Raw genomic sequence first — 459,342 nt, forward strand, 5'->3', positions numbered from 1 at the left:
TGCGTTACCTGATCCATAAAAATTTTGGAGGGGAGCTGGAAGTTTCGGATAAAACTTTTGCAAGAATTGATTATGCCTTTGCCTTTCGTCAAGGAGACGACCTCCAGAGGGAGGTCGATGGATGGATTATTGCTCACATCAATGAATTAAAAAGCTACGTATCTCTCCATTAACCTTGAGCTGTCCTCATGCATTCTTTTTAAGTGCGATTGAGAAAGAGAGGGTGCCGCCAATATCTTTTAGCCCCGGGATCTTTAAATCCACCTTGATGGGGGCAATGTTGATTGTTTTATTAGTTCTTTCACCTGTGATTTCTTCTTTTAGAACAGTCGAACACAAGCAAGCACAACGATAAAGAAAAAACCATTCAGTACAATTCCAATAATACAAGAGGGCCTGGAATATTCCTTGAAAGAAAAGCTGACTGCCCCAAAAAGGATCCCAAAAAAATTAGCAACGAGTCCAAGGAATGTAAAGAAGCCAATCAATGCCGAGCTAAATTCAGTTTCGCTTCCACTAGCCCTCAGGATGAGCTCACTAAAAGCCATGACTATCCAATAAAACAGGCTAGAGATGGCGATAAGAAGACTTATTCTTCGACTCCACCCTCCAACATGACCTAAAGATCTTTTTAATGCCTCCTCCATGAAGTTTACCATGGAGTAAAAAAAAATACTATGCAAGAGCATAAATCATTAAAAAAACATTTTATAAAATGTCCAATTCCAATCCCTGGTATTAGGTGCATCCCCCTTCTTCAAAAACTTCGGTAGAGATTGCCGCAAAATCCAACTCTGCTTTCCCATGGTTTAGCGCCGAAAGAAACCTCCCATAAACAATATCTAAAAAAGGCATGGGAGAGAGATAAGATTCAACAAGCTCCCGAACCAAGTTGGCGTCTTTAAAACCCAATTTTAATGTGAATCCGGGTTCGGAGAAGGACTTGTTACATATTAACTGGCCATAATTTTCATACAAGGGAGAGCGAAACAGGGCCTGGTTTACCGCGGAAAGGAGATCCTGGGCGGAAATATTGGCTTTTTGAGCGACGCAAAAGCTTTCGGCTAAGGCTTCCACTACGCTCATGATCAAAAAATTTCCAAGAATTTTTACTATGTTAGCCTTGATGGTTTCCTCGCCGAGGTTCGAATATCCTCGTCCCAGAGCTTGAAAGATAGGGTGACACCGTCTTACAGCTTCAAGCGGTCCAGCGGTCACGATCCATAGTTCTTTTTTTGCAGCGGCATTGGGCCTGCCAAAGACAGGGGCGGAAACAACAATCTGGTTTTTAGAAGCATGCAGGCTTTGAATAACCTGGATTGTGCGAGGGCTAACCGTACTCATGGAAAGATGGATCCCCCCTTCTTTTAAACCATTGATAAGGCCCTCGGCTCCTCCGGTAACTTCGAGCAAGGCTTCATCATTGGCGACCATCGTGATAACGACATCGCAATTTTGAGCTGCCTCTCTAGGACATGAAAAAATTTTCGCACCCATGGAGACAAGCGGTTCAGCTTTATGCGGGGTTCTGTTATAAATTGAAAGCTCTTTGCCAGAAGCCAGAAGGTTTTGGGCCATAGGATATCCCATTCTTCCTGTACCAATAAATCCGATTTTCATGGTATAAATCAATTGCTTGTATGTTAAAAAAAAGAAAAACAATAGATAAAAACCGTTTTTTATTCTATCGTTTATTTTTTCTAAGCCTAACTTCTTTGATTGAGAATGCCTAAAAACTTTTTTTTGTTTTTTGAATGAAGGGTGGTATTAGAACTGCTTAGGTTTTTTTCAGGCAAGAAACTTATTGTTCATTCGTGGGTTATTTTTTTTAAGGAAAAAAATTCCGAGTTATGCTCTGGCTAGTAAAAGTTGCTCTTAGAAAGCCCTACACGGTAGCTGTAATGGCTGCCTTGATATTTGTCATGGGCCTCCTGACGATAGAAACCACTCCTACGGATATTTTCCCCGATATCGATATTCCTGTCGTCAACGTTGTATGGTTTTATCAAGGGTTGACTCCCGAGGACATGACCAATTTCATTACCACTTTTAGCGAGTTTAATCTTTCCCAATACGTGGATAACGTCGCCCGAATGGAATCGAGAACCTATTATGGTTTAAACTTGATCAGGATGTATTTTCAGCCTGGGGTTCCTATCGATCTTGCCGTATCTGAAGCCGTTTCCATCTGCCAGACGGTGATAAAGAGAATGCCCCTTGGTACGACTCCTCCCTATGTTTTGCGTTATTCTGCGGCCGAAGTTCCCGTCATTCAACTTGCTGTTAGCGGAAAGACGAAGTCTGGTGCAGATCTTTTTGATTATACCTGGTATATCTTTAGAAGGGAGCTGGCAACGATCAGGGGAGCGACTTTTCCCCCTCCTTGGGGAGGAACCGCCCGGTTTATTCGAGTTGATGCTTATCCTGATCAACTTTTGGCAAGAGGAATTACCGCCCAGGAATTAATGGAAGTAATTAACAATCAAGTTCTAGACTATGCTTCTGGCGACATCAAGATTGGGGATAGGGATTACTTGGTTTCGGTCAATAACATGCCGACCAATGTCCAGGAAATGAATGAGATCCCTATCAAGAAAGTCAACGGTCAAATTGTCTACATGCATGATCTTGGTTATGTCAGGGATGGAGGTGCGGTTCAATGGAATTTTGCCCGGTACAATGGTGTTCCCGCCGTTATCATGCCTCTTTTAAAGAATGGGATGGCCTCTACCTTGGAGTTAGTCGCTAATTTAAAAAAACTTCTCCCGGTGGCGAAAGCCTCGGCTCCTGAAGGCATTGAGATCCAGGAACTCATGGATCAATCGGTCTTTGTTCGTGCTTCTGTCGAAGGAGTGGTAAAAGAAGGATTGATCGCCGCAGGGCTTACCGGGGTCATGATCCTTGTTTTTTTGGGGAGCTGGAGGTCCACTTTGATTGTATTGACCTCGATCCCGCTATGCATTCTTGTTGCTCTTTTCATTCTCAGTCGAATGGGCAATACGATTAACATTATGACCCTTGGAGGTCTTGCTCTCGCCGTGGGAATCCTGGTCGATGATGCGACCGTTGAAGTTGAAAATATCCATCGAAACCATGGAATGGGTAAGCCTCTAATCCAGGCTATTCTTGATGGGGCTCAACAGATTGCCAATGCCGCCTTTGTAGCCACTCTCTCCATATGTATTGTCTTTACCTCCGTGATTTTTCTAGAGGGACCGCCCAAGTATCTTTTTACACCTATGGCTTTGGGAGTCGTTTTTTCCATGCTTTTTTCCTACTTTCTTTCAAGAACCCTCGTGCCCACCATGGCCAATATGCTTATCAGGCAAGAAGAGCTTATTGAACATAAAAGAAAAATTGAGGGCAAAGCTCTTTCCCGGTTTATGCGGTTTCATCACTGGTTCATGGATCGTTTTGAGCAGTTTAGAGACAATTATGGAGAACTTTTGCGTTGGTCTTTACACCATAAAGGATCCGTTTTTTTGCTGTTCGGCATATTGGGCTTGGCTTCTTTCATCGCCCTGCCTTTTGTAGGAGAAAATTTCTTCCCTCCCGTGGATGCGGGGAAATTTAGGCTTCATGTTTTTGCTCCTCCGGGGACTAGGCTTGAAACAACGGCGAGGATTTTCAGTGAAATTGAGGAGTACATAAAGAAAGAGATCGTTCCCGAAGAAGAAATTGACTCCATCGTCGATTTGGGAGGGCTTCCTTTTTGGTTTCCTGCAGGTATGGCTTTTGGTGATTATATTAATGAAGGCACTTTTGATGGTGAAATATTGGTTTCGCTTAAAGAAGACCACCATCCTACCTCTATCTATGTCAGGAAAATAAGAGAAAAACTTCCCAAGCAGTTCCCCGGATGTGAGTTCTTTTTCCAGCCACCGGATATGGTGAATCAAATTCTTAATTTTGGTTCGGCAGCCCCTATTGATATTCAGGTTGTGGGAAAAGATCCTGAAATCACTTCACGTTTTGCCAAGGAAATACAGAAAAAAGTAAAAAAGGTAAAAGGAGCTGCTGACGTTATTATATACCAAAAAAAGCAACCTTACTTGCACTTGAAAATAGATCGGGTTCGGGCGTTGGATTTTGGACTCAATCAAAGAGAGATCGCTAATAACATTTTGAACCAATTAAGCTCAAGTTACGTTGTTGCTCCCAATTATTGGGCTGATCCCAAGACGACTATCAATTATCCTCTCGTCATACAGACTCCCCAACACCTGATAGATAGTCATAATTCTTTGCTGAACATTAACCTGCATCCTATCAGGGAAAGCTATTCCGATCTCCTTGCCGCTCGGGAAGAAACCCAGCTTTTAAGTAACGTCGTTACCGTCGAGCATAGGCAAAAAGCGGCTGTAGTCAGTCACTACAATGTTAAACCGATCTATAATGTTTTCGTCAATGTCCAAGGGAGAGATTTGGGGGGGGTTGTCAGCGATGTGCAAAAGATTATCAATGATGTAAAAAAGAAGTTACCCCCGGCCTACGAAATCCATATTCGAGGACAAGCTGAAAGTATGCAAAACGCTTTTGGTCGGTTAGGTCTTGGCATTATTTTTGCCATATTGATGGTTTATTTCCTGTTGGTCGTTAACTTCCAAGGATGGGTGGATCCTTTTATTATTCTCATGGCATTGCCTGCGGGATTTTGTGGAGTGATTTGGATGCTTTACCTTACCGGCACAACTTTTAGCGTTCCTTCGCTGATGGGAATGATCATGACCGTGGGGGTGGCCACCTCTAATAGTATTTTGCTTATTACTTTTGCTAATGAAGAAATGAGAAATGGAGCCGATGCGGTTACGGCTGCATGGATGGCAGGAAGGATTAGGTTAAGGCCGGTACTCATGACAGCAGGGGCAATGATTCTTGGAATGCTACCCATGTCCCTGGGACTAGGCGAAGGAGGTGAACAAAACGCCCCACTGGGAAGGGCGGTTATCGGGGGAATGATTTTTGCGACTGTGGGGACGCTCTTTTTTGTCCCCGTGGTTTTTAGTATAATTCGTGGAAGAAAAACATCTCATGTCGAGTAGACAAATACTATAAAAGCGTTGAATATGAGTAGTAAGGAGCTTAAGGTGGGTGCAAAAATAAAAGATATAAAAAAGGGAATATGGGGGAGGTTGCACCGCGTCATTGAGCGGTACAAGAACGGGATAAGGGGCAAGACTGCCAATGCCGGTAGCCAGGAAGAAATGAAAGTTCACTTGACTCCGGCCCCTTCTGAACCGCCGCCTGTTAAAGACAGGCCGCCTATTAATCCTAAAGAGAGTTGGGATACCCTTCTGAAAAAAGTGAAAAAGGGCCCAGCTTTCATTGCTTTGTCTTTTGGTGCTATCCTCTTGGCCCTTTTTATCATAGGGCTTATACCCAGGATACATAACCAGATCAAGCTTAAAAAGTTTGTGGGTATAGCTAATGAGGTGCCTGTCTCGGTTACAAAGCCGCAGTTAGCCCCTCCAATTACGGATTTGAGGCTTCCGGGGACCGCCAGGGGCTATTTTGAAACCCCTATTTGGGCACGGGTCAACGGGTATATAAAAAATTGGTGGGTAGATATTGGGGATGAGGTCAAAGAAGGGCAGCTCATGGCGGTAATCGATGCTCCCGATATTGACCGGCAGGTCCTAGAAATGGAAGGGGTACTGAAATCTGCCGAAGCCAATTTAGAAATTGCCAGGATATCCCTCGATAGATGGAAAGAACTGATCAAAACACGTGCAGTATCCCAGCAACAACTCGATGAAAGGCAAGCGGCCTATGATGCAGCTCTTGCGCGAGTCAATGCTGCAAGAGGCCAGTATGAACATTGGAAGGAACTACAAAATTTTGAAAAAATTTATGCCCCTTTCAGCGGTATTGTTACGGCTAGGAATATTGATATTGGAACGCTGGTTTCATTGGGAAGCGACAAAGGGGTACGAGAGCTTTATCGAATATCTGTTACAGACGTGATGAGAGTATATGTAGCGGTACCCCAAAATTATGCTCCACAAATTCAACTTGGGACATGGGCAGATGTAACGGCATCTGAGCTACCGGGAAAAATCTACAAAGGATTAGTGGTAAGAACGGCTAAAGCTGTTGATCCTCTTTCTCGAACCTTGTTAACAGAAGTCGATGTCGGCAATCCTAAAGGAGAAATTATCGTCAACATGTATGTGGATGTCACCTTTCATTTGCCGAGAACCCAGGAAACATTTTTGGTTCCGGTTAATGCTATAATCGATAGATCTGATGGCAATTATGTTCTTAGTGTTGATGAACATAATATCGTCCATTACAATAAGGTAGAACTAGGAAAAGATTTAGGACAATATATAGAAATTCCATTTGGTCTTTCCAAGGATCAGAAAGTAATATTGAATCCTCCAGAAATTCTCGAGGATGGAGACAGGGTAGTTGTTGTTGCTGATCTATCTCAACCCAAGCCCGACAAAAAAATGGAGAAAAAACTTTTGCAAAAAGGCAAGCTTGCCCATGAATGAGGATAGACACCCTAATGCTAACGTTCGTCAAGATTCTGCAGTTGAGGTCAAGGGAGGAGGCGTTACGGCTTCCGAAGTGCCCGTAGCCTTCTTGACCATAGAATCTCCTGGAAGAAATTGGATTTTTCCTTATTCGAGGATTCTATTCGCCCATACGGATACGGAAGGCAGTAGATTTTTTCTCCGGACTATAAGCCATGATATCTGGATAAATGGCCAAAATCTCCACAAAGCCATTTACCTGATTCAACAGGAAAAGCTAATGGACGTAAGAAAAGGAAGTAATGAAAATGGAAAGGTGGATTCTGTTGAAGTCATGGAAAATCCAGGTGGTATGTTTGCTTGAAAAATTTTAAAGTTCAAGTCCGTTACAGGTATACCGAGGCTTTGTTTATCTAAAAACGGGTCTTTTTTGTAATATTCACTGTTATTCCTTTGATCGTGTCATGTCGCAAAAAGATCAAGACGATGTCGTCCATGGAACCAACCCTAGAGAGAAAATAGCGGTGGTCGGTGCGGGAGCTATCGGCTTATTTTATGGGGGGCTTTTGGCTAAAGCCGGGTATGATGTTCATTTCCTGATGAGAAAGGACCTGGATTGGGTTAAGCAAAAAGGTTTGATTATTGAATGGAGGGAAGAAAAATTCCATCTTTATCCTTTGCAAGTTTTTTCCTCTACTCAACAGATTGGTCCCTGTAAATGGGTCATTATATCCTTGAAAGCTTCTGCCAATGATGCCCTGTTGGAGTTGCTTCCTCCTCTTCTTACTCCCCAAACAGTGCTTGTTTGTTTTCAAAATGGTATTGATAATGAAAAATGGCTTTATGATAACTTTGGTCCAAGAACGGTTATCGGTGGTATCTTGTTTGTATGCATCAATCGAACCGGTCCAGGGAAGGTGACGAATTTTGGTTTTGGTAAGGTTGAACTGGGCCAGTATAATGCTCTTGCCGGAAAAGAAGTAAAAGAATTTGAATTTATGCTTCGTTCGGCGGGAATTGAAACAGAAATAGTCCCATCATTGGAAGAAGCCCGCTGGAAGAAGTTGGTATGGAATATTCCCTTCAATGGATTAGCTGTGGCAGCAGGAGGAATAGATGTGGCTGAAATTCTGGCTCATCCTGAACTTGAACGGGCTACGCGCGAGTTGATGGAGGAAATCATTCGTGCGGCGAAGGCCATGGGCTATTGCATCAGCAACGATTTTATAGAATTACAAATCGAAGTCACAAGGAAAATGGGCCGTTATAAGCCATCAAGTTTAGTGGATTATTTTGAAAAAAAACCCCTCGAAATCGAGGCGATATGGGGAAGGCCTCTTAAAAAAGCCCGTGCAAAGGGGATCCATTTACCTAAGCTTCAATTGCTTTATGCTATTCTTGATTCATTAAATTGTCGAATATAAGTCATTATAGGGAAAATGCCCGGGGTATATGTTTTTGAATGGCAAACAGCTTAGAAAAAAAATAAAAAAGCTAGGTTTAATTTCTTTAATATTGTTGGCTGGTTGCGGATATCTTCAAAAAACAGACAAGCCCAAGCTTGTCCTTTCTATTCATTCCTATTTGGAATATTATCCTGATAAAGACGTTCCCAATAAAGATCTTCCCATCTTGTTAAGAGAAAAGAAAAAAGCCCTTTCCCTGTTACCTCCCATCCTGCAAATCGTTAACAAGGAACATAAAGAACTGACTGTCGAAAAAATAAGAGTTCATGGGATGGAAATGGACTTTTTATGTTATCCGACTTATAACTCGGCCGATCCCTACAAGAAAATCAAGGTATTACCTGTGAAAATGGATTATGGAGACGTGATTAAAGTATCGCTTCCAGGATACAAGGACGGTGTCGGTAAAGTGGAAATCGACACCGATAAGGGGAAATGGGAATACCCGATTGGGGAAACTATAGAAAAAGTTCCTTGATGGGAAAGGGGCGTTTAATCATTCGCCCCTTTCTTTTTAAACAGTTGATTCAACTTGGGATTGAGAAGAAGACTCGATCGGGGCTTGTTTAGGAGTAAAGATCAACATCCCTTCTCGAGCATCGACTTCGACTACCGTGGATTCTGCAAACTTCCCCTTGAGCAACTCTTCTGCTATAGCATTTTCAACGTATTTTTCTACAGCTCTTCTCAAGGGTCTTGCTCCATAAGCGGGTTCGTATCCCTTTTCGATTAAGAAATCAATTGCCGCTTCTGTAAGTTGAATGCTCAGCTTTTTACTTTTCAGTCTTTCTGCGACTTTATTGACTTCCAATTGCACGATTTTAACCATGTCCTCTCGATTCAGGGATCTGAAGACAATAATGTCATCAACGCGGTTTAAAAACTCCGGTTTGAAAGTCCTTTTTACAGTTTCCATCATCCTTTCTTTCATCTGCTCATAGGAAACTTCATCCTGCTTGGAGCGAAATCCCAAAACCCCGGGCTTGAGCCCCATTTCAGCACCTACATTAGAAGTCATAATGATGATGGTATTCCGGAAGTCTATTTTTCTACCCAGGCTGTCTGTAACAATACCATCTTCAAGAATTTGCAAGAGGATATTCCAAACGTCGGGATGCGCCTTTTCGATCTCATCGAAAAGAACAACCGAATAAGGCCGACGACGAATTTTCTCGGTAAGCTGTCCTCCTTCCTCGTACCCGACATAACCTGGAGGAGAACCGATGAGTCGAGACACGTTGAATTTCTCCATGTACTCGCTCATGTCAATCTGAATAAGAGCTTCAGCACTACCAAAGACATACTCGGCAAGTGTCTTTGCAAGCATCGTCTTTCCCACTCCTGTAGGACCAAGGAATATGAAAGAACCGATGGGCCTCTTGGGATCTTTGAGATCGGCCCTAGAACGTTGTAAAGCCCGGCTCAAAGCTTCTATTGCTTCATCTTGGCCAATAACTCTTTTCCTTAATTCTGCTCCTACATTGAGGAATTTACTTTGGTCGTTTTCTGTGATTCGGGTAATAGGTATCCCGGTCCATTTGGAGACGATCTGCATCATGTCATCTTCGGTAATGGTCGTTTCTTTTTCGTCTCTGCGCTTTTTCCAATCGGCAATTTTTTGTTCAAGTTTTTCTTTCAGTTCTCTTTCCTTATCCCTTAAAGCTGCTGCCTTTTCAAAATTTTGGGCTTTTATGCATTCATCCTTTTTAGCCCTAATGGAAGCCAGTTCGTTTTCAAGGTCTTTCAGCTCGGGGGGTCTCATGGTAGCGGCTATTCTAGCCCTTGCGCCCGCTTCATCCATAATATCAATAGCCTTATCAGGCAAAAACCTCCCTGTCAGGTATCTATCCGAAAGCCGGACGGCGGTATCGATAGCTTGATCGGTGAACTTGGCCTTGTGATGCATTTCATATTTGGCTTTCAGCCCATGAAGAATCTGGATGGTTTCTTCAACACTCGGAGCCTCCACAAGGACGGTTTGGAATCTCCTTTCTAAGGCAGCATCTTTTTCTATGTATTTACGGTACTCAGAAAGGGTAGTCGCTCCTATGCACTGAAGCTCACCCCTGGATAAGGCTGGTTTGATGATATTGGAAGCATCCATGGCCCCTTCAGCGGATCCGGCTCCAACAATGGTATGAAGCTCATCTATAAAGAGGATGATGTTCTTTGCCTTGCGGATTTCCTCCATCACCGCTTTTATTCTCTCTTCAAATTGCCCCCTATACTTGGTTCCGGCAACCATCAAGGCGAGATCAAGGGTGATTATCTTTTTGTCTCTTAACAGGTCGGGCACATTTTCGTTTGCGATTTCTTGCGCCAGTCCTTCTACTATGGCTGTTTTCCCTACTCCCGCTTCTCCAATCAGGACAGGGTTATTTTTAGTTCTTCTACAAAGAATCTGCATCACCCTCTCGATCTCATTTTTTCTGCCAATGACTGGATCGAGTTCTCCCCGGCGGGCCAGTTCGGTGAGATCTCGCCCAAATGCTTTTAATGCCGGGGTTTTGACTTCCTTTTTCGTGGTTGTTTCAGTGGTTCCTGCAAAAGCGGGTTCAGGACTCTCTTCTTCACCGCTGGAAGAAAAATTGGGATCCAGTTCTTTTAAAATTTCATTCCTTACCCGTTCAAGATCGATATCAAGATTCTTTAATATCGTAGCCGCTACTCCTTCTCCTTCGCGAAGAAGACCTAAAAGGATATGCTCGGTACCCACATAGCTATGGTTTAAGGCTTTGGCTTCTTTCCCCGCAAGGGCTAAAACTTTTTTTACCCGGGGAGTGTAGGGAATGGGAGCTGTGGGTTTACCTTCAGAAGGGACGGAAGCTATCTTTTTTTCTATCTCGACACGGATAATTTCAAGATCCACTCCAAGTTTTTGCAGGACATTAATGGCTACTCCTTGGGCAAGTTTAATTAAACCGAGCAAAAGATGCTCAGTCCCGACATGATTATGCCCAAATCTTTCGGCTTCTTGCCTTGCAAGAGCCAGAACTTGTTGTGCTCTAGGAGTGAAGTTTGTCATTTGAGATAGCCTCCTTTTTAATGATGAAAGGGAAATTGTAAATGCCTCGTATCGGGAGAAGAAAAATTTTTGAATTTTTCCCTCAAAAAATCAGCTCTTAACTCGTCTCTTTCTTCCGAGGTCAGTTTTTTCTCATAAGCCATTTGCAAATGAGCAGGTTGTATCTTTATTAAACATTCATCGATGATCATTCTATTGTTTTCAGGAAACATGCCTAAATCAATGCCCAACCGGACAACGGATAACAAATTTAACGTCTCCTTAGAAGATATTATATACGAATTTTGTAGAATGCCAAATGCTCTGCTTACCTGATCTAATATAAATTTTGGTTTTTCCTGTAAAAGTTTTTGCCTGGCATTTTCTTCATGTTGAATGATCTGGCTGATCACTTTGTGCAGTCTTTCCAGGATTTCTTCTTCACTTTCCCCAAGGGTCATTTGGTTGGAAATTTGAAATAAATTGCCAAGGGCCTCGGTTCCCTCTCCAAACAGTCCTCGGACAGCGAGACCTATTCTATTGACCGCTTTTACAATTTGGCTTATTTGCTCGCTTAAGACAAGAGCAGGCAAGTGCATCATTGCCGATACTCTTAAACCTGTACCCACATTTGTGGGGCAAGCCGTCAAATAACCTATTTTTGGAGAAAAAGCAAACTCAAGCTTTTCATCGAGTTCATCATCAATTTTATCAGCAAGTCTCCAGGCTGCTTTGAGCTGTAATCCCGATTTAAATGTCTGTATCCGCAAATGATCTTCTTCATTAATCATGATGGATACGGATCGAGAGGCATTGATAACGACACCGCTTCCAATGTTTTTTGCTGCATGTTCCCTGCTGATCAGATGTTCTTCCACAAGCACCTGTTTTTCCAGGGGCGAAAAACGATCCATCGAATCAATGATAGCGGCAGGTTTCACCTCGGCCAGAGAAGAGACCTCGGGAAGAGTCATAGATAATATTCTTATCCGTTCGTTTTTCCTCGCCCATCCGGGAAAGGGAAAGCGGTTTAAATTTCTTGCGATACGGACTCGGCTTGAGACAACTATCTTGTTGTTACCTTCTCCAGACTGCAGCCATTCACTCGGAGAGGAGATCAAAGAATTTATTTTCACTTCAGAATAAAATAATTAAAGTAGGGGAATTTCGCAATAACATCAACAACGTTTTGTGCAGGGAAAGAAAGCAACGATTTTATTTACTCTCTTTTCTAATGGTTATGGACGCGCCATGAGCGTCAAGGGATTCAATTCGAGCAAAGGTTTCTAATAGGGAGGAAACTCTACAAAGAGCCTTTTTCGAATATTCGACGACACTGGTTTTTCTATAAAAATGAGACATTGTTAATCCGCTGAAAGATTTTGCCGCTCCTCCTGTAGGCAGAGTGTGGCTGGGACCGGCTAGGAAGTCTCCCGCGGCGACTGCAGAATAGGGGCCAAGATAGATTGCTCCGCAATTTTTGAATTGAGCCAAGTATTTTTTGGCCCCTGGTATTTGTAGGCTCAAATGCTCAGGTGCAAAATCGTTAATCAACCCGATCCCTTCATCAATAGAGCGAACTTGAACAAAGTAAGCATGATCGGTGAGAACCTCTTTGAGAATTTGCTGCCGCTTCAGGGAAGGAAGCTGTCGGTTGATCGCTCCGATGACCGATTCCAAAAGCGAATTTTCAGGGCTGACAAACAAGATTTTGCTTGAAGGGCCGTGCTCGGCTTGGGCAAGGAGATCGGCGGCGATAAATTCAGGATTGGCTGGCCATGAAGCAAAGACCGCAATTTCGCTTGGTCCAGGCAAAAGATCAATGGATACGGGACCTATTACCTGCCTTTTAGCTTCAACGACGTAGGCATTCCCCGGCCCAAATATCTTTTCGACCTTTGGGATACTTTCCGTTCCATAGGCTAAAGCCCCTATAGCTTGAATGCCTCCTATCCTGTAAATTTCCGTGGCCCCGGAGTAAATGATTGAGAAATGAAGAATGGGATTAACGGGAGGAGGGCTACAAACGACTATTTCTTTGACTCCCGCAGCCTTGGCAAAACACACCGTCATTAGAGCTGTCGAAATCAATGGAGCCGTCCCTCCGGGAACATATACCCCTATTCTCCTGAAAGGAGTATAGTATTCTCCGACCCGTGCACCCTCCCTGTTGGTAATGCTCCAGTTTTTAGGCTTGTTGGCTTTTGCAAAGCAAAGGATATTCCTTTTAGCCCAGCGCAGTGCATCGACTACATCTTTTGGAGGCTGAGGGGCTTTTTCAGTGATTCTAAATGCCCCGGGACTTATCGATTGCTTGTCAAACTGTTCTGTGTACAGGCTTACCGCTTTATCTCCGTTGCGAATAATTTCTTCGAGGACTCTTCTTACGGTTTGTTCTATTTCCTTAGAAGGAAGGTAGAAGCGCGAAAGCCCCTTTTTTTCTTGCTGCCAATTCAAGTCGCCGAAACGTAGAATCTTAAAATCGATCATTCCCATTCGATGGTTGCTGGAGGTTTTGAAGAAATGTCATAGACAACCCGGTTGACGCCTTCAACTTCATTGATGATTTTGTTGGATATCTTCGATAAAAGATCTGGAGGCAACTTTACCCAATCCGCCGTCATGCCGTCAATGCTTTCCACGGCCCGTATCGCTATGGTAAAGTCGTAGGTTCTTCTATCTCCCATCACCCCGACAGATCGTACAGGCAAAAGCACGGCAAAAGCCTGCCAAATTTGTTCATAAAAACCGGCCTTTTTTATCTCCTCAACAACAATAGCATCAGCTTTTCTCAAGATGCGGAGGTTTTGTTCCCTGATAGGTGCAAGACAACGCACAGCCAATCCTGGTCCAGGAAAAGGATGCCTGTAAAGCAATTCGTGAGGGAGACCGAGCAAGAGCCCTACTTTTCTAACTTCGTCTTTAAATAGAAACCGGAGGGGTTCGATCAGTTCAAAGGGGATTTTCTTGGGCAATCCTCCTACGTTATGGTGACTCTTGATTAAGCAAGCCCCTTTTCTTCCAGATTGAGCACTTTCTATAATGTCTGGATAAAGTGTGCCTTGGGCTAAAAATTTTACTTCTCCGAAGCTTTGAGCAGCTTTTTCGAATACCCGAATAAAAAGACTGCCAATAATCTTCCTCTTTCTTTCGGGATCGGCAACATTTTTCAGCCTATCGAGAAACTGTTGGGAAGCATCAAAGAGGTGGATTTTTAAACCGAGACTTTGTTGTAAAAGCTTCGTAATGGTTTCGGCTTCGTTTTGACGGAGTAGTCCCGTATCGACAAAAAGAGGATAGAGTCTTTTCCCTACGGCTTTATGGACGAGGGCAGCGGTAACCGAGGAATCGACTCCACCGCTTATCCCTAGAATGACTTTTTCGTTTCCCACTTTTCGCCTGATTTCTTCGATGCTTTCTTCTATGAACGATCCTAGGTTCCAGTTTGGGATTGCCCGACAAATTTCAAAAAGAAAATTGGCCAGGATCTTTTCTCCATGCTCGGTGTGAGTAACTTCAGGATGGAATTGCAGGCCATAAATATTCTTTTTAAAATTGCAAGCTGCTGCATGGGGTTCATCGGCTGTAAAAGCGACAACTTCGAAATCCTTCGGTAACTCACTGACTCTATCTCCGTGACTATTCCATACCGTAAAGTGGGTAGGGAGTCCTTCGAATAAAGTTGCCTCTTTAATTATAGAAAGAGAAGAACGTCCATATTCTCCTTTGCCTCCTTTTTCTACTTTTCCACCCAAACAGGAGGCTATCCACTGGTAACCATAACAAATACCCAGGATAGGAATCCCTAAATCGAGTATTCTTTTATCCAGGGTTGGAGACTCCTCTTCGAGAAGGCTTGATGGTCCTCCCGAAAGGATAACGCCCACTGGAGCAATGTTGAGCAAATCTTGAAAAGGGCTATCCCAAGGAACAATCACAGAGAATACCCCAAGATCCCTGATTCGACGCGCAATAAGCTGGGTATATTGGGAACCAAAATCGATTATAGCTACACAGCCCTTTTCAGGAAGAAGCTTTGACTTTCTCATTATTTGCTATCTTAAACTCTCTTTCTACATGAGAAGAGGCTTATATAGGCTTTGATGACCCCGTTGCCTTTATAAAATGCCCTCTTATTCACTTTGTTAGCCCCCCGAGTTGGCTTTTTTTGTGTTGGCAAGAAAAAAGCCCTCTCCCCCTTCTTATCGACCCATGCCGACGGATTGAATCATTTGGAATAGCTTGCCTTCAGATTGGATGCTTGGAGCAATAATGATCTCGGTTTCCTGAAATTGCCTGATATTCATTGCCCCAACATTGCCCATGGAGGTAGCAAGCGCACCAACCAGATTTTGAGATCCATCATCAACCGTAGCCGGCCCATAAAGAATCTGTGAAAGGGGCCCGGAAATACCCATGCGGATTAATGTCCCACGAGGCAGATTGGCATGAGGAGTAGCCATTCCCCAATGGCATCCTTTGCCGGGAGCTTCTTCTGCCCGGGCAAAAGCCGATCCAATCATTACCGCATCCGCCCCGCAAGCTATCGCCTTGCATAGATCTCCTCCCCTGCGCATGCCTCCATCGGTAATGATGGGCACATAACGGCCCGTTTTTTTGAAATAGGCATCTCTTGCTGCGGCAGCATCAACCGTTGCCGTCACTTGGGGTACTCCTATTCCCAGGACTCCTCTCGATGTGCATGCAGCTCCTGGTCCAACCCCGATTAAAACACCACAAACACCGCATTCCATCAGCTCAAGAACGACATTGTAAGTAACCGCGTTGCCTACGAGGACGGGAATATGCATGTTTTTGCAGAACTGCTTTAAATCAAGGGTCTTATACCGAGATGAAATATGCCTGACCGTGCTCACGGTCGATTGAACCACGTAGAGATCGGCTCCAGCTTCTTGTGCTATGTACCCGTAGGCTTCAGCTTTTTGAGGTATGGAAGAAACTGCTGCTAGGGCATTTGCTCTTTTAAGCTCTTCGATTCTTAAAGCAATAAGTTTTTCTTGAACAGGGGCAGAGTATATTTTTTGCAGGAACTCCGTAACCTTGTTTTGATCGCATTTGATGATTTCTTCGATCACCTCTTGGGGGTTTTCATACCGCGTCTGAATTCCTTCCAAGTTAATCACTCCAATACCCCCAAGCCGACTCATTTCGGTACAAAATTTGGGATCTGTAACTCCATCCATTGCGCTGGCAAGAATGGGAATTTTAAGTTTGATCGTTTTCCCCGAAGGATGCGTAATTTCAAAGCTGGTATCAACCTCTTCTGGATTAATCGTTACATCTCCTGGAACCAATGAAATCTCGTCAAAACCGTAACAGACTCTGGCTTTTCGATTTCTTCCTATCCACATGCCCATTTTATGACCTCCGATACAAATTAAACTCTAAGTTCAACATTTTGAATAGCATTACACCTTGGACAGCGTAACGTGATTTGTCCCGGTTCAAGTTCGATTTTTTCTTTACAGAACCGACAAATAAAAATGCGCCGCCTCTCCAAGCGACGCCTTTTGGAATAAAAAAGAAACCACAAAATAAAAATAAAAGCAAGTGAAAGAGTGGAATAGAAAAAAAAAGCTTCGGGTAAGGTAATCCGCATCATGGAACATAACCCCTTTGACTTTCAAACTGATTACTGTAACTCCAGAATATTTTTATCTTGCCCCATATGTTCCTTCTGTACAGGGGGTCTGCAGAAAAACGAAGACTGCGGGCTTCAGTCAATGCCAATAGATCGGCCTGTTCATTGCCGCAGCTTTCTTCAAGAAGAACGTGGTCAACTATTCCTTCCGGATCGACGGATACGACGATAGTAGTGGTTCGGGCTTCAGATAAAAGATTCGTATTTATCCTGGGGAGTTTCCAGCCAGAAACCAGTCTTGCTTGTAAAGGTTCATCTAAGAGTGCAGTTGATTGTTTAGCTATGTTGGGCAGTAGCTTTGAAAAAGAGGGTTTTTCCTTGGATAAAGGGAAAAAAGTCTTTGCCGATTCGTTAAGATTGGATTCTGCGGTTTTAAAAAACTCCAGTTCTTTTTCTGTGGGGATGGAAGAAGGGCTGGGAACATCGTTACTTGATGGTAAAGCTAAAGGTTGGATCGGGCTCAATCTTTTATGGGATGGTTCCCTGGGATGGATTAAGGAAACCGGATCCCTGTATTTCAAAAGAAAATTGACTCTATCTTTTAAAAAAGGATCGACAAGGGCAGAATCAGGGGAAAATACGAATACCCTGCTTCTAGGAATGGGTTCAACCAGGGGGGGAACATAAGTGACCTTGCAAAAAAGAAGAAAAAAAAGGTGAAAGAAGACTGAAAAAATCAGCCAAAACAAAATAGAGGAAGTTCTTATTTCCAACGATCGGCTGAAGGTTTTTCCTTGTAAGTTAATGTTCTGCATCGGGTTGGGTGGCGAGTAAAACGGAAAGGTTTTGAGCCAAGAAAAGATTGGTCAGTTCTATAATACAGGCTTGGGGGACTTCTTTGTCGGCCTTGATAATAACCATCTGGTTTGGATGCTGGGATGCAAGAAGAGGGATCATTTTTTTTAACTCATCAAGGCTGACCTCTTGATCGTTGATGTAGAAAAGAGCAGCTCTTTTCGTTGCCGTGTTTGAGGGAAATTCATTTTTTTCCGGTTCAAGAAAAACAGAAACAATCAAGTTACTTAAAGGAACACTTATTCCAAAAGGACTTTTAGGTAATTCGACAACGATGCCCGGTAAAGTAATAAAAGAAGAACCAACCAAGAAGAAAAAAAGGAGCAAAAGCACGACATTAACAAGAGGCACAAAGTTAATTGTGCCTGTCATAAGGTTCAGTCTTGGGCGTAATTTCATGGGCTTGGTCTTCTTCTTCCAAAACTTGGTTGTTTTGCCATCGGTATTCTATGATAGCGTGAATCAGTTCTGTGGAAACTCTTTCAATGTCTCCAAGAATAGCCGAAAGCCGGGTAATCAAAAAATTATATGCAATTTGGGTGGGGATGGCAACGGATATCCCCGCAGCGGTACTCACCAAAGCCATCCATATCCCGGACGCCAAATCGGTTACCGATACCGCTCCTGAGGCCCTGTTCATTGCTAGGAAAGCCTCGATCATTCCATTGACCGTTCCCAGTAAACCGAGTAGGGGGCTGATCGATGCAATAGTTGAAAGAATAGGAAGGTGGGCTTCAAGCCGAGGGATTTCAAGTTGGGCTGCATTTTGAGCCGCTTCCCTCAATTCTGATAAGGGAAGATAATGAAATAGAAGGATTTGTCGTATAACTCTCCCCACAGGACCATGAAAAGAAGAAGATCTCAGGAGAGCCTCATCGAAATTGCCTTTAAAGATCAAGTTTTTAATCCCAGGTAGCGTTTCTTCAACAGCTAGCTCCGATTTCCGGTAGGTAACAAGCCTTTCAAAAAATACGGCTAGGGCTAAAATGCTGCAAAAGAGAATCGGCCACATGATTAGCCCCCCTTTATGGACAATGTCAAAAAGTGACATGGCCTCGGGAACGACTCGGGGATTTTGCTTCGCCGCTAAGAAAAGCTGATTATATAAGAGGAAGGCCACTTTCATCGTCTTTCCTAAGGCTGTTTTTATTATTGGAGTTTGTCGTTGCCTTTGTGCATTGCGGTGCCTCAAGTTTTAAAAAAAGCAGCGGATTAAAAAGATCGTAGTCCATACCCGGTGGTTACCAAATAAAAGATTTGACTTGAGCTACAATAGTATTATTTCTCAAAACGGAAAATCTCCAGGCAAAAACGGTGCCGTTGGTAAAGTAAGTATCCCCAATGACTTTAAAAATCGAATCGATCGCTCCATGAGCCTTAGGATAATAAATGGATTGGGACCATGTTTGTTCTTTAGTGTTCAGTTGCCTGAATTCAAATCGAGCAGTGAGCGGTTCTGCTTGTCCTCCTTTTTTCCATGCAATGATATAAATTTGGCCTGATCGAGCCCGAAAGTCCGAAGGGACGATCGCCCCCCAATTCCAATAGGCTCTTTCATATATCAAGGATTGCAACCCACCAGCCTTGAGTTTTTTATCGTTGAGAATTTCCAGCACCTTGATTATTTTAATTTTTTTATCTGGAATATAGGGCTCTTGCCCGTTCTTGGGATCGTTTTCCGGCTCTCCAAGGGAACGAGGGGTATATACAACGAAAGAAAAAAGCAGAAGAAAAAAGAAATATTTTATGAAGCTTGAAAAAGACATAAGAACAATAAATTCGATATTAAAGTCAATATAATTTTTATGTTATCTCGTTCAGGGTGTCTGTCGATAATTTTTGTGCTTTTTCTTTGGTATACCCATAGCCATCGACAACGATACAGAACTCACCCTTTATTTTTATTTCTTGAAGCTGGGCTAGCAGTTCCTTCGGTTTTCCCCTAAGAACTTCTTCAAACTTTTTTGTCATTTCTTTGGCAAGACAAAGAAGGCAGTCGGGAATAGTTCCACAGGCATCATCCAAGGAAGAAAGAAGCCGGTGAGGAGATTCAAAATAAACTGAACTATAGGGCCTTGTAGCCGCCTCTCTCCATTCGGATTTTCTTGCTTTTGATTTTATCGGAAGAAACCCACCGAAATAGAAGGGAGTTGTTCGAAATCCCGATAGGACAAGAGCCTGTAAGACAGCCGAAGGTCCTGGAACGACTTCAAAAGGAATCTGTTTTTCGATGCATTTTTTTATCAGCCGCTCTCCAGGGTCCGAAATGCAGGGCATGCCCGCCTCGGATACAAGGGCTATATTTTTCCCTTTCAGAAGAGATTCGATAAGCTTTAAGGCTTTTTTCTCTTCGTTTATCTTATTATAAGTAAAAAGAGGTCTTTTGATTTCCCATTTTTGGAAGAGAATAAGGGTTTTTCGGGTGTCTTCGGAAGCAACGATATCGACTTCTTTAAGTATTTTTATTGCCTTATAAGTGATGTCCTCAAGGTTTCCTATGGGGGTACCTACTACAAAAAGCCTCCCCACAGTCTTATTAATATTCTTGATAGTCTCGATCATTGGCGATGCCGTTTTTATAGACCCTTCAGTTTTGTAATATAATAGAAAACGAACGACTATTCTTACACTCATTTGTTCCTGGTTTTTTATTTAGCGGTGCCCGAGAAAAAGAATAAAAAATAGTTTTTTGATCTATTATTTTTGTTTATTTTTTTAGCTGAAAAGAGGGCTTGTGGCGGAATTGGCAGACGCGCTAGACTTAGGATCTAGTGGGTAACACCGTGCGGGTTCAAATCCCGCCAAGCCCAAGAGGCTTCCTAGCGGTTAAAAAAGGAGAAAGAGGGGGCATGCTGTTCGAGAGTACCCCATGATGGCCGCATGGAGCGGTTTGGAGTTTTGTAGCCAAATTATCCAGTAGCCGTTGAAGGTTGTTTTTTATTCTTTCAAGTCCATATTCTTGCCACCGGAAGAAAGTAAGCAGACTTAAAAAGAGCGTTTTTAGAAGCGTTCTTTATTCCCATCTCGGTTGACTCCTTTTTTTAAGCCTCCTTCGACATTATCAAAAAAAGCTGTAAAGGGGAAATCCACTAAAAAGCCATTTTGAGAAGCACTTGACGCTTCGGATGGGTTTTGTTCTATTGTCTTTAATGAGCGAAAATGAAGCGGATTATATTGAGATACAAAAGCGTTCTCAACAGCATTTTTCATCTTGTGCGTCTTTCTACCAGAAAGGACATATCCTGACCAATATTGAAGATTTAGAAAAGACATTTGAGGATATCCCCCTTCAGAAAGGAATGAAAGCCCTGGATGTGGCTACGGGAAATGGTTACACGGCTTTTTTTCTTGCCAGGCAGGGTGTTGAAGTAACCGCCTGTGATATCACGGAAAAAATGTTCGAAGGAGCAAGGAAAATAGCGGATGAAGAAGGCCTGCCCATCCGGTTTTGCATTCATAGCGCAGAAAAACTTCCTTATCCCGACCGTTGTTTTGATTTAGTGACTTGTAGGTATGCAGCCCACCATTTTGCCGATCAGGAAGCATTCGTTCGTGAATCTTCAAGGGTTCTTAAAAAAGATGGACTTTTTGTACTCATCGATGGAACCGTTCCCAACGGGGAACAGCAAGCCTATGATTGGTTGGATAAAGTCGAAAAATTAAGAGATTATAGCCATGTGGGATATAGATTTGAAAGTGAATGGAAAGAGTATTGCCTTCAATCAGGACTGACGCCCTTAAAGAGTTTATTTATTCCTTTTAAACAGGATGATATTGAGTGGTATTTTCAATCGGGAGGAACGCCTAAGGATAATCAGGAAAAAATCTATCAGATGGTCAAAGATGCCCCCCAAGATGCCAAAAGAGTCTTGAAAATCGGTTGGGAAGAGGGCAGGCCGGTATGGTGGTGGATTAAATTGTGCTTGGTGGCTCGAAAGGGCTAACGAGCTCAAGGGAAATTAGGGAGGATGTTCCTGAAAATTCTTCCTGGAACTTGTTTTTGAATCTCTCTTTCAATCCCTCTTTGCAATATTCCCTGCACGGCATTGTTTAAACGGGGAGAAAAATCTTCGTGGATGTCGTTGAGTGTTCCTGAAAGATGGATTTCCGTCCAAAAATACCCCCCTTCTCCAGGATTAAACAATTTGCCGCCTAGCCCGGGGAGCCTGGGGATCCAATCGGCCCGAATACCCAGGAGGAGAGTTCCACTGACCGCTTTGCCTGCCAAGGTAATCCACCCCGTCATTTTCATAGTATTTTCAGATTGCCAGTCGATATTATGCAGTTTAATGATGTTGGGTTCTAAGCTAATAGAATTATGGGCCACGGTCAGGGGTATATCTTCGAGCTGATGAAGCTTCAAAAAAGAATCAAGGCTCGTCAAAAATGAAACATGAACCAGCCTGCCTCGATCGATATACAGTTCTCCCTCTCCATGGTAAGATTTCATAAGATCGTTTGTTGCATTAATGCCTATGGTGCCCCGGAGATCTCCTCGGAGTTCATTTTTTAAGGGTTCAGTTAATATAGCTTCCAAGGGGATCTCTTTTAATGAAAGATTAAGGTGGGTATTGTGAGTGGGAACAAGCCCGATGCTTCCTTCTGTTGATACAAGGGATCGAGGGAAGGCCTGAAGATGGAGCTTTGCTTCTGATAAATCGATAGAGGATCTACTTAAAAGAGCCTTGATTTTTTCGATTGACAATGGAGGAATCGATTGGAGCCGAGCAAAACCTTTGCTCCCGTAGATGAGCCAGTTTGCTTGTTGAGAAGAAATGTTAAGCTCAATGTCTTTGATTTCTCCTCCTCCCCCCATAGAAGGAGGCCATTTAAGATCTAGTGATTTCACATGGATCTTTTCAATGCTCAGGGCTTCTTCCTTGTTCGGTGAAGAAGCCAAGGGAATTTTTTCCGTTTTCCTTTCAGGAGGAAGTTCGGGTGTTTGCAGATCGATCGATAAATCGCCCAGATCGATGGATCGAACGATCCAGGGGTGACCCAAAATTCCTATTGAGCTTAATTGGACAGCTATCGGTTTTATGGAGATCAACTCAATGGGCGATTCTTTGCTTCCTCTTCCCTCGTAACCTCCCGTTTCTAGGCCAAAGCCGTAAAAGCTAAAAGGCTCAAAGCGACCGGATATTCCCGTATGTTTTTCGACAACCTTGGAGGCAAAATCGGCAAAAGCTCGGCTCTTTACGATCCCATTAACCCAAAAAATAAAACCGGTAATGCTAAGAAACAGGAGAGCGAAAAAAGCCAGCAAAAGCAAAAGAAATAGACGGCCCTTTTTTCTCTTCACCTTTTTTTCCATTAAAAGGATACCTCCTTGCCGGCCATAATACCCTTCATCCTCTATTTATACCATAAAATTTCAGGAGCTTCCGTAGGGAGAAAAGCATCGGGATGATAGGGCCTGATTCTTGGGGTAAAATCCTCTGGGGGCCGTTGGGTATTAACCGTGAGCCTATAAATAAATCCATTTAAAGCACCGACAAGGGCTTCTCCCTTTTCCATGATATTACAAAAAGGAGCAGTTTGTTCTTTGGCATCGGCATAGAGTTCAACAACGACCCAATCGGGGGGAATTTCATCGAGGTAAACTTGGATGCTAAAGTGTATCTGGCCTTGATCCTGGACAGCATGAAAATTGCCAAAGTGGATAGAATTCCAATGTGTAACGATCGTTTTTTTCCACCTTTCTAGTTCTCGAGCAAGTTCTCCACTTTTTGCTCTTCTCTTTTCGGCTGCATAGCAAAGAGGAATGTAATAAGCATTAGCGTATTCTCTAACCATCCGATTGGCGGAAAAAAAGGGGGTCAGTCGAGCTGCACTTTCTCTTATTTTATTGACCCATTTTTGAGGGATGCCTCTTTCATCCCTATCATAAAAAGCAGGAATGATTTCATTTTCCAAGAGAGAATAAAGTTGGTCAGCTTCGAACGCATCCCATGCCGGATCCTCTCCATGTTCTTTCCCATCCCCGATGGCCCATCCTAATTCAGCTGAATAGGCTTCAGCCCACCAACCATCCAACTCGGAAAGGTTTAAACCACCATTAACCACGACCTTCATCCCGCTGGTTCCACTTGCTTCCCATGGTCTTCTAGGATTATTGATCCAGAGATCGATGCCTTGAACTAGATCCAAAGCAAGCCTCATATCGTAATCTTCTACAAAAACTACGCGGTTATGCAGCTCTTTTCTTGCAACAAAAGCCGTCCACTCTCTGATCATCGCTTTTCCTACCTGGTCTTGGGGATGAGCCTTACCTGCTACTACCAGTTGCACAGGCTTGTGAGGATCGGTAAGTATTTTGACCAGCCTTTCCTTATCATGGAGGAGCAGGGTAGGTCTTTTATAAGAAGCAAACCTTCTTGCAAAGCCTATCGTAAGAACGTTGGGATCGAATAAACAGCTACATTGAGACATGATGTCGGGGTGCTTACCCATCATGGCACAGTGACAGCGGGATCTTTTCCTCAAAGCAAGGATAAGATTGAGCCGATTCTTTTTTCGCCATTCCAAAAGGGCACAGTCAGTTGCTGAGCGGAATTTTTCTTCTAATTTTTCGGTGGGTTGCCTCCACAGATCCTTGCCGCATATGCTGGCCCAAAGCTCATCGGTTTCTTGGGAATGCCAAGTGGCAACATGGACCCCGTTAGTCACCGATCCGATCGGTATTTGCCATGTTGGCCAGCGGGGAAATAATCCCCGGAAGATAGTTTGACTGACTTTCTCGTGGAGTTTGCTTACCCCGTTTGTAGCTGCTGATCCCCTTAAGGCAAGATAAGCCATGTTGAAGGGTTCCTCCTTGCTCCTGTCCAGTTGCCCTAGGGCTAAAAGCTCTTCGGGGGCTATTTTGACATCCTGGCAAAAATCAAAAAAGTATTTTAAAAACAAGGAAGGGGCAAAGCGATCAAATCCGGCTTCAACCGGGGTATGGGTAGTAAAAATATTGCCCGAGCGTGTTGCCCAGAGCGCAGTCCAAAAAGAGGGCAAAGCCATTTGTTGCATGTAATCTTTAGCTCTTTCCAAGATGGCAAAGGCGGCATGACCTTCGTTGAGATGACAAATGCTGCATTCTATCCCCAACTTGGAAAGAAGTTTCCAGCCTCCTCTACCAAGGACAATTTCTTGCAAGAGGCGCATTTCGTTATCCCCGCCATAAAGAGTGCCGGTTATGGCTCTGTCCGATGGCATGTTTGCCGGATCATTACTGTCAAGAAGATAAAGAAAAACCCTACCCACAGTAACGTACCAGGGACGTAGGATGAGATTTCTTCCCGGCAGGGGAACCTCTATAGAAATCCATTCTCCCGAATCATCCCTCAAGGGGAACACGGGCAGGAGCGCAGGATCGTTATAAGGATAAAATTCAACTTGTTCACCTTTGGAATCGATAAGCTGGCGAAAATAGCCTTGTTGATACAACAGCCCGATGCCCACGACAGGCAGTCCAAGATCACTGGCCGCTTTGAGATAATCTCCTGCTAGGATCCCCAGTCCTCCTGAATAGATGGGAAGCTCTTCTCCAAGTCCAAACTCCATGCTGAAATAAGCGATATGCCCTTTGAAATAGGGAAAGTTTTCTTCAAACCATGTTTTTTGTTCGAAATACCTTTTTCTTTCTTCCAACTGGCATTTAAAGAGGCCTTGGAATTCAGGATCTTGACTAAGAGCCTTTATTTTTTCTTTAGATAATCTTTCAAGAATAAACCAGGGATTGCTTGTAGATTCCCAAAGCAAGGGATCTATTTTTCTCCAAAGCCTTCTCGATCCAGAAACCGTATGCCATAACATGTCTGAAGCAAGGTCTTCTAAACCTTTCAATTCTTCAGGGATTTCAGGAAAAAGATAACGGGGGGATATCATGGACGCACTCCTCTGTTAATCAAACAACGGGTTATTAGGAGAAAAAACATGAGGGAAAAATTTGGTTTAATTTTCTTGTTTGTTCCTTTAGATAAAACTGGTGAAAATCGGTAAGGTTGCGTTTTGAAAAAATGAAAAGGCAGAAAACAAATGGAGTTTTTAAGAAAAAAATTATCATTCTCAAGAAGGGCGAAAGAAAAAAGCTATCTTTTGTTTTTCCTCTCTCACAAGTCCCTCTTTTTTTCTCTTTTTTCTTTTATATTGTTTGTCTTTTTGCAAGAACAGTTCCATAAAATTGAAGGGTTTGGGGAATTTTTCACCGGTTTTCTTTGGTTCTTTAGTCTTGTTTTAACCAACGCGTTTGTGTCGGTTAAGCATGCGGAAAAGCTTGCCGATCACTATGGCGAGCCTTATGGATCCTTGATTCTTACCTTTGCTGCTACCGCCATAGAGTTTTCCTCCATTTGGGACATTATGTCTTCGGGAGAGAAAAACTTAACTTTTCCCAGGGACACGGTCTATTCCATCATCATGATTGTTCTGGGAGGAATGGTTGGCACTACTTTACTGGTAGGGGGGATCTATCACAAGGAACAGAAGATTAACCTGGAGGGGGCAAAAGCTTTCCTCAGCGTTATTGTTCCCATGGCCGTATTGATTTTGATCCTTCCCAATTTTACCCGTTCCAGCCCGGGCCCGACATTTTCGAGATTTCAGACTCTTTTCTATTTGTTTGCTTGCGTTTTTCTTTATCTTCTTTTCCTGGTTGTCCAAACAATAAGCCATAGGAGATATTTTTTTCTGGATGATGGAGACGATCTAGAGCAAGCGGTTCATCGAGAAAAGATCGTTCCCTTTCATCATGGATTGATGCTGATCGTTTCTCTATTATTTGTTGTGTTCTTCGCCGAAAAGTTATCGATCGCGATTAATTTCGGGATAGAAAAATTAAAAATTCCCAAAGTCGTTGGGGGTTTTATTGTCGCCTTACTGGTGCTACTTCCTGAATCGATGTCGGCGATTAACGCCGCTATTCATAATAGCCTGCAAAGATCGATGAATATTCTTTTAGGCTCGGTGTGTGCGACCATTGGTTTAACCCTTCCCTTGCTGCTGAGCATAAGTCTTTTGAAAAACGATACGATATTGCTTGGCCTTGGGCAGGTGGAAGCTACCCTTCTTGTATTAACTCTTCTCCTGTGCCAGATAACCTTCTCTGGAGCCAAAACGAATATTTTGCAGGGCGCTGCCCATCTGCTCCTCTTTTTTTCTTACCTTATCATGATGTTTGATTAAGCATAAGGAAATGATAAAGATCGTTGGGAGCAAAAAATCCCATGTGGATTAAGTTTCCTAGGATTTTACCGCGGTTACCGCTTCGAATTCTTTTCTCAAAAGATGGGCAGCTTCGACCATGTTTCTTAGCGAAGGAACGACCTCTTCGTAACTGCGGGTTTTAAGCCCGCAATCGGGATTTACCCATAAGGATTCTTTAGGAAGCACAGATAGGGCTTTTTTAAGGGTATCGAGGATTTCTTTGACGGTGGGAATCCTTGGAGAGTGAATATCCCAGACCCCCAGGCCGATGTCGTTGGGATATCTGAATCTTGCAAAAGAGTCGATCAATTCGAGGCCGGATCGAGAAGCTTCAAGGGATATAACATCGGCATCCAGTTTTGCAATGGCTTCAATGATATCTCCAAATTCAGAGTAACACATGTGGGTATGAATCTGGGTTGAATCTTCGACACAAGAAGAGGCGATCCTAAAACTTTCAATAGCCCACTCTAAATAGTCATTCCAATCGATTTTGCGCAAGGGCAAGCCTTCTCTTAAGGCGGGTTCATCGATCTGGATCACTCCCAGGCCGTTCTGCTCTAGATCCTTGACTTCATCCCTAATGGCCAAGGCTATCTGTTTTGCGGTAATTTTTCTGGGCTGGTCGTCTCGTACAAAACTCCATTGCAAGAGCGTAATGGGACCGGTTAGCATGCCCTTCATGGGTTTTGAACTGAGCGATTGAGCAAACTTTGACCATTTTATGGTCATGGGTTGCTGCCTTGAAACATCACCATAGATGATCGGAGGCTTGACACAGCGAGACCCATAGCTTTGGACCCATCCGTTTTCTGTGATGAGAAAGCCTTTTAGTTTTTCCCCGAAATATTCTACCATATCCGTTCTTTCGAATTCTCCATGGACTAAAACATCCAAGCCTATCTCTTCTTGCAAACGGACGACTTTCTTAATCTCTTCTTGGATGAAGGTATCATATTGTTCTTGGGTAATGTGGCCGAGTCGAAATCGAGAACGCATTTTTCTTATTTCTGTCGTTTGAGGGAAAGAGCCAATGGTGGTAGTGGGAAAAAGAGGAAGGGAAAGTTTTTTGGCTTGAATTTCTTTTCTTATTCGATAGGGGTTTTTTCTAGAAAGATCTGCCTCCTTTAGGGCTGCCAACCTTTGTTGAACAGACTGATCATGAATTAATCCACTTGTTTTTCTCTGTTCTATGGCTCGTTGGTTCTCCTTATACTGTTCGTCATTTTGATAATTTTCTACTAAAGCGAGTCTAGCGATAGTGGCCAGTTCTTCTATTTTTTCATCGGCAAAGGCAAGCCAACTTTTGATCTCCCCGCTAAGCTGTTTCTCCTCTTTTAAGCTGACAGGAACAAAAAGGAGTGAGCAGGAAGGGGCTAACCAAAGCCGTTCGACGGGGATGAACTCCAGGGCATGATGAATAATTTTTAATGACTGGGAAAAATCATTTTTCCAAACATTTCTTCCGTCAATAATACCCAGGGAAAGAACCCTGTTTTTATTCCAGTTTTGGAGTAAACCCTGGAGTTCTTGACCTGCCCGGGTGCAATCGTAATGGAGACCATCGATAGGAATGGAACTCACTATTTCCCTGTTTTCTTTTAGAGCTCCAAAATAAGTGGCTAAAAGGATCTTCAGCGAAGGAACAGCCCCTTTGAGCTTGGTATAAACTTCATAAAAGGCTTTCTGCCACTCGGTGGAAATGTCTAGTGTTAAAATGGGTTCATCTAGCTCAATCCAGTCAGCGCCCAAGCTGTAAAATTCTTTTAGAATTTCTTCGTAGATAGGGAGGATCTTAGCGATGAGTTCGGCATTTTTAATTGAGGGATCTTTTTTCTTACCGAGGAAAAGGAAGGAAATCGGCCCCAAGAGTATCGGTTTAGTCAAAAAGCCGAGGAACTTTGCCTGCTTAAACTCTTCAAAAGGTTTTGAAGAAGACAGAGAAAAATGCTGGTCTTTCTCAAATTCGGGAACGATATAGTGGTAGTTGGTATCGAACCACTTCGTCATCTCCATGGGATGAGGAATATTGGAACTATCCTGTCCCCTTCGAGATTTTTCCATTCCCCTAGCCATGGTAAAGAGAAGATCTAAGGAAATAGGCCCATTATGACTTTTAAACCGCTGGGGAACGGCCCCAACAAGGCATAGGGTATCTAGGACATGGTCATAAAAGCTGAAATCGTTGGAGCAGAGAAGGGAAATTTGAGCCTTGTGCTGTTTTTCCCAGGCTTCTTTTTTAATCCCCTCTGCCGCCTCTATCAGGTCATGAAGGGAACTCTCTCCTTTCCAGTAAGACTCTAAAGCAAATTTAAGTTGTCGGCGAGATCCAATGCGGGGATAACCAAGGATATGGGTATAGAGGTGATTTTTGGAACTACTCATAGATTTTATCCCTTTAACTTAAGATAATTGAACGAAAAACATGAAGATAACCGTCATCATTGTAAAGAAGAATGAGTTTTTTTTTCAAATAAATTATTTTATCCCTGTAGGAATATCGTCATTTTAATTGGGTTGTGACATTGTTTGAGATTAAAAGCTTGTTATCTTCTAACCACCTTTCTCCAAGTAAGAAGTTGGGGCAGAATTTTCTCATCGATCAAAACTTGGCTAAATTTATAGTAAGAGAGACCCTGGAGGGTGTACCTTTACCCCAGGAAATTTATGAAATTGGTCCCGGTCTTGGATCGTTGACCGAGTTTTTTTTGCAGCAAAATGTTTTCTTAAAGGCCATTGAAATAGATAGAGGATTTTGCAAGGTCTTGCTCGAAAGATTTAGTGCCAATCCTCGGTTTGAACTTATTCAAGCTAACGCTTTAGATTTTTCTTTTCCCCAATCGACCCATGGGAAAATCCTTGTAGGGAATCTTCCCTACACCATATCCAGCCCTTTATTGGCCAAGCTGGCTCTTCTTGCTGTTCCTTTCCCCAGAATGATCTTTACCCTGCAGCAGGAAGTCGCCTCAAGACTCATGGCAAAAACGCGAACGAAAGATTTTGGAGCACTCTCTGTTCTCATGCAGTATTTTTTTGAAATTAAGAAGATGAGAAAAGTTCCCAAAGAGGTGTTTTATCCTGTTCCAAAGATTGAATCGGCCGTTGTTTTCTTTGAACCTAAAAATACGGCCTTTAGGATGGATGCCCCGGAGAAGTATTCTTTTTATGCTTTCGTCAGAAGATGCTTTTCTCAGCGTAGAAAAAAGCTTGGGAAAATTTTGCATATCCCCTTAGACCACAGACCGGATGAAATCCCTCCTGAATGCTGGGCAAATCTATGGATGGAATTAAAAGATTCCCGCATGGAAAAAAGCGGGGGTAGCTGTAAAAACTAAACTTTCTTTTCTTTTCATTCTGTTTTGAAATGACAAAAAGGAAGGATTTTTGTCCAGGAATTTCCTATGAACGAAGATAAAACAGAAAAAAAAGATAATCCCCGGAAAAAAAAATCGGTGGCGGCTGAAAATATTTATTTTTTCATCATCATGTTCTTGATCGGGCTGCTCTTTATATTCTTGATATTCTCGGTAATAAGCAAAAAAAGCTACATGTAAAAAAAAAGCTTTTTGTTTTCTTAAAATGACATAACATTAGCTTATGTCATCCAAGGATCCTAAAAATCGTCCGAAAAAGACCCTGGCGCCGGGAGATATATATTTCCTTATTGTTATGTTTTTAATTGGCCTTCTGTTCCTGTTTCTCATTTTTTCCGTAATCAGCAAAAGCACCGTTCATGTTCACGGATAAAAACTTTAAAGACTCCTTTAAGGAAGCTTGAGGCGGCCAAAAGTCTTTTGTTCCTTTTTTAATAGCTAATCTTCTCTATTATCTTGTTATGGATTTGGCTGCATCTGTGGATATAGGATCACATAGCTTTCATTTGATCGTCGTCCAAGTGGAAAATGGATCTATTCGAGCCATCGACAAAATAAGAGATCCTGTTTCTCTGGCTGCGGGACTAGATGAGAACAGGTATCTGAGCAAGGAATCCATATCTAGAGCCGTTAATTCCCTGCGGAAATTTGGAGAAAGGCTAAGATCGATTCCTCCCCATCGGGTCAGGGCTGTTGGAACGAATACTCTTCGCACGGCTAAAAACAGGGAAGAATTTATAAAAAGTGCAGAAGAAGCCTTGGGCCACCAGATCGATGTGATTTCAGGTCATGAAGAGGCTCGCTTGATTTATCTTGGTGTTGCTCATTCCATGGAAGACGATGGCCAAAAAAGGCTCGTCATTGATATCGGGGGGGGAAGCACAGAACTTATTCTAGGAGAAGGATTTTTACCTCGCCGAGTGGAGAGTCTTTATATCGGTTGTGTAAGCCTCTCCAAAGCCTTTTTTTCTGAAGGGATCATTGCGGCTTCAAGATTGAGAGATGCAGAAATAATGGCATTGCAAGAATTAGAGCCGATAGCGAACATTTTTAAAAAACAGGGTTGGCAGAGAACAATCGGCTCCAGTGGAACGATTTTAGCTATTCAGGATATTGTCATTGCCGAGGGCTGGTCAAAGAGTGGTATCAGTGCCTCCTCGTTAAAAAAATTAAGGAAATATCTTTTGTCGGCGGGAAGCATTGAACGGCTTTCTCTCAAAGGCGTTGATTATGATAGAAAACAGGTTTTACCGGGTGGGTTTGCTATCCTTTCCGCCATTTTTGAGGCTCTTTCCATTGAGAATATGGAGGTATCCTCTGGAGCTCTCCGGGAAGGGGTAATTTATGATTTGTTAGGTAGACTTTATCAGAAAGATATTCGAGAGAAGACTGTAAGAGAGCTCATGAACCGTTTTCAAGTCGATGAGGCTCAAGCAGAAAGAGTTCGAGCCGTTGCCTTATCCTTTTATGAAAAAGTTAAAAAGGATTGGAAGATTGAGGGAGATTTTCAAAGAAGAATACTTATTTGGGCTTCGCTTCTCCACGAAATAGGCCTGTTTGTTTCTTATAGCCAGTATCACAAACATGGACAATACCTTTTAAATCACCTCGACATGCCGGGTTTTTCTTTAAGAGATCAACAATGCCTTTCTTTTCTTGTTCGTTCTCATAGGCGAAAATTTCCTCTTGCCGAACTTCAGCTCTTGAGGTCTGAAGACAGAGAGACGATGCGAAAACTTGGCGTTCTATTGAGACTGGCCGTTTTGATTAATCGGGTGCGTAACGATGATGAAACTCCTCAAATAGATATAAAAGCGAGCTCCAGTCTTATCAAGCTTACTTTTCCCCAGGGTTGGCTAAAGGACCATCCCTTGACTGAAGCAGACTTGGCCACAGAGGCGCAATACTTGGTTAATGCAGGTTTCTTTTTGCAATATAGCTAAGAGCTGTGAAATCAATATCCTCCTTCATACCAGCTTTTCCCATCTTTAGCTATCAGTACTTGAGCAGCTTCTGGCCCCCAGCTCCCAGCCGGATAATTCGGAAAGTCGATGGGGGGAGTGTTTTCCCAGAACTCGAGGATAGGGTCAACAATAGACCAGGCTGCTTGAGCTTGATCAGCACGCATGAACAAGGTCCCATCTCCGATGATCACATCCCGCAGAAGCGTTTCGTAAGCCTCAGGAGAGGCTTTTTTAAATGCCTCTTGGTATTTAAATTGAAGGTTAACCGGGCTTAAACGGATGACCGGACCCGGGATTTTGGCGTGGAATACAAGCGAGATACTCTCCTCAGGTTGGATATTAAGGATCATTCTGTTGGGGAGCCATTGATCAAGAGCCCGAGCGGGAAATGCTTGGTGAGGGATGGGTTTTAGAGTAACGACGATCTGGGTGACTCTTTTAGTCAGTCTTTTCCCTGTTCTGAGATAAAAAGGAACATTCTGCCAGCGCCAATTATCAATGAAAAGCTTGATCGCTGCAAAAGTTTCTGTAGAAGAATCGGGATTAACACCGGGTTCCTCTCTATAAGCTAGGACTTCTTTACCCTTTATCCATCCTCTGCCGTATTGTCCACGGACGGCAATCTGGTGGACCTCGTCAGGAGTGATCTTTCTGACCGCATGAAGAACGTCCACTTTTTTGTTTCGGATTTCATCGGAGTCAAAGGAAACCGGGGGTTCCATGGCTATGAGGCAGAGGAGTTGAAGCATGTGATTCTGGACCATGTCGCGAAGGGCACCTGCACGCTCGTAATACTCTCCCCGCAGTTCTACTCCCACTTCTTCAGCTACGGTAATTTGGACATGGTCGATGTATCGGCTATCCCAAATCGGCTCCCACCAAGCGTTTGCAAATCTCAAGGCAAGAATATTCTGGACGGTTTCTTTCCCTAGATAATGATCTATTCTAAAAATTTGAGATTCTCTGAAAACTTTCCCAAGGCATTGGTCGAGCTCGTTGGCTGACTTCAGGTCATGACCGTAGGGTTTTTCGACGACGATCCTCGCTTCTCCAGGTGCTAAAAAGAGTTGAGCGATACCGATTTGGTTGACGACGGTCTGGATTAAACTAGGGGAGATGGCTAGATAAAATATCCAATTGGGTTTGGTTTCCCACTTTGATCCGATCTGTTCGAGGGTATGTTTCAAAGATTCATAGAAAGCTTCTTCGGACAAGTCGGCGATCAAGTAGGACTCTATTTTTTCCGAAAAACTGGGCCATAAAGAGCTCTCATATTGAGGAGCAAACGATTCGATGCCACTTCTGATATGTTCGCGATAGGCTTCTAAATTCATTGATTTTCTATCTGCGGCGACAATGGCGAAATTATCGGGAAGCCAATTTGATCTATATAAACTGTAGAGGGCTGGGAAAAGCTTGCGCCAACTGAGATCTCCTGCTCCTCCAAAAATGATGAAAATGGTCGAAGCGTTTTGATTTAATTTTTCAATGGTTCGGGTCATGGTCGGATTCCTAAAAGCTTAAAGAAAGCATGAGGTTGGAAATAGAAATAGGATACATCACTCATAGAAACCCTTATGTACGAAATAAAGTTGCAAAAAAAAGAAAGTGAAGGGATTTATTTTTGAATCTTTTTAAGCACCACAGGCTTACCAAAAACCTTGTGATTAGGATCGATGAGCTCGTTGTCCCGGATGAGTAAAAGGGCAAAAACTTTGCCCGCCGACCCGATTAAAATTTTATCACCTTCTACTTTGTATTCCGCTTCCCACTCATCCTTTTCCTGGGGATTGGTGGGTGTTTTGGAACGACGTTCTGCCTTGGCTTTTCCCTCTTTACTCAGGTAAAGGGTAACACAGGTTAGAGTTCCGTTTTCTTCATTCCAGCAACCCGTATACTTTCCTTCAGGATTGAGGGATGGAGGTTGCCGAGAACAACCGGCAAAAAAGGAGATGGAAGTTATCAATAAAAATAAGGATAAAAAGAGATGTCTCATGGAAGATGGAGCCGCTTTTACTTTTCGATAAAAAACAATACAGCCGGGAGTAAAGATAATAAAGTATTTCTTTATTTTGTTTATTCTTTGATACTTCCAGGATTCCCTTCATAAGAAGCTAAGAGCAAAGAACTTAAGAGGATTGTCCAACTACCTATTCAGACCCTTGTACATTCCCTAGCCCTCGGCATTTGCTGGCCCCATTTCTAATGGATCGGATTAAGAAGGAATAGAAAAACTTTAACTAGGTTCTCCGTGGAACCAGCAGCTGTTTTTGGAAATTCTTCCTGAGTTTTCATTTCTTTCTTTTCATTCTACCCTTGTTAATGACTACGGGAGAAGGGGAAAGAAAAGGCGATTTTTACAACCCTGTCCCAACGACTGAACGAATACAAAGGATAAGGATATGGACAATCAGGATTTTATTCATGCCGGCAAACAGGATGTTTCTCATCACCCAGAGGGGATAGCTACGGAAAATTTAGGTGGAAAACAGGCTGAAGGCCATCATGAACAGTTGCCCTGGTATCGCAAGTATCTGTTTTCAACGGATCACAAGGTTATCGGGATGCAGTACATGATCACCTCCTTGATTATAGCCCTCTTCGGTTTTGGGCTGATGATCGTTATGAGATGGCAGCTTTCTTATCCTGGGAAGCCTATTCCTATTTTTGGGGGGATTTTAGAAAACATTTTTGGCCCTGAAATGTTTTCCGGGGGAGTGATGACTCCTCAAGCCTATAACTCCTTTGGAGCTATCCATGGGACGGTCATGATATTCATGGCCCTTGTGCCAGCCCTCTTTGCCGGTTTTGGCAATTTTGTGGTCCCCCTGCAGTTGGGGGCTCCTGACATGGCCTTCCCGCGGCTAAACATGGCCAGCTTTTGGTGCTTTTTTGTAGGCGCGGTGATTATCATGGTGAGTTTTTTTGTTCCCGGAGGGGCCGCGAAATCGGGCTGGACTTCTTATCCACCCCTTGCTGACTTGGCGGACTCCGGGCCCCATTTTCATCCCCTCTTTAATGGCCAGACTCTATGGCTTCTGGGTATGGCTTTCAACATCACGGGTTCTCTACTTGGAGTCATTAACATGATCACAACCATTTTTCAGTTGAGAGCCCCCGGGCTCAGTTGGATGAGGCTTCCTTTTTTTATTTGGACTGAGTTGGTCACAGCTTTTCTCATGCTTCTGGCTTTTCCACCCTTGGAAGCGGCGGCTATAATGCAATTAATGGATAGATTGGCGGGCACGAGTTTCTTTTCTCCAGAGGGTTTGATCGTCAACGGGCAGCATGTCCATTATAGTGGAGGAGGTTCCCCTCTGCTTTGGCAGCATCTTTTTTGGTTTTTGGGCCATCCTGAAGTGTATGTCCAGATTCTGCCTACGATGGGTATTGTGGCCGAGATTATAGCCAATAATACGCGAAAGCCTCTCTGGAGTTACAAGATCCTTGTATACTCCGTTTTGGCAATTGGTTTTGTAGGGATGATTGTCTGGGCACACCATATGTACATGACGGGAATGGGGCAAGCCATTAGTACCTTTTTTCAGCTCTTTACAACCATTATTTCTATTCCATCGGTTCTCATCGGTACAGTTTTACTCATGTCTCTTTGGGGGGCTTCAATACGGTTTAACCTGCCTATGTTATTTGCTTTGGCTTGGTTGCCCTTATTTGGAATCGGGGGGTTGACGGGTCTTCCCTTGGGATGGTCTTCTTCGGATATGGTTTTACATGATACTTATTACGTCATCGGTCATTTTCATTACATGATGGCTCCAACCTCGATTATGGCCCTTTTTGCCGGAATATATTATTGGTATCCAAAGGCAACGGGGAGAGAAATGAACGTTTTTTTGGGAAAACTTCATTTTTGGCCTACATTTATAACCTTTAATGGAGTTTTTTTCCCCATGTTGATCCAGGGTTTTGCAGGTGTCCATAGAAGATGGTATGACGGTGGGCAGGGTTGGGAAATGGCTCAAGGGGTGTTGTGGCTCAATCAGGTTATGTCTGTTTCATCGTGGCTGCTTGCTCTTGCTCAGATTCCTTTTATTATCAATTTCTTCTGGAGTCTTTTTTACGGAAAGAAAGTCCAATCGGATAATCCATGGCAGGGAACAACCCTGGAGTGGGCGGCACCGACGCCTCCCGGGCATGGAAACTTTCTTTCGGCTCTCACCGTTTATCGAGGTCCGTATGAATATAGTGTTCCCGGCGCCGATAAAGATTATTCTCCTCAATGGGAGCCCGATGCAAAGCCAAAAATTCCCCAAGCTAAAGTAGCAAAAGTATAGCGATGGAAAAAAACTCCCTCAAAAGCATCTTATGTTATAGGAGGGTGAATTTAAAGGGGAGTGGAGTTTAATGCTTGGAGAATTTAAAAAAGAAAGCCTTTTTTTGTTGGGCATGGTGGGGAATAGGGGATTCTGCTCCACGGCCTGGCCTTATCCATGCTAGAGGAGAAAAGAGGATCAAAGGATGATGAGCGGGAAAGAATGGGTATTTAGTTTTATTGAACTGGACGAAAGGCTAAGCATTGCGGCCATGTTCTCTGGGCTTTTTCTCATTGGATTAGTGTTGTTTCTTCTTGTCCTTTTTATCATTTTTGCATGGAATTTAAAGAGGAAAGAAACACAACTGCCCCCCGCTTATTCTGAATTTCTTTTTTCTGACGAACCATTCGAAGAAGAAGAGCATTGGCAAGAGTAAACAACGGTCAAAAAAGAAAGCCTAAATAGCTATCGGTTGTCCTGGAGAAGGAATCACGAGGTTAATCTGAGGGCTTTCTTCCTCTAGTCTTTGTTTGAACCAATCCAGAGCGTTGGGATCCCCGTGGACCAGAATACATGTTCTTGGCTCAAGGAGTTGGATGTAAGATAAGATGTCCTCTCTTAAGGCGTGGCTGGTAAGATCAAAATGATCCACTTCACAAAGGACCGGTTGAGGTTTGCTTGAGCTGTTGAGCACAACAAGATTTCCTCTAGGCGTGGCGAGAAGTTGACCGGCTGGAGAGTCTGGATCACAATAGCCGACAAAAAATATGGAGTTTTTTTCGTTGGGCAAGAATTTTTGAGCCAAGATATTGGAAATGGTATTTTCATTCATCATCCCGGAGGTAACGAGATAGATTTCCCCTTTTGCCGGTTGAATACGGTGGGTTTTTTTCCCATTGATGACTATGGGAGCTATGGTATCCAGGATTTTGAATCCCGGGTATCTCCTTAAAGATCTTGAAGAAAGTTTATCGTAAATTTCAGAAAAACTTCTACTTAATCCTCCAATGTAGATGGGACATTTTCTCAGCCTGCCCTCTTGTTGTTCGAAAAAAAGGGTAGTCAGGGTTTCTTGGGTTTTCCCGAGAGCAAAAATCGGGATGAGAACCGATCCTCCCCTATCGAAAGTATTTTCTATGCTCTCGACCAGTCTTTGAATTTCTGTCTGTCGGGTTACTCCCTTCTCCATTTCAAGGGCACCCCGGGTGGATTCGATGATAAGGACATCTATTCCCTCTGTAGGGAAATCCGCGGGAAGCATCAGGGTTTGTTCTTTGAAGCTGACATCTCCGGTATAAAATATTCTTCTCCCTCGGTGGAATATACGAACTCCTACAGCTCCAAGTATATGTCCACTCGGGTAAAACCGAAAAGTCAGGGGTTCATGCTTGGGATTGGGATAACCATTTAAGGACCATTCCTTATTAATGTGACAGGCTTGCCATCGTTCCGTACCCTGATCAATCTCTTTATGAGTATAAAGAGGATATTCAGGAAGTTGCAGAGCAAGCCTCTGTTTAAGCATGACTTCAACAGAATTGTGAAGGAGGGGAGGAGTTAAATAATAGGTGGGTTCGCTTAAGAAGACCTTGAGGTTTGGATATTTTCTGAGATATAAGGGCAAAGCTCCCGTATGGTCATGATGAGCATGGCTTATGATAAGGCAATCTATTGGATAGTCTTCCAAGCTTTGAAAATTTGGCGTAGCCAGTTCTCCTTCAATTTTGGGGTGAAGCCCCGCATCGAGAACTATTCGACCGTCCTCTCCAAAGTCTAAAAAATAAGAATTGGCCCCTATTTCTAGAGAACGTGTTAAATTTATAAATTTCACTAAACTAAACGATAAAATGGAAAAACAATTCTTTTTTTGTGGGTAGTTAATTTTTTAGTTAATTTATTTTTCGTTATAAATCAAGGGAAAATCAGCATTTTTCTTCGGCTTGGTTGCCCTTAAAATATAGGAAAATAGTTATCCCCATGAAAGCCTTGTTGTTAACAACTCCCTCTGCGATAGAAAAGCAGCCCTTGCGGTTAGAGCAAGTCGATATCCCCTATCCCAAGGAAGATGAAGTGTTGGTTAAAATTGAAGCGTGTGGAGTTTGTCGATCCAATCTTCACATGATCGAAGGAGAATGGCTACAAAGAGGAATTCCCGCAAAACTTCCCATTATTCCGGGACACGAGATCGTGGGTAGGGTGGAGGATGTGGGCGATAGGGTTAGGCATTTCAAAAAAGGAGATCGCGTGGGGCTACAACCGCTTTGGCTCTCTTGTGGTCACTGTTCCTATTGTTGGACAGGTAGAGAAGAACTTTGCCCGGAGAAAGAGATCACGGGAGAAACCGTAGATGGAGGGTATGCGGAGTATGTATTGGGTAAAGAAGATCATTTATATCCAGTTCCTGAAACTCTTTCGGCTATGGAAGCAGCGCCTTTATTTTGTCCTGGAATTACCGCTTACCATGCGCTCAAAAGGGTGGGTAACGTGATGGGCAAGCGGGTAGCCATTTTTGGTATAGGCGGGGTGGGGCATATGGCCCTGCAGTTTGCCCGAGTTGCCGGAGCGACCACCATTGCTATTTCTAGAAATCCTATTCATTTGCAGGTCGCAAAAGAGTTGGGTGCAGAAGAGTGCATTCATGGAGAAGATAGAAGCGCTCTTGAAAAATTAAAAAGAGAGGGAGCTGTAGACTGTGCGATCGTTTTTGCCCCTTCAAGCGCTGTGGCACAGTTGGCAATCTCTTTAGTCAATGCCGGGGGAAAGGTTGTTTTAGGGGTCAATGTTGAGCTTGGCAGCTTTTCTTTTGTCGAGGAAAAAACCGTTTTAGGGACGGTCATTGGATCAAGAGAAGAAATGAGAGAAGTCCTTCGACTTGCGGAAGAACGCAAAGTCAAGCCGATCAGCCAGGGCTTTTCCCTTGAAGATGCCCCGGAGGCTTTAATGAAGCTTAAAAAGGGCGAAATTATCATGCGTGCTGTCCTGGTGTTATAACCCATTTCTTCGGTTGATGATTGTTCAAGCCGTTTTCTTTTAAGCTAGTTCTTTCAATATCTTTCCCCAGGGGTCGTTCGCAAGAATAGGGTTATTCAATTGCAGTTTTGATAGATTCTGCACCAGGCCGAGGAATTTTTTAAGGTCTTCGGGGAGAGGAGAATAGAATTGCTTCTTATCTCCTTTCCAAAAAAAGGAAAGGTAAGCAGCGTGTAAGGCATGCCTTGGTAGAAGCAAAACTTTTTCCATCTCTTCGGTCCATCCCCGTTTTGCAAATTCTAGAAAAAATGAAGGATTGGGGCCGTAAAGTTTATCTCCCACAACCGGGTGTCTTATCGTGGAAAGATGCACCCTGATTTGATGCAACTTCCCGGTAAGAGGTCTAACCCAGAGCAAACTATACCCTCCGCCATGTCCAAGAGGATAAATTTCTGTTACGGATTGGGTTCCATGGGGAACTATCCCCTGGCGAATAACAATCTCGTTACCCTTAGCTCCTCCCAGGTATCCAAGGGGAGCTTCGATTTTTAAATAATCCGCTTTGAGTTCTCCCCAACTAATGGCCAAGTATCCTTTTTGAATGAGCCGTTTTTCCATCTGCCTCCCGAAATAAGCAGCGGCGGCGGAATTTTTGGCTACCACTAACAGTCCGCTTGTTTCCCGGTCTAGTCTATGGATGAGTTTAAAGGAAATTCCTGGATGCAGGTTTTGCAGCCATTCCAAAATACTTGGACCTTTCTTTTTCCTCGTGGGATGGGAGAGTAAAAAAGGGGGTTTATCGACGATGAGATAATCCTGGCATTCTTCAACAATACGGGGTAAATAGGGAGGCTCAGGTGAAATCATAAGAAAGAGGCCAGGTTATTTTTCAATAGAGCTCCTTTTGAATCAACATAAAGTAAAAAGCTTTTGAATTTCTTAGGCTATCTCAAAATAGAACGCCAGGGCCCAACTGCCCTCCCTTTTTAGCCTTTTAGACCGTATTTTAAATAATAAGGGAAAACAGAACAAAAGGCTTTTATTTATGAAAAGCCAACCTGCAAGAAAAAAAATGCAAAGGATAAAGCTATCAAAAGCTCATTATCCACCGGCAGAACCGCGGAGCATTGACATCCAAGAAGACTTGAAGCTTACGCATGGAAGTCGGTGGCTTATTGCCGGACTATCCAAATAAGCCTATTGGACTATCTCGGCATTTTCAATTAAATTGAATCCCTCTTTGCTCACCACTTTTCCTTTGACCGTAATCACTTGTTGTGCTTTTGAAACCAATTCCTTATTTATTGGCTTGTGTTCCCCGACAATGATGTAAAGCTTTCCATCCTCTCCCTTCAATCCCACAGGTAATCCCGATTCAATACAGGTTTTAGCGCACTTTAAGTGTTTTTCCCCTTCGGCGCCATGGTCAAGATAGCAGACCAGGTCTATAACTTTTCCTTTGATGACGGTCTTCTCTTCCTGGGCCTTAGAGATCACGCAGAATGGACCGAAGAACACTAAAAACGAAAAGATAAGAGAGAAACAGATTTTTTTCATATCGGTAAAAAGCTTAATATGATCTGAGGTCATTTTCAATAATGATCGTAGAAAAATACAGATATTCACTTCCAGAAAAATTCTTAGATCTGGAAGGATCAATTCGTTGAAAAAAATGGGGTTTTATTTCGAACCTCGTTATAGAAGCAAAACCAAAACCGGGTTAAAAAGAGTTTTTTTTTGGTCTTATTCCTTTCTCGAAGAATTCCCCAGCTAATGGGAACGGACTGTGTTTTGTGTGAAATGGAGAACGGTATGGGCTAATTTTGCATGGATTTTTTTTAACCTATAGTAGCGGTTTTGGAAGCGAAAGGGCTATTCTTTTTTCCATGCTGGGAGAAGACTCTTTGGTTGTCCCGAGCTGAGTAAAGAAAAAGAAGTTCAAAAAATACCACATCGACTATCTTTTCCCCGATAACTACGACTACAGGAGTCTTGAGTCTTGGGAAAGCGAGGAAGAAAGGAAGGAGTGGATGCACCCTTCTTATTTTTTCTTCGGGAGGGAGAGTGATTCTATTTCTGATACCTTCATGTACGATCTTCAAACCGGCCTTTTCCACTGGTGCGAAGCTCTTATTCCGGTAGGGGGAGAATTTGTTTATCCGGACTTTTATTCTTTTTTGAAACACAAAGTGTTTGGTGAGATGAAAAAGGTGTTATGAGCGGGGAGGAAGGGGAAAAAAATAAAAAGGGCTTGTCCTATTTAAAGAATAAGGAGGACAAGCCAGGTGAGCGAGCCGGATGAAAGAAAACTGACTTATTTCTCTTATAAAATTGTAGAAGTAAAGCGCATTGATCCCAAGGAAGGAGATGAACTCGAAAAAAAGTTCAAGAATGAGGTTCATGGAGAATTCCTTAAGTACTTGGCAAAAAACAAGCGGGAGAACCTGCTTCAGTGGGGGTTCACGGAAGATCAAATTAAAAACGATTTTCTAAACGGCAAGCTTCCTCGATTTCAAGATGATAACCGTTGGAGCGTAGACCACCGGATCCCCCTATTCCTTTCGGGCAACCTCGAGGACCCCAACAGCTTTGAGAACCTCGATTTTCTTCCGAACCCGCTTCACGATCTCAAAACAAAGCTCATCGAGAATAAGATTGATCGGGTACTAAATAAGCTAGCAGGAAAGTATGGATCCTACGGCTTTCCCAAAAATGGGAAAGCCGTAGCGTTGGCTCACTCTCCTTTTTCGCATTATTGCGAACCGAAAACCTTGAGGATAAAAACAACCGTTGACGGGTCTTGGAAAAGCACAAAGCTTAAATGAAATAAAAAAGAGGTATAGGATGAACAAAGAATCCAAGCTAAAAAACCTACTGGAGACCTTGAGGTCTCACCAAGTAGAGCATCCCTACATTGAATTTAACCCACCGGCTTCCCCTCAGGCCATAGAGGAGGCGGACAGAAAATGCCAGGAAAAATTCGGCATTGCTTTACCCCGGGATTACAAGGAACTTCTTGGCTACGCCAACGGGTTTAGCTTTGGCTACGGTTACTTTTATTTCGCTGCCGATCACCGCACCTCTTGGTGGCAAAATCGGTCTTCGAATGCCATTTTTTTCCTGCGGTCTGATATTTACCGGGACCTGTTGGAGGAAAACGAAGGAAATAGAGAATTTTATAAAGGAAGCAAATCGAAATGGAACAACCCGAACTTTCTTTTTTTGGGAAGGACTCAAGGCGGCAGTCGCGAATATATCTATGACGTGCGGCTGAAGTGCTACCGGCGTGGATGTCTTGAAGATCAAGAATACAATTTTACTCCATTTGATACGCAAGAAGAAAGGCTGTACGAGGATTTCTACTCGATGCTTGAGGGGGAGCTGGCCTATTTTTTTGAGGTGTTAGGGCCCGCTCCAAGGCTGCTTGAACCGAAAGTGATCCACTTATTGCAAACGGTAAGGAGAAGCCGGTTTACAAACGAACGGTCGTTTCTTCCCCCGGCAAGCCCACGGGCGATCGAGGAAGCCGACCGGCGTTTCAGGGAGGAGCTGGGAATTTCCCTACCCGATTTTTACAAGGCATTCTTAGCCTTTAGCAACGGGTTTTGGACTGAAGGAGCTATCCTTTTTTCCATCCCGGACGAAGACTCTCCCGTGGTCGCGTTAAGAAAAGAACAAGAAGCTGAAAAGTACAACATAGAATATCTTTTCCCCTATAACTACGACTACAGGAGTCTTGAGTCTTGGGAAAGCGAGGAAGAAAGGAAGGAGTGGATGCACCCCTCTTATTTTTTCTTCGGGAGGGAGAGGGATTCTTTTTTTGATACCTTCATGTACGATCTTCAAACCGGCCTTTTCCACTGGTGCGAAGCTCTTATTCCGGTAGGGGGAGAATTTGTTTATCCGGACTTTTACTCTCTTTTGAAACACAAAGTGTTTGGTGTGATGGAAGAGGTGTTATGAGCGGGGAAGAAGGGGAAAAAAATAAAAAGGGCTTGTCCTATTTAAAAAATAAGGAGGACAAGCCAGGTGAGCGAGCCGGATGAAAAAAAACTGACTTATTTCTCTTATAAAATTGTAGAAGTAAAGCGCATTGATCCCAAGGAAAGAGATGAACTCGAAAAAAAGTTCTATAATGAGGTTCGTGGAGAATACCTTAAGTACTTGGCAAAAAATAAGCGGAAGAGCCTGCTTCAATGGGGGTTTACGGAAGATCAAATTAAAAAATATTTTCTAAACGGCAAGCTTCCAGAAAAGTGCGGTTGGGACGTAGACCACCGGATCCCCCTATTCCTTTCGGGTAACCTTGAGAACCCCAACAGCTTTGACAACCTCGATTTTCTTCCGAAGCCATTGCACGATCTCAAAACAAAGCTCATCGACAGTAAGATTGATCGGGTACTAAATAAGCTAGCAAGAAAGTATGGATCCTACGGCTTTCCCAAAAATGGTGAAGGCATAAGGCTAGGCTATCCCTCTGTAACTTTTTCCTCCAAGGATCTTAGCAAAATAGAGAACATCGGTCAGGAGCTTTCCAAATATCCTTACGAAAAAATTGTTAAATCCACTCTGGGGAAATTAGAGAACGACGTTCAGAAGATAGCCAAAGGAGAAGAACGAACATTAGTTACCAAATTTCTTAGAGAAAATGGCTACCTCAAGGGCTTGATGGGTTGGCTTGGAGGCCTGCTAGGCATTTGGGGTATTGGCCAAGAAGTACAGGCGGCGGTGAAGGAAGGCAGGGAGACGGGCAGGTGGGGTTTGGCCTTGGGCAAAGCGGGGGGAAGGATAGGCTTTTCTTACGGGGCGAGCATGCTCGGAGGGATAGGAGGAGCGGCCGTAGGATCGCTGTTCTTGCCGGGGATAGGAACGGTGGCCGGGGGTATCGTGGGAGGCCTCTTCGGGGGTTATGCCGGCCAACGGCTTTCGGAGCTACTATCTGAAGGGATGGAAAAGGTTACTCTTTCGTCCCCTTTTCATCCCCGGGGTCTTGGGGAAGAAGCCCATGCCCAAGGGATCCAGGAAAGATTCAAGAGCCCAAGCCAAGAAAAGATCGAAAAGACTGCCTGGGAAAGAGAAAAACCGGCGGACAATCTCCTTGGAGAAGTAGCCAAAGGGGTGGAAAAGAAAATCGAGCAGCCGGAAAAAGAAGGCGGGCAAGAAGATCCTACTTTTGGCTTTGTTAAAAGGGCTACTGGGAAAAGCGCGGAGCTTGGAGTAAGCCTGGGGTTTCCCACGGCTGTGACTCCTCTCCAGGCGGTGATGAGGTTAAAGGAAGAGTTGGGGGGAGGAAGAAAGGAAGGGAAAAGACTTGAGCTGGATCGGTTGGATGGCTGTGGTCTTCTCCAGGCGGAGGGAAGGAAGCTAGCCGATCTAAAAACGATCGAAAAGACCAAGGCGGCAGCCAAGCAAAGGCTTGAGCAGGCGGTCCTTTCTGCCTCGGACCCAGAGAAAATGGACCATGAAAAACTAAAGGCTTTCCTGGAAAAAAACAACAAGAGGATAAGGGATAAAGACTGGAGGGGGTTGGCCCAAAGGATAGAAGAGGTGGTGGAGCAAAAGAAAACCGAGGGCATACTGGCTTACTGGAACCTGCCCGGGATAGGAAAAGGACCGCTTTTCCCCGGTTCCTTTTGGCAGAAGGCCTGTGAGGCAAAAAAGAGGGTAGAAGAGCTAGAAAAACAAAGGGAAGAAGCTCCCCTTTTTAAGGCTGGAGGATTGACCCCAAATCCCTTCCCCGGCCTGTACCATTCCCCTACCCTAGAACTGGAACAAAAGAAGATTCGGGATAAACAGCGCTAAAAACAAAACATGATGGAGGACGAAAGCGGAAGCTTGGAATAAAGGAGAAAACGCGAAAAGAGGATTGGTTCCTATTGAAGGGCACGGAATTCTTTCATTAAAACTCTTTTAGAAAGGTAGGCTTTATAAGCCCGGAAAGCCTTGGGTAGTTCTGTAGAGCACAACGGTAGGTGGGTCGGAATGGCTGCGCCAACGAACGCATCTTTTGCCAAATGCGCCCATTTGGATCTAAAGACGAAAGGATCGGAGGGGAAACTAAAAAGCTTTGAGGATCTTTAGGCATTAAAGGTGAAGGAAAAAAGAAACAAAAGAGGCTTTAATCTTGATGTCCTTTTCGACATTTTTAAGTGGCCTTAAAGAATCCGACTCCTCGGATGCTTAGGAGCCAGGCTCTAGTATTGCAAGCGCATTAATGTATAATGGTGATCATGGAAGGGCGATGAACGCAGAACGGCTGGCAACAGCAACTTCCCTACCCCTTACGAGTCCTTGGCAATCCATTGTAGCGCTACGACAGAGAGGGTTTCTCTGCCGTAGCCGGAAAAGGCAGGCCTCCCAGGTTACAAATGGGCTCGTCAAGACCCGTCTGGGCAGGAGGGAAACGGTGCGTATATTTGCACATGTTTTTGATAGTAGCTTAGGGCTCGAATAAGTTTTCTAGAGAGGACAACATCTTGGGAAGAAGCCCGGTATTGAGGAATCGATAGGGAAGAAAAGGATACAAAAAGAAATTCGCATGGTGATTAAGCGGTAGGGCACCAGCAAGGGCTTAAACCGGAGAATCCTGCAAAACGCTTCCATCTGGAGAAAAGAGAATGTCCAGTAATCTACGCGGGGAGCCCCTCCATGGGTTAAAGATTATACCTAGGTCAATCTCACCAGTCGAATAGGCGATCATCCTATTGCCGTCTTCTCCTATTCTTGGAGGGGAGGGTGCAGTTGCCGAAGATGATGCCCCATGATAAAGGGATGGAGGGATAGGGGAGGCACGATGAGATTGGGCTCCTTAGGATCTGTAGATTACGAGGATAGGGATCTAGGCCCAGCCAAGCTGACCCTTTAGAAGTAGGTTTTATAGAAGCTCTTGGTTATTTATTCCATTATCTCGATGGGAGCAGGGGGAATGGAATTAAGGAAAACCTTTCCGTAAGATTTTGAAAGTATTCTTGAATCAAGAATAGCTATGATTCCCTTATCTTCTTTGCTTCTAATTAATCGGCCTACCCCTTGCCTGAATTTTAAGACGGCTTCGGGAAGAGAGTAATGGGTAAAAGCATTTTTGCCCTGTTGTTCTAATTTTTCGCATTTAGCCTGGACTTGGGGGTGATCCGGGGCAGAAAAAGGCAGCTTGGTAATAATCACATTTCTGAGGGATTCTCCGGGAACATCAATGCCTTGCCAGAAACTGTCCATGCCAAAAAGAACGGCATGTTGTGCTTCTTTAAAAAGATTTAAAAGCTTGTGGCGCGGGGTTTTCCCATCTTGGACAAAAAAAGGAAAATTCAACGCTGTTAATTTCTGGCCGAGGGCTTCAGTCATAGTCAATAAGGTTTTACGGTTGGTAAAGAGGACAAGAGCAGATCCCTTGGTGTACCGGACCAATCTTTCTATCCAATAGGCTAGGGCTTCTTCGTATTGAGGAGACTGTGAAGGATCAGGCATATTTTTGGGTATAATGATCTTCATCTGCCTACCGTAGTCAAAGGGCGACTGCAATTGGAACGTCCGGCTGTAAAGACCCACGCGGTCTTGGAAATAGGAGAAATGACTTGCGACTTGTAAAGTAGCACTGGTCATGATTACCGAAATTTCTTTTTCGTAAAGGAGGGTTTGGAGTAGGGGACCTACCTCCAAGGGAGCGGCAAGCAGTTGTACGTTTCCTTCTGGATTCGAGGGATCGGAGAGCTCCACCCAATAAACGTGCTCCGGTATTTTCATTTCGACAAATTCAAGCAGGGCTCGTCTTTCGAGAGAGATTTTTTCCAGGCAATTCTCTATTTCCTCTTTGATTTCTTTGTCCTCGAGATTGATAAGAACGGAAGAGATTTCCTTGACAAGCCTTTCCAAGGTATCGGGAAGGGGATGGGGCAGGGACAAAGGAGCAAGAATTCTTTGTTCGGAGAGGGAATTTTGAACAAGCATCCGGCCGAGGGCTTGAAAAAGAGATTGTGCCTGTTCATAAGCTTCGATGTTTTTTGTTAAGAGCTTGCTTTCCTTTAAGCAAAGCAGTAATCCTTTGCGGGTACTGGGATTGAAGAGGCGAGCTAGGTTGTTGAGCAACCGGTACTTGGAAACAGAAAATCCTAATTGGATTGAAGCTACTTTTTCAAGGGTGTGGGCCTCGTCAAAAATGACAAAACTTTCTCCAAAAGGAAGCCCTGTTTCTTTTTGAAACTCCGGGTCGACGCTTTGTCCAAGAAGAGAAAAATAAAAGGCATGGTTAACAATGGTTAAATCGGATTGAGCACTTTTTTCTCTAAATTTTTGATAAAAACAGCGGGGATTGTGAGAGCAGCTCCTGGAGTTGCATAACCCGGGTTCCGAACAGATTTGACTCCAGAGCGAGGCAGAGGGGAGGGGATCGAGTTCTTCAACATCTCCGGTTGTTGTTCTCACAGACCAATCATAAATGCGCATCAGGTCATTGATCTCGAAATGAGAAAAGAGATCTGAGGCATGTTTCATTACTTTCTCTAGTCTTTTGGGACAGAAGTAGTTTTGACGTCCTTTAAGAAGGACGGCGGAAAAGTCTTGAAAAAAAGTCTTTTTTAAAAGGGGGATATCTTTATGAAGCAGTTGGTCCTGGAGATTGAGGGTATGGGTCGAAATGACACCCCTTTGGGAAAATTGTTTACAATAAAGCAGGGAAGGGACGAGATAAGCGAGACTTTTACCCGTGCCTGTTGGAGCTTCAATAATCAGATGTTCTTTTTTTTCAAGGCTGCTATAGATCTCTTCTGCCATCTTCTCTTGTTGTGGACGGTACTCGTAGTGAGCGGCTTGAGCCAAGGGACCAGAGGGAGAAAAAAAAGCAGCAACTCCAGGGACAAAGGTATTTTTCTTGGAATTTTTTAGTTGACCATTTAAAAATCCATTTCGATCTTCCCTAGACATGATTTTTGCCCCTGGGGAATCTCTCTATCCTTAACCGGGCCCCTCTTTCATGATGAGGATATAAAGATTGTCCATTTTCCTTACCATTCCCAACAGCAATCCGAAAGCCTTTCCTTAAGTTTTTGCATGATTTCTTTTTCTTTTTCTTCGCCTTTAGCGGGATACGTTACACTCCATCTGAGGAAGGATCCAGCATCATCCCATGGAACGGTCGAAATCAGTTTTTCCTGGATGAGCCATTGCGTACAATCTTCGGCGCTGGAAAAGAAAGTTTTTTTTCCTCCTCTACTTACAGCCTTGGGGGCTTCGGTATAAAGGAAAAAGGAAGCTTGAGGTTTTGTCGCTCTAAAGCCAAGACTACGAAGGGCTTCGACCATGAGATCCATTCTCCGGGAGTATTTGTGGGCTATCTTTTCGGTCATTTCACTGTGGTCTAGGCAATAGGCATAGGCATGTTGAATGGCAAGGAACTGGCCGGAGTCGGTATGGTCCTTGACATGCCCGTAAGCCTTAACGAGCTTGGAATTTCCAACCACAAAACCACAGCGCCATCCGGTCATGTTGAAGTTTTTACTTGCCGAATGCAGTTCAATCCCTACTTCTTTTGCCCCGGGTATGGATAAAAAGCTAAGCGGCTTTCCTTCGAAGACAAGCCCGGCATAAGCAAAATCATGGATGACAACGATCCTGTTCTCAAAGGCAAAATCGACGACTTGCTCAAAAAATTCCCTGCTGGCTACCGCCCCTGTAGGGTTGTTTGGATAGTTAAGAACCAAGACCTTGGCTTTAGAGAGAACATCTTTGGGAATGGAATACAGATCAGGAAGAAACTGGTTTTCTTTTAGCAGGGGAAGATTATAGACTTTGCCCCCATAATATTGAGCGTGCGTTCCGAATACCGGGTAACCGGGTACCGTCATGATCGCGTAGTCGCCGGGATCGATCAGGGCAGCAGGAAGAATAGATAAGGCTGCTTTAATGCCAATCGAATGAATGATTTCCGATTGCGGATCAACCTCGACTCCACAAACCCTTTTCATGTACCGGGCGGCGGCTTCTTTCAATAATTGGCCTCCGTTGTCTGCATAAAAGCGGTTCTCGGGTTTAGCTGCTTCTTGGGCAAGGATGTCCACCACTTCAAGGGGGGCCGGTTCATCGGGTTCTCCAACTCCGAAATCCAGCAGTTCAACATGGGGATTTTTTTCTTTTGCATACCGTTTGGCTCTTTTAATCTTCTCAAATTTATAGATTTGAGTCGTCTCTCCAAAAGAGCTGCCTCCTATTCTTTGAGCAAAAAGAGACTGAATGTAATCCTTGTTCATGGTTAGTTGTTTTTTTTTCAGATTAAGAAGATTTTTTTCCTCATAGGACCCGAGGGTCGACGAATAAAAATCTTTTTTCTCTCTTTTTTAACAATGGAAAATTTCTTTTTTATATAATGAACAAAAATCCTAAATTTTTCCTGGTGTCCCAAACCAGAGCCGGTAAGCGGTATACAACAGAAAAAGAGAAAAGAGCTTTTTAGCCATACCGGCGGGTACTTTTTGAATGACTGCGACACCCACAACAGCTCCAATGATACCGAAAATAAGGGTTATTCCAAAAATAGTCCAGTCAATCTTTTGTAGAAAGCCATTAAATATGCTTCCTGCCAGGGCAATGGGAATGATCAAAGCAAGAGAAGTGCCTACAGCCATTGGATAAGGTAAACCGAAAAAAAGGATAAGAGAAGGCACGATAATAGCCCCTCCGCCAATGCCGAAGCAGCCGCTTGCAAAACCGGATAGCAGTCCAAGAAGAATTAAACCGAGGATATTCATAAACCATCCTTTTTTATCACTTCGGGGTTCGAGTTGGTAGTAAGATGTTGCTGGGGGATATGATATTCTGAAATTCTGATCATTTCATGTTCTCTGATGCTTTTAAAGGGGAGGGCCAAATGATAAATAAAATCGATAATTCCGGGTAGGCTCCCTTCAGGAGATGACTGGGAGGAATAAAAAAAGGAAAGTTTTTCTAATCGGGCAAGAAACCAGAATAGGTCAACAGGTTGGGTTAATTTTACCCTGGCCTCAGAGACCGAAAAATCTTTTTGACGGATTTTGAGCCTGCCCGTTAGAAAGTTGCAGACTTTTTCCATGCGGGTTCTATAGGGCAGGTTTTTTTTAGGAATAAAATCTATGATATAATAAGACTGTCCATTGGGTAGGGCTTCTTCTCCGATAAGTTTAAGATCAAAGCGGTAGATAGCTTGGTGCAAGGAAAAAAGGGTTTCTAGGGCTTCCCGGACAAGTCGAGCTTCAGAAACCACGAATTTTCTCTCTTTTTCCGGGAATCGATCTAAATTCAACGGGTTGCCTCCCGGGCCGATGAAAAAATGGATATCCGTAGAGGCATAAGGGTTCCAGTTGTGATCAAGCTTCTCTAAATGGATGTCTTCTTTGAAAGTACAGTTATGGATAAGATGGGCCATTTTTTCAGACTCATCGACCACATGCTGAGACAAGACATGAATGTCAGGATGAGAAAAAGAACGTCCACCAAAAGAAAACCAGAAAAGAAAAAGCAAGCTTTTTAAAGCCAAGCTAGGCCCTTTTTTACCCAGCCATCGTTGCCTGAGATCACCATCCATATTTTATGCATTATTCAATTACATTCTTGAGAGGAATCAAAAGGATAGGCATCATCTAGGGCCCAATGCTAGGATGAGGGCAAAGAGAGTTGTATTCTTTCAATTTTTTTTGCTTTGCCGCTTTCTTCATCGATATCAATGAAAATACCATCAGCCCTTGGATTTTCTGTGGCTAGGATAAATTTCGTGGGTAATAAGGTGGTGTACCTGTAAATGATTGGAGCAATTTCCCTGCCGATGACCGAATCATGAGCTCCACAAAAACCGACATCCGTGATGTAGGCTGTACCCCCTGGAAATATGGTCTCGTCGGCGGTTTGGACATGGGTATGGGTACCGACAACGGCGGAAACCTCGCCATCGAGGAACCTGCCAAAGGCTATCTTCTCAGAGGTTGCTTCGGCATGGAAGTCGACGAGAATGCAGGGGGTTTCTTTTTTCAATTCGGCAATGATTTTTTTAGTTGTTAAAAAAGGATTTTCTGTTTGCGGTAACATAAAGGTTCTACCGATTGCACAGACAACGGCGAGTTTTTTTGCGTTTCCCTTAACAATGATATGCCCTTCTCCAGGAGTTCCAGGAGGATAGTTGATCGGGCGCAGAAGCCTTGGCTCATCTTGGATGAAAGAAACGATCTCTTTTTGATCCCACGCGTGGTCCCCTAGGGTAATAACATCGATGCCCAGCCTGAGGAATTCATATGTAATTTTTGGAGTTATCCCGTTGCCTCCTGCCGCATTTTCTCCATTGACAACGATGAAATCAGGCTGATAAAGGGATCGAATTTTGGGAATAGCTTCTCTTAAAGTCTCTCTTCCGGTTTCACCGACAACATCGCCAAAAAATACTACTTTCAAGCGTTTTTCAATAAACCAATAAATTCTTTAATGATAGGGGAAAGATGTCAATGAGATTTCTTTAAAGAAAACGGCTGCATGAACAGGGGGGGCAAATACAGGATTTGCCCCCAGCTGGTGAATTTAAAAAAAGATCAATAGAAGGATCTTATCCTCTGCGTGATCTTCCGGAATTTTCTCTATGTCGATGAGGTCTTTCTTCCCGAGGTTTTGCTTCGTTGACAACGATTTGCCGACCGCTAACACTTGATCCGTTAAGATTGTTGATGGCCGATTGAGCGGCTTGGGACGATTCCATCGTTACAAAAGCAAACCCCCTGGATTGTCCGGTCATTTTATCCACGATCAGATTGATTTCGTTAACTTGTCCATATTGTTCAAAAATCTCTCGAAGATCGTTTTCCGAAATTCGAAAGGGAAGATTACCTACATAGAGTCTTGTTCTATTCATAAAAACTGACATTTCTTTTAACATTAATTCAAAACGGAGATCGGCATCTAACAACACTGCTAGCACACTTTTCTCCCTAAACTGTTTCTTTCCTGAAACCGAGTAGACCGGAAACAGGGCAAAAAACAATACTAAAAATTCTCTTAATTAAAAGAAAAAGTCAAAAAATCTTTTTCTTAAAAGAAGAGATTTTAGCCAAAACTCTATTTCTCCGAGGAATGTTAGGCTGCCTTATTTTTTCTTTGTTCCAGGATTGAGGCTCTAACCTCGGCTAAGGTGTTGACCGAGCCTAACTTTTCGCTACGACTGGCGATAAAATTGGCATACTCGGTCATGAATACCCTACCGGGTCCCCGAAAGTCAAAATCTTCGGGATGATCTCTGAAGTATTCCCTGTGCACGCGTGTCCAAACCAGTCTGCCGTCGGTATCGATGTTGATCTTGGTTACGCCGAGTTTTGCGGCGGGCAGATATTCGTTGTCGTTGACTCCGCAAGCACTTGGATCGAGTTTGCCGCCGGCGGCATTGATCCGCATAATTTCGGATTGGGGCACACTGGAGCTCCCATGCATGACAAGGGGGAAACCCGGAAGTCTTTGTTGAATTTTTTGAAGAACGTCAAAACGTATGGATTGTTTGCCTTTAAACTTGTAAGCGCCGTGGCTCGTTCCAATTGCACAGGCCAAGGAATCACAACCTGTCAGTTCAACAAATTCCTTTGCTTGATCAGGATCGGTCAGGCAAGCATGCCCTTCTTCAACCTTGACATCTTCTTCTACTCCTCCAAGCATACCGAGTTCTGCTTCTACACTCACTCCTTTAGCATGAGCTCTTTCGACGACACGTCGGGTAATTTCGACATTTTTTTCGAAAGGTTCATGGGAAGCATCGATCATGACCGAACTATAAAAACCCGAGTCGATACAATCATAACAGGTGGCTTCATCCCCATGATCGAGATGCACGACAAAAACCGCTTCAGGATAGATCGTCTCAGCTGCTCTTATCATGGCTTCAAGCATCCTTTTGTCAGCATATTTTCTAGCTCCGCGAGAAATTTGTATAATAAAGGGGGATTGGGATTGGATAGCCCCACGGAAAAGACCGTGGGTTTGTTCCATGTTATTGATGTTGTATGCACCCACCGCAAATTTTCCATAAGCGACTTTAAATAACTCTGCTGCCGTAACAATCATTGGAAACTCCTTTTTGTCCGTTTTTATTAATACTAAAAAAATTTTCTTAAAGAAAAAAATATCTTTTTTGTCCTAACGGTTAAAAAATTAAAATATATCATAAATCATCCTATGACAGCCTCTTTCCATCGAGTAGAATGGTCAAAATCAGTCCTTGTTTTAGCCGGTCATGGTTCTTTATATAACCCCGATGCCGCTTTGCCCGTATATATCAATGCAGAAAAAATTAGGAGAAAAAAAATATTCAAAGAGGTTTACGAGTCCTTTTGGAAAGAAGAACCATCTTTTCATCAAACCCTTTTGTCTATTCAATCTCCCTTTATCTATGTTGTTCCCTTTTTTTTAAGCCATGGTTTTTTTACGGCAAGGGTTATCCCCACCGAGATGGAAATCGAAGGGTCCCTTTCAAGGAAGGGAGACAAAAGGGTTGGCTATTGTAAAGCCATAGGAGAAAATCCCAAGGTGGCCGAGATTATTATTCAAGCTGTATATCAATCCATCCAGGACAAAGAGGATGATATTATAAAAGATGGCGCCCTTTTATTAGTCAGTCATGGAACAAGGAAAAATGCCCACTCTAAGGAGACGGTGTACAAGCATCTGGATTGGATAAAGAAAAGAAACTTGTTTAGAGAATGCCACGTTTTTTTTCTAGAAGAAGAACCCAGGGTTTCCGGTTGGAAAGAACAGGTAAAGTCGAAATTTGTTTTCTGCGTCCCTTTTTTTATTTCCGAAGGCGATCATTCCTATGTTGACGTTCCCAGGCTTATGGGAGTCACCGTTAAAAAGGGCCTGCCTGCAGCTTATAGCCCCCAAAAAATCGATGGCTTTTACCTCTGGTACACAAAGTCTGTGGGAACCCTTGAAGGGATGGATCAAATTGTTCTCGAACAGGTAGCCCAATTTGATGAATATTTTGGAGTACTGGCAGGGTTGGCTTGCTGAAAACCCTCTACCGATACAGGTAGGAGAGCTTCAGCTTTGGGAAGGATATTGGATTTGTCACAAAAAGGATGTTTTGACCGATCCCTTGGTTCCCATTCCTTCTTTACTCGATTTAAAATTAAAGCTCCGCATGGACTCTAAAGGCCTGTTTCGACCATTAAAAGGAAAGCCAGGAATGGTTCGAGGCTGGAAATTTGGTCCTCTTGACGCAGAAAGTCTTTTTTACGCCCTTGAGGGAATATACCCCTTGGCTCTCACTCATTGGATTGGGTACAAAGAGAAAATACTGCTCCCGGTTGACTTTAAAAGTACGATCCAAAGACAAGTAGGGATGTACCAGATATTGGAAAAAGGGGATGAAACACTGATCGATCGAGCCACCAGGGAAATCTGCTTGGGTCAATGCCTCCGTCAAAATCTCTGGTGGTCTAACCAACCGCTGATTGGGAGCAAGCCCTCTTCAATTCCCTTGGTTTGCCTGGAAGCCTGCCCTTTTTTCTTGGAACAGGCCAGAAAACTCCTCCTTAAGAAAAGGCAACCCCGCTGCTCTGCCTAGGGGCTCTTTTCTTGATTAAAGGGAAGACAACTTCGAATCGATTTTTCTACTGATTGATCAGTTCAAAGCTTTGTAAAGAACTTTCGATTTCCTTCCGTTTTTTTCATACTTTATTTTTCTTTCCAAGGGCAGGATGGAAGGATCGGCTTCCTTAAAACCACCTTTTTGCATGAAATAAACATAGGCTCGAGTAGACAAGAGGAAAAGTTGCTTGAATCCTTGTTCGGAAGAGATTTTTTCGGCAAACTTCATCAGTTTTCTGCCTATACCTTGATTTTCGTAGTTTTTGGCTACCGAAAGACAGCCCAGTTCTGCCTGAGAAGTTTTCGGATAAGGGTAAATGGCTATGCATCCCACGATCTGATTGTCGCGTTCAAAGACGTAGTAAAAAGGAAGGTCCCGGGCAATATCGCTTCCTTTTCGGGGTAGAATTTCATCCGCTTCGATAGGTTCCTGGATCAGCTTTAAGATGGCGCCGATATCTTTTTTGCGTGCCTGCCTAATGGACTCATATTGATTGGCATAAATCATCGTGCCGATGCCCCGATTGGAAAATATTTCGGACAAAAGCGCCTCATCCATGCGCCCATCTAAAACATGGACACGGTTGACCCCATTTTTGCAGGCATGGATAGCATGTTCTAGTTTAGAGCGGATAACTTCGGGAAGCATCTTGGAACAGTTCTTGTGAAACTCTTGGGAAGCAGCCACATCCAGTTCTCGGATGAGTTTCCCCTCCTCGTTGAGTATTCCGGGATAGGGACAAAGATAGATCAGCTTTTCAGCATGAAGGGCTTCGGCAACAGACTGGGCGACCGCATCAGAATTAATCCTGTAGCTCTTTCCCTCGCCGTCATATCCAATGGGGCTTATCACCGGGATAATATTTTTTTGTAATAAATGTTCTATAAAAGGCACATCAATTTTTTTGACACGTCCTGTAAGTTGATAATCAATGCCCCCGACGATTCCAAAAGGGTGAGCAACGATGGCATTGGTGATGCATGCTTTTAGGTCAGAAGAGGAGAGGGCTTCTAATATTTGGAAACTCACTTTTGAAGAAGCCATAAGACTTAATTCGAAGGTCTTTTGATCGGTTACTCCAATTCCCGTGGTATCGGATAAATCGGTATCTAGGAGAACGGCAAGTTGCTTTAATTGATGCGCTATGCCGTGGACAAGGACTACCTTGATAGCCACACTTCTCAACACAGCTAGGTCCAATACCAGGTTTGAAAAGTTCTCGCAGGCAACGATAGCTCCGTCAATGGCTATGACGAAAACTTTTTCTCGAAATTGGGGGATATAAGCAAGGATTCCTCTTAAATCAGAAACGTTCATCTTTATAATAGCTTAAGCATGAAGTCTACTTCTCTTAACCGAACATATTTTTTATCCTTCATCCAATGAAAAAGAGAAAAGAATAAAAAAAAATTTATCCACCTTTTTCTCTGGGTATGAGTTTGCAAGCCAGCTTGATGGCGGAGATCAGGCTTCTTGGATCGGCTTTATTTTGGCCTGCAATGTCCAGGGCTACACCGTGGTCGGGAGAGGTTCTGATTAAAGGAAGCCCTAGGGTGACGTTGACGCCGGAATAAAAAGAGACGAGCTTAAAGGGAATTAATCCTTGATCGTGATAAGAGGCAACAACGCCATCATATTTTCCGAGGAGAACTTCTCTAAAAACGGAGTCGGGAGAAACCGGTCCATGAACGGGTAGTTCTTGGTTTCTAAGCTCGTTGATAGCGGGAATGAAAGTTTCGTTTTCTTCATTCCCAAAATTCCCTCCTTCGCCGCAGTGAGGATTGAGCCCAGATATGGCTATGGTGAGGTTCGATTTTTTCTTTATTTTTTTTAAGAATTCAAGGAGGAGAACCGATGCAAGCTTTATTTTATCTTTAGTTATAGACTTGATCGCCTGGTAAAGGCTAACGTGGGTGGATAACAAGGAAAGATTAATTTTTGGGCTGGACATGGCCATGATCACTTTGTCCCGGGGAACCCCGGCCTTGGCTGCAAAAAATTCGGTTTGGCCGGGATAAGGGAATCCTATTTGGAAAAGATTATCTTTGTGGATGGGAGAAGTGACAATAGCTTGAATCTCTTTTTTTTCCCACAGCTTATAGGCTTCTTCTAACGCTTCCCATGCAGCGGCGGCTGAGGAAGAAGAGAGTTTGCCGGCTTCAAACTTTGCTTTCGGTCCTATGACTTTGTAGTCGAACCGCTTTGGGATCTGGTTTGATTTTAAAGCCTTTGCAACGATTTCAGGACCGATCCCTGCGGGTTCTCCCAAGGTAATGCCTATGGTGGGAATGCGCATCTTACTTTATGAAAAATACTTAACAATTATAAAAAAAATTTAAAACATTTTTATGAAAGCTTTGGCTTTTAAATTATCCAGCCATTGTTGTTGAAGTTTTTGCCGTTGTTCCTGGATTAAAAGCCCTTCGATTTGCGTCCGAACCTCTGAAATGGGTTTAAGTTTACCCTTGCGCTTGTCTTCAAGCCGAATGATGTAATAACCGTCAAGGGTTTCTATGACTCCACTGGTTTGACCTGGATACATGGAAAAGGCGGCCTCGGCTATTTCAGGCCGCAAACTATCCTTTGTTACCCAACCTAGATCTCCTCCATCCATCCTTTTCGGTCCCTCGGAGTAGCTCCTTGCCAGTTCGGCGAAATCGGCTCCCAATTGCAGCTTGCTTAAGAGTTCGGTTGCCGTTTCCCTTGCCGGATCGTATTCTTCTAACTGCCCGTTGACCGTGGCTCGTTTATCTTTAAAAGAGGTTTTCTGTAAAAAAATGATCCGAAGTTTTACTTGGGGAGGCTCAAAAAACTGGGCGATATGATCCTGGTAATATTTTTCTATCTGGTATGGCGATATGATCACGGGTTCTGAGACGTTTTTCATTCTCATGGCTTGGACGATGATCTGTTCAAGAAGCTGCTGTTTATATTGCTCTTCACTTATGCCGCTTGCCTGGAGTGTCCTAATAAAGGCGATCCTATCCCCGTCAAACTGCGTGCGGATAATATCCCTGACCCTTGATTCGATGAAGGAGTCGGGGATAGCGTACTTTTTACTTTTGAAATCCTGGATGATCAATTCCCTGTCGATGAGCGCTCTTAGGGCACTGAGGCGGGCTTCCTTGATGCGATTGACCAGTTCGGATCCCTGGTAGGTCTCTCTCAATACCGCTTCATTAGGTTCTACCTGTTTCCTGACTTGGGAAAAAGTGATAACCTTGTCGTTAACAATAGCAGCAATACCGTCACTCCCTTGAGTTTGGGAAAACAAGTTTTGTTGTAAAAAAAGGAGAAGAAAGAATGGAAATAAAACTAGAAGCTTTCTAACCATTTTTTTATTTGCAAAATCTTATCCTTGGGTTCGGCTTCTATCAAGCGGGGGAATTTGCCCTGCTTTGTAAATAAATAATCGTTGTTTTTTATAAGCTTCAACTTGTCTCTTTCTGTTTCAACTCTTTCTATGCCTTTGCGTGCGGCAATGATACGGATTTCGACAAGGGAAAAGAGATGTTCTACAGGTTCCGGCCATGGTCCGTATCTATCTTTCCAGCTTTTTTTGATTTCTTCCAACTCTTCTGGCTGGCTGGCTTCGGCTAACTGTCTGTAAGCATGGAGCCTCTCTTGCCTTCTTTCCATGTAGGAAAAAGGAATGTAAGCTAAAGCATGCCGTCCTCCTCCAGGCTCGGGGAGCAAAAAATCAAGGGACAGCCGACAGTCGATTAGAGGTTCGGTCTCTTTGCCTTGAATCTTTTGGATGGCTTTTTTAAGCAGCTTGCAATAAAGTTCAAATCCGATGGAGGCGATATGACCACTCTGAGAAGTCCCTAGGAGGTTGCCGGCTCCACGTATCTCTAGGTCTCTTAGGGCGATTTGAAATCCGGTACCCAGTTGGGAATGTTCTTGCATGGCCTTTATTCTTTTCTTGGCGTCGGATTGTATGAACAAGTCCCTCGGAAGTAAAAGATAGGCATAAGCCTTTTGATTGGATCTCCCCACTCTTCCTCTTAATTGGTAGAGATCGGCAAGCCCAAAAAGATCGGCTCTGTCAATGATAATCGTATTGGCATTAGGGATATCCAATCCATTTTCGATTATACTCGTGGCGAGCAGGACATCGATTTTGCCCTCTACAAATCTTTCCATGACCTCTTCAAGTTCATGTTTTTTCATTCTCCCATGTCCAATATCGATTTTAATCGAGGGCAAAAGGGATTTTAACCTCGAGGCCACCTTTTCTATGGTTCTTATTCGGTTATGGAGAAAATAAACTTGTCCCCCCCTATTTAATTCCCTTTCAATAGCCTGCCGGATAACCCTTTCATCGTACGGGCCAACGATGGTTTCTATGGGGAAACGGTTGGGGGGAGGCGTTTCAATCAGGCTCATGTCCCTGGCCCCGGCCATGGCTAAATACAAAGTTCTTGGTATAGGCGTTGCGGAAAGCAGTAAGACGTCTATAAACCTGAATTTTTCTTTCCATTTTTCTTTTTGCAGAACACCAAATCGTTGTTCTTCATCAATCACGATCAGCCCCAAATCCTTGAACTCTACATCTGCGGACAACAATCTGTGCGTTCCCACCACGACATCTACGGTTCCTTCTTTAAGGCCGGCAAGAATCTCCTTTTCTTCGCTGTTTTTCACAAATCGGCAAAGAAGAGCTGTGTGAATAGGATAATCGGCGAATCTTTCCCTGAGGGTATTGAAATGCTGCTTGGCAAGAACTGTCGTTGGGGTAAGCAAAACGGCCTGTTTGCCGCCCATCACCGCCTTAAAGATGGCCCGGATAGCTACTTCGGTTTTCCCAAACCCAACGTCCCCGCAAATGAGCCTATCCATGGGCCTTTTGCTTTCCATGTCTTTTTTTGTCTCTTCTATGGCTTTTAGCTGATCTGGAGTTTCTTCATAGATAAAAGCCTCTTCGAACTCCTTTTGCCACTGGTCGTCTTGGGGAAAGGCAAATCCTTCGAGAACTTCTCTTTCCGCATTGATCTTGAGTAATTTTTCTGCAAGATCTGTAACCGCTTTTTGTGCCGCTCTTTTAGCTTTTATCCACCTGTTTCCCCCCAAAGAATCGAGTTTGGGTAGTTTTTTGGTGCCCCCAATGTACCGAGCGATAAGATGAGCCTGGTCTATGGGGACATAGAGCTTGGCTTGCTGGTCAAACTCCAGTTCGACCATTTCGGTGTTCGTTCCCTCTATCGTTTTAATGCCTTTAAACTTGCAAATCCCTTTTTGCAGGTGGACGACTATGTCCCCTTCCTTCCATTGTTCGAAAATATCGCTACCCAGCGGAGCCCTGAAATAATCGTTTTTTTGTTGGCTACGCAGCAATATCTTCTGGTTTTGGTACCTGCCGAAGATTTCTGCATCTGTCAAAATCGAAAGCTTGGCTTCAGGCCAGCAAAAACCCCTTAAAAGGGGACTTTTGGAAAAGAGGATTTTTTCAGTGCTAATGCCTTGGTTATTTAGGATTTCCTTGAGACGGGATTCTTCGCCTTCGTTATTGACAAAAATCACCACTTCCCATTGTTTTTCGATCCATCGACCCAGCGCCTCTAGAAATAACTGCCATCTTCTTTCCTGGTAAAACCAATCCCCTTTTGGAGTATCGAGAAAAAGGTGGCTCTCAAAATGGATGCCTACGTCGGGAATCGGTATTTCTGGGGATTTCGACCAAAATGTTGGTATCGCTTGAGGCAGGTAATCATGGAGGCTGGCCCCGCTCTTCAGCATATCTTCTAAATTGAAAAAGCAAAGATGGGCTTGAGCAAGGGGCTTGAATGAACGTTGGGTGATGGGATCAAATTGTCTTAAGGAAATAAGCCGATTGCCTTCCCATTCCATCCTCAGCGGATAGCAACTGTCCCAGCAGAAAGTGTCGATAATCGCTCCCCGTACCGCAAACTGGCCCCTGCAATCGACGGAATCGACCCTTTCATACCCGGCGGTGACCAGCTTTTCAATGACGGCCTTTCTATCAAAAGAATTTTCTACAGCAAGGGGCAGGCGCTTTTCTTTTAATAGCTCAGGAGAGGGAAGAGCTTCTTCCATGGCCTGTTCGGTAGTGATGATGATTCCAGAAGGAAAATCGAGAAGGCTGTAAGCCGTGCTTAGCCTTTCGGCTAAAAATGTCGGGTCAGGCAAGCTTTCTGCCGGCACAGGCTCAACTTCGGGAAGGATGAGATAAGGACTTCCCCAGCATTCTAAACCGAGGGCAATTTCGTTGGTTTTTTTTATGTTTTCAGCTATCACTAAAAGGGGTCCACGGTATACCCTGAGGAAAGAAGCCAGAAAGAAAGACTGGCCCGATAGAGGCAAAGAATCGATTGCGCAGTTTCTTTGCTCAATAATGCGGTGATGAAGATTTTTTAACAAGGGATGGTCCAGCCACTTTTCGTAAGAAAAGGTCATTTCTTTGCTTGCTTGGCTCGGACAACTCCCTTCTTTATTATTCTGTAAGTTTAAATTGAGAGTGGCCATGTTTGCGGTCAATGATACAGATAAAGTCTCCCCTTCTGGGGATCGTGTAAAAGCCTTCCTCTTCTAGTTCTGAGCCGAGATGGCAACAGGCGGAGATGCACTCGTCAAAAAGAGCGCAAAATTTTACTTCGATAAAGTCGGGGTTAAAATGGTACTCTTCGATGTAAAACTGGACCGTTTTCGAGGGCCATCCCTCTTCGCAATACTTTTCCAGGGGCAGGGCGGTCGGCTGGGACTTAAGCCAGTCCAGGAATTTCAGCTTGAAGAAGGGATCGTCTTCCTTGAGATCTATCAAAGGAAAAGCAGAACTTAAAAAAGTCATAAAAGTAATAAAAAAAAGGGAAAGTAGCCTAATTTTTTTATCGTCTAAAGGATTTCTTTTTAGCTTAACGCCATGTAAAAAATATCTAATGAGGAAATCATGGGAAATCAACTGCGCTTTTTATTGTTATGCTTTCTTAGCCTTCCCTTTTGGGGTTGCATCTACTCCCACTATCTTCCCGAAGAAGGATATGTCTATGGACTAAAGCTGGGAAAAGGACAAAAGAAGACTGTCGATGGAGTGGATGTATGGATGGGATCTAGACCCGATCGTCCCTACCGGGTGTATGGAACTCTTTATGACAAAAGGGGTAACGGGCCTTTCGAAAAAGGTCCTACCTTGAAGGGACTGGTTAAAAAAGCTAAACAAAGAGGAGCCGACGGCCTGATTATTCTTGTAAAAGAAAGGCAGTATGTTGGGGATACTCTCTATGCAACAAAAGTGGGGAGCGGAACCACGGAAAGCTTTTACTCAGCTCTTCTTGTCCGCTACCTTCCAGAATAAATTTCCCTATCCACTGCTTAACGAAGAGACAATCACTTCCTTGAGGTTATAACCGATTAAACCGTTTCTTTAATAGGAGGGGACTTTTTTGGATATCATCCGGGCGGCCTTGTTCGGGCTTCAAGGATGCCATTAAAAACTGATCCTAGGCTTCTTAGCGCGAATTTTTACCCTTCTTAGGACCTTCCAACCAAGGAAAACTCCTTGCCAAGCATTCCAATAAGCCGACCGGGGGAATATCCAACTCTGCCGCCTTGTCAGCCGGAAGAAAGAGCTTTAAGCTTATTCCAATTCTTTTGCTGGATGCCTCTATAACCTCTTCTAGTGATATTTGGCTTTGGATGCACCGGGGCCTAAAACCACAGCTCTTAGTTGCTTTATAGCCGCTATTCTTTGCCGCTTAAAAAACTGTGAAGATGCCCCGCCAAGTTTAAGCAGGCCCTTCCCATCAAAAACAAGCTCTTTTCCCATGGGTTTAATTCCCGGTTGAGCGGTAGGATTGCTCGAACTCTGCTCAGGCAAGCATTCTCCACTTTCTTTATTTCTCTATAGGGATAAAGAAAGCCTTCTTGATTACTTATCGCAATGCAAAGCTGATGCAGGGCAGGTTATGGTGAGCAGAAGCTTTCCGGTTCCTTCCAAGTCCTTGGACCATGAGAAAACCCTTTATAGGCAAAGGGGGGATTTTGAACTGGCTTTTATCCTTGCCAGGAGATGATCTTGAAGGCTCAAGGGATAATTTTTTCTAGGGCATGCCATGGAAGGAGGGCACATTTTACTCTTGCCGGGAACTGCCTTACCCCTTTGAGAGGGAACAATTCTTCGGGGATTTCGGCATTCCTTTTTTCTTTGCCGGTCAAAAAAGCCTGGAAGTTTTCTATCAAAGTCTTTATTTCTTCAACCTTCTTCTGCCGCACCACTTCCGTCATCAAGGAAGCTGAAGCCATGCAGATGGCACAGCCTCTGCCGAGGAAATGAACATCTTCGATCAATTGGTGAGGGAAGCCAATTTTGACAAAAACCCTGACAGAATCTCCGCAACTGGGATTTGATCCTTCCGCTTCCCGGAATTCGCCCTCCGGTTTCCCAAAGTTTCGAGGATGGCGGCTATGATCGAGAATAATTTCTTGGTATAGGTCTTGTATATCCATGGTTAGAGTCAAGGGGCTATTGTGAACCTTTCCCTCCTCACGAACGGAGCTTCCGGTAGGGATGACTCCCACCCGGAAGAACCCAAGGAGTCCCTGCTTCTGCGAGGGATAGCCAACATACCTTTCCTAAGGTGCCATGCACAAGCACCTTCTCCACAGCCGTTGGCTGGGTTCACTCCACTCCTATCCCCACCCGTAAGGCGGGTGAGCTCTTCCTGCAATATAGGCCAATTGACAGCCTTTGTCTAGCTGATATTCCATGACGATAATCCAAGGCAGAACCGATTCCGCTTCAAAGCTCCTGTTGCGGGCGGCCCTCCACGGTATCGCCTCCCTTGACGCGAGGGGAGTTAAATTGAGTTAAAAAAGCGCAAGCAGCTCTCCATTATTGCAATGAATTGATCCACTTCTTCTAAAGTATTGTAAAAATAAAAACTTGCTCGAACAGCAGAATCTATCCCTAGTTTTGACAGGAGAGGTTTGTTACAGTGGTGTCCCCCTCGTAAAGCTACACCGTAGCGGTCACAATAGCTGACAAAATCGTGGGGGTGCAGCCCTTTTATGGAGAAAGTAACGATACCCGCTCTCCTTTCCCTAGGACCTAGAGGAATGACACAGGGAAACGAAGAAATCTTGTTATAGGCATAAGAGCTAAGCTGTTCATCATGTGCAGCAATCCTATCCAATCCGATGCAACAGAGATAATCTATGGCTGCTTTCAGGCCGATAGCTTCCGCAATGGGCAGGGTGCCCGCCTCAAATTTATGGGGAGGATCTTTCCACCGGCTATCAAAAAAACCAGCTTCTAAAACCATGTTGCCCCCGTATTGATAGGGAGGCAACCTTTGCAGCAGTTCCTTTTTCCCATACAGGACACCGATACCGGTGGGAGCACACATTTTGTGGCCAGAAAAGGCCAGAAAATCACACCCTATTTTCTGAACATCGATCGTCCTGTGTCCTGCGCTTTGGGCAGCATCCACAACGCTCAACACCCCATGTTTGCTGGCCAGGGCACAAAAACTTTCTACAGGATTGATCGTTCCTAAGGTGTTCGATACATGGGTAAAAGAAAAAACGGCTATTCGGTTCTGAACAAAAATCTCTTCAAGCTTTTCCAGCCTTAGTCGACCTTCTCTCCCTTCAATGGGAAGATAAAACAGCCCTAGGCCCCTTTTTTTAGCCAGTTGTTGCCAGGGTAGAAGATTGGAGTGGTGTTCCATTTCGGTCAAAAGAATACCCTCTCCGGGTTTTAGAAGGGAGCCTAAAGAGGAAGCCACAAGATTAATCGATTCGGTGGTCCCCCTTGTAAAAATGATTTCCTCGGGACTGCGGGCATGAATGAAACGGGCGATAAGCTCGCGGGACTCTTCCAAGAGTTCTGTCGCCTTGTTGCTGAGTTCATGAAGTCCTCGGTGAACATTGGCGTTGGAATAGAGAAAAAAATCTGAAAGAGCTTCGATGACGCAGCGGGGTTTTTGAGAGGTTGCTGCATTATCGAAATAAATTAGGGGATAGCCGTTAATGCGTTGAGAGAGAATTGGGAAATCTTTTCTTAATGTTTCAATCTCTTCCATTTGAAAATTTATTCTTTAAGGGAGGAGGCTACAAAAATTATCTGAAATAAACTCCTCTCTTTTTTTATTCAAAGTAAAATTGATTAAGGGCTTTTAAGGCTTTAGCCCATAAGGGGAGTTTTTCTCTTTGATCCAAAGAAGATTCAGCCTTGAGATTGATTCTCTCTATCAGCTCTCCCGATTGGGTGTCATATCTAGAAAACACTTCTTCGAAATCAACAAAAAGATCGGTATAGCGTTTTAACCCGGTAAACCAGTAAAGAAAAAGGTTTGTCGCCATTAACCGCCGGTAAGTCCCCCTTAGCGGTTTTCTAGAATAAAGACAAGTTTCTTTACCGTGGTTACTAAAGCACCAGTTCAAAGAAAAACTCCCTTCAAAAGGGAAATATTGAAATACCCTGCCGAAGCGGTAGAGAACAAGATGGTTTTTTTGAATCCATCCTATCGTTCCATCTGGTCCAAGCCTGGGGAGGCTTGATCCTGCAGTGTCTTTTATTACTTGTGCTCTCTGCTTTTGGTCGATTAAGATGATTTCTCCTTTTTTAGGGGAAACAGGAAACAACGCATCGGAGAGAATGAAGTTTGTCTTTTTTGTGTCTAGGCTGACGGCCAAGGGTATATCCAGGGCAGAAATGTCTTTGGGATGAGAAAGCCTCACGGGCATGAAATCGAAATTGGAGGTGAGCAACCATTCCCAGTCCGGAGAAGATTCGCTGAGTTCACTTTCCTCAAGCCGGATGATTCTTTCCTGGCTCTCCAGTTCAAAGGCTTCGATGAGCGTAGATTGATCGTTGTTCTCCGTTAACATGCCGATGCAATCGATCTCCCTGTTTTCTTGGGGGTCGATATACCTAAAAGGAACCACGCTTTTAATTTTTGGGTATTGTCCTTGAAAATAGTGAAAATAGACAGGAGTCGGATCCTCTTGATCGTGAATTTCGGCAGCGACCAACTGGGTGGATCCTCCTTGTCGAGATGAACCGGCAGGGCTATTTTCTTCGAGCCAAAGAATCCATTTGCCAAAACGAAAAAGCAGGTAATCTTTGGCATCGGGACTGAGCGTTTTCCAAAGCCCCCTTCCTTCGGCGAAGCCAAAAGGAATGTCAAGCGGTAAAGAATCTTCAAAAACAGGGCTTTTTTTCAATAGCGAGGGCCAAAATTGCGGTTCAATAGCCAGGAGAAAAGTTTTAATTTCAGCGGGGGCTATCCATTGAACCGAATCATAAAAAGCATTGACTTCTCCGTAAAGAGTGGATCCGTTCCTTGGATTTATCCGGAGATCGAAAAGGGCCACGCGGGCTAGAGGTTTTATCCCTTCCTCTTGGTTGTCTTCATAAGCCCAAGCCACCAGAAGGAGGTTGAAAAAAACAAGGAGAAAAGACAATAAAAGAAAGTTTTTCACGACACCCTGCTTTTCTTTGTTATTCAAAACTCGATGGTTATTAAACAATTTTTTAAGCTTATGGTTGTAAGGCTCTTAGCCGTCTGCCATGAATCATTCTCCGTCAGTTTAGCTCGATCAAAAATAAGGAGCCATTAAAGTTGTCAGCAAAGCTTTGCTTATTGCCAGCTATTTGCCGGGTTCCCATGGAAATGCACTATAAAACTTTAGGATTAAGGGAATAAAGGAAAAATGGAGGGAAAAAAAGGTTTTGGGAAAAATAAACTAAAGGGTTAAAGACCCTTGGCTGACCAGCTTAAATGTTTCCCTTGCAATGACTGACTCTTCGTTGGCCTTGATAATTCTTATTTGGGAAGGAGAGCTATCCGTAGAGATAATTGCGGCATGAGATTCGTTTCTAGTGGTATCAAGCTCGATTCCCCAAACATCCAAGTTTGCGCAGATTTTACCGCGGATCAGGGCCGAATGTTCTCCAATGCCTCCCGTAAATACGAGGATATCTATTCCATTCAAAGCGGTAATCAATGCTCCTAGGTGTTTTCTTGCCTGGTAAACAAAGATTTCTATGGCTTCCTTGGCTTCTTGGGTATTATCTTCGAGAAGATCTTTCATGTCCGAGCTTATACCGCTTAATCCCAGCAGGCCGGAGCGGTTGTTTAAAAGGTGATAGACTTCGCTCGCCGGCAGCCCTTTTTCTTTGACAAGATAAAGAACCGCCCCCGGGTCGATATCCCCGCAGCGGGTTTCCATGACTAAACCGGACAGGGGAGAAAATCCCATCGTCGTGTCCAGGCTTTGACCCTTGTAGACGGCCGTCATGCTTGCTCCGCCTCCTAGATGAGCTATAATCACTTTTCCCAGGGCTTTTTCTTTCGCCATTTTTTTGAGTTCTTCCATGACGTGTTCGCAGGACAATCCATGAAAACCGTAGCGCACGATGCCCATTTCTCTCAGCGACTTGGGAAGGGCATACTGACGGGCATAATAGGGAATTGTCCTGTGAAAGGCGGTATCAAAACAGCCGATGTTTTTTACATGGGGAACCTGTTTGCGAAAAGATTCAATGGCCAGGATCTGGCTTGGTAGATGCTCGGGGGCAAGAGGGATCAGTTCCTTTAAGTTTTGCAGGGTTTCAGAGGTGATCAACCTTGGTTCCCTGTAAAGAGAACCCCCGTGGACTATCCGATGCCCTACGGCCAAAAGTTTTTCATCGAGCCGGTTTTTTTTAAGAAAGCTGAAAAGCTGGGCAATAGCCTCGTCATGATCTTTAAGCGGAAGGAAGAGTTCAAAAATTCTTTCTCCCTCTTTGTTTTTGAACTGGATGTGGCTTTGCGGCAAGCCGATTCTTTCGATGTGGCCTTCAAGAAAAAGGGATTGGCTGTCGGAGCCAAAAAGACTGATCTTGAGGCTTGTCGACCCACTATTAACAGTCAGGATAAAGGATCGATCTTTTCCTAGCATGGCCTTTGCGTGGATTTTTTATCCCCTCATCGATAAAAGAGGGTCACCGTTGGATAAAAGATTTGCCCTTTTTTTCGGCTATAGCGGAATGAAACATCAAAAATTCGGCGATGTTTTCTTTTGTTAAAAGCCCAACTAGAAGGCCGTTGTCGGTCACCGGGATAGCCGAGTAGGGAAGGGATTGGATTTTTGAGAATACCTCTTCGGCTTTATCCGAAGCTTCCACAGAAATGAAATCCCTGCTCATGACTTCATCTACCGAAGCTTCTTGGCCTTTTTGCATGAGTCCCATGAGGAGATCCGCCCTGTAAAGCATTCCCACAAGCCTGTCATTGTCTATGACAGGAAAATCATGTTGTTGGCTGGCCAAGGTCATTTCAACGGCTTTGGCGAGGGTATCGTAGGGGGATAAAACGTGAAATTCCCGGAGCATGAGTTGACTGATGGATGTTTTACTCAAAGTGAATTTCACCTCCGCCATGTTCGACTCTTGTGAAGCCCCAAACCAGACAAAGAGAGCGATTAAAATAAGGAAGGGATTGGAAAAAAGCCCGATAAATCCAAAGACTAAAGCGATTGTCTGGCCCACGGAAGCCGCTATCCGGGTGGCATGCAAAAAATCCATTCTTATTCCCAGCAGCCCCCGCAAGATTCTTCCCCCGTCCATAGGGAAAGCGGGAATCAGATTGAAGCCGGCTAAAATGATGTTGGTCCAAAAAAACTGGGCAAGGAGATTGCCTCGAATGAGATCGAGTTGGGAGAGATCAAAGGGAACTCCACTGAGGATAATGAGAATATAGAAAAGCAAAGCCAAGATCAAGTTCACCGCGGGTCCGGCTACGGCAACAACAAGCTCTTGGATAGGATCTTCAGGAATTTTCTCGAGTCTTGCCACTCCACCTATGGGCAGTAAAGTGATGTCTTTTGTGGAAATTTTGAAAAAACGTGCCGCTGCGGCATGACCCAGTTCATGGAGAACGATGATAAAAAAAAGGGCCAAGGTAAAAAGAACTCCCAAAACCGCATCCTCGATTCTTCCCCTTTCAGAATAATGGACGATGGCGATCCAGCCAAGAAGGATCAAAAAAGTGAAATGAACGTAGATTTGGATTCCAAAAATCGATCCTATTTTCCAGGAAAATTTCATTCGAAGGGATTTTTCTTATTATGATTTTTATTTGCAGAAAAATCATCTCCTATCTTTTAAAGAAGTCCTTTTTCCCGAGTTCACGATGAAGCGGTATAAGGTTAGCCTTTGATGCATATTAAAGGATCAAGCCGTGCCACGAGTTTGGCTAGCTCTGCCTTGTGGGCCGCTTCCACGACGTCACTCACGTCCTTGTAAGCCAAGGGAGCTTCTTCTGCAACTCCTCGTTCCGAAACCGCCTTGATGATAATGCCTTTTTGTTCAAGACTGCGGATGATTTCCTTGCCTTTCCATTCCTTTAAAGCCTTCGACCTGCTCATCGCTCTTCCCGCTCCGTGTACGGCCGAAGAAAAGGCTAACTGTTCACTCTGGGCCGTCCCGGCTAGGATATAAGAATGGGTGCCCATACTGCCGCCAATGAGCACGGGTTGGCCCGCTTCTCGAAAATCTTCGGGAATTTCTGGATTGTTGGGGCCGAAGGCGCGGGTCGCTCCTTTCCTGTGGACGTAGAGCTCCTTGAAGTGTCCGTTGACCGCGTGTTTTTCTACTTTGCAGGTATTGTGGGAGACATCGTAAAGAATAGGCAGTTCAATACCGGGGAAGAAATAGGAAAAGACTTTTCTAATGAGCTGGGTAATGATCTGCCTGTTGGCCAGGGCACAATTGATCCCTGCGCGCATGGCCCCCAGGTACCTCCTGCCTAGCTCTGATGCAATAGGAGCGCAAGCCAGTTCCCTCTCCGGCAGATCAATTTTTAACTTTTGAGCACAAACAACCATCTCTTTCAAATAATCTGTGCCGATTTGATGCCCCAATCCCCGGGAGCCACAATGGATGCTCACCACGATGTCTCCTAGATGGATAGAAAATATCTTGGCTAGGGCTTCATCAAAAATTTTCCCCACAACCTGGACTTCCGCATAATGGTTCCCCGATCCGAGTGTGCCCATTTCTTTGGCCTGTCTTTCCTTGGCTAAATGAGAAACGGCCTGCGGATCAGCACCGGGCATACATCCTTGCTCTTCTATTCGATAAAGATCCTTTTGTAGTCCATAACCTTTTGCAATTGCCCACTTCGCTCCTCCCTCAAGCATTTTGTCTATCTCCGTCTTATCGAGAACGATCTTGCCATGACTGCCTACCCCGGCCGGGATTTCTTTAAAAAGCAGTTCAGCCAGTTTATTTTTAATCGGTTGAATATCTTTTTCCTTGAGCCCTGTCAGCAGGGTTCTCACCCCGCAAGAAATATCAAAACCTACTCCTCCGGCGGAGATTACCCCTCCTTCCTCCGGATCGTAGGCGGCCACACCGCCTATGGGGAATCCATAACCCCAGTGCGCATCAGGCATGACAAAGGAAGCCTTCACGATTCCCGGCAAGGAGGCAACATTAGAAGCCTGTTCGGCAACCTTTTGATCCATTGCCTGGACTATTTTTTCAGAACCGTAAATAAGCACCGGAACGCGCATCTTTCCCTGGGGAGGGATTTTCCAACAGAAATCGGAAACTTTTTCAAGGCCGGCTAACTCCATATCGGTTACCTCCTGTTAAAACAATAAGCTTGGAACAGGGAATTTTCAACGAGACGACAAAAGAACATCTCAAGGTATTTCTCGACTAAACGTCTACAATGCATTGGGCGATCCATTGGCCGTCTTTTGCCTGTCCGAAGAAAAGCTCGCTAAAAGTAGCTCCCTTGATTTCGACCGCCGGGGAATGTTTTTCTCTGTCTACCGTTTCTCCCCAAACAATCCCGCGCAGAACGGGGAGATTCAAGGTTATGTCAAACCGACAAAAAAGCATGTTCTCGGTAGCCATCTTGAAGATGAGACTATTTAACCAATCGTAAAGCAGCAGGTCATAACTGTCGGCTTCACAGCAAAGGGTTAGAGATTTCTGGGGATCTACTTTTTGGGGATCGGTGATGACGGCAATCAGGGCATAAGAGACGGCTATGAGAGCTTCCCTGGGACTTTTGCCAAACCCCCTTATTCCAATATCCGCCATGTGGGGAAAAGTTTCCCACCGCAAGGAAGAGATCTCCTCTTTGTCAAGATCCATAAGAGAATCTAATCCAAAAAGGAAAATTTTACCTCAAGCAAAATGTTTTTCTTTTATTTGGGCCGTAAAATCAGTTTATTTTCCAAGAGATGTAAAAAAGATTAACAGTCCAGGGAAAAGGTGAGAATCATTCTCCCCCAAATATCAGAAAAAAAATCGAGATGGGGAAAACAAAACCAAGGCCGGGCAGCCGACCTGCGCCGCCTTCACCTTTTTTTAAGAACTTATCATTGGTTTGCAAGGGTGCTGAAAAAAAATCTCCCTCATCTATCTACCGGTCTTTTAATAGGAGCGGGAGAGGGATTTTTAGGCCGTTTTCTTTATAACGATCCCCTCCTTCGTGAAAAAATAGAAATCATCGGGTTGGACATCGCTCCAAGACCGGTCAATTGGCCTCTTCCATGGAAATGGATCCATGGAGAACTCCTTAAATTTGACGGCTGGAACAGATATTCTTTTATCCTAGCCAACTGGGTTTTTTATGCCTATGACGACCAGGATCTAAAAAAGATAGGGGAAAAAATCCTGGATAGCAACGCCTCCTTGTTGGTTTTTGCAGAGCCTTATCGATCCCGGGTCCACAGCCTAGGACTTCTGTTTTTTAGCACATTAGGCCTCATTCGTTCCTCTTATCCGGAAATTTCTACCGCGGTACAAGCCGGATTTCAAGGAAGAGAATTAATCGAGGCCTTGAGGCTGGAAGATGGCCGTTGGAATATTTCCCTGAGTTCTCCTTTTTGGATTTCTCAAAGGTTAGTTGCCCGGCGTTTTTAACTTTCTTTTCGTAAGCTCTTTTTAAGCCGCCGTTTTTTTTCTCGATGAAGATCTTCTGCCCAACTCAAGCCAGGGGACAAGGCTCATCATCATCCTTCTTTTCCCGACTCGAGGGAAACCCCAGAAAGAGCTTGCTTAGGCTTCGTCCTTAGGGCGCCACTTGAGGACAAGAGAGCGGTTCTGCGCATCTTTATGGTAGGCCCGGGTGCTTTTCCCGAAGAGCAAGGGATCAAGTGCAGAACCGATGTCCAGGTAAACATGGTTGGGAGAGATTTCCCAAAGGGCATGGATCAGGATCTTGCCTAAAGGACCGGCTGCAACTAAAAAGAGGGAATGATCCGACCGAGTGGCCATCCAATCGAGACGGCCCAAAATGGCATTTTTATTTTTTTCCCAGAACCTTACGCAACTCCCTTCTATAGGAAAGATATCTTTTGCCCCGGTAATTTCACGGATGAGCCGAGGATTGATTCTAGAGTTGCCTATAAAACAGACTTCTTTTGGCCAATTTTTAATCCGCGGCAGGTATTCCTTGAGAAAAAGATCGTGGTTGGCATTGGCAAAAAGGGCGGCAAAGGTAACTTGGGATAGGGGAGCTTTGATGTAGTGCAATACCGTCCTGTGCATTTCTGGACTGGTGTCCCACGAAGGAACCCCGTAAAAGAACCGGCGGTCAGTTAAAAGGAGAGATTTTCTGAGGTCCGCTCTGAAAGAAAGGTTTTTGCGGGGGTTGTACTCCCATTCCCCCTTGCACCCTACCCTTTGATTGGAGAGGATTAAGGCTTCCCCGTCGTTGTAGCGGCTAAAGGCAAAAGGCTCTTTCTCATCCAAAAGCGAAAGCAGAAGGTAGAAATCTTTCCTGAAATCTTGGGTCATCATGGTCGGGTTTTGTTTTGTTGCTTGGGGAAAAAATGGGAAAGGGCTTGGGATCGAATGGCTTCATACTTGCTTTTTCTTTCGAGCACTAAGGAGGGAGATAAAATGGCCTTCCCAAAAAAAAGAAGAAAAAGCTCCCAATGACTCTTGAGGAGTTGAAAAAAAGCGATGCGATCGATAGCTTGTTTTGTATAGTGCTTGTGGTAAAAAATGTACTCGGCTTTGAGCTTTCTTTCCCAGAGCAACTCTGAAGATAAAGTTTCACTGCTGTGCCCCCCAATGTGATAAGCTTGGATCTGGGGATAGTAAGCGAGAGAAAAACCCAGTTTGCGAATGCGCAGGCAAAGGTCCTGGTCTTCGCCGTAAAGAAAGAACTCTTCGTCAAAACCTCGGAGCCGATCGAGGATTTCTTTTCTTACGGCTAGGCAGGCTCCAAGGAGAGCCGCAATTTTCCCTGGAAATTTGGGTATGGATCCTTTAGCCCATTTTTGGTTGGGGTAAGTCAGGCTCATGCTTGGTTGTAGGGTGCCGTCCGGATAAAATAATGCAGGACCGATGGCTCCTGCTTGTTGTTCTTCATCGAAAAGGTGAGCTATTTTTTTTAAAAAATAAGGGTTTTTAATGATCACATCGGGATTAAGGAACAAAACGAATCGGCCTTTTGCCCTATCCAAGGGCATGTTCGCCGCTTGTGAAAAACCCCTGTTAGTGGGATTGCTGATGAAGATAATCTCCCGGGAATACCCTTCGAGGATATCTTGCGTCCCGTCGGTCGAGTTGTTATCTACGACAAAGATCTCTAGCTTGGTGCCTTTTTGGGCAAACAGCGCTTCCAGGGCCTTTCTTATAACATTTTTGCTTTGAAAAGTGACGATTATAACCGACCAATCTAGAGAATATTCCACTACCGGCTGCTCAATCATGACACTATAGCCAAAACTGCCCCTTTTCTTTGTCAATAAAGAGTAAAGAATTTATTGTTGTTTGGATAACAACTGTGAAAATTTTAGCAAAAATTTATGGAAATTAAACATCTTTATTTCCATTTCCCATTTTGTTCCACGGTTTGTCCTTATTGCGGATTTTACGTCACGACAGCCGCAAGAAAGGAAATTTACCTCGTCATTGAGGCCCTGATAAGAGAAGTGGAACTGCTCAGCACTACCTTTCGGTTAAATCCCCAAACTCTCTTTATAGGCGGAGGGACACCCTCGCTGGCCAAGCCGGCTGAAATAGATCGGCTGCTTGCGGCGATTCCCAAAGAAAACGTTAAGGAAATCACCATTGAAGCAAATCCCAGGACTGTGACCCTGCAAAAAGCGGTTCAATGGAAAGAATCGGGTATTAACAGGGTGAGCTTGGGTGTCCAGTCTTTGGATGAAAAGGAGCTTTTGATCCTTGGAAGAAGGCATAAACCTAAAGATGTTGTCGATTCGGCAAACGCTCTCAGAAAAGGAGGCATAGAAAATATTAACCTTGATTTTATATTTGGCATTCCTACCCAGGGTGTCGAATCTTTTAAAAGGAGCTTATACAGGGGTTTGGAATTATCCCCGAAACACATTTCTTTGTATTGCCTGAGCTACGAGGAGGGAACACCTTTTTTTGAAGAGATGAAAAAAGGAAGGTTCGTTCCGGATGAAAAAAAAGAGATCGAAATGATGGAGATGGCCTGCGAGCTTTTAGCTGACCATGGTTTTGTCCGCTACGAGGTCTCCAATTTTGCTTTGCCCGGCTATCAGTCCCTTCATAATAAGGCTTACTGGCAAGGAAAAGATTATTTAGGGATAGGGCCCAGTGCTTGTTCAACGGTCGGAAACAAAAGATGGTCCAACCTAAACGATTACATCCAATATGTCCAGGAGCTTCAAGAAGGGAGACTGCCCATTAAGACAATGGAAAGTTTAGATGAAGAATTAAAAAAGAAAGAAAGGCTGTTTTTGGCTCTGCGTACGGACGAAGGCATAACCTTAGGGCAGGAGGGAGAAAAGGAAAAAAGGACCGTAGAATGGCTTGTTGAAGAAGGACTTGGGTATATCAAGGAAAATCGTTTCATTTTAACCAATCGGGGTTTTCTCCTCGCCGATGAAATTGCCCTTTACTTTTTATAGTCAAACTGGGATTCCCCATGGGGATAAGGGGTGAAAAAACTTTTTCTTTTGGGAATTCTTCCTTTTAAGAACGGTGAAAAAAAGCGGAGCTTCTTTTCGATAAAATTTCCTTTTTTTCCAATGAAGGCAACGGCAAAAGGCGGTTTTCTTTGCTGCGGTATGCTTTTAAGCTAGGGCTGTTTAGGGAGGGATTTTGGATTTTTTGTTTGTTTTATTTCTTTTCGACTGATCGGGACATACCCATAGGGATCAAAGCGGAAAATGATTTCACCCGGTTTGCCCATGTTAAGTCGATCACGGGCTATCCGTTCAATAAAAGCCGGATCATGCTTGAGAAGATCGAGCTTCCGGCTCAACTCCTTGTTCTTTAACTCCTCGGCCGCATATTCCTTTGAGAGAAGTTCTTTTTTCTTTTCCAGTTGATCGATCTTCCGGATAATCGGAATGAAAAAGCTCAGGAGTAGGGCTAAAAGACTACAAAAGATGAGAAACTTGGTCCACTGGACGAAATAGATCCAGACGTTGAGACTCTTTAGTTTAATCATCTTTACTGTCTCCAAGCTTAATCCCATAGACCGCATTTTCACCCAAGAGCTCTTCAATCCTGAGCAGTTGGTTGTACTTGCTTAGCCTGTCGGACCGGCAAAAAGAACCCGTTTTAATTTGTCCCGCATTCAAGGCTACGGCAAGATCGGCAATAAAAGGATCTTCACTTTCTCCCGATCTATGACTGACCATGACCCTGTATCCATGTTTTTTGGCCATCTCCACCGTTTGGAAGGTTTCCGTTAATGTGCCTACCTGGTTGACCTTGATGAGAATGGCATTGGCTATTTTTTCTTCAATGCCTTTTTTAAGAAATTCCTTGTTGGTAACAAAAAGATCGTCCCCGACCAGTTGCAGAGTTCCTCCCAGTTGTTGAGTCAGTTGTTTCCAACCCTCCCAATCATTTTCCGCCATTCCATCTTCGATCGATACAAGGGGATATTTTCGGGCAAGTTCCTGGTATAACTCGATCAGGTGGGAAGAGATCAGCTGTATAGGTTGGGATTTTTTAAATCCATACACCTTGGAGTTTTGATCGTAGAGCTCGGTGGCCGCTGCATCCAGGGCATAAAATACGTCTTTAGCCGGCTTATACCCGGCTTTTTCAGTTGCTTCCATAAGGAGACCGAAGGCTTGATCAGCAGAAGCAACCGAGGGGGCAAACCCGCCTTCATCTCCAATTCCCGTTCCCAATTTCTTTTCCTGGAGGATGGTTTTGAGGGCATGAAAGATTTCCACCCCGTACCTCAACCCTTCTTTAAAGGAAGGGGCTCCTAGGGGGACGACCATGAATTCCTGGAAGTCTAAAGGGGCATCGGAATGCACCCCACCGTTGATAAGGTTAGCAAAGGGAACGGGCAGGGTGATCGCTTGGGCCCCTCCAAGGTATTTAAAAAGGGGAAGACCTACGGCCTTAGCGGCTACGCGGGCGACGCAAAGCGATACGGCAAGTATAGCATTGGCCCCTAGAACGGACTTGTTCTTGGAACCATCGAGAGCAATTAAGATCCGGTCGATTTCAGCTTGATCGGTAGCATCCTTGCCGATGAGCTCCGGGGCGATTCTACTCTTGATATTGTGCACCGCTTTTCCCACTTCCTTCCCTCCATAGCGGCTTTTATCGTTGTCTCTTAACTCCAAGGCTTCATGGCTTCCCGTGCTCGCTCCGGAAGGAACTATAGCCGTAGCGCTTATCCCGTTGTCCAGGTGAATTTCAGCTTCAACCGTGGGATTCCCCCGGGAATCTAAAACCTGTCTTGCGAGCACCTTCCGGATCAATGTGTTGGTCATAACAACCTTTAGAAAAACAGAAAAAAGAAGTCTTTCAAGAAAATAGAGTAAAAGTTTTTAAGATTCAAGCACTTAATGCAAAGAACCGGCACCGGGTCGAGTTCCCCTTTTATCCTTGGCGAGCAGGAAAGCCAAGGGAATAGAAAAAATGCAAATCCAACCCATGAACTGGAAAATTTCCATGTAGGCAAGGAGGTTAGCTTGGTTTATGAGCGTGGTATAGAATAGCCGCAGAGTTTGAGAGGCACCGGTGACGGTTCCATGCATCATGGCTATGTAGCTTTCAATGGCAGAAAGTCGATCGTTGTAATTGATGTTGTCCGGGGTATAATAGCCGACAAGGATGGTCTGATGGGCTTGGGCAAGTCTCTGGATAAAAGTTTGAACCATTGAAGTGCCTACACTGCCCCCTATGTTTCGAAACAGGTTAAAGAGTCCCGTGGCTGCCCCGATCTGTTCTTGTCTCAGGGTGACTACGGCAGCGGTCGTCAGGGGAATGAATACGAAAGGAGCCCCGATGCCGTTAATGATGTTAGGAATAACGATATTAATTTTAGCGATTTCGAGATTGAAAAAGCCGATTTGGAGGGAGGAAAGGGCAAGCATAGAAAATCCTAGGGCAACGATAAGCCTTCCGCTCAAAACTCCGAGCAACCTGCCGGCTATGATGGCTCCTGCCACTGCCCCTATGCCTCTAGGACTAATGGCCAGGCCGCTTTGGTAGGCCGTATAGGAAATTAGGGTTTGCAGAAAAAGGGGTAATCCCGAAAGGGTTGCATAAAGAACGATCCCCACGATAAAAATCTCGAAAATCGCTACGGCAAAGTTTTTATCTTTAAAAATCTTCAGGTCAACAATTGGATTATCGGTTGTAAGTTCGCGGTAAATAAAACAGATCATTCCCAGGAGAGAAAGCCCGCCCATCCACCTGAGCCAGAGGGCATCAAACCAGTTGTCCTCTTGCCCCTTGTCCAGGAGAACTTGAAGACAACCCAACCACAAACAGAGAAAAGAAAAACCGAGGATATCTAGTTTTTTCGTTGCATTTCTTTGTAAATAGGGAGGATCTTCAACGGTTATTTTCGAGGCTATGATAGCCAGGATTCCCACGGGCAAGTTGATAAAAAAGCACCACCGCCAGTTGAGATTGTCCGTGAGCCAGCCTCCAAACACCGGTCCTAGGATGGGTGCAACGACTACTCCCAAGGCAAAAAGCCCCATGGCCTGTCCCCTTTTTTCAGGGGGAAAGCTTTCAAGCAATATTGCCTGGGAGATGGGTTGGAGCCCTCCTCCACCGGCCCCTTGGATAATTCTTCCCAAAATCAAGATCCCTAAATTTGGGGCAGCTCCGCAAAGGGCAGAACTTAGGGTAAAGGAAGCGATACAGCCGATCAGCAGTCTTTTTCTTCCAAAGGTTCTTCCGAGCCAGTCGGTCATGGGCAGGACGACCGCGTTGGAGACGAGATAACTGGTCAGGACCCAGGTGGCTTGGGAATTGCTTGCGGCAAGACCACCGGCGATATAGGGAAGAGCCACGTTGAGAATGGTCGTATCCAGGACTTCCATGAAAGTGGCCAACATCACCGAAAGGGCGATTATCCAGGGATTATGCCTGGGCTTCCAGGCAAGTTCGTTTGTCGACTGGCCATCCATAAAAGCTATATAAAGTGGTCAATCGATTATAGCAATAGAATAAAAGGGCTTGAGGTCTTTGCCAGGGAAAAGACTCTTTTTAAGAAAGGTCTCTTTTCTAAAAAGAGCTGTTAACAAAAAAGAAGAAATGTAGAATAAAAGTCTTTTAAATTGAAAGAAAAAAATTTATTTATTTTTTAAGGATGGATTTAGTCCTTGTACAAAATGCGGAAGCTCTTCCTAAAGAGCAGGATCCGGATCGTCCCCTTACGGCTAAAGGCATTGAAACGGCTTCCCAGTTGGGCAAGTTTTTTAAATCCATGGGTTTCAACCCAAGAAAAATTTATCATTCACCCAAGGAAAGAAGCAGGCAAACCGCCGAGATTATAGGCAAAGCTCTTTCAAACGAAGTCAAGCTCCAGCTTTTTAAAGGTCTTTTACCGGGAGACTCGATTGCCGATCTTCTCAAGGAGATAAAAAAAATAGGGGAAGATTCGATTATCGTTGGCCACGAACCCACCCTTTCGAAGCTTTCAACAAGGCTCTTGGTAAAATCCAAGGTTTCTTCCTTTTTCCAGATGGAACCTTGCTGTTGTGTCTGGTTAAGTTACGATAACAAACACAAGGAATGTCTTCTCAAGGGTTTCTTTAGAAGCCAGGCTTTGTCCGCCCTGGAAAAAAGAATCAATGGGAGAACCAAGAAATCCACCCTCCAGCGGTCCTGAGGAAGGCACTCTCCAGCCTTAAGTCCCAGGAGCCATTGCCAACCGGTTCAGGCGGTGTGGTTGTAGGTCAGAGCTGGAAAAATCAATAGGGCTTGTGCATCCTTTGGCTACGAAAGAACATTTTTCGGTAGAAGCCTGCGATTCCTGGGGGGGTTATATTTAGCTTTCCCAACTTTGCGCTTTAGAAGTGAGTACCAAAGTAAAGTGCAGGAAGGGGTGTGTAGGCGCGGTTACTCAAAAGCAATGTCTTGCGCCCATCAAGGAAATGAGCACTAGAAGTTTTGTATTACCCAAGAATCTTAAAATTGGAAACTTAACATTGGCTCTCCGCTTGCATTCTTCTTCATAACCGTTTTCCATCGCCAGGAAATCACCTAACCAATTGAAACACAACATCATTTCAAAGAGCGGCACATCCCCGAGGGGGAGGAAACGGCGTTGATGAGGATTTCCTCTACAGTCCCAACCGAGCCGCCACGTCCTTGTACTCCGGGTCCTCGGCACAGAGCTTCTCGAGCTCGCTGCGCGCCCGCTTCGGCTTCCCGAGCTCCTCGTAGACCAGGACCCGTTCGTACCGGAGTGTCCGGATCAGCTCCTCGGTGAGGGCTTTCCTCCGGCGCAGGGCACCCGCCAGGGTCTCCCGCGCCGCGTACAGGATCCCGAGCCCGCGCATGGCCCTGGCCTTGTAGATCAGCAGAGCGGCGTGGACCGGCTTCTTGTTCTCAATGCCTTTGGTCAACCGCACGATCTTCCGGCAGATGTTCTTGTCGCCTGGGCGGGCGGTGAGCATCAGTTCAGCGAAGGACAGCTTCACAAGCACGTCGTCGGGTTCGAGACGCTTGAGCCTCTCCAGGCAGGCAATCGCATCATCCCAGTGCTCTTGACGCTGTTAGACCTCCACCAGGCTCAACAGCACGTCGCGGAGATCTGGGCCCACGTGTGCGGATACCTCGTCTGTGATGGGCGGTTCATGCTCGCGGAGATGCCGTACTTGGAGAAGTAGCGGCCCAGAAGGCTGTGCTTATCGGAAGCCGTCGCAAGGTAGTTCGCGGCTTCTTCCATCTGATCCTGCTTGAGTGCCAGGAAACCGGCAAGATACGCACCTTCGGCTAGGTGGACGGCTTTCTCGAGGTGTTCAAGGGCCTTCTCTTCGTTGCAAAGGACCAACTCTCGGCACCCGTCCACCAGGGCCTCCTTGTCGTCCGGCGTGATGAGCCGCTTGAAGAGATCCAGTGTCAGCCGGTCTTCCGGACGGACCATTGGGACGACCGGAGTTGAGTAGGACGCGCTTCTCCTGCCACCTGCCCTCCCGCTCGGAAGCATGGTCATGTAGAAAAGGCCTGTTCCTGGCATGCCCACCGGGGCCCGCTTGCCCCTCGGACCGATGGTAAACTTCGCTCCGCACGGCCCGAAGGAGAGAGAGCCGCCCGGCTTGCTCAGGTTTAGGGTTACGCCCGGTGCGATCCTGATTCGTTTCCAGAAGCGGAAGCTCATCCGGAACGTCCCTGTTACCCTTCTAGCGGATACGGATCCTTGCCGTATGGGTGTTCCGTCTGGATCGTGCTGTCCTGCTTGTGAATGATCACTTCTCCAAGCGCCTTCTTCTTCGCCGATTCCTTGGCATGGGCTATGGCCTCGGCCTTCGAATTGTGGCTGCTGGACAGCCTTGACGCATTTTCCACTTTGACGTTCCAGCCGCCGTCGGTTCGATGAGTCACATGGCAAGTCTTATGTCTTGGCATTGTTTCACCTCCATGCATATCATTCCCTCAAGGTGCATCCTGTCTTCCCCCGCAGCCGGCAGTGCATGGTCTTGAGTCGACCACCATCGAAATATGGGAGCTCGATCTTCTCGTCGATGGTCGTGCAGTAGTTCTCAGCAAACAGTTGCAAGTGTGCTGCATCCCGAGCCACATCAGCGTCGGCGGGGAGGTGCTGAAGAATGGCGTTACTCACAAACATGATGAATTTGCTGCGAGCTCGGGTTAAAGTCACGTTAAATCGCCTCGGGTTCAGAATGAATGCCTCTTCTGCGGCGACGAAATCGCGGTCAGCGACGACATAACTTGCTATCATCATGTCCCTCTCCTGGCCTTGGAACCTGTCTACCGTATCCACGAATGGGGGTGGTTCCATGGGCATCCCAGCTGCGTCTACCAGGAGGTTTCTGATAGTGGACATCTGCGCCCGGTGAGGTGTCACTATGCCTAGATGCTTGGACCAGAAATCATGGTCACCGGGACCGTTGCCGTCCTGCTCAAGGATGCGCCGGAACAGCAGGGCAAGAGCCGCAACCATCTGGGCTTCGAACGGATTTGAAAGCGTCGACGTGTGAACGCCGTAACTGAGGACGACCACCGGTATATCCGGGTCGAGGATCTTTAGAAACAGGTCACTCCATGGCAGGTTTTCCGGCCACCCATCCGGTGGGCTGCCTGTTGCAGGGGGTAGAGTAATGTCGAGCCTTCGTTCTGGAAAAAACGCCTCGTATCCTTCGCTGTAGAACCGTTCCTTGGGCCATCCAGAAATCTCCGTGTTTGTCCGGTAATTGCGATCTAGGGCAACAGGATCTTTGCCGTGGGTTTCCTGCATGTACGAGAAGATGCAATCGAAAAGCCCCTGAACGCTATCTCGCATTTCGAATCCGTAGATCGGACCAAGCTGCTTGTGATCTCCAGCGAGGATTACATGCCCATCTTCACGCAGAAGCAGGAAATAGGCTGCCGCGAACGCCACCGGAACCTGCGATGCTTCGTCGATCACGAGGAGATCGAACCATCTGGCGACTGGAGTCCCATCATTCGAAACATCCTTTGCAAGTTGCCCAAGCTGCATCCAGGTACCACCAACCACCACATATTCTGTCCGTTCATGCATGGCTCCAGCCAGAACGCGTGCCGCATGGTCCTTGCGAACAACATCTTCGATGCGTTTATCGAGAGGAGGCTTCGCCGAATCGCTGCGCAGGCGCACAATACGCACATTGCCGGGCGGCTCTCCCAAGACAGAGGCGCGTCGCCGGTCGATCAAGTCCGCGACTTCTCTCAGGACATTGTCGATAGCGTTGTAATTGCTCGCGCCGACTCCGATCGAGATTGGTTCACCGCTATGCCATGCGTTTTCTATCCACCCCAGAATGATACTAGCCAGCACGGTTGTCTTTCCGGTCCCCGGCGGACCCCACAGCAATGACAACCGGTCTGTGAACGAGGTCCGAAAGGCATCCGCTTGGCGGGGATTGAAGGGATGCTTCTGGTACTTTGAGACTTGGTTCAGAAGATACTCGACCTCTGCGTGGCCACGGGTCACCTGCAACTGCCCGGGCTCATACAGGAAGCCGTGAGCGGGTTCTGTCCGAGGATGTTGCACACGCCTTGCCATGATCAAAACCTCCTCCTTCGTCTCCTCTCTCTCGGGGAAGGGTTGCCACCAACGGCTTGCAGCACTTGCTCTATCCTTTGGCTGGAGAAATCCTGGAACATCGGATCGAGAACCATCGGCTGATTCATATCAAGAATGCTCTTATCTTGAGCCAGCCTGAACAAACCACTATTAACCGGTCTTAGCACCAGAAATGGAGGTTCATGCATCGCCTCCAAGTGCACAACCTCAACCTGAAGCAACTTCCCCAACGGGGCATTCACCATCCATTCATCATTCAGTCCGCGAGAAACCAGCAGCGCCCGTGCATCAGGAAACGATAGGCCCAGGTATCTTCTCCAAGGGACATCGAGCTCGATATCGGCATCTTCGTTGGACAATGCCAACAGGAAGTCCCCTTCGTTTATCCTGGCATCTCTTGATGTGGGGGCAAACGTGAAGGTCAGGAGTTCGGCTCCAGCATAACGAGGATCCGATACGCGTACCTTGTCGATGCAGTTCTCGTAAACCCTCCCGCTTGCTGGCTGTATCCCGCGGATTGAGAAAAAGTGGGCCTCTCGTTCGTCAACGGGAAGCGACCGGCGCTGTCGGTTCTCAAGCTCCTGGCATGCCACGTTCAGCTTCTCGAAGACGATGAGGCTGCGAGCACGCTCTGGGATCATCGTCTGCGTTGGCGGAGCTGTGCTGAACGGAGCCTTGCGAAGCGTAAGCCGGTCCCGGTAATGCTCCCGCAGTCGCCTCACGATATGCTGCAGCGCTCGGAGATGGACGCGTGTTGCGTGCTTGATCCCCTCATAGAGCTCGTCTCGTGTGTATAGCCGCCACCGCGATGGTTGATCCGGAAACCTTGGGTCAAAATGTCTCAGGAAAATCTTGTCCTGCCATAACTCGTAAGCCCGCTCAAAGGGGATCTGGTCGCTCATGGGGGTGCTGAAGCCGAACGGCAGTTGGAATCTGTAAAGGTCACCATTCTCGTTGCGAACGGGAAAGAGTGTATTGGCCGTCTCGAACAGGGAATAATCATGCGGAATTGGAAGGCCAAGAAGCAGTCGGACGACATCCTTCACGATAGTACCCGGCTGAGACTTGAACAGGTCTGGATCGGGCAAGACCTGGTCGGGGGGAAAGAGACGAATCAGAAGTTCGATCAGGTCCACGACCTCCGGGTGGTTCATGTGTCTTTCGAACATCCGCCGCAGCTGGTGGACCTCGAGCATGTCCCAGAAAAAGATATGCGATGAGACGCGGTCTGTTGCTGGCAGTCGACTGTTTGTGTCCGAAACCTCCTCGAGCCACCGGGTGACAAGGGTGACGAACTCCACCAGGCGGGCCCGCTCCGTATCCGGGTTCATCGCGTCGACGCGGTCCACGACAAACACATGTTCTTCCGTTTGGGGTGGATCCCCTTGGCTACGGCCCGGTGGAAAGTACACTCGGGCGGCACCCATGGCGAATGTAATGCCGGAACCGGGATCGAAGTGGACCGTAATGAAGATGTTCTGGTCGCTCCATGCGGGCATAAGTGAGCATCTGCGCCCCTCAATAACTACGGGCTTATTGGCGTGGATTGCTTCGGTTCTTGCCAACAGAGCTGGACGATCAGCGCGAAGCTGATGGCTTGACGCCTCTGCGGCCTGCCACTCCGTAGTGCTGCCTCTGATGGCCTCCATCAAGCTCTGCGTGGTCGCGATTCCTTTCTGGCGCAGAAGCTCGGCTTGTCCCTGATTGAGCCACGGTAGCCGGGAAAGATGGTCACATTTCTCCGCCTCCTGCTTGCAGTATCGGACATAGTCACATAGCTGGCACTTTGGCCCCACGTGCCAGGAGACCTCTTCCGGTCTCTGCTTGAGAACCCGGAGTAGTCGTTCCTCGAAGAACTGCTTGACATGGACCTGGTACACCTCGTAGGGGACTGGCAAGAGGGTATCCTTTAGGGCTGAAGTAACAGGGTCACTATCTCCTCTTGCTTTGTATTTACGAACAAGATTCCGGAAAGCGTCAGCATTATGACTACCCGGCCAAATGAACCCCTCTGCGCTCACAGCGTATCGATCCGATAGTCCCAGTTCCGCCAATGCCTTTGCCAGCGAGAGTGCGTAGTAGGTGACTTCCGTAAAATGGCGAAGGGACGGTTCGGCCGCCATTTTCACATCAATTACGTGTAGCTCGAACTCCGGCACAAGACCCGGATTGCCGATAAGCGGATACCCCGTGCCGCCGGGTCGAATCCATATGATGTCGGGACGGGCTGTAACGGTCTCCAAACCGTAGGTGTTGTATGCCTCTTGGAGACCCGGTGTGATATTTGACGGAACCTCGAACTCAGCTTCGATGATGGCAAATGGCGGGGTCTTACGCCGCAGGATTTCGAACAGGTTCTTGATCTTTCCGAATGGCTTCCGACCGACAAGCTCATTGACCTTTTCCTTCTCGACATACTCGACGGCACCCGGCGGTGAAACGTCGATAAGATCCTGGTACTTGTCAGCCTCCCATCGACACCCGGCCGCCTTGACCAGTTTGATACCGGGTCGCTTGTAGGTATCGGCTTCGATGCCGAGAGAGTCTTTTTCGGTGCTGGAAGCCAGCCGAAATCGAAGAAAGCGGTCACAATCAAATTTGAATGTGAGTGCTAGCGTGCCTTTGTCCAGCCGGGGCATGTCAGTTGCCTCCTCGTTCTCTTGTGCGATGGAGTGCCGTGTGAAGTGGCATGGACTCGTCGTCTGCCTTTCCCAGGACCGCCGACGCTACAACCATGGCCCGTTCCAGGTTCAGGCGGTCTGGCTCTCGGAAGCCGATTCGTTTCTTATCACCGAGCTCCTTGGCGTAGGCATCCGCACGGCGTCTAGCATCGGCTATGGCGCTCCGCGGAACGACCACTGGGCAGGATTCTCTATCGGGTGCCTGTGCATCCTTGCGGCATACGAATACGGCATCCCACTTGATGGTTCCGTCGTAGGAATGGAGCCCCCCCTGTCCCTCACCGCGAAGGGGCAAGACGGCGGTACATCTGAAACCCGATCTGGCCAGCACCTCGCCTACAGCGTTCCACGCAGCAATGTGCTTGTGGTGATAGGTGAAGACAAAGACGCCATTCCGTTTGAGCACACGCTGGCATTCGGAGAAGATCCGCCGGAGCCTTTCACGATAAACCGCAATCGACTCATCGTCCCTGGAGGTCAACGCGAGGTTCTCTCCGATGGGAGCCGCAAGATGAGGATCATCGAATGGAGGTTCGGCCTCTCCAAGGGACTGGTGCCAGGCCAGGTAGAAGTCGGAGAGCTCCGAGTAGCTTAGATTATCGAAGTACGGAGGATCCGTGAGGATGAGGTCGATGGTTCCATCAGGGATCTCAGACAGATCCTCGGAAGTCTTTGTGCGTATGGAAGCTCTTGAGGAGCCGGTCAGGATCTGCCAGGGGTTGTCAGAAACCTTCGAGGCGTAAACGTGCTTTCCCGCCTTGGACGGAACGCGGCCGCCTTTCGGGTCCAACTCGGTCGGGGCCTTGGCAAACGCAACCGCCTTCGTGATCTTGCTGAGAGTGTTCGGAAATGTGCCTCTCCCAATACAGTCGAGCCATGGATTGATTTCCACCGGCCTCGTGATGTGCCTGTAGGAATGGATTGAGAACATAGGGCTTAAGCGGCGGTAGCCGAAAGCATACGCCGTGTACATACAGTTCGTGGTGAGATGCTCGCTGAAGGCCATAGCAAGGACGCGCCGGACGCGAGGCTCATCCACCGCTGCGATGGCCTTGCCGAGCAGGGTCAGATGTAGCAGCTGCCGGTCATTAAAAAGGTCACGATACCTTCTGAAGCCGTGGATGATCGGTCGCTGGTCTGAGCGGCCATCTGTCGGGATCTCGCGTATCGGCGCAAACGGGCCTTCGGAGCTCTCAATCTCCTTGAGAAGGCGCGAGGCTTTTCCGTAGCGAATACGGTCTCCCTTCGTCGCCTTCTTGAAATGCCGCGTTACGCCACCTGGGTTTCGCTCGATGTATTCTTGGGCAAACAAGTGCCACATCGGGGGCTTCGGACTATTTCCACGATAAGCGAGACCCGCTGTGTCGCCACATGCGGGACAGCGAACCTTTCCACGATTAAGGGTGCCCTGTGCGATGCGGGTCCGGGTCCCGCACCTACAGCGGATTTCTTTTCGCTCTATGGGAAGCTCGTGGATCTCGTGGCATTCCTTACAGAAGGCCCACTGGAGCCCCTTCTCCTTGCTGGAAGCCAACTGGAAATGCGGATGGATCTCGAAAGTGCTCCCGCAGGAACGACAGGTGCGACACTCCACCCAGAAGTGATGCAAGACCTCGTGCTCCCGGCCATTGAATTTAGTCCTATGGAAAGGTGCTAGCTGGGCAGCAATGGAGACGCAGAGCTCGGCAATCTCTTCGCTCTCGGGATCGTAGGTAGCTGCTTCCAGTTCAAATCTCGTGATGAACGTGGCTATCGGGTCAATGTCGTATCCGATCACATGGGCGCCACAGCGCATGGCTTCCACTAGGCTGGTTCCCCCTCCGACGAAGGGATCCAGGACAACCGCGCCGTCCAGCGGCACCTCGCCCAGGAAGGTGTCCCAAAAGCGGTTTTCTTCATCAGCATCAAGCGAAAGGCCAGTCAAGATAGACCGAAACTGAGAACCGAGGCGTCGGGCGAACCAGCGGTGAACCCGATAGAGCGGATTCGTGCATTGACCTTCCCGCATGGCAAGTTCAGCAATTTCGGCAATCGGAAGTGCGCCCGACTCAAGCAGGGTCGTGTCTGGGAAACCGTGAAAGCGAGAGCATGCGACATCCTCTTGAACCACCCGGTGCTTCTGGGATGCACATTGCACAAGCGTCATGATCCGCATATAATTGAATATGAAACGATGTCAACAACAAAATAATGCGGATTGCATGAGCGTCATGATCCGCTTCCTTTCGCCGCTGGCTGGCTTTTCGTGCGGAGCATGATCAAGTCCTGGTCAAGGCCGTGTCGCAGTACATCGAGCCGTCCGGATACCGCGACCAGGTGATCTGCGGATATTGGGCTGAGACGGAACGGGAACAGGCTCGTGGAATCGAGAACCGTTCTCAGAGCCACCGAACCGTTGGGATGAGCGTGCAAGAAGGCCTCGGCCAACCAGGCGATAACCTCCACCTGAGCTATGGCGAGTGAAAGCCCTGCGGTATAGATGCCTTTTTTCGATGTTTCTTTCAGGACCTCCCAATCGATGAAACTCCGCAGCACCCGTTGTGCCGCCCTGGATACCGTGTCGCGTTCCCCATATTGCTCCCGCACACGGCGCTGTACCTGGCTGGCTACGGCCGTTCCCTGGAGCCTGAGCAGTCGCCCCACATGGGCCGCAATATTTCCCCAGAAAGGATAAACCGCCATGGCCATGCCCCAGTGAACTGCGATATGGTCCTTGCGCGGAAGGTGTGAGAGAAGCTTGAGGCCTTCCCGGTGAAGGGGATGGAGGTCGTGCGGTGGGCGGACCCAGATCTTCATCAGGATGGTGATCGTCTTGTCAAGCGAGCCGCGTATCTTCGTGTTATTGGAACGAAACATTTTCTGGAGATCTTCTTGTAGTGCTGTCTTCACAGCGGGTGCCTCGTTTCCCGCCAAAAAGAGATATGCAGTCCGTTCCAGCCACTTGAGGCGAACAAGACGATCGAGTCCGATTTGGTTGTATCGTCGGTTGGGCCGTGCACTCATCCGTCCCTCCTATAGATCTGGACAAAAGGGACGAGTAGCTCCTCGACACTAATGCCACCATGACCGACTAGGGTTTTACCCGCCGGTACGAAAGCAGCCCGGTTCGGAGCGATGAGGGCGAGGTAGTCCTCTGGGAGGCCCACCGAGGACCACTCCAGGGACTTCGGGAATCGCTCCTTGACTTGATCCCTGAGCCTGGGATCGGAGTAGATACGAACACGCACGCCACGATGGTCCGCAATCGCCCCTTCGGAAGGCCGTCCCACGCCTTTCGACTCGATATTGCCGTGGTCCGAGGCAAGGTAGATCTGGAAACCTTGGGTCTGAAGCAGGCCGAGAAGTTTCCACATGAATCCCTGCCTGGCCCATTGCCGAACTTGGTTGTGCATCCCCGCTGCACCCAGCTCCATGCCGTGCATGATCCTGTCGACCTTGCCAATGACCAGTCCGATGACACGTAGCCTGGGCCGGGCGAGACACTCGGAGACCTTGTCCAGGTCCCCGTCACCCAGTCCCTTGGCGTAGGTCACCTCGTGCTGCGTCAACCCCTGATCGATCCAGAACTGTGTCCAAAGTTCCTGCTCCTTCTCTGTGGTATGGATACTTGCCGGAAAGTAGATCGGCGCTTTTCCGGCAAAGGCGGCCTGCCGGGAAACCGAGGTGATGGTGGGAATCCAAGCAAAAACGGCCTTCTCGTCGAACAGCAGCTTCGAGTCCAGCTCTTTGAGCACCTCGCGTAAGGCGATCCATTGGTCCAGGGCGAGACCGTCCATCAGCAGAAAAGCGATCTTCGAGTTCCGGTCATCCGCGAGCCTTCGGGCGAGGAACCGCGGGATGTGATGCAGCATCACCGGCGGCACGGGCGGAAGGTTGACCAGGCTAGCGTAGTGCTTCAGCACCCAATCCTTGAGTGCAGAATCGATCCGGGATCTCAATCCTTCCAGACGCTCCCGGTATTCTTCCTGCAGGGTGGTGTCCGGCTGCATCTCTAAGGATACGAGTTCCGCCCACGGGTAGGCAAATTGGAGCCACTCCTCATGACGCGCCTCCACCGTGGGGATCTTCTTCTCGATGGAATCCAGCAGCCCCTCCATGCGGCGGCGACGGTTCTCCTCGGGTGAGACTTTGATGCCGTAAGCCACCCATGTCTTGGCGAGCGCTTGTGATTGCTCGTGAGGTACGGGCTGGAGCAAGCCCTCGAGGAAAAGGTTGTTGATGTAAATGCGGACGTCGTCGTGGCCGAAAGGCAAAAGCGGCGGTCCTGGGAACTTGAAGCCGTAGTCCGCAGCGTCCTCGTGGACGGCATCGTCCTTCGGCTTTGCATACGAGTCCAGGAACACCGGCCAGCGCTCCTGCAGGAACGCAAAAAATGCTTTCGCTTCCGGAATGATGTCTTCCAGAGGCCAATCCTCGAACAGGCTGTTTTGACGAAGCACCTGGATAAAGCGCTCATCGAGTATGGCCGGGATTCGTTGTCCGCGGTAATGACGGCGCAACAAGACCTGGAGCAGGTCCTGAGGCTCTTTGATGAGTTCCGGCGCGATCCCGAACACATGACGAAGGACGAAGTCCTTCGTAGCGTTGACGCCGAGCTGCCCCGGTGCGTGCTTCGTCTGCGCATCGAACAAGGCGTCGAGATCAGCCCGATCGAGTGCCGCGACCACGGAAGAGTCGAGAGTCGGGAAGAGATCGCTTAAGGAAAACGAGAGCTTGCGGCCAGCCTGCAGCAAGTCGTAGGGCAACTCATTGAGATCGTGTGATTCCAATCTCAGCACGACCACCAGATCGGTTTCCTCGCCACGGTCCCAGCGGGAACGGAACTTGGATTCGTAGGCATAGCGAAAGGCGACATGATCCTCGAACGGTATCAGCTCAAAGCCCCGTTCCCGGATCCCTGCAAGGATACCTTCTTCAAGGAGCAAGCGATCCGGATCCGCGATCAGGGTAAGCCGGGCGACCTGGGGTGTGAACTCACTCAGGATTTGGTCACGCCAACTACTCATGGGTGCCTCCCTCCACGCGGACGAGAAGCAAGGGCACCATTTCCGGCAAGATCTGGGCCCTGCGCTCGAGTTGTTCCCTGAAGCGTTCTTCCTCCTGTTTCAAGAGACTCAGGCGATGGTTGCGGACCTGGGGCAGTCCGATGAGCTCGATGGCTCTGTGTCGTGCAGCGAGGGCGTACTCGCTCTTCTCACGCTCCCGATCAAGACGCTCCCGGTGAGCCTGCACCAACTCATCGTAGATCGTCTTCCCCTGTCGTTCTGCCGCCTCCCGGAGTCGCTGGAAGGCTTTATGAGAGGTCTCGATGTCCAAATGCCGGAGGATCGTGGGTGGAGTTGTCAGGAGTTGATCCCAGATGTGCCGGGCAGTCGGGGCAAACACCCGACCGTCGTCGGCCAGGAACAAGGGCATGATCCGTCGACGATTCCAGTCGGCTGTCGAGATTGAGATTCGCCAGAGCGACCAGAAACCCATGATCTCTGGGGAAAGGCCAGGAAGCGTGATGACAGGGACTGGTTGTCTCGGGGCAAGGGGAGGTAGGCACATGGCCAGCCCACGCACCTTGGGATCTTCCAGTGTCAAGTGGTAGCTCAAAGGCTTCTCTTCAGCCTCCTTGCTGGTGAAGACGACATTGGTCAGTCGCTCGCCGCTCGGCCAAGTGAGATCCCAGGCACCGTTCTTCCTCTCAGCCTTGCCGCCGTGAGCCTGCAGGTAGCTTACTGTCATGCACTCCACCCAATGCGGGAGCGGGTGGGCCAGCAGCCGCTGGGCCTCGCGAGGGTCCAGGTCTTCGGTAGAACCAAGCATGGAAGCACTCTGTCGGGACTCCCGTGCCTGCTCCTGGATGCTTTTCAGTACCTCGTCGACCTTCGTCTCCACTACATCGGGATTGAGGATGGCCTCCATGTACAGATCATCGAAGATCTGGCCTGCCTGGGCAGAGTCGAGCACGTCACCGGTCTTGTCGATGCCGAACTCTTCGAGGATGACCGCTAGTTTCTCCTCCAGGACCTCGCGGACGCGGTGTTCGACCGAGTCCTCGAACACGAAGTTGATGGCGTGCACCGTATGGGTCTGGCCGATGCGGTCCACCCGGCCGATGCGTTGTTCCAGGCGCATCGGGTTCCAAGGGATGTCGTAGTTGATGACCACATGGCAGAACTGGAGGTTGAGACCCTCACCACCAGCGTCCGTCGAGATGAGGATGCGGGCATCCTTGGCGAATGCGTTCTGGACCCGCTTGCGCTCCTCCATGTCCATGGATCCGTTGAGGCATACTACCTTGAAGCCGCGCTCGGTCAGGAACTCGTACAGCATCTCTTGGGTCGGCACGAACTCGGTGAACACCAGTACCTTGAGGTCCGGGTCGCCTTCCTCGACTTGGAGGCGGTATATCCAGTCCAGGAGCGCTTCGGCCTTGGCGTCCGGGCCTTGGGCTTCGCAGCGCTTGGCCGCTTCCAGGAGTAGCTTCACCTCGGCCCGTTCATTCTTCAGGGCCTTGAGCCTGGTCTTGAGCAGCGTGTCGATCTGCTCCTGGCCGTCCAGGTCGGCCCAGTCCTCCTCGGAGACCATGGTAAAGAGTGTGGGCTGTTCCTGCGCCTGCGGGGCCTCGAGCACTTCGAGGCGCCGCTGCAGGGTTGTGCGGATGGCACGGGTGCTGGAAACCACCAGGCGCTGCATCAGGATCATGAGGAATCCGATGTAGCTGTGCTTCTCGTGCATGGCCTGGTTGTAGCCTTCGCGCACATATTCGGTGACCTCCTCGTAGAGCAGCCGTTGATCCCGGTGGCGATCCTCCCAGGAAACCGGTACCAGCTCCGTGCACCTGGGTTTGAAAAGCGGCTTGCCTTGTGCGTCGATGGCCCGGCGCTTCTCCGTGCGGATCACGTAGGGCTGTACCCGCTCCTTTGTCACGCTGGTCACATCGGGGAAGGCCTTGGCGTCGACCAGGGAAATCAGCCGGTGGAAGGCATCTGTCTTGCCCTGGTGCGGGGTGGCGGATAGCAGGAGCAGGTAGGGCACGGCCTCGGCCAGCCCCTGGCCGAGCTTGTAACGGGCCACCTGGTCCCTGCTCCCACCCAGGCGATGGGCCTCGTCCACGATCACCAGGTCCCAGCCGGCGGAGATCAGGTCCTCGAAGCGCTCCCGGTTGTACTCGGCCACCTGTTCCCTCGACCAGCCGCGCCGTCCCTCCAAAGGCTTCACAGAGTCCATGGGGCAGACCACCTGTGGATGGCTCTGCCAGAGATTGCCTTCTTGGGCGATGCGGCGGTAGGCGGAGAAGTCGCTCGGGATGAGCAGGCGGAACTCCTCTCCGAAGTGGGTGCGCATCTCCGCTACCCATTGGGTAACCAGGCCCTTCGGGGCGATCACCAGAGTTCGTCTCACCAGGCCCCGGAGCTTGAGCTCCCGCATGATTAGACCTGCCTCGATAGTCTTGCCGAGGCCCACCTCGTCCGCCAGGAGATAGCGCACGCGGTCATTGGAAATGGCCCTGGAGAGAGCCCGAATCTGATGGGGCAACGGGATGACGGACGATTCGATGGGAGCAAGCAGGATGTTCTGGGACAGCGCATCGGCCACCCGCGCCGCGGCGGCGAGATAAGCGATCTTTTCCACAGTGCCGACACTTGCTTCATGCATGGGCCGAAGGCGCGCGGCGGGCAATCGCACGACGGTATCCTTGCCCGGCAGCCAGACACGGCAGAAGGTCTCGCCCCAGAGCGTCTGGGACTCGATGATCCTGCAGGGCTCCCTGTGTTCGGGGCTCCATGCCCACTGATCGGGAGTGAACATGCTCTCAGCTATCCACCTCATATTCTACCCGAAAAGGTAAAGCCAAATGATCTCCCAGCGGCACATTGCAACTATCACACATGGCACCCCTCCAACGCGATTCGGCGGTACCGTTGTTCGAAAGCTTCACGTCCACCCTCCATGATTGCGCAGATCGTGTCCCGTACAGCCTTTTGCTGGAGGCAGCCAACGATGTCTTGATGTGTCTCGCCCCCACGTGTGGCTAGTGCGACTACGATTTCGGCGTCCCCATTCACGACGATGTTGGCATTGTGAGTAACCACTATCACCTGTCGTTTACGCTTGATAGTTCGAAGCTGCTGAACGATGAGCTCATAAATAAGGCGATTGTCCAGATCATCCTCGGGCTGATCGAGTATGATTGGCTCTTCCCCATAGGAAAAGAGGAAAGCTAGGAGTGCTGCCGTCTTTTGCCCCGGCGATCCTTCGCGAATGGCCCGAAAGCCGGAACCTTCGGCCGATGTACTGTACTCAACCTTGAGCAAATCCTCCGGAAACCAGAGATCCAACCGGTCGATGACCTCAGGCGGAAGCTTGCGCAGATGACCTTCGAACCTCCGGTCCGCCAATTCCCCCTGGTAAGAGCCATTTGCTATGTCGCGAAGCTTTGCTTTAATGGCCACAAGACGCTGCTCGATGTCCTCTGCGCTGCCCCCGTTTGGGTAGAGTTCTTCAACCAGTACACCGATGTCCTTTTCGAAACCGCCCGACTCTCGTTGCAGCAGTTGCCGGAGCTCGAGTTCCACACCATCCCGTGCGCCATACGGAATGACATCGATCCGCACATAGGTGTTGCCACGAAGGATGTTGATCAGGAAGTCCTTGCGCCGCCGCGTGAGATCGCGGCGAAGTTCCGTTATCCGCTTGAGACTTTCGTCGGCCTGCTGTCGAATTTTCTGGAGGTCGATGCACCTGGATTCCAGATCCTTAAGTTTCCCCTCCAAGGCTTGTCGTCGCTGGACAAGTTCGCCGTATGCCGATGGGTCCCCCACCTTTTCCTCTTTTAGACGCTGGATGAGTTCCTTGTACTTCTGGATCGCACCGTCTACTGCCTGTTTCCATGGAGACCCGTCACGAGCCTGACGCCATCGCCTTGCGATGTCATCAACCTGATTGGGGAGTTCCTCAAGCCTCTCTTTCACCGACTTGAGCTCATTCAGGGTATTCTCAGCTTTCCCTAGGATATCTAGATCCTCATCTACACCCGCTTCAAAGAATGAGACATCCAGATGATCTGGAAGCAATTCACGCGCCACCTTGCACAAGCGGTCGCTGGCATCGGTCCACGCATTTTCCCAACTCTGCACCGCGCTCTGCTGGTGCTGGCGCTTCTGGTACTCTTTGAGCACATCCGCGTAACTCGCTTGTTCGAAAACGGAAAGCTTGCGCTTGATGTCCTCAAGCTCCCCGAGGAGTCGCTGCTGGTCCTCAAGTCTTGCTTTGATTTCGCGTGCCTTGGCCCGAAGCGAAAGGTAATGCGTTTCATTTGCATTCCAATCCTCCTTCCAGGACGGGCGACCAACCTCGCGGGCCTCATCCACGATTCGGAGGAGCTCCTGAGGATCTTTTGCCACTTCGAAGATCTGTTTCTGGCTATAAATGCGCACTGGGAATCGCTGAGCCACATCTCCTGGGTCCGATTGCCAATCGCCGTTTTCGTTCTGCACCTCAATGGGCACTGCGGTTTGGTTAGGGCTCCAATGGATGCGGAATCGAGTGCGATCCTTGCGGTAGTAGACCGTTAAATCTGCTTGATCGGTGAGCAACCCATTATCGTCCCGGCTCTGGTAGACATTTCTGTATTTCTGGAAGTCATTGGCCAATGCGGCTGGAAGCTCATCCTCGCGCTGCAGTGCAATCCTAAGAAATTCGACCAAGGTGGACTTCCCTGTCCCCCGGCCCCCGATGATCGCGTTGAACCATGGATTGAACTCCACCTTGAAGGTTTGGGATCGCCCCATGAAACGAGCGCTGCGTACCTCAATCGACTCGACGGCCATGTCGCCGTGTCGGTTAGGGTCCTCCGAAGCTTGATCAGAACGCAATACCGAGAGGGGTCCGTCGAGCAGTGCAAGACGCAGCCCCTCCAGACTTGGCTTCTCCATCTTTACCCATGTGAAGTGGCTTCCCGGGTAACGCTGTGCGGCGTTACCACAAGGATGATGCGAATCCGAGCCCAGCAGCTCGGTCCAATGTAGCTTCTTGTCGTGATAGACCTGCGGCTTTTTCGATGATGGGTCCACGATTTCCATGGCGAGGACCGATTCGCAGCCTAGTGCTCCCGCGAGTGTTGTCCCGGTCAACTTGAAAAGTCCGTTGACGCCGTCCACGTGGGCCGGGATTGCAATACCACCGGCTTGTTCGATCTTCTGGCACACTTCAAGAAACGATTTCCTCGTAACATCATCACTCCTCCCCTTCTTTCCCTCGTATTCGACGGCACCAAGGAGTGTGTCAACATCGGAAGTCGCTTTTGATGGATCGAGGATCGCGAGGAGATGGACGCCGCCGTTTACGGAAATCTCGACACCAGGAAAAAGATAAAGGGGCCGAAAATCCGAGTGTTTTTGAAGCTCGGGGTTTTCCAAAGCCTCCTTCAGTTTGTCAATCCAGACACCAGTGTTATGGTCTGTGATGGCAATGCAATCAATGCCAGCTCGCATATAGTCAAGTAGCCACTCTGCTGGTGTGCGGCTCTTAAACTTCGCCTGATCGGGGCCTTTGCCGTAGTCATACGAGGCTGGGGTATGTGTGTGAAAGTCAAACTTCCACCAACGAGCACCTGGCCAATTCCATTCAGTATTCATACCTCTCCTCCCATCCTTGTCACCGCCTGGTCGTACCACATGAGGAGCTTGGTATCCTCCTGGAGGACATTATCGGGGATCTTGCGTGCCACGGCAATGATGGTGGCGTAGTCGTGCTCCTGCCATGCCTTCTTGAAGCCGGCACGGACGGCCTCGAGGCGGAACACCTTCAGGCACTTCTGCTTGGACTGGCGGTACTCCTCGAACTCGTGCAGTAGGGCCCGCTCGCGGAGCTTTTCCAGGTCGACGGCCTTGTTCGGATCCGGGATGTACCAGCGGTCCTTGGCCTTGGCCCGGAGGCGCTCGTGATCCTTGGGGAGGTTGCGCAGCTCCTTGAAGTTGCTGGAGAGGTAGCTGTGGATCTGGCTCGGCACCTCGCCCTTACCGTCGTAGCGAAGGAAGTTCTGCTCCAGCAGCTCGGAGAGCTCGAGCGGCTTCTCGTGCTTCTGCCAGCCGCCGATCTCCTTGAGGAACTGCGGATGAAGCTCCTGGAAGGTCTGCGGCTTCCTGGTGAGCTGCTGCTTGAGCCACTGTATGGCGGAGGCCTCGTCGGTGACGAAGAGCTGGAGATGCAGGACCTCCTTTACCTTCATCCGCTTCTTGTCGTACTCCGCCGCCTGCTCGGGCAGGAAGTACATCCCGTCGCGTTCCGGGAAGCACTTGGCGAGACCGGCGTAGAACTCCGCCACGGAGAGCGGCACCGTCACGCCACGCTGGACATGGAAGGCCACCATGCGGTCGAAGAGCAGGTAGTTCTGCCGCTCGGCGATGACCTCCGCCTTGCCGTCCTTTGAGACGAACACAGGCAGTTGCTTTAGGTGCATGCGGATGAAGTACCATACGCCTTCCTTGGTACCTGCGATCAGCTTGAACCTTTCCTCAAGGCCGCCGTTGGGTTTGTAAACTGTTATGGCTAAGTCTTTGTCTACCGCAGCTGCCTTGTGGTCTTGATGGAGTGTTGAGTGAACCTTGTCTAATACTGCTACGGTTGCGACAACAAACCCTGCCGCCTCAAGAGCTTGCTGTATGGCAGCCCATATCGCGTTGGATGAGTTGTGAAATACCATCACCATCCATCGACCTGGTTTTAGAACGCGGTAATACTCACAGAAACAACGCGTCATTATCTGTTGGTATTCGAATAGCCCCTTCTTCTGGGCGGGATTAGTGATGGCTTCGTTGATCTTGTTTGTAAATACTCTCAACCACCACTCTGCCAAATAGTTTTGCTCTGAATAATTGATGTTCCCCCCGAAAGGCGGGTCGGTGAATATAAAATCTACGGAGTTGTCGGGAATTTGGAAAAGCTGTGTAGCACTTTGCGTGGAAACAAAGGATCGCCCGATGACCCACTTGTTTCTCAATTTAGCTATTTGCTTCAGCATGGATAACAGCTTTATTCCGATATTTGTTTCGACCTGCAGTGTCGGAACATAGAGTGTATTTGACAATGGACCAACAGGGGATCCTTGGGGACGCCTTGCATCTACATAAAAACGATTGCGTCGAGTGGCATTATTCTCCAGTATCGTCAATACAGCAAACAGAGCAGCTCGTTTCAGGTCTTGATTCCCAATAGTTGCTACACGCGCGAGAGCGAGGTAGTTGCGTCTTGTGTAGAAATGATGTATGTGGGTGATCCCCCAGTATTCAGGAAGGTTGTTCCGCTCATGTGTCATGTGCGAGTAAGGAAGTTCTGTAGGCGTAATTAAGACATGATTTTCACCAACGGAAGCAGCTAATTGCGTATCGGCGTGTGTGGCTTCTCGTCGAATAGTGCGATTTCCTATTTTCATAGAGACGAGAACCATTGTGGTTTTGGCTATCTTTGTGGGTCTGTTGAGCCAGGGATCAAACTCTGTTGTAAATGCCTTTTTTTGTCTATCCGACCGGATCGTAAATCCACAGTTGGGGCAGTTATACTCAGGCAACATTCTGTGATGCTTATAATCAATCACAATATCATATAGACGAAAGATATGCCCGCATTCCGGGCATTCTCCCCAATCGCTCCAAACTGCGTAGTTAAATGAAACTTCTTTTCCATCCCAATCGGTCAGATACAGGGGAATGATATCGCGTTGAATAATCTGGCCTAGATCTCCATCAGGTCCTTCTGCCAACTTTGGCGGCAAAGGCGCATTCATTACACTGGCTATGAACGTCGCGGCAGGAGACAGATCTATGAGTATTGCATGACGCTTACCCCATTTGGAGTCGGTGTCCATCGTGGCGGCAAGTTCATGATCAGGGTGTTCAAGCAAGAGGCAGGCTACTCCCGTCATTCCGGTGCCGCAAAAAGCGTCCAGGACAATGTCACCAGGCTCCGTATAGTGGAGCAGGTAGTGTTGAATAGCCTTTGGAGGGACCTTTGTATGATAAGCTGGCAGACGATACAGGGGGTCATTCTTACCCTCCGTGACATCTACTGCTAAAGGTTCCTTGCTATAAGAACTGCCCGGTTCGTAGGGCTTACCATAGTGCCTTATAAAATCTTCGATAAAGGGGTTTGGGCATGCCGTATAATACGGCGGATCGGAAAGAGCTAATATGTCCTCGTCGCTAGCGTCAGGGAAACCTGGAAATTGACGAAACTTGGGATCCTGAAGCTTCTGGCGTAACTTGTCGAGAAAAAACTCGCGCCGCACCTTTTCGTTGGGAAAAGTCAGACCTAGGCACTCAACCGGCTTCTCACCCTCGTCTATAGAGGGAAAGAGTTGCTGTTTAGAACATTTCATACATTTTCTCCCTGTTCCCTGAGTATTTGGAGTAATGAATCGCAATCTGTGTACGCGGCGTGGGGAATCGTATGGGCTGGTTTTCCAACTATGATCCGAATCTCCGATTCCATAATCTGGGCACGTACTACATAGCCTATGAGCCATGCACATGACACGGCTGGTGCAACGGCAACTTGAATGAGAAAGTCTGGATAGTCCAGAACCCGTAGTTTTTCGCCAGGATGTAATTTCGCAGGATAGAGAAATGTTTGATGCTGGAAGATATCGTCAGTCGTAACGATTTCCATGGTTTTGACGCCGATCTTTAGATGGCCGACGGTAATGTCTTGCTTTATGTCCTCGTGTCGGTGCACCAGCTTGGGGGCTGGCGTGAAACGGATAGCATTAGCAGTTAGCCATTTTTCTACAGCACTCTCACCCATATCACCTATCGCATGAGCATCCTCACTTCGTTTTCCGTGATGCCGGTATTTCCAACCTAATACCTCTTCGTCCAAACGGGTGCGTTCAATGCCTAGCTGCCTGGAGCGTTCAATCTCGGCATCTGTAAGAGGAATCTCGATTACAAGATGTCCGTTCAGGCTAATAGTCTTCATAGACGCAATCTCCTACTCCAGTACGATTCTCACCTTGCCGGGCTCTTTGCCCTTGGTGAGTTCATCGAGGTATTCCTCGAAGCGTTTCTTCATCTCCGCCAGCGTCGCCGGTGAGCCGCCCTTGATAAGGGCTATGCGCAGATCCTCGGTCTTCACCGCAACCTTGACCAGCCCTGAGAGCACCTCCTTCAGGGCGTGAATGAAATCCTGGCCAATTTCGTCGGGCAGCTTCCGCTCCTTGAGGAAGACATCCACCAGCTTCCTGGGCTCGGGCTTGAGCAGGTTGAAGTTGACGCGGGTGGTCGGGTCCTCCAGGTTGTCCAGCAGCGTCTGGGTCCATTCCTCGAGGAGCTTGTCCAGCTCCGTGTCCATCTGCTCGAGCTCGGCCGCGGCATGTGCGGCAGGCGCCTCCGTGCCGGGCCGGAAGCCGCAATGCGGGCAGACCGGCGATGCGTCGAGGTCCTGCTCGGTGAGTGTAGAGCAGCTCTTCAGGCCGTCCAGGCGTTTCTGGAAATCGATCAGGTGCTGGCGCGGCATCAGGTCGATGGTGGAGAGCTTCGAGAGGGTCTTGAGCCGTTCGTCGCCCATCAGCGTGCTCTTGCGTTTGTCCTCGTTCACGCCTAGCCGGGCCCGGGTGTGCATGGCAAGATAGGCTTGCACATAGGACTTCTTGAGGTCGGTGAGCTTGCACAGGGTCTGCTGGCGGAAAGTGCTGGACGTGTGCTGGGACGGGTCCGACACCTGCACGAGCACCGCGTCCCGGGTCTTCTTCATCTGCTCCACCCATTCGTGGTCAATGGGCAGCACCGCCTCGGCGGTGGAGAGATAGGAGGCCACAGGGCCCAGCTCTCTCACCAGCTCCCTCAGGGACGCGATCTCCGAGAGAACCTTCAGGCCGTATTCGTGACGCTCCACATCCTGGACGTCGTAGCGGAAGTTCTTAAGCTTGCCGGGCGAGGAGTAGGCCTGGAGAGATTCCAGGAAGTTCTTGGTCTGGTCGAGCCGGTCGCGCTGCTGGGCTGCTTTCTCCTCGGCGAGCAGGTTCCTGCCCCAGAATGTCAGGCCGCTTTGCAGGCTCTGCTGGACCAGGACCAGCTTCTCCACAACCTCGGAGATAGTTTTCTGGAGCTGCTGGACCGGCTCTTCCTTGCCCTGGGTGACGAGTTGCACCATGCCCGGTGCTAGTCCGAAAAGTTCGAAGAGTGCCTTGAGCACGGGCAAGTTCCAGTCCTTGGGCCGTTCGACGTGCTTGAAGCGGACCAGCTCGTCGATGCTCGTCGCGGCCAGTTGCGGCAGCCCGGTGGCGTCAAACTTCTTGCCGGGAATCGATAGCACCAGCTCACCGGAGTAGACCAGCGCAGCCAGGACCACGACAGCCCATTCGGGCTCCAGACGGTAGCCCTTGTCCGGTGCGAAGTACTCGACGCCGTAGACCTCCTGGATCAGCTCCGAGCGGTTGACCACCTGGCCATGCCCCTTCTTCTTGAGGATGTCCATGATGTGCCTCGCGTACTTGGAGCGGTTCGGATCGAGCCGCTCGCCATCGAGGAGCTCCAGGGCGTCGAGCACGGCGGTCGCCTGCTTTGTGCGATTCTGTCCAGCAATGGCGCGCAGGGCGTCCTCGGATGCCTGCTCGCGGTTTTGGCCCGTGATGAGCACCGAGAAGTAGGGATAGTCGGGAGCCTGGTCCCGAAAGTGTGTTTCCAGGACATCGCCGGCGATAGTGTTCACCAGGTCACGGAAGTTGATCCGCTCGAAGGAAGCAAGCCCGGAAAGCTCGCGGATGGATTTGCCCTTGGCCCGTTCTACCAGCGACTTGGTGCGTCCCTGGTAGGTTACCTCGAAGGCATCGGTCATGTGCTTCTGCAGCCAGCCCACCAGGTCCCGCAGGAATCCATTGGCCTTGGACTCGTAGGTGGCCTTGGCGTGGCCGCTCGAGGTGGACGCGAGGTCCAGCGCCGCGGCGTAGTTCCTCAGCGCGGTGCGAAACTCTTCGTCCTTTTTGGTCAGGCGAAAGAACACTTCGTCGGCCTTCTTCTCGTCCTTGAAGTGCGGTGGATCGAACGGCTGGATGAAGTAGAGGTAAAAATCACGGGGCGGTACAGCCGTCGAGCGCTCGTTGGGAGCACCGAAGAAGAGATATCCTTGTCTTGCCGCCTTGCGCTCCAGCCATTGTAGCTCGTGCTGCCAGATCTTGTAGCCGGTGACGTAGGTCTGGTCGGTGCACTCCATGACCCGTTTCAGGGCCTCGTAGTAGTAGCGGTCGAGCTGGGAATCATCGATGCTCTCGGCGCGCTTCTCGATTAGTGCGTCGAAGTCGTCGGTCTTCTTGAGATCCAGGTAATACTGCCGGTTATCCGGGTTAGAGGAGATGAACTGGCCGCTGACTGTCTTGTGGATCTCGCGCAGGACCGTTTCCACCTGGGACAAGAGGTCGTCAGCCGGATCTCCGCCCAGGCCCTCAATGCCGGGCTGGTAGAGACAGAGCGCGTCGCGCAGCTCTTCGGCCGTGGCACCCAGAGGTGCGTAGATGTCTGCGGTCGTCAGCCGGTGGACCGAGAGCGCGTGGATGATGCGGAGTGCCATGTCCTTATACGCCGGCCGGGTGAATGCCTGCTTGATTCGGGACTCGAGCACCTGGCTGCAATCGATCACCGCCTTGATATCCGGGTCGGTGCGAAAGGAGGGATTATCGAGCAGGTTCGCCCAGTAGCTGTCGTAGGCGATGAGACCGGGCCGGTCCTCCGGCAACTCCTGGTCGAGCAGATTCTCACAGGCCCTCGATAGGGTCTTGAGCACCTCGCGTTTCTCCGCCGTCCTGACGCGTTCGAAGGTGTCGATGTAGTCGGGATGGACCGGGAAGAGGCGGACGAACTCGTCCATCCGCTCGATCATTCGGCCGTAGAACTTGGCGAACGGTGTGAGATGCTCGCGAATCTTGGTCTGTTGCTCGCCGGTCTTCTTGAGCAGGCGCTCGGCGACGACGAACTTCACGTCCTTGCGGGCGATGAGGACCTGTTCGAAGCGGTCCTTGACCCGGCGGATGCTGTCGGCCACGAAGGCGAAACGGGGGCTGTCGAATATGGCCTCCTGTACTCCCGCCATGAAGCGAAAGCGCAGATCCTTACAGACCTCGCCCACCTCGCGGAGGAAGTTGAGGTCGAGGATCAGCTCCTGGTCCTTGCGGGTGCGGAGATAGTCCAGCAGCTCATCCACGACCAGGAGCAGGCCATGGTCCGAATACTCCTGGTGGAACGCGGCCATCATCTCCTCGAAGGCCCGCTTGTTGCTCACGACCTGGCTGGCATCCGGGAAGGGGTAGGTCACGCCCATGGCGGCCAGGTGCTCCTCCAGCTCGCCGACGATGATGTCCCGCAGCGACATGGTGGTGGCCCCGATCTCGGTGCGGATCACCTTGAACTTGCCGGCGATCCGCTCCGCGGCTTGTGCCACCTGTGCGTTGCCCAGGGCAGAAAGCAGGTCCGCGTGCTCGGCGATGCTGGAGATCACCGACATCAGGTGTGACTTACCGGTGCCGTAGTTGCCCACGACAAGCAGCCCCTTGTTATCGACGGGCTGGTCGAACTGAAGCTGGGGGATCACAAGGCCGGTCAGCCTCTCGGCCATCTCGTTGGAGATGACATAGGTGCTGACCAGCTGCCTGGCCCTTGCGGCCTCATCCGCATCTCGTAGCTGGACTACGGACTCTATGGGCTCGAACTGGATCAATTCTCCATATCTCATTGCACATGCCCCCTTGCAGCTACGATTCTTGTTTCCTTCATGTCGTCATCTCCGGACAGGCCACCATAAAATCGCGAATCGGGTATCGACGGTATTCGCGGTGGTCTGGGACGGCGTAGTTCACATAACCATCCACGATGGATCCGTTCCAGGCGGCCACGATCGTCTTGTTCCGGGACAATCTCTGAAGCAGACGCAAAGGATCATGCTCCAGGTGGACATCGAAAAGGATCTCGATGTTGTCGAGCAAAACCAGCTCGCCTGTGGCTTCACCCATGATTTCGCCCAAGATCCGCTGTAGCTTCCGAGCCCGTTGGCTTTTGGCGAGGTCCAGCATCCGGCGAGACAGCTCGAGATTGACGTTGACGAGCGGTGCGGAGGTCGAGGCCGACACCTCCCAGAGGGCACCCGTCTTCCCGCTTCCCGCCGGGCACACCACCAGTATCAGGCGGTGATAGAGTTCGCGAGCCTCGCGGATCTTCCGCAGGACCTGATCCACCAATGGCTCAGCCATTACTCGTTTCCTCCGTCTTTCGTATCGTCGTGTGTCTCTTCCAACCAGCGGTCGATGGCTTCCTTCCGAAAGCGTCAATGGGGGCAAATCTTCTGGCACAGGACTTTGCCTTCCCGAACGAGCTTGTAGAGCATCGACTTCGGTATCTTCAGGTAGGCAGACAACCCGTCGATGGTCAGGACGGCACCTGGTTTCTCATCCATCGGAAGCACCTCTGGCCGCAAGGCATACCTCATACAAATTTCATCGTTTACACTTGCTGACATTTGCTGTCAAGCGATTTTCTCAACATCGTCGTCAACCCATCCAAATACCGGTCGGCAGATACCGCATGGCATGCAACTGCTGGGCACCGCCGTGGTACAGCCAGGCCGGGAACATGCCTCGTTCAATACCTTCCGGAACGAGAACGCGTTCGTAGAGACAAAGTCCGCCGGGCAGGAAGGCCTCAAGGTCGTCAATGGCTGAGAGACGGGTCTTGAGAACGTCGAAGGTCAGGAGCCCGCCTTACAGGGGCTCCCAGCGGCCGCCCGGGACACCGTTCTCCCCTGGCTCGGGGTGCGTGGCACACGCGGCGAACTCCGCGGTCAGGCGCACCTGTGTAGCTACGTCGGCGAGCGGGTTGGCGGTGCCATGGGCAGGACATCCGTCTCAGGCATCTCCAGGAGCGGGATGCCGGAAGGAAGCTCGTACAGGAGGCCCCGGACGACCGCCTCCTCCACGGAGAGGACGCCCAGGCAGAACCGCTCGTGGTTCCAGCACCTCAGCTTGAGGGTCCCGTAGACGAACAGTCTCAGGAGTCCGGTTGTGTTATCCTTAGGGGGTTGACGCTCGCCCTCCGTGGCTCGCGCCCTTCAGGCGTTCCTTCGGCATATCCAATTCGGCTCTCCTGCCGAATTGTCATTGGGGTTCATGGTTGATTCTCTTCGGTTCATGCGGCTCTCTGTCACGGTGCCTTCCCCCGTTTCCCTTGGGCGATGAAGGTGAGCGACTTCATGGAGAACTCCACGAGGCTCTCGTGCCTGAACACAAGCCTAGTCATGGGCTCCAGCGGGAGAGGCCGCCACCCGTGCTCGTCGGCCAGAACGGCTGTGATCTGCTCCCGGCACAGAGCCAGGTCGTGCTTGAAACGCTCGAGGTCCGGCGTCTTGTCCCAGAAGGCACGGTCCGCCAGGCGGAAGAGGAGCTCGTTGTCCACCTCGACGAAGTGCTGTAGCCGGAGCCTCCGGAAGAGGTGGTCGGCGTTGTAGATGGTGCCGTTGTGAATGCCGATGACATCTCCCGTGCGGATCGGGGAGTTGTTTCGGTTGATGCACTCGCGGCCGCGGGTGTGCCAGTGGGTGTGGCCGACGAGGAGGGTTCCCTGTTGTCCATCCCGGCCAGTATCTCCTGGAATGACTTGTCGGTGACGAACTGCCCGGCCGATACGGATCGCTTGAAGAGCCGGTCCTCGCCGTCGCGGTTGAGCCAGGAGACGCCGGTGGGGTGATGGCCCCGGCTCTCGCTCAGGACCAGGAGCCGGGTGAATAGCCACGCCAGGTGGTCTCGTTCCTCGGTGTGCCGCCGGGCCCACTCGGAAATGTCTCATTCGGTGAGGGCCTGGAGACGCTTTCTTTTCCACGATGCGGTCTGGTGATCTCCGCGGCTTCTCGGGGGCTAACCCCTTGTGGAATGAAGACTTCGGTGGCCCGAACTATCAAGGCGATTCTTGGTAAGCTCTTGAGATTCTTCGGGTTGGCCCACATCGGCCGGGAGCGGGCCGCCTTCGTCCATGAACCGCCGCGCATTGACATGACGCAGGAAGCCATTGACCAGGAGAGAGGCGAGCTCCGAGACGATCTCCCAGGGCGTCATCTGGCGAGGGTCGCACTGCTACATGCGGTTCCTCTTCCGCGGGAGCCGCGGGGGAGGATCTGCGTGGGCGTCGCCGGCGGAAGCGGGACTTACTCCGCGGTAAGGACTTATGCAGGACGCTTGCGGACCTGCCCACAGGCAGGTCGGCCGACACCCACAAAGGTCTCCGCTTCGCGGCCTTCCCGCATCTGGTGGTTAACGTCACGCTGGGCCGCCTGTCACGTTGCCGGCCTTCGCTGGGTTACCTACCGGAGAGGAGTTCGAAAAGTCGGGTGAGTACCCTGCTTGCAATCTGGCTGTTGAACAAGACGGGCTGTGAAACGGAGATTCGGAGAGTTCCAGAAGGATATGCGTGGGTTGCTCCTGCAACCGTGGCGGTTGCGCTTGGACCCCATGCGCTTCATCTCGAACCGGAGAATCAAGGAGGATGTACGAAGGGCCGTAACTCCGCGTGAATCAAGGAGAAAAGCAAAGACCTAGAGGGGATCTCGCGTTAACTAAGAACCGCCAGAGTTGGCGGATTGAAATCTGGCTCCGGAGGTAGGATTCGAACCTACGACCAAACGGTTAACAGCCGTCCGCTCTACCACTGAGCTACTCCGGATTGACTTTGTTTTCCTTTTTTATTTATAGGGCTTCTTGTGCCAAAGAAAAGTAAGATTATTTTTTAATTTAAAACCGTAAAGAAAAAAGGAAAGTCCCAAGAGTACTTTTCCTTTGGGTCCGTTATACTATTCGCTGGTCTTCCTTTGCGTTTTTCACTTTTTCAACAGGAGAACTGATAATTAAATTAAAAAGAGAAGAAATGGCAATTTAAATTTGTTTTTAAGTGAAAAAAGAAAGGCTAGATTTATTGCTAGTAAAAAAAAATTTGGTTTCTTCCAGGGAAGAAGCAAAAAGGCTCATCCTGGCAGGAAAAGTGTCGGCAATTGGGAAGCCGGGGCTTGTCCTGAAACCCAGCCAGCTTTTTGGGCTGGACCAGGATTTTGAACTGACCGAAAAGGAAAAATACGTGAGCCGTGGAGGCTACAAGTTGGAAGCCTTGTTTCAAGCGGTTCCCTTGAAGCTCGAAGGGAAGGTTTGCCTCGATGTTGGCTCTTCGACAGGAGGATTTAGCGATTGCCTGCTTCAGCAGGGAGCACGGACCGTTTACTGCGTGGACGTGGGAAAAGGCCTACTGCATTGGAAACTGAGATCTGATCCCAGGATTAAAGTTAAGGAAGGCATCAATGCCCGGTATTTAAAAAAAGAGGATTTCGATACGCTTTTTGATTTTATCAGTGTTGATGTCTCCTTTATATCGCTTAAATTGATTCTTCCCCCTCTTTTCCCCTTGCTTAGCCCTCAAGGCAAGGTTTGTGCCTTGATTAAACCCCAATTTGAAGTGGGCAGGCATCTGGTCGGTAAAAAGGGGATTGTCCGGGATGAAAAGCTGAGAGAAAAGCTGATCGGAGAGCTTGAACTTTGGCTTGAAAGCCATTACCCAATGCAAACGCTGGCGGTTATTCCTTCTCCGATCCTTGGCCAGGAAGGAAACCAGGAATACTTGTGGCTGTTAGAAAGAAAACTTTCCGGGCATTGAGCAATAGAGAAAGATTGGGGTATCGAGAATGGGAAACGGATTCATCTCCATCAAGGGAGCCAAAGAACATAATTTAAAGAATATCTCTTTAAGGATTCCCAAGAACTCTTTTACGGTTATTACCGGGGTCAGTGGATCGGGGAAATCTTCCCTGGCTTTTGATACTCTCCATGCTGAAGCCCAGAGGAGATACATGGAAAGTCTTTCGGTCTATTCTCGGCAATTTTTGGAACAGTTTGAAAAACCTCAACTGGATGCCCTTGAAGGAATAATCCCCAGTATCGCCATTGAACAAAAAACCTCGAAAGGTTCTCCTCGCTCTACTGTGGCTACACTCACCAATATTTACGAGTATCTGAAACTTCTCTTTGCCCACTTGGGGGAGCCCCACCACCCCATTACGGGAAAAAAACTCAAAAGATACACGATTGAAGAGATGGCTACCGAGCTTCTGTCCTTGGCTCCCCAGAGTTCCGTCATGCTTTTGGCATCCTTGGTTAAGAATGAAAAGCAAAAGCTTAACCATCTATTGGAGCAGGTTCAAAAGGAAGGCTTTTTAAGAGTGAGGATCGCAGGCAAAGTGATGGAAATCGAGCAGGCCCTAGAGCTTCCTTCAGAAGAGCCCCCCTCGGTAGAGATCGTCATCGATAGAATTCGGATTGAGCCTGATATCAAAAGTCGGCTTTATGATTCTTTGGAGCTTGCTTTAAGGGTAGGCAAAGGAGTGGTTCGAGCGGTTGTCCAGGAGAAGGATTCGGGAAAAGAGGTTGAACTGGTGATGAGCAACCTCCACTACGATCCTGAAACAGGCTATCTTTTTGAAGATCTCAGCCCAAAACACTTTTCCTACAATTCTCCTTGGGGAGCTTGTCCCCACTGCCACGGCCTGGGTACGGAACTCGACTTTGACCCCGCCCTGATCGTTCCTGATCCCTCTGTCCCTTTGGGAGAAAACCCTTTTGCTCCCTGGGAGAAGATGGGAAGGGGATTAAAGGAGCTGTTGGTTGAAGAGTTGCTTGAACAAGCTTCTTTTTATGGAGAGTCTTTTGATAAGAGCTGGGAAGATTGTTCCGAGGAATTTAAAAAGGTCATTCTTTACGGTTCTTCTGCTTCAAATATAAAGAAAAAGAAAGGAAGCTTGCCGAAACCTTATGAAGGAGTCATTCCCTCCTTAAGGAGAATGTTTAAGGAAAGCAGCTCGGCACTGATCCGGTCCCGGCTCAAGGAGTTTTTGTTTGCGGTTCCCTGCGAGGTTTGCCAAGGCCAAAGGCTCAACCCCGATGCCTTGGCGGTAACCATAGAAATTGAAGGTTGGCCGCCGATGAATATCGCCCAGACGATGAATTTGACCGTGACGGAAGCCTTGGGCTGGACTCTCAGTTTGTTGAGTAGGCATAAAGAAAACAAAGGAGCAACGGAAATCCTTTCCGGGCTCGTGAGTCGGCTTGAAAACCTCGTAGAACTCGGATTGGGCTACCTCGAGTTAAACCGGCAAGCTTCTACCCTTTCAGGAGGGGAATCCCAAAGGGTAAGACTCGCTTCCCAACTTTCGGGGGAACTCACCGGTTTGCTTTACGTCTTGGATGAGCCCAGCATCGGTCTTCATCCCAGGGATACGGCCAAGTTGGTCAAGTTGATTAAGAAACTCAAGCAATTAGGAAATACCGTCATCGTGGTCGAGCATGACGAGTACACCATAAGGGAGGCCGATACGATTGTAGAACTGGGACCGGGGGCGGGACCAAAAGGAGGCAATGTCGTTGCATGGGGATCGATTGAAGAGGTGTTGAAAACGAAGGAGTCTTTAACCGGGGCCTACTTGAGGGGGGAACGTTCTATTCCGGTTCCTTCAAGGCGAAGAAAGCCGGGAAAAAAGTTCATTCGACTTTACGGGGTGAGGGAACATAACCTCAAAAACATCGATGTGGCTTTCCCTGTTGGGCTATTGAGTTGTGTTACGGGGGTGAGTGGCTCGGGAAAAAGCACGCTTGTGAACGACGTGTTGGCTAAGATTTTTTTAAACCGGTTGCAGGATCCTCGAGTTGAACCCGGAGCTTTTGATAAAATCGAGGGACTTTCTTGGATAAAAAGAGTCGTCATCGTCGACCAATCCCCTATAGGCCGATCGATGCGGTCCAATCCTGCCAGTTTTATCGGGGCTTTAGCTCATATTAGGGAGCTTTTTGCAAAGTTGCCAAAGTCCAAGGTATTGGGCTTTTCAGCTTCCCGTTTCAGTTTTAACATCCCCGGGGGAAGATGCGAGCGATGCAAGGGCGAAGGGGTCATTGAGCTGGAAATGGCTTTTCTTCCCCCCGTATATGAAACCTGTGAAGCTTGCCAAGGGAAAAGGTTTAACCGAGAGACCCTTGAAGTCACTTACCGGGGGAAGAATATAGCCGATATCCTGGAGATGACGATCGAGGAAGGATCAGTTTTTTTTAAAAACATTCCACCTCTGTTTGAAAAGCTTCAAATCATGGAAGAAGTGGGGCTTGGATACCTAAAACTGGGCCAACCCGCTTCTACCCTTTCGGGGGGAGAGGCCCAGAGAATCAAATTGGCGACGGAGTTGCTGAAAGGATCGGAGGGAAATACCCTTTACATCCTTGATGAACCAACCACCGGCCTTCATTTTGCGGATATAGAGCTCTTGTTGAACCTCTTGCATCGTCTCGTGGACAAGGGCAACACGGTTATCGTGATCGAACATAATCTTGAGGTGGTCAAGTCGGCCGATTATGTTATAGACTTAGGACCGGAAGGGGGAACCGGAGGGGGAAAAATTATCGCCGCAGGGACTCCCGAAGAGGTGGCAAAAACAAAAGCGAGTTGGACTGGTCAATATCTCAGGTCATTACTGGACGGAAAATGAGAAAAAGGACTTTAAAAATTTTTCTTTTCTTTTGTTCTTTCATCGGCTGTTGCTTGGGCAGCACGGTAGGAAGTCCGGAAGAAGCTCTATTCGAACAGATCAAGGAAGCCATGGATGATAGCCTATTGAGCCGGACTATCGATTTGTCCAGGGAATTTGAAAATAGTTATCCCCATTCGGTCTATCTTCCTTCGGTTTGCATTCTCCATGCCGAAGCCTTGTATTTTCAGGCCAAATACGAGGAATTGATCGCTTTTTTATCCCAGAAAACGGTTTCTCAATTTTCTTTTGAAGAGCTGGGGAAGGAAGCTTTTTGGAAAGCCGAGGCCTACCGGGCACTGGAAAAGTGGCCGGAGGCCGTCACCGAGTATGAAATCGCCGAAAAACACCTTCTGGATAGCTCTCTTCTTGAGAAAGTTTGGCTGCGGAAAGGATTTTGTCTGTGGCAGGAGGGAAAGGTCCAGCTGGCTAAAGAGGTGCTCAATCAGCTGCTCCATTCCAAGAATCCCGCCTTTTGTGCCGAAGCCTTGTTGATCCTGGGCAAGATCGCTTTAAACCTGGGCAAGGAAGAGGAAGCCAAGGAATATTTTCAATCTGTCATAGCTCAAGGGGCCTACTTGGCTCAGGCTGTCGAGGCTAAGTATTGGATTGGGTTGTTGTTGGAGCGGAGCCATCCTCAAGAGGCGGTTCCCTACTTTGAGTTTGTCGTGGATAACGCCAGTTTTTCCAGGGATCTGACCGTTCTGGGTTTTCTTGAATTGGGGAAAACCTATCTTGCCTTGGACGAATCGGGAAAGGCGATGCTCTCTTTTGAAAAGGGTTTAAGTATGTGTCTAAAAGAAAATTATCAGCTTCTTTTCGTAAAGTATTACCTGGGTGCGGCTATTTTGCAGAACCGACTTAACGAAGCCAGGCAGAAGCTATTTTCTATGTTCCCCTTTGAAAAAGAATCCCGGATGGGAGCGTGGGTCAGGTTCATTGAAGCCGAGGAAGAAGCCAGGAATGAACAGTATGATTTTGCTCTGCTTCTGCTCGATCAACTGCTCGTTGACGAGTCCTTGTTAGGGAAGAGTAAACAGGTGGAATACACCCTGGGCAGAATTTATTATAACATGGGCTCAAAGGATGCTGCGGAGAAAAATTTCTTAAAGGCTTTGGCTTCTACCGACCCGGATGTTAGCGAACATGCGTCATTTTATCTCGGGCTGATCGAATATGACAAATCCAAGTATGCAGAAAGCGCGGACAGGTTTGCCGAGGCATTCCAAAAGCAGGGCAAACTCGAAGAGGAGGCCTTGTTCAACGTGCTGCTTTCGAAAGCAAAAATGCACAAGGTAGATGACTTTCTTAAAGCTAAAGAAGCCTTTATTTTAAAGTATCCTTCCAGCCGTTTTATCCCGGAAATTTACCTTGCAGAAGCTGATCTTTGGGAAGAACTCGGTCAAGTTGACAATGCGATCGGGATCGTTGAAAAATCGCTTTCCGATCCCTTTGTAAATCGGGGTAAGCCTGTCTTGCTTTTGAAACTGGGAAGACTCTTTTTAAAACAGGGGAAATATCCCGAGGCTACAGAAGCCTTTTTGAAGCTTTCCCATGACTATCCTACTGATAGGCTAGTTCCCGAGGCACTCTACCTTGCTGCCTTTTCTGATTACCTGGCTGGAAAGATAGGCTTGCATACGGCAAGGGAAAAAATGTTGGATTTATTGAAAAAATACCCTTCGGAGCCCATCGCTCCAAAAGCCCTGTTCTCGGCTGCCGAGTATGCTTACAACGAGGCGGATTTTTATGGGGCAAGATGGCTTTTTGAAGAAGTGCCCAAGGAATATCCAAGCAGTGAACTCGCAGACCAAGCCTATTATTGGGCCGCCAAGTCGGCTATCGAGTGCAAAGATCTTTCGGGGGCCCTGCTGCTTCTTGAAAAAATACCGGAAAATTCTCCTATAAAATCCGAAGCCCGGCTTTTGCAGGGTAAAATCTATTTTGACCAGAGCCAATATGCAGCGGCCATTTCCCTTTTTGATGGTGTTTTGGACAAAGAAAAGGGGGGAAAACTCCACGTTTTGGCTTTGTTGAGAAAGGCCGATTCGCTTTTTGCCCAGGCAGCAAAAGAAAAGAAATACTTCCTTGATGCCTGCACGATTTATGCTTCTATCCTCAAGGACGATTCGGCCGATCCTGAAGAAAGGGATGAAGCTGCGTTTAAATGTGCCGTCTGCCTCCAAAAATCCGGAAGGATAGATGATGCTTTAGCCTCTTACTTGGCCGTTTTAGACGGGAGAATAGGTCGTCTCAAGGAAGAAACCGAAAAACAAAAGGATGTGCAGCGAAACGATTTTCCCGAGTTTTATTGGAGAATTAAGGCGGGCGTTGAAGCTGCCCTCATCAAGGAAGATCAAAAAGATTGGTTGGGGGCCATAGCCATTTACCGCAAGTTAGAATCCCTGGGGGGACCAACCCAGCAGGAGTTTCGGGATACGGTAGCCAGGCTAAAAAAAGATCATTTCATAAGCGAAGGGCTTTAGCTGGTCTTTACGTTGGTGGTGGGCTAACAGGCTTCGGGTTAAATGGCATGGGCCTTTACTTTTCATCTTCATGCTTAATTAAAAGATTGCATTGCCATGGTTAGGCTATACTTAGCCACCCTTCATGGAAAGGGAAAAAAAACTTGCCTGGCAACCCATCATCTCGTGAACGAGGGGAGAGACGTCCCCCTGGACAGACCTAACTTTGGTCTATCAGCTTTGCGTTGGCATGGACCCCAAGGAATTCCTGTTTCCGAAAGAGAAGGAGGGAAAAACAGGAAAGTTGGGCCTCTGCGTTCTTTTGAATTCAATTTTTGCCAAGGAGCTTGGGCGGTCCCCCTCTTTGAGTGGCAGAGAACCTTCTCTAAGCTTCGATTTATCCACTAGCCTTGATTTTTCTTACTCTGTCCATAAGAAATGGGGTTCCCCGGAAAGGGAGGGGACGACGAGAATTTCGGGTGAAAAACCTGCCGCCCGAAGCAGTTCTTTTTGGGGAAGCCTTACAGGAAGGCTTGCTGACAAGGAAGAATAACTTACCGATTTTTTGTCTTTGACCGTATCGCGCACGATTTCGTAGTAAGTTTGGGGAACTTCGGAGGAAGAAGGAGGCTGTTGCTGCCGTTTTGGACGGGTCATGAATAAATGGGCTAAGGCTTCGATTTTTTCTTTAACCGCCGGTTGTTCCAAAAGATCGGGAAAGGTTGTAATGAAAAGAAGGTAAAGGGAAGCGATCTCGTTATACTTTTCCCTGTCGATGTAAAGGAAATCGGCCCCGGAATCTTCCCTTAGGCTTTTGGGTTGACGGTAGGAAGGGTGATCGAGTGGGGGCAGCAGGTAAAGAAAACATTCTTCCTTTGCTGCTGTCCCCTTGGAAGGGGATTGGTTCCTAGCAGAAAAGCTATCTTCGGTTAATGCCCCGGAAGGAGGATCAAGACTCAACACGTAGCGTTGCAAACCCACTTTCCAGCGGACACAAAAATAAGGGGATTGCTCGATCCTTTCTACGTTGATCCACGAAAGGGAGCCGACCGCATGGGTCAAGAACCAGCTTAGAGGAGAACGAAAAGGCAGCAAGCCTGGATTCAGCTCCAGGGCTAATTTCATCTCGACGAAAGTGGCCTCGAAATAAGAAAGCAGGGAAGAACGGGGATCTTTAAGGAGGGGTAAAATTCTTTCATAGCCGTATCTCAAAAAAGAACTAAAGGATAAAGGACCATTGTAGCCGTGGATCAGCTTTGTCAATTCCGCTTTCTTTTCTTTGTGAAGTCCTTTGATTTTATTGAGCCGGCTGTTTGCCAGTTCTTCAAGATCCTCTTTTTTTGGTTCTTCGACATAAAAAGGATGCAATAGGGGAGAGAGCCGAGGGTTAGCCCTTAGACGATTCCAAAGCTGATCGCTGCCCACGCTCAGGGTTAATGTCCCGGGTAACGAAGAGAGTTCCAAGAGATTTTCTGCCCAGCGGTCAAAAGAAAGACTATCGGTAAGGGCCTTTTCCCAGTGATCGAAAACGATTAGAAAAGGGCGGATCTTTGAAGCCAGTTTAAAGAAGTCTCTTATTTTTGTTTTTGCCAACTGTTCCCGGTCCCCAGGAACGGTTTTACAGGGGATGTCGAAAAACGAGGGGTCGGGACTGCTAAAAGGTTCTCCAAAGAACCAGTTTTTACACATCCCTGTTATCCGTTTGTCCTGTCCAAGGATGGAAAATCCGTAAATGATTTTGATCCAGTCCCTAGGATCCTCTTCCAATGTTCCCCAACCGCTGATTTCCTTTTCCAAGTAAGGAAGGACAAACAGGAAATCTCTTTTGAGCCATTCCACCCATTCGGGAACGACTTCTTCAGGGAGAAGAGAAGTGGGGTTTTTTTTAAGAAACGCCAGAGCCGACCGGATTTTTCTAAACAGAGATTTATTTTTTTGGGCCGCTCGGCTAACCAGCTCTAGCAAAAGCCCGTATGCCAAGGCATCGAGTTGGGTCGCTTGCCCGGGCCAACAACCCGTTGCCCCGGCCTTTTCGGGAAAAAGGAGCTCGGAGTAAAGACATTCCTGAAAGTACTGAAAAAAGCCCCTGGAGTCGAAAAGGGGAGGGAGGGAAACCAAGAAGAACTTTTGAGAAAAGTACTGGAATAAGCGGCCTACAAGGTGGCTTTTCCCCGAACCCGCAGAAGAAGAATAGAGGACATAAATCTTTTTTTGTTCCCCTTTCATTGGAGGGGAGAAAATAGAGAGAAGCCGGGATAAGTTTTTTTTTCCTATTCCTTCAACAGGAGGGGCGATTTTTCGAGGATCCACGGCATGGGATCCAAAAAAGAGATTCCAGCCAACCGTTCGTTCTTTTCCTTTATCGAAAAAGCCGATCATTTTTCATTTTTCGTCCACTGTTTGAAGATCACAACCTTTTTTTAATTCAACGGGGACAAAAGCGGCTTTCAGTAGGTTCATAAGCCAGTTCTTTGCTCTATGGGAATATAAGGCATAGGCAGGGGGCCGACATACTCGGCAATGGGTCTAATCAGTCGATTGTTTGCCCTCTGTTCAAATATATGAGCACACCATCCGGCCGTTCTAGAAATCACAAAAAGAGGAGTAAATAAAAGGGTGGGAATACCAAGGAAATGATAGGTCAGTGCACTGTAAAAGTCGACATTGGGATAGAGATGTTTTTCTTTGAACATGACTTCTTCGATCTTTTCGGCAATAGAAAATAAAACTTGGGAGCCGGTTTTAGAGGATAAATTTTTGGCCCACTGCTTGATAATCTCCGAGCGGGGATCGCCATATTTATATACCCTGTGACCAAAGCCCATAACTTTTTCTTTCTTGGAAAGCATGGCTTTTATACCCTCTTCGGCTTCTTCAACAGAGTGAAATTTGCTTATCTGTTCCATGGCTGCTTCATCCGCTCCTCCATGCAACGGTCCTCGGAGTGCACAAATGCCTCCGGTAATGGCGGAATAAAAGTCGGAAAGGGTAGAGGTAATAACCCTGCAGGTGAATGTCGAAGCATTAAATTCATGTTCGGCGTGAAGGATTAAGGCTACGTCCAAGGCTCGTATCTGGTCTGCCGTAGCGGGATGACCGTACAAAAGATGCAAGAGGTGAGAGGCTATTGTTTTTTCGCTTTCCGAAGTGGTTTCGATTGATCCTTTCCCTTGATGATATTGGTACCAAAACAAAAGCATGGAAGGAAGAATGGCAAGTAGCCTTTTAGCGATATGTTCCTGGGTTCTATGTCCGTCTTCGGGTTCAAGAGTTCCTAGCATGGAGCAACCCGTTCTTAAAACATCCATCGGATTGGTGTCCTGGGGAATCAACTTGAGAACGGATTGAAGGGCTGCAGGCAGTTCTCTCAAGGAGTTGAGCTGATCGATAAAGCCGCTCAGTTGGTTTCGCGTAGGGAGTCGGTTGTAGAGCAAAAGAAAAACAACTTCCTCAAAGGTCGCATTTTGAGCCAGGTCATGAATAGAATAACCTCTATAAGTCAAATCCAATCCTTCTTTGCCTACTGTACTGATAGCGGTTTTACCGGCTATGATCCCTTCAAGCCCTTCTTTAATTGATTCGGTCATATCCTTGTTCCTTTCTTTAAAGCTGGTTTTTTTAAAAAATAAAACAGGCTGATTATATTAAATAATAAATTTTAATAATAAAATAAAATAATAAATATCGTTTTTCCCCTATGCAGAGGAAAGGAATTATTTTTTATGAATTGACGTTCTTTTCAAGGAAGAAAGAATTGATTTTAGTTTTTAAAACAGTTATTAAAATGCCTTGTTAATGAAAAGAAGGGATTTTTTTAAAAAAGTTGCTCTTTCCATTCCCGGTTTTGCAATGGGGATGTCTTTAAAAAATGTTTTCGCCCAGTCGACACAGCCGGTTAAAAACCAAGCGGTTTCTCCTTCTTTAAACACCACCAAAAATCCCTTGGATATCGAGGTGCCTTTTGTTCATAACGGTCCGGGATTTGGCCGAAGGATTGCCGTTACTTTTGATGATGGTCCGGCACCCATTTGCACCGAAATGGTTTTAAAGGCCTTAGAGAGCCGAAAGATTCCTGCCACTTTTTTCATGTTGGGAGAGCATGTTAAAACTTATCCCTCCCTTGTTCGGGAAGTTCATGCCGCGGGTCATGAAATCGGCAATCATACTTTTAATCATCCCCAACTTTCTAAATTGCCTGATGCCCAGGTTGAACAGCAAATTCGGGTTACCCAGGATTTGATCGTGGATGCCATTGGAAACAGACCCGTCTGGTTAAGACCTCCCTATGGCTCTTTTAGAAGATCTCAAGCGCATATCGCTTACAAGTTCAAGCTGGGAATTGCCCTATGGAATGTGGATACGAGGGATTGGACGAAGCCCGGCATTCAAAAAATTCTTGAAATCATAGAAAAAGAAACCCGTCCAGGATCTATTATCCTGATGCATGACATACATAGGGAAACGGCCCAAAATGTGGGACGCATTCTTGATTTTCTTTTGGAAAAGGAGTATGAATTCTCTACCCTTACAGGGTTTATAGGCGAGCCGTATACTCACCAAGCCGTTCCTTCATAAAAACCTTTGGCATTGACTTTCCTTTGTAAGCACTTTTTAATCGTATAGTTGGTTTTTGTCTTGGCTGGGTAGCTCAGTCGGTAGAGCAGCGGACTGAAAATCCGTGTGTCGGCGGTTCGATTCCGCCCCCAGCCACTTTTTTTGGGCTTGGAGAAAAGGGGCACAAGACTCTGTTGGCCTTGCTTCTAAAAAAAAAGAGCGCCCTTATTTTTAGCCGAAGCATAAAAACCGTTCCGATATTCTGCATAGCCGACCTGCTATCAAAAACGTGCGCAAAGGTGCGCACTGTTCTCTTCCTGCCCCGATTCCTCAACGGAATCGTCTCTGACAGGCGTAACTTTCCCGACTACGGCAGAGACCATCTCTGCCGCAGTGCCGCTGTTACCAGACGGACTCGCCACGGGTAGGGCAGTTGCGGTTGCCAGCCGTTTGAGGTTGAGCGCCGCGTTGAAGTCGCGGTCGTGGTGCGTGCCGCACTCGGGACACGTCCAGCTCCGATCCTTGAGCGTCAGCGCCTCGTTCTTCCACCCGCAAACCGAACACAGGCGACTGCTCGGATACCAGCGATCGGCGATGATGAGCCGCGTCGGCTCGGACACCGCATGGCGCAGGCCGAGAAAATCACGAAGCTGTGATTCGGTGTAAAGCCTTCGGTTGCTGTCGGTCCGCACCGCAGGAATTAGTCGGCCTTCACGCTCCCATCGCTGCATGGTCTTGACCAAGACCCCCAGCAGCTTGGCCGCCCGGCCCGTGCTCATAGTGCTTTCCATGCCCTACATAATACACCATTACGCACTATTTGCAATACTAGAGTTTAGCTCCATCAAGAAGAACCATTTCCCTCAAGGGGATATTCCATGGATCCAGGGGGGGCGAGGCCCTCCCCAAAGTTTGAGGAAAAAAAGAACCGCGGTGAGAAGTCTTCCCAGGACGGGGCATTTCCTGGAGCAGGTTATTTTCTCTTTTGAACGTTGCGGGCTAAAGAAAGCCCATGTTTATCCCCAAGAAGCCATAGGCTAAAAAAGAACGAACAAAAAAACTCTTCTTCTTTTTTTTGAAGGGAGCGGTGAAGCCCAATCCAGAGGGAGAGGCTTGTTAACTTTTTGGTTTTCAAAGAATTTTTTTGAGCGGGAAACCTAGGAGGCGGGAGCTAAAAAAAGATAGACCGCCTTGTAGGGTACTTTTATGGTTTGATTTTCCTTGCGAGGAGGAGTACGGGGAGGGAGTCCCCCTAGAGTATCTGTCCGAATCACGTAATGAACCTGGCTTAAAATCCCTTTTCCTTCATGAGTTTTTACCTTTAAAAGAAGCCAAGCAATGGCCTCTTTTTGCTCTACCTTCTGCTCGGGGGGAAGAAAAGCGATAATTTTGCTCCCATCGACTGATTGCCATGTTGGACCTGAATAATGGGAACCTATTTTTTCTCCGGATTGATTCAGGAGGGTTGCTTCAGGGGATAAAAGGGTCCATTCAAAAACATTTTTTCCTCCCTTTTTGGGTTTACTGACATAGACCTGGACACCTTTTGCTTGAGCCACCCATACGAGCCTGCTATGGGTTGGAAGAATCACTCCCGAATGGTGTTGAGAAAAGGAAACGGCCGGTTGAAATAAGCAGAGGAGACCGAGGAGTCCATAAAAAAAATTCTTCATAGAAATAACCTGTTTTTCTCTTTTTTAAAGGAGAAAAGCTTTATGGTTCAATGAAAAAAAAGAGGGGCCTATATGTCGTCGAGCAAGTTAAGCTGTAGAATTTGCGGCTGCGTAGCGGATCATCCCCGGTACATGGCCAAAGAAACGATCATGGGAAGCTTTGAACGGTTTTCTTATTTTAAGTGCCTGGATTGCGGCTGTTTGCAAATTGAATCTATTCCTAAGGATCTGGAAAGGTACTACGCTTTTCATTATCATGCCCAAATATTAGAAGTGGGAAGGCTTGAAAGAAAAGGCACTATCCCTCTAAAACAGGGGCTTGCGAAGCTTGTTCTCCTTTCAGCGAGACGGGCAAAAAGAGCCCGAGTTTTTTTAGAAAAGCTTTTCCCGGGGTTTCTTTGTGATCTTGGAGAGCTAGGAATCGATCAAGAATCGAGGATTCTTGATTATGGTTGTGGAAGGGGAAGTTTTCTTTTCAGGTTGCATGGCTGGGGATTTAAAAACCTGATGGGTTTAGATCCCTACATTGAGGCCCAACAGCAAATACCTGCTAAGGGCTTGGTTATAAAAAAGGGAGATTACACCCAGCTGACCGGCATTTTTGACCTGGTTATTTTAAATCACGTAATTGAGCACCTCGAAAACCCCCTTTTGGTTTTGAAAGCCTTGAGGGAACACCTCAGTGAAGCAGGGACCATGATTATAAGTACACCCCTGGCGGACAGCTATGGATGGAGAAAGTTTGGAAATTGTTGGGCCATGTGGGATCCTCCAAGACATCTTCATCTCTTTACGGTAAAATCCATGGCAGTGGCGGCACAAAAAAGCGGACTTAAGATAGCCAAGATTCAGTATGATTCAGGACAAAATAATTGGACGACTTCCCAGCTTTTTTCTCTCAGTCCCGAATCTGGAAGAATATCCACCCTTTCCCAGGAAGAGCTGAGCTGGCGCCAAAAAAAAATAAAGAAATATTTAAAAATGATCGATGCCCTGGGGGATAGTGAGATGGCTTCTTTTTGGTTAAAAATCGGCTGACTTTCTTCGGAATATTGCCAAATGGCATTTTAAAAAAGAGTTTTTGTGTTTATTTTTTCCTATGTACGTTGGGATAGCTTTGGGTTCTAACGAAGGGCAGAAGAACAAGCATATTGAAGAGGCCCTGTCCTTTTTAAGAAACCTGACAATAAACAATCATTTTCTCTGTTCTTCAATCTGGGAAACCCGGCCTGTAGATTGTCCTGAAGGATCGCCCGATTTTCTGAATTGCGTAGCCGAGATTGAAACGGATCTCCCTGCAAGAACGTTACTTGCTTTTCTCCAGGACTTTGAGCTTTCCCGTGGGAGGTTGCCTTTGGGGAGCCGGGAAAAAAACGGGCCACGGCCGATCGACTTGGACATTTTATATTATGGCGGGGAACGGGTTACTGAAAATGATCTGATTATTCCTCATCCCCGGATTGCCCAGAGGCTCTTTGTCCTGGGTCCTCTTGCAGAAATAAGAGCCGAGTTGATTCTTCCGGGCTATTCCAAGACCGTAAAAGAGTTGCTTTATGAACTCGACAAAAATCACTCCTGATTGGATCAGGCTAAGAAAGGGTGCAGGGGAAAAAATCGCCGCTTTGACTGTGGTCGATTATCCCACGGCGAAAATCCTGGACGAGGCGGGTATTCCCCTCCTTCTCGTGGGGGATTCGCTGGGCATGGTTGCCTTGGGCTACGAAGATACGACCAAGGTGAGTTTGGACGATATGCTGCATCATCTCCGGGCTGTCGCTCGAGCAAAGGTGAGGTCCTTGGTGGTTGCGGATATGCCCTTTGGATGGAACAGGGAAGAGGGTAAAGCTCTCTACTGTGCACGGAAACTCTGCGAAGCGGGAGCACAAGCCGTAAAGGTTGAAGGGGGAACCGAGGTGGAACGGATAGTTCGGCTGCTTGTTTCCCAGGGGATTGCCGTGATGGGCCATATCGGTTTAATGCCTCAATTCCTCGGCCAGCCTCCGAAATACAGGAAGTATGGGCTTGAAGACAAGGAAAGAAAGAAGATTATCGATGATGCTCTTTGTTTAAGCAAGGCGGGGGTATTCTCGATTGTTCTCGAGGCTTTGGACGAAGAGCTTGCTGCTGAAGTAACACGGTTGGTCGATGTGCCGACGATCGGGATTGGATCAGGAAAATGTTGTGATGGTCAAATTCTTGTTTTTCATGATCTTGTTGGGCTTTTCCCCTGGTTTCGACCGAAATTCGTTCAGCCCAAGCTAGACTTGGTCTCTCTCATTAAAGAGGCGGTTAGAGCTTACAAGGAAGAAGTTCAAAAAGGTCCCCAAAAATAGGGAGCAGCATTCCTTAGTTGTGTAAAAATTCGGAAAGGAAAGCTTGATCGGCATTCTTTGTCCCTTGGAGTAGGGCAATCCCGTAAGCCACGCGGTTGACATCTTCGAGTAACCCGCCCAAGGGAACGGCAAGCATGTGGGCCTTCCAGACAAGAGTTACGGTCTTGCCGCCTGATTCTATGGGCCACATTTCCACGATTTCCATGCCGTTGTAATAGACGGAGCTGACGTAAAATTCGCAGTTAATCTGTTGCCAGCTTTGTTCGGTCTTGAAGCCATAGCTTGAACCTAGAGAGAGGGTAGCCATTCCATTGGCATCAAAAAAATTACAATAGTAATTTTGAGGAGGTTGTTGGCTTGTCCAATTACTCAGCAGAGAATCAATGAGAGGTTGGTAGCGGGCATAAATTTTGGGATTAGCTTTCGCCATCTTTGAAATTTCTTCAATGGGCTTAATCGGGCTACCCCCGTTTTCGTAGGGGGGAAGGTTGGATAAGCCGGATTGGGAGTAGTTTAAAAGCTTGGCTTGCAAATCCGCCGTAAAAAAGCTGTGGAGGGCTTCTATCGAGCCTTCGTCCATTTTTCCCTTAAGTGGAGAAAGGGTTGCTTGGAGTTGCTTGATTTCATCGGTGCTGAGGTTCAGTGCGCTTTTCCCCGGCTTGGCGCGAAAGGCTTCTTGAAGGAGTTTCCTGACGGGGGACTTCTTTAAATCGAAAACCAGGGAATTAAAAGGGAACGAGTTGGGGAAGGCGTTTTCCAAATGTCCCATGACTTTGAGCGAGGGATGTTTGCTCGGATCCCAGTGAAGAAAGGCCGTGGAAACAGCCTGCGGTTTATCCGGAACGATAAAACAAGTTTCGATCAATATCGCATGGCCTTTGCTGTTTTTGTCGTCGAAACTTCCCAGTATTTCCCCGCTTGATAAAGTCGAGGGCGAAATATTGGGAATGGAACTAAAAGAAGCAAGCTCCTCGAAAGGAGAAGAAAAGAGGGGGAAAGGACAAAAAACAAGATAAATAGAAAAGAGCAGCCCAAAAGGAGAAATTTTTGTTAGGATTGTTCGGTCTTTCATGAGCTTTGAGAGGAGTTCATTGTTTCGAGTTTGACCTTGGGGATACAGGCCCATTCCTCGTTAATATCCGCTTTTATTAATTTTTTCTAGCTCTCAGTATTTCCCATGATTAGCTGATTATAAAGCTCTAACATATTTTTAGCCATAACTTTGTAGGAAAAGCTCGATTCTATTTTTTTATGACATTGCCATTTTTTTTCTTCGGAGAGGGGACCTGCTTTAGCTACATCCGCCAAGGCTTGGCATAGGTCAGGGATAGACCAGGGTGGGATCAGTTTGCCGACTTGGCAAGCTTGAAAAGCTTCTGGAATACCGTCTAGGGATGTGGCAATGACCGGTTTGCCGCAAGCGAAAGCTTCCAAAATAACCAGGCCGAAAGCTTCGGTAGCTATAGCCGGATGGACAAGGCAATCGAGAGCATTCAACCAACCGTCTATTTCAGGAGTGTGGGGAATGAGAAAGACCCGATCTTCAAGGGATAAACTTTTTATCTTCTCTTCCAGCAGCTCTCTCATGTTCCCTCTGCCGATAATGAGAAACCGACCCTGGGGAAGAAAGTTTCGTGTTTTGTGAGCGGCCTCAAGGAAGTCTAACTGCCCTTTGCCCAGGGGATAATCATAGCTGCCTACCATGCCAAAGAGAAAATGGCGGCCGTCAACGGATATTTTTTCTCTTAAATAGGAGGCGTTTCGGGGATAAAAACGCCCTGTGTCAATACCCCCGTAGATAACCTTGATTTTCCCATGATCCCCCCCTATGGGCTTCCTTTTGTGCCTTTCTTTGATGGGACAGTGGGGATCGAAATGACCCTCTGTAAGAATTTTCCTTGTGAATTGAGATACGGCGACCAGGCAGTCGCAATGCTTTAAAAGGTAATTCTGGCTTATCCAGGATCCAGGGCTTTTAGCCATGTGGCGCGAAAGAACAACTTTTGGCTTGGGGTAGGATAGAGAAGCGCCCATGATGGCCGGCCAATAGTCCCTGCCGTGATGGGCGTGCAAAAGCGTAATGTTCCGCCTGCTTATGATTTCCTTAAGCTTGTAAAGGCCGGAGATATTTTTTCCCCAATGCACGCTTTCTATCCCGTAACTTTGAAGCTGGTAGAACAGTTCATTGGTTTGGGGACAGGCTACGAGAACCCTAACTCCTAGTTCTAGCAATCCCCGAGCAAGAAGAATGACCTGGTTGTCTGTTCCCCCGCCTTGGAGAACGGAATTGATCAAAAGCACATTTAATCTTTCTTGCATTTTATTTCTTGGTGGCTGGATAATCCCATCTGATCAGGCATCCCCTTGAGATGCCACAGGGCGATTTTATAGGCTGTTTTCAGCCTTGTAGTCGGGCTCTTCCCAAAGGTAACCAAATAAAGGAGGCTTTCCAGGAAAAGGGATAAAAAAAGCCGAATAAGAAGGCCTATTCTTAAAATCAGGTACTTGTATAAAGGATGATGGGTTTTGAAATAGCGGTACCTGGATTTCCAATATTCGATTCGGGCCTCGGATAGGAGCGTTTTTGCCGTTTTACCTTGGCCATGCCAAACTTTCACTTGGGGTAAATAGTAGACGAGATAACCCCTTTGCGTAGCCCGGAGACAAAAGTCGGTTTCTTCAAAAAAGAAAAAATACCTTTCATCGAATCCTCCTAGTTCATCCCAAATTGTTTTTCGAATGAGAAAAAAGGCCCCTATCACCGATTCAACAGCTTGAGGGCGGCCTGATTGGTATTCTTTACCCGGAAATTTTTTGGGGAAAAGTCTTCGCAGGATAGACTTGTTGGCAAGTTCCGTTAAAAGCGTAGGGAAATTGGCTATGGAATTCTGCAGTGTCCCATCTTCGTTGAGGAGCTGGGCTCCACAGACGGCGCACCTTGGATTTTGTTCCATCCATTCTACGGCTTTTTGGATGGAATCTTCCTGTAGCCTGGCATCCGAATTAAGCAGCAAAAGGTAATCCCCTTGGGCCTGATGGGCCGCCCGGTTGACAGCCTTTGAAAAACCAAGATTGGTTTCCGAACGGAGGTAAACTACCCAAGGAAATTTTTTTTTTATCATTTCCTGCGTCCCATCTTTTGATCCGTTATCAAAGACAATAAGCAGCTTCTTGAAAGGATCGCCGCTTTTTTCAATCGAATTTAAGGCTTTTTCAAGGAGCAGTTGGGTGTTGCAACTGACGATAATTATCGATAAATTCGCATTCATGGCAGGATTGCCTCAACTCCCATCCAAACAAGATAATTCCTTTACCCATTTGTCCCATTACCGAAAAATTTACGGAGATAAAACCCCCATACTCATGTATCATCATATAGGCAAAAGTCCAAAAGAATCCAAGTTCCCTTCTTTGTGGGTTCCAAGCTTGCTTTTTGAAAGACAGCTTGGAGAATTTTGGTCCTTGGAATGGCCCGCAATTACCCTGGGAGAATTTGTCGCCGCAAGTTGTTCGGTTTGCAGGGGGGTAATCTTGAGTTTTGACGATGGTTACCAATCGGTTTTTACCCGTGCCCTACCCCTCCTTACCCGGTTTAAAATGCGCGCCATCCTTTTTATCGTGGTCGACTACATAGGAAAGTCTAACGAATGGGATAGGCCACTAGGAGAACCTTCGCATAAGCTGATGAGCAAAGAAGAAATCCGGGAATGGATCGCTTCTGGACAGGAAATCGGCAGTCATAGTCTTACCCATCCCCATCTTCCCAGGCTTTCCTTTCGTGAGGCCCAGAGAGAGATCGAGGATTCAAAAAAAAGGCTTGAAGATATTTTTTCCTTTCCCGTTCGCCATTTTTCTTATCCATACGGGGAATGGAATGAGCAATGCATGGAAATTGTAGAGAAGGCGGGTTATGAATCCGCATGTCAAATTGCAGAAGGGGTTAATCTTCCCGGAGAAAATCCCTTTTGTTTAAAGAGGTTGACGGCCCGCAGGCCCAAACGCAATTTAAAAACCCTCTTCCACATGCTTCTTCCTTACCGCCATACGGCTTGATTGTCTTGGAAATGGATAAACTACCTCTAAGCCTGACGATGATAGCTAGGAACCAGGCTCATAACCTGCCTAAAAGCTTAGGGAGCGTGGCCGGTTGGGTTAGTGAGATAGTAGTCGTGATTAATGATTGTACGGATGACACCGAAGCAGTAGCCAAGAGTTTTGGAGCACGAGTGGAAAAGAGGTCCTGGAGCTGTCGAAGGGATCAAAAAAATGTCGCTCTTGATCTTGCCTCTTATGATTGGGTCTTGGGATTGGATGCGGACGAGGTTGTTTCCGAGGAGTTACGCCGTGATATTTTCAGCTTTTTTTTGAAAGATCATCTGAGTTATGTGGGAGCTTTTTTCCCAAGGAAAACATGGTTGATCGATCGTTGGATTACCCACGGGGATTTTTATCCCGATTATAATTTAAGACTTTTTCGCAAAGATAAAGGTCGTTGGGGAGGGAGTCGCGAACATGACCGGGTCATAGTTCAAGGGAAAGTCAAAAAATTAAAAGGTGAACTTCTCCATTATTCTTTTCCAACGATCGATTACACCTTGACCAAATTACCCGAGTATGCCACTTCCTTTGCCAAGGAAGCCCTAAGCCAGGGAAAATGTTGGAGTTGGGTGGATGTGCTTTTGAGGCCTCCCTGGAGATTTTTTCGAAGTTATATCTTAAAATTAGGATTTCTTGATGGGTTCCCGGGTTTTTACGTCGCTTCGATGGCGGCTTTTTCTAACTTTTTCAGGTATAGCAAACTTTTCGAACTGTCCCAAAACAAGGAAGTTTTAAAAAATATCAAGGAGTAATTTCTTGATCGATTTTAAGTGTATCAGCCTTTCAATGTAAGAAAAGGAGCCGGCACCCACGGGGAGGAGTCCATTCCTCGTGCCCGGGTCGGTAACGGCAAATACACGGTGCCAAAGAAAAGCAGGCGGCGGCGGACTGCCGGAGAGCATTCTTTGTTTTTTGGGCGTTAGATTGTTTTGCCAGCAAGGAGCTAGACTCTGGTATTGCATGCGCATTAATGTATAATGGTGATCATGGAAAGTGCGATGAGCAAGGGACGGCCGACAACCGCAACTTTCCTACCCGTGGCAAGTCCGTAGCAAGCCATTGTAGAGCTGCGACAGAGAGGTTCTCCACCGTAGCCGGGAAAGGCGGGCTTGCTGAGGGGAAAGGCTCTGGCCGCTGATGCAATGTGGTGTTGCATCCCCCTCTTTGACGCGGCAACTCAGCTTTGTTCCTGTTTGAGCGGGAATGAATGAGCTTGGCGGATCGGTTAGCGCAGGTCCAAAAGCGATTCGGATTTTCCTCCGGCTGTTTTTCCTTGTTTGCCGCCGGTAGTGGAAACGGCCAACCATATAGCCGAGAATTCTTTTGCAATGCGGATTTTTTCTTGCTAAGGTCAATTCATGGACTGGGCTCAAACTATAACAATTATCGTTTCTTTGGGAGGCTTTTTTTTCTATCTTTTTAGGGATCTCAAGGCGGACATGAGCAAGAGCTTAGAGGACATGAGCAAGAGGATAGAGGACTTAAGGGACGATGTGAACGTGCGGTTTACCGAGCAGGGCAAGAGGATAGAGGACTTGAAGGAAGATGTGAACAGGCGGTTTACCGAGCAGGGCAAGAGGATAGAGGACTTGAAGGAAGATGTGAACACGCTGTTTGCCGAGCAGGGCAAGAGGATAGAGGACTTGAAGGAAGATGTGAACACGCGGTTTGCCGAGCAAGGCAAGAGGATAGGGGACTTGAAGGAAGATGTGAACACGCGGTTTGCCGAGCAAGGCAAGAGGATAGGGGACTTGAAGGACGATGTGAACGTGCGGTTTGTCGAGCTGAGCAAGAGGATAGAGGACTTGAAGGAAGATGTGAACACGCGGTTTGCCGAGTTGAGAGCGGACGTGAACTCGCGGTTTGTCGAGCTGAGCAAGAGGATAGAGGACTTGAGGGACGATGTGAACGTGCGGTTTGCCGAGTTGAGAGCGGACATGAACTTGCGGTTCAACGAGCAGGGCAAGAGGATCGAGCTGGTGGAAAACATCCTGGCCAAGGCGGTTCGTATCGATCTGCAGTCCTCCTCCTGATTTTTCTCCGCTAGGAAAGCGGGGCTTGAACAGTTGATCCATTGGTTGTTATTTCTTGATCTTTCCTGTTCGCTTTACATTGTGTTAGCCGAAATAAACGGCGCTGCGGCGAGTTCCGCCGGAAGGCGGGGAGGGCTCTGGCCGCTGATGCAATGTGGCGTTGCATCCCCTCTATGAAGCAGCAACTCAGCTTTGTTCCTGTTTGAGCGTGAATGAGTAAGTTTGACGGAACGGAAATGTACGGAAGGAGGAGATGGGATCGCTGCTAAATCTGCATTTTTCGGACCTCAAGGGATGGATGCGTGATCCAAGTTTTGCCTTCTTTTACTGCTACGAACTGTCCTCTTCTGATGAGTGCCCTCATGCTGTCCAAGGAGTAGCCCAAAAGCTCTGCTGCCTTGTAAGATGGAACGAGCCCAAGTCCGCGCTTTTCCTTGATCAGTCCCGTAAGGATTTCGTTAAGGCTATCTATCAAGGCTTTCGCTATTATTTCCTCGAGCAGCCTGCAGTTGAGTTTCTACATGGCAGCTCTAAAGAGAAGGATCTGGAGAATTGCTCAAGACTTCTTTGAGAAGCTCTTCCGCCTGCTCTAGAGCCGTGAGGTAAAGATTCCTGTCTTCTTTTTTTCATGCCCTTACCACCACGGGGAGGGCAAGCCGCTGCTTATCAAAAGGTAGTTGAAGAGCACTCTTCCTGTCCTGCCGTTTCCCTCTTCGAAAGGATGAACGCATGCGAATAAAAGGTGTTGTTTTGCCACCGCCGATGCCAGTTCTCCTTCCCTAATCGCGTCCATAATCCAGGCCATGAAAGCGTCCATCCATTCCCTGCCGAATACTCCGCTTGGAGGAGTTATCCTTGCTCCCGCTATTGTCAGCTCCTTTTTCCTGTAATCGCCTCAAGCCGCCTGTTATGCTTTTGTTCAGCTGCCTTACGAGGGCATGATTGAACGTAAACTCTCCCATCTTGTAGTTTTGATACGCAAGGCCGAATACGAAGCTTGCGGTCCTGTAACAAACAAGAGCTATTTCTTGATCCCCGCTCTGCGCCTTGCCTTGCAAGACGGATTCAAGCTCTGCCTCGTCTACGAAGAACACTTCGATAGCGATTGAGTTTCTCTACTCTTGGGTTAGTATGAACAGCCATTGCTTGTTGCTCAAAAGAGGTTCGGGCAGTCCGCCTAGGCTCTCGAGTGACAGTTATCTTTTCAAAAGTGTGTTTCGCCTGATCGGTACCCTATTCGCAAACTAAGGTAAAAAAGCAATTAAAGGTGTTTCTTTGTAGGAGAAGCGTGAATGCGCAACACTTTCTTTGGGGTTTTCAGGTAGAAAAGGGTCTTGATTCCTCTCCTATTGGAATGAGGATCGGGAGTTTTGCTGGAAGTTTTATCTTTGCTTTTTCTTTCTAAAAAACTCCTGGATTTTTTCGGTCGTTGGAAAACCAAAAAGGGAATAAAGACAATGGTATATCCAAGAATCATCAACGCAGAAAAGATCCATTGCTTTTTGTTTTCTTTCCAAAGCAGCCGCTTCTTCAATTCTGCCTTCCTTGGCAAGCCACCGGGCAATAACAAAATAGGCTTTCCCGATTTCCCTTTTAAGAGAAAGATCCATTGAACCCTGTTGCTTCAGCCACCGGACCATGTTGTCCATGCACTTTTTTTTCTGGTAGATAAACTCTAAAGCTTGCAGATGGTCCATCGGTTTATCTTTATAATGCCAGTAAGCTCCGGGAATAGGCGTAAAAGCAAAATTAAGGTTTGCCCGAATGGCTCTTCCCACCAGTTCATAGTCGTCAAATAAAGAAGCCTCGTCTGACCAGCCTCCTATTTTTTTGACCGCTTCTGTTTTCCAAAGATAACCCCCCGTTTGGGGAAGTTCAGATGAAAACCATAAAATCAAAGGAGTCCTGTTCATGGATGGAGCCGGGGGAACGGTTTTTTTTTCACCCGTGGGCGACACGGCAATAATTGGAGAGTAGTAAACATCGACTCTCTCGGTGTCGCAGGCGTTCGAAAAATGGTTCTTTATTTTATCTTGTATTAAAGTGTCGTCTTGATCCAACCATTGGATCCAACTTCCCCTCGCTCTTTGGAGTGCCTCGTTCCTTGCTTTTGCTCTCCCTAATTTTTCTTTAAAAAAATGGCAATAGAGGCCCTGGCCGAACTTTTTTAGAATTTCAGTCGTTTTATCCGTTGATCCGTTATCGATGACGATGATTTCTTTGTTGGGCCAGGATAGGTTGAGAGCGCTGAGAACAGCTTTTTCGATCGTTTTTTCCCCGTTGCATGCGGCAATGGCAATAGTCACAAGGGGTTGGTATTGCATTTTTCAAAAAAATGAAGAAAAAACCCATTCTCGATCAAGATGACTAGTGGGGGGTCTCATTGCCGGAGGAAGTCTCCGAAGTTGATTCACTGGGAGAAGAAGCGGCTGCTGAAGGATCAGACGATAATTCTTGGGAGGGACGGTGTCGAATGTTATTTGTCGGGGAAAGAGACTTGAGCTCGCGCATCCGGGTGCGCATGGCGTCCATCTCCTGGTGCATTTCTTTTCTTTGTTCAATCAGTCGGGTAACGATGAGTGTCAAATAATCAATTTTTTTTTCTTTTGGAGCTTTTTTGAGTTCTTTTAAGAGCCCATCCAGTTCTTTATCCTGTTTATCGAGCATCCTTCTAAAACTTTCCTGCATTTCAGAAAGGAGAGCTTGTTGGTCTGAATCCAAGGACTTTTCAGCAGGAAGGCTCCTGGGAGAATTGGGAGAGAAAGAAGTCTGCCCGATTAAAGGGAAAAGGGCTCCCCACAGAAAAAAGAGGGCAAGTCCATAAAAGAACCGGTTTTTTTTGTCCCTAGGGAATGATAAGGGAAAGAGTTTCATGCAGCCATTTCGAGGAGCCTCTTTGTTTTCTTTATTCATGATGTTCTTTGAGATTCATCATGTGGCGGTGCATCGACTTCATCTCTTCATGCATCTGGATACGTTGGTTGACCAACGTGTTTAATAGCTCAACGGCTTTATCTAATTTTTGATCTTTTGGGGCCTTGTTCATTTCATTGGCCAGTTTCTTTAACTCCTCATCCTGTTTGTCCATAAGCCGTTGCATTTTTTCGTGCATCTGCTTGGCCATCTTATGCCTATAGGCCCTGTCATGATGATGGGGGGTTGCCGTAGAAGAGGGCTGATCCTGGGACTCGGGAGCATTTTGGGCGAACATAGGACCGCTGAATAGAATGCTTCCCAAAGCAACTACAAGGCCTGTATTTCTTAAGCTATTCTTTTTCATTTACTTCCTCCGTTTTGTTCTCTTTTTGCCAAGTTAAAACAAGATTACTAGGAGAGTTTCTTTTTTTTAGAAAAAAAACAATCAATCTGTCAAGTTTATCGGTCCGGAGCCAGTCAAGTAGGCGATAGATCGGCCTAGTTTTTAGAAATCGCCTTTTGGCGTAATTTTTCTATTTTTTCAATGAACGGTTGAGGACCGCCGGGAATGTATCCAAAACTGGAAACTTCTTCCCCTTGGGGAGAGAGAAGAACGAGGGTCGGAAAAGAATCGACGTTGTATTGGTTGGCTAAATCCTCGTTTTGTTTTTTTAATTCAGCGGGCTGGCTTTTGTGTTGAGGAAAATCCACTTCGAGCAGGACAAGGTTTTTTTGAGCATAATTTTTAAACTCCGGAGTAGAAAAGACTTCTTTATCCAACTTTTGACACCAGGGACACCAATCGGATCCCGTAAAGTTCATCAACACCATCTTGTTTTCCCTTTTTGCTTCGGCTAAGGCTTGGGTGTAGTTAGTGAGCCATCTCAGATTTTCCGAAGCGAGGAGATAACGTAAGGGAAAAAAGGCAAAAAAGAACAGTAGGAAGTAATAAAAAAGAGAAAAAAATCTCTTCGATCTCTTATTAAGAAAAAACGGGTTAGAACTCATATCATACAAATTGTAAAAGCCTGGCGAGGAAAAATCAATTGCTCTTTCTTTTAAAAACTTGATTTTTCCTACCCCGCGGGCATTTTCATAAAAGAACATAGCGGATAGACAAAAACAGATGACAAAAGAAAAAACAGCCGATTCTCCTCTTCCCCAGGACCAGGAAGAACCTGTTCTTCAATCCATTCTCATTGTCGATGATGAAGAGGATGTTTTTTATTCTTTTCAAAGATTCCTTGAGGAGTTTCCCGTAAGGACGTTTAGTGCGAAATCAGGGGAAGAAGCTTTGAAGTTACTCAAGACCCAAGCTGTTGACGTCATCATTATGGATATCCGGATGGGGAAAAAAAGCGGTCTTGAAACCTTAAAAGAGATCAGGAAACTCTTTCCCCAGCAAGTCGTAGTTATCATGACGGCTTATGGAACTTGTCAAACGGCCATTGAAGCCATGAAAATGGGTGCCTACGACTACATATTAAAACCTTTCAACATGATCGAATTAAAATCGGTCATCACCAAGGCATTGGAAGCTTCAAAGCTGACCAAGGAAGTTTCTTCCCAAGCCTTCCCTGCGAACGCCTTCGACAGCCGCAGCCTGCATATCATAGGGAAAAGCGCTCCCATGCAGCAAGTTTACAAACTGATCGGGCAGGTAGCTCCCACCAATGCGACCGTGTTGATCGTCGGGGAAAGCGGTTCCGGTAAAGAGCTTGTTGCCCGAGCTATTTATCAATATAGTCTTAGGGCTAATAAGCCTTTTATAGCCATCAATTGTGCAGCGATTCCTGAAAATCTTCTTGAAAGTGAGCTTTTTGGCCACGAGAGAGGATCGTTTACAGGGGCCATGGCTCAGCGCATCGGCAAATTTGAACAGGGAGATGGAGGAACGGTATTCCTGGATGAAATAGGAGAAATGCCGATTTCCACTCAAGCTAAAATTTTAAGGGTACTCCAAGAAGGGGAATTCTCCAGGTTAGGGAGTAACGAACCCATCAAAACGGATGTGCGGATTATAGCGGCGACCAACAAGGATCTTGCTGCCGCGGTAGCGAAAAGGGAATTTAGAGCGGATCTCTTTTACCGGCTCAACGTGGTCAAAATTTCCCTTCCTCCCTTAAGAGAAAGGGTTGAAGATATTCCCGATCTCATAGATCATTTTCTGGCTAAACATCGCCGTTATCTTCCCAATGCTCCTACTTGTATTTCTTCGCAGGCCATGAGGAGCCTGTTGGCTTATCATTGGCCGGGAAACATAAGGGAGCTGGAAAACGTTATCCAGAGAGCGATGGTTCTTGCGACCAGTGCCACGATCCAGAATTGTCATCTTCCAGAAGAAATCCAAGCGGCTGAAAAGAAAAAGTATTTTAAAGAGAAGTCCGGCAAAGGAGGTCCGGCTGGAGGATTAGATTTCCTCGTCCAGGAAATTGTGGGTTCAGATCTAAGAGATCATCGACTCGAAACTCTGAAAAGTTTATTGCATAGGATTTATACTCAGGTTCTCGAAGAATGTGAAGGAGACGAATCCAAGGCAAAGAGAATCTTAGGGTTTCATTCCGCTTGGGTAAATACTTTAAAGTAGGGTTGGATTTACTTCTCTTTTTGTTTTTTCAAGGAAAGAAAAATAGATTTTTGCCTATTTTATTACCGGGTCTTTGGTCCTCCCTATGCGTTGGCTTGCAGGAGTTGCTTCTTGAAGCTTACGCAGGACAACAAAGTTGGGTTGGAAATCGATAATGCTTATATAGGGCTTAAAAGCGGCAATAAACCTGTCAATGGCTTCCCTGGGGCCGGGATCGCCCGAATGCAGTCCAAAAACTCTTCTTAAATGCGGGGTTAGCCGATACCGATTACATAGGATTATTCCACCGACTTTTACCCTATCCCAGGCATTTTTAAGATCCTCGAACATAACGTTGCCGTCGGCTGATCCATCGATATAGGCAAAATCTATGGAATGGAGGGGTACTTCCTTGATTTTTTCCGTGGAGTAACCCGCTAAGATCTTAAACCTGGCTGACTGTCCTGAAAGGTTCACGTTGTGCAGAAAAGTTTTATAGTAAGGGCCATCAAAGGTATCGATTACGGTAAGGGAAGAGGTGGGATCGGTTAAAATATTTTCCAAAACCCAGAGTGCAGACCTTCCTTCAAAAGTCCCGATTTCGAGAAATTGTATCGCCGGTTTACCCTTGAACTCTTCCAAGTCCTTGGTCCAAAAAGGGATCCTGTCCGTAAAGGTGTTGCTCGTAAAGACGTAGGGCTTGGCGTAGACATTTGACCATCCTTTCTCATTGCGGAATGAAAAGGCCGCCCATAGGCATGCGGATAAAAGCAAGATCAAGGTGGGTTCTTTTACCAAGGTATCCTTGGTGTTTTTCATAAGTTAGCCCTATGCTTAAAAAGTTGTTAATTTAACATTAAGGATTTGAGAGGAAAAAAAAAGTAGGCACAATGAAGAACAATAGTTACTTTTGAGTACAATTTGTTGATGAGCAATGGAATATTGTATGGCCTCCCTAGGATTACCTTAAATGAGCAGGGCTAAACTGTTAAAGAATGAGTCAAGCGGTGTTGGGCATTCATGAATAATATGCTGCAGATGGGGCCCTGGATACGGTATAGAGGCTAGAGAAAGAACTGCAGGGATTGTTTTGAACGAGCATGCCAGCTTTGTAGCCTTGGGTTAGCTACAAAAAGAAAAGCTTGTGCAATGATGTTTGAATATTTGGATTGGCTCGATGAGCTTATGGAGCACAAGAAGGACACCTTCCGTAGAGGATGATTTCGTGTTCTTGGACTAAAAAACCCTTAGGTGCAAGATCTTCAATCCGCTCATCGCATTTTCCCAGTTCAAAGATTTGATGGCATTTCCGACAATAGAAATGGTGATGGTGGGCCCTTCCTGAAATTTCGTAGCGGGGAGATTCCCCGGGAATTTCCACGGTAACAACTTGTTTCATTTCTTTAAGGGTTTTCAAGAGACGATACACGGTAGCGATACCCAAGGAAGGAACCAACAAGGAAGCTCGATTTTGGATCTCTGCCGGAGATAAAGGACTTTCTGCACTACTCAACACCCGGAATATCGCTTCTTTTTGCTTGGTTTTACGTACCATGGTTGGAATCCAGTCTGTTTAAGCTTCGGTCACAAGTCAAGAAAGAATATCTTCCGTCCCCATCATCCCAAGGCCTTAAATAATCTGCCAGTTTACGGGAATCGATTCCTTGACTCCCCCTTCGCCGGTATAATACACCTTGCCATATTTTACACCATATTCATGGATCAGCTTGGTTATTTTTACGTCGTAGCAGCAGTATTCAGCAATTTCGAGCAATTTTCCTTCTTTCCACCACTGCAAGGCTTGCAAACCGTGGGCCGTTTTACCAATACCCAGGGTGGCTTTGGCGATTTGTTCAAGCTTGATGCGCCTGGAGATCTTTTTTTCAATATCGACGAGAAGATCCAAGCAGCGAAGCTCTGAAAGATTAAAAATCGAATAGGATTCCAGGACGGGAATGTCGAAACCCAGAATGTTAAAACCCACGATGCAATCGGCTTCTCTCAGCATCGTTAAAAGCTGGTCAACGTCTTTTTCGCTAAATATGAAATACTTATTGTAAAGACTACTATAGATAACCGCTATGGATAACCCCATGAGATGCTTTTTCTGCCAGCCGCCAACCTCATAGGCACTTTTTTGGGTTTCGATATCGAGATAAAGGATATTTTTTTGAGCCGTATTCACCTATGAACTAAAAATGAACTTCAAAAACCTCTGCCCGTAAAAAAATCTAAAAAGGAAACACCCCTTTGTTAAGTAAAGAGATTAAAAAGATTGAAATGAGAAAACTACTGCATGGGGAAATCAACGGTTTTCCACCGGGAAGAGGCTTCCCTTTCTCTGGCTTTTATTGCTGAATAGATGATGGCTTGCTCTCCATATTTTATCCAGGGACCTGGAGGGACCAGGCAGTCATCGACGATTCTCCAGTCGGTTAAGTTCATTCCCGATAGCCCTAAATAATCTCTGACCGCGGGAGATACATCCAATCCCGCTTGGTTATAATCATGGGGCCTGTCTGGTCCGAAAACATAAGAGGCATGGTCACTTCTCAAGGGACCTACATCTTCCCATTGAGCATAGGCCACTTTACCGCTTTTAGTTCTTATCTCTACCCATTTCCCCTTGCATTGCGAAATAAAGCGGTTTTCAGGAGAGGGTATTTTATACCATGGTACCCATTTACGGGCTAAATCGGGATAAGCGACATCATTGAAGGGAAGGGCGACGTAGAAAGGATTCAGAGTGGCGGCAAAACGACGGGGTAGAAATCCGATCCTTTTAATGGGATCATCAGGCCCTCCATAATTTTTTGTCCAGTGCACATCCCAGGCACTCATTGAACCATTGGCCGCACTGATTGGCGTGCGACCTTCACCGATCCAAAAAACGGTCGTAACAATGTTTCTATGCCAAGGATAGGCATGATCGCGATTTTCTGTTTTAAGAAAGTCCTTGTAAGAATAACCAAAGAGAGAAGAGCAAACAAAAAAGAGAAAAGCCATAAAAAAGGAACTTTTTTGACAAAAGAGTTGTCTTTCTCTCCAATTCACGATCACCTCCTTTCAGAATTAGCTTTTAAAGTCGACCGAGACTATGTTTTTAAAAATTTTATGAAAAAGAGTCAATAATTATTTCTCTATAGAGAAATTTTTTCTTTGGTCCGGATGCCTTTCTGGATATTTTTCATCGAGGTTTTTCTCGTACTCCTTTTTCATTTAAAAAAGAGGGTTATTCCCTGTCTCATCCTGGAAAGAAAAGCTTGGATGGATTCTGATCGGCTATTTTCTTGACAGGACCCTCTCCTGCTCCTATCTTTTGCAGTATTTGATACGACATTCCGGTGCGAGAGCTGGGGGTCCGAGGGTAATGCCGACACGGTGGGAGCGATAAACATATTAAGGGTTGGACTGGCCGGGATCGCCTGTTTTCCGGCACAGCGCCAGGGGAGTCGGTTGTTCGACAGATCCAAGGGGTGCGGAAAAGACCCTGGTGGCAGGAAGGAACCTCCGCTTTCTACCGAGGGAGGAGCTCAATGAGGGAGGCTCTCTCCTGCCTGGTCTCGCTTAAGCTTATTAAAAACGAGCGGGTAGGGGCTGGATGACAGGAGCTGGACCCTAGCATTGCCGCCATGTGCATTAATGTATAATGATGATCATGGAAAGTGCGAGGAGCACGGAACGGCCGGCAACCGCAACGGCTCTACCCGCGGCGAGTCCGTAGCAAGCAATGGCGGTGCAGCATCAGGAATCGCTCCGGGTGTAGCCGGGAAAGGCAGGCCTGTCCGATACGGTTGTGGCCGGCAAGACCCATCGGGGCAGGAAGAAAAGGGTGTGTATATGTGCGCACGTTTTTGATAGCAGAAAAATAATCGCAGGGAATCGAGAAAAAAGTTCTATAAAAATAAATTATTGTTGTCAAAAAAAAAGTTTTCTATAGAATTTAAATTTTAACTTTAACTTAAAAAAACATGGTAGAATTAGAAGATCTTATCAAATCGGGTACCCATTTTGGGCATAAAAAGGACAGGTGGAACCCTAAAATGGCCCCCTTTCTTCTTGGTCTTAAGGGGGGAATTCATTTGATCGACCCTAAAAAGACAATGGATTATTTAAAAGGGGCTTGTGATTTTCTTAAAAAAGTTTCCTTTGAAGGGGGTAAGGTTCTTTTTGTGGGTTGCAAACGGCAGGCGCAAAGAATCGTAGAGGAGGTTGCCCGCAAAAGCGGTTCATTCTACGTCAATTACCGGTGGCTTGGGGGCACTCTGACCAACTTGGTAACTATTCGGAAGTCTATTGCACGCATGAAATGGATAGATCAGCTTGAAGAAAACGGGACGATGGAGAGGCTTCCGAAGAAAGAAGTATCGAAACTAAGAAGAGAAAATATAAAGCTTCACCGGAGCCTGGATGGAATAAAAGACATGGAAAAGCTTCCTTCGGCGATCGTCGTGATCGATGTTGTCAGGGAAGAAATCGCGGTATCGGAAGCCCAAAAATTAAACATCCCTATCGTTGCCCTTGTAGATACCAATGGCAACCCTGAAAATATCGACTATCCTATTCCGGCGAATGACGATTCGATAAGGTCTATAAGAACAATTCTTGAAGAAATTAATGCGGCTATAATAGAAGGAAAAAAAGAAGCTGGGTTGTCTTTACCTGAGGAAAATACTCCTCTTCTTTCTGAAAAAGAATCTTTGACTTCCTAGTGATTTTTCATGATGCATTAAAGAAAGCCGTCGGAGTGGATTACAAGCTTGCCCCTTTTCTTTTTGCTCTACCTAAAACTTTGAGAAAGAAATGATCTAAGGAGGAATATGGCGAACTCTCTATCTGTACATCTTGTCAAAGAACTGCGGGAGAAAACGGGAGCAGCAATCATGGATTGTAAAAAAGCTTTAGAAGTTTCCAAAGGCGACATCGATGAAGCTGAAAAGTGGCTAAGACAGCAGGGGATAGCCAAAGCCAAGAAAAAATCCGAGAGGCTGACGCCCGAAGGGGTCATTGCTTCTTATATTCATGCTGGAGATAAAATTGGTGTCCTTGTCGAAGTAAACTGTGAAACCGATTTTGTCGCCAGGACACCCACATTCAAGGAGTTAGCTAAAGAAGTAGCGATCCAGATTGCAGCGGCAAGCCCCAGGTTCCTTTCCAAGGAGGATATCCCCAAGGAGGTACTCGACGAGGAAAGGCAAAAGATTATCGAATCATTAAAGGGACAAAACAAGGAGGACCTGGATAAGGTCGTGCAGGAGAAACTCGAAAAATTCATCGTGGACAGTTGCCTGCTTGAACAACCCTTTGTAAAAGATCAAAGCATAACTGTTCGCGATCTGATCTGCCAGCGCATAGCCCAAATTGGCGAAAATATTGTTGTTCGCAGGTTCGTGAGATTTCAGTTGGGGGAGGAGATAGAAAATTAAAATGGATCTTTGCTCCCTGGTCCAAAATCCACTGGCGGTTTTATCCCTTCGGGAAGGAAAAATCTTGTTTTGAAATCTTGATTTTCGTTTTTCTTTCTATAGGATTAGCATTTGCTTAAAAAAAGAGTTATTTATTTTGTGCTTCTCTATAGATTTTGGGCCTGGACATGTTCAATAAGATCTTAATCGCTAATCGAGGTGAAATCGCACTAAGAATAATTCGAGCATGCCGGGATCTGGGGGTTAAAACTCTTGCCGTCTATTCCGATGTGGATGAAAAATCTCTTCATGTTCAACTTGCCGATGAAGCGATATGTATTGGCAAGGGGCCGGCTACGGAAAGCTATCTGCGGATGGATAGGATAATCAGCGCCGCAGAAATTGGGGATGTGGATGCGATTCACCCCGGTTACGGTTTTTTAGCCGAAAATCCCCATTTTGCTGAAATCTGTGCCAACTGTAACATCAAGTTTATTGGGCCTAAAGCGGCTACCTTGAAAAAAATGGGTAATAAAGTCATGGCCCGCTTCCACGCTCGCAAGGCAGGAGTTCCCGTGGTTCCCGGAAGCGAGGGGGTGGTGGAATCTGAAAAGGAAGCTTTGAAAATCAGCCACCAGATTGGATATCCGGTTATTATAAAGGCTGTGGCCGGAGGGGGAGGAAGGGGAATGAGGATTGCTCACAACGATGTAAGCTTGGTCCAGGGATTTGTTGCGGCGAGGCTTGAGGCTGAAAAGTCTTTTGGAGATGGCAGCATATACATTGAAAAACTCATTGAGGATCCTCGACACGTGGAATTCCAGATTATTGCCGATACCAAGGGTAAAATTTTTCATGTCGGTGAAAGGGATTGTTCTGTGCAACGCAGAAATCAAAAACTTGTTGAAGAATCCCCTTCCCCCGTGGTTGACCCGATCTTAAGAAAAAAAATGGGCAAGATAAGTGTTCGACTTGCCGAATCGGTTGATTATGAGGGGGTGGGAACCATTGAATATCTTGTCGATAAATTTGGCAACTTTTATTTCATTGAAATGAATTGCCGGATTCAAGTCGAACACCCCGTCACCGAGGAAGTTTATGGCGTTGATCTTGTCAAGGAACAGATTCTTGTGGCTGCTGGTTACCCCTTGGGAAAGGAATGGGAGGAACTGGAGCCTAAGAAACATGCTATAGAGTTTCGGATCAATGCGGAGGACGGTCTCCAAGATTTTCGACCTTGTGCAGGCAAAATTGATTTTCTCCATTTTCCCGGTGGACCGGGAATACGGATCGATTCTCATCTTTACCAAGGCTTGGAAATTTCCCCCTACTATGATTCGATGCTTGTAAAGTTAATTGCCGTGGGCAATACCCGGGGAGAAGCTATAATCCGGATGAGAAGGGCATTGGAGGAAATAACGATTGAAGGAGTAAAAACAACCGTGCCGATTGGAAAATCCGTTTTTCAGCACTCCGATTTCCAACGGGGTGAATACACGGTCAATCTTTTAAATAAAATTCTTGCAGCTAAAAAATCCCTGGATGAATTTTAAAACAAAGGATGATTCAAGGTTATCTGAGGAAAAAATACCTTTTAAGCCAGGCTAGATTTTATGGGATTTTAGATTTGGGTTATGTCCCTCCATCCCAGGCGGCAAGCTTTGCCCGTAAACTTGTAGAAGGGAAGGTCGATATTTTGCAATTGCGGGCAAAGAAGGAGGATAAAAAGGAGATATTAAGGATTTCGCTGGAAATAAAGCCCCTTTTGGGGGGAGCGGATATCCTTTTTATTATCAATGACCATCCCGATGTTGCCTTGGAAAGTGGGGCCGATGGAGTTCATTTAGGCCAAGAGGATATGCCCATTTCAGAAGCGAGAAGCTATTTAGGCGATAACTTTTTGATTGGAAAGTCTACCCATTCCCTTGAGCAGGCATTGAGAGCTGCTTCCGAGCAAACCGATTATATCGGTTGTGGCCCGATTTTTAAAACCCCTACCAAACCGGATTATCTTCCCTTGGGTCTTGAAGCTATACCTAGGGTAAAGCAGCAGATTAAAAAGCCGGTATTTTTTATCGGAGGTATCAACCAGGAAAATATTCATGAGGTCCTGGACGCCGGCGCGGATAGGGTTGTCATGGTTTCAGCCCTTTTAAAGGCTGCCGATATTCCCCTTTTTTGCAGGCAAATGAAAAACCTTTTGTCCCTAAAAGGGCTTTGGGCTTGACTCTTTTTTCATGCCGATCTTTAGAAGAATAATCATAGATTGATGAAAGCCATTGTTGTATCCCGATTTGGTGGACCCGAGGTTCTTGAATACAAAGAGATTGCCAAACCTGAAGTTCAAAAGGATTCGGTCCTGATAGCGGTCAAAGCCGCGGGGGTCAACCCCGTAGATACCTACATAAGGGCGGGTAGTTTTGGTTATCAAAAAAGCCTTCCTTTTGTTCCTGGGATTGATGGAGCGGGCATAGTTGAAGAAGCAGGAGAAGGAGTGTCGAAGTTTCCTAAAGGACAAAGGGTATTTTTTCAAGGTGTTATGGGCAGTTATGCTGAATATGTCGTCTGCCCGGAAAGCCATGTATTTGCACTTCCCCCAAGTCTTTCTTTCTCTCAAGGGGCGGCAATAGGCAGTCCTTATGCTACCGCCTATCACGGCTTGTTTCAATGTGCCGAAGCCCAGGCGGGACAGTCGGTTCTCGTTCACGGCGCAAGTGGAGGAGTGGGGATCGCCGCCGTGCAATGGGCTAAAAGCCATGGGTTAAGCATACTGGCTACGGCCGGGACCCCGCAGGGTAGGGAATTGGTCTTAGGCATGGGAGCGGAAAAGGTTTTTAACCATTATGAGGAAGGATACGTTGAGCAAATCTTGGACTATACGAAAAACCAAGGTGTGGAAATTATTCTTGAAATGTTGGCGAATAAAAACCTGGAAAAGGATTTATCCCTGGTGGCCGATCGGGGGAAAATCGTTGTCATTGGCAGCCGAGGAAGAATAGAAATCGACCCTAGAAATATATTGAGGAAGGAAGCTAGGCTTATCGGGGTCAATCTTTTTCTAGCCACCCCTACCCAGAGGAAATCCATTTTTTCGGCTATCGAAGCCGGGCTGATGAATAATACTCTCAGGCCTGTTATTCGAGCCGAGATTCCCCTGGAAAAAGCTTCTTTAGCCCACGAGATGATCCTAAAGCCCGGAGCAGCCGGAAAAATCATCCTCGTTACCTGATTCAAATTCTTCTCCCTTGTCCTGTTTGCCCTCCTCGATGATCAAGCAGCAGTGAACGCAAAAGTCACGGAGAAGCATCTTTTCTAAAAAAATCCAAGTTATAGGCAAAAAAAAGGGCTTCCCGAAGGAAGCCCTTGATATAAAACTTCAAATTTTACCAGAATACATACTTAGCACCGAGCACCCCGATGTAATTGAGCATTTGTCCAAAGTGCATGGACTCATTGCCAATTGCCGTTCCGTAATTCAGAATGGGATTGTTCATGTAAAGGAACTTAAATTCCACGAACACGCTCAGTTCTTTGGTTAAGTAGTATTCAGAACCGGCTATCGGAGTAAACACAAACCCGCCATCGGTTGTGCTCGCCCCGTTAACAATACCATGGCCAGCAACACTTTGGCTGATGTTGCTTGCCGACAAATAATAACCACCGACACCCATACCGATGTACGGAACAAATTTCCACGGGGTCACCAGCTTGATTAACCCGTTGATGGTCATTATCCCCATGTTCAGCTGCATGCCGGTATTGGTTGAAGCTGCTGCGATGGTCATTGGACCTGTGGCAACACCGGTAAATCCTGAACCCGACTGCGAATTACCGATGTAAAAGCCATCAAATTCTGCGGCGGGCATCAAGTACCATCCTTTACCGGAAAGATTGTCTCCAAGCTCCCATCCTTTCCACTGGTATCCTACTTTAACACCCCCAACCCACTGCCAATTTCCTCCTAACTGGCCGTTACCGAATAAACCGGAGCTGAAATTCGAATTGTAGTTATTCGTATCCATGTAGCCCGCACCCCCATAGAGACCGGCATAAAGACCTTCTTTTGGCCTAAAAGCTTCTTCCTTGGATACTTCCTTTTGCTCCTTCATTTCTTTGCTGGCTTCCTTCATTTCCTTATCGCCGCCGGAGCTCGTAAGATCTGCAGAAGCATTCGATGGGGAAGCCGAATTATCTCCCTCTTCGATTCCCGCTCGCAAGGGTTGTGTAATTGCAAAGGCACATACGCTCATTGCAGCTATCAAGTAACGGAGAGTTTTCCTCCTCTTCATAGTTTTTCCTCCTTCTTTTTCATGATTTGAATAACACTTTTAGTCATGCTATCCTGTTCTGTAAGTTTTCTTTTTTTCAAAAAATCCGTTAATTGTCAAACAAATTTCAAAAATATTTCACCAAATTTTTATTTTTTTTCACCCGTTGAAAGCAAATACTTACTTAGCTTATTTTTTATCCATTAATCAACACTTTTTTGTAAAAGTTTCTTTTTTATTTTTTAATCGGAAACCAAGAAGGATTCAGGCAGTCCTTTAAGGACTTTTAAACACCTGGGACAAACATGGGGGTATTGGGGATCGCTGTTGGATTGGGCAAAGAGGCTAAACTTCCAGCACCGGGGACATTTTTTTCCCAAGGCTTTTTCCACGAGGATTTCCGTTTTAGAAGACCTGATAATTTCAAGCTGGGAAACCAAGAAAACTTCGGTTAAAAGGGCGGTGTCTTCCGCCTCAAAGTCATCCGTGAAGAGGATTAATTTTGCCTCGAGGTTTTTCCCGATCATTTTTTGCTTCCGGGCTTTTTCCAGTTCGCGATTGGCAAGGTCCCGGAGTTGTAATATTTTTTCCCAGCGCTTGAGCAGTTTTTCCTCCTCTTTGATTTCCCTCTCTTCTGGAAAGAGCTCCAAATGGATGGAGGAGGTTTTCCCTGAAGCCCGCCATGCTTCTTCGGTGGTAAAGGGAAGAATCGGCGCAAGAAGTTTGACGAGGCATTCAAAAGTTCTATACAAGACGGTCTGGGCGGATCTTCTCGAAAGCCAATTTTGTCCATCGCAGTAGAGCCTGTCCTTGAGAATATCGATGTAAAAACTGGATAATTCCACTGAACAAAAACGGGTTAAAGCTTGGTAAACTTGTGAAAATTCGTAGTTTTCATAAAAAGCTTTTGTTTTTTTGACGAGTTTATTGACGCAAAGTTCGAAATACCGATCGATTTCCCGAAGTCGGTCATCTGGAAGCGACTGCTCTTGAGGATTGAAATCATGAAGGTTCCCAAGAAGGATCCTTAAGGAGTTCCTGATCAACCGGTAAGAGTCAGACAACCGGCTAAATATTTCCTTTGAGAAGGGAACATCTTCGGCGTACTCTTCACTGGCAACCCAAAGTCTTAATAGATCGGCTCCGTAAGTTTGGATCTGTTCGGAAAGATCCCTTGCTCCCGAAGACTTGGAAAGTTTCTTCCCATCGAGATCAACGACAAAACCATGGGTAAGGACAGATTTATAAGGAGCTTTTCCCTTCGAGGCGACGCTTAAAAGAAGAGAAGATTGAAACCAGCCCCGATGTTGATCGCTTCCTTCCAGGTAGAGATCGGCGGGATCTTCTCCTCTCGGTTTTAGGACCGAGTAATGACTCGAACCGGAATCTATCCAGACATCGAGCGTATCCAAGCCTTTGACGAGATCTTCTGAGGGAGCAAGACCGAGAAGTTGGCAGAGTTCTTTACTCTCTAACCGGAACCATAGGTCAGTTCCCTCTTCTTCTACCTTATCGGCAAACCGTCTTATGATGCTGGGATCCAGGATTGCTTCTCCGCTTTTTTTGTAAAAAGCGGGAATGGGAACCCCCCAGTATCTTTGTCTGGAGATGCACCAATCTTTCCTGCTTTCCACGGCTCCCTTTATCCGGTTCTCCCCTCGAGAGGGGATCCAGTTGACGCGCTCGATTTCCTTGAGCGCCAGGGACTTGAAAGCTTCGATTGCAATGAACCACTGTGGAACAGATCGAAAGATGATGGGGGTTTTGGAACGCCAGCAAAAGGGATAATCATGAACGTAAGGATATTTTGCCCAGAGCAACCCTTTTTCTTTGAGCATGGCGCAAAGGATGCTGTTGGCTTCAAAAACGCTTAATCCCACGATCTTTTCTATTCCGCACTGCTTCGTAAACCTTCCCTGATCGTCTACGGGGGAATAAACCTCCAGTCCATGAACCATGCCGAGTTGATAATCCTCCATCCCGTGTCCCGGGGCGATATGGACTATTCCACTGCCCGTTTCTCCACTGACGAAATCAGCCGTGTACACTACTCCTTCTCTAGGGAGGAGAGGATGGTTGTATTTGAGCCCTTCAAGATTTTGGCCGCTGGGGAAAGAGAGGAGAACAACAGAATGAGAAAATCCGGGAATCGATTCGGCAAGCTTGCCGGCAACGATGAACTTTTTCCCTCCGACCTGCCTCAGTTCATAAGAGAGATCGGGGCTCACCGCCAAGGCTAAATTTGCCGGAAGTGTCCAGGGAGTGGTCGTCCATGCAAGGAAAGAAGTTCCTTGAGGCAGTCCCGCTTTTTTGAGCTCTTCTTCTCCCACGGGGAATTCCACGTAAATGGCGATGTCTTCCTTTTTTTGATATTCAATTTCAGCTTCGGCTAGGGCTGTTCTACATCCTACACTCCAAAAAACAGGGCGTAGTCCCCGGTAAACCCATTTTTTTTCGACAAGCTCTGCAAAAAGCCTCAACTCGGCAGCTTCGTAGCCGGGATCCATGGTAATGTAGGGATTATCCCATGAACCCAGGATCCCTAACCGCCTAAATTGTTCTTTTTGTATTTCTATCCAATAACGGGCATATTCCTTGCATTTATTTCGAATGGACAGGGGATCTGCGGCAAGGGCGGGATACTCGCTCATCACCTTGTGTTCAATGGGAAGTCCATGACAATCCCAACCTGGAATATAGGGACATTGGAAACCAAGCATGTTTCTAGATTTTAGAACTATGTCCTTGAGTATCTTATTAAGCCCACTTCCCATATGAGCTTTACCGTTTGCAAAGGGAGGTCCGTCATGAAGGATAAACTGGGGACAATTTTTCCTTTTTTCTAAAAGAGTGGAGTAGACCTTTTCTTTTTCCCAAACCTCAATCCAATGAGGCTCCCTTTGGGGAAGGTTGGCTTTCATGGGAAAGTCGGTTTTGGGTAATAACACGGTTAAGCTGTAATCCATGGAAAGACTCCCTTTGACTTGATTCAGTTTAATGTTTGAAATTTCCTCTTTAAAAAGAAGGACTTAAATGTTTTAAAAACCGGATGTCGTTCTCGGTGAATAACCTGAGATCCGGCACCTTGTGGGCGACCATTAAGTATCTTTCTATGCCGAATCCAAAGGCGAATCCCGAGTATATTTCTGGATCTATACCTACGTTTAAAAATACCTTGGGATGGACCATGCCACAACCGCATAATTCCAACCACTTGACGGCCTTCCCTTCAAGGGAGTGGACAGCCCCATCCACCTCGAAGCTAGGCTCGGTAAAGGGAAAATAATGGGGTCGGAACCTAAACTGAAGCTGACTTCCTAAAAGCTCCCTAAAAAAATATTCTAAGGTTCCCTTGAGATCGGCAAGGCTGATGCCTTTATCGACGACTAATCCTTCGAGTTGATAGAAAACTATGGAATGGGTGGCATCAATTTCATCCCTGCGGTAACACCTTCCCGGGGCGATAATGCGAATGGGAGGTTTTTTGTTTTTCATGACCCTAACCTGGACAGGAGATGTTTGGGGACGAAGGAGCAATTTTCCCGGAGAGTTGTCTTTGAGGAGCACCTTTTCTTTAAGGTAAAAGGTATCTTGTTCGTTTCGTGCAGGGTGTCCCAAGGGAATATTCAGAGCGTCGAAATTGTTATATTCGCTTTCTATTTCCGGACCTTCTTCAAGGGTAAAACCGATCCTTTTAAAAATTTCAAAAATTTTTTTTAACGCGATAGAAATAGGATGGAGAGTGCCCGACTGGATAGGCCTACCCGGCAAGGTAGGATCAAAAAAAGAAAAGGAAGAAAAGCTGGAAGACAAGAAAGCCGAGGCTTCGGCAAGGATTTCTTTTTCCCTTTCTTGTAGAGCCTCAAGCAACCTTGATTTGAGTTCGTTGAGTTTTTTCCCCCATTCCGGTCTTTGTTCCCTGGGCATTTGACCGATCTTTTCCAGTAGCGAAGGAACAAGGCCTTTGCGTCCAAAGTACTTTATCCGTATAGCTTCAATCTCTTCTTTTTTGGAAACGGCCTTGATTTCTTCTAAAAAACTTTTTTCTAAAATTTCCAATTGTTGCTGCATGGTTGTTTTCGATTTCTGGTTTTCTGCTGGGAAAGGAAATCAAGAAATAGAACGCGGAGTAGTGGGCTGACAAGAACTGTTTTCATCCTTGGGGATGGATTTTGTATCTTTATCCAGGACTACGGGAGGCTTGGGACTGATCAAAAACATCGTTAATATGCCTAGGCAAATCATTAAAGAACCAACCCACTTCAGGGGCCATCCTGGATCGTAGAGAACTTGGAGCGTGCTCTCATTTAAATCTTGAGGATTCCAGGAAGATTGGGAGAACTTGTAGTTGAGTCCCAAAACTGATCTCCATAACCCCCCGGGGAAAGAAGCGGGATAATTCATGTGGGCTTTGCCTATGACCGTTTTCCCCGTTTGGGGATCTTCAAATCTAAGGGTGCTTATAAAATCCGATGGAGAATCGGATCCTTCATTGCGGGGCACTTCAAATTTCTCGAGGCTGACCCTGAAAGGCAAGGTTATTGTCTTAAAACCAAAACTAATTTGAAGAGGGATATTGTCGAGAACAAAGCTTTGGGGATATCCTGAGAGAATCCACAGGGGTTGGGTTTTCTCTTTTGTTTTTTTGTCTTCTATCCAGCAGTGGAGACCGGAAGGAAGAAGTTGGGCGACAGCGGATTCGGCCGGTTTTATCTTTTGAATCTCCCTCTTGATACTTGCCCGAGGTTCAAATTTAAGCAGCGTGGCCGACCAATCTCCCCATCCCAAGGAAAGGGGTTTATCCCGCTCGATTTGACCTTCTTGATAGATTTTTCCCTTTCGCAGCAACTGGTAGTTGATTATTCCATCCGGCGAATCCCACAACCTAAAAATTAAATTTGCCCTTCGGTCATTTTGCCAATGAATGTGAACAAGAATAGCGGGATTGAGAGGTTCTCCGGAGAGGGAGGTGGGCTTGCCTTCTTTTAGAGAAAAATTAGGCCAGTACTCGGCCACTTCCATTTTTGCCTCTCCAGGTAGGTCCACCGTCTTATGGATGATTTCATTCAAGGGCCAAGTTCTTTTTTCTCCATCTTGGCCGATGAGGACCACAAAAAGAGACCGGTTGGCAACGGCGGGATTGTCCCACAAAAGAAAGTAACGGTAATTTGAACTTACCCCTTCATGGGCATGAATGACGGATTGATCAGGGGCATTGGCAAAAAGAACGGCTGATTCATGAAAACTCATCTCCTCGGCTGGAGAAGGGTCTTTCATTTCTAGCCTGGCCATGCCAAAAAAGTCTTCAGCTCCCCTTGATGGATCATTTTTCAAAAGCACGTAACGGACAGCTTGGTTCGCCATCTTGCTTTTCAATTCGATGAGAACCCCCGAACTTTCCGAATTGGGTTCTTTGGTTATATCTTCAGAAAGGAAAAGTTCGCGGGCATAATCATCGGCGTAAAACTTTAACCCGGTCCCGGGGATGTTGAGCGCGCGAGGTGATTTTGGCGAGGGTTTCCATAGTTCGGCGGGGAATCGAAATTCCTCAATTTCATTGAGAATGGGATTCTTAACTAAAAGGACGGTGTCTTTAGTGGCGAGTCGATTACTAGGAGCATCCCCGGCTTCAAGGGTTATGAATCCTTCAAACCCTTTTTTTAGTCCAACGAGGGCACCCATCAAAAGGATAATAATACCGTAGTGGGTGACAATAAATCCAAGGTGTCGTTTCTTCCAGGGAATTCTTGTCAATGTAACCGCAAAGAGGTTCACGCAAAGCAAGATAAGCCAGCCGAAAAACCAGGGAGATTTGTAAATGTAAAATTGGGCCACCTGGGTGTCCAATCTGGATTCTAAAAAAGTGGCAATGGCACAACCGAAAGCTATTGACAAGAGAAGGAAGATAGCCAATCTCAGAGAACCTAAAAGATGGATGATTTTCCAAAAGGTCGAAGATTTTTTCCTTTCCTCTATCAGCTTCTTCCGTTCAACTTCGGATAAGGGGCTAAAAAGTCTCACGATTCTTACACTCTTTTACATTAAATACAAAAAAATTTAATGGAATTTACATTTAAAAAAGAATTGTTGTAAAAGACAAATAGCTAATTTTATAAAAAAAAAGGTTTTTTTCAACTAGGGCTGACGATTTAAGCGGCTAAAAAGAGTGAAAGAAAAAAATTTGTCTTCAGATTTAAAGATAGCGAGAGAAAAAAAACCTTTGGGTATTGAAGAGGTTGCCAAAAAATTATCGATCCCCCACGATGCCTTAGAACGTTACGGGGCATTTAAAGCAAAAATATCTTGGGAGTATCTAAAAGAGCTTTTTTGCCGCCCAAGACGGGGAAAGCTTGTTTTGGTCACCGCTACAACTCCTACTCCCGCAGGAGAGGGGAAAACGACTACGGCCATTGGCCTTACGGATGGGTTAAGCCGGTTAGGTCAAAAAGCTGCCCTATGCTTGAGGGAACCTTCAATGGGACCTGTATTTGGAGCCAAGGGTGCGGCTACAGGATCGGGACTGGCACAACTTATCCCAAGGGAGGAGATTAACCTTCATTTTACCGGGGATTTTGCAGCCGTTGCTGCTGCCCACAATCTTTTGGCTGCTTTGATCGATAATCATCTTTATCATGGAAATGATTTAGGCATTGATCCTAGAAAAATTTCATGGGGAAGGGTTGTAGATATCAATGATAGGGCGCTGCGAAAAATACTTGTTGGCCTAGAAAGTAAAAAATCTTTCCCGAGATTCTCTTTTTTCGATATCGTGGCCGCATCCGAGGTGATGGCGATTTTATGTCTTGCCCAATCTTACAAGGATTTAAGGCAAAGAATAGCCGACATCTGTATTGGTAGAGGGAGGGATGATAAAAATATTGACGCCGAGGAGCTTGGAGCTGCCGGGGCCATGTCCGTTCTCCTGGTTCATGCATTTAAGCCTAATCTTGTTCAAACCTTGGAAAACAATCCCGCTTTTGTGCACGGCGGCCCTTTCGGCAATATCGCCCATGGATGTAGTTCAGTCGTCTCGTTGAATGCGGCATTGAGGCTGGCTGATTGGGTGGTCACGGAGGCCGGGTTTGGGAGCGATCTTGGAGGAGAAAAATTCGTCAATATCGTATGCAGGCAGAGTGGATTAAAGCCCGATTGCGCGGTGATTGTTACAACGGTCAGGGCTTTGAAGTTTCATGGAGGAATGACCTTGGATTGTTTAAACCAAAGAGATCTTTACTCCTTGGAAAAAGGATTCCCCAATCTTTTGAGGCACATTCAAATTGTGGAAGAAGTTTTGGGTATTCCTGCCGTGGTGGCATTAAACCGATTTTCAGCCGATAGCGGCGAGGAAATCGATTGGTTGGGCAAAAGGTTAGGTTCATTGGGTTATCCTTTTGCCGTCTGCAATCATTGGGCCCAGGGAGGAGAGGGAGCTGTTGAGCTGGCTCGGAGGGTTCTAGAGAGGAGCAGGCAGTTAAATTGCAAGTTGAATTTTACCTACGCTGACGGGGATCCCCTAATAAAGAAAATAGAAAAAATCGCCCTGAATGTTTATAAGGCAGGAAGCATTGCTTTGCACCCTCATGCGCAAGAGGAAATCAGAGTTATTGAACGGCAAGGACTGGATCAATTGCCTGTATGCATGGCGAAAACCCAATATTCCTTTTCTGTTGATCCCCGGTTGCGAGGTGCACCTGAAGGGCATGAGTTGTTCGTCAGGGAGCTTAGAGTTGCTGCCGGGGCAAAGTATATCCTTGTTTTATGTGGAGAAATCAATACCATGCCTGGATTGCCTAAGGTCCCTGCCTCTAGCTCCATGGATATTGATGAGGAGGGAAAGGTGATCGGAACGATCTGAATTTTGAAAATGACTTTTCTTGGGAAATAAGAGTTTTTCTGCTATCAAAAACGTGCGCAAAGGTGCGCACTGTTCTCTTCCTGCCCCGATTCCTCAACGGAATCGTCTCTGACAGGCGTAACTTTCCCGACTACGGCAGAGACCATCTCTGCCGCAGCGCCGCTGTTGCCAGACAGACTCGCCACGGGTAGGGCAGTTGCGGTTGCCAGCCGTTTGAGGTTGAGCGCCGCGTTGAAGTCGCGGTCGTGGCGCGCGCCGCACTCGGGACACGTCCAGCTCCGATCCTTGAGCGTCAGCGCCTCGTTCTTCCACCCGCAAACCGAACACAGGCGACTGCTCGGATACCAGCGATCGGCGATGATGAGCCGCGTGCCGTAGCGCCTCGCCTTGTACTCGATCTGCTCGCGAAACATCCCCAAGCCCACGTCGCTGATGGCACGGGCCAGTCGGTCGTTTGCCAACATGCCTTTGACGCGCAAATCCTCGATCACCACCGCTTGGTTTTGACGGCAGAGCCGGGTCGTGAGCTTGTGGGTGAAATCCGCTCTGACATTGGCAACGCGGGCGTGCAGCCTTGCCAATGTCGCAGCAGACTTCCTGCGGTTGTTGGAGACGGGAAGTTTGGTGCCTTTGGGCAGACGAGCTTGAGGAGCAAATCCGGCGGCAACCTTGGCGGCTTCGATCTTGCGGCTTAAGCGTCGGCTACGGATTCTCAATCGGCGCAGAGCGGCTTTCAACGGTCTGGGAGCATCAATCGCTTCGCCACTTGAGAGGGTGGCTGCTGCTTTGACGCCAAAGTCAAGGCCCACAACACCATCGCCCGTGCGGCGGCGATGGAATATGCGGTCTGGCACTTCGACGACGGCTCGCCACAAACCAGCGATCCGCCGTGCGAGAGACGGTGGCGCCGAGAATCTTGCCCTCAAAGCGCAGCGCCTCGGCCATGGCGACTTCGCCCACTTTGGGCAGGCGAATCGTCTTACCGCTGACCCGAAACTTGTCGTTGGCTCAGGCGAAGCTGTCGCGGCAGCGGCCTTTCTTCTTGAATTGCGGTTCAGACACCGGTTTGCCCGCTTTGCGGTCGGCAAAGTAGCGCTTCCAGGCTTTTCCCAGGTACGCAAAGGGCTGCGCGTGGGCGTCCCGATGGATGGTCTTGAACCACGGCTGCCCGTCCTCGTCGAGCCACTGCGGGTCGCGGTACTTGATGGCGCCCAACTGCTTTTTGAGCGCCATCGCGTTGGGTTTACACCCGGCGGCATACTGGCGCTTCCACTCGTCCAGCGCCCAGTTCCAGACGCGCCGCACGGTGCCGCAGGCGCGGGCAAAGTAGTCTGCCTGCTCGGGCGTCGGACGAAGGGCGATTTTGTGGGTCAGTTGCACGGCTTCACACCTGTGTCGCGTTGGTCGCGTCCAGCTTCAGCGCTTCGTTGAGCTTTTTTCGGTAGTTGCGCAAACCGTAGAGCCTGGACGAGAAGCAATTCACGATGGTCATCAGGTCCTGCACCATTTCCTGTTCGGGCGACAGCCGCTCCTGGTTGAGCACGAGAAGTTCGCACCCATTCCTACTGGCGAAATGCTCGAACCACTCGAAGCCAAACCGGGTGAGCCGGTCGCGGTGGGCAAGGATCAGGGTTTTGACCTCTCGCCGTCCAATGGCGTCCATGAGTTCCAAAAAGCGCTTGCGCTTGAAGTTCAGTCCGCCACCGACCTCTTCGATGAACTCGACGTTCGCCAGTCCCTTTGCCACCACGAACTCTTCCAGCACCTTGCGCTGATTAACAAGATCGGGCTTCTGTGCGGCGCTGGAGACGCGGCAGTACGCGATGAGCCGCGTCGGCTCGGACACCGCATGGCGCAGGCCGAGAAAATCACGAAGCTGTGATTCGGTGTAAAGCCTTCGGTTGCTGTCGGTCCGCGCCGCAGGAATTAGTCGGCCTTCACGCTCCCATCGCTGCAAGGTCTTGACCGAGACCCCCAGCAGCTTGGCCGCCCGGCCCGTGCTCATGGTGCTTTCCATGCCCTACATAATACACCATTACGCACTATTTGCAATACTAGAGTTTTTCTCCTTAACCTCTTTGGTGGGATAAGAAAGGATCGGTAAAAGACCTGGGTCTTCCCTTTGCGATAAGAGCTGAGAAGGCAAAACAAGGGAAAGAAAAAGGGCTAGCCCATGAACCGGTCCAAAACTCATTTTTGTTCACTGGGACATTCTCAAAAGAAACGGGATGGCTGTACTGTAAAAGAGAGTAGCTTTTTTCCCCCGCTTTTTTTGAGGGAATAGCCCAAAAGAGTTTTTCCTTTTTCTTAGGAGTCCTCTGAAAGAGGCTCGCTTTTTAGCCCGGCTGTTTTCAAAAGTTTCAGGAGAAAGAAGGCCCTTTGCCGTTGGGATTTATCTCCGGGAAAAACTAGGGGATACAAGCTTTAACACAAAGAAGGTTGATCCTGGCTACCGGGAAAACAACAAGCTTCTTTTTGAAATCTACCTCGGTCTTTTCCGTTTTGCCCTTTTCGGGAGAAAGAAGCAGGGGCTTATACATCGAGCTTAAAAGAAATTATATTTAAAAAAAGGCATTGATGACTTTATTCGTTATGGAGAAATAAAATAAAATTAAAAAACGGTAGCAACGTTATGATCTTAGCAGCAAGCACTCTCTGTCTTGGGGCAGCAACAGCTTCGGCCCTGGCTATAGCTGGCCTTGGATTTGCCGTCTGGAGTTACTATCAGAAGAAAAAAAGGAGAGCTTTTATCGTTTTCTTTTTATCAGCCCTGCTATCCCTCATTGCAAACCTTTTCTGTTAACGGATGATTCCCCATCTTTTGCTGAAGGGCCAGTAAACGATAAACCCCGTTCCGACTATATTTTGCATTGGAACGGGTCCCCAAAACCGACTGTCTAGGCTATCCGGACTGTTATCTCCCATTGCCCAAAGACTTAGAGGGGGGACGGTATAGGTTTCACTGGGATCGACCAAGTATTGTTGATTGGGTAAAATGACATAACCCTGGTAGCCCTCTTTTTGTGACTCGATTTTAGCCATCATCGGGTTGGGAGCTGTTATGGAACCATTGATCGACAAGTAGGGAGGCCTGATTTGAAGGACGTCTCCGGCAATGCCCACGCATCTTTTAATATAGTACTGAGAACCTTCTATTCCTTGAAGCCGGAGATTGGATTCGATCCCTTCTATCCCCGTGGTCTTAAAGACTATGACTTCTCCCCTTTTTGGAAATCGAAAATGATAAATGAATTTGTTAACGAGGACTTGATCTCCCGTTTCTACCTCGAAGTTCAGAACATTCATTTTGGGTTCAAAGGTCATACCCGGGCGAATTCCGAGCTTGTACTCGAGCAGGTGAGGACTCGTCCAAAGAACAGCGCTTTCACCACTCTCAAAAGTCAGTTTTGAATATTCAAAAAAGAGGAATTTTTTACCTTCAATTTTTTCGAGAATTCCTCCTCGTTTTAAAGAAAGGTTGTGGTAGCTTTTTCCGAGGATGCAAAAGTCTAAAATTCTCCGCAGCAGATGGGGGGGCTGTTCATTCCTTGCGCTAACTTGGATCCCGTAGAGGGTGGGTTTCATGGAATCGGTAGGGATTTTAAAGGGCTGCAGAAAATAGGCCCTGATGGCAAGGGCTACGACCAAGGCTACAAACAGCACTTCTATATTTTCTTTAAATCCAGACCATTTCGATTCAGTAAAAATCGATCGGTATAACTTTTCACCATCGTTGAGAACGGCTTCCAGGTTTTGTTGTGGGCTGCGGATCGCCGATTCAAGTTTTTGAAGATAATCGAGGATTTTTTTGACCTTGGCTTCGTCAAGCAAATCCCTGCGATAATGCAGTTTTCTTCGAAAATCCTTCAAAAACTGGAGGGCGATTTTTTTATTTTTTTTTCTATTAAGATCTCTGTTCTTGAGAAACAAAAAGCTCATAGTTGTTTAGTATCCGTTTTAAGAATTTCCAGGAAGGCTTCTTGGGGAATATCCACTTTTCCAAATGTTTTCATCCTTTTTTTGCCCTCTTTTTGTTTTTCCAAAAGTTTCCTTTTTCTTGTAATATCCCCTCCATAGCACTTTGCGGTGACATTTTTGCCAATAGCTCCTATGTCTTCTCTAGCTAAAATTTTGCTTCCTACGGCCGCTTGAAGGGCAATTTTAAACAAATGCCGGGGAATGCTTTCTTTCAACTTCTGGATGATCGACCTGCCTCGCGACTCTGCTTTTGAAGAATGGACTATACAGCTAAGGGCTTCTATGGGTTCTCCGTTCACAAGTATATCGAGTTTTACAAGGTCGCTTATCCGGTAGTCGGCGGGTTTGTAATCCATCGATCCGTACCCATGGGTGATCGATTTGAGCTTGTCGTTAAAATCCACAAGGATCTCGTTCAAAGGGAAAAGACAATGCATAATGACCTTGTTTTGATCCAGGGTTTCGGTCGTTTCACAACTCCCCCTTTTTTCTGAGATCAGTTGCATAATTTCACCTATATTTTCAGAAGGAACGATGAGGTAGGCTTGGACATAGGGTTCAGCAATATGTTCGATGGTCGATGGATCGGGAAGCTTGGCAGGGTTATCCACTTCGATAATTTCACCGGAACGCAAAGTCACTTTATAAACGACACTGGGATAAGTCGTGAGGATGTCCACTCCATATTCTCTTCTCAGCCTTTCTTGGACGATTTCCATGTGGAGAAGGCCTAAAAAACCACAACGGAAACCCGATCCTAGGGCAACGGAACTTTCTTGGCTAATCGTGATGGCCGGATCGTTGATCTGTAGTTTTTGAATAGCATTCTTTAGTTTTTCAAATTCAGAAGAATTTAAGGGATAAATCCCGCTAAAAACCATAGGTGATATTTCTTGAAAGCCCGGGAGAGGAGAGGTTGTTCCTCCGACTTCCCAAGTTATCGTGTCGCCGATTTTAATTTCCGAAGGGTTTTTGATATTGGCGATAATGTATCCCGAATTACCTTCGTACAATACTTCTTCGGGAACCATTTTCGGGCAAAATATCCCCACTTCTTTAACCTCGTAGGTCTTGCTTGTAGATAAGAGGAGAATTTTATCCCCCTTTTTGATTTTCCCGGAAAAGAGCCGGACGTAGAGAATGACTCCTTTGTAAGGATCGTAGACGGAGTCGAAAATCAGTGCTCTTAAGGTTTCATCCGGAAAAGAAGCCGGAGGAGGGATTTTTTGTATAATGGCTTTAAAGATCTTATCGATACCTATGCATTCTTTTGCACTTGCGGCTATCGCTTCATCTGCAGGAATAGCCAGTATCTCTTCGAGTTGTTTTTTTACCAGATCGACATTAGCCGTGGGAAGATCGATCTTGTTAATGATGGGGATAAGAACAAGGTTGTGTTTTTCGGCAAGAAACACGTTAGAGACGGTTTGTGCCTGAATTCCTTGCGTGGCATCGATGACCAAAAGCGCCCCTTCGCATGCGGAGAGGCTCCGGGAAACTTCGTAAGAAAAATCAACATGCCCAGGAGTATCGATCAAGTTAAGCTGGTAATGGGTTTTATCCTCAGGGAAAAAATAGATCATGCTTACGGGATGGGCTTTGATGGTAATACCCCTTTCCCTTTCAAGATCCATGGAATCCAGCAACTGTTCTTTCATCTTGTTTTCGGCGACCGTTCCCGTCATTTGCAGAAGCCTGTCCGAAAGAGTCGTTTTCCCATGATCAACATGGGCGATGATACAGAAGTTCCTGATTCTTTCTCTAGGGAATTTTTCCATTATTTAACCCCTTCCCATTCTTTTTATCCAGTTGACAAGGCAGAAACCTAAAAGAAAGATACGTTCTTAACCAGGCATGAGATCGTTTTCCAGCAAAATCTTTTTTTCAACCACGAAGAGTAAGCAAACCGTATTAACCATAGCCTAACCTAGGAGCAGGACAAGAGCTATTTCATGCCTTGGCCTTTTCAAATCTCTTGTAGAGCCTTTCCCCCCCCGTTTTTGCCCGTTGCCCCATTCCGTGTTATTCTCAACTAAGATAGATTAAAAGAAGTCGTTCTATCCTAAAGCCCGGGTTAAAATTGGATAATATGAAGCTCCCTGGCGCCTTAATTTTTTAAGGGAGCCATGAATTCGGGACCAATAGGTTGGGGAATAGTTTGGGTAAGGATGAGTTCTACCTGTTGAAGATCCTCTTGGCTTATCGTCCATCCCGTCGAACCTAAAGCTTCCTTGATTTGATTGGGATGGCGTGCCCCCCAGAGCACGATGGAAACCCCAGGTTGTCCAAGCGCCCACCCTGCAGCAAACTGCGCTAAGGATTTTCCATAATGGGAAGCAATAGGCTTGAGTTTTTCTACAGCCTCCAGGTAGCGGCTAAAATTTGCTCCTTGGAATTTAGGATCCAATCTCCTTAAGTCTCCTTCCGGAAAGGTCGTATTTTGATTGAATTTCCCCGTGAGAAGTCCCCGACAGAGAACCCCATAGCAGAGGGTAGCAATACCATGCTCTCTACAATAGGGAAGGACATCTTTTTCAGCTTCCCTTTCAAACAAGTTGTAAGGAGGTTGGTTGGTGTGGAGGGGTGCTCCTCTTTTAAAAAGTTCCATCTGCTTTGGAGAAAAATTGCTGACGCCGATTGCACGAATCTTGCCTTCTTCTCTTAATTTTAGAAGGGTATAAGCTGTTTCTTCAAAAGGGACTTTTTCATCAGGCCAATGGACTTGGTAAAGATCTATGGTAGACAGTTTTAGTCTTGATAGACTGGCTTCGATTTCCTGCCTGATTCGTGCCGGTGAACTATTACGTCTTATTTCTCCACGTTCATTCCATTCAAGACCAAACTTGGTAGCAATAACAAAAGGATGGGATTTTCCAAGAAGTTTGAGGGATTTGCCGACTATTTCTTCAGCCTTTCCAAATCCATAAATGGGGGCTGTATCGATGATGTTGATCCCCCACTCGACAGCTTTAACGATCGTTTCTATAGCCTCTTGTTCATCCGCTCCTCCCCACATCCATCCCCCCATGACCCATGTTCCAAGACCGATGCGGGAAACTTTTTTGTCTATTGCAGCTAACTGTATGTAATCCATAGCCCTATTTTAATTGTGCCTACGAAGTTTAAAGTTAAATAAATTTTTTTTGATCAGCTTTTCCAAGAAAAAAACTCTACTCCCTACCCTTTTATCACCGGGAAAGGGCGGCTGACAGTTCCTTTTTGAGAAAAGACATTTCGTTTTCAGATAGACTCTTAGGTACCGAAAACAAAGGACCAACAAAAATTCTACATCGACTAAAGGGAATAGGGATTTGAAACTTATCCCAACTTTTGAGTTCTATCTTGCTTTCCAGTTGATAGCTTACCGGAACAATCGGCAGTCCAGAAAGTCGGCTGAGATGAATGACCCCTTCTTGGAAAAAATAACAAGGGCCCCTGGGTCCGTCAGGAGTCACCGCTATATCATAGCCTTCTTTCTTTGCTGCTTGTATGGCAGCTTTAAAGGCTGAAGCTCCTTTTTTTGAAGATGATCCTTCGGCGGGAATGAGGTTGAATTGACCGAGAACACGACTGAGAAATTTGCCGTCGTTGCTCCTGCTCACAAGAGCAATCAGCTTTCTTTTTGGAAAATACTTTCTATACAAATAGGGCATAAGAAGAATACGGTTATGCCAAAAAGAGAAGATAAGGGGGGTTGCAGGAGGCGAATGGACGATTTTCCAGGGGTCGTGAAGTTCGTAAGAAAGCGTGTAGGCCCAGCCCCGAATGAACGCTGTTGCCACCGCCGGAGAAAAACTTCCTCGCATCCATTTTCTTGCTTCAGTTATCATGGAAGAGGCTAAGGACATTGAAGGCATAGGAAGAAACTAACAAAATATTATTTTTTGGATGGGAAAACAATTTTTTAAATTTTTTTAGGCATAGGAAATAAAATATAGGCAAGGAACGATTACTATGGTTAGGGATGGCCTTCAAAGAAGATTTCCTCTTCGGCGGGCTTGTGTATCCTGATCAGCTTTACTCTTCTTATCTTTTGGGGGCTGACATCTTCGACAACGATTTGAAATCCGTCTATTGTGAAAAGTTCTGCTTTCTTGGGTTGCCTTTTTATCTTTTCGAAACACCACTCCGAAACGGTTTGTGTGGTGTCTGTAGGCAGAGGCCAGTTTGTCTCGTTGGCCAGGTCTCTCACAGGAAGATCTCCATCGACGATGGCGTAGTCCTTTGAAAGTTCATAAATAGGGCCTTTTTCGATGTCGAATTCGTCGCGAATATCGCCGACTAATTCTTCGAGTACATCTTCAAAACTAACCACTCCGATCACCTTTTCATTTTTGTCCTTAACAATGGCCAGGTGCGTCCTGGCCTTGCGAAATTTTTCGAGCATTACAGGAAGAGGCGTGGAGGGAGTAAAAATAAGGGCGGGCCGGAGGAGAGCGGAAAGTTTTGTCTGGTCTCCTAAAGCTATATATTGCCATAGAAGTTCTTGAAGAAGAACCATTCCAACAAGATTGTCGATCTCCCTGTCACAGACAGGGAAACGGCTATATCCCGATTTTTGGGCAATCTTGAGATTTTCTTGGATGGATTCGTTTAGCCAGAGAACGACAACCCTTTCTTTAGGGATCATCACTTGCTCAGCCGTTGTTTTTTTCAAACGTAAGGCTTTGATCATGATGCTGTTGATCAGCTCATCAAAGGGATGGGCATGGGAGGAATGCAGGATGATCTGCTGGAGTTCTTCCATTGAAACACCCTGGCCAAAGCGAGCTGAAGACTCGGGAAGTTCAAAACCGAGAAGTTTGAGGGCCAAGTTGGCAGAACCGTTGAGAATGGCTATTGCCGGGTAAAACAAGAGAAATATCAAGGAAAGAATGGGGCTTGAGAAAAGAATGATCCTTCGGGCATATTGAAGGGCCAGGAATTTTGGAGCGAGTTCTCCTAGGGCTATGGAAAAGAAAGTGATTAAACAAAGAGCTAAAAAGTAGGAAAGGGAATTGAGAGTGAGGGGGTGGGATAAGCCGATCTTTAAAAAGAGCACTTTGATCCATCCTGCAACGGTAGGTTCGGCAATCCATCCTAGACCCAAACTTGAAAGGGTAATGCCCAATTGGGTAGCGGATAGAAAAAGGGGAGGGTTTTGAACGATTTTCAAAGCGAGGGGAAGACGCCAATCTTTTGATTTTAAAAGGAGTTTGAGTTCGGTTATTCTTACTTTTACAATGGCGAATTCCGCAGCAACGAAAAACCCGTTAGCAAGAATGAGGAAAACGATGAGCAAGGGTTTCCAACTTATTTCGAGCCAATCGTGCATGAGTAGGATAAGAATTTTTTAATTAAGGATACGAAGCTTAAGGAGTTCTTTTTTTAAAAAGGGGTAAAAACGGCATGGATTTTCATTTTTTTTGCTCCTGGCTTGGATAAGGGATAAAAGAGGAGAAACTACCAGATGTAAAGGTTGCTTGGCTCTTTTATGGGGATTTATAGGATTTATGAGTTGTTTTTTACGAAAATATATCATCAACTCTGCTATCTTTTTTCCATGCATAGCCGTCGTTCATGTCCCAAAGACTAAATCTTCAATAGAGAAAAGAGGCTTTTGATAATGAATGATTCTTTTGCTGAAGAGAACCTGTACCGCCAAGCTCTGAACTTTCTTGGACAAGCAAGAAAAGTAGGAATGAAACTGGGCTTGCAAAACGTTCAAAGGCTTGCCATGGAAATGGGCAATCCCCATGAAAACTTGAATTTTATTCATATCGCCGGGACAAACGGTAAAGGCTCCACAGCCGCTTTCATTGCGTCTGCATTACAAGCCAGCGGGCTAAAAACAGGTCTTTTTAGTTCTCCTCATCTCGTTACCATAAGGGAAAGAATACAGGTTAATGGAAAACCCATCACCAAGATACAATTTAGTCGTTGGGTATTGGAAATTCAAGGAAAGATTCAAAAGATCAGGCAGCTTAAAGAGGATTTTACCTGTACATTTTTTGAGATCATGGCCATAGCGGCTATTCTTGAATTTTCAAGAAGTAAAGTCGATTGGGTAGTTTGGGAAACAGGATTAGGAGGCCGGTTAGACGCTACCAATTTTGTCATTCCAAGGCTTTCGGTCATCACCAATATTGATTATGACCATACCCAGTTCCTGGGAGAAACCCTGGAAGAGATAGCTGCTGAAAAAGCCGGGATTATCAAGGAGGGTGTACCCGTAGTCGTTGGAAATTTAAGTCATGGAGCGTTGGAAGTGGTCAAAAAATGTGCGGCTAGGGTAGGGGCACCGGTGGTCGAAGTCTTTCGATCCGTTTCCCTGAAGTCCATAAAATTAGATTACAAGGAGCATTGGGTTGAAATTGCAGGTTTTCCCTTTTGTTTGGGTTTGACAGGCTATCACCAGCTTGAAAATGCCGCTTGTGCTTTTGTCTCCCTTAAGCTTCTGTTTTCCAAAGAAGACCCTTTAGATATAAAAAGCATTCAGCAGGGTTTCCGGGCGGTTGATTGGCCGGGTCGGTTTCAACTTCTTTGGGAAAAGCCTCTTTGTATTGTTGATGGTGCGCATAACGTCGGAGCTGTTGTTCAACTTGTAGCGAATTGGGAAAAAATTTTTGGAGATGAACCTTATCATTTAGTTTTCGGAGTATTGAAAGATAAAAACTTTGCCCTCATGGCTGACGTTCTCAAAAGAAAAGCCCAAGAGGTAACTTTGATCAAGCCGCCTACTGTAAGAGGTTTAGAACCCCAAAAGCTGTTTCCTTTTTTTGGCGACGTTAAACTCCGAGTATGTTCTTGTTGGAGTGATTTTAAGCTTTCCCTGGATAGGACTTCTCTCCCTATTCTGGTAACGGGTTCACTTTACTTGATTGGACACGTTTTGGTGGAAGAATGCGGAGGAAAAGAAGAATACAGGTGGAATGAACTCCTTGATGGATAGCTTCTATGAGCTTTTTCCTTAAACACAAAGCTAAAAAGAAAAGACCGGCCATATTTTTCGATCTGGTAGGCACACTCTTGGATGTGGCTCAACCTGTCGGTGAAGTCTATTGTGGAATTCTCAATGAATTTGGGATAGAAAGTGATCCTCGGGTGCTCCAAAAACACTTTAACGAAGTTTTTAATGCCACAAAAATTAGGCCCAAGGGGACAATCCCCAAGGACGGACAGGATAAAGATTTTTGGATGAAACTGGTCCGAACCGTCCTTGAGAAAAGTGGAATAAACACGGACAGCTTTTCTTTTGCTTCTTATTTTGAAAAACTTTATTCTTATTATGCTAGAAAAGAAGCGTGGCTTCCCTATCCAGAGGTTTTCAATGCCCTTCAAAGAATCTCTGAGCTGCAATTTCCCCTCTTTGTAGCGTCCAACTGGGATAATCGTGCTAAAACAGTGCTTCGACAGTGGGGAATGGCCCACTTTTTTGCAGGCATCTATTTATCGGCTGAATTAGGGGTATCAAAGCCCATGGCCCTGTTTTATGAAAGCATACTTTTAAGAACAAACAGCTATTGGGAATCTTTGTTTTTCGTGGAAGATGATCCCCAGATGCAACCTCCTTTTTATCCGGGGATTTATGTTTATCTTTTAAAAAGACCGGAAAAAAACCTTTTTGATTTCTTGTACCAATTACAGCGTTACGGGATCGATTAAATTTTTTTTAGACAAATTAATTGATAAAAAAAATTATTTAATTATTATAAAAATCGATTATGCAATTACCGTCTCGATCTTATTCAACAATTGGATTGAAAATTGTCATGGGCCTGAGCGGTCTTATCTTATTTCTTTTTCTTGTTGTGCACATGCTCGGTAATTGGCAGGTGTTTCTTCCTCCTTACTACATGAACACTTATGCTTATTTTTTAAAATCGAAACCCCTCTTGCTGTGGACTATTCGGCTGTTTCTTCTTCTGACCCTGGTTGTTCATGTCTACACGGCGATAAGGCTGTGGAGAATCAACCGCAATGCTAGACCCTTTCCTTATGCTCTCATGCTCCCTAATCAAGCGAGTTTTGAATCGCGAACCATGATCTTTTCCGGCTTTGTTATATTACTTTTTATCTTGTTTCATCTTTATCACTTTAGCTTTAAAGCTCCTCCATTCGGGTATTTTAAAAATTTTCTCTATGTTTTTGAAAAATCCAAAGAATCGATCCCCGATGTTCGGGCGATGGTCATCGCCGGATTCCAAAATCCATGGGTGACTTTCTTTTATGTTTTCTCCTTAACCCTCTTGTTTTTACATCTCAGGCATGCCCTGGAGAGTTTTCTGAATTCATTAGGCTTTGTCAATAGTCGCTCTCTTCCGTGGGAAAAAATCGTTGCTCATGCCTTTGCTTTGGTCTTGTATGGGGGCTTTGTTGTTGTGCCTTTGGCTATATTTTTTAAGTTAGTTCATTGAAAAATTTTTAATACCAATGTCTATAAAGCCTGATCATGATGAAAGGATTTCCCTACCCGATGCGAGAATTCCTTCTGGTCCTTTGAGTGGGAAATGGCAGAAACATAAAAATACCGTTGCGCTCGTTTCTCCCGGTAATAGGCAAAAATACAAGGTTATCGTCGTGGGGACAGGCCTGGCCGGAGCGGCTGCGGCAGCAACTCTTGGAGAATTAGGATATCAGGTAGAATCATTCTGTATTCAAGATAGTCCAAGGCGAGCCCATAGTGTAGCCGCCCAAGGAGGGATCAACGCAGCCAAAAATTATCGAAACGATTGCGACAGCGTTTATAGGCTTTTTTACGAAACAATAAAGGGAGGAGATTTTAGGGCAAGAGAGGCTAATGTATACAGGCTTGCAGAAATCAGCACAAGCATCATCGATCATTGCGTGGCATTGGGTGTGCCCTTTGCCAGGGAATATGGGGGAATGCTCGCGAACCGGTCTTTTGGGGGAGTCCAGGTTTCAAGGACTTTTTATGCCCGGGGAGCCACGGGCCAACAGCTTCTTTTGGCGGCTTACAGTGCCCTCAACAGGCAACTAGCCTTGGGGACGGTTTCAATCCATCCCCGGACCGAAATATTGGATATCGTCATTATAGAAGGCCATGCCAAGGGGGTCATTGCAAGGGATCTTGCCAGTGGAGAAATTTCCTCTTATAGTGCTGATGCCGTTGTCCTGGCAACGGGGGGCTATGGAAATATCTATTACTTGTCCACGAATGGTCGGGGTTCTAATGCAACAGCCATATGGAGGGCATATAAAAGAGGAGCCGCTTTTGCCAATCCCTGTTTTACTCAAATTCATCCCACTTGTATCCCCGTTTCTGGAGATTACCAATCTAAGCTGACGTTGATGTCGGAGTCCCTGCGCAATGACGGGCGGATCTGGGTTCCTTCAAAGAAAGGAGAGCAGAGATCTCCGTCCGGTATCCCGGAGGTTGATCGAGACTATTTTCTCGAAAGGCTTTACCCTGCTTATGGTAATCTTGTTCCCCGCGACATTGCTTCAAGAGCGATAAAAAGAATTTGTGATGAAGGTTATGGTGTAGGTCCTGGAGGGTTGGGGGTCTATCTTGATTTTTCTGATACGATTCGGAAAAAGGGCATCGACTATCTTAGAGAACGCTATGGGAATCTTTTTGACATCTATAAAGAGATAACGGGAGAAAATGCTTACATTACTCCGATGAGAATCTATCCGGCGGTGCATTACGTGATGGGAGGGCTTTGGGTGGATTATCACTTGATGTCCACGATCCCGGGGTTGTTTGTTATTGGAGAGGCGAATTTTTCTGATCATGGAGCCAATAGGCTTGGGGCTAGCGCCCTGATGCAAGGGCTTGCCGATGGATTCTTTATTTTGCCTAATACGATTTGTGACTATTTGGCTAAAGTTGGTCCTTGGAAAATATCTCCGGATCGAACCGAATTTAAGTCCCTGGAAAAAGAAGTCATGAAGAGGTGTAAGAATCTTTTGGAAAGAAAGGGGAAAAAAACGGCAAGTCATTTCCATAAGCAGTTAGGACAAATTCTTTGGGACAAGTGCGGGATGGTTAGAAATGGTCCTGGGCTTAGAGAGGCCCTTGCCCAAATTTTAGAATTAAAAGAGCAGTTCGACAAAGAGATTATTGTAGGGGGAGCCGAAGAGGGAATCAATCAATCCCTGGAATATGCTTTGAGGGTTGCCGATTATTTTGAACTGGCGGAGTTGATGTGCAGGGATGCTTTAGCCAGAGAGGAATCTTGCGGGTGTCATTTTAGAGAAGAATACCAGACCCCAGATGGAGAGGGAATACGTAACGATAAAGACTATGCCCACGTTGCCCTATGGTTTTACAGAGGGAAAACAAACAATCCTTTATTGGTTAAAGAACCTCTTGTATACGAAGAAATCCACTTTGCAGCTCGAAGTTATAAATGAAAGTACGACTCAAGATATGGCGTCAACCCCTTGGAAATAACCTTCAAGGGGCCTTTGCTCATTATTCCCTTGAAGCGGTTAATCCCGACATGTCTTTTCTGGAAATGCTCGATCTATTGAACGATCAACTGGTCCTTAAGGGAGAAGAACCGGTAGCGTTTGATTCGGATTGTAGAGAGGGCATTTGCGGAAGTTGCTCGCTGATGATCAACGGCAAACCTCATGGACCGGGTTATGGAATTACGACCTGTCAACTTTACATGAGGCGCTTTAAAGATAATGAGGAAATTATTGTTGAACCTTTCAGAAGCCGGGCTTTCCCGGTCATCAAGGATCTTGTTGTGGATCGTTCCGCCTTTGACAGGATCATGCAGGCAGGGGGATATATTTCTGTTTCCGCCGGACAGGCTCCTGAAGCCAATTCGATCCCTATTCCTCATCCTATTGCAGAAAAGGCTTTTGATGCGGCTCATTGCATAGGATGTGGAGCCTGTGTTGCCGCATGTAAAAATGGCTCGGCTTCTCTATTCGTTGGGGCCAAAATAACCCATCTTTCCTTGTTGCCGCAAGGACAACCTGAAAGAAGGAGAAGGGTGCTTCAAATGGTGGAGCAGGCAGACAAGGAAGGATTTGGAGCTTGTAGTTTTACAAAAGCCTGCGAAGCGGTCTGCCCTAAAGCTATATCAGTAGAAGTCATCTCAAGAATGCACCGAGAATACTTGATCAGCGTCTTGCAAAGGAAACTCGGCTGGATTGATTAGCATTTTTCCCCATTGGGGATGGAGGATGATTATTTTCAAAGGAGCAGCTACGGAGGAGGTCGGTTTAGTCCCTCAATCTCTCTTTTTTTGTCCACAAAGAATAGAAAAAAGCGGCAAGGATTTGTTGAAAAAGGTTATAAAGAATAACGGGTAAAATTACGGCAGGTTGATTACCGTAAGCCATGTTTGCCAGGACCAACCCCATGCCGTTGTTGTTCATTCCCAGGCTGTAGGTCAAGGTGCGTTGTATAGGTTCTTCAAAACCGAAGAGTTTGCCTATCCACAAGCCCGAGACAAATCTCAAAAGGCATATAAGGAAAGTAACAAAAACGATAAGGAGAAAAAAATCGGCATCGGGCCTGCGGATAGCGTTAGGAAGAGATGTTGTGGCATTAGAATAAATTAAAATGAGCAAGTTGATTTCATTTAAGGGCTTGATCAGGGGAAGGGATTTCTTGTAAAGGGAGTCGCCAACAAGGAGCCTTGCCAACATGCCTAGGCTGGAGGGAATAACGATGTCCAGGAGGAGAGAGCGGCTGTCGATTTGCGAGCCAAGGCTGCCCAGCATCGAATCCAGGGATTCTCCGGAGATATACCTGCTCATGTGAAAAATCACCGGGGTAAGAACCGGACTGAAGAGGGTTGATAGAATAACCATCCCCAGGCATAGGGAGAGATTGGCATTGGAGTTTTGCACCCAGGCTACCGTGGAGCCGGCGATGGGCATGGCTATAATAAGCACAATTCCGGCGTACAAGTTGGATCTTTCCAGGGGATTGTGCCACGGGGAAGATAACCACCAATAAAGAGTGATCAAACTTAAAGGAAGAACAAGATTAAGGGCGATCCCTAAAATGAGGGGAAAAGGCTTTGAGAGCTGCTCTTTTAATTCGATAAATTTTACTCCGAATCCTCCGTTGAAGAGGAGAATAAAAAGCTGCAATAACGGGAAACTGACATGTTCTTTAATGCCTAAAAAATCGAGTTGGAAAAAAGAAATGCTTCTCAAAAAAAGCCCTATTTGAGGGAATAAAGCGGCTGACAAGTAGGAAAGAATAAGACAGAAAAAGAACCTTTTATGTATCCAGTCGAAGAAACCGCCTATACTCATCTCAATGGATTTTTTTTTGAAGTATAATCGAGGAAATAAAGAAAAGGTTTCTATTTATGGGTCTTTCCAAGGGTTCTTTCCTCAAAGGGATCCTTAGTTGAACCTTCCTGTGATATAATCTTCGGTAGACTTGTGACGGGGATTGGTAAACAGTTTTTTTGTAGAATCCATCTCGATCAATTTCCCCTCCAAAAAAAAGGCCGTATAATCGGAAGTTCTCCCCGCTTCTTGGAGATTGTGGGTGACCAGGACAATGGTATAATTTTTTTTCAAGCTAATGATTAACTCTTCGATCTGTCCTGTAGCTATGGGATCAAGGGCAGAGCAGGGTTCATCCATGAGCAATACTTCGGGTTGAACGGCAATAGCCCGTGCTATGCACAAGCGTTGTTGCTGTCCTCCTGACAAGCTTGTACCCGGAGCCTGGAGTCTATCTTTAACTTCATCCCATAACGCGGCCATTCTCAGTGATTGTTCAAGTCTTTCCTCTAAAAAGGACCTGTTGCGTATTCCAGCTAGTTTCAATCCGATCAAGACATTTTCCTCGATGGACATGGTGGGAAAGGGGGTTGATTTTTGAAAGACCATGCCTACTCTTCTTCTAATCAACGTGGGATCAACGTCGGGTGCGTAGATTTCTTTCCCCATGAGTTTAACCGAGCCCTCGACTTTTACCCCCGGGTTCAATTCATGCATGCGGTTTAAACAACGCAAAAAAGTGGATTTACCACAACCGCTGGGTCCAATGATGGCAAGGACCTGGTGCAGGGCAATCTTCATAGAGACATGAAAGAGGGATTGTTTTTTCCCAAACCAAACGTTCAAGTCGCGAATTTCAAAGGCGAACGGGCCGCCGGGATTAGGATCGGGGTTTGAAAAAGAAAAAGGATAAGAATAGCTGCCCTTGACTGTCATTGTTGAACTGTTTTCCTTAAGAGCATGCGGACGGTGAAATGAAGGACAAAGATTAATAAAAGGAGTATCAATGCACTGGCCCAAGCTGCCTTATGCCATTGTTCATAGGGCGAGATGGCATATTCAAAAATGAGTAGGGGAAGTGCCGATACCGGCTCGTTCAACCTATAAGTCCAATATTGGTTCCCGAAAGCCGTGAAAAGCAAGGGGGCTGTTTCTCCTGCGATTCGCGCAAGAGCTACGAGTACACCCGATAAAATGCCCTGTTTTGCCGTTTCGATCATGACGTAGCAGATAACTTTCCATTTTCTTATCCCCAAGGCTAGGGCGGCATCGCGAAGTTCCTTAGGAACGAGGAGGAGTGATTCTTCCGTCGTCCTGCAGACCACGGGAACAAATATGAGACTTAAGGCCACCGCCGCTGCTATCGCTGAAAATCCATGCATGGGAATAACTATCCAGCTATATACCAAAATACCAATAACGATCGAGGGGGTACTGTTTAAAATATCTGCGGAAAATCGGACAATTTTTTTCAGATTATTGTTGCCGTATTCGGAGAGGAATACACCTCCAAGGACTCCAATTGGAGTGCCAATAAGAAAAGTAAGTCCCATAAGGATCAGCGTGCCGACGATGGCATTGGCTACTCCTCCCTCTTTTTCTCCTATGGGCTTGGGCAGTTGAGTGAAAAAATGAAGATCGAGGGATGAGGCTCCTGACTGGAAAAGAAAAAGAAGGATAATGAGAAAAGGCAGGATAACGCTTAATGCTGCACCCAGGCAGAGCAACTTGACGAGTTTATCCGCAAGTTTTCTCAATATATAAGAATAGGCCATATCGAGACTAAGTTGAATTTTCTTTTGTCCTTTCTTTACCAAAGAGTTTAGTGAAATCCAACGGTTCTAATCCATGAATGAGAATTTGGGCCAAGATATTGACGACGATCGTTATTCCTCCGAGCAGGAGGGCAATTTCGTAGAGTGCACTCACATGAAGCTTGGATGTTGATTCGGCAAACTCGTTTGCAAGAACGCTGGATAAAGTATAAGCAGGAGAGAACAAGGAAAGGGAAATCTCCGGCTTGTTCCCTATAACCATGGTTACCGCCATGGCTTCACCGATCGCCCTGCCAAGGCCTAGTATGGCGGCTCCAAAAAGACCCTTTTTGATGAAGGGCAGAATACCGATCTTGACTGATTCCCATGGGGTTGATCCCAGGGCAAATACCGCTTCCTTGTATAACGAGGGAACCGACCTGATCATTTCGATTGCAATAGATATCATGATGGGCAGAATCATGATAGTGATAATGAGGCAACCAGAAAACATGCTCACTCCATAAAAATCTCCCTGGAAAAAAGGCAAAAACCCCAAATTTTGCTTAAGAAAGGGTACTACATATTTTTGCAACCAGGGAATAAGTTCGAACATCGCCCATAGCCCCCACACCACGCTCGGGACCGCGGACATGATCTGCAGCAGCATGATGAGCGGCTTTTGAATCCATTGAGGGGAAAATTCGGTGAGGAAAAGAGCTGTGCCAAGCCCCAAGAAAGAAGCAAGGACCAGCGAAATGCCCGATGACATGGCTGTGCCATACAAGAAGGGTAAAGCCCCGAAACGACCGGCAACGGGATTCCAATCACGATTGAATATGAAATAAATACCAAATTGAGCGGCCGAGGGCAAGCAATTCTTCAATAATTCTAAAGCTGCAAAGACAAGGAGGAAGGGAAGAGAAAGGGCACAGAGGTATGCCAGTAGGGTGAAGAGATGGTCATTGAATTTTTGGCTTAATTTTCCCATAGAATCCTCAATAGGGTTTTTTGGATTATTATGGCGGTAAAAAAAAAGGGATTCCTCTCCTTTCTTTATCTATTTTTAAAATAGTCGGCATATTGTAAATTCTTTTCATTCCCGCTTAGAAGACTAAAAAGTCTCCATTCCCAGGAATACATCGAAAGGGGATTTTTTCTTTTTAATGTCTCAAGAACGGTTAAGACTTTTTGCCTCAGAGCAAAGGGAAGAGGAGCATAATCCAAAGGGAGGGCAAAGGATTGGCCTTCTGTCAGTGCCCAAGAGAGGAATTGGCTAAGATATTCCATGGTCGTCCTGTTGGTCGTTTGAGTATTTAAGAGGATCCATGTTAATCCCGCGATGGGATAAGCTCCTGCTCGTGGAGAGTCGGTCAGGGAAATCCGAAAATCATCCCTGTTTAAATCCGTTGGGAATGATTGTGCAACGCTTTGGAGAGAAGGCAACACGTATTCTCCGGCTTGGTTCTTTACGGCGGCCATTGGGAATTTGTTTTGCAGGGCATAAGCCAGTTCAAGATATCCAATGGATCCCGGTATCGTTTTAAGGGTTGCGGCAACTCCCGCATTCCCTTTTGCTCCAATACCCCTCTGCCAGTAGACGGATGTTCCTTTCCCGGAAGTCCTTGCCCAACTCGGGCTTATTTTGGATAGATACTCGGTAAAAATGTACGTTGTACCGCTGCCGTCTGACCGATGGATAACAACGATAGGGAGATTGGGCAGGGCTATATTGGGATTTAAGGCGGCTATGCGGGGATCATTCCACCGGGAAATTTCTCCAAGAAAAATAGCCCCTAGGATATCCTTGTCTAAACAGAGAGTAGGGATGCGAGGTAAATTAAAGGCGATAACCACGGCACCGGCCACGGTGGGAATATGAATGATTTTCTTTTCTTTTCCTGAAATCAAGGTATCGGGCAGGGGACTATCCGATCCGGCAAAATCGATCGTTTGGCTAATAAGTTGTTGTATCCCTCCCCCCGAACCAATGGGTTGGTAATTAAAATGGACGGAGGGATCAATTTTTGTATATTCAAAGAACCATTTTGAATAGAGGGGATAGGGGAAGCTGCCTCCGGCACCGTTCAGGACGATATTGTTTCGAAAGCTTAATAGTCCGGTCATCAACAGCATATAGGGAAGCATTAAAACCCCTAAAAAGAGAGAAAGTTTTTGAAAAAATGGCATCTTATTTATCCCCTTTGGGGATTTCATTTTGTTTTGTCTTATCCCCTAGGAATAGCTTAAAGAAACATCGACAATGATGAACCGCTGTTATTATTGTCCTGTTTGGTTTGAAATCCAAATAAAAATTGGAATCGACTTTGAGCTTTTGGGCATAAAACCCAACTGCTCTCCCGGCAAAATTCTTTAGCCGAACCTATTCCATTTTATTCCAATTTTTTTATTGGAAATAAGCTTAGTTATTGTTTACGAGAAAATGGAGAAGAAAAGAATAAATCCTCAAATTGGGATAAAAGGAGTTCATGACTGCACAAGATATAAAGGAGAAGCCGACCCCTGGAAAAAAAAGCGTACTTATTGTTGTTGAGGCTGATCCAGAGAGAAGTCCTCGTTTTGCCGAAGCTTTGAGGGTTGCAGCCGGGTTGAGCATGCATCCCTACCTTCGCGTGAGCCTTGTTTTGAAAGAACCCCTGTTAAGGTTCTTGGATGAGAAAGCATTCTCCAGGTGGGTCGATTCAGATATTATTGATGGAGCATGGTCGGATTTAAAAGAAAATGGATGTCGAATCTTCTCTGCAAAGCCCCAAGAGGAACATTTTGACTGTCTAATTCAGTTTGATAGTGCATAAGCCTATGGAAATCGAAAATTACATCTTTGAACAACAGCAGGTTGTAGAATCAGCTCTTAGAAAGTTCGTCACGGGAAAGGCAAAAAAACCTCGGATTCTTCACGAAGCAATCGACTATTGCCTATTTTCGGGGGGAAAGAGATTAAGACCGATTCTTTGCCTGGCCGGAGCCCATGCGGTCTGTCGGAACAGCGATTGCGCTCTTCCTATGGCCTGTGCTGTGGAGTGTATCCATACTTATTCGTTGGTTCATGATGATCTTCCAAGCATGGATAACGATGACTTCAGAAGAGGGAAACCATCCCTGCATAAAATATATGGAGAGGCGCTGGCCATACTCACCGGCGATGCTTTGCTTGCCCTGGCCTTTGAAGTTGCCAGCTTGTGTTCACCATTAGGTAGAACTTACCCGGTGTCTCAAATGATTTGGGAGTTGGCAAGGACGGCGGGAAGCCGGGCCTTGGTTGCCGGACAAGTCGCTGACTTGGAAGCCGAAGGTAAAGAAATTGGATTAACCCAGCTTCGTTATATTCATTGTCGAAAGACGGCGGCCTTGATCACGACCTCTTTGCGCTTGGGAGCGATGGCTGCAGATGCTGACAAGAAAACTTTAGATCTCATTACTCGATATGGAAGAGCGCTGGGCCTGGCTTTCCAGATTATAGACGATATTCTTGATGTAACGCAAACGACCGAGATCTTGGGGAAAAGTGCGGGAAAGGATCAGAAGGCTAAGAAAGCGACCTATCCAAGAATCATGGGGCTGGAATATTCTAAAGAAGCTGCAGCATACTATACTCAAAAAGCTCTTCGTTATGCTTCTAAGCTTGGAGAAAAAGGAAGACTGCTCTCCGATCTGGCCAATTTTTTGCTGACAAGGGAAAAATAGGCTGTTGTTTAAGGTTATGAAAGGGACGGGGGATTGATTGGCCAAGCGGAAAACAAACTTGAATGCTTTTTCCAAAGAGAGTTAGAATGAGACATGAATTCTACACATCTCATCTTCTTTCGAAAAAGGTTTTGTCCGGTGTGGCTTCTGTTGGCCTTTTTTTCCCTTTTAGTTGCAGGGATTCAAGCCCAGGATGATTTTTTTTCCGCACAACCCTTTAAGGAGACGGATAGCGAAAAAATAGTGACCACGCCTTCAGGACTGAAATATATCGATTATGTGGTGGGATCAGGAAGCGCGGTTTCTCCAGGCAAAAGAATTACCCTCAATTACGTGGGCAAATTGGAAGATGGGAAGATTTTTGATAGTTCTCTTGCCCGAGGGAAACCCTTTAGTTTTGTCCTGGGTGTAAGCCGAATGATTAAAGGATGGGAAGAAGGGGTTTCTTCAATGAAAGAGGGAGGGAAAAGAAGACTGATTATTCCACCCAGTTTAGGATATGGCACTGAAGGAGTGGAAGATGTGATCCCTCCGAATGCTACTTTAATCTTTGATATAGAAGTACTGAAAGTAGAATAAAACTTTTAGAGTCTTTCTTCCCTGCCATGAGCGAGAAGCAGTCGATTTTATCCCCGAGTTTTAATTTTTCGTATTGACCTAAACCAAAAGAATCGCTATCCACAATCCCATGCATTCAGGAAGGGTTTTTTTGGAAAAGGAAAATCGAGAAGAAAATAGAGCTACTTTTCATTCTTCGCCTCTGATTTTGGTTGAAGAGAGTTTAAATCTTCCCAAAAAAGTTGAAGAGACGATAAAAAAAGCCCAAAGGTATCTCCTTTCAATACAAAAAGAAGACGGTCATTGGGTTGGGGAATTGTTTGTCGATGTTACCCTGGCTTGCGATTGTATTCACCTCATGCATTGGAGGGGGAAGATAGATTATAAAAAACAGCTTAGGTTGGTCAAGCACATAGTGGATAGACAACTCCCAGATGGGGGATGGAATATTTATCCTGGTGGTCCCAGCGAAGTCAACGCGACGGTTAAAGCTTATTTTGCTCTGAAATTGGCTGGTTTTTCCCCCGATGATCCCTTGATGGCCAAGGCCCGGTCGACCATTCTCAGACTAGGAGGAATTCCCAAATGCATGACCTATACAAAGCTGGGGTTAGCCCTTCTAGGAGTTTATCCTTGGGATCGTTTACCTGTGATCCCCCCCGAGATCATTCTCTTTCCGAATTGGTTCCCTTTCAATATCTATGAAATTTCGGCATGGAGCCGAGCAATGCTTGTGCCTCTTTCGGTTATCCATCACTTTAAACCGACAAGGAATCTCCCCGAAAAATACCAGCTTCACGAGCTCTTTCCCTATGGCACCGAACATGGAAAATTTTCCTGGTTGAAAAAGGGAGCAAGGTATTTATCTAAGCAAGGGCTTTTCCTGGCTTGCGACAAGTTTTTGCAATATTGGGATAAAACCTCTCTGAAACCATTTAGAAAAATGGCGTTAAAGAAAGCCGAAAAATGGCTTTTAGAAAGAATATCTGCAGGCTCAGATGGGCTTGGAGCCATATTTCCTGCAATGCATTATGCGATCATGGCCTTGATCGCCATGGGATATACCGAGGACAATCCCATTCTCAAAAAAGCGATTGCTGATTTTGAAGGCTTGGAAGTCGACGACAAAAAGAATGACGATTTGAGAATACAACCCTGTTTATCCCCTGTATGGGATACCGCAGTGGGTCTTGTCGCACTGGCGGAATCCGGGGTGGCGAGAAATGCAAAGGAATTAAAAAGAGCTGCCTACTGGCTTTTGGATCGAGAAATAAAAATCAAAGGAGATTGGCATGTAAGAAATCCCCATCCTGAACCGAGTGGATGGGCGTTTGAATACAATAATGTTTATTATCCGGACGTGGATGACACCCTCATGGTCCTCTTGGCTCTTCGATTGATCGATATTGAAGATAAAATAAGGAAGGAAGAAGTTATGCAGAGGGCATTAAGATGGGTTATTAGTTTTCAGTGTAAAAACGGGGGATGGGCGGCTTTTGACAAAGATGTCTATAAAAAATGGCTCGAAGATATTCCCTTTGCCGACCATAACGCTATTCTTGATCCTCCATGCTCAGATATTACGGCTAGAGCCCTCGAACTCTTTGGAAAGATGGGAATCAAAAAAACAGAGAGGTTTGTCCAAAAGGCTATCGCTTATCTCAAAGAAACCCAGGAAAATGACGGATCATGGATGGGCAGATGGGGAGTGAATTATATCTATGGGACATGGCAAGCATTGCGGGGGTTGCAGGCTATTGGAGAAAACATGAACCAGGAATGGATCCTGAGAGCGAGGGACTGGCTTGAATCTTGCCAGAATGAAGATGGAGGGTGGGGGGAAACTCCTGCTTCATACGACAACCCCCAACTTAAAGGCAAAGGACCGAGTACTGCTTCTCAAACGGCATGGGCTGTAAGCGGTATCATGGCCTGTGGAGATATATTCCGTCCCAGCGTTAGCCGAGGAATCAAGTACTTGTGTGATAGGCAGCTTTCCGATGGGTCCTGGGCTGAGGAATTTTTGACAGGCACAGGATTCCCGGGCGTATTTTACTTAAAATACGATATGTATAGAAATGCTTGGCCGCTTTTGGTGATCGGCGAGTACCATAGACAATACTTGAAAGCAAAGGAACAGGTATCCTACTGGGTTGACGGGACCATTGGGCGTAAGGTAAAGAAGGAAAGGCTCCCTGAGATATGATAGCTCTTGGATTTGCTATCGAACACGAAGGCAAAGAGCTATTAGGTCGTGTTCTTAGGGAGAAAAAAGAGATTGAAGGACAATGTTGTTATCTGGGGCAATACGCTCGCAAAGAGATTTGTGCCGCCGTACTGGGGATGGGGAAAACAAGGTCTGCAAGGAGCGCAGAAATCCTGGTTAGAAATTTTTCACCTTCCCTTTTTATTCTTGCAGGTTATTCCGGTGCCTTAATTCCGGGAATTCGCAAGGGAGAAGTCTGCGGAGTAGAAAATTTTCTTTCAGAACAGTTGCGTCCCATTCTTATTGGGCAAGGCTTGCCTCTTTACAAAACGGTCTGTTCCGATGTCATCGTTGCCGATCCGGAAAATAGAACGAAATTAGCTCACGTTAGTTCTGCTCAAATTGTGGACATGGAAACCGAGGCCGTTTACAATACAGTCAAAGCCCATCAAATCCCCTTTTGCTCTATTCGCGTTATTAGTGATGAATTCGGAGAGAAGCTGCCTGTGGGGGCAATGCTTTCTTCATGGGATTCCGAAAGAGGGAAATCAAGGCCTTTTGCCCTTCTCCGCTACCTTCTTGTCCATCCGGAGGAAGCCGTCCCCTTTTTTCGTTTTGTTCAAGCATTGCCCCAAGTACGGAGAAGGTTGACCAAGACCATTCTTATGCTTATTTATGACTTAGAGATTTAAGGAATTTCCTTATGAGCGATAGAAAAGATGCCAATTTGCATGTCCAACTCAGTCCCCAGGCCATTGTAAAGGTTAGGCAGTTAACCTGTTCTCGTCCTGGTCATGTTTTGAGGCTATCGGTTAGTCGAGGAGGATGTGCCGGTTATGAATACCAGTTGGAAATCACCTTGCCTAAAAAAGAAGATATCCTGATCCAAGTTGAAGATGTGAGGATTGCTGTTGATCCGGCCAGCTCTCCCCTTTTATCGGGAACGACTCTCGATTACAAGGATAGTTTAACACAAGGAGGTTTTAGAGTCATAAATCCTCAAGCTAAATCGACGTGCGGCTGTGGCTCTTCATTCCAGCCGTGAGGGCCGCGATCTTTTTTATCTGCAATTAAATAGATTTGATCTATTCTTTTTTTTATGTCTGCCAGAAAAGCCTATCCCTTTGGAGTTATTGAACCGAAGTGGCAGAGGTATTGGCTTGAAAAAGGACTTTTCCGTTCAGCAGATCCAGGAGAAGAGGGTTCAAGCAAGCCTAAGTTTTACGTTTTGGACATGTTCCCTTATCCCTCGGGGAGCGGCCTTCATGTAGGTCATCTTGAAGGATATACCGCCTCGGATATCATCGCCCGCTACAAGAGAATGAAAGGATTTAATGTTCTTCATCCCATGGGTTGGGATGCTTTTGGGCTTCCGGCAGAACAACACGCGATTTTAACCGGAACCCATCCTGCCCTTACAACAAGGCAAAATATTGCCAATTTTAAGCGCCAGATACAGGCCATGGGCTTTTCTTATGATTGGAGTAGGGAAATCAACACCACGGATCCCGCTTACTACAAATGGACACAGTGGATTTTTTTAAGGTTGTTCGAGAAGGGATTGGCTTATGTCGCCGAAGCTCCCGTGTGGTATTGCCCAAATCTCAAGACGGTTCTTGCTAACGAAGAGATAATCCATACCCCAGACGGTCCTCGATCCGAAAGAGGGAACCATCCGGTCATAAGAAAACCTTTTAGGCAGTGGTTTCTCAAGATAACCGCTTATGCTGAAAAGTTATTGGAAGGATTGGAAAAAGTTCAATGGCCGGAATCCATCAAGGAGATGCAACGCCATTGGATTGGCAAGAGCGAGGGAGCATTGATCCGATTTCCTGTAGAAGGAAAAGAGTGCAAAATAGAAGTATTTACAACCCGGCCTGATACATTATTTGGGACTACATTCTTGGTTTTGGCTCCCGAACATCCACTTGTAGAAGAAGTTACCACTCTTGAAAACAAGGCCGAGGTAGAGAACTACCGTGCTGCCGCTTTTTTGAAATCGGATTTAGAAAGAACCGAGCTGGCCAAAAGTAAAACAGGGGTCTGGACGGGGGGATATGCTCTCCATCCTGTAACAGGAGAAAGATTGCCTATCTGGGTATCCGACTATGTTCTCATGACCTATGGAACGGGAGCTATAATGGCCGTTCCGGCTCATGACCATAGAGATTACGAATTTGCTAAAACTTTTAACCTTCCCATAAGAAAAGTAGTGGTACCGGAAAAGGATGGAGAACAATATGAAACGGGTTGTTTTACCGGGGAGGGTATCTCTGTCGATTCGGAATTTATTTCCGGGCTTAAGACGGCGGAGGCAAAGAAGAGAATCGTCGAATGGCTTGAAGAAAGAAAACTGGGAAAAAAAACTATACAATACAAATTAAGGGATTGGCTTTTTTCTCGCCAAAGGTATTGGGGAGAGCCCTTCCCCATAGTATGGAAAGAAGGCAAGGCTATAGCCGTTTCTGATGCAGACCTGCCTGTTTTGTTACCTGACCTTGATGATTTTACACCAACCGATGAGGGCATAGCCCCTTTGTCGCGGAAAAAGGAGTGGGTTGAACTGCCTGATGGGACGAGAAGAGAAATTAATACTATGCCACAATGGGCGGGTTCCTGCTGGTATTATTTAAGATATTGTGATCCCCATAATGAGAAATTACCCTTTTCTGCTGAAAAAGAAAAATACTGGATGAGTCCCCAGGGAGTCGATTTGTATATCGGCGGGGCTGAGCATGCTGTTTTACATTTACTTTATGCAAGGTTTTGGCACAAGGTTCTCTACGATATAGGCTTGGTATCAACTCCTGAACCTTTCTACAGGTTAGTAAATCAAGGGGTTATCCTGGGCGAGGACAATCAAAAAATGTCGAAATCCCGGGGAAATATCGTTAACCCCGACGCGATTATCCAGGAATATGGGGCGGATACTTTGCGCCTTTTCGAAATGTTTTTAGGTCCCTTGCAACAGAGCAAACCTTGGTCTTCTAAGGGTCTTGAAGGGCCCCATCGATTTTTAGCCAGGGTATGGAGATTATTCATGGATGAAGACGGCGAAGGAATGTGGGTCTTGAGAACCGATATCGTTGATGAGCAGCCCCCGCTGCCTATTCAAAAACTTCAGCACAAGACCGTGGCCGAAGTAACACAAGATATCGAGAATTTCCAGTTTCACACCGCCATAGCCAAGCTTATGACTTTCGTCAATGAGTTAACGAAAGAAAAAACGAGATGGAAAAGCGTTCTAGAGGTTCTTCTTTTACTTTTATCGCCTTTTGCCCCCCATCTCTGCGAGGAGTTGTGGCACAACCTAGGTCATGCAGACTCTCTTGCATATGTGCCTTGGCCTGAATATGACCCGAAGTTATTGGAAGAACAATGGGTAGAGATCATCGTCCAAATTAATGGGAAAGTTCGGGGACGGTTGTCGGTAAAAAAAGATACCGATAAGCAGGAATTGATAAATAGGGCAAGAGAACATTCTTCTATTGCTAAGTGGCTGGAAAACAGGGCGTTTTCCAAGATCGTTTATATCCCTAACAAGCTTCTCAATTTTGTTTTTGAACCCAGAGAATAAGTTGGATGGTAGACGATTGATCGGGCTTTTTAGACGGCTTCTGAGAGAGAGGAAAAATTAAAGTCTTTGACTAACAGGGGAGGGACAAGGGCGGGTATTTCGTCTATTTCGCTTCCTACCGCCGAAAGAGGCTTGCCCATAGCGATAACATTTTGGAGCATTTTTACAGGACTTTGGTTGAATCGAAAATTGTTTACCGCCCTACTGATTTTCCCTTTTTCGATTAAAAACGTTCCGTCTCGAGTAAGACCTGTGAAAATAAGGGATTGAGGGTCAGCCTCTCTGATGTACCAAAGCCTTGTAATCAAAACGGCTTTATCTATATCCCGGATCATTTCTTCAAGGGAAGCCGAGCTTCCCCCCATGATGATGTTGGAAGGTTCAGCAAGGGGTTGTTTGTTTTTCTTTTTTGCCCAAAACCTGGAGTAAATGAGATTGGTAAGAACCCCGTTCTGCACCCATGGAGTATTGAAACAGGGAACACCTTCTGAAGAAAATATTGCTCCCGGGACCCTTGGATCAGAAGGATTAGAAATGAGGGTTACATTTCGAGAAAATAAAAGTTCGCCGATGCGATTTCCTCCACCCGGCTTGGAAAAAACACTCCTTCCCTCATCCGCTGCACGGCCGTCCATAGAGAACAACATGAGACCGACAAGATCGGCGACTGCCGAAGGTTCAAGGAGAACGGTATACGGGGCCGGACTGAGGGTAGCTTTTTCCCTGCTCAAAATGGCCTTATTTAGGGCAGACTCGAGGAGTTGCTCAGGATGGATATCCGAAAGCTGGAAGCCAATTGCTCCCGCCCACCCCGAACCTTGACCATCATCGGTTCTTGCCGTAAGGGTGAGTTGAAGATTGGCTACTTTTTGATAGCCAAAAAGACCGTTGGAATCGGCAATAGCTGTAAAATATTTTTGCCATTTTGCATAACAGCTTATGTCTATACGGGAGGATTTTTCTTGGGAAAGGACATCGAAAGTGCGGGAAAGAATCCTGCCCAGGTCTTCCAGGGAGAGATTCCCCATGGCTTCAGAGTAAGAACAGCTCTGAAGATAGGTTTGTGGTCCAAGAGGGGGAAGGAATTCAGGATCAGGAGGAGCAACTTTTGCAAGCATTTCGCAATGCCTTAACCCTTGCTCGATCTCCTTTTGCCCAAGTTGATTTAATGTATAGCTGGCGGTTCTGTTCCCAAATGCCGAGTTTAGCGTTAATTTCAAAGATTTTTCCGTCCCATTGGTGTTTAGGCAATTTTTGCTTATGCGGATATTTGTGGCCTCTGCACCCCTTATTTCCACAAACAAGCTTTCCGCTTTCGATAGAGAAAGGATCGCACCTAAAAGATCTTTTGATTCGGGCTCGGAAAGAATCATGAAAGCAAATGAATATTCAGGACATTGATATTTCTAAACCTGGCAGGGACAGCACCATGCGAAACCGGGGCTGATTGGGAAGGTTCTCCTTTGCCGCAAAAAAGGGTTCCGCAAAGCCTATATTCGTCCTTGCCGCAAAGGCCATCGCAGGATTTCCAAAAAGAAAGGGTATTTCCTTGATACACCACGTCTCGAAGCATTTGCCCAATTTTACCTTTTTTTATCTCGTAAAAAAGTTGTCCTCCAAATTGGAAATTGTATCTTTGCTGGTCAATGCTCCAGCTCCCATCCCCGATAATATAGATACCCTCCTCCACACCAGAGATAAGATCTTCCAACCGCTCATTGCTATCGCTTGGAACAAGAGAAATATTGGGCATGCGTTGGATGGGGAAATAATTATAGCTTTGAGCATAACTACACCCATTGGATCTCTCTTTTCCAATCCAATGAGCTTGTCCTATGGACATCTGGAAGTTTTTAAGTATCCCCTTTTCGATGATAAAGAAATCCGCCCAGCTTGATGGTAGGCCGTCATCGTCGTATCCAACGGTCGCCAATCCTCCGGGTTGAGAGCGGTCGGCTCTTATCGAAACAATGGGGCTTGCGAAATCAAACTTATCCAATTGATCAGGTTTTAGAAACGAGGTTCCGGCGTAGTTGGCTTCAAGTCCCATAATTCTATCCAGCTCTGTGGAATGGCCTATGGTTTCATGAATGGTCAACCAAAGGTTGGTTGGGTGGATAACAAGATCTTTTTTACCGGGACTGACGGGTTTAGCCAGCAGTTTTTCTTTTGCTTGACTTGTGGCTTCCTCAACCTCTGTTAAAAAAGCTTTTTTATCGATGACTTCCATGCCCCCGGATTTCGGAGCTTCCAAACTTGCCCGGGATTCGAATCTCCCTTCTTTTTTATCCACCACCGTAACGATAAACTTCGGATAGGTTCTTAAAAATGTTTGTTCTATCCAGGAACCCAAGGAGGAAGCATAAATTTTTAATTCTTTATGAAACAACAGGTAAGATCGGCAGAAATGAGCACCCGCTTTTAATGCTTGATCATTGATTTCAAGTAAAAGAGAGGATTTTTCTTCAACAGGTAACTGGAATGGATCAACAAGGACTTTTTGATGCCAAGATCCTTGTATCGAGGGAATATTTTCCAGCTCTACCCTCCTGGGATTGAACTTAAGGCAATGTTTGGCTAATTCAATGGCTTGTCTTGTTTTTTCGGCAGCCTCCTTGGGATCAAGAACATTTGAAGAAGCAAAGCCCCATGTTCCATTGAAAAGGACCCTTATGCCCATGCCGGATTCAAAGCTCCCGGCTAATTCCTCGATCCTATGTTCCCTGGCCAAGATCCTTTCCTTTTGAACCCAGTTTATCCGGATATCGCAGAATTGACAGCCATAGAGCCTAGCCGTATGCAGCGCATTTTCGGCAATAACCGCGGCCAACCTTTTACTCTGCTCTCTTTCCCAGAACTCGGGTAAAAGGGGAGCAGGGAATACAGAGGACATTTTTAAAGTAAATAAACTCCCTACAAGTCTTTTAATAAAATTTCTTCGATCGCAGTTCAATTGAGCTTTAGCCTATAAAAGCACAATTAAAGAGGATTTTCAAATGAAAATTGGTTACGGGCAAAGATCTTGCTTGTTTGCATCCCATGAGCAATCTATAATTTAATTTTTATGCCCAAGGGTTCTACTGAATGGATTTCAAAAAACCGGGAAAAGTTGTTTTCCCTTCTCGAAAGTCTTGTTCGTATTCCGACCATCAACCCTCCCGGAGAAAAATATTTAGAGATAGTGGAGTTTTTGGATGCGGAGTTCCGGCGCTTGGGATTGGAAACGCAGATTATCCAAGTACCCGAGGAGACGGTCAAAAAGCAGTTGGGATCGGCTTCTTATCCCCGGTATAATTTTATTGCCCGGTGGAACCTTCGAGCTGAAAAAACTGTTTTGTTTAATTCTCATTTTGATGTAGTGCCCGTATCCGGAAAATGGAAGCATGATCCCTTCGGAGGGCAACGAGATGAAAAGTGGATATACGGTAGAGGCTCTGTGGATATGAAAGGCCCCCTGGCAGCCAGCATTTTTGCCTTGCAAGCCATCAAAGAATTAAAAATCGATCCCGTTTTTAACGTGGAATATGCCCTTGTTGCGGATGAAGAAATCGGAGGGGAGTTGGGTTCGGGTTATATCGTTAAAAATAAGCTTGTTAACCCAGATTTCGTTATCGTTTGTGAGGGAGGCTTAGGGAAAAAGATAGGCGTAGGGCATAATGGAATAATCCAGCTGAATGTCACCGTTATAGGCCGAGCGTCTCACACGGCTTACCAGGATAAAGCCTTAAACTCTTTTCTAGAAGCGGTCAACCTGGTTAGCTTTCTGGAGGGATTTTTTAAAAAGACGATGGGAGAAGCAAAAAGGGTATTTGTTTCTCCATCCAGGGAAAAACTCAAACCCATCGTCAATATCGGGGGAGTGGTTTCCTCTGGCCCTGGAGCGAAAATCAACATTGTTTCCTCGGAAACTTCTTTTACCATCGACAGGAGACTGACTCCCTCGGAGAATCTGCAGGAAGTGGAGGAAGAGATCAGGGAAGCGATTGAAAAATGGTCGAAAAAGAGAAGAACAAAGGTGAGGATAGAAGTTATTCACAGGACAGAACCCTGTGCCATTGGTTGCGATTCTGACTTTACAAGGGCTTTCAAACAAGCCGTAGAAAAAATAAAGGGGAAAAAGGCGGTCTTTACCATAAGCAGAGGGGCCACGGATATGCATTTTTTCGTCAAGGGGCAAAAATGCCAAGCCGTTGGGTATGGCGTGGATGGCGAAGATATCCATGCCATTGAAGAAAGGGTTTCTATAGATGATCTTGTGAAAACTGCCCAGGTTTATGCAGAGTTCCTTTGCTCGCCCCGTCCTTGAGTCGCTACTTGGGATCATCGACAGGGGGGGATGGCGGTATTCAGACCATGCATCCGTTGGGACTTGAACCCAAAACCTTCGGCTCCGGAGGCCGACGCTCTGTCCAGTTGAGCTACGGATGCAGTTTTAGATGGGATTGAAGCAATGAGGACGAGATAAAAAAAGCAAAAAGGGATCAGTCACTGCTTTCACCCATGGAAAGCTCTTTGGGAAATTCTTTGTTTTTGGAAAGGCCTTTTCGGGCCAAGTAATCTTCTACAAGCATAATCTGCTCTTTTCCTGCACGTTGGACCATTTTTAAAAGCTGGTCCATGAGTGTAACCTCTTCAAGTTGTTCCTTGACAAACCATTGCAAAAAGTTATCGGAGGTAAAATCCCTTTCTTCTTTTGCCAGCCTGACTAGATCATGAATTTCCTTGGTTACATTGATTTCTCTTTCGAGAGACAACTTGATGGCCGACTCAGGGTCTTTGAAAGAAGAATCGGCTGGAGGAATGGGGGGAATACTCACCGCTACATCGTTATCAACCAAAAAACGGATGAATTTCAGGCCGTGTTGTCTTTCTTCATCGGCTTGGTTGAAAAAAAAGGCGGCAAGTTCTGGCAGAGCTTCTATTTCGAAATAAGAACCGATGGCCAGGTACAATACAAAGGCTTGAAATTCACTGCCGATCTGTTTGTATAAAAAGGGAACGATTTTTTGACTTATGATCATAGTTAACATGTAATGAAATTAAGATAAAACAAAAGAAAAATCCTTTTTCTTTTATCATTTACCTGCTCAACAGCAAAGTGGATTACCCTCTTTTTGGGCAGCAAGAAAGGACGGCGGCAGCGCGGAAAGAAGAGCTCTTTTGTTTTCCCTTCTTGGGGAAGCTTGTGGGTTTCTAAAGCCGGGACCGAAAGTGGCCGGTTGGCATGAGCTTACCTTTGAGCTGAATTGAACTCTAGCCACGGTACAGTTCGGCCTTCCGAAAGGCTTCCTTGGAGTGCCGTTTAGTATTGAAGAGGAAAACGGCAACACCCAGCGAACTTCAAAAAAACTCCGCTTGGAGGATAGAAACATCATTTTAGCTTTTCGAGGAATTCCAATGTAAATTTTCTATAACTGACACACCCCGTGCTGGAGGGATCGTAAAGGGTAATGGGCTTACCGTAGCTTGGTGCCTCTGCCAACCGCACCGTTCTTGGAATAATGGTATTGAAAACAAGATCGGGAATATGCTTGCGGACGTCTTCGACTACCTGTTGGCATAAGTTCGTCCGGCTATCATACATAGTCAAAAGAATGCCTAGGATGCTTGGGGGAAAAGGGACGAATTTTTTAAGATTCTCTAGGAGCCTAAACATCTTGGCCAGTCCTTCCAAGGCATAATACTCGCATTGGATTGGAATAATGAGCCAATCCGCCGCAACCATCGAATTGACCATGAGCAAACCAAGAGCGGGAGGACAATCAAGAATGACATACTGATAGGAAGTGTTCGCCAGGGAGTGTCTGAAGAGTTTTCTAAAAAGGGAGAACGAATCCGGCCCTTCTGAAGTTTCATTTTCCCAATTCGCAAGTTCCAAATTCGACGGAATCAGTTCCAAGTTCATGTAGGGAGTAGAGATAATTTGCTCTTGTAGCTTTTTTTCTCCTGTTAAAACAGGATAAAGGCTCTTACCTGAATCGATTGAAAAGCCAACGCCACTGGTCGCATTGGATTGTGGATCTACATCAACGAGGAGAGTTGAAAATCCTTTTTCAGCAAGACAGGCGGAAAGATTGATCGCCGTTGTGGTTTTCCCCACTCCGCCCTTCTGGTTTGCAATCGAAATAAATTTCATGGGTAAGGGGTATTTGACCCTAAATAAAGAAAACTAAATTAACATTTTGATCATTTTGAGTTAAAATAAAAGTCCAATATTTTCGCTCTCCCCTTTCCTGCTGTTGAGGATTAAAGTAGAACCGTGGAGAGACTTGACATTTTTTGTAATGTTTTAATATTAAAATCTCTTTTTCATGATAAAGGTAGATAATCTTGTTAAAACTTATTCGGGTTATACAGCCCTCAATGGGATAAGTTTTGAAGTTAAAAAAGGGGAAATCGTGGGATTCCTGGGCCCTAATGGGGCTGGGAAAACGACGACGATGCGTATCCTGTCCTGTTATCTCCCTCCCACAAGTGGAAAAGTTGAAGTTGCCGGTTTCGATGTTCTTCAAAAACCAATTGAAATCAAAAAAAGGGTGGGATATATGCCCGAAAACGTCCCCCTTTACACGGATTTAAGGGTCAGCGAATATTTAAAATACAGGGCTAAACTTAAAGGAATAAGAGGAGGGCAGGTTAAAGAAAGAGTTCAATCGGTCCTCAAGCTTTGTCATATTGAAGAGGTCTCTTCAAGCATCATAGGAAATTTGTCCAAAGGGTATCGGCAGAGAGTAGGGCTAGCCGATGCCCTGATCCATGATCCCGATCTTTTAATTTTAGATGAACCCACGATAGGCCTAGACCCTAACCAGATTCGCTCTGTTAGAGAATTGATTCGCAATTTAGGCCAACGCCACACGATTATTCTTTCATCCCATATTTTAAGCGAGGTTGAAGCCGTATGCAGCCGTGTTTTAATTATAAACAAAGGGAAGATCGAGGCGGCGGATACTCCAGAAAACCTTTCTAAACTTGTTCGAGGCGGCAGCGTTGGAGCGATACGCTTGGAGCTCTCCTGTAAGCCTTCAATAGCTAAAGAAGCATTTGAACTTATTGAGGAAGTGGAGGAAGCGGAAGTTTTAGAAGAATACCCGGGTGGCTGGACGGTCATTCAGATTTGGCCAAAACCGGGTAACGATATCCGGGATAGGATTTTCGATGTGGTACAGAAAAAGGGATGGCGACTCAGAGAGATGTCGAGAGTAAAGGCAACCTTGGAAGATATCTTTGTGGAGTTGACACAGGATTAAAAATTTTCTGTTCTTTACTATTAGATATTTTGTTTAAAATAACTTTTTTGAAGATCTAGTTTATGATTGAGGAATGGCTATGGCTTTTATGACTTTGTTTCAAAGGGAAATTAAAAGTTTTTTTGTATCACCTATAGCCTATATTCTTCTCTTTTCTTGTTCTTTGATTAATGGAGCCAGCTTTGTATTCTGGCTCAATTATATAACCATCAATAATATCAAGGAATTTACCCTCTTGCAGGCTTGTTTGAATGCCTTTTTTTTCTGGTTTTTGCTCCTAGTTCAGGTTCCCGTTTTAACGATGAGGTCTTTTTCAGAAGAATACAAGTTAGGAACTATCGAGATGATCCTGACGGCTCCGGTAAGAGAGTGGGAATTGGTGTTGTCGAAGTTTTTTGGATCGTTCTGTTTTTTTGCCGTTCTTTGGTTACCGATGATTTTATACCTGGGAGTTCTCCGTATAGTTTACGGGCATTCCTTGGGAATGAGTGTAGGTATGATCGTCATGCCCTTTTTAATGTTATTTCTTATCGGAATGTTTTTTATATCTATTGGTATTTTTATCTCTTCGCTTACAAAAAACCAGATTGTTGCGGCCATTCTTTCCTTTGCTTTGATTTTTCTTATTTTTTCGTTAAGTTTCTTAATCTATCTTGGAGTTGGAGGGCAAACACGGGAGATGATCTCATACCTCTCTTTTTTAGACCAAATGGATACCTTTTCCCGTGGTATTTTCGACTCCAGACCCGTGGTATTGTTGCTTTCAGCCACATTCTTATTCTTGTTTCTAACCGAGAGGATCTTGGAATGGAGACGGTTGAGAGAGTAATTCAAAGAAAGGAACGGCTCGTGGACATGAGAAGGCGCCTATGAAGGGAGTAAGAGTTTCTCATCCTTTAAGATTTCAACTTAGAATCAATAATATACTTACTATCCTATTAATGTTTGCGATTGTATGGATGGTGAATTACTTGGGATACAAGTATTACTATCGCAAAGATTTTTCAAAGGGAGGATTGTATACTCTTTCATCCAAAACAATTAATGTTTTGAAGTCTCTTCCGGAACCTGTAAAAATAATCGTAAGTTTAACCAATTCAAAACTACAATCAGATATCGATACCCTACTGAAAGAATATAAATACTATGGAGGCAATAAAATAATTATAGAACACATAGATCCTGCATTAAACCTTGAGAAAGCGGAGGCCTTGGCCAAGAGGTTAAAATTTGATCTTCAAGAAAATGTGGTGATTTTTGAATACAAGAATTTTCATAAGTTTGTCAGTGATAGTCAACTTGTAGAATATGATAATTCGGTGGCTATGTTAGGGCAATCTCCTCCAATTAAGGCTTTTAAAGGAGAACAACAGTTTACTGCAGCCATATTGTCCGTAGTGGAGGGCAAACCTGCAAAGGTCTATTTTCTTACTGGTCATGGTGAGCGAAGCATCGATAACTATACTCAGCCTGGGGGTTATGGAATTATCGCAAACCAGATTAGAAAGGAAAACATGGAGCCTCTCAACCTCAACATACTTGAGAGTGGTTCTATACCTGATGATGCTTCGGTTCTTGTTATTGCGGGTCCCAAAAATCCCCTTTCTTCTCCTGAAATTCAAGCTATAAACCGGTTCTTGGACGCCAAGGGGAAACTGATTGTTCTTGAAGGAGCTAATTCAAATTCGGGATTGGAGTCCGTTCTTTCGAATTATGGCATAGTTTTTCAAAATGATAAAGTCGTTGCCATCGGCAGACTCATCGGAGGAATCGGAGGAGAAATGATCATCGATAAAGCTGCGGGGACGCATTTTGCCGATCACCCCGCGGTAAAAGCGATGATCGGATATACTTTGCAACTCCCCGATTGCCGCTCAATCAGTTTGGCAAGCGAAGCATCCAACCCTAATGTTAAAAAAGTTACGGCTCTTGTGAAGACCCCGGAAGGGTTTTGGGGAGAAACAAATTGGAAGCAGGAAGAAAAACCTAAATACGATCCCGGAGTAGACATTGCAGGGCCTTTAATCCTTGCGGCTGTATATGATGGCGGTGAGGTGCCCGGAAAGGAGGGGATTCATGTTTATGGTACAAGGATTGCCGCGGTGGGTTCCTCGGCATTCCTGGCCAATCAATATATCAAGCCAGACGGCGTTGACTTTTTCATCAACTTGCTCAATTGGATGCTTCAAAAAGAGATGGCATTGGGCATTGCACCGAAATCGATTCAAGATTTCGGATTGAGTGTCCCTGCCTCACAAAGACAAACAGTTGCCATGATCTGTCTGGTTACAGTTCCCTTTGCTTTTTTAATACTTGGTGTTGGAATGTATTTTTCAAGGAGAAGATGATCCAAACCTCTAGAAAAAATGAAAAATTTTCGCTCTACCCTGGTTCTTTTTATTATTGCCGCTTTGCTTATCGGCTATATCTCCTTGTTTGATAAGAAAATAAAGTCAACGGAGGAAAGACAGAGAACCGAGAATGAACTTTTTCACGTGGAAGCAAGCGACATCAATTGGCTGCAAATCAAGTCGCAATCGGAAACGGTGGTACTGGAGAAAAAGGATAACCAGTGGAAAATTACCTCTCCGATACACGTGGATGCCGATGAACGAACAATTGATCGCTATTTAGTTGATCTTCAGTACCTGGAAATACGGAGAGAAATTCCTCAAACGGAGCTTCCCAAGGAGGATATTCTAAAACAATGGGGGTTCTCTAATCCCTCCCTTGAGATCAGTTTTAAGACTTCCAAGGGAAAATATGATTTAATCGTTGGGAGAAAGACCGCCGTTAGCGAGTTGGTTTATGCTAGGACTTCTCTCGGATCGAATGCACCGGTTTATTTGATCAGTTCTAGTATTGCGGATTCTTTAAAGAAGGGATTGGATGATTTACGGAGCCGTGTGGTTTTTCATTTCAATCCGTTTTCTGTAGAAAAGTGTGGAATCAGGCAGATGAGCGGTCCATCCTTTTCGGATTATGCCGTGTTGAAGAAAGGCAAACAGTGGGAGATTCAAAAACCGGTTTTGGCCAGGGCGGATAGCACAAAATTAGAACAGTGGTTCAACGACCTTCTTTCTTTGCGCATCGATAAGTTTGTTTCGGATGACGGATCGAATCTTAATCAATACGGCTTAGACAGTCCAAGGTACCAGATATGGGTGGGGCAGTCGGGGAAAAAAGATGAAGATAAACTTTTAGTTGGAAATAGCCTTTCTTCGAATTCAAAACAGGTCTATGCAAAAATGGCGGCAAACAATTCTGTTTTCATCCTTGAAACGGATATGATCAATCGGCTTGTCCAAAATTTTTTAGATATAAGGGATAGGCACGTATTCCCTGCGTTTAGTGAAGAGCAGGTTGATAAAATAGGGTTCCAGGGTAAGAACTTGAAATTGTTTTATATTAAAAAAGGCGGCGATTGGCAGAGCGAGGAAACAGAAAAGGGATTGGCTAACAAAACTAAGATTAAAGATTTTATAGAAACATTGCGCAACCTGGAATCTCAAGAAATCAAGCAAGAGCAGATGGAGATCAAAGTCTATGGATTAGACAATCCTGAAGAGAAAATAGAAATCGAGTTCAATCCCGGGATAACCATGGATAAGGGGCAAAAAGTTGAGCTTTACCTGGGAAAAGTTGAAAATGGGCTCATTTATGCCAAGAATTCCATCGAACCCTTCGTCTATACTCTTAAAGAAGAATTTACGAAAAGTCTCCCGAAGACGCCTTGGGATTGGAAAGATTTATCGGTTATGCAATTAGATCCCCAAGAAATTACTCAATGGGATGTCTCCTCAGCCTTGCAATCCTTTTCCGTCAAAAGAAAAGAGGGCAAATTGATAGCTACGGGGATGGCCGATACGGACGAAGAAAAGCTAAAAGACGGTCTTGAATACCTGTCCCATCTCAAAGCGGTAAGATGGATCGGTCCCCAGGGAACGGAGTTATCAAAACCCCAGGTAAAAATAACCGTTCATGCCAAGAAAAATTATATTCTTCTTATTGGACCTTCTTTGCCTTCGGGAGGAAGAATGGCCTTGATAGAGGGAAATCCTTTAGCCTTTGAGTTGGAGGAGTCCATTTTTAGAGTCCTTACCTCGCCGCAAAAAAATCCGAGCACTTTACAGGAAGCAAAGCCTCAAGCCTTGAGATAACTTCAAGATTTTGAGTTTGTTGGCGTTAGATCCTGGTTGAGTTCTTCTTCAATTTTCTGTTTGTCTTGGTATTTTTTTATGCTTTTAAAGATTACGAAATAGGAGACCAATGCAGCAGGCAACCCGATCACCAAAGAGCCGATGAACATCGGCCATCCTATATGATAGAGTTCTTGCCAACTTATTAATTGTCTTAGTTCAAGATGTTGAAGTTTGGGTAAAATCTTTTTGAACTGGTGGGCATCTGTTCCAAGGAGTATTAAACCGATTTTATACTCCAGCCACATGAGACCCGGAACAAAAGGTAAAATGATGTCGTGAGCGGCAACCCCTATGGCTGCAGCTACTTTGCTGACACGTGTGAGCCAAGCTGATAAGATGGCCAAGATAGTTTTAAATCCCCAAAAGGGGGTAAATCCATAAAAGACGCCTATCGCAAAACCCAAAGCAATGGAATGGGCCGAAACGGGCAATTTTCGAAGAGCCCTATGGCTTTTCTCGAAATGATGGGTAACGAAGGAAAAAAAATTCTTTTTTTTAATTTGTTGCTCTGGAATAGTCTGAGAAGATTTTTCCATATTAAATAGCTTATAGCAACCAGGGTGGGTAGGGAAGAGACAAAGGTTAACCCTATAGAGAAAAAAAAGCAATATTTTAATTTTCCCCTTGGACTACACCGTTAAGAAATATTTCAATGAAATTATCAATGACCGCGGTTTCGTCGACCTGGCGGTCATCCAATTCGAAAAGGGTGTTGGTGACGAGGTAATGCGAAATTATTCCAATGAAAGCAATGGAGATGAGGTAAGGATTTAATCTCTTGAAAATATTTCTTTCGATCAACTGGGAGACGTAACCCTCGAGTTTCTTGCGAATTTCCAAGACAAAGCAGTCGCAGAACATTTTCGATAATTCGTGATGTTCGAGAGCACTGTAGTAAAGGAGTCGAAGAAAATCGGGGTCGTTTTTAACAGAGCTGAAAAGCTGTAGGGCGATATTTTTTAAAAATTGAGGGATACTTTCGGGATCGTGCTCGGGATTAGCCAGATTTTCAGTCAAGGAACTTAACTCTTCTATTTTTAATCTTATGATCTCTAAGTAGAGATCTTTTTTTGTTGGATAATACCGGTAGATTAACGCCTCATTAACGTGGGCGTATTGGGCTATCATTCGGGTGGTCGTTCCCTCAAAACCATTCTGGGCAAAAAGCTTTTTTGCAGCCGTTAATATCTTTTGTTTTCCTATGGGGAATTCTCGAACGTTATCCATTGACAAGTTTATTCAGATAAGTAAGTAATCACATACTGATTTCGGTCAAACATTTATTTAAAATAATTTAAAAAGCTCGATTCGAAAAGAAAATAATGGACTATAGACTCTTAAACAGGTTGAAAAGCCCAGCCTATAAAGGCCTCACCGCTACCCTGACCGAGGAACAGGAAAAGAAAGAGGGCGAAAGAATCGAATCGGTTCATGCCAAGACAGGGGGATCGCAAACCGGCTTGGGGATGCTATCTTCGTTTTTGTTTGGCTTGATTGGGGCGTTAATTTTTTTCCTGCTTTATTTTGTTTATACTTACTTTTCCTCCTACGAAACCACCGATGATGCTTTTATTGCCGGACACATCATTCGGATTTCTCCCAAGGTTGCCGGGCATGTCGTAGGTTATTACATCGATGACAACATGGACGTGAAGAAGGGTCAGCTTTTAATTGAGATTGACCCCAGGGATTATCAATCCCGGGTTGCTCTAGCCCAAGCCAATAGGGACTTGGCTGAAACGGAATGGAAAAGAATGAAAGAAATCCTTAGGTCTTCAGCCGTTTCCCAGCTTCAGGTTGATGCGGCCTGGGCTATCAAGTTGTCCACCGAAGCTTATCTGCGGCTAAACGAGCTCCAGTTGGGATATACCCGGATTTATGCTCCAGAAGATGGAAGAATAACAATGAGAACCGTTGAAAAGGGGCAGTATGTTGAAGTAGGTCAAACCCTTTTTGATATTGTTCCGCCCGAACTCTGGGTTGTTGCCAATTATAAAGAAACCCAGATCACGTATATGAGGCCGGGTCAACCCGTAACAATTCGCATAGATGCCTATCCTCACCGCCGATACAAGGGTCATATTGACAGCATACAGAGGGGAAGTGGGGCGCAATTTAGTCTTTTGCCTCCAGAAAATGCAACGGGTAATTATGTAAAAGTCGTCCAAAGAGTCCCCGTTAAGATCTTGTTTGATGAGCCTCTCAATAAAGAGGAAATCGTGGGTCCGGGTTTTTCAGTGGTACCCACGGTCGAAGTAAGAAAGTTTCGCTTGGATGTTTTCTGGTCTTTGGCCCTATTGCTTATCGGTTTTGGAGCAGGGCTGCTTGTTGGCTTGATCCGTAAGCTCAAAAAGAAAGAGCAGTAGATAAGGAAGCCGAGTCTTTTTCTCTTAAGCGTGGTCATTTCTCTTGAATTCTCTTTCCCATAAACTTAGAAAGGATGCATAGCCGGTTCTAAAAAATCAAAAAAAGGGAGGAATGCTTGCGATTATTCTCTTTAAAGCAAAGGGAGAAACCCTGGTTTTGCTTTCTTGCCGGTCGAGGGATTTTTATTCTTTAGACGGAGCAAATGAGTATTGCAATTCTTTATGAAATTTTTCATTGTATTGAGCCGTTCCTACAATGACATAATCGAAATTTAGATTTGGGGTGAAAGACAGGATAAGGGGTGCTGTTTAAAATGGAGCAAAAAGATAATGTGGTTTTTTCGGTTTAATAAGGTCAACGAAGAAGAAATAGAACAAAGTTCTTTATCCCTTTTAAAATTATCCGCTTTTCCTTCATTTCCTTTAGCCTCTCTCTTTTTCCTATTGGTTCTTACTTTTTTTTATATTGAAGAAAGCCGTGGCCCGGTCATTTTCGATGACAACGAAGGATTATATGCGGGCGCGGCTAGAGAAATGCTGCAGAAAAATGATTGGATTTTGCCCACTGTAAACGGAATTCCTCGTCTCCAAAAACCCCCTTTGGTTTATTGGTGCATTCTTATATCCTACAAGATCTTCGGCATTAACGAATTTGCAGCCCGGCTTCCCGAAGCCCTGGCCACGGTTCTCTGGATAATGGGTGTCTATTTTCTTGGATGCGCGATGGGAGGGGAAAAGATCGGTCTTTTAGCCAGCTTGATGCTGGGAACGGCATTTGGTTTTTATATTTTTACCCACATTTTAATGCCTGAACCCTTCTTTTCCGCTGCTGTAACCTACGCCCTTCTTTTTATCTATTTAGGATTAAGGGAGGATAAGAGGAGCTATTTTCTTTTAGCTTGGCTCGTGATGGCCTTAGGGTCCCTGGCTAAGGGGCTCCACGCTACTTTATATCCTCTTTTAAGTAGCGGATTGGCCGTTTTGTTTTTCCCAAGGACGAGGAAAAGATGGATAAAGTTGTTTTGGTGGCCTGGAATTATTCTTTTTTTACTGGTTTTGATTCCCTGGTATGTGATTATCGAGTGGCGGCTTCCCGGTTTTCTTCACGAACATTTTTTGAATGAACAATGGGGCCATGCTCTTAACCACAGGAATCCGCCGGATGCGGGAACTGTCCCTATAGCGCAGTTTTATTTTGAGCATCTCATTTTTCTGCTTCCTTGGACCTTGTTCCTTGGAACCCTATGGGAGCTGAAAGATAAAGCCTCGCTGAATTGGCAAAATGCATTGCTTTTCAGTTGGATCATCACCACTTTTTTGTCTGTAACCTTTTCTTCCCTTCAAGACTACTATGCGATGAGTTGCTGGGGGGCGATTGCCTTGATTCTTGCAATGCCCTTTTGTATCGAGGACAAAGGGAAAAGAACACCTCTTTATTTTACCCTTCCCTCTGTTGTTATTGTTTTTCTAGGCTTAAGCGGCATTTTGATTGCTCTACTCATTGATCACAGCGCGGAATTTCACCCCATTTGGGCAAAACCCTTAGAGAAGAGAGATACCTTTTTGTCTGCCATTTTCGGGTTTTCTTTTAGTACTTGGAAAAATTTTGTTCCTTTGTTGTATCGGGCCTCTTTGAGTTTTTTCGTCGGTGGGATTGTAGCCTACCTATTTTTTTCAAGAAAAGAGAGGTTCCTGGCCGGGGTCTTCTTAGCCCTTACCATGATCTATCCGCTGCACCAGGCCGGACAAGGGTTTAGCCTCTTAAGCGATTATTTTTCTTCAATGAAGTTAGCTCAAAAGATCAATGGCTTCGTGGCAAAGGATGACATCGTGATTTCCGACAGCGAGCCTAATTTTGCTTCGGGATTATTTTTTTATTTAAACCATTCTCCTATTCTTTGGGTTCATGCAAACTCCAAGGCTGAATTCGCCCAAAGAATTCTCAACCAGGGAAAGGAATATTATATAACCGAGAGCGATGTTGAAAATTACTGGAAAAGTAGCAAAAAGGTTTTCTTGATTACCGAAGAGGTGTCCTTGTCTTATTGGGCTCGCCTTTTTAAAATGGATCCCTCTACCCTCGTTCCCATTGAAAAAAGTGGAACTCGAGTGTTGCTCGTGAACCAAAGGGTCCGTTAAATTATACCCATGATTTCCCAAGAAGAGTTTAATAGAGCCCTGGAATTGTTTGAAGAGGAAGATCAGCAATGGAAAGAGCTTTACGAGAAGATGTCCTATTCTCAAAAAGTACAATTTAGCTTGGCCGTCGAAGACAAATGGACTAACAGGGTTCCCGGGGAAGAAAGGCTGGAGGATGATCCTGAAGATTAACCTTTCCGTGGTTTTGCCTTCCTTTTAACCCTTTTTGTATTTCTCTCTGTCCAATGAGGGGGAGATCAACGAATGGGCCCATTCGAGTATAGGGATGAGATGAGGAGGGAGCAGTTTTTTGGCTTCTTCGTAATTTGCCCAGCGCCATTCGTGATGTTCAGGTTTTCCCAATTCAGGGCTTGGGAGAAGGGTAGGCTCTCCTTCTTTTAATTGGGCGATGAAAAATTTGCCTATTTTCCCTTTCGAATAGATCTCTGTTTCTTTTGAGATAGGGCCGAAAGGAAATTCAACTTTTTGCAAATTCGTTTCTTCCCTAGTTTCTCGAAGTGCGGTCTCTAAGTCGGTCTCCCCGTTTTGGACCGTACCCTTGGGAAAATCCCAATTTCTGTAAGCTCTTAGAATAAGGTAGAAGGGCTGGTTGTTTATTTCCTTATAAATGATCAATCCAGCCGATCGGGTGATTTTTTTCATCTTCTCTTGCCCGTGGGAGGTTCAATCCTTCAAATCTATCATGCCTTATCTTTTCTATTTATGAAACCGAAAGATGGGATAAAAAACCTGGCTAAAAGAACAATGTGCTTGGACAGCTTCAAATAAAGATTTCTTGCCAAAAGGTTAGGGGCTTAAAAAAACCGTTGTCATGTTCTTCCATCACCCCCGCGAGCAAATCAACCCTTCTTTGCGATTCCGGTGCATCTTTCTCTTGCTTGCAGCTTCCATCTTGACCTACCCGGAGACGGCCGCTGCGCTTGCAAAATAGCTTACGCTCGGTGAAAAACCAGGGGAATTGTACAACAAAAGCCATTGATAACTTTGAAAGGGATTGAAATGGGCCCATTTTTACGGGAGGAGAGCTAACTTCTAAAGTTGCCTGCCTGGCCGGAGCTGTTGTTGAAAGGAATGTTGCAAGGATGCTCGACTCGATTCGCCTTGCCTCGGCCCTTGGCCTAAAGGAGCATTTCGGTATACAGGTTTTCTTCGTTTCCGTCGACAACCGCCTTAACAAGGCCGCTTTTTCGGAAGGAAAAGGAAGTCGTAGGCACATCCCTTCTCTAAAGGATCACAGGAGAAAGGCCATGGCTATTTTGTAAAACACTCTTTTTGTTGTCTTCCATAGAAAATGCTCTTCTTCCCTGGGGCATTTCCGGCAACTTTCCCGATTCTACCAAGAGGATTGTCAAAGCCATCGTTTTCTTGGTAAATAATCCGGATAGGTTGGTTATTTTCTTTTGTTGGAAAGTAGAGATATCCTCAATGCTAAAATCGATAAATTCAGAAAGAAAAATAGGATAGGTTATCGGTTAGTTGTGAGTTATGACTGCACAACCAAAAACAACGTTGTTTTTCGCCTCCAGAAAAAAGAACGTAAACCTAAAAAGCAAGAACTTTCTATTTTCTTTTTTACTAAAAGCCCATGGGAGGTATTTGCTTCCCACTGTTGTTGTGCTTTCCCCGATTGTTCTGTTCTCTCAAACTGCACCTATTCCTCAAGTAAAAGATTTGCCTCCTTTTCACCTGTCCAGGGAATCTCCCCCGGCTCAACCTATACCTGAACTGAAGGTTCCGATAGAAAAATTTTTTAATCAAATGCTCCAAGGGGATATCCAGAGAGCATTCCAGGAACTTTTGGTTAATAGCCGGCTGGCTTCCCGCCACGAAAACATCAACATGCTCATCGATAAAACAAGCCAGGCGATGTCTTACTATGGGAAAGCGGATTCTTTTGAAATCTACGATTCAAAATCCTATGGGAGCCGTCTTTACGTGATTACTTATTTGTTAAATCTTGAATTGCAACCGCTGCGCTGGAGATTTGTCTATTATAAACCCGATAAGGTATGGAAACTCATTGATATCAGGGTGGATGATTCTCTCGAGGACTTAATCAGTAAATAGGCTTGTTATCGCGGCCTGGAAATGGCAACGGGATTAGAATTTCTTTTGCCGATTTTTTGCTTTAGGGCCTCCATGACCACTGTAGGAACGAAGGCGGATATTTCTCCTCCCAATCGACTTATTTCTTTGACCAGAGAGGAACTCAGGTAAATATGGTTGTCTTCGGGCATGAGAAAAAGCGTCTCGATTTCAGGTTTCAGTCTCCTGTTCATTAAGGCGAGCTGAAATTCAGTCTCGAAGTCCGATACGGCGCGTAAACCTCGAATAATAGCGCAGCAGTTCAGCTCCTTTGCAAAATCAACCGTAAGGCCGGTATAGGGAAGGGCGATGGCATTAGAAAAGGAGAAGTGTTTTAATGTTCTTTCTACCAGCTCCATTCTTTCTTCCAGCTCAAACAAGGTTTCTTTTGGGGTTTGAGCGGCTACCCCGACGACGACTTCGTCAAAGAGGCGTGCCGCCTTAGAAATGACATCTACATGTCCCAGAGTAATTGGGTCGAAGGTTCCCGGATAAAGAACTCTTTTCATATTTTTGAATAAACCCTGGTAATGTTGGCTCCTACAGAGGACAATTTTTCATCAATTTTTTCGTATCCCCTGTCTATATGATAGACGCGATGAACTTCTGTGGTGTTTTCAGCTACCAGGCCTGCAAGGACGAGTGCCGCAGAAGCTCTAAGATCAGAGGCCATAACGGGGGCCCCACTTAACCGTTCTGTTCCGTGTATGAGGGCTTGGTTTTGTGAAAGCTCGATCATTGCTCCCAACCGCTTCAGTTCACTGATATGCATGAATCTGTTAGGAAATATATTTTCGACGATTTTGCTTGTTCCTTCGGCGACAGTGGCCATGGCACAAAATTGAGCCTGCATGTCGGTTGGGAAACCCGGGTAAGCCGCTGTTACAATTTCAAAAGCCCTCAGGGGACCGGATCGGGACACCCTTATGCCCTGGCTTTCTATTTCGATGCTTGCTCCGCAGTCTTTAAGCTTTTCGAGCACGCTTCCCATGTGCTCAACAGGGGCATGTTCAAGCAATAAATTGCCCTTTGTCATCGCCGCCGCAACGGCAAATGTTCCCGCCTCTATTCTATCGGTAATAATCGTATATTCACAACCATGAAGTTCTTTTACCCCTTCGATAATTAATTGTTGGGTGCCCATTCCGCTGATTTTAGCCCCCATTGAAGAGAGAAAATGAGCTAAATCTTCTACCTCGGGTTCGCAAGCAGCTCCTTCAATTATTGTCGTGCCTTCTGCCTGGCAGGCCGCCATCATGACATTATCCGTTCCAAGAACGGTCGAACCATATTTGCCTTTCAAATTGATCGAAGTTCCCCGGAGAATCCCCCCATGGGCCACGACATCTCCCTTGATAATTTCTATGTCGGCGCCAAGCTTTTGAAGCCCGGTGATATGCAGATCAATGGGCCTGTCTCCGATCACACATCCTCCGGGTAAAGAGACCCTGGCTTGCCCGCAACGAGCGATCAGCGGACCAAGAATGCAGATGGAAGCCCTCATTTTCCGAACCAAGTCATAAGGGGCGGTTGAGTGAACAATCTTGCTTTTTATCCTTACCGTCCCTTTTTCATAATGAACTTGAGCTCCAAGAAACTTGAGAATTTCAAGCATGTAGCGAATGTCGCTGAGATTGGGAACGCGATGAATTACGCATTCTTCGGGCGTCAACAAGGTTGCAGCCAGGATAGGCAAGGCTGAATTTTTTGAGCCGCTAATGGTAATCTTTCCTTCTAAAGGATTGCCCCCTTTAATAATGAATTTTTCCACAGTTTCTTCCTACTATAACTCTCTCCATTTGGGAAAGATCTTTTTTTACTTCGATGATCGAAAAGCCCTGTTCATGCAAAAATTGACTCACTTTTGAAAACTGCCCGTCTCCAATTTCAAGGATGCAGTAACGACATCGGTTCTTTGCCTGTCCTATGAATTTTTTAATGAGCTCTAATCCTTCTTTCCCGCCGTCCAAAGCTATAGCCGGTTCAAATTGTATTTCAGCAGAGAGTCGAGGGAGAGTTTCAGAGGGGATGTAAGGAAGATTAGCCACAATGAGTTCAAAAAAATCTAAAGGAGGATCGTTTAACAAATCATCCTTATAAAAGTAAAGATTGGCTAAATCTTTCCCGTTTTTCCTCGCCACTTCAAGGGCTTCCTCACTGATGTCAGATCCATAAAAGGACCGATCGGGAAACAATTTTGCCAGCGTAACGACTATGGCTCCACTTCCAGTCCCTACATCGAGAATTGGACCTGGGATTCTAGAAAGTAAATTTATAGCCGCTTCAACGACGTATTCCGTTTCCGGCCTGGGAATAAGGACTGCCGGGCTGACCAGGATTTTTCCCCCATAAAAGGGGCTAAAGCCAAGGATATAATCGAGAGGCTCTCCTGTAGCCCTTCTTTCAATCCTTTTCCATAGGAGATCGGCAACCTCTGCCTCGATCAAAAGGGAAGGCAGGATATATAAAGAAAGCCTGTCCACATTGAGGGTCGCTGAAAAGATCAGTTCACAAGAGCTCCTGGGAGATTCAATATTTTTCTCTTGCAGGTATTTTAAAGCTTTTTTAAACAATAAGCGGCTTTCCACCATCTTTCACCGGCTTGAGCTGGCAATCTTCCTCGGCAAGCTCGCGTGCTATCCGCAATTCCATTTCCTTCTGCATAAGCTGATCGACGATGGGATCGATGTCCCCATCCATAAAAGACTGCAAGTTATAGAGAGTAATCGGTATTCTATGATCGGTAACCCGTCCCTGGGGAAAGTTGTAGGTCCTAATTTTTTCCGTTCGTTCTCCACTCCCGATCATGCTCTTTCTTTCTTGAGCCCGTTTTTGAGCTTCTTCTTCCTGTTTCCTGGCAAGGAGCCTCGCCTTAAGGATTTTGAGGGCCTTTTCTTTGTTTTTTATTTGTGATCTTTCATCTTGACATCTTACCATGATTCCAGAGGGGATATGGAAAACCTGAACGGCGGAATCGGTAGTATTGACTCCTTGACCGCCTGGTCCACTGGCCCGGCATACTTCTATCCTTAAGTCTTCGGCTTTAATATCCAGTTCCACTTCTTCTGTCTCCAGGAGAACGGCCACCGTTGCCGTCGAAGTATGGATTCTTCCTTGGGATTCCGTGGCTGGAACCCTTTGTACCCTATGAACCCCACTTTCAAATTTCATTTTTCTGAAAGCCTCCTTGCCTTGAACGGTAAAGATCACTTCTTTTAATCCTCCCAGCTCACTCGGATTGAAATGAAGCAATTCCTGTTTCCATCCCTTTTTTTCGGCATACTTACTATACATCCTATATAAATCCGCCGCAAAAAGAGCGGCTTCTTCTCCCCCAGTCCCTGCCCGTATTTCGATGATTACGTTTTTTGAACTTTTGTTTTCTTCGGGAGGGAAAAGTGACCCTAGAATGGCCATGGTCAGTTCTTGTATTTTATTGCTGAGCCTGGTTATTTCTTGCTGGGCGAGCTCTTGGATCTCGGGGTCCACTGTCTCCTTTGCTAAGCTTTCTACGGAGGACTTGGCATTCTCGATTTGTTTCAATTCCCCATAGAGATCAAGGGTTTCCTTGAGCCGGGTATGCTCTTTGGCTATTTCGATGGTTTTGGACGGATCGGTATAAAGCTCTTCTTTAGAAAGTTCGGTTTGAAGCTTGTCGAACTTCTTTTGGATTTTCTCAATATACCGGTCTAATTGCATGAATCTAAGTTGGAAAGAAAATCAATCGAGGAAGAGACAAAAAGAAAAGAACTAAAAGAAGAATTTACTTTGTCTTCTTCTTTTTATTGGACGATTCTCCGATGAAAGAAATCTTACCGAAGCGTCGAGCAAATTTCTCGACCCTACCCGCCGTATCGACGAATTTTTGCTGTCCCGTAAACAAAGGATGGCAGGAAGCGCATATGCCAATTCGAATGGATGGCTTTGTTGATTTTGTCGTATAAACGGCACCACAAGCACAACTGATTGTTGTTTCTTGATAATTGGGATGAATATCCTTTTTCATTATGGGTTAGACAATATAGCTATATTTTCTGATCATTCAAATCTTTTTATAATTATACAGGCATTATGCCCTCCAAAACCAAAGGAATTGTTCATGGCTATCTTGACTTTTTGTTCACGAGCTACATTAGGAACATAATCGAGATCACACTGCGGATCGGGTTCTTCCAAGTTGATCGTTGGAGGAATGATTCCTTCTTCTATGGTTTTTATACAGGCTATCAGTTCCACCGCCCCCGCCGCCCCCAAAAGATGACCGGTCATCGACTTTGTTGAACTTATCGGTATGCGATAGGCATGTTTACCCAGCGCTTGCTTAATGGCCATGGTTTCGCATACATCTCCTGGAATAGTGCTCGTGGCGTGGGCATTAATATAGTTAATTTCTTCGGGATTAATTTGGGCTTTTTTTATGGCCATGACCATTGCGCGGGTTGCACCTTCTCCGGAAGGATCCGGAGCGGTAATATGATGAGCATCGGCCGAAAGGCCATATCCGATTATTTCCGCATGGATTGGTCCATTTCTCTTTTTAGCATGCTCCAGCTCTTCCAGGACAACGATCCCGGCCCCTTCACTCAAGACAAAACCGTCACGATTCTTGTCAAAAGGGCGAGAAGCTCTTTGAGGATCATTATTCCTGAGACTTAAAGCTTTCATGTTGGAAAATCCGGCAAGTCCTAAAGGAACAATGGATGCTTCAGAGCCGCCGGCGATGATGACGTCGGCATCCCCATCTTGAATCATGCGGTAGGCTTCACCAATAGAATGGGCTGCAGAAGCGCAAGCGGTGACGATCGCAAAATTAGGCCCTTTTAAATTATACTCAATGGCGATCATCCCAGATGCCATGTTGGAAATCATCATGGGAATCATGAGAGGGCTGCACCGAGAGGGCCCTTTGGTCAGAAGAATGGTATGTTGATCCTCCAAGGTCTTTAAACCGCCGATTCCTGAACTGACAATTACCCCCAGCCTAGAGCTATCTTCTCTATCGAAATCTAAACCGCTGCTTTCAATAGCCTCTTTACTGGCAGCCATGGCGAATTGAACAAAGCGGTCTGCCCTGCGGGCATCCTTGGGATTTTTGAAGTATTTCGCCGGATTGAAATTTCGAACCTCCCCTCCAAACTTGCAGTCGAAGTCACGTGTATCAAAAGCGGTAATTTCTCCAATCCCACTTTCCCCGTTGACGAGACTGTTCCAAAATTGCTGGACATTATTCCCGTTGGGACTCACTAACCCCATCCCACTGATGACCACTCGCCTTTTGCTCATAAACTCATCGACCGCTTTGTTGGCTTATGCCCAATCCCTTAACTTTCTTCTTCGAGGTTTTCTTCAATATATCGAATCACATCCCCAACGGTTTGCAACTTTTCTGCTTCTTCGTCCGGGACCTCGACGTTAAATTCTTCTTCAAAAGCCATGACGAGTTCTACGGTATCGAGAGAATCAGCGCCTAAATCCTCAATAAACCGTGCTTTTGGAGTAACCTGTTCAGGATTTACCCCTAACTGCTCAACAATAATGTTTTTTACTCTTTCTTCGATCGATTTTTTTTCTGCCATATTTTCCTCCAATATGAAGATTTTCCTCCAATTTATGAGATATTCTTCTTAGCAATGTAAAAATTTTTTTTTCAAAATTTATCAGTAAAATCAGGCTAGCAACCCTCCATCGATGACAAAAATTTGTCCCGTTATATAGTCCCCTCCTGGGCCTAATAAAAAAACAGCGAGCTTGGCTACTTCTTCGGCTTTCCCAAATCTTCCTAAAGGAATTTCTTTAAGAATCTTTTCTTTTCTTTCGAGAGGAATATTATGAGTCATATCGGTCTCTATAAAACCTGGACAAAGAGCGTTGCAGGTTATGCCCTTGGGGCCAAGTTCCTTTGCTACTGTTCGAGTCAAGCCGATGAGTCCTGCCTTCGATGCGGAATAATTGGCTTGTCCAGGAATGCCTATCAAAGCTGAAATAGAACTGATGTTTAAGATTCTTCCAAATCCTCTAGAAAGAAAATGCTTTCCAACCCATTTAATCAAGAAAAAGGAAGCCTTCAAGTTGGTATTTAACACGCTATCCCAGTCCGCTTCACTCATACGCAAGAGTAATCTATCTTCAGTCTTGCCCGCATTATTAACCAAGAAATCTATTTGTCCAAATTCTTTCAAGACTTCATCAATAGTTTTTTTCAACTGGGAAATTTCGGAAATGTCAAGGGCATAACCCTTGGCCCGGATCCCTAAACCTTTTAATGTTCGTTCTGTTTCCTCTACCTTTGCAGGATTTTTGCTTATGAAAGCAATGGATGTGCCCAGCATGGCCAGTTCCATGGCTATGGCTCTCCCAATTCCCCGGCTGGCCCCGGTAATTAAAGCGACTTTATCTTTAAAGCTCATTTTTTAATGCATTGATAGATTCTACATTCGATAGTGTTAAACAACGAATATGAGGAGCTATTTTTTTTAAAAAATTTCCAAAAATTTTCCTTGGAGAAACTTCAATAAACAGTTCTATGCCCCAATCAAGCATAAAATGCAAACTCTCTTCCCAAAGGACAGCCTTGCAAATCTGTTTGCTCAAAGTATAACGGATTTCATCAACATCTCGAGCTGGCGATGCCCTGAGATTAGTCACAACGGGCACAGAGGGCATTTTAAGGTCTACTTCCTTGAGAAGATCATAAAAGCTCCTTGACGGCTCTTCCATAAAGGAACTGTGGAAGGGACCGGAAACTTCAAGGGGGATTACCTTTTTAATGCCTTCTGCATGGGCAAGTTTAACGGCCTTTGTAATGGAGGCGGCTGAACCGCTCAGAACCTGTTGATCGGGGGAGTTGTAATTAGCCACCTCGCAACTCGACCGGGCAGCAATGGATTCAGCTTGTTTTCTCGAAGAACCGATTAAGGCGACCATTTTACCGGGATTCTTTTCCGAAGCTTCGTGAATGAGTCGGGCTCTTTGCTTGACAAGTTCAAGTCCGGTAAAGAAATCAAAGCTGCCGGCCGCCGCATAAGCGGTGAGTTCACCAAGGGACAATCCTCCCATCCCCAAGATATCTATTCCTTTTATTTCTTGGTGTAAAATCCTAAACACCGTGTATCCAAATACGAAGAGGGAAGGCTGGCAGTTTAGAGTTTGAGCTAACTCATCTTGTGGACCATGAAAAGATAATTGGCTTAAGGGTGAATGGAGATGTTTATCCGCTTCCAAGTAAAGATCCTTGGCTAAAGGGTAATGTTCGAAAAAATCTTTACCCATCCCTATCTTTTGTGCTCCTTGTCCGCAAAACAATAATCCGATCCGCATGATAGATGAAAAAAATAGACGACAGAATTTTTTGGTCAAATCTAATCGAAAAGAAATTAATTGTTGACTCCTATCTTGGGGCAAAGGAGGTTGAGTTCACAGTGGAGGCAGTCGGGATTTCTAGCTTTACACCTTTTTCTTCCATGCCAGATCAGCAGGTTGCTAAATGTTGTCCATGATTCTTGAGGAATGCATCGCATCAAATCAAGCTCTATTTTTTCGGGTTGTTTTTCTTTAGTCAATCCAAGCCTATAAGCCACTCGGCTGACATGGGTATCTACGACGATTCCTTCGTTTATGCCATAGGCATTTCCTAAAACGACATTGGCTGTTTTACGCCCCACTCCGGGTAATTCGACCAGTTTATCCATTTGGGGAGGAACCTGCCCGTTAAATTTTGTAGCAATCAGCCTGCAGGTATTCTTTATATTCCTGGCTTTTGTTTTATAAAAGCCAAGACTATGAATCATGCGTTCTAGTTCTTCTATGGAAGCCGAAGCATAATCCTCCGCAGTTTTATATTTTTCAAACAGCTTCGCGGTAACCAAGTTTACCTGCTCGTCGGTACATCGTGCAGAGAGAATGGTAGCGATGAGTAATTCCAAGGGATTCCTGAAAAAAAGGGCGGGCTTTGAATTGGGGTAAGTTTTTTCAAGGATGGCCAGGATCTTTGCTATTCTTTCCTTTTCATCCAAGCTTGCCGGACCGTGAGCCGGAGAGGACGCTTCGATTGCAGTTTTCTGCTTTTTTTTCACCGTTCCTGGCCTTTATCGGGCGATCAAATCGTATTCTTTGAAATCTACAATTTTAACTTCTGTGAAATGACCGGGGGGAAGATGATAGGGAACATGAACAAGAGCATCGACATCCGGGCAGTCCCATTCGGTTCGGGCTACACCGGGATAATCCACGAGAACTTTTAGAGTTTTTCCCACCAGCTCCTTGTTTTTTTCCTTCGCTATCTCTTTTTGGAGTTCCATGATTTTTTTTGCCCGTCTCTTTTTAACGATTTCAGGAACTTGGCCGTTCATTTTTTCAGCTTTTGTTCCTTCTTCAGCAGAGTAAGGGAATACACCAAGCCTGTCAAACTTGAATGAACTTACAAATGAACAGAGTTTCTGAAAATCTTCTTCCGATTCTCCAGGGAATCCCACGATGAGCGTCGTTCGGATAGCCGCGTTTTTAATTTTTGTTCTCATTTCCGCAAGAAGCTCTCTAATGTAGGATTCTTCAGTTTTTCTCTGCATTCTCTCAAGAACAGGATTGGAAATATGTTGGATGGGAATATCGATATACTTGGCGATTTTTTTTGAAGTGCTGAATTTCTCAATCAAGGATGCATTCCAATGGGCGGGATGGGTATAAAGGAGCCGGATCCAGAAATCTCCTTCCAGGGTTTCCAAGCTATCCAATAGGTCTACGAGCAAGGAAGATTGCCCGTTGGAGAGATCACGGCCGTAGAAGGTAGTATCTTGAGAAACAAGGATGATTTCTTTTGTTCCCCGTCGTATCATCGCTTCTGCTTCGGCGACCACATTCTGTATGGTGCGGCTTCGATACCTGCCCCTTATCCTGGGAATAATGCAAAAGGTGCAAGGATGATTGCATCCTTCGGCGATCTTTAAGTAGCCAAAGTGGGAAGGAGTGAGTTTGAGTCTTGGATGCTCAAAATCAGGAATAAACCTTGGAGAAAAATTCAATGCAGGCATCTCTTTGGAAGAGGGAGGGGTATCAATTAGCTGTTTTACGTAGAGATCGATCTTGGGAATGTCATCAAGGCCTAGAAATAGGTCGACTTCAGGAAGTAAAGCCGAAAGCTCCTTGCCGTAACGTTGATAGAGGCAACCGCTCACCACTATTTTTTGCTTTTTAGAGGTCGTTGTTCTCCTGTGGATGGCGGCAAGAATGGTATCGATAGATTCCTTTTTTGCAGGGAGTATAAAACCACAAGTATTGATTAACAGGATGTCAGCCTGGTGAGGGGAGGCGGTTAAAACCGCACCCGCTTCGAGCAGTTTCCCAAGCATGATTTCAGAATCAACGAGATTTTTAGAGCACCCCAAGGAAATCATGCCTACGCGAATGCCTGAAAGAGAAGTTTCCATAAAAACACCTATCTTATTCTTAAACGATTAAAACGGAGGGCCAAAATGTTAACAAAAGTTTATACCTCATGGAGTTGCCGGCAAAATAATATCCTGTGGCGATTCCCCCGCTGAAGCTACAGAAATGCTTTTGCCATCTAAAATGAATTCCACTTGCGAAACATTGGAAGCGCGGATTTGGAATCGGGGACCGATAAATTCTTTATGTTCCCCTCCATGGAGAACTCCAGAAAATACCTGCTTGGCCTTACCTCCCTCTATGACTTGAATAAAAATCCAGGAATCTTTCCTGGCCTGTACGACAAGCTTGTAGTTTTTTTCTGCAAAAGAAACAGCCGGTTCATCCGTGTTGTTTTCATCTGCTGAATCGGCATCGGATTCAATTTCCCCGTCCTTTGTCCTGGGATGATCTTCGAGATTAGGAACGGGTTCTGGGGTTACGGGCAACGCCCTCATGATCTTGACGTTTTCCGTATTTGAAGCCTCTGCGTTAGCGGATGAAGGAGGAGGAGAAGAAGAAGGGGAAGAAGAGAGGGACTGTTCTTGAGGTTTTTCTTCTGGCTTTATGGGGTGGAGGGGTGTTGCCCTTTTGACGGGTATATTTTCAACTTGAAAAAGGTTCCCTTGGCTTCCTTCTGTTGGCTGTTCTTTGGTCAGAGGCTCCAAAATCGAAGGTTTAAGCTCGGGACTTTTTCTTATCTGTTCTTCATGAGAAGCCATTTTCCCGGGGCCGTGGCGGAAAGAAGTGACTTGGTATATCCTATATAAGCCGATGGAACACATGAGAACAAAAAGGAGAAAGGCAAAGAAAAAGGCTATCTTTTGTGGAGTAAAAAAAGGCTCTTTTTCTACCGTTGGGTCAACATATTTTACGGGGAGGGTGATTAACAGGTGGTTGTCTTCTTCTCTAAAACCGAAAATGTTATCCAGTTCATCCAAGAGCGGTTTTTCATCCATCCCCAGGGTCCGGGCATAAATTCTTACAAAACCCCTCACCTGGGTTGAGGCGGGAATTTTTTCGTATTGATCTTGTTCTAATGCAGCAAGCTGTTCGGGAAGAATTTTGGTTATTTTTGATACGGTTTGCAAAGATAGGCCTTGGGCTTCCCGTGCTGCCTGAAGCCTTTGGCCTATCGTTTGTTTCATTCCCTGTTCCATAATTTTTCTCCTCCTCATTAAATATGGGGAATAGGTCCATTGAGATCGACCAGGATTTCTCGTGGTTTCGCTCCATTCTCTGGTCCTACAATACCTTTTTCTTCAAGAAGATCCATTACCCAAGCGGCCCTGTTATATCCCAATCTCAGTCTTCTTTGAAGAAGAGATGTGCTCGCTCTTTTTTCTTGCCAAATGATTTCAAGGCATTTTTGGACCAGCTCTCGATCGCTTTCGGAAATCTTTAATTGTTGGTCTTCATTTTCTATAGCCTCTTGCACCTGGGGCATAATAGAAGCGGGATACGCTTCTTTAATATATTCGACGACTTTACAAACCTCTTCTTCGGATACATAAGCCCCCTGACCGCGTATTAGCTTGGAGGTAGCAGGGGGAAGAAAAAGAAAATCCCCTTTACCGACGAGATTTTCTGCACCGTTTTCGTCTAGAATGACACGGGAATCAAGAGAACTGGCAACCTGAAAAGCAATTCGGGAAGGAATATTGGCCTTGATGACTCCGGTAATGACTTCTCTACGCGGGGTTTGGGTGGCAACGATCAAATGTATTCCCGCAGCCCTGGCTTTTGCAGAAAGCCTGGCGATGGCGACTTCAACTTCTGCAGGAGTAGTTTGCATCAAATCGGCAAGCTCATCGATAACGACTACAATCCATGGGAGTTTGTCTTTAGTTTCCCTGTTTGCTCCCTGGTTCGAAGAAGAATTCTGAAGTTCTAACTTCGAATTGTACGCTATGATGTTGCGGCTACCCGATTCTGCAAGCAAACTGTAACGTCTTTCCATTTCTTGGACCACCCATTTCAACCCATTGATCACTTTTTTAGGATCTACGATCACCGGGACGATCAGGTGGGCAATTCCATTATAAGCTTGGAGTTCAACTTGCTTAGGATCAACCAAGATCATCTTTAATTGATCGGGGCCAAAGTTGTAAAGCAAGCTCAAGAGTATCGCATTAATACAGACCGATTTCCCGGAACCTGTTGCACCGGCGATGAGCAGATGGGGCATTTCAAAAAGGTCGGCAATAAGAGGCTCCCCATAGACATCTTTACCTAATGCCAAGGGAATCTTAGCCTTGGAACTATTCCATGGAGAATGTTCTAGTATGTCTCTAAGAAAGACGGGAATTTTCTTGGCATTGGGGAGTTCTACTCCGACGCTGTCTTTCCCGGGAATGGGAGCCAAAATGTTTACTCTTTCGGCACGCATGGCTCGAGCTATGTCTCTTTGCAGGTTTTTGATCCTATCAACTCTAACGCCCGGCGCCGGATACAGTTCAAACCGGGTAATCGTGGGACCATAGGTGATTGAACCGGGACTGACTTCTATACCAAAACTGGACAAAGTATCTATAAGGAGTTTAGCCTGGTTGCGCAAATCGGCTTCTGGAACAATAACCTTGTCAAGAAACGGATTTTTTTGAAGAAGATGAAGAGCAGGCGGGGTGTATCCGCCGGAACCGGCAATAGAGGAGGGTTTATCGGGCTTCGGTTCCCCATGGAAAGTATTAGCTAGAGACTGGATAGAAACCGATTCTTTTTCTTTCGGCGGAGAAGTGGTTAAAGCCCCGGAAATTCCATCGAGAGAAGGGCTCTTGGAGTTTGCAACAGGGGGTTCGGGTAACGGTTTTTTGCTTTCCTTTTCTTTTTTTCCATAATTGAGCAAGTTTAATTTTTCAAGAAGGGAAGGCTTGGTTCCAGGGGAAAGGTCATAACCGGGTTCTTTTAAGTTTTTAAGGGCAAAAGCCCCAAGAGATCCCGTTTTTTTGTGCAAAAGATCTTCCGATCGCAAAGAACTGACAGCCTGTTTTTTTAAAACTTTCTGAATTTCTTTTTCTTCTTTTGTCAATTTCTTTTGGGCGATTTCGAGCTTTCCCAGGAGTCCTTTTTGTTGCAAGAGCTTTTCTTCGTGATGGGCTTCCCATTTATTTTTAATATAGAGAGCCAGCCTGATGAGACTCCTGATGGGCTCGGTTTCATATATAAGAACAAAAAAAAGAATCAATAAGGTTATAAGTAAAAAGAAACTGCCTGTTTGCCCTAAAAAGCGAACAAATAAATAGCGATTCAGGATATCACCGATGATTCCTCCAGGAGTAAAAACTTCTTGATTATGCTTGGCGAGTAGATTGAGAGAGGGTGGCAATTCCAAAAGAGCGGCCAAGGATACAAGGAAAAAAACACTCAAAAGGAGTTTCCCCCACCAACATATTCTAGCGTGAAGACCTACGGCTATTCCTGCAGTAATTAAAAGAACGGGGACGCCATAGGCACCAAAACCAAAGAAAGTAAAAAGAAAATAAGCGGTATAAGCTCCTAGAGGCCCCACAGCGTTTGAAGTTACTGCTTTAGGCGGCCATTGATTGAAGGGAACATCGGTATAATGGAAAGAAGAAAGACTGAGAATAAGCAAAAAGGCCAGTCCAAAACAGGTAATGCTGAAGAGTTCGAAAAGGAGAGAGTTGCGATCAGTAAACATATTGCCAATTTTGAGATCAAGAACGAAAACAGTTAACCGTGTTCACTTTTACAATAGCAAAAAAATAAAAAAAAAGAATTTCCATTTTATTCTTGTCGAAGGCTCTGCTTTTTTTAATAGTTAAAAACTCGGTCCCCATGTGGTTTTTTACTTATAAAAAATTGGGGAAAATTCTTCAATTTAAAAAGGAGGTTGATAATGGCATATCAAATTCCCCCATTACCTTATTCTTTTGATGCTTTGGAACCTTACATCAATACGGCAACAATGGATTGTCATTATAACGGACATCATAAAGCCTATGTCCAAAATTTAAATAAAGCCTTGGCTAATTATCCCGATCTTCAGCAAAAAACTCCAGAGGAGTTGCTCATTTCTCTCCCTGCCATTCCCGAGTCTATCAGAACTGCCGTAAGAAATAACGGTGGGGGACACGTCAACCATTCTTTTTTTTGGCAGATCATGGCCCCTGCCGCCGGCGGAAAACCTACGGGTAAACTCTACGAGGACATCCTATCTCAATTTGGGAGTTTTGAATCTTTTCAAGAAAAGTTTGAAGCTGCAGGTCTTGCTCGTTTCGGGAGTGGTTGGGTTTGGTTGGTTGTGAACAAAGAAGGGAAACTTGAGGTTGTTTCTACCCCTAATCAAGATAATCCCCTGTCCGAAGGACTTCAGCCCTTTTTTGGATGCGATGTGTGGGAACATGCTTATTACTTGAAATATCAATTTCGTCGAGGAGAGTGGCTTAAAGCCTTCTGGAATGTTGTGAACTGGACCGCGGTTGAAAGATTTTACTCCCAGGCGTTGGACAAAAATCTTCGTTTTTGTCCCTGATTAAAAAGCCATAATCAAATCGCTGCCGAAAATCAAATCAGCCAGAAGTCCAAGACCTCCGTACGTGGCTTTTTCGATGACGGGCAGGCTTCTGGCTTGATTGGCGTAAGCACAGCCAAGGACATGCACGCCCTCTGCAAGGGTCGCCAAGGATTCAATTTCCTTGACCCCTTCATCGAGGCAAAAGATATATATCTGATAACCTTGATTGTGGTAGAAAAATAATTTTTCCAGGAATTGTTGGTATCTCGAACTTTGTCTTGACACGGTCAGTATAAAAGTAAGGATTTTAATCATTTCTTTATATTTTTGGTTTAAGCTTCTCTTTTAAAAAAAGTAAGGATGTTTTTGATATGCGCATGGGAAAAAAGAAAAGAGGATGGGCAGATAGTTGTATTTTGTGGATGATCTCCATTCTTTTCTTTCCTCCCTTGAAAATCAAGGGTGAAGGAAAAGTCGATACGGTAATTCTTGTAGGGAAACTGCCTACTCAACATCTCACGGCTGAAGTGGTATGGAAAAACGAGGACCTGAGGCGAGGTTTAATGTATAGAGAAAGGTTGCCGGAAGAAAACGGGATGCTTTTTGTTTTGCCTTATGAACAAAAAGCTGTTTTCTGGATGAAAAATACCCGTATACCTTTATCTATCGCTTTTATGAACAAGGAAGGCAGGATCCTGGAAATTTATTCAATGAAACCCTTTGATTTAACTCCGGTCCCGAGTCGTTCTTCAGCAGTCAGATTTGCATTGGAAGTCAACGAAGGATGGTTTGACAGGCATAAGATTTCGGCCGGTGATCAGCTTCATCCCTTGAACATGTCTTGGGATCAACTCCTGGCTTTGTTAACGGCTAATTGAAATTTTTATGAAATTAATTGCTGATTTTCATATGCATCCCCAAGGACATAAACTCCAACCTTACACGCATGCACTGCTTGATCCTTGGGCTGAATCTTGCATGCAAAAGGGAATTGTCTATTTCTGTTTTACGGATCATGACCGGTATAGAGAAGGAGTAAATTTTAGCCTTTTTCGAGAGTGGAAGCAAAAATATCCAAATTTAAATATCGGTATAGGCATTGAAAGAGATAACGATCCTCTGACGGGGCGGTCTGGATTAGTCTGGGTAAGGGAAAACTGGGAAAACCTCGATTTTGTTCTCGGTTCCGTCCATTTTATCGGGGATTGGCCTTTCGATAGGGCCGGCTATGAAGAAGGGTTTTTAAAAAGACCGATTGAAGAGATTTATCGGGATTACACCGCTAACTTGTGCCGGTTGATTGATGAAGGTTTTATTGATTCCCTCGCCCATTTGGATCTCGTTAAGATATTTAATTATAAGCCAAAAGGGAAAATTCTCGATTATTTCTTGCCCGTTTTAGAAAAAATAAAAGAAAAAGATCTCTGTTTAGAGATCAATGCGGCAGGCTTGAGAAAACCGGTAAAAGAGCAGTATCCTTCGGAAGAGATTCTTTTTAAGGCGGTTGAATTAAAAATTCCTTTTTCCATTGGTTCGGATGCGCATTCCTGGGCAGAGGTGGCCAAGGGTTTTCCCCAGGTTATCGACCTTCTTCGCAAGCTGGGGGTTAAGGAATTGGTTGTTTTTAGAAATCATTCGAGACTCCCCTTGGCGCTTTAAAACAAAACAAGATCAAGCTTTCAGGAAAAGGGGTCTATCCTGTTGGTTTCTTTTTTTTTGAGAAAGACAGGTCCTTAGAGCCCGGCTAAAGAGAAGGGGAGCATCCTTGTAGTTGATTTTTGGCCTGGACTCTAGAGTGTTATATCCCCCTTTTACTATTTTTTCGAGTATTCTTTTGCCTCCATGCCAGGTTAATGCGATTTCAAGCTTTAAGGGGAAAGATAGGGTACCGATCAAAGCTTTGCCTTTTTCGAAAAGATCGGCGGTTCTTTGTACTTGGAAAGAAAGAAGATCTCTAAAACTAGGACTGAATTTTCTTTTGAAAAGATCGGTTTCGGAAACTTTAAACTGTTCCATTTCCTGTCTTGGCAGATAAATTCTATTTTTTTTCAGGTCTATAGAGATGTCTTGCCAAAAGTTAGCCAGTTGGAGAGCGGTACATATACAATCCGAACAGGAAAACTGGAAATCAGAGGTTTGGCGATGAAGGTGGAGGACTAATCTTCCAATGGGATTGGCGCTTTTTTTACAGTAGTCTAATACTTCTTCAAAATTCTCATACCTGTTTTTTAAAACATCCTGTCGAAAGGCATCGAGGAGATCTGTAAAAAGTTTTAAAGGAAGATCAAATTTTTGAATAGTATCGTGAAGGGCAACAAAGAGGGGATTTTCATCGCTACGGGAGGGATCAAAAAGATAAGATTGCCACCGGTCAAGCTTGTCGAGTCTTTCCTTTCTTTTTTGTTCATTTTCTCTTTCATTTTCTTTTAAAAAATAACCTTCATCGGCAAAATCATCCGCAACCCGAGCAAAGGCATATATGGCATGGACATGGGGGGCGAGCTCTTTGCCAACCAGCAAGCCAACGGGGAAATTTTCATAATGGGATGCGATCTTTTTGCAGTACAAGTAAGCTTGTGCAATGTTCATGAAAAGAATCCCTTATTCCTTTTAAAAACAAAATTAAACTTTCTCACAACAGTTTTTTGCCGGATCAACGATACTTTATTCCAAGGAGCTGTTAATTTTATAGTTGAATAAAAATCAATAATCGTAAAATAGATTTCCAATTTTAGCGTATGAATGTTTTTGGCCTAACAGGAGGAATAGGCTGTGGGAAAACCACTTTGTCGGGCTTTTTTATGACAGAGGGATTTGAGGTCATAGACACCGATCTGATTAGCCAAGAGCTTCTTCAACCGGGAAAAGAAAATTGGAAAAAAGTGGTTGACGAGTTTGGAAAAGAAATCTTAAATAAAGATAGCACTATAAATCGTAAATTATTAGGTCAGCTTGTTTTTCAGAACCCTGAATTGTTGGATAAATTAAATAAAATAACTCATCCTTCGATACGCCGACAGTGGAAGAGAAAAGTTTCTGAAACAAAGGAAAAGAATCCAAGAACACGTATAGTAGTTGTTATTCCTCTTTTATTCGAAGAAAAACTCGAAAAAGATTTTGATAAAATTCTGTGTATCGGCTGTTCTCCCCCTGTGCAATACAAAAGACTGTTAGATAGGGGGCTGATTCCGCAAGAAATTAAAATGAGAATTGAAAGCCAGTGGCCTTTAGAGAGAAAGATGGAATTAAGCGATTTTGCGTTTTGGAATGATGGATCAATTCAACTGCTCTATGAACAGGGCCGTGTTTTTTTAGCCAGGCTTAGGTCATTTGAAACGGGCTCATAATTTTTAGGTTGGAAAAAGGGCTGGATTTGGAGAGTTGAGGGAATCGAATACCAAAATTAACCATCAAGGAGATGAACCTTTAAGTTGTTCTTTTTAGTGTAATTACAATAATTTGAAAATGAGATCATCAAAAAAAAATCATTTAGAGGGAGTTGCGATGAAATCGCAAGAAGCTTCTGATTCTGAAAATAATTTGCCCTCTTCAATGAAATCCGAAAATGAAGGGGTAAAGAATAGTCGTGAATATCCTGAACCTGAACAAAAAGAAGAAAATATGGAAATGAGAAAATCTGTCCAAGAGGGGGAACTGCAATCAAAAAATAATGGTGTAGATGAACCCTTGGCAATGGGACCCGTCTTGGACTTAAGCAAGCTTCAACAGTTGTCTTTCTCCGATCTCCAGGTTAAAGCCGCCGAGTACCAGATTGAGAATCCTGGATTGATGAGAAAACATGAAGTGATCTTTGAAATTTTGCGCAGGAATGCCCAGAGAAACGGGGCGATTTATGGAGGAGGGGTTCTCGAGATATTGCCCGAAGGTTATGGTTTTTTAAGGTCCGAGGCCTATAACTATTTTCCATGCCAGGAAGATGTTTACGTTTCTCCCGCCTTAATAAGAAAATTTGGGCTCAAAAAAGGCAATTTGGTATCCGGTCCTATCCGTCCGCCTAAAGAAAAGGAAAGGTATTTTTCCCTTCTCCAAGTTGAAAAAATAGAGAACGAGGAACCTGAAAAAATTCGGGGGAGGATCATTTTCGATAACTTAACCCCTATCTTTCCTAACCGCCGGATTTTTCTTGAGGGGAAGTCCGGGGATCTTTCCATGCGGGTAATGGATCTGGTCACTCCCATTGGATTTGGGCAGAGGGGATTGATTGTTGCCCCTCCAAGAACGGGTAAAACCGTTTTAATCCAAAAAATTGCCAATGCGATTACCGAAAATCATCCTGATGCTCACCTGATCATACTTCTCGTTGACGAGAGACCCGAAGAAGTGACCGACATGGAAAGATCGGTGAGAGGAGAGGTGATCAGTTCGACCTTTGATGAAACTCCAGAAAGGCATGTCCAAGTTGCCGAAATGGTCATAGAGAGAGCAAAGAGAATGGCCGAAAACAAGATTGACGTGGTCATTTTATTGGATTCTTTGACGAGGCTGGCCCGGGCTTACAATACGCTCCAACCGCATAGCGGCAAGATCTTGACCGGCGGTGTCGATGCCAATGCCCTGCAGAAGCCGAGAAGGTTTTTTGCAACGGCCAGGAATCTTGAAGAAGGGGGCAGTGTAACCATAATTGCCACGGCGTTGATCGATACGGGCTCAAAAATGGATGACGTGATCTTTGAAGAGTTCAAGGGGACGGGGAACATGGAATTGCACCTTGACCGGGCGCTTGTGGATAAGAGAATTTATCCGGCCATTAATATTCCCAAATCCGGGACCCGCCGAGAAGAGCTTCTCTATCATCCCGACGAGCTGATACGCATTCATGTACTTCGTCGGGCGTTGTCCTCGGTTCCCCCCATCGAAGCCATGGAACTTCTACTCGAAAGATTGAAGAAAACAAAAAATAACGTGGAGTTTCTTCTTTCTATGAATCTGAAAGAGTAATCGAAATAGAGTTCCTGGCTCATTTACAAAAAACGGGCCGTAATCTGTCTTTGGGTTGGGAAAGGCTTTGTTGAACCGCGGAAGAATTTCAAAAAACTTGCAGGGCTGTTTTGTAAAAAAGTAAAGAGAAAAAAACAGGTTTTTTTTGTAGAAATTCCTTCATAGGATTTCCTTTTTCCAAACTTCAAAAAGGATTTTAGTTTCGTTCTCTACCCCAATCTCAAAGAGATCAGTCGGCAAGAGGGGGCAATCGCTTTTGAGCTTTTTGTTGATTTCTTCTGATGATCTGTCAAAGTTTTCTATAGTTTTTAGCCATGACCACTCCTTTTTCTAACCTGAGGAAGGGTGTTTTTCATCCCTGGCACGACGTCTCTCCGGGAGTGAAAGAACTGCCCTCTCAATTCCATGCCGTGATCGAAGTCTCCAGGGGAAGCTCAAACAAGTACGAATTGGATAAAGAAACAGGCCTTTTGCGGTTGGACCGCGTTCTTTATTCAGCGGTTTACTATCCGGCAAATTACGGGTTTATTCCCCGAACCCTGGCCGAAGATAACGATCCCCTTGATGTTTTAGTGCTGGGAGATGAGCCCGTCCTGCCGATGACCTTGGTTCATGCAAGAGCCATTGGACTGATGGTCATGGAAGATCAGGGACAGCTCGATCACAAGGTCGTGTGCGTACTCATGAGCGATCCCGAGTACAGCCAACTCAATGACATTCATGAGCTTCCCATCCATAAGCTTCGGGTGATACGTAGGTTTTTTGAAGATTACAAGGCCCTTGAGCATAAAAAAGTCGTTGTTGAAGATTTCCTCCCTTCCAAGGAAGCTCTTCCCGTTATCGAGGAGTCCCTGGAGAGATATAACCGGTGGAGACAACAGCACTCCTCTCTCTTTGATTAATATTTGAAAAGCAAGGAATGATTTTTTTTGACCCTGTACTTTAGTTTAGGGTTTATATTTTCTTTGTGGGAGAAAAGACCAACAATAAACCTTTGACAATCGGGCAGGTTGCTCGGCTGTCGGCTGTCGGGGTTGAAACTATTCGGTTTTATGAACGCAGGGGACTTCTTCACAAGCCCATGCGCTCCCCCTCCGGGTATCGCCTTTACGATCATAAGGCGGTCATAACGATAAATTTTATTAAGCGGGCCCAAGCCTTGGGATGGTCCCTGCGGGAGATCAAGGAACTTCTTTATTTACCCAAGGAAAGGGGCTGTGAAAAGATAAACTTGAAAATTCGGGCGAAGATCGAAGAACTGGATAACAAGATCTGTGACCTGCAGAGGATAAAACGGATGCTCAAGCAACTGGCTACCTACTGCAAAGGGAACAGGCAAGGAGAAGATTGTCCTCTTCTTATGACTTTAATGGAGAATGACCTATGAAAAGCACGAGGCTTGGGATTCTCTCCCTTATTCTGGCTTCGAGTTGTTGTGCAGGCCCTCTTCTTTTGGCAGCACTAGGACTGGGGGCAGGCTCAGCTTTTTTCGGCAAATTTCACTGGGTTTTTTTGATAGGGGGAGCCGTGTTGCTCCTTTGGGCATGGAAGCGGTATTGGTTTGAGCAAAAGAGTTGTAAATGTGAGACCAAGAAAGAGGAAACTCATCGGTCCCAGCTCATCACCCTCCAACTCTCTACGGTGTTTTTCCTCTTCTTTCTTGCCATGAACGTTTTCCCTTACGTTTTTGACCTGAAAGGATCGGAACAAAGCCTGCCTGCAGCGGCGCTCTCTCAGGGCAGCCTGGTGGCTAAAATCCCCATCGGAGGGATGAGTTGCGCCAGCTGCGAGTTGGAAATAAGCCACTCCCTTAAAAAGATCAAGGGAATAAAATGGGTGAAGGTGAGCTTTCCTTCCAAGGAGGCTACGGTGATTTACGATCCAAAAGAGGTAGAGATGGCCAGGATCCTTTCTGCGATTCGCGAAAGCGGTTATGAACCGGGCAGCCCTCGACTCTTCAAGCAACCTGTAGATGCCCACTAGAAACTCATTTTCAAGAACAAGCGGTCAGGTGGCACAACAGGAAAGCCTTCCAACGTCTTTTTTGAAGGTTAGCGCGGCAAGCTTGAAGGCTTCAGCCATGGTCAAGTAGGGATGCAAAGCTTCGATAATATCCTGGTAGGTTAAACCATGCCGGAGGGCTAATACGGCTTCCTCGATAACATCACCCGCTGCCGCGGCCAATACGTGTGCTCCTATGAGCCTGCCTGTTTTCTCCTCGGCGACGAGTTTGACTAAGCCTCGGCTATCCAGGGAGACGATCGCCTTGGGTACTTCTTGAATAGGCAATAGGGCGACAATGGTGGAATATCCCGCTTCTTTTGCTTGATCTTCGGTCAGCCCCACGCTGGCGATTTGGGGATCGGTGAAGGTCACGCGGGGAAGAGAAGAAAGATCGATAGCCCGATTCTTTCCGCTAATAGCGTTTTCTGCGGCAACTCCCCCTGTATAAGCGGATACGTAGACGAACTGGGGCAGGCTTGCGCAATCTCCGGCAGCATAAATCTCCGGATTTGTCGTCCTTAGGAACTCATCAACGAGGATTGCTCCCCGGTTTGTGACTTTTACGCCCACTTCCTCAAGTCCAAGGCCATTTGTGTTGGCGACTCGACCCGTCGCCGCAAGAATCTGCTCGACCTCCATCTCGATGACTTTACCCTCTTTTTGAACGGAGAGCCGCTTATGCTTGCTTCCCTTTTTTTCGACCTGGAGGATTTGAGTGTGGGTAAAAATTTCAATCCCCTCCTCTTCAAGGTAACGATGCAGGCTATCCCGGATCTCCGGCTCTTCTGCCATAGCTATGGCGGGTAAAGCTTCAAGCAGGACAACCTTGACTCCAAATCGACTGAACATCTGTCCAAGTTCAAGTCCAATGGCTCCAGCACCGATTACAGCAAGGGAAGCGGGAAGGGTTTTTAAGTCTAGGGCAGTTGTACTATCCAGGCAGCCTGTCTCCTTGAGACCGGGAACCGGGGGTATGGAGGGTGAAGAACCCGTGGCGATGAGAATCTTCCTTGAACTGTAAGATTTATCACCGACGATTACCCGGTTCCCTTGTGCCAGTCTTGCTTTACCCCGGATGAGGGAAATTTGAGGATAGACATCCAGAAGATGGATGTATTTAGATTGGCGCAAGGAGTTGACGAGCTTTTCTTTTTGATCAACGAGCTCTTTCCAGTTCAAGGATAGGGGGGCGGCTTTCAAGCCAGCGAACCGGGGATGGGATGCCCAGTGATAGATTTCTGCGGCTCGAATCAAGAACTTGGAGGGGATACACCCTACATTGACACATGTTCCCCCGATGGTTGATTCTTCCACGATCCCAATGTTTGCACCGAGCTCGGCAGCTTTTATAGCGGCGGCAAAAGCGGCCGATCCTCCTCCAATGATCAAAAGATCATAATCTTTTTTTTCTCTCTCTTTTATGGATTCGAAGGGTTCTTGTCCGGTGACGGTTCCACGGTAACCGGACCGTTCAATCCCTTTGAGAATGTCATCTATATTCAAATTCTCATCGATGACTAGGGTTCCTTTCTTTGTGCGCCAATCGGGAATATCCACTTCTTCCACTCCCTCTATGTTCCCCAAGGCTTCTTTGAGACGGCGTGCACAATCAGCACAATGCATTCCTTCAATCTGTACTATAATACGTTTGCTCATATCTTTTCCTCGTTGCCAGGCTTGGTTTTCCTTTTTTAGATTAATCTAAAGCCTTGACCATGCTACAGGGTCAACCTCTTTATTGAGCCGATTATCCCGGGAAAGGCTGTGAAAAAAAAACTTCCTGTGTGAGTTTTATCACAACCTTCACAAGAGGTTTTGTATCGATTCCGACAAGAATATTTCCCCGGGGCAAGCTTTATTCCAGATCGTGACACGGCTCAAAATGGAGGAATGAAAGCCTTCCACAAGGACAATGCCCTGTTGGCATATCTTTTGCTCAAACTTATCCAGAAAATCACAACAAGGAGGTAGTCGATGACCGCTGCTTTGACCGAGGTTGCAAAACCGAAAAATTTTCAGCGTTTAAAAACCCTTGGCTTATCCGTGACTTCCTTGGTTCAGCATCAAGGATGCGGTTCAAAAGGAGGCAGCGGAAAATCCAGTTGTGGATCGGGAGCAGGCGCTGGAGATCTACCCGAAGAAATATGGGAAAAAGTCAAAAATCATCCCTGTTATAGTGAAGAAGCCCACCATTATTATGCCCGTATGCATGTAGCGGTGGCCCCAGCTTGCAATATCCAGTGTAATTATTGTAACAGGAAGTACGACTGTGCGAACGAGAGCAGACCTGGAGTTGTAAGTGAAAGGCTTACCCCGGAAGAAGCAGCAAACAAGGTTTTAGCCGTGGCCTCTCTTATACCCCAGATGACCGTCCTTGGAATAGCCGGTCCGGGCGATCCCCTGGCTAATCCGGACAAAACATTTAAGACCTTTGAACTTGTAGCCAAGAAAGCTCCGGACATAAAACTATGCCTTTCTACCAATGGACTGGCTCTTCCTGATTATGTCAAGCGCATCAAAGAGTTTAACGTCGATCATGTGACGATTACCATCAACATGATAGAGCCCGAGGTGGGAGAAAAGATCTATCCCTGGGTTTTTTACAAGCATAAAAGGTACAAGGGCAAAGAGGCGGCAAGAATTCTCTCCGAAAGACAACTTGAAGGCTTGGAAATGCTGACCTCCGAGAAGATTCTTTGCAAGATCAATTCTGTAATGATTCCGGGAATAAACGATGAGCATCTTGTAGAAGTCAACAAGGCTGTAAAGTCAAGGGGGGCTTTCCTGCACAATATCATGCCGCTGATTTCTGCACCGGAACATGGGACTTATTTTGGATTAACAGGGCAAAGAGGCCCGACCGCCCAGGAGTTGAAAGCCTTACAGGATAAGTGCGAAGGGCAGATGAATATGATGAGACATTGTAGGCAGTGTCGTGCTGATGCGGTCGGGTTGCTTGGAGAAGATCGAAGTAGTGAATTTACCAAGGAAAAACTTTCTGCAATCGAGTTGAACTATAACCTGGAGGCCAGGAATGCTTACAAGAGTCAAGTCGAGCTTGAAAGACAGAAGAGGCTGGCTGAAAGGCAGCGGCAGTTACAAGAAGTAGCCAAAGAAAACAGCGATTTGAAAATTTTGGTTGCTGTAGCGACGAAGGGTGGAGGGAAAATCAACGAGCATTTTGGCCATGCCAAGGAATTCCAGGTCTACGAGGTGAGTACAAAAGGGTCGAAATTTATTGGACACCGTCGAGTCGATCTCTATTGCCAGGGAGGGTATGGAGAAGACGATGCTCTTGAGACCGTCATTCGGGCTATAAGAGATTGCGTAGCCGTATTCGTGGCAAAAATAGGGGCCTGCCCCAAAGAAGCATTAGAGAAAGCCGGAATCGAACCCATTGATCAATTTGCTTTCGAATACATTGAGAAAGCCGCCTTGAGCTATTTCAAGGATTATCTTCGGAGGGTGAGTGAAGGGTTGGTCGATCCAACGAAAAAGGGAGACGCCTTGATTCGCCAAGGAGCTTTGATTGCTCAGAATGGATAGAGAAAAGACAAAGAGAACAGCATGAAAAGGAGAAAACTCTATGGCTTATAAAATTGTGGCATCCCAATGCACGGGGTGTTCGGCATGTGAACCCGAGTGCCCCAATGGGGCAATATATGAAAAGGATGGTATCTTTGCCATCAATCCGGATAAATGCACGGAATGTATCGGCTTTTACGATGAACCCCAATGTGTATCCGTCTGTCCGGTGGATAACACCTGCATAATCGATAAAAGCCGACCCCGGTATAAAGCTAAAAATTAACCATGAAAATTGCTATTACACCTAATGCCAAAGGTTTTATTAGCCGGATGATTCGGATGTGTGGGGGGAGTAAAAATGCGGGGATGAGGTTAACCGTAGGAGAAGGAGGTTGTTCGGGGTTAAATACGGAATTCAGCGTCGAAGAAAAACCGTGGGAAGGGGACCTGGTGTGGGAGGATGGGATTAAGCTCTTTATTCCTCAAGAATGTGCTCCTTATTTTGATGATGCCATTATCCATTTTGTGGAAACTCCCATGGAAACGCGCCTTATTGTTTTATCTGGGAAAAGAGCACAAAACTCCTGTGGCTGTTCTTCTTCTCCACAAACAGGATAAAAACGATTGCTCGGATATGAATAGGACAATGTCCAACGAGATAGATACCTATGGGATTCCAGAAGATTATTGGGGAGCTTTGGATCCAGAAGCGGAAGAAGAACTTAAAAAAGCCTCTTTATCTTATCCCGATAAAAGAAAAGTTCTTTACCATTTAAGCAGGGCCTTTGAGAAAGCGGGAGCACATATGACCGTCCTTATTGGGATGTATCGGTTTTACTTCTATCAGAGCGATCTTCAGAAATCCCTTTACTGGGGAAAGCGGTGTGTTGCCCAGGCGGCAAAAAAATTGGGTATCAGCGAAAACTGGGAAAAATTGACCGAAGAACATCGCAATAGATTAAGAAAGGAAGAAAGTCCGCTTGTCGACCTCTATCTTAGGGCTTTTCATGCCGTTGCCTATCTGCTGGGCCGTTTAGGAAAAAAAGAGGAAGCTTTGAAAATGCTGGAGTTGCTCTGCCAAATCGATGAGTCAAAGCAACTTGGTGCCGAGAGACTGGTAGGAATATTGATGGCGGAGGAAAACTCATGAAAGATCTTTCAAAAGAATGCTTGGATTGGGAGGGCCTGCCGGTTAACTGTGCAAGCTGTCCCCACAAGGAGTTGGAACTCAAAGGGAAATGTCGCATGGGAGAAGCTTGTGTGCAGGATAGGTATGCAAAAAGAATAGAAAGGTTTTTCGAATGCAATCCCACCCTTGCGATCAACTATATCACCCATCCTTATTTTGAGATCCGTGCTATTGCATTGAGGTATGTTGACGGTCATCACCAGATTCGTCTTTCCATGGATCCCGATGAAACGGTCCGGATGAGCGCGGCTTATTATGTCCCTCGGAAATTTCTTTTGCGGATGCGCTTTGATGAAAGTCGTGAAGTGCGGATAAGAGCGGCAGGTTTGCTTGAAGGGTTGGATCTTGTCCCCATGCTGATCGATCCCGATTACTACGTTAGAATCCTCGTGGCAAGAAAAATCCCCTTGGAGTGGTTGATCTTCATGGTATCTGATCCCGAGCCGGCCGTGCGCATAGAGGTAGCTAAAAGGGTAGGAGATGAGGGATTGATCATGCTTGCCAATGACCTGGACGAAGAGGTCCGGCTGACGGTCGTATCTCGATTGGATACGAAGGAGTTAAACCGGTTTATAAACGATCCGAGCTGGAAGGTAAGGTTTGAAGTGGTTCGAAGAATCAATCCGAAATATCTTGGTCTCTTTTGTCAAGACCAGGATTCTTTTGTAAGAGAATTTGCCAAGATTCGAATGGAAGAGCAGTGGGGTTCGGCCTCATCGAATGGTTCCACAAAAGAATGGGAAAAAAAGAGTAACGATGAGAGAAAAGGATGTTAACGAACTTGACGGTCCTCCCGCTTTTGAATATGGCCAGCGAGTAAGAAGCAAAAAAAACATACGCAATGACGGGACATTTCCCGGGAAGGAAATCGGTGAGATCCTGGTTAAAAAAGGAGAGATCGGTTATGTCACCAGTATCGGAACTTTTCTTCAAAAATTTTACATCTACGGGGTAGATTTCGTGGAAAGGGGCTATCTCGTAGGGATGAAATCCGAAGAGTTAGAACCCGCCGAAGAAGAAGAAAAGGGACAATGAGAGAAAGGCTGTACTTGGATTACAACGCTACGACCCCTCTTTTAGAAGAGGTTTTCGAAGCCATGCTCCCTTGGCTCGGTCCAAGATTTGGCAATCCCTCGAGTAGTCATCGTGAAGGGAAAGAAGCTAAAGAAGCTTTGTTTCTTTCCCGCAAGCAAATTGCCCGCTTTCTGGGGGCAAAGCCCGAAGAAATTATTTTTACAAGTGGTTGTTCGGAAAGCATAGCTTTGGCTTTCAAGGGAGTTTTGGGCGCCGCTCCCGAAGGGAAAAATAAGATTGTCGTTTCGGCGGTTGAACATCCCGTAGTCTTTAGTTTGCTCAAGCAACTTGAGAAAGAAAACGTAAAAATTGGCGTTGTGGGGGTGGACAGGGATGGAGCTATCAGGCTAGAAGAACTTCAAAAGGCTTTAGATCCCTCCGTTATCCTGCTCAGTTTTCTGTGGGCAAACAACGAAACGGGGGTGCTTTTCCCTATCCAAGAAATCGGCCGTTTCGCTAAAGCTCAAGGAATCCTTTTTCACGTGGATGGGGCTCAAGTAGCAGGCAAAATCCCTATCGATCTTTCAGCTCTTCCCATCGATCTCTTTTCCCTTTCAGCGCACAAGTTTTATGGCCCCAAGGGAATTGGAGTTCTTTACAAGAAAAAGGGGGTAGAGCTGGCACCCCTGGTCCCGGGTCATCAAGAAAGGGGTTTAAGGGGAGGCACAGAAAACGTTGCAGCCGTGGTGGGGATGGCAAAAGCTTGTGAAGTGGTCGAAATGAAGATGAAAGGGGAGAGCTTGAGGCTTCAAAAATTGAGGGATGGGATGGAAGAGCGGATTAAAAAGCAATGGCCAGGAGCAGTAATCGTCGGGGAAAGGAATACCCGCATTTGTAATACTTCGAACATCATTTTTCCGGGAATAGACGCCGAGGAACTGCTGAATTTTCTTGATCTGAACGGAATTGCTGTTTCAACTGGATCGGCGTGTACAAGGGGCAGCCAGGAACCATCCCACGTTCTCATGGCGATGGGATACGACTCCCAAGAGGCTTCTTCGGCGCTAAGAATTTCTTTTGGATACGCCACCACAGCGAAAGAAATAGAAGGCTTCTTGGACGTTCTTTTTTCGTTTAAAAAAAATCGGGCTGATTTGGACCCTGGGCATGAGCCAAAAGAGACGGGGAAGGAGACTGCCGGAAATGCTTTCTTGAAGGATTTGGCATGATTATTGCTGAGCTTGAAACAAACCGCCATGATGGAATTTTGCTTACAAATAGGAGATGAAAGCCAAGAGAGCTGTGAGCTTTCATTTTCTCTTTTATCCATTCTTAAAAAGAGTTTTACTTACGTCCTCCAGAGGTTTGGAAATAGGGAAAGTGAACCCTTTATCCCTTTTCTTGGCATGTCCAGCGAAGAGGTGGGAAAGCTCGCCTCTTTTTTCGATTTGACCCTGGATTCCCCTCAAAGAGGGAACCTAGGGGCTTATCTGGGATGCTTGGAAGAGCACAAGATGCTGGTAGAGTTTTTCCTTCGTTATCGGAACCGGGACGGGGAGATTTCTTTATGGGTATCCCACCTTTTAGCAACGGCTTCGCTAGGTGAAAACCATCTTTGGCAAGACATGGGTCTTCAAAATAGGGCTGAGCTCGGTTTTCTTTTACGCTCCCTATTTTTTCCTCTCTTTAGTGCCAATAAACAAGACATGCGTTGGAAGAGATTTTTCTATAGGAAATTATGTGAAGAGGAGGGGATCTTTGTATGCAAAGCCCCTAATTGTAAGGATTGTTCGGATAGGCCAATATGCTTTGGCCCGGAATAATAAAAAAGGAGGAAGAAGATGAATGCAGGTTATGCTTTTGCCGAAAAATTAGTCGAAGTGGAATGGCTCGCCGAGAATTTGAATGCCCTTGGTCCAGATATCCGGATCGTGGAAAGTAACGAAGATGTGTTAGTTTATGACACGGGTCATATCCCGGGAGCTGTTCATATCGATTGGCGGAAAGACCTCCAAGACCCCTTAATCCGGGATTACATCTCTACGGAAAAATTCGCCCAGCTTTGTTCTCGAAACGGCATTACTATTGATACTACCTGTATTTTCTATGGGGATAAGTCCAATTGGTGGGCTTGTTATGCCCTGTGGGCATTCGAATTGTTTGGACACACAAAGGCGAAAATTCTCAACGGGGGAAGGGACAAGTGGATCAAATTGGGTCTGCCTATAACCAAGGAAAAACCTACCTATGAAAAAACCTTCTATCCCGTGCCGCCGCAAAGAAAAGATGGGGAAATCCGCGTTTTTTATGACGAGGTGCTTTCTTTTTTGAAAACAAGGGGTCCCCTGATCGACGTGCGCAGTCCCGGAGAATTTTCCGGGGAACTCCTTCACATGCCCGAGTATCCTCAAGAAGGAGTGTTGCGGGGAGGCCATATTCCAGGGGCTAAAAGTGTGCCCTGGAAAACGGCGGTAAATGAAGACGGCACATTTAAGTCTTTTGCCGAACTGCAGGAAATTTATGAAAAACAGGCGGGGCTAGATCCCGAAAAAGAAACGATTGTTTATTGCCGGATAGGCGAGCGTTCAAGTCATACCTGGTTTGTTTTGAAGTATCTGCTTGGTCATAAAAAGGTCAAAAATTATGACGGGTCGTGGACCGAATGGGGAAACAAGGTTGCTGCACCGATTGAGCGCTAAATCCCTATTCTTTTGTTACCCTGAAGGAGTTTATTTTGCTGGGGAGGGTTAAAAGCCTGTTCCCGGGCAGGAGCAGGAGCGGTTCCCTGTTGCGTTTATTTCGCAGGGAATACTTCAAAGACGCCTAAAAAGGAATTGTCCGAGGCTAGGGGCAAAGACAAAAATTCGCTGGGTCCTGAACCCTTTGAAAAACGGTGGTCTCTTTTAGAACTTTTTTATTTCTATGCCATATTTTTTTAAGGCATAACCGAGCTGCCTTGGGGTGATGTTCAGCAGGCGGGCAGCCTTGGCTTGGACCCAGCCGCACTTTTCCATAGCTTGAATAATTTTTTCCTTGGGATCATCGGAGATGAGGGGGCTAAAGAAGGAAGATCTTGGGGTTTCTTCCCTGGATTTGGCTTCTTCAGAAGAGACAACGGGTGTGGAGATTACCTGCAGCTCTTTTTTCCACAGCATGGGAGAAGAGCATTGATTCCTTCGGCAAGCGACATCGATCTCGTCTATCCAGTTGTTCCGGGAATTTGTCGCGGCCCTTTCCAGGCAATTTTCCAGTTCTCTGACATTTCCCGGCCAATGACAATTGATCAACAACTTAAGGGCTTCCGGGGTGATTCTTAATTTTCGGTTCAATTCTTTCCCGATCTTGTTTAAAATATGATCGGCAAGAAGCGGAATATCCTCTTTTCTCTCTCGCAAAGGGGGCAAGGAGATGGATACGACGTTGATCCGGAAGTAAAGGTCGGCACGAAACTCACCCTTCAAGACCGCCTCTTCAAGATTTTTATTCGTAGCCGTAATGACCCTTACATCTACCCGAATAGTTTTATTGCCCCCCACCCTTTCAAACTCCCTTTCTTGCAGAACCCGGAGCAGTTTCACCTGGACAGCGGGAGAGATATCTCCGATTTCATCCAGGAAGAGAGTACCGCCGTGAGCCAATTCAAACCGGCCTTTCCTTTCAAAAAGCGCCCCGGTAAAGGCCCCTTTTTCATGTCCAAAAAGTTCGGATTCAAGAATAGTTTCCGGCAAGGCTGAACAGTTGACTTTTATAAAAGGTCCCTCTTTCCTCGGGCTAAGGTAATGTATGGTACGCGCGATAACTTCTTTTCCCGTGCCGCTTTCTCCGCGGAGCAGAACCGTAGAGCGCGAAGGAGCCACGTGGTAAACAAGATCCATGACCGCTTGCATCTGCTTGCTTTGTCCAATGACCCCACCGTTGTTTTTTAGCTGGATGTCGCCGTTTTTCCGAGGGGGAGGTGGCAGTTCCAGGCTTTGGGGAAAGGGGATCGGTTTGAAATTGTCCATGCTGAGTTTTATTTTTTGTCCGAAAAGATTCGTTGCCAGGCTGAGAGTCAGCGTAGTTTCAGATAACGGCTCAAGGGCGGATTCCCTTTTCTTTTCACAGACGAGAACCCCTATGCATTCTCTTTCGTATCGAATCGGCAAACAAAAAAGGGAAATGGGCTCTTCTGTGCCGTCCTCTTCATGAGAAATATCCGAACTGAAGTAGGGTTCTTTGTGAATGTCGGGAACGACGATGGGAAATCCGTTTTTTAAAACCTGTTCAATAAAAAAATAGTAAAAAGAGAAATGGTTGTCGGCTTGATCGTTGCCACAACCGGCCAGAAGGATAGGATCTTGGCCTTTGCGGATGAAAATTAAAGATTTCTGTAATTTTAAATGAATATTTAAAATTTTTAATGATTCTCGGAATGATTGAAAAAGAAGGGGTTGAGAAGAGGTAAGGATCTTGCTGATTTCATAAATGGCAACAAATTCTCCGTTTTTTTTCATGGGCCTTAAAAAAATAAAAGCACAGGCTGTGCCATTTTAAATGCCATTATTGTTCGATTAAGGATAGCTAACCTATTCATGGAGTTTCGAGAACGCAAAAAAGGAGTCCTTCCCTTTTCTTTTTTATGGATCTGTAAGAAACCCTTAATCTTTGGACCTTTTTTTGGCATGGGAGATGCTCATTAAAAAGAAAAGGAGGATGTATGAACCAAACAGTAAAAGATAGAGAGAAGGAACATCAACTGGGGGATGAAATCAACGGAAACCACGGGGTTGAATTATCCGGATCGGCCGTGCAAAAAATTAGGTCCTTGATTGAAGAAGAAAAGGATACGGAGCTTAAACTGCGCATTTTCATAACTGGAGGGGGCTGTTCGGGTTTCCAGTACAATTTTGCCTTTGATAAACAGATAGAGGAAGGAGATATCCTTTATGAAAAGGGCGGGGTTTGGCTGGTCATTGATCCCCAAAGCCACATGTACCTGAAAGGATCGGTCATAGATTACGAGGAAAATCTTGAAGGAGCTCGTTTCGTCATCCACAACCCCAACGCAGGATCAACCTGTAGCTGTGGTTCTTCATTTTCTGCAAACTGCTCCCAAGGAGTATAAAGGAGGCAACTGCCATGGCTATTACGATAACACCAAGAGCACAAGAGAAACTGGCCAAATCGTTGCTTGGAAAAAAGGAGTTTGTAGGTTTAAGGCTTGCGGTATTACGAGCGGGATGCGCGGGTTTTACCTACCAAATGGATTATGTCCGGGAAGTGGAATCGGGTGATTTTGTCTACGCCTTTGCGGGGGGACAATTGGTTGTAGACAAGGATTCTCTAAAAATGGTTGATGGCTTGGTTCTTGATTACGTTAAGGATCCTTTTAGAGAAAGGTTTGTTTTCAATAATCCTAATGCTACCGGAAGCTGTGGCTGTGGGGAAAGTTTTAGCCTGTCCAGATAGCCAAAAACAAAATTGTCAGTTTTTTGACAATAATGATTGCCCGCTGGAAAGCGGACGAAAAAGGAAGAGAAAGCCCGGGATCGTTTTTAAGCCTCGCTCTAAAAGCCAAGGGGAAGAATTATTGTTTTACCGGCATTGGGCTTGGCATTTCCCTTGCTTAATAAAAAGAATCTAGAGGATGAATCCTTGAGAACAGCCTTATGAAAATCATGGTAAGAAAGAAAGAAGCAGGAGAGATAACGATTTACATCGCCAAAAAAGACCTTGAAGAGCCGATCGTCAGCGCGGACAAAGAAGGGTTATTTGGGGGCGTGGTGACCCTGGCTAATGGAATGAAATTTCTTTTACCGGAAGTTCCTCCTGGAACGAAGTTACCCCTGACTCTAGAAGCAAGAAAGATCGAGGGATGACCCCTGGATTGAATCGCGGCAAAATAATGAATGGAAAGTTGATCAAGTTTTCAGATCCTGATATGACAAGTAGAGAACTAGAAGGGGTCTATCGGGTTCTTGGATCGAGCGATTTCAGTGGCGGGGCTGAAATCGAGGCTTTTGAAAGGGATTTTGCCCGTTACGTGGGTAGGAAATACGGGGTGAGTTTTTCCGGGGCAAAAGTCGCTTTTTATCTTTGTTTGAAGGCCCTTGGATTGGGGAAAGGGGATACAGTGATCCTTTCGGCTTGCTCATGGAGAGAAACAGGACAGGTATTAGCTTGGGCAGAAATTGTCCCTAGGTTTGTGGATATCGACTATTGGTCTATGGCCATAGAGCCCTCGAAGATAGAAAAAGAGATCACCCCCGAGGTAAAAGCCATCATCGGATCGAATCCCAATGGGCATCCTGCCGATTGGCAGCAACTCGAGAAGATCGCCAAGGACCATTCCCTTTTTTTGATAGAGGACTCGACAGAAGCCATTGGTTGTTCTTTTAAAGGGAGGCGGGTAGGTTCTTTTGGAATTTGTTCCCTTTTTGATTTTTCGCAGCCTTCGGCTCTCGTTACAGGCAGGGGGGCGATGATCGTAACGGATTGTGAAGGGCTGGCTTCTTTGCTGAGGATACTCAGGGATCGATCCGCAGAAGAAAGGCAGTCTGTAGTAAAATCGAGGCAGCCTTATTTAGGCTGTTCAATGAGCGGCCTGGAAGCAGCGCTGGGGGTAGCCCAGTTGCAAAGGATAGATGAAATCTTGCAAAAAAGAAAAGCGGTGGAAGAATTTTACTCCCATTTTCTTTGTGGATTCGAAGGCATAAAAGACCCTTATGTTTCCCCGCAGGCAACGGAAGTCCATTGGTTTTCTTATGTCGTTCACCTGGGAACGAGATTTTCAAAGTCCAGTAGGGATGCCATCATAGAAGATTTGAGAAGAGAGAATATCGAGGCTTATCCCTATTGTCATCCGCTGCATATGACGGGATGGGCTATAGAAAGAGGAATGCGCAGGGGCATGTTGCCGATAACCGAGAGGGTTGCCGACAGGACAATCGCCTTACCCTTCCATGGTCAGTTGAGTTTCGAAGAAGTGGAATTTATCGTCAAAAACCTTAAAGAAGCCTCCCTTAACGTTGGAGCGGGAGCGGCTATTTACTGAAATGCCAAGCAAAGGAGGGTTATGCACAGCCGACCTGTTATACTGCATGTGCGGTTTGGTTCGGACGGGCAGGTGATGGAAATTGCCGAAAGACCCAAGCATATGTCTGCCCAGCAGTGGTTTAGCTTTCTTTGGGGAAAAGCGGGGGATAAGTTCCAAGCCTTGTCCGGGGGGAGAGGCATTTTTAGGCTTTCAGGAGAATTTTGGGAAGAAATAAAAAAGGAAACATCGAGCCATGGACAAAACGACGGTTGAAAGTGATCTCGAAGATATTTTAAAATCCCTGGAATCAGGACAGCTTGTCCCCTTTCTTGGACCTGGGGTGTTAGAACTCAGCAAAGAATCCTTTTCCTTTCCTACAAATCCGGAAATGCTTTCCGAGAGGTTGGCTTCTTTGGTTGCCGTTCCCTCGAGAATAAGGAAAAACCTTTGGAGCACCAGCCAATATATCGAAAATTACAGGCATAGAAAAACACTCAAAGCCCTTTTAAGCCAGATATTTGATGAACAAGCAGAACCCAATGACTTGCAGAAGTGGCTTGCCCGAATTCCCAAGCTACCCCTGGTTGTAGATGTGTGGTATGATTGTTCATTGAGCCTTGCTTTGAAAGAAAGGCCGTCATGGGGACAGATCCAGGGAGTGAGCCAAGCCGAATATCCGGGAAGATGGGTTAAAGCCTATGACCGAGAAGGTAAAGAAGTAGAACTGGGAGAGGCGGAGGGCTGGCAAACGGTCCTATATAAACCTTTGGGTTCGGTAAGGCCCCAAAAAAATTTTATCATATCCGATTCGGACTACGTGGAGGTGTTGACCGAAATCGACATTCAAACTCCTATACCTGACCTTGTAAAGAGGTTGAGGCAGGGAAGAAGTTTCCTCTTTATAGGGTGCCGTTTCCAGAGTCAAATTGAGAGAACGTGGGCTAGGCAGATTCTAAAGCGGTCATCCTCTTCCCATTGGGCTGTCATTTCAACTCCTCTTACAAAAAACGAAGAGCGGTTTCTTTCCGAGGCTCATATTAAACAGCTTGATTTATCCCTGGAAGACTTTTCCCGAAAGCTATTGCATTTTTATCCGGCTTTCCCTTTATAGTCCCTTACCGTTGGGAAAAAAGCGACAATGTAAGAAAAACAACAGAAAAGACACACCCCCTTTTGTTCGCCGGGATCAGCCGGAGCAGGGTTAATCCTGATCAGGGATTAAAAAATAAAAAAATTGGCATGTAACTTGCTGGAAACAAAACAAGGACTATGGCTGATTCTTTTTTAAAAAAAATGGAAAAATTGGAGGCCGCCGAAGATTTCTTCAAATTGCTTGAGATCCCCTACGATATAAAAGTTCTTAGGGTTTACAGGCTTCATATCCTCCAAAGGTTCCACGATTACATCTCGGCTGGATCCAGGGATGTGGGCACGCAAACCGAAGAACAGCTCAAGCAGTACTACGGCTCTTTACTGGAGAAGGCTTACCGGGATTTTGTTCATTCTACTGCCCAGGAGGAAAAGGTTTTTAAAGTTTTTAAAGAGCAGCAACCCGCCTCTCCTCGGACAGAAGTTCGATTTGTTTCTTTGGATTCATTGATAGGGGGTTCGAAACTCAAAAGCAAAACCCTTTAAAAAGGAACCATGCATGCTGTCATTCTTGTGAAACAAGTACCGGATTCAAGCCAGATTAGGGTACATCCACAAACAGGAACGATTATGCGCCAGGGAGTCCCGGCTATTTTAAACCCCTACGATGTGTATGCCCTGGAAGAGGCTTTGCAGCTCAAGGATAAGTACGGAGCGTTCTTGACCGCTCTTTCCATGGGGCCGTTACAAGCGGAAAATGCCTTAAGAAAAGCCCTTTCTTATGGAGTGGATGAAGCTTTTCTTTTGTCGGATAGATCCTTTGCCGGATCCGACACCTTGGCTACCTCCTATGCCCTGGCGGCGGCTCTAAGAAAGATCGATTCTTACAGGAAAATAGATATCGTGTTTACGGGCAAACAAACTATAGATGGCGATACGGGACAAGTAGGACCCGGGGTGGCACGACGTCTAGGCTTTCAACTCCTTACCTACGTATTGGAAATCAAGCATATCGATTTTGAGAAAAAGACGATCTTGGTCCATAGGAAGAGCGAGAGAGGCATCCAGATTGTAGCTTCGAAAATTCCTTGCCTTATTACCGTTTTTGAAGGGAAAAAGCCTATCCGTTACGCTTCTCTACCCAACATGATTAGAGCGGCAAGGGCGCCTGTAAAAATATGGAACAGGGTGGATGCGGGTATAGAGGAATTGTCCAAGATCGGTCTTAAGGGATCTCCAACGGTTGTCGGTAAAGTGTTTGCCCCTCAAAATTCCAGGGGACCTGCAGAGAGGCTGGAGGGGAGGAGTCCGGAAGAAATCTGCTCCCTATTGGTTGAGAAAATCTTCGAGAGGTTTCCGGAAGTAGAAAAAAAACTGGGATGAAAATCTCCATTAATAAAGAAAAGAGCATTCTATGGCTGAAAATGTGGATAAAGCAAAAAATGCGAAAAGAAAAAAGCCGGTAATAGATCCAAAACTGGCGGATTACAGGGGAGTTTGGGTGTTTGTAGAACAGGAGGAGGGAGTTGTCCACCCGGTGAGCTGGGAGTTACTCGGAAGGGCTCGAATTTTGGCAACTTCCCTGGGAGTTGAAGTTGCTGCGGTCGTGCTTGGGGCAAACGACGAAACCGTGGACAAAATCACCGGGCAGGCGATGAGCTACGGAGCGGAGAAGGTCTACCAAGTGGTTGATCCGGCCCTTTGCGATTACCGGAGTGATCCCTACACCGATTGCCTGGTGAACCTTGTCAAGAAATACAAACCGGAGATTCTTTTGCTTGGAGCCACTTCCTTGAGTCGGGATCTGGCCAGTAGTGTGGCAACCATCCTCGAGACGGGATTGACCGCTGACTGTACCGAACTCACAATCGATATTGAAAATCGAAGCCTGGAAGCAACGCGTCCTACATTCGGGGGAAGCTTACTTTGCACGATATTGACTCTTAATTACAGGCCTCAAATGGCTACCGCAAGACCCGGGGTGTTGCCTATACCCCTTCCTGGACCCGACAGGAAGGGAATCATAATCCGAGAACCTATGCGGATTGATGAAGAAAAATTAATAACCAAGGTATTAGGCTTTATTCCTGATCCCTGCAATGCTGCGGAAAGACTTTCCACGGCAGAAATCGTCGTGGGCGGAGGAAGAGGGTTAAAACAGCCGGGTCATTTTTCTCTTTTGAGAGAACTTGCCGATCTTCTAGGTGGGGAAGTGGGGGGAACACGACCCGTAGTCCAAGCTGGTTGGCTTGATACAGAAAGACAAATTGGTCAGACGGGAAAAACTATAAGGCCTAAAGTCTATATTGCCGTGGGGATATCGGGTGCAATCCAGCATAGAGTGGGTATCGAAAAAGCGGGAATGATTGTTGCCATTAATAATGATCCTAACGCCCCTATTTTTGATTATGCAGACCTCGGCATAGTTGGAGATTTCCTTGAAATTATTCCTGCTTTGATTCGGGTACTCAAGAAGAAGAGAGCTGCGAAAAACGGCTTATCCAATACAGGAAGAACCATAGGGATCGAGATCAAATGAAAGAAAAATTTGATTGCATTGTCGTCGGTGCCGGTCCTGGAGGGACGGCAGCGGCATATACACTGGCAAAGCATGGTCTTAATGTAATACAATTAGAACGTGGAGAATACCCGGGTTCAAAGAACGTCCAGGGAGCGGTGTTGTATGCCCATTCCCTTGAAAAGTTGATTCCCGGTTTTCGTAAAGATGCTCCTCTTGAGCGTTTTGTGGCTGAACAACGCATTTGGGTTGTCGATGGGGACTCTTACGTGGGAACTACCCATAGGACTCATGCCTTGGATTGGGAAACAGCCGATCGCTATACCATATTGCGTGCTTCGTTTGATAAGTGGTTTTCAAGAAAAGCTCAAGAGGCTGGAGTCTTGTTGATTTGTGAAACAACGGTAACGGATTTGATCAAGGAAAAGAACCGGGTTGTCGGAGTAAAAACGGATAGGGAAGATGGAGACCTCTATGCAGATGTGGTGATTCTAGCTGATGGAGTCAACTCGCTTTTGGCACGAAAAGCGGGATTCAGGAAGGAAATTTTTCCTCATGAAGTGGCCTTGGGAGTGAAAGAAACGATTTTTATGTCCCAGGAAGCATTGGAAGAACGTTTTGGACTTTCAGACAGCCAGGGAATAGCCATCGAAATGGTGGGAACGATTACCCAAGGGATGCTTGGAACCGCTTTTCTTTATACCAACAAAGAGTCCGTTTCCATAGGGGTCGGTTGTCTTTTAGCCGATCTCAAAAAAGAAAAAATTCCCCCTTTTGAGCTCCTGGAGTCCTTGAAAAATCATCCGGCCGTAAAACCCCTCATCCACGGGGGGGAAACCAAAGAGTACTCGGCCCACTTGATCCCGGAGGGAGGATACCATGGCATTCCTCAAATTTATGGGGATGGATGGATGATCGTCGGAGATGCAGCCATGTTTGTCAATTCTATCCACAGGGAAGGATCGAATTTGGCGATGGAAACAGGGAGGCTGGCCGCCGAAACCGTTATAGAGATTAAAAAGAAAGGTGGCCCTTTCAATAAAGAACAGTTAGCCCTTTATAGGAATAAGCTGGAAAACAGCTTCGTTCTTAAAGATCTTAAAAAGTATAGGCAATTTCATTCCGTATTTAGGGCCAATCCCCATTTCCTAACGACCTATCCTCGGCTTCTCAATTCTTCTTTCTTTTCTCTTCTCAAGGTCGATGGCACAGACAAGAAAACCAAGGAAAGGGAGATTTGGAAGAACATCCTGAAAAAAAGGTCCCTTAGGGGTATTTTTCAAGACGCAATTCAGCTATGGAGGGCTACCCGATGATACAGATTGCAGAAAAACTTTATCAAAACCGTTACCGCGTGGATGAAGGCAGACCTCATATCAAGATCAAAGACCAGCATATCTGTTCGTTGTGCCACGACAAAAGTTGCACCGTTCTTTGTCCTGCGGGCTGTTACCAAAGGGGCGAAGGGAATACCGTTTCCCTGGTTACAGACGGCTGCTTGGAATGTGGCACCTGCCAGGTTATTTGCTTGGAGCATAGAAACATACTCTGGGAATACCCTCGAGGAGGATTTGGGATTCTCTACAAGTTTGGTTAAACCCGAAGAGGTCAATGGAAGAAGTCATTTTCTTCTCCCTGATCCTGCTTGCCCTGGCATGACAGGGCTTTGAATCGGCTCGAAAAAGAATTGCAAGCTTACGATTTTCTTCTCCGACGGCGGCGAAGAGGAGGGAAATTCCCTTTGCCCGTTCCCGGCCTAACCTTTTCGAGCCGATCCCTAATCAACAACCCCTGGGCGGATGGCTTCCAAGAAGTGGTGCCGACTGCCTTCGGATAACGCCAAGGGCTTTATATTTTAGGGGAAGATCTATCCTTTCTTGGAGCCGTATGGAGCGTTCAAAGCATGGATAAGTTTTTGAGCTCCCTTGGGGACTGCGACTTTACCGCTGAGAATTTCTTTCGAGCTTACCTCTTTGTGGTAATATCTTTTGTTGGTATCCTTGGATTCAGCTATGTCCAGGCCCGTTAAAGCGAGTCCTCCAAAAAATCCCTTGCTTCTTTTATAAACATAAATATGGGATTTAGGCTTACGCTCGGTTTCTGTCGTTGGCCCGGCCACGCCTTCCATTTCACCTTTAAGCTTCAATTTTCCGCCGCGGGCGAAATTATCTACGGCTTGTTTTGTATTGAGGATAAGGACATAATGGGTGGTTTCTCCTCCCACTTGAAGACCAAAACCCATGCCTGAAACCGAAATGGCCGACGGGGCGGTCCAGCTCTGGCCTTTTCTTGCTACCACCAGTCCATGACCGCTTTCTCCGCTGAAGATGAACCCGGCTTCGGATACCCTTATCACCGCTACCCCTTTAGCTTTATCGAACACGGATTGGGGAATTCCATTCTTGGGATCTTTTTTAAATTCTTTTATGACCTCCGTGGAATGATCGATTGTCCGCTGAAAATCCCATGAAGCCCAAGCCGGGGTACTCAAAAAGAAAAGACTGAGCAACAAAAACAGGCTTACTTTTAAGCTTCCTTTCGTTTCTCCATCGAAAAGTTTCATAATGTTTTCCTCCTCGGTGATTTTTGATTTATATATTAGCAATGAGAACATTTTTTTTTTTAAATATTAAGAACTTTGTGATCAAGGAAAAACTGTCCGCTAAAAAGAAATTCCTGATAAACTTATTTTCTGTTATTGGACAGAAAAGGTCATAAAATCTTTAACCTTTCTTTTTATGCCTATTCATAGTTTTGAACAGTTTGTACAAAAGCTTGAGGAGGAAGAAGAGCTTATCCGCATCAAAGAACCGGTACATACCGAGCTTGAAATTACCGCCCTTGCCGATCGAGAAATGAAGAGTCCGGGAGGGGGTTACGCCCTTTTTTTTGAAAAGCCGATCTTGTTGAAAGGGAAAATTTCTCATTTTCCCCTTCTCATTAATGCCTTTGGATCTTGGAAAAGAATGGAGATCGTCTTAGGGAGGAAAATTGATGAGCTGGTTGAAGAGATCCAAGGCTTGTTAAAAGCTGAAGCTCCCCAGGGATTTTTCGAAGGCTTGAAGGTTATACGAAAGGGTATTGACTTTTTCAAATCCAAACCCCGAATTGTAGGTTCAGCGCCCTGTCAAGAAGAAGTCGTTATTCTTGATCAGGAAAATCCTTCTTTTGGGTTGCTCGATCTGCCCGTTTTAAAGTGTTGGCCTAAGGATGGAGGAGGCTATATTACCCTACCCCAAGTTTTTTCGATTGACCCCTCTACGGCCAAGAGAAATGTCGGGATGTACAGGGTGCAAGTTTTCGATCAAAAGACAGCGGCGATGCATTGGCAGGTCCACAAGGTGGGGGCAAGGCACAGCCAGGAATATGCCAAGGAAAAAATTCTCATGCCGGTGGCCATTTGCCTGGGTGGTGATCCCTTGCTTACTTTTGCCGCTACGGCTCCACTTCCAGATGGGATGGATGAGGTCGTATTTGCAGGCTTTTTAAGAAAGGAAGGCATACCCATGGTCAGGTGTAAAACCGTTGACTTGGAAGTGCCGGCGGAAGCGGATATCGTCATCGAAGGGATCGTGGATCCTCTTGATCTTAGGGCGGAAGGACCTTTCGGCGATCATACCGGTTTTTATACCCCCGTGGATTTTTATCCTGTTTTTCATGCCAAGGCCATTACTTTTCGTCGCAAGGCGGTTTTCCCAGCAACGATTGTAGGCATTCCCCCCATGGAAGACTATTACTTGGGAACGACCAGCCTGAAGCTTTTCATGCCCCTGTTAAAAATGAATTTTCCCGAGATCGTGGACATTGCCCTGCCTCCCGAGGGAGTGTTCCACAACCTTCTTTTTGTTTCGATAAAAAAGCAATATCCTTACCAGGCTTACAAGGTCATGCATGGATTATGGGGAATGGGACAGATGATGTTTACAAAAATGATTGTTGTTGTCGATGAGGATGTCGATGTGCAAAACACCTCTGAGGTGCTTTTTCATCTTTGTGCCAACGTCGATCCGCAAAGAGATTTTTTGTTTACCCGGGCTCCCACCGACAGCTTGGATCATGCCCAATCCTTGCCCAATATCGGATCTCACGTGGGCATTGATGCGACAAAAAAGTTCCCCTCTGAAGGATACAAAAGGCAATGGCCGGAAAAAATTGCCATGCCTAAAGAGATTATTCAAAAAGTTGAAGAAAAATTTCCAAGAACATGGGGGCAAAAAACGCGATGAAGAAGATCTTTATAAGTGGAGCGGCGGGCTTCCTTGGATATTCTACGGCCAGGCGGCTGCTTGAACTAGGTTATAAAGTGGCCGGAATAGATAATCTCAATCCCTATTATTCGGTCGAACTTAAAGAAGCCCGACTCAAGATTCTCCAAGGTTATAGCGAGTTTATTTTTGGGAAAGTCGACCTGCTGGATAAAAAAGCAGTTGAGGCTCTTTTTTTTGACTTTGAACCCGACTGCGTTATTCATTATGCGGCACAGGCCGGGGTAAGGTATAGCCTGGTCGATCCTTATGCCTATGCTCAATCCAATGTCTCTGGAGTTGTTCCCATCCTGGAATGTTGCCGAAAAAAAGGAATAGGCCATTTTCTTTTGGCAAGCTCAAGTTCGGTCTACGGCATGAACCGACTTATTCCCTTTAAAGTTAATCATCCTGCCGATCACCCGCTCAGTATTTATGCCGCGACAAAAAAGGCTGCCGAACTTATAGCCCACAGCTATAGCCATCTTTTCGCCATTCCCGTTAGTTGCCTACGCTTTTTCACGGTCTATGGGCCGTGGGGCCGTCCTGACATGGCTTACTACAAGTTTGCCAGCTCTATTTATCGGGATCGGCCTATAGAAGTTTATGCTGAAGGTAAACTCAAGAGGGATTATACTTACGTGGATGACGTCGTGGAAGCGGTTATTCGACTTATCGATTCTCCTCCCCAACCCAACCGGGGAGAAGGACAATTAGAAGACTGCCTGGATCCTTCGGTCAGCACGGCTCCTTTTCGGATTCATAACGTAGGCAACAAGCAGCCGGAAAATATTCTCAAATTAGTCCATTTAATTGAAAAATACTTGGACAAGAAGGCTCGCATAAAGTTCTTGCCCATGCCTCCGGGAGATGTTGAATGTACTTATGCGGATACGACGACTCTTGAAAAGGAAATCGGTTACAGCCCTCAGACTTCGCTTGAAGAGGGTATAGGCCGTTTTATCAAGTGGTTTTGTAACGAGGGTTACCGTTTTAAGACCGATTAACAGATAAAAAGAATGGGTTTTTCTTTATCCTTTTGCATGGCTTTTGCATTTTTTTAAATGCAGGGGGAATTATAATCGAGGCTTTCTGAAACGCAGGGCAAGAGAAGATAAAATTTTTCTAAAGCATAGTTGTTTGCAATATATGTTTTTCTATGGTAAGAAAAACTAGAAATGATTTTTTAGAGTAAGATTGTTCGCTACATAATCGTTTCAAACCCCTTTATATGGGAAAATATGGATGATTTCGAAGAGATTTGGGAAAAGATAAGAAAAGGGAGTCCTTATCCAGAACCGGATCCTCATTTTATGGATAGGTTCAGGGCTAGGCTTCATTACGAGAAGATTCAAGCCAAGAAAAGAAGGCAAGCCTTCAAGTCCCTGGCCGTCTTCTGTTCGGTTCTTGTTTTCACGGCCAGTCTTTTGGGTATCGGGCAAAGATGCATGCAGTCCTGGATGAGAAATGAAGCAATGAATTTATTAGAGACAATGATCGAAAATGCCGCCAGCGATGGAACCGAGCTTCTTGCCTTGGAAAAACCTATCTCTTCTGTGAGCGAAAGTCTTGAGGAGCTATGGTCGGAAGAATTATCTTCTTTTTGATAGTTTTGTTTACTTCAGGTTTTTTGTCCTTCAGGCTAGGAAATATTGCCCACGGCCAGGTGCACAGGGGCACCGACTCCTTGATGCCTTTATGGGCCCAAGATGCAGAAATGAGGGAAAAGATTTTTGAAGTTCTCTACCTTCCTGATGAAGAGCTGATCAAGGAACTTTTCAAATGGCCCAAGTTTAATCAAATGAATCTCGAGGAAAAAGGATGGTTTCTCCAGCGCATAGCGATCATGCGCAACAAGCAAAAGGAGTTGGCCAGGGCAAAAGCAAGGCAAATGGGATTGTCCTTGAATGAAGACCAACTCAACGCCTTTGAAAGGAAATTTTGGACCAAGAGGTTAGAAATAGAAAAGAGATTTATCCAGGAAACGGAGGCACGAAGAAAAGAATTAGCCAAAGAGTTGGAAGAAGAACTGCAAAAAGAGTTTTCTTCCCCTTCCTTGGATTCTTCGAAGCCGATGCAAGCACGCAGCAAGACCAACTAAGGCCAACCGGGTTCTCTTTAAATATTTTTAAATCTATGGTTGTGTTCAAAGGAAAGAAGCTCTAAGAATTTTTTTGTGGAACAAGAACCCGCTCTTTGCCAGGCCATCCTTTTTTCTGAATTTGTCATCAGAGAGAAGGGAAGCGATAAACTTTCGATAATCAACTCTTTCAATAGGCTTTTTTCCCCTCAGTTTCCTTTCCTGACACCTCCTTTTTTCCTTTCCCTTTTGCTGACCCATTTGCGCGGTAAAATTGCCTCCTTGGATCTGACGGCAAGGGTCGAAGATCCAAGTTCCGGTCATGTCCTGGCCAGTTCTTCGGGAAAGATCGGCTTTCCGGAGGATAGACCCCCATTCGATGAAAGAGAAATCCACGATATTGTTATCCCCATCAGTCCCTTTCTTGTCTTTCAACAGGGCAACTATAGTGTGGTTGTCCTGGTCAACAACGAAAAAGTAGGAGAGAGAATGCTGCCTGTTCTTCCCTTTCCTTCGGGACAGGGGATGCCTCCTTCCGTTAAACCCTTTTTTCCCCCCTCGTCGCCGTAAGGCTCTGGTTAGGTTTAAATCCTCAAGCTTAAAAGAACTTATTCGGGTATGGGGTCCACTGCTGTTGCTCCAAGCCGAGAAAGCAAAGAATAAAGCGTCGAAGAAAAGAGGGGATCTGTTTTTTTGACGACAAGAAAAAAGCCGTCGTCCATGCCTCGCTCGTTGTACCTTTTCCAAGAGAAAAGAGGATGATAGAACTTGAATAATCTTCCACAGAACAAAATCCCAAAAAAGGCGCCAAAAGAAGCGAAAAGGGCGGTAAGTTCGAAAAATATGGGGATGAAAGTAGGCAAGCTAAAGTAGGGTTTGCCCTGGACGACTAGAGGATAAAAAAGGCTTAAAATGGAGCTGCTGGGCAGGGATTTTAAAAAATCGGGACGAGGCAAGGAGAGGGTACAGACAAGAAACAAGGCCAAAAAAAAGCCGATAATCCCTCCACATAAGACTATGCGTGAAACCCAGGATTTTCTGAGCATGCCCGCTTCCGAAAGTTCGTGAAAGGGATAAGGACTGAAAAGTTCAAAATGCCTAAAGCCTAAATGCTTGAGCCTCTTTGCTGCCTTGCAGAGAAGCCCTGGAGAAGGAAATTCCGCCCCTATGCCGTAAAGGGGCTTTTGGTTCTTTAAATCCTGCGGGGCAACCGGTTGTTGGGCCGAAATCGAAAGAGCGTTTTCCAAGGCTAACTCTTCTTGCCATTTATTTTCCTCTTCGGAGGAGAAATAAGGCTCCTGCCCATGCTGTAATGAACCATGGACAAGGGTTTTGACTTCAAACATCGCTACCGAGGGAAGAAAACGTAAAAAAAGAAGAAAAAGAGTTAAAAAAAGACCTATGGAACCGACGTAAAGCAATACATCGCAGAGGGTAGGTACAAAAATTCTCCAGGAAGAAGGCAAAAAATCCCTATGGAGAGAAATGATGATGATGACAAAACGTTCAAGCCACATACCTATGTTGGCTAAAAAAGCGACAAAAAATAGACTAAGGGGATTAGTCCGGAACGACCTTATCCAAAGAAATTGGGGGGCAATACTGTTGCAGAAAAGCATGGACCAGAAAGCCCAGAAATAGGGCCCTTTTATACGGTTCAAGAAGGCATAACGTTCATAAGGATTAGCACTATACCAGGCGGTGAAAAGTTCGATCAGGTAAACATAGCCGACCATCGAGCCCGTGGCTAAAAGCCACTTACCCATCTGGTTGATATGTTCGTCCAGGATCAATTCTTTGAGCTTGGGGATAAGGGCTCGGCTGGGGATAAGCAAAACCAAGATCATCGCAAATCCGCCAAAAATCGCTCCGACGCCGAAATAGGGGGGGAAAATCGTAGCATGCCAGCCGGGAAGAATCGTTGAAGCGAAATCACAGGAAACAAAGGAATGCACGGAGAGAACCAAGGGGGTGAGTATGCCTGCAAGGCAAAGATAGCCCATTTCATAGTGGATCCACTGGCTGGCCGAACCAAGCCAACCCAAGGAAAGAATAGCCCACAGCCTTTTTTTAAAAGGATTTTCTTCTTTTTCTCTTAACGTGGCGAAATCGGGAATCATGCCTAAGTACCAGTAAAGCAAAGAGACGGTGAGGTAAGTCAGCACGGCAAATACGTCCCACATGAGGGCTGCTCTCAAGTTTTGCCAAATGCCCGCCGACCAGGGAACAGGAAAGAGATACCAACCCATCCACTGCCTTCCGATATGAATGGCAGGGAAGATGGCTCCACTGGCTACGGCGAAAATTGCCGAAGCTTCTGCGGCCCTGTTGACGGCATTCCTCCATTTTTGTCGGGATAAGAGTAAAATGGCGGATATAAGAGTCCCCGCATGACCGATGCCGATCCAAAACACGAAGTCAACGATGGGCCAACCCCAGACGACGGGAGATTGGTTTCCCCAAACCCCGATTCCTGTCGAAATTACATAGACGATCATTACAAAGGCTAGGGCGGCAAGAGAGCCGGTGATTGTAATGGTCCATTTCCACCACCTGCCCATGGGAGTGGAAAGAATATGAAAGACGATGGCGCTGATCGAGGATAGGCTTATGTGTGAAGGAAGCAATGGGGGTCTTTGGATTTCTACTTCCCCTTTCGTGCGTTCAGGCAATCCTACAAAAGGAATTTCGCGGGAGGGGTTTCCATCCATAAATAATAAGATCGATTATTTTAATTAATAATTAAAGAAAAAAAGGGAACGAAAACAAGCCCAAATTCTTATCTCGTTGCCTATGAAAATATTGAGATAAAAACCGGGATTTTTCTTAGATATTTCTCTTCTTCTTTTGTAAAAGGATCTCGACAAAGATTTTTTTTCCGATGATTTTTTAGCAATGCGCCTTGTTTTGGTTGACGGAAACTATTATGCTTTTCGTTCTTTTTATGCTATGCCTTCTCTTGCAACCCGGTCGGGAGAACCGACCAATGCTCTCTACGGTTTGACCATGGTGCTTCGTCGCCTGCTTTCCGATTTGAAGCCCGAGCTGGGGGCGGTTGTATTTGACGGGGGGTTGCCTGCCGAAAGACTGGCGCTGAGAGCTGATTACAAGGCCAACAGGCCCGAGATTCCCAGTGCCTTAAAAAGCCAGCTTCCTTGGATCAAGAAACTTGTCAAGGCCTTGGGCCTTTGCCCCATTGAAGTAGAAGGGCAAGAAGCCGACGATGTTATAGCCAGTTATACAAAGAAAGCGGTTGAAAAAGGCATAGATGTCGTTCTTGCGACAAGCGACAAGGATTTGATGAGCCTGGTAGGGGAACACGTGCGTGTGTACACGGTAGAAAAGAAAAGATTTAAGCTTCTGGGGCAGCGCGAAATCGAGGAAAAATGGTCTGTTAAGCCCAGCCAGATTCCCGATGTTCTTGCATTGATCGGCGACAGCGTTGATAATATACCGGGAGTGGAGGGCATTGGAAAGAAAACGGCCACGAAGTGGATAATTCAATATGGTTCTTTATTTTCTCTCCTTCAAGCTCGAGACATTCCGGACAGGCGTTTCGCCAAGCTCCTTGAAGAAAACAAAGAACGGATTATGATCAATTGGAAGATGCTGGAATTAAAAGACAACATTGAGCTTCCCTTGCCCATCGAGGAACTCCGCATAGTTCCAGATTACGAAGCCCAGGAGAAACTCTTTGAAAAATTCGAGTTTAAAAAGTTGGCCCAGGAGGTGAGAAAACTTTCGGGAACAAAAGAAAAGGACAGTACAGGCGGTCTTTTTGAATAAAATGAAACTTTAAAGGGCTTAAAAGATTGGTAATTTCTTTTTCCAGCGGTAATTTAAAACGACAAATATGGGTATGAAAAGCACTGTTACTTATACAAAGGGTTCCGAAAAGCTTTGCGCCATTTCTGAAAAAGCGGCGGAAAAGTTGAAAGAGCTCCTTTCGCAAAGCAGCAGAAAAGAGGGAGCCCTGAAAATTTCAGTAGTGGGTGGGGGATGTGCCGGGCTCCAGTATGAAATGGACCTGGTCGATGGTCCGGAAGAAAAAGATATCCTTATTGAAAGCAGGGGAGTCAAGCTCGTCATTGATCCTAAAAGTGCCCTCTTTATAAGCGGTTCTATTCTTGATTATTCTGAAGAGCTGCAAAATGAGGGTTTTGTCGTCAAAAATCCCAATGCGCTTTCTCATTGCTCGTGTGGTAAAAGCTTTGCCGTTTAAAAGTAAAAATCGGCTTTAAGGAGGAGTCTTGGGTCCTGAACATTCTCAAAAGCCTTTTTTGTCAAAGATTAAAGCTTCAGCTTCTTATTCTGCTTCATTGCAACTGGTCCTGCTCTTTGGCTTTGTCAGCCTTACAGCGGACATGACCTATGAGGGAGCCCGCTCCATTTTAGGTCCCTTTCTCAGCACGGTTGGGGCCACGGGCAGCGCCATCGGATTTATTGCCGGCCTGGGAGAATTGACCGGATATGTCGTCCGCATCTTTGCAGGGAGCATAGGGGATAAAACAAAAGGCCACTGGGCTTTTGTTTATCTCGGCTATTTTATAAATCAAATTGCCGTGCCCCTCCTCGCTCTTGCCCGAAGTTGGCCACAGGTTGCTTGCCTGGTTGTTTTAGAAAGGCTGGGCAAGGGGATCCGTTCCCCCTCCCGTGATGCCCTGCTTTCCACGGCTACGGAAGGGATGGGTAAGGGAATCGGTTTTGGTATCCATGAAGCGCTCGACCAACTTGGGGCGATGATCGGTCCTTTGCTCGTTTCCTTGGCGATGATTTATTGGAAAAATTACCGGACGGCCCTTGGTTTTTTGTTTATTCCCGCTTTTTTTTCCTTGTTGTTTCTTTTCATTACCCACAATAGGTACAAAAAAGCGATACATGCCATAACCGACTCTCAAGAAGAGCTCGAGCGGGAAGATAGCCCCTCGACAACAAAGGCAGGATTGGGTAAAGAGTTCTGGATCTACATAACCGCTCTAGGTTTTATAGCGATGGGCTACGTTGATTTCCCTCTTATTGCTTACCATTTGGGCAAACGGGGTCTTTTTAACGAATATGAGCTTCCCCTGCTTTACACGCTGGCCATGGGCATCGATGCCGTAGTGGCATTGGTAGCGGGCAAGCTGTTTGACAAAAGCGGGATCAGTTCGATGATCTGGCCCATCATTATGGGCTCTTTGGCTTCACCCTTGATATTTGTATTTCCCCTGCAAACCCTAGCCCTTGTTGGAATGATTTTTTGGGGTATAGGCCTGGGTGTACAGGAATCCGTGGTCAGGGCGGCTCTTGCGAGCCTTGTTCCCCCGCCGATTCGAGGTAGAGCTTTCGGTATCTATTACTTTGTCTTTGGTCTCTTTTGGTTTTTGGGAAGCTTTGTTCTTGGTTTCCTTTATGATCACTCCACCCTCTACGTCGCCGTTTGCTCCTTTTTGCTCCAGATTATGGCCATTCCCATGCTTCAAAGCTGCCAAAGAAAAGTTTCTGAACTAAAAAACAATGTTCAAAATTAAGAAAACTTTTTTCTTCAATTCTGGGGATAAACTCCAACCGGCCAAGGGTATGACCTCTAGAGAACCCGGTTGAAGCTTCTAGGACCGCTCCCTTAGATGGTCCAAGAATCATCGCTAAAACCGGGGTCGTCGTCTATGTCATCGTCGACAATAGTGGCATCGTCAAGATTTTCTTCGGCATCGCCGGCAGAGTCATCGGTCAGCAATTTATCCCGGTCTTCTCCGGAGGCCTCAGGCTCAGACGAGGATTCTGGAGGAACGACGATGTTGATATTTTGTTGGGGACGGCCGAATCCAAGCAAGTTTTCAAGGGCCGCTAGCCCCAGGGCTCCTAGCCCCATCAATCCTGCGGCTTTAGCCGCCTCTTTTAAATCAGCACCCTTTTGAGGAGCAGGAGGAGGGGTTTTAGCCTGCTCTCCTTTTGTTGATGAAAAAGAGGGATCCCAGTGAAGCATCTCCTCGGGGCGGCTATCGTTGCCTGTAGCCATCTGTTGCTTCATTTTTTGTTTGAATCCCTCCAGGGAAGGAGGAGTTATGGGAAAGGGAAAGTAAAGAACGGCGTGCCCCCCGCTTTCTTTTCTTTGGAGAACAGAAGCCAGCCATTCTCTTTCTTCGGCGGACAGTTCTTGGGGGTTCACATCCAACTCTATGTTATCCCCGTTGCAATCGATACCCTGCCTCAAACAAGAAATTTGATCCACAGGACAAAGAATTTTCATAAGCAAATTATAAACAGTTTTTCTCCCTATACAACTGTTCCCGTAAGAGTTGGCTCCATAAGCAAAGACAAAACTGATTTTCAGCTTTACCAAGGCCGGTTTTCTTTCCCCAGGTCCTTCGCCGGGACCATCGGCTGTTAAAAACAGGGGCAAGTTTACGGACGGTTTTCTTTTTGCCATGGGGTATCTTGCCGACCACCTTAGTAGCTGGCTGGCCTGCCTTTCCCGGCTCCAGCCGGAGCAATTCCGGATGCGGCACTGCAATTGCTTGCTAAAGGCTCGCCGCGGGCAGGGCAGTTGCGGTTGCCGGCCGCTTTGAGGCAGCACACCAAGTCCAGCTCACGGCCGTAATGTGCCCGCATTGCGGGCGGGTCCATTCCCGGTCCTTGAGCGTTATCAGCCTTGCCTGTGCTCACCATGCTTTTCAAAGTTCCCTTATACATTAATGCGGATGGTGTATAATACTTCAGTTTATCCTTGGCGTACCCGTGCAGGAACTCCGGTGGAATTTGCCACGGGGGAGCGCTCAAAATGCCTATCCCAGGAATGCTTCTCAATGCATGAAAAGGCCCTCCACGTTCAACACTTTAAACCCTAAGACATTTTTATCTTGTCAACGTCTAAAAACCCCTCTTAAATAAGAACAATCCCTATTTTTTTGCCGCTACGAAACGGTAATTTTTAAGAGCTTTGATGAACAAGCCGCTCAGAATCCTTGGGATCGATCCTGCCCTTCGGAAAACGGGCTATGGAATCATCGAGTCCAATGGGACGTCTACCCGCTTAATCGATTTTGGAGTCATTGTGACTGAACATGCCGATCAAGCTAGGAAACTAAGGTCTATTTATGAGAGGCTGCTTTCTATAATCCAGGAGTATTCCCCGGAGCACGTGGCTATGGAATCGATAATTTTCGTCCAAAACAGGAAAACGGCTATCGACATGGGGGCAGCGCGTGGAGTAGCCCTTTTGTTGTTCTCATTAAAAGAGCTCCCTGTTTTTGAATATAGTCCGAGGAAAATTAAAATGGCGGCTACCGGTAAAGGCTCTGCACGTAAAGAACAGGTTTCCTTTATGATCAGGGCACTATTGGCTATGGATAGTTTACCTCCCCTGGATGCGGCTGACGCCCTTGCGGTGGCTTTAACCCATGTTCATCATTTTTGGCAGTTGCCTAAAGTTTATGATTTCTTACCTTAAGGGAACATTAATTTATAGCTTATTCCCTCATATTATCGTGGAGGTGCGGGGTATCGGCTTTGAGGTGTTTTGCTCCCTCTCCCTTTTCCGCAACCTTCCCCCCCTTTATTCAGAGCTCACTCTTTACACCCACTTAGAGGTTTCAGAAAATCGCCTGGAGCTTTTTGGATTTAAGGATCTTGAAGAACAGCTTACTTTCCGGTTGCTCGTAGAAAAAGTGCACGGAGTGGGCCCTAGGACGGCTCTTTCCATTCTCAATGTGCTTCCTCCAAGCGAACTGAAAGCGGCCGTCGGCAGGGCTGATTTTCGGCTGCTTTCAAAGATAAAAGGAATAGGAGAAAAGACCGCTCATAGACTGGTTGTTGAATTAAAAGACAGTTGGGCTACCGCTGAAGCTTCATCTTCTTCCGGGACGGCGATTGTCGGAGATCGAGTTTTTGAAGATGCCTTGAGAGCTTTGGTTGCTTTAGGATATAAAGAACCCGAGGCATTGAAACGGCTGCGAAGGGTAAGGGAAAAACATCCCCAAATGGATCTTGAAGGGATTATAAAGGAATGCTTGAAGCTAGCCAGCGGAGAAGGTTGATACAAATGAAATCCAAGATTGAAGCCCTCGGTGCGGATTCGGCCGATAAATTTTTTGAGGAAAGTTTAAGACCTCAAAAACTGGACGAGTTTTTAGGGCAGGAAAAAATTAGGGAACGGCTTTATATCCTGGTTCAAGCGGCAAAGATTAAAAATGAACCGCTTCCCCATCTTCTCTTCAGCGGTCCTCCAGGTCTTGGGAAGACGACCTTAGCCCATATCCTGTCCAAGGAAATGAACGCTTCTCTTAAGATTACTTCTGGTCCGGCTCTCGATAAAGCGGCCAACCTCGCCGGGATATTAACTTCTCTTGAGTCCTTTGATGTTCTTTTCATTGACGAGATCCACCGGTTGAGCAGACCCGTCGAAGAATATCTTTATCCGGCGATGGAGGACTTTCGGATGGATATTTTAATCGATCAAGGACCAAACGCTCGAAGCATTCGGCTCAATCTTCCCAAATTTACTCTTGTCGGGGCAACAACCAGGGTGGGACTGCTGACCGAACCCCTGAGGAGTCGCTTTGGGCTGATTAATCGGCTCGAGTATTACAAGGTAGAAGATCTGGTACGCATTGTTCAGCGCTCGGCCCGCATCTTGGAGATAGAAGTTAACGAGCAGGCGGCAAAAGAGGTGGCCAAGCGCTGCCGGGGAACACCTAGAACGGTCAACCATCTTTTGAGGTGGATAAGGGACTATGCTTATGCCAAGGGTTATCAAAAGGTATCCCTGGATGTGGTCAACAAGGCTTTGGAAATGATCGAGATTGACGAGGATGGATTGGATGAGATGGATAAAAAGATACTGGAAACGATCATCTACAAATTTGAAGGAGGACCTGTGGGACTCCAGTCTCTTGCGGTGGCGGTGGGTGAGGATCCGGGAACACTCGAAGAAGTTCACGAACCTTACCTCATTTTAGAAGGCTACTTGAAAAGAACTCCTCAAGGCAGGGTGGTTACGGCTCGAGCCTACGAAAAGTTAAAAGCCGTTTTGCCTTCTGCCCAAGAGGAGTTATTTTGAGCTTTTCTTTTTGACTTCTGCGGTTAGATTATGTTCAATTAACCCTTGTGTCTACTTAGCCCTTGTTTTTTTGTCCTTTTTCAATCATGAAAAGCTTCAGGGAAGAAATCTGGTTCAATATTCCTTCTCGTCGAGCCTTTGTTTTGCTGACTCCGAAACTGGAGGAGTGTGTTAAAAAAAGCGGAATTAAAGAGGGCCTTCTTCTCTGTAATGCCATGCACATTACGGCAAGTGTTTTTATTAATGATAATGAGCCGGGATTGCACGAGGATTTCGAAAGATGGTTAGAAAAGCTTGCTCCGGAAAAGCCTCATTCCCAATACAAGCATAATGTAGGCGAAGACAACGCGGATGCTCATTTAAAAAGAACGATCATGGGAAGAGAAGTAGTCGTAGCCATAACGGGAGGTAAACTGGACCTGGGTCCATGGGAGCAAATATTTTATGGTGAATTTGATGGAATGAGAAGGAAACGAGTTTTGGTCAAGATTATCGGTGAATGAAGGGTTTATGAGCAAAAGGAGTTGCCCGTTCAAAAGGCTGCTATCCGTCCTCCTGCTGGGGCTATTGGTTTTTGGCTGTGCCAATTCTCTACCTCCAGAGTTGACATGGGATAAGGTTTTGTATGCTATTCGGGAAAAGTTTCCGGACGTGGCCTCTATTTCTACCGATAAGTTAGAAAGGTGGATTGCCGTGGGAGAAGAATATGCTCCCGTGCTGCTGGACGTCCGAACAGTCGATGAGTATGAAGTCAGCCATCTTTACCATGCTTGGAGAGTCTCTCCCAACGACAAGGTGCGATTGGGCTATAGGGGGTTGAAAAGGGAGCAACCCATCGTGGTTTATGACTCTGTAGGGTTCAGGGCGGCATCCTTTGCCCGACGACTCCAGCAAGCGGGATACTGGCAGGTGTGTTATCTTGAGGGTTCCATTTTCAAGTGGGCCAATGAGGGAAGGGCTTTGTATAAGGGAGAAAAAAAGGTGAGCATGGTTCATCCTTGTGATTCTTATTGGGGGAAGCTCCTTAACCCTGAACACAGGGCTCTTTCATTGGTAGATCTCGCCGAACCGGTATATTAACCATGGAGATTAAATTCTGGGATTGATATTTTCCTTCGTTATTTTCATAGTTTATTCATAGGCAAGCCTCGGTAGCTCAGTTGGTCAGAGCAGGTGACTCTTAATCACTGGGTCGGGGGTTCGAATCCCTCCCGGGGCAGGAAAAGTTTCTTTCTCCATTGATCTGCTGGACAAAAAAAGGTTAATCCGGTATAGCTTTAAGAAAAGGCCGATATTCGAATGTTTTTCTCTTTTTTTCGTTCAAAAAATAAGAGATGATGGTTGACCTTCTTTATGAACACTCTAAATAGCTCCGATTCAGAAAGTCATCTAGATTTTGTTTCCTTTTCTAAAGCGGTCAAGAGCCAGTTTGAAACTTGCCCATTCCCTTTTGAAGATGAAAAAGTGCTTTCCGACCAATCTTGGAAAATCGTTCCTCCTCATTGGTTTAACGCGGTGGGAAGGCCGGGAAAACCTTTTTATGATCGCGGGAGATTTTTGGTTGCCGGCTGTGGGACCGGCAACGAGGCTTTTAACATAGCTAGAGCCTTTCCCAATCTGGAGGTCGTAGCCTTCGACGCAAGTTCAAGGGCCATTGATATAGCCCTTAAGTGGCAGAAAGCTTCAGGGATAAACAACGTTCATTTCTTGCAAGAAGACCTGTTAAATCCGAACTTGGCTCAAAGCTTGGGGTATAACTTTGATTGGATAAGTTGTCATGAAGTTCTTGCTTACGTTTATGATCCTCAAGCCGCCCTCGCCCATTTGGCTGGCTGCCTTTCCCCGGAGGGCTGCTTATACATTGGAGTTAAAGGGACCTTCCATCCGACGGTTAGGTTGGCCCCGGCCATATCCCTATTTTCTTTGAGCATGGACAGTCCCGAGCAGGTAAAGAGAACTCGAGAGGTCCTTTGCGTCTGTGATAACCTGATGGGAATCCCCATTGACAAGGGAATTGGGGCTCAGCCTGAAAGCTATTTAAAGAATCATGTTTTTGGGGTGCATCATGATTCGTTCCCCTTGCATACCTGGATTGAAATTATTCATAATGCCGGTCTCCAATATATCAATTCTTTGTACACTTCAATGAGCTTTCTTCAGCTTCAGGATAACCGGTTTTTCGATCTGCTGACCGAACTCGACCTGCCCACTCTCCATTCGTTAATCGATCATTGCAATCCTTCGTTTTTCCACATGATCGTTGCCTCGAAACCGAGGATGGTTCCCCCTTTTGCCCCTGCAGATAAAAAAGAATTTTTGCGCTGGCGTCCCTTGGTCGACTTGTGGGACAGGACGAAAATTCCTGCCGTGCAACCTCCTTATAACCAGGTTTTGGATGTCAGCTTCGATATTCCCGGTCTTTATAGGCAACTGCCTTTGAAGCTTTCTTCTTATTTAATCGAGTTTTTAAGAAGATCGGATGGAAGCCGGTCTGTTTCTCAACTGGTTGCGGAGATTGGCGTTGACATCAAAGCTGAAGAGCTGTTTACGGCTCTAGCCCGGTTTTATTTTACCTCCCTGCTCAATTTTCTGCCTCCGCTTTGATCCGCAAGCAAAAGGTCTTGGGTTCATTAAAATATGTTTTTTTTCCAAGATGGGCATCCAAGCAATCCCGGATAGGCATTAACTTCGGCTGGATCGAGGGGAGTTTTTGTGCGGGATGCGGACCGATAAAGAAGTTGAGTGACAAAGGGGTTTTTTTTATACTGTTTCATTATTTTTCAACCCCTTTTTTATGCGGCTTGAGCCTTCTTCCTATCATTATGCGGTGGAGAAACCCGATAAAGGCTTTCTTATTTTGAACAATTCCAAGCTTTATGTTTGTGGGTGGTTCTTGGATTCCCAGGGAAGGGCTGGAAAACTGGTTAAAGTAGAAAGCAACCAAGATGAATATATCTGTCGACCCCTAAATAGGATAGATATCCAGCAAAAATATGAGGAAAGGGGGATTTCGGTTGACCCGATGTGCGGTTTTTATTGCCACTGCGAGCTGAGCAGAGGAGTCAAGCATGTAAGGATATCGGTTCTTCTTCTTTCCGGGAAGTGGGTTAAACTGGCCAGCTACCTGGTTATTGTACAAAAGGAAAAGAATGAAGCTCAAAAGGAAGGGCTACGGCTTGCATCGACTTCGAAAACCGTTATTCCTCGTCCTGGTCTTACCCTTCCGAATGAGCAGTGGCTGAAGGTTTCCCTTGAGCTTTTTTTAGCTAACGGGGCTGCAAGGCTGAAATTTCCCTTTTTTCCTGATCCCCTTGTAAGCATTGTCATGTCGACAAGAAATAGGGCCGAGCTCCTTTACCAGTGCCTGCAATCCATTTTGGCTCATGTATCGATTCCTTATGAATTAATTATTGCCGACAACTGTTCGACGGATGCCACAGCCCAACTCTTAGCCAAGGTGGAGGGGATCAAGACCTTCAAAAACGAACAGGATCTTGAATATTTGTTGAGCGTCAACAAGGCGGCCTCAATGGCAAAAGGAAAATACCTGCTTCTTTTGAACAACGATATTATCCTAAGCCCTCAGAGTATAGACCATTTACTCCGGACGATCGAGTCTTACCCGGGATGCGGTGCCGTTGGATGCAAGCTAGTCAGGCCGGATGGATCTTTGCAAGAAGCAGGGTCCATTATCTGGGCCGATGGCAGCGGGCTGGCCTACGGCAGGAACGATCCTAAGCCGATGAGTCCTGAATATTCTTTTGTTAGGGAAGTGGATTACTGTTCGGCGGCTTGCTTGCTTGTGCGCAGGGAGTTGTGGGAAAGGCTTGGAGGATATGACCCGAGGTATGTCCCCGCCTATTACGAAGACAGCGATCTTTGCCTTGGCCTGTGGTCTTTAGGCTATAAGGTCGTTTATCAGCCCGCGGCCCTTGTTTTCCATTATGAATTCGGGAGCCGGCCAATGGATACGATCGTAGAGATGATGAAAAAAAACAAAGAAAAATTCTTCCAGAAGTGGGAGGAGAGGCTAAAAACTCAGCACCGGCCGGATTTTGACGTTTTAAAAGGAAGAGACAGGAGAAACCAGTCTTTATCGAGCGACTTTAAGGGCAGGCTTTTGTTTATCGACGATCGCATTCCCCATCCTCGGCTAGGCAGAGGCTTCGGCCGGTCCTGGTCTATTTTGCGGGTTCTCGAAAGATCAGGATACTTGCTCACCTTCTACCCGCTGGTTTCCCAAGAGTGTCCCTTGACGAACGGGCAGTCCTCTTTGCTTGAAAAAATCGAGCTTATGCTCCAATGGGGAATAGAAAAACTGGAAAATTTTTTAGAGGAAAGACAAGGTTATTATGATCTGGTGTTTGTCAGCCGACCTCATAATTTCAAAGCTTTTAGTGCGCTGATCAAAAGAAGGCCGGAGTTGGTCGCTCACAGCCGTGTAATTTATGATGCCGAAGCGATTTATGTCCAAAGGGAAATTTTAAAAAACAGCCTTTATGGGATCGACCAAACAGAGGAGGAAAAAACAAGGCTCATGCAAGAGGAAATTTCTTTAGGAAGGTTGGCTCACCGGGTAGTGGCTGTAACGAGCAGGGAAGCCCGTTATTTTGAAGGGGCCGGTTGCCAGGTTTTTATCCTTGGCCATGCCTTGGAGTGCCATCCTACGGAAAGGGAATTCAAAGAAAGGGAGGGATTTCTCTTCGTGGGTTACATGGGAGAGGAAGGCCCTAACACCGATGGGCTATATTGGTTTGCATACCAGGTGCTTCCGATATTAAAGAAGAAAATCCAAGACAATTTCGAGGTTTTTGCCGTGGGAAAAGCTTCAGAGGATTTTGTAAAGAAGCTTGATCCTTTGGGAATAAAATTCTTGGGAGAGTTAGAAGATCTTCGGCCTCTTTATGAACGCTCAAGGGTATTTATTGCGCCAATTCGATATGCCGCAGGGATGCCCGTGAAAGTCCATGAAGCCGCTGCCTATGGTATTCCCGTGGTAGCGACTTCGCTTGTTGCCGAACAGCTTTCGTGGGTAGCCGGGGAGCACCTCCTCGTTGCCGATGATCCTGAAGAAGTTGCCGAGTGTTGTCTTAAGCTTTACAAGGAGGAGAGCTTATGGAAAAAGATCAGGCAGAAGGCTCTTGATCGGGTAAAAGAGGATTGCGATCCCAAGAAGTTTGAAGACAATCTTCTTTCGATTTTGAAATTTAGCGAAAGAAGTGAAGAAAGCAAAATGAATGATTGCAGGCCCTGATTTTTTTTGATAGAAAAATAACTTCATTATTTTCTTATGGACTTAAGCAGGATCCCCATTTTCGTTTTGTGTGGAGGAATGGGCACAAGACTGAGAGAAGAAACGGAGTTTAGGCCCAAGCCGATGGTGACGATTGGCAAACATCCTATCCTCTGGCATATCTTGCAGAGTTACTCTCGATTCGGCTTTAAAAAATTTGTCCTATGCCTGGGCTACAAGTCCGAAATGATCAAGAGCTACTTTTACAATTTTTTCTCCTTGAACAGCGATTGCACGATCAACTTGATGAATAACAGGACGATAATCCATGAAAGCATAGATCCCATCGACTGGGAAATAACGATGGCTTACACCGGGGAAAAATCGATGACGGGCAGCCGTATTGCCCAAGCGGCAAAAAAGTACATGGGGGAGTCGGAACATTTTGGAGTGACTTATGGGGATGGTTTGACCGATGTCAACCTTGCCGATGAATTTCATTTCCACCTCGGACATCGTAAAATCGGCACTATTCTTGGGGTTAATCCACCCTCTCGGTTTGGTGAGCTTGAGGTGGAAGGAAACCAGGTCGTTTCTTTTAGAGAAAAACCCGATTTTGAAGATGAATGGATCAATGGCGGGTATTTTTTCTTTAGAAAAGAATTTCTTTCTTATCTTTCTGAAGAAGAAAGCTGCGTTCTCGAAAAAGCCCCGCTTTTTAATTTAGCGAAGGATGGTCAACTGATGGTTTACAAGCATAAAGGATTTTGGGCTTGCATGGATACGCAGAGAGATAGGGATACTCTTGTTAAAATGATCGAGGAAGGAAATACTCCTTGGCTGACTAAAAAGTAAAGAGATGAAAAAAATTTTAGTGACGGGTAGCCAGGGCTACATTGGAGTGCACCTGGTTGCACTATGTAAAGCTTACGGAATGCACGTTACGGGATGTGATATCGGCTATTTTGAAGGCTGTGAATGGGATTCCTTCCCTCCCAGCGATGTGGAGTGGAAAAAAGATTTTTTATCGATCAAGGAAAATGAGCTCGAAGGTTTTGATGCGATTTGCCACCTTGCGGCTATCTCCAACGATCCCATGGGGGAATTGGATGAGAACCTGACCTACCGGGTAAACAGGGATGGAGCGATAAGCCTTGCCCAAAAAGCTAAAAAAGCTGGAGTGCCTCTTTTTCTCTTCGCCGGGAGCTGTTCAGTTTACGGAAAGGCCGGTTCCCTGGACCTGGATGAAAATGCCCCGTTTAATCCCGTCTCGGCTTATGCCCGTTCCAAGGTAGAGGCTGAAAGAGAAATCTCCAAGCTCTCCAGTTCTTCCTTTTCCCCCGTTTTTTTAAGAAATGCAACGGCCTTTGGTTATTCTCCCATGCTGAGAATAGATCTAGTTGCCAACAACCTGCTTTCCTGTGCCCTCGCCACCAGAGAGATTAGGGTGATGAGCGACGGAACCCCCTGGCGTCCCCTCGTCCATTGTAAAGATATAGCTAGGGCTTTTATTGCCTTGATCCAGGCTCCCCGGCAGCTTGTTCATAACCAATCGATCAATATCGGGGGGAATAAAGAGAATTACCAGGTAAAACAGATCGTCGAAAAGGTGAAGAGCTTGGTGCCGGATGCCAAGGTTGTTTATACAGGGGAAGTCGGAGCCGATCCTCGAAATTACCGGGTATCGTTCGATAAGCTTTCCAAGCTCCTTCCTGACTTTAAACTTCAATACTCCTTGGATAGCGGCCTGGAGGAGCTTTACAAGTTCATGACAGAAAAAAAATTCTCAAGGGAAGATTTCCTCTCCGACAAGTTTGTAAGGTTAAGAAGGTTAAAACAAAAGCTACAGAAATAGGGGTTTAAAACATGAAGTTTACACCGCTTCCCCTTGCGGGGGCTTTTTTAATTGACCTGGAAAAAAAAGAAGATCCCCGGGGTTTTTTTGCTCGAGTTTTTTGCAGAAGGGAATATGAAGCGCATGGGCTCGATCCGGATATTGCCCAGATTAACACCTCTTTAAGCCTGAAAAAGGGGACCTTGCGTGGGCTCCATTACCAAGTATTTCCCAAGGCCGAAACCAAGGTCATCCGTTGCCTGCGGGGAGCTCTTTGGGACGTGATCGTGGACTTGCGTCCCGAATCCAAAACCTATCTCTGCCATTACGGTTGTGAACTCAACGAGGAAAACCGGCGGATGGTTTACGTGCCCCGCGGATTCGCCCATGGTTTTTTGACTTTAGCCGACAATACCGAAGCCTATTACCTTGTAGGGGAATTCTATTCTCCCGAACATGAAAGAGGAATCCGCTATAATGATCCGGCTTTGAACATTACCTGGCCTTTTGAACCTCTTGTGATTTCCGAAAAGGATAGAAATTATCCCGATTGGAACAAAGAGAAAGCGGTGGAATGAAAATTCTCTTTACGGGTGGGAGTTCCTTTACGGGCTATTGGTTTTGTAGGCAACTTCTGGAAAAAGGGCATGAGGTTACAGGGTTGTTAACCCAAAAGAGGGAAAACTACGAAGGAATCCGCAAAGAGAGAGTAGAGAGACTTTCCTGCGAGATGGAACTGATCGAAGAGTCTCCTTTTGGTTCGGAAAAGATGATCGATCTTCTTAAGAAAGGAACCTTTGATGTCCTTTGTCATCATGGGGCTTACCTCAAGGATTATAAAAGCGAGCAATTTGATTGGCTTTATGCCTTGGAGACAAACACCAAGAATATCAAGCAGGTTATTCATCTTGCCAAAGAGCAAGGCCTTGGAGCTATCATTCTGACGGGTTCTATCTTTGAACAAAACGAGGGGATAGGCAATGTCCCTTTAAGAGCTTTTTCTCCTTATGGCCTTTCCAAGGGATTGACTTTCGAAGTATTTCGTTATTATGCCCAGCTCTATAACATTCCCTTGGGGAAATTCGTCATTCCCAATCCCTTTGGAATGCTTGAGGAAAAAAGGTTTACTTTTTATTTAATTTCCCAGTGGAAAAGAGGGAACATACCGGCGGTTCAAACTCCCCATTACATCCGGGACAACATTCCCTGTGATCTTCTTGCCGGTTGTTACGGCCGGTTTGTAGAAAAGGTTTTTGTTCAAAAAGGACCGTTTTATCGGTCCAATCCCAGTTATTTTGTAGAATCCCAGGGGGCTTTTGCTTTAAGACTCTCCAGGGAGGTAAGCAAGAGATCGGCTTTAAGTTGTCCTGTAGAACTCAAGGAACAAAAATCCTATGCCGAGCCCCTCGTTCGAGTGAATACGGAGCCGGCGATTTTTGAGGTCCAGGATTGGTCTGAAGATCGGTTTTGGGATGATTACGTGGCTTATGCTCTTGAACATTACTGAGATGTCGTTTTGTTCCCTCCCTTAGTATTTCTCTACAGGGTAAGTATAAATGGAAGAAAAGGATCTTGTTGTTATTGGTGGGGGCATCATAGGACTGGCTTTGGCCTACAAATGGATTTGCGCCAAAAAGAAGGATTCGGTTGTCGTTTTAGAAAAGGAAAAGGATGTAGGCAGGCACCAAAGTAGCCATAATAGCGGTGTTCTCCATGCGGGGCTTTATTATTCCCCTGGAAGCTTAAAAGCAAAACTGGCCGTCGAGGGGATCAGGCAGATGGTATCTTTTTGCAAAGAAAATAAAATAGCCCATGAAATTTGCGGGAAGCTGGTTGTGGCTACCGAAGAGCGGGAAGTTGCCGAGCTCCATCGACTCAAAAAGCAGGGAGAGCAAAATGGGCTTGTGGGATTGCGTATCCTTGATGCTCAAGAAATGAGAAAAATTGAACCCTACGTAAGGGGCGTAGCCGCGATTTTTGTCCCTGAGGAAGGTATTGTTGATTACCGGCAGGTGTGTCTAGAGCTTGCCGCAAAAATAGAATCCATGAGGGGAAAAATTTTAAAAGAAGTGAAAATAACCGGCATAGAGAAAAAAGGAAAACTTTGGGAAGTAAGAACTGATGGCCGAAGTTTTTTGACATCGAACCTGGTTAACTGTGCGGGTCTGCATTCCGACAGGATATGCCGGATGGCCATGGGGAGCTGTCCCCTCCGGATTGTTCCTTTTAGGGGGGAATATTTCGAACTCAAGCAGGACAAAACTTACCTGGTCAAGAATTTGATCTATCCCGTCCCCGATCCCCGGTTCCCTTTCTTAGGGGTTCACCTGACGCGAATGATCAACGGCAAGGTCGAGGCTGGTCCCAATGCGGTTCTATCCTTATCTAGGGAAGGATATAACAAAGGAAGTTTTGATTGGAAAGATGCCTTTGATTCCCTGACTTACGTAGGATTGTGGAACTTTTTAAAAAGGTATCCTCTTGCAGCTTGGGAAGAATGGAAAAAATCAAGCAATAAAAGGCTTTTTTGTCGTGCAGTCCAGAAGCTCGTTCCCGCGATCAAAGAAGAAGACCTGGGCAGGGGAGCCGTGGGGATCCGGGCTCAAGCTCTATTCCCAGATGGAAGGCTTGTAAATGACTTTCTTTTTGTCAAGGAAGAAGGAATCCTCCATCTTCTCAACGCCCCAAGCCCGGGAGCAACGGCATCACTGGCGATTGCCGATGAACTGATAAAAACTCTCGAACTCTAGGCGAACTTTCATTCCCTGGTTAGCCCTTGAGTCATTGACTCTTTCCTGGCAAAAGTCAATTCTTTATTCTTTTTTGATAGCATTGAAAAAAAATGTTAGGAGCTTGCCTGGGGGATAGGATTGCCCATCCAAAGGAGGTTTGTCCAAGCGACTCTTTGAAAGAGAGCCCGGTATCGAGATCTTTCATAAAGGCCGAGGAGGCTAAGAGAGTCATTTTTCCCCAAGATTCTTCTTTCGGAAGCTTGAAGTCGTCCCGGTTTATTTGAAAAGAAAAGACGGTCGCAAGGGAAAGCAGGAGCAGGTAAGCCTGTGGAAAAAGACAGGAGTTAAACCTAGCCCTAGAGCGATAAGAAAGGAGAAGGGAAGCAGGAAGAAATGCTCGCCAGGGGATGGGGATGAAGACTCAAAATAAGCAAATAAAAAAACTACCCTCTTTTTTAGCTTTGCACTGGGGCCACAAGGTATTAGAGCTTGGCTTTAAGAAAAGAAAGATTTCCTGGGAATGAAGGGCTTTCGGTTATCTCGGCAGAGGGAAGTTATTTTACCCCAGAACAATCAATCGGAAAAAAATCCAGGTCAACTTTGTTTGGCTTAACCTTCTTCTTCGTATTCCCCCAGTTCTTTTTTAACGACAACTTTCTTTTCTTTGGGGACTTCGCCCCTGGGTAATAACAGTCCGGCAAGAAAAACCGGGATAAGGGTGCTTAGAAGGGTTGCCAGGGTAATCAAAGAATAGATTTCCCTGCTTAATATTTTATTCTGGATGCCGTAATGGGCGGCAATAAGGCCGAATGTCAATCCTCCGCTGGTTAAAAGCGAACCAAAGAGGCTTTCTTTTAAGGGATGTTTTTCAAGCAGGAGGTAAGGAAGGACACCGATGATTTTAAAACAGGTCTTTAGGAGGGTGAGAAGCAGCAGGGGAATGAAACCGATGACGAGCATGGGAAAAGAGATATGAAATCCGCTTTTCATGAAGAAAAAAGGGGTAAGAATGCTATAGGCGACCGCTCTTAGTCTTCGACGGAAAAGTTGATCTTCGGAAAAGGCGTTGGCAGCGAGTACTCCCAGAATGAAAGCCGGCAGGACGGGCTCGGTTTTGGCCATGGAAGCTAAAAACCCAAGGAAGGTAAGCATGAAAAAAACGAACTTTATTTCGGGTTCGCTCACCGGGCTTTTCTTGAGAAAGTGAAGAAGGGAACGAAGTATTTTGGGGAAAAACCATAAAAGGATGAGGGCAAAAAGGGCGAATAGAATAGAAGATAACTCCCAATGGGTGAAAAAAATACCTAGAGTGAGGACCGATCCAAAATCGGTAATAAAACAGCTCGCCAGGAGGGTTTTCCCCAACGAAGAATTTTCTATGCCTCTTTCAAGAAGGGAAGTATAAACTATGGCAATGGAGGTTGTGCCCAGGGCTATCCCTGCAATGAGAGATTGGGCGGGTTGCCACTGAAAGAAAAAGTGCGTGAACAGTGCAATAGCCATGAAGGGCACAAGAAAAGAAAAGCTTCCCGACAACAGGTGTTTTTTCCATGATTGGCTGAAAAACTCCGGTTCTATTTCCGTTCCGGCAATGAAGCAAAGCATTGTGGCGCCGAGCTTGGAGAGGAAATTCATCCATTCGGTTGGCTGGGAAAGATCTAAAAAATGGCTTAATGCGGCTCCTACCAGGATTTCGACTATCGCTACGGGAACCCTGAATTTAATGGCGAGCAGTGCTGCCGAAAAGGCGCCGCCCATCCATAAAGAAATGAAAAACCAGGGATTTTCTAAGATATTCATGCAGGGTAATGAATAAAACGGGCTCAAGAAGGAAGAAGTTTCTTTTGCTGATCTTTTATGCATTAGCTGTATGGCCAGCAGGGAAAAAATTTTTTGCTCGATATGAGAGGATATGATAAGCTGAATCTAAAAATACTCCAAGAAAGGCGCATCGACGTAGCCTTTTGTTTCCCCTGGTTTTTGCTGTTGCCGTGTTGAACAATTAAAAGAAGGAGGCAGATCATGTCTTCACTAAAACACCTGTTTAGTCCCCTGGTCGTTGGGGAAGTCCCTACGGCCAATAGAATATGGATGGCTCCCATGACACGTTGTCGTGCGGGTCAACCCGGGGATGTCCCCACCGAGCTCATGGCTAAATATTATGCCCAGAGGGCATCAGCGGGCTTGATCATCAGTGAAGCTACTCAAATCAGTAGGGAGGGGCAAGGATATGCTTGGACTCCTGGAATTTACACAGATGCCCAGGAGGAAGGTTGGCGTCGCGTGGTAAAGGCCGTGCATGAAGCGGGAGGCAAAATGGCCCTCCAACTTTGGCACGTAGGAAGGGTGTCCCATCACCTTCTTCAAGAAGAGGGGAAGCCTCCGGTTGCTCCTTCTGCGGTGAGAGCTCAAAACACTTGGTGTTTTGTGGTGCTTCCCGATGGTACCGCTGCGCAAGTAGAACCCGATACGCCCAGGGAGCTTTCTATTGAGGAGATCCAGCGGATCATCGCTGAGTACGCCTCCGCGGCTAAAAGAGCAATGAGAGCGGGTTTTGACCTGGTTGAAGTCCATAGCGCCAATGGTTATCTTCCCAACCAGTTTCTCGATGTGCGCGCCAATCAGAGGAAAGATAGATATGGGGGCAGTGTTGAAAATAGGGCAAGGTTCGTCTTGGAGGTGGTCGACGCGGTATGTGAAGCGGTAGGTAAAAAAAGGGTTGGGGTAAGGCTTTCTCCAAAAGGGATATTTGCGGATATGACTGTAGAAGGAAGCATGGAAAGCTGCCTCTACGTGGCTTCAGAACTGGGGAAGCGCAATATAGCCTACCTGCACATCGTTGAACCGGATTGGGCTAATGGACAACCTTTAAGGGATGAAGAAAGGCTTGCTTTCCGTAAAACTTTCCCCCATGTCCTGACTTTTTGTAGTGGCTATACCGCTGAGAAGGCGGAACGGGCAATTGCTTCTGGAATAGCCGATGCGATCGCTTTTGGTCGGCTTTTTATCGCTAACCCCGATTTGCCGGAAAGGTTCCGCAGGGGAGCCTCTCTCAACGAGCCGGACCCTTCCACTTTTTATGGGGGCGGGGAAAAAGGGTATACGGACTATCCTCCACTGGACCAACACCTTCCGTCGGCCAAAAAAACGCTGGATGTCAGCCAGGATTGAACTCCCCCCCAAGGTAAGTTTGCCGGAGAAGAGCTGTAAGCGGCTTGGGAAAAAAGATTAAAGCCCTATTCTAGCCCTTCCTAAGGTAGCTTTCGGCCTCTATTTTTAAAGAGGATGGGTATGAACCGATTTTGAACTGGTCAAGGAGCATCTTGCGGGAAGGGGACTAAAGAGAAAGGAAAAAGGCATGAAAGAGGGATTTATAATAATGTAAATCTCTTTCTGGATGGTACTGGACTCCCACGCAAAAAGGATAGTCCTTTAATCTTACCTGTTCAACGATTCCATCTTTTTTTGACCGGGCTTCTATCCGAAGGCCGGTAGCGATCCTATCGAGGGCCTGGTGGTGTGAACTGTTAACCTTGGCAAAACAAAAAGAGGGTTGATTTTCAAAGTCGAGTTCTTGGATATTCTGGTCGTGCTGTCCCGGGTCGTTGTGCCCGGGTATGTCGAGAAGAAGGCTTCCTCCAAGAAAGGTATTGAGAACCTGTATTCCCCTGCAAATACCGAGAATGGGCTTGCCGTTTTTGAGGGCCTGTTCAAGAATGCTAAATTCCCACTCGTCGCGTAAGCGGTCGCAGGATTGAATGAGGGCAGGATTATGAACCGGTTGTTGGGCGTATTTCTCCAGGTATTCCCTGGAAATGTCTCCTCCACCGGTGAGCAGAACCCCGTCGTATTCAGGGGGAAAAGGAAGGGGAAATGAACCTTTAGAGCTTGCCGCCCGGACGTCGACAAGGACGGTGAAAAATTCTTTTTCTGCCCATTGTCCTAACCGTTTGAAAAGTTCTTTGTCCTCGTCTCGAACCCAGCAATACACTTTTTTGAGCATGAAAAAATAAACCTATAGCTAAAATACGGGGCAAGTCCTTTTTGTTAATCCCTTTCTATAATTAAAAAAGAAAAAAATAATAATTATTTAATCAAAAATTATTACAAAGTATTGGGCTTTGAATAGGATATGCAATCTTAAAAAGAGGGTTCATTCCAGGAGATGTTTCCCTGTATATAATCAATGCTATTATTATATTATTAGCAATTATATACTTATCGCTGTTTTTGATATTGACAATTTTATATAACTACACTATTCTTTTTAGAAATTTTTTAAATGAGAAGTTTAAGGTTAGCCCCTCTTTTATCTGCTTTCTTTTTTGCAACTTCCATGGGCTTGGTTCGTGCTCTACTGAAGGTCTACACAACTTGTTGATACTTTGTTCTTCGTATTAAAATGCAAGATTATCTCCTTAAGGGATTGCTTTTATCTTTTGTATTTTACCTTGGCTTGATTTTGCTTGCGAGGAAAAACTACAGGGGAGTTTATCTTCTCAGCGGGTTCTACGCGGGGATTTCTTTTCTTCTTTCTCTATTTTTTCTTCTCTTTCATGGGTCGAGCCAGGCGGCTGTATTTCCTTTAGGTCTTCCGGGAACGGGGGCCCATTTTAGAATCGATTCTTTGAGTGCATTTTTTCTCTTGGTGGTCAACCTCGCTTCTTTTATGGCCTCCTTGTATGGCCTTGGGTATGGTTCGCATTTTGCTGAGCAACAGAGGATACTGCCTTTTTATATCCTTTTCTTAGGATCGATGAACATGGTCCTCCTGGCCGCGGATATGTTTAGCTTTCTTTTTTTCTGGGAGCTTATGTCTCTTTCTTCGTGGGCCTTGGTGATGTCTTCGCACAAAGAAAAAGAAACGGCTGGGGCCGGTTTTATCTATCTTTTGATGGCCGTCCTGGGGACGTTTGCTCTCCTTTTTTCAATGAGCCTGCTTGCTTCCCATTCCGGAACTTTCAGTTTTGAGGGGATGAGCAAGGCTGCCTTGCCCTCAAAGAGTGCTTCTCTTGTTTTTGCTCTTGCTCTATTTGGAGCAGGATCGAAAGCGGGACTGGTGCCCCTGCACGCTTGGCTGCCCAGGGCTCACCCGGCAGCCCCTAGCCATGTGTCTGCCCTGATGAGCGGGGTGATGACCAAGGTAGCCGTCTATGGATTTCTACGGATCGTCTTTGATCTGCTGAGAACCCAGGAAAAATGGTGGAGCTATCTTCTCCTTGTCATTGCAGGAGTCTCGATGATTGCAGGAGTTCTTTATGCGCTCATGCAGCATGACTTAAAAAGGCTGTTGGCCTACCATACAATAGAAAACATCGGCATCGTTTTTGTGGGTATCGGTTTAGCCATGGCTTTCAAGACCTACGGTATGGTTGCTGCTTCTGCCCTTTCTTTTAGCGCTTCTCTGTTCCACGTTCTGAACCATTCTCTTTTTAAAAATCTGCTTTTTCTTGGTGCCGGCTCAATCCAATCTTCAACGGGCAGCAGGGACATGGAAAAGCTGGGAGGGCTCGTTTCGAAAATGCCCTACACCGCCTTTGCTTTTTTGATGGGGAGCATGGCTATTTGCGCCCTTCCCCCGTTAAATGGTTTCGTTTCCGAGTGGTTGCTCATGCAGTCGATCCTTTTGAGTCCCCAGCTTCCTTCATGGGGATTAAAATTCCTCGTTCCTTCCATTGGGGCTTTCCTTGCTTTGTCTGCCGCCTTGGCTGCCAGTTGTTTTATAAAAGTCTATGGGATTACTTTTTTAGGGCGACCCAGGTCGATGAGTGCCATGGCGGCAACTGAAACCGATCGGTGGTCTCTGCTCGCCCTCTATTTTCTTGCTTTTCTCTGCCTTCTTTGGGGTGTCTTTCCTGCCCCCGTCCTTCATTTGTTGGGACCTGCCGTAGGTTTGCTATCCGGGGGAGAATATTTTAATCTTTCCGGAAAGCCTTTTTATGAGCCTTTATCGTTGAACATCGATCGCAATGCTTATAATGGGCTTTTTTTGATCCTTTTGCTGGGGGGATTTTCCCTATGCATTCTGTTCATGGTTTTGGGGAAAGCTTCGCCTTATGCCCGGAAAACACCCGCGTGGGATTGTGGATACCCTGAAAATAGTCCCTTTTGTCAATATACGGCCGGTAGTTATGCCCAACCGATTCGCAAGGTTTTCGGTCCCGCTTTTTTTGCGGTAAAAGAGAAGGTGGTATGTTTGAGCCCTTGGCTGCCCAAGCCTGCTCGAATATTTCTTAGGCTCCATGATTTAGCCTGGGAATACGGCTATCTGCCGGTGGCTCGGACAATCGATAGGTGGAGTGCAAAGATCAACATCCTGCAGTTTCTCACCGTGAGAAGATACCTGGTCCTTGTTTTCGTGACCCTGGTGGTCCTTTTGTTATCCTTGGCCCTCATGCTCCAATGAATAACTTCCTTTATCAGCTTATAGATATAGTTCTTGTCCTCTGCATCGCTCCCCTGGTTACGGGGATTGCGGTTAAGACGAGGGCTCGGTTGCTGATGAAAAAAGGGCCCTCGGTCTTTCAACCCTACCGCGACCTGCTAAAACTTTTACGTAAGGAGGTGACCCTCCCGGAAACGGCTTCCTGGCTTTTTAGGGCGATTCCTTACGGGGTCTTTGCAATGAGCTGGCTTGCGGCTTGTCTTGTCCCCACGTTTTCTTCCGGCCTGTGGTTTGGAAAAGCCGCGGATCTGATCGCCATTATCGCCCTGTTGGGCTCGGCACGGTTTTTACTTTCCCTCGCGGCGTTGGATCCGGGAACGAGTTTTGGAGGATTGGGCTCAAGCCGGGAATCTTTCATTAGTTCCCTTGCCGAACCGGCCATGATCATGATCATTTTCACCCTTGCCCTTGTGGCCAAGTCGACTGATCTATCATGCATCTCTTCTTTCATGATGTCCGGGCAGGCGGGTCTTAGAGTTTCCCTATGGCTTGCCCTGGCCTCTTTTGTTCTTGTTGCTATTGCTGAGAATGGAAGGATTCCGGTGGATAATCCCTCGACACACTTGGAATTAACCATGGTTCACGAAGCCATGATCTTGGAATATTCGGCCAAATACCTGGCTCTGTTGGAAGCGGCAAGCCAGCTCAAACTCGTTCTCTATTTATCCTTGATGATGACGATCTTCTTTCCCTTCGGGATGACTTCTCCAGGTAATGAGATAGCACAGCTCCCTGTAGCCATCCTGGTTTACCTGGCCAAAATGGCCATGGGAGCCGTAATCCTTGCTTTTTTTGAAAGCCTGGTGGCAAAGATGCGTCTTTTTAGGATACCCAGTTTTCTGGGAGCCGCTTTCATGCTTGCCCTCCTGGCCACCCTATTACTTTTTGTTTCACGAAGCTTATGACCACCAACCTTAATTTCGATATCGCTCACATGCTGGCAGGATCCATGCTTCTTGTCAGTTTTATCCTTCTGTACCAGGATAGGATGTTCAGCCTTCTGAATGTCTTTAGTCTTCATGCCCTCGTGCTGGCGGCGGCCGCAGCCTGGCAGGGTTACATGCAGAAAGCCCCTCATCTCTATGCCACGGCATTGATCGCCTTGGGGTTCAAGGCTATTGGAATACCTCTCTCTTTAAGATGGCTCGTAGTTAAGCTGGGCATTCACCGAAAGATAGAGACGGTAGTGGGCACGGGACCTTCCGTAATCCTGGGAATAGGCCTGACCGCTCTTTCCATTACGGTGATGATGAAAGCAAGTGGGTCGACCGATCCCATGACGAGGGAAGATCTATCCTTTGCCCTGGCGGTGGTTTTGATCGGTCTTTTGATGATGGTCAGCAGGCGTAACGCGATCAGCCAGGTGGTGGGATTCATGTCGATGGAAAATGGCCTTATTCTTGCGGCGGTAGGAGCCAAGGGAATGCCCCTTGTCGTCGAAATCAGCGTCGCTTTTTCCGTCATGGTTGCCCTTATCGTCGTAGGTATATTCCTTTTCCGGATAAGAGAGCGGTTCGATATCGTCGATATCCGCAGGCTTGAAAAGTCAGGAGGAGAAAGGCCATGAGTGCCGCAGCGGTTATTCTTTTTCCTTTTATCGGCATCCTTCTTCTTTCCCAGATTTCCTCTTATAGGATTTCAAGCTGGCTCAACACTCTTTTTTCTTTTCTTTCTTTCGTCGGTTCCCTTTTTTTGCTTTTCAAAAAAGACCCTCCAGGTTCGTTTTTCCTGGTAGATGAACTGAATATCGTTTTCATTCTCCTGACGAATTTCATCGGGTTTACCACGGCCCTTTTCAGTCAGCGTTATATCGCCCATGAAATAGAGATCGGCCATCTTTCCCCTCCCTCTTTAAGGTTCTATCACAGCATGTACCAGGCTTTGCTCTTCGGCATGAACCTGGCCCTTTGTTCTAATAATATCGGGCTTATGTGGGTATCGATAGAAATGGCCACGCTCTCTACCGTGCTTATGGTCGGTATTTACCGGACGACGGAATCTTTGGAAGCTTCATGGAAATACTTTATTCTTGGGGGCGTGGGCATAGCGTTGGCCCTTTTTGGAACGTTTCTTTTTTATATTTCCGCCCGGCCTACGATTGGAGAAGGCCTTGCCGCTATGGCTTGGACTAACCTCTTTTCGCATGCAGCCTACCTGGATTCTTCCCTTGTTAATATCGGCTTTATCTTCATTCTCATTGGTTATGGGACCAAGGTGGGTCTTTTCCCCCTTCATGGATGGCTACCGGATGCCCATGCCGAAGGGCCTACTCCGATTTCCGCCGTTCTTTCTGGATTACTCCTCAACGTCGCCCTCTATGCGATCCTGCGGTTTAAGATTCTCCTTTCAGCCAATCCCCATGCCCTGCAGGCAGGCCCCCTTCTCACGGCCATGGGGCTTGCTTCCGTGTTGTTTGCAGCGCTTATGTTCTACAAGAGAAGGGACATTAAACGGCTCTTTGCCTATTCATCGATTGAACATATGGGAATTATCTCTTTTGCTTTTGGCATTGGGGGTGCCCTTGCCAACTTTGCGGGGCTTTTGCACATGAGTATGCACAGCTTGACCAAGTCAGCGATCTTTTTTGCTATCGGTTACATCTCCCAGATAAAAAGGACGCAGAAAATAGCCGATTTATCCGGGCTGACATCAAGCCATCCGGTTCTCGGTTGGGGTCTTGTCTTTGGAGTGCTCGCCATAGCAGGGCTTCCTCCCATGGGTGTTTTTATGAGTGAATTTTTGGTGTTAAGTTCGGCTTTTGCCCGGTCTCCCCTGCTTGCTGCCTGCCTTGCTGTTGGATTGATTACGGCCTTGGGAGCGTTGATCCTTAAACTGGTTCAAGTCAGTTTTGGAGAGCCAAGAGGAGATTCTTCACCCATTCGTTCCTTGTATCTGCCGATGTTCAGCCATTTCCTCCTTGTTTTTGCCGCCGGGGTCTATATTCCCCCCCGGGTCGTCGAATGGTTCCAACACTGCTCGGTACTGCTCAAGTGATTTTATGAAAAAACTGACCTCTTCCAGTCCTTCTTCTGGTCTCCTAACTCGAGTTGAACCTCGGGAAAAAGAGAAATTTTGGTCATTTGAAGAAATTGAGGAAAAGCGTTGGTTAGCCCTCGGGAGAGAGCCACTAAAAACCGAGTTTTCTCTTTTTGGACTTTGGGGTGCTCCTCAAACGGTTTACTTGGCGCTCCTTGACCGTGGAGGGAGCAAGATTTCTCTGTTTGGCTTGCAGGTTCCGGAAGGGAAATTTCCCTCGGTTGCGGTGGCCTATCCGTCGGCGGCCAGGCTTGAACGTGCCCTTTACGATCTCTTTGGGTTGCAGGCTCAAGGATCATTGGATAGCCGTCCATGGCTTGATCATGGAAAGTGGGGAGTTCGTTTCCCCATGGGGGATTCTTATCCCGACGGGGAAGAAAAGCTTTATTCTTTTTTCCCCGCTAGAGGAGAAAGCCTCCACCAGGTCCCTGTTGGCCCTGTTCATGCGGGGATTATTGAACCGGGACATTTTCGGTTTACCATGTCGGGAGAAATCGTCGTCCGGATGGAAGAACGGCTCGGGTATACGCACAAAGGCATTGAAAGCCTCTTTTCGGGGGCTTCGATCGACAAGGGGATGGAGATTGCAGGAAGGATTTCTGGGGATTCGACGGTGGCCTATGCTTACGGCTATGCTCTTGCCGTTGAAGAAGCCCTGGGGATCTCTCCTCCTCCTCGAGCGGAGTGGATAAGAGCGCTCATGGCTGAACTTGAAAGAATGGCGAACCATTTTGGGGATGTTGGGGCTATTTGTAACGATGCGGCTTTTCCCCGGATATTGAGCCGGTGCGCTCTATTGAGGGAAAAAATCCTCCGTTGTGCCCAAAGTTGTTTTGGGCATAGGCTAATGAGGGATAAGATCGTTGTCGGTGGAGTAAAAGAGGATTTGAATGCTGAAGGACTGTCAAGGATAAGGGAACTGCTCGAAACAATCAAGGAGGAGGTGGTTTGTTTGAAGGATTTTTACGATTCCAAGAACTCTTTGCAGGATAGAACGGTGGGAACGGGAGTTTTGGACCGCCGCCTGGCGGAGCTATTTGGAGCCGGTGGATTCATTGGAAGAGCTTCAGGAAGAAATTTCGACAGCCGCAAGGCTTTTGCCTACAAACCCTACGATAGTCTCTCTTTTGAGGTTCCCGTCCTTGAAGATGGAGACGTCAATGCCCGGGTTTGGATCCGGATCTTGGAGATTGAACAGAGTGTCAAGCTCCTTGAGCAGATTTTAGAAGGTATGCCTCCCGGCTCGATCTGTGCAGAAAGGATCGGTGGTGAAGGGAGCGGAAAAGGGCTTTCAGTGGTAGAAAGTTTCAGGGGAGATATCCTGACATGGATTGAAATTTACAACGGGAAAATCATCCGCTGCCATCCCAGGGATCCATCCTGGTTCCAGTGGCCCCTTCTTGAAAAAGTGATCGTAGGTGGCGTTATCGCGGATTTCCCTCTTTGCAATAAATCCTTCAACTGTTCTTATTCGGGACATGATCTTTAAAAAAAAGACGATGAAAAGCTGTTTTTTTAAAAATATCTTTCCTAAGGTAGCAACAGAAAAATGGGAAAGGAATGAACAGGGTGAAATGGCCAGGCTTTCTTCTGAACTTGAGGGGATATGTAAAAGAAAACTGGGAAGAAGCCTGGCTATAAGGGAAGTTGATGCGGGCTCTTGCAACGGTTGTGAGTTGGAAATCCATGCCCTTAACAACCCTTTTTATGATATCGAAAGATTCGGTATCCGCTTCGTCGCTTCTCCCAGGCATGCGGATCTGCTCCTGGTTACAGGTCCGGTGACAAAAAATATGGTTGAAGCGCTCAAAAGGACATACGATTGCATGCCCCATCCGAAGTGGGTGGTGGCCGCCGGAGATTGTGCTCTTGGCCGGGGGGTTTTCAGCCAAAGTTACGCGGTGGTAAAAGAGGGAGTGGAAGCTATAATTCCTGTTGATCTCAGGATTGATGGCTGTCCTCCCACTCCACTCGATCTGCTCCGGGGATTGGTATATTTGTTGGGCAACTGATGGCGGACCATTCCCTGGCTTTCGATCTTTATTTTTTTTGTTGTCTTTTTTTTACCTAGAAGATATAAGCCATTAGTCGATTTGTATTAACATTTCTGGCCGGGCAAGAAGGTCGTTTTTGTTTTTATAAGTCAAGGCTTATGCTCAAAAAAAAAGGGCCTTGCGTTTTTTTTATAATCGATAGGGAATTGTGCCGGTCAATTTATTTTATGCCATTTTACAAAGTGTGATCGAGGGGGGCAAAAATCCGACGGCAAAAGATAAGAAGGCATGAATAGGCAAGAAAAAATCTCTATTTTTGTTATACTGCGGAAAATCGAAAAGGAACTGAGACGATTCAAAAAGAGGATTTTTTCTTTAGCGGTAGAATCAAAAAATGGTGTTCCTAGACCCGAGGATACATTTCTATTTTCGGATGCTCAAGAAAAGGTCAAGCTGCATATCGATAGTCCCCCTATCCATAGCCCTGAGTTTCCTTTTATCACCGGGTTAGTTTCTCTAAAGGGCTGGGTCATTGCCAGGCAAGGGATAAAAAAGTTTAGATGTTCAATCGATGACCGGCCTATCGAAAATTTCCTTTTTGGTTTTTCAAGGCCGGATGTAGCAGCGGCACACCCCGACTACAAGGATGCGGCAAAAAGTGGTTTCTGCATTAAGATTGATACCCGTCTTTTTGAAAAGGGAGAACATAGCCTTCGGTTTTTTATTGAAACCGAGGACAAGGAGATCAGTCTTGAGCGCAAAATCCTGATTAGTGGCCTTGATTCACAACTGTGGCTTGAGAACAACAAGTTGCTTGACCAGGATCGGGGAAGGCTCCTGGAAATGGAAAGAACCTGGAAAAAAAAGCCGTTGATTTCCCTTCTTTACGTCTGGGATAGGCATTCGCCGGGGAACAAGGAAGAGCTTTTTTCCCAGAGCTTCTTATCCCTCAAAGACCAGGTTTATAGCCGGTGGGAGCTGCTCTTGATCTGTTCCCGGGATAAGCCTGAAGAAGGCTTTTTGCAAGCCTTAGCCAAAGAGTCTTTTTGCAAAATCAAACCCCTTTTTTTTGCAGGTCAAGAACAGGGGCAACTTCCAGAAATCCTTCCCCGACATTGCGAGGGAGATTGGATTGGTATCCTTTCCCAAGGGGATGTTCTTGACCCATGTGCTCTTCATGCCTTTGCCCAGGTCATCCAAGAACATCCCGAAGACGAACTGATTTACAGTGATGAGCAAGGAATAGACGACAACAACCAAAAGAAAATTTTTTTTAAGCCTTCTTGGTCGCCGACCTTGTTGTCCCACTATCCTTACCTGGGAAAGTTATGGATAGCTAGAAAAGACCGCTTTTGGGCCGTTTTTAAAGACGAGGATCTTTATTCCCTCAACATAGATCAGAGAAAAATGGTGCAGTTGGTCAGCGATCCTACTCATGTTACCCACATTCCCTTTGTGCTCTGTTCGGGGAAAAGAAGGGAAATAAGGCATGCGGAAGAAGCGGAAGTTTCTTTTCCCCAAGATCTTTCCCTGACCATCTCCATTATCATGCCCACGATCATAAAAAGGGAAGATGTCGTGGAACGCTGTTTTAAGTCAATTTTTGAAAAGACGACCTATCCTCATTTTGAACTGCTTACCATCGTCAACCGCTATTACCTGCCCGATGACGATCCTAAAAGAAGGCTATTGGACCGGTGGCCCGTCAGGAAGATTGCCGTGGATTTCCCTTATAACTGGTCTCGTCTTAACAACTTGGGAAAAGACCTAGCCCATGGACAAATCCTTCTTTTTCTTAACGATGATGTTGAAGTGCTGAGTCCAAGTTGGCTTGAAGCCATGCTCAGCCATGCTGTGCAAGAAGACGTGGCCGCCGTAGGCGCCAAGCTTTACTACCCGGACATGTCTATTCAGCATGCGGGCGTTTATTTTACTCCCTCGATGATCGGAGGCGAACACATATTGCGGGGATATCGGGATGAAGAAAATGCCGAGAGATGGTTGGGAGAAGTGGACAGGGAATGCACGGCGGTTACAGGAGCCTGCCTGATGATTAAAAAATCCCTTTTTGAAAGTCTTGGCGGCTTCGATGAATCCCTCCCCGTGGCTTTCAATGACGTGGATTTTTGTTTGCGCGCCTGGCGTAAAGGTCTTAGGAATATCTTTTGTGCCCGGGCAAAGCTGATTCATTATGAGGGGATGAGCCGAGCGGGGATTCCCGAAGAAAACGATTATAAGCTGCTCCTGAAAAGATGGGCGGGAGTATTTGAAAAAGGCGATCCTTATTGGAACCCTAACCTTTTGGATTACCTGCCCAACTGGACCATGAATCCCCTGGCGAAAGGAAGCTTAAGGGGCAGAAAAATGATGTAAGCCAGGAACGAGGGCTAGCCCTGCGCTTAAAAAGATCCCTGTACTCTAGCCCATGGATAAGCGGCAAACGGGCATGTTGAAATGAAGGGAAAACCGATGGTGAATATAAAAGAAAAGATCGGCCGTTTGGGTTTTTTTGATGAAAAATTTTATTGCCAGAGTTATCCTGAAGCCTGCAAAGGGGGTATTTCTCCTTTAGACCATTACTTGGAAATCGGCTGGAAAGAAGGGAAAAATCCCAGCCTTTCTTTTAACTCCTCGTGGTATCTGAACAGTTATCCTGACGTGGCCAAAAGCGGGATCAATCCGCTGGTGCACTATATTGAATTTGGAATTTTTGAAGGCCGCCTTCCCGCCCCTTCTTTTTGCTGGAATAAAAGGCTGGATTATCCCGGTTCTGTCAAAGCTCTCTTTAGCAGTCATAGTAGAGAAAAGGCGGCCGAGTTGGCCGTTGGGAGTGCCGGTCAATTTCAGTCCATGGGCAACATCCTTCTTGAGTTAACCGTTTTGTGGGGAGGATTATCGGAGGGGATGAAACTCTTGGATGTAGGATGTGGTTCAGGAAGACTGGCTTATGCGCTTTTTTGCTCCGGACTATCCGATAAAGTCCAGTATGTGGGGATTGATATCGTTCCGGAACTTTTGGACTACGCTAGGGAAAAGTGTAAAAAAGCCAATTTTATTTTTTTGTATAACGACCGGTTAAAAATGCCCCTTGAAAATGAGCAATTCGACGTAGTCTCTTTCTTTTCCGTTCTTACCCATCTTCTCCAGGAAGAAGCGGTGATCATGCTTAAGGAAGCCAAGCGTGTTTTAAAAGCCCAGGGAAAGCTTCTCTTTACTTACTTGAATATATTTTCTCAAAATCATAAAGAGATGTTTTTACAAAGGGTCGAACAGATGGAAAAAAATGCTTCACCCCTTCTTTTGGATATTTATATTAGCCCGGAACTTGCCCTTGAATATGCCCGTATGCTCGAGATGGAAGTCTTGTATAACGGCCCTTCGTCCTGCGGTCAATATCTTTGTGTTCTGAAGAAATGAGGAGGGAAGACAACCCGATTCTTCTTAAGTAGAAGCGGGCATACCGTTGAACGGTCGTTGTTTTCTTTAGGAACCCAGAGCGAGGAAAAAGGACTGACTGCTGAATCCCGGCTTAAAATTAGCCTGCTCTTCGTTGTCCCGGAAGATGCCCACTATTTTTTTTCAACAACCCGCGGAGGAATACGGAAGCAAAATTCCTACGGAGCCAGTGGAAAATGGCAACGGAAGCGGAGAGGGGAATGTAGAGGAAAGACAAAAAGGAGGGAAGGGGATAGTGCTTGACGATTTCTTCACTGGGGAAGCGGAGGGATTTCAAGGCAAAAAAAAGCTTGTCTTTTTTAGAAGAAAAGAGTTCAAAAAGGCTAAAGTGGCGGACGTAGGGGAAAGAAGAGGGGGAAGAAAAAATCTTCTCTTTTTTGATCCAGTTTTTACCCAGAGTTTCCAGGATTTCTGCCGGCACGGGGGTATCGTAGAGCGCTTGGGCCAGGGCAAGTCCAAGCATGCAAAATCTTTCCCATCCAAAATAAAACGCCTTGTCGGTGATCTCTTCCCATTCTTTTTCCTTGAAATTACTTTTTAAAACGTACTCGTGAACGTCGAGGAGATGACGCAGGCATTCCCAGCGGTGCTTGCTGCCGTGGACCAAGAGAAAGAGCAGTTCGTTGACCTTGTTCATCCTCCACAAGGAGATATTTTCCCACATTCCCAAGGTTTTTTCTTTCCAGATTGCCTGCAGAGCCCTGCGGTCGATCTTGGAGTTGAAAGCTACAGACCAATGCAGTTCGAGGATGGAAGGAGCGAAATCCAAGGGATTTTTTTTCTTGTACAACGAAATGTCCTTGTCCCAATAGAGAAGGGTCTTTAAATTTATCTTTCGGCCGGTCGATTCGCCGTATCCCAGTTCTTTTTGAAGGAGGAAGATCGTCTTGGGGACATCTTCCAAGCCAACCAAAAGATCGATATCGGTGGTGCTTTTTAACCTCCATTTTTCCCCGTAGAGCATTTGACTCAAGCCTATTCCCTTGAGCAGAATGGCCGCAATGCCTTCCCGGTTCAGGAGGTTCAAGATTTTTTTTTGTTCTTCAAAAAGCAAGTCATTTCTTTTGGCGGTGCTTTGGCAAAGGAGGGAGAGTTTTTTCTTGATTTCTCCAGGGTAGGGGAACCTTCCGTTTAGGTTATCCAACACGAAACCCCAAAGGCCGTGAACGAAACAAAGATTGTAAAAAAGCTCCCAATGGAAGGACCCAAAAGAAAGGTTCTTCTTTATTTCATCCGTCTGTTCTTCTTTGAGGCTATCCCTTCCTAACAGGAGGACCGCCTTTTCCTCTGGTTTTAAATGCATCTTAAAAATGGCTTTTCCCCCGTGCCTCTATAGGCATAACCTTGTAAATTCTTTCAGGCAATTTCTTTCTTAATCTTAAGCTCGATCTTCTTAATATAAAACCTGACTCTTTAACAGAGATTAAGAAAATATAAATATAAAATTAATCAAGGAGGTAAGAACCCATGCAAACGGAAATCGATTTTAGCTCGTTTGAGTTTGAAGAATTGGAATCCCGCCAGCTTTTTGCCGCGGCGGCCGTTCCCCATCATTTGATTAACTTGAATTTGCCTTTGGATCTTTCATTGCAAGTAAACAATCCTGCCAACGGCCAGACTATTATCAATTTGAATCTTCCTGCCGATCTTTCCCTTCACGTCAATCAACCCAGCCTGGCCGGGTTGGGCTCGACCCTTTCTTCGATCACCACCCCGGTAACGGGTTTGGTTACGGGCGTTGTGGGAGGGATCGTCAGTCCCCTATTGGGCACAGTCACAGGGCTCTTGGGTTCGGTCTTGGCGGCAGTTTAATCTTAAAAGCATCAAAAGGGAGGGGCTTGTTATTACCTAGCTCCTCCCGGTTTGGAGGAGGAAATGTGATGGTTTTGAATAGAATGGCTATAAAAGAAGAAGAGGGTTTTTTTGAAATAGAGGGGCTTGAATCCCGCCAGCTTTTTGCTGCGGCGGCCGTCCCCCATCACCTGGTCAACTTGAACCTACCCTTGGACCTTTCGTTGCAACTCAACAATCCGGTTACAAATCAACATCTCGTCAATGCCAACCTGCCCTTGGACATCCAGGCTCAATTGAACAATCCCCTTACGGGACAACCTCCTATTTATGTGCATGTCGGTCTTGGAGGACCACAAGGGACTCTTCAAATTGGGCAATTAAATTTATCCCAAGATCTCCAACCCCTGCTCAGCGGGGTTAACGGCGTGTTAAATGTAGTAACAGGGGTAGCAAACGGGTTGCTTAGTCCTCTTTTGGGTGTAATTCTGAGTGTTATTTAAAAAAATAAAATAAAACCTTCTAGGAAAGGAGGAATATGGAAGAAGCAAATGCCTTGAGGTTGATCAACCTGGAGTGGATCGAGGAAAAGATAAAAGAAAAGGTGAAATTCATGTGGAAAAGTCCCGGTTTTTCTCCCTTGGGAAATATAGGTTCTTTTTCGGGCCAGGTCCCCGATCCAAGAGCTCAATTTATATCAATAACCGTGGCCATAACCATTGGATTATGATTTTTTTTGAAAAAGCTGGCGAATTAAGGTATTCATGGAATGGCGGGATCTGAAAACGGAGCCTATAGGAGTGGGTTATGGGCTTGGCCTATATAATCCATCGAATAGTCCCATAAGGGAATGGTTTTTTTCCGGGCCCATCCTTTGGGGAAACTATCCCCTCAATGTTTCTTGCGTGGATTCTTTCCCCTTGGAGGAGCTGGGAAAGCCTCTTTTTAGCTTGGGGCCGTTGAGCCTGTTTTGTCATCCCCGGAGGATCCTCGTAGGAGACCTGTTCTTGTTTAGCTTGCAATCCGGTCAACTCTTCTTTGCCTATAGATCCTTCGACTTGGAGAAATTCAAGTACTATTTTTACCAAGTCGTTTTACCCCTCTTTGGCCAATGCCTGGGCAAGCTCCTTTTCCTTCACGGGGGAGCTTTTGAAGTCCAGTCCAAAGCCGTCGGCCTTGTGGCCGCTTCCGGGGGAGGGAAATCGACTTTGCTTGCCGCCTTTCAAGAGCAGGGATATCCCTTGGTGGCCGACGACCGGATCGGGTTCGTTGTGGAATTGGGAGAACCTTGCATAGTTCCTTCCCATCCTTTCCTTAGAAATTACAGGAAACCAGAAGAAATCGGCAGGCCCGTAAGTCTCTTTGCCCGGGAAATCCTCCCTCTTAAGAGTATTTTTTTCCTCCGTTGGACGGACAAAGATGAGCCTTGGATTGAAAAGGTCGAGCCCTCCAAGGCTTTCCGGAACCTTTATTTGAACAGTTCTTTCGTGTTGGACGAAAGGGTTCACGCCCAAAAAATTCTGAAGTGGCTTACACGGATAAAGACCTACCGGTTGTATCTTCCGCAGGGAAAGAGAGAAACGGTACCCCAAGCTTGCGCAATGATCTTGTCCAAGGCTCTCGAAAGGTAAGAAAAAAGATGATCCACTACTCGGTGTTGGGAATCATGCTCAGGAAAAAGTGCCCGCTACGGTGCGCCCACTGTATTACGGATTCTTCACCGGGTGCGGAAGGGGAGTTGGATGAAAGCTTTGTTTTCTCGCTCTTGGAAGAGGCGGTGGGTTATACTCCTGTAATCAGCTTTACGGGAGGAGAAGCCTTTGTCGATCCCGAAAAGTTGACACGGTGCGTGGCCAAGGCCAAGAGCTTGGGTTTAAAAGCGACGGCGGTGACGGGATGCGGTTGGGTCCGGTCGGAAAAGCAGGCTTTTGAAGTGGTTGAAAAAGTCCATGCCGCCGGTTTAGACCGGTTGTGCATCAGTTGGGACCGCTACCACGGAGTCTTTAAAAATGAATGGAAACTGAAGGCGGTGTCCCGGGCAGCGGGTCGGCTGGGCATCCCCTTGGTGATCCGCAGCGTCATCAGTCCCAACAAGTTAGAACCGGATATTCCGGAGCTGGGGGAAATAGCCTATACCCTGGAAAAAATCCCCTTGATCAAGCTGGGCCGGGCCGAGTTGCTTCCCGAGGAAGATTTTTTTTGGACGGATTCCCCTCCCATGGGAACCTGCGGGGTCGTCTTGGCTCCCGTGGTGGAATACGACGGCAGGGTGTTTGCCTGTTGCGGTCCTTCCCATTTTGCCCCCGGGCATTCTCCCCTTTTTTTGGGTGATGCCAAGAAGAGGGCTCTAGGTGAAATTTTGAAGGAAGGCAGGGAAGATCCGATTCTAGAAACGATTGCCTTTGCGGGTTCTTACGGACTTTATAAAATCTTAAAAGATTATTTTCCGGCGGTCTCGGTCCCGGAAAGGAAATGCTATTCGAGCATATGCGACATATGCCTTGATGTTTTGAAAGACAAGGAGCTGATTGCAAAATTAAGGAGCTTTTTCTCTAGCCTTGAAGGAAAAGCCCTGCTGACGGCCATGCGGATGATGAGAAAGTATCAGGATAAACGCAAGGCTCAAGAAAAGGATGGGGAGGAGAGCTGTTGTGCGACACCAAGGACTCGAAGAGAGGTCGTTTATGGAAGGAGCTGAATTGAAAAGGGTAGAAATCCCGGATTGGATCTGTTACGAACGGTTCGAAAACGAGCTGATCCTCCTCGATCCGACGACCTGGAACTACTATAGGTTAGACAGCTATGGAGGGGTATTGTGGGAAAAGCTTTGCAGCCTGAAAGGGGACGTGGAAGCCTTGAAAAGGTGGGTAGGGGAGCATTTCGATGGAGATCCAAGGCAAATGCAAAGCGATATCGACCGGTTTGTCAAGCAGTTGATCGAAAGCGGCCTTCTTCTTCTGCCGTCCGATTTAGACCGGGTCCAGGGTAAATAAAGAAGGGTTTGCCAATAAAACTAAAGAGCGGATTTTTTGTTTTTCCCAAGCGATGGAAAAAAACAACGCTGCGGACTTGAACCTCTTTTCTCTTTCTCCGGAAAGGTTTGCCTCCATTTTAACTTCCCTTTTGCCTTCCATTGGCCGTTTAGAAGAGCTGTTTAATCTCGTCTTTCAGTACGTTTCGACGAATTTTTCCATCCGGGGAATGCAACTTGCAAGGCTCGAAGGAGCCCAGTGGCAAAGAGCCTGCTCTTTTCCCCAAGGACCTTTGCCCTGGGAAAGGGACTATGAAAAGAAAATTATGCTTGCCCAGCATCTCAACAAGGCCCTCGCAGGGAAAAGCTTTTGTTACTTTTCATGGGCTCTTTCCGACGGTCCCACCGGGCTTTTGTCCCATCCCCTGGAAGTCCAACCTCCTCTTTTCATGCACCATTTCCTTTTTCCCCTTTTTTCCGAAGAAAGTTTCCTCGGAGTGATCCATTACTGGTTTAGCGGAGAAAATGACCAGCAGTTTATAACTCGCCAATACGAGCTTTTGATCCCCATTCATTCTGCAATGGCCCGTGGCCTTGAGGAAGGCATGAGAACCAGGAAATGGAGCTTGGTTCCTCCCCTTTGGAGTCAATCTCCTTCCCTTTACCTCAACTACCTCGAGGAGCTGGCGCTCAATAAAAACGACGCCGAAAGGACGGGTTTTCTCTTGGTCAATTACTCGAGAGAGCTGGCTTGCAGTGATCGCTGCTGTTTGTTTAGCGTTCCTTTGAACCGCAAGGGCTTTGCCTTTCTAGGCACGCAGGATTTCGATCAAGCCAGGCTATTTGAATTAAAAACGGCCAGCAGCCTTTTACAAGTTCAAAAACAAGCCGATCAAGCCCTGGTCCTCAAGGAGGCGGGGATAGCGTTGATCAAGGCCGCTAACCCCCGGCATTTTCTCGAGAAAAAGGTCCGGAAAAAAAACGGCAATTTCTTATTCTCCTTTTTGTTTGAAGAAGACAAACCGGATAACCGAAAAGAACGGATAGAGAACCGGCAACAAGCTCCACAAGAGCCTCTTCGGATCGGTTTTGCCTTGCGAGAAGCCGGATCTAAGGAAAGGCCAAGGCAGATTATCGAATATTTTCAGCATATCCCCATGAATTGGATTGCAGCCTTTCCCTTGTTGGACGATGGGAACAGGGTTTTTGGGTTTGTGACCTGGGAAGGGAAAGAGCCTGTCGTGGCCAGCCTTGAACTATTCAGTCTTTTACAGAGGATCTGCCTTATAGGAGGTAAAAGCTTTGCCCAAGCTTACTTTAAGAAAAAAGCCTGGCTTTATCAATCCCGGGCTCTCAAGCCTCTTTTTTTAATTCCCCTTTTGATGATTTTGCTCCTGCTTGTGGCCTTTATTCCGTTGCCTATGAAAATCAAGGCCGATGCCGTCCTTCTCCCTTCCTACGAAGTTGCCGTTCCCGCAATGGTTTCCGCCCGGATCGAGGCCATATACGTCCAAGTAGGTGATTACGTCAGCAAGGGAAAGCTTTTGATGACGCTGGATTCGACGAATATTAAGCTTAAGATCAAGGAAATCGAACAGGATTATAAAAAAAACATGGCCGAGGCGGACTTAGCCCAAAACCTTAAGCAAGAAACCGCAATGCAACTTGCCCGGCTTAATGCCCTGAAATCCCAAGTCTTGCTCAAGAGCTTGTACAAGGATTATCAATATACTTTCGTCCGTGCTCCAAGGGATGGGGTGGTGATGGGTCCACATAACCTGGCCAGCCGCAGGGGGGAGTTGACCCAAATCGGGGAAATCCTCGTCCAGCTTGCCGACCCCTATTCCTGGAAAGTCAAGGGTTTCCTCAAGGAGGAGGATTTGACGTATTTAGCCGAGATCATGGAAAAGAACAAAAAGGCCCTGCCCATTTCTTTTAGGTTTTTGGCCGATCCCACGAAAAGCTACAGGCTTGCTTTGGATTCAACCGCCCAATTCGTTCACGGAGTCGAAATTGAAAAAGGCAAATACGAATTTTCTTTTCTCATCCCGTGGGAAGAAAAGAATATAGATCCCAGGCTTTTAAAAAAGGGATTTCGTGGAAAAGCCAAGATCTATGTAGGGCTAAGGCCTTTAGGTGAAATCCTCTTTAGAGACATTGTCCGGTTTTTAAAAATTCATGTTTTTTTCTGGTAAATCCTGCGACGTTGAGGAAAATGAAAAGGAAATTCTAACAGAAGAGGTTTTAGGGTTTATTATCTCTTTATTTTTTCAAAAGAATTTCTAAAGGAACGGTTTTCTGGAGATGAAATTTTGGCCTAGGTATGGGATCCCCGCTCAAGGGCTTTGTTTAAAAAAGGTTTTAGCCCGGATCCTTTTCTTTTTCTTTTTTTCTAGCTTGCCTCTTTGGGCTGCGGATGCCTCGGTTGACTTATCCGACCTGAACATGTCCGAGAGGCCTGTTGAAAATTTTCTTGAGGACAGGTCGGCTTCTTACCGGGCCATTCTGCTTCCTATTGAAGATGTTCGGATCAGCGCCAAAGCTTCGGGGATCTTGGAAAAATACTTTTTTGAAGAAGGGGCGGTTGTAAAAAAAGGGGATGTCATAGCCCAATTGAACACGGAGGAAGAAAAAACGGAAATAGCCCGGGCTGAAGCCCAATTTAGCGTCTGCCAGGCGGAGCTAGAAAAGTCTCAAAGGGAATTTCAAAGGATTGAAAACCTTTATAAGGAGCAGGTCATCAGCCCCAAGCAATACGAGGAATCAAAATACCAATTGCAGATGGCCCAAGGTAAGCTCAAGGAAGCCATGGCCTTCTTGGAAGAAGCAAAAAATAGGCTTGAGGCCAAGATCGTCCGTTCTCCTATCGACGGGGTTTTTTTTAAAAAGTTGCGCACAATCGGGGAATCGGTGGAAAGGCTCGAACCCATAGGCAGGGTGATCAATGCCGCCCAGCTCCAGATGGTTGTTTATTGCGATTCAAAACATTTCGGTCAAATCCGTAGGGAGGACAAGTATTTTATAGAGCTTGTAGACGGCCCCTATGCGGGTGAAAAAGTCGAAGCGACGGTTGTCCACGTCGATCCTTTCCTAGACCCTGCAAGTGGCACCTTCCGTATCAAGCTCCATATCCCTTCTTCGAGCAAGGTCGTTGCCGGGATCAGTGCGGAGTTGGTTATTCCCGAGCAAGAAAAGGATTTACCGAATTCTCCTACTGTTATCGGATTAAACGCGGTAAAAAAAAGCCCTTAAAGCTATGAACAAAAACTCTGTTTTCCTTTTATTCTCTTGCTCATTGGCTTTTTCTTTCCTTTCCTTTATGCCCGGTTTAGCCCAGCAAAATTCTGAACAATCGACTCCCGTTTTTTCCAGCGTCAAAAAACCGATTGAGCTGATCTATCCCCGGGAATATCAAGTGAGCACGGCTAAAAAGTGGACGTTAGAAGAGGTAATCCAGCGAGCCCTGGATGCCAACCCCGACGTCGTCTCTGCCCGTAAGGCCATCGAACAGCAGGAAGGGATTAAAATGCAGTTTAAAGCCAAGCTTTATCCTCATGGAGGATTGGTTTACCGTGCCCAGCGTGAACAAAGCTCCCTGTTAATGTTTCTGCCCACGGTTCCAACTTATCCGCTGACCCGAACGAGCTGGCTTGGAGCTGTGCAGATCAAGCAAACGATCCTTAACATTGGCGCGGTTAAAGAGGCAAGACAGCAGAAGGAGCTCTTGGAAAGGGCGGTATGGCTATCGATGGATGTAGCGTTGAAAACGGTGGTGCAAGTCAAGGAAGCTTTTTACTTGACCCTTTTTAGGCAAGAGGTCGTGGAAATCAGGGAAGAATTAACCGAAGCCAGCCATGCGATTGCTGAATATACCAAGAAAATGGCGAAGGAAGGGGAGGTGCCTGAATACCAGGCGTTGGTTGCCCAAGCGGAATATTCCACTGCCCTTGGCGATCTTGCCCAGGCAAAAGCCGCCTACGTAAAGTCAAGAGAAGGGCTTCGGATGTTGCTTAATCTGCCCAGCAACAATGAAAATGATCCCTTGTATCTTGTTGGCCAAGCCGAACTGCCTGCCTTTGACGTTCCTTATGAAGAAGCACTCAAAGTGGCTTTGCAAAAACGGACGGATTTAAATGCCGCGCTGCATTCGCTTTCGGCAGCTCATGCCGCGGTGGCTGCCGCCCAATCCAGCTATTATCCAACCTTGGATGCTGTTCTCCAGTATGAAAACATCAGCAATGTTTACATCCTTTATCCCAAGTGGGGGTGGACGGCGGGTGTGCAAGGCCAGTGGAACTTTTTTGACATCATGGAAAACAACGGAAGGATAAAGACCCAAAAGGCCCTGGAAAACATTGCCCAGGTTAAAGTCAACCAGCTTAAAATCGACATTCCGGCACAACTGCGGGAACTTTACCAACAGATAAAAAAGGCTAAGGAAGCCGTAGCCTTCCAAGAAAGTGCCGTGAACGATGCCGAAAAGGGCTTTAACCAGGCAAAAAAGCTTTTTGAGGGCGGGGAAACGAGTTGGGTCCAAGCGGTAACCGCCCGCCAGGCCTTGCTTAAGGCCAAGTTAGCCTTTGCTGAAGCGACTTACAATTACAAGGCTGCACTAGCCCAGTTGGAGTATGCTGTAGGAGGACAACTTCCAGCCCAGTAATCGGCCATGATCATGCCAGGAAAGGTGCTGCCGTCGGCTCAAAAAACCGCCGATATTGTTCCTTACAAGCTTCGTTCCGACCTGCTTTTTCAAAAACAACTTTTTCAGAACAAAACTTACTTCGTGGTTAAGGATCCCCTGGCATTGACTTACTGTCGGCTGCCCGAAGCGGAAGCTTTCCTGGCCGGTCTATTCGATGGAAAAAGAACGGCTGAAGACATTGCACGGGAATATAACCGGTGGTTTCCCCAAAAACCCCTTAGCCCTCCGCAGGTGTTGCAGTTTTTAAATCTCCTTCTGAAACGGAACTTAGTTATCCTTCCCACAGAGGTTTTCTTATCCAGGATTCCTCGACAGGTCCCCCTTTGGAAAAGGCTGTGGAGTTATGGGCTGAAAATTTTCTTTATTAAGCTTCCTTTGATCCGACCTTCCCTTTGGTTGGATTGGATCGTCCGCAGGCTATGGTGGTTGTGGTCACCCCAGGGAGTGTTCCTCACGGTCTGTTTTTGGATCTGGACTCTTTTTTTTCTTTTCCTGCATCGTTCCGCTTTCCTGACCAACCAGGTCCAGTTTCTTTCTCCCCAAAATATCCTGCTTCTCTACATCGCCACGGCTATTGATAAAACCCTGCATGAATTCGGTCATGCCGCCACTTGCCGTCGTTTCGGTGGAGAAATCCATGAAATGGGGGTAGGTTTTTTCTTTTTCATTCCTGTGGGTTATGTGGACGCTTCGGACAGTTGGATTATCCCCGACAAAAAAGCCAGGATCTTTATTGCGGCTGCCGGCGTTTATACCGAGCTCATCATCGCCGCCATTGCCGCCCATCTCTGGATTTTATTTCCCCTGGGATTGGCCAAGAACTTGGCCTTTAACATGATGGTTTTGGCCAGTGTCACGACCCTTTTTTTTAATTTTAACCCCTTGATGAAATTTGACGGTTATTACGCCTTGGTCGATCTGCTGGAAATTCCCAACTTAAGAGAAAAGGCCTTTGCCTATTGCACGGCGAAAATCCAGGACTGGCTATTGGGCTATAAAAACGCCAGGCAAGCAAGACTGCAAGTCAACCCAACCCAAGGCTGGATCTTTTTTATTTATTCTTTTTTAGCGATCGGCTACATGCTTTACTTGATCCATTCCTTGGGGAAAGCCCTGCAGGGTGGCCTTAAAGAGGTTGGCCTTGGAAAGATCGGGGAAATTTTAAATCTAGCCATAGCCGTGGTTTTTGTCGGGGCCGTGTTCATGAAAGTTTTCTTACCTCCCCTGGTTTCTCGCCACTTTGCCTTCGAAAACCGGAAAACCTTGACCGACCGATTAAAATGGATGGGCTTGGGGTTCCTTTTTTTGGGAGGGCTTCTTTTTTTCCCGAGTAGAGAAAAACTGGCTACTGTAGCGGTAGCCCAATCTCAATGGGGACAAAACGTGTCGAGCCCTGAGGGAGGAATTGTCAAGGAAGTTTGGGTTTGGAGCGGGCAGCGGGTTCGAGTGGGGCAGGCTTTGTTAAGGTTGGAGAATCATCGGGTTGAAACCGATTTGCAGTTAGCCCGGTTAGACTTAGCCATGAAAAACCTAGAAGTTTCCTCCCTTGGCCATTTATCCCAAAGGACAAAGGCTAAGGAGGAGGAAACCATGGCAATGAAAGTCGAAGAATTCCGTTCTATGCAAAAGAAATTTGAACTGGCGCTCAAAAGAAAGGAAGAACTCGTTCTCAGGTCAACGATCGATGGCATTGTGGTCAGTCCCGAAGTGGAAAAATTAGTAGGAAGGTATTTTCGTCCCGGAGAAACCCTTTTAAAAATAAGAAACTTGGAACTCTATTCTTTTCTCGTTCCTTTAACGGCGGCCGAAGCCCGGATCGTTTCTCCCGGTGCCGAAGTCAAGGGTATTTGGATCGGTTCAGGAAGAACTTTTCAGTCTTTCGTTAAGCAGGTCGGTCAAAAAAAGGTCGAACGATCCGAGATTCCTCCCGGCCTCCTTATCCCTTTTGGAGGAAAAGTCCCCCTGATTCCTCCGGCCATGAAAGAACAACAGGAAAAAAATCCCTACCTTTTTGCTTTCGTTCCCGTACCTAAAAAAGACATTCCCCTGGTCTTGGACGATATGAGAGCAAAAATAATCATAAAGGGAAAGAAAACGATTCTCGGTGCAAAACTCTACCGGCTCTTCACCACTCTTTTTATTTCCAGGCAGGAAGATTGAATAGCTAGCGGGAATTTTATCTTGTCAAGGCCTGCCGCTCCACGGGTTCTCCCTGCTAAGGGAGGTTGAATACTAGGAACCCCTTTTGGCTTTCTTGCTTTACTGGGACCGTTCTCCTGGACTTGTGCCTTCCAGGGAGCTTATCTTTTGAAGGATCATCGATGGCTCTCTTCGTTCCAGAAACGAGCTTCTTTTATGGGACAGAAGATCTTAGGCTTGCTTTTTCTTTTCCCCTGGGAGGTTCTAGAAAGGTTGGGCAAGCCCAGGTAAATTATTTTTTGTCTGCAGGGGAGTAAAAGGGAAAAGGGGACTACTTTTTCTTGGCATGTTTTGTGCTTAAAAAAGCTTGAGATGCCTTTTGTCTTTCCTTTTTTGTCGAACGGAAAAAATCATCCTCTCTATGGGCTTTCCCTCCTTGATAATTATAAAAAACTTTCCGATCGCTCGGACGAGACCTTGGATTCCAACGGGTATCCCAAAAAAAGCTACCTTCCCTTTTGGGAGTTGATCCTATCCAGGGGAGGCCTTGACAAGTTGATCCTAGCCCAAAAAGGAGCTTGCGATCGGTTCAGGCGACTGGGAGTAACTTTTCTATTAAAAAATGACAAGGAGAAAGCCAAGGAAAGGATCTTTCCCTTCGATGTTATTCCCAGGCTGATCCTTAAAAAAGAATGGGAAAAGATTAAAATAGGGCTCATTCAAAGGTTAAGGGCCCTTAACCTTTTTATCGAGGATGTTTATCACGATCGGCGGATACTCAAGCAAGGAGTTGTTCCCGAGGAGTTGGTGTCGACTTCTCCAGGCTTTATCAAGCAGATGGCTGGAGTCGAGGTTCCGGCGAAGGTCTATGCGGCGGTTTGTGGATGCGATCTTATAAGAGATGGGGATGGCGATTTCGTCGTGCTTGAAGACAACTTGAGGATACCCAGCGGGGCTTCCTACATGCTTGTCGCCCGCAAGGTTTTAAAAGAAAGTTCCCCCTTTTTCTTTTCTTTCCATAGACCTTTATCGATCCAATCCTATCCTCTTTTCCTTTTAGAAACCCTTTTGGATCTCCATCCTTCCGGATCCAAAGAAGAGGGGGCGGCCCTTTGGACCCCGGGGCCATACAACTCCGCCTACTTCGAACATGCCTTTTTAGCAAACCAGATGGGAATTCCCCTTGTCGAATCTCGGGATCTATTCATCGAGGAGGGGAGACTTTACTTCGCCTCGAGGAAAAGAAAAAAGAGAATTTCGGTCCTCTACCGGCGGATCGAGGAAAGCTTCTTGGATCCATCGGTTTTTAGGGCCGATTCGTTGATCGGCCTAAGCAGTATCTTCGAACTCTTTTGCAAAGGGGAACTGAACCTGGTGAATGCCCCGGGTTGTGGCGTGGCCGATGACAAAGTCCTTTACAGGTTTGTCCCGGAGATCATCCGCTATTACCTGGGAGAAGAACCGATTCTTCGCAACGTGGAGACCTACTGTTGTCTTGATCCCAAGGAAAGAAGCTACGTCTTGGAAAATATCGAGCGGTTGGTCGTTAAAGAGGCCAACCAGTCGGGAGGAATGGGAATGCTGATCGGACCGCTCAGTTCTTCCCGCGAGAGGGAAGAATTTAAAGAGAAAATTAGGGCTAATCCCCGAAACTACATCGCCCAGCCCCTCATCTCGTTTTCCAAGCTCCCCTGTCTTGTCGATAAAGGAATAGAGGCAAGAAGGGTGGATTTGCGCCCCTTTGTTCTTTTGGGAAAAGAGCCCCGCGTGGTTCCAGGCGGACTAACCCGGGTGGCTCTCGATCACAACTCCTTTATCGTGAATTCCTCTCAAGGCGGGGGGAGCAAAGATTGTTGGGTTATTGATGATGAAGACCAACGGTGAGAGACAGCGGCTGGAAAACGTGTACTGGATGGCGAGGTATGCCGAAAGGGCCCTTTTGACTCTCAACGTTGCCCAGAACTACTTGGGCTATGGCCTGGAAGCTTCAGAAGAAAACTGGTCCAGTTGCTGGGAAAGAATAAAAAAAGGGTTGAGAATTTCCCGTTGCCCGGCCGATTTTTCGGGGAAGATAGCTTGTTGCTTTTTCTTTCTCGTGTTTGATCCCGACAACTCCCTCTCCGCTTTTTCTTCCCTTTTTTCTGCAAGGGAAAATGCCAAGGTACTGCGGGATTGGCTTCCTTTAGCTCTTTGGGAAGAACTCAACAGCGCTTATTTTTTAATTTCTTCGACGACGGCCAGCTCATCGAATTTACCTTCCTCTCTTTATCCTTTTCTTCGGAACATTTTGGAAAGGCTTTTGCTCATCCGCCAATGGGAAGACTATCTCTTGGAAGAGGATTGTCTTTGGGCCTGGCTCAAAATCGGAGAAAGCCTTGAAAAAGTAGGAAACGGCGCAGCCTTTTTCTCTGCCTATCATCCCGCCGATAACAAGGATCCGTTCCCTTTTGAAGAATGGGAAGCTTTCTTAAGTTCCCTTTTCCTCCTTGATCTTGTAAAAAAGAAAATCCCTCTCCATGAACTCAGTTTTGAAAAGATAGCTTCCTACATGTTTGAACTTTCCCTGTATTCGTATTCTTTTCCCTCCCAACTCAACAAGATCCTCCATTACATGGAACTGCTCTCTGGGCAGTGGGCCATGGAAACGGCACAAGCCAAGACCAATGAACTTTTAACCAAGGTGCTTGAAAGGGCAAAAGAGGGGTTTGGGGCTGAATCGACGAAAAAATTATTCTTGGATATTCAAATCGAATGCAACCAGATCCACCAGTACCTGTTATCGGCCCTGGATTAAGAAGGCATAAGCCTTTTTCTTTGGGGAATTTTTTTGTTTTTTGGATCCATTCAAAGTAGAGATAAAAACCATGATTGGGCAAAATTGTTACAACCTTGCGGCTTCCCTTACCGAGGAAAACCTGGACATGGTCCAGAAAGCCCTTAGCCTTCATTTCGAGCTCATGGGCATATTTCCCAATCCCTTGGATAAACCGGGGGATTTTTCTATTGATCCCTGGCCCATTTTGCTTTGCGGGGATGATTGGATGGCGATTCGCTCGGGTGTAGAACAGAGAATGGAGGCATGGGGAAAGTTTTTAAAGGACCTTTATAGCGAAAAAAAGATCTTTAGGGACAAGATCATTCCCTTTGAACCCTTTCTTTCTTCTTCTGGGTATCGCCGGGAGTGTGTCTTTTTGGAGCCTCTTGGGGGAGAATATATCTCCATCTTTTCCTGCGAGCTGGCAAAAGAAAAGAACGGGAACTGGATCGTGTTGAAAGAGGAGCTTGCAATGCCCCAGAACATCATGCTTGCCGAAGAAATAAGAAGAGCTCTTCGAAAGACACTCCCGGGATTATTCCAGGGAATGGAACCCGTTCAATGCTTTGACTACCCGGAACGGATCCTGGAAGCTTTAAGTCATGGACTGCCGGACAACAAGGAAGGGATTGCAGCCCTCGTGACGGAAAAGCCCGGGGACTGGGAAGCAGCCATGCTGGCTAGAAGGATGGGCGTTCCTCTTTTTTTAGCCTCCGATCTTATCGTTCTTGAGGGCAAACTTTATGCTAAAACCCTAAACGGGCTCGAACCCATTGCTATTCTTTTAAGAAGAATAAAGGATGGCCGTCTTGATCCCATCGCTACGCGCTGTTCAATAGAAGAAGGCATAGCCGGACTTTTTTGGTGCTTGAGAAAAAGCAGCTTAAAACTCGTTAATGCCGCGGGCTCTGGAATAGCTTCTGATCCCTTGCTTCAATCCCAACTCTCCAACATGATCGGTTATTACCTTGGAGAAAAGCCCTTGTTGGGTACACTTCCAAGCTACCCGGCTTGGGATCCGGATGTCTTTGCCCTTTTTTTAGATTCCCCCATGGATTATATCATTAAGGATAGGGAAGGAAGAAGGCTGGGGCTTGAAGAGGTCGATCAGCTCCTTTCCGAGGCGAAGAAAAAAAGGCTCAAGAAAAGCGAGCTTTCCTTGTTTATCCTCCAAGAAAAACTTTCTTTTAAACCGTTTCCCTCCTTTTACAACTCTTCCCTTGAACATAAGCCTTGTTCCTTGGTCTTTCTTGGAATCGTCAAGGGAAATCAACCGGAATTACTCCCGGTGGTCTTCGGCCAGGTCCTGCAAGATCAACATACAAGGCTTCTTTTAAAGGACGTCTGGCTTTTCCAAGAAAGCCCTGCTCTTTTTCCTTCCCTATCCCTGGATTTTCTTTCTGCTCCGACGAATAGAATCGGTCCTTTAAGCCGGGTGGCGGAGTCGATGTACTGGCTGGGAAGATACTTGGTCAGGGCCCTTCAACTCAATCATATCCTCCTTTCTTTCCGTTCTTTTGACAACGGCTTTCCTCCCGGCAACGAACCTAGACTTTCCTTCTTTTTACAGGAAATGGCCGACTTTTTTTTAATCCCTTCTCTAAAAAGCTTAAGTTTCCCTGACAGCTCTACTCTTTTTTATCGGTTTTTCGTCGGAACCCAAGGGGAAGATTCCGTCATGAATTGCTTTAGCCGCTGCTTTGAAAACGGCGCTAAAATCAGGGATTGCCTTCCCCCGGAAGTTTGGATTGCCTTAAGTTCCCTTTATTTTAGACTTCACCAGTTGATCGCGGAAGGAAAACGCGCCGAAGAGGATCAAAAGCTTTCCGATTTTTCTTCAGGAATAGATAGGATCCTTTGCGCCATCGATGAACATCTTCTCCGAAACGAGTTGTGGAAGTTTTTTCAGCTCGGTCGGTTTTATGAAAAAGCCCGGTTTAGCATTTTTTTAACCCGGCTTTGTTCAAAGCTAATCGAAAGGGAGGAACCGCAAGGTTACGACTTCTTAGCTTTACTGGAAGGAATATTGAAGCTCTCTTCAGCTTTGTATGCGTACCGGAGCCTTTATCATTATCCTTTTTCTGCTGAAAAGATCATCGCCCTTTTTCTGTTCGATTGCCAATTTCCCCGATCGATCTCTTTTTGTTTAAACCAGATCGAATCGATGCTCGGGTTCATTGAAAAGTTTCCCGGCATGTCCGGGAAGCCACTATCCTTTCTTCGCTACATGATAGCCAAGGTGGGGCGATGGGCTGATGAATGGAAAGAAACCGGTTCTTCACAGGCGGCAAACAAGGACAAGCTTCTTATTTACAAGCCCTGGATCGAGCAGATCCAAAAAGAGCTGTTTGATTTTCACCTGCTTCTTACCGATTCTTATTTTACCCATCAATCGACACTCCAATGTGGGGCAGAACCAGCTAAGGCATAGGATTCACAATGAAATTTTCCGTAGTCCACAAGACCGAATACCTGTACACGGCAGAAGCCTTGGAATCGTTTTCTGAACTAAGGTGCCATCCTCAAAATAGCGTCAGGCAAACCGTTTTGAGCCATGAAACACTCCTTCATCCCTCCGTTTCCCTTTACTTTTATACCGATTACTTTGGCAACCTCACCTCGTTTTTCAGCATCCCCTTTAAACACAACCGGCTAAGGATTGAAACTAAAAGTGTAGTCTTAACCCATCCTTTCCCGGACCCCTTGGGAGAGATGCCGCTGACGGTCAGCGAAGCCCTCGTTGTTTACGGTTTTAAAAGATTTGAACTCTTGGATTTTCTCCTTCCTTCCCGGTTGATTCCCCTTGTTGAAGAGGGAGGTGAAATCCAAGAAATAGCCTCAAGACTCTTCCAGAAAGAAAAAGGGTTGACCGATGCCCTTGTTGAGCTGAACCAGTTTGTGCATGGTTTTCTTTCCTATGTTCCGGGGGCGACCGATATCTCTACTCCCCTTGGGGAAGTTCTTGAAAAACGACAAGGAGTTTGCCAGGACTACAGCCATTTGATGATCGCCATCTTGCGCGCGGCCGGAATTCCCGCCCGTTACGTCAGCGGTTATGTTGAACCCCTTCCCAAGGAATCTTCCTTGTCCCAGGCTGTGGAAGGAGCGACCCATGCCTGGGTCGAAGTTTATCTCCCCAATGGAAAATGGATAGGTTTTGATCCGACGAACAACTCCCTGGAAACCGACTGCCACGTGCAGTTGGCGGTAGGACGGGATTACGATGACGTGACTCCCTTAAGAGGAGTTTTTAAAGGATACCATGGCCAGAAGCTCAGCGTATCCGTTCAAGTGGCCAGGATCTAGGAGCTTTGACCTTTTTTCCTGTGCAAAGCTTAAAAAGAGGATGCAAAAGGGAGCTGCACAACATCAAGGTTTGATTCGGGAAATAGCCCGGCCTAGGCAAGGGAAAAAGAAAATTATCTTCCGGTTTTTTTGTTGTAAAATGCCTCGTTTAACGCTAAGTAAAAAAGTCGAAAAGAGAAATCCTCTTTTTCTGCTCGATCCATAAAAATGCCTTATGATCGTTAAGCCTGGCAAACCTTATCCCCTAGGAGCCACATGGGATGGGAAAGGGGTTAATTTTGCCCTTTTTTCGGAAAATGCGGCTCAAGTTGAACTTTGCCTTTTCGATAACTCCGGCCAAAACGAGCAGAGGATCGTGTTGAGGGAAGAAACGGATTTTATTTGGCATGTTTATTTAGAGGGGGTTCTTCCGGGCCAATACTACGGATACCGGGTGTACGGACCCTATGAACCGGAAAAGGGCCATCGGTTTAATCCCCACAAGCTGCTTATCGATCCTTACGCCAAGCTTCTCTCAAGACCTTTTCGCTGGGACAAATCCCTGTTTGGCTACCGGATTGGCGATCCAGAGGAGGATCTCTCCTTTGACGAACAGGACAGTGCTGCTTTCGTTCCCTTCAGCGTGGTGGCCGATACCTCGTTTTCTTGGGGCGAAGATCGCCGGCCGTCCATCCCCTGGCATAAGACCATTATTTACGAAGCCCACGTCAAGGGCCTTACACAGTTGATGCCCTACATTCCTGAAGAACTCAGGGGAACATACCTGGCTTTAGCCTCGGAACCGGTCGTTAACCATCTTCTTGGGCTTGGAGTAACCACCCTTGAGCTCTTGCCCGTCCACCAGCATGTCGATGAATCCCACCTCGTCGAAAAAAAGTTGACCAATTACTGGGGCTACAACACGCTTTGTTATTTTGCTCCGGATCTTCGCTTTGCCGTCCAAAATACCAAGCTTGATCCCTTGGCTCAATTTAAAACCATGGTTCGCTCGCTTCATGCCGCGGGGATTGAAGTCATCCTGGATGTCGTCTATAACCACACGGCTGAAGGGAACCATTTGGGGCCCACCCTGTGTTTTCGAGGGATAGACAATAGTTCTTACTACAGGCTTGTGCCTGACAAGCCGCGCTATTACATGGATTTTAGCGGTTGTGGCAACAGCTTGAACATGCGTAATCCTCGGGTCATTCAACTGATCATGGATAGCCTGCGCTACTGGGTTTGTGAAATGCACGTGGATGGGTTTCGGTTTGACTTGGCGTCTGCCTTGGCAAGGGAACTCTACGAGGTGGATAAGCTTTCTACCTTTTTTGAAGTGATTCGGCAAGACCCGGTTCTTTCCCAAGTCAAGATGATTGCCGAACCTTGGGATATCGGGGCGGGAGGCTACCAGGTGGGAAATTTCCCCGTGGGATGGGCGGAGTGGAATGGGAAATACAGGGATGCGGTAAGAAAATTCTGGAAGGGAGACCTGGGGATGTTACCGGAATTTGCAACCCGGATCTCCGGGTCGAGCGATCTTTACGAACAAAGCGGCCGAAAACCTTATGCGAGCGTCAACTTTGTCTGTTGCCATGACGGTTTTACGCTCATGGACCTGGTCAGCTACAACCAGAAACATAATGAAGCTAACCTTGAAGACAACCGGGATGGGCAAAACGATAACTACAGCTGGAATTGCGGCGTGGAAGGTCCCACCGAGGATCCTTCTATCCTCCAGTTGCGGCTTAGGCAGAGGAAGAATTTATTATCTACCCTTTTCCTTTCCATTGGCGTTCCCATGCTGCTGAGCGGAGACGAAATGGGCCACAGCCAAAAAGGCAATAACAACTGCTATTGCCAAGATAACGAGTTGAGCTGGATTTCTTGGAAGTTGACTCCCCAAGAAGAAAAATTTCTCCAGTTTATTTGCGAGCTGATCAAGATAAGAAAGACAGAACCGGTCTTTCAAAGGCGAAAGTTTTTTCACGGTCGAGCCATTCGGGGCAGCGAGGTTCGTGACATTCGCTGGCTGGATATCAACGGGGAGCCGCTTACGGATGAAAGCTGGAATACCGGATACATCAAGTCCTTTGGAGTTTACTTGGCGGGAGACATGATTGGAGACGTCGATGAGCAGGGAAACCCCGTCGAAGGAAATTCCATGTTGATTTTCTTTAACGGCTCGGAAAACCCTGTTTCTTTAACCTTGCCCAAGCGGAGAGAAGACAAGCCCTGGACGATAGTCTTTGACACGGCAAAAGATGAGACCGCCCCGGAGGAATACCCGGGAGGGAGTGCGTATCCATTGAAAGAAAGATCCCTTGTGCTCTTTCGCGGCTTTCGAGAAAAAGAAAAAAAGCAAGAAAACCTTTCTTCTTCATGACCTTTTTGTCGTTGTTGTGGCCCTTTCTTTTCTTTTTTTCTTCTCTCTTTGCTCAAGTTCCTTCCCCCGCCCCTTCCTCCGCTTCCTTGCCTAAAGACGTGTTCCCCAATGCTTCTCTTGAACCCGAAGACCTCGTGGAATATCCCCGCTTATCTCAGCCTGTCCAACGGCTCCTTACCCAAGCCTTAGCCTTGACCAAGGAAAACCTGACTTACCTGTATGGTTCGGCCGATCCCAAGGAAGGGGGGATGGATTGTTCGGGCTTTGTTTATTACGTTTTAGTCAATGTTGGCTTAAAAGATGTTCCGAGAAGTTCTTCCGGTCTCTACATCTGGGTTCGAAAAGAAGGTCTCTTTAAGGCTGTCTTGAGCAACAACCCGGATAGTTTTGAGTTGGGCGAGCTTCAACCCGGGGACCTTCTTTTTTGGATAGGGACCTACCCGACCCAAAACGATCCGCCTATCAGTCATGTGATGATATACCTTGGACATGAAAAGCAAACCGGGGAACGGGTAATGGTCGGTTCCAGCGACGGAAGGACCTACCACGGCAAGAGGAGGTGGGGGGTGAGCGTTTTTGATCTCTTCATGAGCTTTCCCAATCCCCGGTATCGGGCAAACGGCTCGACGAAGTTTGTCGGCTACGGGAAAATCCCGGGGCTACAATCGATTGTCATCGAAAAAGAGTAAATGATTTGTAAAAAATGCAAAAATTAAGAAAATTATTTGTATATCAAAAGCAAAGAAGCAAGCTAATTTGATTTTAGCTTTGAAAAAAGCTTCATTATGTTATAATTTTAATAACCTAAGTATAGGATTAACACTACGAAATTCATACCTTTGAATAACAAATATAAGCATACTCAATAGCAATAAAACTGTTAAGATCTGATAAAATAATTAGCTAAGACTTTTAAAAAGAATTAATAAGAATAAATAGAAAATAAAGGTTTTTTTAATAAAATATAACAGGATATAGCAATAAAAGTGAGTATATATCCATGAACAATAATACTGATACATGTTTAAGAGAATTATATATCGAACTTCTTAAAAACAGTCTTACATTTCGATTATATCCTGAACAGCTTGGAATCTTAAATTTTCTGCGAATTCCTCCTTGGATCGGTTGGGCACTTCGATTCTTTGTAAAACAGTTAGACAAGAGGGATCTTGTTTTGGCTCGACGTAAAACGGAAAGAGACGTGGAAGAGGGGAATTTTTGGCCGCTCTATGCTCAGACCATGGTTGGATTAAAGAGGTTGCGGAATGTTCAGGAATGTATCGAGGATGTTCTTGAAAATGGCATTGAAGGAGATTTTTTGGAAGCGGGCGTTTGGCGTGGGGGCTGTGCGATTTTCATGAAAGGAATGCTCGTGGCGTGGGGAGATACAAAAAGAAAAGTCTTTGTTGCCGATTCCTTTTCAGGTTTTCCTTCTCATAAGCCTTCTATTTTTTCATCCGAATCGGGGTTTGATAAATCATCCTATATTGCCGTTTCGGAAGAAGAAGTTCGGGATAATTTCCGGCGTTACGGCCTTTTGGACGATCGTGTGATCTTTATCAAGGGGTATTTTGAAGAAACCCTTATCCATGCCCCTGTTGAAAAGCTGGACATTCTTCGCATTGATGCCGACCTGTATAGTGCTTATAAGGCAGCGTTGAATGCTCTCTATGATAAGCTAAGTATAGGCGGGTATTGCATAATTGATGATTATGTCATGGAGGGTTGTAGGGCTGCCGTTGATGAATACCGCAAGGAAAAGGGAATCCTTGCTCCATTACGGCAAATTGATTGGACCGGAGTTTATTGGAAAAAAGAATAAGAGTTGAATCTAAATTTTCTACGATATTAAGCCTTTTTTTTCTTTTTCTGGGTAGGTTGACAACAATCAAAATATGAAATTCATGGTCCTTGTTTGCTGGCCTTGGAGTATCAAAAAAGCCGATTGACCGGTTACCACGGCAAGAGGAGGTGGGGGGTGAGCGTTTTTGGGTCACTTCATGAGCTTTCCCAATCCCCGGTATCGGGCAAATGGCTCGACCAAGTTTGTCGGCTACGGGGAAATCCCGGGGCTTAAATCCCTTGCCGTGGAAAAAGGAAAATCAAGCTAAGATCTTTTTAAGAAACCTTTCCTTTTTACTGGAGCCCTTAGCCCGTTCCTTGCTTAAAATTTCTTGACCAAAATAAAAAAAATTATAAAAATTACGGAAAGAAAGGGGTAGGCGTGTGCCATCCGTAAAAAAGGCCCCAGAACAGGTTGTTTCATCCTTAAAAGAAAAAATCCTTGGGTTTCTCTCCAAAGTTAAAGAAAAGGGTTCTCCTCAAAGCAATCTTCCTTCGCGGCGCAATCCCCATTTCCAAAAAGCCCTGGAAGAGCTCGTGTTATCCGGCAAGATCCTCTCTATCGACGATAGGTATTACCACCGGGCTTTCGCTCCTTCCTTCGAGAAGACCGAGTCGGTCCTCCTCTCTTACTTCGAAGATTGGATGGAAGAAAACCGAACCCTGCCCGACTATAAGCTCGTTTCGGAATCGAAACTAAAGAAGGAGTTGGCCCATGTCCAGGCCTACCTGGAAGACGTTATCGAGGAGCTGGTCGGTAAAGGAAAACTCCTCAAGCTTAAGGCCGGAAAGACCCGCTATTACTTTCCCCTTTTTGTTTTCCAACAAGACCGGGCAAGCCGACTTTTTGATCCCGCTCAAGTTTTAAAGGCATACAAGCAGTTAGTCAAAGAAAAGGGGTTTATCGACGTTTCCCTGTGTGCACTCCGCCAAAGGGCCGGCGTGGAAAGAGGGCCTTTACAGGAATGGATTTTAAAACAGGTCAAGGAAGGGAAAGCCCACCTATCCCGGGGGGATCTGAGCGTGGCCTCGGAAGAGGAAAAAGCTGAAGCTGTGGAAATCATGGGGAAAAAATACCTCCTGGTGAGGCTGGAAGAATAGAAGGAGAGAAAAATGGAAGAAGAAACATGGGTAGAAGAATTGTTTGGGATAGATACGGTAGATGATCCGCGCCGGGATAGCGACCAGCCTATCCTGGGGTTAAATCAAAAGGCCCTGGATTTCTTGCTTTCAAAGATTGAAGGCTGTAGCCAAGGACGGTGTCCGAACAAAGCCCTTTTTTTGTCTTCCCCGGCTGCCGGCTACGGGAAGACTTTCTTGATCGGCCAGCTCATCAGGAAAAACAGGGGAAAGGCCAATATCATCTACATCCAGCCCTTTGAAGAGACGAACCGGAGTTGGGAATTTCTCTTTAACCGGATGCTTCTGGAACTCCGGCAGGAGGAATGGATCGGCAATGAAAGATCTTCCTTGGAGATGGCGAAGAGGATTACCCAGATCGACGTCTTTATTCACCGGGTCCTTGGCAACCTCCTGGCCGATGTGATCAAGCAGGGCCTGGTCGATCCCAGCGAGTTGATCAAGGAAGGCCTTCTCCATGGCCTTACCCACCCCAGGGAAGTAGAAGGAACGCTCAGGAAAGGTATTTCAAGCCATTTCGATTTTGCCGATCCCAAGGAAAAGTGGCAATCGTGGATGAAGAGGAATTTTAAAAGCGGGATCGCCTCCTGCTGTGAGCATGCCCTATATGAGCGAAGGATCTTTCTCAGCGATTCCCTGATTCATTTGGCCCTCTTGTGGGTTTTCTTTCTTTACGAAGCCTACAGGAAGGAAAGATCTTCCGAGGAGTGGTCCTTGTGCTGGAAATGGCTTAAGTATGGGTTCTTGGATGACAAGGAAGAATATGAAAAAATCGGGATCGGTTCCCTGTTTCATAGGGAAGTCCAGGAAATCAACCAGGAGGTAATGAAAAATAGGATTTTTGATTTTTGCAAGCTGGCCGTTTTTGCCAGGCCCTTTGTCTTTTGCTTTGACCAGACCGAAATTTACCGCTCCAACCCCGATTTAGCCAATAGGTTTGGATTGATCGTTTCGACCCTCGTGGATCAATGCCCAAACCAGCTCACGCTTGTGACCGCCAACCTTCCCGTCTGGGAGAAAAGTATTCTTCCTCACCTTGAAGAGGCCCATCGGGACCGCTTCCTTTATCCTCCGGTCCAAGAACTCCAGCTTGACCCCATAAACAAAAACCAGGCGATGATTTTAGTCGAGCAAAGAATGGACAAGAAAGGGGTAGAAGAACCGATCCGGACAAGGGCAAGGGAAGCGGTTTGCCGGGTCTTTGAGAAAAAGAAGTCGATGGGGGTAAGGGAGTTTTTACAAGAACTAAGGCAAGAACTAAAGAAGAACCCCCCCTCCTCGATCTCCATAGAAAAGTTGTTTAACGAGTACAAATCGAAGCTTGCTACCGATCCGAAAAACCTTGAGTTTTATCCTGAAAACCTGAGCCGGGTAGTCGAAAAGTTTTTCGAGCAGATCCCCTCGGGAAGGATCGATAGGGAACCCAAGTCCAAGTATTTTTCCTTTTCTTGGAGCAGAGACCGGCTCCAAATGCAGTTCTACTTTGGCTTTGTAGAAAGCTCCTCCTACCAGGTCTGGAAAGCCATAGCCAAAAAAACGACCGAGCTTAAGACAAGCTACAAGGGAAGTTTTTTGACAAGCCTCTTTTTCCGGACTCCAAAGCTGGATCACATTCCCAAGGAAAAGTGGACGAAAGTCAGGGAAGCGGTAGAAGAAGCCCAAAATAGTTCTGCTCTCCTCGTCGTTTCCCTGGATCAAGACTGGACCCTCAGCTTTTATGCTTTAAACCAGCTCCTCTTGGAATCTGCTTCTGAGGACATTCCTTATCCGCTAGCCGAGATCCAAAGCTTCCTCAAGGATAAGCTCAGCCCTTTTTTTGAATCGCTCCATCCCATGATCAAGATCGCGGTGACTGGGGATCAGGCTCCTCCTCCTCCTCCTCCTCTTCCTCCCGAATTTACTCCTCCTCCTAAGGAAATGAGCGTCACGGAGCTTGTGGACCAACTCCTAGGCCAAGAAAGGGGAGAAAAACGGTCAAACATGGACCTGGGAGAGCTTTTTCACCAGCTAGTCAAAGATTTCTCCGAAAAACTAAAAGAAAATCCACAAGCTGAGGCACGAGTGCTTTTCAACCGGATCATCCAAGGCCATAAAGAAAAGATCCGTTTTCTTTCACCAGGCCAGAAAGATTTTCTGAGAAAGGCCCTGGATTCCTTTCTTGTGGAAAGCGTCTTAGAAAAGAAAAGATCGGGATGGACGCTTGAAGGGCTTTTTTGGCAGGTCGAGCAGGGTTTTGAAGCCTTTTACCCTGGTGATCAAGCTTCCCAAAGGATCAAGATTAAGGGGAGCGTGGACAGGTTAAGCAAGGATCGGCTTGGGCGAATTGAACTTGTCGATTACAAGATTCTCCAGGGAGAGACTGGTCCACATACCGAGCGCTACCTTTTGCAGCTTTCTCTCTACAGTTGGCTCTTGGATCGCCACAGCCTTAAGCCTGATCTTGCCCGGCTGGAATATTTTTCTCCCGGTTACCGCTCCGATCTCTTTTCCAAAGAAAAGCTCAAGGAAATTTTCGATAGTAAGATAAAGCCTTTCTTGGACCGGCTTATTTCGGTTTCTCCGGGATTCGAAGAATCAAAGAAAAAAGACGAGCCGGTTCCACCGGAATTCGAAGAAAAGAAGGAAAGATTAAAGCTTTTCTTTGAAAAGAACAAGATCAAGGCAGCCATGGCAAAAATAAAAGTAGCGCCCCAGTTCGGTCGGTTTCTTCTTTCCTTGGATCTCACGACGAGGAGCGGTGAAATCATAAGGCGGAGGGGAGACATCGCCATCTACCTAGGGTATAAGAAAGAAGAAATCACTATTACGGAGGGAAGAGAATACTTGGAGCTCGATTGTCCTCGGGACAAGGTCGAACAGGTGAGTTGGACCGATGCTCGCCGGTACATGGCAAATCAACCCGGCGAACTTTGTTTTCCGATCGGGAAAACCCTCGATACAGAAGAAGAGTGGCTTACGGGAGATTTTTCTCAGTCCCAATATCCTCACATCCTTGCCGGCGGGACGACGGGTAGCGGCAAGAGCCAATTTCTCAAGGTGTTGATCGCTCATTTCCTCTTAAAGAGGCCAAAAGTCGAGCTTTTCGTTGCGGATTTTAAAGGACAAGATTTCGTTTTTAAAGAAACAAATCCTTCCCCGCTTAGGATTGTCCATGATCGGGAACAGACTCTTTCATTCCTCGATCAAATGGTCCAAGAAATGGATAGCCGTTTTAAAACGGGGAAAGATTCCCCTAAATGGATCATTATTTTTGACGAGTATTCTGACATGCTTGATGGAGCGAATCCAGGGCAAAGAAAGGAGCTTGAAAACCTCATCCGACGCCTTGCTCAAAAAGGGAGGGCGGCTGGAATCCACCTCGTGATCGCCACCCAATATCCCAAAAAAGATGTAGTTTCAACCCTGATCAAGACCAATCTTCCCGGAAGAATATGTTTAGCGGTGCCTGACGGGAAGGCTTCGGAGGTGATCCTCGATAAGAGGGGAGCCGAAAACCTACGTGGAGCGGGCGATCTCTTGTGCAACCTCGATCCGAAGGGTTCCGCGCGGTTGATCCGCGCCCAAGCTCCGTTCATCAGCCAGCAAGAGTGGGAAGAGGTGGGAAAAGAAGCGGCGAAAAGAAAAAACAGGGCTTGAACGGTTATGTTTTGTAAGAATTACTAGGAGTGGAAGATAATCGAGTTTAGAGTTTTAAAGATATTTTTATCACGTATGGAAAATCCTCAATAAAAATATTCAGGCGGATTTATCTTCCAGTCTGAATATCGAGTTTTAGGTTCTTTTTTTAATAATCCTGGCTTATTGCCTGGGAAAAATCGACTCTATTTCTTCGTATACTTTATCAAGATGTTTTTTTTACAAAGAAACAGATTATGGCCGAAAATTTTTTTGGCATAACTTTGTGGAGGAAAAAGAAGAGGCGATAAATAATTTCACTTCCAAAGAAATAGGCTGGTTCTGCATTGTCATAAAAATAGTAAAGTTCACAGTCGTGAAAGTACTTTTTGATTTGGGATAGGCTATTTAACCTGTAATAGGTAGGAAAAATATCTTTAATCTTTCGGTGAGGCTGGACGTATCGTAAAATTTGATGATGAAACCTATTGGGAATGATACTGGAAATCAATCGAATATACCCCCATCCGTTAGGAGTTCTTACGCAGAGAAATCCACCTGGTTTAAGAACTCTTACCAGTTCACAGCTAACAAGACTTGGATTTTCAATATGTTCAAATGTCATGTCACTGACAATTAAATCAAACATTCCATTTGAAAAGGGAAGTTTCTTATTATTTTCTAGAAGGACTTGCCTGTCTGAACAAGGATGATTTAAGACGACCGGATCGATGTCGCATGCGGTAACCGTTGTTTTGCCATTAATACGTAAGTCACGAATCCACTTTCGATAGACAGAAACCTCTTCATTATAAAAAGAACCACTGCCTGCCCCAAAATCCAAGATTTCCCTTGCCTCGATTTTGAGCATTATTGCCCTGACGAAAGAGTAAAACTTGATCGTTCCGTCTAGTGCCGTAAAATGGTCAATGTTCTTTTCAGGATGAAAGTTATAAAGAAAGTTTTTCATGAATTTTAAAGTGGTAATTTTGTTTAGTTATTCTAGGCATGATCATCCATTCTAAATTGCTGAGTTTTAAACTTGAAATCATATTCGAATAAGTTGGGGTGAATGGATAAGGATCTAAAGAGGACCATTTATACATGAGATGTTTTGTTCAATTTGTAATTCTGGCAAAACCTTAAATAACCAAGGAAGATTTCATTTCGAAAAAAAGAAGTCTCCTTGGACCGGTTTTCCCCTTTTGTCGTAAAACAGGTTGTAAATGCCTTTTAACCGGAATTGGCGGGAAAATAAAAAGGCGATGATCTCATCCGCAAGGGCTTGCCCATGGTAAAGTTCACAAAAAGAGGATTCAACGTAGATGTAATCGAAAAGATCTAACAACTCTTCCGATCCCTTTAAAACTTCAAGTTCAAAACCCTGGACGTCGATCTTCAACAAGGCGGGTTTTTTTATGGATTCAGCCGTTATCCACAAGCTTAAGGGGCCGATTTCCACTTCTTTCGATTCCTTGTGCCCCGTGCCGGGGAAAAGCCGGAGTTGGTTTTCCCCGATCGGCAAGAACGATGAAGAATCGTCTTTATAAGAAATGTGGATCGTTCTTAATTCCCTTGTTTTTCCGATCCCGGACTGGATGAGCTGAACTAAAGGATCATCTTTAAAGACTTTCTTAAAAATGGCAGCCGGAACGGGCAAGGGTTCAAAAGCATAGATCGCAGCCTTGGGAAAAAGATGCCTTGCCGCTAGAGAAAACTGCCCTCTATTGGCTCCAATATCGATGACGGTAAGACAGTTTAGATCTCTTAATACAGGCTCATGCTCTGTACCTGCAAAGACCCCACAGCACAGCCCTTTCCAAGAATTTTTGTTGATCACGTTCTTGTAAAACTTTGTTAGTTTTTCAAAAAGATTCATTGCAAGGATCGGTTCTTCTTTTGAGTGGTCTTTTCATATATCTTTGCATCGATAAGGAACCTAAACCAGAAAGTTTGAAGGGTAAAAAAAATGAGCCCCTCGATCCCATCCAGGAACCCCCTTTTTATGACGTAGCGATAAAAAAACAGCAAGTAAGGCCGAATAAAAAGAGGGAGCTTCAAGTAGGCTTCTTTAAACCATCTTTTCCTTTCCATGCTGTTGCCAAAAAGCTTTCCTTTGATCACCCGGGGAGAAGTTCCGCTTTTTGATTTTAAATTTTCCAGGTACTCCTCGGCTTCCAAGTTCGACCAGCGGTTATGCTTGAGGATAAACTCGCTTAGGTCAGTGCAAATGTTGTCCAGGATGTAACCCTCTATTTTGATCGTTTTTCCCTCGACCATGAAATGCTGGTCATACTTTTTTTCTTCGCATTTTCCACAACCGGATCGAAATAACCTCAAGTGCCAGATCGGGGTCATCCCCCCGTGCAGGATTTTTCTATTTAAAAACACCACAAGCCGTTGGATCATGATCCCGTTAATTCCGACTAAGTCGTTTTCATCCAGTTTTTTTATGTTTTCAATTAACTCCTCCGATAACCACTCCTCGGAATCCACGTGGAGCTGCCAATCGTATGCGGTCTTTAGGTTTGTTATCGCCCAGTTTCTTTGCTTGGCGTAGTTTTCGAATTCATGTTGAACGACCTTGACTTTATAAGACTTTAAAATCTCGACCGTCTCATCGCTGCTAAAGGAATCCACGGCGTGGATGTCGTCGGAGAGTCGGGTTAAACTTGTAAGCGTTTTATGGAGGCTTTTTGCCGAATTGTAGGTTAAGAGGATCACCGAGACGTTCATGAGAGAAGAAAAGATAGAATATTATTGGGTCTCGATGTAAAACTTTCCCCAAGCGGAAGGTTTGATTGAAGCTTCAATCGAGAGGTCGCTCACCATTCCCGTTTCCTTGTTTGACCAAAACATCCGCAATATGTCGTTAAGCCCGTTTTTGTCCGAGTAGATGACCCCGAAATCCCCCCGGTAAGTTTTTCCGGGCTTGGGATAAAAGTTTAATGCCTTAAGGGGAATGGAGGCATAAAGAGAATAGGAACGGGGATGCCTTTCGACAACGATCTTCACATCATTGATGGGAATAACTTGATCGACGTATGTCGTCCCGATGGGGGAAGAAAAGCCGACCGGGTTTTTTGTTCCTTCTTCCTTGTAACGATAGAGAACCGCGATAAATTTCTCGTGGAAGACTGAAAAAAGAAGCCTGATGTCGCCTTGGACAACCTCTTCGGTATTTCCTGCTTCTTCGCCTGACCTTATTTCAAAGATCAAGGCATCCCCGGTTTTGAAAAGCTTGGTGGGGTCTAATCCCTTGTTTAGCAGGGGACTGTCGTCGGCAACTTCTTTCCAACCGATGTAAAGGTAATCTTTATCGAACGTCCAGCTTGCTTGGGCGTGGTGATCTTGATCAAAAGAAAAAGAAGCGATCGAGTTGGGATTACCCCAATCAAATAGCCCGCTTGAAGGATTGCCCCAAGCGGGTTCTTTCAAGGGATAGATGTTGAGAGAAAGGGGCTTTTGATTTCCCTTGGACTGGTCGTTTGCGCTCCGGTCTTCTCCCCGGCCGACTCGAATGGGAGACAAGACCATTTTTTTTACCGACTCAAGGCCTTCTACCTTGGCCACGATGGCGCATTCCCGACCGTCCCCGACGGAACCGATCAGGTAGTAACCCCCATCCTCCGGGTTTTTAAAAAACTCTCCCCCAAAACTTTCTCCGCCAGCCGTGGTATTGTCTAGGAGCATGCCTCGGTAAGGAACTTGCGGGAGGACGTCGGGAGCACTCCGGCAATCTTTGAATAAACTTCCGACGAAAAGGCCGTCGGTGGTGAACAAGTACCTTTCACCCAGGTTTCCCGCCAGGCAGAATATTTCCCCGATCCCGTTTTCTCCTTCCGCGGAACCGAGCACGTAAAGGGGACCGATCAGCCTTCCGGGTGAAGATTGGGCAGCGTAGTGGCTTCCGTGAACCCCGGGCCAAGGATCGGGATATTGCCACAAGAGTTTGCCTTCCGAAGAAAAAAACAGGAGTGGATCGGCTATAACGAGGATATTTCCCTTGGAATCGCACCACCCTTGGGGAGGATCCCCACTCCTCTTGATTGAACAGCTAAAAATTTTTTTTCTTTTGTTGAGGAAATACAAGGGAGAGCCCACTTCGTTAAATCCATAACAAGGAAATGCCCAACAGCTCAGATCCCCTTTTTGATTCAAGGCAAGCCAGTAGAGACCAAGATCCCGGTCAACGATGGGCATCCACCATGCCCCACTAAAAAGGGGTTCTTCAAAGCTTTCCGGAAAAAGAACAATCTCCTCTTCCTGGACCAGTCCATCTCCATTGCGATCGATCCACAAAAAAGAGTTATTGAGTTGATAGCCTTTTTGGCTCGATTCAAATTGGAATAGGTTCCAGATTTGTCCTCTGCCGTAATAGTTCCCGATTTGGGTATGGCTCCATCCATCTCCGAGGAATAGAGAGGGAAAACTTTTCTTAGCCCATTCTAAAGCTGAACCCTCCAGGAATAAATTTTTTTCGATGAGCTGAGGAAGTCGGCTGTTCCCGAACAAAAAGTAACGCACCGTTCCCATGGCCGCCTTGGGCTTGGCGGTGTAGGAAGGAGTAAGTTCAGAAATACAGGCGTAATTTTGCGTTCCGCTGATGAGCCATTTTTTGGAATGGCTGATCATTATTCTTTGGGACATCTGCTCTCCAGACACTCCTCTGGCTAAAGGACCAAATAGGGCATTGGATTTGAGCTCTCTATGCAAAACACTATTGACCCTCCATAACCCTTTTTTCCAATCCAGTTCTATTCCGTTACCCATGAGGATGCCAAAGTTTGGATTGGTCGGATCGATCATGCAGCCTTCACTGCCGTAATAGGTCGATCCGCAGAACTCCTTCACGAGCTTCCCTTCCTTGTTCCAGATGCTGATCCTTCTTGGAGCATCGTCCCATTCAGCAACCCACAGCCGACCGAAAGGATCGCAACCGATGCCCCAGGGTAAAAACATCTTTTCCGGATCGTATCGTCCCGAAGCGTTTCTTCCCCCCTCTTTCCCAATAGATCCCAAAAACTTCCCTTCCCTTGAAAATACCTTGACTTGCATCGCCTTGCCCCATTCGCTCACGTAAAGGTTGCCTTCTTCATCTAGGGCAAGACCCACAGGGGCTGAAAGCCCGGACTCAACGACGGGGATTAACCCTTGTTTGTTGTCTTCCTTGTAAATTTTTTTATCGCCCAGGATAAAAAGTTCTCCCTTTTTATTGACCGCCAACCCCGTAGGCTTTTTAACGGGAATTTCCCGGACAAATCGGCCTTCTTCGTCAACGACGAGGATCTTGTCTTCGTAGTAAAGAGAACAATAAAGAAAGTGAAGGGAAGAGGCAAAACCCATCACTTCTCTTTGGGCCCAGCTTGCATCCAGGCTCCCCTCCTCGTAGGCTTTTTCTAGCCGATCTCTTGGTGGAGGAGGAACTTGGGCATTAAATCGGCCGATCAGTTTATAGGGGCTATTGCCAGAGAACAAAACAGGTGATCCCTCTTGGGCATTAAAGCGGTATAGCCTGACTTCTCCAGGGGGGACTCCGTAACTGGACAGACAGCCTTCTTCGACCATGTAGAGATAAGGACCTAGTCGAGCAAGCATTCCCCCGTTAATTCTTCCAATTCCCCACTGTTTTTTCCCCTCGAGATCGAGGGCCATGAGGGCACACGCCCCTTCGGCCGTTGCCGCGGCCACGTAAACGAAGCGGTCGTCGACCGTTAGAGCGAAAGGATTTTCGTGGTTGGAAAGCCATCCCCCTTTTCCATCAGGGGTAAGCCACTGGGGGTTTCCTGGGTTTCCAAACGCGAATTGGTAAGAGAGATGAAAGGGACGGTGGCATAGACCGCGGACGGAGTAGGTTCCTGGAGGAACCTCGTTGCCCTGGTCGTCCTTGCCGTCCCAAAAATCGGTGTTTTTTCCTTTTTTTCTAGGCACATCGGCAATGAGGTTTCTTATTCTTTTACCCGAGCCGTCTTCAATGACCAAGCTGATGTGTTGATCCTCCTCTAGCGTATAATGGATAGCGTATTGACCCTGGGTGGAGAAAGGAAGAGAAGGGGAAGGAGGTTGAGAAAAAAAGGGAGGGTTTTTTTGAGCAGCAGGCAAAGAATCGACAAGTTCAAGCTTACCCCAGGCTTCGGGGTTGTCCCAGAAAAATTCTCTCTTGGGATTTCCCGGGTTGATGAGATCTGCAAAACGGTGTTCGGGCCAATCTTTACCGTTTTTTCTCCCCCAAAAAAATTCCAACCCACACCTTAACTTTTCGTGAAGATAAGGCTTTTGTTTTTGCAAGAAACTCCAGGGGATAGCCACTTCTTCCGTGTAAGCTTCCCCGCTAGGATCCTTTTTAAAAGCGATTTTTACCCCCAGTTTTTTCCCATCCTGGATGTCCTCGTAGGGGGGAGTGCTTGGATTCCATAAGCCAACATGGATACTGATCCAAGGCAGGGACTTGGGAGTATAATACCAGGTGGTAAAATGGAGAATTTGACTAGGGGTTTTAAGTCTAACCTGGACCGCATCCCCTTTCCAACCTCCCTGGGGATCAAAAACGGGATCGACTTGGTTTTCCAAGGGGGTTTTGTCTTTAAATCGAAAAGCAAGGTAAAGGTAGTTTTCATCGTACATCGCCATGGATTGAACCGAGTGGGTATCCTTGAGAGTGGACAAATCGTAACAGCTCAGGATGGCACCAGAATAATTCCATTCTTCCAAGTTGCCGTCTATAATGACCTTTCTTGGGCAATGAAGAGCCAGGAGATTCGTATTCGCCGTTTGTTGGGAAAAAAGAAGTCGCGAAGCAAAAACAAAGTGTAAAAAGAATAGCAGGCAATGCAAGATTCTCATGGGTTGGAGGGAAGGTTTTCTTTTTCTAAGTTCAAGATGGCAACCAGGTCATTAGGAGTCCCGGGGACGAACCCGACCGCCCAAAACCTTTTTAATCCCAATCCCAAAAGCCGATTAAACTGCTTTGCCCCGGAAAGAGCAAGCTTCCAGCTTTTGCCTCCATCTTCGGTCCTGAACAAGGCCTCGGATAATTTGGCGTAATTGCCGTTATCTACAGCGGCAAACCCCCTTCCTTCCTCGTCAAACCAAAGGGCCGTAACCGCCTTTTGGGTAGGAAGCGCGTAAAGTTGCCAACTTTCTGCTCCATCTGATGTAGCAAGGATTTTCCCCTGGTCAAACCCGATCCAACCCATCCAGCTTGAAGAAAAAAAAAGGGACCTGGGGTAAGGAAGGCCTTCGGGAAGAGAAATTTCCTTCCAACTCCTTCCGCTGTCCTTGCTCTGGAGGAGGTAAGGCTTTTGTTGCTTATGGCCTAATGCGTAAATCGTAAAACCCTTTTCTTGTTTTACGTCTCCCGGAATTGAGACTTGGAGAGAGCCAAAAAGACTGTGGAGGAATTGCCAGGTCTTGCCATGGTCCAAACTCATTAGGGAAGGGAAATCGTTACACAAAACGAATCTTACGGGCCCTTTACAGATGAGCCCTCCAAAGCCTTTAACTTGGCCAGCTAAAATTTCTTCCCAGCTTTTACCGTCGTCCTTGGAATACCAAAGCCTTCCCTTGGCTTCACCGTGAAACCCTTCTAGGAGCCATATTTCTTCTTTGCCCGTGAGTTGGACGTGATACCACCCCCCCTTTGACTTTATCGTTTCCCAGTGGTAACCTCCATCAACCGATTTGAAGACACCTCCGAACCCACAACTCCAACAGATCCGTTCATCCCAGCAATCGATGTCCCAAAGGTGGGTGTGAGGATTGCCCAAGCCAAAACCTCCGCCCGTTCCTCCCGTGTCGGTCAAGTCAAAAGGAAGCACTTGTGGGTTTGAAGGGGATAAGAAGGGAGAGGGGGCAACGGGGTATCCCTGCCAAGAGCCTTGGGAAAGGCCAAATCCAGAGGAAAAAACAAAGAAAAGAAGGAATAGGCTAGGTTTTGAAAGCTTGTTCATAGGTAGCCTTGCGGCCGAAGCTTAGGAACCGGATGAAGTAATAAGTATCTATCAAAAATAAAAAAAACGCATCGAGGGCAAAGAGAGAGAAAGCGGTGGTAGGTTTGCATAGGCATAGAATGATGAACTTTCCTATAAATAGCCAGGAACTCAACAACCTGTGACCGGAATACCTCCATGAGACCAAGAAGTTGTCAACAAAGGCATAAATAGAGACCAAGAAGTTACACAAAAGAAATATTTGGAAAGTCTGGAGGTCGTGAAAAGCATAATGGGAGGAAAATTTTTCACCAACGAGGTACGCCCCCAAAAGGAAGAAGACGAATAGAAGGGATAAGAGAAAACTATAGGAGAGAAAACGCTTAGCCTTTGTATACCTTTCTTTTTCATCCTCGGTGAGGATTAACTTTCTCGAGAGGTAGCCGCTGAGGGGTCCCACAGCAAGCATGGTAAGCTGATTGACCCTTTGGAAAAGACTGTAGAGGGCAACGGTGGAAGATCCACCAAAAAAAGCCCCGGCAAAGGTGCCTACGGTATGGGAGGAGGAAAGTAAAACGTTAGCTTGAATGGCGGGCCACATGAATCGGCTTATTTCCCTTTTCCTTTTCTTTTGTTCTGTTTCGTCGAGGGGCAAATACTGGAGCTTTTTCTTTTTAAGACGAAGGAAAAAGCCGGAGAGACTCCATCCTGAAAAAAAAGAGAGAAGATCAACAGAAAGGAGCACGCTTAGGGATGTCTTACTTCCCTGGAAGAGGAAAATCAGAAGGACGAGGAAAAGTCTTAAGGCAGGGCTAAAAGCCTGGACGAAACCGTAGCTTTTAAAGTCCCCTAAAGCATATAAGAAAGCAGAGCAAAAACCTATGCGATTTTGAAGCAGCCCGCAGGAAAAAAAGAGGGTAATAACTTCCCAGGATAGTTCCTTGCCAAAGGAGCCGTATATGTGAAAGAGAAAAAGAAAGATCCCAAGAAAGAGGGAAAGTGGAATACCGACTTTTAAAGATAAGCGCATTCCCTCCTTGTAGTAGAACTCAAACAGGCTTTTATTGTTCTTTTCCTGGCTGGATAAGGTTTGAAGAGCAAAAGCGATTCCCCCGTCTGTCCATGCATTAGCCAAAATGCTTATAGCTTGCCCAACAGCATACAAGGCAAAGGTTTTTTGATCGATGAAGGCGGCGAGCAAGAAAAAGACGATCCCGTTGGAGAGGGAGGTCAACGAGGCTGCGCCCCACAGGGGAAAAAGATGCTTGATGTGTCTTTTAACTAGTGAAGAAAAATGATGAAAGCCAGGGAAGATTTTGGAAAAAGGGAAAAGGGCAGGGGTAGCTTTCACAATGGATTTGTAGCTTGGATCTTATTGCCTTGTAAATTAAGAATTTTAAGATACTCCTCTTTGGTCTTCCATGATCTTCTGAAATTCTTTTTCGAGTTCCCGTGTCGTGGCTTCCAGGGAATACCGAGCTTCAACGAGTATCCTGCCCCTTCTTCCCATCTCCAAGGCAAGTTGTGGATCTTTGAGGAGCTTAACGCAAGCCCGGGCGATCTCGTCAACACGGCAAGGAACCACAAGACCGGCTCCCGCTTCCTTCACTTCTCTCCAGATATTGACCTTGTCTGAAATGACCACGGCTCGTTCCATGGCCATGGCTTCGACAACGGCTATTCCAAAGTTCTCCGTGTATGAAGGCAAAACGAAGAGATCGGCAAGGGAAAGGATAGCCCTTTTTTTTTCCCCGAGGAGCATGCCTGTAAAGATCGCCTTATCTTCTATTTTATACTCTTTTAACCATCCCCTGACTTTTTCCCCGTAACCTTCGTTATCGGGACCGGCAAGGACCAACCAAAGATCGGGAATTTCTTTCAGCACTTGGGAAAAGGCGGGAACCAAGAGATCAAGACCCTTCTTGAAGTTGATCCGGCCAAAGAAAAGAAGCACTTTTTTCCCCTGAAATTCAGGGAAGAGCTTTTCCGCAATTTTGCGATTGGGAATGTAGTCTTTTAACCGGATGCCAAGGGGAATGATGATGGCTTTTGTCCTTAAGTTCAAGGGTCTAACAAGATCCCTTTCTTCTTGGGTAGTAAAGTGAATCGCTGCAGCGTTATTTAAATTTTTAAGTTCGATGAGCCTTTCGTAGATGGTTTTTATCCACCGGTTTTTTTTGTACAAGTAAGGATCAAGCGATCCGTGAGGGCGGATGACGTAAGGAATTTTGTTTTTTCTTGAGTAAAAAGAACCGATCGTGGGAGGAAAACGGTAAAGGGAATAGATGTAGACGATGTCAAACTGGCGGATATTTTTTTTTAGAGCATGGGCAAGTAAAAGGGAAAAGTAAAAGTAACGGGTAAGAAAAAATTTACTCCAGGTAATTGGAAAGATATGGATGCGGATGCCTTTATTTTGAAAATTGGATATAAACGCAAGATCGTTTGTTTGGAGGTCTTCGGTCGTATAAATTTCCACGGAATGGCCCCTATCCTGCAAACCTTCAGCCGTTTCAAGGCAGGCTTTGGGAGGACCTCCATGACGCAAGGAAAGGCTGGATATAACGAGCAAGATCTTCATCTCGTTGAGGGCAAGGCTCTGAAATAGATGGAGTCAAAGGGAAAAAAAATTAAAAGACTAACCACAGGAAAGGCTCTAAATTTTAAAATTTATGAAGAAATCAGGTGTATGTATTGTAATATCTCAGTTCCCTTCGATGAGAAAAAAAAGATGTTAGATAGGCATGCTCTTGAAACAAAATAAAGTTTATCAAATGAAAGTGTATGATCAATCTATTGAAATAAATTATCCAATCAATGAAATTGCAGTGGGATTCCTGCAAAAGATCATCGATAACCAGGTTATTTAAGGGGCTCATAATCTCTACCTATCGAGTTTAGCTCATGTAGTCCGGGTATAATTAAGCTTGTTTTGATTTTATTTTTAATCCTTTCTTAAAAAAGAAGGAATGTGAAAATGGAAAAGACACCAAGCTTAAATCATTATACTACATTATGTAAGGCTTTTTAAAATAAGAACAAATAACCATAATATTCCTATTCCATGAATGGTGCTATAACTCCATTTTTTTTCTCCACCCTGATTTTCTACACTCATTTTCTTGATCAATTCCTGATCAATTTTCTCATACATTCAAGGTTATGCTATGAATATTATCCAACCATGAAAAAACCAAGTGAAAATAAAAGCAATTGTTTTCAGTAAGATGGACAAGGAATCTCTATTAAAAGCGTTGACAAAACTTTTTGACTCAATTGAAGAAAAGTAGGTTTTATCCGAAAGTTCTGCCATTCAATTTGTAGATTTACCAACTTCTAAGAGAGATTTTCACCATGAAAAGATACAACTCCATCCTGGCATATCGGCTACGGATAGCTTTTTTCGCTTCGGACTACTGAAGGAAATACTTAGGTAGAGGCAAACATAAACTACAGTCGTTTGCCAATGATATAGAAATAATTTTTTATTTTTAACTTTTTTCCCAAAGATTGAAGCAGAGGGGATTGGTTGCTGAAGTAATAGCCGATAGAACAGGAAAAACCATGGTTTTTTAATAGGTTAATGATGCTTTCTTGATCGACTCCGGAACGAATCGCGTGATATTCAGTGTTATCATAAACATCATCTTTATATCCGATTAAAACACGGCGCATTTTTCTATACAATCCACCCAGAATGTCGCCTTGTGTTATCCTCCAAGAGTAGTACAGGCATTGAGAAAGGAAAAAAGAATAGAAATCAAGAGTCTTGTGGTAAAGGGGATCCTCGAAAGAAAAGAAATAACCCTTGGGTTTGATTAAAGAAACCGCTTTTTGGATAAGGGCTAAATAATCCTTAATATGATGTAAAAATCCTACCGCGCAAACAAGATCAAATCTTTGATTGAGATCTCGTTCTAAGAATTCAAAAACGTCGCTACAAATCGTTTCCAGTTTATTTTCGTATCCTTTACAAACCTCCTTCAACTGTTTTAAGCGGTTTTCAGAAATATCTACTGCAGTTAGCCTTGCCCCCAGTTCGAGCCATATTTTGCTTACCTGTCCTTCCCCGGCTCCAAGATCAAGAATACGTGGTTGGGGATCCGCTAATTTTAGGTCCTCAACAATTTTTGTAGAGGTTTGACAAAATAAAGATCTTATCCAAGAACACTTGATATGCGAAGCCCCTGCTAAATAAGCATGAGGAGGGGTCTTTTCATAGGTTAACTTATTGGATTGAGAAACGGAATGATTGGTATTCATAGATAAAAATAAAAATAAAAATTATTATAATTTTATCGATCTTTTTATTTTCCATTTGAGTTGAGCCCAAGCAAGGGTATTAAAATTTAATTTCTTACAGGGCATCGTTTGGATTTGGGTAATGGGATATTGAACTTGAGGTTCGTAATTGTATAAATACTTCTTAATGTATTCTTTCATTCCTATTATAAAATGAAAAGCAAGGGATTGAGAAGATTGTTTTGCCGCTAAATGGGCCAAGTCTTTTTTAGTAGGAATTTTAATATGATCGGGAATATAGATCGCTCCTCCGATCCTTGCGGCAAGGAAAGCCCAGAAGGTTTGTTCATAGAGAAAAAGAAATTTTAATGGCCAATTATGACCCAAAAACCATTCCACGAGATCAAGATCGAAGTATTTTTTTCTCAAGCACATTATCCCGGCATTGGCTTTGCTTACGAATTCAAGACTTGGATACATGAAAAAATGCCATGGTCTAAGACAATAACCCTCGACCTCACCATTTGACATAAGGAGAATATTTGTTTGTATATTAGGAAAAGAAAAAAGATTTTTAAAAGGTTTAAAGAAGAATATGTCACTGTCACAGTAAGCTAAGACCTCGTTTTTTTCTAGCAAGGGGACGTCCAATAATTTAAATCCAAAGTGATGTTTTTTTCTATAGGAGGTACATCTCGGGTATCGAGCAAGCATTTCTTCTAAAAGGCCGTCGGCTTCTTTTTTTAAGAATACCTTTTTAATCGGCAAAGAAAACTGGAGTTTTGCGATGTCTTCCTCCGTCAAAGAGCCGTCATCGTGGAGTATCAATTCCAATTTTTCTTGGGAGTTCTTAACCAGGGACTTGTAGCAGATTATCCCTGTTGCTACATCCTTGTGGCAGATTAACCCGTGGACATCCATACCGTTGATTTTTTCTTTAGAGGTTAATTGTTGAGAAATAAAAAGGAGTAAGTCTTAGCTTTGCCAGGCTTAATTTTTTTAAGGCTACGAAGAAGAACCTGGTAAAAAGCCAGTTATAGCCGTTTTGGTGGCTTGCCCGCAATTTTGACTGATAAATAAAAGGAGGAATAAAACCCGAAAAGATCAGGAGAAGATGATCAAAAAATTTTTTTGTCGCCGACTGGCAGTTGAATTCAAAGAATAAAATTAACTTCTAGTGATAAAATAGGGAAAACAGGACAAAAAAACCCAAATCTATAATGTGCCGACCCAAGTATTCCATTATTCGAGGTTTTGAATTGAACACTTTTGAGTTTTCAACAATCTTGACTGAAGTTTTATAAAACGATAACCTTATTCAAGAATACATTTTAGATCAAGCTCCGGCAAAATAAGCCTAGGGGGAAGTTTTTTAAAAAAATATCCGAAAGAGAGAAAAACAGAAGAATGATTTATATGCATAGATAATATTTATAGTTTTATTGATCTTTTGATTTTCCTTTTGAGTTGAGCCCAAGTAAGGGTAATAAAATTTAAATTCTTACAGGGCATCGTTTGGATTTGGGTAATGGGATATTGAACTTGAGGTTCGTAATTGGATAAGTACTTCTTCACGTATTCCTTTGTTCCTCCTACAAAATGAAAGGCAAGGGCTTCAGGGTATAACCCGGAAGCCAAATGGATTATCTCTTTTTTAGTGGGAAACTTAATCTGAGCAGGATTATACAATGCTCCTCCGATTCTTGCGGCTAGCAAAGCAAAAAATGTTTGTTCGTAAAGAAAAAGGAATCCTAAAGGCCAATTTTGGGCCATAAACCATTCCAAAAGGTCAAAATCAAAGCATTTTTTTCTTATACACAATATTCCAGCATTAGCATTGCTTATGATATGAAGATTGGGATACATGAAAAAATGCCAAGGTCTTATGCAACTGGGTTCATCCCCGGCATTGTACATAAGAATAATGTTGGTTTTTGGACCAGGAAAGGAAAAGAGACCTTTAAAAGGCTTAAAGAAGAAGAGGTCACTGTCACAGTAGGCTAAAACATCGTTTTTTTCCAACAAGGGAATGTCAAATACTTTAATTCCCCAAGGGGGTTGCTTTTTCCTATAGGTAGCGCATGCCGGGTATCGGGAAAGTATTTCTTCTAAAATGGAATCAGCTTCTTTTTTTAAGAAGACCTTTTTAATCGGCAGAGAAGATTGGAGGATGGCTACGTCTTCCTCGGTCAACGAGCCGTCATCGTGGAGGATCAATTCCAATTTTTCTTGTGAGTTCTGAACCAGCGACTTGTAACAGATTATCCCTGTAGCTACATCCCTATGGCAGATTAATCCGTGGACATCCATATCGTAGTGATTTTCTTTATAGCTTGACTGGTGGGGAATAACAAAAGGAAGGCCTGGGCTTTTGCTGGCTTAATTGTTTTGAGGCAACGAGGCAGAATCCGGTAAAAAGCCAGTTATAGCCGTTTACCGTGCCTTGCCCAGATATTTGGCCGTAAAACAAGACGGGGCACAAAAATCCGAAAAGACAAAGGGGAAGAGGATCATGAAACTTTCTTGTCGCCGACCAGCATTGCATCCCCACGTATAGAAGCAAGAGCCAGCGGTAAAACAGGTAAAGAAGTCCAAGAAAAGGACCAAAATCCACGATGTGCCGGCTCCAATCATCCTCGGCATAAACAGGAAGTTCGTTCCCCAGGATTTGGAAGGCATTTCCCCCGCTCCCTATCCCGTAACCCCAGAAAGGGACGAAATCCATGTTTTCGATGAATCTCACGAGATCAGCTTCGATCCTTTCAATAGCAAAAATTCCACCTTCTAACTCTGAAGCCCCTGTCCATCTCATGATCATCGCCTCGATGATGGAAGAAAAAAGGGTGTTGGCCAAAAGAGCTGCAATAGAGCACGCCAAAAGAAGATAAAAGATAAAGGTTGTCGTCGACTTCATCCTTCCCGCCAGAAATCCCGCTACAAGGGAGAAAACAAGGACAATTCCACTGGAAAAGAAAGCAAACCTGCTCCCTGAAACTAGAAGGGTTAAAAGAACGGATATGCCGCTTGGAGCCAAGAGGATTTTTTCAATCGGATTACTTGGGATTTTTTTTATCCAGAAAGCCATAAATAGGGCCAATCCGCTTGCAATATACAAGTGAATGCCCGCAGTAAATGTTCCGCTGGCCCTTTGGATATCGCCATATACCCCTAAGTTCCTATAGATTGTTTCTGGATCTTGCCCAAAACCTTGGTTTATAGGAGAAGTAGGTGGGGATATGGCCTGCAAAAAACAGAGGGGAAGCATGGGAAAGAAAGAGTAAAGGGTCCACTTGCCCATTTTTTGCAAGGTATCCTTGCTTAATACTCTTTCGATTAAAAAAGGAAGGGGTAGATAAAGAAAGTAGTTTCTTAACCCGTAAAGGACAAAAAGGAGAGGGTGTTCCGTAAAGAGGATTTGGAAAAAACCGAGTATTAAACCCATGGCTCCGAGCAATAGACCCAAGAGAAAAACGAAGTTTGGCCTTGGCCAAAGCTTGTACCGGAAAGCTAAAAAATAAGCCCAGAGCAGAAAAGGATCGCGGATAAAAAAAAGGATCCTTCCTTGATTGGGGAAGACCCACTTGCGTATCGCCCCTTCGAAAAGAAGAAGGATATAAATAATCACGACGAGCTGGGCGATCAGCCGTCTTTTCCTTTCAAGAAGATCGAGTTTAGTTTCCTTTTCCTGCCCCAATTTCGAAAAAGGGGGTCGAATAGTAGGTAATAAAGATTTCATCCTTGCAAAGGGAACCTTGCTTGTTTTTTTAAATTTTCCAAGCTTCCACTTTTACCTTGGCCGGAACCGTTTGACCAATTGAGGAGAAGTGTATCCTTTAAACAAATTGTTTTTTCCTGCTTCACAACACGGGGAAACTGTGCCTTTTTCTTTTCTGTTCGGTTGGAATTTTTCACCTTCTTTCTTTAAAGCTTATCGGAAAGCGAAAATCGACATTTCCTCTTATAGCTCAAGGGTGGAATATCCTAAATAAAAACTCTCCGGTTAGCTCAAAACGCAACGATTGTACGATAAAAAAGTCCTTGTTTGACATTTGAAAGCGATCGGCTCAAGTGCTAAAAAGCGATCAAGGATGACTAAAAAAATAAGGGAATGAAGGAAGGATTTCCTTTTTGGTTACTCGGTTCTTGGCTTTTGCAAGACAAAAAGCACGTTGTTACTCAAAAGTTCTTCTTCCGGGTAACACGACAGCTCTTTTTTAATCTCTTCAGTGAGCCATTCTTGGCCTAGAGCGGGATACTTGACCTTTTCTTCAAGGATGAGGAAATGCTTTGAAAATAAAAAGCGGTAATCTTTTCTCCCAAGCTTGTTTAAATAGGTGTTAGGTTGAAACCGGTTTTTCCTTAAATGTTCCCAGGGTTCACTTTTTTTGGAAATCAGTCCGGAAGAAATATTTCCGGGGAACCACTCGGCGAGATGACCGCCCGCAATCCCCGTGTACACCATGGGCCGGATCAGGGCCAGTCCTCCCGGTTTTAACCACAGGCCCATTTTTGCGACCAGGATTTCCAACCTTTCCTTGGGAATGTGTTCAAAAACATCTTCGGAAAAGATGAGGTCAAAAGAAGAACAGGGCAGTTCGAGTTCAGCGGCATCCCCAACCCAAAGCCTTTCCTTGGGGATGGTAAAAGTGCCCTTTTTCATTTTTAGGCTTTTTTCTAATTCTTTTCTTTCTTTCAGGTCGAAAAGATAAAACCGGAAGAAAGATTTTAAAAATCTTTCAAGCCCGTTTTTCTTAAGCAATTCCAGCCATTGCCCTATTGTCCCTTCTAAAACGGGAATATCCAGGTCAATACCCCAAGCCTCTATGCCTAGACCGATTAAAGCTAAAAGTCTATAGGGTCGAGGTCCAAACCCGATTTCAAATACCTTGGATTCGTAAAGACTTTTATGGCTGTAGGTCAAAAGGTACCGGTTATATTCCTCGATATCCTGAAAAAGAGAATGAATAAAGCTCTCCAGTTGGGTCTTATCGTAGGCCGTTTTAAATTTTAGCCTGGCTATGGCATAGAGCTCTCTTGCTTTTTCAAAGAGAGGGATTGGGGCTTCGGATGGTCTCATTGGAATCCATGTTTTAAGCAGGAATGGAAGCTGTCCTTAAAGTCCCGTATTGGGATTCCATAAAGGCGGAAACCATGAGATCGGCACATTTCTGAATGCTGAACTCTTCTATGATTTCCTTGCTTTTCTGTCCAAATTCCATTCTTAGCTCTTCCTTTTCGATGAGCTTGCGCAAGCAAAGGGAAAGACTGTATGTATCCCCCGCCGGAAAAATAAAGCCGTTTTTCCCCTCCCTGACCAGGTCTCTTGCACAGCCCACCAGGTTTGACACGATGACCGGAAGCCCGAAGTTCATCGCCTCGTTGACTACAAGCCCCCAAGTATCCTGCACGGAAGGTAAAACAAAAATATCCGCTGCGATATAAGCCTTGGGCAGTTCCTTTTGATCGAGGAAGCCTGCCGTAACAATGTTTGGGATAGCTTCCTTTTGGGAAATCTCTTGAATCCTTTCTTTTAACGGTCCTTCCCCGACAAAAAGAAGCCAAGCGTTTCTTTCCCGGACTACTTTTTTGAAAGCTTCAAGAAGCACCAAGGGTTTTTTTTCTTCAACCAGCCTCCCCACAAAGAGGACGACCGGATTGTTATCCCTTATACCCCATTTTTGCCGGATCTCCTTCCTTTCGTTGAGCAGGAGCGATCCTTGGGTCTTAAAGTAGTCGTTGTCCACGCAATAGGAAGCTCTCCTTAGCCTTTCGTCGGGTATGCCGTAATATTCGAGGTACTCTTTGTTCGCTTTTCCAATGTAGAGACCCCAGCAAAGACTGCAAAGCACCCTCAAGGGAAGATACTTGAGGATTGTTTTTAATTTCGTTCTTTGGTAAAACAGGACGTCTTCGGTCCTCAGCATGACCGTTTTTCCTTTTAGCTTTTGAACCAGGGCACAGAGCCAGTTGGTGATGAGGTAATAACCATGGATCCAGAGGATGTCCCAATCCCCGCAAGCTACTTCCCTGACGATGTCGAACCGGATGCCTTCCCCGAAAAATTTTGGGATTCCCAACCTTTCACTCAAGGGAAGTCTCTTCCACCTGTATCCCTCAAAGAAGGAGATGTTCCAATCGATATCGACGAGATAGTCCTTTTTGATAAGCCAGCCCGAGGATTGATAAGATTGGTAAATCACAGTCAGCTCAATCTCCTTTTTTTTCGATAATTCTTTATACAAGGGGATGAAGTAATGGATAGGATGGCTGACCAGGTGAAGGACTTTTATGGGCTTCAAGGGAAAAGAAAAGGGCTTGTCAGCCATTGGGATAAAACTTACGGAGTTTTGAAAGAAAGCGATCCGGTTGTCCCGGGGTCCGCTTTAAACACCTTTATTCATTTTTTAGAGCCACTTTAACGAATTCCTTGACCAATATAGGGAATCGAAGCAGGCAAAAAAGAGTGCCTTTAAACAAACCGTAATTTTTCTTTGCAAAAAGAACCTGGTTTTTCCATAGAAGGTGAAAAATAAAGTTAAGGTTTTGATTGTTTCGAATTTCTCTTGGATGGTGATAGATGTATAAAGAACCCACGACGACGATTTTAAAACCTTTTTTCCTGGCCCGGGTACAGTAATCGACTTCTTCCCAGTACATGAAATAGTCTTCATCAAAATTCCCCACTTTTTCTATCACTTCGCGCTTTACGAGCAGGCAAGCTCCGTGGATGGAATGAACGGAGTAGAAGTAGCCTTTTTTGGGCTTGCCTTGAGGGATCTCCCATAACGATCTTTTCCTTAAATTTTCTTCGGGCCCAGCCTCGAGGTGTAGGGGCTAGAATGCGAGGCCCCATTATTCCTATGGGAAAAGAGGGAAGGTCGTTCTTGATAAATTCATCGAGAAGATTATTGAAACAGTGGGGAGGAATTTCGATGTCGGCATTAAGAAAGAAAAAAAAGTGAGGTAAATCCTTTTTAAAATAAACAATGCCTGTGTTTAGTGCCGCCCCGTATCCCTTGTTATCCAATTGGATCACCGCTGCTTCTGGAAATAGGGAGCTAATCAAACACAGGGTTTGATCTTGGGAACCTGGATCGACAAAGACGATTTTTTTGACATACTCTTTATGGATAGCCCGGGATAAGGAATCGGCCAGGGGAGGAAGGTCTCTTTCGTTATTGTAAGTCACAACGATGATTCCAACCCGGTTTTTGAGTGAAACTGTCATAATGGGGAGGGTTCTTTTTTAACCCTTTGTAAAAATAGCGACCACTTCTTCCCCAGATCGGGGAAAGAAAAAAGTTCGCCACGGGGCAACAAGATAACCGTAGAGTTTGTCTGGGGGAGGCTGACTTGAAAATTTCTGCAATGACCCTGCATTCTTATCGCCTTGCTTTGAGCGACATCGGAGTGTTCGTTTCTCCAGGTCGTCAACCACTCAAAGGATTGGACAGCTAATTGTCTTCCTATGAGCTCAAAGCCCTGGGGACTGATCAGAACAAGGTGGCGGGGAGGATCAAGCCCTCTCCAGGCAGGACCGAATGCCCTTGCCCATTGGCCAACCGGGTTAGGAGAGACGCTGACGAGCATTCCCCCAGGTTTTAAAGAGGAAAAAAGCTTGAGGAGCACCTCCTTCGGATCGGATAAATGCTCGATGACGTGGGAAAGGGTAATGGCCTCGTAGTGGTCCTTCTCAAGGGGACATTCTTCGATAGGAGCCTGGAATACTTCTATACCGAGATCTTTGCAGATTTGGGCCGCTCTTGGGTCGGGCTCTACTCCTTGAACTTCCCACCCAAGCTTCTTCATAAAGTAAAGAAAACAGCCGTTGCCGCATCCAACATCCAGCACTTTGCCCCTCATTGAGGCGGGCAGGAACCGGCATTCCGCCCGTGCCGCCATTTTGATCGGGGGAAAAAGGGCTAAAAGCTGGCCGAGCCGTGTGCTTTTCAGCCCATGGGAAGCTAATTCCTTGGAGTAACCCATGCCGGAAAGTTCGCTTACCCAGATTTTTTGCCAAGCCTTGGAAATGAAACTCTTGCTTCTTTCGATCCAATAGCTTTCATCGACTTTCTCATGGGTATAATAATCTCTAGGATAAAGCTTGGGAATATCTTCCTTGATGGGCTTTGGATCCATCCACATTGAAAAACAACTTTGGCAGCTCTTATAAGACCACCGGCCGGGAATCGATCCTAGGGGATCACCTACTTCTTTAAATGTCATTTTTCCTTCTCCTCCGCACACGGGGCAGAAAGGCACGGCTTCCAGGCTTATATCGTAAAGACTTTGATTCTTTACGGGCATACCCTAGCTCCTATGATTTCCTCGTAGATTTTCACAAGCTTCCGTGCATAGCTTTCCCAATTGTAGCAATGCTGGGCATCATAAGCCGCTTTTTCTCCCATTTCCCGGCATAGCCCAGGGTGGGTATATAAAAGTTCAAGGTAATAGGCGATTTTTTCTGGAGAGCGGATGGGGACGACAAAACCGTTAACCCCATGCTTGATTACATCCGACGCTCCGTTTTGATCGGTGGTCACAACGGGTAGCCCGCTGGCCATGGCTTCAAGACAGCTCACGGCAAACCCATCCTCAAGACTGGGAAGAACATAGACCGAAGCATTTTGATAGAAAGATGCGACTTTTTCGTGGCTGCTATATCCAAGGTAACGAAAAAGGCCGTTATACCGGGAGAGAAGTGGTTTCATCGCTGGATCGATCGCTCCCGCAAGGCATAACTCGGCATGGGGCAGCTTGAGTTTTTTCCAGGCTTCCAAGAGGTAAACCTGTCCTTTCCTTGGAGTGATTTGGGCTACGCAGATTACTCGAAATACGTTATCTTTTCTTTGAGAAGGTTTAAACCGGGAAACGGTAACCCCATAGTGGAGAATTTGAATTTTTTCGTCAGGGAAACCCTCCTGGACAAAACTCTTTTTCACCCATTTTGAAGGAACGAGCAAAAAATCGATTTCTTTTAATTCTTCAACGAGCCTTTTGGCGGCCTTCCAGAAGTGTTGGCGCTTGGGTAACGCTAGTCTTTCGTCCTCTTCGGCTAAAATCCGGGAGACCACCTGGGGATGAGCGTTCACCGCCTCCCCTAGGGTAAGGCTTCCTTCATTTTTTGCCCTTTGGAGAACTTTGAGGGCCGTCCCATGGAGAAGCAGATGCCACAGGTCCGCTTTTCTCCAATGCTTCAGCACCCCCTTTTCCCAAAGTAACAGGTAGGGATAAAATAGCCTATCTAGGTATTTCCAGCCAAAAATCTTTAAGTGAAGACGGCAAAGGTATTCTTTAAGCCAAAGGTTTCTTTCTTTTTCGGGGTTTTCCTTGAGGATTTTCCGGTCAAAGCGGTGGGAATAGTAGAACATCTGCAAGTAGCCTTCTTGGGCTAGAAAAGGGACGTACCCGTGATAATGAAACCGGCCGCAAACGGCGAGATTCACGGAAAAATTCATGGGGATGGCCTGAAAAGAGTAGAGAGTTTTCTTTCCAGAAAGGACTTCTTTTCCACAAAAGACCCTTCCTTTTTTTGCCCTAGGACAACAACCTTCGATAAGATAACAGCCGCAGTGAGCAAATAAAGCATGTTCGCCATGAGGGCCATGTTAAAATTGGCTACCCCTTGAAAAAGGCCGCCGACAAAAGAACATAAAGCTCCAAAGGCCAGTTTTCGGCCTTGATCATCCATCGCTTGGATCTTGAGCCCATTTACCCCTATCATCCTGGCGAGGAAAAAGATCACGGGTAAGGCTCCCAAAATTCCTCCCTCGACGAGCAGTTCAATGAAATCGCTTTCGGCGTGGGCAACCCGGTGTGGACCGGGAAAAACGGTTCGAACCATCCCAAAGGCATCTTCAAAAGCACCGAACCCAACACCGGTAAGAGGGAAAAGCTTCCAAAGCTTCATGGCTTCTTTCCAGATTTCCCCCCTGGCTTCTTCATTGACGGATGTTTGTATCAACCTTTCGGTCGTCCCCAAAAAAAGATCCGAGGCGAGCCAAAGGGTAAAAAGAACGGCTGAAAAGATAAAGGCGAAGAGAAATAGGCTAAGCCTTTTATTACCCTTTTCTCCCCAGGCGATAAAGCCCATGAGCAAGAAGAGGGAAAGCAAAAAACTACCGATCGCTCCCCTGGACTTGGACATGAGCACCCCGGTTGAAATGACCAAGAGAAAAAAAAGATAGAGATGTTTTTTAAAAAAATCCTTGTCCTTGAGTCCGGCTAAAGAAAGAAAACCTTCTTGGGAAAGAGAATACTGCCAGAATAGGTAGCCTAAACCCAAAGGAACGATCAACAAAAGAAGCCCCCCCATGTGCGTTCTCAGCACGTAGGGTCCAAAAGGATCCCCTCCCTGGGTCAGTTCTCTTACCCAGTAAAGCTTGCCGTTGAAAGTAGCCCTTTGGACGACTCCAAAAAGGGTCAGGGCCAGTCCATTTATAACCATGATCAAAATAAGGGAGGAAATTTCTTTTCGGGAAGAGAGCAGTTGAAAAAGGAGAAAACCGTAGAGAGCAAGCCCACTCCATTCAAGCAGGTAAAAGTAAGTCTCCTTGGGATTGAGGGATAGGCAAAGAACGGAAGGATATTCCTTTCCGGGAGGAAGGGAAAGGAAAGAAGAAACTTTTTTAGCTATTTCAAGCCTTCCTGGAGAAAGGAAGCTTACCAGCTCAGAAGGCAGGGGAATAACCTGCAAAAGCAGGTAAAAAAGAAAACAGCTACCAGCCACAAACCCGGGAAAAAGCCAGATTTTTTCCTCTTTTTTCTTTGCAACCCACAGTATAAAGGCCAAGAGGATTAGAAAGAAAAGGAGTTGTTTTGACCAGGGCTCAACGGAACCGAAAAGCCAAGGAGAAAGGATCAAAACACCGTAAAGAATGGTTTTAGGAAGAAGGAGATTCTGAAGAGTGTTCTTGAACATTGTCTTCAAAGGGATCTTCTCCATCCTTTTGTTCCTCTCCAGAATCTTCGTCTTCGGGGGAAGCGGGGTCTTTCTCATCGGGAAGAATTTCTTCAAATTGGACCTTGTCTATCCAAACTTTCCCGTAGAGGGGAATTTCCCATTCGGGGCTTTCTTTCCACTTGATTCTCAGGTAAGAAGTGCCGATCATTTTTGGGGTTTTGATCTTAGCTTCCACAACCGTCCACTTTTTGTTGATGGCTAGGGGTTCGGTACTCCCCAAGACCCGGTCGTTGTCTTTATCGTAAACATCGAGGACGACTCCAGAACTGCTTGAAATATCTTCATACTTGGCTGCCGCTGAAAGAAGGTAATTTTTTTTGGGTTCGATGAAAAGGAGCTGTTCTACCAGCACCTGGTCATGGTTGGGATCGATCCCGATGAATTCGATCAATAAGGAACTTTTTTTGGAAAAAGCGGCCAGGCAATCCTGTTTAATTTTTAAAAAAGAACTCCGGGGATGGAACCTCCATCCAAAGCCCCAGTTTTGCAGGGCCTCTTCAAAATCCCCATTCCAGACGAGGCTGTTGGAACCCATGAGCCTATTCCATACCTGCTTGGCTTCTTTTAGCTCTCGGCTGCCGATCAAAAAATTGACGTATTTTTTTGAGAGTTCTTGATCGAAAGGAATTTTACCCTTGGATGTTCCCAAATTCCAGCTCATCTTGGCTTCCTCTGTCCATTTCTCATCTATGCACAGCTTTAAGTAGGCGGACAAAGAACCGCTTTTCTTTTCGTCCACGAGGGCAAATCCTCCCTTTTCTCCAAGCAAGCTTTTGGCAAGAAACACAGCCGTCTTTCTTAAATTTTCGTCCGTTTCGAAAACGAACTTAAGCTCTCCTATGGCCTTGTCGGTTTGATTCAGCTCGATGAAAAGTTCGGCCAGGTTGAGCCTTAGGGGACTTACGGGTCCACAAATGCTTTCTACGTACTGGGTAATGGCCAAAGCCCGGCTTTCGTCTCCTTGGGCGATCTCTTTTTCGGCTTCTTTTAGCCAAAACGGGCCATTTAACGGTCGTAAAAGAGGGTTATCAAAAAGGGGGCTAAAAGATAACCCCCACAAAAGACTGAGAAGAAGAGCGAGGAAGAGAAGGAAGGAGGGAAACGATCCCGAGAAGAAAAAGCGGCTTAGCGTAGTTTTAAACATTAAGCCTCCTCTTCTTTCCTCATGAGCTCTTGGGAATTGGAGGAAGCCTGGGATCTATACTTGTAGGCGTAGTAGTAGGAGGAATGGGAAAGGGGATCGGCCCGGTTTAAAATGATGCCCAGGACTCGAGAATTTATTCTTGAAAAGGCTTCAATGTTATTTTGGACTTCCTTGCGGTCATCTCTTCCATCCTCGATCACGTAGAGAACCCCTTCGGATTGCATGCTCACGATCGGAGCATCAGGCATCCCCCGCATCGGAGGGGTATCGATGAGGATGTAGGTGAAATATTCTCTTAGAGATCGGCACAACTGGGAAAAGGATTCAGCTCCCAAAAGATCGGCAGGATGCAGGGCCGCTCTACCCCCTACGATCGCCCAAACGTTGGGCAAGCTTGTCGGCTGGACCGCCTCTTCTACCTGGGCCTGCCCGGTTAGAATTTCTGAAAGACCGGGCCGGGGCCTTAACCCAAGAATCTTATGGATCGAAGGTCGTCTCAAGTCCGCATCGATGACCAACACCGTTCCTTGTTGACCAAGAACGGTGGCCAGGTTAACGGTCGTTCCGCTTTTCCCCTCGCTTTCAAGGGTACTCGTAACCGTAATGACCTGGGGACGGCGACCGGCAATGGTGTAGTGAAGCAAGGTCCTTATGCTTCTAAAGCCGTTGCTGACTTCAGATTCGGGTAAGGCATAGGTCATGAGCGCATAGGGAATATCCCCTTCGTAAGTTTCCGGTTGGTGCTTTTTGAGCTTTTCGATGTCAGGGATGACTCCCAGGACGGGAATCTTTAAAAATTTTTCGATATCATCTTTACCCCTAAACCGGTTGTCCAGCAGGGCTAAACCTAGAGCCAACCCGATACCTCCAACCGAACCTCCAAATAAGCCTAATAAAAGATTAAGCATTTTTTTGGGTTTTACCGGTTTTTTAGGGATGGAAGCCGTTTCGACCACTTCGATGTTCCCGGAATTGAGGGCCGAGGTGATATCCGTTTCTTTGAGCCTTTTTAACAGGCCCATGTACATCTGTTGGTTGGCATCCGCCTCCCTCTTGAGCATCGCGTACTTGGCTAGAAGGCTGTTTTCGTCTTTGAGCTTAAGAAGGGTTTTTTTCCATTCTTCTTCCAAGGATTCGAAATTTTTTTTCGCGGCTTCGTATTCCGCTTCGAGCTTTTCAACGACCGCCTGTTTTTCTTCTGCAAGTTGTTGGTTTAAGCCATCAATGCCCGCCTTAAGCCTGACCATCTTGGGGTAATCTTCCTTGTAGATTTCTTCCAGTTCCCTGTACTTGGCCTGCTCTTTAAGCAGGTTTTTCTTGATATCCATGGTATATTGGTTATCGGGAATGGTGAGGCTTTTGCCCATGTCAAGCCCGTTTTTTGCCCGCTCATAAAAAACTTCTTTGCGGATCATTTCAAACCTGGCCTTGGCAAGGGCATCACTCACTTGAGCCAGCTCCTTTTCGGTAGGTGAACTGTTCACCCCGGGAAGCTTAACAATACCCGTCTTTTCCATGAAACGGGCAAGCTTGGCTTCGGATTCGGTCACCTTTTTTTTCATCAGTTCGATTTGTCCCGCAAGGAATTGGCGGGCATGCCGGTTGGCTTCGAGTTTCCTATCTAGTCCAAAGGTAATAAAAGATTCTGCATAGGCATTGGCCACCTGCATGGCTCCGAAACTATTGGGGCTATCGTAACAGATCCGGATAAGCCGCGTGCCGCGGACAGGCAGGATGTGAAGATTATTTTGAACGATTTCCGAAAGTTTTTCAGAAGAAGGAAGGGGCCCGTTCTTTTTTGGTTTCAAACCCAGCCAATCCAGGTGTTCATCAAGCTCCAGTCTTTCAACGACCCTTTGAGCCAAGGACCTGCTTTTGATGATTTCGCATTGGGTCTTAAAAAAGGTTTCCCAATCGAAAAGCCCTGGCTCGTCATTGCTTACCTGCTTATAGGGGACTACCTCGGATTTTGTGGAGTTGATCTTGACGACGGATTCCCCGCGGTAGATCGGTTTTTGGCTGAAAGTAAAAAGAAAGACGACAAAAAGACAAACAAGAAAAAAGAGCAAAGCCTGTTTCCTGAACCGGTAGATGTCCCAAAGCTTTTCTTTAAGCCATTCTAAATCGGAAGACTCGTAGGGAGAAAGCAAAACTTCAGTCTGGAAAACATCCTTGTTCCCCACGGTCAAATTATCCTTGGGTTTTTTCTGGAGTTCCTCGGACATAAATCCTCAGTAAGGCATGGGCAAAAAGAGCCGCGAAAAAATCGTGTCCCTTATCCCGACAAGGACCGCCATCGGCCCGTTGGTCCCGACCACCACGACATCCTCTTTTTGAAGGGTATAGTCGTTATAATCTCTTTTTTTACGGCTTAAATCCAGCAAAATTACCTTCTTTTGCCCGTTAGGCAATTTTCTATAAATTTTAACTTTAGACATGTCCGCCTTATCGTTGGGACCTCCCGCTTCGATGATGGCTTGGTAAGCGGTAATTACTCCCCCTCTAAGAGGCACTCCCTTTGGATTTTTTACTTCTCCTCCTACATAAACTGATCCCGCGGGAGGAACCTGGATCACGTCTCCAGGCATGAGAAGGAAGTTGCTTCTTTCCGATTTGCCATCGATCATCTCTTTTAGATCGATTTCAACGATAAAGGGCTTGATCTGCGAAAGCAGTTCTTCTTTCTTGACTTTCGGTGGAGGACCAACCGGGGCCTCAGCTTTAGGCTCTTTCTTTTCTTCTCCCGCGTTCATTTCATTACCTGCTTTCGGGGGGCTATTCTCCGCTTTTCTTTTCTTGGGCGAACGGATAAGATAAATCGTCGTTGAAGCATCCTCTCTTAGTCCGCCGGCCATTCCTAGGGCATCCACCACCCGCAGTTGGTTGGTCATTTCATAGACTCCGGGCTTGTATACCGCTCCCATTACCGAAATCCGGTGGCTTTTCATCTCGACGACAGAAACCGATACTTGGGGATCCCTAAGGTACTTTTCACCCAGCTTGGTCTTGAGAAAAGCATGCAGTTCTTCTGCTGTCAGCCCCTCAACCTGGATCTGGCCCAGCAAAGGCAGAAGAATCGTGCCCGCAGGGGTGATTCTTGTCTTGATATTGGAAAGCTCGGGTAAATCGGCAACATGGATCTCAAGGAGGTCTCCATCCCCTAGGGGCACCCCTTCTTTATCGGCTGTTTGGCTTGCCTGCATCAGGATGATTTCATTGATCTTGCTGTTGGCATCTTCGGCCGTAGCGGGCAAGGCTTGGGGGATGTCTTTACTTGATTTTCCAAAAGACATCCCCAAGAAAAAAAGAAAAAAGGAACTCAAAAGAAGAATTCCTTTTTTCTTCAATCCTCTTCGATAGAGGCCTGTCATTATAGTACTTTAGACTAGGGAAGGAACGGGGTGACGGGCTTTACAGGAGGTCCGGGATGGGAGGTAAAGGCTCCGCTAATACCCGCCGCCGTAAATCCCACTACTCCAGCCGCCAAGGTTCCAAGGATAATCGCTGCAGCCCTTCTTCTTTTTTTCTTCTTGTCTGCCTCATTGTCATCGGGAGGATCATCGTAAACGAAAAGCCCTCCCTTTGCATAACCCATGTACTTCCCATGCTTGTCAAAAAAGGGCTTGGCACCTGCAGGCAATTTGGGGACTTTGCTTAAGGAAGCTTGGCTTACGGGATGGGATAGCGGAGAAACAATGCCGGGGGAAGAAACAAATCCTCCACTTTTTGTCAAATACCCTACAGAATGCCCATCGGCTCCAAAAAGAGGAGTGGCTCCCGAAGGGAGTCCAGAGCTTCCTTCAGGAACGACTTCATCGGGCGTTGCACTTAAAAGCTCGAAAGAACCCGCTCCAAGGACAACCGGATGGGTTGTCGTGGCAAAAAGTTCTTTCTTGTTGGCCAGGTCTTCTACCTTGTACTCCCCTTTTTTCATCGTTATTGAGGTAATGTCAGAAGAACTTACCAGTAAAGAGCCCTCCTTGGGGTCAACCGTCGAAGAAAAGATAATGGCAGAAGGGGATTCAAAACTAACCAGGTCGCCCTGGCTTAAGTGAAACTTCACTTCTCCTCCCTCTATTTTAATACGATAGCCTTTTTCAGTTTTCGCTACCCTCATGGCTCCATAAGGCCCAAGCTGAACCCAGTTTTTCCCTGAAAAAAGGACTCGAATGCTTCCCCCTTCGGTTGCAATTCTCGCGCAATCGGAAAGGGGGAATTTTCCCCCAGAAAGGGGTATATCCAACTGGTTTTGACTGATTGTCCCCGTCCCCACAGCCATTCCAATAGATTTGGAACTGAGGGTCTCGGCCCATGCTCTTGGTCCTTGAAAAGGACTCATGACGGGAGTCATAAAGGGCATCCCGGTCAATACCCCGCTGACAAATAACCCATACAATGATCTATATATTTTCTTTTTTATTTTCATCGGGTATCCTTCCTCTGGTTTTATTTTTTTACATTTTTTCTAGCCAACACTCAAATACAAAATGACTTTTACCATGTAGAAAAATTCTTTTTCTATGGCAAGAAAAATATTAAGAATAATTAATATTAATTTAATGTACTTTATCTTCCCTCTCCGCGAAGCACAGCCGGAATAGTTTTAAGAAGGATTTTGAAATCGAGCCAAGGTGTCCATTCCTCGATATACTTGCAGTCGAGTTCAATCGCTCTCCGGAAGTCAGGGTCGTTGCGCGCTTCTACCGCCCAGAGGCTGGTTATCCCCGGTTTGACTTCAAGTCTGCGGTAATAACTCAGCGAATAGGTTTCGTACTTTTCGACTTCGTCTGGCGTAGGAGGCCTGGGACCGACAAGGCTCATCTGTCCCCAAAGCACGTTGAAAAGCTGGGGAAGCTCATCCAGGCTATATTTTCTTAAAAACTTACCCAGGGGAGTGATCCGGGGATCGTTGGTGATCTTGAACATGGGGCCTATTCTTTCGTTGAGAGGGGCTAGCTCTTCTTTTTTCTTGTCCGCATCTACCGACATCGTCCTAAATTTAAGGCAAGGAAATCTTCTTCCCTTTCTGCCTATTCGAGTCGAACGGTAAAAAATGGGTCCTCCGTCTTGTAGCTTGATCATTATACCCAGCAGAAGAAACAGGGGACTTAAAGCGATAAGACCAAAAAAGGAAACCAAAAGGTCGATAAGCCTTTTTACAAGGAGATGAAAAAGAGGAATCGATTTGTCGCAGAGAGGGACCAGGGGAAAGCCATCGCAAAACTCCATGTTTTCCCAGTGAGGATGGAGATTTTCAGAGAGGGAAGGAAAGGCCAGTTTAACCCTTTTTTTCCTCTTGACCGCCTCAAGAACAATCGACTCGGTTAGGTTCAAAGGAAGGGGACAGCAGATAACGATCTCATCTATCCAGTACCGATCGAGAACTTGGGGAAGATCTTCGATTCTATGTCCCGGTTCTTGGGCGGTTGGTGAAATCACTCCCCAAGAAGAGATGCCTAGAAATGGATGGCTTTCATAATATTTTTCTATTTTTTTTACGATTTCTCCCTCGCCCACGATAACGGTTCTTATCCAGGGATTACCTTCCTTGAGATCCCCTGAATAGAATTTTTTAAGGAGATACCGCCATCCCGGGAGGATCACCAAGCTGACGAGCCAAAGGACAAGAAGGAGCTTTCGGGATATGTAGATTTGGCCCGCAAAAAGAATGACGACTAGCAATGCCGCCGCCTGGGTGAGTCCCCAAAAAATCTTTTTTGTTTCTTCCAGGGTATTTAAGGAATTTCTCGGATCGTAGATCCCTTTTTGATGCAGGATGAGAAGGGAGATGAAACCGTAGAGGATAAACAGGGCGGTATGCCTGTGGGAGAGGAGGGGAAGGAGATTTTTAGGCCAGTAAATCGTGCTGTATCTCATCCAATAAACGAAGGCTGAAGCTCCAAGCAAAAAAAGAAAATCAAAGACAATGGCCCATTTCCCTTTCCAGGGCCAAAGGGATCTGTTTGGGTTAATATTCAGTCTTTTTATATTGAGACCAACCATAAGAAAGACTTTCTTTTTTTGAGCTTAGAAATTTTTAAGATTGGTAAACTTAAGTGATGTTTTCTTCTTGATTTAATCGATCCTCTCATGGGGCTATTGACTTGGACTTGTGCAATCCTTTCTGTTTTGAAAAATCGTCAATGGAAGCAGGCCAAATTGTACTCAATGGGACTTAAGGAAACAGGGATATTCCGATGAGCGGAGAAAATGGGTCCAAGAAATTCTTGGGACTACTTTACAGCCTCTTTCAGGAATAATAGCAGATATAATACATGAGAGGCTACTTCAATTCTTTGAAAGGAAATCTCGCTTAGTATTATGAGAAAAAGCTTCCGCCGTTACCTTGCAGAAGATTCCATGCAAGGTTCACATTTCAACCCAAAAAGGATGTTCTTTTCCCAGGAAAATGTCCCCAAATGACGATGCTTACATTGGAACATTCTGTTGGAAAAATCAAGAATATTTTTTAATAATTGAGTTTTATCTAGATAGAAACTGGGTTTATTAGAATGGTTTATTCTTATATTCTTTGATCAATCTTAAGGAAAAAAAAGAGATATATCAGCAAAATGCATGATCAATCCGAAGGTTATTTTCTTCTTTTCTGAAGGGAAAAGAAAAAAACTCCTTGTCATGGGTTAAACTGTTAAGGAGAAAAAAAGATGGCTATAAACCAAATCCCGTTTCGTCCCCTCTCTTGGATTAAAAGGGGGATAATTGCTCCAGGTAGATCAAAGCGTCGAGTGATTGCCGGCCTTTTTAAGGGACTTGACTTGGAGCTCGACTTAAGTTGCCAGATGCAAGTCTTGCTTGGATTATGGGAAACCGAAACGTATGGATTTATACGGAAGTGCGCTCAAAGAAGTAGGTGGATGGTTGACGTCGGAGCGGGAACGGGAGAGTTGGTCAGTTATTTCTTAAAGCAAAAGCTGTGTAAGAAAGTTTATGCTATTGAGCCGCAAAAGGACAGCGTGGACATTTTGCGGCGTAACGCAAACAATAATCTTTCCGGCAAAGAAATAGAGGGTCGTTTATTTGTTATCACCCAGTTTTTGGGGTGCAACGTGTTGAGAGGAGAGCTTCCCCTCGATAGCTTGAGTTTGGATAGGACCGAAAGGGGATTTCTTAAAATCGACGTGGATGGAGCAGAGCTGGGTGTATTAAAAAGCGGCGAAAACCTTCTTGCTACAGGTCGTGTCGATCTCCTTGTTGAAACCCATTCCAGCCAACTGGAAATATCCTGCTTTGAGTTTCTTACCGGGCTTGGTTACAGGCCTTCGGTGATAAAAAATGCGTGGTGGCGGCTGTTTGTTCCCGAGCAGCGCCCTACCGAGCATAACCGGTGGTTGTGTGCCGAAGCAAAAAATGATCCGGATAATTCTTAAGGAAAGAACTCCTTTTAATAAGAAAAGGGGACGGCAAAGAGTTTTTTTGATTGAAGAGAGAGAAAAGGAGGAGTTTCTCTAAGAAAGTTTGAAGAGGTGGGGATTGACAACCTTTTCTTTGGTCATTTAAAAGTCCTTTTTCCCATGGTTTTTCAATCATGCCGATTCTTTTTTCCGTGCCAGGAGAAAAAAAGAGAAAAAGAATGGGTTTCCAAGAGAAACTCCTGGGGTTTTCTTGAGTTAGTTCAAAGTAGGCAACCGAGGCGAATGAAGAAAACGCTAAGAACGATGCTCTTTTGGCTTGCGGTAGCCTCTTTGTTTAATTTTCTGAACTCGTTTGTCATCGGCCAGACGATCGGAGAAAACGTTTACCAGTTTTTGATTTCCCATTACGAGAGCCTGGATGTTACCCCGATTCGACCCCAAGCCGGGGATAAAGGACTTAAGCACGATCTTTTAATCAAGGATAAGGAAGGAACTTTTTACTTGTTTAGCGAACAAAATAATCGGTTTTCATTGAAAGCGGTGCTTAAAGATTATGCCTTCTTGGCAGCACACAAAGTATTCAGAGAGCTTACAGACATTCCTAGCCGAGAAGACTACGCTAAAAAAGCTTCGCGGTTCCTGGGAGTTGACGAAAACATCTTTGTTCTTGACGATAGGGTAGAGTAAGCAAGGGAGTCGTCTTTATCCTTTTTGTTCCCGCGATGGAGGCGGGCATTGGGGAAGAAGTCTATTGAGACTTGCTATGTAGTTTTTGGGGAGATGCCAGTAGTGGGCCCCGGAAATGACTTTATTGATGTACTCGATGCTTAGAGGAGGGGGATTGGGGGAAACCTCGGGGAAGTAAGAAAAAACGGTCAGCGGGTAATTATTGTCCCCTTCCTTGTAGACAAGGCATTCTTTGCGTTGGCAACTGGGAGTTGGGTTTAAAGGATCGTATTCTTCTGAAACATCCAACTTCCCCAGCTCAAAGGGGGATATTTCATAGATCACTCCCCAGACTTGGCTTTTTTCTTCAGGGATAACCCCAAAAACACCGCATTTCCATAGGCTGGATTGCCGGGCGACGACAAGTTTGTAACGGTCGAGGAGGGCGCGGCAGAAAAACCTGGTCGAGGGACATTTCCTCCTCATCAGGTTCCAATCCATATTCGATCCGTAAGCGAAATAGAGCATGGCCTTTTTCTCTACTTAAAGAAGTCTTTTCAATTAATAAAAAGAATCAATACAATTACAAGAATTATATCAATAAGAATATAAAAAGAGCCGTTTCTTCCTTAAAAGGCTGAAAAGGCTGAAGAGAAAAAAAAGATTTACAAGGATAACAGCCTTCTATGAAAAGCCGTCGCCACCGCCTGGCAGCGGTTCTGGACGTCTAGTTTTAAAAAAATGTTTTTAAGGTGAAACTTTACGGTGGCTTCGCTGATCTTGAGGATGCAGGAAATCTCCCAATTGGTCTTTCCATCCATGATCCATTTTAAAATTTCCAGTTCTCTTGCCGTAAGGGCCTGGGGACTTTCTTTGGCCGGTTTTTCAACTTCTTGAGGGTGAGAGCAGTTGAGGAGGGCAAGGTGGAGGGGATACTTTAGGCCATTAAGGATTGTTTCATGTCGAGGGGATTTTTCGATTTCCTTGTCACAAAAGGAAAAGAGGCTTGCCCGGTAGGTTTTTTCCTCCACGATGCCGAAACTCAGCCCCGTATGGAGGCTGATGTCGGAGGCATCTTTTAGGTATTGGCTGCGAAAGTTATCCTGGAAATACCTGAAAATCTCGGTTCTGCGAACGATATTTCCCCTGAGTCTTAAGGCTGTTTTAACCACCGGATCGGCTTTTTGATACTTTTGCTGCAAGTAAAAGGCGATCAGGTCGCTGGGGAAGCTATGGTTGATGATTTTCAACATCTTCTTGACCTCGTTCAAGGAATTGATTTTTACCAGTCCACAGGCGATCAGTGAGGAGGGAATGAGCTCCTGGATTTTTTTCAGAACGGTTTTGAACTCCTTTTGGTCCCTGACTTGTAAGCTCAGATCGTAGATTTCTAAAAGCTTGACCAGGTCTGTCTTACTCAAGGATGAAAAAGGCTCGGCCATTCCTTTTCTCCGGGATAAAATCCAACTTAAATATTTTATTAAGTGTTCTGAATATATACATATACTATTATTAAGAAATATTAAGAAATAATCCCTATCCTCATGGATAGTTGCTAAAAGATGGACATTTTTTAACCTTGGGTTGCTTTTTTAACCCTCTTTTTAAGCAATAAAAATGAATTACTTGAAATGGAATGGACGAAGGGATCTGCGTACTCTCTACAATTTATTAAATAAGTTGATCTATGCTAGGGATGAGCAAAGGTTATGGACCGGATTACAAGAACTGGCCTGCTCCATCGATCAGCTTTCTCAAAGGTTAACTCAATTGGAAAGCCGGATGGCGGAGATGGAAAAAAGGAGATGACATAAGGAAAGATTTGAGAAATATTTAGCTTGCCTTTTTTTGATCCAGAATGATCCAGCCTTTTCCGCGAACGGTTGTAATAAGGTTTTTCAAGCTATTTTCTTCCAATTTTTTCCTTAGCCCGCTCATGTGGACTTGAATCACGTTGTTAATGGAACTGACCTTCGAGTAATCTCCCCAGAGCTGGTTAAAGATTTCTTCAGCCGAAAGAATGTTGTTCTTTCTGGTGGCCAATAGCATCAGCAAGGAAAATTCTTTTTGGGTAAGCTTGATTTCTTTATTTCCTTTCCAGACCCTGAAATTTTTGATATCGATGGTGAGACTGCCTATTTTTAATATATGGAGCTCTTCGATCACATTTTTTTTCCTTACCAGGGATAAGGCATGTTCGGCCAGCTCTTCAGGAATGAAATTTTGGGGAAGGAAAAGATCGATGCCCTTGCGCAGGGAAAGAATTCTTTGTTGGGCATTCAATTCGTGATCGATAAGAAAAAGAGGCAGTTGGATACCCTCCTTTCTTAACCTTTCTATTATTTCCAAGTAAGGAAAACTGCTTGGAGTCTTTGGATCCACAATCCCCAGGTCATAGTTTTTAAAAAAGAGCTGGGTGAAAAATTCACTGAGATGCCCCACCGTGACCAGTTGGCCCTTCAAAATAGTTGAAGCTTCTTCGGTCCTCTGAATAAAAAGGTCATTGGTAGTTGCCAGGATAAAGTTCATAGCTTTTTATGGGGAAAACATCGGGTTTATAAATCAAAACAGGGTTGCGGATAGTTGGATCATCAGGTTCTTACACAATCCATTCCTCGGGTAAAAGCTCTAGACTATAAATGTAATTTTTAATTCTATTAAAATATTTATTTTTTCAAAACAAAATGATAGAGAAAATCTTAAAAAAAAATCTTGATCATTCCTTAAGCAAAACGAGTTATATTGTCCATGGAGTTTTTTTGCCTTTACTTTTAAAAAATAAGGATCTTAAGGCAATAAAACTCTTTGGTCAATCGTTTCGAGCCGGCCTGGACAACACAACAAGATAAAGGAACAAAAAAAAGATCAAGGCAAGACCGGGAAAAAGAGGGAAAAGAAAGGCTATTTTGTGATTGCGGTGAATAAGTTTTAACCCGAATTAGCTTTTTTTAGTTCATCGCCAGGGATGTTGCTTGGGCATCTTCCAGTTCAAAGGTGATTTTTTCGAGGATCACTTGCGTAAAGGAAGAAGGGAAATGCCAGTGGGTTTCCGCCCATGATTTTGAGAGGCAATCCAGGAGTTTGTAGCCGGAGGAGCGGACGATTTCAGAAAAAACGATTCTTCCCTTGAGCACATGAAGCCTGAGTATGACCGATCCTTCCATCCGCAGAAGCCTGGCTTCATAGGGATAGGGGGGTGGAGGCAGGCTGGCAAAAGGGCGGGAGTAAGTGACCTGTTGTTGAGCTTCCTTTTTTGAGGATAGCCGGTTTTGCACTCCGGCAGAAGAAGAAAAGGCTTTTGGGCAATGTGCCCCTTGTCCTTTCCTTGGGGAGGAGCCCTTGGCGGAGTCATCCCGGGAAAGCGGGAGAGAAGAAAAAGGGGTGTTGGCCGTGGTCATTGGGAAAGAGCGGGGCGGGGAGTCAAAAGAGCCTTTTTTGGGCGGTTCTTGGGGAAAAGAAGGAAGGTTTTGCTCAGCAGGAGCTAACGTGAGCCAAAATTCGGTCGAGCCCGTTTTCGAAGAAAGGCTATATTGCTTGGAGTTCTGCCCATTGGATAAGAAAAAGATGATCCAAAGGTGAACAAGAAAAGCTAGAGCCAAAGAGCTTGCAAATCTTTTTTTGTCTTGGAGAGATGGCTTTATTTTTGTTTTTCCCCACTTTTCCAGCAGCCTTTTCATAAGAATAAGATTCAGCGCCCGAGAAGGTTATCGAAACTTAAAAGGAGGCTTAAAATCCTCAAAAGAAAGTCAATGTCTTCAAAAGGCAAAAAAGGTCCTTCCTTGTTGTGTGCCGGGCTTGGGTTTAAAAAGGGATAAAAAACTTATAAAAAAGAAATGGATTGTTGGCTTTTCAACCGGCTAAAAAAAGCTTAGTATTTATCCGGTTCTTTGAATAAAGGCAAAGCCGTTTTAAGTTTTTTGATGGAGTAGATTAACCATGACCCTGAGGAAATTCATCATCGCTTTCGGTCTTCTTTCTTTTTGTATAAGCGGCTTTTATCTTCATGATCTTTTTGCTTTAAGGGCGGCCAAGACTCCCCTGGCTGTCCCGCGACTTTTGGATTGGCTTAAGACTTTGCCGGAAGGAGAACAGCTTTACGTGCGGAGTTACCTCGCCTTTGATTGCACCCATGACTACCTAGGTGAAGTTAGCAGGGGAGGAGAGGAATTTTATTTCATTTCCGAGGATGGGAACGAAAGGAAAGGGGTCCTCCTTTTTTCGAGAAAAGACGGAAAGATAAGGTTTTTGCACTACTGCTCTTTTTGTTACTTCTACCGGGACCTGCCAAAGCTCGGGTTAAGCCCCAAGCTGGCAAGCTGTTTAGCCAGTTTTTGGGCAAAAAAAGAACTAGCCGATAAAGGGGAAGAACAGTTGAAAGAAGAAGCCCTGTCTTCAAAAAACAAGATCTATCCTTTACAAAAAGAAGCTTACGAAGAGCTGGGTATTTTACCCTAAAATTTTTTTCGTTTTCAAGCAAGCTTCAAGGGATCTTTTCATGGACCCGGGGCAGGGGTTGTCTCTTTTCCCTAGCAGCCCAAGCCGACCCTGGGTGAAAACAAGAGAAAATCCTTGTGAGGGGGACTTTCCTTTAAAACAGGAGGTGAAACTTCATGATGAAGGCATTGGAATATTTTTTTTCTATTGTCGGACTGTTAAGACCAACCTGGTAGCCAAAGCCGTAGTAGACTTTCCAGTCATCCTTGAAAGCAAAGCGGCCCACGAGCACCTCGGGAATGACATAGAGGCCTGGGGCATTAATGAAGTAAAGCTGGTCAAAAGTGGATTGGGAAGTTACCTCTACAGCCGGAGTTACATAGCCGATACGGTATTCGAAGGCCACGTTGTAGAAATAGGGCAGGGCCGAAGTGCCGTTGTTGCCATCTGTCCAACGGCTACCCAGATTGAGTTGAATGGTGAAATTCCCCCAGCCTTTCCCAAAGAGAATTGTTGGAGCCCAAGTCCAGTGATTGAGCAGGCTGGGCGCGGTATTGCCGTAAGGGGAATAGGGGGAGACGGCCTGGAGTTGCACTGAAAAACAGTAATTTTTTTGCCCTTCCGGGGAAGCCATGATCCGGTTTCTTACGATGAAAGTTTCTCCGCCAAAGCCGTCCATTCTTCCCTGCCCGGGATAAAAAAGATACTCGGGCAGCGAAAAGGTAAATTGCAAGGTAGGACCGACAATAAGCGAAACTCCTTTACCTGATCCGAAATCCCAAGCTTTTTGGCCCGTGGGCAGGGTTTCATAATAGACGTCGTAGCGAATCCTCTGTTCCAAGCGTGCCGTTGAAGTGACAAGAGGGGTAAGCCACTTGGGTTGCCGGTCGCGGGTTTCGGCGGTCATTCTCCGCCATTTACCCAGCCAGCCTTTGCCCGGGTCCTGCCCGTTCATCGTTTCGATAAGGTCCTGTGCGGCGACTTCTTCTCCAGGCCAGAATACCGTGTCGGCCTTGGCTAAAAAAGGAAGGAAAACAACCGAGGTCAAGCTGGCAAAAAAAAGGAGAAAAGGAAGGGAAAAGGGCCTCTTGTTGGGAATCAAAAATAAAAAAAGAAAGGATTTGGCTTTCATTGGGAATCGATCGATCTTTTTCTCCCTGTTTCTTATCTCCTTTTTAGAGAGTAACTTTTATCCTCATCCTCGATGAAATCCCTTAAAGGGGGGACCATGTCTTTTGTTTTGTGCCTGGGAAAAGATTGGTTCTTTGCCCCGAAGGCTAAGAGTTGTCAACACGGGAGAAAAAGCAAGCAGTAAAGCGAAAAACATCTGGGTTTTCATTATTAAAGTTGAGATGAAAAGAAAAGTTGTGTTTTTTGGAAAAGCAGAAAATATACCCGGTTTTTTAGACTTTTTTTCTTTAAGTTATAGGATAGATTTTTCTTTGCAAAACAGCTTGGCTTTTTCCCTCTTTAGTTTGGGCTTGTTGAAAACTAGAAGACTCAAGCTCGCTTAATCTTTAAACAGGCTTAAAAAATCCTCAGCCGAGCTGTTTCTCGGATTTGCAAAGAAGTTCGAGATGCCGGTCACAGAGTTGAAAGAAAAGGTTTTTCAAGGCGGTCTCGAAGGGTTCTGTTGAGGAAAACTTGATTATGTTTTCTTGGGGGAGTTCCAGGGGTTCTTCATACAGCTTATCCAAGAGGGGAAGATCTTCCAAGCGGGCATCCGAAAGGGAAGGGGAGTGTTCTCGTTTTTCCAACCTTTTTTCTCTTGTCTGCCTGTCCGCTTCAAGTTCGACGAAAAGACAGCCGTAAGCTTGCTCCTTTAATTTTTCCCTCAAGAAATTTCTTTGCTCTTTTTGACCAAAGGTGCCGTCGAGGATAACCCCCCGCTGATCGCCGAGCTCGTTTAGTCCCCTTGTGACCATCTCTTGGTAAGTCTTGAGGCTCATTGCTTTTGAATAGATTTTTTGGCGCTCTTCGGGCCCCGTTCTCTGGTAAGGATCGATGCCCGCGAACTCCTTGCGAATCCTGTCGGAGGAGAAAACTTTCCATCCCAGCTTGGCCCCAAGATGTTCGGCTAGGTAGCTTTTACCGGTGGCCACTCTTCCCATCACCACTATCATGGTGGGCTGGGAGCCTATCGTTGCGTACTGCAAGGAAAGCTGAAAATACCTCTTGGCCCTTTCAATGTGATCCTTTTTTTTGGCTTCCCCTACGAGCGGATCCTTGGCGGTCATTCCTTCGACTTTTCCCCGGACATAGGCCCGGTAAGACTTGTAAAAATCCAGAAGCTTGTAAAAACTGAAATCGTTGAGGGCTTCGGCCATCCGGCGGCAGAAAAAAGAAGAGAGATCCTGCCTTTGGTTGTAATCAAGATCCATGGCTAAAAAAGCGATGTCGCAGGCCACGTCTATAAACCGGAATCTTTCGTTGAACTCGATCCGGTCAAAAATGCAGATTTTAGCCGGTTCTAAATAAATGTGCTCAAGGTGGAGATCCCCATGGCCATTTTTTATCCAACCTTGGCGGACCCTCTCCAGGAAAAGCGGGGCGAAAAGCTCGTAAAAACGGTCGGTAAAATAACGGATCGTCTCAAAGCTGGTCTCATCTAAAGTCAAGCCGATGTCGGAGCGCGTTTGCTCGAAATTTTCATCGGTGTTCATTTTAATCTTTTCGATTGACCCCCAAGCGGAAATTTCCTCCCCGCTTTCCGTCTGCTTGTAGAACTGGCAAAGCTTCAAGACGAGACGGTCGACGGCTGAAAAATCCACCCGGTTTCTTTGAAGCAGTCTTTTGAAAAAAAACCGCCGTGAAAGCATCCGCATCTTTACCGCGTATTCGACGACGTCGGCCGTTGCATCAAAGGAAAGCAACCCTGAATCCTTCCTTGTAATCGGAACAACCCCCAGGTAGATTTCAGGGCAGAGAAGGCGGTTGAGCTCAACTTCCCGCTGGCAATAAAACTTTCTTTTTTCAAGGGTGGAGAAATCAAGAAAACCAAAATTCACCGGTTTTTTTATTTTGTAAACAAAAGGAGGGACAATAAATACATAAGAAGCATGAGTTTGGATAAAGCGGATGTGCCGGGGATGGTGAGGATAGGAGGACTTTTGGGATAAAAAACCGAGGAGTTCCTCAGGGGGAGCCTGGCCGTTTGTTTTTTTTTGGTTATTCATATGTGTTTTTTTTACATTTTCGCTATATATCTTTTTGATTCATCACCACTTGAGAGGTTGTTTTCTCCATAAGGCTATGGAAAAGGATATATAAGGAAAATGAAAAGGAAAAATAAAAATTCAGGGAGGCTGCGACCGACTAGAGAAAACAGCCAGGGAGCAAACAGAAGGAAAGCCTGTTATAGAGACTGAGGATAAACCGGTTATGCATGTGCGCATTGGCGTCGATATAGGAGGAACTTTTACCGATTTCGTCATCTTTGATGGAAGGACTATTCACCGCCTCAAACGGAGGTCAACGAGCGATCGGCCGGAAGAAGGATTGGTAGAAGGGATAAAAACTGCCCTGGGAATGTTCGAACGGATCAGCGGTTTTGAAATCGTCCACGGAACGACCGTGGGAACCAATGCCATCCTTGAAGGGAAGGGAGCTAAAACGGCTCTTTTCACTACAAAAGGATTTGAAGATATCCTGGAAATCGGCAGGCAGAACCGCCGCTGCCTCTACAAGCTTGGGCCTTCGAAGCCTCCTTCCCTTGTTCCCCGTTTTCTGCGCTTTGGTGTCCCTGAAAGAATAACAAAGGATGGAGAAATTCTCCAAAGGGTCGATCTCTCCGCCGTGGAAGCTGCCCTTGAAAAACTCAAAGAGCACAAGGTTGAAAGCATCGCCGTCTGTTTTCTTTTTTCTTTTGTCAACCCCGACCATGAAAAGGAAGTGGGTTACTTTTTGAGGCGGCTGGGCTATGAGGTGAGCTTGTCCTCCGAAATTCTCTCTGAATACAGGGAGTATGAAAGGACGTCCACGACAGTGCTCAATGCGAAGATCGGCCCGGTGGTAACGAATTATGTCGAGAAGTCCCTAAAATTGCTCACGGACTGGTCGGTTCACCGGTTTGGAGAACGCTTTGCCCGTCAACTCCAAAAGAACTCTTTTTTTAGAATCATGCAGTCTAATGGAGGAGTGGTTTCGACAAGGGGAATCAGAAAAAACCCGCTTTTGACGGTTTTATCCGGGCCGGCCGGCGGGGTATGTGCAGGGGCCGCTTTGGCGGAGTGTTGTGGACTCAAAAGAGTGATTACCGTGGACATGGGGGGGACATCCACCGATGTGAGTTTTTTTATCGAGGGACAGATCGAAAGGACAACGGAAGGGGAGATCGGAGGCTATCCTTTTGGAACGCCGATCGTCTCGATCAAATCGATAGCGGCGGGAGGAGGTTCGATTGTCCGCGTAGATGCGGGGGGTGCTTTGCGGGTAGGCCCGCTGAGTGCGGGTTCCGACCCGGGACCGATTTGTTACGGCAGGGGAGAAAGTATTACCGTGACGGATGCCCATCTTATCCTGGGAAGACTCTTGGACACGGTTTTCATGGGAGGGCAATTGAGACTGGATAGGCAGAGGACGAGGATGGTTTTTGAGCAATTTTGCCGAGAAAGGCTACCCGGTTTTGTGGAGAAGGAGGGCGGGATTGAAAAAGCCGTCGTCGGCCTTGCCCAGGGGATACTCGATATAACCAATCTCCAGATGGCGAAAGCCATCGAGCTCATGACCGTCTCCAAGGGACAAGATCCAAGGGAATTTACGCTGATGGTTTTTGGAGGGGCAGGGGGGCTGCACGGTTGCGACCTGGCCGATGCCCTGGGAATTCCGCTTGTCGTCGTTCCAAGGGACCCAGGACTTTTTTGTTCCTTGGGAGTGCTGTTGTCGGATGTCGTCAAGGATTATTCCCTGAGTTGTATTCGGCCCCTGGATACTTTTGAGAGTGCGGAAATCGATCTTCTTTTTGGAAAGCTGGAAAGAGTGGCCCAAAAGGAGCTCGAAGAAGAGGGAATTCCTTCCCCAAGACGCTTTTTCAGCCGCTACGTTGATCTCCGCTACAAGGGACAGTCTTTTGAGATTAGCCTTCCTTACAGTGCGGAATTAACCCGGGAATTTCATTGTAAACACGAGGAAAGATACGGCTACAGCGATTGGTCGAGGATCGTAGAAACGGTCACTTTCAGGCTGAAAGCTGTTGGCATGCTAGACAAGATCTCCTTTCCAAGGACGGCTCATAGGGGTGAAGAAACCCCGGTTCCGGAGGCTCTCCTGGATAGAAGAAAAGTTTTTTTCCAAAAGAAAGAGTGGCTTACCCCTTTTTATCTCCGGGAGAAATTGCAAGGAGGCAATAAATTGAAAGGTCCTGCCGTTATCGTTGAATATAGTGCGACGACGGTCGTCAACCCGGGTTACGAGGCCAGCGTGGATAGTTTTGGTAATCTTTTGCTCTCTAAAAATGATTGAAAGAATAACCGGCCGTCTTTTCTTCAAGAGGCCGATCGAACCTCCCTTTTTTAAACCGGGATTTTCACCTGGCAAAAAAAAGCCCTTTTTTTTTCATCGGCCATGAAAGCTTTTTTTCTACGGCTCTCTTTTTGGGGAGGGCTCATGGAGGGATAGGGAATGTTGCACAGGTTGGCCGGTTTCCTTTGAGTTGGCTTCTGCTTGGCTTTTCTTTAGGGTTATCCTTATTCTTGGACAGCCCGTTTTCTTTTGGCTTAGGCCGTTTCGGCTTTGGGTCAACCTCGAATAATTTTCTTCGGGATTGAAGGAAGAAGCTTGTTTTATCCGGTGGGAAGCGGAGGAAGGAGCCGGGTTTTTGGAAGAAGAGAAGATCAAAGAAAAAAGATGGGTGCCCGAGGATAAGGACAAGCATGCTTCCGGGCGGAAATTAAGCTGGAAGCGAACATTATGGCTACGGATGATCTTTTCTCTTCGGGGAGGCTTGAACTCTTCCCTGGAATCTTTTTTAATGGGTAAGGTCATGGATCCGATTGAGCTGGAAATATTCAAATCTCTTTTTGTTTATGTCGCTGAAGAAATGGGCATAGCCTTGCGAAGGACGGCCTTTTCCCCAAACATCAAGGAAAGGAAAGATTACTCTTGTGCCCTTTACAATAGCGAAGGGCTTCTTGTCGCCCAAGGGGATCACATGCCCGTCCATCTCGGTTCCATGCCCATGGCGGTCAGGAGGGTGGTTCGATCCATTCCCATGAAAAGGGGAGACATAGTCATCCTCAATGATCCTTTTGAAGGAGGAACTCATTTGCCGGACATTACGATGATTTCAGGAGTATTTGTTGAAAATGCCGATGAATCCCCCTTTTTCTACGTGGCTTCACGCGCCCATCATTCGGACGTCGGAGGGATCGCCCCCGGTTCGATGACCTTGACCAGAGAAATTTATCAAGAAGGGTTGCGGATTCCGGCCGTTAAACTCGTCGAAGAAGGAAAATGGAACAAGGATCTTTTAAGTCTTATTCTTGCCAACGTGCGAACCCCTTCAGAAAGGGAAGGGGATTTGACGGCGCAATTGGCGGCAAATCGAGTGGGAGAAAAAAGGCTTCTTGAAATGGTCGCCAAGTATGGGAAAGAAAAGATAACCTTGGCCATGAGAGAGCTGATCGGGTATACGGCCAGGATCGTTGAAAAACGAATTGAACAGATTCCCGAAGGGACCTACAAGGCTATCGATTATCTGGACGACGATGGCATTTCGACCGATCCCATTCCCATCCAAGTCGCCATTCAAAAAAAAGGAAGTAGCCTTTTAATCGACTTTAGCGGGTCATCTCCCCAGGTTGAAGGCAACGTCAATGCTGTTTTTTCTATTACCTTGTCCGCCGTGGCTTACGTGCTCCGTGCCCTTTTGCCTGAAGAGGTGCCCGCAAACGCAGGAATTTTATCTGCTGTACAGGTTATCGCCCCTTCGGGATCCGTGGTTAATGCCGTTTATCCCGCTTCTGTTGCCGGAGGAAACGTTGAAACTTCCCAGAGAGTCGTTGACGTTCTCCTCAAGGCTTTACATCAAGCCATCCCTGATGCCATTCCCGCGGCAAGCAGTGGAACCATGAACAACTTAAGTTTTGGCGGCATAAACCTTGAAACGGGAGAGCCCTTCAGCTATTACGAAACCATCGGGGGAGGGATGGGAGGTGGACCCCTTGGCGAGGGCGACAGTGCCGTGCATACCCATATGACCAACTCTTTAAATACCCCCATTGAAGCGATGGAATATAACTTGCCTATTCGGGTCAGGAGATACGCGGTTAGGGAAGGTTCCGGGGGAAAGGGAGAAAAAAGGGGGGGAGATGGGATTATCCGTGAAATCGAATTTTTGCAGCCCATGACCGTTTCCCTGCTTTCCGATAGGAGGAAATTCCCTCCTTACGGTCTTCTGGAAGGGGAAGAAGGTAAAAGAGGAGAAAACATCCTTATTGGAAAGGAGGGTGAAGTTGCCCTTCCTTCAAAAAAAATGTTCACGGTCCAGAAAGGGGATATATTAAGGATTTCGACCCCGGGAGGAGGAGGTTGGGGAAAAGCGAAGCAGGACCCTTGTTGCCGACCGGTTTAAAAAAAGCGGGGGTAAAACCGGGACATAACCGCCGCAAGAATAGCAAGTTTTCATCCCAAAAAGGTTCAAGCTTGATCAAGGGCAAAGAGAGATCTTCCAAGTAAGAAAATTTTAGATTTCCAATCTTTCCCTCTACCCGTTTCAATTTTGCTTCAAAGAGGACTGGCCTTTCCCTTCCTTGCAAGGAAGGGTTAAAGTATGGACCTGTAAGGAGCCAAGGAAAGCTTTATTCCATAAATATTTTATAAATCCACAAGAGGTTCATTTTGCCTTCGATCCTGGGCTTGCCTTTATGGGTTTTCATGGAGAAGATGTTGCCTTTACAAGATACTCAAAAATACCTAGAAAATTCTTATTTTGAAGCATCGGGAGGTTGGTGGGTTCCTTGGCTTTTTAGCAAAAAAAGCTTACTCGAGAATGAGGACCCGGGTATGGAGCGGGGTAATAGAAAAGAGCTTAGCGGCAAAGTCAGGGGGCAGGCGGATGCATCCGTGGGAGAGAGGCCGACCCGTGGTCGTTCCCCCGTGTAAGCCGATGCCGGTTTGGGTAAGACGGAGCTAAACTTTAGTATTGCAAATAGTGCGTAATGGTGTATTGTGTAGGGAATGGAAAGCACTATGAGCACGGGCCGGGCGGCCAAGCTGCTGGGGGTCTCGGTCAAGACCATGCAGCGATGGGAGCGTGAAGGCCGACTAATTCCTGCGGCGCGGACCGACAGCAACCGAAGGCTTTACACCGAATCACAGCTTCGTGATTTTCTCGGCCTGCGCCATGCGGTGTCCGAGCCGACGCGGCTCATCATCGCCGATCGCTGGTATCCGAGCAGTCGCCTGTGTTCGGTTTGCGGGTGGAAGAACGAGGCGCTGACGCTCAAGGATCGGAGCTGGACGTGTCCCGAGTGCGGCACGCACCACGACCGCGACTTCAACGCGGCGCTCAACCTCAAACGGCTGGCAACCGCAACTGCCCTACCCGTGGCGAGTCCGTCTGGTAACAGCGGCACTGCGGCAGAGATGGTCTCTGCCGTAGTCGGGAAAGTTACGCCTGTCAGAGACGATTCCGTTGAGGAATCGGGGCAGGAAGAGAACAGTGCGCACCTTTGTGCACGTTTTTGATAGCAGGAAATAGGGCATGGCTGCCCCTTTGAAACGGTACTTGCGGGAGATTTTTTCCTTGGAAGTGGCCGGCCGAACGACATTGTTTTTTTTATCGACTAAATAGCCGTAAAGATTTGAATAATGGAATCTTTCCTTTTCTATGACCATGTATTCACCGGCTGGCGTAGCGTATTTTTCCCTGCCGGAAGAGATGATCGAGGAGGCGATGAGCCTTCCGTTAGTCCCATAGACATAAATTTTTTGTTCAGAGAGGCTGATGAGGATTTCGGAAGCCGCAATGGGCTCCTTGGCAGGGTTAAGTCCCTTGCCGTTTCTTTCTTCAGTTGAAATAGCCAAGGGTTTGCCTTGGAAAAAAAGGAAAAAAAATAGGCCAAAAAGCAAAGACAATCCTTTTTTCAAGCCGGTCAACGGGACGGCCTTTTTTATATTTACCAAAATCTATTACTTTCTTTCCAAAAACTCCTGTTCTTTCCATGCCGGCAAAGTTTCCTTTTTCTCTTTCTTCCCCTGTTCCATATAGAAATAAAGGAGGGGAAGAAGAAGCAAGGTCAGGAATGTCGAAGTTCCAATCCCCCCGATAACGACGATGGCCAAGGGTTTTTGGACTTCGGCGCCGGCTCCCCTGGACAAAGCCATCGGAATAAAGCCAAGGCTGGCAACGGTTGCCGTCGTGATTATGGGCCTAAATCTTAAGTCACACCCCCTTTCGATAGCTTCCCTAAGGCTGTAACCTTCTTCCCTTAGATGGTTAATAAAACTGACAAGGATAAGAGAGGCAAGAACCGATATCCCCGACAGAGCGATCATGCCGATCGCTGCCGATATGCTAAAAGGCATCTTTAGGAAATAAAGAGACAATATTCCCCCGGTGGCGGCAAAAGGAACGCTGCTGATGACTAAAAGGCTTTGTTTCAAGTTCTTCAGAGCCATGAGCGTCAAGAGGAAGATTAAGGAAAGGCAACTGGGAACGATGAAGAGAAGCCGGCTTCTAGCTTTAATCAAGTTTTGGTACTGGCCCGCATATTCGACAAAGTATCCTCGAGGGGGATGAACATGCTTTTCGATGGTTTTTCGGATTTCCTCTACGTAGCCTTCGATGTCTTTCTTGGCGAAACTCACCATCACGGCTCGGTACCGAATGCCGTTTTCCCTGAAAATGGCCCGAGGCCGGTTATAAATATGATACCGGCAAATCGAGGAAAGCGGCATTATCCCCCCCGTCATCGATCTTATGGGCAAGTTCATGATCTCGCCTGGGTTTTCCCGGAGGTGCTCGGGTAGCCTAACGGTAATCGGGTAACGTTTTTCTCCGTCGATCATCAACCCCACGGGATTACCCGCCATGGCTGAATAAATGGCGGAGTTGAGTTCGCTGGCTTCTATATCGAACTTGATCATTTTCTGGCGGTCGGGAACAAATTCCAACGAGGGGGCATTCCCTTCGGCTTGGATTTGGGTTTCGAGAGTTCCGGGTATGTTTTTAACGAGGCCCTCGGTCTGTTTTGCCAGCTCAGTCAGGATGTCGTAGTCTTCTCCAAACCACTTGATCGAAAGGTCCGTTCGAACCCCTTCGAGCATCTCGTTAAAGCGCGTTTCGATCGGCTGCGAAAACAGGGCTTTTTGTCCGGGCACCCTATAGGCGATTTCCTCGGAAATAAGCTCCACCAGCCTTTCCTTGGAGATCGGCTTTCCCTGCTGTTTCCTCCACTGCTCTTTGGGCTTGAGCATCAAGTAGATGTCGTTTTCGTTTGGGGGCATGGGATCGGTAGCGATTTCAGAGGTGCCGATGCGGGAAAAAACACACCGGATTTCGGGAAATTTTTCCAAGAGCATTTTTTCCGTTTTTATTTCCATGGCTACCGAAGAAGGAAGGTCACTGGACCATGCCCTGTAGATCATGGCGGCAAGGGAGCCCTCGTCCAGCCGGGGGATAAATTCCGAGCCTAATCGGCTAAAGGCCCAAAAGGAACAGCCGATAAGGATCAAGGCAGCGGGTAGAATGATCCACCGGCCATAACCCAGTGTCCAGTTGAGAACCGAAAGATAGCCCTTCTTCAGAAAGCGGATTACAAAAGATTCCTTGAGTTCTCTTGGGGCTTTCAACACGTTTACGGCGGCAGCAGGAACGTAGGTAAGGCTGAGGAGTAAAGAACCCGAAAGCACGAGCATAACGGTTATGGCCATCGGGCTGAACGTCTTGCCTTCGATTCCCGAAAGGGTAAGGACCGGGATATAGACAACGGTAATAATCAGGATACCAAAGAAGACCGAGTTGACGACTTGTAAGGTCGAATCATAGAGCTCCTTCTTTTTTTCTTCGAGGCTGATCGGCCTTGAAAGGAGGGCCTCTTTGAGAGAGAGCCTGCGTAGGGCATTTTCTGTGATGACCACGGCTCCATCTACGATCAATCCAAAATCTATTGCACCCAAGCTCATCAGGTTTCCGGAAAGGCCAAGCCAGTACATGATCGTGACGGCAAAGAGGAAAGACAAGGGAATGGCCGAGGCGATGAGCAGAGAACTTCTCCAGTTTCCCAGCAACACGAAAATAATGGCCGTGACAAGCAGGGCTCCTTCCGCCAGGTTGTGCGTTACCGTCTTGATCGTGGCATTCACCACATCCGCGCGATTATAGACAGGGATAATTTCAAAGCAGGAAGGAATTCTTTGTTGGATGAGTTCAAGTTGTTTGGCCACGCGCTGGGATACAGCCCTGCTGTTTTCTCCGACAAGCATCATTACGGTGCCCAGGACGGTTTCCGATCCGTTGTAAGTGGCCGCTCCTACGCGGATGTTCCCTCCCACTTCTACCTGGGCGACATCCTTAACCAAGACAGGCTGGGTCCCCGCGGCGTATTTAATCGGAATGAGGGCGATTTCTTCAAGGGTATTGACCCTTCCGAGGGATCTTACCGTAAGCTGTTCGCCCGCTTTGTCGATCACTCCTCCTCCGGCAATTTCGGTGTTTTGACCGACGAGGTGGCCCAGTTCTCCTATCGTTATACCGATGTTGGTCAGGCGGTTGGGATCGGGTTCCACGAGGATCAGTTTTTGATAGCCTCCGCTGGTATTCACATCGGCTACGCCGGGAACTCTCCTGAGCATGGGCCTTACCGTGTATTCCTGCAGGAGGCGAAGCTCGATGAGCCGGAGCAGTTCAGAAGAAGGCTTGTCCTGGGCCCCATCTTTATATTTTAGGATGTAGTGGAAAATTTCCCCAAGCCCCGTGGTTATCGGAGCCATGGTCGGGGTGATGTTAGGGGGAAGCTTTGCCGTAGCTGTAAGCAGCCTTTCTCCCACCAGTTGCCGGCTCCGGTAAAGGTCCGTTCCATCCTTGAAGATCAAGGTAACCTGGGAAAGCCCAAATTTGCTCAAGGAACGGATGGTTTCCAGCCCGGGTATGCCTCCCATTTCGATTTCTATGGGAAAGGTGATGAGCTTTTCCACCTCTTCGGGAGCATAAGCGGGAACGTAGGTATTGATTTGGACTTGAACGTTTGAAAGATCGGGAACGGCATCCACGGGCAGATGGAAAAAAGACCAAAGACCCATGACGAACAAGCCTATCGCAAGGCCCAAAACCACCTCTTTTCTTTCAATCGAGAAAAAAATAATCTTGTTCATCCTCGTCTTAATAGGTTGAAGGACCCCCCGATTGAGAAAGGGAAAGTTCAAGAAGCCAAAGTTGCTTTGCTCCCTGGATGACTACCTCTTCTCCTTTTTCAAGCCCCTTTTTCAGGGCTCCCACTCCTTGGCTGACGAAGGCGACCTCGATCGGTTTTCTCTGGTAATGGCCCTTTCCTAAGAAAACATAGCAGAAACAGCCGCTGGCCGTATCGAGAATCGCCGTTTCAGGTATGGTGATCCAGGTGGCGGCCAATCCCAACGTTGTTTCAAAATTGACCCAATCCCCAACCTGTAGGGTGCGGCCGGGATCGAAAATCTGCAAAATGACCTCGGCTTTACCGATAATCGCAATGAGTTCTTTATCAATAGAAAAGATTTTTCCTTCGTAGGACTGGGCTTCGGGGCCGGACCGCTTGGCTTTAAGCTGCACCCGCTGGCCGATATTGAGCTTTTCGCTGTCTTTGCCGTCGATGAACGAAGTGGAATAGGCAAAACCTTGTTGTTGACCGCTAAAGGAAGAGGTTTTTTCCCAGGATGATCTGTAGACTTGACTTTCGCCTAAATAGAGGGGAGCGATCTCTTTTTCAACCGCGGCTGCGGTTTGAATCCCCATTTCTTTTTCCGTGATCGCTCCTAGATAAAGACCTTTACCGGGGATGAATCGCGGAGGAGAAGAAGGATCAAGCCCCGCCAGTGGTTCCTCGAAAACGACCCCGGGGTTCGCCTTCTCCATGGATTGTCCAAAAAGAGACAAGGAGTTTAAGGAGGCAAGACTGGCAAAAAGAAAGATCAAAAAGGGGAAAAGGGCTAAGCTATCTTGAAATTTCAAAGAGAAAGAGCTCAACAAGAAAAAGAAAAACATGGCTCAACGTCCTGCTTCTTGTTTTACCAACCTCCACCGGTCAGGGTTTGCAGGTCATAGAAAGCCGTTGCCGCATCAATCTGGGCCGTTCTTAAAATCATCGCGCTTGAAATGTACTGCCGTTGCATTTCAAGGAAGGTTTGAACGGGAATGGCTCCCAGCCGGTATTGCCTTTCGGCCAGGTATGCCGCGGAACGCAGTCGGTCCAGGAAGGAGGAGGGTTCTTGGGATAAAAGAGCGGTGGCTTGCTTGTAAACCTCGAGCCGGGAATTTATGGCGCTTTGAATTGACCTCCAAGTAGAAGCAAGCAGGGAGATCGCCTGCTCTTTCCTTGCTTCAGAACTGATGATGTTTCCCCGGTTCTGGTTCCATAAAGGAAGGCCGCTTGTGAATATCACCCCAGGACCTATGTTGTTGTTAGTTCCCTTTTCCTGGATGAAATAGGGACCCAATCCGAAGTCCGGAATGTTTACAAATTTTGCTGCATCAATGGCTTTTCCCGCCTTTTCTATTTCCACGGCACGCATTCGGACGACATTGTTTTTTCGGCTGGCCGCCTCCAAAAGCATCTTGAGATTGGGCGGAGCAGGCCACTCTACCGGGGGAGTGATGTTGAGGGGCAGAGGATGATCCGGAGGGTATCCAAGGATGGCGTTAAGCTGGGAGATGACCGTTTTCTTGAGTTGTTCTTGTTCCCTATTCATCCTTTGAAAGTCAACAAGACTTCCCTGGATGATTCTCAGGTCGAGAAGGCCTTGAATGCCGATTTTGGGCCTTTTTTCCAAGAATTCTATGAGCTCTTTGCTCTGGTTGACCACTTCCTGTGTAGCCTTGACGTTGATTTCCGCAGCACCGAGCTGGTAAGCCAGGGAGGCCACCTGGGCTCTCAAGCTTAACTTGAATTGGTCCAACCAGAGTTTTGCCAGTTCTACATCTTTGTCTGAAATGGCTTTTAGAATATCCATTTTGCCGGGGAAGAAAAAAGGTTGAACGATTTCATATTCCTGGTAAAAGCCTGTAGCTCCCCCTCCGTTTTCCTGTCCCGGACTGCTGAACCAGGGTCCCGCATAACCTACGATTTCAGGGTAAGGAAGGATTTTGGCCTGTATGGATTGACCTTTAGCCGCTTCTATGGCCGCCTCATAGTAGAGGATTTCGGGATTCCTGTGGTAGGCTTCTTCAACCAAGCCCTGGATGGCCAGGGGAAAGCGGATATTTTCAGATTGGCCTCTCAAGAAAGCCAGGTTCAAAAAGAAGGAAAAGAAAAGAACAGCTTTCGAGCTAAAAAGCCATTTCAAGGAACTGATAAAGAGTTTTTTCATAACCATTTTCATAACGCCGTTTGGCTGGGATCTATCCCGGCAATATTTTGAAGTTCATAAAGGGAGCTGATCGCATCCATTTGAGCTCCCCGGGTTGCAAAAGTTACAGCCAAGTATTGTCTTTGAACGGCCAGAAATCGGTTAACATCGATTGCACCCAACCGGTACTGCCTTTCGGCCATGGCTGCAGCCTTGCTTAACTGCCCGAGAATGTTTTCTGTAGGAAGATCAAGAAGCTGTTCCCTGGCTTTTTCGTACACGGCAAACCTGGAGCCGAGCAAGCCATAGATTAACTGCACGGTGGCTTTGTAAAGGGAACGGCTTTGGTCGAGTTTTGCTTGGGCGCTGATGATGTTCCCCTTGTTTGTCGTCCAGGCAAAACCCGCTTGTCCCGGAACGTTTGAGCCGCTGAAAGGGATACCTACCGTAAAAGTCACCCCTCCGCCCTGATCGGTATTGATCCCCTTGTTGTATTCCCAGAAGGGCCCGACGGTAAAATCCGGGTAGGCGTTGAGCTTGGTTAACGCCAGTTCTTTTTCTGCCCGCCGGATTAACCGTTCGTTTATAAGAAGGGTGGGGTTGTGCTCCAGGGAAAACAGCTTCAACTCCTCGAAGTTGAGCTTGGGCAAAGGTTGGTCTGGGAGAATGTCCAAAGAGAGGGGATTGGAGGGGGAGAAGTTGAGAAAGGCATTCAGTTGGGATTTTAGAGAAACGAGATTTTGCTCCAGCTCCCTTTTGTTTTGGAGAAAACCGATTAACCCCCCTTCGAGGATTCTCATTTCGATAAGGGCTTGGATGCCGATCTTGGGTCTTCGGGATAAAAAGTCGATCAAGGCGGATATCCTTTCTATGATTTCTTGGGTTACCCTCAGGTTTTCCCCGGTAAGGCCGATGCTGTAGGCAAGGGAATAGATCTTGAAAGCCAAGAAAAGCTTGTATCGCTTGTAGATCAGTTCGGCTATCTCCCGGTCGAGGGCAGCGATTTCTTTTCGGGATTTAAGTTTGCCGGGAAAGGGAAGAGGTTGATAAAGTTGATAAAGTTGGTAGCCGTAAGGGGAGAATGCCGAGGGGGTGCTCGCAGATCCTCCACTGCTCCAGGGGCCGATGTAACCGATGAACTGGGGAAAAGGGAAAAGCCTGGCTTGGATCTGTTGGCCTTTAGCCGCTTCGATTTCCATGAAAAAGTAGCGGACGGAGGGGTCGGCGGACAAGCCCCGGTCGAGGAGGTTTTTTAACAACCCTTGCTTGTTTTGAGCACCCTCCATTCGATGCAAGCCCCATCCCAAGAACAACCAAAAGAAGAGCTGGAGAAATAGCCACCTTTTCATAGCCAAGGGGAAAACAACAATACTTTTTATTTCTTTTAGAAGAAAAACATGAACCGGCAACTTAAAGAAAGAAGAATAGTTAAGATGAAAAAAAATTCATTTTTCTTTTTTGCCTGTTCAAGAACATAGTAAAACTCATGAAAGTCGTATTCCTCCGTCATGGTGAAAGTATATGGAATAGAGAGAATCGGTTTACCGGGTGGACCGATGTAGACCTGTCCAGCCGCGGCATCGAAGAGGCTGAAAACGCGGCTAGGCTTCTCAAGGAAGAAGGTTTTGAATTTGACGTCGCTTTCTGTTCCGTGTTGAAGCGGGCGATCCGCACCTTGTGGATCGTTCTGGACAAGATGGATCGGATGTGGATTCCCGTTGAAAAAAGTTGGCGGCTTAATGAAAGGCATTACGGTGCCCTCCAGGGGTTGAATAAATCGGAAATGGCCAAAAAGTATGGAGAAGAACAGGTTCTTTTGTGGCGGAGAAGCTACGATATTGTTCCTCCAAGACTAGAGAACGATGATCCCAGGCATCCCCGGTTTGATCCTCGCTACCGGTCCTTGCCAGCCGACGAGCTTCCCGCAGCGGAAAGTTTGAAGGATACCCTTGAGAGGACCGTTCCATACTGGAAAGAAAGGATTTTCCCTGCGATCCTCTCAGGCCAAAAGGTGCTGGTATCCGCCCATGGGAACAGCATCCGGGCCCTTATCAAGTACATAGAGAACATGAGCGAAAAGGAGATCGTCGGGCTGAATATCCCTACCGGCTTCCCCCTGGTTTACGATTTGGATGAGCAGGGCAACAAGCTTGCTTGCTACTACCTTGGAGATTTGGAAGAGATAGAAAAAGCCCAGCACAGAGTGGCTGCCCAGGGCAAGGCCTCCAGTTGAATTCCGCTACGGCTTTTTTGGCCGAGGAGGGTTGGGGCTTAGGGGTAGCAGAAGGGTAATTTGGTTTAAGCCCCTTTCATCGACATCGTACCGGATTTCTCCTTTATGAGCGCTAACGATTTCCCTGCATAGGTTTAAGCCTAGTCCATGGCCGGCGATACCGTTGCCGATCGCGTTTTGTCCCCGGTAAAATCTTTCAAAAATATTCTTTCTTTCTTCTGCGGGGACAACAGGACCACTGTTGGATACTTGGATAAGGCAGTGGCCGGTAGGGGTGAGCCTTAATTTTACCTCTATGAACCCCTTGGAAGTGTTGTATTGGATGGCATTATCAAAAATGTTCCAGAGTAGCCTCCGGATAAGATCCTCGTCGGCGTAGAGGGAGCCGACATCGGCTAGGTCCTTTTCGATTGTAATTTCTTTTTCGGCGGCGAGAATGGCCGCGTCTTCAAGAATCTCGATTAGAACTTGACCGATGGACAGTTGTGTCGGTTTGAGTAAAGAACTATCCCGATCCAGGTTGGAAAGGAAAAGAAGGGTTTGGGTGAGCGAACTGAGCGTTTGAACCTGTTCGTAAAGGTTGAGGAATGTTTTTTCTGTTTGAAGGTCTACATCCGAGCGTTGAAGGGCGGATTCGAGTTCGTTTTTGAGAATGGTCAGCGGGGTTTTAAGCTCGTGGGATGCATCGGCCGTCAACCGGATTTCTCTTTGGAAAGCTTCTTCGAGCCTTGCGAGCATTTCATTGAGAATGTTCAGTAGCCTTTTGAGGTCTGGATCTTGAGTGGGTATCGAAATTCTCTGGTGTAAAGCGGAAGCCCTGAGCTGTTCGAGTATCGAAGCAAGATGGCGAATGGGCAGAAGGGCTTTTCTGGATATCCACCATCCTCCCAGGGTGGCAAGAAGGAGGGCGAAGGGGGCGGAAAGAAAGTAGGCATGGGAAGCTTCAAGGAGGATTTCGTAAAGGGAAGCCATGTTTTTCCCCAGGGCGAGCCGATACCCGTTTTTTTGGGTGTAAAAGATCCGGTAGAGGCTACGATTAAGCTTTTCGTAGAAGAAACTTTCAAGGGGATGGCCGACGAAAAGGTCTTTGTCTTTCAAAAGAAGAGATTTGTAAAGAGGGGCTTTCTCTGCCGGGGCAAACTCCAAGATCGAGCTTTCTTCGAAGTTTCCAAAGTTTTGTGAAAGGCCTTGTTGGGCTGTTAAAGAAAGGTTTTGGTTTTCCGCCAAGAGGTTGAAAAACTCAAGAGAGTCCGATTTAAGTTCCCGGTCCGTATTTTCAATAAGCTCCCTATAGAGCACGAGCCCTGTGACCAACCCGGAAGAGAGCAAGGCCAAGGCAACAAGAAAGGCCGTCCACAAGGCTATTCTCCAACGTAAAGGGAGGCTTTTCATTTAAAAAAGGCCGCCTAAAAAGACTTTGTTTCAAAGAGCTTCAATCTTGTATCCTACCCCTCTAACGGTTTGAATCAATTTTTGTTCTTCTCCTTCATCGATCTTTTTGCGTAGTTTTTGGATGTAGACGTCGACAAGGTTGGTCCCGGGGTCAAAATGGTAGTTCCAGACGCGTTCACATACTTGGGTTCGGGTAAAAACCCTTCCCGGCGTCCTCATGAGCAACTCGAGGATGGAAAATTCTTTGGCCGTCAGTTCTATTTTCTTTTGGCCACGAAAAACCTCCCGGGTGAGCAGATTGAGGGTTAAATTGCCTACCTTGTAAACCGAAAGTCCTATCCCTGCCGTTCTCCGGATGAGCGCCCTAAGCCTGGCTACCAGTTCATCCATAGAAAAGGGCTTGGGAAGGTAGTCATCCGCCCCGCTATTCAACCCCTCGATTTTATCGCGGGTTTCGCTCCTTGCACTCAATAGGAGGATGGGAAGAGAGATCCCACGCTCCCTCAAGGACCGGAGAACGCTTATGCCGTCGGGACCGGGAAGCATGATATCCAGGACCGCTGCATCATAGGGAGTAGCAAGCATCATGAGCAAGGCTTCGTCTCCACGACTGCAACAATCGACCGTAAACCCCTCTTCTTCCAGGGCCCTTGAAATGAACCGAGCGATCTTTAATTCGTCTTCAACAACTAAAACCCGCATGCCTAAGGCTTTTCCAAAGATAAAATGAAAAGGCCTTCTTGGAAAGTCCCCAACGTACTCACAAGTGCAATACCGGCTCGAGGTATCGCTGGCTAAGGATGTTCCCCCTTGGAAGTGATCCTTCCCCGGTCTCAAGCTAGGATTTCTGGATTTCTTCTAAGCATTCATCGATATTCTCCAATAACCTGCCGATCGTTTCAGGGGTTTCATCCCCCATGTGAGAAATCCTGAAAGTTTTCCCCTTGATGCTTCCATATCCTCCATCAATCGTCACCGAAAAGCGGTTTTTAAGGAGCTGGATCAAGCGGGGTATATCGATCTGAAGGTTGTTTTTCACGCAGCTTAGGGAAATCGATTCAAATCCCTTTTTGGGAAAGAGCTCAAAGCCTCTTTTCTGTGCCCACTCCCGGGTCATCTGGGCCATGGTGAGATGCCTCTGGTAGCGGTTTTCCACCCCCTCGTTCAATATTTCAGCAAGCTTGCTTTTGAGGGCATAGAAAAGACTGATGGAAGGGGTGCTGGGAGTCATCGCCTTTTCATGATTTTTTTGAAATTCAAGAAAATCGAAGTAATAGCCTCTAGCCGGGGTTTTTTCGGCCTTGGCCATCGCCCTCTGGGAGACGGCAAAGAGAGCTCCTCCAGGGGGTAAAGCCAGGGCTTTTTGAGTTCCGGTAAGCATCACGTCGATCCCGAGTTCATCAAAGGGTATTTTGAGAACGCTGAACGAAGAGACGCAATCAACGATAAAGGAGACTTCCGGGAACTCTCTCATGACTTCGGCAATTTCAAATATCGGGTTCATCATCCCCGTGGAGGTCTCGTTGTGAATGACGGTCAGGGCGTCAAAATCCCCGCTTTTGAGTCGATTTTTCAACTCCGTCGGATCAACGGGTGTTCCCCATGGATACTGGAGCTTTTCGGCTTCTTTCCCGGAGCGCACGGCAACATCAAACCATTTGTCGGAAAAAGCGCCGTTCATGCAACAAAGCACCTTTTTCTGAGCAAGGTTTCTTAGAGCCCCTTCCATGACTCCCCAAGCCGAGCTGGTACTAAAAAACACCGGTCTTTGGGTGTAAAAAAGCTGTTGGAGAGCGGGCTGGACTTCAAGGTAAAGAGCTTGGAACTCTTTGCTTCTGTGCCCGATCATTGGACTTGCAAAAGCTTCTAAAGTTTTTTTAGATACTTCTGTAGGACCTGGAATAAAAAGTTTTATGTGCTTCGACATTTCCCCAGCATATCTGAGTTGCAAAAAAAAGCAACTCTTCGTTTCCCTTGGCTTGCTGTTGCTTCTTTTTGTTTTTTTCAGCCCGCCTTCGGCCTATTCCTCCTCTTCCTCCATGGAATTGGGGGAGAACAACTCCCCTCGATTTTTATCCGAAATCCTGAAGCGAGCCGTCTATCAAAACGAACTGATGACCAAGGCGATGCTGGGAATGCAGTACCAAGAGAAGATAGAGGTCCAGAAACTGGATTATTCGGGCAATCCCTTGAAGACCGACAGGCTGGAGTTTCTCGTGAGACCTGGGGAGGGTTTTCTTTTGTCGGCCGATCCTCGGAGCGGGACCTTGGCCATGCGTAAGCTCAGTACCCAGGAAATTCAAAAAGCACAAGCGGCCAACATGGTTTCCGACTATCTTTCGCTCAAGAACCTTCTTCCCCGGTTTGCCTTGAGTTACGAGGGAATGGGTAACTGGCATGGTCTTTCTTCCTACGTTATTCGCTTCGAGCCCAAGCCTAACCAACCTTATCAATCGAAGATAGAAAAATTAATCAATTCTATCCAGGGCAAATTGTGGATCAGCAACGAGGATTATTCTGTGCTCTACGTGGAAGGCCGCTTGCCCAAGCCCGTGGACATGGCTTGGTTCATCGCCGTCGTGGATAAGCTCGATGTCCATTATCATGCCAGGAAGGAAAAGGGCATTTGCGGACACCTGCCTTCTTTTTTCGATCTTGAATACCGGCTAAAGTATCTCCTTGGACAAACCCATGTCCGCCAAGTCATTTCGATGAAGGATTTTCAGCTCCCCCTGCCTATTGGAGGAGACTAAGGGGGGGTTAACTTGGATAATCATAAAAAGAAAGGCCCAATGATGAGCAAACTTTTTGAACCTTTTACCCTCCGCTCCGTGCGATTTAAACACCGGATTTTCCTCTCCCCGATGTGCATGTATTCAGCAGAGAATGGTTTTGTCAACGATTGGCACCTAGTCCACCTGGGAGCCCGTGCCGTCGGGGGAGTAGCCTTGGTTATGGTTGAAGCTACCGCCGTGAGTCCCGAGGGGAGAATTACCCCCTATGACTCGGGCATATGGTCGGATGAACATATCGCAGCCTTTGAGCCGATCGTCCGTTTTGTAACAAGCTGGGGTGCTGTGGCGGGTATTCAACTGGCGCATGCGGGAAGGAAAGCTTCCACAGACAAGCCGTGGCTAGGTGGAGCTCCCTTGGCTCCCGGAAAAAAAGGGTGGATTCCCCTGGCTCCAAGTCCTATTCCTTTTGACGGTCTTTCCCCTGAACCCGTGGAGATGAGTCGTAAAGAGCTCCATAAAGTAGAAGAAGATTTTGTTCGGGCAGCCCATAGAGCCTTAAAAGCGGGTTTCCAGGTTTTAGAAATCCACATGGCTCACGGCTACCTGCTCCATGAGTTCCTTTCTCCTTTGTCGAATAAGCGCAGCGATGAATTCGGGGGTAGCCTGGAAAATAGGATGAGATTTCCCCTGATTATAGCCAAAGCCCTACGATCCCAATGGCCGGAAGAACTTCCCTTGTTAGTCCGCATTTCGGCAACGGACTGGGTCAAGGGAGGATGGGACCTGGAACAGTCGATCGTTTTTTGTCGCCGCCTTAAAGAAATCGGGGTGGATCTCATCGATTGTTCAAGCGGAGGATTGGTTGCTGCCCCGATAGCCGCTATCCCCGGCTATCAAGTTCCCTTTGCCGAAGCCATTCGAAAGCAGGCGGCTATAAAGACAGCCGCTGTAGGAATGATTACCGATCCATGGCAGGCCGAAGCGATCGTTTCCCAAGAGAAAGCGGATTGTGTTTTTTTAGCCCGCGAGCTTCTTCGGGAGCCCTACTGGGTGTTGAAAGCGGCAAGGGTTCTCGGGGTGAAGACTCCATGCCCATCCCCGTATTTGAGGGCATGGACTTCATAAACGAGACAAAAGAATAAATTTTGGTTGGTAGATCAACCAGAGAACAAAGATAATAGGAAGAGATGAAAAGTATGCGAAAAGAAATTAAAATTGCCCCTTCGATTTTATCTGCTGATTTTGCCAGGCTCGAAGCTCATGCCAAGGAGGCATTGGAGGCGGGAGCGGATTGGTTGCATATCGATGTTATGGATGGCCATTTTGTCCCTAACATCACGATAGGACCCCTGATCGTTGAAGCCTTGAATCCCTTGAAGAGAGTTACCGGGACAACCCTAGATGTGCATTTAATGATTGAAAATCCCGATCGTTATATCCCCGATTTTGCAAGGGCCGGGGCAGATATTATCACGGTTCATGTCGAAACCTGCCCTCATCTGCACCGAACGGTCCAGCTGATCCATGATTTGGGGGTTAAAGCAGGGGTCACGTTGAACCCGGCAACGCCCCTGGTGACCCTTGAGGAAATACTCCCCTATGCCGATCTTTTCTTGGTCATGTCCGTTAATCCCGGCTTTGGAGGACAAGAGTATATTCCCACAAGCACAAACAAGGTGGCCAGGCTCAGGGAGATGCTCGACCGGGTAGATTCCCGGGCATGGCTTGAAATCGACGGGGGTGTAAAACCCTCTAATGCCGCCGAGATTGTGCTGGCCGGAGCGGATGTGCTGGTGGCGGGTTCAGCCGTCTTTAAAGGACAAGTCAAGGAAAATATTCTCAAGCTTAGGGAAAGCATCGAAGTAGCATTCCACGAGGATAAAGGGCGAGATTAAAAAAAAATAGTTTTCAACAACAAGTTTAAAGATAGGCTATAAATAAGTATGGAGAGGGAAGGGGAAGAGGTTCTCAGTGAAATATGCAGCTATGTACTCCGCAACAGGGAATTTAGCCTCAATGCCATTGATAATGCTTATCTTTGCTTTTGGGATTCTCTAGCCTGCCTTTTTCTTGGAGTGAAATCCGCAGAGTGCCGGCTTCGCATGGAACCTTTATTCGATGAGCCTTCGGACAGTTTTAGCTGTCTTATCCCTGGCAGCACTTTGCGGGCTAATCCGCTGGATGCCGCTTTTGCGATAAGTTGCGGACTGCGCTGGCTCGATTACAATGATGCTTGGCTTGCCCAGGAATGGGGGCATCCCTCCGATAACCTGGGCGCTATTCTTGCCTGTGCCCAGTATAGGGAAAAGAAGGAAGGGGAGAAGGTAAGCGGGCTCAACATTCTTCAGTGGATGGTTAAAGCCCACGAGATCCAGGGGGTGCTTTCTTTAAAGAACTCCCTCAATCGGTTTGGACTCGATCACGTTGTTTTTGTACGGGTGGCGTCGGCAGCCGTAGCCTCGGCGATTCTTGGAGGAGGAGAAAAAGAGGTGATGAGCGCCCTGACGAACAGTTTTGTCGATGGCGCTCCATTAAGGATATACCGGCATGCCCCGGTGACGGGTTGGAGGAAGTCTTGGGCAGCGGCCGACGCCGTGCGCAGAGCGGTATGGCTTGCTTTTATCGCCAAAAGGGGGGAAATGGCTTATCCCAACGTGCTGTCGCAGCCCCAATGGGGTTTCCCCGATGCCTTTTTGAGAGGGACCCAAGTTGTTCTCGACAGGCCCCTTTCTGATTATGTCATGGAAAATGTGCTCTTTAAAGCTTATCCGGCGGAGTATCATGCTCAAAGCGCCATAGAGGCTGCTTTAGCGCTTCGAGAGGAAGTGCTCCCCAAGCTTGAAAAGATACAGCGCATAGAAATTCATACCCAGTTGCCGGCTATCCGGATTATTCATAAGCAGGGTCCTTTGCATAATCCCGCTGATCGGGATCATTGCCTTGAATATATCGTTGCCCTAGCCCTTCTGTTTGGAAAAGTTACCCAAGAACTTTACGAAAACGATGTAGCCGCCGATCCCCGTGTTGATTACCTGAGGAAAAAAATGGTTACGGTGGAGGATAAGACTTACACTGCGGCTTATTATGACCCGGAAAAGATGGCCGTCGCCAATGCCGTACAGGTCTTTTTCGATGACGGTTCTTCAACCGATAAAAAAGAGGTCCTTTTTCCCTTGGGACATCCTCGAAGAAGGGCGGAATTTCAAAAGGTTTTACCCCTGAAGATCGAACATGCCTTAAACGGGCTTTTTTCCGAAGAAAGGAAAAAAGAGCTCCTTGATCTTTATTCAAAAAAGGAGAAGTTTTTTACCCAAAGTTCCTTGGAGCTGTGTTCTCTTTTTGTACCCGACCTCCTGTAGTTTCAAAAGCGGGGTGGTTGGCGGCCCCCCCTGGCTAAAGATTTTCCGTGGGCATATTAAAAGCTGGTCCGTGCTCTCTTTACGGACGGACATGCCTAATCAACAAAAAGAAAAGAGAGTGGATCCCCGTTTTAAAAGGGGAGTGCAAGAAGCTGATTGATCGATTCATCGGTGGATGATCGTCACCTAGGGATAGGGACTATCCGAGGATCTCGAAAATCCCACCTGAAGGGCAAGAATAAAACTTTCTTCTCACCTAAAAAAAAGCTTCTCCATTCCTACCTTCAAGTTTTTTTTCGTTTCAAAACTCCTTCATCCAGGCTAAAGGTCTTGTCGATTCCTTCAACCTTTTAAGCCACCTTCAGTTTGTCCATAAACTTGAGCAAGCTCATATAAAAAGGAGAAAAGAGAATAACTTGTTCTGTTTTTATTTATCGGGGAATATATTTAGCTATAATTGCTCATATAAAGTTAAATAAAAAAGAAAATATCCTATGAAATGGACTATTGATCCTACTTTTTATCCCTCGGCACGGATTGCCATGGAATCTCCCCCCGAAAAGCTTGCTTATGTCGTGGCCTTGAATCCTTTAGCCCTATCTGGACAAGAAAATGGTCGAGCTCGAGGAGATGTTCTTGCGGTAATCGATCTTGATCCCGAATCAAAAACTTATGGCCAGGTTGTCAACCGGCTGGAAATGCCTCATCCGGGAGATGAACTGCATCATTTTGGATGGAATGCTTGCAGTAGTTCCCTTTGTCCCCAATCACCCCATCCCCACCTGGAAAGGAGATACCTTGTCGTTCCCGGATTGAGATCTTCCCGGATCTACATCATCGACACCAAGCCCGATCCCTTCTCCCCGAAGATTGTAAAAATTATTGAACCGGAGGTGTTGAAAAAACGCACCGGCTATTCCCGGCCTCATACCGTTCACTGCGGCCCCGAGGGGATCTATGTGAGTGCTTTGGGCAGCGATCAAGGTGAAGGTCCGGGAGGAATATTCCTTTTGGATCATTTTTCTTTTGATCCCTTGGGTATGTGGGAAATAGATCGAGGTTCGCAGTACTATGCTTATGACTTCTGGTGGCACATCAACCAAGATATACTCCTTAGCAGTGAATGGGGAACGCCTCCCATGGTGGAAAACGGAGTCGTCGGTTCGCTTTTGATGGAGGGCAAGTATGGACACAGGCTCCATTTATGGGATCTGAAAAAACGCCGACACTTGCAGGAGCTTGACCTGGGTGAGGATTACCAAATGGCTCTCGAGGTCAGACCTGCGCATGACCCCAGGAAATCTTATGGATTTTTAGGAGTCGTCGTATCCCGCAAAGACCTTTCTTCCTCCGTCTGGTTGTGGTTCAAGGATAAGCAAGGTTGGCAAATCAAAAAAGTCATAGAAATTCCCGCCTTGGATGCAAGCAAGGAACTGCTCCCTCCACTCTTGCAACCATTCGGCAAGGTGCCTCCCTTGGTCACCGACATCGACCTTTCGTTGGACGATCGCTACCTTTATGTGTCTTGTTGGGGAACGGGAGAACTACGAAAATACCTGGTAGACGATCCTGGGAATCCCAAGCTTGTGGGTTGCCTTAAGATCGGAGGCATTGTCTCTGGGTTCCCTCATCCCAAAAACCCGCGGAAAGCCTTAAGCGGAGGCCCTCAAATGGTGGAAGTCAGCCGCGATGGCAAGAGAATTTATCTGACCAATTCCCTCTACTGGGCATGGGATGAACAATTTTATCCCGGCGGCATCGAGGGCTGGATGGTGAAAATCCATTCGACTCCAACAAGTTTTGAATTTGAAAAGGATTTCTTTGTCGAGTTTCCCGGACTCAGGGCCCATCAAGTCCGCCTCCAAGGAGGAGATTCCTCCACCGATTCTTTCTGTTTCCCATGAGTATCGAAGCTTTGAGTTATTACTTGGGATTAGGTTTTTTTCACGGGCTGAACCCTGCCATGGGTTGGCTTTTTGCGGTTGCCTTGGCTTTGCAACACAATAGCCTGCGTTGGATCGGCAGGGCGGTGATCGCCCTGGGTGTAGGCCATTTTTTGTCCGTCTTTTGTCTTTGCGCCGTCTTCATCCTGTTGGGAAGGACACTACCCCAGCTTTGGGTCAAAGGACTCTGTGTATCCGCCCTTTTTGGCTTTGGCGGTTATTGGCTTTTTCGGGCAAGGCATCCCCGTTGGGTAGGGATGAACGTCGGCCTAGCTGAGCTGGTTGGCTGGTCTTTCCTTATGGCTTCCGCTCATGGAGCAGGGCTGATGCTGGTGGCAGGATCGTCTCTCTGCGGAAAATCTTTTCTTCCCCTGCCTGTGCAATGGGATTCGTTAAAGCTGTTTTTCTATCCCTCGGTGATCCATTCAATAGGGTATTTTTTTACGGTATCCATCCTTGCCACCCTGGTCTTTCGGGCCGATCTTTTAGGCCTATTGTATAGAAAATGGATCAATTTTGATATCCTCTGGGCCATTTCTCTTTTTTTAGCGGGAATAGGGACGATTTTAGCTTAATGATCGGACCGATCCAGGATTTTAAAAACCCAAGCGGCGATGGCCCCACCAAGGAAGTCGGCTACTAAATATAATCCGATGTTTTTAAAAGCGCTGATACCCAAAAGAGAAATCCCCAGGGCGACGGCGGGGTTAAATACGGCCCCGGAAATATCTCCCACGGCGAAAGCTCCCACCATTACGGTCATACCGATCGCAAGCCCGTAGAAGGAATTCCCTGCCGTCCCCTTGGCCGTGGCCACGTTGAGGACTACAAACACCAGGGCAAAGCTAAAAAGAAGCTCGGCCATGAATGCCGGCAGGTAATCTATTGAGAGGGGAGAGAGCGGTGGTTTCCTGAAAAGCTTGACAAGCTCTGCCCCGCAAAGAGCCCCGGTAGATTGAGAAATGAAGTAAGGTAAAACATCTTGGGTTGGACAACGGCCACGGATCCAGACCCCCAGTGTAACGGCCGGATTGAAATGACCTCCCGATATGTGTCCCCCGGCAAAGATCATCACCATGAGGACTGAACCGATGGCTAATGGAGGTAGACCCCCGTTGCCCAGCACCGTGCAGCCGATGGTTAAAACGAGAAACAAAGTCCCGATGAATTCCGTAAGATATTTATTCATAGGAATGAGCAAAATAAAAAAGGACCAAGATTTTTACAAACAAAAGCTTATCATAACCTCTTTTTTTTTATCCCATCGAAACATTCTTGGGTCCTTACAGGGAACGAGGGATATGAATCTTCTTGAGAAGGACCCTTTGGGCTTCTCTGCTTAAGACGGTAGTCATTCCATAAAAGAAAATATCCATGCCTTCTGGACCGATATCCAGTAAGACATAGCCGCGGTGATCGGTATCGGTGAAAAGGACATGGGGATTTTGCTTGAGCAGTTCCTCTTTGCCTTCGATCTTTCCTGCAGGAGAAGAAATACCGGCGGTGCCGATTTCTAGAGCGAGCGGTTCTCCTTCGAGCAGAACCTTCCCAAAGCTGAAAATGTGGCTGTCACCACTCAAAACGATAACGTTTTTAACTTTGTTTTCCCGGATGGACCTAAGAATTTCCTTTCTTTCCCAGTCAAATCCATCCCATTGATCCAAGTTCAAGGGTTTGCCCTCCCGTTTAATTTCCATCATCATATCCCCACTGGCGATAAATTTCCAAGGGGCGTTGCTTGATTTCAATGAATCGATCAGCCATTTCCTTTGCTCGGTGCCGAGCATGGATCGGCCCAAGGCCGTTGCTTGGAGAAGGGCTTCTAAAGAAGGATGGATAGCAGGATGCCAAATGTCTTCATCCCTGTATTGCCTTCCGTCGGTCAGGAAGAGTTCGAAAAGATTGCCCACTTTTAAAGAACGGTAAAGCTTCCATTCTTTTTGTTCTCTAACGGGCAGGTATTCAAAATAGGCGGTGTAGGCTGCTTTCATCCGATCAGGATTGTAGAAGGATAGGGCCTTGCCCGCATAATCGTTTTGTACCTCGTGATCGTCCCATAGGGCAACAAGGGGAATGTTTTTGAGGGCTTCCTGGAGATCGGGATCTGTCCGGTAAAGCCTGTGTTTTGCCCGGTAAGAGTCCAGGTCAACGGCCGTTCCCACGGGGTCGGGTCTTGCACAGAAAGTGCCGTAGACGGGAAATTCATAAATCCAGTCGCCAACGTGGAGGATGCAGTCGGGATTATCTTGCGCTATAAATCGGTAAGCATTATAGAATCCAGCCCCATAGTGTTGACAACTGGCCAGGGCAATTCGAAAATTTTTAGCCTGCAGGGGTAAAGTTCTCGTTCTGCCCGTGGGACTGGCATGCCCATTCCATGACCAACGGTAATAATAGGTGGTGGCGGGTTCAAGGCCTTGAACATCCGTTTTTAAAGTGTAGTCAGTTGCCGGGGAGGTTTTAAGGCTGCCCTTTTTGACTATTTTTTTGAATTCCGGATCAAGGGCGACTTCGTAATCGACTTCCACAGAAGGAAGGGAACTTTCTATTCGGCTCCAAATAATAACGCTACCGGCCGTAGGATCTCCGCTCGATAACCCATAAGGGAAATAGTTGCCTTCGGTCTTTTCTCCAAGGAGGGAGAAAGAAAGAGTAAAAATAAAAAAAACGAAAGATCCCAGTCTTATAAAAGAGTTCATCTCTTGGAAAAACTTAAAAAAAGGGCGGGGATGGAAACGATTTTATTTGGATTATAGAGCAAATAAAGGGTTATTTGATCGTTCTTTTGCCCGTCAATCCCTTTTCCATTTCTCCTCCAACGTCTTTAAAAGACTTTTCTACTTCACGGCCGAACTTTTTTTTCTCCTTTTTTGCGGTTTTCTTTGTTTTTTTTGTTTCTCGTGCGGCGGTTGCTTTTGACCTATTTATCTTCGTTTTGGCTGTTTTTGTCGTGTCTTTTTTAGTTTGCTCGGTGCTAGAGATAGCCCCTTGAGTCTGATTTTGAGGGGATTGGGTTTGAGTAGAGGGTTGTGCTGTTTGGGCTTTTGCAGCCGTGCAAAAAGCGCAAACCCAAGCACCGGTGGCTATGAGAAGGGCTTTTTTCCATTTTTTCATAATGACCTCGAGGTTAGATTGTTGTGTAAAAATACCATAGAAGTTAACGAAGGTAAATAAGCCGTTGGAATGGGACTTTTCTTTCCCTTGGAGTTTTTAACCTGGTGGAAAGACCGGATAAAAGGTTCCTTTGATCAAATGCATTGCAAAAAAAGGCTAGGAAGCCCTTGAGGATGAAGCATGGTCTTGGGCTATACGGGGCTTAAAATTGCAAAAATTTTGTAAGCGGCAACCTTGAACGGGGACTAGGGGCTTATCGCCTTTATTTTAGGATTTGACAAACCGCTTAAAGAAGAGGATACGTTCAAGGGCTTTAACCTGTCTTGGCTGTGAGGTTGCGGAGCCCCAAGCCGATGAGCCTCAAAGCTTTTTCTTTTTTTATGTTTCTTTTGAGCAAGAGAAGCCCACAGGTGGCGATCTCTGTCGGATCATCCGTAGGGGAGGACAATGAAAATTGCCTTAAATTCGTAGAAAAATCCGAGTATCTTAGTTTTAAAAACACCGTTTTTGCAACAAGCTTTTCTTTCCTGAGGGAATCGGCAAGATCCCGGCTCAAGCTGACCAGCACTCTTTGAAGGATGGAGAAGTTTTTTATGTCCCTATCGAAAGTGATTTCTCGGCTCAGAGAACGCGGTGTTCTTTCCAACTGTAAAGGACTTTTGTCTATGCCCTGCGCGGCGTTGTAAAAGTAAGCGCCCCGTTTGCCGAATTTTTCTCTCAGGGTTTGTTCGTCGACCTTGGATAGATCGTCTATGGTAACTATGCCCATGGCATGGAATATCTTGAGTGTAGCGGGACCAACGCCGGGGATTTTTTCTACAGGCAGAGGGGCTAGGAAAGCCTTTTCATAACCAGGGGGAATAACCCGGATGCCTTGGGGTTTAGCCAGGTCACAGGCCATTTTGGCAATCAGTTTATTGCTGCCTACCCCGATGGAACTGGGTAGGCCGATCTTTGCCCCGATGGCCGCTTGGATGGCTGTGGCCGTTGTCTCCGGATCGATCGATGAGGGCACCACCAGGCAGTTTTCATCGATGGAGACTCTTTCTATCCTTTCTGAAAACCTTTTTAAAAGAGAGTACACGCTATTGGAGTACTCTTCGTAGAGGGAGGGATGGGCGGCAACGAGCATGATTCCAGGACAATGGTAAAGCGCTTGCCTTATGGGCATCCCGCTCTTCACTCCGTATTTCCTTGCCTCGTAAGAGGCGGTCATGATGACCCCTCTGCCATTTAGGCTTCCGGTGTAAACTGCCATGGGCATTTCCCTGTATTCGGGATGCCTGAGCCGTTCTACGGATACATAAAAGGCATCGAGATCCACGAAAAAAAACAAGCCATTTTTATCCCGGATTTCCGCTTGGGGAAGATCGATCCGATCGTTGATAACAACCACAATTGAAGATAGCACAAAAAGGGGCTTTCTTCCCCCCCCTGTTTTTTCCCCTTTAGCGGAGAGATCTTATGAAGAGCACCGAACCGATGAAAATGAGCCAGAAGAGAAGAAAAATACGGGCGGGTTTCTTTGGAAACACCATGCAGGCATAAGCCCCGCTTACCGCCCCAAACACTCCCCCGGCAACCATTTTGAAAATAATATTGGTATCGCTTAACCCTTGGAAAAGATGAATGCCTCCACCGATAATCGACAAAATGAGTCCAAAGGCGATATCCGTTCCCACCACGTCACTTGGACTTAGGGTCGTTAAGCTCAAGAGGAGCAGGGTGCCCAGGGCGCCTGCTCCGGAAGAAAAAGTCCCGACTTCAAAGCCGATTAAAAAAGCAAATAGGGGTAATAAAAGGGCGTACTTATTGGTTGTGGGTCGATAATCCTTTAGAGTGTACCAGAGATTGATCAAGGAGGAGACGACTATGGTCAGGCCAATCATTAGAAGGATGACAGAACGAAGATGATTGTGGCGATAGATGTTACCGAGAAGCAGGGAGCCTAAAACAACTCCTGGAATTCCTCCAATAGAAAGGTAGAATAAGGTTTTTTTTTCGATGTGCCCTTTAAAAAAATAGACTATGGAGCTGGGGATCTTGATCAGGGCCGAAAATCCTAGGGAAATCCCTACCGCTATTGACGGTTCAATACCCAGGATGATGAGCAGGGGAACGGTTATAGTCCCCCCTCCCACTCCCGTCAGTCCAATCAAAAAAGCTATAACAAAACCGATGAGGTAAAATTTCATTAATTCTCTACTATATCTATAGCGTATATTGATTATTAATTTTCCCCTGCATAGCAATTCTTTTCGGCGGGTCTAGTGATTAAGCTACTCGCTTACAGCGGTTTTTAAGTTAGATGGGTAAGAAAAGGTTCTGTTCAAAATGGCTGAAAGAAAATGAGAGATTTTAATCCACCTCTTTGGGCCATCACCGGATGGGTGAAACAAAGTTGGGCTTGGGAATTTAGACATGGTCTTCTGTAATGGGATCATTTCGTTTTTTTTTTAGGTTCTAAAAATATATCGAAAAAAAAGAAAGCTTCCTAGATCTGATATGGTAAAGCTCTTATATTTTGAAGGGTGCCGATGAGGATTATTCTGGTGGGGGATGTAATGCTGGGAAGAAAAGTTGATGAATGGTTAGAAAAGGCGGACTTTTCTTATCCATGGGGTGATCTTCTGCCTCTTTTTCGATGTGCGGATTGGAAAGGGTGTAATTTGGAGTGTGTCATGACGGATCTTGACCAACCCGAAGATCTTCCTCCCAAGATTTTTCGTTTCAGCTCAAAGCTGAAAAATATTGAAGTGCTTAAAGAGGCGGGCATAAGGGCGGTTTCGCTTGCCAACAATCATGTCCTTGACTGGGGAACAGAGGCTTTAGCGGAGATGCTGGATGGTCTTGATGCTCTAGGGATCCTGCACAGCGGGGCGGGAATGAATCGAGAGGAATGTAGGCGGCCTGCCGTTGATCATATCCATGGTTTTAAGATCGGTTTTCTTGCTTTTAGCGATAATGAACCTTCCTGGGAAGCTTCGGAAAGCAAGCCGGGTATCCACTACGTTCCCATAGAACCGAATGATCCGAGGGCAAAGTTTCTTTTTAAACTAGTCCAAAAGACGAAATCCCAGGTGGATTTCCTCATCGTTTCCGCTCATTGGGGCCCCAATTGGGGTTTTGAAGTGCCCTCCGAACACCTGGATTTCGCCCACAGGTTGATTGAAAACGGCGCGGATCTAGTCTATGGGCATTCCCCCCATGTTTTTCGGGCTGTAGAAGTTTTCCATGGGAAGGTAGTTCTCTATTCCTGTGGCGATTTCATCGATGATTACAGTGTTGATCCTTATTTTCGAAACGATTGGAGTTTTGTTTTCCTGCTGGGAATAGAGAAAGCAAAGATCGTATCTGTTCGGCTTTTCCCCGTTGTGATCAGCAATTTTCGGGCGCAAAAGGCCAAGGGCAGGGAAGCCCGGGAAATCCTAGAGAAAATGGTTTCTTTGTGTCGAGCCTTGGGGACGACGGTTCACTGGGAAAAAGAAAAGGCCTATGGCTTGATCAAGGTATAGGGCTTGGTTCAGCCGATTCTTTTCCACCCCGAGTCCATTTTTAAAGGCGTTTATCCAGGGAGGAAGGTCCTGATTTTTTAGATAAATAGCGGTTGAAAAAACTATCTACCCCTTCGAAGAATCGAATCCTATTTTCAGGGTTCAGGAAATCGTGTCCTTGATCGGCAAAAAGGAGGTATTCTACGGGTTGTCCTTTTTCCCTTAAGGCTTCAACGATTTGATCGCTTTCTTTTTTTGTCAGGCGGATGTCGTTTTCACCTTGTCCAATGAGCAAGGGTTCTCTTGTGTTTTCGGCTGAAAAAAGGGGGGAGATGCTTTTAAAGTATTCCCGGTAGATTTGCGGGTCCCCAAGCCTCTTTTTCAAAAGGATTTTTAGCGGTTCCCAGTAGGGAGGAAAAGAATTATAGAGCGTAAAAAGATTGGAAAGGACAATCGCAGTCATGTCACAAACAAATTCCTCCGGGGCAAAAGCTAGGGCTACTAAAGTAGCATACCCTCCATAGCTAAAACCCATGATCGCTACTCTTCCTGGATCGGCATATTTTTGATCGACCAACCCTTTTTTGGCATCAAGAATATCGTCAAGCATCTTTTTACCCCACTGCTTGTTGCCCTTGTTAAGGAAATCCTTGCCATATCCGGTTGATCCTCTAAAATTAACCTGCATTACCCCATAGCCTCGATTGGCAAGCATTGGGACGGCGGGGTTGAACTCCCAGTAGTCCCTAGCCCAAGGACCTCCGTGAATAAAGAAGATAAAAGGAATGTTTTTTGGAGTTTCTTGGGGCAAAGTCAAGTATCCCTCGATAGTCAACCCATCTTGGGCTTTAAAGGATATCGGTGTTAGAGGACAGGGGCTATAGGCTGCAAACCTGGAGTTGGAATAAAAGAGGAACTGGGCCTTGTTCTCCGCTGGATAATAGATGTAATAACTTCCCGGATCCCTGACCGAAGAGTATCGGACAGTCCATGTCTTGTCTTGATGGTCTCTACTCACCAACGGTACCCGGGTGGATCTTTTCAAGGAATTAAAAGCGCCCTTTTGTTTGAGGATCGAAAAATGTCAGGTAAGTCTTATCCTTGATGATCGAAGCGGCTTCAAGGGCGTAGGTTTTGGGGTTGGATAAAATCCCCGAAACATCGTAACGGGGCTCTTCACAAAGGACTTTCTTCCGGGCTGACTGGAGATCCATGGATAGCAGCCTCGTTGTATTGGATCCGATGCTCGAAAGAAGCCACAGCGATCCGCCGTCAGGACTGAAGTCTACGATGCTGACTTCGTCTTCATCGAGGTTCCAGCTTACAAGAGATTGCCAGGGTGAAGAGCTGTTTGCTCTCACCCTGATCTCCCCTTTCCCATTGGGGAGAAGAGCCTGGGCGGCACGGATTTCAAAGTCGCGGTCGGCTGCCCAAGCTATAATGTTTCCGGGATTTTCTTGAGGGAGTTCTCATTGTGCCGAAGAGAAGGAAAGCTTGTAGACGTCGAAGAACTTAGGATTGCGTTTGTTCATCCCCAAAAGCATAAACTCCTTGTTTGCCGGATCGACGGCGACGATGCGGACTTTAGTGTTGTTAAAAGGGGTCAGGTCGGTAACGTTTCGGGTTTTAACATCGGCTTGGAAAAGATGAAAGTTTTCATTTCCTCCTTGATCTTCGAGAAAGAAAATGGCCTCGCTGTTGGGATGCCAGAAAAACTGTCTGATGCCTCTTTTTCTTAAATGGGTAAGGATAAGTTCGCTGTTATCGGCTAAATTTTTAACCTTGATATTGCGAACTCCTTCTTCGGGACAAGAAAGGCGAGTTTCCGGCCATCGGGACTGATTTTGGGCTTTGGGCCGTCGTGTTCGCTTCAAAAAGAATGTCCAGCGGAATGAGAGATGAAGAGGGCAGGGCAAAAAGCCTAGGGGATGAAGAAAAAGAAGCGGCCATGAGAATAAGAACAAAAAAGAAGGTTTTCATGGAGGAGAAAAAAATTTTCTCTATAGAATGGAAGCCTGGGAAAGATGAACAACCTATTGATCTTGAAAATAAAAAGGAAAAACCCTATCTTGTTTTTTCACATCCTTAAAACTTTTTTTCAAGCCCGATTGGAAACGAAACATTGCCTCCAAGTCCTATTGCTTTGTTTTCTTTTCTCCTTTGGCTTGTCCTATTTACCGGCCATGGCTGGCATTCCAAGGGAGAAAGGATCAAAACGGGAAAATCCGGCTGCTCCCGGAAACTACCGATCGACAACTCATAGGAAAAGAGAACATCGCAAGGTATATATCCTGGTTGAAATTTATCCTGACGGCAGGGTAAAATCGGCCACTCTTTACAAGTCTTCGGGATACCCCGAGCTGGATGAAACCGCTTTGTTCTCGGCAAAACAATGGAAGTTTTCTCCCCGGAGGGATAACGATAAAACTATAAGAAAGAAAATCCTCTGTGTTAGGTTTTCTCCTTCGCTCAACCCAAGATCACGGGCTAACCCTCATTCTCCCTCTTCAAAATCCTTGGTATCCTTTGTCTTAGCCCATGTTTCGCCCACGGGGCATGTCATAAACGTCCGACTTTACAAATCTTCCGGGGATCCGGAACTTGACCACATGGCTTTAAATGCCGTCAAAAGATGGAGACTCCATCCGGCAAGACAGGGGAATACCCCCGTCGAATCCCAAGTCATCATTCCGGTCCGATTTCACCTCAGGCATTACCAGCAAAAACAGCCTTCAATTTCTGCCCAAAATCAATAACAAGATAACGGTTTTTGCCCAGGGGGGGAAAGACTTTGCCGTTTGCTTACCGGTTGTTGCGAAGAATCCAATCGATCGTTTTTTTCACCCATTTTTCAAGGGCGATAACGGCTAATTCCAGGTGTTCTATGGAAGAGTCTTCTTTAGGGCTGTGAGATATTCCTCCCTTGCTCTGGACGAACATCATGGCCGAGGGTATTCCGGCTTTGGCTATTTCAGTCCCATCATGAAGCGGACCTGACCCCATGGTGTGGACGGCCGGAAAGACTTCGAGTATAGATTCTTTACAGAGTTCTACAAGTTGGGGATGAAAAGAAACAGGATCAACCTGGAGGAGGGTTTCACAGCCGAGTGCCAATCCTTCTTCCCGGGCGATCAGTTGCGCCTTGCGAAGTGTTTCTCTCCACATCTTTTGAAGGTTCGTTTTGTCGAGGTGGCGTAGATCCACGGTCAGCCTGCAGCTACCGGGAATGGCCGTGGGCAGTCCAGGTTCAACCTCGCAACATCCCGCCGTGGCCACCCCATTATGGCTTTTGGCTACTTCGCGTAGAAAAAGGACGAGTCGCGAAGCACCTACAAGGGCATCTTTCCTGAAGGCCATGGGGGTAGAGCCGCTATGGTTAGCCATCCCGGTAAAAACCAGCCGGTGCCTTTCGACACCCGCCGTTCCTATCACCGCTCCCAGGGGAAGAGAGAGGTTTTCAAGCACGGCTCCCTGCTCTATGTGCACTTCCAAGTAGGCAGCGGCATGAGTCTTTCGCTTGGAGGCATCGAGAACTTTTTCCGGATCGAGCCCGTAATCCTTGAGAACGTCGCTAAGCAAAATCCCCGATCTATCTCTTAAAGAAAAGATCTCTTCTTCTTGTAAACTTCCCGATACGGCACTGGATCCAAATAAGCTTCTCCCGAATCGAGTTCCTTCTTCATCGGCCCAGTCCACTAAGCAGAGGGTCAGAGGAGGAGAAGAAGCAGAACAATAATTTCTTAGGACTTCTAAACCGGCGAGCAGGTCGAAAGCCCCATCTAGCCAACCTCCGCCGGGAACTGAATCGAGATGTCCCCCGATCCAGAGTTCCTTTTGGCTTTGGCCTTTGAATGTAATCCATAGGTTTGCCGCTTCGTCCATTTGAACCAGGCAGGGAAGATCTCGAAGCTGGTTTAAAAACCAGTTTCTTGCTTTAATCCAAGGCGGGCTAAAAGCGACCCTCTGGGCTCCTTTCTCATCCTCGGTAAGAGCCTGCAGTTCCCGAAGCGCGGCGATGGTCCTTTTAGGGTTTAGGTTCATGGGTTAAAGGGGATCTAGGGGATGGCGGAAAAGAAATTGACCGCTTCCCGGTTGAACAAGAAATCGGCCTTGAGCATAGAGGATTTGACCGCGGAGCATCACCATCTCCGGCCCTCCCTCGACGTAAAAGCCTTCGTAGAGATTGTAGTCCAAGCGAATGTGATGGGAGCGGACAGAAAAGGTTTTCTTCAGTTGGGGATTCCATAAGAGGATGTCGGCATCATAACCTACGGCCAGTTTCCCTTTTCTTCCCTCGAGGCCGAAAAGCCTTGCGGGAAACTCGCAATTCAAAGTCACAAAACGTTCTAAAGGAAGCTTCCTTTTTATACATCCGTAATAAAAAAGTAAAGGGAGCCGTTCCTCGATTCCGGGAACACCATTGGGAATTTTGGAAAAATCTCCCCATCCTCTTGTTTTTTGGCCTTGGAAATGAAAAGAACAATGGTCGGTGGAAACGACATCGATTGTTCCAGAAATAAGACCATCCCAGAGAGCTTCCCTATCCTCTTCTTTCCTTAAAGGGGGAGAACAGATCCATTTCGCCCCTTCAAAATCTTCAAGCCCGGGACTTTGGCCCTTTCTTTGGAGATCTTCCTCGGTAAAGAAGAGGTACTGCGGGCAGGTTTCTGTCCATAGGGGAATGCCCGCATTCTTTGCCCGCAGGATTTCTTCAAGGCCTTTTTTTGAGCTGAGATGAACGATGTAAAGAGGAGCTCTTAGAACCGATGCCACGGAGGCGGCAAAATGAATGGACTGGGCTTCAAATTCCGGTGGCCGAGTTCGGGCATGAAATATCGGCAAAAGCTCTTTACGGCCCAGGGCCTGTCTTACCCGGTAATCAATCAGGGTGCCGTTTTCAGCGTGCACCATTGTCAGAATCCCTAACTCCCTTGCTTTTTCCACCGTTTTATAAAAAAGTTCTTCATCGATTTGCAGCTTATCCTTGTAGGCAAGAAAACATTTTATACTGCTTACTCCCTTTTCGATAAGCCCGGAGAGTTCTTTTAAATGGTTTGCTTCCCGAATAACCATGTGGAAGCCATAGTCGATCAAGGCCCCTGGAAGGACTTTATTTTTCCAGTAAGCTAAGCTCTCCATCAAGCTTTGACCGGGGGCGGGAAAGCAGAAGTTAAGGTGGGAGGTTGTTCCTCCGGCAATGGCTCCGAGCTGCCCGCTAGTAAAATCGTCAGCCGTGTGCATCTCTCCAAAAGAAGTGTCAAGATGGGTATGGACATCGATTCCTCCAGGCATAAGGTATTTGCCTTGAGCATCGATTATTTTTTGGCCCGCAAGATTTTTCCCTAGAGCTGCGATTTTGCCGTTTTCAATTCCCAGATCCATTCCTTCGAAAATCCCTTCCCCGGTAACGATTGAGCCGTTTTTGAAAACAACATCCATAACCGTTTATCTCCTCCCCTCTTTTCCCATTCCTAACCCTTCTCCGGCCAATTCTTCTTTTGTAGGGATTTTTTCCCCGGCGGGCCTGTTTTCTTCGGCTTGAGCTGGGATCATTTCTATGCAGGAATCGACCGGGCAAAGATGACGGCAAAGAGAGCAGCCCACGCAGTCAGCTTCCCTCACATGAGGATAATTTACAGGGTTAGAAAAGAGATCCAACTTATTATCCACCTCAATGCATTGGTAGGCGCTATCTCGGCAGCCGACATAACAGAGAAGGCAGCGGATACACTTTTGGGGGTTGATCTTGGCGACTTCTTTAAAAAGAGGATCAAGCTTTGAAAAGGGGACTAGGTGCGAGAGAGATTTGCCTCTAAATTCCGCAATGGATCTGAAGCCTTTCGATCTCATCCAGTTTTTGAGCCCCGAAAGCAAATCTTCGGCAATCCTGAATCCCTTGAGCATGACCGACGTGCAGAGTTGTAGGGAAGTGGCCCCAAGGAGCAAGAATTCCACTCCATCTCTCCAGCTCGATATTCCTCCCATCGCGGAAATAGCCAACCCTTTTTTTTGCACCTCTTCCATTGAAGCGACTTTTGCGGTCAAATTAAGGGCGATAGGCTTGATCGCTTCTCCTGAATAACCGCTGTGGCTGCTTTTGCCCGCTATACTGGGGAGGACTTCGAAGGTATCAATATCCACTCCGAGGATGGATTCTAGGGTGTTGATCAAGCTTAGAGCCGATGCCCCGCCTGCAATGGCGGCCCTTGCTATGCAGCTAATATCGGTGACGTTGGGGGTCAGTTTAACGATAAGGGGCAAAGAGGTGACCCTTCTTACCCAGGAAGTGACTTCGGCACAACGGGCAGGATCCTGGCCGATTTTGCTTCCCGTTCCCCTTTCGGGCATCCCGTGGGGACATCCAAAGTTCAGTTCGATGCCGTCGGCCCCGCTGCCTTCAATTTTTTGGGCCAATTCTTCCCATTTCTTGCGGTCATATTCTTCCATCATGGACACGATGAGGGCGCGGTTGGGCCACAGCCTTTTGACTTCTTGGATTTCCTTGAGATTGACCGATAGGGGACGATCGGAAATCAGTTCCAGATTGTTCATGCCCAAGATCCTGTCCCCTTTTTTATAGACCGCATACCGGTTCGATACATTGAGCACTTTTGCCCCGATCGTTTTCCATACAGCCCCCCCAAAGCCCGCTTCAAAAGCTTCGTTGATTTGCCTTGCACTGTTAGTCGGGGGCCCCGAAGCCAACCAGAAAGGATTAGGGCTATGGATTCCTGCAAATTCAATGGAAAGATCAATCATAGTTCCTCAAAACCCTTTTTTGGAGTAGAAATCGGGCGATAAAAAAGGCTGCCCTCTTGCCGTCTTCCACGGCATGCACGGTGGAAAACATTCCGTTTTTGCGGATACAGTCTCCACCGGCAAATACTCCTGGAAGTGAAGTTTCGTACTTGTCGTCGACCTTGATGAATCCTTTTTCATCCAGCCGGATATTCAGTTTCTTTAACCAGAGCGGCTTTTGCTGGCCGGTGGCGCGAACGACCAGATCGGCGGGTAGGAAAAAGGGCTCCTTTTTGTCCTGCTCTCTCCCTAGTCCTTCCCGTTCCCCGGCTGTGGGCAGGGGTCGGCAGTGAAGGCCGATCAGCCGGTTTGCTTCGACAACCGCCGCATCAACAACCGTTTGGGTTTGGATAGAGATCTTTTCTTTGATTAACTTTTCTTTTTCCTTGGGATAAGCGGGCGACTCTTCAAGCCTTTTTCTATAAATGAGGCAAACTTCGGCGTTGACTATTTTTTTGGCTACAAGGGCACAGTCTATAGCGGTGTTTCCCAGTCCGATAACCGCGATATTCTTGAAAGGGGAAATAGAAGAAGGCTTGAGCTTGGCGAGGGAGAGAAACTCTAGGGCATCTAAAAAATATTCTTCATTCTCAACCCCCAGCCGTGGACTACCGCTTAACCCTAGGGCAAGAAATACGGCCCCGAACTCCTTCCTCAAGTCTTCCAGGAAAATATCTTTGCCCAGTTCCTGTTTTGTGTGAACGACAACGCCTAGATTCTTTATTTCTTCTACCTCCCGCAAGGCTACTTCAAGGGGTTCGCGAAAGGAGGGGATGCAGTAAGTAGAGAGACCTCCGGGGAGTTCTTTTTTTTCATAAACGATTGTTTCAAATCCTTTCTGGGCTAAGGTAGCTGCACAGCTGAGGCCCGCTGGTCCTGAGCCGATAACGGCAACCCTTTGCTTGGGAGAAGGGGGGCCTTTTGGCTTAAGATGATGATGGATCCATACTTGATCGACGGCGAAGCGTTGCAGTTTGCCGATCGAAACGGGGCTTTTCCCTAAGCCGTGGAGAACACAGCTTCCCTCGCAAAGTTCTTCTACCGGGCAAACCCTTCCGCAAGTTCCCCCCAGGATGTTTGCTTTCAATATCACTTCGGCTGCCCCCCTGATATCTTCGGTTTCAATCCGCTTGATAAACTTGGGGATATCGATACCCGTCGGGCAACTTGAAACGCAGGGAGGATTCCAGCAATAAAGACAACGGCTGGCTTCTGATACTGCTTCAGCAAGGCAAAGGGGAGAAACCGTTTCTTTTATGTTTTCCATTTCCGCACTAGAAGTTAATAAAGCCGGCTGCATAAGTCATGCCCTTTTCATGCCCAAAACGGGGGCTATTCATTTTTGTGGACTTTGAGATTGTAACGTTTCGATAAAATAGCGATAAAACCGAGCCGAATCGATCTTTTTTACGATTGCCGCTCTTTTTGCCGCTCCTGTAGGTTCAAATCCCGGCTGCCAGCTTAACGTGTTTCCGTAGCTTGCTCCATGCGCTATGTCCACGTCGATGAAAAGATCGGTTCTTTTAACGATTAAAGAGGGGTTTGCCCAGCAGGCCACGGCGATTTCATCCCACAGGGGTTGATTTTTCCAGGCGTATTTTACTAGGTATTGGCTGATGGCATCTTTTCCTTTTTCGAAGGCCTTGATAAGCTCATCGTTCATCACGGTGTCCAGCCCGGCATCGGTGGGATAGCCTTCGAGGTCATTCCAGGGACTTGTCAAGACAATGTGGGCTGCTTCGGGATCCCAGAAAAAGTTAAATTCAAACCGGGGATTCCCCGCCCATTCGGGATCGTTGGTCGCAGGGTTCAAGCTCCCGCCCATAAAGACAAGTTTTTTAATAAGCTTGGGGAACTCCGGGTGAAGCTTGCAAGCCAAGGCTATATCGGTCATCGGGCCTAGGCTAATAAGGGTGATTTCATGGGGATGGTTCCTTGCTGCGTCGATAAGAAAATCCACGGCGGCTGCTTCCGTTTTTTGTACTGAAGGCATTCCTTCAATGGGAACGGGGGGATGAAAAGGATCTTCGTAGTAAAAGAGGGGGGGATGGCTATACCGCCCGTTGTATTGGGCGTTCCAAGCTCCCTTGTAGAAGAGTTTGCCAAAGAGTTTTTCCCTTATTTCCGTTTCCCTGCGTGAGTTGACAAGGGGATAAACCGATCCGGGTATGACCGGGACGGCCGGTTTTTCGGCAATCTCCAGGAGCCTTAGGGCATGTAAAATTCCTTCATCTCGCCAACAATCCCCACTTGTAATAATGATGCCCATAATGTCGATATGGGGTAATTTGAGGGCCAACAGCAAAGATTGCATATCGGTGCCGCCGGGACCGGCTCCATCTTGATCGATGATCACAAGCTCCTTGCCTTTCAATCCACCTAGAAAAAAAATCATTATCCACAAGGCAAAAAGGAAAGTCTTTGATCTTTTTTGGGCAAGCGGGCATAAAATCAAGTTGCCGGGCATAGCGTTATAGGAAAGCATTGAGCAAAAATTTGTTTATTATTGGTAAAATGATAATCAAAACGATCGGTCATGGAACAAAAACCATTGAGGAATTTGTCGGGGAATTAAAAGCGGCCGGGGTGGATTTCTTGTTTGACGTGAGGTCCGTTCCCCGGAGTCGGCATAACCCGCAGTTCAACAAGGAAAACCTGAAAGCGGCCCTTGAAAAAGAATCCCTCTGTTATAGGCATTTAGCCGAGGCGGGAGGGTTTAGACATCCTCGGAAAGATTCATTGAATTGGGGGTGGGAGAATGAAAGTTTTAGGGGATTTGCCGATTACATGGCAACCGAAAAGTTTTCCGGAGCCTTGAATCAGATCGTTGAAACGGCAAGAAATAAAAACGTAGCCCTTATGTGTGCTGAAACCCTGCCCTGGCGCTGCCACCGTTTTCTCATAGCCGATGCCCTGGTACTCCAAGGTATTGAAGTCGTCCACCTCTTTCCCAAGGGAAAAGAAAAAAAACATGAACGGACTCCCTGGTCGAAGCTTTATAATGGAATGCTTATCTATCCCAGGCAAGAAAAGAATTAAAGCTTGGGATAGCCGTTTAATTTGCAGTTCTTACTCAATTGGGGGGGAATGAGAGCCGTAGCGAGCTTTTGCTCGATTTTCGTAAAAAAGTATGTATTTTACTTGCAATGCACTTTAAGCCAATACTTGGGGTGGTTTGCCTCCTGTTTTTCTTGTTCCCTGGGCTTTCGTTTTCAACCCTGGTTAAAACCCCGAAAGGATATCGGCTGACGATACTCCCGGTCCAGGGTGGACAGGAACTGATCGAAAAACAATATGTCCCTCAAGGCAAGGTGACTGTAGGGGAATTAAAAGAAGTGGTCTATGGACCGGCTAAAAAAAGAAAAAAATCCCTGAAATCAAAAACGCTTTCCCCAAAATCCCATTCCCCGGCATCAAAAAGGTAATCTTTTATTCCCCAGGGTGGTTCAGCTTTTCTTTTGGGAAGGTGGCCCTCAAGCGTAAGCGTTTTGCGATTATTTCTTGAATTTTGCCTTCGGCTTCGGTTTTTTTCTCGAGGTTATGCAGGAGTCCATAAAGCCTGGATAAATTATACCAGGCTTCGAGGTAATCGGCCTTGATTTTGGTCGCCCTTTGTAGAGAATCTATAGCCTTTTTGTATTCTTTTATTTCCCCGTAGGCGCTACCCAGGTTGCACCATGCTTCCGGTAGATCAGGCCTCAGGCTGATGGCTTTTTCCAGGGCATTGATAGCCGATCTATAGTCTCCGAGTTCAATATAACAGCCGCCCAAGTTTGACCATGCCCTGGCAAAAGAAGGATATTCTTCTATAGCTCTTTTGAAAGCCTCGATAGCTTTTGAATAGCGCTTGAGATAAACATAACAGCTGCCCAGGTTACACCAAGCCTTGGGGAAATCTTCTTTGAGCCTTAAGGCTTTCTTGTATTCCCCGGTGGCTTTGCGATAACGGCCAAGGCTTTCGTAAGCCAAGCCAAGGAAAAAATGGGGAGCCGCTTCTTGGGGAAATTCCCGGCTCCAATTTTTTGAAAGCCCGATCAGCCCTTTCCAATCCTTATTCTTTTCCAGGCGTAGGGCTTGATCAAAAAAACTTCTTTCTTGTTCTTCGATTGGAGCGGCGATTAAAGACAGCTCAGATTTTCTCAGCGGGCTTGGGCTTACCGAGGCAGGCAAGGATAACCTTTCTTTTTCGGTGGTTTTGAAAGGCAGCTTTCCCTGGCTCCCATTTTGGCTGGCGGCTTTTATGAATCCGTTGGGAAGGATGAAAAATAAAATCAACTTTACAATAATAGCAAGCGCAGAAGCTGATCTTTTCACGACTTCCCGTTATTCTTCTGTAATGCCCGGAAAGGTAAAGAAAAAAAAACTTTAGTCGGTCTCCGTTGTTTCCTTGTAGGTTGAGGGGATGCGTGCGGCGATTTCTCGACAAACTTCGTCTTCCGCCCTTCTAAAGGTGACATCCCGGATCAAAAGGGCGGTTGTAACAGAGGAAACGGCTATATCCAAGGGATCAAATGCGGGGGCAAAGGAGGACTCGGTCCGACTTCCGGAAATTTCTACGAGGTTCTTTGAGGATTTTGTCGAAACAAGCTTTACGGAAATACCGACCCTGCAAGCGGAATACATCAAGGCGTAGATCGACATAAGCGATGAAACCCTCCCGTAGACGACGCAATCGACCCCAAGCCAATCCCCCAGGGTGGCCGGATCGGTTTTCTGTATATCCGACGCTTTCTTCCATCCATGGGCTTTTAAAATGTTATCCGTGATATCTAGACTTTGAATGTCCCAATCTCTTTGAGCAAGGTAACAGGCTATGCCCCGGCGTAATCGATTGGCTATAGTCCACCGGAGTTGGGCTCTTCTTTCTTTCGATCTCAAGGAGAGGGGAACGCCGTTAATAACGAAATGGCCTTGGGTTGCGTCATCAACGAAGGGGAGGATGGCGAATTTCTTGGGCCGTTCGATCGCAAGGAAAGCCGAAGTGGTGCACTTGAAATGCGAGGGATCCATGTCCAGGATGTAATCGAGCGTCTTTTTCTTGCCATGGGCAACGAAAGGTTTTTCGGGTAGAAAAAATCTCTGGGGTTCGGGTTTTTTTTCCTTTGCCGGCCAAGCCCTTGGAGGGGAGGTGAAATCATTTTCAGGGGGGAAGTCTTCAAGGCGATCGTCCCCGGTATCGGCCGCAGGGTTTGCTAGCAAGGGTAAAGCCTTGGGGGAAATCTCTTCTTTGTCAGACTGGACCGGGTAAGCTTTCCTGGGTGAGAGGGGAATCCTTAGAGCGAGTTCCCGGCAGGCTTCATCTTCAGCCCTTCTCAAGTTGATGTCCCTTAAGGTCGAGAGGGTAAGCACCGAAGAGATGGCGATGTCGACAGGATCAAACCTGGGATTGACATCCATGTAGTTTCGGTTGACAGTTCCAGTGAACAGCACTTTGCCGGTCTTCGAGGAGAGGATTTTGACCGAAAGGTTGACTCGAATACCACTGCCCATAACAAGGTAAAACCTCTGGTAGGGATAGACTTCCCCATAGACTAGGCCGTCGGCTCCAAGCCATTTTCCAAGGATTTCAGGCTTCAGGGCCTTTAGAGAAGATTCAGTCCCGATGTTTTTTTCTAAAAGAATGCGGTCTATCGTGGACAGGGCAACGGTTTCGAATTCTCTTGCGGATAGAAAACCATGGAAGACCCTCCTAGCCCTTTGGGCAAGGGTCCATCTCCAACTCTCGAGATCGTCTTTGCCCGGGCTTTCTACCTTGAGTCCATTGATCGAGAATTGAGAGTTTCCCTTGACTGTAAAGGGTAAGACCGCGATCTTTTGGGGAACATTTTGTTCGTAATCCTCGGCAATTTTGACTTTGCACGAACCCGGATCGGCCTCGATCAGGTAGTCGTACCAATGTTTTTTCCCATGCGTAGAAGACCCAATTTCCTCTAGAAAAAGAGGCTGGTCGTCTTCGCCAGTCGGCTTGGAAGCAACATTCTGAATCGTAGCGGAACTCCCAGATTGAGAGAAAGGAAGGCTACCTGCTTTAAGGGGGAGCAGAGAGATATTTAAAGAGAAGAACAATAAAAAGCGGGGAAGCGGTGGCTTAAAAGCAAACCTTAAAGAGGACATTGTTTATTATTATGCTTTTTTGTACAAAAAAAAGAACAACAAAAGCCCGGGGGAAGCTTTATCTTCTAGAGCAGGACTAAAGTGTTGCCCCCTCTTTTAGAGCCTTTCCTTGGGGACTTGCCTGCCCATCCTTGAGTGCTGTAATCCATTTTCGGGACAGAAAAAGGCAAGTAAAGAAAAATTTTTTCTTTCCTTATGAATATGGAGATCTTTGCGATTATCTTTTCTCATGTTTCCTTCCTTTTTACTTTTGTTTTTTTCTCTTGGTCTTATCGGGCTTTCAGCTCTTCCCTTGGAAGATTTGAAAAAGGATGTTTTTACCGAGGATCGCAGGGCTATCCTTTCCATGGTAGGAAACTGGAAAGTGAGTTACCGTTTTAACGAGATTTTTTCTTTACACCCTTCCTACATCCTGCATCCTTCTTACCGGATTAAAGGATACGAAAAAGTCCTTCTCCTCGAAGACAAAGACCGACACATCAGCCTGCAGCACTTGCTGGTTGATCCCAACGGAACGGTGATCAAGCATTGGAGAGAGGATTGGGATTATGAAAAATTGAATTCTTGGAGTTACGAGGGAAACAACCGCTGGGAATCGGTTGTTTTGGATCCCGCTTTGGTGAAGGGTTGTTGGGTCCAGATGGTTTGGAACGTGGATGATGCGCCTCGTTATGCAGGCTATGGACGGTGGATACACCTAAAGGATTATTCAGAATGGACATCGAGTAGGCTGGGAAGACCTCTTCCCCGCAGGGAACAGTCTAGACGTTCAGATTATAATCTCATGGAATCGATCATGCACCAACTGGTTTGGCAGCAAGGATGGATTATCCAGGAGGAAAACGATAAATGGGTTTACAACCCTTCAGAGCGATTTGCCTTGGCCAGAGAGATAGGAGTCATTATCTATGAGAAAGAACAGAAACTGGATTTTACTCCCGCCGACCGGTACATGCAAAAAACGGCCGACTTTTGGCAGGCCGTGCGTTCGGTATGGAAAAGCATCTTTGACGAATACCGGCAAGTCCAATATAAAGGGAAGGAATCGGGAAGAAAACTGGCTGAAAAATTGACCGGGGAGGCCCAAAGATACGATTCTAAAGCCGTATCCGGGGAAAATCTCCAGGCTTTAATCTTCTCCTGGATTAAAGAACACTACCTTTTAATTCCCGGAAAGGCCAAAAGTGAGCCTTCTCTGTAGTCCTCCATCTCTTGCCGCGGCCATGGGCCCTTGGAAAAGAGGGATGGGGATGAACTTAAGCTCAAGCCCGGAAATCCAATAACAAGGAGCTAAACTCTAGTATTGCAAATAGTGCGTAATGGTATATTATGTAGGGCATGGAAAGCACTATGAGCACGGGCCGGGTGGCCAAGCTGCTGGGGGTCTTGGTCAAGACCATGCAGCGATGGGAGCGTGAAGGCCGACTAATTCCTGCGGCGCGGACCGACAGCAACCGAAGGCTTTACACCGAATCACAGCTTCGTGATTTTCTCGGCCTGCGCCATGCGGTGTCCGAGCCGACGCGGCTCATCATCGCCGATCGCTGGTATCCGAGCAGTCGCCTGTGTTTGGTTTGCGGGTGGAAGAACGAGGCGCTGACGCTCAAGGATCGGAGCTGGACGTGTCCCGAGTGCGGCACGCACCACGACCGCGACTTCAACGCGGCGCTCAACCTCAAACGGCTGGCAACCGCAACTGCCCTACCCGTGGCGAGTCCGTCTGGTAACAGCGGCACTGCGGCAGAGATGGTCTCTGCCGTAGTCGGGAAAGTTACGCCTGTCAGAGACGATTCCGTTGAGGAATCGGGGCAGGAAGAGAACAGTGCGCACCTTTGCGCACGTTTTTGATAGCAGCCAAAATGAACCGTCATTTCATTAAAGAAAAGATAGAGAATGCAAAGGAAAAGAAAAAGCTTTCATGGGAAGAAATTGCCCGTCTGACGGGTATTTCTCCCGTCTTTTTAATTGCCGTCTGCCAGGGAAAGGCAACGGCGGACAAAAATCAAGCCGAGCGGTTGTGTGCCCTTCTTGAACTGGGACCGGAGATCGCCGATCAATTGCAAAAATGCGTGGATAGGAGTTGGGATAAACAAGTGCCAACCGATCCCGTTCTTTACAGGTTTTACGAGGCCTTTGGAGTTTACGGCGAGGCCCTTCGAGAACTCATCTGGGAGAAGTTTGGGGACGGAATTATGAGTGCCGTGGATATGGCTATATCTCTTGAAAGGGTAGATACGGCCATGGGACCAAGGGTAAAAATCACCTTGGATGGAAAGTTTCTTCCTTACAGGAAGGGATAAGGGGTTAATTTTTTTACTGGCCCCGGGTGCTTTTTTACCCTTTAGCGGTTATTGTTTAAAATACTCTTTTTTCAATAATCAGGCCGAAATCTAGGCAACAGGAGGCCACTTGTCTTTCCAAGGAGAAACAAGTTCAAAAGCATAAGAGGCTCTAAGGGTCGTCAAGTCGTCCAAGTGCCTGCCCACGATTTGAAGACCCACCGGCAGGTTCGTCGATGTCCATCCTGCGGGGACGGCCGCTGCGGGTTGGCCCGTCATGTTCATGATATAGGTAAAGGGGATCCAGGAAATGTGAGGGTTGGCCGGCTTTCCTTCGATGCAATCCGGTCCCTGGAAAAAGAGAGAGAAAGGAGGAACGGCGGTAACGGGGCTTAGAAAAAGCTCATAGTTTTCCATGAGCTTGCTCATCTTGTAAACGAGCTCTCTCCTCAGTTTTAAAGCTTGGGAAAAATCTTCGGGAGTAAAATTTCTTTTGAGAAAATCGACGATATGGTGGCTGATTTTTTTTCGGTTTTCCTCGGCAGCCTTGCGAAGGGCAACGAGATCCGATCCAAAATAAACCAAGGTCAAATAAGCTTCGGAGGGATCGGGCCAGCCCGGATCGATTTCTTCAATTGTACAGCCGAGGTCTGTTTCGAAGAGTTCTACGGCTTTGGAAACGATTTGCTTGAGCTCGGAATCTACCCGGGCATAGCCGAGATCCAGACTGAAGGCGATTTTTAGTCCTTTTATATCCGCTTTCAAGCAATCTTCCCATGCGAATTCCGGCGGGGGAAGAGAATAGGGATCCGAAGAATCCGGGCCAGACAAGACCGATAACAACAAAACCGCATCTTCCACGGTTCGACAAAGGGGACCGGCATGAGCAAAAAGTTCCCAGCTTTCAAAATCTCTTCCTCTCCCGATAGGCCAGGGGATCCTTCCCCGGGAAGGCTTGTATCCAAAAACTCCACAAAAAGAGGCCGGGATTCGAATCGAGCCTCCTCCATCGCTCCCCAGGGATAAAGGGCAAAGGCCGGCGGCAACCGCTGCAGCCGAACCTGAGCTTGAGCCGCCAGCCGTTAAATCCAACTTCCAAGGATTTCTTGTCGCCGGGAAAATGGGGTTGTGGCTGACCGCACTAAAGCCGAACTCGGGCATGTTAGTTTTACCGAGGATGATGGCCTTGGCTTCTTTGAGCCTTTTGACAAGAAGATGGTCTTCCTTGGCAACGTAATCCTTGAAGAGTAGAGAGCCACAAGTTGAAGGAAGAGAAACGATATCGAAATGGTCTTTAACGGTGATGGGAATGCCACATAAAGGAGAAAGGATGTTTCCGGAGACAATCTCTTTTTCCAGCGCTTTAGCCTTTTCTTTTGCCGATTCAAGAGAAAGAACGGTAAAGGCATGGATAAGAGGGTCGATCTTTTCTATTCTTGTGGCGTATAGATCGACCAACTCGACCGGGGAAATCTCTTTTTTCTTAATGAGCTGACCCAGCTCGGAAGCGGTTTTTCTCCAAAGTTCTTTCAAGGGTTTTTAAGGACAATTTATCGCGGAAGCTAAAAAGAGTAAATACCGGTTATTGACTTCCATGGGCAAATTATAGGCAAAGTGAGGATCTACCGGCCTCGGCAGGAGCTTCCCGCCCTGCAGAAGCTCAACCCGACGGATCACCTGCCAGGGTTTTCCGCGGTGTAGCTATCTCCATCCAAGGAACCGCTACGGGAACCGCTTGGCATGCCTGCACCGCGGCCGCGGCGGCCATGCCGACCGGGTTGGCCCATGCAACCACAAGGTAAGGACCTGGGATTCGCAGGGACCCCCGTAAACACCGCGGAGCCGGCTGCCTGCGGTCCTTCTTGAGAGGTTTTCCTGTGGGAGCGGGAAGTCGGCCGATTGGAATTGATCTGGTGATGGGAGACGGCCGGCGACGCAGGGGAGCTGTTCGGGGAGGGGAGGCTCAAGGCAAGGGTCTTCTTCGGCGGCTGTCCGCCCAGCCGGAACGGCAAGCTACGTGTTCAATCGTGAGCGTCGGCCTGTAAATCCGATGTCGGCGTTTCAAAACCGACCGGTCAACCGGCAAGCCAGTCAGCCATGGCGATCCCGGTTAATCCGTTCAAAAAGCTTGAGCAGAAAGGAGGGACCCACTCAGCCGTAGGCAAGGTTGAGCACATTTTTAGCAACCGAGAGCTTCCATGAAGCTTGCCGGTCATAAAAGGGTGACTACAGCAGAAATTAAAAAGCAGAGGGCCGCTACCAGCCTTTTAAAAAAAACGGCCGTTTGGCGAGAACCCTCTTCGGTTTTGATAAGAAAACCTAAAGCCCAAACGATAAATACCGACCATATTCCCCTCAGGTTGTAAAGGATGTTGGTTTGAGTGGCATTCGCGCTGAAAAGGATGCCCAAGGCTACGCCAAGACCCTGGAGTCCCTGTATGAAGCTTCCAGAAAAAAGAGAAAAGGAGAAAAAAGGAGATTCTTTCCCCAGGAGGGGGACGAAGGTTAAAAAAGGCAGGGAAACGATGCCGCAAAAAAGATACATGGCTAAGAGGAAAGTCGAAAGCGGTTCGTGGGAGGCTTGTTGAATGACCAGGTCGGAGCCGGCGAAAAGCAAAGAACAACCTACGGCAAAAACCAGCTCTTTACTCTTTTTGGACGACTTTACAACCGCTTCTTTCGGGGAAGGTTTGACCAAAAGGAAGAAACCGAGCAAAGAGAAAAGTATCGCCACGGCCAGCTTAGGTTCAAACTGATGACCTAGGAAAATCCAATCCATGAGAGCGATGAATAGGACTTTGCTCCCCATGATGGGGGTTATGACCGACACTTCGCAGTTGATAACCGACAGGAAAAGAAGAACCTGTCCTAGGGCGCTCAGAACGGCCGCAACCAAGGGAAGGCCCCAATTGGACTTTGGGGTAAAAAAAAGGAAAGGCAAGGACAATAAAGCGAAAAAGATATTGGTGATCAAGGCGGCTTGAAAAGCTTCCAAGGGTTTGTTGGTTCCTTTTTTTATAAGGAGGAAACCCACGGGTTGGATCATGCTTGCAAGAAGAGGAAGAAGTATGGCGGCCATGGGTAGTGAACTCTCGCTAAACAATTAATCTTTATTAAAAGCGAGGAAAAAAAGGCTTTTTCAGCAGCTTGAAGCTTTAGGCTTGCTGCACGGGGAGCCCATCGGGTTCATTTCAAGGAGTTTTTAAAATATAAGAGAAGATCAACCCCAGTTTTCAAGCTTATTTTTAAGAGCTTGGTTCATCAGTTCAAATCCCTCCTGAACCCTTGGCTTTATTGCCATCCAAAGGAAGGAGGGGAGAATCCCCTCGAACCGTTCCGTATGAAAAAAGCGGGTGGAAGTGGGAGTAGCTTCTAAAAGTTCAAGCTTGTGCATTCCCCTCAGCAGGAAGGGATGGATAAGATCACATTGCCAAAGGATCAGAGAGAGTGGATCTATCCGGAGCATCTTTCCTCTCATTAACACTGGAAATGAAGAGGGAGCATGGACTAAAAGCCAAAAGGGTTCACCGGGGAGAAGGTTTTTTATCCAAATTTTTCTTAAGAAAGGGTTCCACGCGGGAAAGGATTTAAAATCGGTGAGAGATTCCCAGATCTCTTCTTTTTTGGCTTTGATTTCGATCGAGGTGGATATTTCGTAGATCATGACTGGGAATGGGACTCAATAATTTCTCAAGATGACCTTTTTGATCTGGAGGAGCGCATAATTTTTCCACCTTTGCGCTTCTTCCAACTCCAAAGGATGTTTCCTTTGATATGAAGAATCAACGAGGGGACCCAAGGGGAGAAATTTTTGCAAGACATACTTTTGAGCCCCGCCGATCTGCGCAACCATGACTTTAAACTCATCGAAGCTCAGATCTTCTTTTACTACCGTCGTTCGAAATTCATACTCGATTTTTCCCTGGAGGAGCAAGTCCAGGCTTTGGGCGATAGCTGAAGGATCGATTGAAGAGCTCGTTGCTTGTGGATACTTTTCCAGGGGAGCTTTAAAATCCATGGCTACGAAGTCGATCAATCGCTTTTGGATTAACCTTTCGAGGATTTCAGGGTGGCTTCCATTCGTATCGAGCTTAACCAAAAATCCCCTCTTTTTAACGAGGATAATGAAATCCTGGAGATCTTCCTGCAGGGTTGGCTCTCCACCCGTTATAACCACTCCCTCTATCTTTTCTTTACGGGAATCCAAAAATTCCAGGACCCCGGCTAGGGGCAATAATGGACCATAATTTTCGGGAACTACCAGTTGCGGCACATAACAATAGGGGCAACGAAAGTTACATCCCTGGGTAAAAATAACGGCGGCTGTTTTTTCAGGGAAATCGATCAAACTGAAAGGTTCAATGCCCCCTATTTTCATTGAATTGAAAGGTCTTTCTCAGCTTAAATTCCTCCTGTTTTCCCGGGTTCCATTGATCCAGGGGCCGTAAGTAGCCGACAACCCGGGAGTATACTTCGCAAGGTTTTCCGCACCGTGGACAGCGGCTCTGTTCTCCGGAAAGATAACCATGTTCTGGACAGATCGAAAAGGTAGGGGTCAAAGTAAAATAGGGAATTTTGTATTTGGAACAGACAGCTTGGACAAAAGGAGGGATCGATTGGGGTTCATCGATTTTTTGTCCGAGAAAAAAGTGGAGGACCGTCCCTCCTGTATAACGAGATTGAAGTTCTTCTTGATGTTCCAAGGCTACAAAGGGATCTGTCGTAAAATGAACGGGTAGTTGGGTTGAATTCGTATAGAAAGGCGCTGCTCCTTTTTTTACAGCTTCTTCGTTGGCTACACGGATAGCGGGAAACATCGCCTTGTCGATTCGTGCAAGCCGGTAGCTTGTGGCTTCGGCGGGAGTAGCTTCAAGATTATAATTATTTTGTGTTTCTTTTTGAAATGCGAGCAGAGTCCCTCTCAAGGTATCGAGCACCTTGATGGCGAAGGCCTTCCCTTCGGGATCGGCTATGCTTTTGCCCATGAAATTTAAACAGGCCTCGTTCATACCTATGATTCCAATCGTTGAGAAGTGGTTTGCCCAGTAGGCCCCAAATCTCTGGTAGACGCCCTTGAGATAAAACTTGCTGTAAGGATAGAGGCCTTTTGCAATCCACCCTTCCAGGGCTTTTCTTTTCGCTTCGAGCGCTTTTTTAGCCAGCTCCATCAGCTCTTGAAGCCTCTCAAGAAATTCAGCTTCGCTCTTGGACAGAAAGCCTATTCGGGGCAGGTTGATCGTGACTACACCGATTGAACCGGTCAAGGGGTTTGAGCCGAAAAGCCCCCCTCCTCTGCGTAATAGTTGTGTCAAATCGAGCCTGAGCCGACAACACATGCTGCGGACATCGTCGACTTTCAAGTCTGAATTGATGAAGTTGGCAAAATAAGGGATCCCGTACTTTGCAGTCATTTTCCAGAGGGCATCGGCAGCGGGTCCTTTCCAGGGAAACTGGGAGGTAATGTTGTAGGTGGGAATAGGAAAAGTAAAAACCCTGCCCCGAGCGTCGCCTTCCAAAAAAACCTCGCAAAATAGCCGGTTTAAAATATCTATTTCTGGTTGAAACTCTCCATAAGTTTCTTTCTTAATTTTACCCCCGATCAAGACAGCTTCGTTTTGTAAAAAATGGGGAGGGTTCAAGTCTAGGGTCAGGTTGGTGAACGGAGCTTGAAATCCCACCCGTGTGGGAACGTTTAAATTAAACAAAAATTGTTGGAGCAGTTGGCGGATCTCTTTTTCCTTTAGGTTGTCATAACGGATGAAAGGAGCCAGCAAAGTATCAAAATTGGAAAAAGCTTGGGCGCCCGCTGCCTCTCCCTGGAGCGTGTAAAAAAAGTTGACTACTTGGTTGAGAGCGGTGCTGAAATGCAAGGGAGGACCGCTTTCCATCCTCCCTTCCACGCCCATGAATCCCTTTGCAAGGAAATCGGCTAGGTCCCATCCCATACAATAGACTCCCAATACCTGGAGATTATGGATATGGAAATCTCCTCTTTCGAAAGCTTCCTTGACTTCTGGAGGATAGATTTTCTGTAGCCAGTAACTTTTTGAAATTTTCGAGGAAAGGTAGAAATTCAGTCCCTGCAGGGAATAGGACATGTTGCTGTTTTCTTTGATTTCCCAGCAAGACCGGGAAAGATAGTCATCTACAAGCTTTGATGGTTCAAGGCTTTCATCCAATGGGGAATCTTGCATAAAAGGATAAACTCCTTAAACCGATTTTTGCATGATCTCCTTGAGGATGTTTTCCACCTCTTCAGCGACTTTATGGAGTCCCGGGGCCTTGAATAACTCGATCGTTTTTCGTGGAGAGAGGGTTGCGACTATCCTATGGGACTTGTATTCGTAGAGAGCAATTCGGCAAGGAAGAGCGGTTGAAACTTCAGGATTCTGCTCAAGGACCTGTTGGGCAAACCTTGGAGAACAAATTTCGAGGATCAGGCAAGGGTAATGGAGGGCAAAGCCTTTATTTTCCAAAGTCTTGGAAATGTCGTGGACCGCCATTACTCCGAAGTTTTTCTCTATCGCGTTGGCTTCCAAGGCTTTTCTTAATTCTTCGATACTTTTTTTGCTTTCGTAAGCGATGAGCATGATCGACTCCTTTTTTTCTTTAATTATAATCCAACAGCATCGCTTTTTCCAGTCAGGAAAGGGAAAGAAGGATATTGCCAAAAGGCCGAAATCCGCCTTTGCAAGGGACAAATAGGATTGCAAAAATTTTTATAAATTTATAAAAAACTTTTTTTCATCTCATTAAAAGCGATAAATTTAATTGCAAGTTGTTGGGCTTTTTGAGCTAATAGCTCGTGGCTAATCAGCAGAGATAGAAAGGAGTCTTTTCTTTGAGAATAGCTCAGGTGGCTTCTCTTTACGAACCGGTTCCTCCTCCCCGTTACGGAGGGACAGAACGGATTATTTCTTACTTGACAGAAGAGCTTGTAAGAGCGGGACACCAAGTCTCCCTCTTTGCCAGCGGCGATTCCATCACCACCTCTAGGCTCCATCCCATTATACCGAGAGCCCTTTGGGAGGATTCCCAACCCTGCGCCAACCCGTTGGTTTACCATATTCTTTTGCTGGAGGAAGTGCTTAAACACAAGGATCAATTTGATATCATTCATTTTCATACCGATTTTTTCCATTTTCCCATTCTCCGGAGGCTGGATGTCCCTCACTTGACAACTCCCCATGGGCGCATGGATTTTCCCGAATACATTCCTTTTTTCAGGGAGTTTCGGGATATTCCCCTTTCATCCATATCCTATGCACAAAAACAGGGATTAGCCCTGGGTCATTGGGTAGGGACGGTTCACCATGGACTTCCCTTGTCTCTTTACCAACTGAATGAAAATCCTTCGGATTATGTCGTTTTCTTGGGTAGAATTTCTCCTGAAAAAGGGGTGGATGACGCCTTGGCGATCGCCAGAATGGCGGGTTTAAAGCTCAAGATCGCCGCCCGCGTTGGGCTCGGAGACGATGCGTATTTTGAAAAGCTTTTGCCTGAATTTAAAAAGAAAAACATCGAGTACTTGGGAGAAGTCACCGACAGGGAAAAAAACGAGCTTTTGGGAGGGGCGTTGGCTTTAGTATTCCCGGTCTGCTGGCCTGAGCCCTTTGGGCTTTCCATGATTGAAGCCATGGCTTGTGGGACTCCCGTAATCGCTTACCCCCATGGATCAATCCCTGAGGTCGTTGATCACGGGATTACCGGCTTTATCGTTAAAGGCGTAGAAGAAGCCGTTTATGTTTTAAGCCAGATCCATACTTTTGATAGGAAACGATGCCGTCAACGATTTGAACAAAGATTTTCGGCACAAAAAATGGCGGAAGCTTACATCTCCCTGTATCAAAAGGTGATCGCGCAGAAAAGAAAGTAATCTTTATCCCGCCCGTATTCTTGGATCTTCCAAAAGGGATTTCTTCAGGGATTCAACTGGGAGATGTTGGATTTCTTTTTTATGAGTTCGGCTTCTATTAACGTTACAAATTCCTGGAAATTGGAGGGATTGGTTATTTTTTCTCCGTTTATAAAAAAGCAGGGATTTCCATCTACACCCACCCTAATGGCCGAAAGACAATCGGCAAGGATTCTCTTCCTCAAGGGTATTCCTTCCACGCCCTGGAGATCCTTTTTGAATTGCTCTTCGTTTAATCCTAACTTTTGAGCATAGTGAATAAACCATTCCGAGCAGGTCGGTCTAAAAGACCATTCTTTTTGGTTAGTTAAAAGCAACCCGACCATCTCCCAGAATTTTCCTTGTCGGCCGGCAGCTTCTGCAGCCATGGAAGCGGGGAAGGCTTCAGGATGAGTCATGGAGGGATTGTGACGAATGATCCAGGCTATTTTATCCCCATATTTTTTTTTCAGTTCTTGAAGCAGGGGGTAATAGGCGGCACAGACTGGACATTCCAAGTCAAGATATTCGATGATGATCACGGGGGCGCTGGGTTCTCCTTGTATCCAGTCAATAGATAAGGGTTTCAAGATTTTTGCCCGGGCCTCGGCGGATAGCGGAGGGAGGGGAGAAGGAGGGATAGGTTCGGCATTTTGCCTGGCTTTCGCAGCAAAGGGGCTAAAAAAGAAGCTTGCAAGAAGGAGGAGCAGAACAACAGGACTAGTAGCGAGTTTTGTCATAGATTCAACAGAAAAGAATAGTCAAAAGCTCTATTTTCGTATTAAAAAGGAAATACAAACTTCTAGAAACTCATTGGGGTTTACTTTTTCTATGACCTTGAATGAATTTATGGATATCATAGAAAAAAACGACAGTCCACCAGAATTTCTTTCCCCTCCTCTTCAAGCCTTGTTTTTTGAAAAAAAAGGCAATTGGGAGCGTGCTCATCGCATCGTTCAGCGTTACGAGGACAAGGATTGCTGTTGGGTCCATGCTTTTCTGCATCGTAAGGAAGGGGATATTTCCAACAGCCGATATTGGTATGCAAGGGCGGGAAAAGAAGCCGGGGAAGATTTCGAGGCCGAGTGGCGGAGTATTGCTTTGTCCCTGCTCGGCCGGTGAAGAAGAACAGCCGAAGCAAAAAGAAAGCCTTATAAAACGATTTGCAAGGAAGGCTTCAGCGGATCTATTGCCTGGACATGGGGAAGGGGAAGGGAAGAGGAAAGGATCCTGTTTTTTACGGTCGTTTCGGCCAGCTCCACGCGGTTGCAGTCCTCGCTCAAGTGAGCCAGGAACAGTTTTTTTAAGCCTTTTTTAGCCAGATCGCAGGCAATTGAAGCGGTGGCTTCGTTGGAAAGGTGTCCATGCCGGGATAAAATTCTTTGTTTTACCGACCAGGGTCTTTTTCTGTCCGCTTGGAGCAAGTCCATATCGTAATTGGATTCTAAAAGGAGGGTATGGCAGGGGGTGATCTTCTCTTTCACTAGCTTTGTTACGTATCCTAAATCGGTAAGAAGACCGATAGTGCCGCGGTGGTGATGGAAAAGAAACCCCACGGGGTCCGCTGCATCATGGGGGATGGGAAAACTTTCGATTTCTATCTCGTCTAGAAGATAACGGCTGCCGGATTCAAAGGGCCTCCAATCCACGGCTTTATCTTCTAAGCCCATGGATTTTTTCAAGGCTTTCCAGGTCAGCGTGTTACAGTACAAGGGAAAAGGCATCTTTTTTAACAGGATGGGCAGCCCGGCCACATGATCGGTATGCTCATGGGTGATGAAAACGGCTTTTATCGATTCAACAGGGACGTTCATTGCGGAAAGATGACGGATAATCTTTTTGTAGCGGATACCCGGATCTATGAGGATGCGAGAGTTTGGAGTTTCCAACAAATAACCGTTGCCTTTGCTGCTGCTTGCTAGGATGCTCAGGCTAACCATTTTTTTGACTATTTCATTTCAAAATTTTTTTTGCGAGAAAAAAAGAAAAAAATAAATTGGCCTAGAAATTGCTTCATATTGAAATAGAGTAAGCTGTGTCAACATCGTTAGGTCTTTATCAATCGATTAAGTTGCATCAGGCATTGTCGCCCCAAATGCAACATTCTTTAGCTATTTTGCAAGCTCCTGCCGTAGAGCTTTCTACAATCATCCAGCAGGAGTTGCTTTCCAATCCCCTGCTGGAAATTTCTGAAGACAAACCCTTGGAAGGCCAATCCCTAGAAGGGCTGTTTCATGAAAAAGAAAAATGGTACGACTACTTGGGACCCAATTTCGAGGGGGCTCAAAGATCGATCGAGGATGAAAGAAAACGGCAGTTCTTTTTCGATTCCCAGGTCGTTCCTCCATCCATGGCTTCGGAGCTTTCGAGGCAACTTTCCTTGGTTTGCAGTGATAACACTCTTTTGCAGGCGGCCCAATACATCATTGGTAACTTGGATGAAAGGGGATACTTAAACACGGAATTGGAAAACATCGCCCATGAACTGGGTTTAGCTTACGATTTGGTGGAGAAAGCCCTGGAACTTGTCCAGTCCCTTGATCCGCCGGGTATAGCCGCAAGAAATCTTTCCGAGTGCCTGTTGTTGCAACTCAAAGCGTTGGGAAAAGAAAACTCTTTGGAGTTCAGGATTATTAGCGAGTATTTGACCCTGCTCGAAAGGAAGAAATTGACTGAAATAGCAAAACAGTTGAAAGTGAGCCTCAAGCAAGTTCAAGAAGCGGTTGAATCCATTCGCTCCCTTAATCCTTTTCCCGGTTCGAAGTATCGCAGTGAAGAAAAGGAGAAGATTATCCAGGTTGATCTCATGGTCGTTAAAGAAGCGCAAGACTGGAAAGTTTACTTCAATGATGAGTTTATGCCCCGGTTACGCATTAATCATCATTATGAAAGCCTGCTGAGTAAAAACGACAAGGATCCGAGCTTGAAGAATTATTTGAAGGAGAAGAAACGTTCGGGACTCTTCTTGATTAAGTGCTTAAGGATGAGGGAAAACACCCTTTTGAAGGTTGCCGAAGCCATTGTCCATTGCCAGAAGGATTTTTTTGATTCTGGTCCCCATGCTTTAAAACCCTTGACCATGAGCGAAATAGCTCAAAAAATTGATGTCCATGAAACGACGGTGAGTCGGGCCATCGCCAATAAGTATGTAAAAACCCCTCACGGTATCTTTGAACTTAAATATTTTTTTAATTCGGGTTTTCAAAAGCAAACCGGAGAGTTTGTCGCCAATCAGACCATTAAAGAAGCCATAGAGAGGCTGATCCGTAACGAGGATCCCAGGTCTCCCTTATCGGATCAACAAATCGTTGAACTTCTGGCCAAAGAAGGGATAAAAATGGCCCGAAGAACCGTCGCCAAGTATAGGGCTCACTTGAAGATCTTGCCGAGCCATTTACGCCGGATAAGCTAACGGCAAAAATCACTTTCGGATTAACCAGAAAACAAGACTTAAGACGATGCTGATCAAAATGGATGTCGTAAGGGGAAAATAAAAGGTGAAATTGCCTTTTTCAATTTTGATATCACCCGGTAGCTTCCCCAGCCAGCCTTTCCCAAATCCAAACCCGATAAGCAACCCGGCAATGACAAGAAAAACTCCTAAAAAGACTAAAATTTTCCCTAGTTCCTGCATAGCTATCAAAAAATAGAATAAGCCCCTCATGGAATCAACATTTCATCAAAGCTTTCTCATCCCGTTGCCTTCGGTTCAGTTTGTCCTTTTTGTCCACCGTATTGCTCGAGGATCCCGCGGCCTTTTTCAAAAAGGGAGCTTATCTCAATGCTGTCTTTGAGCCCTCCCTGGGCGATGGTTTTGGATCCTCCTCCTTTCCCTTCAAAGGAGGCGACCAGTTGGGATAGAAGGTTCCTGGCTTCAATCTTTGTTGTCAAGGATGGCCCAACCCCTATGAAAAGGTTGATTTTCCCTTCCGACCGGCTAGCCAGAATCGCTACAGAGTCGATTCTTTTGGATATCTCGTTCCATAACAGGGGAAGATAGGATTGCGGTTTAGCGTCACAATCCAAGAATAGAACGGGGATAGCGCCTATTTTCTCAACCTGGGCAATAGCGGCCATGGCCTGTTGGCTGGCTTCCCTGCGAAAATTTTCTTCCTGTTTTTTGGCCCTTAATTTTTCCCTTTCTTTGATCTCTTTTTCAAAAGAGCTCAATTCTTCATTTCTCCTTTGGAAAATCTCGATTAGAGAATCAAGATCCAAAGTGTCTACCCACTTTGAGAGTCTAGGCAGGGATGGATCTTTGCTGTGCAGGATTTGCCACTTTTTATCCTGTTCAGCAGCTTGGGCATGAAGGAATTGCTCTAATGCCTTGCCACAGGCTGCCTCAATTCTTCTGATTCCGGCTGAAACCCCGTATTCGCCCAGGATCTTAAAATAGCCTATTTCTCCTGTGGATCTCACGTGTGTTCCTCCACACAACTCTTTGGAATAACGACCCACCGAGACGATCCTTACTCTCTGCCCGTATTTTTCTCCGAAGAGTTGGAGGATATCGGGGTTGTTTTTTACTTTCTCGTAGCTTTCTTCTTCGGCTGTAACCGGGTCGTTAAGCTCGATTTTTTCATTGACCAGCCGTTCAATTTCTGCGAGTTCTTCGGCCGAGAGAGGGCCGGTGTGAGAAAAATCAAATCTTAACCTGTCCGGCCCTACGTAGCTTCCTCTTTGCAGGGTTTCTGGTCCTAAAACCTTGCGCAATGCCCAATGGAGAAGATGGGTGGCCGTATGATGAGCAGCAATACATCGCCTTCTTTTTTCGTCTACTTGGAGATAGACCCGGCTTCCCGGTTTGAGATCATCGGTAAAAGCAAGCCTGTGAACATGAGCGCCGCTTGCCGATTTCATCGTGTCGAGGACTTCTATCTTTTTCTGATCGAAAACAACATAGCCCTTGTCTCCCACCTGGCCTCCCATTTCGGCATAAAAAGGGGTGCGATCGAATATTGCCCGGTTAGCGGACAGTAAAACAACCACTTCGGCTTCCGCTTCAAGCTCTTCGTATCCCACGAACTGCGAGGTTTTCGTCAAGCTCACGATATCTTCTTCATGGGAGAGGAGAGATCTTCTCCTTTGTTCTGCCATGAGCCTTTCAAAACCTTGGGTATCGACGCTAAAGCCCTGCTCTTTAGCAAGGAGTTGGGTCAGATCGAGGGGGAATCCATAGGTGTCGTACAGGACGAAAGCTTCTTTGCCCGAAATTTCTTTTCTTTTTTCGGCGATCATCTTCTGTTTTATCTCTTCAAAAAGGGCCAAGCCATGAGAGAGGGTCCTTGCGAAAAGCTCCTCTTCGGAACTGATCACTTCTTCAATGTGCCCTTGCTTATCGATCAATTCGGGATAGTGAGAACCCATGATCTTGACCAGGGGGTCAACCATTTCAAAAAGAAAGGGAGGATTGACCCCCAGGATTTGACCGAAACGGATCGCTCTTCTTAGAAGCCTTCGTAAGACATGTCCTCTCCCCAGGTTGCTTGGCAGGATACCGTCGGCAATGGCAAAAGCAAGGGCTCGGACATGATCGACGATGACCCTAAAGGCGATATCCTTTTTAAGCTGGGGATCAAGGGCAAAATCAGGGGTGGGGGGAATGGAACCGGTGTAAGAGACTTTGGATATATCTTGGAGTTTTTCAATGAGAGGAATGAAAAGGTCGGTATCGTAATCGGAAATGGTCCTGTTAAATTGCCGAAAAGAGGACGTCCCCTGGATAATGGCACATACTCTTTCAAGTCCCATGCCCGTGTCGACATGTCTTGAAGGCAACAAAGAAAAGGAACCGTCTTCATTGGCATTTAACTGGATAAAGACCAGGTTCCAAATCTCGATGCAGAGCGGGCTGTTTTTGTTGATCAATTTTCCTTCGGATTGGCCATCAGGGGTAAGGTCGATATGGATTTCTGAACAGGGACCGCAAGGTCCCGTTTCCCCCATCATCCAAAAATTATCTTTTTTCGTTCCGAAATGGATGTGGAGAAGGGGATTTAACTTGGCCTTTTGAAAAAGTTTAAACCAGATTCTAAAAGCTTCTTCGTCAAATTCCCCGGGCTCATCTGGAGCCGGCTTGTAAACCGTGGCGTAGATCCTTTCTTTGGGGAACCCCCACTTCTGGGTCAAAAGTTCCCACGCCCAGTGGATCGCTTCTTCTTTGAAATAATCATTAAAAGACCAGTTCCCCAGCATTTCGAAAAAGGTGTGGTGGTAGGTATCATAGCCGACTTCTTCCAGATCATTATGTTTGCCTCCCGCCCTGAGGCATTTCTGGCTATCGGCTATGCGCGGAGGAACATAAGGACATTTTTGTTTGCCCAAAAAAAAGGGGACAAAGGGATTCATCCCCGCATTGGTAAAAAGCAGGTTAGGAGATTCGGGAACGAGACTGGCCGAAGGGAGGATCGTATGTCCTCTCTCTTTGAAAAAATCAAGGAAGCTTTGTCGAATTTCATTCGAATTCATCAAATTTCTTAAAAAAAAAGGTTACTCACACTGTTCTAAAAGTTCTTGGGGAGCATCGAAATTGGCATACACGTTTTGAACGTCGTCATGGTCCTCAAGAATATCAAGAAGGCGATAAAGGGACTTAAAGGTTTCTTTGTCTGTAACGGAGATCGAATTTTTGGGAAGGTAGGTAATTTGACTGGATTTGATCGTCAATCCAGCCGTATCGAGATGTTTTTGGAGTTCATCGAGTTTTTCAGGCAAGCAAATGACTTCTATTTCTGAACCCTTTTGCTCGACATCTTCAGCCCCCGCTTCCAGGGCTACTTCAAAAACCCTGTCAAAATCGTTTTGATCCCCGTCCAGGACAATCCTGCCCTTTTTTTGAAATATCCAACTGACGCTGCCCGCAGCTCCAAGGTTACCGCCGTATTTCGAAAAAAGATTGCGGATCTCTGCTGTCGTCCTATTTCTATTGTCAGTGGCTGCTTCGATAAGGACGGCTACTCCACCCGGTCCATAGCCTTCGTAGAGTACATCTTCATAATGGCTACCCGCGATTTCACCCGTTCCTTTTTGAATGGCCCGGGTGATATTTTCCAGGGGCACCCCTTCGTCTTTGGCATTGGCAATGGCCCTCCTGAGCCTTGAATTGAAAGTCGGATCCCCTCCTCCAAGTCGAGCAGCAATGGAAATTTCCCTTGAAAGCTTGCTAAAAAGTTTTCCTTTTCGGATATCGGTCAATCCCTTCTGGTGTTTGACCTTTGCCCAGTGACTATGTCCAGCCATAATTCTGATTTGTAATGCTATAAAACCATTTTAAAAGTATTTATTCTCCATTTATTCCGCAAAAAAAAAACATACTACCATAATATCCCGCTATTAAAAATGAAATCTTGTTAAAAGTTCTCTTTCCGTTTATTTATTTCATCTCCATTACTCACTGGAGACTCCAACCTTCAGGCGGGAGAGGAAAGGGAGTCCTCGTTTGGTTACGTCTCCCCCGGTTGCCCGGAGGAGCCGTTTTTTTGCCCTTACGGGTCAATTGCGGCGCTCCTTTCGGGGCCTCTCCCCTCGGGAATGTTGCATGTCGGCCTTCTGCCGGAGCCCACCAGCACTCTTGCCCTCGGGGTTGTCTGCAACCCTGGGCATCGAGAGGCCGGGACTAAAGAAGCATCCCGATGTCGGTCTTTTGCTCTCCATGCAACGTAGCGGGTTGGTTAGCGCTTTCCCTGGTCAACCTGGGCTGGACTTGCGGCAAGCCTCCGACTTCAGTCGGGGGTGGTGGACAATCCCAGTAATTGCGCTTGCCAGGGGCAAATCTTATCCTCATCGATCAGCTTTTGGCAACCCGACCCGGGGTGGAGCGCCATTTCTGACAAAAGGTTTCTCGAGGCGATCAAGGCAGGATCTATACCGAGAAAAGAAGCGATTTTGTCTCGTTTATTTTTTAGTACTTCAAATCTTTTGGCCGCTTCTTTATCAAAAAGAAATAATTTTTTGGGTCCGGGCGATTCTTTCCAAGATCCATTTTGTTTTCCCTTTTCTATAGCTTTGAGCAAATCCCCAACGACTTCTCTTTCCAATCTTTGAACAGCGGGAATCGCTGCAATCGATCCACCGTGAGCAGAAATAAAACTGATTTGAACGAGATCTTCGCTCTTGATGATTTTGAATGGAGGGGTGTCTCTTAAAAGGGCAAGTTCTTTGCGCCACTTTTGCAGTTCGAACAAGATGGACTGGCCCAAGAAATCGAGTTTATGAACTCCTTCAATCCTTTCCCATTCTTTCGGAGAACCAAGAAAAGAATTTTCGATTTTTCTCTGGATCCTTTTACAGCTTTGTTCCATCCACTCCCATCTCCCTAGGCTCTTGAGGAGCCTCGTTAAAATTTCTTTGAGTTTTTCAAGATAAAGCACATCCTTGGCCGTATAATTGATGAGAGAGGGAGGAAGGGGCCTACGGGACCAATCGGCTTTTTGATGTTCTTTGGTCAGCTTGACCTGGAAAAATAAGGAAACAAGCCGAGCATACCCGACAGCTTCAAAACCACAAAGTTTAGCAGCGATGTGGGTATCAAAGATAGTTCGGGGTTGAGGGCACCCGGCCTTTCTGAGCATTTTCAAATCGTAATCCATTCCATGGCAGATCCATTCGGATCTGGAAAGAATGTCCCAGAGGGCGGATAGGTCATCTTTAAGGCAGTCAACAACGGCCAAATGTTGTCCTTGGCATAGGGAGACCACGCAGAGCTTTTCAGGATAATGATGAAGACTGTCTCCTTCAATGTCGATGGCAATGGGCTTGAATGGATCGATCAACAACAGGAAATCTTGAAGGGCATTTTTGTTGTCGATCCACTTGATCGGTCGGTCTGTTGAAAAAATCGAGGCTCGTTGAATTTCTTTTTTTTGTTCCATTGTCGGCGACCCATTTCCCTATCCTATCTTGGGGGATAGGATTCAGTATAAAAGAAATTTCTTTTCTTTGCGAAAAAAAACTGTAAGATACATTCACCGGTCATGGCAAAGGTGGCTGTGGTATCGAGGTAAAAATCACAAAAATTTCATTCTGGGACATGTAACCAAGAAAAAATGAAAAGTTTTCTACCAAGGATAGAAAGAACATTTTCAGAAGCGGAACTCTCTCTTGAAGAAATCAAGCGTTATGGTCGTCATCTCATAATGCCCGAAGTGACTCTAGAAGGGCAAAAAAAGTTGAAAGCGGCCAAGGTATTGGCTGTTGGGACGGGAGGTTTAGGCTCTCCCCTCCTTCTTTATCTCGCTGCCGCGGGTATTGGAACGATAGGCATAGTCGATTTTGACGTGGTGGATCATTCCAACCTTCATAGGCAGATTGTCCACAAGACCAAGAACGTGGGAAAGCCCAAAATTGAATCGGCTATCGAAACGATTGCAGAAATCAATCCTAATGTCCAAGTCATCCCTTATGAGATGGCGTTGAGGTCTGAAAATGCCCTTGAAATTATAAAGGATTATGACTGCGTTGTCGATGGTACGGATAATTTCCCTACTCGATACCTGGTCAATGATGCTTGTGTCCTGTTGGGCAAACCTAATGTCTATGGGTCTATTTTCCGGTTTGAAGGGCAGTCGACGGTATTTTGGGCTGAAAAAGGTCCCTGTTACCGTTGTCTCTATCCTGAGCCTCCCGAGCCGGGAATGGTTCCCAGTTGTGCCGAGGGAGGGGTGTTGGGGGTTCTCCCCGGGGTTATAGGCGTTTTGCAAGCCATTGAAACGGTCAAGTTAATTTTGGGTATTGGCAAGCCTTTGATTGGCCGATTACTCCACTTTGATGCCTTGGCGATGCGTTTCAGGGAATATGTGCTGAGAAAGGACCCTGATTGTCCTTTGTGTGGAGAAAACCCGACTATCAACAAGCTGATCGATTATGAAGCCTTTTGCGGATTGCATCGGCAGCAACCCGTCGATTTTACCAACGGCATTCCTTCTATCACGGTGGAAGAGCTTAAAAGGGCTCTAGACGGGGAGGAGAATTTTCTCCTCATCGACGTTCGAGAGGAACATGAATATCAAATCGCCAGGATTCCTCAATCGAAGCTCATTCCATTGGGGCAATTACATGCCAAGCTCCATGAATTGGATAGTTCTAAAAAGATCGTTGTGTATTGCAAGATGGGGGGAAGAAGCTTGAAAGCCTGTCGACTGTTGTATAATGCTGGATTTAAAAATATTTGGAATGTCCAGGGGGGCATCGATGCTTGGAGCCAGCTCATCGATCCGACCGTCCCTCGATATTGAAAGAAGACTTTAAAACTCCCATTTCTTGGTTTTTAGCCTGTTCTCATTCTCTTGGTCGTTGAGAGGAGAGCTCTTGATTGTTCTTAACAAGGGCAATAACCCTTTTGCATTTTGTTTGCAGAGGTTATTGATCGATTTTTTTCACCTGGATATAATGGAAAAGGAATATTTCTTTAAGAAAAATGGGAGCTCTCAAGTATAATAATTTTTAGATAATGGGTTTTGATTTGTTTTTCAAAAATATTATTTTTTTTATGACCAATCCGATCGATGACTGAAGGGAGGTGGTTGATGGCGGTAGCACAGCTGACAAGTCCAGAAGTGGTAAAAGAAGAGTCGGTCGAAGATAAGGTTAAAGAAGCTTTCGATCAACTCTGGGGGGTAATTGTCTGGAATGACCCGATCAATTTAATGAGTTACGTGGTGTATGTTTTCCAGAGGGTCTTAAAAATGAGCAAGCAGGATGCCACCCGTCATATGTTGGAGGTGCATAACAAGGGAAAGAGCATGGTGGCAAAGGAAACAAAAGAAAAAGCGGAGCTTCTCGTACACCAGCTTCAAGGTTTTGGTTTGCAAGCGACAATGGAGAAAACGTGAAAATTCGGGAGGATAAGGATGAATTGATCATTCAGTTTGAACCGACCGAAAGAGAATTGCTTCTGACTTCTCTTTTTGAGCTTAAAAAACATTACCAGCAAGAGATTTCAGAATTTCCCGATCCATTGAGAAAATTTTGGACGGGAGAATTAAGCCGGCAGACCAGTCCTGCTGAGGTGGAAGAGCTTATCGAGGATTTAACCGCAGAAAGACTCGAGCTGCGTTCAGAAAGACTCAAGTTGCTTGAAGATTGGCTTTCCAAGGAAAACTCTTTACGCAATCCAAGCAAGGGATACTTGCGGATAGCCAAAAAAGATATCGATCAGTTCTTATGCTTGTTGAATGACCGCCGCATTACCCTTGCCCTTATGCATGGCATTACCGAAGAACAAATGGAGTGGGATCCCTTTCTCATTAAATCTAAAGCCCTCCAGCAGGCAATTTGGGAAATCCATTTTTTGGCCTATCTCCAGGAAAATTGCATTTCCTATCTCATGGACTAAACAAGCGGCGATGCCTGGACTGTTTTCCCTTTTTTTTACTTGGGCAAACAAGGGGCAAGGTGCCAAATCATGGAAGCGTACTGCTGGATGGACCGATCGCTTGAAAACCATCCGAGGGAGGCGGTGTTGAGGATGGCCTTTGAGATCCACATTTTTCGGTCTTTGTATTGTTGATCGACTTTTGACTGGATTTCCTTGTAAGCGTGGAAGTCAGCTAATACAAAAAAGGGATCTCCTCCGCCGATGAGGCTGTGGACTAAAGGTTGGAGTACGGCGGGAGATTCTCCCGGGGTAAATTCACCACTCCCCAACCAATCTAAAAGGTATTTGATTTCGGGATCGGTTTCGTAAATTTTTCTTGAGGAATAGCCTGATACGGACAATTGCCTAATTTCTTCGGCTTTGAGACCGAAAATAAAAATGTTTTGTTCCCCTACGGCCTCCAAAATTTCTATGTTGGCTCCATCCATTGTCCCTACCGTCAGGGCTCCGTTTAGGGCCAGTTTCATGTTCCCCGTGCCGGACGCTTCTTTGCCCGCCGTCGATATCTGCTCTGAAACGTCGGCCGCGGGAATAATTTTGCTTGCCAACCAGATGCCGTAGTTAGGGACAAAATAAAGCCTGATTTTCTTGTTGACCCGAGGATCATTATTGATCTTGTTACCAACCGCATTGATAGCTTTTATGATGCATTTGGCAAGATCGTAACCGGGAGCGGCTTTCCCTGCGACGAGAAAGACCCGGGGATGGATGTCGAGATTGGGATTATCCAGTAGCCTTCGGTAAAGGGAAAGGATATGCAAGAGATTGAGATGTTGCCTTTTGTACTCGTGAATTCTTTTAATCTGGACATCGAAAAGGGCATCGGGATCTATGACAAAGTTATACCGTTGCTTGAGTAAGCTCGACAGTTCGGCCTTGTTGGATTGTTTGACCAGTTCATACTTTTCTTGAAAGGCGGGATCGGCCATGAAACTCTTTAAGCCTTCCAGTTTTTCAAGGTCAGATGGCCAATCTTCTCCTATAGCTTCCGTAATGAGGTTGGATAACCTAGGATTGGAAGCCAAGAGCCACAGTCGGGGGGTAATGCCGTTGGTTACGTTGTGGAATTTTTTAGGATGCAAGGTGTAAAAAGGATGGAAAAGTTCTTTTTTGAGCAGTTCGCTATGAAGGGCCGAAACCCCGTTTATGGAATAACTGCCGCAAATGGCTAGGTTGGCCATCCGCACGAGTTTGGGTTGGGTTTCTTCGATAAGAGATATCTGCCTGATGAGCTTGTCTCTTTCAGGGATCGTTGTGGGAACACTGTCTAGGAGCTGCTTGTTGATTTCATAAATGATCTGGAGATGCCTGGGTAAAACTCTTTCGAACAGGGGAACCGACCATTTTTCCAAGGCTTCGGGCATCAGGGTATGGTTGGTATAAGCAAAACATTGAGAAACCAGTTCCCACGATTTTGACCAGGGAAGATTGTGTTCGTCGAGGAAAATACGCATGAGCTCGGCAATGGCAATTGCCGGATGGGTGTCATTGAGATGAATAACCACCTTGGAGGGAAAATCGTCAAAATGGGAATGTTCCTTGAGGAACCTGCGGACGATGTCATGGAGGGAGCAGGAGACAAAGAAGTATTGTTGAATGAGGCGCAGCTCCCTGCCTATTTCTGTTTTATCGTTGGGATACAGGACCTTGGAGATCGATTCACAAAAGCTTTTTTCGGCTACCGCTTCAAAATAGCCCCCCCGATTGAAGGCTTCAAGATCAAACTCCACGGTGGACTTGGATCTCCATAACCGGAGTACGTTAACGACAGGACTACGATAACCTGGAATTAAGTAATCGTAGGGAACCCCGAGAATTTCTTTGCCTCCCACCCAAACCGGCTTCTGTTTATTCCAATCGATGCTGCCATAGAGCCTGATGACTTGGGAGAAGCGAGGGCGGATAATTTCCCAGGGGACACCAAACCTGGTCCAATCATCGGGTCTTTCTACCTGGTAGCCGTTAATAATATCCTGGTGAAACAGACCGAATTCATAGTGAAGTCCATAACCAAAGGCGGGATACCGCAGCGTGGATAGGCTATCGAGGAAACAGGCGGCCAACCTTCCCAACCCTCCATTGCCGAGGCCTATTTGTGGCTCTTCTTCAAAAATTTGGTCTATATCCAGGCCAAGTCCCGTTAAAGCCTTTTTTGTTTGTTCGAGAATGCCTAAGTTGATCAGGTTTTGGTGTAATAGCCTACCCAGAAAATATTCTAACGAGAAAAAGTAGAGTCTTTTAACCTTATCCGCTTTTTGGGCTCTGTAGGTGGCCAGGAACTGGTCGACTATGTGATCTTGACACATCATTGCGGTGGACACCCACCAATCGAAAGGAGTGGCCGTGTCGGGAGAACGGGCTAAACTCAACCTTAGGTGAGTGAGTATGGCTTCTCGAATACCTTCAGGTGTCGTATCTGTTGTAAAGCGCCAATATCCGGAACGAGACGTCATATATTACCGCTAAAGCAGTTGCTATTCCGATCACTTATTACTAAATAATAAAATTAATTAATGAAGTTGAAAAGTTTTTTCTCGATCATTCTCCATTACACCTTGTCTTCCAGGTTTTAAAAAACCTTGTCCATGGAGTCAAATCCCTTTCATCCCTATATTTGGTAATGAAGAAGAGCCAAGAAGGATAGAATAAAATTTAATTAATAAAAATAATGGTATGTTTTTTTCTTTATTTTTTTATTTTGTTCTTTCCCTATACATTATTTTAGCCAAAAATGACGAACTTATAAAATAACGGTATGGGAAAAATAAACCAACTTTTTTTTGGAAGGAGATCTGAACCTCCTCCTATCCCTTTAGGGGAAAAAAACGGGAATGGTCGAGGACCTTCCCTGTTTGATACCGAAAAGCCTGCGGCGAGAATTCCTATTAGCAAAAGGCCCAAGAGGCAAACCCTTTTATTTGCCATTGGCATTTTTCTTGTGGTCGCCACCTTTTCTTTTTTGATTTATTTTTTGACCAAGCCTTATCCGGGTTCCACGGCCAACGATGAAATCCATTCTTCAGAGATTACTTATTCAAAGTACCTGTTTTGGAACGAACAAATAAGTCGCTACATGCAAAGTGGCGTCGTTCCTTTTCAAGCTGAAGGGGAAGGCAACCGTCCGAATTTCTGGCAGCTTTACCACGACCTGCCCAACATGAAAGCTGTCCGGGCAGCCTTGTTAAGACATCTTCCCCAAGGTTTTACTCTACTTAAAATTGAACCTGTCCGATTTGAAAAAACGAAGGATTTTATCCAGGTCACTTATAATGTAAAAGTCCTCCCTTCCTATACGGAATGGGTTGTGCCGAGGGGCAAAGCCCTGTTGCCGGCCTCAAATGAAGATAAGATTCAAAGGAAGCTTGTCCAGCTCGTTCTTTTTACGCGGGATTTGCCGCCGGGGTTCATTTACTTCTTTGGAGAAAAGAAAATCCTCTGTAAAGCTCAAGAAGCCTTCGATTTTTCCTGGACGGTAAAAAAAGCGGTTGTTCAAGGAGGTTTCTGGAGAATATTGGAAGTTGGTCCTACGCCTTTTGAAGACGCCGAGAGCTTTGCTAGGGAAGGACTGGTTTTGCCTGCAAGCGAGGAAGTCTATACGGTGAAATCCGACCCGGTTCTCAACGAGCTTATGCGTGAGCAGGACCAGAGCTGGCAGAATTTTTTTTCACGGATAAATCAGATACGCGATCAGGTTGTCGAATATCGCAATCAGCTTGTTAAAGATATACCCGGTGTTCCCAAGATGGGCAAGCCTTTTGCCTCGGGTTCTGGCACCCCGACCACGACCCTTGAAGGAGCGGGTATCGGGCTTTTGGGTGGAGCCTTGATCGGGGGACTTGCCGGAGGGGGATTGGGCGCAGGAATAGGTGCAGGGCTAGGGTTGCTGGGTGGGGGATTGGGGGGATATTTATACAGCCATGAACGAAGAAAAAGTCTATATAGAAGAAGGCTTGCCGAACGAAGAGAAAAGATCAGGGAAATTAACGAAAAGGTTGAAGCTTACAGGGACAAGTTGGTCAAGGAGTACGAAGAGGAGCTTAAAGAAAGAATTCAAGCAAGGCAGGAGCGATACCAAGGAGTGCGAGCTTCTCCTTGATTTTTGAATGATATTGGGCTTAAGGATAAATAATCGGTCTGTCCTTGGCTACAATTGTTTTTTCCCCGGTTTGGGTAGACTTATTTAAAAGCGCTCGTGGCGGAATTGGCAGACGCGCTAGATTCAGGTTCTAGTGGGGCAACCCGTGGAGGTTCAAATCCTCTCGAGCGCACCCCAAAGAAATTCCCCTCCAGCAAAACAGCCCTAAGAGGAATAGGAGTTCTAATCTTGGAGGATAGAGCCAAGCCCATAGCCGGGCTTTTTTTAACAAGAGTGTTTTGCAATGTGGTGGCCTGGGAGACCGCTTTGTAGAGTTCTTCTCGACTGTTTGGTTGCTTGTTAACCCGGTTTTCTTTTCTTGCGATGGCAACAGCATCGCTCCATTTGTTCCCGGCTGTCAGCCCAATTGAACAGTCAATAGAATCCGCTTTTAGTGGCTGCGGTTTTAGGTTTTTTTTATATTGGCCTGGGAAGAAGGGGTCCATCGTTCTCTACGGCAATTCTGTTTTTTGGGTCATGGCCCTTTTATTCTCTATGCTTTTTGACCGGGGAAGTTCTCATTCCGGTTATCGTTACAAGGAAAGCAAGCTGTAAAGTGTCTAAGGATCTCATTGCCGGAACAGTTTAAAAATATCTTTTTTTTACGATCCCTTTTACAGGGCTTAAGGATGATCAGCTCAAAACCTTTATTGTCATTGGAGATAAGGGAGAAGGGAACGCCTCAAAAAAAAAGGATAATATACGCTGAGAGTTGAATTTTTAGGTTAACGGTTCAAATTAATCCAACCGATGAAAGACCGCCTGTTGGTTAAGGATCTCGATGAGAAGGGCTTTTTTATCGCCGGGGATGGATCTCTTTTGAACGAGCTTTTTCATCCTGAAAAAGACAACCTTCCCCTTTCTTTTTCCATCGCTTATGGGACGGTTGAACCGAAAAAAGCAACCAAGCCTCATCGATTGAGCCAGCCCGAAATATACCTTTTTCTTAGCGGGGAAGGTTCCTTTAAAACGGCTTCTGGGGGCAGTTATCCCGTTAAGGCTTACAGCCTGGTCTACGTTCCTCCAGGATGTATCCAATGGGTGGAAAATGGAGCAGCAGAACCCTTGCGATTTATCTGTATAGTGAGTCCACCTTGGAAAGCGGAGTGGGAAAAGGAAGAGCATTTGTAAGCTTTTTTTAACTTGAAAAAGTAAAAGAAACAGACTATGGCTTTGCTGCCTGTTCGTCGTTTTATTGTTTTTCATTTTATTGGATTTCAGCCTGTTGCCGACTTTAAGTTTTGGGTAGTTCATGGAAAAACCAAAGGTTTATAGCCGATGATGAGAAATACAATAAAAGAAAAGAAGCCCTTTGAAGGCAAAAAATGGGGAAGTCTTTTCTTTAGCTTATTCCTTGGGAAAGTTCGACTTGGAGAAAGCAAAAAAGAAGCTTTCTTAAAAGAAAAAGAAGAAAGCATTTTTAAAAAGCTCAAGGAAGCCAGTGTCATACCCCTAGCCGATCTTTACGAGCAGTTGAAGACCCGTCCCGAGGGTTTAACGGAAGAAGAAGTCGAAGAGAGGTTGGAGAAATACGGCTATAACGAGATCAAGCAAGAAGAGGTTCCCCATTGGTTCGTCATGCTGCTTCAAAGTTATTTTAATCCTTTTGCCCTACTCTTGACCTTTCTTGCGCTGGTCGCCTGGTCGGTTGGAGAAAAAGAAAGTGTTCTCGTCATGATGATCATGGTCTTGGTCAGTGTTCTCTTACGGTTCACCCAAGAATTTCAATCGACTAAAGCTGCCGAAAGGCTCAAAGCCATGGTCCGAACAACCGCCACGGTAAAGAGAATCTGGAAGAAAAGAGAGGATGAGGTTGAACAGCCGTTTCCGACCGAAGCAAACCAGGCCAAGGAGGTGCCCATAAGCCAGATCGTCCCTGGAGATATCCTCCAACTTTCCGCAGGCGATATGATCCCTGCTGACGTCCGGTTGATTTTTACAAGAGATCTTTTCGTAAGCCAAGGCGTTCTTACGGGGGAATCCATGCCCGTAGAAAAATATGATACGGTGAATCCTTTGGTAGCTGAACAAAAAAGGACAGATCCCTTTTCCCTACCTAACATTGCCTACTTAGGGACGAATGTGATCAGTGGAACGGCCACGGCTGTTGTCCTTTCAACGGGAGAAAACACCTATTTTGGAGCGTTTTCTAAGAGTCTCAAGGGTTATAGGGCAATGACCAGCTTTGATATCGGGGTCAACCGGATCAGTTGGCTTCTGCTGCAGGTTATCGGCACAATGATTCCCGTCATTTTTCTTATAAACGGCTTTACCAAGGGAAACTGGATGGATGCTTTTCTTTTCTCCTTGGCTGTCGGTGTTGGATTGACCCCTACTATGCTTCCGGTGATTGTCAGTGGTTGCCTGGCTCGAGGAGCACTCCTGCTTTCAAAGAATAAAGTGGTGACCAAGCGTCTCAATGCTATTCAGAATATAGGAGCGATGGAGATCCTGTGTACGGATAAGACAGGTACGTTGACCCATAACAAAATTATTCTTGAAAAGTATCTTGATCCTGAAGGGGAAGAAAACGAAGAAGTTTTGAAATACGCTTACATTAATAGCTACTACCAGAGTGGGCTGCGCAATCTCTTGGATCAAGCCGTGCTCGACAAGAAAGAAGAGGCCAAGAAATTCATTTTTCATTATACCAAGGTAGATGAAATTCCTTTCGATTTTTCGAGGCGGAGAATGTCGGTTGTAGCACGAGAAATTTCTACCGGCAAAGATCTTTTGATAACAAAGGGGGCGGTGGAGGAGATGATGGCTATTTGTACGAGCCTCCTTAAGAAAGGCAAAGTGGCCGAGCTCAGCCCGGAGATGAAAAAAAAGGCTTTGGCTCTTAGGGATGATCTGAATAGCGATGGATTGCGGGTTTTGGCGGTCGCCTACAGAGAGTTGCCCCTGGATATGAACAGGCCTGTTTCGGTAAACGATGAAAAAGAAATGACTCTTTGTGGTTTTATAGCTTTTTTGGATCCCCCTAAACACGATGCCGAGGAGGCTCTCCGTGCACTGAGAAACTACGGGGTAGAAGTCAAAATTATTACCGGGGATAACGAGATCGTAACGCGCAGGATTTGTGACTGGATCGGTTTGGAAGTTAGAGGGGTAATGCGAGGTTATGAAGTAGAAAGCTTGACGGATGACGAACTCGTAACCGCTGCGGAAAAAGCCAATATTTTTGTCAAAATGTCGCCCCTTCAAAAGGCTAGGGTGATTCGCGCCTTAAGGACTGGAGGGCATATAGTCGGTTTCTTGGGGGATGGAATCAATGATGCGCAAGCTTTGAGGGAAGCGGACGTGGGCATATCGGTGGATACGGCGGTCGACATAGCCAAGGAGTCAGCCGATATCATTCTGTTGGAAAAAAGCCTCATTGTTCTTGAACAAGCGGTTATCGAAGGCCGGATCATGTTCGGCAACATGGTGAAGTATATCAAGATGGCTGTAAGTTCGAATTTCGGCAACGTGTTGAGTATCTTGGGCTCGGGGATTTTGCTCCCTTTCTTGCCTATGAGTCCCCTGCAAATACTCATCCTTAACTTGATTTATGACCTTTCGCAGACGCTCATTCCCTGGGATAGAATGGATGAAGAATTCATAGCCAAACCTAGAAAGTGGGAAGCCGAAGGGATACTGCGCTTTATGCTCATTATTGGGCCCCTGAGTTCCATTTTCGACTACGTTACCTATGGAGTCATGTGGTTTGTTTTCGGGGCTAATTCTATTGACAAACAAGCTTTGTTTCATACCGGTTGGTTTGTGGAGTCCTTGCTTTCTCAAAGCTTGATCGTTCACATGATTCGAACAAGAAAGATTCCTTTTATACAGAGCATGGCTACCAAACCCCTGGTATTGGCAACAGGTGTCGTCATTGTCATCGGCCATCTTATTTCAAAGAGTTATTTTGGAGAAGCCGCAGGGCTTGTTCCCTTGCCTATCAATTATTATTTCTGGCTGTGGGGCATCCTTCTTGCTTATTGCATCGTTGTTCAAACGGTAAAAAGTTGGTACATAAAGAAGTTCAAAGGGGAATGGCTTTGATTAGGTAACTTTGAGGGCAGGGGCGACTTTCTCGTCGAGGCGAAGCATTATTCACAAAAGATAAAAAAGTCCTCTCTTAGCCATGCAACAAGGGGGAGGGATTGTCCAGCGGTGTTTGAGCATCGGGGATTTTGTTAAAAGAACTTGAATTGCACTTCATCTCTTTGTTATGCTTGCTAGTCCTTGATATTAGTCTTAAAAAACCATGCAAGAAGATTTAGTCGGTTTAGCCAAAAGAGTGTTTGATCTGGAAATGGATGCCTTGCGCATCGTTCGGAAGCAATTAAACGCTGCCTTTGAGCAGGCAATCCTTGTTTTAGAAAAGACGATCCTGGCTAATGGGAAAATTGTGGTAACCGGAGTAGGAAAATCGGGTCATATTGGAAGAAAAATAGCGGCCACCTTAACGAGTACAGGGGCTCCTAGTGTTGTCCTTGACGCCGTCAATGCTTTCCATGGAGACCTGGGAATGGTCAATAGGGGTGATGCCGTTGTCGCCTTAAGTTATAGCGGGGAAACGGAAGAAATCCTGAGACTTGTTCCTCATTTGAAAAGGATGACAACCTCGTTGATTGCGATAACGGGCAACGAAAATTCCACCTTGGCTAAGAACTCGGATCTTGTCTTGAGTGTGCGAATAGACAGAGAAGCTTGTCCTCTGAACTTGGCCCCCACCTCGAGCACCACGGCCATGCTTGTTTTGGGGGATGCCTTGGCTATGGTGCTTTTAGAAAAAAGGGGGTTTAAAAAGGAGGATTTCGCCCGCTTTCATCCCGGGGGAACTCTTGGGCGTAATTTATTGCTGAAAGTCGGGGATATCATGCGTCCGTTGTCTCAAATAGTCATTCTTGAGGAAGAAGCAAAGGTCAAGGAAGCTTTAAGACTCTGGAATGTAAAAAGGGTGGGAGCTGTCGTGGTTGTAAATCCGGGGGGAAAGGTTATAGGAATATTTACTCATGGAGATTTCGTAAGAAATTACGAAGTCAATCACCGGATAGGGGAAGAACCCCTAGGGAAAGTGATGACGAAAAACCCTGTTACGGTGAGGGTTGATAAACTTGCAGTTGAAGTTCTCAATGTTTTTGAACACAATAAAATAGAAGACCTGATTGTCGTGGATGAGCAATACAGGGTAGTGGGATTGATTGATTCACAAGATTTAGCCATTCATAGATTGTTATAAGGGAGAGAGTTATGTTCGTGAACGCCAGTGATGTCGGAAAAGGTCAAGCCATAAGGCATAACGGAGCCATTTGTCTTGTTCTTGAAACAATGCATAGGACGCCTGGAAATTTAAGGGCGTTTGTCCAGATGGTCTTGAGAAACCTGAAGACGGGAAAATCCTTTGTGGAAAGATTTGGATCCCAGGACAAGGTCGAATTGCTTTCCTTGGTTCGGAAGCGGTGTGAATACAGCTACAGGGAGGGCAATAACTTTGTTTTCATGGATCCTGAAACTTATGACACTTTTTCTGTTCCGGAGGAAATGGTCGGCAAAGCCAAGGATTTTTTGAAAGAAAACCAACCCGTTGATCTTCTGTTTGCTGACGATACCCTTGCCGCCATAGAACTGCCCCAAAGCGTCATATTGAAAGTGGTGGAAGCCCCGGAAGGTGTAAAAGGGGATTCGGCGACCAATGTCATGAAACCGGCGATCCTCGAAACCGGGCTTTGTATTCAAGTTCCCCTTTTTATCAAGGAAGGGGAATTGGTCAAAGTGAGTACGACCGAAGGCAAATATTTAAGTCGGGCATAAACCGGGGAAAGTTCTCGGACAGTCTTGAATCTTGGAGAGTCGAGTGGACCCTATGGGGAAAGAGAGTACAGAGGATACGAGCGGGATGGACCGGTGGAATGAGATTTTGCTTAAGGCACAAATCGGTCAACGCCTCAGCGATGCGGAGCTTTCCCAGAGATCCGAAGTCGACGTGGGGACCCTTCTCAAACTTAAAGAAGGGATATTACATGAAAAAGCCCTAGTTGCTGTTGCTCGTGCCTTGTCTTTGAGCGGGGAAATCCTTTTATCGATGGCAAGGGGCAACTTTATTCCCCAAGCTTTTTCTTTACCCCCCTTTTTGAAACGAGTTCCTTCCCGCAGGTTTCCTGGAAAAAACAGCTATGTATTGCTCGATCAGCAAAGCCGAAAAAGCTTGCTTGTAGATCCCCTGGACATGGATCTTCTCTTGGCTTATATCCAGGACCAAGGCTATGGGGTTCAAGAAGTTTTTTTCTGTTCTCCCAAGGAGATGAAAGAAATGGCTGGGGTTTTGAGCGATTTTTCAGTCCCTTATTCCGGCCCATCCCTAAAAGAAGATCTTCCTTCTTTTTCGGAGCCAAAAGTAGAGAAAAAAGTCCTCGATAGGGGTTCTTTTAAAATTGAAGCGATCCAAGTTGAGAATCCATCGCCAAAAATCCTTTATTTTACCTGGAGCCAACAACCTCCCCCGCTTGTTTTTGTGGGGAATTTTTTTATTTCAGCTTCCATCCTTTTGGAAGAAGAGGACTATTTTCAGACGCTTGAATTGCTCCGTCGCACCGTGCTGAGTCTTCCCGAGGAAACGATAATCTGTCCTGCAAGAGGCCCGCTGACCACGGTGGGTTTTGAAAAAGGTCATAATCCCTTTTTCCCCGAATACCAAATTTTTTCATCGTTCGAATCTCTTACCGAAATGTAAAAGGCCGGCAAGCTTTCAAACCATGTTCAACCCAACAAACTAGAGATAAATCCATTTTTATTGTTATGAAAAATAAAAAGAAAATGATTAATTTTAGAGGGGGGGTTTTCCAATGAATGAGGATTATAAGCTACTCAAGATTTTTTCCGGAAGAGCCAATCCATCGTTAGCTACAAAAATTGCCCAGTACGTGGGTATCCCCCTTGGCCAAGCAACCATTTCTTCGTTTCCAGATGGAGAGACTTTTGTCAAGTTCAACGAGAACATTCGGGGAAGGGATGTTTTCATCGTTCAACCTACTTGTCCGCCTACCAATCATAACCTGATGGAACTCCTCATCATGATCGATGCGGCCAAAAGGGCAAGTGCGGCAAGGGTAACGGCCGTTATCCCCTTTTATGGTTATGCCCGGCAAGATCGTAAAGATCAACCCCGAGTCTCTATAGCGGCTAAGTTGGTTGCCAATCTGCTCGTTGCGGCTGGAGCCAATAGGGTCTTGACCATGGATCTTCATGCTCAACAGATCCAAGGTTTTTTTGATATCCCTGTGGATCATCTGACCGCCGTGCCTGTATTCTATAAGTACTTGGAAACAAATAACCTGCTTGATCTTGTGGTGGTATCTCCTGATGTGGGAGGGATCAAGATGGCCTCTACCTATTCCCAACTGCTGGGCAAGGGCCTTGCCCTGGTGGTTAAAAAAAGAATTGATGCTTACCATACCGAGGCCGATTTTGTTGTGGGCGATGTGCAAGGGAAGGATGTCTTGATTGTAGATGATTTAACCGAAACGGCGGGAACGGTTGTCTCGGCAGCCAATATTTTGAAAAAAAGGGGAGCCAGGCGCATATTTGCCGGAATTTCACATGCCGTCCTTAACCAAATAGGGATTAGTAGACTGAGAGATTCCCATCTTGAAGCATTGATTACCACCAATAGCGTTCCTGTTCCTTCGGTTGAAAGCCTACGGCTCATGGTCCTGGATGTTGCTCCACTTTTGGGAGAAGCCATTAAGAGGATCCATACGGGGATGTCGGTGACTTCTCTCTTTGAAGTTGACGGAAAGAAAATTAATCTTTAAAAAGAAACAACATTGGTTAACCCATTGAATATTAAACCACAATTACTGAATGACATCGTTAGGCTGTTGGAAAGCAATGCCCGACTTGATATTGTCGATATTGCTTCGGCTTTGGGTATTTCCGTCGATGAAGCGGCCCGGCTTTTAGCGGATCTCGAAAAGGAAAAATTCATTTTAGCTTATAAAACTATTTTTGACCCTGAAAAAATACAGAGAAAACCGGTCCGTGCAGTGATTGAAGTAAAAATTACCCCGGAAAGAGGAGGAGGCTTTGACAAGCTTTCCCGTCGGATCGCCGGTTTTGAAGAAGTCACCTCTTGCTTTTTAATGAGTGGAGCTTATGACCTTCTTGTTTTTCTTGAAGGAGAGAGTTTAAAAGAAGTGGCTCTTTTCGTATCCGAAAAATTAGCGACTTTACCGGGTGTTATTTCTACGGCTACTCATTTTATGCTGAAAACTTATAAAGAGCAGGGGATTATTTTCTCCTCCCCTACGCATTCTCGTCTTCCTATCAGCCCTTAATTTGATTTAATGAAAAAACAATCCATTGCGGATCATTCTGAAAAAATATTGCCTTTTAGCTTAAGCCCGAAAAGAGCATTGGCCAAGCATCTTTCTCTCATCGGAAAATCAGGAATACGAGATTTCTTTGAAATCGTTCAAAACCAACAAGACGTTATTTCTTTGGGTATTGGAGAACCCGATTTTGATACGCCCTGGATGATAAGAGAGGCCTCTATATTCGCCCTTGAGAAAGGGGAGACAGGCTACACCTCCAATTTAGGACTTATCGAGCTCAGGAAACTCATTTCTCAGTATGTAGCCAAGCTCATCGGTGTCGAATATGATCCCTATGAAGAGATCATAGTGACGGTGGGGGTTTCCGAAGCACTGGATTGCGCTCTTAGGGCAATTCTTGATCCCCAGGATGAAGTCATTATCCATCAACCTTCTTATGTTTCTTATGTTCCCTTGGTGATTCTTGCCCATGGCATTCCTGTCCTTGTTGAAACGCAGGAAAAGGATGGATTTAGGTTAGATCCCCTTGAACTTGAGAAAAAAATTACAAAAAGAACGAAGGCCCTGATTCTCAATTTTCCAACCAATCCTACGGGAAGCATCCAGGGCGAAAAAGAACTTGAAGCCCTTGCAGAAATAGTCAAGAAACATAACCTTTTTGTCGTTACCGATGAGATCTACGCGGAGTTGACTTACGAAGGGAAGCATCGTTCCATAGCTGCTTTCGAAGGGATGAAAGAAAGAACACTCTTTGTTCATGGGTTATCCAAGGCTTTCTCCATGACGGGATACCGTATAGGTTATGGCTGCGGGCCTAAAGAATGGATTGAAGCGATGTTAAAAATTCACCAATACTCCATTCTTTGTGCGTCCTCGGTAGCCCAATATGCAGCTATAGAAGCCTTGTCTAAAGGGAAAAAGGCCATGGAGAAGATGGTTGAGGAATACCGGCTGCGGCGCAATTTTCTTTGGAAAAATCTTTCAGCTTTGGGATTAGCCGGATGTTTTCCCCAGGGGGCATTTTACTACTTTCCTTCGATCAAGGCTTACGGACTTTCGTCTAGAGATTTTTCTTACCGACTTCTTCAAGAAGGCAAGGTGGCTATTGTTCCCGGTTCCGCTTTTGGCCAGGGAGGGGAGGGATACGTCCGGTGTAGTTTTGCCGCTCGCTTTGAAGAGCTGGAGGAGGCGGTTCGCCGCATCGAAAAGTGGTTAAAAAAAATTGAAAAAGAAGCCAAGAAATAATAGATGGAAAATATCAAAAGGATTTTATATTAGCTACGAACTTTTTAGAGGAGTATTGTGGGTATTCATACGACTCAAGACCGACATCCTGAAAAAATAAATCAATTTAGCGTATTCATGGAGAACAAGGCCGGTAGGCTTTTGGAATTGGTACGTCTCTTGGAAAGTCATGAAATCCACATTATTGGATTTACGATCCTGGATACTTCTGAAGCTTCGACGATACGGTTGGTGGTTGATGATCCGCAAAAGGCTAGAAGGATACTTTCTGAAAACGGGATTTCCTTTACGGAGTGTTCGTTGATCGCCTTGGAATTACCTCAAACGGCTGAAGATTTAAGGAAAGTGCTTACCCTCCTTCTCCAGGCCGAAATTAACATCAATTTTAGTTATCCTTTTTTAACCCGACCTTATGGGAAAGCGGTTCTAGCTTTGAGAGTTGAAGATGAAGACCTCGCTGAATCCGTGCTTTTGAGAAACAATTATCGAATCCTTTTTCAAAAAGATATCAGCAGGTAAGGGGATAAGACACACAAAAAAAGATTGTTTTTTTAAAAAAAAACCTCAATTTTGACAGTAAATTTAAACTTATGTCCAAGTCTTTTGTGTTCGCTTCTGAGTCGGTTACCGAAGGCCATCCGGACAAGGTGTGCGATACGATATCCGATGCCGTTTTAGATCATTGCCTGGAGCAGGATAAATTGAGCCGGGTTGCCTGTGAAACGCTGGTCAAAGAGAACTTGGTCGTTCTTGCCGGAGAGATTACCACGAAGGCAAAACTCGATTATACCCAGATTGTCAAGGAAACGGTTCGGCAAATAGGCTACAACGATCCAAAGTGCCTGTTTTACCCTGAAAAATTGCATATCCTCTGTGCCATTTCCAAGCAGAGCCCGGACATCGCCTTGGGTGTAGATGGAAAGAAAGGAGCCGAAGTCCAAGTCAACTATGATCAAGGGGCAGGGGATCAAGGGCTGATGTTTGGTTTTGCCTGCTCTGAAACTCCGGAACTCATGCCCGCTCCGATCAGCTTTGCTCATCGGCTGTCAAGAAGGTTGACCGAGCTGAGAAAAAAAGAAGGCTGTAGTTGGTTGCGTCCCGATGGGAAAACCCAAGTTTCTCTTTATTACGAAGACCATAGACCCCTCCGTATCGAGGCCATTGTTGTCTCCACCCAACATACCGAGGAGGTGTCAAGAAAGGAAATAGAAGAAACAATCAAAAAGGAGGTTATACAAAAAGCTATTCCCGAAGAGTTTCTTCATAAAAAAACCCTGTTCTTCATTAATCCCACGGGGAGGTTTGTTGTGGGGGGACCCGACGCGGATTCCGGGGTGACGGGAAGGAAAATTATAGTCGATACCTACGGCGGAATGGGAAGGCATGGAGGAGGGGCTTTTAGCGGGAAAGATCCTTCCAAGGTGGATAGAAGTGCAGCTTACATGGCTAGATACATAGCCAAAAATATTGTTGCAGCCAAGATTGCTACAAAAGTGGAGGTTCAAATCGCCTACGTAATCGGCAAGGCCGATCCTGTATCCGTGTCTGTGGATACCTTTGAGACCGGTCTAGTCGATGATCAAAAAATTGAAAAGGCGATCCGAGAAGTATTCAGGTTAAAGCCTGCAGAGATCATTGAAGACCTTAAGTTGCTCAGGCCCATTTACAGCAAGACTACCAATTACGGTCATTTTGGAAGGAATGACCAACACGACATCTTCAGCTGGGAAAAAACAGATAAAGTCAACGATCTGCTTGTCGCCGTGGGCTTAATTTGATGAATTCACATGGGATAGAGTCGAGGAAGGGGAGGACGGCGTAAACGATCTTTTTTGAGTGTCTATAAAATATCAGCTATAAAAAAATTAAGGAGAAAGTTATGGCCGATTTCAAAGTTAAGGATATGGAACTAGCCGACTTCGGGCGCAAAGAAATCGAAGTTGCCCAAGATGAAATGCCCGGTTTAATGGCTCTTAGAAAAGAATACAAAGGACTGTATCCCTTGAAGGGGACAAGAATTGCAGGCTGCCTCCACATGACCGTTGAAACGGCTGTTTTGATAGAAACGTTGGTAGAGCTCGGTGCATCCGTGCGGTGGAGCTCATGTAATATTTTTTCTACCCAAGACCATGCTGCAGCGGCGATCGCGGCCAGGGGAATTCCCGTTTTCGCATGGAAAGGAGAAACCTTGGAAGAATATGAGTGGTGTATCGAACAAACATTGAGATGGCCGGATGGTCAACCTCTAAACATGATCCTTGACGATGGCGGGGATCTTACGGAGCTTGTTCATCAAAAATATCCCGAGCTTTTGGAAGGCATTGTTGGAATTTCCGAAGAAACGACTACGGGGGTGCATCGGCTGTATCATAGGGAAGCAAAAGGAACCCTGGGACCTCCCTGCATGAACGTGAATGATTCCTGCACGAAGAGTAAATTTGACAACCTGTATGGTTGCAGGGAATCCTTTCTTGACGGCGTCAAAAGGGCTACGGATGTCATGGTGGCCGGTAAGATCGTTGTGGTCTGCGGCTATGGAGATGTGGGAAAGGGTTGTGCCCAATCGGCAAAAGGAATGGGGGCCAGGGTTGTGGTTACCGAAATCGATCCTATTAATGCCCTTCAAGCATCGATGGATGGGTATGAAGTCACCCTTTTGGAGGATGTCGTTGAAAAAGCCGACCTGTTTGTCACCGCGACCGGTTGCATAAATGTCATCAAAAGGGAGCACATGGAAAGGATGAAGTCAGGAGCGATTGTCTGTAACATCGGTCATTTTGATTCTGAAATAGAAGTCCGATCTCTTTATCAAGACAGCACCCTTAAGCGGGTTCAGATCAAGCCCCAGGTCGATCTCTTTATCTGGCCTACTGGAAAAAAGCTTTACGTGTTGGCTGAAGGTAGGCTTGTCAATTTGGGCTGTGCCAGTGGCCATCCCAGTTTTGTCATGAGCGCAAGTTTTACGAACCAAGTTTTGGCTCAAATCGAATTATGGACAAATCGCCAAACGGGACGCTATAAGAGAGGAAAGGTTTATACCCTGCCTAAAATCCTCGATGAAAAAGTAGCCAGGCTCCATCTCGAAAAGCTGGGAGTCAAGCTTACCCGGTTGACGAAGGAACAAGCTGATTACCTGGGTGTTCCCGTCGATGGTCCCTATAAACCCGATCATTACCGGTACTGAAAGGATAAGACTATCCTTTTGCGGATAGAATAAATTAAAGAGGGCAAAGCGCTTCGCCTACGCCGGTCTTGGAGAATTGTTTTACAAGCCTAGGTATTCTTCTTGCTTTAAAAAAGAGGCTTTTTGCACATCATCATCCAACCTCAAGCTATTTCCTTTCGGGGTTGACAGAACAGTTTTTCTCAAGATAGCCGATAATGTGAACAATCAGATCATCGGGAATTTGAGCACCCAGCCGCTTCATTTTTTCCACTTCATGCCTCCAAGTTTGCCCGGAAAACTTGGGCTGAAGGCTGATGACCGTGGTGCTGTGGCACATGGAGCAATAACTTTGAACAATTTCCTGCCTTTCCCCTAAAGGGAGGGGTTCGGTGGTTAGGGGATAAGCTCCCACGGAGTAAACTGCGCTGGAATCTTGAGGATAAGGAATGAAGGGGAAGATTAAGCCTGAAGAATCCAGTGTGTATAACCCCGACTCACCTATTTCAATGGGTTCATTCGAAGACAATTCACCGGAGGCTCGAGCGAAAGCCGTTGAAAGGAAGAAGATCAGAAGAAAACTGCTAAACATGGAGTTAAATCTAGGAAAAAAAGACATAAGAACACCTATCTAGGAGTTTTTGCCTACCCATATTTTTTGCGTTTCAATAGTATTCCAACAATAGCCTCCGGGGTTCCAAATGGGGGTTGCCGGTTGGGTGTTGCCCTTTTCATCCCACGCTCTTGAGGCAAGGGTATATTCCCCGGCCGCCTGCGGCCTCCAATGAATGTGCCAGTGCCTGAAGGAATATTTCCCGAGGTCTCTTTCAAGAATAGCTTCTTGCCAGTTTTTCCCGCCGTCTGATGAAAATTCTACTTTGACAATTCGCCCATGGCCACTAAATGCGATCCCTTTAACCTGGACGGCCATTTTTTCCACCAGTTTTATATCGCCACCTGGCTGAATAATAAAAGATCTCACGGGCATTTGGATCGCTCCAATAGGGACTGTTTCAACAGGAAGTCCCTTTTGGTAGTCCTCAAAAGAAATCGAATTATTCCTGTTTTTGGGAATACGGTAGGCTGTTTTCATCCAGAAGTTCGTGTCTTCGGAGTCTAAGGCCCTGATCCAGGTTAAGTGTTTGATCCAATAGGTAGCGAACTTCCCCGGAACCACTAGCCTCAAGGGAAATCCGTTCAATAGGGGCAAGGGTTCGTCGTTCATTGCGTAGGCAAGAAGGGTTTCTTCAAGAATAGGGTCGTCCCTGTCTAGAGATTTAATGAAGCTGTGAGCGGGTGTACCTTCCGGAGATCTCCCGTAATCAAACCCCTGGAACTGGATCTGGACGGTATTGTCTTGCATTTTTGCCTTGTTCAAGACGTCCATGAGCCGCACTCCCGTCCACTTCGCATTGCCCATGGCCCCGTTGCCCCACTGGGCGCCGGGGACCCTTGGATAAAATCGGCTCCTGGAGTTTCCAGAACACTGGTTGACGGCTATAATAGAGACGGGTTCAAAACGGGTCAAAAGATCGGCAAAACTAAAAGAGGTAGGAGACAAAAAATTTCCTTCGAGGAAAAGTCTCCACTTGGATAGATCCACGGAATTGGGAATGCCGTCCAGGTGATACCGCACGTAAAAGGCGGCGTTGGGAGTAAAGGGAAATTCAAAGAATTCCCTCGGGGTTTCTAAAACAATAGGCCTGTCGTTTAATCGAATAAGGGGTAACTTTTGGGGCTCATAGGCAAAAGGGTTTTGACTCGTCCAATAGGGACTGGGATGGGTTACGTCCAAGTGGGTTTTTTTTGCCTCTTCTCCTCCAAAAGATTTTTGCAGGGACAACGTGGAAAGAGTAGAAAGTCCAAAAATTTTTAACCATTCTCTTCTTGAAATGACGGGAAAGTGCAAAAAATAATTCAAAAGATCTCTATTCATTAGGTAATATCCTGTAATATACAGTTAGAAAATAACAGGGCAAGACAAAAAAAGTTTTGCTTCCCATTCAATAAAAAGGACAAAAAGAAAGAAAAGATCCTCTTGCTAAAATTCCCAAGGTTTTTCAAAGGCTTCGTCAGAAATCATGAATTGTGCAGGGGGGTCGGGAACCAATTCATCTTTAGGCCTTCGGATATGTCGTCCTAGGGTTTGATCTTCAGGAAAAGAATCTTGGATGATGATTTTTGTACCCACATTGACCAGGTTAAAAAATTCGATGGCGGTTCGTCCATGGAGTCTAACGCAGCCGTGAGTCCGGGGAGAAGACCATACGAAACCTTCATGGAAGCCGTAACCTGGAGAAAACTCAATCCAATAGGGCATGGGATATCCCACGTATTGCCAATTGCCGCCGGGAGGGGGTTGCAGGGGATTTTCAGTGGGCCTAATGTCGTTACCCTTTACCCAAAACCCATAGCTATGAGAACGCTTTTTTACCGATTTGGAGACGACCTGAAAGACTCCCTTGGGAGTAGGATGTCCCGCTTTGCCTACCGTACAAGCAGCCACAAAAATGGTCCTGTTTCCTTCCTGGACATAAACAAGCTGGTTCTGTAAAGAGACTTTTACAATACGGTTTCCCAGCACCGCTGTCCGTTGGGCTTGTGATGCACGGTTAGCGGGTTGGGCAACAAGGATTGGAACACAAAGAAAAAAGAAGAAAGAGAACTTACAGCAACTCCTTCTTATTTTTTCCATAGCGTAAGAAAATACAAGGAGTAAGCGGTATAGGAAAGAAAAATATCTTGAATGTATTTGTTTTTGCTTTAGCCTTTCTTCGGGTTATTCGATATAGCGGCTATAACGTGGAGGAATGAAAATAAAAGTTTCGTTAGGGACAATCGGCCTTTCTTTGTCGGAAGGGAACCCGGGATAGCTCCCTCTCTTTTCTTCTTTCTTATATTCCTTTTTCTTTTCTCCACTTTTTCTTAAGTTCTTGCTCATGTAAAATCCATAAAGCAACTGGTATGCCAGAATCCCTTTTAACCGGATCGGGATACCGGCTTAAGGATCCAAACTTTTGTTTCACCGGCAGATTTCTCTCGGATAATCGTCCAGCTATCCGATAATTGAATAATATTTTTTGAAAAGAACTCATAGATAAATATCCCACCTGGATTGAGACGAGGATAAACCAGGGAAAAAAGAGGATCATCTAGCGGTTTTGATTCTTTAAAATACGGGGGGGAAGCAAAGACGAGGTCGTATTGGGCTTCATCTAATTTTAAAAATTTATAAACATCCTCGAGGATGACTATTCCTTCTAAATGAGCTTTTTTAAGGTTGATTTTAATGCATTCGATGCATTCCTTGGATTTATCGACAAATGTACAGGATAGAGCCCCTCGACTGAGGGCTTCTATGCCCAGGGAACCGGAGCCGGCAAAAAGATCGACGACTTTTTTCCCTTCTATCCAGTTTCCCAGGGAAGAAAAAATGGCTGCGCGGATTTTTGAAAGGGCCGGTCGAACCGGTGTTCTCTTGGGCACCTTGAGAATTATTCCCTTGGCGATTCCTCCGGTGATTCTTATGGACACGGCTTTGGAGCGGTTGATTGAACGGCTACTTAGAAATAAGGGAAGGGGTGAGCAAGGAAGAACCGCTCGGGGAAAGCCTCGGCAGGGAATAGCTTTCCACAAAAGCGACTTGGGGATCGGAAAGCGTTCCGGAAATCTTTACAGGGACTGAAACGACGGAGTTTTGCGGGATCTTGATTTTGCTGAGGAATAATTCAGGAAGATCGCCCTTAAAAAAGGTCTTGTGGAGTAATATCTTTAAGTCCATTTCCATGGAACGATCAAAGTGGACCATGCCGCTGCCGACCAAGGAAAAGGAATTGGAAGAAAGGGACATATCCGTAAATAAAATCTTTCCCTCTTTGATTGTAAAACAGCCTTTCCATTCATCAAATTCAGGAGTTTTCATCGAGGCATTTTTCAGCAAGTGGGACAGCTTATCGAATAAAGCCATGTTTTGGACTTTCCCTTTTACAATTTCAAATGTTCCCTTGCCTTCAACTGCGTTAAGATCGAGCTTGTTCACCGACCCTTCGGCATTACAATGAAGAAGACCCGATAGGGAGGAACAACCGTGGGATTCGAGCAGTTCGAATAGCTCTTCGGCTTTTATCCCCGAAGAGGACAGCCGCCAACCCAGGTTTTTCTTTTTGGCTTCTTTTATTGTTGACTGGTTAAAGAGATATAGGTGTAATTTGCCACCTGAAAGCCGGGACACCAAGTCAAAATTTTGGAACACCCTGGAAGAAAACTGATAACTAAACTGGAGGTTGTAAATTAAGGGAATGGAATTTAACAAAACGCGGGTGGCTTTACCTTGGCTCACCGTTGTCTGGTGTTTTAAATCGAGCTCTTCCTGTTCTTCAATTCCCTCGACCATTAAAAATGGGGTTTGATTAGGAGAAAAAACCTTTATCATTCCCTTTTGGATGAAAATGGTCCGAATAGGCAAGGAGGCAGCGAGCTTGCCTGAAAAGAGGGAAGGAAGTTCTTCTCCATTACTTCCTTCTTCAATCAAAGGCAGGAGCAATCGCCGGCTCCTATTGAGCTCAAAAGATGTTCTCGGTTCCAAGAGGGAAACATCGAAAGAAAGGCCATGTAAAGGAGATATTCGACTTGCAAACTTGATGGAACTGCACTCGAAAAACGAGGGACATTTTTTAGAAAGAGAGTTTTCGACCTTTAATTTTTCAAGGTTGACTGTCAGAGGAAAAGAAAAATGGATTTTTTCAACATCAATGGGCACTCCAAAACCATCGGTGAGAGCCGACTGCATGAAGCGGATCATGGATGGTTTTTTTTCCAACTGCCGCAAAATAAAAAAAAGGCAAAGGTATAACAAAAAGAGAGTTGTTATGAACAACAAAAAGAGCTCAACGATCTTAATAATAAAGCGCACAACAGATAAGTTTATTTGGATTTGGAGTAAAGGCTAGTGCAGAATAAAATTTGTATTGTTTTCAATCCGGCGGCTCGAGGAGAAAAAGCCAAGCATCTTCTTTCCAAGCTTCATGCCCTTGTAGGGGATGTTCCGATTAAGGTCAGCCAGTATCCTGGGGATGCGGAAGCGAAAACGGAATGGGCGATTGAACAGGGATACGATCTCATCGTTGCTGCCGGAGGAGATGGAACGATTAACGAAGTGGTGAACGGCTTTAATGGGAGAGAAGTCATCCTTGGTGTTATTCCCTTGGGAACGGTCAATGTTTTTGCCATGGAACTGGGCTTACCCAGGAATATCGACCAGGCTTGGGCGACCATACTCCGGGGGAAAATCAGGGTGATCGATTTTCCTCGGGCAAACGACCAGCGTTTTGTCCAGTTAGCAGGAGTCGGATTAGATGCAAAAGTTCTACAGTTAACCCACAAGCATGTAAGGAAAACTTTGGGCCCGCTGAGTTATTTGTTCACCGTCGTCTATCTTTTGAAGGAACCCCAGCCATCCCTGGAAGTAATCTTGGAGGAAGGAATTCGGCTGAAAGGATCATTTCTTTTAGTGGGCAACGGTAGGTACTATGGGGGTCCTTTCAGCGTGTTTCCCAAGGCAAATCTAGATGATGGCCTTCTTGATTGTTGCTTGTTTACCCAACTCAATTCTTCTTTACTCGTAAAACAGTGGCTGAGGAGTTGCATGGATAAGGCCTTTAAAGATTACGAAGAGGAGCAGGAAGTTATTCGTTTCCAGTCGCGTCAATTTGTCGTTCAATCTTCCGAAGAAATCCCCGTGGAACTCGATGGAGATTTTTACGGGCATACCCCTGTCACCTTCTTTTGTGAACCCAATAAACTTAAAGTCATCGTTCCTTAGAGCTTCCCTTTTAAAATCCATATCGGGTTTGTGCATCCTTATATCCGGGACCAGAGGCCGGCTTTTCGAACTGTACTCCACGCGAGACTTGCTTTCCCTGGAAAAGGATCGTGGACTGCAAATAAAACGGAGGATGAAATAAAAAAACTTGATTTTTTTTTCAATTTTCCCATTTTTATAAGTTCCCAACTTAAGAGGTTTTAGAATACAGCCGCAAAAGAGTTTGTGTTCGGTTTTCTCCAGGGGCGGGAGAGAACATGAGGTAGGGTTAAAAAATATAAGACCAAAGGAAAAAATGAAGAGCCTTGAACTGTTAAAGAATGAAATAGGCGGTTTTTTCGCATCCATGCATAAAAATATGCAGAAGGCGGCACTGAAGACGAAAGCGATATAAATTGGCTGTAAAAGGAAGTCGTTTTGGTCCCGGATGCCCAGGGCTAGGTCTTGGGAAGAGGCCTGGAGACTTCGGTGAAAGAAAAAGTCAACTTCGTAGCTGTGGAAGCGAGGAAGGAGTAAGGAGAAAATTTGACGCAGCGGTTTTTATAACAAAGCAGGGTATAAGCTTATGCCTACGATTAATCAACTTGTCCGCAGGGGGAGAGAAAAGTTAAAAAGGAAAACCAAAGCTCCGGCTTTGGACAGTTGCCCTCAAAGAAGAGGAGTTTGTGTCCAGGTGATGACCAGAACTCCAAAGAAACCGAATTCGGCCTTGAGGAAGGTTGCCAAGGTCAGGCTGACGAATGGGAAGGAAGTGATCGCCTATATTCCCGGAGAAGGACATAATCTCCAAGAACATTCTATTGTCCTTGTCAGGGGGGGGAGAGTAAAAGATTTACCCGGCGTCCGCTATCATATTATACGGGGTACACTTGATGCTTCGGGAGCTGTTGGTCCGAGTAACACCAATAAGCTTAACCGGAATGTTTCCCGCAGTAAGTATGGGGTTAAAAGGCCGAAGGCGGGAGCAAAGCCTGCGTCTAAAGCCAAGTAGTATAAGTAGTATATTTGGCCGATCCAAGGCTTAAGGGATTTGCATCGATAAAAAAAAATGTATATGTATAGTTGAGGTGGGGTGGAAAAAAGGTTGGGGAAAGACCACAAAAAGCAGAGCCCATCCTATCCAGGATGACACTCTTATAATCTATTAACCGTAGGGAAATAGAGGGTTGATTTGAGGAAGTTTTTATTTTTAAGTGGGCCTATTCGAAGACATCGAGAAGAGATATGAGAAGAAGAAGAGCTGAGCGAAGGGAACTGGAGCCTGATCCAAAATATGGTTCCGAACTCATTACAAAACTTGTCAATTCGGTAATGAGACGGGGCAAAAAAAGTGTGGCGAGGAGAATTGTTTATGAGGCCATCGAGGAATTAAACCAGGATAATAAAGAGGGAGATCCTGTGGAAATAGTGAGAAAAGCGGTGGAAAACGTAAAGCCCAAGCTTGAGGTTAAATCGAGAAGGGTGGGAGGGGCGACCTACCAGGTTCCTGTAGAGGTTAACCCTCATCGGCAGGTTTCACTCGCTTTGAGGTGGATAGTCCGTTATGCCAATTCAAGGAAGGGGGTGCCTATGGCCAAGGCTTTGTGTTCAGAACTTATGGACGCGGCCAATGGGACGGGCAGCTCTATTAAAAAGCGTGATGAAGTGCATAAAATGGCCCAGGCCAATAGAGCGTTTGCTCATCTTAGGTTCTGAAGGAAGGCAAGATTTATTTATAGAATGAATGTAGGGTTCGAACTAAGCTAAGGAAAGAGGTTGTATTTTAAAGGATTTGTTATGAGTAGTGATCTATCACAGACAGTCAAAAGCCAAGTCATGAATTCTCCCCATCGGCCTTTTTCGTTGGAGAGGACAAGAAACATAGGTATTGCGGCTCACATAGACGCGGGTAAAACCACCCTTACCGAAAGGATCCTTTTTTATACCGGGATGATCCATAGGATGGGTGAAGTCCACGAAGGAACTACGGTCACCGATTGGATGGAACAAGAAAGGGAAAGAGGGATCACCATTACCGCAGCGGCCATTTCCTGTTTCTGGTTGGAAAAAAAAGAGCCGGGTTTAGTGAAGTTGTTTGAAGGAGAAAAGTTTAGAGTCAATATCATTGATACTCCGGGGCATGTTGATTTTACAGCGGAAGTAGAACGGTCCTTGCGTGTTTTGGATGGGGTGATCATCGTATTTTGCGGTGTGGCGGGTGTTCAACCCCAATCGGAGACGGTTTGGAGGCAGGCCAATCGTTACAGGGTTCCTCGGATCGCCTTCGTCAACAAGATGGATCGTATAGGATCGGGTTTCGACAGGGTTGTCGAGGAAATTCGGACTAAACTGGATGGTTATGCCTGGCCGGTCCTTATACCCTTGGGCAATGAGGATCAATTACGTGGTCAGATCGATGTAATTTGTCAAAAAGCGATTATTTACACGGATAACGACAGGCTGGGATCGACTTATGTTATAACGGATATTCCAGAAGAGTACAAAGGGATAGCCCTTGAGGCAAAAGCGAAGCTTATTGCCGCGCTTGCCGATAAAGACGAAGAAATTGGAGAGCTTTTCTTGGAAGAAAAGGAACCTACTCCCAAACAGATAAAGCAGGCCATTCGGAGATTGGTTGTAAAAAATGAATTTGTTCCCGTGGTCGGAGGATCAGCTTTCAGGAACAAGGGGGTGCAATCTTTAATTGACGCCGTTATCGATTACCTTCCCAATCCTTTAGACATCGAACCTGCAAAGGGACATAATCCCTATACGCAGGAACCGGTTGAAGTGATATCCAATGACAATGGAAAATTTTGTGCGCTTGTTTTTAAAATCTGGTCCGATCCATACGTAGGGAAATTGGTCTTTTTCAGGGTCTATTCGGGTACCCTTAGAAAAGGGGACAGCGTATACAACGTGAGGACGGGAAAGAAAGAGCGGATCAGTCGAATCGTTCAGATACAAGCCAACGAAAGAAAAGATATCGAAGCGGTGTATTCTGGGGATATTGCTGCTCTTGTGGGTATTAAAGATGTGGCTACTGGAGATACCTTGGTTGAGGAAGGCTTTGAGGTGTCATTGGAACCTCCTGTCTTTCCTGAGCCTGTCATATCCATGGCGGTTGAACCCAAAGCACAGTCCGACAGGGAAAAACTTTCACAGTCCTTACAGCGACTCATGGAGGAGGACCCGACATTTAGGGTTCATACGGATCCCGAAACGGGCCAGACGATTATCTCGGGAATGGGAGAGTTGCACTTGGACATAATCACCGATCGGCTCAGGAGAGAGTTCGGGGTGAGTGTGAATGCGGGGGCGCCGCAGATTTCTTACAGAGAAACGATTAGAAGAGCCGCAATGGGCGAGGGGAAGTTGATCAAGCAGACCGGGGGCCGTGGACAATACGGGCATGTGATTTTGGAAATGGCTCCTCTTGAGAGAGGGAAAGGGGCTATCTGGGAAAGTAAAATTGTGGGGGGAACGATTCCTAAAGAGTACATTCCCGCTTGTTTTAAAGGAGTCCAAGAAGCATTGTCTTCGGGCATACTTTATGGGAGCCCTGTTACAGATCTCAAGATTACTATTATTGATGGAAGTTACCACGAGGTGGATTCCAGTGAACTGGCCTTCAAAATGGCGGCCATCTTTGCGGTGAAGGATGCCTTAAAGAAGGCCGACTGTTACTTGCTTGAACCCATTATGAAGGTAGAAGTATCCACTCCCACTGAATTTCAAGGGGATATCCTTGGAGATCTGACACGGAGAAGAGGGAAAATTCTCAATGTTGAAACCAAAGGAAATACTTCCATTATTAGCGCTGAAGTTCCTTTAGCTGAAATGTTTGGCTACGTGAATGACATTCGTTCCATGTCTAAAGGAAGGGCAGCTTATTCGATGGAGCCCTCTCATTTCGAAGAAGTGCCTACCCCTATTTATCATGCGCTTTTAGACCAAAAGAAAAGATAAGAAATAAGGGAGGGAGCAATGGCAAGCAAAATTCGAATTCGGTTGAAATCTTTTGATTATCGTCTGCTTGATCGGGCGGCGTCAGAAATTGCTGAAACGGCTCGAAGGACGGGCTCTGCGGTGTCAGGTCCCATTCCTTTGCCTACAAAGATAGAACGTTATGCGGTCAATCGCTCTCCACACGTGGACAAAAAGAGCATGGATCTGTTTGAGATTAGAACGCATAAAAGGCTGATCGATATTAAAGAACCGACATCCAAGACCGTTGATGAATTAAAAAAATTAAACTTACCTGCCGGAGTAGATATCAGTATTCGCATTTAACCTTTTAGGCAACAATCTGCCCGGTCTGATTGGAAGACAGAAGGAATAGGATGAGTATGAAGGGATTTGGTATAATGGCAAGGAAAATAGGCATGACGCAACTGTTTGATGCCACAGGAACGATGCATCCCTTGACGGTGTTGGTTGCTGAGCCTAATGTCGTCGTCCAATGTAAAAAAGAGGGAGAGGGCAAGGAAGTTCGGCTTCAAGTGGGCTATGAAGCACTGCCTGAAAGAAAGCTCAGTAAACCCCTGCTCGGCCATTACAAAAAAAGCGGGATTAGTCCAAGGAGGCATCTTAAGGAATTTGTATTTGAATCTGAAGAAAGCTGGCAGCCCGGCCAGCTATTGGATGTGAGTCGCTTTAACGAAGGAGAAAAAGTAGATGTTATTGGGATAACCAAGGGAAAAGGGTTTCAAGGAGTAATAAAAAAGCATGGCTTTGGAGGACAGCCTGCTTCTCATGGGTCGAAAACCCATAGAAGGAATGGTGCTATTGGAGAAAGATCTTTCCCGGGCAGGGTATTCAAAAATCAAGGGATGCCCGGTCACATGGGAAGAAAAAAAGTGACCATACAGAACTTGGATCTGTTTAAGATTATACCCGAGGACAACGTGTTGCTCGTCAAAGGAAGTGTTCCCGGAGCAAAAGGGGATATGGTTATCGTAAGGAAAGCTATTAAGGCATCTGTTTAGGCTTCAAAGAATTCTTGCTAAACTTAAGGGCAGTTATGGAATTGCTGACTATAGAAAAGGCTCAAGATTATGGATTGACCTTGCCCGAAACGGGGCAAAGGGATCAAGTATTGCATGATGCCCTCGTGGGATATCTTGCTAACTCAAGAAGTGGAACCCGGGCGACGAAGACAAAGGCGACGGTGAAGGCGTCAGGGAAAAAACCATGGAGACAAAAAGGGACGGGAAGAGCGAGAGCCGGTTATGTTTCTTCCCCTGTTTGGGTCGGTGGAGGAGTGGTATTTGGTCCTCAACCAAGGGATTTTTCTAAAAATATTCCTAAAAAGATCAAGGGGCTTGCCTTGCTTAAAGCTTTTGCAGCAAAAGTGAGGAGTGAAGAAGTCTATTGCTTGGAGAAGGTGGAGATGACCGAAATTAAGACAAAAAAAATGCTTTCGCTGCTCGAAGGCTGGGATGGGAAGGAAAGCGGCTTGCTTATTTTAAAAAATCCTTCGCGTAATGTCCTTTTGTCGGGAAGGAATATTCCTCACCTGGGAATTGTAAGAGCTCAAGATGTTAATGCCTTGGACCTATTGGGTTTTAAAAAAGTTTTTTTAGAAAGACCAGCGATAGAGGTTCTTGTTGAAAGGGTTAAAAAATTCAAGAGGGAAAAGAGCCAGAATGAAAATGGGGGTACACGATGAGAGATCTTTTTGCTATCTTGCGTACGGCGCGTATTACAGAAAAGGCAACGATGCTGAGGGAAAAAAATCAGTACCTCTTTGATGTTGATCCCAAGGCTACAAAAATAGATGTTAAAAAGGCTGTTGAAAAAGCCTTTGGGAAAAAAGTCCTTAAGGTAAATTTGTTTAATGTCCGGCCGAAAACGAAGTGGAGCAGGATGGGCCGGCCTGGAAAAACTTCGCGCATTAAAAGGGCCGTCGTTCAATTAGCCCCCGGAGAAAAGATCGATATCATGGTTTAAACATTAGCGTTTGAAGGACAGAATATGGGAATAAAAGATTTTAGACCTTTAACACCTGTTCAGCGATTTACCTCGCTGGATGATTTTTCGGACATTACTAAAACGGAGCCCGAATGGGACCTGACGGAACCTTATAAAAAAAAGGGAGGGAGAAACAACTACGGAAGAATAACGGCAAGGCATAGAGGGGGAGGACATAAACAAAGATATAGGATTATAGATTTTAAAAGAGATAAAACGGGGATTTTCGCCACGGTAGAAGCCATTGAATATGATCCTTTGAGGACGGCACGGATAGCCTTGCTTCGGTATGACGATCAAGAAAAAAGATATATTATAGCCCCGCAGGAACTTAAAGTGGGTAGTCGGGTTGTCAGTGGTCCCGATGCTCCTCCGGAGGTGGGCAATTCTTTGCCGTTGAAAAATATTCCTTCTGGTCTCCCCATATATAATATCGAACTGGTCCCCGGCAAGGGAGGGCAACTTGTGCGTTCGGCAGGGAGTAGTGCTCGAATGATGGGTCTCGACAAAGAATATGCGATAGTAAAGCTTCCTTCCGGAGAAATAAGGAAAGTTTGCGCTGAGTGTTACGCTACGGTTGGACAGGTTAGCAATCCTGATCATTTTAACAAGTCCCTAGGAAAAGCGGGAAGAACCCGGTGGCTTGGCTGGAGGCCAAGAGTAAGGGGTGTGGCTATGAACCCCGTCGATCATCCTAACGGGGGCGGGCAGGGTAAAAGTAAAGGAGGAGGGGGTTGGCAACAGCTGGAGTCCCCATGGGGTAAACCCGCCAAGGGAAAAAAGACGAGGCATAAACGAAAAAATTCGACCAAGTTTATTATTGAACGAAGACCGAAGAAAAAGAAGAAAAAGTAGAAAAAGGGAGGTCCTTTATGGGAAGAAGTCTTAAAAAGGGTCCTTTTGTAGACTCCCACTTGATTGAAAAAATTGAAAAACTGGGAGCAGCCAAGAAACCTATAAAAACATGGTCTCGGCGGTCCATGATTATCCCTGATTTTGTAGGGCATACTTTTTTAGTGCATAACGGTCGGACATTCCAGTCCGTTTATGTCACTGAAAATATGGTAGGTCATAGGTTGGGGGAATTTGCCCCAACCCGGACATTTAAAAAGCATGGTGCACATACCGAGAAAGCTTCAGTTAAGTAGGAGAAAAGCATGGAAGTTCGCGCGATCTATAAAATGGCTCGAATATCCCCCTTTAAGTCCAGGGACGTTGCCCGTTCCATTAAAGGAATGGATGCTCGAGATGCCTTCAACGTGCTCGCTTTTTATCCTAAGAAAGCAGCAAGGCTTATACGAAAAACTCTTGGCTCTGCCATTGCTAATGCGGAAAACAACCATAACTTAAGGGCCCAGGATCTTTATGTAAAGGGTGTGTTTGTAGATGAAGGGCCGAAATTTCGTCGGTACCAGCCTAAAGCACGAGGGAGTGCTGGAATAATCAGAAAGCGCACAGCTCACATCTGTGTTGTCTTGGATGAAAAAGAAAACAAGAGCTAAATAAGGTATTTTTATGGGCCAAAAAGTTAATCCTATCCTGTTTCGGTTGCCGGTAAACAGGCAGTGGCGATCGATATGGTATGCTGATAAGAAGACTTTCCCGAGGTTTATTTGGGAGGATTACCAGATCCGAAAGTTTATCAAGAAAAGGTTGGAATCGGCTGCCGTTGCAAAAATAGTTATCGAGAGGGCGGGCAACCGTGTAAGAATAAACATTCATACAGCAAGGCCGGGCTTGGTTATCGGAAGAAGGGCTGCTGAACTGGATAAAATAAAAGAAGAAATAATGGAAATTGTCGAAAAAGGAAGAGAAGTTTTAGTCGACGTGAAGGAAGTGAAGCATCCCGAGCTTGAAGCCCAACTGGTAGCCGAAAACATAGCCCTGCAAATTGAAAGAAGAGTGGCGTATAGAAGGGCTATAAAAAGAGCCATGCAATTGACGATGGATGCCGGGGCGGTAGGAATTAAAGTGCGGTGTGCGGGCCGTCTTGGCGGCGCTGAAATTGCCAGGGCCGAGAGGTATCATGAAGGTAAAGTTCCTCTGCATTCACTAAGAGCTGACGTCGATTATGGGTTTGCAGAAGCTAAAACGGTAGCCGGAAAAATCGGGGTTAAAGTTTGGATTTGTAGAAAAGAAGATATAGCAACGGTTGTTGGTTAACCATTTGAAGGGAGATGAGTATGGCTCTATTACCTCGAAGAGTAAAGTATAGAAAAAGTCAGCGAGGCAGCCGAAAAGGGAATGCGACAAGAGGGACTGAACTGGCTTTCGGTTCGTTTGGGATGCAAGCTCTTGAGAGAGCGTGGATTACCAACACGCAGATCGAGGCTGCACGTGTAGCCATCATGCGGAATGTAAAAAGAAAAGGAAGGCTATGGATCAGGATTTTTCCCGATAAATCGGTAACGGCTAGACCTCCCGAAACGCGCATGGGTAAGGGTAAAGGACAGCCCGCTTTTTGGGTTGCAGTCGTTCTTCCGGGAAGGATTCTTTTCGAGCTGGATGGACTTCCAGAACAGGTTGCCAAAGAGTCGATGAGACTTGCTGCAGCAAAGCTGCCAATCCATACCCGTTTTATCACTAGAGAGAGGTTGGTTAAAGTATGAAAAGGAAAGATCAACTCGTCGAACTTCGAGCCCTTGGAATCAAAGAGCTTTCAGCAAAGGAAAAGGAGTGCCGGGAAGAGTTATTTCGTCTCCGGATGCAGAAATCGACGGCTGCTCTAGAAAAACCTTCTCGTATTAAGGAATTAAAAAAGATGATTGCAAGAATACAGACCCTATCCCGGGAAAAGACCAAGGGGGAGGATTCCAAGTAAAAAAGGAGTAGAGCATGGAAGAATCTTCGGATATTAAAGCGGGTTTTGACCAAAAAACGCTTACAAGGAGAAAGCCAAAGGAAAAGATTGGAACGGTGGTTTCGACCAAGATGGCGAAAACCGCCGTAGTCATGGTGAGCAGGCATAAGGCTCATCCCAAGTACAAGAAAATTATAATAGTGAGAAAAAAATTTTATGCCCACGACGAGGGAGAAATCGCTAAAGAGGGGGATACTGTAAAGATTCAAGAGTGCAGGCCTCTTAGCCGTTTAAAGAGATGGAAAGTCATAGAAGTTTTAAAGACATCTAATAGGGAGGGAAAAAATGCTTCAGGTACGCAGTTGGTTGGAAGTAGCGGATAATAGTGGAGCAAAGAAAGCCACGATGATCGGTGTTATCGGTCGAAAAACCCTGGTTGCAAAGGTGGGAGATATTATAACGGCTTCGGTAAAAGATGCCTTACCCAATGGGGCGGTGAAAAAAGGGGAAGTGGTCAGGGCTGTTGTCGTTCGGACCAAAAGTCCCATTCGAAGAAGTGATGGGTCTTATCTTAAATTTGACAAAAATGCTATTGTTATAATCGACAAGGAATCCAATCCCAAGGGGACTCGTATATTCGGTCCCGTTGCTAGGGAGTTACGGGAAAAGAATTTCATGAAAATTCTTTCACTAGCTCCAGAGGTAGTATGAATAAGAGAGCCAAGAGCAAGAATAGAGAGCCCCTGAGAAAGAGTCCTGTAAAGAGAGGAGACGAAGTCGTTGTCATTACGGGAAGTGAGCGGGGAAAAAGGGGAAAGGTCCTCAAGGTATTAAGAAATACCCACAAGGTCATTGTCGAAGGGATAAAGATGGTCAAAAAAGCGGTGAGACCTTCGCAAGATAATCCCAAAGGGGGTATTGTTGAAAAAGAAGCAACAATCGCTATTTCCAATGTCATGCTTGCTTCAAAATGGGAGAAGAGGCAGGAAAAAAAGAAAGTGGCGGTAGAAAAGAAAGAGCAGGGATGAAAATTCTTCTTGAAAAGGGTTTGATTTTATTTTGGTTAATGAAACAAGAGGAACAAGTATTGGAATGAAAAGTAATGTCCCGAAGTTTTTAAAAGCCTATAGAGAAGTTGTCGTTCCTTATCTGATTGAGAAGAACGGTTATAAGAATATTCATGAAGTTCCAAAAATTGTAAAGATAACCCTAAACTGTTGCATGGGGTCATCTGGGGATATTAAAGTTGCCCTTGAAGAGGCCGCAAAGGAGCTTGCCCTCATTACGGGACAGAAGCCCGTTAAGACCAGGGCTAAAAAAAGCATTTCTAATTTCAAACTAAGAAAAGGGCAAGAAATTGGTTGTAAGGTTACCTTGAGAGGGGAAAGGATGTATGAATTTTTGGAAAGATTTGTTTGGGCGGCTTTGCCCAGGGTAAGGGATTTTAGGGGATTGCCTACCCGCTCATTTGATGCTCAGGGCAATTATACCATTGGGATAAAAGACCACACCATTTTTCCAGAAGTAGATATCGAAAATCTCAAAAGGAATATTGGATTTGATGTGACTATCGTTACCACGGCGAAGACCAAGAAAGAAGCTATTGATCTGCTTTCTGCAATGGGTTTCCCTTTTATTGGAGAAAAGGGCAAGCCACTTGTTTTATCGGCTTAGAACGGAGAGGGGAGGATCAAATATGGCCACGAAAGCATGGATTGCAAAACAGAAGAGAAAACCAAAATTTAGTACAAGAAAATATAACCGGTGTAGAATATCGGGAAGAAGAAGAGCTTATATCAGAAAGTTTGGGTTAAGTAGAATTCAGTTTAGAGAACTGGCTTCTTGGGGTGAAATTCCCGGAGTCATTAAGGCCAGTTGGTAAATTAGAAAAAGAATATGATAACCGATCCGATTGCCGATTTTTGTTCCGCAATACAGAATGCGGCCTACGCGAAGAAAAAAGAGATAAAAGTACCCTATTCTTTTTTAAAAGAGCGAATCGCTCAAGTTATGCTTCATGAGGGTTACTTGGAAAAAATAGAGAAGATAGAAGTGAGGAAAAACATATTTGAATTAAAAGTCGTTCTTAAAGAACCTGCTCTCATTACGAAGATAAAGAGGATAAGCAAGCCTGGATTGCGGCAGTACGTAGGTTATAAAGAAATTCCTAATATTTTAAGAGGACTCGGAATATGCATCCTTTCAACTTCAAGAGGAATAATGGCCGGTCATAGGGCCAAAAGGATGAAATTGGGTGGAGAGTTGCTCCTAGCCATTTATTAAAGAGGATTTGGAAAATGTCAAGAATTGGAAAATTGCCCATTAAACTCCCTCCAGGAATAAAAGTGAGTATTGAAGGAAACAATGTTACCTTGGAAGGGAAGAAAGGCAAACTATTCCATAGGTTGCCCGAATTTTTGAAGGTTCATCAGCAAGACGGCTCCCTGATACTGGAGAATACTGCGGATAGCCGGCAGTCAAAGGCCATGTATGGTCTCCATCGCTCCTTGCTGAACAATGCGGTAATGGGAGTGCACGAGGGGTTCCAAAAGAAGCTGGAAATTAATGGAATCGGATTTAGAGCCGCCGTGGAAGGGAAAAAGTTAGTGATGAATCTTGGATTTTCGCACCCCGTTGTGTACGAGATTCCCGAGGGAATATCCGTCAAAGTTCAAGATAACACGAAGCTGACCATAGAGGGTATTGATAAATGCCTGGTGGGGGCTGTAGCGGCCGATATCCGTGGATTTTATGTTCCTGAACCCTATAAAGGAAAAGGCATAAGGTATGCGGGCGAGGTGATACGGAGGAAGGCGGGAAAGACGGCTCAAAAGTAAATGGAAAATAACCGGATAGAGGATATGAAGAAGACTAGATTGGATGCAAGGAAAGTTCGTCACCTGCGTATTCGGAAAAAAGTTTTTGGTTCCCCGGAAAGACCCAGGTTAAGCGTTTATTTTTCTAACAATCACATCTATGCTCAACTCATTAATGACGAAGAGGGCCGTACCCTTGCCTTTGCCTCGACCATGGAAAAGGCTTTTTCAGGTCTTAAGCCGAATATAGAGGGAGCGACAAAAATTGGAGAAGCTATAGCAAAAAGGGCCTTAGAGAAAAAAATTAAAAAAGTGGTTTTCGATCGTGGAGGGTTTCTCTATCATGGAAAAGTTAAAGCTCTTGCAGATTCTGCTAGAGAACAAGGATTGGAGTTTTAAGGAATGAATCCCAAGGATAACCATTTATCAGCATCAACGACTCTCTTGGAAGAAAAGCAACCTGTAGATCTGAAAGAAGAAGAGCAGGGTATCGAACCGAAAGGAGGGCGCAAGAAAATACGACGTCACTCTGAAAAGAGAGATTTTAAACATGAAGAAACTTACCATGAAGAGCTCATGGACAGGGTTATTCATGTCAATCGGTGTGCCAAGGTGGTTAAAGGAGGACGTCGCTATAGTTTTGGGGCGTTGGTGGTAGTTGGAGATAGGGCCGGGCAGATCGGCATCGGTTTTGGAAAAGCCAACGAAGTTGCCGATGCGGTAAAAAAGGCAACGGAAAGCGCACGAAAGAAAATGCAGAGGATTGTTAGAAATGGAGATACGATCCCTCACGAGGTCATAGGGGAATTTAGCGGAGGAAAGGTTTTAATGAAACCTGCTTCTCCGGGGACAGGAGTCATAGCGGGGGTAATTGTTCGATCCATACTGGAAGCTGCGGGTATTAAAGATGTTTTGACCAAATCCCTGGGTTCAAAAAACCCTTATAATGTTGCCAAGGCTACGTTTAAAGCCTTGCTTCAGTTAAAGTCCCGAGACGAGGTTCTCCATAAAAGGGGCAAGGATATCCCCCTTGCTTCTCAACCTATTACAGAGTAACCCCATCGATAAGGAAAGTCATTATGATGCTTAATGATGTTCGACCGGCTATTGGAGCCAAAAAACGAAAAAAAAGAGTTGGATGTGGAGAAAGCTCCGGTCATGGAAAGACAAGCGGAAGAGGGCATAAGGGACAGAAAGCCCGTGCAGGGGGCTCCATTCGTATTGGATTTGAGGGAGGGCAAATGCCCTTGATCCGTAGGATTCCTAAGAGAGGATTTAATAACAAGCTTTTTCATGTTTTTTATGCCCCGGTTAACCTTTCAGCCCTTCAGGGAATTCAGCAAGAGGTTATTGACGAGAGCTTGCTCAGGCAAATCGGCGTGGTCAAAGGGAAGTGGGATGGAATAAAGATTTTAGGGAAGGGAGAAATTACCCAAGCTTATACTTTCAAAGTCCATGCTGTAAGCGCTTCGGCAAAAGAAAAAATTGAAAAGGCTGGGGGAAAAATTGAACTGATAAAATCAACTCCCTAAAAATATTTCCTCTTGAATCTTCTCCTCGAATCATTGTCTATATATGTAGTAGATATATGTAGTAGAACCCTAAAAAAAAGTTTATTTAGCCATCCATGCTTTCAGCCTTTGTCAACGTTTTTAAAATACCGGAACTGAGATCGAGGATACTTTTTACCCTAGGGGTGATCATCATCATCAGGCTAGGTTCCGCCATTCCCTGCCCAGGAGTCAATCCCAATGTTCTGGGAGAGTTTTTCCGTACCGTGGTTGATCAGCAGGCCCAGGGTTCCGTTGTGGGTATGTTAAACCTTTTTAGCGGTGGAGCCCTTGAAAATTGCGCCATTTTTTCCTTGAGCGTTATGCCTTACATCAGCGCAAGCATCATGATGCAGCTATTGACGACGGTTGTTCCTACCCTGGGGAAGTTGGCCAGGGAAGAAGGGGGTAGGCAAAAGTTGACGCAGTATTCGAGGCTATTGACCGTCTTGTTGTGCCTTTTCCAGGGCTACCTGCTATCAATCGGTTTTGAAAATCCCGAAAGCATTCCCTTGCTTCATGGCATTCATGGGATTATCGAAAAATTGGGGAGTCCTCTCGTTCCTGAGCCCGGCTGGAGTTTTAGGCTGATAACGATGATCAGTCTGACTACGGGAACCATGCTTCTCATGTGGCTTGGGGAACAGATTACCGATAAAGGAATTGGCAATGGAGTGTCTTTAATTATCACGATCGGTATTTTGGCAAGATTACCTGCTGGACTCGTCCAGGGATGGTCAAAACTCATTTCCCCTTCAAGTATTACCGCTTCTAGCCCTTTTCTCATTGCTTTACTCCTTCTTTTTCTCTTTGGTGTTATTGCTACGACTGTGGCCATGACACAGGCGATGAGAAAAATTCCCATCCACTATGCCAAGCAAGTAAGGGGCAATAAAATTTATGGAGGACAGACCTCTTTTTTACCTTTAAAGGTGAATTATTCCGGGGTAATGCCGATTATTTTTGCCCAGGCTATTCTTCTGTTTCCTTCAACGATGATCGGATTTTTGGTTCCCAACTCGGTTGTTGCGGCAAGAATAGCCAACTCCCTGTCTGCCGGTTCTCTTTATTACGCTCTTTCGGTAGTCTTGATTTTTTTCTTTTCCTATTTTTGGGTTGCAACCCAGTTTAACCCCGTACAGATTGCCGATGATTTGAAAAAGCATGGAGGATTTATTCCTGGAATAAGACCGGGTGCTCCGACTTCCGAGTTTCTCGATTATTCAATGACCAGGTTAACCTTGGCCGGTGCTGTATTCTTGTCTATTCTTGCTGTATTGCCGATGGTGGTCCAGAATCTCCTTGGAATCCCGGCAATTACGGCTCAATTTTTTGGAGGGACGAGCCTGCTTATTGTTGTCGGCGTGATATTAGATACGATGCGGCAAACAGAAACTTACTTGCTCCAGAGAAATTATGATGGATTCCTCAAAAAGAGGAAAGTGGGGAAAACCGCCGGGGCTGCTATTGCGACGAACGCCGTCAAGGAAAGAACCCTAGTCTGGATATATACTTTTATTGGCATATTGGTTATTGCCGGGATCACCGTTTCACTTTTTAAGAAGTAAAAGAATCAAGCTTCTGGAATTTCCCTGGAAGGAATTTCTTGGCCATCTTCCACAAAAACCATATTAGCGTTAGCGTAAGCAAGGAATACAAAAGGCTTAAGGGATAAATAGGGGTGTCTTTGCCCACTTGCACCCGTAGGGTTACCGTCATCCATGGGCCAAGATTGGCGTAGTCTTTGGGAAGCGGTTCATCAAGAAGGACTTTTACGGGCACACGTTGCGAGGTTTTAACGTAATTGAGGGTAAGGTCTTCTGGAGAATAAGAGCTAAATGCGTTTTTTGTTCCTTTTTGAATGCTATCGACATGCGCAGTAAGCCATTTTTGGGGATAAGCAGCGATTTTGACCAGGGCCGGCTGACCGGGACGGATTTTATTTAATTGCTTTTCTTTGAAATTGCCTACAACCCAGGAGTCATCAGAGACTATAGAAAAGAGATATTGACCGGTGCTGACGTAATCTCCTGGTTCAACTCTTTTATTGGTTATTTTCCCTTCGAGGGGACAGTAAATATCGGTATAACCAAGCGAAAGGCTTTCTAAGCGGAGAATGGATCGTGTAATTAAATTTGAGGCTAGGGTTAGATCGTAATTGAAAGAGCTCAAGGCATTGATGACGCTCAATTGACGAAGCCTTAACCACTCGGTTTGAGCAAGGATTCTAAAAGCATCCGCAAAAGCTACCCTGGCCAAGTAATCCCTGGGATCGATTTTGACCATCAGTTCTCCTTTTTTGACCTTCAGGTTGTCATCAACCAGGACTTTCTCAACATATCCGGATACTTTTGAAGAGATTCTTAAGACATGAGAGTTCATATAAGCATCTTCTGTTTGTTGATAGCTGGATCTTTCCAACAAGCTTTTCCAAGAGAAAAACAATCCTCCAGAGAAGATTAAGCAAACCAGGATGAAGCGGTAGCTTGTTTTGCTGAAAACCATAAGCCGGTGCATCAATATACAAAGAGGCGGCTGGAACGCCACCGGAAAAATCACGCTCCAGGAACGGGTCCTTTGCAATTTAGATTACTTTTTCATTTTTAAAAAAGCAAAAAGCCCTTTGCTTTTTGGAACTCCATTCTAGAAAAGAGACCCTATCCATTGGGGAAGAAGGGAGGTCGTGGTTTTCGGAGTTTTGAGGAGAATGTTTTAAGGCGGGGAAACGCAAAACCAGTTCCCTAGACAATTCTTCTTCGGCTTGCCTTAACTTGTAGTCGCGCATCATCGTGGTCATGGTTGTGATTCCCGCAATGGCCACATCGACAGGAGTGATGGCAGGAATAAAACGGTTGGATGTTCTCGTCCCGGAAGTAGTAAGAAGCCTGGTCCCTGAACGGGCAGAAACCAAATTGAGTCGCGCTCCCACTCTCCATGCCGCCCAAACGACAGAATAAAACCCTTCGTACTGGGTTACTTCTCCATAAAGGAGAAGATCTGCTGAAAGCCATTTCCCAAGAATCTTGGGCGAAATCCTAAGAAGGTCTTGCATCGTCGTAAGGCCATGAGCTTTCAAAAGAGTATCGATTTCACCAAGGTTCAATACCTCAAAATCCTTTTGAGCCAAGTAACTGGCAATGGTCCGGCGTAACCGATTACTCACCGTCCATCGCCAATTTTCCTTTTGGCTTTTTGTCTTGGGAAAAAGGGGAATGCGGTTGACAAGAAAATTGCCTCCCGTGGCTTGATCCGAGAAAGGAAGAATGGCAATTTTACCCCCGGCTTCACGAGGATAGTCGGGATGGACAACAATATCGGGTTTTTGTATATCCATCTCGATTAAACGGTCATATAAAGATTTTTTCCCATGAATTTTTTCCCCGATCTCGGGAAGAAAAAACCTTTGGCTTGAAGCGGCACAAAGAAGATTAGAAGGCATTGCCTTTTGCTTCCCCACCGATTTTCCCTTGGGTTCTTCAATGGGGGCGAGGGCAAAGTCCGCTTTCCTAATTTCTCCCTTTTTTTCTGCTTGGTTGTTTTTGTTTGAAAGCTGAAAAGAAAAGCGTGGATGCTCGAGATTAGAGGGTAGTTTTTGACCGGGTTGTTGAGCGGAAAGAAAAAATCCTCTGTTTTCCTTGTCATCGTCCCATTGCCGATAAGAAGGAATAGGGCTACTGGTCCTGGTATTTTCCTTGGACGGCGGTTTTTTGGAGGATACATGAGGGGACAGGCCGAGGCTTTTTTCTGCTTGGGGAAAGTAGGGGAGGGGTCTTCTTGTAGGGATTCTCAAGACTATTTCTCTTGCAATGTCCTCTTCAGCCCGCCTCAATACGACATCTCTTAAGTAGGTTGCATTGGTAGCTGAATTGATGAGCAGATCCGTGGGATTGAGAACAAAATCAAAACCGAGTTGATTCCTCGAACCTGAAGAATAAAACAACTGTTCTCCATTTTTCGTGGACAGCATCTGCACGTCTGCAGCTATGCTATACCCGCAAATCACTCCCCCGTAATAACTTTCGTAATTTTTTACCACTCCATAAATCAACGCATCGGCATTAAGCCACGAGCCAAGGACTTGAGGAGAAATTTTTAGCAGATCTTCGCTGGTCTTGATCCCATGTTGTTTCAATACCTCATCGATTTTATCCAACCTGAGGGGGTAATATTCCCTTTGGGCGAGATTTCCGTAAATAAGCTTTCGAACCCTTTGGGCTCTTGTCCATCTGTATTTTTCCCTTGATAGAGGATCGCGCTGGCTCAAGGGGATTTTATTGAGGTAATAATCTCCCTTGTCCTGATCAACAAAGGGCAGAACAGCGATCGTTCGCGGGGGGAGTTCATAGAAAAGAGAGCTTGCAGTACCCTGGATTTTTCCCGGATCCAAGTCTACGACATGGTCGTAGAGCGTTTTTTTTCCATGATGCAGAACGGCTTGCTCTTTGAGAAAAAGTTTTTGATCTTCAGGCGATGTTCGAATTCCAGAACATCCAAAACCTAAAAAAAGGATAAAAAACAGGCAAGCTGGATGGCGCATAAGCCTTTAAAAGCTTATCCATTTTGCCTACAAGCTTTTGAAAAGCAAGAACAAAGAAAGAGAAGACCGGCAAGAAAAGTAAAAATTATTATGGGTAGGGAAAGCAAACCTTAAGGGGAAAATTAATTTCTTTTAATCGTAAAGGGCACTATCTTTTTGAAAAGGCTAGAAAAATTATGCCTTCCCAGTTCCTGCTTGAGCTTTTCCTCGCTCGTCACCCAATTGAGCATCACCACCCTGCGGCGGCCTTCAAAGGGCAGGTGGCCATGGAAAGAATTATCGGACCTTTTAAAAGCGATTAATGAACCCCATTCAGGTGGAACTTCAGCCGCATAATCGTTTATGTTTTTAGAACGCAGCAGCCGTAATCTGCCTCCTTGGGGCTCCCATTCTTCATTCAAGTAGACTAGTATAGTAACCAGTTTCCACTCCGAGTCGGTATGAATGTTGCCATCCCTGTCTTTTGAACACCACCCTCTGACTGTCGTCAAGATGGGCTTTCCTTCCAAGTCGATATTGAACTTTTCTTGAAGAATTTCGGTTAGGGCATGACTTTCGAGTTCCTCGATAAAGGAAGAAAACGAGGGACCGTATTTCAGCTCAGAGAGAGAAAAAACACCAGGTTTTTGAATCTGGGGAAAATCCGCAAGCAACGATTCTTTATTTTCTCCTTTGACGAATTCTTTAACTATGAGATATTCGAAGGGTTCATGAGCTACTGGAGCGGAAGCTAGTTTTTCCAAGTTAATGTATTTCATAGCGGCAATCATTTTTTCCAAAAAAAATGAATTTTGCAATAATAATGTTCCTTTTCCCTTACTTTGATAAAACATCTGCAAGTTTGACGATGAAAGGGCTTGGCTGGTGCGGCACCGGGGAGCCGGTTGTTCGACCGATCCAAGGGGTGCGGCAAGGCCCGTGGCGGCAGAAAGGAATCCTCCGCCTTCTGGTGCGGGGGAGGAGATTGATTCTGGCAAAGATTAGTTTTGTAAGTTGTTTTTAAAAAGAATATAATAAGGATCTGGCTTATGGAGTCGTGGCCGAGTGGCTGAAGGCAGCGGTTTGCTAAACCGTTAGGGGACAAAAATCCCCTCGAGGGTTCGAATCCCTCCGACTCCGCCCGTTATAAAGAATCAAGCTGACCTGAACCATTCATGGTTGCATGGCTTTCGGGACGTTGTTTATCTTCCGCTATTTTATTGACCTATGATTTCCAAGGGTTTTTTTCTTAAAAAGATTTTACGTAGGGTGTCGTTTTTGTCTGAGAAAAGAAACCAAGCTTCGTAAACGTAGTGCGAGGCATCCTTATAGGTCCATTTTAAAACATGGGCAGGCTCCAAGTTGCTCTTGGATTGGGTATAAGCCCCGATGAATCCCGACATGATTCGGCCTCGGCGATAATGGATATCGATTACGTCGTATCGCTCGTAATCTTCGCCCATGATTTGAATCACCCGCTTTTGGGGCATTCCTTCTTCAAAATGGATATCCTTGACTTCCCAAGTTGACCAGGTGGATTGAACGAAAGGTGTTCCGTAGGGAGGTTGGTTCGTTTGCTCTTTTAAGTTGGATAACTGGGGATAATCGGGAAGAGGATAATAGATCTGGGAAAGGCCATTGAGGGCGCAATCCAAAAGGATGAATAAGATAAGGATCAAGGGATACATGGCATGAAAAAGTTGTTAACTAAAAGTAGCGTTTGTGAAATCGGAATGAAAGGACTAAGTGAGGCCCTTCCTTCCCGGCAATGAAAGGGAAGCTGGGATTTCCTTAATCCTTTTTATTATCCTTTTGCCGAACAGCTAGGGGATAAGCCAGCTTATTCTTTCAGGCTGACCAAGAATACTGCCTTTAACAGTCTTTTTTTTAACAACAACTTGGAGCAGGGAAACCAAGAAAGTCTTCTTTGGAAAAATAGTCCACTTGTCTTTCTTTCCGCAATCAACAATGTGGATTTAACTTGTTCTTAAAAGAAAATTTCAATTGAACTCCTGCAATCAGAGGGGATAGATTGAAAACGAGTGGGTTATAAATGGCCAATTTCTTATTATCCCAAGTCGTTGGATTATTGACAAAAATTACCCCTTCGGACTTCTTTCATCCAAACTCTGTAGGAGCTCGGCTCCTCCGCCCCATTATTAATTCTGTTTTACCCTCGAAGTGGGCATGGTTAAAAGTTGTCTCTGGTCCCTGTCGAGGGATGTGGCTTCTCATTAATGTCAAGAACGATAAGAGTTTTATCCTGGGCAAAAGGGAAGAAAAATTGGTTGAGGCCTTGTGTCATGCTCTTCATCCTGGAGCCTCTTTCTGGGATATAGGGGCTTATAATGGATACTATAGCCTGCTGGGGAGTAAGCTTGTAGGGCCTGCTGGGAAGGTTCTCGCCATCGAACCGGTGCCTGAGAATGCCCAAAGGCTTCGAGCGGCTGTAGAAAAAAACCAACTCAATAATATCCAGGTTGTGGAAATCGCCGTGAGCTCTTCTGAAGGGATAACGGCTATCAAAGCTTATGGTCGAACCTCCATCACAAAATCTAGGGAACTTATGCAGGGTTTAGCTGAGGATTTGATAGAGGTTCCTACAACGACAATGGCAAAGTTAATTGAACGCTTCGGGCCGCCTAATGTCGTAAAGATAGACGTGGAAGGAATGGAAATCGATGTTTTGCGTGGAATGGATCCCGTTATGAGGGAAAGCAAGTCTCAATTCTTTATTGAGTTTCATTCAGAAGAATTGCTTTCCACTGAAAGGAAAATGCTTCCTCAATACGATTTCAAGCCCGTCGATCCACCCATACATTGGTGGCTTAGCCCTAACAATAAATAGGATAGCCGGCCGAAAGTTCGTGGATGGCCCCACGCTCTTCGGCAAGTCTTCAACAAGAGAACAATTTTCATAGTTTTACCCATTAAAAAGCCTTGTCCAAGAGAGAATGGACTTTAAAGCAAGCTCTCCCCTTCCCAATCGACTTGGATCCTGGATCTTTTCTCATTGTTTCCCAGGGGAATTGGCTCAGCCCTTTTATTGTCAAGGGGTGAAAAAGGCTGAGATAAAAAGAGCCGGCTGAGGGGATCGAACCCTCGACCCACGGTTTACAAAACCGTTGCTCTACCTCTGAGCTAAGCCGGCTTCATGAGCCAAAAATATAGGATAGTTTTGACAATAAACAAAAAGTTTTCCAACGGGAAACGAGAAAATGGTTTTAAGAAAGTTTTTTCTGTTATTTATCCTTTTGATACTTTAAAGAAGAGGACGAGAGAGGAAAAAAAGTTTCCTTAAGAGAAAATCCGTAGAGATAAAAAGAATAATATGGTAAATTTCTTGCAATTTTTACATGATTAACAAACATAAAATTAAAAAAATTTTTTATGAAAAGAATTTCGTTTTTGAAGAAAGTTTTCCTTTTGTTTTGTTTTGTTCCCCTGGCAAGCTATGCTGCTCAAATTACTTCCATTAGAGGAGGAGATCAAAACAGCGTAGTCACTACATACGGGATCCCTGTTCAAGAAGGAAGCACGATTAAAGTGGGGCAGGTGATTAAAACGGACTATTTTTCGGTGTGTACTATCGGTTGGAAGGACAGGGGAGAAGAAGCGACGGTGGATAGTTTATCGATCGTGACTTTGAAAAATGAAAATCCCGTCGTCTTTGAACTGGCTAGAGGAAAAATCGAATTTAGTTCTAAAGATTTTCAAGTGATTACAAAAGGGGGAACTTTTACCTCACAGACTTCAGGCAAGTTCTTTGCCGCTTATTCCTCCTCTGAACAGCAGTATGGAGCTGAACAAGGAGACGCCACTTTAGTATTAACTCCTAAAAACGAGACTTACCAGTTGCATTCCGGTGAAATGGTCTATGTTCGGGCAGATGGGACGGCCGAAAAAAGACCTATTACTCAAGACAAAAACCAAGATAAAAAATAGAACTCCTCGCACTTATAAAAAAAATATAAAGAGGTTGGCTTTAAAGAAAGTCTTTTGATGATCAAAGCATAAATCTTATGAAAATCTTTTTTTCTCCTTTTTTTCGGTATTTTCCGGCTATCCTTTTTCTGTTCTTTTTGGGGATGACAAAATCCGTTTATGCCGCCTGGAATCTCAAGGAAATCGTTCACAACGGTTCAGCGGTCATTCATCAATTTAAAGAAGAAGGGAAGATCCCCAAGTCGGTGTGGGAAAAAGCCAAGGGGGTGGCTTATCTGGAAGTGACCAAGGGGGGATTTGTCATCAGTGGGGAATACGGCAAGGGCTTTGTCGTTGTCCGGCTTCCTATTGGAGGATGGTCTGGTCCTTCGGCCATTTCTGTAAGTTCTGTAGGTGTAGGACTGCAGGTAGGAGGAGCAAAAACCGATTATGTCATTATTCTTAATTCCGAAAAAGCCATAAAGCAATTTTCTCGGGGGGGGAAGGTGCATTTGACCGGTGAAATGAGTGGGGTCGCCGGACCGGAGAGTGAAAGGGAGGCGTTGATCAAGCCCAGGAGTAATATTTATACTTACCGTTCCACCGAAGGGCTCTTTGGAGGAATTGCTCTTCAAGGAGTGGAGATCAGGGAGGAGCCGGAAGTCAATGAGCGGTATTACCACCAGGCGGTCAGTCCCTCCGAAATCTTTGCCGGACAGGTGCAACCCCCTAAGAGCGCCCAGAGTCTTATTGATACTCTAAACGAACCCTATCCCAAGTAATTTATTTTTGTTTTTTCCTAGGGGTATTTAAGACGAACCAGAGATTATTTTGTAGAAAATATCCCTATTTCCTTTTGGATAAAAATTTGTCATTACTCTTTTGTTTGAATTTTTTTCTTTTTAAAAAGTCGCTCAAAAAAGCGACCGCGTTTTGCTCCATGAAAAAAAAAGAAGACAAAAGAAAAAAGGTCCAGGATAAAGATTCCTTTAATCAATCTACCAAAAAGGACAAAAAGGGATTAGAGTCTCCAAGAGAAGATAAGTTTGACAAGCTGGTACAACAGAATCTTTTTTACCAGAGACTTCATGAATAAAAATTTCTTCATCGTTGCGGAAAACTTTGCGTTCTGCCCATAAAACTTTAGAAAAATTTAAATATTTATCTTGTAGTTTTTTGTTTTACTTTTTCTTATTTTTAAGGTTTTAATATTAAATGGCAGTCGGTTCTTCCTATTCTTTAAAGCAGGTTCAAAGAAGGCTTTTAAAATCAAAGGTCCTAGGGTTATTGCGTCAAAAAGATCGGTTGGATGCATCCATAGCCATTACCCATAGGCTTTGCAGTCATCCGGTCTGGCAGGATGCACAAGTAGTTGCCCTCTATTCTGCCCTTCCTTCTGAGCCCGATACCTCGGATATTTTTCGATTGGCTAAAGCGAGTAAAAAAACGGTGTTATTTCCACGGGTGGATAAAGATCATTTGAGCTTTTTCATCGTGGACAAAAAAGAGGACTTGGAAGAGAATTTTTTAAATGTTTTAGAGCCTCGCCTGGGCTGTGTTGAAGCTTCGATACAAGATATCGATCTCATACTGATTCCTGGGGTGGGTTTTGATAGGCAAGGACATAGACTAGGTAGGGGATTAGGCTTCTACGATCGATGTCTTTCTCTTCTTTCTCCAAGGGCTTGCCGGATAGGCTTGTTTTTTTCTTTTCAAGAATTTCCAAAAATCTATACGGAACCCCACGACCAAAGACTGGATCTTGTAATTACAGAAAAAGAACTGATCCGGACCTCTTCGAGCTGTTAATTTTACCGTTTTCCCGGGGGATTCTCGTTTCTTGGGTTTGCATTGGCTTGCTTCTCCAAGCATAATGTAGATTATGAACGAGAAGTTTTTAAGCGGTCGGGTTGCCGTGGTGACTGGAGCCAATAGCGGTATTGGTAAAGCTATAGCCTTTGCTCTTGCTTCATCGGGAGCTCAACTGATCGTTGCTGCCCGCAGGATGGATCTGAATCGAAAAGTCGCCCTTGAAATTGAGTGGGAAACTTCCAGCAAGGCTTTCCCCATGGAAACGGATGTTTCTAAGGAAGAACAGTGCATAAAGCTTATAGAGGAGACGGTTCATCGGTATGGCCGAATCGATATCCTCGTCAATAGTGCGGGGATAATGGTTTATTCTCCCTTGGAAGAATTGTCCACCGAGGATTTCGATAGTGTGATCAAAACCAACCTCTATGGGACCTTTTGGTGTTCAAAAGAAGCTTTCAAGCAAATGATAAGACAGCAAGCCGGAGGCTACATCATCAACATCAGCTCCTTGGCGGGGATTGACGCTTGGTCGGGTACAGCCGGTTATAGCGCATCAAAGTTTGGGATCATGGGCCTTACAAAGGCCTTGGCCGATGAAGGGAAAAAGTACGATATAAAAGTGACGGCGATCTGTCCTGCACTCGTAGCCACGCCGATGACCGGGGTAGAAGGGGAAAATTACCTTCAACCTCAAGACATCGCTCAAACTGTCCTCTACCTTTTAAGTTTATCTGGAGCTTGTTGGCCAACTGAAATAATCCTCCCTCGGAAGGGAGCAGATTAAAAAAAACAGGATGATTTTACTCTCCCTCCTCTCTCCGTGAATAGTCCTTTAAAAGGGTTGTTAATTTCATGCTTTTTTTTGCTTTTAAAGATCCCTTTCCCCCTTTTCTGGGCATCGGCTCAAGAGAAGGAGGAGTTAAAGAAGATGCAAGTATTTTTCCGGAGCGGTAGGCTTGAAGAAGCTTCCCGGTATGCCCATGGACTGCTTCAACAATATCCTTCCTGTTATCTCTGTTGGCGGTTGATCGGAGAGTGTGCACTTTGCTTGGGCAGGTTACAGGAGGCACAAGAGGCTTTCCAAAAAGCCTTAAGCGTTTTTCCAGGAGATAAAAGATCCCTTGCTCTATTAAAAGAGGTGTATATCAGGGAAGACCGGTATTCTCAAGCAGCTCAAATAGCTTATGCCTTGGGAGAATATGGACAAGGAGATCTTTTGAAAAGTTTTAAGGGGCAGAAACCCTTTTTAGTGGAATCAAAAGACCCTTATGTAGAAATCCCATTTAAAGAGATTGTTCCTTATCCCATCATTGAAGCAGAACTTTGCGGCGCTGCCAAGGCTCGCTTCATGATCGATACCGGGACCACCTACGTTCTTTTGTCTTCCCGCATGGCTAAGAAAGCGGCCATTGAACTTTTCCGCAAGGAAAAAGAACAGAGTTCCCAAGGGAGCTATTGGATCCAATGGGCAAAAATCCCTTCGCTATCCCTTGGAGGGACATCTATAAAAAATATTCCCGCCGTTGTCCATTCCCTGTTGGATATTCCCCGAACGGGGTTGGAAATAGATGGTATCCTTGGAGAGAATTTTCTGTCCCATTTTGTTCCTACTTTTGATCTTTATGGCCGATGGAAAAACACCCCTAAGTATTTTATTTTGGGGCTGTCCAAGCCGTATGTCCCCATTGCTTATAAAAACAAGATCCAGGGTGAAGAAAAAAAAACAGAGGTACCTTTTCTCATGGGACCGGCTCAAACTCTACTGGTCCTGGCGAACATCAACCGCAGCTTTCCCCTTTTTTTTCTTTTGGATACCGCTACTCCTGCCTATTTTGCTTGCTCTCCGTCCATTGCAAAGCTTTCGAGAGTCTGGATACAAAGAAATTTTTTTGAGCAAGAGCCCTATATACACAGGGGTGGAGCTTCCGGTTTTGACATGCAGTGGGAATTGGGGGCGAGCAGAAACACCTCCCAGCTTGGGCAAGCAAGCCAGATTGAATTGATGGGAGAGAAAGTTCATGGTTCTCTAGCGGGAATCGTCGGTTCACTCCCCTACGAAGGGAATTTGGATCTTGGATTATGGACGGGAGGGACAATTGGATTTGGCTTTCTTTATGACAAACGAACAATGATCGATTACAAAAACCAGAAACTTTATTTCTGGACCCCTAGGGCCTCTTCATCCAAAGAAAAAGCCAGGTAACTAAGATTGATCTAAGAAATAGAGGGAAGGATCTCCCAAGGCTGCCGTATTGATGGAGCAAACTCTTTCACGGGCAAAACGCAACAGGTAATTTGGCCCTCCGGCTTTGGGTCCTGTGCCTGAGAGTCCTTCTCCTCCAAAGGGTTGGGATTCGACGACGGCGCCTATGATCGGGCGGTTGACGTAGAAGTTGCCTACGGGTGCGCTCAAGGCAATTTCTCGAGTGAGGTTTTCCCGCCTTGTCTGCAATCCCATAGTTAGGCCATAGCCCTTTTGGTAAATTTCTTCCAGTATGCGGGGAAGTTCTTCTCTTGAAAAACGCAGAACGGGCAAGATGGGCCCAAATATTTCTTGGTTGAGGAGGCCAGTTGAAGAAATCTCGAAAAGATGAGGGGCAAAGAAATATCCATCGCTGGAGGCGGTTTCCCCAATAGGTGCCTTGGCGAGTAGCCGCCCATGAGTTTGAAAAAATTGAGAAAAATTTTGCAGCTCTTCCACAAGAGATTTGCGGATAATAGGGCCCACATCGGTTTCTGAAAACCGCGGATCTCCGACAATCAACTGCTCTGTGGCATCGGAGAGCAGGTCTAAAAGCTGGTGAGAAATTTCTTTTTGAACAAGGAGTAGTCTAAGCGAAGAGCATCTCTGCCCGCCATGATTAAAGGCAGAGATAAGGATGTCTTTGACCGTTCTTTCGATGGCCGCCGTGGCCTCCACCACCATGCAGTTGATTCCTCCCGTCTCTGCTATCAAGGGAACAATCGGACCTTCTTTTTGGCTTAGGCATTGGGCGATCCTTTTAGCCGTGGCTGTCGATCCTGTGAAAGCTATACCGCGAACAGACGGATGCTTGACCATTTGTTGCCCGCTTTGGCCGTTCCCTAAGATTAATCTTAGCACTTCCTTGGGTATACCCGCCTTGTAGGCCAGTTGAACGACAGCCGCAGCAACAAGAGGAGTCTCTTCAGCGGGCTTGGCAGCAACGGTGTTGCCGGCAAGAAGTGCCGCTACGATTTGTCCAATGAAGATCGAAAGAGGGAAATTCCAAGGGCTGATACATACCCAAAGGCCACAGCCATGGTAGTGAAGCTTGTTTTCTTCACCATGGGGACCGGGAAGTAAAAGGGGGTGGGAAAAAAGCTTGACCGCTTCCTTGGCATAATAGTTACAGAAATCTATAGCTTCTCTTATTTCGGAAAGTGCATTGGAAACGGTTTTCCCCGCTTCGGCACATAAAAGGTATAAAAGTTCTTCTTTATGAGCCCAGATTTCTCGGGCAAGCTTGCTTATTTTTTCAGCTCTTTTCTCGACGGGAACCCGATCCCATTCTTCTGCATGAGAAGCGGCCTCTGAAAGACTTTTTTGGATATAGTCCTCGGAAGAAAGGAGAACTTCACCGATGCATTCTTTAGAATTAGCCGGAGAAAAGATTTTCTGCCTGGTCCCGTTGGCTTGGGGATAAAGGAAAAAAAGTTGAGGCTGGGAATGCGGGCCTGTAGTTTTTTGAACCAGGTTTTCCCAGGTCTCTGGATTGGCAAGATCAAGTCCAGGCGCATTTTCCCTGTCCTTGTACAGGTGAGGAGGAAGAGGAATACGGGGGTTATGCCGCTTGCCCCTCTGCTGTAATTTGCTTAAGGGATCCCAACGCAATTTTTCGAAGTCGAAGGGGTAAAGGAAGTTTTCTAAAGCGGTGCCATTTTCTATCAATCTTCTTGCCAAGTAGCCAAAAAGCTCTTTTCCCTTCCCAATGGGGATATAAACCCGGGTGGGATAGCCCGTGGTTTTCAGCCATTTCCCCAGGCTTTGGCCAAGGCCATAAAGTCTTTGAAATTCAATAGGATTTTCCTTAAGGGAAGAATGGAACTCGAGGATGGCTGCGATCGTAGAGGGGTTATGGGTAGCCAGTCGAGGGGCTAGGACTTCTTTATGTTGAAATAACTTCTTTAAGCAAAGCATATAAGAAAGCTCGGTCAACTCTTTGAGGGTATAGACCGGATACTGCTCAAGGCCGACCTGTTGGGCATGGATGATTTCATGATCCCAATATGCCCCCTTGACCAAGCGTATAGAGAGCTTTTTTTTCTTTTCTTTGCAAAGTTCGGCCAAGTAATCGACCAGCTGCTCGCTGTTTTTCAAGTAAGATTGAACAACAAACCCCATTTTGTTCCAATCCTTGAGATCGGGATCAGATAAGAGAGCCTCGAGCAGGTCTAAGGCAAATTCAAACCGCCAGTATTGTTCGGCATCGATACATAAGCCTACGGCCTTTTTCTGGGCAGTGAGACAAAGGGATTTAACTTTAGAATAGATCCTATCGAAGGATATACGGCCATAGTGCAATTCGTACTTGGAGTCTAGAGCGGAGATTTTAACGGACATTTCGGGATCTGACCGGGGAAAGGTAGTTTTAAGATCCCCTAACATTTCTATGACTTTTTGGCAGTTTTCCCAATGGCTTAAACCATCTTTTGATCCTTGAGCGTCTTCTCCAAGGAGATCCAAGGAAACTTCTTCTCCCTTGACCAGGAGATCAAAAAGCCTTCTCCGCGCTCTCTCAACATCCGGGGCCAGAACGAATACATCGACAAGAAGCCTTGTAGCCACCTGGATGAAAAGGATGAGGGCCTTGTCAGAAAGGACCGATAGGAGGGGTAAAAGATCGAACGTTTCAACCAGTAATTTTAACTTGCTTATCAGAAAAGAAAGCCAATACTTGCGGGTCGTATTGTGCCAATTTCCCTTGCGGATCTCCTCCTTAAAAAAAATGAGGGCGGTTTGATCATCGGTGATCCGGGGTAGAGCTTCGGCAAGCCTAAGAAGAAGCAAGCCTTCCGGGGTATTCAAGGGATAGACTTTTGTCAACTGCTCGGTAACAGATCCTTTGGCCTCTTTGCCGAGGGTATTCAAAAGGAGTTTTAATCTCTGGTTAACCTTTTCAGGAGAAAGCTGCAGGACTTCAAAAGAGCGGATTAACTCTTCGGCCCTGTTTTCCTCGGGCTGGAGAGATTTTTCTCTCAGTTCTTTCCTTCCCCTGTTCATGCTGGAGGAAGGGCAGAAAAACTGGAAATAGCTGCTCATAACAGAAAATAGGATGATTCAGCTTTTATGGGGAGCCAAATGTCATTTTTAGGGCGTTTCGACAAAATCTTTCCATGCCACCAGCAAGGCGGCGATGATCGTTGGCCCGGCAAAAAGACCAAGCAAGCCAAAGGAGCTTAGCCCTCCCAGGGTTCCTAAAAGAACCCAGTAAAAGGGAAGATTGACCGCTCCTCCTATGAGAGCAGGCCTGATAAAATGATCGGCTACGAAAAGGACGCTAAAACCGAAAATGACAATGGCGATGGCTTGGATAATCATACCCTGGGCAAGAAGAAACAGGGCAGCGGTGCAAAATACAGGGGGTGCAGCAAAGGGAATCATGGCCAAAATCCCCGTAACGCCTCCCAGGGTTACGGGATCAGGCAGGCCGACGATAGCATAGGCTATTCCTAGAAGGATGCCTTCTCCCAGGCTGACCAAGACAAGGCCGTTGACGGTGCCGCGTATGACTAAGACCAAGTGTTGAGCGTATTTTTCTCCGGGAGTACCGAGAATTTTACGAATAAAGGCGAGGAATTTTTTACCAAGGACTCTCCCGTCCCTATAGAGAAAAAAGAGGGTAAGCAGGGTAAAGGCAAGGACTTCAATCCGGTGGATGACCTGCACGCCGATCGTCTTTCCCCAACGGAACAAGAAGGCGGAGTCGATATGGGCTAAAGTCTTGGATGCCGCTTCGGGAGTTGCCAAGTTGAGATTCCAGCGCACGGTCAGCCAATTGCCGATGAAAGGGATTCGCTGAAACCAATCCGGAGCGGGTGCTCCTTCTTTCTGGGCATGGGCGATATATTGACCGAGAATGATGGCTTCTTGGCCGGCCTTGAAAACACCATAGACAAGGGGGCCGAAAAGCAAGGCTCCAACAAGAAGGGTAAAAAACAAAGAACTTACCCAAAGGGGAGTATTTCGTGGCAGTTTCATCCGGACCCAACTGTAAAAAGGCCACGTGGCTATGGCGATTAAGAAAGCCCAGGCCATGGCCACGATAAAACCACGCAAAATCCAGATGGCCAGGAGGACAAAAAGGATGGAGGCAATGACGCGGGCTGTTTTTTGGTAGGGGGTGGGAGTCATCGCTGTCATGGGCCTTTGGAAAAAAAGATTACCTGAATATCAGAGATAGTCATCAAGGTATTTTCTTTATTTTTTCGAGAGCGAAATTTTCCCTGTCCTTGGGTATAAAAATAAGGATCGTCGAAGAGGAAGCCTATTTTGGATGCTTTTTGGTTAAAAAGGTAAGGGAATCGAGATTTTTCTTAGGAGACGATGGGAGCTGGGTTAATCTCTTCTTGAAGATCAAACTGCAATGCTTCATCAATGCCGGAAATAAGGGGTGTGCCATAAAAAGTATGTCCTGTGGTTTCAACTATTCGGACGGGTAGAAATTCCCCCCTCCACCTTTCGTTTTTAGGTATAATGACAAGATGGTTTGTTCGTGTTCGGCCTTGAAATTTAGAGGCATTTTTTTTGCTTTCTCCTTCGACAAGGATTTCAACCACTTGCCCTACCCATTTTTGAGCTTTCTCCATGGTGATCTTGTTTTGTATCTCGAGTAAGCGGTAATTCCTCTCGAACTTAACCTCTTCGCTCAGTTGATCCCCTAAGGAAGCCGCGGTTGTCCCCTCCCGAGCTGAATAACGAAAAATAAAAGCGTTATCAAATCGAACCTCGTTAAGCAGCGAACAGGTTTGTTGAAAGTCTTCTTCGGTTTCTCCTGGATAGCCTACTATGATGTCCGTAGAAAGAGCGAGCTGGGGGATCGCTTTTCTCAACTTGTCAACGAGAGAAAGAAACTTCGAGCGGCTATATCCCCTGCGCATGGCCTTCAAAATCTTGTCACTTCCCGATTGTACGGGCAGGTGCACATGTTCGCAGAGTTGAGGAATGTCCCTTAGAGCTGCGATCAGATCCTCTTTAAACCCCAGGGGATGAGGGGAAGTAAATCGAATCCTTTTAATTTCTTCAATAGTGCTTAATTTTTCAAGAAGCTGGACAAAAGGAGACTTTCCCTTTACCCACGGGAATTCTTTTGCCCCGTAACGGTTGACGATTTGACCGAGGAGGACGATTTCTTTAACGGACGTCTCGGCAAGCCTTTTGACCTCTTCAAAGATTTCGTCAATGGGACGGGAACGTTCTTCGCCCCGGGTGGTGGGGACGATACAAAAAGAGCAATGCATGCTACAACCTTGCATGATAGAGACATAGGCTATGGGTTGGGCTTTTGTGGAAAGATGTTTGTTGATCGCGTTATGGGCGGCTTCTTCTTTCGAAAGATCAACGTAGGATGACGATCTATCGGGGTTTTTCAACAAGTTGTCCGCAATTTCGGCCACCTTGTGGAATTTTTGAGTACCCAGGACAAGATCGACGAAACGATACTTTTCGGCTATTTCTCTGCCCCGGTTTTGTGCCATGCAGCCTATGATTCCCAAGACCAGGTTGGGATTTTTCTTTTTTGCCGTCTTTAAAGACGCCAGCTTGTCTATGGCCTTCTCTTCAGCCATGGCCCTAACCGAACAGGTGTTAATGAGAATAATATCCGCCCATTTTTCGGAAGAGGCGATCTGGTATCCCCGTTCGATAAAATCCTGGAGGACCTGTTCGGAATCCCGCACGTTCATCTGGCAACCGAATGTCTTGATAAAAACCGAAGGCATAATTTTTAGATAGGGATAAAGAAGGAAATTTGTAAAGCACTCTCTTTTTTATATCTTATCATTTATAAAAGTAAGTTGGGATAAAAAGGAGACAAAAAGAGAATTTTTGTCTTCTTTTTATTTTTTTCGCTTTTTAGAAATCTTCAAAGGATTGATTGGAGCCGTGCAAGAAAAGCCGAGTAACAATGGCCATCCTTGTTCTTCTGTTATCGCTGCAAGAGATTACCGCACCGGTATGCCTTTGAAAATCAGCCTGGCTGAAGGAGTTTATCAAAAAATTGAGGCCCAGCCTAAGGAAAGCGCCGGATCATTGCCCTGGATCGCTCCCGGGCTTTTTGACCTTCAAATCAACGGTTTTGGAGGAATCGACTTAAATGGAGAGAGCCTTTCTCAACAACAGTTTGAAATTCTCTGCCGAAAACTTCTTGAAAGCGGCTGTTCCCACTTTTTAGCCACCGTTATTACTCGACCTTTGGACTCCTATCGTCATTGGATAGAAAAATTAGAAAAGCTACGCCAAGTTGTTTCTCTTAATTGCCTGGGCTTTCACTTAGAAGGCCCTTTTCTTTCCGGGGATCCAGGCTGTCGGGGTGTACACTGCCCCGAATGGATGACCAAGCCCGATGTAGCCTGGCTGGAAGAAATCTTTTTAGCCTCGGCAGGCAGTATCAAATTGATCACCCTGGCCCCGGAAGTCGATCCTGAAGCTACAGCAAACTTTATAAAAAAAGCGGATTCCTTGGGCATTACCGTTGGCTTGGGTCACTCTAAAGCCTCCTGGGAAGTTATTCAATCCTCGGTCCTAGCCGGAGCAAAACTCTGGACTCATCTCGGCAATGCCCTCTCTCATACGATTCCAAAATTTGACAACCTTCTTTTGAATGTTATCGCTTCGGACCTGCCCTATGTTTCCCTTATTCCCGATGGGAAACATATACCCCCGGTAGCTTTTCGGGCTTTGATCACGGCTCTTGGACAGAAGGTCGTACTCGTTTCTGACGCCATGGCAGGGGCGGCTGCTCCTCCGGGAAATTATTTTCTAGGCCACGTCGAGATAGAAGTGGACAGCCAGGGCAAAGCCAGAGATAAAAAAAGCGGCCGGCTGGGAGGATCGACCTTGCGGCCTTTTGAAGGGGTTTTTATAGCTCAACGGATGACGGGTATATCTTGGAGGTGGTGGTGGGATGCTTATTCGATAAGGCCGGCCGCCGTCCTGGGGATAGACCATGGCCTAAAAGAAGGAAACGAAGCCAGTTTTTGTCTTTTTGATCTTGTTCCTTCCCCCGTATTGAGAGCTCTTTACCTCAGGGGGAGGAAAGTATATCCTTAGCTTGAAACTGAAGATGAAGCCTATTGAAGAACAATGCCCGGTTACAGAAAACGGGGAAGAAGCTATCGGCGAAATCCGATCCTTTGGCCTTTCGATTGCAGAATACAACCGACTTTGCCTCTTGCTGGGCCGTAAGCCTACCCCGGCTGAAATGGCCATTTTTGGGGTGATGTGGAGTGAACATTGTTGTTATAAGAGCTCCAAAAATGAACTTCGAAAGTTGCCTTCCCTGGGTAAAAGGGTGCTGGTCAAAGCGGGCGAAGAAAATGCGGGAGTGGTCGAGTTGACGGAGGGTTGGGCTGTTGTTTTCAAGATTGAATCTCACAATCATCCCAGTGCCGTCGAGCCGTTCCAGGGGG

424 protein-coding genes, 8 tRNA genes and 7 pseudogenes (2 of these 439 cut by a window edge) are annotated in these 459,342 nt (G+C 46.0%); 226 read left to right on the forward strand and 213 right to left on the reverse strand.

The features are described 5' to 3' along the window. Window positions 1–173, forward strand: partial view of a transporter substrate-binding domain-containing protein gene (locus MINF_RS01035; RefSeq protein ID WP_012462574.1) — the final stretch only. Its footprint begins 898 nt before the window's first position; the window shows 173 of its 1,071 coding nt (coding positions 899–1,071); its start codon lies off the left edge, out of view; it ends in the stop codon at window positions 171–173. A 147-nt stretch (window positions 174–320) separates the two neighbouring features. On the opposite strand, the gene MINF_RS01040 is transcribed toward MINF_RS01035, so the two are convergent. Further along, the gene (locus MINF_RS01040; RefSeq protein WP_238523509.1) at window positions 321–659 is read right to left on the reverse strand and encodes a hypothetical protein; all 339 of its coding nucleotides are present in this window, start codon (window positions 657–659) and stop codon (window positions 321–323) included. A gap of 79 nt (window positions 660–738) precedes the next feature. Beyond that, window positions 739–1,620: an NAD(P)-dependent oxidoreductase gene (locus MINF_RS01045; protein ID WP_048810412.1), complete on the reverse strand. Its 882-nt coding sequence runs from the start codon at window positions 1,618–1,620 to the stop codon at window positions 739–741. A 230-nt stretch (window positions 1,621–1,850) separates the two neighbouring features. On the opposite strand from MINF_RS01045, the gene MINF_RS01050 reads away from it, so the two are divergent. From MINF_RS01050 to MINF_RS01070, 5 genes are all read left to right on the forward strand, one after another. Further along, window positions 1,851–5,042 (forward strand): efflux RND transporter permease subunit, encoded by a 3,192-nt coding sequence (locus MINF_RS01050; protein ID WP_012462578.1) that lies wholly within the window; start codon window positions 1,851–1,853, stop codon window positions 5,040–5,042. A 24-nt stretch (window positions 5,043–5,066) separates the two neighbouring features. Then, window positions 5,067–6,497, forward strand: coding sequence for an efflux RND transporter periplasmic adaptor subunit (locus MINF_RS01055; RefSeq protein ID WP_048810010.1), 1,431 nt, complete (start codon window positions 5,067–5,069; stop codon window positions 6,495–6,497). Next, window positions 6,490–6,843: a hypothetical protein gene (locus MINF_RS01060; RefSeq protein WP_048810011.1), complete on the forward strand. Its 354-nt coding sequence runs from the start codon at window positions 6,490–6,492 to the stop codon at window positions 6,841–6,843. The genes MINF_RS01055 and MINF_RS01060 overlap by 8 nt, the downstream gene beginning before the upstream one ends. 100 nt (window positions 6,844–6,943) lie before the next feature. Further along, window positions 6,944–7,903 (forward strand): 2-dehydropantoate 2-reductase, encoded by a 960-nt coding sequence (locus MINF_RS01065; protein WP_012462581.1) that lies wholly within the window; start codon window positions 6,944–6,946, stop codon window positions 7,901–7,903. Window positions 7,904–7,997: 94 nt separating this feature from the next. After that, window positions 7,998–8,423, forward strand: a complete 426-nt coding sequence (locus MINF_RS01070) for a hypothetical protein (protein WP_238523510.1) — start codon at window positions 7,998–8,000, stop codon at window positions 8,421–8,423. 36 nt (window positions 8,424–8,459) lie between these two features. Here the strand turns inward: MINF_RS01070 and MINF_RS01075 are convergent, their stop codons facing one another. The 10 genes from MINF_RS01075 to rsmI all read right to left on the reverse strand — a co-directional run bounded on the left by MINF_RS01075 (window position 8,460) and on the right by rsmI (window position 20,040). Continuing rightward, window positions 8,460–10,970, reverse strand: a complete 2,511-nt coding sequence (locus tag MINF_RS01075; protein WP_012462583.1) for an ATP-dependent Clp protease ATP-binding subunit — start codon at window positions 10,968–10,970, stop codon at window positions 8,460–8,462. Window positions 10,971–10,987: 17 nt separating this feature from the next. Continuing rightward, on the reverse strand, window positions 10,988–12,085 hold the full coding sequence (locus tag MINF_RS01080; protein WP_012462584.1) for a protein arginine kinase: 1,098 nt from the start codon (window positions 12,083–12,085) through the stop codon (window positions 10,988–10,990). Window positions 12,086–12,164: 79 nt separating this feature from the next. Continuing rightward, window positions 12,165–13,439, reverse strand: a complete 1,275-nt coding sequence (gene hisD, locus MINF_RS01085; RefSeq protein WP_238523511.1) for a histidinol dehydrogenase — start codon at window positions 13,437–13,439, stop codon at window positions 12,165–12,167. Next, the gene (guaA, locus tag MINF_RS01090; protein WP_012462586.1) at window positions 13,436–14,998 is read right to left on the reverse strand and encodes a glutamine-hydrolyzing GMP synthase; all 1,563 of its coding nucleotides are present in this window, start codon (window positions 14,996–14,998) and stop codon (window positions 13,436–13,438) included. The genes hisD and guaA overlap by 4 nt, the downstream gene beginning before the upstream one ends. A 153-nt stretch (window positions 14,999–15,151) precedes the next feature. Next, window positions 15,152–16,327, reverse strand: a complete 1,176-nt coding sequence (locus MINF_RS01095; protein ID WP_012462587.1) for a GuaB3 family IMP dehydrogenase-related protein — start codon at window positions 16,325–16,327, stop codon at window positions 15,152–15,154. 241 nt (window positions 16,328–16,568) lie between these two features. Beyond that, window positions 16,569–17,366, reverse strand: coding sequence for a hypothetical protein (locus tag MINF_RS01105; protein ID WP_012462589.1), 798 nt, complete (start codon window positions 17,364–17,366; stop codon window positions 16,569–16,571). Beyond that, on the reverse strand, window positions 17,353–17,778 hold the full coding sequence (locus MINF_RS01110) for an ExbD/TolR family protein (protein WP_148205277.1): 426 nt from the start codon (window positions 17,776–17,778) through the stop codon (window positions 17,353–17,355). Before MINF_RS01110 ends, MINF_RS01105 begins: the two co-directional genes overlap by 14 nt. Beyond that, window positions 17,762–18,532 (reverse strand): MotA/TolQ/ExbB proton channel family protein, encoded by a 771-nt coding sequence (locus tag MINF_RS01115; RefSeq protein WP_048810012.1) that lies wholly within the window; start codon window positions 18,530–18,532, stop codon window positions 17,762–17,764. Before MINF_RS01115 ends, MINF_RS01110 begins: the two co-directional genes overlap by 17 nt. Before the next feature lie 115 nt (window positions 18,533–18,647). Beyond that, window positions 18,648–19,172, reverse strand: coding sequence for a hypothetical protein (locus MINF_RS01120; protein ID WP_012462592.1), 525 nt, complete (start codon window positions 19,170–19,172; stop codon window positions 18,648–18,650). Window positions 19,173–19,209: 37 nt separating this feature from the next. Continuing rightward, window positions 19,210–20,040, reverse strand: a complete 831-nt coding sequence (gene rsmI / locus MINF_RS01125; RefSeq protein WP_012462593.1) for a 16S rRNA (cytidine(1402)-2'-O)-methyltransferase — start codon at window positions 20,038–20,040, stop codon at window positions 19,210–19,212. A 94-nt stretch (window positions 20,041–20,134) separates the two neighbouring features. Between rsmI and MINF_RS01130 the strand changes: the two genes are divergently transcribed. After that, window positions 20,135–20,216: transfer RNA gene (locus MINF_RS01130), tRNA-Leu, on the forward strand. 190 nt (window positions 20,217–20,406) lie between these two features. Here MINF_RS01130 and MINF_RS11290 read toward each other — a convergent pair. Then, complete coding sequence (locus MINF_RS11290; RefSeq protein ID WP_187146990.1) at window positions 20,407–20,616, reverse strand: hypothetical protein; 210 nt, start codon at window positions 20,614–20,616, stop codon at window positions 20,407–20,409. Between MINF_RS11290 and MINF_RS01135 the strand changes: the two genes are divergently transcribed. Beyond that, window positions 20,556–21,350 (forward strand): class I SAM-dependent methyltransferase, encoded by a 795-nt coding sequence (locus MINF_RS01135; RefSeq protein WP_048810413.1) that lies wholly within the window; start codon window positions 20,556–20,558, stop codon window positions 21,348–21,350. The two genes, MINF_RS11290 and MINF_RS01135, sit on opposite strands and share 61 nt — an antisense overlap. Window positions 21,351–21,355: 5 nt before the next feature. Here MINF_RS01135 and MINF_RS01140 read toward each other — a convergent pair whose 3' ends face one another. Further along, entirely contained in the window at window positions 21,356–22,708 is a 1,353-nt protein-coding gene (locus tag MINF_RS01140; RefSeq protein WP_238523512.1) for a hypothetical protein, read from the reverse strand. A 53-nt stretch (window positions 22,709–22,761) separates the two neighbouring features. Next, window positions 22,762–25,281 (reverse strand): alpha-glucan family phosphorylase, encoded by a 2,520-nt coding sequence (gene glgP / locus MINF_RS01145; protein WP_012462597.1) that lies wholly within the window; start codon window positions 25,279–25,281, stop codon window positions 22,762–22,764. A 150-nt stretch (window positions 25,282–25,431) separates the two neighbouring features. Between glgP and MINF_RS01150 the strand changes: the two genes are divergently transcribed. After that, window positions 25,432–26,577, forward strand: a complete 1,146-nt coding sequence (locus tag MINF_RS01150; RefSeq protein WP_048810013.1) for a calcium:proton antiporter — start codon at window positions 25,432–25,434, stop codon at window positions 26,575–26,577. A 57-nt stretch (window positions 26,578–26,634) separates the two neighbouring features. Here MINF_RS01150 and metE read toward each other — a convergent pair whose 3' ends face one another. After that, window positions 26,635–28,983 carry a 5-methyltetrahydropteroyltriglutamate--homocysteine S-methyltransferase gene (gene metE / locus MINF_RS01155; RefSeq protein ID WP_012462600.1) on the reverse strand — a complete coding sequence of 783 codons (2,349 nt, stop codon included), beginning with the start codon at window positions 28,981–28,983 and terminating at the stop codon, window positions 26,635–26,637. Between the two features lie 134 nt (window positions 28,984–29,117). Between metE and rsmA the strand changes: the two genes are divergently transcribed. The 3 genes from rsmA (at window position 29,118) to ppx (ending at window position 31,915) form a co-directional block, all read left to right on the forward strand. Continuing rightward, window positions 29,118–29,933, forward strand: coding sequence for a 16S rRNA (adenine(1518)-N(6)/adenine(1519)-N(6))-dimethyltransferase RsmA (rsmA, locus tag MINF_RS01160; RefSeq protein ID WP_012462601.1), 816 nt, complete (start codon window positions 29,118–29,120; stop codon window positions 29,931–29,933). Window positions 29,934–29,999: 66 nt separating this feature from the next. Beyond that, window positions 30,000–30,152 carry a hypothetical protein gene (locus MINF_RS11295; RefSeq protein ID WP_187146951.1) on the forward strand — a complete coding sequence of 51 codons (153 nt, stop codon included), beginning with the start codon at window positions 30,000–30,002 and terminating at the stop codon, window positions 30,150–30,152. A gap of 299 nt (window positions 30,153–30,451) precedes the next feature. Next, the gene (ppx, locus tag MINF_RS01165) at window positions 30,452–31,915 is read left to right on the forward strand and encodes an exopolyphosphatase (protein ID WP_238523513.1); all 1,464 of its coding nucleotides are present in this window, start codon (window positions 30,452–30,454) and stop codon (window positions 31,913–31,915) included. A gap of 11 nt (window positions 31,916–31,926) precedes the next feature. Here the strand turns inward: ppx and zwf are convergent, their stop codons facing one another. Next, window positions 31,927–33,438 (reverse strand): glucose-6-phosphate dehydrogenase, encoded by a 1,512-nt coding sequence (zwf, locus tag MINF_RS01170; RefSeq protein WP_012462604.1) that lies wholly within the window; start codon window positions 33,436–33,438, stop codon window positions 31,927–31,929. Between the two features lie 116 nt (window positions 33,439–33,554). Further along, window positions 33,555–33,932, reverse strand: coding sequence for a hypothetical protein (locus tag MINF_RS01175; protein ID WP_048810014.1), 378 nt, complete (start codon window positions 33,930–33,932; stop codon window positions 33,555–33,557). A gap of 406 nt (window positions 33,933–34,338) precedes the next feature. On the opposite strand from MINF_RS01175, the gene MINF_RS01180 reads away from it, so the two are divergent. Continuing rightward, the gene (locus MINF_RS01180) at window positions 34,339–36,231 is read left to right on the forward strand and encodes a cytochrome c oxidase subunit I (RefSeq protein ID WP_012462607.1); all 1,893 of its coding nucleotides are present in this window, start codon (window positions 34,339–34,341) and stop codon (window positions 36,229–36,231) included. A gap of 184 nt (window positions 36,232–36,415) precedes the next feature. Further along, window positions 36,416–36,646, forward strand: coding sequence for a hypothetical protein (locus MINF_RS01185; protein WP_012462609.1), 231 nt, complete (start codon window positions 36,416–36,418; stop codon window positions 36,644–36,646). A gap of 21 nt (window positions 36,647–36,667) precedes the next feature. On the opposite strand, the gene MINF_RS01190 is transcribed toward MINF_RS01185, so the two are convergent. Continuing rightward, the gene (locus tag MINF_RS01190; RefSeq protein WP_012462610.1) at window positions 36,668–38,041 is read right to left on the reverse strand and encodes an MBL fold metallo-hydrolase; all 1,374 of its coding nucleotides are present in this window, start codon (window positions 38,039–38,041) and stop codon (window positions 36,668–36,670) included. A 146-nt stretch (window positions 38,042–38,187) separates the two neighbouring features. Between MINF_RS01190 and MINF_RS01195 the strand changes: the two genes are divergently transcribed. After that, window positions 38,188–39,201 (forward strand): zinc-dependent alcohol dehydrogenase family protein, encoded by a 1,014-nt coding sequence (locus MINF_RS01195; RefSeq protein ID WP_048810015.1) that lies wholly within the window; start codon window positions 38,188–38,190, stop codon window positions 39,199–39,201. Window positions 39,202–39,240: 39 nt separating this feature from the next. Here the strand turns inward: MINF_RS01195 and MINF_RS01200 are convergent, their stop codons facing one another. The 3 genes from MINF_RS01200 to MINF_RS11300 form a co-directional block, all read right to left on the reverse strand. Continuing rightward, window positions 39,241–40,047, reverse strand: a complete 807-nt coding sequence (locus tag MINF_RS01200) for an RluA family pseudouridine synthase (protein WP_012462612.1) — start codon at window positions 40,045–40,047, stop codon at window positions 39,241–39,243. Between the two features lie 330 nt (window positions 40,048–40,377). Beyond that, window positions 40,378–40,770: a hypothetical protein gene (locus MINF_RS01205; RefSeq protein WP_238523514.1), complete on the reverse strand. Its 393-nt coding sequence runs from the start codon at window positions 40,768–40,770 to the stop codon at window positions 40,378–40,380. 248 nt (window positions 40,771–41,018) lie between these two features. Continuing rightward, window positions 41,019–41,282, reverse strand: a complete 264-nt coding sequence (locus tag MINF_RS11300) for a hypothetical protein (RefSeq protein ID WP_012462616.1) — start codon at window positions 41,280–41,282, stop codon at window positions 41,019–41,021. A gap of 183 nt (window positions 41,283–41,465) precedes the next feature. On the opposite strand from MINF_RS11300, the gene MINF_RS01220 reads away from it, so the two are divergent. The 3 genes from MINF_RS01220 (at window position 41,466) to MINF_RS01230 (ending at window position 44,982) form a co-directional block, all read left to right on the forward strand. After that, window positions 41,466–42,005, forward strand: coding sequence for a hypothetical protein (locus tag MINF_RS01220; RefSeq protein ID WP_012462618.1), 540 nt, complete (start codon window positions 41,466–41,468; stop codon window positions 42,003–42,005). A gap of 19 nt (window positions 42,006–42,024) precedes the next feature. After that, on the forward strand, window positions 42,025–43,143 hold the full coding sequence (locus tag MINF_RS01225; protein ID WP_238523515.1) for an SMI1/KNR4 family protein: 1,119 nt from the start codon (window positions 42,025–42,027) through the stop codon (window positions 43,141–43,143). 66 nt (window positions 43,144–43,209) lie between these two features. Continuing rightward, a complete protein-coding gene (locus MINF_RS01230; protein WP_012462620.1) occupies window positions 43,210–44,982 on the forward strand; it encodes a hypothetical protein in 1,773 nt (590 codons plus the stop codon). A 1,092-nt stretch (window positions 44,983–46,074) separates the two neighbouring features. Here MINF_RS01230 and MINF_RS01235 read toward each other — a convergent pair. The 7 genes from MINF_RS01235 to MINF_RS01265 all read right to left on the reverse strand — a co-directional run bounded on the left by MINF_RS01235 (window position 46,075) and on the right by MINF_RS01265 (window position 53,232). Beyond that, entirely contained in the window at window positions 46,075–48,096 is a 2,022-nt protein-coding gene (locus MINF_RS01235) for an ATP-dependent DNA helicase (protein ID WP_012462622.1), read from the reverse strand. 80 nt (window positions 48,097–48,176) lie between these two features. Continuing rightward, window positions 48,177–49,418, reverse strand: a complete 1,242-nt coding sequence (locus MINF_RS01240; protein ID WP_012462623.1) for an LL-diaminopimelate aminotransferase — start codon at window positions 49,416–49,418, stop codon at window positions 48,177–48,179. A 129-nt stretch (window positions 49,419–49,547) separates the two neighbouring features. Continuing rightward, the gene (locus MINF_RS01245; RefSeq protein WP_012462625.1) at window positions 49,548–49,916 is read right to left on the reverse strand and encodes a sulfite exporter TauE/SafE family protein; all 369 of its coding nucleotides are present in this window, start codon (window positions 49,914–49,916) and stop codon (window positions 49,548–49,550) included. After that, on the reverse strand, window positions 49,913–50,728 hold the full coding sequence (locus MINF_RS01250; RefSeq protein ID WP_012462626.1) for a hypothetical protein: 816 nt from the start codon (window positions 50,726–50,728) through the stop codon (window positions 49,913–49,915). The genes MINF_RS01245 and MINF_RS01250 overlap by 4 nt, the downstream gene beginning before the upstream one ends. Before the next feature lie 68 nt (window positions 50,729–50,796). Continuing rightward, window positions 50,797–51,585 carry a TIGR00282 family metallophosphoesterase gene (locus MINF_RS01255; RefSeq protein WP_012462627.1) on the reverse strand — a complete coding sequence of 263 codons (789 nt, stop codon included), beginning with the start codon at window positions 51,583–51,585 and terminating at the stop codon, window positions 50,797–50,799. Between the two features lie 148 nt (window positions 51,586–51,733). Further along, window positions 51,734–52,036, reverse strand: coding sequence for an RNA recognition motif domain-containing protein (locus MINF_RS01260; RefSeq protein ID WP_048810414.1), 303 nt, complete (start codon window positions 52,034–52,036; stop codon window positions 51,734–51,736). A gap of 221 nt (window positions 52,037–52,257) precedes the next feature. Further along, the gene (locus MINF_RS01265) at window positions 52,258–53,232 is read right to left on the reverse strand and encodes a class II fructose-bisphosphate aldolase (protein ID WP_012462629.1); all 975 of its coding nucleotides are present in this window, start codon (window positions 53,230–53,232) and stop codon (window positions 52,258–52,260) included. A 111-nt stretch (window positions 53,233–53,343) separates the two neighbouring features. Here MINF_RS01265 and MINF_RS01270 point away from each other — a divergent pair, with 111 nt between their 5' ends. Together MINF_RS01270 and MINF_RS01275 are read left to right on the forward strand one after the other, a co-directional pair. Beyond that, window positions 53,344–54,177 carry a CbiX/SirB N-terminal domain-containing protein gene (locus MINF_RS01270; RefSeq protein ID WP_012462630.1) on the forward strand — a complete coding sequence of 278 codons (834 nt, stop codon included), beginning with the start codon at window positions 53,344–53,346 and terminating at the stop codon, window positions 54,175–54,177. Further along, a complete protein-coding gene (locus MINF_RS01275) occupies window positions 54,140–54,733 on the forward strand; it encodes a DR2241 family protein (RefSeq protein ID WP_048810020.1) in 594 nt (197 codons plus the stop codon). Before MINF_RS01270 ends, MINF_RS01275 begins: the two co-directional genes overlap by 38 nt. Before the next feature lie 57 nt (window positions 54,734–54,790). Here the strand turns inward: MINF_RS01275 and argA are convergent, their stop codons facing one another. The 5 genes from argA to MINF_RS11080 all read right to left on the reverse strand — a co-directional run bounded on the left by argA (window position 54,791) and on the right by MINF_RS11080 (window position 61,565). Then, window positions 54,791–56,074 carry an amino-acid N-acetyltransferase gene (argA, locus tag MINF_RS01280; protein WP_012462632.1) on the reverse strand — a complete coding sequence of 428 codons (1,284 nt, stop codon included), beginning with the start codon at window positions 56,072–56,074 and terminating at the stop codon, window positions 54,791–54,793. A gap of 94 nt (window positions 56,075–56,168) precedes the next feature. Beyond that, window positions 56,169–57,053 (reverse strand): PdxA family dehydrogenase, encoded by an 885-nt coding sequence (locus tag MINF_RS01285; RefSeq protein WP_012462633.1) that lies wholly within the window; start codon window positions 57,051–57,053, stop codon window positions 56,169–56,171. 39 nt (window positions 57,054–57,092) lie between these two features. Continuing rightward, complete coding sequence (locus tag MINF_RS01290) at window positions 57,093–58,091, reverse strand: peptidylprolyl isomerase (protein WP_012462634.1); 999 nt, start codon at window positions 58,089–58,091, stop codon at window positions 57,093–57,095. Next, complete coding sequence (mfd, locus tag MINF_RS01295) at window positions 58,073–61,174, reverse strand: transcription-repair coupling factor (protein WP_238523516.1); 3,102 nt, start codon at window positions 61,172–61,174, stop codon at window positions 58,073–58,075. Before mfd ends, MINF_RS01290 begins: the two co-directional genes overlap by 19 nt. A 37-nt stretch (window positions 61,175–61,211) precedes the next feature. Further along, complete coding sequence (locus tag MINF_RS11080; protein WP_187146952.1) at window positions 61,212–61,565, reverse strand: hypothetical protein; 354 nt, start codon at window positions 61,563–61,565, stop codon at window positions 61,212–61,214. 99 nt (window positions 61,566–61,664) lie between these two features. Between MINF_RS11080 and MINF_RS01305 the strand changes: the two genes are divergently transcribed. Continuing rightward, complete coding sequence (locus MINF_RS01305) at window positions 61,665–62,069, forward strand: hypothetical protein (protein ID WP_012462637.1); 405 nt, start codon at window positions 61,665–61,667, stop codon at window positions 62,067–62,069. A 728-nt stretch (window positions 62,070–62,797) separates the two neighbouring features. Here the strand turns inward: MINF_RS01305 and sufU are convergent. The 7 genes from sufU to MINF_RS01345 all read right to left on the reverse strand — a co-directional run bounded on the left by sufU (window position 62,798) and on the right by MINF_RS01345 (window position 70,868). Further along, window positions 62,798–63,220, reverse strand: coding sequence for a Fe-S cluster assembly sulfur transfer protein SufU (sufU, locus tag MINF_RS01315; RefSeq protein WP_048810021.1), 423 nt, complete (start codon window positions 63,218–63,220; stop codon window positions 62,798–62,800). Window positions 63,221–63,570: 350 nt separating this feature from the next. After that, a complete protein-coding gene (locus MINF_RS01320; protein WP_012462641.1) occupies window positions 63,571–64,797 on the reverse strand; it encodes an aminotransferase class V-fold PLP-dependent enzyme in 1,227 nt (408 codons plus the stop codon). Between the two features lie 64 nt (window positions 64,798–64,861). Beyond that, window positions 64,862–66,199, reverse strand: coding sequence for a hypothetical protein (locus MINF_RS01325; RefSeq protein ID WP_148205075.1), 1,338 nt, complete (start codon window positions 66,197–66,199; stop codon window positions 64,862–64,864). Between the two features lie 264 nt (window positions 66,200–66,463). Next, window positions 66,464–67,660, reverse strand: coding sequence for an acetate/propionate family kinase (locus MINF_RS01330; RefSeq protein ID WP_012462643.1), 1,197 nt, complete (start codon window positions 67,658–67,660; stop codon window positions 66,464–66,466). A 43-nt stretch (window positions 67,661–67,703) separates the two neighbouring features. Further along, the gene (locus MINF_RS01335; protein ID WP_048810022.1) at window positions 67,704–68,807 is read right to left on the reverse strand and encodes a site-2 protease family protein; all 1,104 of its coding nucleotides are present in this window, start codon (window positions 68,805–68,807) and stop codon (window positions 67,704–67,706) included. 101 nt (window positions 68,808–68,908) lie between these two features. Beyond that, window positions 68,909–70,339, reverse strand: coding sequence for an RtcB family protein (locus MINF_RS01340; RefSeq protein WP_012462646.1), 1,431 nt, complete (start codon window positions 70,337–70,339; stop codon window positions 68,909–68,911). Between the two features lie 85 nt (window positions 70,340–70,424). After that, window positions 70,425–70,868: an archease gene (locus MINF_RS01345; protein WP_048810023.1), complete on the reverse strand. Its 444-nt coding sequence runs from the start codon at window positions 70,866–70,868 to the stop codon at window positions 70,425–70,427. Window positions 70,869–70,988: 120 nt separating this feature from the next. Here MINF_RS01345 and MINF_RS01350 point away from each other — a divergent pair, with 120 nt between their 5' ends. After that, window positions 70,989–71,642: a hypothetical protein gene (locus tag MINF_RS01350; RefSeq protein WP_012462649.1), complete on the forward strand. Its 654-nt coding sequence runs from the start codon at window positions 70,989–70,991 to the stop codon at window positions 71,640–71,642. 135 nt (window positions 71,643–71,777) lie between these two features. Here MINF_RS01350 and MINF_RS01355 read toward each other — a convergent pair whose 3' ends face one another. Continuing rightward, window positions 71,778–72,521 carry a hypothetical protein gene (locus MINF_RS01355; RefSeq protein ID WP_012462650.1) on the reverse strand — a complete coding sequence of 248 codons (744 nt, stop codon included), beginning with the start codon at window positions 72,519–72,521 and terminating at the stop codon, window positions 71,778–71,780. Next, a complete protein-coding gene (locus MINF_RS01360) occupies window positions 72,518–73,441 on the reverse strand; it encodes a glycosyltransferase family 2 protein (protein ID WP_048810024.1) in 924 nt (307 codons plus the stop codon). The genes MINF_RS01355 and MINF_RS01360 overlap by 4 nt, the downstream gene beginning before the upstream one ends. 96 nt (window positions 73,442–73,537) lie before the next feature. Here MINF_RS01360 and hemW point away from each other — a divergent pair, with 96 nt between their 5' ends. Beyond that, window positions 73,538–74,629, forward strand: a complete 1,092-nt coding sequence (gene hemW, locus MINF_RS01365) for a radical SAM family heme chaperone HemW (protein ID WP_012462652.1) — start codon at window positions 73,538–73,540, stop codon at window positions 74,627–74,629. Between the two features lie 170 nt (window positions 74,630–74,799). On the opposite strand, the gene MINF_RS01370 is transcribed toward hemW, so the two are convergent. From MINF_RS01370 to MINF_RS01380, 3 genes are all read right to left on the reverse strand, one after another. Then, window positions 74,800–75,174, reverse strand: coding sequence for an FtsB family cell division protein (locus MINF_RS01370; protein WP_148205076.1), 375 nt, complete (start codon window positions 75,172–75,174; stop codon window positions 74,800–74,802). Next, window positions 75,167–76,465, reverse strand: a complete 1,299-nt coding sequence (gene eno / locus MINF_RS01375) for a phosphopyruvate hydratase (RefSeq protein WP_012462654.1) — start codon at window positions 76,463–76,465, stop codon at window positions 75,167–75,169. The genes MINF_RS01370 and eno overlap by 8 nt, the downstream gene beginning before the upstream one ends. 72 nt (window positions 76,466–76,537) lie before the next feature. Continuing rightward, window positions 76,538–78,118 (reverse strand): DHA2 family efflux MFS transporter permease subunit, encoded by a 1,581-nt coding sequence (locus MINF_RS01380; RefSeq protein WP_012462655.1) that lies wholly within the window; start codon window positions 78,116–78,118, stop codon window positions 76,538–76,540. 182 nt (window positions 78,119–78,300) lie between these two features. Here MINF_RS01380 and sixA point away from each other — a divergent pair, with 182 nt between their 5' ends. Next, window positions 78,301–78,822, forward strand: coding sequence for a phosphohistidine phosphatase SixA (gene sixA, locus MINF_RS01385; protein WP_012462657.1), 522 nt, complete (start codon window positions 78,301–78,303; stop codon window positions 78,820–78,822). A 454-nt stretch (window positions 78,823–79,276) separates the two neighbouring features. Here the strand turns inward: sixA and MINF_RS11565 are convergent, their stop codons facing one another. From MINF_RS11565 to MINF_RS01455, 16 genes are all read right to left on the reverse strand, one after another. Beyond that, window positions 79,277–79,642: a hypothetical protein gene (locus MINF_RS11565; RefSeq protein WP_012462658.1), complete on the reverse strand. Its 366-nt coding sequence runs from the start codon at window positions 79,640–79,642 to the stop codon at window positions 79,277–79,279. Window positions 79,643–79,728: 86 nt separating this feature from the next. After that, the gene (locus MINF_RS11570) at window positions 79,729–80,316 is read right to left on the reverse strand and encodes a DUF4236 domain-containing protein (RefSeq protein WP_202943641.1); all 588 of its coding nucleotides are present in this window, start codon (window positions 80,314–80,316) and stop codon (window positions 79,729–79,731) included. A 14-nt stretch (window positions 80,317–80,330) separates the two neighbouring features. Continuing rightward, window positions 80,331–80,564: a DUF2188 domain-containing protein gene (locus MINF_RS01395; protein ID WP_202943642.1), complete on the reverse strand. Its 234-nt coding sequence runs from the start codon at window positions 80,562–80,564 to the stop codon at window positions 80,331–80,333. Window positions 80,565–80,583: 19 nt separating this feature from the next. Further along, window positions 80,584–82,203 (reverse strand): DEAD/DEAH box helicase, encoded by a 1,620-nt coding sequence (locus MINF_RS01400; protein WP_048810025.1) that lies wholly within the window; start codon window positions 82,201–82,203, stop codon window positions 80,584–80,586. Window positions 82,204–82,205: 2 nt separating this feature from the next. Next, window positions 82,206–84,863, reverse strand: coding sequence for a hypothetical protein (locus tag MINF_RS01405; protein WP_048810026.1), 2,658 nt, complete (start codon window positions 84,861–84,863; stop codon window positions 82,206–82,208). Window position 84,864: 1 nt separating this feature from the next. Then, window positions 84,865–86,829 (reverse strand): DNA methyltransferase, encoded by a 1,965-nt coding sequence (locus MINF_RS01410; protein WP_202943643.1) that lies wholly within the window; start codon window positions 86,827–86,829, stop codon window positions 84,865–84,867. A gap of 284 nt (window positions 86,830–87,113) precedes the next feature. Continuing rightward, complete coding sequence (locus MINF_RS01415; protein ID WP_012462661.1) at window positions 87,114–87,908, reverse strand: hypothetical protein; 795 nt, start codon at window positions 87,906–87,908, stop codon at window positions 87,114–87,116. Next, entirely contained in the window at window positions 87,905–89,911 is a 2,007-nt protein-coding gene (pglZ, locus tag MINF_RS01420) for a BREX-3 system phosphatase PglZ (protein ID WP_012462662.1), read from the reverse strand. Before pglZ ends, MINF_RS01415 begins: the two co-directional genes overlap by 4 nt. Further along, complete coding sequence (locus MINF_RS01425) at window positions 89,904–92,705, reverse strand: helicase-related protein (protein WP_148205078.1); 2,802 nt, start codon at window positions 92,703–92,705, stop codon at window positions 89,904–89,906. Before MINF_RS01425 ends, pglZ begins: the two co-directional genes overlap by 8 nt. Window positions 92,706–92,779: 74 nt before the next feature. After that, window positions 92,780–95,533: a TrlF family AAA-like ATPase gene (locus MINF_RS01430; RefSeq protein WP_048810027.1), complete on the reverse strand. Its 2,754-nt coding sequence runs from the start codon at window positions 95,531–95,533 to the stop codon at window positions 92,780–92,782. Then, the gene (locus MINF_RS01435; protein WP_148205079.1) at window positions 95,530–98,271 is read right to left on the reverse strand and encodes a DNA methyltransferase; all 2,742 of its coding nucleotides are present in this window, start codon (window positions 98,269–98,271) and stop codon (window positions 95,530–95,532) included. The genes MINF_RS01430 and MINF_RS01435 overlap by 4 nt, the downstream gene beginning before the upstream one ends. Beyond that, window positions 98,268–98,627, reverse strand: a complete 360-nt coding sequence (locus MINF_RS11085) for a hypothetical protein (RefSeq protein ID WP_148205080.1) — start codon at window positions 98,625–98,627, stop codon at window positions 98,268–98,270. The genes MINF_RS01435 and MINF_RS11085 overlap by 4 nt, the downstream gene beginning before the upstream one ends. A gap of 255 nt (window positions 98,628–98,882) precedes the next feature. Next, a complete protein-coding gene (locus MINF_RS01440; protein WP_012462666.1) occupies window positions 98,883–102,614 on the reverse strand; it encodes a DUF6079 family protein in 3,732 nt (1,243 codons plus the stop codon). 37 nt (window positions 102,615–102,651) lie between these two features. Further along, the gene (gene brxF / locus MINF_RS01445; protein ID WP_048810028.1) at window positions 102,652–103,128 is read right to left on the reverse strand and encodes a BREX-3 system P-loop-containing protein BrxF; all 477 of its coding nucleotides are present in this window, start codon (window positions 103,126–103,128) and stop codon (window positions 102,652–102,654) included. A gap of 74 nt (window positions 103,129–103,202) precedes the next feature. Then, window positions 103,203–103,331 carry a DNA-binding protein gene (locus tag MINF_RS11635; RefSeq protein WP_187146953.1) on the reverse strand — a complete coding sequence of 43 codons (129 nt, stop codon included), beginning with the start codon at window positions 103,329–103,331 and terminating at the stop codon, window positions 103,203–103,205. Between the two features lie 743 nt (window positions 103,332–104,074). Then, the gene (locus tag MINF_RS01455; protein WP_187146954.1) at window positions 104,075–104,662 is read right to left on the reverse strand and encodes a hypothetical protein; all 588 of its coding nucleotides are present in this window, start codon (window positions 104,660–104,662) and stop codon (window positions 104,075–104,077) included. A 592-nt stretch (window positions 104,663–105,254) separates the two neighbouring features. On the opposite strand from MINF_RS01455, the gene MINF_RS01465 reads away from it, so the two are divergent. Continuing rightward, the gene (locus tag MINF_RS01465) at window positions 105,255–105,437 is read left to right on the forward strand and encodes a hypothetical protein (protein ID WP_048810032.1); all 183 of its coding nucleotides are present in this window, start codon (window positions 105,255–105,257) and stop codon (window positions 105,435–105,437) included. Window positions 105,438–105,511: 74 nt separating this feature from the next. Here MINF_RS01465 and MINF_RS01470 read toward each other — a convergent pair. Beyond that, window positions 105,512–105,586: transfer RNA gene (locus MINF_RS01470), tRNA-Asn, on the reverse strand. A gap of 225 nt (window positions 105,587–105,811) precedes the next feature. Between MINF_RS01470 and MINF_RS01475 the strand changes: the two genes are divergently transcribed. The 4 genes from MINF_RS01475 to MINF_RS01490 all read left to right on the forward strand — a co-directional run bounded on the left by MINF_RS01475 (window position 105,812) and on the right by MINF_RS01490 (window position 112,348). Further along, window positions 105,812–106,564 (forward strand): TlyA family RNA methyltransferase, encoded by a 753-nt coding sequence (locus tag MINF_RS01475; protein ID WP_012462669.1) that lies wholly within the window; start codon window positions 105,812–105,814, stop codon window positions 106,562–106,564. Between the two features lie 28 nt (window positions 106,565–106,592). Further along, on the forward strand, window positions 106,593–109,436 hold the full coding sequence (gene uvrA, locus MINF_RS01480) for an excinuclease ABC subunit UvrA (RefSeq protein ID WP_012462670.1): 2,844 nt from the start codon (window positions 106,593–106,595) through the stop codon (window positions 109,434–109,436). After that, window positions 109,433–111,961 carry a tetratricopeptide repeat protein gene (locus tag MINF_RS01485; protein WP_148205081.1) on the forward strand — a complete coding sequence of 843 codons (2,529 nt, stop codon included), beginning with the start codon at window positions 109,433–109,435 and terminating at the stop codon, window positions 111,959–111,961. The genes uvrA and MINF_RS01485 overlap by 4 nt, the downstream gene beginning before the upstream one ends. 96 nt (window positions 111,962–112,057) lie before the next feature. Continuing rightward, on the forward strand, window positions 112,058–112,348 hold the full coding sequence (locus MINF_RS01490; RefSeq protein ID WP_012462672.1) for a hypothetical protein: 291 nt from the start codon (window positions 112,058–112,060) through the stop codon (window positions 112,346–112,348). A gap of 12 nt (window positions 112,349–112,360) precedes the next feature. Here MINF_RS01490 and MINF_RS01495 read toward each other — a convergent pair whose 3' ends face one another. Together MINF_RS01495 and MINF_RS01500 are read right to left on the reverse strand one after the other, a co-directional pair. Further along, entirely contained in the window at window positions 112,361–114,319 is a 1,959-nt protein-coding gene (locus MINF_RS01495; RefSeq protein WP_012462673.1) for an ATP-binding protein, read from the reverse strand. A gap of 77 nt (window positions 114,320–114,396) precedes the next feature. Then, window positions 114,397–115,527 (reverse strand): citrate synthase/methylcitrate synthase, encoded by a 1,131-nt coding sequence (locus MINF_RS01500; protein ID WP_012462674.1) that lies wholly within the window; start codon window positions 115,525–115,527, stop codon window positions 114,397–114,399. A gap of 208 nt (window positions 115,528–115,735) precedes the next feature. Between MINF_RS01500 and MINF_RS01505 the strand changes: the two genes are divergently transcribed. Together MINF_RS01505 and MINF_RS01510 are read left to right on the forward strand one after the other, a co-directional pair. After that, the gene (locus tag MINF_RS01505) at window positions 115,736–116,515 is read left to right on the forward strand and encodes a polysaccharide deacetylase family protein (RefSeq protein ID WP_048810033.1); all 780 of its coding nucleotides are present in this window, start codon (window positions 115,736–115,738) and stop codon (window positions 116,513–116,515) included. A gap of 62 nt (window positions 116,516–116,577) precedes the next feature. Then, window positions 116,578–116,650, forward strand: a tRNA-Phe gene (locus MINF_RS01510). Between the two features lie 125 nt (window positions 116,651–116,775). On the opposite strand, the pseudogene MINF_RS11920 reads toward MINF_RS01510, so the two are convergent. Both MINF_RS11920 and MINF_RS12015 read right to left on the reverse strand, forming a co-directional pair. Beyond that, window positions 116,776–117,102 (reverse strand): annotated as a pseudogene (locus tag MINF_RS11920) (zinc ribbon domain-containing protein); the annotation flags it as partial. Beyond that, window positions 117,091–117,285, reverse strand: a pseudogene (locus MINF_RS12015) (MerR family DNA-binding transcriptional regulator); the annotation flags it as partial. The pseudogenes MINF_RS12015 and MINF_RS11920, both read right to left, overlap by 12 nt. Here MINF_RS12015 and MINF_RS11100 point away from each other — a divergent pair. Next, window positions 117,230–117,535 carry a hypothetical protein gene (locus MINF_RS11100; RefSeq protein WP_187146991.1) on the forward strand — a complete coding sequence of 102 codons (306 nt, stop codon included), beginning with the start codon at window positions 117,230–117,232 and terminating at the stop codon, window positions 117,533–117,535. The pseudogene MINF_RS12015 and the gene MINF_RS11100 overlap by 56 nt on opposite strands. Window positions 117,536–117,651: 116 nt before the next feature. Here MINF_RS11100 and MINF_RS01520 read toward each other — a convergent pair whose 3' ends face one another. After that, window positions 117,652–118,167, reverse strand: a complete 516-nt coding sequence (locus MINF_RS01520) for a DUF3455 domain-containing protein (protein ID WP_012462678.1) — start codon at window positions 118,165–118,167, stop codon at window positions 117,652–117,654. A gap of 72 nt (window positions 118,168–118,239) precedes the next feature. Between MINF_RS01520 and MINF_RS01525 the strand changes: the two genes are divergently transcribed. From MINF_RS01525 to panB, 3 genes are all read left to right on the forward strand, one after another. Next, the gene (locus MINF_RS01525) at window positions 118,240–119,205 is read left to right on the forward strand and encodes a class I SAM-dependent methyltransferase (RefSeq protein WP_012462679.1); all 966 of its coding nucleotides are present in this window, start codon (window positions 118,240–118,242) and stop codon (window positions 119,203–119,205) included. A gap of 61 nt (window positions 119,206–119,266) precedes the next feature. Continuing rightward, the gene (gene folK, locus MINF_RS01530) at window positions 119,267–119,746 is read left to right on the forward strand and encodes a 2-amino-4-hydroxy-6-hydroxymethyldihydropteridine diphosphokinase (RefSeq protein ID WP_048810035.1); all 480 of its coding nucleotides are present in this window, start codon (window positions 119,267–119,269) and stop codon (window positions 119,744–119,746) included. After that, window positions 119,721–120,500 carry a 3-methyl-2-oxobutanoate hydroxymethyltransferase gene (panB, locus tag MINF_RS01535; RefSeq protein ID WP_012462681.1) on the forward strand — a complete coding sequence of 260 codons (780 nt, stop codon included), beginning with the start codon at window positions 119,721–119,723 and terminating at the stop codon, window positions 120,498–120,500. Before folK ends, panB begins: the two co-directional genes overlap by 26 nt. A gap of 13 nt (window positions 120,501–120,513) precedes the next feature. Here panB and MINF_RS01540 read toward each other — a convergent pair whose 3' ends face one another. From MINF_RS01540 to MINF_RS01550, 3 genes are all read right to left on the reverse strand, one after another. Next, window positions 120,514–121,572, reverse strand: coding sequence for a hypothetical protein (locus tag MINF_RS01540; RefSeq protein WP_148205083.1), 1,059 nt, complete (start codon window positions 121,570–121,572; stop codon window positions 120,514–120,516). A gap of 86 nt (window positions 121,573–121,658) precedes the next feature. Next, complete coding sequence (locus MINF_RS01545) at window positions 121,659–122,819, reverse strand: glycosyltransferase family 4 protein (RefSeq protein ID WP_012462683.1); 1,161 nt, start codon at window positions 122,817–122,819, stop codon at window positions 121,659–121,661. Next, window positions 122,804–123,769, reverse strand: a complete 966-nt coding sequence (locus tag MINF_RS01550; protein ID WP_012462684.1) for a glycosyltransferase family 2 protein — start codon at window positions 123,767–123,769, stop codon at window positions 122,804–122,806. The genes MINF_RS01545 and MINF_RS01550 overlap by 16 nt, the downstream gene beginning before the upstream one ends. Here MINF_RS01550 and MINF_RS01555 point away from each other — a divergent pair. Continuing rightward, on the forward strand, window positions 123,768–124,553 hold the full coding sequence (locus MINF_RS01555; RefSeq protein ID WP_048810036.1) for a polysaccharide deacetylase family protein: 786 nt from the start codon (window positions 123,768–123,770) through the stop codon (window positions 124,551–124,553). The two genes, MINF_RS01550 and MINF_RS01555, sit on opposite strands and share 2 nt — an antisense overlap. A gap of 11 nt (window positions 124,554–124,564) precedes the next feature. Beyond that, the gene (locus tag MINF_RS01560) at window positions 124,565–125,350 is read left to right on the forward strand and encodes a glycosyltransferase family 2 protein (RefSeq protein WP_048810416.1); all 786 of its coding nucleotides are present in this window, start codon (window positions 124,565–124,567) and stop codon (window positions 125,348–125,350) included. A 215-nt stretch (window positions 125,351–125,565) separates the two neighbouring features. On the opposite strand, the gene MINF_RS01565 is transcribed toward MINF_RS01560, so the two are convergent. Next, entirely contained in the window at window positions 125,566–125,754 is a 189-nt protein-coding gene (locus tag MINF_RS01565; protein WP_048810037.1) for a hypothetical protein, read from the reverse strand. A 202-nt stretch (window positions 125,755–125,956) separates the two neighbouring features. Between MINF_RS01565 and MINF_RS11640 the strand changes: the two genes are divergently transcribed. Then, on the forward strand, window positions 125,957–126,631 hold the full coding sequence (locus MINF_RS11640) for a hypothetical protein (RefSeq protein ID WP_048810038.1): 675 nt from the start codon (window positions 125,957–125,959) through the stop codon (window positions 126,629–126,631). A 253-nt stretch (window positions 126,632–126,884) separates the two neighbouring features. Next, entirely contained in the window at window positions 126,885–127,202 is a 318-nt protein-coding gene (locus MINF_RS11325; protein WP_187146955.1) for a hypothetical protein, read from the forward strand. 63 nt (window positions 127,203–127,265) lie between these two features. Here MINF_RS11325 and MINF_RS10895 read toward each other — a convergent pair. Further along, window positions 127,266–127,514 (reverse strand): annotated as a pseudogene (locus MINF_RS10895) (Fic family protein); the annotation flags it as partial. Between the two features lie 55 nt (window positions 127,515–127,569). Here MINF_RS10895 and MINF_RS11330 point away from each other — a divergent pair. Then, entirely contained in the window at window positions 127,570–127,740 is a 171-nt protein-coding gene (locus MINF_RS11330; protein WP_187146956.1) for a hypothetical protein, read from the forward strand. Between the two features lie 273 nt (window positions 127,741–128,013). On the opposite strand, the gene MINF_RS01585 is transcribed toward MINF_RS11330, so the two are convergent. The 4 genes from MINF_RS01585 to MINF_RS01600 all read right to left on the reverse strand — a co-directional run bounded on the left by MINF_RS01585 (window position 128,014) and on the right by MINF_RS01600 (window position 130,654). Then, window positions 128,014–128,955 (reverse strand): glycosyltransferase family 2 protein, encoded by a 942-nt coding sequence (locus MINF_RS01585; RefSeq protein WP_012462691.1) that lies wholly within the window; start codon window positions 128,953–128,955, stop codon window positions 128,014–128,016. 43 nt (window positions 128,956–128,998) lie between these two features. Beyond that, entirely contained in the window at window positions 128,999–129,544 is a 546-nt protein-coding gene (locus tag MINF_RS01590; protein ID WP_012462692.1) for a hypothetical protein, read from the reverse strand. Next, complete coding sequence (locus MINF_RS01595) at window positions 129,537–129,911, reverse strand: hypothetical protein (RefSeq protein WP_012462693.1); 375 nt, start codon at window positions 129,909–129,911, stop codon at window positions 129,537–129,539. Before MINF_RS01595 ends, MINF_RS01590 begins: the two co-directional genes overlap by 8 nt. 134 nt (window positions 129,912–130,045) lie before the next feature. Continuing rightward, window positions 130,046–130,654, reverse strand: a complete 609-nt coding sequence (locus MINF_RS01600) for a thioredoxin family protein (RefSeq protein ID WP_012462695.1) — start codon at window positions 130,652–130,654, stop codon at window positions 130,046–130,048. A 19-nt stretch (window positions 130,655–130,673) separates the two neighbouring features. Here MINF_RS01600 and MINF_RS01605 point away from each other — a divergent pair, with 19 nt between their 5' ends. Beyond that, the gene (locus MINF_RS01605) at window positions 130,674–132,134 is read left to right on the forward strand and encodes a sigma-54-dependent transcriptional regulator (protein ID WP_012462696.1); all 1,461 of its coding nucleotides are present in this window, start codon (window positions 130,674–130,676) and stop codon (window positions 132,132–132,134) included. A gap of 54 nt (window positions 132,135–132,188) precedes the next feature. Here the strand turns inward: MINF_RS01605 and MINF_RS01610 are convergent, their stop codons facing one another. The 4 genes from MINF_RS01610 to MINF_RS01625 form a co-directional block, all read right to left on the reverse strand. Next, window positions 132,189–132,932, reverse strand: coding sequence for a class I SAM-dependent methyltransferase (locus MINF_RS01610; RefSeq protein WP_012462697.1), 744 nt, complete (start codon window positions 132,930–132,932; stop codon window positions 132,189–132,191). A 364-nt stretch (window positions 132,933–133,296) separates the two neighbouring features. Continuing rightward, window positions 133,297–133,668, reverse strand: a complete 372-nt coding sequence (locus tag MINF_RS01615; protein WP_012462698.1) for a Fur family transcriptional regulator — start codon at window positions 133,666–133,668, stop codon at window positions 133,297–133,299. A 75-nt stretch (window positions 133,669–133,743) separates the two neighbouring features. Continuing rightward, a complete protein-coding gene (locus MINF_RS01620; protein WP_012462699.1) occupies window positions 133,744–134,298 on the reverse strand; it encodes a ribonuclease H-like domain-containing protein in 555 nt (184 codons plus the stop codon). A gap of 104 nt (window positions 134,299–134,402) precedes the next feature. Continuing rightward, entirely contained in the window at window positions 134,403–135,167 is a 765-nt protein-coding gene (locus MINF_RS01625) for a hypothetical protein (protein WP_012462700.1), read from the reverse strand. Between the two features lie 917 nt (window positions 135,168–136,084). On the opposite strand from MINF_RS01625, the gene rpsB reads away from it, so the two are divergent. From rpsB to MINF_RS01650, 5 genes are all read left to right on the forward strand, one after another. Next, the gene (gene rpsB / locus MINF_RS01630) at window positions 136,085–136,825 is read left to right on the forward strand and encodes a 30S ribosomal protein S2 (protein WP_012462704.1); all 741 of its coding nucleotides are present in this window, start codon (window positions 136,085–136,087) and stop codon (window positions 136,823–136,825) included. A gap of 108 nt (window positions 136,826–136,933) precedes the next feature. Further along, window positions 136,934–137,539: a translation elongation factor Ts gene (gene tsf / locus MINF_RS01635; protein WP_012462705.1), complete on the forward strand. Its 606-nt coding sequence runs from the start codon at window positions 136,934–136,936 to the stop codon at window positions 137,537–137,539. A gap of 167 nt (window positions 137,540–137,706) precedes the next feature. Continuing rightward, complete coding sequence (accC, locus tag MINF_RS01640; RefSeq protein ID WP_048810418.1) at window positions 137,707–139,071, forward strand: acetyl-CoA carboxylase biotin carboxylase subunit; 1,365 nt, start codon at window positions 137,707–137,709, stop codon at window positions 139,069–139,071. 8 nt (window positions 139,072–139,079) lie between these two features. Then, window positions 139,080–139,745, forward strand: coding sequence for a thiamine phosphate synthase (gene thiE / locus MINF_RS01645; RefSeq protein ID WP_012462707.1), 666 nt, complete (start codon window positions 139,080–139,082; stop codon window positions 139,743–139,745). A gap of 42 nt (window positions 139,746–139,787) precedes the next feature. Next, complete coding sequence (locus MINF_RS01650; protein ID WP_048810039.1) at window positions 139,788–140,747, forward strand: NADPH:quinone reductase; 960 nt, start codon at window positions 139,788–139,790, stop codon at window positions 140,745–140,747. A gap of 154 nt (window positions 140,748–140,901) precedes the next feature. Here the strand turns inward: MINF_RS01650 and MINF_RS01655 are convergent, their stop codons facing one another. The 4 genes from MINF_RS01655 to MINF_RS01670 all read right to left on the reverse strand — a co-directional run bounded on the left by MINF_RS01655 (window position 140,902) and on the right by MINF_RS01670 (window position 147,807). Continuing rightward, window positions 140,902–141,807, reverse strand: coding sequence for a hypothetical protein (locus tag MINF_RS01655; RefSeq protein WP_012462709.1), 906 nt, complete (start codon window positions 141,805–141,807; stop codon window positions 140,902–140,904). Between the two features lie 221 nt (window positions 141,808–142,028). After that, entirely contained in the window at window positions 142,029–144,752 is a 2,724-nt protein-coding gene (ileS, locus tag MINF_RS01660; protein ID WP_012462710.1) for an isoleucine--tRNA ligase, read from the reverse strand. 49 nt (window positions 144,753–144,801) lie between these two features. Beyond that, entirely contained in the window at window positions 144,802–145,857 is a 1,056-nt protein-coding gene (gene pheS / locus MINF_RS01665) for a phenylalanine--tRNA ligase subunit alpha (RefSeq protein WP_048810040.1), read from the reverse strand. 39 nt (window positions 145,858–145,896) lie between these two features. Then, on the reverse strand, window positions 145,897–147,807 hold the full coding sequence (locus MINF_RS01670) for a cytochrome c biogenesis protein ResB (RefSeq protein ID WP_012462712.1): 1,911 nt from the start codon (window positions 147,805–147,807) through the stop codon (window positions 145,897–145,899). 145 nt (window positions 147,808–147,952) lie between these two features. Here MINF_RS01670 and MINF_RS01675 point away from each other — a divergent pair, with 145 nt between their 5' ends. Continuing rightward, window positions 147,953–149,641: a formate--tetrahydrofolate ligase gene (locus MINF_RS01675; RefSeq protein ID WP_012462713.1), complete on the forward strand. Its 1,689-nt coding sequence runs from the start codon at window positions 147,953–147,955 to the stop codon at window positions 149,639–149,641. Window positions 149,642–149,685: 44 nt separating this feature from the next. Here the strand turns inward: MINF_RS01675 and MINF_RS11575 are convergent, their stop codons facing one another. The 3 genes from MINF_RS11575 to MINF_RS01685 form a co-directional block, all read right to left on the reverse strand. After that, the gene (locus MINF_RS11575; RefSeq protein ID WP_202943644.1) at window positions 149,686–150,516 is read right to left on the reverse strand and encodes an RNA-guided endonuclease InsQ/TnpB family protein; all 831 of its coding nucleotides are present in this window, start codon (window positions 150,514–150,516) and stop codon (window positions 149,686–149,688) included. A gap of 133 nt (window positions 150,517–150,649) precedes the next feature. After that, window positions 150,650–151,021 carry a helix-turn-helix domain-containing protein gene (locus MINF_RS11580; protein ID WP_079200403.1) on the reverse strand — a complete coding sequence of 124 codons (372 nt, stop codon included), beginning with the start codon at window positions 151,019–151,021 and terminating at the stop codon, window positions 150,650–150,652. A gap of 4 nt (window positions 151,022–151,025) precedes the next feature. Next, window positions 151,026–151,658 carry an IS607 family transposase gene (locus tag MINF_RS01685; RefSeq protein WP_012462715.1) on the reverse strand — a complete coding sequence of 211 codons (633 nt, stop codon included), beginning with the start codon at window positions 151,656–151,658 and terminating at the stop codon, window positions 151,026–151,028. A 615-nt stretch (window positions 151,659–152,273) separates the two neighbouring features. On the opposite strand from MINF_RS01685, the gene MINF_RS11335 reads away from it, so the two are divergent. Then, the gene (locus MINF_RS11335) at window positions 152,274–152,444 is read left to right on the forward strand and encodes a hypothetical protein (RefSeq protein ID WP_187146957.1); all 171 of its coding nucleotides are present in this window, start codon (window positions 152,274–152,276) and stop codon (window positions 152,442–152,444) included. Here MINF_RS11335 and lepB read toward each other — a convergent pair. The 5 genes from lepB to MINF_RS01710 form a co-directional block, all read right to left on the reverse strand. Further along, entirely contained in the window at window positions 152,441–153,580 is a 1,140-nt protein-coding gene (gene lepB, locus MINF_RS01690; RefSeq protein ID WP_012462718.1) for a signal peptidase I, read from the reverse strand. The two genes, MINF_RS11335 and lepB, sit on opposite strands and share 4 nt — an antisense overlap. Beyond that, window positions 153,577–155,397, reverse strand: coding sequence for a translation elongation factor 4 (gene lepA / locus MINF_RS01695; RefSeq protein WP_048810041.1), 1,821 nt, complete (start codon window positions 155,395–155,397; stop codon window positions 153,577–153,579). Before lepA ends, lepB begins: the two co-directional genes overlap by 4 nt. A 329-nt stretch (window positions 155,398–155,726) precedes the next feature. Next, window positions 155,727–156,713: an aldo/keto reductase gene (locus tag MINF_RS01700; RefSeq protein ID WP_012462720.1), complete on the reverse strand. Its 987-nt coding sequence runs from the start codon at window positions 156,711–156,713 to the stop codon at window positions 155,727–155,729. Between the two features lie 94 nt (window positions 156,714–156,807). Next, complete coding sequence (locus MINF_RS01705) at window positions 156,808–157,476, reverse strand: lysophospholipid acyltransferase family protein (RefSeq protein WP_079200404.1); 669 nt, start codon at window positions 157,474–157,476, stop codon at window positions 156,808–156,810. Window positions 157,477–157,577: 101 nt separating this feature from the next. Beyond that, entirely contained in the window at window positions 157,578–158,933 is a 1,356-nt protein-coding gene (locus MINF_RS01710; protein ID WP_012462723.1) for a hemolysin family protein, read from the reverse strand. A 291-nt stretch (window positions 158,934–159,224) separates the two neighbouring features. Here MINF_RS01710 and MINF_RS01720 point away from each other — a divergent pair, with 291 nt between their 5' ends. Genes MINF_RS01720 through MINF_RS01740 form a run of 5 tightly spaced genes read left to right on the forward strand, consistent with a single transcriptional unit; the run spans window position 159,225 to window position 164,739 of the window. After that, window positions 159,225–160,550: a bifunctional folylpolyglutamate synthase/dihydrofolate synthase gene (locus MINF_RS01720; protein ID WP_012462725.1), complete on the forward strand. Its 1,326-nt coding sequence runs from the start codon at window positions 159,225–159,227 to the stop codon at window positions 160,548–160,550. A gap of 5 nt (window positions 160,551–160,555) precedes the next feature. Next, window positions 160,556–161,263, forward strand: a complete 708-nt coding sequence (locus MINF_RS01725; RefSeq protein WP_012462726.1) for an HAD family hydrolase — start codon at window positions 160,556–160,558, stop codon at window positions 161,261–161,263. Between the two features lie 59 nt (window positions 161,264–161,322). Further along, window positions 161,323–162,015, forward strand: coding sequence for a succinate dehydrogenase cytochrome b subunit (locus MINF_RS01730; RefSeq protein WP_012462727.1), 693 nt, complete (start codon window positions 161,323–161,325; stop codon window positions 162,013–162,015). A gap of 16 nt (window positions 162,016–162,031) precedes the next feature. After that, the gene (locus MINF_RS01735; protein WP_012462728.1) at window positions 162,032–163,978 is read left to right on the forward strand and encodes a fumarate reductase/succinate dehydrogenase flavoprotein subunit; all 1,947 of its coding nucleotides are present in this window, start codon (window positions 162,032–162,034) and stop codon (window positions 163,976–163,978) included. Continuing rightward, complete coding sequence (locus tag MINF_RS01740; RefSeq protein ID WP_012462729.1) at window positions 163,975–164,739, forward strand: succinate dehydrogenase/fumarate reductase iron-sulfur subunit; 765 nt, start codon at window positions 163,975–163,977, stop codon at window positions 164,737–164,739. Before MINF_RS01735 ends, MINF_RS01740 begins: the two co-directional genes overlap by 4 nt. 64 nt (window positions 164,740–164,803) lie before the next feature. Here MINF_RS01740 and MINF_RS01745 read toward each other — a convergent pair whose 3' ends face one another. The 5 genes from MINF_RS01745 to pstS form a co-directional block, all read right to left on the reverse strand. Next, the gene (locus MINF_RS01745; RefSeq protein ID WP_012462730.1) at window positions 164,804–165,850 is read right to left on the reverse strand and encodes a bile acid:sodium symporter family protein; all 1,047 of its coding nucleotides are present in this window, start codon (window positions 165,848–165,850) and stop codon (window positions 164,804–164,806) included. Between the two features lie 93 nt (window positions 165,851–165,943). Next, a complete protein-coding gene (gene pstB / locus MINF_RS01750) occupies window positions 165,944–166,765 on the reverse strand; it encodes a phosphate ABC transporter ATP-binding protein PstB (protein WP_148205085.1) in 822 nt (273 codons plus the stop codon). Then, window positions 166,762–167,604, reverse strand: a complete 843-nt coding sequence (gene pstA / locus MINF_RS01755) for a phosphate ABC transporter permease PstA (protein ID WP_048810043.1) — start codon at window positions 167,602–167,604, stop codon at window positions 166,762–166,764. Before pstA ends, pstB begins: the two co-directional genes overlap by 4 nt. 7 nt (window positions 167,605–167,611) lie before the next feature. Then, window positions 167,612–168,574: a phosphate ABC transporter permease subunit PstC gene (gene pstC / locus MINF_RS01760; protein WP_012462733.1), complete on the reverse strand. Its 963-nt coding sequence runs from the start codon at window positions 168,572–168,574 to the stop codon at window positions 167,612–167,614. A gap of 65 nt (window positions 168,575–168,639) precedes the next feature. Further along, window positions 168,640–169,731, reverse strand: a complete 1,092-nt coding sequence (pstS, locus tag MINF_RS01765; protein WP_238523519.1) for a phosphate ABC transporter substrate-binding protein PstS — start codon at window positions 169,729–169,731, stop codon at window positions 168,640–168,642. A 341-nt stretch (window positions 169,732–170,072) separates the two neighbouring features. Between pstS and MINF_RS01770 the strand changes: the two genes are divergently transcribed. The 7 genes from MINF_RS01770 to leuS all read left to right on the forward strand — a co-directional run bounded on the left by MINF_RS01770 (window position 170,073) and on the right by leuS (window position 177,629). Then, window positions 170,073–170,399, forward strand: a complete 327-nt coding sequence (locus MINF_RS01770; RefSeq protein ID WP_048810044.1) for a hypothetical protein — start codon at window positions 170,073–170,075, stop codon at window positions 170,397–170,399. A gap of 4 nt (window positions 170,400–170,403) precedes the next feature. Further along, window positions 170,404–171,288, forward strand: coding sequence for a polyprenyl synthetase family protein (locus MINF_RS01775; protein ID WP_048810422.1), 885 nt, complete (start codon window positions 170,404–170,406; stop codon window positions 171,286–171,288). Between the two features lie 93 nt (window positions 171,289–171,381). Next, entirely contained in the window at window positions 171,382–171,867 is a 486-nt protein-coding gene (locus MINF_RS01780; RefSeq protein ID WP_012462738.1) for an FKBP-type peptidyl-prolyl cis-trans isomerase, read from the forward strand. A gap of 109 nt (window positions 171,868–171,976) precedes the next feature. Beyond that, a complete protein-coding gene (gene shc / locus MINF_RS01785) occupies window positions 171,977–174,052 on the forward strand; it encodes a squalene--hopene cyclase (RefSeq protein WP_012462739.1) in 2,076 nt (691 codons plus the stop codon). Then, entirely contained in the window at window positions 174,049–174,744 is a 696-nt protein-coding gene (locus MINF_RS01790; protein ID WP_012462740.1) for a phosphorylase family protein, read from the forward strand. Before shc ends, MINF_RS01790 begins: the two co-directional genes overlap by 4 nt. Window positions 174,745–174,755: 11 nt before the next feature. Continuing rightward, on the forward strand, window positions 174,756–175,097 hold the full coding sequence (locus tag MINF_RS01795) for a HesB/IscA family protein (RefSeq protein WP_012462741.1): 342 nt from the start codon (window positions 174,756–174,758) through the stop codon (window positions 175,095–175,097). Window positions 175,098–175,151: 54 nt separating this feature from the next. Then, the gene (gene leuS, locus MINF_RS01800) at window positions 175,152–177,629 is read left to right on the forward strand and encodes a leucine--tRNA ligase (RefSeq protein WP_012462742.1); all 2,478 of its coding nucleotides are present in this window, start codon (window positions 175,152–175,154) and stop codon (window positions 177,627–177,629) included. Window positions 177,630–177,658: 29 nt separating this feature from the next. On the opposite strand, the gene MINF_RS01805 is transcribed toward leuS, so the two are convergent. Together MINF_RS01805 and MINF_RS01810 are read right to left on the reverse strand one after the other, a co-directional pair. Continuing rightward, complete coding sequence (locus tag MINF_RS01805; RefSeq protein WP_012462743.1) at window positions 177,659–179,002, reverse strand: TldD/PmbA family protein; 1,344 nt, start codon at window positions 179,000–179,002, stop codon at window positions 177,659–177,661. Then, window positions 178,999–180,522: a TldD/PmbA family protein gene (locus MINF_RS01810; RefSeq protein WP_048810045.1), complete on the reverse strand. Its 1,524-nt coding sequence runs from the start codon at window positions 180,520–180,522 to the stop codon at window positions 178,999–179,001. Before MINF_RS01810 ends, MINF_RS01805 begins: the two co-directional genes overlap by 4 nt. 171 nt (window positions 180,523–180,693) lie before the next feature. Here MINF_RS01810 and MINF_RS01815 point away from each other — a divergent pair, with 171 nt between their 5' ends. Beyond that, window positions 180,694–181,935 (forward strand): M20 family metallopeptidase, encoded by a 1,242-nt coding sequence (locus MINF_RS01815; RefSeq protein ID WP_012462745.1) that lies wholly within the window; start codon window positions 180,694–180,696, stop codon window positions 181,933–181,935. A 48-nt stretch (window positions 181,936–181,983) separates the two neighbouring features. On the opposite strand, the gene MINF_RS01820 is transcribed toward MINF_RS01815, so the two are convergent. The 3 genes from MINF_RS01820 to MINF_RS01835 form a co-directional block, all read right to left on the reverse strand. Beyond that, window positions 181,984–182,057: transfer RNA gene (locus MINF_RS01820), tRNA-Arg, on the reverse strand. 53 nt (window positions 182,058–182,110) lie between these two features. Beyond that, complete coding sequence (locus MINF_RS01825; protein ID WP_238523520.1) at window positions 182,111–182,650, reverse strand: ferritin; 540 nt, start codon at window positions 182,648–182,650, stop codon at window positions 182,111–182,113. 350 nt (window positions 182,651–183,000) lie between these two features. Further along, window positions 183,001–183,765 carry a ParA family protein gene (locus MINF_RS01835; RefSeq protein ID WP_012462748.1) on the reverse strand — a complete coding sequence of 255 codons (765 nt, stop codon included), beginning with the start codon at window positions 183,763–183,765 and terminating at the stop codon, window positions 183,001–183,003. 175 nt (window positions 183,766–183,940) lie between these two features. On the opposite strand from MINF_RS01835, the gene MINF_RS01840 reads away from it, so the two are divergent. From MINF_RS01840 to MINF_RS01855, 4 genes are all read left to right on the forward strand, one after another. Next, window positions 183,941–184,879, forward strand: a complete 939-nt coding sequence (locus MINF_RS01840; RefSeq protein ID WP_012462749.1) for an ABC transporter ATP-binding protein — start codon at window positions 183,941–183,943, stop codon at window positions 184,877–184,879. Window positions 184,880–184,958: 79 nt separating this feature from the next. Beyond that, a complete protein-coding gene (locus MINF_RS01845) occupies window positions 184,959–185,708 on the forward strand; it encodes an ABC transporter permease (protein ID WP_048810423.1) in 750 nt (249 codons plus the stop codon). Window positions 185,709–185,820: 112 nt separating this feature from the next. Further along, complete coding sequence (locus MINF_RS01850; protein ID WP_238523521.1) at window positions 185,821–187,227, forward strand: GldG family protein; 1,407 nt, start codon at window positions 185,821–185,823, stop codon at window positions 187,225–187,227. 18 nt (window positions 187,228–187,245) lie between these two features. Then, the gene (locus MINF_RS01855) at window positions 187,246–189,039 is read left to right on the forward strand and encodes a DUF4340 domain-containing protein (protein ID WP_012462752.1); all 1,794 of its coding nucleotides are present in this window, start codon (window positions 187,246–187,248) and stop codon (window positions 189,037–189,039) included. Between the two features lie 2 nt (window positions 189,040–189,041). On the opposite strand, the gene MINF_RS01860 is transcribed toward MINF_RS01855, so the two are convergent. After that, entirely contained in the window at window positions 189,042–189,617 is a 576-nt protein-coding gene (locus MINF_RS01860; protein WP_148205086.1) for a DUF2062 domain-containing protein, read from the reverse strand. Window positions 189,618–189,693: 76 nt separating this feature from the next. Then, on the reverse strand, window positions 189,694–190,308 hold the full coding sequence (locus tag MINF_RS01865; protein WP_048810047.1) for a TetR/AcrR family transcriptional regulator: 615 nt from the start codon (window positions 190,306–190,308) through the stop codon (window positions 189,694–189,696). A 95-nt stretch (window positions 190,309–190,403) separates the two neighbouring features. Here MINF_RS01865 and MINF_RS01870 point away from each other — a divergent pair, with 95 nt between their 5' ends. The 3 genes from MINF_RS01870 (at window position 190,404) to MINF_RS01880 (ending at window position 193,778) form a co-directional block, all read left to right on the forward strand. Then, complete coding sequence (locus MINF_RS01870) at window positions 190,404–191,447, forward strand: HlyD family secretion protein (protein WP_012462755.1); 1,044 nt, start codon at window positions 190,404–190,406, stop codon at window positions 191,445–191,447. A gap of 330 nt (window positions 191,448–191,777) precedes the next feature. Next, entirely contained in the window at window positions 191,778–193,586 is a 1,809-nt protein-coding gene (locus MINF_RS01875; RefSeq protein ID WP_012462757.1) for an ArnT family glycosyltransferase, read from the forward strand. A gap of 9 nt (window positions 193,587–193,595) precedes the next feature. Then, on the forward strand, window positions 193,596–193,778 hold the full coding sequence (locus tag MINF_RS01880) for a hypothetical protein (RefSeq protein ID WP_012462758.1): 183 nt from the start codon (window positions 193,596–193,598) through the stop codon (window positions 193,776–193,778). Between the two features lie 24 nt (window positions 193,779–193,802). On the opposite strand, the gene MINF_RS01885 is transcribed toward MINF_RS01880, so the two are convergent. Together MINF_RS01885 and MINF_RS11785 are read right to left on the reverse strand one after the other, a co-directional pair. Next, window positions 193,803–194,249, reverse strand: a complete 447-nt coding sequence (locus tag MINF_RS01885) for an NUDIX domain-containing protein (protein WP_012462759.1) — start codon at window positions 194,247–194,249, stop codon at window positions 193,803–193,805. 581 nt (window positions 194,250–194,830) lie between these two features. Continuing rightward, window positions 194,831–194,965, reverse strand: a complete 135-nt coding sequence (locus tag MINF_RS11785; RefSeq protein ID WP_274377017.1) for a hypothetical protein — start codon at window positions 194,963–194,965, stop codon at window positions 194,831–194,833. A gap of 238 nt (window positions 194,966–195,203) precedes the next feature. Here MINF_RS11785 and MINF_RS01905 point away from each other — a divergent pair, with 238 nt between their 5' ends. Continuing rightward, a complete protein-coding gene (locus MINF_RS01905; RefSeq protein ID WP_187146958.1) occupies window positions 195,204–195,674 on the forward strand; it encodes a hypothetical protein in 471 nt (156 codons plus the stop codon). Window positions 195,675–195,679: 5 nt separating this feature from the next. Here the strand turns inward: MINF_RS01905 and coaD are convergent, their stop codons facing one another. The 13 genes from coaD to MINF_RS01970 form a co-directional block, all read right to left on the reverse strand. Then, the gene (coaD, locus tag MINF_RS01910) at window positions 195,680–196,201 is read right to left on the reverse strand and encodes a pantetheine-phosphate adenylyltransferase (RefSeq protein WP_012462765.1); all 522 of its coding nucleotides are present in this window, start codon (window positions 196,199–196,201) and stop codon (window positions 195,680–195,682) included. Beyond that, window positions 196,198–197,463 carry a UDP-N-acetylglucosamine 1-carboxyvinyltransferase gene (gene murA / locus MINF_RS01915; protein ID WP_012462766.1) on the reverse strand — a complete coding sequence of 422 codons (1,266 nt, stop codon included), beginning with the start codon at window positions 197,461–197,463 and terminating at the stop codon, window positions 196,198–196,200. Before murA ends, coaD begins: the two co-directional genes overlap by 4 nt. Continuing rightward, window positions 197,444–198,283, reverse strand: coding sequence for a peptide chain release factor N(5)-glutamine methyltransferase (prmC, locus tag MINF_RS01920; RefSeq protein ID WP_012462767.1), 840 nt, complete (start codon window positions 198,281–198,283; stop codon window positions 197,444–197,446). The genes murA and prmC overlap by 20 nt, the downstream gene beginning before the upstream one ends. Continuing rightward, entirely contained in the window at window positions 198,258–199,391 is a 1,134-nt protein-coding gene (gene prfA / locus MINF_RS01925) for a peptide chain release factor 1 (RefSeq protein WP_012462768.1), read from the reverse strand. Before prfA ends, prmC begins: the two co-directional genes overlap by 26 nt. Window positions 199,392–199,455: 64 nt before the next feature. Next, window positions 199,456–199,698 carry a 50S ribosomal protein L31 gene (gene rpmE / locus MINF_RS01930; RefSeq protein ID WP_012462769.1) on the reverse strand — a complete coding sequence of 81 codons (243 nt, stop codon included), beginning with the start codon at window positions 199,696–199,698 and terminating at the stop codon, window positions 199,456–199,458. Window positions 199,699–199,730: 32 nt separating this feature from the next. Continuing rightward, the gene (fabF, locus tag MINF_RS01935; RefSeq protein WP_012462770.1) at window positions 199,731–200,975 is read right to left on the reverse strand and encodes a beta-ketoacyl-ACP synthase II; all 1,245 of its coding nucleotides are present in this window, start codon (window positions 200,973–200,975) and stop codon (window positions 199,731–199,733) included. A 38-nt stretch (window positions 200,976–201,013) separates the two neighbouring features. Beyond that, window positions 201,014–201,268, reverse strand: coding sequence for an acyl carrier protein (locus tag MINF_RS01940; protein WP_048810425.1), 255 nt, complete (start codon window positions 201,266–201,268; stop codon window positions 201,014–201,016). 90 nt (window positions 201,269–201,358) lie between these two features. Beyond that, window positions 201,359–202,099: a 3-oxoacyl-ACP reductase family protein gene (locus MINF_RS01945; protein ID WP_012462772.1), complete on the reverse strand. Its 741-nt coding sequence runs from the start codon at window positions 202,097–202,099 to the stop codon at window positions 201,359–201,361. Beyond that, window positions 202,089–203,009, reverse strand: coding sequence for an ACP S-malonyltransferase (locus MINF_RS01950; RefSeq protein ID WP_148205087.1), 921 nt, complete (start codon window positions 203,007–203,009; stop codon window positions 202,089–202,091). The genes MINF_RS01945 and MINF_RS01950 overlap by 11 nt, the downstream gene beginning before the upstream one ends. Before the next feature lie 56 nt (window positions 203,010–203,065). Further along, window positions 203,066–203,764 (reverse strand): endonuclease III, encoded by a 699-nt coding sequence (gene nth / locus MINF_RS01955; RefSeq protein WP_012462774.1) that lies wholly within the window; start codon window positions 203,762–203,764, stop codon window positions 203,066–203,068. 12 nt (window positions 203,765–203,776) lie between these two features. Further along, the gene (rimO, locus tag MINF_RS01960; RefSeq protein ID WP_012462775.1) at window positions 203,777–205,114 is read right to left on the reverse strand and encodes a 30S ribosomal protein S12 methylthiotransferase RimO; all 1,338 of its coding nucleotides are present in this window, start codon (window positions 205,112–205,114) and stop codon (window positions 203,777–203,779) included. A gap of 66 nt (window positions 205,115–205,180) precedes the next feature. Next, the gene (locus MINF_RS01965) at window positions 205,181–206,272 is read right to left on the reverse strand and encodes a helix-turn-helix domain-containing protein (protein WP_187146959.1); all 1,092 of its coding nucleotides are present in this window, start codon (window positions 206,270–206,272) and stop codon (window positions 205,181–205,183) included. Between the two features lie 17 nt (window positions 206,273–206,289). After that, window positions 206,290–208,770, reverse strand: coding sequence for a DNA translocase FtsK (locus MINF_RS01970; protein ID WP_012462777.1), 2,481 nt, complete (start codon window positions 208,768–208,770; stop codon window positions 206,290–206,292). A 198-nt stretch (window positions 208,771–208,968) separates the two neighbouring features. Between MINF_RS01970 and MINF_RS01975 the strand changes: the two genes are divergently transcribed. Then, window positions 208,969–209,604, forward strand: coding sequence for a superoxide dismutase (locus MINF_RS01975; protein WP_048810051.1), 636 nt, complete (start codon window positions 208,969–208,971; stop codon window positions 209,602–209,604). Here MINF_RS01975 and MINF_RS01980 read toward each other — a convergent pair whose 3' ends face one another. Beyond that, window positions 209,605–209,901 (reverse strand): hypothetical protein, encoded by a 297-nt coding sequence (locus tag MINF_RS01980; RefSeq protein ID WP_012462781.1) that lies wholly within the window; start codon window positions 209,899–209,901, stop codon window positions 209,605–209,607. A 56-nt stretch (window positions 209,902–209,957) separates the two neighbouring features. Between MINF_RS01980 and MINF_RS01985 the strand changes: the two genes are divergently transcribed. Next, window positions 209,958–210,464: a DUF192 domain-containing protein gene (locus tag MINF_RS01985; protein ID WP_012462782.1), complete on the forward strand. Its 507-nt coding sequence runs from the start codon at window positions 209,958–209,960 to the stop codon at window positions 210,462–210,464. Between the two features lie 7 nt (window positions 210,465–210,471). Then, complete coding sequence (locus MINF_RS01990) at window positions 210,472–211,245, forward strand: histidinol-phosphatase HisJ family protein (RefSeq protein WP_012462783.1); 774 nt, start codon at window positions 210,472–210,474, stop codon at window positions 211,243–211,245. A 12-nt stretch (window positions 211,246–211,257) separates the two neighbouring features. Here the strand turns inward: MINF_RS01990 and hpnC are convergent, their stop codons facing one another. Further along, window positions 211,258–212,175: a squalene synthase HpnC gene (gene hpnC / locus MINF_RS01995; RefSeq protein ID WP_012462784.1), complete on the reverse strand. Its 918-nt coding sequence runs from the start codon at window positions 212,173–212,175 to the stop codon at window positions 211,258–211,260. 149 nt (window positions 212,176–212,324) lie between these two features. Here hpnC and coaE point away from each other — a divergent pair, with 149 nt between their 5' ends. From coaE to MINF_RS02020, 5 genes are all read left to right on the forward strand, one after another. Continuing rightward, a complete protein-coding gene (coaE, locus tag MINF_RS02000; protein WP_012462785.1) occupies window positions 212,325–212,933 on the forward strand; it encodes a dephospho-CoA kinase in 609 nt (202 codons plus the stop codon). A 157-nt stretch (window positions 212,934–213,090) separates the two neighbouring features. Then, window positions 213,091–214,545, forward strand: coding sequence for a transcription termination factor Rho (gene rho, locus MINF_RS02005; RefSeq protein WP_148205088.1), 1,455 nt, complete (start codon window positions 213,091–213,093; stop codon window positions 214,543–214,545). A gap of 314 nt (window positions 214,546–214,859) precedes the next feature. Next, window positions 214,860–215,447: an inorganic diphosphatase gene (locus MINF_RS02010; RefSeq protein ID WP_012462788.1), complete on the forward strand. Its 588-nt coding sequence runs from the start codon at window positions 214,860–214,862 to the stop codon at window positions 215,445–215,447. A 65-nt stretch (window positions 215,448–215,512) separates the two neighbouring features. Continuing rightward, entirely contained in the window at window positions 215,513–215,932 is a 420-nt protein-coding gene (locus MINF_RS02015) for a MerR family transcriptional regulator (protein WP_012462789.1), read from the forward strand. Further along, window positions 215,929–216,528, forward strand: coding sequence for a heavy-metal-associated domain-containing protein (locus tag MINF_RS02020; protein WP_012462790.1), 600 nt, complete (start codon window positions 215,929–215,931; stop codon window positions 216,526–216,528). Before MINF_RS02015 ends, MINF_RS02020 begins: the two co-directional genes overlap by 4 nt. Window positions 216,529–216,552: 24 nt before the next feature. Here the strand turns inward: MINF_RS02020 and merA are convergent, their stop codons facing one another. Beyond that, a complete protein-coding gene (gene merA, locus MINF_RS02025) occupies window positions 216,553–218,205 on the reverse strand; it encodes a mercury(II) reductase (RefSeq protein WP_012462791.1) in 1,653 nt (550 codons plus the stop codon). Between the two features lie 318 nt (window positions 218,206–218,523). Between merA and nifB the strand changes: the two genes are divergently transcribed. The 9 genes from nifB to MINF_RS02070 are packed head-to-tail and all read left to right on the forward strand — an operon-like array spanning window position 218,524 to window position 224,979. Further along, window positions 218,524–220,095: a nitrogenase cofactor biosynthesis protein NifB gene (gene nifB / locus MINF_RS02030; RefSeq protein ID WP_012462793.1), complete on the forward strand. Its 1,572-nt coding sequence runs from the start codon at window positions 218,524–218,526 to the stop codon at window positions 220,093–220,095. A gap of 40 nt (window positions 220,096–220,135) precedes the next feature. After that, window positions 220,136–220,360, forward strand: a complete 225-nt coding sequence (locus tag MINF_RS02035) for a YfhL family 4Fe-4S dicluster ferredoxin (protein WP_012462794.1) — start codon at window positions 220,136–220,138, stop codon at window positions 220,358–220,360. A 2-nt stretch (window positions 220,361–220,362) separates the two neighbouring features. Beyond that, a complete protein-coding gene (locus MINF_RS02040) occupies window positions 220,363–220,695 on the forward strand; it encodes a HesB/IscA family protein (protein WP_012462795.1) in 333 nt (110 codons plus the stop codon). A 16-nt stretch (window positions 220,696–220,711) separates the two neighbouring features. Beyond that, window positions 220,712–221,227, forward strand: coding sequence for a hypothetical protein (locus tag MINF_RS02045; protein WP_048810052.1), 516 nt, complete (start codon window positions 220,712–220,714; stop codon window positions 221,225–221,227). Then, a complete protein-coding gene (locus MINF_RS02050; RefSeq protein ID WP_012462797.1) occupies window positions 221,224–222,042 on the forward strand; it encodes a 4Fe4S-binding leucine-rich repeat protein in 819 nt (272 codons plus the stop codon). The genes MINF_RS02045 and MINF_RS02050 overlap by 4 nt, the downstream gene beginning before the upstream one ends. Then, window positions 222,023–222,301: a nitrogen fixation protein NifZ gene (locus tag MINF_RS02055; protein ID WP_012462798.1), complete on the forward strand. Its 279-nt coding sequence runs from the start codon at window positions 222,023–222,025 to the stop codon at window positions 222,299–222,301. Before MINF_RS02050 ends, MINF_RS02055 begins: the two co-directional genes overlap by 20 nt. Beyond that, a complete protein-coding gene (locus MINF_RS02060; protein ID WP_012462799.1) occupies window positions 222,298–223,509 on the forward strand; it encodes a cysteine desulfurase family protein in 1,212 nt (403 codons plus the stop codon). The genes MINF_RS02055 and MINF_RS02060 overlap by 4 nt, the downstream gene beginning before the upstream one ends. Before the next feature lie 27 nt (window positions 223,510–223,536). Further along, window positions 223,537–224,103, forward strand: a complete 567-nt coding sequence (locus MINF_RS02065) for a nitrogen fixation protein NifQ (RefSeq protein ID WP_079200405.1) — start codon at window positions 223,537–223,539, stop codon at window positions 224,101–224,103. Window positions 224,104–224,121: 18 nt separating this feature from the next. Continuing rightward, window positions 224,122–224,979, forward strand: a complete 858-nt coding sequence (locus MINF_RS02070; protein WP_048810053.1) for a sulfurtransferase — start codon at window positions 224,122–224,124, stop codon at window positions 224,977–224,979. 204 nt (window positions 224,980–225,183) lie between these two features. Here MINF_RS02070 and nifA read toward each other — a convergent pair whose 3' ends face one another. Next, a complete protein-coding gene (gene nifA / locus MINF_RS02075) occupies window positions 225,184–226,773 on the reverse strand; it encodes a nif-specific transcriptional activator NifA (RefSeq protein ID WP_012462804.1) in 1,590 nt (529 codons plus the stop codon). 203 nt (window positions 226,774–226,976) lie between these two features. Here nifA and erpA point away from each other — a divergent pair, with 203 nt between their 5' ends. From erpA to MINF_RS02130, 11 genes are all read left to right on the forward strand, one after another. Beyond that, entirely contained in the window at window positions 226,977–227,384 is a 408-nt protein-coding gene (erpA, locus tag MINF_RS02080; RefSeq protein WP_012462806.1) for an iron-sulfur cluster insertion protein ErpA, read from the forward strand. A gap of 14 nt (window positions 227,385–227,398) precedes the next feature. Then, on the forward strand, window positions 227,399–227,728 hold the full coding sequence (locus tag MINF_RS02085) for a HesB/IscA family protein (RefSeq protein ID WP_012462807.1): 330 nt from the start codon (window positions 227,399–227,401) through the stop codon (window positions 227,726–227,728). Between the two features lie 200 nt (window positions 227,729–227,928). Beyond that, a complete protein-coding gene (gene nifT, locus MINF_RS02090; RefSeq protein ID WP_012462808.1) occupies window positions 227,929–228,138 on the forward strand; it encodes a putative nitrogen fixation protein NifT in 210 nt (69 codons plus the stop codon). 26 nt (window positions 228,139–228,164) lie between these two features. After that, entirely contained in the window at window positions 228,165–229,313 is a 1,149-nt protein-coding gene (locus MINF_RS02095) for a DegT/DnrJ/EryC1/StrS family aminotransferase (protein WP_048810429.1), read from the forward strand. 21 nt (window positions 229,314–229,334) lie between these two features. Beyond that, window positions 229,335–229,568: a hypothetical protein gene (locus tag MINF_RS02100; protein ID WP_012462810.1), complete on the forward strand. Its 234-nt coding sequence runs from the start codon at window positions 229,335–229,337 to the stop codon at window positions 229,566–229,568. Continuing rightward, entirely contained in the window at window positions 229,549–230,406 is an 858-nt protein-coding gene (locus tag MINF_RS02105; RefSeq protein WP_012462811.1) for an SIR2 family NAD-dependent protein deacylase, read from the forward strand. Before MINF_RS02100 ends, MINF_RS02105 begins: the two co-directional genes overlap by 20 nt. Before the next feature lie 158 nt (window positions 230,407–230,564). Further along, window positions 230,565–230,930: a nitrogenase-stabilizing/protective protein NifW gene (gene nifW / locus MINF_RS02110; RefSeq protein ID WP_012462812.1), complete on the forward strand. Its 366-nt coding sequence runs from the start codon at window positions 230,565–230,567 to the stop codon at window positions 230,928–230,930. A gap of 9 nt (window positions 230,931–230,939) precedes the next feature. Continuing rightward, window positions 230,940–231,767, forward strand: coding sequence for an electron transfer flavoprotein subunit beta/FixA family protein (locus tag MINF_RS02115; RefSeq protein WP_012462813.1), 828 nt, complete (start codon window positions 230,940–230,942; stop codon window positions 231,765–231,767). A gap of 31 nt (window positions 231,768–231,798) precedes the next feature. Next, a complete protein-coding gene (locus tag MINF_RS02120) occupies window positions 231,799–232,923 on the forward strand; it encodes an electron transfer flavoprotein subunit alpha/FixB family protein (RefSeq protein ID WP_012462814.1) in 1,125 nt (374 codons plus the stop codon). Beyond that, the gene (locus MINF_RS02125; protein ID WP_012462815.1) at window positions 232,920–234,218 is read left to right on the forward strand and encodes an FAD-dependent oxidoreductase; all 1,299 of its coding nucleotides are present in this window, start codon (window positions 232,920–232,922) and stop codon (window positions 234,216–234,218) included. The genes MINF_RS02120 and MINF_RS02125 overlap by 4 nt, the downstream gene beginning before the upstream one ends. Beyond that, on the forward strand, window positions 234,215–234,499 hold the full coding sequence (locus tag MINF_RS02130; RefSeq protein WP_048810054.1) for a ferredoxin family protein: 285 nt from the start codon (window positions 234,215–234,217) through the stop codon (window positions 234,497–234,499). Before MINF_RS02125 ends, MINF_RS02130 begins: the two co-directional genes overlap by 4 nt. Before the next feature lie 270 nt (window positions 234,500–234,769). On the opposite strand, the gene MINF_RS02140 is transcribed toward MINF_RS02130, so the two are convergent. Then, window positions 234,770–235,465, reverse strand: a complete 696-nt coding sequence (locus tag MINF_RS02140; protein WP_048810430.1) for a lipid-binding SYLF domain-containing protein — start codon at window positions 235,463–235,465, stop codon at window positions 234,770–234,772. 175 nt (window positions 235,466–235,640) lie between these two features. Between MINF_RS02140 and MINF_RS02145 the strand changes: the two genes are divergently transcribed. The 5 genes from MINF_RS02145 (at window position 235,641) to MINF_RS02165 (ending at window position 239,796) form a co-directional block, all read left to right on the forward strand. Beyond that, window positions 235,641–237,128 carry a menaquinone biosynthesis decarboxylase gene (locus MINF_RS02145; RefSeq protein WP_012462820.1) on the forward strand — a complete coding sequence of 496 codons (1,488 nt, stop codon included), beginning with the start codon at window positions 235,641–235,643 and terminating at the stop codon, window positions 237,126–237,128. After that, on the forward strand, window positions 237,125–238,153 hold the full coding sequence (locus MINF_RS02150; protein WP_048810431.1) for an NAD-dependent epimerase/dehydratase family protein: 1,029 nt from the start codon (window positions 237,125–237,127) through the stop codon (window positions 238,151–238,153). Before MINF_RS02145 ends, MINF_RS02150 begins: the two co-directional genes overlap by 4 nt. A gap of 234 nt (window positions 238,154–238,387) precedes the next feature. After that, on the forward strand, window positions 238,388–238,753 hold the full coding sequence (locus MINF_RS02155; RefSeq protein WP_012462822.1) for a hypothetical protein: 366 nt from the start codon (window positions 238,388–238,390) through the stop codon (window positions 238,751–238,753). Then, window positions 238,750–239,247 carry a hypothetical protein gene (locus MINF_RS02160; RefSeq protein ID WP_238523522.1) on the forward strand — a complete coding sequence of 166 codons (498 nt, stop codon included), beginning with the start codon at window positions 238,750–238,752 and terminating at the stop codon, window positions 239,245–239,247. The genes MINF_RS02155 and MINF_RS02160 overlap by 4 nt, the downstream gene beginning before the upstream one ends. 75 nt (window positions 239,248–239,322) lie before the next feature. Continuing rightward, window positions 239,323–239,796, forward strand: a complete 474-nt coding sequence (locus tag MINF_RS02165) for a DUF6941 family protein (protein ID WP_187146960.1) — start codon at window positions 239,323–239,325, stop codon at window positions 239,794–239,796. Window positions 239,797–239,834: 38 nt separating this feature from the next. On the opposite strand, the gene MINF_RS02170 is transcribed toward MINF_RS02165, so the two are convergent. Further along, window positions 239,835–241,937 carry a quinol:electron acceptor oxidoreductase subunit ActD gene (locus tag MINF_RS02170; protein WP_012462825.1) on the reverse strand — a complete coding sequence of 701 codons (2,103 nt, stop codon included), beginning with the start codon at window positions 241,935–241,937 and terminating at the stop codon, window positions 239,835–239,837. A gap of 184 nt (window positions 241,938–242,121) precedes the next feature. Between MINF_RS02170 and MINF_RS02175 the strand changes: the two genes are divergently transcribed. The 3 genes from MINF_RS02175 to MINF_RS02185 all read left to right on the forward strand — a co-directional run bounded on the left by MINF_RS02175 (window position 242,122) and on the right by MINF_RS02185 (window position 244,736). Beyond that, on the forward strand, window positions 242,122–243,012 hold the full coding sequence (locus tag MINF_RS02175; RefSeq protein WP_012462826.1) for a 5'-3' exonuclease: 891 nt from the start codon (window positions 242,122–242,124) through the stop codon (window positions 243,010–243,012). Between the two features lie 67 nt (window positions 243,013–243,079). Further along, on the forward strand, window positions 243,080–243,448 hold the full coding sequence (locus MINF_RS02180; protein WP_012462827.1) for a HesB/IscA family protein: 369 nt from the start codon (window positions 243,080–243,082) through the stop codon (window positions 243,446–243,448). Window positions 243,449–243,476: 28 nt separating this feature from the next. Further along, complete coding sequence (locus MINF_RS02185) at window positions 243,477–244,736, forward strand: MFS transporter (RefSeq protein WP_012462828.1); 1,260 nt, start codon at window positions 243,477–243,479, stop codon at window positions 244,734–244,736. Between the two features lie 92 nt (window positions 244,737–244,828). On the opposite strand, the gene MINF_RS02190 is transcribed toward MINF_RS02185, so the two are convergent. After that, entirely contained in the window at window positions 244,829–245,635 is an 807-nt protein-coding gene (locus MINF_RS02190) for a hypothetical protein (protein WP_048810055.1), read from the reverse strand. Window positions 245,636–246,148: 513 nt separating this feature from the next. Between MINF_RS02190 and ruvC the strand changes: the two genes are divergently transcribed. The 13 genes from ruvC to lhgO all read left to right on the forward strand — a co-directional run bounded on the left by ruvC (window position 246,149) and on the right by lhgO (window position 258,080). Then, a complete protein-coding gene (gene ruvC, locus MINF_RS02200; RefSeq protein WP_048810057.1) occupies window positions 246,149–246,655 on the forward strand; it encodes a crossover junction endodeoxyribonuclease RuvC in 507 nt (168 codons plus the stop codon). Beyond that, complete coding sequence (gene ruvA, locus MINF_RS02205; protein WP_148205090.1) at window positions 246,639–247,241, forward strand: Holliday junction branch migration protein RuvA; 603 nt, start codon at window positions 246,639–246,641, stop codon at window positions 247,239–247,241. Before ruvC ends, ruvA begins: the two co-directional genes overlap by 17 nt. A gap of 5 nt (window positions 247,242–247,246) precedes the next feature. After that, window positions 247,247–248,263, forward strand: a complete 1,017-nt coding sequence (ruvB, locus tag MINF_RS02210) for a Holliday junction branch migration DNA helicase RuvB (RefSeq protein WP_048810058.1) — start codon at window positions 247,247–247,249, stop codon at window positions 248,261–248,263. Window positions 248,264–248,349: 86 nt separating this feature from the next. Further along, window positions 248,350–248,766, forward strand: a complete 417-nt coding sequence (locus MINF_RS02215; protein WP_012462833.1) for a secondary thiamine-phosphate synthase enzyme YjbQ — start codon at window positions 248,350–248,352, stop codon at window positions 248,764–248,766. Window positions 248,767–248,773: 7 nt separating this feature from the next. Continuing rightward, entirely contained in the window at window positions 248,774–249,343 is a 570-nt protein-coding gene (locus MINF_RS02220; RefSeq protein WP_048810432.1) for a rhodanese-like domain-containing protein, read from the forward strand. A gap of 65 nt (window positions 249,344–249,408) precedes the next feature. Beyond that, window positions 249,409–249,482, forward strand: a tRNA-Lys gene (locus MINF_RS02225). Between the two features lie 134 nt (window positions 249,483–249,616). Beyond that, window positions 249,617–250,867: a class I SAM-dependent methyltransferase gene (locus MINF_RS02230; protein ID WP_048810059.1), complete on the forward strand. Its 1,251-nt coding sequence runs from the start codon at window positions 249,617–249,619 to the stop codon at window positions 250,865–250,867. Between the two features lie 190 nt (window positions 250,868–251,057). Beyond that, complete coding sequence (locus tag MINF_RS02235; protein ID WP_012462837.1) at window positions 251,058–253,517, forward strand: glycosyltransferase; 2,460 nt, start codon at window positions 251,058–251,060, stop codon at window positions 253,515–253,517. 36 nt (window positions 253,518–253,553) lie between these two features. Further along, window positions 253,554–254,351: a sugar phosphate nucleotidyltransferase gene (locus tag MINF_RS02240; RefSeq protein ID WP_048810060.1), complete on the forward strand. Its 798-nt coding sequence runs from the start codon at window positions 253,554–253,556 to the stop codon at window positions 254,349–254,351. A gap of 4 nt (window positions 254,352–254,355) precedes the next feature. After that, window positions 254,356–255,351, forward strand: a complete 996-nt coding sequence (locus tag MINF_RS02245) for an NAD-dependent epimerase/dehydratase family protein (RefSeq protein ID WP_012462840.1) — start codon at window positions 254,356–254,358, stop codon at window positions 255,349–255,351. Window positions 255,352–255,362: 11 nt separating this feature from the next. Continuing rightward, complete coding sequence (gene rfbC / locus MINF_RS02250) at window positions 255,363–255,908, forward strand: dTDP-4-dehydrorhamnose 3,5-epimerase (protein WP_012462841.1); 546 nt, start codon at window positions 255,363–255,365, stop codon at window positions 255,906–255,908. After that, a complete protein-coding gene (locus tag MINF_RS02255; protein ID WP_048810061.1) occupies window positions 255,905–256,837 on the forward strand; it encodes an NAD-dependent epimerase/dehydratase family protein in 933 nt (310 codons plus the stop codon). Before rfbC ends, MINF_RS02255 begins: the two co-directional genes overlap by 4 nt. Window positions 256,838–256,886: 49 nt before the next feature. Beyond that, the gene (lhgO, locus tag MINF_RS02260; protein ID WP_012462843.1) at window positions 256,887–258,080 is read left to right on the forward strand and encodes an L-2-hydroxyglutarate oxidase; all 1,194 of its coding nucleotides are present in this window, start codon (window positions 256,887–256,889) and stop codon (window positions 258,078–258,080) included. 591 nt (window positions 258,081–258,671) lie between these two features. Here the strand turns inward: lhgO and MINF_RS02265 are convergent. Further along, window positions 258,672–259,862, reverse strand: coding sequence for a cation:proton antiporter (locus tag MINF_RS02265; protein ID WP_148205091.1), 1,191 nt, complete (start codon window positions 259,860–259,862; stop codon window positions 258,672–258,674). A 222-nt stretch (window positions 259,863–260,084) separates the two neighbouring features. Here MINF_RS02265 and MINF_RS02270 point away from each other — a divergent pair, with 222 nt between their 5' ends. Continuing rightward, a complete protein-coding gene (locus MINF_RS02270) occupies window positions 260,085–261,233 on the forward strand; it encodes an alkene reductase (RefSeq protein ID WP_012462848.1) in 1,149 nt (382 codons plus the stop codon). Window positions 261,234–261,399: 166 nt separating this feature from the next. Here the strand turns inward: MINF_RS02270 and MINF_RS02275 are convergent, their stop codons facing one another. Next, the gene (locus MINF_RS02275; RefSeq protein ID WP_012462849.1) at window positions 261,400–262,065 is read right to left on the reverse strand and encodes a gamma-glutamyl-gamma-aminobutyrate hydrolase family protein; all 666 of its coding nucleotides are present in this window, start codon (window positions 262,063–262,065) and stop codon (window positions 261,400–261,402) included. A 399-nt stretch (window positions 262,066–262,464) separates the two neighbouring features. Here MINF_RS02275 and hyfB point away from each other — a divergent pair, with 399 nt between their 5' ends. The 8 genes from hyfB to MINF_RS02315 all read left to right on the forward strand — a co-directional run bounded on the left by hyfB (window position 262,465) and on the right by MINF_RS02315 (window position 272,954). Then, complete coding sequence (hyfB, locus tag MINF_RS02280; RefSeq protein ID WP_012462850.1) at window positions 262,465–264,468, forward strand: hydrogenase 4 subunit B; 2,004 nt, start codon at window positions 262,465–262,467, stop codon at window positions 264,466–264,468. Further along, window positions 264,465–265,412, forward strand: coding sequence for a respiratory chain complex I subunit 1 family protein (locus MINF_RS02285; protein ID WP_012462851.1), 948 nt, complete (start codon window positions 264,465–264,467; stop codon window positions 265,410–265,412). Before hyfB ends, MINF_RS02285 begins: the two co-directional genes overlap by 4 nt. Next, on the forward strand, window positions 265,409–266,074 hold the full coding sequence (locus MINF_RS02290; RefSeq protein WP_012462852.1) for a hydrogenase-4 component E: 666 nt from the start codon (window positions 265,409–265,411) through the stop codon (window positions 266,072–266,074). The genes MINF_RS02285 and MINF_RS02290 overlap by 4 nt, the downstream gene beginning before the upstream one ends. Next, window positions 266,071–267,501 (forward strand): hydrogenase 4 subunit F, encoded by a 1,431-nt coding sequence (locus MINF_RS02295; RefSeq protein WP_012462853.1) that lies wholly within the window; start codon window positions 266,071–266,073, stop codon window positions 267,499–267,501. Before MINF_RS02290 ends, MINF_RS02295 begins: the two co-directional genes overlap by 4 nt. 4 nt (window positions 267,502–267,505) lie before the next feature. Beyond that, entirely contained in the window at window positions 267,506–269,032 is a 1,527-nt protein-coding gene (locus MINF_RS02300) for a hydrogenase large subunit (protein WP_148205092.1), read from the forward strand. 10 nt (window positions 269,033–269,042) lie between these two features. Further along, window positions 269,043–269,555: an NADH-quinone oxidoreductase subunit B family protein gene (locus MINF_RS02305; protein WP_048810433.1), complete on the forward strand. Its 513-nt coding sequence runs from the start codon at window positions 269,043–269,045 to the stop codon at window positions 269,553–269,555. Between the two features lie 270 nt (window positions 269,556–269,825). Further along, window positions 269,826–271,910 carry a glycosyltransferase gene (locus MINF_RS02310; RefSeq protein WP_012462856.1) on the forward strand — a complete coding sequence of 695 codons (2,085 nt, stop codon included), beginning with the start codon at window positions 269,826–269,828 and terminating at the stop codon, window positions 271,908–271,910. Window positions 271,911–272,006: 96 nt separating this feature from the next. Next, window positions 272,007–272,954 (forward strand): class I SAM-dependent methyltransferase, encoded by a 948-nt coding sequence (locus tag MINF_RS02315; RefSeq protein ID WP_148205093.1) that lies wholly within the window; start codon window positions 272,007–272,009, stop codon window positions 272,952–272,954. Window positions 272,955–273,072: 118 nt separating this feature from the next. Here the strand turns inward: MINF_RS02315 and MINF_RS02320 are convergent, their stop codons facing one another. Next, window positions 273,073–274,296 carry a nucleotidyltransferase domain-containing protein gene (locus MINF_RS02320; protein ID WP_012462858.1) on the reverse strand — a complete coding sequence of 408 codons (1,224 nt, stop codon included), beginning with the start codon at window positions 274,294–274,296 and terminating at the stop codon, window positions 273,073–273,075. Window positions 274,297–274,460: 164 nt separating this feature from the next. Between MINF_RS02320 and MINF_RS02325 the strand changes: the two genes are divergently transcribed. From MINF_RS02325 to MINF_RS02420, 19 genes are all read left to right on the forward strand, one after another. Further along, a complete protein-coding gene (locus MINF_RS02325) occupies window positions 274,461–274,805 on the forward strand; it encodes a hypothetical protein (RefSeq protein ID WP_012462859.1) in 345 nt (114 codons plus the stop codon). A 68-nt stretch (window positions 274,806–274,873) separates the two neighbouring features. Further along, on the forward strand, window positions 274,874–275,287 hold the full coding sequence (locus MINF_RS02330) for a hypothetical protein (RefSeq protein WP_238523523.1): 414 nt from the start codon (window positions 274,874–274,876) through the stop codon (window positions 275,285–275,287). A gap of 35 nt (window positions 275,288–275,322) precedes the next feature. Beyond that, window positions 275,323–275,514, forward strand: a complete 192-nt coding sequence (locus MINF_RS02335) for a hypothetical protein (RefSeq protein ID WP_048810062.1) — start codon at window positions 275,323–275,325, stop codon at window positions 275,512–275,514. Window positions 275,515–275,548: 34 nt separating this feature from the next. Next, window positions 275,549–276,415 (forward strand): Serine kinase of the HPr protein, regulates carbohydrate metabolism, encoded by an 867-nt coding sequence (locus tag MINF_RS02340; protein ID WP_012462862.1) that lies wholly within the window; start codon window positions 275,549–275,551, stop codon window positions 276,413–276,415. Between the two features lie 8 nt (window positions 276,416–276,423). Then, on the forward strand, window positions 276,424–277,482 hold the full coding sequence (locus MINF_RS02345) for a radical SAM protein (RefSeq protein WP_012462863.1): 1,059 nt from the start codon (window positions 276,424–276,426) through the stop codon (window positions 277,480–277,482). Continuing rightward, a complete protein-coding gene (locus MINF_RS02350; protein WP_012462864.1) occupies window positions 277,469–277,777 on the forward strand; it encodes a PqqD family protein in 309 nt (102 codons plus the stop codon). The genes MINF_RS02345 and MINF_RS02350 overlap by 14 nt, the downstream gene beginning before the upstream one ends. 52 nt (window positions 277,778–277,829) lie before the next feature. Next, on the forward strand, window positions 277,830–279,950 hold the full coding sequence (locus MINF_RS02355) for an efflux RND transporter periplasmic adaptor subunit (RefSeq protein ID WP_012462865.1): 2,121 nt from the start codon (window positions 277,830–277,832) through the stop codon (window positions 279,948–279,950). A gap of 109 nt (window positions 279,951–280,059) precedes the next feature. Next, on the forward strand, window positions 280,060–281,007 hold the full coding sequence (locus MINF_RS02360; protein ID WP_012462867.1) for an efflux RND transporter periplasmic adaptor subunit: 948 nt from the start codon (window positions 280,060–280,062) through the stop codon (window positions 281,005–281,007). 4 nt (window positions 281,008–281,011) lie between these two features. Continuing rightward, window positions 281,012–282,415, forward strand: a complete 1,404-nt coding sequence (locus MINF_RS02365) for a TolC family protein (protein ID WP_238523524.1) — start codon at window positions 281,012–281,014, stop codon at window positions 282,413–282,415. Between the two features lie 6 nt (window positions 282,416–282,421). Further along, complete coding sequence (locus tag MINF_RS02370) at window positions 282,422–284,617, forward strand: site-2 protease family protein (RefSeq protein ID WP_012462869.1); 2,196 nt, start codon at window positions 282,422–282,424, stop codon at window positions 284,615–284,617. Window positions 284,618–284,968: 351 nt separating this feature from the next. After that, the gene (locus tag MINF_RS02380; RefSeq protein WP_148205094.1) at window positions 284,969–286,480 is read left to right on the forward strand and encodes a circularly permuted type 2 ATP-grasp protein; all 1,512 of its coding nucleotides are present in this window, start codon (window positions 284,969–284,971) and stop codon (window positions 286,478–286,480) included. Then, window positions 286,461–287,390, forward strand: a complete 930-nt coding sequence (locus tag MINF_RS02385) for an alpha-E domain-containing protein (protein WP_238523525.1) — start codon at window positions 286,461–286,463, stop codon at window positions 287,388–287,390. Before MINF_RS02380 ends, MINF_RS02385 begins: the two co-directional genes overlap by 20 nt. 70 nt (window positions 287,391–287,460) lie before the next feature. Then, complete coding sequence (locus MINF_RS02390; RefSeq protein WP_148205095.1) at window positions 287,461–289,842, forward strand: circularly permuted type 2 ATP-grasp protein; 2,382 nt, start codon at window positions 287,461–287,463, stop codon at window positions 289,840–289,842. A gap of 8 nt (window positions 289,843–289,850) precedes the next feature. Then, complete coding sequence (locus MINF_RS02395; RefSeq protein ID WP_012462874.1) at window positions 289,851–290,717, forward strand: transglutaminase family protein; 867 nt, start codon at window positions 289,851–289,853, stop codon at window positions 290,715–290,717. Window positions 290,718–290,931: 214 nt separating this feature from the next. Next, window positions 290,932–293,082 carry a glycogen debranching protein GlgX gene (glgX, locus tag MINF_RS02400; protein ID WP_012462876.1) on the forward strand — a complete coding sequence of 717 codons (2,151 nt, stop codon included), beginning with the start codon at window positions 290,932–290,934 and terminating at the stop codon, window positions 293,080–293,082. After that, window positions 293,079–293,771: a C40 family peptidase gene (locus MINF_RS02405; protein WP_012462877.1), complete on the forward strand. Its 693-nt coding sequence runs from the start codon at window positions 293,079–293,081 to the stop codon at window positions 293,769–293,771. The genes glgX and MINF_RS02405 overlap by 4 nt, the downstream gene beginning before the upstream one ends. A 311-nt stretch (window positions 293,772–294,082) precedes the next feature. After that, a complete protein-coding gene (locus tag MINF_RS02410; protein ID WP_012462878.1) occupies window positions 294,083–294,907 on the forward strand; it encodes a TylF/MycF/NovP-related O-methyltransferase in 825 nt (274 codons plus the stop codon). Window positions 294,908–295,311: 404 nt separating this feature from the next. Beyond that, complete coding sequence (locus MINF_RS02415; protein ID WP_048810063.1) at window positions 295,312–296,028, forward strand: hypothetical protein; 717 nt, start codon at window positions 295,312–295,314, stop codon at window positions 296,026–296,028. A 12-nt stretch (window positions 296,029–296,040) separates the two neighbouring features. Continuing rightward, entirely contained in the window at window positions 296,041–299,703 is a 3,663-nt protein-coding gene (locus MINF_RS02420) for an FtsK/SpoIIIE domain-containing protein (protein WP_012462882.1), read from the forward strand. A gap of 205 nt (window positions 299,704–299,908) precedes the next feature. Here MINF_RS02420 and MINF_RS02425 read toward each other — a convergent pair whose 3' ends face one another. The 23 genes from MINF_RS02425 to MINF_RS02540 all read right to left on the reverse strand — a co-directional run bounded on the left by MINF_RS02425 (window position 299,909) and on the right by MINF_RS02540 (window position 329,962). Next, window positions 299,909–300,652 carry a class I SAM-dependent methyltransferase gene (locus MINF_RS02425; protein WP_012462883.1) on the reverse strand — a complete coding sequence of 248 codons (744 nt, stop codon included), beginning with the start codon at window positions 300,650–300,652 and terminating at the stop codon, window positions 299,909–299,911. Between the two features lie 192 nt (window positions 300,653–300,844). Then, window positions 300,845–301,561 carry an FkbM family methyltransferase gene (locus tag MINF_RS02430; RefSeq protein WP_012462884.1) on the reverse strand — a complete coding sequence of 239 codons (717 nt, stop codon included), beginning with the start codon at window positions 301,559–301,561 and terminating at the stop codon, window positions 300,845–300,847. After that, window positions 301,558–302,418 carry a glycosyltransferase family 2 protein gene (locus tag MINF_RS02435; RefSeq protein WP_012462885.1) on the reverse strand — a complete coding sequence of 287 codons (861 nt, stop codon included), beginning with the start codon at window positions 302,416–302,418 and terminating at the stop codon, window positions 301,558–301,560. The genes MINF_RS02430 and MINF_RS02435 overlap by 4 nt, the downstream gene beginning before the upstream one ends. A 21-nt stretch (window positions 302,419–302,439) precedes the next feature. Beyond that, entirely contained in the window at window positions 302,440–306,525 is a 4,086-nt protein-coding gene (locus MINF_RS02440) for a sugar-binding protein (protein WP_012462886.1), read from the reverse strand. Then, entirely contained in the window at window positions 306,522–307,631 is a 1,110-nt protein-coding gene (locus tag MINF_RS02445; protein WP_148205096.1) for a WD40/YVTN/BNR-like repeat-containing protein, read from the reverse strand. The genes MINF_RS02440 and MINF_RS02445 overlap by 4 nt, the downstream gene beginning before the upstream one ends. Beyond that, window positions 307,609–308,961 carry a hypothetical protein gene (locus tag MINF_RS02450; RefSeq protein WP_012462888.1) on the reverse strand — a complete coding sequence of 451 codons (1,353 nt, stop codon included), beginning with the start codon at window positions 308,959–308,961 and terminating at the stop codon, window positions 307,609–307,611. The genes MINF_RS02445 and MINF_RS02450 overlap by 23 nt, the downstream gene beginning before the upstream one ends. 45 nt (window positions 308,962–309,006) lie before the next feature. Beyond that, window positions 309,007–310,191 carry a glycosyltransferase gene (locus MINF_RS02455; protein WP_012462889.1) on the reverse strand — a complete coding sequence of 395 codons (1,185 nt, stop codon included), beginning with the start codon at window positions 310,189–310,191 and terminating at the stop codon, window positions 309,007–309,009. 869 nt (window positions 310,192–311,060) lie between these two features. Beyond that, a complete protein-coding gene (locus MINF_RS02460) occupies window positions 311,061–311,873 on the reverse strand; it encodes a class I SAM-dependent methyltransferase (RefSeq protein WP_048810064.1) in 813 nt (270 codons plus the stop codon). Between the two features lie 24 nt (window positions 311,874–311,897). Further along, window positions 311,898–312,773 (reverse strand): hypothetical protein, encoded by an 876-nt coding sequence (locus tag MINF_RS02465; protein ID WP_012462895.1) that lies wholly within the window; start codon window positions 312,771–312,773, stop codon window positions 311,898–311,900. Between the two features lie 510 nt (window positions 312,774–313,283). Continuing rightward, complete coding sequence (locus MINF_RS02470) at window positions 313,284–314,162, reverse strand: hypothetical protein (protein ID WP_012462897.1); 879 nt, start codon at window positions 314,160–314,162, stop codon at window positions 313,284–313,286. Between the two features lie 16 nt (window positions 314,163–314,178). After that, entirely contained in the window at window positions 314,179–315,588 is a 1,410-nt protein-coding gene (locus MINF_RS02475; protein ID WP_012462898.1) for a hypothetical protein, read from the reverse strand. Window positions 315,589–315,984: 396 nt separating this feature from the next. After that, entirely contained in the window at window positions 315,985–316,929 is a 945-nt protein-coding gene (locus tag MINF_RS02485; RefSeq protein ID WP_012462900.1) for a class I SAM-dependent methyltransferase, read from the reverse strand. 13 nt (window positions 316,930–316,942) lie between these two features. Beyond that, window positions 316,943–318,178: a glycosyltransferase family 4 protein gene (locus tag MINF_RS02490; RefSeq protein WP_048810066.1), complete on the reverse strand. Its 1,236-nt coding sequence runs from the start codon at window positions 318,176–318,178 to the stop codon at window positions 316,943–316,945. A 67-nt stretch (window positions 318,179–318,245) separates the two neighbouring features. Beyond that, complete coding sequence (locus MINF_RS02495; protein WP_012462902.1) at window positions 318,246–318,548, reverse strand: glycosyltransferase family 2 protein; 303 nt, start codon at window positions 318,546–318,548, stop codon at window positions 318,246–318,248. Further along, entirely contained in the window at window positions 318,523–319,080 is a 558-nt protein-coding gene (locus MINF_RS02500) for a glycosyltransferase (RefSeq protein ID WP_012462903.1), read from the reverse strand. Before MINF_RS02500 ends, MINF_RS02495 begins: the two co-directional genes overlap by 26 nt. After that, window positions 319,077–320,159 (reverse strand): class I SAM-dependent methyltransferase, encoded by a 1,083-nt coding sequence (locus MINF_RS02505; RefSeq protein ID WP_012462904.1) that lies wholly within the window; start codon window positions 320,157–320,159, stop codon window positions 319,077–319,079. The genes MINF_RS02500 and MINF_RS02505 overlap by 4 nt, the downstream gene beginning before the upstream one ends. Continuing rightward, on the reverse strand, window positions 320,150–321,310 hold the full coding sequence (locus MINF_RS02510) for a glycosyltransferase family 4 protein (protein WP_012462905.1): 1,161 nt from the start codon (window positions 321,308–321,310) through the stop codon (window positions 320,150–320,152). The genes MINF_RS02505 and MINF_RS02510 overlap by 10 nt, the downstream gene beginning before the upstream one ends. Beyond that, the gene (locus MINF_RS02515) at window positions 321,307–322,773 is read right to left on the reverse strand and encodes an O-antigen ligase family protein (RefSeq protein ID WP_048810068.1); all 1,467 of its coding nucleotides are present in this window, start codon (window positions 322,771–322,773) and stop codon (window positions 321,307–321,309) included. The genes MINF_RS02510 and MINF_RS02515 overlap by 4 nt, the downstream gene beginning before the upstream one ends. Continuing rightward, window positions 322,736–323,959 (reverse strand): hypothetical protein, encoded by a 1,224-nt coding sequence (locus tag MINF_RS11115; protein WP_012462907.1) that lies wholly within the window; start codon window positions 323,957–323,959, stop codon window positions 322,736–322,738. Before MINF_RS11115 ends, MINF_RS02515 begins: the two co-directional genes overlap by 38 nt. Next, a complete protein-coding gene (locus MINF_RS02525; RefSeq protein WP_012462908.1) occupies window positions 323,959–326,184 on the reverse strand; it encodes a GumC family protein in 2,226 nt (741 codons plus the stop codon). The genes MINF_RS11115 and MINF_RS02525 overlap by 1 nt, the downstream gene beginning before the upstream one ends. A gap of 6 nt (window positions 326,185–326,190) precedes the next feature. Beyond that, entirely contained in the window at window positions 326,191–327,282 is a 1,092-nt protein-coding gene (locus MINF_RS02530) for a polysaccharide biosynthesis/export family protein (RefSeq protein ID WP_238523526.1), read from the reverse strand. Window positions 327,283–327,344: 62 nt separating this feature from the next. Continuing rightward, window positions 327,345–328,385: a hypothetical protein gene (locus MINF_RS02535; protein WP_012462910.1), complete on the reverse strand. Its 1,041-nt coding sequence runs from the start codon at window positions 328,383–328,385 to the stop codon at window positions 327,345–327,347. 140 nt (window positions 328,386–328,525) lie between these two features. Continuing rightward, window positions 328,526–329,962, reverse strand: coding sequence for a sugar transferase (locus tag MINF_RS02540; RefSeq protein ID WP_012462911.1), 1,437 nt, complete (start codon window positions 329,960–329,962; stop codon window positions 328,526–328,528). Window positions 329,963–330,624: 662 nt separating this feature from the next. Here MINF_RS02540 and MINF_RS02545 point away from each other — a divergent pair. Together MINF_RS02545 and MINF_RS02550 are read left to right on the forward strand one after the other, a co-directional pair. Further along, the gene (locus MINF_RS02545; protein ID WP_012462912.1) at window positions 330,625–331,347 is read left to right on the forward strand and encodes an FkbM family methyltransferase; all 723 of its coding nucleotides are present in this window, start codon (window positions 330,625–330,627) and stop codon (window positions 331,345–331,347) included. 267 nt (window positions 331,348–331,614) lie between these two features. Continuing rightward, entirely contained in the window at window positions 331,615–332,019 is a 405-nt protein-coding gene (locus MINF_RS02550) for a hypothetical protein (protein WP_148205097.1), read from the forward strand. A 15-nt stretch (window positions 332,020–332,034) separates the two neighbouring features. On the opposite strand, the gene MINF_RS02555 is transcribed toward MINF_RS02550, so the two are convergent. Both MINF_RS02555 and MINF_RS11790 read right to left on the reverse strand, forming a co-directional pair. Continuing rightward, window positions 332,035–332,526, reverse strand: coding sequence for a gamma-glutamylcyclotransferase family protein (locus MINF_RS02555; protein ID WP_012462915.1), 492 nt, complete (start codon window positions 332,524–332,526; stop codon window positions 332,035–332,037). A 137-nt stretch (window positions 332,527–332,663) separates the two neighbouring features. Further along, the gene (locus MINF_RS11790; RefSeq protein WP_079200406.1) at window positions 332,664–333,440 is read right to left on the reverse strand and encodes a helix-turn-helix transcriptional regulator; all 777 of its coding nucleotides are present in this window, start codon (window positions 333,438–333,440) and stop codon (window positions 332,664–332,666) included. A gap of 175 nt (window positions 333,441–333,615) precedes the next feature. Here MINF_RS11790 and MINF_RS02565 point away from each other — a divergent pair, with 175 nt between their 5' ends. Beyond that, window positions 333,616–333,807, forward strand: coding sequence for a hypothetical protein (locus MINF_RS02565; RefSeq protein WP_012462918.1), 192 nt, complete (start codon window positions 333,616–333,618; stop codon window positions 333,805–333,807). 24 nt (window positions 333,808–333,831) lie between these two features. Here the strand turns inward: MINF_RS02565 and MINF_RS02570 are convergent, their stop codons facing one another. Both MINF_RS02570 and MINF_RS02575 read right to left on the reverse strand, forming a co-directional pair. After that, window positions 333,832–334,527 (reverse strand): response regulator transcription factor, encoded by a 696-nt coding sequence (locus MINF_RS02570; RefSeq protein WP_012462919.1) that lies wholly within the window; start codon window positions 334,525–334,527, stop codon window positions 333,832–333,834. A gap of 419 nt (window positions 334,528–334,946) precedes the next feature. Further along, window positions 334,947–335,675 carry an energy transducer TonB gene (locus MINF_RS02575; RefSeq protein ID WP_148205098.1) on the reverse strand — a complete coding sequence of 243 codons (729 nt, stop codon included), beginning with the start codon at window positions 335,673–335,675 and terminating at the stop codon, window positions 334,947–334,949. 259 nt (window positions 335,676–335,934) lie between these two features. Here MINF_RS02575 and MINF_RS02585 point away from each other — a divergent pair, with 259 nt between their 5' ends. After that, window positions 335,935–336,453, forward strand: a complete 519-nt coding sequence (locus MINF_RS02585; protein ID WP_012462924.1) for a hypothetical protein — start codon at window positions 335,935–335,937, stop codon at window positions 336,451–336,453. Window positions 336,454–336,586: 133 nt separating this feature from the next. On the opposite strand, the gene MINF_RS02590 is transcribed toward MINF_RS02585, so the two are convergent. After that, window positions 336,587–337,564: a hypothetical protein gene (locus MINF_RS02590; RefSeq protein ID WP_079200407.1), complete on the reverse strand. Its 978-nt coding sequence runs from the start codon at window positions 337,562–337,564 to the stop codon at window positions 336,587–336,589. A 406-nt stretch (window positions 337,565–337,970) separates the two neighbouring features. After that, window positions 337,971–339,608: a bifunctional aminoglycoside phosphotransferase/ATP-binding protein gene (locus MINF_RS02595; RefSeq protein WP_012462929.1), complete on the reverse strand. Its 1,638-nt coding sequence runs from the start codon at window positions 339,606–339,608 to the stop codon at window positions 337,971–337,973. Between the two features lie 205 nt (window positions 339,609–339,813). On the opposite strand from MINF_RS02595, the gene MINF_RS02600 reads away from it, so the two are divergent. After that, the gene (locus MINF_RS02600; RefSeq protein ID WP_012462930.1) at window positions 339,814–341,892 is read left to right on the forward strand and encodes a hydantoinase/oxoprolinase family protein; all 2,079 of its coding nucleotides are present in this window, start codon (window positions 339,814–339,816) and stop codon (window positions 341,890–341,892) included. Window positions 341,893–342,009: 117 nt separating this feature from the next. Here the strand turns inward: MINF_RS02600 and MINF_RS11120 are convergent, their stop codons facing one another. Further along, a complete protein-coding gene (locus MINF_RS11120; RefSeq protein WP_148205099.1) occupies window positions 342,010–342,414 on the reverse strand; it encodes a hypothetical protein in 405 nt (134 codons plus the stop codon). Between MINF_RS11120 and MINF_RS02605 the strand changes: the two genes are divergently transcribed. Then, entirely contained in the window at window positions 342,413–344,002 is a 1,590-nt protein-coding gene (locus MINF_RS02605) for a hydantoinase B/oxoprolinase family protein (RefSeq protein WP_148205100.1), read from the forward strand. The genes MINF_RS11120 and MINF_RS02605 overlap by 2 nt on opposite strands. Window positions 344,003–344,409: 407 nt before the next feature. Here MINF_RS02605 and MINF_RS11930 read toward each other — a convergent pair whose 3' ends face one another. Then, on the reverse strand, window positions 344,410–344,538 hold the full coding sequence (locus MINF_RS11930) for a L,D-transpeptidase family protein (protein WP_079200460.1): 129 nt from the start codon (window positions 344,536–344,538) through the stop codon (window positions 344,410–344,412). 69 nt (window positions 344,539–344,607) lie between these two features. Between MINF_RS11930 and MINF_RS11795 the strand changes: the two are divergent. Both MINF_RS11795 and MINF_RS11345 read left to right on the forward strand, forming a co-directional pair. Next, window positions 344,608–344,802: pseudogene (locus MINF_RS11795) on the forward strand (MerR family transcriptional regulator); the annotation flags it as partial. Then, window positions 344,791–345,117, forward strand: a pseudogene (locus tag MINF_RS11345) (zinc ribbon domain-containing protein); the annotation flags it as partial. The pseudogenes MINF_RS11795 and MINF_RS11345, both read left to right, overlap by 12 nt. Before the next feature lie 117 nt (window positions 345,118–345,234). Here MINF_RS11345 and MINF_RS11935 read toward each other — a convergent pair. The 5 genes and pseudogenes from MINF_RS11935 to MINF_RS02635 all read right to left on the reverse strand — a co-directional run. Then, window positions 345,235–345,555: pseudogene (locus MINF_RS11935) on the reverse strand (L,D-transpeptidase family protein); the annotation flags it as partial. 6 nt (window positions 345,556–345,561) lie between these two features. Continuing rightward, window positions 345,562–348,744 carry an efflux RND transporter permease subunit gene (locus tag MINF_RS02620; RefSeq protein WP_048810436.1) on the reverse strand — a complete coding sequence of 1,061 codons (3,183 nt, stop codon included), beginning with the start codon at window positions 348,742–348,744 and terminating at the stop codon, window positions 345,562–345,564. 7 nt (window positions 348,745–348,751) lie between these two features. Then, window positions 348,752–349,576, reverse strand: a complete 825-nt coding sequence (locus tag MINF_RS02625) for a hypothetical protein (RefSeq protein WP_238523527.1) — start codon at window positions 349,574–349,576, stop codon at window positions 348,752–348,754. Between the two features lie 56 nt (window positions 349,577–349,632). After that, window positions 349,633–350,931, reverse strand: coding sequence for a TolC family protein (locus MINF_RS02630; RefSeq protein ID WP_238523528.1), 1,299 nt, complete (start codon window positions 350,929–350,931; stop codon window positions 349,633–349,635). Between the two features lie 8 nt (window positions 350,932–350,939). Continuing rightward, window positions 350,940–352,259, reverse strand: coding sequence for a TolC family protein (locus tag MINF_RS02635; RefSeq protein WP_148205101.1), 1,320 nt, complete (start codon window positions 352,257–352,259; stop codon window positions 350,940–350,942). Window positions 352,260–352,396: 137 nt separating this feature from the next. On the opposite strand from MINF_RS02635, the gene gpmA reads away from it, so the two are divergent. Further along, window positions 352,397–353,143 (forward strand): 2,3-diphosphoglycerate-dependent phosphoglycerate mutase, encoded by a 747-nt coding sequence (gene gpmA, locus MINF_RS02640; RefSeq protein WP_012462940.1) that lies wholly within the window; start codon window positions 352,397–352,399, stop codon window positions 353,141–353,143. Window positions 353,144–353,149: 6 nt separating this feature from the next. On the opposite strand, the gene MINF_RS02645 is transcribed toward gpmA, so the two are convergent. The 3 genes from MINF_RS02645 to MINF_RS02655 form a co-directional block, all read right to left on the reverse strand. Next, window positions 353,150–354,535, reverse strand: coding sequence for a HAMP domain-containing sensor histidine kinase (locus MINF_RS02645; RefSeq protein WP_012462941.1), 1,386 nt, complete (start codon window positions 354,533–354,535; stop codon window positions 353,150–353,152). A 30-nt stretch (window positions 354,536–354,565) separates the two neighbouring features. Then, a complete protein-coding gene (locus MINF_RS02650; RefSeq protein WP_048810437.1) occupies window positions 354,566–355,237 on the reverse strand; it encodes a response regulator transcription factor in 672 nt (223 codons plus the stop codon). A 136-nt stretch (window positions 355,238–355,373) separates the two neighbouring features. Then, window positions 355,374–356,462 (reverse strand): pyridoxal-phosphate-dependent aminotransferase family protein, encoded by a 1,089-nt coding sequence (locus MINF_RS02655; protein WP_048810072.1) that lies wholly within the window; start codon window positions 356,460–356,462, stop codon window positions 355,374–355,376. Window positions 356,463–356,574: 112 nt separating this feature from the next. Here MINF_RS02655 and MINF_RS02660 point away from each other — a divergent pair, with 112 nt between their 5' ends. From MINF_RS02660 to MINF_RS02690, 6 genes are all read left to right on the forward strand, one after another. After that, entirely contained in the window at window positions 356,575–357,288 is a 714-nt protein-coding gene (locus MINF_RS02660; RefSeq protein ID WP_238523529.1) for a hypothetical protein, read from the forward strand. A 42-nt stretch (window positions 357,289–357,330) separates the two neighbouring features. Next, window positions 357,331–358,395 (forward strand): NADH:flavin oxidoreductase/NADH oxidase, encoded by a 1,065-nt coding sequence (locus MINF_RS02665; RefSeq protein WP_079200408.1) that lies wholly within the window; start codon window positions 357,331–357,333, stop codon window positions 358,393–358,395. Between the two features lie 62 nt (window positions 358,396–358,457). Then, window positions 358,458–359,165: a ribulose-phosphate 3-epimerase gene (gene rpe / locus MINF_RS02670; protein WP_012462946.1), complete on the forward strand. Its 708-nt coding sequence runs from the start codon at window positions 358,458–358,460 to the stop codon at window positions 359,163–359,165. Window positions 359,166–359,213: 48 nt separating this feature from the next. Beyond that, on the forward strand, window positions 359,214–360,629 hold the full coding sequence (locus tag MINF_RS02675; RefSeq protein WP_012462947.1) for a bifunctional 2-methylcitrate dehydratase/aconitate hydratase: 1,416 nt from the start codon (window positions 359,214–359,216) through the stop codon (window positions 360,627–360,629). 494 nt (window positions 360,630–361,123) lie between these two features. Next, complete coding sequence (locus MINF_RS02685) at window positions 361,124–362,533, forward strand: selenium-binding protein SBP56-related protein (protein ID WP_012462950.1); 1,410 nt, start codon at window positions 361,124–361,126, stop codon at window positions 362,531–362,533. Next, window positions 362,530–363,147 (forward strand): hypothetical protein, encoded by a 618-nt coding sequence (locus MINF_RS02690; RefSeq protein WP_012462951.1) that lies wholly within the window; start codon window positions 362,530–362,532, stop codon window positions 363,145–363,147. Before MINF_RS02685 ends, MINF_RS02690 begins: the two co-directional genes overlap by 4 nt. Here the strand turns inward: MINF_RS02690 and MINF_RS02695 are convergent. From MINF_RS02695 to MINF_RS02715, 5 genes are all read right to left on the reverse strand, one after another. Continuing rightward, window positions 363,144–363,761, reverse strand: coding sequence for an MIP/aquaporin family protein (locus MINF_RS02695; RefSeq protein ID WP_048810074.1), 618 nt, complete (start codon window positions 363,759–363,761; stop codon window positions 363,144–363,146). The genes MINF_RS02690 and MINF_RS02695 overlap by 4 nt on opposite strands. A gap of 94 nt (window positions 363,762–363,855) precedes the next feature. Beyond that, window positions 363,856–365,271: an alkaline phosphatase D family protein gene (locus tag MINF_RS02700; RefSeq protein WP_012462953.1), complete on the reverse strand. Its 1,416-nt coding sequence runs from the start codon at window positions 365,269–365,271 to the stop codon at window positions 363,856–363,858. 70 nt (window positions 365,272–365,341) lie between these two features. After that, window positions 365,342–365,686, reverse strand: coding sequence for a hypothetical protein (locus MINF_RS02705; protein WP_012462954.1), 345 nt, complete (start codon window positions 365,684–365,686; stop codon window positions 365,342–365,344). A gap of 313 nt (window positions 365,687–365,999) precedes the next feature. Then, window positions 366,000–367,097, reverse strand: a complete 1,098-nt coding sequence (dinB, locus tag MINF_RS02710; protein ID WP_012462956.1) for a DNA polymerase IV — start codon at window positions 367,095–367,097, stop codon at window positions 366,000–366,002. A gap of 37 nt (window positions 367,098–367,134) precedes the next feature. Then, window positions 367,135–367,881, reverse strand: coding sequence for a sulfite exporter TauE/SafE family protein (locus tag MINF_RS02715; protein WP_048810075.1), 747 nt, complete (start codon window positions 367,879–367,881; stop codon window positions 367,135–367,137). A gap of 342 nt (window positions 367,882–368,223) precedes the next feature. On the opposite strand from MINF_RS02715, the gene MINF_RS02720 reads away from it, so the two are divergent. Then, on the forward strand, window positions 368,224–369,201 hold the full coding sequence (locus MINF_RS02720; RefSeq protein WP_048810076.1) for a CapA family protein: 978 nt from the start codon (window positions 368,224–368,226) through the stop codon (window positions 369,199–369,201). Between the two features lie 40 nt (window positions 369,202–369,241). Here the strand turns inward: MINF_RS02720 and MINF_RS02725 are convergent, their stop codons facing one another. From MINF_RS02725 to MINF_RS02735, 3 genes are all read right to left on the reverse strand, one after another. Continuing rightward, window positions 369,242–370,225, reverse strand: coding sequence for an alpha/beta hydrolase family protein (locus MINF_RS02725; protein ID WP_187146961.1), 984 nt, complete (start codon window positions 370,223–370,225; stop codon window positions 369,242–369,244). Between the two features lie 4 nt (window positions 370,226–370,229). Beyond that, window positions 370,230–370,541: a hypothetical protein gene (locus tag MINF_RS02730; RefSeq protein WP_048810078.1), complete on the reverse strand. Its 312-nt coding sequence runs from the start codon at window positions 370,539–370,541 to the stop codon at window positions 370,230–370,232. 108 nt (window positions 370,542–370,649) lie between these two features. Then, window positions 370,650–371,054, reverse strand: coding sequence for a hypothetical protein (locus MINF_RS02735; protein WP_048810079.1), 405 nt, complete (start codon window positions 371,052–371,054; stop codon window positions 370,650–370,652). 5 nt (window positions 371,055–371,059) lie between these two features. Here MINF_RS02735 and MINF_RS02740 point away from each other — a divergent pair, with 5 nt between their 5' ends. Further along, window positions 371,060–371,269: a hypothetical protein gene (locus MINF_RS02740; protein WP_048810080.1), complete on the forward strand. Its 210-nt coding sequence runs from the start codon at window positions 371,060–371,062 to the stop codon at window positions 371,267–371,269. 94 nt (window positions 371,270–371,363) lie between these two features. Then, window positions 371,364–371,936, forward strand: coding sequence for an energy transducer TonB (locus MINF_RS02745; RefSeq protein ID WP_148205102.1), 573 nt, complete (start codon window positions 371,364–371,366; stop codon window positions 371,934–371,936). 46 nt (window positions 371,937–371,982) lie between these two features. Here the strand turns inward: MINF_RS02745 and MINF_RS02750 are convergent, their stop codons facing one another. The 5 genes from MINF_RS02750 to MINF_RS02770 form a co-directional block, all read right to left on the reverse strand. Further along, window positions 371,983–373,221 (reverse strand): hydantoinase/carbamoylase family amidase, encoded by a 1,239-nt coding sequence (locus MINF_RS02750; RefSeq protein ID WP_012462961.1) that lies wholly within the window; start codon window positions 373,219–373,221, stop codon window positions 371,983–371,985. A gap of 3 nt (window positions 373,222–373,224) precedes the next feature. Beyond that, window positions 373,225–374,619, reverse strand: a complete 1,395-nt coding sequence (gene hydA, locus MINF_RS02755) for a dihydropyrimidinase (RefSeq protein WP_012462962.1) — start codon at window positions 374,617–374,619, stop codon at window positions 373,225–373,227. 6 nt (window positions 374,620–374,625) lie between these two features. Then, window positions 374,626–375,939 carry an NAD-dependent dihydropyrimidine dehydrogenase subunit PreA gene (preA, locus tag MINF_RS02760; protein ID WP_079200410.1) on the reverse strand — a complete coding sequence of 438 codons (1,314 nt, stop codon included), beginning with the start codon at window positions 375,937–375,939 and terminating at the stop codon, window positions 374,626–374,628. Further along, window positions 375,932–377,245: an FAD-dependent oxidoreductase gene (locus tag MINF_RS02765; RefSeq protein ID WP_148205103.1), complete on the reverse strand. Its 1,314-nt coding sequence runs from the start codon at window positions 377,243–377,245 to the stop codon at window positions 375,932–375,934. The genes preA and MINF_RS02765 overlap by 8 nt, the downstream gene beginning before the upstream one ends. Window positions 377,246–377,314: 69 nt before the next feature. Further along, window positions 377,315–378,463 (reverse strand): nucleoside hydrolase, encoded by a 1,149-nt coding sequence (locus MINF_RS02770; protein ID WP_012462965.1) that lies wholly within the window; start codon window positions 378,461–378,463, stop codon window positions 377,315–377,317. A gap of 29 nt (window positions 378,464–378,492) precedes the next feature. Here MINF_RS02770 and MINF_RS02775 point away from each other — a divergent pair, with 29 nt between their 5' ends. Together MINF_RS02775 and MINF_RS02780 are read left to right on the forward strand one after the other, a co-directional pair. Further along, window positions 378,493–379,017 (forward strand): DUF488 domain-containing protein, encoded by a 525-nt coding sequence (locus MINF_RS02775; protein WP_048810438.1) that lies wholly within the window; start codon window positions 378,493–378,495, stop codon window positions 379,015–379,017. A 107-nt stretch (window positions 379,018–379,124) separates the two neighbouring features. Further along, window positions 379,125–379,403, forward strand: coding sequence for a hypothetical protein (locus MINF_RS02780; RefSeq protein ID WP_148205104.1), 279 nt, complete (start codon window positions 379,125–379,127; stop codon window positions 379,401–379,403). 4 nt (window positions 379,404–379,407) lie between these two features. Here the strand turns inward: MINF_RS02780 and MINF_RS02785 are convergent, their stop codons facing one another. The 3 genes from MINF_RS02785 to MINF_RS11800 all read right to left on the reverse strand — a co-directional run bounded on the left by MINF_RS02785 (window position 379,408) and on the right by MINF_RS11800 (window position 382,323). Further along, window positions 379,408–380,292: a tetratricopeptide repeat protein gene (locus MINF_RS02785; RefSeq protein WP_012462968.1), complete on the reverse strand. Its 885-nt coding sequence runs from the start codon at window positions 380,290–380,292 to the stop codon at window positions 379,408–379,410. A 51-nt stretch (window positions 380,293–380,343) separates the two neighbouring features. Then, window positions 380,344–382,092, reverse strand: coding sequence for a GNA1162 family protein (locus tag MINF_RS02790; RefSeq protein WP_012462969.1), 1,749 nt, complete (start codon window positions 382,090–382,092; stop codon window positions 380,344–380,346). 96 nt (window positions 382,093–382,188) lie between these two features. Further along, window positions 382,189–382,323 carry a hypothetical protein gene (locus MINF_RS11800; RefSeq protein ID WP_012462970.1) on the reverse strand — a complete coding sequence of 45 codons (135 nt, stop codon included), beginning with the start codon at window positions 382,321–382,323 and terminating at the stop codon, window positions 382,189–382,191. Here MINF_RS11800 and MINF_RS02795 point away from each other — a divergent pair. The 4 genes and pseudogenes from MINF_RS02795 (at window position 382,322) to cynS (ending at window position 384,392) form a co-directional block, all read left to right on the forward strand. Beyond that, window positions 382,322–383,293 (forward strand): DUF6607 family protein, encoded by a 972-nt coding sequence (locus MINF_RS02795; protein ID WP_148205105.1) that lies wholly within the window; start codon window positions 382,322–382,324, stop codon window positions 383,291–383,293. The two genes, MINF_RS11800 and MINF_RS02795, sit on opposite strands and share 2 nt — an antisense overlap. Window positions 383,294–383,430: 137 nt before the next feature. Beyond that, window positions 383,431–383,625: pseudogene (locus MINF_RS11805) on the forward strand (MerR family DNA-binding transcriptional regulator); the annotation flags it as partial. Beyond that, a complete protein-coding gene (locus MINF_RS11355) occupies window positions 383,602–383,940 on the forward strand; it encodes a transposase (RefSeq protein WP_238523573.1) in 339 nt (112 codons plus the stop codon). The pseudogene MINF_RS11805 and the gene MINF_RS11355, both read left to right, overlap by 24 nt. Window positions 383,941–383,951: 11 nt before the next feature. After that, window positions 383,952–384,392 carry a cyanase gene (cynS, locus tag MINF_RS02805; protein WP_048810439.1) on the forward strand — a complete coding sequence of 147 codons (441 nt, stop codon included), beginning with the start codon at window positions 383,952–383,954 and terminating at the stop codon, window positions 384,390–384,392. Window positions 384,393–384,482: 90 nt separating this feature from the next. Here cynS and MINF_RS02810 read toward each other — a convergent pair whose 3' ends face one another. Then, a complete protein-coding gene (locus MINF_RS02810) occupies window positions 384,483–385,904 on the reverse strand; it encodes an amidase (protein WP_012462974.1) in 1,422 nt (473 codons plus the stop codon). A gap of 127 nt (window positions 385,905–386,031) precedes the next feature. Beyond that, window positions 386,032–386,166: a hypothetical protein gene (locus MINF_RS11810; RefSeq protein WP_274377018.1), complete on the reverse strand. Its 135-nt coding sequence runs from the start codon at window positions 386,164–386,166 to the stop codon at window positions 386,032–386,034. An 82-nt stretch (window positions 386,167–386,248) separates the two neighbouring features. On the opposite strand from MINF_RS11810, the gene MINF_RS11360 reads away from it, so the two are divergent. After that, window positions 386,249–386,416, forward strand: coding sequence for a hypothetical protein (locus tag MINF_RS11360; protein WP_187146962.1), 168 nt, complete (start codon window positions 386,249–386,251; stop codon window positions 386,414–386,416). 167 nt (window positions 386,417–386,583) lie between these two features. Here the strand turns inward: MINF_RS11360 and MINF_RS02815 are convergent, their stop codons facing one another. The 5 genes from MINF_RS02815 to MINF_RS11365 all read right to left on the reverse strand — a co-directional run bounded on the left by MINF_RS02815 (window position 386,584) and on the right by MINF_RS11365 (window position 390,961). Continuing rightward, window positions 386,584–387,450, reverse strand: coding sequence for an EamA family transporter (locus tag MINF_RS02815; protein WP_048810082.1), 867 nt, complete (start codon window positions 387,448–387,450; stop codon window positions 386,584–386,586). A 141-nt stretch (window positions 387,451–387,591) separates the two neighbouring features. Then, entirely contained in the window at window positions 387,592–388,035 is a 444-nt protein-coding gene (locus MINF_RS02820) for an SRPBCC domain-containing protein (protein ID WP_012462976.1), read from the reverse strand. Window positions 388,036–388,050: 15 nt separating this feature from the next. Next, window positions 388,051–388,749 (reverse strand): anaerobic ribonucleoside-triphosphate reductase activating protein, encoded by a 699-nt coding sequence (locus MINF_RS02825; RefSeq protein ID WP_012462977.1) that lies wholly within the window; start codon window positions 388,747–388,749, stop codon window positions 388,051–388,053. Then, window positions 388,730–390,565: a ribonucleoside triphosphate reductase gene (locus MINF_RS02830; RefSeq protein WP_012462978.1), complete on the reverse strand. Its 1,836-nt coding sequence runs from the start codon at window positions 390,563–390,565 to the stop codon at window positions 388,730–388,732. Before MINF_RS02830 ends, MINF_RS02825 begins: the two co-directional genes overlap by 20 nt. Before the next feature lie 15 nt (window positions 390,566–390,580). Beyond that, window positions 390,581–390,961, reverse strand: a complete 381-nt coding sequence (locus MINF_RS11365) for a DUF302 domain-containing protein (RefSeq protein WP_187146963.1) — start codon at window positions 390,959–390,961, stop codon at window positions 390,581–390,583. 251 nt (window positions 390,962–391,212) lie between these two features. On the opposite strand from MINF_RS11365, the gene MINF_RS02840 reads away from it, so the two are divergent. Continuing rightward, window positions 391,213–392,247, forward strand: coding sequence for a glycosyltransferase family 4 protein (locus MINF_RS02840; RefSeq protein WP_012462980.1), 1,035 nt, complete (start codon window positions 391,213–391,215; stop codon window positions 392,245–392,247). Between the two features lie 44 nt (window positions 392,248–392,291). On the opposite strand, the gene MINF_RS02845 is transcribed toward MINF_RS02840, so the two are convergent. Beyond that, window positions 392,292–393,005 (reverse strand): DsbA family protein, encoded by a 714-nt coding sequence (locus MINF_RS02845; RefSeq protein WP_012462981.1) that lies wholly within the window; start codon window positions 393,003–393,005, stop codon window positions 392,292–392,294. A 91-nt stretch (window positions 393,006–393,096) separates the two neighbouring features. On the opposite strand from MINF_RS02845, the gene MINF_RS02850 reads away from it, so the two are divergent. After that, window positions 393,097–393,387 (forward strand): hypothetical protein, encoded by a 291-nt coding sequence (locus MINF_RS02850; RefSeq protein ID WP_048810440.1) that lies wholly within the window; start codon window positions 393,097–393,099, stop codon window positions 393,385–393,387. A 29-nt stretch (window positions 393,388–393,416) separates the two neighbouring features. Here the strand turns inward: MINF_RS02850 and MINF_RS02855 are convergent, their stop codons facing one another. Continuing rightward, a complete protein-coding gene (locus tag MINF_RS02855; RefSeq protein WP_048810083.1) occupies window positions 393,417–394,205 on the reverse strand; it encodes an MBL fold metallo-hydrolase in 789 nt (262 codons plus the stop codon). Window positions 394,206–394,300: 95 nt separating this feature from the next. Here MINF_RS02855 and rpoN point away from each other — a divergent pair, with 95 nt between their 5' ends. After that, window positions 394,301–395,677, forward strand: a complete 1,377-nt coding sequence (gene rpoN, locus MINF_RS02860) for an RNA polymerase factor sigma-54 (protein WP_012462985.1) — start codon at window positions 394,301–394,303, stop codon at window positions 395,675–395,677. A gap of 9 nt (window positions 395,678–395,686) precedes the next feature. Here rpoN and MINF_RS02865 read toward each other — a convergent pair whose 3' ends face one another. The 4 genes from MINF_RS02865 to MINF_RS02885 form a co-directional block, all read right to left on the reverse strand. Continuing rightward, window positions 395,687–395,929 carry a DUF2905 domain-containing protein gene (locus MINF_RS02865; RefSeq protein WP_012462986.1) on the reverse strand — a complete coding sequence of 81 codons (243 nt, stop codon included), beginning with the start codon at window positions 395,927–395,929 and terminating at the stop codon, window positions 395,687–395,689. 26 nt (window positions 395,930–395,955) lie between these two features. Next, window positions 395,956–398,733, reverse strand: coding sequence for an alanine--tRNA ligase (gene alaS, locus MINF_RS02870; protein ID WP_238523531.1), 2,778 nt, complete (start codon window positions 398,731–398,733; stop codon window positions 395,956–395,958). 21 nt (window positions 398,734–398,754) lie between these two features. Beyond that, on the reverse strand, window positions 398,755–399,504 hold the full coding sequence (locus MINF_RS02875; RefSeq protein WP_012462988.1) for a YebC/PmpR family DNA-binding transcriptional regulator: 750 nt from the start codon (window positions 399,502–399,504) through the stop codon (window positions 398,755–398,757). A gap of 482 nt (window positions 399,505–399,986) precedes the next feature. Then, entirely contained in the window at window positions 399,987–401,135 is a 1,149-nt protein-coding gene (locus MINF_RS02885; protein ID WP_079200411.1) for a ribonuclease D, read from the reverse strand. A gap of 174 nt (window positions 401,136–401,309) precedes the next feature. On the opposite strand from MINF_RS02885, the gene moeB reads away from it, so the two are divergent. From moeB to MINF_RS02900, 3 genes are all read left to right on the forward strand, one after another. Next, window positions 401,310–402,497, forward strand: a complete 1,188-nt coding sequence (gene moeB / locus MINF_RS02890) for a molybdopterin-synthase adenylyltransferase MoeB (protein WP_012462991.1) — start codon at window positions 401,310–401,312, stop codon at window positions 402,495–402,497. Between the two features lie 291 nt (window positions 402,498–402,788). Then, complete coding sequence (gene clpS, locus MINF_RS02895) at window positions 402,789–403,094, forward strand: ATP-dependent Clp protease adapter ClpS (protein ID WP_187146964.1); 306 nt, start codon at window positions 402,789–402,791, stop codon at window positions 403,092–403,094. Next, entirely contained in the window at window positions 403,091–403,597 is a 507-nt protein-coding gene (locus MINF_RS02900; protein ID WP_012462994.1) for a hypothetical protein, read from the forward strand. Before clpS ends, MINF_RS02900 begins: the two co-directional genes overlap by 4 nt. Before the next feature lie 35 nt (window positions 403,598–403,632). Here MINF_RS02900 and MINF_RS02905 read toward each other — a convergent pair whose 3' ends face one another. Continuing rightward, the gene (locus MINF_RS02905; RefSeq protein ID WP_012462995.1) at window positions 403,633–406,092 is read right to left on the reverse strand and encodes a glycogen/starch/alpha-glucan phosphorylase; all 2,460 of its coding nucleotides are present in this window, start codon (window positions 406,090–406,092) and stop codon (window positions 403,633–403,635) included. A gap of 302 nt (window positions 406,093–406,394) precedes the next feature. On the opposite strand from MINF_RS02905, the gene MINF_RS02910 reads away from it, so the two are divergent. From MINF_RS02910 to ahcY, 14 genes are all read left to right on the forward strand, one after another. Further along, a complete protein-coding gene (locus tag MINF_RS02910; RefSeq protein WP_012462996.1) occupies window positions 406,395–407,735 on the forward strand; it encodes a hypothetical protein in 1,341 nt (446 codons plus the stop codon). A gap of 90 nt (window positions 407,736–407,825) precedes the next feature. Continuing rightward, window positions 407,826–407,907, forward strand: a tRNA-Leu gene (locus tag MINF_RS02915). Window positions 407,908–408,098: 191 nt separating this feature from the next. Next, a complete protein-coding gene (locus MINF_RS02920; protein ID WP_148205106.1) occupies window positions 408,099–408,329 on the forward strand; it encodes a hypothetical protein in 231 nt (76 codons plus the stop codon). 195 nt (window positions 408,330–408,524) lie between these two features. Continuing rightward, the gene (locus tag MINF_RS02925; RefSeq protein ID WP_148205107.1) at window positions 408,525–408,905 is read left to right on the forward strand and encodes a cupin domain-containing protein; all 381 of its coding nucleotides are present in this window, start codon (window positions 408,525–408,527) and stop codon (window positions 408,903–408,905) included. Between the two features lie 147 nt (window positions 408,906–409,052). Next, a complete protein-coding gene (mgtA, locus tag MINF_RS02930; protein ID WP_012462999.1) occupies window positions 409,053–411,821 on the forward strand; it encodes a magnesium-translocating P-type ATPase in 2,769 nt (922 codons plus the stop codon). Window positions 411,822–412,026: 205 nt separating this feature from the next. Further along, window positions 412,027–413,004: a KpsF/GutQ family sugar-phosphate isomerase gene (locus tag MINF_RS02935; protein WP_012463000.1), complete on the forward strand. Its 978-nt coding sequence runs from the start codon at window positions 412,027–412,029 to the stop codon at window positions 413,002–413,004. A gap of 11 nt (window positions 413,005–413,015) precedes the next feature. Then, window positions 413,016–413,576, forward strand: coding sequence for an elongation factor P (efp, locus tag MINF_RS02940; protein ID WP_012463001.1), 561 nt, complete (start codon window positions 413,016–413,018; stop codon window positions 413,574–413,576). Between the two features lie 52 nt (window positions 413,577–413,628). Continuing rightward, a complete protein-coding gene (locus MINF_RS02945; protein WP_148205108.1) occupies window positions 413,629–414,495 on the forward strand; it encodes a hypothetical protein in 867 nt (288 codons plus the stop codon). 112 nt (window positions 414,496–414,607) lie between these two features. Continuing rightward, complete coding sequence (locus MINF_RS02950; protein ID WP_012463003.1) at window positions 414,608–415,576, forward strand: ribose-phosphate diphosphokinase; 969 nt, start codon at window positions 414,608–414,610, stop codon at window positions 415,574–415,576. 24 nt (window positions 415,577–415,600) lie between these two features. Further along, the gene (locus tag MINF_RS02955; RefSeq protein WP_238523532.1) at window positions 415,601–416,098 is read left to right on the forward strand and encodes an Lrp/AsnC family transcriptional regulator; all 498 of its coding nucleotides are present in this window, start codon (window positions 415,601–415,603) and stop codon (window positions 416,096–416,098) included. Window positions 416,099–416,107: 9 nt separating this feature from the next. Then, on the forward strand, window positions 416,108–417,340 hold the full coding sequence (locus MINF_RS02960; protein ID WP_012463005.1) for an aminotransferase class I/II-fold pyridoxal phosphate-dependent enzyme: 1,233 nt from the start codon (window positions 416,108–416,110) through the stop codon (window positions 417,338–417,340). 57 nt (window positions 417,341–417,397) lie between these two features. Then, entirely contained in the window at window positions 417,398–417,859 is a 462-nt protein-coding gene (locus tag MINF_RS02965) for an acetolactate synthase (protein ID WP_012463006.1), read from the forward strand. 71 nt (window positions 417,860–417,930) lie between these two features. Beyond that, window positions 417,931–419,118 (forward strand): methionine adenosyltransferase, encoded by a 1,188-nt coding sequence (metK, locus tag MINF_RS02970; protein WP_048810088.1) that lies wholly within the window; start codon window positions 417,931–417,933, stop codon window positions 419,116–419,118. Window positions 419,119–419,219: 101 nt separating this feature from the next. Beyond that, window positions 419,220–420,524, forward strand: coding sequence for an adenosylhomocysteinase (gene ahcY / locus MINF_RS02975; RefSeq protein WP_012463008.1), 1,305 nt, complete (start codon window positions 419,220–419,222; stop codon window positions 420,522–420,524). 148 nt (window positions 420,525–420,672) lie between these two features. Here the strand turns inward: ahcY and MINF_RS02980 are convergent, their stop codons facing one another. The 6 genes from MINF_RS02980 to MINF_RS03005 form a co-directional block, all read right to left on the reverse strand. Further along, a complete protein-coding gene (locus tag MINF_RS02980) occupies window positions 420,673–421,095 on the reverse strand; it encodes a c-type cytochrome (protein WP_238523533.1) in 423 nt (140 codons plus the stop codon). A gap of 39 nt (window positions 421,096–421,134) precedes the next feature. Beyond that, complete coding sequence (locus MINF_RS02985) at window positions 421,135–422,439, reverse strand: molybdopterin-dependent oxidoreductase (RefSeq protein ID WP_012463010.1); 1,305 nt, start codon at window positions 422,437–422,439, stop codon at window positions 421,135–421,137. A gap of 105 nt (window positions 422,440–422,544) precedes the next feature. Further along, complete coding sequence (locus MINF_RS02990) at window positions 422,545–423,198, reverse strand: L,D-transpeptidase (protein ID WP_148205109.1); 654 nt, start codon at window positions 423,196–423,198, stop codon at window positions 422,545–422,547. A gap of 84 nt (window positions 423,199–423,282) precedes the next feature. Further along, window positions 423,283–423,444: a hypothetical protein gene (locus MINF_RS11370; protein WP_187146965.1), complete on the reverse strand. Its 162-nt coding sequence runs from the start codon at window positions 423,442–423,444 to the stop codon at window positions 423,283–423,285. A 38-nt stretch (window positions 423,445–423,482) separates the two neighbouring features. Further along, window positions 423,483–424,037 carry an RsmD family RNA methyltransferase gene (locus MINF_RS03000; RefSeq protein ID WP_012463013.1) on the reverse strand — a complete coding sequence of 185 codons (555 nt, stop codon included), beginning with the start codon at window positions 424,035–424,037 and terminating at the stop codon, window positions 423,483–423,485. A 25-nt stretch (window positions 424,038–424,062) separates the two neighbouring features. Next, window positions 424,063–425,304 carry an AsmA-like C-terminal region-containing protein gene (locus MINF_RS03005; RefSeq protein WP_238523534.1) on the reverse strand — a complete coding sequence of 414 codons (1,242 nt, stop codon included), beginning with the start codon at window positions 425,302–425,304 and terminating at the stop codon, window positions 424,063–424,065. 147 nt (window positions 425,305–425,451) lie between these two features. Here MINF_RS03005 and MINF_RS03010 point away from each other — a divergent pair, with 147 nt between their 5' ends. From MINF_RS03010 to secY, 25 genes are all read left to right on the forward strand, one after another. After that, window positions 425,452–426,324 (forward strand): diacylglycerol/lipid kinase family protein, encoded by an 873-nt coding sequence (locus MINF_RS03010; protein ID WP_012463015.1) that lies wholly within the window; start codon window positions 425,452–425,454, stop codon window positions 426,322–426,324. A 565-nt stretch (window positions 426,325–426,889) separates the two neighbouring features. Further along, window positions 426,890–427,315 carry a 30S ribosomal protein S12 gene (gene rpsL / locus MINF_RS03015; protein WP_012463016.1) on the forward strand — a complete coding sequence of 142 codons (426 nt, stop codon included), beginning with the start codon at window positions 426,890–426,892 and terminating at the stop codon, window positions 427,313–427,315. A gap of 233 nt (window positions 427,316–427,548) precedes the next feature. After that, window positions 427,549–428,019, forward strand: a complete 471-nt coding sequence (rpsG, locus tag MINF_RS03020) for a 30S ribosomal protein S7 (RefSeq protein ID WP_012463017.1) — start codon at window positions 427,549–427,551, stop codon at window positions 428,017–428,019. 81 nt (window positions 428,020–428,100) lie between these two features. Then, window positions 428,101–430,272, forward strand: a complete 2,172-nt coding sequence (gene fusA, locus MINF_RS03025) for an elongation factor G (RefSeq protein WP_048810090.1) — start codon at window positions 428,101–428,103, stop codon at window positions 430,270–430,272. An 18-nt stretch (window positions 430,273–430,290) separates the two neighbouring features. Continuing rightward, window positions 430,291–430,596 carry a 30S ribosomal protein S10 gene (rpsJ, locus tag MINF_RS03030; protein ID WP_012463019.1) on the forward strand — a complete coding sequence of 102 codons (306 nt, stop codon included), beginning with the start codon at window positions 430,291–430,293 and terminating at the stop codon, window positions 430,594–430,596. A 50-nt stretch (window positions 430,597–430,646) separates the two neighbouring features. Beyond that, the gene (gene rplC / locus MINF_RS03035; protein WP_048810091.1) at window positions 430,647–431,291 is read left to right on the forward strand and encodes a 50S ribosomal protein L3; all 645 of its coding nucleotides are present in this window, start codon (window positions 430,647–430,649) and stop codon (window positions 431,289–431,291) included. A 35-nt stretch (window positions 431,292–431,326) separates the two neighbouring features. After that, window positions 431,327–431,974: a 50S ribosomal protein L4 gene (rplD, locus tag MINF_RS03040; protein WP_048810092.1), complete on the forward strand. Its 648-nt coding sequence runs from the start codon at window positions 431,327–431,329 to the stop codon at window positions 431,972–431,974. Next, window positions 431,971–432,255 carry a 50S ribosomal protein L23 gene (gene rplW, locus MINF_RS03045; RefSeq protein WP_012463022.1) on the forward strand — a complete coding sequence of 95 codons (285 nt, stop codon included), beginning with the start codon at window positions 431,971–431,973 and terminating at the stop codon, window positions 432,253–432,255. Before rplD ends, rplW begins: the two co-directional genes overlap by 4 nt. A gap of 24 nt (window positions 432,256–432,279) precedes the next feature. After that, window positions 432,280–433,131 carry a 50S ribosomal protein L2 gene (gene rplB / locus MINF_RS03050; RefSeq protein ID WP_012463023.1) on the forward strand — a complete coding sequence of 284 codons (852 nt, stop codon included), beginning with the start codon at window positions 432,280–432,282 and terminating at the stop codon, window positions 433,129–433,131. A gap of 17 nt (window positions 433,132–433,148) precedes the next feature. Further along, on the forward strand, window positions 433,149–433,424 hold the full coding sequence (rpsS, locus tag MINF_RS03055; protein ID WP_012463024.1) for a 30S ribosomal protein S19: 276 nt from the start codon (window positions 433,149–433,151) through the stop codon (window positions 433,422–433,424). A gap of 9 nt (window positions 433,425–433,433) precedes the next feature. Beyond that, window positions 433,434–433,778, forward strand: a complete 345-nt coding sequence (gene rplV, locus MINF_RS03060; protein WP_012463025.1) for a 50S ribosomal protein L22 — start codon at window positions 433,434–433,436, stop codon at window positions 433,776–433,778. A gap of 13 nt (window positions 433,779–433,791) precedes the next feature. Then, a complete protein-coding gene (rpsC, locus tag MINF_RS03065; RefSeq protein ID WP_012463026.1) occupies window positions 433,792–434,439 on the forward strand; it encodes a 30S ribosomal protein S3 in 648 nt (215 codons plus the stop codon). A 20-nt stretch (window positions 434,440–434,459) separates the two neighbouring features. Next, a complete protein-coding gene (rplP, locus tag MINF_RS03070) occupies window positions 434,460–434,885 on the forward strand; it encodes a 50S ribosomal protein L16 (RefSeq protein WP_048810093.1) in 426 nt (141 codons plus the stop codon). After that, the gene (rpmC, locus tag MINF_RS03075; protein ID WP_048810094.1) at window positions 434,882–435,097 is read left to right on the forward strand and encodes a 50S ribosomal protein L29; all 216 of its coding nucleotides are present in this window, start codon (window positions 434,882–434,884) and stop codon (window positions 435,095–435,097) included. The genes rplP and rpmC overlap by 4 nt, the downstream gene beginning before the upstream one ends. A 14-nt stretch (window positions 435,098–435,111) precedes the next feature. Then, the gene (rpsQ, locus tag MINF_RS03080) at window positions 435,112–435,459 is read left to right on the forward strand and encodes a 30S ribosomal protein S17 (RefSeq protein WP_048810095.1); all 348 of its coding nucleotides are present in this window, start codon (window positions 435,112–435,114) and stop codon (window positions 435,457–435,459) included. Next, a complete protein-coding gene (gene rplN / locus MINF_RS03085) occupies window positions 435,422–435,787 on the forward strand; it encodes a 50S ribosomal protein L14 (RefSeq protein WP_048810096.1) in 366 nt (121 codons plus the stop codon). Before rpsQ ends, rplN begins: the two co-directional genes overlap by 38 nt. Further along, window positions 435,784–436,104: a 50S ribosomal protein L24 gene (gene rplX / locus MINF_RS03090; RefSeq protein WP_012463031.1), complete on the forward strand. Its 321-nt coding sequence runs from the start codon at window positions 435,784–435,786 to the stop codon at window positions 436,102–436,104. Before rplN ends, rplX begins: the two co-directional genes overlap by 4 nt. Before the next feature lie 64 nt (window positions 436,105–436,168). Further along, window positions 436,169–436,750 carry a 50S ribosomal protein L5 gene (gene rplE / locus MINF_RS03095; protein ID WP_048810097.1) on the forward strand — a complete coding sequence of 194 codons (582 nt, stop codon included), beginning with the start codon at window positions 436,169–436,171 and terminating at the stop codon, window positions 436,748–436,750. A 22-nt stretch (window positions 436,751–436,772) separates the two neighbouring features. Then, window positions 436,773–436,958, forward strand: coding sequence for a type Z 30S ribosomal protein S14 (locus MINF_RS03100; RefSeq protein ID WP_048810446.1), 186 nt, complete (start codon window positions 436,773–436,775; stop codon window positions 436,956–436,958). Window positions 436,959–436,972: 14 nt separating this feature from the next. Continuing rightward, complete coding sequence (gene rpsH, locus MINF_RS03105; protein WP_012463034.1) at window positions 436,973–437,359, forward strand: 30S ribosomal protein S8; 387 nt, start codon at window positions 436,973–436,975, stop codon at window positions 437,357–437,359. Window positions 437,360–437,373: 14 nt separating this feature from the next. Further along, complete coding sequence (gene rplF, locus MINF_RS03110; protein ID WP_012463035.1) at window positions 437,374–437,913, forward strand: 50S ribosomal protein L6; 540 nt, start codon at window positions 437,374–437,376, stop codon at window positions 437,911–437,913. 24 nt (window positions 437,914–437,937) lie between these two features. Beyond that, the gene (gene rplR, locus MINF_RS03115; RefSeq protein ID WP_048810447.1) at window positions 437,938–438,291 is read left to right on the forward strand and encodes a 50S ribosomal protein L18; all 354 of its coding nucleotides are present in this window, start codon (window positions 437,938–437,940) and stop codon (window positions 438,289–438,291) included. A gap of 3 nt (window positions 438,292–438,294) precedes the next feature. Further along, complete coding sequence (gene rpsE / locus MINF_RS03120; protein WP_012463037.1) at window positions 438,295–438,948, forward strand: 30S ribosomal protein S5; 654 nt, start codon at window positions 438,295–438,297, stop codon at window positions 438,946–438,948. Window positions 438,949–438,971: 23 nt separating this feature from the next. Continuing rightward, the gene (gene rplO / locus MINF_RS03125) at window positions 438,972–439,424 is read left to right on the forward strand and encodes a 50S ribosomal protein L15 (RefSeq protein ID WP_012463038.1); all 453 of its coding nucleotides are present in this window, start codon (window positions 438,972–438,974) and stop codon (window positions 439,422–439,424) included. 95 nt (window positions 439,425–439,519) lie between these two features. Beyond that, window positions 439,520–441,010, forward strand: a complete 1,491-nt coding sequence (secY, locus tag MINF_RS03130) for a preprotein translocase subunit SecY (RefSeq protein ID WP_012463039.1) — start codon at window positions 439,520–439,522, stop codon at window positions 441,008–441,010. Here the strand turns inward: secY and MINF_RS03135 are convergent. The 3 genes from MINF_RS03135 to MINF_RS03145 form a co-directional block, all read right to left on the reverse strand. Next, window positions 441,000–441,824, reverse strand: a complete 825-nt coding sequence (locus MINF_RS03135; RefSeq protein WP_238523535.1) for an HlyD family secretion protein — start codon at window positions 441,822–441,824, stop codon at window positions 441,000–441,002. The genes secY and MINF_RS03135 overlap by 11 nt on opposite strands. Before the next feature lie 202 nt (window positions 441,825–442,026). After that, window positions 442,027–443,979, reverse strand: a complete 1,953-nt coding sequence (locus MINF_RS03140) for a GNA1162 family protein (RefSeq protein ID WP_079200412.1) — start codon at window positions 443,977–443,979, stop codon at window positions 442,027–442,029. Between the two features lie 122 nt (window positions 443,980–444,101). Then, a complete protein-coding gene (locus MINF_RS03145) occupies window positions 444,102–444,956 on the reverse strand; it encodes a 2OG-Fe(II) oxygenase (protein WP_012463043.1) in 855 nt (284 codons plus the stop codon). 53 nt (window positions 444,957–445,009) lie between these two features. Here MINF_RS03145 and MINF_RS03150 point away from each other — a divergent pair. Next, a tRNA-Ser gene (locus tag MINF_RS03150) sits at window positions 445,010–445,098 on the forward strand. A 77-nt stretch (window positions 445,099–445,175) separates the two neighbouring features. Here the strand turns inward: MINF_RS03150 and MINF_RS03155 are convergent. Then, the gene (locus MINF_RS03155) at window positions 445,176–445,646 is read right to left on the reverse strand and encodes a hypothetical protein (RefSeq protein WP_012463044.1); all 471 of its coding nucleotides are present in this window, start codon (window positions 445,644–445,646) and stop codon (window positions 445,176–445,178) included. A 365-nt stretch (window positions 445,647–446,011) separates the two neighbouring features. Between MINF_RS03155 and MINF_RS03160 the strand changes: the two genes are divergently transcribed. Then, window positions 446,012–446,806: an FkbM family methyltransferase gene (locus tag MINF_RS03160; protein WP_012463045.1), complete on the forward strand. Its 795-nt coding sequence runs from the start codon at window positions 446,012–446,014 to the stop codon at window positions 446,804–446,806. A 231-nt stretch (window positions 446,807–447,037) separates the two neighbouring features. On the opposite strand, the gene MINF_RS03165 is transcribed toward MINF_RS03160, so the two are convergent. Beyond that, window positions 447,038–447,109: transfer RNA gene (locus MINF_RS03165), tRNA-Thr, on the reverse strand. A 239-nt stretch (window positions 447,110–447,348) separates the two neighbouring features. On the opposite strand from MINF_RS03165, the gene MINF_RS03170 reads away from it, so the two are divergent. From MINF_RS03170 to MINF_RS03195, 6 genes are all read left to right on the forward strand, one after another. Further along, the gene (locus MINF_RS03170) at window positions 447,349–447,903 is read left to right on the forward strand and encodes a hypothetical protein (protein ID WP_012463047.1); all 555 of its coding nucleotides are present in this window, start codon (window positions 447,349–447,351) and stop codon (window positions 447,901–447,903) included. A 77-nt stretch (window positions 447,904–447,980) separates the two neighbouring features. After that, entirely contained in the window at window positions 447,981–448,664 is a 684-nt protein-coding gene (locus tag MINF_RS03175; RefSeq protein WP_012463048.1) for a lipid-binding SYLF domain-containing protein, read from the forward strand. Window positions 448,665–448,822: 158 nt separating this feature from the next. Further along, on the forward strand, window positions 448,823–448,978 hold the full coding sequence (locus MINF_RS11375; RefSeq protein WP_187146966.1) for a hypothetical protein: 156 nt from the start codon (window positions 448,823–448,825) through the stop codon (window positions 448,976–448,978). A 119-nt stretch (window positions 448,979–449,097) separates the two neighbouring features. After that, the gene (locus MINF_RS03185) at window positions 449,098–449,691 is read left to right on the forward strand and encodes a 5-formyltetrahydrofolate cyclo-ligase (RefSeq protein ID WP_012463051.1); all 594 of its coding nucleotides are present in this window, start codon (window positions 449,098–449,100) and stop codon (window positions 449,689–449,691) included. Between the two features lie 73 nt (window positions 449,692–449,764). Further along, window positions 449,765–450,478: an SDR family oxidoreductase gene (locus MINF_RS03190; RefSeq protein ID WP_012463052.1), complete on the forward strand. Its 714-nt coding sequence runs from the start codon at window positions 449,765–449,767 to the stop codon at window positions 450,476–450,478. A gap of 144 nt (window positions 450,479–450,622) precedes the next feature. Then, window positions 450,623–451,897 (forward strand): aspartyl protease family protein, encoded by a 1,275-nt coding sequence (locus tag MINF_RS03195; protein ID WP_148205111.1) that lies wholly within the window; start codon window positions 450,623–450,625, stop codon window positions 451,895–451,897. Here the strand turns inward: MINF_RS03195 and putA are convergent, their stop codons facing one another. The 3 genes from putA to miaB all read right to left on the reverse strand — a co-directional run bounded on the left by putA (window position 451,898) and on the right by miaB (window position 457,653). Further along, window positions 451,898–454,975, reverse strand: coding sequence for a bifunctional proline dehydrogenase/L-glutamate gamma-semialdehyde dehydrogenase PutA (gene putA, locus MINF_RS03200; RefSeq protein ID WP_012463054.1), 3,078 nt, complete (start codon window positions 454,973–454,975; stop codon window positions 451,898–451,900). It abuts the gene before it with no gap. Between the two features lie 48 nt (window positions 454,976–455,023). After that, window positions 455,024–456,076 (reverse strand): AI-2E family transporter, encoded by a 1,053-nt coding sequence (locus MINF_RS03205; RefSeq protein ID WP_012463055.1) that lies wholly within the window; start codon window positions 456,074–456,076, stop codon window positions 455,024–455,026. 173 nt (window positions 456,077–456,249) lie between these two features. Further along, the gene (gene miaB / locus MINF_RS03210) at window positions 456,250–457,653 is read right to left on the reverse strand and encodes a tRNA (N6-isopentenyl adenosine(37)-C2)-methylthiotransferase MiaB (RefSeq protein WP_012463056.1); all 1,404 of its coding nucleotides are present in this window, start codon (window positions 457,651–457,653) and stop codon (window positions 456,250–456,252) included. 163 nt (window positions 457,654–457,816) lie between these two features. Between miaB and MINF_RS03215 the strand changes: the two genes are divergently transcribed. Then, window positions 457,817–458,983 carry an N-acetylglucosamine-6-phosphate deacetylase gene (locus tag MINF_RS03215; protein WP_238523536.1) on the forward strand — a complete coding sequence of 389 codons (1,167 nt, stop codon included), beginning with the start codon at window positions 457,817–457,819 and terminating at the stop codon, window positions 458,981–458,983. Between the two features lies 1 nt (window position 458,984). Then, window positions 458,985–459,342, forward strand: the start of a protein-coding gene (purL, locus tag MINF_RS03220; RefSeq protein WP_012463058.1) for a phosphoribosylformylglycinamidine synthase subunit PurL. It continues 1,931 nt past the right edge of the window; the window shows 358 of its 2,289 coding nt (coding positions 1–358); the start codon lies at window positions 458,985–458,987; its stop codon lies beyond the right edge, outside the window.

Origin of the sequence: Methylacidiphilum infernorum V4, assembly GCF_000019665.1 — a bacterium.
GTDB lineage: Bacteria > Verrucomicrobiota > Verrucomicrobiia > Methylacidiphilales > Methylacidiphilaceae > Methylacidiphilum > Methylacidiphilum infernorum.

What these genes read in the sequence shown, in the direction of transcription:
- MINF_RS01040 (WP_238523509.1), bottom strand. Translation starts at nt 659, where the DNA reads ATGGTAAACTTCATGGAGGAGGCATTAAAAAGATCTTTAGGTCATGTT.
- MINF_RS01045 (WP_048810412.1), bottom strand. Translation starts at nt 1,620, where the DNA reads ATGAAAATCGGATTTATTGGTACAGGAAGAATGGGATATCCTATGGCC.
- MINF_RS01050 (WP_012462578.1), top strand. Translation starts at nt 1,851, where the DNA reads ATGCTCTGGCTAGTAAAAGTTGCTCTTAGAAAGCCCTACACGGTAGCT.
- MINF_RS01055 (WP_048810010.1), top strand. Translation starts at nt 5,067, where the DNA reads ATGAGTAGTAAGGAGCTTAAGGTGGGTGCAAAAATAAAAGATATAAAA.
- MINF_RS01060 (WP_048810011.1), top strand. Translation starts at nt 6,490, where the DNA reads ATGAATGAGGATAGACACCCTAATGCTAACGTTCGTCAAGATTCTGCA.
- MINF_RS01065 (WP_012462581.1), top strand. Translation starts at nt 6,944, where the DNA reads ATGTCGCAAAAAGATCAAGACGATGTCGTCCATGGAACCAACCCTAGA.
- MINF_RS01075 (WP_012462583.1), bottom strand. Translation starts at nt 10,970, where the DNA reads ATGACAAACTTCACTCCTAGAGCACAACAAGTTCTGGCTCTTGCAAGG.
- hisD (WP_238523511.1), bottom strand. Translation starts at nt 13,439, where the DNA reads ATGATCGATTTTAAGATTCTACGTTTCGGCGACTTGAATTGGCAGCAA.
- guaA (WP_012462586.1), bottom strand. Translation starts at nt 14,998, where the DNA reads ATGAGAAAGTCAAAGCTTCTTCCTGAAAAGGGCTGTGTAGCTATAATC.
- MINF_RS01095 (WP_012462587.1), bottom strand. Translation starts at nt 16,327, where the DNA reads ATGGGCATGTGGATAGGAAGAAATCGAAAAGCCAGAGTCTGTTACGGT.
- MINF_RS01105 (WP_012462589.1), bottom strand. Translation starts at nt 17,366, where the DNA reads ATGCAGAACATTAACTTACAAGGAAAAACCTTCAGCCGATCGTTGGAA.
- MINF_RS01110 (WP_148205277.1), bottom strand. Translation starts at nt 17,778, where the DNA reads ATGACAGGCACAATTAACTTTGTGCCTCTTGTTAATGTCGTGCTTTTG.
- MINF_RS01115 (WP_048810012.1), bottom strand. Translation starts at nt 18,532, where the DNA reads ATGAAAGTGGCCTTCCTCTTATATAATCAGCTTTTCTTAGCGGCGAAG.
- MINF_RS01120 (WP_012462592.1), bottom strand. Translation starts at nt 19,172, where the DNA reads ATGTCTTTTTCAAGCTTCATAAAATATTTCTTTTTTCTTCTGCTTTTT.
- rsmI (WP_012462593.1), bottom strand. Translation starts at nt 20,040, where the DNA reads ATGAGTGTAAGAATAGTCGTTCGTTTTCTATTATATTACAAAACTGAA.
- MINF_RS01135 (WP_048810413.1), top strand. Translation starts at nt 20,556, where the DNA reads ATGAGCGAAAATGAAGCGGATTATATTGAGATACAAAAGCGTTCTCAA.
- MINF_RS11290 (WP_187146990.1), bottom strand. Translation starts at nt 20,616, where the DNA reads ATGAAAAATGCTGTTGAGAACGCTTTTGTATCTCAATATAATCCGCTT.
- glgP (WP_012462597.1), bottom strand. Translation starts at nt 25,281, where the DNA reads ATGATATCCCCCCGTTATCTTTTTCCTGAAATCCCTGAAGAATTGAAA.
- MINF_RS01150 (WP_048810013.1), top strand. Translation starts at nt 25,432, where the DNA reads ATGGAGTTTTTAAGAAAAAAATTATCATTCTCAAGAAGGGCGAAAGAA.
- metE (WP_012462600.1), bottom strand. Translation starts at nt 28,983, where the DNA reads ATGAGTAGTTCCAAAAATCACCTCTATACCCATATCCTTGGTTATCCC.
- MINF_RS11295 (WP_187146951.1), top strand. Translation starts at nt 30,000, where the DNA reads ATGAACGAAGATAAAACAGAAAAAAAAGATAATCCCCGGAAAAAAAAA.
- zwf (WP_012462604.1), bottom strand. Translation starts at nt 33,438, where the DNA reads ATGACCCGAACCATTGAAAAATTAAATCAAAACGCTTCGACCATTTTC.
- MINF_RS01175 (WP_048810014.1), bottom strand. Translation starts at nt 33,932, where the DNA reads ATGAGACATCTCTTTTTATCCTTATTTTTATTGATAACTTCCATCTCC.
- MINF_RS01180 (WP_012462607.1), top strand. Translation starts at nt 34,339, where the DNA reads ATGGACAATCAGGATTTTATTCATGCCGGCAAACAGGATGTTTCTCAT.
- MINF_RS01185 (WP_012462609.1), top strand. Translation starts at nt 36,416, where the DNA reads ATGATGAGCGGGAAAGAATGGGTATTTAGTTTTATTGAACTGGACGAA.
- MINF_RS01195 (WP_048810015.1), top strand. Translation starts at nt 38,188, where the DNA reads ATGAAAGCCTTGTTGTTAACAACTCCCTCTGCGATAGAAAAGCAGCCC.
- MINF_RS01200 (WP_012462612.1), bottom strand. Translation starts at nt 40,047, where the DNA reads ATGATTTCACCTGAGCCTCCCTATTTACCCCGTATTGTTGAAGAATGC.
- MINF_RS01205 (WP_238523514.1), bottom strand. Translation starts at nt 40,770, where the DNA reads ATGACCTCAGATCATATTAAGCTTTTTACCGATATGAAAAAAATCTGT.
- MINF_RS01225 (WP_238523515.1), top strand. Translation starts at nt 42,025, where the DNA reads ATGAACAAAGAATCCAAGCTAAAAAACCTACTGGAGACCTTGAGGTCT.
- MINF_RS01235 (WP_012462622.1), bottom strand. Translation starts at nt 48,096, where the DNA reads ATGTCTAGGGAAGATCGAAATGGATTTTTAAATGGTCAACTAAAAAAT.
- MINF_RS01240 (WP_012462623.1), bottom strand. Translation starts at nt 49,418, where the DNA reads ATGAACAAGGATTACATTCAGTCTCTTTTTGCTCAAAGAATAGGAGGC.
- MINF_RS01245 (WP_012462625.1), bottom strand. Translation starts at nt 49,916, where the DNA reads ATGAATATCCTCGGTTTAATTCTTCTTGGACTGCTATCCGGTTTTGCA.
- MINF_RS01250 (WP_012462626.1), bottom strand. Translation starts at nt 50,728, where the DNA reads ATGGATGGTGATCTCAGGCAACGATGGCTGGGTAAAAAAGGGCCTAGC.
- MINF_RS01260 (WP_048810414.1), bottom strand. Translation starts at nt 52,036, where the DNA reads ATGAATAGAACAAGACTCTATGTAGGTAATCTTCCCTTTCGAATTTCG.
- MINF_RS01265 (WP_012462629.1), bottom strand. Translation starts at nt 53,232, where the DNA reads ATGATTGTTACGGCAGCAGAGTTATTTAAAGTCGCTTATGGAAAATTT.
- MINF_RS01270 (WP_012462630.1), top strand. Translation starts at nt 53,344, where the DNA reads ATGACAGCCTCTTTCCATCGAGTAGAATGGTCAAAATCAGTCCTTGTT.
- MINF_RS01275 (WP_048810020.1), top strand. Translation starts at nt 54,140, where the DNA reads ATGAATATTTTGGAGTACTGGCAGGGTTGGCTTGCTGAAAACCCTCTA.
- argA (WP_012462632.1), bottom strand. Translation starts at nt 56,074, where the DNA reads ATGAACGTTTCTGATTTAAGAGGAATCCTTGCTTATATCCCCCAATTT.
- MINF_RS01285 (WP_012462633.1), bottom strand. Translation starts at nt 57,053, where the DNA reads ATGCGCATTCCCACCATAGGCATTACCTTGGGAGAACCCGCAGGGATC.
- MINF_RS01290 (WP_012462634.1), bottom strand. Translation starts at nt 58,091, where the DNA reads ATGGTTAGAAAGCTTCTAGTTTTATTTCCATTCTTTCTTCTCCTTTTT.
- mfd (WP_238523516.1), bottom strand. Translation starts at nt 61,174, where the DNA reads ATGACCTTTTCTTACGAAAAGTGGCTGGACCATCCCTTGTTAAAAAAT.
- MINF_RS11080 (WP_187146952.1), bottom strand. Translation starts at nt 61,565, where the DNA reads ATGACTTTTTTAAGTTCTGCTTTTCCTTTGATAGATCTCAAGGAAGAC.
- MINF_RS01305 (WP_012462637.1), top strand. Translation starts at nt 61,665, where the DNA reads ATGGGAAATCAACTGCGCTTTTTATTGTTATGCTTTCTTAGCCTTCCC.
- sufU (WP_048810021.1), bottom strand. Translation starts at nt 63,220, where the DNA reads ATGGATATACAAGACCTATACCAAGAAATTATTCTCGATCATAGCCGC.
- MINF_RS01320 (WP_012462641.1), bottom strand. Translation starts at nt 64,797, where the DNA reads ATGGAAGAGATTGAAACATTAAGAAAAGATTTCCCAATTCTCTCTCAA.
- MINF_RS01330 (WP_012462643.1), bottom strand. Translation starts at nt 67,660, where the DNA reads ATGCTAGGAAAAGATCGATCCTTTATCCTGACTGTTAATAGTGGGTCG.
- MINF_RS01335 (WP_048810022.1), bottom strand. Translation starts at nt 68,807, where the DNA reads ATGAAATTTTCCTGGAAAATAGGATCGATTTTTGGAATCCAAATCTAC.
- MINF_RS01340 (WP_012462646.1), bottom strand. Translation starts at nt 70,339, where the DNA reads ATGGAGTTAGCCGGCCTTGAAAAAGTTTCCGATTTCTGTTGGAAAATC.
- MINF_RS01345 (WP_048810023.1), bottom strand. Translation starts at nt 70,868, where the DNA reads ATGGATCTTGACAAAGAGGAGATCTCTTCCTTGCGGTGGGAAACTTTT.
- MINF_RS01355 (WP_012462650.1), bottom strand. Translation starts at nt 72,521, where the DNA reads ATGATGACCCAAGATTTCAGGAAAGATTTCTACCTTCTGCTTTCGCTT.
- MINF_RS01360 (WP_048810024.1), bottom strand. Translation starts at nt 73,441, where the DNA reads ATGATTGAGCAGCCGGTAGTGGAATATTCTCTAGATTGGTCGGTTATA.
- hemW (WP_012462652.1), top strand. Translation starts at nt 73,538, where the DNA reads ATGGAAATTAAACATCTTTATTTCCATTTCCCATTTTGTTCCACGGTT.
- MINF_RS01370 (WP_148205076.1), bottom strand. Translation starts at nt 75,174, where the DNA reads ATGATTAAACTAAAGAGTCTCAACGTCTGGATCTATTTCGTCCAGTGG.
- eno (WP_012462654.1), bottom strand. Translation starts at nt 76,465, where the DNA reads ATGACCAACACATTGATCCGGAAGGTGCTCGCAAGACAGGTTTTAGAT.
- MINF_RS01380 (WP_012462655.1), bottom strand. Translation starts at nt 78,118, where the DNA reads ATGGATGGCCAGTCGACAAACGAACTTGCCTGGAAGCCCAGGCATAAT.
- sixA (WP_012462657.1), top strand. Translation starts at nt 78,301, where the DNA reads ATGGATTTAGTCCTTGTACAAAATGCGGAAGCTCTTCCTAAAGAGCAG.
- MINF_RS11570 (WP_202943641.1), bottom strand. Translation starts at nt 80,316, where the DNA reads ATGAGCTTCCGCTTCTGGAAACGAATCAGGATCGCACCGGGCGTAACC.
- MINF_RS01395 (WP_202943642.1), bottom strand. Translation starts at nt 80,564, where the DNA reads ATGCCAAGACATAAGACTTGCCATGTGACTCATCGAACCGACGGCGGC.
- MINF_RS01400 (WP_048810025.1), bottom strand. Translation starts at nt 82,203, where the DNA reads ATGGCAAGGCGTGTGCAACATCCTCGGACAGAACCCGCTCACGGCTTC.
- MINF_RS01405 (WP_048810026.1), bottom strand. Translation starts at nt 84,863, where the DNA reads ATGCCCCGGCTGGACAAAGGCACGCTAGCACTCACATTCAAATTTGAT.
- MINF_RS01415 (WP_012462661.1), bottom strand. Translation starts at nt 87,908, where the DNA reads ATGAGTGCACGGCCCAACCGACGATACAACCAAATCGGACTCGATCGT.
- pglZ (WP_012462662.1), bottom strand. Translation starts at nt 89,911, where the DNA reads ATGAGTAGTTGGCGTGACCAAATCCTGAGTGAGTTCACACCCCAGGTC.
- MINF_RS01425 (WP_148205078.1), bottom strand. Translation starts at nt 92,705, where the DNA reads ATGTTCACTCCCGATCAGTGGGCATGGAGCCCCGAACACAGGGAGCCC.
- MINF_RS01430 (WP_048810027.1), bottom strand. Translation starts at nt 95,533, where the DNA reads ATGAATACTGAATGGAATTGGCCAGGTGCTCGTTGGTGGAAGTTTGAC.
- MINF_RS01435 (WP_148205079.1), bottom strand. Translation starts at nt 98,271, where the DNA reads ATGAAATGTTCTAAACAGCAACTCTTTCCCTCTATAGACGAGGGTGAG.
- MINF_RS01440 (WP_012462666.1), bottom strand. Translation starts at nt 102,614, where the DNA reads ATGAGATATGGAGAATTGATCCAGTTCGAGCCCATAGAGTCCGTAGTC.
- brxF (WP_048810028.1), bottom strand. Translation starts at nt 103,128, where the DNA reads ATGGCTGAGCCATTGGTGGATCAGGTCCTGCGGAAGATCCGCGAGGCT.
- MINF_RS11635 (WP_187146953.1), bottom strand. Translation starts at nt 103,331, where the DNA reads ATGGATGAGAAACCAGGTGCCGTCCTGACCATCGACGGGTTGTCTGCC.
- uvrA (WP_012462670.1), top strand. Translation starts at nt 106,593, where the DNA reads ATGGGAAACGGATTCATCTCCATCAAGGGAGCCAAAGAACATAATTTA.
- MINF_RS01485 (WP_148205081.1), top strand. Translation starts at nt 109,433, where the DNA reads ATGAGAAAAAGGACTTTAAAAATTTTTCTTTTCTTTTGTTCTTTCATC.
- MINF_RS01490 (WP_012462672.1), top strand. Translation starts at nt 112,058, where the DNA reads ATGGTTAGGCTATACTTAGCCACCCTTCATGGAAAGGGAAAAAAAACT.
- MINF_RS01495 (WP_012462673.1), bottom strand. Translation starts at nt 114,319, where the DNA reads ATGATCGGCTTTTTCGATAAAGGAAAAGAACGAACGGTTGGCTGGAAT.
- MINF_RS01500 (WP_012462674.1), bottom strand. Translation starts at nt 115,527, where the DNA reads ATGACCGAATCAATTAAAGAAGGGCTTGAAGGGATCATAGCCGGTAAA.
- MINF_RS01505 (WP_048810033.1), top strand. Translation starts at nt 115,736, where the DNA reads ATGAAAAGAAGGGATTTTTTTAAAAAAGTTGCTCTTTCCATTCCCGGT.
- MINF_RS01520 (WP_012462678.1), bottom strand. Translation starts at nt 118,167, where the DNA reads ATGAAGAATTTTTTTTATGGACTCCTCGGTCTCCTCTGCTTATTTCAA.
- MINF_RS01525 (WP_012462679.1), top strand. Translation starts at nt 118,240, where the DNA reads ATGTCGTCGAGCAAGTTAAGCTGTAGAATTTGCGGCTGCGTAGCGGAT.
- folK (WP_048810035.1), top strand. Translation starts at nt 119,267, where the DNA reads ATGTACGTTGGGATAGCTTTGGGTTCTAACGAAGGGCAGAAGAACAAG.
- panB (WP_012462681.1), top strand. Translation starts at nt 119,721, where the DNA reads ATGAACTCGACAAAAATCACTCCTGATTGGATCAGGCTAAGAAAGGGT.
- MINF_RS01540 (WP_148205083.1), bottom strand. Translation starts at nt 121,572, where the DNA reads ATGAAAGACCGAACAATCCTAACAAAAATTTCTCCTTTTGGGCTGCTC.
- MINF_RS01545 (WP_012462683.1), bottom strand. Translation starts at nt 122,819, where the DNA reads ATGCAAGAAAGATTAAATGTGCTTTTGATCAATTCCGTTCTCCAAGGC.
- MINF_RS01555 (WP_048810036.1), top strand. Translation starts at nt 123,768, where the DNA reads ATGGCAGGATTGCCTCAACTCCCATCCAAACAAGATAATTCCTTTACC.
- MINF_RS01550 (WP_012462684.1), bottom strand. Translation starts at nt 123,769, where the DNA reads ATGAATGCGAATTTATCGATAATTATCGTCAGTTGCAACACCCAACTG.
- MINF_RS01560 (WP_048810416.1), top strand. Translation starts at nt 124,565, where the DNA reads ATGGATAAACTACCTCTAAGCCTGACGATGATAGCTAGGAACCAGGCT.
- MINF_RS01565 (WP_048810037.1), bottom strand. Translation starts at nt 125,754, where the DNA reads ATGCAACACCACATTGCATCAGCGGCCAGAGCCTTTCCCCTCAGCAAG.
- MINF_RS11640 (WP_048810038.1), top strand. Translation starts at nt 125,957, where the DNA reads ATGGACTGGGCTCAAACTATAACAATTATCGTTTCTTTGGGAGGCTTT.
- MINF_RS11325 (WP_187146955.1), top strand. Translation starts at nt 126,885, where the DNA reads ATGGGATCGCTGCTAAATCTGCATTTTTCGGACCTCAAGGGATGGATG.
- MINF_RS11330 (WP_187146956.1), top strand. Translation starts at nt 127,570, where the DNA reads ATGATTGAACGTAAACTCTCCCATCTTGTAGTTTTGATACGCAAGGCC.
- MINF_RS01585 (WP_012462691.1), bottom strand. Translation starts at nt 128,955, where the DNA reads ATGCAATACCAACCCCTTGTGACTATTGCCATTGCCGCATGCAACGGG.
- MINF_RS01590 (WP_012462692.1), bottom strand. Translation starts at nt 129,544, where the DNA reads ATGAATAAAGAAAACAAAGAGGCTCCTCGAAATGGCTGCATGAAACTC.
- MINF_RS01595 (WP_012462693.1), bottom strand. Translation starts at nt 129,911, where the DNA reads ATGAAAAAGAATAGCTTAAGAAATACAGGCCTTGTAGTTGCTTTGGGA.
- MINF_RS01600 (WP_012462695.1), bottom strand. Translation starts at nt 130,654, where the DNA reads ATGTTCTTTTATGAAAATGCCCGCGGGGTAGGAAAAATCAAGTTTTTA.
- MINF_RS01605 (WP_012462696.1), top strand. Translation starts at nt 130,674, where the DNA reads ATGACAAAAGAAAAAACAGCCGATTCTCCTCTTCCCCAGGACCAGGAA.
- MINF_RS01610 (WP_012462697.1), bottom strand. Translation starts at nt 132,932, where the DNA reads ATGAAAAACACCAAGGATACCTTGGTAAAAGAACCCACCTTGATCTTG.
- MINF_RS01615 (WP_012462698.1), bottom strand. Translation starts at nt 133,668, where the DNA reads ATGGTACGTAAAACCAAGCAAAAAGAAGCGATATTCCGGGTGTTGAGT.
- rpsB (WP_012462704.1), top strand. Translation starts at nt 136,085, where the DNA reads ATGGTAGAATTAGAAGATCTTATCAAATCGGGTACCCATTTTGGGCAT.
- tsf (WP_012462705.1), top strand. Translation starts at nt 136,934, where the DNA reads ATGGCGAACTCTCTATCTGTACATCTTGTCAAAGAACTGCGGGAGAAA.
- accC (WP_048810418.1), top strand. Translation starts at nt 137,707, where the DNA reads ATGTTCAATAAGATCTTAATCGCTAATCGAGGTGAAATCGCACTAAGA.
- thiE (WP_012462707.1), top strand. Translation starts at nt 139,080, where the DNA reads ATGATTCAAGGTTATCTGAGGAAAAAATACCTTTTAAGCCAGGCTAGA.
- MINF_RS01650 (WP_048810039.1), top strand. Translation starts at nt 139,788, where the DNA reads ATGAAAGCCATTGTTGTATCCCGATTTGGTGGACCCGAGGTTCTTGAA.
- MINF_RS01655 (WP_012462709.1), bottom strand. Translation starts at nt 141,807, where the DNA reads ATGAAGAGGAGGAAAACTCTCCGTTACTTGATAGCTGCAATGAGCGTA.
- ileS (WP_012462710.1), bottom strand. Translation starts at nt 144,752, where the DNA reads ATGGATTACAGCTTAACCGTGTTATTACCCAAAACCGACTTTCCCATG.
- pheS (WP_048810040.1), bottom strand. Translation starts at nt 145,857, where the DNA reads ATGCAGCAACAATTGGAAATTTTAGAAAAAAGTTTTTTAGAAGAAATC.
- MINF_RS01685 (WP_012462715.1), bottom strand. Translation starts at nt 151,658, where the DNA reads ATGGAAAGCACCATGAGCACGGGCCGGGCGGCCAAGCTGCTGGGGGTC.
- MINF_RS11335 (WP_187146957.1), top strand. Translation starts at nt 152,274, where the DNA reads ATGATCTTAGCAGCAAGCACTCTCTGTCTTGGGGCAGCAACAGCTTCG.
- lepB (WP_012462718.1), bottom strand. Translation starts at nt 153,580, where the DNA reads ATGAGCTTTTTGTTTCTCAAGAACAGAGATCTTAATAGAAAAAAAAAT.
- lepA (WP_048810041.1), bottom strand. Translation starts at nt 155,397, where the DNA reads ATGGAAAAATTCCCTAGAGAAAGAATCAGGAACTTCTGTATCATCGCC.
- MINF_RS01700 (WP_012462720.1), bottom strand. Translation starts at nt 156,713, where the DNA reads ATGGATTACATACAGTTAGCTGCAATAGACAAAAAAGTTTCCCGCATC.
- MINF_RS01705 (WP_079200404.1), bottom strand. Translation starts at nt 157,476, where the DNA reads ATGCCTTCAATGTCCTTAGCCTCTTCCATGATAACTGAAGCAAGAAAA.
- MINF_RS01710 (WP_012462723.1), bottom strand. Translation starts at nt 158,933, where the DNA reads ATGCACGATTGGCTCGAAATAAGTTGGAAACCCTTGCTCATCGTTTTC.
- MINF_RS01720 (WP_012462725.1), top strand. Translation starts at nt 159,225, where the DNA reads ATGAATGATTCTTTTGCTGAAGAGAACCTGTACCGCCAAGCTCTGAAC.
- MINF_RS01725 (WP_012462726.1), top strand. Translation starts at nt 160,556, where the DNA reads ATGAGCTTTTTCCTTAAACACAAAGCTAAAAAGAAAAGACCGGCCATA.
- MINF_RS01730 (WP_012462727.1), top strand. Translation starts at nt 161,323, where the DNA reads ATGCAATTACCGTCTCGATCTTATTCAACAATTGGATTGAAAATTGTC.
- MINF_RS01735 (WP_012462728.1), top strand. Translation starts at nt 162,032, where the DNA reads ATGTCTATAAAGCCTGATCATGATGAAAGGATTTCCCTACCCGATGCG.
- MINF_RS01740 (WP_012462729.1), top strand. Translation starts at nt 163,975, where the DNA reads ATGAAAGTACGACTCAAGATATGGCGTCAACCCCTTGGAAATAACCTT.
- MINF_RS01745 (WP_012462730.1), bottom strand. Translation starts at nt 165,850, where the DNA reads ATGAGTATAGGCGGTTTCTTCGACTGGATACATAAAAGGTTCTTTTTC.
- pstB (WP_148205085.1), bottom strand. Translation starts at nt 166,765, where the DNA reads ATGACAGTCAAGGGCAGCTATTCTTATCCTTTTTCTTTTTCAAACCCC.
- pstA (WP_048810043.1), bottom strand. Translation starts at nt 167,604, where the DNA reads ATGGCCTATTCTTATATATTGAGAAAACTTGCGGATAAACTCGTCAAG.
- pstC (WP_012462733.1), bottom strand. Translation starts at nt 168,574, where the DNA reads ATGGGAAAATTAAGCCAAAAATTCAATGACCATCTCTTCACCCTACTG.
- pstS (WP_238523519.1), bottom strand. Translation starts at nt 169,731, where the DNA reads ATGCTTCCCTATATGCTGTTGATGACCGGACTATTAAGCTTTCGAAAC.
- MINF_RS01770 (WP_048810044.1), top strand. Translation starts at nt 170,073, where the DNA reads ATGACTGCACAAGATATAAAGGAGAAGCCGACCCCTGGAAAAAAAAGC.
- MINF_RS01775 (WP_048810422.1), top strand. Translation starts at nt 170,404, where the DNA reads ATGGAAATCGAAAATTACATCTTTGAACAACAGCAGGTTGTAGAATCA.
- MINF_RS01780 (WP_012462738.1), top strand. Translation starts at nt 171,382, where the DNA reads ATGAATTCTACACATCTCATCTTCTTTCGAAAAAGGTTTTGTCCGGTG.
- shc (WP_012462739.1), top strand. Translation starts at nt 171,977, where the DNA reads ATGCATTCAGGAAGGGTTTTTTTGGAAAAGGAAAATCGAGAAGAAAAT.
- MINF_RS01790 (WP_012462740.1), top strand. Translation starts at nt 174,049, where the DNA reads ATGATAGCTCTTGGATTTGCTATCGAACACGAAGGCAAAGAGCTATTA.
- MINF_RS01795 (WP_012462741.1), top strand. Translation starts at nt 174,756, where the DNA reads ATGAGCGATAGAAAAGATGCCAATTTGCATGTCCAACTCAGTCCCCAG.
- leuS (WP_012462742.1), top strand. Translation starts at nt 175,152, where the DNA reads ATGTCTGCCAGAAAAGCCTATCCCTTTGGAGTTATTGAACCGAAGTGG.
- MINF_RS01805 (WP_012462743.1), bottom strand. Translation starts at nt 179,002, where the DNA reads ATGATTCTTTCCGAGCCCGAATCAAAAGATCTTTTAGGTGCGATCCTT.
- MINF_RS01810 (WP_048810045.1), bottom strand. Translation starts at nt 180,522, where the DNA reads ATGTCCTCTGTATTCCCTGCTCCCCTTTTACCCGAGTTCTGGGAAAGA.
- MINF_RS01815 (WP_012462745.1), top strand. Translation starts at nt 180,694, where the DNA reads ATGCCCAAGGGTTCTACTGAATGGATTTCAAAAAACCGGGAAAAGTTG.
- MINF_RS01825 (WP_238523520.1), bottom strand. Translation starts at nt 182,650, where the DNA reads ATGATCATAAGTCAAAAAATCGTTCCCTTTTTATACAAACAGATCGGC.
- MINF_RS01835 (WP_012462748.1), bottom strand. Translation starts at nt 183,765, where the DNA reads ATGAAATTTATTTCGATTGCAAACCAGAAGGGCGGAGTGGGGAAAACC.
- MINF_RS01840 (WP_012462749.1), top strand. Translation starts at nt 183,941, where the DNA reads ATGATAAAGGTAGATAATCTTGTTAAAACTTATTCGGGTTATACAGCC.
- MINF_RS01845 (WP_048810423.1), top strand. Translation starts at nt 184,959, where the DNA reads ATGGCTTTTATGACTTTGTTTCAAAGGGAAATTAAAAGTTTTTTTGTA.
- MINF_RS01850 (WP_238523521.1), top strand. Translation starts at nt 185,821, where the DNA reads ATGTTTGCGATTGTATGGATGGTGAATTACTTGGGATACAAGTATTAC.
- MINF_RS01855 (WP_012462752.1), top strand. Translation starts at nt 187,246, where the DNA reads ATGAAAAATTTTCGCTCTACCCTGGTTCTTTTTATTATTGCCGCTTTG.
- MINF_RS01860 (WP_148205086.1), bottom strand. Translation starts at nt 189,617, where the DNA reads ATGGAAAAATCTTCTCAGACTATTCCAGAGCAACAAATTAAAAAAAAG.
- MINF_RS01865 (WP_048810047.1), bottom strand. Translation starts at nt 190,308, where the DNA reads ATGGATAACGTTCGAGAATTCCCCATAGGAAAACAAAAGATATTAACG.
- MINF_RS01870 (WP_012462755.1), top strand. Translation starts at nt 190,404, where the DNA reads ATGGACTATAGACTCTTAAACAGGTTGAAAAGCCCAGCCTATAAAGGC.
- MINF_RS01875 (WP_012462757.1), top strand. Translation starts at nt 191,778, where the DNA reads ATGTGGTTTTTTCGGTTTAATAAGGTCAACGAAGAAGAAATAGAACAA.
- MINF_RS01880 (WP_012462758.1), top strand. Translation starts at nt 193,596, where the DNA reads ATGATTTCCCAAGAAGAGTTTAATAGAGCCCTGGAATTGTTTGAAGAG.
- MINF_RS01885 (WP_012462759.1), bottom strand. Translation starts at nt 194,249, where the DNA reads ATGAAAAAAATCACCCGATCGGCTGGATTGATCATTTATAAGGAAATA.
- MINF_RS11785 (WP_274377017.1), bottom strand. Translation starts at nt 194,965, where the DNA reads ATGGCTTTGACAATCCTCTTGGTAGAATCGGGAAAGTTGCCGGAAATG.
- coaD (WP_012462765.1), bottom strand. Translation starts at nt 196,201, where the DNA reads ATGAAAAGAGTTCTTTATCCGGGAACCTTCGACCCAATTACTCTGGGA.
- prmC (WP_012462767.1), bottom strand. Translation starts at nt 198,283, where the DNA reads ATGGTGGAAAGCCGCTTATTGTTTAAAAAAGCTTTAAAATACCTGCAA.
- prfA (WP_012462768.1), bottom strand. Translation starts at nt 199,391, where the DNA reads ATGCAATTAGACCGGTATATTGAGAAAATCCAAAAGAAGTTCGACAAG.
- rpmE (WP_012462769.1), bottom strand. Translation starts at nt 199,698, where the DNA reads ATGAAAAAGGATATTCATCCCAATTATCAAGAAACAACAATCAGTTGT.
- fabF (WP_012462770.1), bottom strand. Translation starts at nt 200,975, where the DNA reads ATGAGCAAAAGGCGAGTGGTCATCAGTGGGATGGGGTTAGTGAGTCCC.
- MINF_RS01940 (WP_048810425.1), bottom strand. Translation starts at nt 201,268, where the DNA reads ATGGCAGAAAAAAAATCGATCGAAGAAAGAGTAAAAAACATTATTGTT.
- MINF_RS01945 (WP_012462772.1), bottom strand. Translation starts at nt 202,099, where the DNA reads ATGAGCTTTAAAGATAAAGTCGCTTTAATTACCGGGGCCAGCCGGGGA.
- MINF_RS01950 (WP_148205087.1), bottom strand. Translation starts at nt 203,009, where the DNA reads ATGCGGATCGGATTATTGTTTTGCGGACAAGGAGCACAAAAGATAGGG.
- rimO (WP_012462775.1), bottom strand. Translation starts at nt 205,114, where the DNA reads ATGGAAACTTCTCTTTCAGGCATTCGCGTAGGCATGATTTCCTTGGGG.
- MINF_RS01965 (WP_187146959.1), bottom strand. Translation starts at nt 206,272, where the DNA reads ATGGAACAGGGAATGAAACAAACGATAGGCCAAAGGCTTCAGGCAGCA.
- MINF_RS01970 (WP_012462777.1), bottom strand. Translation starts at nt 208,770, where the DNA reads ATGTTTACTGATCGCAACTCTCTCCTTTTCGAACTCTTCAGCATTACC.
- MINF_RS01975 (WP_048810051.1), top strand. Translation starts at nt 208,969, where the DNA reads ATGGCATATCAAATTCCCCCATTACCTTATTCTTTTGATGCTTTGGAA.
- MINF_RS01980 (WP_012462781.1), bottom strand. Translation starts at nt 209,901, where the DNA reads ATGATTAAAATCCTTACTTTTATACTGACCGTGTCAAGACAAAGTTCG.
- MINF_RS01985 (WP_012462782.1), top strand. Translation starts at nt 209,958, where the DNA reads ATGCGCATGGGAAAAAAGAAAAGAGGATGGGCAGATAGTTGTATTTTG.
- MINF_RS01990 (WP_012462783.1), top strand. Translation starts at nt 210,472, where the DNA reads ATGAAATTAATTGCTGATTTTCATATGCATCCCCAAGGACATAAACTC.
- hpnC (WP_012462784.1), bottom strand. Translation starts at nt 212,175, where the DNA reads ATGAACATTGCACAAGCTTACTTGTACTGCAAAAAGATCGCATCCCAT.
- coaE (WP_012462785.1), top strand. Translation starts at nt 212,325, where the DNA reads ATGAATGTTTTTGGCCTAACAGGAGGAATAGGCTGTGGGAAAACCACT.
- rho (WP_148205088.1), top strand. Translation starts at nt 213,091, where the DNA reads ATGAAATCGCAAGAAGCTTCTGATTCTGAAAATAATTTGCCCTCTTCA.
- MINF_RS02010 (WP_012462788.1), top strand. Translation starts at nt 214,860, where the DNA reads ATGACCACTCCTTTTTCTAACCTGAGGAAGGGTGTTTTTCATCCCTGG.
- MINF_RS02020 (WP_012462790.1), top strand. Translation starts at nt 215,929, where the DNA reads ATGAAAAGCACGAGGCTTGGGATTCTCTCCCTTATTCTGGCTTCGAGT.
- merA (WP_012462791.1), bottom strand. Translation starts at nt 218,205, where the DNA reads ATGAGCAAACGTATTATAGTACAGATTGAAGGAATGCATTGTGCTGAT.
- nifB (WP_012462793.1), top strand. Translation starts at nt 218,524, where the DNA reads ATGACCGCTGCTTTGACCGAGGTTGCAAAACCGAAAAATTTTCAGCGT.
- MINF_RS02035 (WP_012462794.1), top strand. Translation starts at nt 220,136, where the DNA reads ATGGCTTATAAAATTGTGGCATCCCAATGCACGGGGTGTTCGGCATGT.
- MINF_RS02040 (WP_012462795.1), top strand. Translation starts at nt 220,363, where the DNA reads ATGAAAATTGCTATTACACCTAATGCCAAAGGTTTTATTAGCCGGATG.
- MINF_RS02045 (WP_048810052.1), top strand. Translation starts at nt 220,712, where the DNA reads ATGAATAGGACAATGTCCAACGAGATAGATACCTATGGGATTCCAGAA.
- MINF_RS02050 (WP_012462797.1), top strand. Translation starts at nt 221,224, where the DNA reads ATGAAAGATCTTTCAAAAGAATGCTTGGATTGGGAGGGCCTGCCGGTT.
- MINF_RS02055 (WP_012462798.1), top strand. Translation starts at nt 222,023, where the DNA reads ATGAGAGAAAAGGATGTTAACGAACTTGACGGTCCTCCCGCTTTTGAA.
- MINF_RS02060 (WP_012462799.1), top strand. Translation starts at nt 222,298, where the DNA reads ATGAGAGAAAGGCTGTACTTGGATTACAACGCTACGACCCCTCTTTTA.
- MINF_RS02065 (WP_079200405.1), top strand. Translation starts at nt 223,537, where the DNA reads ATGATGGAATTTTGCTTACAAATAGGAGATGAAAGCCAAGAGAGCTGT.
- MINF_RS02070 (WP_048810053.1), top strand. Translation starts at nt 224,122, where the DNA reads ATGAATGCAGGTTATGCTTTTGCCGAAAAATTAGTCGAAGTGGAATGG.
- nifA (WP_012462804.1), bottom strand. Translation starts at nt 226,773, where the DNA reads ATGAAAAAAAACGGAGAATTTGTTGCCATTTATGAAATCAGCAAGATC.
- erpA (WP_012462806.1), top strand. Translation starts at nt 226,977, where the DNA reads ATGAACCAAACAGTAAAAGATAGAGAGAAGGAACATCAACTGGGGGAT.
- MINF_RS02085 (WP_012462807.1), top strand. Translation starts at nt 227,399, where the DNA reads ATGGCTATTACGATAACACCAAGAGCACAAGAGAAACTGGCCAAATCG.
- nifT (WP_012462808.1), top strand. Translation starts at nt 227,929, where the DNA reads ATGAAAATCATGGTAAGAAAGAAAGAAGCAGGAGAGATAACGATTTAC.
- MINF_RS02095 (WP_048810429.1), top strand. Translation starts at nt 228,165, where the DNA reads ATGAATGGAAAGTTGATCAAGTTTTCAGATCCTGATATGACAAGTAGA.
- MINF_RS02100 (WP_012462810.1), top strand. Translation starts at nt 229,335, where the DNA reads ATGCACAGCCGACCTGTTATACTGCATGTGCGGTTTGGTTCGGACGGG.
- MINF_RS02105 (WP_012462811.1), top strand. Translation starts at nt 229,549, where the DNA reads ATGGACAAAACGACGGTTGAAAGTGATCTCGAAGATATTTTAAAATCC.
- nifW (WP_012462812.1), top strand. Translation starts at nt 230,565, where the DNA reads ATGGCTGATTCTTTTTTAAAAAAAATGGAAAAATTGGAGGCCGCCGAA.
- MINF_RS02115 (WP_012462813.1), top strand. Translation starts at nt 230,940, where the DNA reads ATGCATGCTGTCATTCTTGTGAAACAAGTACCGGATTCAAGCCAGATT.
- MINF_RS02120 (WP_012462814.1), top strand. Translation starts at nt 231,799, where the DNA reads ATGGCTGAAAATGTGGATAAAGCAAAAAATGCGAAAAGAAAAAAGCCG.
- MINF_RS02125 (WP_012462815.1), top strand. Translation starts at nt 232,920, where the DNA reads ATGAAAGAAAAATTTGATTGCATTGTCGTCGGTGCCGGTCCTGGAGGG.
- MINF_RS02130 (WP_048810054.1), top strand. Translation starts at nt 234,215, where the DNA reads ATGATACAGATTGCAGAAAAACTTTATCAAAACCGTTACCGCGTGGAT.
- MINF_RS02140 (WP_048810430.1), bottom strand. Translation starts at nt 235,465, where the DNA reads ATGAAACTTTTCGATGGAGAAACGAAAGGAAGCTTAAAAGTAAGCCTG.
- MINF_RS02145 (WP_012462820.1), top strand. Translation starts at nt 235,641, where the DNA reads ATGCCTATTCATAGTTTTGAACAGTTTGTACAAAAGCTTGAGGAGGAA.
- MINF_RS02150 (WP_048810431.1), top strand. Translation starts at nt 237,125, where the DNA reads ATGAAGAAGATCTTTATAAGTGGAGCGGCGGGCTTCCTTGGATATTCT.
- MINF_RS02155 (WP_012462822.1), top strand. Translation starts at nt 238,388, where the DNA reads ATGGATGATTTCGAAGAGATTTGGGAAAAGATAAGAAAAGGGAGTCCT.
- MINF_RS02170 (WP_012462825.1), bottom strand. Translation starts at nt 241,937, where the DNA reads ATGGATGGAAACCCCTCCCGCGAAATTCCTTTTGTAGGATTGCCTGAA.
- MINF_RS02175 (WP_012462826.1), top strand. Translation starts at nt 242,122, where the DNA reads ATGCGCCTTGTTTTGGTTGACGGAAACTATTATGCTTTTCGTTCTTTT.
- MINF_RS02180 (WP_012462827.1), top strand. Translation starts at nt 243,080, where the DNA reads ATGGGTATGAAAAGCACTGTTACTTATACAAAGGGTTCCGAAAAGCTT.
- MINF_RS02190 (WP_048810055.1), bottom strand. Translation starts at nt 245,635, where the DNA reads ATGGCAAAAAGAAAACCGTCCGTAAACTTGCCCCTGTTTTTAACAGCC.
- ruvC (WP_048810057.1), top strand. Translation starts at nt 246,149, where the DNA reads ATGAACAAGCCGCTCAGAATCCTTGGGATCGATCCTGCCCTTCGGAAA.
- ruvA (WP_148205090.1), top strand. Translation starts at nt 246,639, where the DNA reads ATGATTTCTTACCTTAAGGGAACATTAATTTATAGCTTATTCCCTCAT.
- ruvB (WP_048810058.1), top strand. Translation starts at nt 247,247, where the DNA reads ATGAAATCCAAGATTGAAGCCCTCGGTGCGGATTCGGCCGATAAATTT.
- MINF_RS02215 (WP_012462833.1), top strand. Translation starts at nt 248,350, where the DNA reads ATGAAAAGCTTCAGGGAAGAAATCTGGTTCAATATTCCTTCTCGTCGA.
- MINF_RS02220 (WP_048810432.1), top strand. Translation starts at nt 248,774, where the DNA reads ATGAGCAAAAGGAGTTGCCCGTTCAAAAGGCTGCTATCCGTCCTCCTG.
- MINF_RS02230 (WP_048810059.1), top strand. Translation starts at nt 249,617, where the DNA reads ATGAACACTCTAAATAGCTCCGATTCAGAAAGTCATCTAGATTTTGTT.
- MINF_RS02235 (WP_012462837.1), top strand. Translation starts at nt 251,058, where the DNA reads ATGCGGCTTGAGCCTTCTTCCTATCATTATGCGGTGGAGAAACCCGAT.
- MINF_RS02240 (WP_048810060.1), top strand. Translation starts at nt 253,554, where the DNA reads ATGGACTTAAGCAGGATCCCCATTTTCGTTTTGTGTGGAGGAATGGGC.
- MINF_RS02245 (WP_012462840.1), top strand. Translation starts at nt 254,356, where the DNA reads ATGAAAAAAATTTTAGTGACGGGTAGCCAGGGCTACATTGGAGTGCAC.
- rfbC (WP_012462841.1), top strand. Translation starts at nt 255,363, where the DNA reads ATGAAGTTTACACCGCTTCCCCTTGCGGGGGCTTTTTTAATTGACCTG.
- MINF_RS02255 (WP_048810061.1), top strand. Translation starts at nt 255,905, where the DNA reads ATGAAAATTCTCTTTACGGGTGGGAGTTCCTTTACGGGCTATTGGTTT.
- lhgO (WP_012462843.1), top strand. Translation starts at nt 256,887, where the DNA reads ATGGAAGAAAAGGATCTTGTTGTTATTGGTGGGGGCATCATAGGACTG.
- MINF_RS02265 (WP_148205091.1), bottom strand. Translation starts at nt 259,862, where the DNA reads ATGAATATCTTAGAAAATCCCTGGTTTTTCATTTCTTTATGGATGGGC.
- MINF_RS02270 (WP_012462848.1), top strand. Translation starts at nt 260,085, where the DNA reads ATGTCTTCACTAAAACACCTGTTTAGTCCCCTGGTCGTTGGGGAAGTC.
- MINF_RS02275 (WP_012462849.1), bottom strand. Translation starts at nt 262,065, where the DNA reads ATGCTCAAAAAAGTGTATTGCTGGGTTCGAGACGAGGACAAAGAACTT.
- hyfB (WP_012462850.1), top strand. Translation starts at nt 262,465, where the DNA reads ATGCAAGATTATCTCCTTAAGGGATTGCTTTTATCTTTTGTATTTTAC.
- MINF_RS02285 (WP_012462851.1), top strand. Translation starts at nt 264,465, where the DNA reads ATGAATAACTTCCTTTATCAGCTTATAGATATAGTTCTTGTCCTCTGC.
- MINF_RS02290 (WP_012462852.1), top strand. Translation starts at nt 265,409, where the DNA reads ATGACCACCAACCTTAATTTCGATATCGCTCACATGCTGGCAGGATCC.
- MINF_RS02295 (WP_012462853.1), top strand. Translation starts at nt 266,071, where the DNA reads ATGAGTGCCGCAGCGGTTATTCTTTTTCCTTTTATCGGCATCCTTCTT.
- MINF_RS02300 (WP_148205092.1), top strand. Translation starts at nt 267,506, where the DNA reads ATGAAAAAACTGACCTCTTCCAGTCCTTCTTCTGGTCTCCTAACTCGA.
- MINF_RS02305 (WP_048810433.1), top strand. Translation starts at nt 269,043, where the DNA reads ATGAAAAGCTGTTTTTTTAAAAATATCTTTCCTAAGGTAGCAACAGAA.
- MINF_RS02310 (WP_012462856.1), top strand. Translation starts at nt 269,826, where the DNA reads ATGAATAGGCAAGAAAAAATCTCTATTTTTGTTATACTGCGGAAAATC.
- MINF_RS02315 (WP_148205093.1), top strand. Translation starts at nt 272,007, where the DNA reads ATGGTGAATATAAAAGAAAAGATCGGCCGTTTGGGTTTTTTTGATGAA.
- MINF_RS02320 (WP_012462858.1), bottom strand. Translation starts at nt 274,296, where the DNA reads ATGCATTTAAAACCAGAGGAAAAGGCGGTCCTCCTGTTAGGAAGGGAT.
- MINF_RS02325 (WP_012462859.1), top strand. Translation starts at nt 274,461, where the DNA reads ATGCAAACGGAAATCGATTTTAGCTCGTTTGAGTTTGAAGAATTGGAA.
- MINF_RS02330 (WP_238523523.1), top strand. Translation starts at nt 274,874, where the DNA reads ATGGTTTTGAATAGAATGGCTATAAAAGAAGAAGAGGGTTTTTTTGAA.
- MINF_RS02335 (WP_048810062.1), top strand. Translation starts at nt 275,323, where the DNA reads ATGGAAGAAGCAAATGCCTTGAGGTTGATCAACCTGGAGTGGATCGAG.
- MINF_RS02340 (WP_012462862.1), top strand. Translation starts at nt 275,549, where the DNA reads ATGGAATGGCGGGATCTGAAAACGGAGCCTATAGGAGTGGGTTATGGG.
- MINF_RS02345 (WP_012462863.1), top strand. Translation starts at nt 276,424, where the DNA reads ATGATCCACTACTCGGTGTTGGGAATCATGCTCAGGAAAAAGTGCCCG.
- MINF_RS02350 (WP_012462864.1), top strand. Translation starts at nt 277,469, where the DNA reads ATGGAAGGAGCTGAATTGAAAAGGGTAGAAATCCCGGATTGGATCTGT.
- MINF_RS02355 (WP_012462865.1), top strand. Translation starts at nt 277,830, where the DNA reads ATGGAAAAAAACAACGCTGCGGACTTGAACCTCTTTTCTCTTTCTCCG.
- MINF_RS02360 (WP_012462867.1), top strand. Translation starts at nt 280,060, where the DNA reads ATGAAATTTTGGCCTAGGTATGGGATCCCCGCTCAAGGGCTTTGTTTA.
- MINF_RS02365 (WP_238523524.1), top strand. Translation starts at nt 281,012, where the DNA reads ATGAACAAAAACTCTGTTTTCCTTTTATTCTCTTGCTCATTGGCTTTT.
- MINF_RS02370 (WP_012462869.1), top strand. Translation starts at nt 282,422, where the DNA reads ATGATCATGCCAGGAAAGGTGCTGCCGTCGGCTCAAAAAACCGCCGAT.
- MINF_RS02380 (WP_148205094.1), top strand. Translation starts at nt 284,969, where the DNA reads ATGCCTTTTGTCTTTCCTTTTTTGTCGAACGGAAAAAATCATCCTCTC.
- MINF_RS02385 (WP_238523525.1), top strand. Translation starts at nt 286,461, where the DNA reads ATGATGAAGACCAACGGTGAGAGACAGCGGCTGGAAAACGTGTACTGG.
- MINF_RS02390 (WP_148205095.1), top strand. Translation starts at nt 287,461, where the DNA reads ATGATTGGGCAAAATTGTTACAACCTTGCGGCTTCCCTTACCGAGGAA.
- MINF_RS02395 (WP_012462874.1), top strand. Translation starts at nt 289,851, where the DNA reads ATGAAATTTTCCGTAGTCCACAAGACCGAATACCTGTACACGGCAGAA.
- glgX (WP_012462876.1), top strand. Translation starts at nt 290,932, where the DNA reads ATGATCGTTAAGCCTGGCAAACCTTATCCCCTAGGAGCCACATGGGAT.
- MINF_RS02405 (WP_012462877.1), top strand. Translation starts at nt 293,079, where the DNA reads ATGACCTTTTTGTCGTTGTTGTGGCCCTTTCTTTTCTTTTTTTCTTCT.
- MINF_RS02410 (WP_012462878.1), top strand. Translation starts at nt 294,083, where the DNA reads ATGAACAATAATACTGATACATGTTTAAGAGAATTATATATCGAACTT.
- MINF_RS02420 (WP_012462882.1), top strand. Translation starts at nt 296,041, where the DNA reads ATGGAAGAAGAAACATGGGTAGAAGAATTGTTTGGGATAGATACGGTA.
- MINF_RS02425 (WP_012462883.1), bottom strand. Translation starts at nt 300,652, where the DNA reads ATGAAAAACTTTCTTTATAACTTTCATCCTGAAAAGAACATTGACCAT.
- MINF_RS02430 (WP_012462884.1), bottom strand. Translation starts at nt 301,561, where the DNA reads ATGAATCTTTTTGAAAAACTAACAAAGTTTTACAAGAACGTGATCAAC.
- MINF_RS02435 (WP_012462885.1), bottom strand. Translation starts at nt 302,418, where the DNA reads ATGAACGTCTCGGTGATCCTCTTAACCTACAATTCGGCAAAAAGCCTC.
- MINF_RS02440 (WP_012462886.1), bottom strand. Translation starts at nt 306,525, where the DNA reads ATGAGAATCTTGCATTGCCTGCTATTCTTTTTACACTTTGTTTTTGCT.
- MINF_RS02445 (WP_148205096.1), bottom strand. Translation starts at nt 307,631, where the DNA reads ATGAACAAGCTTTCAAAACCTAGCCTATTCCTTCTTTTCTTTGTTTTT.
- MINF_RS02455 (WP_012462889.1), bottom strand. Translation starts at nt 310,191, where the DNA reads ATGAAGATCTTGCTCGTTATATCCAGCCTTTCCTTGCGTCATGGAGGT.
- MINF_RS02460 (WP_048810064.1), bottom strand. Translation starts at nt 311,873, where the DNA reads ATGAATACCAATCATTCCGTTTCTCAATCCAATAAGTTAACCTATGAA.
- MINF_RS02465 (WP_012462895.1), bottom strand. Translation starts at nt 312,773, where the DNA reads ATGGATGTCCACGGGTTAATCTGCCACAAGGATGTAGCAACAGGGATA.
- MINF_RS02470 (WP_012462897.1), bottom strand. Translation starts at nt 314,162, where the DNA reads ATGGATGTCCACGGATTAATCTGCCATAGGGATGTAGCTACAGGGATA.
- MINF_RS02475 (WP_012462898.1), bottom strand. Translation starts at nt 315,588, where the DNA reads ATGAAATCTTTATTACCTACTATTCGACCCCCTTTTTCGAAATTGGGG.
- MINF_RS02485 (WP_012462900.1), bottom strand. Translation starts at nt 316,929, where the DNA reads ATGAGACCATCCGAAGCCCCAATCCCTCTCTTTGAAAAAGCAAGAGAG.
- MINF_RS02490 (WP_048810066.1), bottom strand. Translation starts at nt 318,178, where the DNA reads ATGGCTGACAAGCCCTTTTCTTTTCCCTTGAAGCCCATAAAAGTCCTT.
- MINF_RS02500 (WP_012462903.1), bottom strand. Translation starts at nt 319,080, where the DNA reads ATGACAGTTTCACTCAAAAACCGGGTTGGAATCATCGTTGTGACTTAC.
- MINF_RS02505 (WP_012462904.1), bottom strand. Translation starts at nt 320,159, where the DNA reads ATGCCCGTAAAGAATCAAAGTCTTTACGATATAAGCCTGGAAGCCGTG.
- MINF_RS02510 (WP_012462905.1), bottom strand. Translation starts at nt 321,310, where the DNA reads ATGAATTTTTCCGTGAATCTCGCCGTTTGCGGCCGGTTTCATTATCAC.
- MINF_RS02515 (WP_048810068.1), bottom strand. Translation starts at nt 322,773, where the DNA reads ATGTTCAAGAACACTCTTCAGAATCTCCTTCTTCCTAAAACCATTCTT.
- MINF_RS11115 (WP_012462907.1), bottom strand. Translation starts at nt 323,959, where the DNA reads ATGTTTAAAACTACGCTAAGCCGCTTTTTCTTCTCGGGATCGTTTCCC.
- MINF_RS02525 (WP_012462908.1), bottom strand. Translation starts at nt 326,184, where the DNA reads ATGTCCGAGGAACTCCAGAAAAAACCCAAGGATAATTTGACCGTGGGG.
- MINF_RS02535 (WP_012462910.1), bottom strand. Translation starts at nt 328,385, where the DNA reads ATGAAAATAAAAAAGAAAATATATAGATCATTGTATGGGTTATTTGTC.
- MINF_RS02540 (WP_012462911.1), bottom strand. Translation starts at nt 329,962, where the DNA reads ATGGTTGGTCTCAATATAAAAAGACTGAATATTAACCCAAACAGATCC.
- MINF_RS02545 (WP_012462912.1), top strand. Translation starts at nt 330,625, where the DNA reads ATGGCTATAAACCAAATCCCGTTTCGTCCCCTCTCTTGGATTAAAAGG.
- MINF_RS02550 (WP_148205097.1), top strand. Translation starts at nt 331,615, where the DNA reads ATGAAGAAAACGCTAAGAACGATGCTCTTTTGGCTTGCGGTAGCCTCT.
- MINF_RS02555 (WP_012462915.1), bottom strand. Translation starts at nt 332,526, where the DNA reads ATGCTCTATTTCGCTTACGGATCGAATATGGATTGGAACCTGATGAGG.
- MINF_RS11790 (WP_079200406.1), bottom strand. Translation starts at nt 333,440, where the DNA reads ATGGCCGAGCCTTTTTCATCCTTGAGTAAGACAGACCTGGTCAAGCTT.
- MINF_RS02565 (WP_012462918.1), top strand. Translation starts at nt 333,616, where the DNA reads ATGAATTACTTGAAATGGAATGGACGAAGGGATCTGCGTACTCTCTAC.
- MINF_RS02570 (WP_012462919.1), bottom strand. Translation starts at nt 334,527, where the DNA reads ATGAACTTTATCCTGGCAACTACCAATGACCTTTTTATTCAGAGGACC.
- MINF_RS02575 (WP_148205098.1), bottom strand. Translation starts at nt 335,675, where the DNA reads ATGAAAAGGCTGCTGGAAAAGTGGGGAAAAACAAAAATAAAGCCATCT.
- MINF_RS02585 (WP_012462924.1), top strand. Translation starts at nt 335,935, where the DNA reads ATGACCCTGAGGAAATTCATCATCGCTTTCGGTCTTCTTTCTTTTTGT.
- MINF_RS02590 (WP_079200407.1), bottom strand. Translation starts at nt 337,564, where the DNA reads ATGAAAGCCAAATCCTTTCTTTTTTTATTTTTGATTCCCAACAAGAGG.
- MINF_RS02595 (WP_012462929.1), bottom strand. Translation starts at nt 339,608, where the DNA reads ATGAATAACCAAAAAAAAACAAACGGCCAGGCTCCCCCTGAGGAACTC.
- MINF_RS02600 (WP_012462930.1), top strand. Translation starts at nt 339,814, where the DNA reads ATGCATGTGCGCATTGGCGTCGATATAGGAGGAACTTTTACCGATTTC.
- MINF_RS02605 (WP_148205100.1), top strand. Translation starts at nt 342,413, where the DNA reads ATGGATCCGATTGAGCTGGAAATATTCAAATCTCTTTTTGTTTATGTC.
- MINF_RS11120 (WP_148205099.1), bottom strand. Translation starts at nt 342,414, where the DNA reads ATGACCTTACCCATTAAAAAAGATTCCAGGGAAGAGTTCAAGCCTCCC.
- MINF_RS02620 (WP_048810436.1), bottom strand. Translation starts at nt 348,744, where the DNA reads ATGAACAAGATTATTTTTTTCTCGATTGAAAGAAAAGAGGTGGTTTTG.
- MINF_RS02630 (WP_238523528.1), bottom strand. Translation starts at nt 350,931, where the DNA reads ATGAAAAAACTCTTTATCAGTTCCTTGAAATGGCTTTTTAGCTCGAAA.
- MINF_RS02635 (WP_148205101.1), bottom strand. Translation starts at nt 352,259, where the DNA reads ATGAAAAGGTGGCTATTTCTCCAGCTCTTCTTTTGGTTGTTCTTGGGA.
- gpmA (WP_012462940.1), top strand. Translation starts at nt 352,397, where the DNA reads ATGAAAGTCGTATTCCTCCGTCATGGTGAAAGTATATGGAATAGAGAG.
- MINF_RS02645 (WP_012462941.1), bottom strand. Translation starts at nt 354,535, where the DNA reads ATGAAAAGCCTCCCTTTACGTTGGAGAATAGCCTTGTGGACGGCCTTT.
- MINF_RS02650 (WP_048810437.1), bottom strand. Translation starts at nt 355,237, where the DNA reads ATGCGGGTTTTAGTTGTTGAAGACGAATTAAAGATCGCTCGGTTCATT.
- MINF_RS02655 (WP_048810072.1), bottom strand. Translation starts at nt 356,462, where the DNA reads ATGTCGAAGCACATAAAACTTTTTATTCCAGGTCCTACAGAAGTATCT.
- MINF_RS02660 (WP_238523529.1), top strand. Translation starts at nt 356,575, where the DNA reads ATGGAATTGGGGGAGAACAACTCCCCTCGATTTTTATCCGAAATCCTG.
- MINF_RS02665 (WP_079200408.1), top strand. Translation starts at nt 357,331, where the DNA reads ATGAGCAAACTTTTTGAACCTTTTACCCTCCGCTCCGTGCGATTTAAA.
- rpe (WP_012462946.1), top strand. Translation starts at nt 358,458, where the DNA reads ATGAAAAGTATGCGAAAAGAAATTAAAATTGCCCCTTCGATTTTATCT.
- MINF_RS02675 (WP_012462947.1), top strand. Translation starts at nt 359,214, where the DNA reads ATGGAGAGGGAAGGGGAAGAGGTTCTCAGTGAAATATGCAGCTATGTA.
- MINF_RS02685 (WP_012462950.1), top strand. Translation starts at nt 361,124, where the DNA reads ATGAAATGGACTATTGATCCTACTTTTTATCCCTCGGCACGGATTGCC.
- MINF_RS02690 (WP_012462951.1), top strand. Translation starts at nt 362,530, where the DNA reads ATGAGTATCGAAGCTTTGAGTTATTACTTGGGATTAGGTTTTTTTCAC.
- MINF_RS02695 (WP_048810074.1), bottom strand. Translation starts at nt 363,761, where the DNA reads ATGAATAAATATCTTACGGAATTCATCGGGACTTTGTTTCTCGTTTTA.
- MINF_RS02700 (WP_012462953.1), bottom strand. Translation starts at nt 365,271, where the DNA reads ATGAACTCTTTTATAAGACTGGGATCTTTCGTTTTTTTTATTTTTACT.
- MINF_RS02705 (WP_012462954.1), bottom strand. Translation starts at nt 365,686, where the DNA reads ATGAAAAAATGGAAAAAAGCCCTTCTCATAGCCACCGGTGCTTGGGTT.
- MINF_RS02715 (WP_048810075.1), bottom strand. Translation starts at nt 367,881, where the DNA reads ATGAAATTTTACCTCATCGGTTTTGTTATAGCTTTTTTGATTGGACTG.
- MINF_RS02720 (WP_048810076.1), top strand. Translation starts at nt 368,224, where the DNA reads ATGAGGATTATTCTGGTGGGGGATGTAATGCTGGGAAGAAAAGTTGAT.
- MINF_RS02740 (WP_048810080.1), top strand. Translation starts at nt 371,060, where the DNA reads ATGTCCAGCGGAATGAGAGATGAAGAGGGCAGGGCAAAAAGCCTAGGG.
- MINF_RS02745 (WP_148205102.1), top strand. Translation starts at nt 371,364, where the DNA reads ATGGCTGGCATTCCAAGGGAGAAAGGATCAAAACGGGAAAATCCGGCT.
- MINF_RS02750 (WP_012462961.1), bottom strand. Translation starts at nt 373,221, where the DNA reads ATGAACCTAAACCCTAAAAGGACCATCGCCGCGCTTCGGGAACTGCAG.
- hydA (WP_012462962.1), bottom strand. Translation starts at nt 374,619, where the DNA reads ATGGATGTTGTTTTCAAAAACGGCTCAATCGTTACCGGGGAAGGGATT.
- preA (WP_079200410.1), bottom strand. Translation starts at nt 375,939, where the DNA reads ATGATTGATCTTTCCATTGAATTTGCAGGAATCCATAGCCCTAATCCT.
- MINF_RS02765 (WP_148205103.1), bottom strand. Translation starts at nt 377,245, where the DNA reads ATGGAAAACATAAAAGAAACGGTTTCTCCCCTTTGCCTTGCTGAAGCA.
- MINF_RS02770 (WP_012462965.1), bottom strand. Translation starts at nt 378,463, where the DNA reads ATGCTTTCCTATAACGCTATGCCCGGCAACTTGATTTTATGCCCGCTT.
- MINF_RS02775 (WP_048810438.1), top strand. Translation starts at nt 378,493, where the DNA reads ATGATAATCAAAACGATCGGTCATGGAACAAAAACCATTGAGGAATTT.
- MINF_RS02780 (WP_148205104.1), top strand. Translation starts at nt 379,125, where the DNA reads ATGCACTTTAAGCCAATACTTGGGGTGGTTTGCCTCCTGTTTTTCTTG.
- MINF_RS02790 (WP_012462969.1), bottom strand. Translation starts at nt 382,092, where the DNA reads ATGTCCTCTTTAAGGTTTGCTTTTAAGCCACCGCTTCCCCGCTTTTTA.
- MINF_RS02795 (WP_148205105.1), top strand. Translation starts at nt 382,322, where the DNA reads ATGTTTCCTTCCTTTTTACTTTTGTTTTTTTCTCTTGGTCTTATCGGG.
- MINF_RS11800 (WP_012462970.1), bottom strand. Translation starts at nt 382,323, where the DNA reads ATGAGAAAAGATAATCGCAAAGATCTCCATATTCATAAGGAAAGAAAA.
- cynS (WP_048810439.1), top strand. Translation starts at nt 383,952, where the DNA reads ATGAACCGTCATTTCATTAAAGAAAAGATAGAGAATGCAAAGGAAAAG.
- MINF_RS02815 (WP_048810082.1), bottom strand. Translation starts at nt 387,450, where the DNA reads ATGGCCGCCATACTTCTTCCTCTTCTTGCAAGCATGATCCAACCCGTG.
- MINF_RS02820 (WP_012462976.1), bottom strand. Translation starts at nt 388,035, where the DNA reads ATGATCTACGAAATATCCACCTCGATCGAAATCAAAGCCAAAAAAGAA.
- MINF_RS02825 (WP_012462977.1), bottom strand. Translation starts at nt 388,749, where the DNA reads ATGAAAATAGGGGGCATTGAACCTTTCAGTTTGATCGATTTCCCTGAA.
- MINF_RS02830 (WP_012462978.1), bottom strand. Translation starts at nt 390,565, where the DNA reads ATGCAAGATTCCCCATTGGATGAAAGCCTTGAACCATCAAAGCTTGTA.
- MINF_RS11365 (WP_187146963.1), bottom strand. Translation starts at nt 390,961, where the DNA reads ATGCTCATCGCTTACGAAAGCAAAAAAAGTATCGAAGAATTAAGAAAA.
- MINF_RS02845 (WP_012462981.1), bottom strand. Translation starts at nt 393,005, where the DNA reads ATGACAAAACTCGCTACTAGTCCTGTTGTTCTGCTCCTCCTTCTTGCA.
- MINF_RS02850 (WP_048810440.1), top strand. Translation starts at nt 393,097, where the DNA reads ATGACCTTGAATGAATTTATGGATATCATAGAAAAAAACGACAGTCCA.
- MINF_RS02855 (WP_048810083.1), bottom strand. Translation starts at nt 394,205, where the DNA reads ATGGTTAGCCTGAGCATCCTAGCAAGCAGCAGCAAAGGCAACGGTTAT.
- MINF_RS02865 (WP_012462986.1), bottom strand. Translation starts at nt 395,929, where the DNA reads ATGAGGGGCTTATTCTATTTTTTGATAGCTATGCAGGAACTAGGGAAA.
- alaS (WP_238523531.1), bottom strand. Translation starts at nt 398,733, where the DNA reads ATGAATTCGAATGAAATTCGACAAAGCTTCCTTGATTTTTTCAAAGAG.
- MINF_RS02875 (WP_012462988.1), bottom strand. Translation starts at nt 399,504, where the DNA reads ATGGCTGGACATAGTCACTGGGCAAAGGTCAAACACCAGAAGGGATTG.
- MINF_RS02885 (WP_079200411.1), bottom strand. Translation starts at nt 401,135, where the DNA reads ATGGAACAAAAAAAAGAAATTCAACGAGCCTCGATTTTTTCAACAGAC.
- moeB (WP_012462991.1), top strand. Translation starts at nt 401,310, where the DNA reads ATGAAAAGTTTTCTACCAAGGATAGAAAGAACATTTTCAGAAGCGGAA.
- clpS (WP_187146964.1), top strand. Translation starts at nt 402,789, where the DNA reads ATGGCGGTAGCACAGCTGACAAGTCCAGAAGTGGTAAAAGAAGAGTCG.
- MINF_RS02905 (WP_012462995.1), bottom strand. Translation starts at nt 406,092, where the DNA reads ATGACGTCTCGTTCCGGATATTGGCGCTTTACAACAGATACGACACCT.
- MINF_RS02910 (WP_012462996.1), top strand. Translation starts at nt 406,395, where the DNA reads ATGGGAAAAATAAACCAACTTTTTTTTGGAAGGAGATCTGAACCTCCT.
- MINF_RS02920 (WP_148205106.1), top strand. Translation starts at nt 408,099, where the DNA reads ATGGCAACAGCATCGCTCCATTTGTTCCCGGCTGTCAGCCCAATTGAA.
- MINF_RS02925 (WP_148205107.1), top strand. Translation starts at nt 408,525, where the DNA reads ATGAAAGACCGCCTGTTGGTTAAGGATCTCGATGAGAAGGGCTTTTTT.
- mgtA (WP_012462999.1), top strand. Translation starts at nt 409,053, where the DNA reads ATGATGAGAAATACAATAAAAGAAAAGAAGCCCTTTGAAGGCAAAAAA.
- MINF_RS02935 (WP_012463000.1), top strand. Translation starts at nt 412,027, where the DNA reads ATGCAAGAAGATTTAGTCGGTTTAGCCAAAAGAGTGTTTGATCTGGAA.
- efp (WP_012463001.1), top strand. Translation starts at nt 413,016, where the DNA reads ATGTTCGTGAACGCCAGTGATGTCGGAAAAGGTCAAGCCATAAGGCAT.
- MINF_RS02945 (WP_148205108.1), top strand. Translation starts at nt 413,629, where the DNA reads ATGGGGAAAGAGAGTACAGAGGATACGAGCGGGATGGACCGGTGGAAT.
- MINF_RS02950 (WP_012463003.1), top strand. Translation starts at nt 414,608, where the DNA reads ATGAATGAGGATTATAAGCTACTCAAGATTTTTTCCGGAAGAGCCAAT.
- MINF_RS02960 (WP_012463005.1), top strand. Translation starts at nt 416,108, where the DNA reads ATGAAAAAACAATCCATTGCGGATCATTCTGAAAAAATATTGCCTTTT.
- metK (WP_048810088.1), top strand. Translation starts at nt 417,931, where the DNA reads ATGTCCAAGTCTTTTGTGTTCGCTTCTGAGTCGGTTACCGAAGGCCAT.
- ahcY (WP_012463008.1), top strand. Translation starts at nt 419,220, where the DNA reads ATGGCCGATTTCAAAGTTAAGGATATGGAACTAGCCGACTTCGGGCGC.
- MINF_RS02980 (WP_238523533.1), bottom strand. Translation starts at nt 421,095, where the DNA reads ATGTTTAGCAGTTTTCTTCTGATCTTCTTCCTTTCAACGGCTTTCGCT.
- MINF_RS02985 (WP_012463010.1), bottom strand. Translation starts at nt 422,439, where the DNA reads ATGAATAGAGATCTTTTGAATTATTTTTTGCACTTTCCCGTCATTTCA.
- MINF_RS02990 (WP_148205109.1), bottom strand. Translation starts at nt 423,198, where the DNA reads ATGGAAAAAATAAGAAGGAGTTGCTGTAAGTTCTCTTTCTTCTTTTTT.
- MINF_RS11370 (WP_187146965.1), bottom strand. Translation starts at nt 423,444, where the DNA reads ATGAGCAAGAACTTAAGAAAAAGTGGAGAAAAGAAAAAGGAATATAAG.
- MINF_RS03005 (WP_238523534.1), bottom strand. Translation starts at nt 425,304, where the DNA reads ATGATCCGCTTCATGCAGTCGGCTCTCACCGATGGTTTTGGAGTGCCC.
- rpsL (WP_012463016.1), top strand. Translation starts at nt 426,890, where the DNA reads ATGCCTACGATTAATCAACTTGTCCGCAGGGGGAGAGAAAAGTTAAAA.
- rpsG (WP_012463017.1), top strand. Translation starts at nt 427,549, where the DNA reads ATGAGAAGAAGAAGAGCTGAGCGAAGGGAACTGGAGCCTGATCCAAAA.
- fusA (WP_048810090.1), top strand. Translation starts at nt 428,101, where the DNA reads ATGAGTAGTGATCTATCACAGACAGTCAAAAGCCAAGTCATGAATTCT.
- rpsJ (WP_012463019.1), top strand. Translation starts at nt 430,291, where the DNA reads ATGGCAAGCAAAATTCGAATTCGGTTGAAATCTTTTGATTATCGTCTG.
- rplC (WP_048810091.1), top strand. Translation starts at nt 430,647, where the DNA reads ATGAGTATGAAGGGATTTGGTATAATGGCAAGGAAAATAGGCATGACG.
- rplD (WP_048810092.1), top strand. Translation starts at nt 431,327, where the DNA reads ATGGAATTGCTGACTATAGAAAAGGCTCAAGATTATGGATTGACCTTG.
- rplW (WP_012463022.1), top strand. Translation starts at nt 431,971, where the DNA reads ATGAGAGATCTTTTTGCTATCTTGCGTACGGCGCGTATTACAGAAAAG.
- rplB (WP_012463023.1), top strand. Translation starts at nt 432,280, where the DNA reads ATGGGAATAAAAGATTTTAGACCTTTAACACCTGTTCAGCGATTTACC.
- rpsS (WP_012463024.1), top strand. Translation starts at nt 433,149, where the DNA reads ATGGGAAGAAGTCTTAAAAAGGGTCCTTTTGTAGACTCCCACTTGATT.
- rplV (WP_012463025.1), top strand. Translation starts at nt 433,434, where the DNA reads ATGGAAGTTCGCGCGATCTATAAAATGGCTCGAATATCCCCCTTTAAG.
- rpsC (WP_012463026.1), top strand. Translation starts at nt 433,792, where the DNA reads ATGGGCCAAAAAGTTAATCCTATCCTGTTTCGGTTGCCGGTAAACAGG.
- rplP (WP_048810093.1), top strand. Translation starts at nt 434,460, where the DNA reads ATGGCTCTATTACCTCGAAGAGTAAAGTATAGAAAAAGTCAGCGAGGC.
- rpmC (WP_048810094.1), top strand. Translation starts at nt 434,882, where the DNA reads ATGAAAAGGAAAGATCAACTCGTCGAACTTCGAGCCCTTGGAATCAAA.
- rpsQ (WP_048810095.1), top strand. Translation starts at nt 435,112, where the DNA reads ATGGAAGAATCTTCGGATATTAAAGCGGGTTTTGACCAAAAAACGCTT.
- rplN (WP_048810096.1), top strand. Translation starts at nt 435,422, where the DNA reads ATGCTTCAGGTACGCAGTTGGTTGGAAGTAGCGGATAATAGTGGAGCA.
- rplX (WP_012463031.1), top strand. Translation starts at nt 435,784, where the DNA reads ATGAATAAGAGAGCCAAGAGCAAGAATAGAGAGCCCCTGAGAAAGAGT.
- rplE (WP_048810097.1), top strand. Translation starts at nt 436,169, where the DNA reads ATGAAAAGTAATGTCCCGAAGTTTTTAAAAGCCTATAGAGAAGTTGTC.
- MINF_RS03100 (WP_048810446.1), top strand. Translation starts at nt 436,773, where the DNA reads ATGGCCACGAAAGCATGGATTGCAAAACAGAAGAGAAAACCAAAATTT.
- rpsH (WP_012463034.1), top strand. Translation starts at nt 436,973, where the DNA reads ATGATAACCGATCCGATTGCCGATTTTTGTTCCGCAATACAGAATGCG.
- rplF (WP_012463035.1), top strand. Translation starts at nt 437,374, where the DNA reads ATGTCAAGAATTGGAAAATTGCCCATTAAACTCCCTCCAGGAATAAAA.
- rplR (WP_048810447.1), top strand. Translation starts at nt 437,938, where the DNA reads ATGAAGAAGACTAGATTGGATGCAAGGAAAGTTCGTCACCTGCGTATT.
- rpsE (WP_012463037.1), top strand. Translation starts at nt 438,295, where the DNA reads ATGAATCCCAAGGATAACCATTTATCAGCATCAACGACTCTCTTGGAA.
- rplO (WP_012463038.1), top strand. Translation starts at nt 438,972, where the DNA reads ATGATGCTTAATGATGTTCGACCGGCTATTGGAGCCAAAAAACGAAAA.
- secY (WP_012463039.1), top strand. Translation starts at nt 439,520, where the DNA reads ATGCTTTCAGCCTTTGTCAACGTTTTTAAAATACCGGAACTGAGATCG.
- MINF_RS03135 (WP_238523535.1), bottom strand. Translation starts at nt 441,824, where the DNA reads ATGAACTCTCATGTCTTAAGAATCTCTTCAAAAGTATCCGGATATGTT.
- MINF_RS03140 (WP_079200412.1), bottom strand. Translation starts at nt 443,979, where the DNA reads ATGCGCCATCCAGCTTGCCTGTTTTTTATCCTTTTTTTAGGTTTTGGA.
- MINF_RS03155 (WP_012463044.1), bottom strand. Translation starts at nt 445,646, where the DNA reads ATGTATCCCTTGATCCTTATCTTATTCATCCTTTTGGATTGCGCCCTC.
- MINF_RS03160 (WP_012463045.1), top strand. Translation starts at nt 446,012, where the DNA reads ATGGCCAATTTCTTATTATCCCAAGTCGTTGGATTATTGACAAAAATT.
- MINF_RS03170 (WP_012463047.1), top strand. Translation starts at nt 447,349, where the DNA reads ATGAAAAGAATTTCGTTTTTGAAGAAAGTTTTCCTTTTGTTTTGTTTT.
- MINF_RS03175 (WP_012463048.1), top strand. Translation starts at nt 447,981, where the DNA reads ATGAAAATCTTTTTTTCTCCTTTTTTTCGGTATTTTCCGGCTATCCTT.
- MINF_RS11375 (WP_187146966.1), top strand. Translation starts at nt 448,823, where the DNA reads ATGAAAAAAAAAGAAGACAAAAGAAAAAAGGTCCAGGATAAAGATTCC.
- MINF_RS03185 (WP_012463051.1), top strand. Translation starts at nt 449,098, where the DNA reads ATGGCAGTCGGTTCTTCCTATTCTTTAAAGCAGGTTCAAAGAAGGCTT.
- MINF_RS03190 (WP_012463052.1), top strand. Translation starts at nt 449,765, where the DNA reads ATGAACGAGAAGTTTTTAAGCGGTCGGGTTGCCGTGGTGACTGGAGCC.
- MINF_RS03195 (WP_148205111.1), top strand. Translation starts at nt 450,623, where the DNA reads ATGCAAGTATTTTTCCGGAGCGGTAGGCTTGAAGAAGCTTCCCGGTAT.
- putA (WP_012463054.1), bottom strand. Translation starts at nt 454,975, where the DNA reads ATGAGCAGCTATTTCCAGTTTTTCTGCCCTTCCTCCAGCATGAACAGG.
- MINF_RS03205 (WP_012463055.1), bottom strand. Translation starts at nt 456,076, where the DNA reads ATGACAGCGATGACTCCCACCCCCTACCAAAAAACAGCCCGCGTCATT.
- miaB (WP_012463056.1), bottom strand. Translation starts at nt 457,653, where the DNA reads ATGCCTTCGGTTTTTATCAAGACATTCGGTTGCCAGATGAACGTGCGG.